Origin of the sequence: Sphingobacterium sp. JUb56 (assembly GCF_014191365.1) — a bacterium.
GTDB classification, from domain to species: Bacteria; Bacteroidota; Bacteroidia; order Sphingobacteriales; family Sphingobacteriaceae; genus Sphingobacterium; species Sphingobacterium anhuiense.
On sequence record NZ_JACHWL010000002.1, the window covers coordinates 634386 to 1095758 of the forward strand.

At 36.0% G+C, this 461373-nt stretch carries 342 protein-coding genes, 9 tRNA genes and 1 riboswitch; of the genes, 146 read left to right on the forward strand and 205 right to left on the reverse strand.

Going from position 1 to position 461373, the window contains the following annotated elements; translation table 11 throughout:
* The first annotated feature begins 180 nt into the window (after window positions 1-180).
* The gene (locus tag FHR29_RS22265) at window positions 181-1251 is read left to right on the forward strand and encodes a branched-chain amino acid aminotransferase (RefSeq protein ID WP_183917276.1); all 1071 of its coding nucleotides are present in this window, start codon (window positions 181-183) and stop codon (window positions 1249-1251) included.
* A gap of 112 nt (window positions 1252-1363) precedes the next feature.
* Here the strand turns inward: FHR29_RS22265 and miaA are convergent, their stop codons facing one another.
* From miaA to pdxA, 4 genes are all read right to left on the reverse strand, one after another.
* The gene (gene miaA, locus FHR29_RS22270) at window positions 1364-2278 is read right to left on the reverse strand and encodes a tRNA (adenosine(37)-N6)-dimethylallyltransferase MiaA (protein ID WP_183917278.1); all 915 of its coding nucleotides are present in this window, start codon (window positions 2276-2278) and stop codon (window positions 1364-1366) included.
* The gene (locus tag FHR29_RS22275; protein WP_021190443.1) at window positions 2278-2868 is read right to left on the reverse strand and encodes an IS1096 element passenger TnpR family protein; all 591 of its coding nucleotides are present in this window, start codon (window positions 2866-2868) and stop codon (window positions 2278-2280) included. The genes miaA and FHR29_RS22275 overlap by 1 nt, the downstream gene beginning before the upstream one ends.
* 70 nt (window positions 2869-2938) lie before the next feature.
* The gene (locus tag FHR29_RS22280) at window positions 2939-4372 is read right to left on the reverse strand and encodes a CCA tRNA nucleotidyltransferase (RefSeq protein ID WP_183917280.1); all 1434 of its coding nucleotides are present in this window, start codon (window positions 4370-4372) and stop codon (window positions 2939-2941) included.
* Window positions 4373-4489: 117 nt separating this feature from the next.
* Window positions 4490-5545: a 4-hydroxythreonine-4-phosphate dehydrogenase PdxA gene (gene pdxA / locus FHR29_RS22285; protein WP_132769118.1), complete on the reverse strand. Its 1056-nt coding sequence runs from the start codon at window positions 5543-5545 to the stop codon at window positions 4490-4492.
* A gap of 183 nt (window positions 5546-5728) precedes the next feature.
* On the opposite strand from pdxA, the gene rsmA reads away from it, so the two are divergent.
* The 3 genes from rsmA to FHR29_RS22300 all read left to right on the forward strand — a co-directional run bounded on the left by rsmA (window position 5729) and on the right by FHR29_RS22300 (window position 8693).
* The gene (gene rsmA / locus FHR29_RS22290; protein WP_132769120.1) at window positions 5729-6505 is read left to right on the forward strand and encodes a 16S rRNA (adenine(1518)-N(6)/adenine(1519)-N(6))-dimethyltransferase RsmA; all 777 of its coding nucleotides are present in this window, start codon (window positions 5729-5731) and stop codon (window positions 6503-6505) included.
* A gap of 11 nt (window positions 6506-6516) precedes the next feature.
* Window positions 6517-7665 carry an FAD-dependent monooxygenase gene (locus tag FHR29_RS22295; RefSeq protein WP_183917282.1) on the forward strand — a complete coding sequence of 383 codons (1149 nt, stop codon included), beginning with the start codon at window positions 6517-6519 and terminating at the stop codon, window positions 7663-7665.
* Window positions 7666-7760: 95 nt separating this feature from the next.
* On the forward strand, window positions 7761-8693 hold the full coding sequence (locus FHR29_RS22300) for an NAD(P)-dependent oxidoreductase (RefSeq protein ID WP_183917284.1): 933 nt from the start codon (window positions 7761-7763) through the stop codon (window positions 8691-8693).
* Between the two features lie 16 nt (window positions 8694-8709).
* Here FHR29_RS22300 and FHR29_RS22305 read toward each other — a convergent pair whose 3' ends face one another.
* Window positions 8710-9579, reverse strand: a complete 870-nt coding sequence (locus FHR29_RS22305) for a hypothetical protein (RefSeq protein ID WP_132841157.1) — start codon at window positions 9577-9579, stop codon at window positions 8710-8712.
* A gap of 179 nt (window positions 9580-9758) precedes the next feature.
* Between FHR29_RS22305 and acs the strand changes: the two genes are divergently transcribed.
* Window positions 9759-11675, forward strand: coding sequence for an acetate--CoA ligase (gene acs, locus FHR29_RS22310; protein ID WP_132769128.1), 1917 nt, complete (start codon window positions 9759-9761; stop codon window positions 11673-11675).
* Window positions 11676-11729: 54 nt separating this feature from the next.
* On the opposite strand, the gene FHR29_RS22315 is transcribed toward acs, so the two are convergent.
* Window positions 11730-12662: a hypothetical protein gene (locus tag FHR29_RS22315; protein WP_183917286.1), complete on the reverse strand. Its 933-nt coding sequence runs from the start codon at window positions 12660-12662 to the stop codon at window positions 11730-11732.
* A gap of 844 nt (window positions 12663-13506) precedes the next feature.
* Here FHR29_RS22315 and FHR29_RS22320 point away from each other — a divergent pair.
* Complete coding sequence (locus FHR29_RS22320; RefSeq protein WP_183917288.1) at window positions 13507-13917, forward strand: hypothetical protein; 411 nt, start codon at window positions 13507-13509, stop codon at window positions 13915-13917.
* A 48-nt stretch (window positions 13918-13965) separates the two neighbouring features.
* Here the strand turns inward: FHR29_RS22320 and FHR29_RS22325 are convergent, their stop codons facing one another.
* From FHR29_RS22325 to FHR29_RS22335, 3 genes are read right to left on the reverse strand one after another with little or no spacing between them, the layout of a single operon-like run.
* Window positions 13966-15384, reverse strand: a complete 1419-nt coding sequence (locus FHR29_RS22325) for a RagB/SusD family nutrient uptake outer membrane protein (RefSeq protein WP_183917290.1) — start codon at window positions 15382-15384, stop codon at window positions 13966-13968.
* Between the two features lie 12 nt (window positions 15385-15396).
* On the reverse strand, window positions 15397-18558 hold the full coding sequence (locus FHR29_RS22330) for a SusC/RagA family TonB-linked outer membrane protein (protein WP_183917292.1): 3162 nt from the start codon (window positions 18556-18558) through the stop codon (window positions 15397-15399).
* A 29-nt stretch (window positions 18559-18587) separates the two neighbouring features.
* Window positions 18588-20315: a TlpA disulfide reductase family protein gene (locus tag FHR29_RS22335; protein ID WP_183917294.1), complete on the reverse strand. Its 1728-nt coding sequence runs from the start codon at window positions 20313-20315 to the stop codon at window positions 18588-18590.
* Window positions 20316-21069: 754 nt separating this feature from the next.
* Here FHR29_RS22335 and FHR29_RS22340 point away from each other — a divergent pair.
* Window positions 21070-21327, forward strand: coding sequence for a helix-turn-helix domain-containing protein (locus FHR29_RS22340; protein ID WP_221197913.1), 258 nt, complete (start codon window positions 21070-21072; stop codon window positions 21325-21327).
* A 1-nt stretch (window position 21328) separates the two neighbouring features.
* Here FHR29_RS22340 and FHR29_RS22345 read toward each other — a convergent pair whose 3' ends face one another.
* The 9 genes from FHR29_RS22345 to FHR29_RS22385 all read right to left on the reverse strand — a co-directional run bounded on the left by FHR29_RS22345 (window position 21329) and on the right by FHR29_RS22385 (window position 36640).
* Window positions 21329-22198, reverse strand: a complete 870-nt coding sequence (locus FHR29_RS22345; protein ID WP_183917297.1) for a nucleotidyltransferase domain-containing protein — start codon at window positions 22196-22198, stop codon at window positions 21329-21331.
* Window positions 22199-22877: 679 nt separating this feature from the next.
* Complete coding sequence (locus FHR29_RS22350) at window positions 22878-23876, reverse strand: hypothetical protein (RefSeq protein ID WP_183917299.1); 999 nt, start codon at window positions 23874-23876, stop codon at window positions 22878-22880.
* 1041 nt (window positions 23877-24917) lie between these two features.
* On the reverse strand, window positions 24918-26180 hold the full coding sequence (locus FHR29_RS22355) for a DUF4302 domain-containing protein (protein WP_183917301.1): 1263 nt from the start codon (window positions 26178-26180) through the stop codon (window positions 24918-24920).
* 18 nt (window positions 26181-26198) lie between these two features.
* A complete protein-coding gene (locus FHR29_RS22360; RefSeq protein WP_183917303.1) occupies window positions 26199-27638 on the reverse strand; it encodes a substrate import-associated zinc metallohydrolase lipoprotein in 1440 nt (479 codons plus the stop codon).
* Window positions 27639-27654: 16 nt separating this feature from the next.
* Window positions 27655-29124, reverse strand: coding sequence for a RagB/SusD family nutrient uptake outer membrane protein (locus FHR29_RS22365; RefSeq protein ID WP_183917305.1), 1470 nt, complete (start codon window positions 29122-29124; stop codon window positions 27655-27657).
* A gap of 16 nt (window positions 29125-29140) precedes the next feature.
* The gene (locus FHR29_RS22370) at window positions 29141-32731 is read right to left on the reverse strand and encodes a SusC/RagA family TonB-linked outer membrane protein (RefSeq protein ID WP_183917307.1); all 3591 of its coding nucleotides are present in this window, start codon (window positions 32729-32731) and stop codon (window positions 29141-29143) included.
* Between the two features lie 205 nt (window positions 32732-32936).
* Complete coding sequence (locus tag FHR29_RS22375) at window positions 32937-34103, reverse strand: FecR family protein (protein WP_183917309.1); 1167 nt, start codon at window positions 34101-34103, stop codon at window positions 32937-32939.
* Window positions 34104-35049: 946 nt separating this feature from the next.
* The gene (locus FHR29_RS22380; protein ID WP_183917310.1) at window positions 35050-35730 is read right to left on the reverse strand and encodes a hypothetical protein; all 681 of its coding nucleotides are present in this window, start codon (window positions 35728-35730) and stop codon (window positions 35050-35052) included.
* A gap of 376 nt (window positions 35731-36106) precedes the next feature.
* The gene (locus FHR29_RS22385) at window positions 36107-36640 is read right to left on the reverse strand and encodes an RNA polymerase sigma factor (protein WP_132841131.1); all 534 of its coding nucleotides are present in this window, start codon (window positions 36638-36640) and stop codon (window positions 36107-36109) included.
* Between the two features lie 213 nt (window positions 36641-36853).
* Between FHR29_RS22385 and mbhE the strand changes: the two genes are divergently transcribed.
* From mbhE to mnhG, 7 genes are read left to right on the forward strand one after another with little or no spacing between them, the layout of a single operon-like run.
* Window positions 36854-39163 carry a hydrogen gas-evolving membrane-bound hydrogenase subunit E gene (gene mbhE, locus FHR29_RS22390; RefSeq protein WP_183917312.1) on the forward strand — a complete coding sequence of 770 codons (2310 nt, stop codon included), beginning with the start codon at window positions 36854-36856 and terminating at the stop codon, window positions 39161-39163.
* Window position 39164: 1 nt separating this feature from the next.
* Entirely contained in the window at window positions 39165-39578 is a 414-nt protein-coding gene (locus FHR29_RS22395; RefSeq protein ID WP_021190427.1) for a Na+/H+ antiporter subunit B, read from the forward strand.
* A 7-nt stretch (window positions 39579-39585) separates the two neighbouring features.
* Entirely contained in the window at window positions 39586-39942 is a 357-nt protein-coding gene (locus tag FHR29_RS22400) for a Na+/H+ antiporter subunit C (protein WP_021190426.1), read from the forward strand.
* A complete protein-coding gene (locus tag FHR29_RS22405; RefSeq protein ID WP_183917320.1) occupies window positions 39939-41441 on the forward strand; it encodes a proton-conducting transporter membrane subunit in 1503 nt (500 codons plus the stop codon). The genes FHR29_RS22400 and FHR29_RS22405 overlap by 4 nt, the downstream gene beginning before the upstream one ends.
* A gap of 8 nt (window positions 41442-41449) precedes the next feature.
* Window positions 41450-41926: a Na+/H+ antiporter subunit E gene (locus tag FHR29_RS22410; protein ID WP_021191306.1), complete on the forward strand. Its 477-nt coding sequence runs from the start codon at window positions 41450-41452 to the stop codon at window positions 41924-41926.
* Window positions 41923-42198, forward strand: a complete 276-nt coding sequence (locus tag FHR29_RS22415) for a cation:proton antiporter (protein WP_021191305.1) — start codon at window positions 41923-41925, stop codon at window positions 42196-42198. The genes FHR29_RS22410 and FHR29_RS22415 overlap by 4 nt, the downstream gene beginning before the upstream one ends.
* Window positions 42191-42583: a monovalent cation/H(+) antiporter subunit G gene (mnhG, locus tag FHR29_RS22420; protein ID WP_132841125.1), complete on the forward strand. Its 393-nt coding sequence runs from the start codon at window positions 42191-42193 to the stop codon at window positions 42581-42583. Before FHR29_RS22415 ends, mnhG begins: the two co-directional genes overlap by 8 nt.
* Here the strand turns inward: mnhG and FHR29_RS22425 are convergent.
* Window positions 42573-43667 carry a lactonase family protein gene (locus tag FHR29_RS22425; RefSeq protein WP_183917322.1) on the reverse strand — a complete coding sequence of 365 codons (1095 nt, stop codon included), beginning with the start codon at window positions 43665-43667 and terminating at the stop codon, window positions 42573-42575. The two genes, mnhG and FHR29_RS22425, sit on opposite strands and share 11 nt — an antisense overlap.
* A 360-nt stretch (window positions 43668-44027) precedes the next feature.
* Between FHR29_RS22425 and FHR29_RS22430 the strand changes: the two genes are divergently transcribed.
* A complete protein-coding gene (locus FHR29_RS22430; protein WP_132769150.1) occupies window positions 44028-45377 on the forward strand; it encodes a peptidylprolyl isomerase in 1350 nt (449 codons plus the stop codon).
* 81 nt (window positions 45378-45458) lie between these two features.
* On the opposite strand, the gene FHR29_RS22435 is transcribed toward FHR29_RS22430, so the two are convergent.
* From FHR29_RS22435 to FHR29_RS22490, 12 genes are all read right to left on the reverse strand, one after another.
* Entirely contained in the window at window positions 45459-46343 is an 885-nt protein-coding gene (locus FHR29_RS22435) for a DUF4440 domain-containing protein (RefSeq protein ID WP_183917324.1), read from the reverse strand.
* A 32-nt stretch (window positions 46344-46375) separates the two neighbouring features.
* Window positions 46376-47842: a cysteine--tRNA ligase gene (gene cysS / locus FHR29_RS22440; protein WP_183917326.1), complete on the reverse strand. Its 1467-nt coding sequence runs from the start codon at window positions 47840-47842 to the stop codon at window positions 46376-46378.
* A 19-nt stretch (window positions 47843-47861) separates the two neighbouring features.
* Window positions 47862-49163 (reverse strand): ribosome biogenesis GTPase Der, encoded by a 1302-nt coding sequence (gene der, locus FHR29_RS22445; protein ID WP_183917328.1) that lies wholly within the window; start codon window positions 49161-49163, stop codon window positions 47862-47864.
* Between the two features lie 434 nt (window positions 49164-49597).
* Window positions 49598-51331 (reverse strand): RagB/SusD family nutrient uptake outer membrane protein, encoded by a 1734-nt coding sequence (locus tag FHR29_RS22450; protein WP_183917330.1) that lies wholly within the window; start codon window positions 51329-51331, stop codon window positions 49598-49600.
* A 20-nt stretch (window positions 51332-51351) separates the two neighbouring features.
* A complete protein-coding gene (locus FHR29_RS22455; RefSeq protein ID WP_183917332.1) occupies window positions 51352-54426 on the reverse strand; it encodes a TonB-dependent receptor in 3075 nt (1024 codons plus the stop codon).
* Window positions 54427-54716: 290 nt separating this feature from the next.
* The gene (locus tag FHR29_RS22460; protein WP_183917334.1) at window positions 54717-56357 is read right to left on the reverse strand and encodes a RagB/SusD family nutrient uptake outer membrane protein; all 1641 of its coding nucleotides are present in this window, start codon (window positions 56355-56357) and stop codon (window positions 54717-54719) included.
* 18 nt (window positions 56358-56375) lie between these two features.
* Window positions 56376-59456 (reverse strand): TonB-dependent receptor, encoded by a 3081-nt coding sequence (locus FHR29_RS22465; protein WP_183917336.1) that lies wholly within the window; start codon window positions 59454-59456, stop codon window positions 56376-56378.
* Window positions 59457-59832: 376 nt separating this feature from the next.
* A tRNA-Met gene (locus tag FHR29_RS22470) sits at window positions 59833-59905 on the reverse strand.
* A gap of 48 nt (window positions 59906-59953) precedes the next feature.
* A tRNA-Met gene (locus tag FHR29_RS22475) sits at window positions 59954-60026 on the reverse strand.
* Window positions 60027-60075: 49 nt separating this feature from the next.
* Window positions 60076-60148 (reverse strand) — tRNA-Met (locus FHR29_RS22480).
* A gap of 49 nt (window positions 60149-60197) precedes the next feature.
* Window positions 60198-60270, reverse strand: a tRNA-Met gene (locus tag FHR29_RS22485).
* Window positions 60271-60318: 48 nt separating this feature from the next.
* Window positions 60319-60391 (reverse strand) — tRNA-Met (locus tag FHR29_RS22490).
* Between the two features lie 114 nt (window positions 60392-60505).
* Between FHR29_RS22490 and era the strand changes: the two genes are divergently transcribed.
* On the forward strand, window positions 60506-61384 hold the full coding sequence (gene era, locus FHR29_RS22495) for a GTPase Era (protein WP_132769161.1): 879 nt from the start codon (window positions 60506-60508) through the stop codon (window positions 61382-61384).
* 107 nt (window positions 61385-61491) lie between these two features.
* On the opposite strand, the gene uvrC is transcribed toward era, so the two are convergent.
* Both uvrC and FHR29_RS22505 read right to left on the reverse strand, forming a co-directional pair.
* Window positions 61492-63294 carry an excinuclease ABC subunit UvrC gene (gene uvrC / locus FHR29_RS22500; RefSeq protein WP_183917339.1) on the reverse strand — a complete coding sequence of 601 codons (1803 nt, stop codon included), beginning with the start codon at window positions 63292-63294 and terminating at the stop codon, window positions 61492-61494.
* A 73-nt stretch (window positions 63295-63367) separates the two neighbouring features.
* Window positions 63368-65623, reverse strand: a complete 2256-nt coding sequence (locus tag FHR29_RS22505) for a transglycosylase domain-containing protein (RefSeq protein WP_183917341.1) — start codon at window positions 65621-65623, stop codon at window positions 63368-63370.
* Between the two features lie 462 nt (window positions 65624-66085).
* Here FHR29_RS22505 and FHR29_RS22510 point away from each other — a divergent pair, with 462 nt between their 5' ends.
* Window positions 66086-67303: a TCR/Tet family MFS transporter gene (locus FHR29_RS22510; protein ID WP_132769166.1), complete on the forward strand. Its 1218-nt coding sequence runs from the start codon at window positions 66086-66088 to the stop codon at window positions 67301-67303.
* Here the strand turns inward: FHR29_RS22510 and ispF are convergent.
* Both ispF and FHR29_RS22520 read right to left on the reverse strand, forming a co-directional pair.
* The gene (gene ispF, locus FHR29_RS22515) at window positions 67300-67779 is read right to left on the reverse strand and encodes a 2-C-methyl-D-erythritol 2,4-cyclodiphosphate synthase (protein ID WP_183917343.1); all 480 of its coding nucleotides are present in this window, start codon (window positions 67777-67779) and stop codon (window positions 67300-67302) included. The genes FHR29_RS22510 and ispF overlap by 4 nt on opposite strands.
* 170 nt (window positions 67780-67949) lie before the next feature.
* A complete protein-coding gene (locus tag FHR29_RS22520; RefSeq protein ID WP_031288421.1) occupies window positions 67950-68774 on the reverse strand; it encodes a glycogen/starch synthase in 825 nt (274 codons plus the stop codon).
* 151 nt (window positions 68775-68925) lie between these two features.
* On the opposite strand from FHR29_RS22520, the gene panC reads away from it, so the two are divergent.
* The 9 genes from panC to FHR29_RS22565 all read left to right on the forward strand — a co-directional run bounded on the left by panC (window position 68926) and on the right by FHR29_RS22565 (window position 77777).
* Window positions 68926-69771: a pantoate--beta-alanine ligase gene (gene panC, locus FHR29_RS22525; RefSeq protein WP_183917345.1), complete on the forward strand. Its 846-nt coding sequence runs from the start codon at window positions 68926-68928 to the stop codon at window positions 69769-69771.
* A 57-nt stretch (window positions 69772-69828) separates the two neighbouring features.
* The gene (gene panD / locus FHR29_RS22530; protein ID WP_031288422.1) at window positions 69829-70179 is read left to right on the forward strand and encodes an aspartate 1-decarboxylase; all 351 of its coding nucleotides are present in this window, start codon (window positions 69829-69831) and stop codon (window positions 70177-70179) included.
* An 88-nt stretch (window positions 70180-70267) separates the two neighbouring features.
* Window positions 70268-70627, forward strand: coding sequence for a hypothetical protein (locus FHR29_RS22535; protein ID WP_260292636.1), 360 nt, complete (start codon window positions 70268-70270; stop codon window positions 70625-70627).
* Window positions 70628-70863: 236 nt separating this feature from the next.
* Complete coding sequence (locus FHR29_RS22540; RefSeq protein ID WP_183917347.1) at window positions 70864-73191, forward strand: TonB-dependent receptor domain-containing protein; 2328 nt, start codon at window positions 70864-70866, stop codon at window positions 73189-73191.
* A gap of 19 nt (window positions 73192-73210) precedes the next feature.
* Complete coding sequence (locus FHR29_RS22545; RefSeq protein ID WP_183917350.1) at window positions 73211-73678, forward strand: thioredoxin family protein; 468 nt, start codon at window positions 73211-73213, stop codon at window positions 73676-73678.
* Between the two features lie 73 nt (window positions 73679-73751).
* Window positions 73752-74429: a hypothetical protein gene (locus FHR29_RS22550; protein ID WP_183917352.1), complete on the forward strand. Its 678-nt coding sequence runs from the start codon at window positions 73752-73754 to the stop codon at window positions 74427-74429.
* A 234-nt stretch (window positions 74430-74663) separates the two neighbouring features.
* Entirely contained in the window at window positions 74664-75296 is a 633-nt protein-coding gene (locus tag FHR29_RS22555; protein ID WP_132769174.1) for an FKBP-type peptidyl-prolyl cis-trans isomerase, read from the forward strand.
* A 198-nt stretch (window positions 75297-75494) separates the two neighbouring features.
* A complete protein-coding gene (locus tag FHR29_RS22560) occupies window positions 75495-77135 on the forward strand; it encodes an NAD+ synthase (RefSeq protein WP_183917354.1) in 1641 nt (546 codons plus the stop codon).
* 78 nt (window positions 77136-77213) lie between these two features.
* A complete protein-coding gene (locus tag FHR29_RS22565; RefSeq protein ID WP_021190250.1) occupies window positions 77214-77777 on the forward strand; it encodes a DUF4136 domain-containing protein in 564 nt (187 codons plus the stop codon).
* A gap of 73 nt (window positions 77778-77850) precedes the next feature.
* On the opposite strand, the gene FHR29_RS22570 is transcribed toward FHR29_RS22565, so the two are convergent.
* The 11 genes from FHR29_RS22570 to FHR29_RS22620 form a co-directional block, all read right to left on the reverse strand.
* Window positions 77851-78888, reverse strand: coding sequence for a GntR family transcriptional regulator (locus FHR29_RS22570; protein WP_260292642.1), 1038 nt, complete (start codon window positions 78886-78888; stop codon window positions 77851-77853).
* 367 nt (window positions 78889-79255) lie between these two features.
* Complete coding sequence (locus tag FHR29_RS22575; RefSeq protein WP_183917356.1) at window positions 79256-80611, reverse strand: FGGY-family carbohydrate kinase; 1356 nt, start codon at window positions 80609-80611, stop codon at window positions 79256-79258.
* Window positions 80612-80621: 10 nt separating this feature from the next.
* Window positions 80622-81896 (reverse strand): TIM barrel protein, encoded by a 1275-nt coding sequence (locus FHR29_RS22580; RefSeq protein ID WP_183917358.1) that lies wholly within the window; start codon window positions 81894-81896, stop codon window positions 80622-80624.
* 81 nt (window positions 81897-81977) lie between these two features.
* The gene (locus FHR29_RS22585) at window positions 81978-84086 is read right to left on the reverse strand and encodes a bifunctional aldolase/short-chain dehydrogenase (RefSeq protein WP_183917360.1); all 2109 of its coding nucleotides are present in this window, start codon (window positions 84084-84086) and stop codon (window positions 81978-81980) included.
* A gap of 16 nt (window positions 84087-84102) precedes the next feature.
* Window positions 84103-85179, reverse strand: coding sequence for an L-rhamnose/proton symporter RhaT (gene rhaT / locus FHR29_RS22590; protein WP_183917362.1), 1077 nt, complete (start codon window positions 85177-85179; stop codon window positions 84103-84105).
* A 187-nt stretch (window positions 85180-85366) separates the two neighbouring features.
* Window positions 85367-87109, reverse strand: coding sequence for a RagB/SusD family nutrient uptake outer membrane protein (locus FHR29_RS22595; protein WP_221197914.1), 1743 nt, complete (start codon window positions 87107-87109; stop codon window positions 85367-85369).
* A gap of 93 nt (window positions 87110-87202) precedes the next feature.
* Entirely contained in the window at window positions 87203-90214 is a 3012-nt protein-coding gene (locus tag FHR29_RS22600) for a TonB-dependent receptor (RefSeq protein ID WP_221197915.1), read from the reverse strand.
* Between the two features lie 540 nt (window positions 90215-90754).
* Window positions 90755-92779 (reverse strand): DUF2264 domain-containing protein, encoded by a 2025-nt coding sequence (locus tag FHR29_RS22605; RefSeq protein ID WP_183917364.1) that lies wholly within the window; start codon window positions 92777-92779, stop codon window positions 90755-90757.
* Between the two features lie 2 nt (window positions 92780-92781).
* Complete coding sequence (locus FHR29_RS22610; protein ID WP_183917366.1) at window positions 92782-94137, reverse strand: BNR repeat-containing protein; 1356 nt, start codon at window positions 94135-94137, stop codon at window positions 92782-92784.
* 12 nt (window positions 94138-94149) lie between these two features.
* Entirely contained in the window at window positions 94150-95385 is a 1236-nt protein-coding gene (locus tag FHR29_RS22615) for a DUF2264 domain-containing protein (RefSeq protein ID WP_221197916.1), read from the reverse strand.
* Window positions 95385-96497, reverse strand: a complete 1113-nt coding sequence (locus FHR29_RS22620; protein ID WP_183917368.1) for a glycoside hydrolase family 88 protein — start codon at window positions 96495-96497, stop codon at window positions 95385-95387. Before FHR29_RS22620 ends, FHR29_RS22615 begins: the two co-directional genes overlap by 1 nt.
* A gap of 519 nt (window positions 96498-97016) precedes the next feature.
* On the opposite strand from FHR29_RS22620, the gene FHR29_RS22625 reads away from it, so the two are divergent.
* The 20 genes from FHR29_RS22625 (at window position 97017) to FHR29_RS22720 (ending at window position 123971) form a co-directional block, all read left to right on the forward strand.
* Window positions 97017-101069, forward strand: coding sequence for a two-component regulator propeller domain-containing protein (locus FHR29_RS22625; protein WP_183917370.1), 4053 nt, complete (start codon window positions 97017-97019; stop codon window positions 101067-101069).
* Window positions 101070-101149: 80 nt separating this feature from the next.
* A complete protein-coding gene (locus FHR29_RS22630) occupies window positions 101150-101776 on the forward strand; it encodes a 3'-5' exonuclease (RefSeq protein WP_183917372.1) in 627 nt (208 codons plus the stop codon).
* Window positions 101777-101786: 10 nt separating this feature from the next.
* Window positions 101787-103700 carry a DUF294 nucleotidyltransferase-like domain-containing protein gene (locus tag FHR29_RS22635; protein ID WP_183917374.1) on the forward strand — a complete coding sequence of 638 codons (1914 nt, stop codon included), beginning with the start codon at window positions 101787-101789 and terminating at the stop codon, window positions 103698-103700.
* 164 nt (window positions 103701-103864) lie between these two features.
* On the forward strand, window positions 103865-104497 hold the full coding sequence (locus tag FHR29_RS22640) for a hypothetical protein (RefSeq protein WP_021191834.1): 633 nt from the start codon (window positions 103865-103867) through the stop codon (window positions 104495-104497).
* Window positions 104498-104968: 471 nt separating this feature from the next.
* The gene (gene atpD, locus FHR29_RS22645; RefSeq protein WP_132841076.1) at window positions 104969-106471 is read left to right on the forward strand and encodes a F0F1 ATP synthase subunit beta; all 1503 of its coding nucleotides are present in this window, start codon (window positions 104969-104971) and stop codon (window positions 106469-106471) included.
* A 108-nt stretch (window positions 106472-106579) separates the two neighbouring features.
* Window positions 106580-106828 carry an ATP synthase F1 subunit epsilon gene (atpC, locus tag FHR29_RS22650; protein WP_132769200.1) on the forward strand — a complete coding sequence of 83 codons (249 nt, stop codon included), beginning with the start codon at window positions 106580-106582 and terminating at the stop codon, window positions 106826-106828.
* Between the two features lie 892 nt (window positions 106829-107720).
* Window positions 107721-108611 carry a branched-chain-amino-acid transaminase gene (gene ilvE, locus FHR29_RS22655; RefSeq protein ID WP_132841074.1) on the forward strand — a complete coding sequence of 297 codons (891 nt, stop codon included), beginning with the start codon at window positions 107721-107723 and terminating at the stop codon, window positions 108609-108611.
* Window positions 108595-110295 carry a dihydroxy-acid dehydratase gene (ilvD, locus tag FHR29_RS22660; RefSeq protein ID WP_183917376.1) on the forward strand — a complete coding sequence of 567 codons (1701 nt, stop codon included), beginning with the start codon at window positions 108595-108597 and terminating at the stop codon, window positions 110293-110295. Before ilvE ends, ilvD begins: the two co-directional genes overlap by 17 nt.
* 59 nt (window positions 110296-110354) lie before the next feature.
* The gene (ilvB, locus tag FHR29_RS22665; protein ID WP_132841071.1) at window positions 110355-112100 is read left to right on the forward strand and encodes a biosynthetic-type acetolactate synthase large subunit; all 1746 of its coding nucleotides are present in this window, start codon (window positions 110355-110357) and stop codon (window positions 112098-112100) included.
* A 1-nt stretch (window position 112101) separates the two neighbouring features.
* Window positions 112102-112692 (forward strand): acetolactate synthase small subunit, encoded by a 591-nt coding sequence (ilvN, locus tag FHR29_RS22670; RefSeq protein WP_021191838.1) that lies wholly within the window; start codon window positions 112102-112104, stop codon window positions 112690-112692.
* Between the two features lie 85 nt (window positions 112693-112777).
* Complete coding sequence (locus FHR29_RS22675) at window positions 112778-113254, forward strand: DinB family protein (protein WP_183917378.1); 477 nt, start codon at window positions 112778-112780, stop codon at window positions 113252-113254.
* A 40-nt stretch (window positions 113255-113294) separates the two neighbouring features.
* A complete protein-coding gene (gene ilvC / locus FHR29_RS22680; RefSeq protein WP_183917380.1) occupies window positions 113295-114776 on the forward strand; it encodes a ketol-acid reductoisomerase in 1482 nt (493 codons plus the stop codon).
* A 94-nt stretch (window positions 114777-114870) separates the two neighbouring features.
* Window positions 114871-116268, forward strand: a complete 1398-nt coding sequence (gene leuC, locus FHR29_RS22685) for a 3-isopropylmalate dehydratase large subunit (RefSeq protein ID WP_021191841.1) — start codon at window positions 114871-114873, stop codon at window positions 116266-116268.
* Between the two features lie 41 nt (window positions 116269-116309).
* Entirely contained in the window at window positions 116310-117131 is an 822-nt protein-coding gene (locus FHR29_RS22690) for a methyltransferase domain-containing protein (protein WP_183917383.1), read from the forward strand.
* Window positions 117132-117344: 213 nt separating this feature from the next.
* Window positions 117345-117929, forward strand: a complete 585-nt coding sequence (gene leuD / locus FHR29_RS22695; protein WP_183917385.1) for a 3-isopropylmalate dehydratase small subunit — start codon at window positions 117345-117347, stop codon at window positions 117927-117929.
* A complete protein-coding gene (locus FHR29_RS22700; protein ID WP_183917387.1) occupies window positions 117929-119392 on the forward strand; it encodes an ATP-binding cassette domain-containing protein in 1464 nt (487 codons plus the stop codon). The genes leuD and FHR29_RS22700 overlap by 1 nt, the downstream gene beginning before the upstream one ends.
* 134 nt (window positions 119393-119526) lie before the next feature.
* A complete protein-coding gene (leuB, locus tag FHR29_RS22705; protein ID WP_132769216.1) occupies window positions 119527-120600 on the forward strand; it encodes a 3-isopropylmalate dehydrogenase in 1074 nt (357 codons plus the stop codon).
* Window positions 120601-120635: 35 nt separating this feature from the next.
* The gene (locus tag FHR29_RS22710; RefSeq protein ID WP_021191844.1) at window positions 120636-121799 is read left to right on the forward strand and encodes a 2-isopropylmalate synthase; all 1164 of its coding nucleotides are present in this window, start codon (window positions 120636-120638) and stop codon (window positions 121797-121799) included.
* A gap of 148 nt (window positions 121800-121947) precedes the next feature.
* Entirely contained in the window at window positions 121948-123201 is a 1254-nt protein-coding gene (gene ilvA, locus FHR29_RS22715; protein WP_183917389.1) for a threonine ammonia-lyase IlvA, read from the forward strand.
* 251 nt (window positions 123202-123452) lie between these two features.
* Window positions 123453-123971, forward strand: a complete 519-nt coding sequence (locus tag FHR29_RS22720) for a DUF2911 domain-containing protein (RefSeq protein ID WP_183917392.1) — start codon at window positions 123453-123455, stop codon at window positions 123969-123971.
* Between the two features lie 107 nt (window positions 123972-124078).
* Here FHR29_RS22720 and FHR29_RS22725 read toward each other — a convergent pair whose 3' ends face one another.
* Window positions 124079-126484 (reverse strand): prolyl oligopeptidase family serine peptidase, encoded by a 2406-nt coding sequence (locus FHR29_RS22725; RefSeq protein WP_183917394.1) that lies wholly within the window; start codon window positions 126482-126484, stop codon window positions 124079-124081.
* Window positions 126485-126850: 366 nt separating this feature from the next.
* On the opposite strand from FHR29_RS22725, the gene FHR29_RS22730 reads away from it, so the two are divergent.
* The 6 genes from FHR29_RS22730 (at window position 126851) to FHR29_RS22755 (ending at window position 133416) form a co-directional block, all read left to right on the forward strand.
* On the forward strand, window positions 126851-127084 hold the full coding sequence (locus FHR29_RS22730; protein WP_021191847.1) for a co-chaperone YbbN: 234 nt from the start codon (window positions 126851-126853) through the stop codon (window positions 127082-127084).
* 30 nt (window positions 127085-127114) lie between these two features.
* Window positions 127115-127522, forward strand: a complete 408-nt coding sequence (gene nrdI / locus FHR29_RS22735) for a class Ib ribonucleoside-diphosphate reductase assembly flavoprotein NrdI (protein ID WP_132769222.1) — start codon at window positions 127115-127117, stop codon at window positions 127520-127522.
* Complete coding sequence (nrdE, locus tag FHR29_RS22740; RefSeq protein ID WP_132841062.1) at window positions 127482-129587, forward strand: class 1b ribonucleoside-diphosphate reductase subunit alpha; 2106 nt, start codon at window positions 127482-127484, stop codon at window positions 129585-129587. The genes nrdI and nrdE overlap by 41 nt, the downstream gene beginning before the upstream one ends.
* A gap of 98 nt (window positions 129588-129685) precedes the next feature.
* Window positions 129686-130672, forward strand: coding sequence for a class 1b ribonucleoside-diphosphate reductase subunit beta (gene nrdF / locus FHR29_RS22745; RefSeq protein WP_021191849.1), 987 nt, complete (start codon window positions 129686-129688; stop codon window positions 130670-130672).
* Between the two features lie 114 nt (window positions 130673-130786).
* Window positions 130787-131503 carry a carboxypeptidase-like regulatory domain-containing protein gene (locus FHR29_RS22750; protein WP_183917396.1) on the forward strand — a complete coding sequence of 239 codons (717 nt, stop codon included), beginning with the start codon at window positions 130787-130789 and terminating at the stop codon, window positions 131501-131503.
* 104 nt (window positions 131504-131607) lie between these two features.
* Window positions 131608-133416 (forward strand): M60 family metallopeptidase, encoded by a 1809-nt coding sequence (locus FHR29_RS22755; protein WP_183917398.1) that lies wholly within the window; start codon window positions 131608-131610, stop codon window positions 133414-133416.
* A gap of 42 nt (window positions 133417-133458) precedes the next feature.
* Here FHR29_RS22755 and FHR29_RS22760 read toward each other — a convergent pair whose 3' ends face one another.
* From FHR29_RS22760 to FHR29_RS22790, 7 genes are all read right to left on the reverse strand, one after another.
* Window positions 133459-134634, reverse strand: coding sequence for a glycoside hydrolase family 76 protein (locus FHR29_RS22760; protein WP_183917400.1), 1176 nt, complete (start codon window positions 134632-134634; stop codon window positions 133459-133461).
* A gap of 51 nt (window positions 134635-134685) precedes the next feature.
* Window positions 134686-136248 carry a RagB/SusD family nutrient uptake outer membrane protein gene (locus FHR29_RS22765; protein ID WP_183917403.1) on the reverse strand — a complete coding sequence of 521 codons (1563 nt, stop codon included), beginning with the start codon at window positions 136246-136248 and terminating at the stop codon, window positions 134686-134688.
* Between the two features lie 18 nt (window positions 136249-136266).
* Window positions 136267-139416, reverse strand: coding sequence for a TonB-dependent receptor (locus FHR29_RS22770; protein WP_221197917.1), 3150 nt, complete (start codon window positions 139414-139416; stop codon window positions 136267-136269).
* Between the two features lie 486 nt (window positions 139417-139902).
* Complete coding sequence (locus FHR29_RS22775) at window positions 139903-141618, reverse strand: GMC oxidoreductase (protein WP_183917405.1); 1716 nt, start codon at window positions 141616-141618, stop codon at window positions 139903-139905.
* Window positions 141619-142119: a gluconate 2-dehydrogenase subunit 3 family protein gene (locus FHR29_RS22780; protein WP_260292672.1), complete on the reverse strand. Its 501-nt coding sequence runs from the start codon at window positions 142117-142119 to the stop codon at window positions 141619-141621.
* Window positions 142120-142210: 91 nt separating this feature from the next.
* Entirely contained in the window at window positions 142211-142861 is a 651-nt protein-coding gene (locus tag FHR29_RS22785) for an HAD family phosphatase (RefSeq protein WP_183917407.1), read from the reverse strand.
* 32 nt (window positions 142862-142893) lie between these two features.
* Window positions 142894-143532 (reverse strand): DUF6266 family protein, encoded by a 639-nt coding sequence (locus FHR29_RS22790; RefSeq protein WP_183917409.1) that lies wholly within the window; start codon window positions 143530-143532, stop codon window positions 142894-142896.
* Between the two features lie 297 nt (window positions 143533-143829).
* Between FHR29_RS22790 and FHR29_RS22795 the strand changes: the two genes are divergently transcribed.
* The 4 genes from FHR29_RS22795 to FHR29_RS22810 all read left to right on the forward strand — a co-directional run bounded on the left by FHR29_RS22795 (window position 143830) and on the right by FHR29_RS22810 (window position 148266).
* Window positions 143830-144441 (forward strand): fumarylacetoacetate hydrolase family protein, encoded by a 612-nt coding sequence (locus FHR29_RS22795; RefSeq protein WP_183917411.1) that lies wholly within the window; start codon window positions 143830-143832, stop codon window positions 144439-144441.
* 5 nt (window positions 144442-144446) lie between these two features.
* Window positions 144447-146168, forward strand: a complete 1722-nt coding sequence (locus FHR29_RS22800) for a M23 family metallopeptidase (protein WP_183917413.1) — start codon at window positions 144447-144449, stop codon at window positions 146166-146168.
* Between the two features lie 36 nt (window positions 146169-146204).
* Window positions 146205-146666: a thioredoxin-dependent thiol peroxidase gene (gene bcp, locus FHR29_RS22805; RefSeq protein ID WP_183917415.1), complete on the forward strand. Its 462-nt coding sequence runs from the start codon at window positions 146205-146207 to the stop codon at window positions 146664-146666.
* 130 nt (window positions 146667-146796) lie between these two features.
* Complete coding sequence (locus FHR29_RS22810; protein ID WP_183917417.1) at window positions 146797-148266, forward strand: glycine--tRNA ligase; 1470 nt, start codon at window positions 146797-146799, stop codon at window positions 148264-148266.
* Between the two features lie 97 nt (window positions 148267-148363).
* On the opposite strand, the gene FHR29_RS22815 is transcribed toward FHR29_RS22810, so the two are convergent.
* The 6 genes from FHR29_RS22815 to FHR29_RS22840 form a co-directional block, all read right to left on the reverse strand.
* Window positions 148364-149812 carry a hypothetical protein gene (locus FHR29_RS22815; RefSeq protein ID WP_183917419.1) on the reverse strand — a complete coding sequence of 483 codons (1449 nt, stop codon included), beginning with the start codon at window positions 149810-149812 and terminating at the stop codon, window positions 148364-148366.
* 59 nt (window positions 149813-149871) lie between these two features.
* Window positions 149872-151605, reverse strand: coding sequence for a M64 family metallopeptidase (locus FHR29_RS22820; RefSeq protein ID WP_183917421.1), 1734 nt, complete (start codon window positions 151603-151605; stop codon window positions 149872-149874).
* A gap of 22 nt (window positions 151606-151627) precedes the next feature.
* Window positions 151628-152509, reverse strand: coding sequence for an AraC family transcriptional regulator (locus FHR29_RS22825; protein WP_183917423.1), 882 nt, complete (start codon window positions 152507-152509; stop codon window positions 151628-151630).
* Window positions 152510-152592: 83 nt separating this feature from the next.
* Window positions 152593-153831, reverse strand: coding sequence for a hypothetical protein (locus FHR29_RS22830; protein WP_183917425.1), 1239 nt, complete (start codon window positions 153829-153831; stop codon window positions 152593-152595).
* Between the two features lie 62 nt (window positions 153832-153893).
* Window positions 153894-156242, reverse strand: a complete 2349-nt coding sequence (locus tag FHR29_RS22835) for a glycosyl hydrolase family 95 catalytic domain-containing protein (protein ID WP_183917427.1) — start codon at window positions 156240-156242, stop codon at window positions 153894-153896.
* Between the two features lie 3 nt (window positions 156243-156245).
* Entirely contained in the window at window positions 156246-158141 is a 1896-nt protein-coding gene (locus FHR29_RS22840) for an alpha-L-fucosidase (protein ID WP_183917429.1), read from the reverse strand.
* A 225-nt stretch (window positions 158142-158366) separates the two neighbouring features.
* On the opposite strand from FHR29_RS22840, the gene FHR29_RS22845 reads away from it, so the two are divergent.
* Window positions 158367-159866 carry a catalase gene (locus FHR29_RS22845; protein ID WP_132841036.1) on the forward strand — a complete coding sequence of 500 codons (1500 nt, stop codon included), beginning with the start codon at window positions 158367-158369 and terminating at the stop codon, window positions 159864-159866.
* A 348-nt stretch (window positions 159867-160214) separates the two neighbouring features.
* Window positions 160215-161387, forward strand: coding sequence for a PLP-dependent aspartate aminotransferase family protein (locus tag FHR29_RS22850; RefSeq protein ID WP_021188037.1), 1173 nt, complete (start codon window positions 160215-160217; stop codon window positions 161385-161387).
* Between the two features lie 55 nt (window positions 161388-161442).
* On the opposite strand, the gene tpx is transcribed toward FHR29_RS22850, so the two are convergent.
* The gene (gene tpx / locus FHR29_RS22855) at window positions 161443-161943 is read right to left on the reverse strand and encodes a thiol peroxidase (protein WP_132769257.1); all 501 of its coding nucleotides are present in this window, start codon (window positions 161941-161943) and stop codon (window positions 161443-161445) included.
* A 184-nt stretch (window positions 161944-162127) separates the two neighbouring features.
* On the opposite strand from tpx, the gene FHR29_RS22860 reads away from it, so the two are divergent.
* The 3 genes from FHR29_RS22860 to FHR29_RS22870 all read left to right on the forward strand — a co-directional run bounded on the left by FHR29_RS22860 (window position 162128) and on the right by FHR29_RS22870 (window position 165306).
* Window positions 162128-163345, forward strand: a complete 1218-nt coding sequence (locus tag FHR29_RS22860) for an OmpP1/FadL family transporter (RefSeq protein ID WP_132841032.1) — start codon at window positions 162128-162130, stop codon at window positions 163343-163345.
* A gap of 26 nt (window positions 163346-163371) precedes the next feature.
* Entirely contained in the window at window positions 163372-164664 is a 1293-nt protein-coding gene (locus FHR29_RS22865; protein ID WP_183917431.1) for an SGNH/GDSL hydrolase family protein, read from the forward strand.
* Window positions 164665-164889: 225 nt separating this feature from the next.
* Complete coding sequence (locus FHR29_RS22870) at window positions 164890-165306, forward strand: OsmC family protein (RefSeq protein WP_031287012.1); 417 nt, start codon at window positions 164890-164892, stop codon at window positions 165304-165306.
* 144 nt (window positions 165307-165450) lie between these two features.
* On the opposite strand, the gene FHR29_RS22875 is transcribed toward FHR29_RS22870, so the two are convergent.
* On the reverse strand, window positions 165451-167826 hold the full coding sequence (locus tag FHR29_RS22875) for an outer membrane beta-barrel family protein (RefSeq protein WP_183917433.1): 2376 nt from the start codon (window positions 167824-167826) through the stop codon (window positions 165451-165453).
* 114 nt (window positions 167827-167940) lie between these two features.
* On the opposite strand from FHR29_RS22875, the gene FHR29_RS22880 reads away from it, so the two are divergent.
* On the forward strand, window positions 167941-169275 hold the full coding sequence (locus tag FHR29_RS22880; protein ID WP_183917435.1) for a sensor histidine kinase KdpD: 1335 nt from the start codon (window positions 167941-167943) through the stop codon (window positions 169273-169275).
* Window positions 169268-169939 (forward strand): response regulator transcription factor, encoded by a 672-nt coding sequence (locus FHR29_RS22885; RefSeq protein ID WP_021188034.1) that lies wholly within the window; start codon window positions 169268-169270, stop codon window positions 169937-169939. Before FHR29_RS22880 ends, FHR29_RS22885 begins: the two co-directional genes overlap by 8 nt.
* 29 nt (window positions 169940-169968) lie before the next feature.
* Here FHR29_RS22885 and FHR29_RS22890 read toward each other — a convergent pair whose 3' ends face one another.
* Window positions 169969-171024 carry a DUF2157 domain-containing protein gene (locus FHR29_RS22890; protein WP_132841024.1) on the reverse strand — a complete coding sequence of 352 codons (1056 nt, stop codon included), beginning with the start codon at window positions 171022-171024 and terminating at the stop codon, window positions 169969-169971.
* Window positions 171025-171189: 165 nt separating this feature from the next.
* Between FHR29_RS22890 and uvrA the strand changes: the two genes are divergently transcribed.
* From uvrA to FHR29_RS22915, 5 genes are all read left to right on the forward strand, one after another.
* Window positions 171190-174030, forward strand: a complete 2841-nt coding sequence (gene uvrA, locus FHR29_RS22895; protein ID WP_031287009.1) for an excinuclease ABC subunit UvrA — start codon at window positions 171190-171192, stop codon at window positions 174028-174030.
* 134 nt (window positions 174031-174164) lie between these two features.
* Window positions 174165-176042, forward strand: a complete 1878-nt coding sequence (gene mutL, locus FHR29_RS22900; protein ID WP_132769269.1) for a DNA mismatch repair endonuclease MutL — start codon at window positions 174165-174167, stop codon at window positions 176040-176042.
* Window positions 176043-176051: 9 nt separating this feature from the next.
* On the forward strand, window positions 176052-176774 hold the full coding sequence (locus FHR29_RS22905) for a rhomboid family intramembrane serine protease (RefSeq protein WP_183917437.1): 723 nt from the start codon (window positions 176052-176054) through the stop codon (window positions 176772-176774).
* Window positions 176775-176787: 13 nt separating this feature from the next.
* Window positions 176788-177669, forward strand: a complete 882-nt coding sequence (locus FHR29_RS22910) for a rhomboid family intramembrane serine protease (RefSeq protein ID WP_183917439.1) — start codon at window positions 176788-176790, stop codon at window positions 177667-177669.
* Window positions 177662-178780, forward strand: coding sequence for an endonuclease/exonuclease/phosphatase family protein (locus FHR29_RS22915; RefSeq protein WP_132841019.1), 1119 nt, complete (start codon window positions 177662-177664; stop codon window positions 178778-178780). Before FHR29_RS22910 ends, FHR29_RS22915 begins: the two co-directional genes overlap by 8 nt.
* Here FHR29_RS22915 and FHR29_RS22920 read toward each other — a convergent pair.
* Window positions 178777-180348 (reverse strand): S41 family peptidase, encoded by a 1572-nt coding sequence (locus tag FHR29_RS22920; protein ID WP_311732313.1) that lies wholly within the window; start codon window positions 180346-180348, stop codon window positions 178777-178779. The genes FHR29_RS22915 and FHR29_RS22920 overlap by 4 nt on opposite strands.
* A gap of 180 nt (window positions 180349-180528) precedes the next feature.
* On the opposite strand from FHR29_RS22920, the gene FHR29_RS22925 reads away from it, so the two are divergent.
* The 5 genes from FHR29_RS22925 (at window position 180529) to FHR29_RS22945 (ending at window position 185396) form a co-directional block, all read left to right on the forward strand.
* Window positions 180529-181098 carry a hypothetical protein gene (locus tag FHR29_RS22925; RefSeq protein ID WP_183917443.1) on the forward strand — a complete coding sequence of 190 codons (570 nt, stop codon included), beginning with the start codon at window positions 180529-180531 and terminating at the stop codon, window positions 181096-181098.
* A 108-nt stretch (window positions 181099-181206) separates the two neighbouring features.
* Complete coding sequence (gene fumC, locus FHR29_RS22930) at window positions 181207-182604, forward strand: class II fumarate hydratase (protein ID WP_021188024.1); 1398 nt, start codon at window positions 181207-181209, stop codon at window positions 182602-182604.
* A 4-nt stretch (window positions 182605-182608) separates the two neighbouring features.
* Window positions 182609-183139 carry a fumarate hydratase gene (locus FHR29_RS22935; protein ID WP_168127608.1) on the forward strand — a complete coding sequence of 177 codons (531 nt, stop codon included), beginning with the start codon at window positions 182609-182611 and terminating at the stop codon, window positions 183137-183139.
* A gap of 86 nt (window positions 183140-183225) precedes the next feature.
* A complete protein-coding gene (locus FHR29_RS22940) occupies window positions 183226-184395 on the forward strand; it encodes an MFS transporter (protein WP_132769279.1) in 1170 nt (389 codons plus the stop codon).
* 8 nt (window positions 184396-184403) lie between these two features.
* Window positions 184404-185396 carry an acyltransferase gene (locus FHR29_RS22945; protein WP_183917445.1) on the forward strand — a complete coding sequence of 331 codons (993 nt, stop codon included), beginning with the start codon at window positions 184404-184406 and terminating at the stop codon, window positions 185394-185396.
* A 63-nt stretch (window positions 185397-185459) separates the two neighbouring features.
* Here FHR29_RS22945 and FHR29_RS22950 read toward each other — a convergent pair whose 3' ends face one another.
* Window positions 185460-185834, reverse strand: a complete 375-nt coding sequence (locus FHR29_RS22950; RefSeq protein WP_021187916.1) for a DUF3127 domain-containing protein — start codon at window positions 185832-185834, stop codon at window positions 185460-185462.
* 70 nt (window positions 185835-185904) lie between these two features.
* Between FHR29_RS22950 and FHR29_RS22955 the strand changes: the two genes are divergently transcribed.
* The 8 genes from FHR29_RS22955 to FHR29_RS22990 all read left to right on the forward strand — a co-directional run bounded on the left by FHR29_RS22955 (window position 185905) and on the right by FHR29_RS22990 (window position 194428).
* Window positions 185905-187086 carry a class I SAM-dependent RNA methyltransferase gene (locus FHR29_RS22955; RefSeq protein WP_021187917.1) on the forward strand — a complete coding sequence of 394 codons (1182 nt, stop codon included), beginning with the start codon at window positions 185905-185907 and terminating at the stop codon, window positions 187084-187086.
* Window positions 187079-187726, forward strand: coding sequence for an HD domain-containing protein (locus FHR29_RS22960; RefSeq protein ID WP_132841010.1), 648 nt, complete (start codon window positions 187079-187081; stop codon window positions 187724-187726). Before FHR29_RS22955 ends, FHR29_RS22960 begins: the two co-directional genes overlap by 8 nt.
* Before the next feature lie 252 nt (window positions 187727-187978).
* A complete protein-coding gene (locus FHR29_RS22965) occupies window positions 187979-188746 on the forward strand; it encodes a glycerophosphodiester phosphodiesterase family protein (RefSeq protein ID WP_183917447.1) in 768 nt (255 codons plus the stop codon).
* Window positions 188747-188803: 57 nt separating this feature from the next.
* The gene (locus FHR29_RS22970) at window positions 188804-189640 is read left to right on the forward strand and encodes an endonuclease/exonuclease/phosphatase family protein (protein ID WP_183917448.1); all 837 of its coding nucleotides are present in this window, start codon (window positions 188804-188806) and stop codon (window positions 189638-189640) included.
* 184 nt (window positions 189641-189824) lie between these two features.
* Window positions 189825-190634 (forward strand): DUF4197 domain-containing protein, encoded by an 810-nt coding sequence (locus FHR29_RS22975; RefSeq protein WP_021187920.1) that lies wholly within the window; start codon window positions 189825-189827, stop codon window positions 190632-190634.
* A gap of 552 nt (window positions 190635-191186) precedes the next feature.
* Entirely contained in the window at window positions 191187-192446 is a 1260-nt protein-coding gene (gene pepT, locus FHR29_RS22980) for a peptidase T (protein WP_021187922.1), read from the forward strand.
* Between the two features lie 45 nt (window positions 192447-192491).
* Window positions 192492-193058, forward strand: a complete 567-nt coding sequence (locus FHR29_RS22985) for a nitroreductase (RefSeq protein WP_132769287.1) — start codon at window positions 192492-192494, stop codon at window positions 193056-193058.
* A 146-nt stretch (window positions 193059-193204) separates the two neighbouring features.
* Window positions 193205-194428 carry a carboxypeptidase-like regulatory domain-containing protein gene (locus tag FHR29_RS22990; protein WP_132841002.1) on the forward strand — a complete coding sequence of 408 codons (1224 nt, stop codon included), beginning with the start codon at window positions 193205-193207 and terminating at the stop codon, window positions 194426-194428.
* Window positions 194429-194434: 6 nt separating this feature from the next.
* Here the strand turns inward: FHR29_RS22990 and FHR29_RS22995 are convergent, their stop codons facing one another.
* Together FHR29_RS22995 and FHR29_RS23000 are read right to left on the reverse strand one after the other, a co-directional pair.
* Window positions 194435-195175: a hypothetical protein gene (locus FHR29_RS22995; RefSeq protein ID WP_183917451.1), complete on the reverse strand. Its 741-nt coding sequence runs from the start codon at window positions 195173-195175 to the stop codon at window positions 194435-194437.
* The gene (locus FHR29_RS23000; protein ID WP_132841283.1) at window positions 195135-195671 is read right to left on the reverse strand and encodes an RNA polymerase sigma factor; all 537 of its coding nucleotides are present in this window, start codon (window positions 195669-195671) and stop codon (window positions 195135-195137) included. Before FHR29_RS23000 ends, FHR29_RS22995 begins: the two co-directional genes overlap by 41 nt.
* A 203-nt stretch (window positions 195672-195874) precedes the next feature.
* Here FHR29_RS23000 and putP point away from each other — a divergent pair, with 203 nt between their 5' ends.
* Window positions 195875-197368 carry a sodium/proline symporter PutP gene (gene putP / locus FHR29_RS23005; protein ID WP_132841000.1) on the forward strand — a complete coding sequence of 498 codons (1494 nt, stop codon included), beginning with the start codon at window positions 195875-195877 and terminating at the stop codon, window positions 197366-197368.
* Between the two features lie 103 nt (window positions 197369-197471).
* Here the strand turns inward: putP and FHR29_RS23010 are convergent, their stop codons facing one another.
* The 6 genes from FHR29_RS23010 to FHR29_RS23035 all read right to left on the reverse strand — a co-directional run bounded on the left by FHR29_RS23010 (window position 197472) and on the right by FHR29_RS23035 (window position 205408).
* Window positions 197472-198728: a YeiH family protein gene (locus FHR29_RS23010; RefSeq protein ID WP_031286926.1), complete on the reverse strand. Its 1257-nt coding sequence runs from the start codon at window positions 198726-198728 to the stop codon at window positions 197472-197474.
* 137 nt (window positions 198729-198865) lie between these two features.
* Window positions 198866-200644: an acyl-CoA dehydrogenase family protein gene (locus FHR29_RS23015; protein WP_132840998.1), complete on the reverse strand. Its 1779-nt coding sequence runs from the start codon at window positions 200642-200644 to the stop codon at window positions 198866-198868.
* 256 nt (window positions 200645-200900) lie between these two features.
* Window positions 200901-202076, reverse strand: a complete 1176-nt coding sequence (locus FHR29_RS23020; RefSeq protein WP_183917452.1) for an acetyl-CoA C-acyltransferase — start codon at window positions 202074-202076, stop codon at window positions 200901-200903.
* 28 nt (window positions 202077-202104) lie between these two features.
* On the reverse strand, window positions 202105-202464 hold the full coding sequence (locus tag FHR29_RS23025; RefSeq protein ID WP_183917454.1) for a four helix bundle protein: 360 nt from the start codon (window positions 202462-202464) through the stop codon (window positions 202105-202107).
* A 30-nt stretch (window positions 202465-202494) separates the two neighbouring features.
* Window positions 202495-204921 (reverse strand): 3-hydroxyacyl-CoA dehydrogenase/enoyl-CoA hydratase family protein, encoded by a 2427-nt coding sequence (locus tag FHR29_RS23030; RefSeq protein ID WP_183917457.1) that lies wholly within the window; start codon window positions 204919-204921, stop codon window positions 202495-202497.
* A 37-nt stretch (window positions 204922-204958) separates the two neighbouring features.
* Window positions 204959-205408 (reverse strand): MarR family winged helix-turn-helix transcriptional regulator, encoded by a 450-nt coding sequence (locus FHR29_RS23035; protein ID WP_021187929.1) that lies wholly within the window; start codon window positions 205406-205408, stop codon window positions 204959-204961.
* Between the two features lie 288 nt (window positions 205409-205696).
* Here FHR29_RS23035 and FHR29_RS23040 point away from each other — a divergent pair, with 288 nt between their 5' ends.
* Window positions 205697-206659 (forward strand): isopenicillin N synthase family oxygenase, encoded by a 963-nt coding sequence (locus FHR29_RS23040; RefSeq protein WP_183917459.1) that lies wholly within the window; start codon window positions 205697-205699, stop codon window positions 206657-206659.
* A gap of 162 nt (window positions 206660-206821) precedes the next feature.
* Here the strand turns inward: FHR29_RS23040 and FHR29_RS23045 are convergent, their stop codons facing one another.
* The 3 genes from FHR29_RS23045 to FHR29_RS23055 all read right to left on the reverse strand — a co-directional run bounded on the left by FHR29_RS23045 (window position 206822) and on the right by FHR29_RS23055 (window position 209274).
* Complete coding sequence (locus FHR29_RS23045) at window positions 206822-207598, reverse strand: porin family protein (protein WP_132769301.1); 777 nt, start codon at window positions 207596-207598, stop codon at window positions 206822-206824.
* A gap of 29 nt (window positions 207599-207627) precedes the next feature.
* Window positions 207628-208770, reverse strand: a complete 1143-nt coding sequence (locus FHR29_RS23050; RefSeq protein ID WP_183917461.1) for a PCMD domain-containing protein — start codon at window positions 208768-208770, stop codon at window positions 207628-207630.
* Between the two features lie 150 nt (window positions 208771-208920).
* The gene (locus FHR29_RS23055) at window positions 208921-209274 is read right to left on the reverse strand and encodes an MmcQ/YjbR family DNA-binding protein (RefSeq protein WP_021190148.1); all 354 of its coding nucleotides are present in this window, start codon (window positions 209272-209274) and stop codon (window positions 208921-208923) included.
* Window positions 209275-209468: 194 nt separating this feature from the next.
* On the opposite strand from FHR29_RS23055, the gene FHR29_RS23060 reads away from it, so the two are divergent.
* On the forward strand, window positions 209469-212141 hold the full coding sequence (locus FHR29_RS23060; RefSeq protein ID WP_183917463.1) for a TonB-dependent receptor domain-containing protein: 2673 nt from the start codon (window positions 209469-209471) through the stop codon (window positions 212139-212141).
* Complete coding sequence (locus FHR29_RS23065; RefSeq protein WP_183917465.1) at window positions 212134-213021, forward strand: GLPGLI family protein; 888 nt, start codon at window positions 212134-212136, stop codon at window positions 213019-213021. The genes FHR29_RS23060 and FHR29_RS23065 overlap by 8 nt, the downstream gene beginning before the upstream one ends.
* An 18-nt stretch (window positions 213022-213039) precedes the next feature.
* Here the strand turns inward: FHR29_RS23065 and FHR29_RS23070 are convergent, their stop codons facing one another.
* Window positions 213040-213594: a thioredoxin family protein gene (locus FHR29_RS23070; protein ID WP_183917466.1), complete on the reverse strand. Its 555-nt coding sequence runs from the start codon at window positions 213592-213594 to the stop codon at window positions 213040-213042.
* Between the two features lie 213 nt (window positions 213595-213807).
* Here FHR29_RS23070 and dnaK point away from each other — a divergent pair, with 213 nt between their 5' ends.
* On the forward strand, window positions 213808-215712 hold the full coding sequence (dnaK, locus tag FHR29_RS23075; RefSeq protein WP_132769309.1) for a molecular chaperone DnaK: 1905 nt from the start codon (window positions 213808-213810) through the stop codon (window positions 215710-215712).
* Window positions 215713-215770: 58 nt separating this feature from the next.
* Here the strand turns inward: dnaK and FHR29_RS23080 are convergent, their stop codons facing one another.
* The 5 genes from FHR29_RS23080 to FHR29_RS23100 form a co-directional block, all read right to left on the reverse strand.
* On the reverse strand, window positions 215771-215977 hold the full coding sequence (locus tag FHR29_RS23080) for a helix-turn-helix transcriptional regulator (protein WP_132840984.1): 207 nt from the start codon (window positions 215975-215977) through the stop codon (window positions 215771-215773).
* Complete coding sequence (locus tag FHR29_RS23085; RefSeq protein ID WP_132840982.1) at window positions 215967-216476, reverse strand: hypothetical protein; 510 nt, start codon at window positions 216474-216476, stop codon at window positions 215967-215969. Before FHR29_RS23085 ends, FHR29_RS23080 begins: the two co-directional genes overlap by 11 nt.
* 132 nt (window positions 216477-216608) lie before the next feature.
* Window positions 216609-217289 (reverse strand): TIGR02117 family protein, encoded by a 681-nt coding sequence (locus FHR29_RS23090; protein WP_221197918.1) that lies wholly within the window; start codon window positions 217287-217289, stop codon window positions 216609-216611.
* A gap of 104 nt (window positions 217290-217393) precedes the next feature.
* On the reverse strand, window positions 217394-218305 hold the full coding sequence (locus tag FHR29_RS23095) for a sugar phosphate nucleotidyltransferase (RefSeq protein ID WP_183917468.1): 912 nt from the start codon (window positions 218303-218305) through the stop codon (window positions 217394-217396).
* Window positions 218306-218360: 55 nt separating this feature from the next.
* Window positions 218361-219902: a helicase HerA-like domain-containing protein gene (locus FHR29_RS23100; RefSeq protein ID WP_183917470.1), complete on the reverse strand. Its 1542-nt coding sequence runs from the start codon at window positions 219900-219902 to the stop codon at window positions 218361-218363.
* A gap of 283 nt (window positions 219903-220185) precedes the next feature.
* Here FHR29_RS23100 and FHR29_RS23105 point away from each other — a divergent pair, with 283 nt between their 5' ends.
* The 4 genes from FHR29_RS23105 (at window position 220186) to FHR29_RS23120 (ending at window position 224662) form a co-directional block, all read left to right on the forward strand.
* The gene (locus FHR29_RS23105) at window positions 220186-220455 is read left to right on the forward strand and encodes a hypothetical protein (RefSeq protein ID WP_031288376.1); all 270 of its coding nucleotides are present in this window, start codon (window positions 220186-220188) and stop codon (window positions 220453-220455) included.
* 99 nt (window positions 220456-220554) lie between these two features.
* Window positions 220555-222093 carry a SulP family inorganic anion transporter gene (locus FHR29_RS23110; RefSeq protein ID WP_183917472.1) on the forward strand — a complete coding sequence of 513 codons (1539 nt, stop codon included), beginning with the start codon at window positions 220555-220557 and terminating at the stop codon, window positions 222091-222093.
* A 96-nt stretch (window positions 222094-222189) separates the two neighbouring features.
* Window positions 222190-222834 carry a carbonic anhydrase gene (locus FHR29_RS23115; RefSeq protein WP_021190157.1) on the forward strand — a complete coding sequence of 215 codons (645 nt, stop codon included), beginning with the start codon at window positions 222190-222192 and terminating at the stop codon, window positions 222832-222834.
* Between the two features lie 160 nt (window positions 222835-222994).
* Window positions 222995-224662, forward strand: a complete 1668-nt coding sequence (locus tag FHR29_RS23120) for a glutamine--tRNA ligase/YqeY domain fusion protein (protein WP_132769315.1) — start codon at window positions 222995-222997, stop codon at window positions 224660-224662.
* Between the two features lie 50 nt (window positions 224663-224712).
* Here FHR29_RS23120 and FHR29_RS23125 read toward each other — a convergent pair whose 3' ends face one another.
* From FHR29_RS23125 to FHR29_RS23140, 4 genes are all read right to left on the reverse strand, one after another.
* Complete coding sequence (locus tag FHR29_RS23125; protein ID WP_132769317.1) at window positions 224713-227727, reverse strand: protein O-mannosyl-transferase family; 3015 nt, start codon at window positions 227725-227727, stop codon at window positions 224713-224715.
* 166 nt (window positions 227728-227893) lie between these two features.
* Window positions 227894-228850 carry a methylenetetrahydrofolate reductase [NAD(P)H] gene (gene metF, locus FHR29_RS23130; RefSeq protein ID WP_132769319.1) on the reverse strand — a complete coding sequence of 319 codons (957 nt, stop codon included), beginning with the start codon at window positions 228848-228850 and terminating at the stop codon, window positions 227894-227896.
* A 60-nt stretch (window positions 228851-228910) separates the two neighbouring features.
* Window positions 228911-229016: riboswitch (SAM riboswitch) on the reverse strand.
* 166 nt (window positions 229017-229182) lie between these two features.
* Window positions 229183-229710, reverse strand: coding sequence for a ribosome maturation factor RimM (gene rimM, locus FHR29_RS23135; RefSeq protein WP_132769321.1), 528 nt, complete (start codon window positions 229708-229710; stop codon window positions 229183-229185).
* 133 nt (window positions 229711-229843) lie between these two features.
* The gene (locus FHR29_RS23140; protein ID WP_021189406.1) at window positions 229844-230365 is read right to left on the reverse strand and encodes a 30S ribosomal protein S16; all 522 of its coding nucleotides are present in this window, start codon (window positions 230363-230365) and stop codon (window positions 229844-229846) included.
* Between the two features lie 348 nt (window positions 230366-230713).
* On the opposite strand from FHR29_RS23140, the gene FHR29_RS23145 reads away from it, so the two are divergent.
* Together FHR29_RS23145 and FHR29_RS23150 are read left to right on the forward strand one after the other, a co-directional pair.
* The gene (locus FHR29_RS23145; protein ID WP_183917474.1) at window positions 230714-234085 is read left to right on the forward strand and encodes an exodeoxyribonuclease V subunit beta; all 3372 of its coding nucleotides are present in this window, start codon (window positions 230714-230716) and stop codon (window positions 234083-234085) included.
* Between the two features lie 3 nt (window positions 234086-234088).
* On the forward strand, window positions 234089-236965 hold the full coding sequence (locus FHR29_RS23150; protein ID WP_183917476.1) for a PD-(D/E)XK nuclease family protein: 2877 nt from the start codon (window positions 234089-234091) through the stop codon (window positions 236963-236965).
* A gap of 68 nt (window positions 236966-237033) precedes the next feature.
* Here FHR29_RS23150 and FHR29_RS23155 read toward each other — a convergent pair whose 3' ends face one another.
* From FHR29_RS23155 to FHR29_RS23165, 3 genes are all read right to left on the reverse strand, one after another.
* On the reverse strand, window positions 237034-237900 hold the full coding sequence (locus FHR29_RS23155) for a cupin-like domain-containing protein (protein WP_132769327.1): 867 nt from the start codon (window positions 237898-237900) through the stop codon (window positions 237034-237036).
* Window positions 237901-238183: 283 nt separating this feature from the next.
* Window positions 238184-238954, reverse strand: a complete 771-nt coding sequence (locus tag FHR29_RS23160; RefSeq protein WP_021189409.1) for a uroporphyrinogen-III synthase — start codon at window positions 238952-238954, stop codon at window positions 238184-238186.
* 12 nt (window positions 238955-238966) lie between these two features.
* The gene (locus FHR29_RS23165) at window positions 238967-239920 is read right to left on the reverse strand and encodes a DUF4271 domain-containing protein (protein WP_221197919.1); all 954 of its coding nucleotides are present in this window, start codon (window positions 239918-239920) and stop codon (window positions 238967-238969) included.
* A 110-nt stretch (window positions 239921-240030) separates the two neighbouring features.
* Here FHR29_RS23165 and FHR29_RS23170 point away from each other — a divergent pair, with 110 nt between their 5' ends.
* Window positions 240031-240591 (forward strand): DNA-3-methyladenine glycosylase I, encoded by a 561-nt coding sequence (locus FHR29_RS23170; RefSeq protein ID WP_132769331.1) that lies wholly within the window; start codon window positions 240031-240033, stop codon window positions 240589-240591.
* On the opposite strand, the gene hpt is transcribed toward FHR29_RS23170, so the two are convergent.
* Entirely contained in the window at window positions 240588-241127 is a 540-nt protein-coding gene (hpt, locus tag FHR29_RS23175) for a hypoxanthine phosphoribosyltransferase (protein ID WP_183917480.1), read from the reverse strand. The genes FHR29_RS23170 and hpt overlap by 4 nt on opposite strands.
* Entirely contained in the window at window positions 241128-243161 is a 2034-nt protein-coding gene (locus FHR29_RS23180; RefSeq protein ID WP_260292715.1) for a transglycosylase domain-containing protein, read from the reverse strand.
* A 180-nt stretch (window positions 243162-243341) separates the two neighbouring features.
* Here FHR29_RS23180 and FHR29_RS23185 point away from each other — a divergent pair, with 180 nt between their 5' ends.
* Window positions 243342-244403 (forward strand): Mrp/NBP35 family ATP-binding protein, encoded by a 1062-nt coding sequence (locus FHR29_RS23185; RefSeq protein ID WP_021189414.1) that lies wholly within the window; start codon window positions 243342-243344, stop codon window positions 244401-244403.
* Between the two features lie 121 nt (window positions 244404-244524).
* Here FHR29_RS23185 and FHR29_RS23190 read toward each other — a convergent pair whose 3' ends face one another.
* From FHR29_RS23190 to FHR29_RS23210, 5 genes are all read right to left on the reverse strand, one after another.
* On the reverse strand, window positions 244525-245289 hold the full coding sequence (locus tag FHR29_RS23190; RefSeq protein WP_183917484.1) for an exodeoxyribonuclease III: 765 nt from the start codon (window positions 245287-245289) through the stop codon (window positions 244525-244527).
* Window positions 245290-245307: 18 nt separating this feature from the next.
* Window positions 245308-246060 carry a peptidylprolyl isomerase gene (locus FHR29_RS23195; RefSeq protein WP_183917486.1) on the reverse strand — a complete coding sequence of 251 codons (753 nt, stop codon included), beginning with the start codon at window positions 246058-246060 and terminating at the stop codon, window positions 245308-245310.
* 9 nt (window positions 246061-246069) lie between these two features.
* Window positions 246070-246417 carry a hypothetical protein gene (locus FHR29_RS23200; RefSeq protein WP_021188004.1) on the reverse strand — a complete coding sequence of 116 codons (348 nt, stop codon included), beginning with the start codon at window positions 246415-246417 and terminating at the stop codon, window positions 246070-246072.
* A 183-nt stretch (window positions 246418-246600) separates the two neighbouring features.
* Window positions 246601-247035 carry a low molecular weight protein-tyrosine-phosphatase gene (locus FHR29_RS23205; protein WP_183917488.1) on the reverse strand — a complete coding sequence of 145 codons (435 nt, stop codon included), beginning with the start codon at window positions 247033-247035 and terminating at the stop codon, window positions 246601-246603.
* Window positions 247036-247140: 105 nt separating this feature from the next.
* Window positions 247141-248688 carry a Do family serine endopeptidase gene (locus tag FHR29_RS23210; RefSeq protein WP_132769341.1) on the reverse strand — a complete coding sequence of 516 codons (1548 nt, stop codon included), beginning with the start codon at window positions 248686-248688 and terminating at the stop codon, window positions 247141-247143.
* A gap of 243 nt (window positions 248689-248931) precedes the next feature.
* Between FHR29_RS23210 and dapF the strand changes: the two genes are divergently transcribed.
* Window positions 248932-249714, forward strand: a complete 783-nt coding sequence (gene dapF / locus FHR29_RS23215) for a diaminopimelate epimerase (RefSeq protein ID WP_183917490.1) — start codon at window positions 248932-248934, stop codon at window positions 249712-249714.
* Between the two features lie 171 nt (window positions 249715-249885).
* Window positions 249886-252771: a DEAD/DEAH box helicase gene (locus FHR29_RS23220; protein WP_183917492.1), complete on the forward strand. Its 2886-nt coding sequence runs from the start codon at window positions 249886-249888 to the stop codon at window positions 252769-252771.
* 59 nt (window positions 252772-252830) lie between these two features.
* On the opposite strand, the gene gltX is transcribed toward FHR29_RS23220, so the two are convergent.
* Window positions 252831-254357, reverse strand: coding sequence for a glutamate--tRNA ligase (gene gltX / locus FHR29_RS23225; protein ID WP_183917495.1), 1527 nt, complete (start codon window positions 254355-254357; stop codon window positions 252831-252833).
* Window positions 254358-254518: 161 nt separating this feature from the next.
* Between gltX and FHR29_RS23230 the strand changes: the two genes are divergently transcribed.
* The 6 genes from FHR29_RS23230 (at window position 254519) to FHR29_RS23255 (ending at window position 261055) form a co-directional block, all read left to right on the forward strand.
* Complete coding sequence (locus FHR29_RS23230) at window positions 254519-255748, forward strand: HAMP domain-containing sensor histidine kinase (RefSeq protein ID WP_132769347.1); 1230 nt, start codon at window positions 254519-254521, stop codon at window positions 255746-255748.
* Window positions 255729-256277, forward strand: a complete 549-nt coding sequence (locus FHR29_RS23235) for a DinB family protein (RefSeq protein ID WP_132769349.1) — start codon at window positions 255729-255731, stop codon at window positions 256275-256277. Before FHR29_RS23230 ends, FHR29_RS23235 begins: the two co-directional genes overlap by 20 nt.
* On the forward strand, window positions 256249-256668 hold the full coding sequence (locus FHR29_RS23240; protein ID WP_132840961.1) for a hotdog fold thioesterase: 420 nt from the start codon (window positions 256249-256251) through the stop codon (window positions 256666-256668). The genes FHR29_RS23235 and FHR29_RS23240 overlap by 29 nt, the downstream gene beginning before the upstream one ends.
* 331 nt (window positions 256669-256999) lie before the next feature.
* Window positions 257000-258295 carry a sugar MFS transporter gene (locus FHR29_RS23245; RefSeq protein WP_260292724.1) on the forward strand — a complete coding sequence of 432 codons (1296 nt, stop codon included), beginning with the start codon at window positions 257000-257002 and terminating at the stop codon, window positions 258293-258295.
* 69 nt (window positions 258296-258364) lie between these two features.
* Window positions 258365-260092 carry a DUF4091 domain-containing protein gene (locus FHR29_RS23250; RefSeq protein WP_183917497.1) on the forward strand — a complete coding sequence of 576 codons (1728 nt, stop codon included), beginning with the start codon at window positions 258365-258367 and terminating at the stop codon, window positions 260090-260092.
* A gap of 114 nt (window positions 260093-260206) precedes the next feature.
* A complete protein-coding gene (locus tag FHR29_RS23255) occupies window positions 260207-261055 on the forward strand; it encodes a DUF2911 domain-containing protein (protein WP_132840959.1) in 849 nt (282 codons plus the stop codon).
* Window positions 261056-261102: 47 nt separating this feature from the next.
* Here FHR29_RS23255 and cdaA read toward each other — a convergent pair whose 3' ends face one another.
* Window positions 261103-261897, reverse strand: coding sequence for a diadenylate cyclase CdaA (gene cdaA, locus FHR29_RS23260; protein ID WP_021188015.1), 795 nt, complete (start codon window positions 261895-261897; stop codon window positions 261103-261105).
* Between the two features lie 117 nt (window positions 261898-262014).
* Between cdaA and FHR29_RS23265 the strand changes: the two genes are divergently transcribed.
* On the forward strand, window positions 262015-262731 hold the full coding sequence (locus FHR29_RS23265) for a pyridoxine 5'-phosphate synthase (RefSeq protein WP_021188016.1): 717 nt from the start codon (window positions 262015-262017) through the stop codon (window positions 262729-262731).
* A 45-nt stretch (window positions 262732-262776) separates the two neighbouring features.
* Here the strand turns inward: FHR29_RS23265 and lepB are convergent, their stop codons facing one another.
* The 5 genes from lepB to FHR29_RS23290 all read right to left on the reverse strand — a co-directional run bounded on the left by lepB (window position 262777) and on the right by FHR29_RS23290 (window position 267592).
* Window positions 262777-264201, reverse strand: coding sequence for a signal peptidase I (gene lepB / locus FHR29_RS23270; RefSeq protein WP_183917499.1), 1425 nt, complete (start codon window positions 264199-264201; stop codon window positions 262777-262779).
* A gap of 107 nt (window positions 264202-264308) precedes the next feature.
* Window positions 264309-265055: a 4-hydroxy-tetrahydrodipicolinate reductase gene (gene dapB, locus FHR29_RS23275; RefSeq protein ID WP_132840958.1), complete on the reverse strand. Its 747-nt coding sequence runs from the start codon at window positions 265053-265055 to the stop codon at window positions 264309-264311.
* An 84-nt stretch (window positions 265056-265139) separates the two neighbouring features.
* Window positions 265140-265865, reverse strand: coding sequence for a DUF5683 domain-containing protein (locus tag FHR29_RS23280; protein ID WP_183917501.1), 726 nt, complete (start codon window positions 265863-265865; stop codon window positions 265140-265142).
* Between the two features lies 1 nt (window position 265866).
* Window positions 265867-266793: a ParB/RepB/Spo0J family partition protein gene (locus FHR29_RS23285; RefSeq protein WP_021188018.1), complete on the reverse strand. Its 927-nt coding sequence runs from the start codon at window positions 266791-266793 to the stop codon at window positions 265867-265869.
* 1 nt (window position 266794) lies between these two features.
* Window positions 266795-267592 (reverse strand): ParA family protein, encoded by a 798-nt coding sequence (locus FHR29_RS23290; protein ID WP_132769363.1) that lies wholly within the window; start codon window positions 267590-267592, stop codon window positions 266795-266797.
* Between the two features lie 228 nt (window positions 267593-267820).
* Between FHR29_RS23290 and FHR29_RS23295 the strand changes: the two genes are divergently transcribed.
* Both FHR29_RS23295 and FHR29_RS23300 read left to right on the forward strand, forming a co-directional pair.
* On the forward strand, window positions 267821-268342 hold the full coding sequence (locus tag FHR29_RS23295) for an NADPH-dependent FMN reductase (RefSeq protein ID WP_021188019.1): 522 nt from the start codon (window positions 267821-267823) through the stop codon (window positions 268340-268342).
* A 99-nt stretch (window positions 268343-268441) separates the two neighbouring features.
* The gene (locus tag FHR29_RS23300; protein WP_183917503.1) at window positions 268442-269164 is read left to right on the forward strand and encodes a DUF1080 domain-containing protein; all 723 of its coding nucleotides are present in this window, start codon (window positions 268442-268444) and stop codon (window positions 269162-269164) included.
* A gap of 42 nt (window positions 269165-269206) precedes the next feature.
* Here FHR29_RS23300 and FHR29_RS23305 read toward each other — a convergent pair whose 3' ends face one another.
* From FHR29_RS23305 to nagA, 20 genes are all read right to left on the reverse strand, one after another.
* Complete coding sequence (locus tag FHR29_RS23305) at window positions 269207-272140, reverse strand: pitrilysin family protein (protein WP_183917505.1); 2934 nt, start codon at window positions 272138-272140, stop codon at window positions 269207-269209.
* Window positions 272141-272351: 211 nt separating this feature from the next.
* Window positions 272352-272426, reverse strand: a tRNA-Val gene (locus tag FHR29_RS23310).
* 30 nt (window positions 272427-272456) lie between these two features.
* Window positions 272457-272531 (reverse strand) — tRNA-Val (locus FHR29_RS23315).
* A 30-nt stretch (window positions 272532-272561) separates the two neighbouring features.
* Window positions 272562-272636, reverse strand: a tRNA-Val gene (locus FHR29_RS23320).
* 186 nt (window positions 272637-272822) lie between these two features.
* A complete protein-coding gene (locus FHR29_RS23325; RefSeq protein WP_132840951.1) occupies window positions 272823-274811 on the reverse strand; it encodes a putative porin in 1989 nt (662 codons plus the stop codon).
* 28 nt (window positions 274812-274839) lie between these two features.
* The gene (locus tag FHR29_RS23330) at window positions 274840-275655 is read right to left on the reverse strand and encodes a purine-nucleoside phosphorylase (protein ID WP_183917507.1); all 816 of its coding nucleotides are present in this window, start codon (window positions 275653-275655) and stop codon (window positions 274840-274842) included.
* A 69-nt stretch (window positions 275656-275724) separates the two neighbouring features.
* Window positions 275725-277215 (reverse strand): sodium:solute symporter, encoded by a 1491-nt coding sequence (locus FHR29_RS23335; protein WP_183917509.1) that lies wholly within the window; start codon window positions 277213-277215, stop codon window positions 275725-275727.
* A gap of 30 nt (window positions 277216-277245) precedes the next feature.
* Complete coding sequence (murQ, locus tag FHR29_RS23340) at window positions 277246-278058, reverse strand: N-acetylmuramic acid 6-phosphate etherase (RefSeq protein WP_183917511.1); 813 nt, start codon at window positions 278056-278058, stop codon at window positions 277246-277248.
* 25 nt (window positions 278059-278083) lie between these two features.
* Window positions 278084-278740, reverse strand: a complete 657-nt coding sequence (locus tag FHR29_RS26700; RefSeq protein WP_260292736.1) for a polysaccharide deacetylase family protein — start codon at window positions 278738-278740, stop codon at window positions 278084-278086.
* Window positions 278741-278778: 38 nt separating this feature from the next.
* Window positions 278779-280605: a glycoside hydrolase family 9 protein gene (locus FHR29_RS23345; protein ID WP_260292738.1), complete on the reverse strand. Its 1827-nt coding sequence runs from the start codon at window positions 280603-280605 to the stop codon at window positions 278779-278781.
* A gap of 20 nt (window positions 280606-280625) precedes the next feature.
* The gene (locus FHR29_RS23350; RefSeq protein ID WP_183917514.1) at window positions 280626-282479 is read right to left on the reverse strand and encodes a PQQ-binding-like beta-propeller repeat protein; all 1854 of its coding nucleotides are present in this window, start codon (window positions 282477-282479) and stop codon (window positions 280626-280628) included.
* Window positions 282480-282649: 170 nt separating this feature from the next.
* Entirely contained in the window at window positions 282650-284512 is a 1863-nt protein-coding gene (locus FHR29_RS23355) for a RagB/SusD family nutrient uptake outer membrane protein (RefSeq protein WP_183917516.1), read from the reverse strand.
* Between the two features lie 10 nt (window positions 284513-284522).
* Window positions 284523-288014, reverse strand: coding sequence for a SusC/RagA family TonB-linked outer membrane protein (locus FHR29_RS23360; protein ID WP_183917518.1), 3492 nt, complete (start codon window positions 288012-288014; stop codon window positions 284523-284525).
* Window positions 288015-288071: 57 nt separating this feature from the next.
* Entirely contained in the window at window positions 288072-289295 is a 1224-nt protein-coding gene (locus FHR29_RS23365; RefSeq protein WP_183917520.1) for an exo-beta-N-acetylmuramidase NamZ domain-containing protein, read from the reverse strand.
* 484 nt (window positions 289296-289779) lie between these two features.
* Window positions 289780-290421, reverse strand: coding sequence for an N-acetylmuramoyl-L-alanine amidase (locus FHR29_RS23370; protein ID WP_183917522.1), 642 nt, complete (start codon window positions 290419-290421; stop codon window positions 289780-289782).
* Window positions 290422-290473: 52 nt separating this feature from the next.
* Window positions 290474-292105 (reverse strand): SusD/RagB family nutrient-binding outer membrane lipoprotein, encoded by a 1632-nt coding sequence (locus tag FHR29_RS23375; RefSeq protein ID WP_132840936.1) that lies wholly within the window; start codon window positions 292103-292105, stop codon window positions 290474-290476.
* Between the two features lie 4 nt (window positions 292106-292109).
* Window positions 292110-295193, reverse strand: coding sequence for a SusC/RagA family TonB-linked outer membrane protein (locus tag FHR29_RS23380; protein ID WP_132840935.1), 3084 nt, complete (start codon window positions 295191-295193; stop codon window positions 292110-292112).
* 243 nt (window positions 295194-295436) lie between these two features.
* Entirely contained in the window at window positions 295437-295985 is a 549-nt protein-coding gene (locus tag FHR29_RS23385; protein ID WP_132840933.1) for an acyl-CoA thioesterase, read from the reverse strand.
* A gap of 164 nt (window positions 295986-296149) precedes the next feature.
* On the reverse strand, window positions 296150-297757 hold the full coding sequence (locus FHR29_RS23390; protein ID WP_132840931.1) for a glycoside hydrolase family 10 protein: 1608 nt from the start codon (window positions 297755-297757) through the stop codon (window positions 296150-296152).
* A gap of 69 nt (window positions 297758-297826) precedes the next feature.
* Entirely contained in the window at window positions 297827-298939 is a 1113-nt protein-coding gene (gene nagA, locus FHR29_RS23395) for an N-acetylglucosamine-6-phosphate deacetylase (protein WP_183917524.1), read from the reverse strand.
* A gap of 68 nt (window positions 298940-299007) precedes the next feature.
* On the opposite strand from nagA, the gene FHR29_RS26780 reads away from it, so the two are divergent.
* From FHR29_RS26780 to lipB, 10 genes are all read left to right on the forward strand, one after another.
* The gene (locus FHR29_RS26780; RefSeq protein WP_310437834.1) at window positions 299008-299139 is read left to right on the forward strand and encodes a DUF6728 family protein; all 132 of its coding nucleotides are present in this window, start codon (window positions 299008-299010) and stop codon (window positions 299137-299139) included.
* Between the two features lie 10 nt (window positions 299140-299149).
* Window positions 299150-299536: a RidA family protein gene (locus FHR29_RS23400; RefSeq protein ID WP_132840927.1), complete on the forward strand. Its 387-nt coding sequence runs from the start codon at window positions 299150-299152 to the stop codon at window positions 299534-299536.
* The gene (locus FHR29_RS23405; RefSeq protein ID WP_132840925.1) at window positions 299536-300462 is read left to right on the forward strand and encodes an EamA family transporter; all 927 of its coding nucleotides are present in this window, start codon (window positions 299536-299538) and stop codon (window positions 300460-300462) included. Before FHR29_RS23400 ends, FHR29_RS23405 begins: the two co-directional genes overlap by 1 nt.
* Before the next feature lie 65 nt (window positions 300463-300527).
* On the forward strand, window positions 300528-301232 hold the full coding sequence (locus FHR29_RS23410; protein WP_183917526.1) for a hypothetical protein: 705 nt from the start codon (window positions 300528-300530) through the stop codon (window positions 301230-301232).
* Window positions 301233-301250: 18 nt separating this feature from the next.
* Window positions 301251-301970 carry a hypothetical protein gene (locus tag FHR29_RS23415; protein ID WP_183917528.1) on the forward strand — a complete coding sequence of 240 codons (720 nt, stop codon included), beginning with the start codon at window positions 301251-301253 and terminating at the stop codon, window positions 301968-301970.
* A gap of 445 nt (window positions 301971-302415) precedes the next feature.
* Window positions 302416-305475 (forward strand): SusC/RagA family TonB-linked outer membrane protein, encoded by a 3060-nt coding sequence (locus FHR29_RS23420; protein WP_132840920.1) that lies wholly within the window; start codon window positions 302416-302418, stop codon window positions 305473-305475.
* Window positions 305476-305485: 10 nt separating this feature from the next.
* Window positions 305486-307153: a RagB/SusD family nutrient uptake outer membrane protein gene (locus FHR29_RS23425; protein WP_132840918.1), complete on the forward strand. Its 1668-nt coding sequence runs from the start codon at window positions 305486-305488 to the stop codon at window positions 307151-307153.
* Window positions 307154-307350: 197 nt separating this feature from the next.
* Entirely contained in the window at window positions 307351-309456 is a 2106-nt protein-coding gene (gene recG, locus FHR29_RS23430) for an ATP-dependent DNA helicase RecG (protein ID WP_183917530.1), read from the forward strand.
* A 226-nt stretch (window positions 309457-309682) separates the two neighbouring features.
* Window positions 309683-310870 (forward strand): GTPase HflX, encoded by a 1188-nt coding sequence (hflX, locus tag FHR29_RS23435; protein WP_183917532.1) that lies wholly within the window; start codon window positions 309683-309685, stop codon window positions 310868-310870.
* 112 nt (window positions 310871-310982) lie between these two features.
* Window positions 310983-311681, forward strand: coding sequence for a lipoyl(octanoyl) transferase LipB (gene lipB, locus FHR29_RS23440; protein ID WP_183917534.1), 699 nt, complete (start codon window positions 310983-310985; stop codon window positions 311679-311681).
* 60 nt (window positions 311682-311741) lie between these two features.
* On the opposite strand, the gene FHR29_RS23445 is transcribed toward lipB, so the two are convergent.
* The 4 genes from FHR29_RS23445 to FHR29_RS23460 form a co-directional block, all read right to left on the reverse strand.
* Window positions 311742-312962, reverse strand: coding sequence for a hypothetical protein (locus FHR29_RS23445; RefSeq protein WP_183917536.1), 1221 nt, complete (start codon window positions 312960-312962; stop codon window positions 311742-311744).
* A 260-nt stretch (window positions 312963-313222) separates the two neighbouring features.
* Window positions 313223-313663 carry a hypothetical protein gene (locus FHR29_RS23450; protein ID WP_183917538.1) on the reverse strand — a complete coding sequence of 147 codons (441 nt, stop codon included), beginning with the start codon at window positions 313661-313663 and terminating at the stop codon, window positions 313223-313225.
* A gap of 76 nt (window positions 313664-313739) precedes the next feature.
* Window positions 313740-314132 carry a hypothetical protein gene (locus tag FHR29_RS23455; protein ID WP_132840911.1) on the reverse strand — a complete coding sequence of 131 codons (393 nt, stop codon included), beginning with the start codon at window positions 314130-314132 and terminating at the stop codon, window positions 313740-313742.
* A gap of 140 nt (window positions 314133-314272) precedes the next feature.
* Entirely contained in the window at window positions 314273-314689 is a 417-nt protein-coding gene (locus FHR29_RS23460) for a hypothetical protein (protein WP_183917539.1), read from the reverse strand.
* Window positions 314690-314790: 101 nt separating this feature from the next.
* On the opposite strand from FHR29_RS23460, the gene FHR29_RS23465 reads away from it, so the two are divergent.
* Window positions 314791-315642 (forward strand): hypothetical protein, encoded by an 852-nt coding sequence (locus FHR29_RS23465; protein ID WP_183917541.1) that lies wholly within the window; start codon window positions 314791-314793, stop codon window positions 315640-315642.
* Between the two features lie 493 nt (window positions 315643-316135).
* Here FHR29_RS23465 and FHR29_RS23470 read toward each other — a convergent pair whose 3' ends face one another.
* The 11 genes from FHR29_RS23470 to FHR29_RS23520 form a co-directional block, all read right to left on the reverse strand.
* Window positions 316136-317686: a sulfatase gene (locus tag FHR29_RS23470; RefSeq protein ID WP_183917543.1), complete on the reverse strand. Its 1551-nt coding sequence runs from the start codon at window positions 317684-317686 to the stop codon at window positions 316136-316138.
* A 279-nt stretch (window positions 317687-317965) separates the two neighbouring features.
* Complete coding sequence (locus FHR29_RS23475) at window positions 317966-318748, reverse strand: hypothetical protein (protein ID WP_183917545.1); 783 nt, start codon at window positions 318746-318748, stop codon at window positions 317966-317968.
* Window positions 318749-319174: 426 nt separating this feature from the next.
* A complete protein-coding gene (locus tag FHR29_RS23480; RefSeq protein WP_260292878.1) occupies window positions 319175-320350 on the reverse strand; it encodes a DUF1343 domain-containing protein in 1176 nt (391 codons plus the stop codon).
* Window positions 320351-320627: 277 nt separating this feature from the next.
* Entirely contained in the window at window positions 320628-321101 is a 474-nt protein-coding gene (locus tag FHR29_RS23485) for a hypothetical protein (RefSeq protein ID WP_183917546.1), read from the reverse strand.
* Between the two features lie 5 nt (window positions 321102-321106).
* Window positions 321107-321970 (reverse strand): RHS repeat-associated core domain-containing protein, encoded by an 864-nt coding sequence (locus tag FHR29_RS23490; protein WP_183917844.1) that lies wholly within the window; start codon window positions 321968-321970, stop codon window positions 321107-321109.
* 430 nt (window positions 321971-322400) lie between these two features.
* A complete protein-coding gene (locus FHR29_RS23495) occupies window positions 322401-323390 on the reverse strand; it encodes a DUF5007 domain-containing protein (protein WP_183917548.1) in 990 nt (329 codons plus the stop codon).
* Between the two features lie 5 nt (window positions 323391-323395).
* Complete coding sequence (locus FHR29_RS23500; protein WP_183917550.1) at window positions 323396-324082, reverse strand: hypothetical protein; 687 nt, start codon at window positions 324080-324082, stop codon at window positions 323396-323398.
* A gap of 11 nt (window positions 324083-324093) precedes the next feature.
* Window positions 324094-325560, reverse strand: coding sequence for a RagB/SusD family nutrient uptake outer membrane protein (locus FHR29_RS23505; protein WP_183917552.1), 1467 nt, complete (start codon window positions 325558-325560; stop codon window positions 324094-324096).
* Between the two features lie 11 nt (window positions 325561-325571).
* On the reverse strand, window positions 325572-328724 hold the full coding sequence (locus tag FHR29_RS23510) for a SusC/RagA family TonB-linked outer membrane protein (protein WP_183917554.1): 3153 nt from the start codon (window positions 328722-328724) through the stop codon (window positions 325572-325574).
* Window positions 328725-329219: 495 nt separating this feature from the next.
* On the reverse strand, window positions 329220-330023 hold the full coding sequence (locus FHR29_RS23515) for an MBL fold metallo-hydrolase (RefSeq protein WP_183917556.1): 804 nt from the start codon (window positions 330021-330023) through the stop codon (window positions 329220-329222).
* Window positions 330024-330117: 94 nt separating this feature from the next.
* Window positions 330118-331545 (reverse strand): L-serine ammonia-lyase, encoded by a 1428-nt coding sequence (locus tag FHR29_RS23520; RefSeq protein ID WP_132840886.1) that lies wholly within the window; start codon window positions 331543-331545, stop codon window positions 330118-330120.
* Window positions 331546-331698: 153 nt separating this feature from the next.
* Here FHR29_RS23520 and FHR29_RS23525 point away from each other — a divergent pair, with 153 nt between their 5' ends.
* On the forward strand, window positions 331699-333285 hold the full coding sequence (locus tag FHR29_RS23525) for a glycoside hydrolase family 10 protein (protein ID WP_183917558.1): 1587 nt from the start codon (window positions 331699-331701) through the stop codon (window positions 333283-333285).
* A 69-nt stretch (window positions 333286-333354) separates the two neighbouring features.
* Here FHR29_RS23525 and FHR29_RS23530 read toward each other — a convergent pair whose 3' ends face one another.
* The 5 genes from FHR29_RS23530 to FHR29_RS23550 all read right to left on the reverse strand — a co-directional run bounded on the left by FHR29_RS23530 (window position 333355) and on the right by FHR29_RS23550 (window position 336980).
* Window positions 333355-333798 (reverse strand): hypothetical protein, encoded by a 444-nt coding sequence (locus FHR29_RS23530; RefSeq protein ID WP_183917560.1) that lies wholly within the window; start codon window positions 333796-333798, stop codon window positions 333355-333357.
* Window positions 333799-333870: 72 nt separating this feature from the next.
* On the reverse strand, window positions 333871-335001 hold the full coding sequence (locus FHR29_RS23535) for a TlpA disulfide reductase family protein (protein WP_183917562.1): 1131 nt from the start codon (window positions 334999-335001) through the stop codon (window positions 333871-333873).
* Window positions 335002-335046: 45 nt separating this feature from the next.
* Window positions 335047-335811: a TPM domain-containing protein gene (locus FHR29_RS23540; RefSeq protein WP_409322012.1), complete on the reverse strand. Its 765-nt coding sequence runs from the start codon at window positions 335809-335811 to the stop codon at window positions 335047-335049.
* A gap of 69 nt (window positions 335812-335880) precedes the next feature.
* On the reverse strand, window positions 335881-336312 hold the full coding sequence (locus tag FHR29_RS23545) for a TPM domain-containing protein (RefSeq protein WP_183917566.1): 432 nt from the start codon (window positions 336310-336312) through the stop codon (window positions 335881-335883).
* 89 nt (window positions 336313-336401) lie between these two features.
* Window positions 336402-336980, reverse strand: a complete 579-nt coding sequence (locus tag FHR29_RS23550; RefSeq protein WP_021188860.1) for a LemA family protein — start codon at window positions 336978-336980, stop codon at window positions 336402-336404.
* A gap of 176 nt (window positions 336981-337156) precedes the next feature.
* On the opposite strand from FHR29_RS23550, the gene FHR29_RS23555 reads away from it, so the two are divergent.
* Both FHR29_RS23555 and FHR29_RS23560 read left to right on the forward strand, forming a co-directional pair.
* The gene (locus tag FHR29_RS23555) at window positions 337157-338695 is read left to right on the forward strand and encodes an NAD(P)/FAD-dependent oxidoreductase (protein ID WP_183917568.1); all 1539 of its coding nucleotides are present in this window, start codon (window positions 337157-337159) and stop codon (window positions 338693-338695) included.
* Between the two features lie 64 nt (window positions 338696-338759).
* Window positions 338760-338832: transfer RNA gene (locus FHR29_RS23560), tRNA-Gly, on the forward strand.
* A gap of 40 nt (window positions 338833-338872) precedes the next feature.
* On the opposite strand, the gene FHR29_RS23565 is transcribed toward FHR29_RS23560, so the two are convergent.
* Window positions 338873-340108, reverse strand: coding sequence for an MFS transporter (locus FHR29_RS23565; RefSeq protein WP_183917570.1), 1236 nt, complete (start codon window positions 340106-340108; stop codon window positions 338873-338875).
* 181 nt (window positions 340109-340289) lie between these two features.
* Between FHR29_RS23565 and FHR29_RS23570 the strand changes: the two genes are divergently transcribed.
* Window positions 340290-340724: a PH domain-containing protein gene (locus FHR29_RS23570; protein ID WP_183917572.1), complete on the forward strand. Its 435-nt coding sequence runs from the start codon at window positions 340290-340292 to the stop codon at window positions 340722-340724.
* Here the strand turns inward: FHR29_RS23570 and FHR29_RS23575 are convergent, their stop codons facing one another.
* The 5 genes from FHR29_RS23575 to FHR29_RS23595 form a co-directional block, all read right to left on the reverse strand.
* Complete coding sequence (locus tag FHR29_RS23575) at window positions 340725-341450, reverse strand: LytTR family DNA-binding domain-containing protein (protein WP_183917574.1); 726 nt, start codon at window positions 341448-341450, stop codon at window positions 340725-340727.
* 70 nt (window positions 341451-341520) lie between these two features.
* Entirely contained in the window at window positions 341521-342843 is a 1323-nt protein-coding gene (locus FHR29_RS23580) for a RagB/SusD family nutrient uptake outer membrane protein (protein ID WP_183917576.1), read from the reverse strand.
* A 10-nt stretch (window positions 342844-342853) separates the two neighbouring features.
* Complete coding sequence (locus FHR29_RS23585) at window positions 342854-346198, reverse strand: SusC/RagA family TonB-linked outer membrane protein (RefSeq protein WP_183917578.1); 3345 nt, start codon at window positions 346196-346198, stop codon at window positions 342854-342856.
* Window positions 346199-346222: 24 nt separating this feature from the next.
* Window positions 346223-348838 carry a zinc-dependent metalloprotease gene (locus FHR29_RS23590; protein WP_183917580.1) on the reverse strand — a complete coding sequence of 872 codons (2616 nt, stop codon included), beginning with the start codon at window positions 348836-348838 and terminating at the stop codon, window positions 346223-346225.
* A 159-nt stretch (window positions 348839-348997) separates the two neighbouring features.
* Window positions 348998-350335: a sensor histidine kinase gene (locus FHR29_RS23595; protein WP_183917582.1), complete on the reverse strand. Its 1338-nt coding sequence runs from the start codon at window positions 350333-350335 to the stop codon at window positions 348998-349000.
* Between the two features lie 278 nt (window positions 350336-350613).
* On the opposite strand from FHR29_RS23595, the gene FHR29_RS23600 reads away from it, so the two are divergent.
* Entirely contained in the window at window positions 350614-351030 is a 417-nt protein-coding gene (locus FHR29_RS23600) for a PH domain-containing protein (protein WP_183917584.1), read from the forward strand.
* Window positions 351031-351094: 64 nt separating this feature from the next.
* Here FHR29_RS23600 and sufD read toward each other — a convergent pair whose 3' ends face one another.
* The 3 genes from sufD to sufB all read right to left on the reverse strand — a co-directional run bounded on the left by sufD (window position 351095) and on the right by sufB (window position 354732).
* A complete protein-coding gene (gene sufD / locus FHR29_RS23605) occupies window positions 351095-352393 on the reverse strand; it encodes a Fe-S cluster assembly protein SufD (protein WP_132840862.1) in 1299 nt (432 codons plus the stop codon).
* 58 nt (window positions 352394-352451) lie between these two features.
* Complete coding sequence (gene sufC, locus FHR29_RS23610) at window positions 352452-353210, reverse strand: Fe-S cluster assembly ATPase SufC (RefSeq protein WP_021192429.1); 759 nt, start codon at window positions 353208-353210, stop codon at window positions 352452-352454.
* Between the two features lie 70 nt (window positions 353211-353280).
* Window positions 353281-354732: a Fe-S cluster assembly protein SufB gene (gene sufB / locus FHR29_RS23615; RefSeq protein WP_021192430.1), complete on the reverse strand. Its 1452-nt coding sequence runs from the start codon at window positions 354730-354732 to the stop codon at window positions 353281-353283.
* A 342-nt stretch (window positions 354733-355074) separates the two neighbouring features.
* Here sufB and FHR29_RS23620 point away from each other — a divergent pair, with 342 nt between their 5' ends.
* Both FHR29_RS23620 and FHR29_RS23625 read left to right on the forward strand, forming a co-directional pair.
* Window positions 355075-355545, forward strand: coding sequence for an Lrp/AsnC family transcriptional regulator (locus FHR29_RS23620; RefSeq protein WP_021192431.1), 471 nt, complete (start codon window positions 355075-355077; stop codon window positions 355543-355545).
* A gap of 384 nt (window positions 355546-355929) precedes the next feature.
* A complete protein-coding gene (locus FHR29_RS23625; protein ID WP_132769449.1) occupies window positions 355930-357009 on the forward strand; it encodes a DUF6695 family protein in 1080 nt (359 codons plus the stop codon).
* A 9-nt stretch (window positions 357010-357018) separates the two neighbouring features.
* Here the strand turns inward: FHR29_RS23625 and ung are convergent, their stop codons facing one another.
* Entirely contained in the window at window positions 357019-357693 is a 675-nt protein-coding gene (gene ung / locus FHR29_RS23630; RefSeq protein ID WP_132840859.1) for a uracil-DNA glycosylase, read from the reverse strand.
* 113 nt (window positions 357694-357806) lie between these two features.
* Here ung and FHR29_RS23635 point away from each other — a divergent pair, with 113 nt between their 5' ends.
* Window positions 357807-358346: a lipopolysaccharide assembly protein LapB gene (locus tag FHR29_RS23635; RefSeq protein WP_021192435.1), complete on the forward strand. Its 540-nt coding sequence runs from the start codon at window positions 357807-357809 to the stop codon at window positions 358344-358346.
* A gap of 32 nt (window positions 358347-358378) precedes the next feature.
* On the opposite strand, the gene FHR29_RS23640 is transcribed toward FHR29_RS23635, so the two are convergent.
* Entirely contained in the window at window positions 358379-358810 is a 432-nt protein-coding gene (locus tag FHR29_RS23640) for a hypothetical protein (RefSeq protein WP_183917586.1), read from the reverse strand.
* A 187-nt stretch (window positions 358811-358997) separates the two neighbouring features.
* Window positions 358998-359477 carry a DUF4293 domain-containing protein gene (locus FHR29_RS23645; RefSeq protein ID WP_021190063.1) on the reverse strand — a complete coding sequence of 160 codons (480 nt, stop codon included), beginning with the start codon at window positions 359475-359477 and terminating at the stop codon, window positions 358998-359000.
* A 267-nt stretch (window positions 359478-359744) separates the two neighbouring features.
* Between FHR29_RS23645 and FHR29_RS23650 the strand changes: the two genes are divergently transcribed.
* A complete protein-coding gene (locus tag FHR29_RS23650; protein WP_183917588.1) occupies window positions 359745-360275 on the forward strand; it encodes an acetyltransferase in 531 nt (176 codons plus the stop codon).
* Window positions 360276-360372: 97 nt separating this feature from the next.
* Here FHR29_RS23650 and FHR29_RS23655 read toward each other — a convergent pair whose 3' ends face one another.
* A complete protein-coding gene (locus FHR29_RS23655) occupies window positions 360373-362136 on the reverse strand; it encodes an ABC transporter ATP-binding protein (protein ID WP_311732314.1) in 1764 nt (587 codons plus the stop codon).
* A gap of 5 nt (window positions 362137-362141) precedes the next feature.
* Window positions 362142-362903, reverse strand: coding sequence for a tRNA pseudouridine(38-40) synthase TruA (truA, locus tag FHR29_RS23660; RefSeq protein WP_183917590.1), 762 nt, complete (start codon window positions 362901-362903; stop codon window positions 362142-362144).
* Between the two features lie 220 nt (window positions 362904-363123).
* Between truA and FHR29_RS23665 the strand changes: the two genes are divergently transcribed.
* The gene (locus FHR29_RS23665) at window positions 363124-363648 is read left to right on the forward strand and encodes a hypothetical protein (RefSeq protein WP_183917592.1); all 525 of its coding nucleotides are present in this window, start codon (window positions 363124-363126) and stop codon (window positions 363646-363648) included.
* A gap of 209 nt (window positions 363649-363857) precedes the next feature.
* On the opposite strand, the gene FHR29_RS23670 is transcribed toward FHR29_RS23665, so the two are convergent.
* From FHR29_RS23670 to FHR29_RS23740, 15 genes are all read right to left on the reverse strand, one after another.
* On the reverse strand, window positions 363858-364226 hold the full coding sequence (locus FHR29_RS23670; RefSeq protein ID WP_183917595.1) for a hypothetical protein: 369 nt from the start codon (window positions 364224-364226) through the stop codon (window positions 363858-363860).
* A gap of 435 nt (window positions 364227-364661) precedes the next feature.
* Entirely contained in the window at window positions 364662-365999 is a 1338-nt protein-coding gene (locus FHR29_RS23675) for a DUF5125 domain-containing protein (protein WP_183917597.1), read from the reverse strand.
* A 12-nt stretch (window positions 366000-366011) separates the two neighbouring features.
* Window positions 366012-367484 carry a glycoside hydrolase family 30 beta sandwich domain-containing protein gene (locus tag FHR29_RS23680; protein WP_132840845.1) on the reverse strand — a complete coding sequence of 491 codons (1473 nt, stop codon included), beginning with the start codon at window positions 367482-367484 and terminating at the stop codon, window positions 366012-366014.
* Window positions 367485-367523: 39 nt separating this feature from the next.
* A complete protein-coding gene (locus FHR29_RS23685) occupies window positions 367524-369047 on the reverse strand; it encodes a RagB/SusD family nutrient uptake outer membrane protein (RefSeq protein ID WP_132840843.1) in 1524 nt (507 codons plus the stop codon).
* Window positions 369048-369057: 10 nt separating this feature from the next.
* Window positions 369058-372003, reverse strand: coding sequence for a TonB-dependent receptor (locus FHR29_RS23690; protein ID WP_260292781.1), 2946 nt, complete (start codon window positions 372001-372003; stop codon window positions 369058-369060).
* A 242-nt stretch (window positions 372004-372245) separates the two neighbouring features.
* Window positions 372246-373766 (reverse strand): DUF6377 domain-containing protein, encoded by a 1521-nt coding sequence (locus tag FHR29_RS23695; RefSeq protein ID WP_243655985.1) that lies wholly within the window; start codon window positions 373764-373766, stop codon window positions 372246-372248.
* 281 nt (window positions 373767-374047) lie between these two features.
* A complete protein-coding gene (locus FHR29_RS23700; protein ID WP_183917602.1) occupies window positions 374048-376330 on the reverse strand; it encodes a GH92 family glycosyl hydrolase in 2283 nt (760 codons plus the stop codon).
* 190 nt (window positions 376331-376520) lie between these two features.
* On the reverse strand, window positions 376521-376631 hold the full coding sequence (locus tag FHR29_RS26900) for a RagB/SusD family nutrient uptake outer membrane protein (protein ID WP_132841274.1): 111 nt from the start codon (window positions 376629-376631) through the stop codon (window positions 376521-376523).
* Window positions 376618-378549 (reverse strand): RagB/SusD family nutrient uptake outer membrane protein, encoded by a 1932-nt coding sequence (locus FHR29_RS23710; protein ID WP_221197921.1) that lies wholly within the window; start codon window positions 378547-378549, stop codon window positions 376618-376620. The genes FHR29_RS26900 and FHR29_RS23710 overlap by 14 nt, the downstream gene beginning before the upstream one ends.
* Window positions 378550-378559: 10 nt before the next feature.
* Entirely contained in the window at window positions 378560-381814 is a 3255-nt protein-coding gene (locus FHR29_RS23715) for a TonB-dependent receptor (RefSeq protein ID WP_221197922.1), read from the reverse strand.
* A gap of 226 nt (window positions 381815-382040) precedes the next feature.
* The gene (locus tag FHR29_RS23720; protein ID WP_183917604.1) at window positions 382041-382724 is read right to left on the reverse strand and encodes a response regulator transcription factor; all 684 of its coding nucleotides are present in this window, start codon (window positions 382722-382724) and stop codon (window positions 382041-382043) included.
* A gap of 3 nt (window positions 382725-382727) precedes the next feature.
* A complete protein-coding gene (locus tag FHR29_RS23725) occupies window positions 382728-384128 on the reverse strand; it encodes a sensor histidine kinase KdpD (RefSeq protein ID WP_183917606.1) in 1401 nt (466 codons plus the stop codon).
* Window positions 384129-384230: 102 nt separating this feature from the next.
* On the reverse strand, window positions 384231-386522 hold the full coding sequence (locus FHR29_RS23730; protein WP_183917608.1) for a GH92 family glycosyl hydrolase: 2292 nt from the start codon (window positions 386520-386522) through the stop codon (window positions 384231-384233).
* 12 nt (window positions 386523-386534) lie between these two features.
* On the reverse strand, window positions 386535-387248 hold the full coding sequence (locus FHR29_RS23735) for a basic secretory protein-like protein (protein ID WP_183917610.1): 714 nt from the start codon (window positions 387246-387248) through the stop codon (window positions 386535-386537).
* Window positions 387249-387254: 6 nt separating this feature from the next.
* On the reverse strand, window positions 387255-389585 hold the full coding sequence (locus tag FHR29_RS23740) for a GH92 family glycosyl hydrolase (protein WP_168127658.1): 2331 nt from the start codon (window positions 389583-389585) through the stop codon (window positions 387255-387257).
* A gap of 256 nt (window positions 389586-389841) precedes the next feature.
* Here FHR29_RS23740 and FHR29_RS23745 point away from each other — a divergent pair, with 256 nt between their 5' ends.
* Window positions 389842-390033 carry a cold-shock protein gene (locus FHR29_RS23745; RefSeq protein WP_021190047.1) on the forward strand — a complete coding sequence of 64 codons (192 nt, stop codon included), beginning with the start codon at window positions 389842-389844 and terminating at the stop codon, window positions 390031-390033.
* A 228-nt stretch (window positions 390034-390261) separates the two neighbouring features.
* Here the strand turns inward: FHR29_RS23745 and FHR29_RS23750 are convergent, their stop codons facing one another.
* From FHR29_RS23750 to FHR29_RS23765, 4 genes are all read right to left on the reverse strand, one after another.
* Window positions 390262-391509 carry a glycoside hydrolase family 88 protein gene (locus tag FHR29_RS23750; protein WP_221197923.1) on the reverse strand — a complete coding sequence of 416 codons (1248 nt, stop codon included), beginning with the start codon at window positions 391507-391509 and terminating at the stop codon, window positions 390262-390264.
* 116 nt (window positions 391510-391625) lie between these two features.
* Window positions 391626-393533, reverse strand: coding sequence for a heparinase II/III family protein (locus FHR29_RS23755; protein WP_183917612.1), 1908 nt, complete (start codon window positions 393531-393533; stop codon window positions 391626-391628).
* A gap of 499 nt (window positions 393534-394032) precedes the next feature.
* Entirely contained in the window at window positions 394033-395238 is a 1206-nt protein-coding gene (gene hmpA / locus FHR29_RS23760) for an NO-inducible flavohemoprotein (RefSeq protein WP_183917614.1), read from the reverse strand.
* 222 nt (window positions 395239-395460) lie between these two features.
* Entirely contained in the window at window positions 395461-396726 is a 1266-nt protein-coding gene (locus FHR29_RS23765) for a chloride channel protein (protein ID WP_183917616.1), read from the reverse strand.
* 634 nt (window positions 396727-397360) lie between these two features.
* Between FHR29_RS23765 and FHR29_RS23770 the strand changes: the two genes are divergently transcribed.
* From FHR29_RS23770 to gmd, 3 genes are all read left to right on the forward strand, one after another.
* Window positions 397361-399307 carry a nucleoside-diphosphate sugar epimerase/dehydratase gene (locus FHR29_RS23770; protein WP_183917618.1) on the forward strand — a complete coding sequence of 649 codons (1947 nt, stop codon included), beginning with the start codon at window positions 397361-397363 and terminating at the stop codon, window positions 399305-399307.
* A 405-nt stretch (window positions 399308-399712) separates the two neighbouring features.
* The gene (locus FHR29_RS23775) at window positions 399713-400660 is read left to right on the forward strand and encodes a GDP-L-fucose synthase (RefSeq protein WP_183917620.1); all 948 of its coding nucleotides are present in this window, start codon (window positions 399713-399715) and stop codon (window positions 400658-400660) included.
* Window positions 400661-400696: 36 nt separating this feature from the next.
* Window positions 400697-401794: a GDP-mannose 4,6-dehydratase gene (gene gmd / locus FHR29_RS23780; protein WP_183917621.1), complete on the forward strand. Its 1098-nt coding sequence runs from the start codon at window positions 400697-400699 to the stop codon at window positions 401792-401794.
* Between the two features lie 188 nt (window positions 401795-401982).
* On the opposite strand, the gene FHR29_RS23785 is transcribed toward gmd, so the two are convergent.
* From FHR29_RS23785 to FHR29_RS23830, 10 genes are all read right to left on the reverse strand, one after another.
* Window positions 401983-403719, reverse strand: a complete 1737-nt coding sequence (locus tag FHR29_RS23785; protein WP_183917624.1) for a RagB/SusD family nutrient uptake outer membrane protein — start codon at window positions 403717-403719, stop codon at window positions 401983-401985.
* 12 nt (window positions 403720-403731) lie between these two features.
* Entirely contained in the window at window positions 403732-406968 is a 3237-nt protein-coding gene (locus tag FHR29_RS23790; RefSeq protein WP_183917626.1) for a TonB-dependent receptor, read from the reverse strand.
* Window positions 406969-407371: 403 nt separating this feature from the next.
* A complete protein-coding gene (gene idi / locus FHR29_RS23795; RefSeq protein WP_183917628.1) occupies window positions 407372-407884 on the reverse strand; it encodes an isopentenyl-diphosphate Delta-isomerase in 513 nt (170 codons plus the stop codon).
* A gap of 20 nt (window positions 407885-407904) precedes the next feature.
* The gene (locus FHR29_RS23800) at window positions 407905-409194 is read right to left on the reverse strand and encodes a deoxyribodipyrimidine photo-lyase (RefSeq protein WP_132840813.1); all 1290 of its coding nucleotides are present in this window, start codon (window positions 409192-409194) and stop codon (window positions 407905-407907) included.
* A gap of 39 nt (window positions 409195-409233) precedes the next feature.
* Window positions 409234-409920: a lycopene cyclase domain-containing protein gene (locus FHR29_RS23805; protein ID WP_132840811.1), complete on the reverse strand. Its 687-nt coding sequence runs from the start codon at window positions 409918-409920 to the stop codon at window positions 409234-409236.
* A 2-nt stretch (window positions 409921-409922) separates the two neighbouring features.
* Window positions 409923-410378 (reverse strand): sterol desaturase family protein, encoded by a 456-nt coding sequence (locus FHR29_RS23810; RefSeq protein WP_183917630.1) that lies wholly within the window; start codon window positions 410376-410378, stop codon window positions 409923-409925.
* Entirely contained in the window at window positions 410375-410845 is a 471-nt protein-coding gene (locus FHR29_RS23815) for an SRPBCC family protein (RefSeq protein WP_183917632.1), read from the reverse strand. Before FHR29_RS23815 ends, FHR29_RS23810 begins: the two co-directional genes overlap by 4 nt.
* A 67-nt stretch (window positions 410846-410912) precedes the next feature.
* The gene (locus FHR29_RS23820; protein WP_183917634.1) at window positions 410913-411518 is read right to left on the reverse strand and encodes a squalene/phytoene synthase family protein; all 606 of its coding nucleotides are present in this window, start codon (window positions 411516-411518) and stop codon (window positions 410913-410915) included.
* A 76-nt stretch (window positions 411519-411594) separates the two neighbouring features.
* Window positions 411595-412263, reverse strand: a complete 669-nt coding sequence (locus FHR29_RS23825) for a MarR family winged helix-turn-helix transcriptional regulator (RefSeq protein WP_183917636.1) — start codon at window positions 412261-412263, stop codon at window positions 411595-411597.
* 394 nt (window positions 412264-412657) lie between these two features.
* Window positions 412658-413197: a fasciclin domain-containing protein gene (locus tag FHR29_RS23830; protein ID WP_221197942.1), complete on the reverse strand. Its 540-nt coding sequence runs from the start codon at window positions 413195-413197 to the stop codon at window positions 412658-412660.
* 341 nt (window positions 413198-413538) lie between these two features.
* Here FHR29_RS23830 and FHR29_RS23835 point away from each other — a divergent pair, with 341 nt between their 5' ends.
* Both FHR29_RS23835 and FHR29_RS23840 read left to right on the forward strand, forming a co-directional pair.
* Window positions 413539-414099 carry an RNA polymerase sigma factor gene (locus FHR29_RS23835; protein ID WP_183917640.1) on the forward strand — a complete coding sequence of 187 codons (561 nt, stop codon included), beginning with the start codon at window positions 413539-413541 and terminating at the stop codon, window positions 414097-414099.
* Window positions 414099-414905 carry an anti-sigma factor domain-containing protein gene (locus tag FHR29_RS23840; protein WP_183917642.1) on the forward strand — a complete coding sequence of 269 codons (807 nt, stop codon included), beginning with the start codon at window positions 414099-414101 and terminating at the stop codon, window positions 414903-414905. Before FHR29_RS23835 ends, FHR29_RS23840 begins: the two co-directional genes overlap by 1 nt.
* Before the next feature lie 57 nt (window positions 414906-414962).
* Here the strand turns inward: FHR29_RS23840 and FHR29_RS23845 are convergent, their stop codons facing one another.
* Together FHR29_RS23845 and FHR29_RS23850 are read right to left on the reverse strand one after the other, a co-directional pair.
* Window positions 414963-417101: a hybrid sensor histidine kinase/response regulator gene (locus FHR29_RS23845; protein ID WP_183917644.1), complete on the reverse strand. Its 2139-nt coding sequence runs from the start codon at window positions 417099-417101 to the stop codon at window positions 414963-414965.
* 271 nt (window positions 417102-417372) lie between these two features.
* Window positions 417373-419364 carry a nucleoside-diphosphate sugar epimerase/dehydratase gene (locus FHR29_RS23850; protein ID WP_183917646.1) on the reverse strand — a complete coding sequence of 664 codons (1992 nt, stop codon included), beginning with the start codon at window positions 419362-419364 and terminating at the stop codon, window positions 417373-417375.
* A 444-nt stretch (window positions 419365-419808) separates the two neighbouring features.
* Between FHR29_RS23850 and FHR29_RS23855 the strand changes: the two genes are divergently transcribed.
* The gene (locus FHR29_RS23855) at window positions 419809-420684 is read left to right on the forward strand and encodes a tyrosine-protein phosphatase (protein ID WP_260292795.1); all 876 of its coding nucleotides are present in this window, start codon (window positions 419809-419811) and stop codon (window positions 420682-420684) included.
* 78 nt (window positions 420685-420762) lie between these two features.
* Here FHR29_RS23855 and FHR29_RS23860 read toward each other — a convergent pair whose 3' ends face one another.
* The 7 genes from FHR29_RS23860 to FHR29_RS23890 form a co-directional block, all read right to left on the reverse strand.
* Complete coding sequence (locus FHR29_RS23860) at window positions 420763-422625, reverse strand: acyltransferase family protein (RefSeq protein ID WP_183917648.1); 1863 nt, start codon at window positions 422623-422625, stop codon at window positions 420763-420765.
* Window positions 422626-422743: 118 nt separating this feature from the next.
* Window positions 422744-424330: a hypothetical protein gene (locus FHR29_RS23865; protein WP_183917650.1), complete on the reverse strand. Its 1587-nt coding sequence runs from the start codon at window positions 424328-424330 to the stop codon at window positions 422744-422746.
* Window positions 424331-424369: 39 nt separating this feature from the next.
* Window positions 424370-424555 carry a hypothetical protein gene (locus FHR29_RS23870; RefSeq protein ID WP_183917652.1) on the reverse strand — a complete coding sequence of 62 codons (186 nt, stop codon included), beginning with the start codon at window positions 424553-424555 and terminating at the stop codon, window positions 424370-424372.
* Between the two features lie 315 nt (window positions 424556-424870).
* Window positions 424871-425044, reverse strand: a complete 174-nt coding sequence (locus tag FHR29_RS23875; protein WP_183917654.1) for a hypothetical protein — start codon at window positions 425042-425044, stop codon at window positions 424871-424873.
* A gap of 26 nt (window positions 425045-425070) precedes the next feature.
* A complete protein-coding gene (locus FHR29_RS23880) occupies window positions 425071-426654 on the reverse strand; it encodes a fimbrillin family protein (RefSeq protein ID WP_183917656.1) in 1584 nt (527 codons plus the stop codon).
* Between the two features lie 359 nt (window positions 426655-427013).
* Window positions 427014-427187 carry a hypothetical protein gene (locus FHR29_RS23885; protein ID WP_168127676.1) on the reverse strand — a complete coding sequence of 58 codons (174 nt, stop codon included), beginning with the start codon at window positions 427185-427187 and terminating at the stop codon, window positions 427014-427016.
* 30 nt (window positions 427188-427217) lie between these two features.
* Window positions 427218-428813, reverse strand: coding sequence for a fimbrillin family protein (locus FHR29_RS23890; RefSeq protein ID WP_221197924.1), 1596 nt, complete (start codon window positions 428811-428813; stop codon window positions 427218-427220).
* Between the two features lie 1214 nt (window positions 428814-430027).
* On the opposite strand from FHR29_RS23890, the gene FHR29_RS23895 reads away from it, so the two are divergent.
* The 5 genes from FHR29_RS23895 to FHR29_RS23915 all read left to right on the forward strand — a co-directional run bounded on the left by FHR29_RS23895 (window position 430028) and on the right by FHR29_RS23915 (window position 436922).
* A complete protein-coding gene (locus FHR29_RS23895; protein WP_183917660.1) occupies window positions 430028-430195 on the forward strand; it encodes a hypothetical protein in 168 nt (55 codons plus the stop codon).
* A 30-nt stretch (window positions 430196-430225) separates the two neighbouring features.
* Window positions 430226-432058, forward strand: coding sequence for a fimbrillin family protein (locus tag FHR29_RS23900; RefSeq protein ID WP_168127679.1), 1833 nt, complete (start codon window positions 430226-430228; stop codon window positions 432056-432058).
* 159 nt (window positions 432059-432217) lie between these two features.
* Window positions 432218-434008 carry a hypothetical protein gene (locus tag FHR29_RS23905; RefSeq protein ID WP_183917662.1) on the forward strand — a complete coding sequence of 597 codons (1791 nt, stop codon included), beginning with the start codon at window positions 432218-432220 and terminating at the stop codon, window positions 434006-434008.
* Between the two features lie 927 nt (window positions 434009-434935).
* Window positions 434936-435109, forward strand: a complete 174-nt coding sequence (locus tag FHR29_RS23910; protein WP_183917664.1) for a hypothetical protein — start codon at window positions 434936-434938, stop codon at window positions 435107-435109.
* A 28-nt stretch (window positions 435110-435137) separates the two neighbouring features.
* Window positions 435138-436922, forward strand: a complete 1785-nt coding sequence (locus FHR29_RS23915; RefSeq protein WP_183917666.1) for a hypothetical protein — start codon at window positions 435138-435140, stop codon at window positions 436920-436922.
* 529 nt (window positions 436923-437451) lie between these two features.
* Here FHR29_RS23915 and FHR29_RS23920 read toward each other — a convergent pair.
* From FHR29_RS23920 to FHR29_RS23935, 4 genes are all read right to left on the reverse strand, one after another.
* Window positions 437452-438528, reverse strand: a complete 1077-nt coding sequence (locus tag FHR29_RS23920) for a phytase (RefSeq protein ID WP_183917668.1) — start codon at window positions 438526-438528, stop codon at window positions 437452-437454.
* A gap of 9 nt (window positions 438529-438537) precedes the next feature.
* Window positions 438538-439800: a right-handed parallel beta-helix repeat-containing protein gene (locus tag FHR29_RS23925; RefSeq protein WP_183917670.1), complete on the reverse strand. Its 1263-nt coding sequence runs from the start codon at window positions 439798-439800 to the stop codon at window positions 438538-438540.
* An 88-nt stretch (window positions 439801-439888) separates the two neighbouring features.
* Window positions 439889-442675 carry a TonB-dependent receptor gene (locus tag FHR29_RS23930; protein ID WP_183917672.1) on the reverse strand — a complete coding sequence of 929 codons (2787 nt, stop codon included), beginning with the start codon at window positions 442673-442675 and terminating at the stop codon, window positions 439889-439891.
* A gap of 206 nt (window positions 442676-442881) precedes the next feature.
* Complete coding sequence (locus FHR29_RS23935) at window positions 442882-444504, reverse strand: tetratricopeptide repeat protein (RefSeq protein ID WP_183917674.1); 1623 nt, start codon at window positions 444502-444504, stop codon at window positions 442882-442884.
* Between the two features lie 525 nt (window positions 444505-445029).
* Between FHR29_RS23935 and FHR29_RS23940 the strand changes: the two genes are divergently transcribed.
* Window positions 445030-445431 (forward strand): hypothetical protein, encoded by a 402-nt coding sequence (locus tag FHR29_RS23940; RefSeq protein ID WP_132840774.1) that lies wholly within the window; start codon window positions 445030-445032, stop codon window positions 445429-445431.
* Window positions 445432-445451: 20 nt separating this feature from the next.
* On the opposite strand, the gene FHR29_RS23945 is transcribed toward FHR29_RS23940, so the two are convergent.
* From FHR29_RS23945 to FHR29_RS23955, 3 genes are all read right to left on the reverse strand, one after another.
* Window positions 445452-447884, reverse strand: coding sequence for a TonB-dependent receptor (locus FHR29_RS23945; RefSeq protein WP_183917677.1), 2433 nt, complete (start codon window positions 447882-447884; stop codon window positions 445452-445454).
* 314 nt (window positions 447885-448198) lie between these two features.
* A complete protein-coding gene (locus FHR29_RS23950; protein ID WP_260292811.1) occupies window positions 448199-449296 on the reverse strand; it encodes a mechanosensitive ion channel family protein in 1098 nt (365 codons plus the stop codon).
* Between the two features lie 243 nt (window positions 449297-449539).
* The gene (locus tag FHR29_RS23955) at window positions 449540-449920 is read right to left on the reverse strand and encodes a DoxX family protein (RefSeq protein ID WP_132840763.1); all 381 of its coding nucleotides are present in this window, start codon (window positions 449918-449920) and stop codon (window positions 449540-449542) included.
* A 211-nt stretch (window positions 449921-450131) separates the two neighbouring features.
* On the opposite strand from FHR29_RS23955, the gene FHR29_RS23960 reads away from it, so the two are divergent.
* The 3 genes from FHR29_RS23960 to FHR29_RS23970 all read left to right on the forward strand — a co-directional run bounded on the left by FHR29_RS23960 (window position 450132) and on the right by FHR29_RS23970 (window position 452981).
* Window positions 450132-451184: a hypothetical protein gene (locus tag FHR29_RS23960; RefSeq protein ID WP_183917679.1), complete on the forward strand. Its 1053-nt coding sequence runs from the start codon at window positions 450132-450134 to the stop codon at window positions 451182-451184.
* Between the two features lie 338 nt (window positions 451185-451522).
* On the forward strand, window positions 451523-452074 hold the full coding sequence (locus FHR29_RS23965) for an outer membrane beta-barrel protein (RefSeq protein ID WP_183917681.1): 552 nt from the start codon (window positions 451523-451525) through the stop codon (window positions 452072-452074).
* Window positions 452075-452237: 163 nt separating this feature from the next.
* Window positions 452238-452981: a DUF2490 domain-containing protein gene (locus FHR29_RS23970; protein WP_183917683.1), complete on the forward strand. Its 744-nt coding sequence runs from the start codon at window positions 452238-452240 to the stop codon at window positions 452979-452981.
* A 70-nt stretch (window positions 452982-453051) separates the two neighbouring features.
* Here FHR29_RS23970 and FHR29_RS23975 read toward each other — a convergent pair whose 3' ends face one another.
* Window positions 453052-454035 (reverse strand): DUF6268 family outer membrane beta-barrel protein, encoded by a 984-nt coding sequence (locus FHR29_RS23975; RefSeq protein WP_183917685.1) that lies wholly within the window; start codon window positions 454033-454035, stop codon window positions 453052-453054.
* Window positions 454036-454396: 361 nt separating this feature from the next.
* Here FHR29_RS23975 and FHR29_RS23980 point away from each other — a divergent pair, with 361 nt between their 5' ends.
* Window positions 454397-455347, forward strand: a complete 951-nt coding sequence (locus tag FHR29_RS23980) for a sensor histidine kinase (RefSeq protein ID WP_221197925.1) — start codon at window positions 454397-454399, stop codon at window positions 455345-455347.
* Entirely contained in the window at window positions 455344-456057 is a 714-nt protein-coding gene (locus tag FHR29_RS23985; protein WP_183917689.1) for a LytTR family DNA-binding domain-containing protein, read from the forward strand. The genes FHR29_RS23980 and FHR29_RS23985 overlap by 4 nt, the downstream gene beginning before the upstream one ends.
* 12 nt (window positions 456058-456069) lie before the next feature.
* Here the strand turns inward: FHR29_RS23985 and FHR29_RS23990 are convergent, their stop codons facing one another.
* The gene (locus FHR29_RS23990; protein WP_165902355.1) at window positions 456070-456243 is read right to left on the reverse strand and encodes a hypothetical protein; all 174 of its coding nucleotides are present in this window, start codon (window positions 456241-456243) and stop codon (window positions 456070-456072) included.
* A 433-nt stretch (window positions 456244-456676) separates the two neighbouring features.
* Complete coding sequence (locus tag FHR29_RS23995; protein ID WP_183917691.1) at window positions 456677-458932, reverse strand: GH92 family glycosyl hydrolase; 2256 nt, start codon at window positions 458930-458932, stop codon at window positions 456677-456679.
* A gap of 427 nt (window positions 458933-459359) precedes the next feature.
* Here FHR29_RS23995 and FHR29_RS24000 point away from each other — a divergent pair, with 427 nt between their 5' ends.
* Both FHR29_RS24000 and FHR29_RS24005 read left to right on the forward strand, forming a co-directional pair.
* Window positions 459360-459935 carry a Crp/Fnr family transcriptional regulator gene (locus tag FHR29_RS24000; RefSeq protein ID WP_132769570.1) on the forward strand — a complete coding sequence of 192 codons (576 nt, stop codon included), beginning with the start codon at window positions 459360-459362 and terminating at the stop codon, window positions 459933-459935.
* A gap of 73 nt (window positions 459936-460008) precedes the next feature.
* Window positions 460009-460461 carry a carboxymuconolactone decarboxylase family protein gene (locus FHR29_RS24005; RefSeq protein WP_183917693.1) on the forward strand — a complete coding sequence of 151 codons (453 nt, stop codon included), beginning with the start codon at window positions 460009-460011 and terminating at the stop codon, window positions 460459-460461.
* The last annotated feature ends 912 nt before the right edge of the window (window positions 460462-461373 follow it).

Here is a 461373-nt window from a genome sequence, read left to right on the forward strand (position 1 = left end):
TAATTCATACTTGTCAAAATGATTATCTGTCCATAAAATAAAACGTAGGATCCTAAAAAATAGACAAATTTACTGTGTAATAATAAATTCTGTTCACACAGAATAATATTTGATAAACAAGAGGTTTATCATTCAAATTCGTGGTTTTTTTCATACTTTAGCATTTGTAATTAAAATACAATGAGCGCGACAGAAAATTATTCAATTCGCGTAGAGCCCACACAACAATCGAGACTCTCGCAAGTAGATTTTAACAATCTAAAATTTGGAAAAATATTATCCGACCATATGTTGGTCGCTACCTATGAAGATGGAGCATGGACTGATGTCAGTATTGTGCCTTATGGTGATATTAATGTAAGCCCTTCTATGTCGGCTTTACATTATGGCCAAGCAATCTTTGAAGGTATTAAAGCATACAAATTTCAAGATGGAACTATTAGTATTTTCCGTCCTGACAAGAACTGGGAAAGATTCAATACTTCTGCAGCCCGTCTGGAGATGCCAGAAGTTCCTGAAGAAATCTTTTTAGGTGGATTAAAAAAATTATTAGCCACCGATAACAAATGGATTCCAAATGCTCCAGGAACATCTTTATATATCCGTCCGTTTATGTTCGGTACTGAAGCGGCTTTAGGAGTACACCCTTCTAATTCCTACAAATTTATAATTATCACCAGCCCTGTAGGTGCTTACTATAGCAATCCTTTAAAATTAAAGGTAGAAACACATTATACCCGTGCAGCAGAAGGCGGAGTAGGTTTCTCAAAAAATGCAGGTAACTATGCATTGTCATTGTACCCTACTCGTTTGGCAAATGATGAAGGTTTTGATCAATTGATGTGGACGGATGCTTCAGAACATAAATATATTGAAGAAGCTGGAACAGCCAACCTAATATTCCGTATCGGTGACAGTATTATTACTCCTCACGGTGATACGATCCTACATGGTGTAACAAGACGTACAATTATGGAACTGGCGGCAAGCTGGGGATATAAAACTGAGCAGCGCAGAGTATCTGTCAAAGAACTTATTGATGGAATCAAAGCAGGAATTGTAACAGATGCATTTGCTGCTGGTACAGCTGCAACATTAACACCAATTGCCACTATTGGTTATGAAGGTGAATTGTTTCAATTACCTCCTGTAGAAGGTCGCGATTTCTCTAAAAAAGTATTAACCTATTTAGATGATCTTCGATATGGCAGAATTGCTGACGAATTTGGATGGAATTTGATTGTGAAATAATTATATTTCATTTCATATAAAAGGGCTTGATTACCATTGTAATCAAGCCCTTTTTATGTTATCAACAGAGTTATTAACATAATGTGGATAACTCTGTTGATATCGTATAAAATTATGATTGAATATAATCTATAATCTGTTTTTTATCCTTAGGATCAAACCAGACTGTATCTTTATCTTTCTTAAACCAAGTAAGTTGCCTTTTAGCATACCTTCGTGAGTTTTGCTTAATTTTATCTATTGCTACTTCCCAAGATACTTTCTCATCTAAGAAATCGAAAAGCTCAGAATAACCGACAGTCATCAAAGCAGGCTTATGTTTATAAGATAGTAAAGATCTTACCTCATCCAATAAGCCATCCTGCACCATCAAATCGACACGCATATTAATGCGTTCATATAAAGTTGTCCGGTCCATTGTAAGTCCAATCGTCATGATCTTAAAAGGTCTAACTGCTTTTGTATGCTGAAGAAAGTTAGAAAATGGTAATCCAGTAGTTTCAAATACTTCCAGGGCTCGAATTACCCGTTGAACATTTGAAATATCTACCTGATCATAATAAACAGGATCGACTTCTTTTAAATAAGCTTGAAGTGGCACAATTCCCTCGTTATCAAACCTGTTGTTTAACCGTTCTCTTGTTTCCGGAAGGGCCTTAGGTAAATTATCCAAACCTTCACATACTGCTCTCACAAATAAACCAGATCCGCCAACCATAATGACTATATCCTTTTTTTTGAACAGCGAGCTTATTGTTTCTAATGCCTCTCTTTCAAAATCACCGGCAGAATAATCCTCTTCTATAGAATGTGAATTAATAAAATGATGAGGCGCCTGACCTAATTCAGATGCAGTAGGTTTGGCCGTACCAATACTCATTTCACGGTAAAACTGTCTTGAATCGGCTGAAATAATCTCCGTATCAAAATATTGAGCAAGCTCAATTGCCATAGCAGTCTTACCTACTGCAGTAGGCCCTACTATAGCAATTAAAGTTTTATTATGTTGATCTGTGGTGCCTAACATTAATATTCGTCAAACGAACCACTACTTTCCTCTTCAGACTTTTCTCCACTTTCTTCTTCATCATCCCCGTCAAACAAATCGAATTCTTCGTCATCATCAACGCCATATTGCGTCTCATCTACCAAAACTTCATCTTCTTCATCGTCATCCAAAGGATCTGCAACAGGAAAATTCGCTGCTGCTAAAGATTTTGGTGCTTGACCCACCGTTTTAAAAACAGTAGGATAAGTTTTGCCTTCCTCTTCTTTTAAAATTTTGATCAATTCCACATGAAATTCATAAGGTCTATCAAAATTATAGATGTAATAAAACTTTTGGTGAGGATCGTCAATAAACTTACTTAAACGAATATTTTCCATTAGTAAAACACCATCTGAAATTTTACGAGCAGTTGGTAAAAGAGCAATTTCAGTTCCTTTTTTCCATTGATCGTTACTAACATAAAAGGAAGATGAACGGTCAGCTTCATAAGCAGTTGTCTTATGAATAGCCTCATGTAATTCTAAGAAAGTTTGTTTCGAAAGCATATCGATTTCTCTATACACATCCTCATAATCTTCAAAAGTGATTCTGAATCTATAAATAGCCATTTCTAATATTCGTTTTGTTTGTTAACAAGATGAGCTTCAATAAGAATTGAAGCGATTAAAGATACTTTTTTTATTTAACTGTTGTATTCAAATCCCATGCCTTTCTAATAGTCAAGCCCAAATCTTGAGCTTTGTTGACCATAAAATGATATGCGTCCATCTTAGCATTAGGAATCTCACCTTCTAAGATCGCTTCTCGGATTGCATTTTTTATTTTCCCAACTTCACGACCTGGCCCAATACCAAAAACTTCCATAATATCTTCCCCAGAAATTGGAGGTTGCCAATTTCGGATCTGATCACGTTCTTCAACATCTTTTAGTTTTTGCTTGACCAATTCGAAATTCTGACGATATTTCTTCTTTTTATATTCATTTTTTGTTGTTACATCGGCATGGCACAATTGCATCAATGCATCAATATCATCACCGGCCTCAAATAACAAACGACGTACAGCAGAATCAGTAACAATATCTTGAGCCAGTACAATTGGTCTTAGATGTAATAAAACTAGTTTCTGAACAAACTTCATCTTCTCATTCAATGGAAGTTTTAACTCAGCAAATAATTTAGGAACCATTCGTGCCCCTTTATCTTCATGACCATGAAAGGTCCATCCTAGTTTTTTATCAAATCTTTTTGTGGGAGGTTTTGCAATATCGTGCATAATAGCAGCCCATCTTAACCACAGATCATCTGTTGTTTCACAGACATTATCCAAAACTTCCAGCGTATGGTAAAAATTATCTTTATGTCCTTTCCCATCGATGATTTCTACACCGTATAAGTTTTGCATTGCAGGAAAAACCAAAGCCAATAACCCTGTATCAAATAAGTATTTAAATCCAATAGAGGGTTTCTCTGACAAGATAATCTTATTAATTTCGTCAGTGATGCGCTCTTTTGATATAATACGAATACGATCTTTGGTATCTGTGATCGCTTGAATCGCCTTTGTATCAATCTTAAAGTTCAATTGTGTAGCGAAACGAATAGCACGCATCATACGCAAAGGATCATCGGAAAATGTCACGATTGGATCTAATGGTGTACGTATAGTACGTAATTCAATATCCCCTACCCCATCAAATGGATCAAGCAACTCACCATAATTATCCTTATTCAGTGAATATGCCATAGCATTGATGGTAAAATCACGTCGATTTTGATCATCAACTAAAGTTCCATCTTCAACAATTGGTTTTCTGGAATTAGCACGGTAAGATTCTTTACGAGCTCCTACAAATTCCACATTTAATCCTTCAAAAACTAACATTGCTGTTCCAAAACTTTTGTAAACAGCAACTTTAGTTTTCAATTTATTTCCTAAAGCTGTAGCAAACTCAATTCCACTTCCAACAACAACAATATCCACATCATTTTTAAAAGGCCGGCCCATAATATGATCGCGTACATAACCGCCAATGACGTAGCACTCCGTATTTGTTGTTTCGGCTAACTCTTTAATGATTGGGAAAATAGGATGTTGTAAATTATCACTCATAGCATGAATCTAGGTCCTTAAAAAAACACTAGGATGCAAAAGTAAGGAATTTATTATAAAATAGATATTAGTCTTGCGATATAAGCGCACAAGACTAATAATATTACTTCTTTATATTTAATCGCGATCGCGAGAAAGCTTGCGGAAAGCTAGTGGATTTTGAGATAGCTCTGCTTGTTCACGACGACGTTTTACAATGTGAACTGCCTGAAATATAGCTTCCATGAAAGACTCATGAGCAGCAACATTTTGTCCAGCAATATCATAACCCGTTCCATGATCTGGAGAAGTACGAACAATCGGCAAACCTGCAGTAAAATTTACACCATTACGATTTGCAATATGTTTAAAAGGAATCAATCCTTGATCATGGTACATGGCTAATACCGCATCAAATTTTTCGTAAGCATGATTAGCAAAAAAACCATCTGCAGGATATGGCCCAAAACACAATATTCCTTTTTCTTTTGCTTTTTCTATCGTTGGTCGGATAATCATATCATCTTCAACACCAATAACACCATTATCCCCTGCATGTGGATTTAATCCGAGTACAGCAATTTTAGGTTTCTGAATCCAAAAGTCTTTTTTAAGACTCTCATTCATTAGCTCCAATTTATTTAAAATTGCTGCTTCTGTAATATGATCGGAAACATCTTTTACAGGTATATGGCCTGTAACAACACCCACCCGCAACTCATCACAGATCATAAACATCAACACATCATCCGCATTTGTTTTTTCCTGCAAATACTCCGTATGTCCTGGAAAATGAAATCCTTCCTGCTGGATATTATGTTTATTTATAGGGGCAGTGACTAAAGCATCTATCTTTCCTGCATTTAGATCTTCAACCGCTTTTTCTAATGAAATAAAAGCATATTTACCACCGATCTCATTTTCTTCGCCTAAAGTTATCTTGACATCCTCCTGCCAGCAATTAATCATGTTAGCCCGTTTAGGATTTGCCTGCTCAGGATCATTGATGACATTAAAACTAAAATCACTGACACCTAATGCTTTTCTATGAAATGACGCAACTTTTGTATTACCGTAAACAATCGGAGTGAAAAATTCTAAAACACGATTGTCCAATAATGATTTTATAATTACTTCCAATCCGATACCATTGATATCGCCTACTGTAATACCTATTTTTAATTTGTCAGCCATAGTAAAAAATGAAATTATTGACTCAAAAGTAATTAAAATTATATGAAATAGTCAAGCATCACTTTAATTTCCAATTCATATAAACCACCTTCAAGAGAAACAGATGATAAATTGCCACTCATTTACCTTACCTGTTTATTATCCTCCACAAGTTAACTATATTTGTACCAAATTCGAGCATATATGAGTACAGTAAGAGCCAAGAAACATTTAGGACAACATTTTTTGAATGATAAAAATGCGGCAAAAAAAATAGTTGATGCTTTGGATCCAAAATTAGGATTCACGCAGGTGCTTGAAGTCGGTCCTGGAATGGGTGTTCTTTCCGATTTTCTTCTACAAAATGATGCTTACGAAACATGGATGATCGATGTGGATGATGAATCTATTGAATTTTTAGCAGATAAATATCCGCAGCTGGAACACCGTCTGATTCATGGCGACTTTTTAAACTTGGATTTTTCACAACATTTTGGCGAAAAGATGGCCGTTATCGGCAATTTCCCTTATAATATTTCTTCTCAGATTTTATTTAAAATATTGGATGAACGCAACCGTGTTGTGCAGATGACCGGTATGTTTCAAAAGGAAGTTGCAGAACGGTGTACAGCAAAGGCTGGTAGTAAGGAATATGGTATTTTAAGCGTTTTCTTACAAGCTTATTACCATGTAGAATATTTGTTCACTGTAAAGGCTGGTGCATTTAATCCCCCACCAAAGGTACTTTCTGGTGTCATTCGGATGACCAGAAATGATCGCACAGCACTTGCGTGTGATGAGAAATTATTCTGGAGAGTTGTAAAATCTGGTTTCAACCAAAGACGCAAGACCTTAAGAAACTCGCTGTCGGCGGTAGTTACAAAAGATAAAATGTCGGACAATCCATTATATGAATTACGCGCTGAGCGATTAACGGTTAATGACTTTATCGTTCTAACAAACGAAATTGCGAATGCCTAAGATCTAGCTCCATGAAACGCTTTACCATTATCGGAGGTGGTGTTGCTGGTTTGACTGCAGCCATTGGCCTTAACAAAATTGGTATACAAGCCACTATCTTTGAAAGTGCGAAGGCATTAAAAGGTATTGGAGCTGGTTTTGGTTTAGCGGCCAATGCCATTCAGGCATTAGAATACTTGGAACTTAAAGCAGGTGTCATCCCCCTAGGTCATTATTTAGAAAACTATAATATTCTGGATAAGCAGGGAAGGATTCTTGCAGCTCCCGAAACCAAAACCATTAGTGACAAGTATGAACAGGATAATTTTGCTATACACCGTGCAGATTTACATCAGTTTCTACTCGCACAAATTGAATATGAAAACTTACATCTTGGAAAAAGAGCTCTTAAAATAGAATACCGAGAAGGAGAAATTGACATCTTTTTTGAAGATGGGACCATACATCAAACGGACTATCTGATTATTGCTGACGGTGTTAATTCTCGATTAAGACAACAATTGATTCCTAGTTCAGCACCGCGCTATGCAGGTTATACCTGTTGGCGTGCAACCATTGATAATGCTAATATAAACCTAAGCACTGGTTCAGAAACATGGGGGAACAAAGGACGCTTTGGCATGACTCCTCTTGTTGGAAACAAGATTTATTGGTATGCTTGTATAAATTCTCCCGCTCATAACAAAGTATTCAGTCGTTACACAATCAAGGATCTGCAACAAAACTTTGCGTCTTATCATGATCCGATTACAAGCGTCCTTGCTGAAACAAATGACCAGCAATTGATCTGGAATGATATCATTGATATTAAACCTCTAAAAAATCTAGCTTTCGGTAATATCTTATTTATTGGCGATGCAGGACATGCAACAACCCCCAATATGGGTCAGGGTGCGTGTCAGGCAATTGAAGATGTAGCCGTATTGATAGACGAATTAAAGAAAACGACAGATGTTGCTCTTGCTTTTCAAATATTTGAAAAAAGAAGGTTAAAAAGAACACGTTATATTACAGAAACATCATGGTCTATCGGAAAGGTCGCACAATGGGAGAATCCGATTAGTATTATCATCCGAGATACATTGATGCGCATATTACCTGAAGAAGTTAAGCAGTACAAGCTAAAAAAACTGCTAAGTGTTGATTTCATGAAATTGTAATTATATTGAATCGCATAAACCATTATGTGTCTTCTGTTTATGATCACTTCATTGCCACTAAACTATAATTTATTTAATGTAAATAAATAATCATTATGAAAACAAAAGTATTAATCGTTGATGACGCGCATGCAGTGCTTACTCAAAAATTGGATCAAGCTGGAATTACCTACGATTACAAACCTGAGTTCACCCGCGCAGATGCTGAAAAATACATTTCTGATTATACTGGATTAATCATAAGATCTAAATTTCAAGTCGATCAGCACTTTATAGATTTAGCAAATAATCTCCAATTTATAGCACGTTGCGGAGCTGGTATGGATAATATTGATGAGGCTTATGCACAATCAAAAGGAATTGAACTCATAAGTGCAAATGAAGGAAACTGTGATGCCGTTGGTGAACATATGATCGGTATGTTGCTTTCTCTTATGAATCATCTTAACAGAGCCAATCAGGAAATTAAGACCGGTTTATGGCGTCGTGAGGCCAACCGTGGCTTTGAGTTACAAGGTCGAACTGTTGCCATTATTGGTTATGGTCACAATGGACAGGCTATGGCCAAGAAACTCTCCGGCTTTGGTGTAAAAGTAATTGCATATGACAAGTACAAAACTGGCTTTTCAGATCAATTCGCAAAGGAAGTCTCCATGGAAGAAGTTGTCAAACATGCAGATGTACTTAGTTTTCACATTCCGCTAACCAAAGAGACAAAAGGACTTATCAACGAAGAATATTTATATCATTTTCGCAAACCCATATTTTTCCTTTTAGGAGCTCGTGGTGGTATTGTTCAAATTCCTGCTGTATTAAAGGCAATGGATGAAGGAAAAATCATAGGAGCTGCTTTTGATGTCCTTCCCGTAGAGAATTTTCCTGCCCTTAAAGAGCAATCTTGGTTTTCAGATCTAACAAGTAGAGACAATGTTATTTTAAGTCCTCATGTTGCAGGATGGACATTTGAAAGTTATTATAAATTATCTGATGTAGTTGCGGATAAGATCATCTCTTTTTTGAACAAGTAATCATCTTAAAATAAAATCACACAAAATTTTTAATAAACACAACGATTAAAAATTGGAGCACGAGACTTACATCAAGTAAATAAGCATAATGATAGTGTTCATTTGTTCTGAAAACAATAAATCTTAAAATGAGGTAAATAATTGTGTTCGTAAAAAGAAGACCAATTTTTATGATCAGTAAATAAGGAGCACATAAAATCAAGAGACTATGTATGCACAGTAATATGTAGCATAGGCTCTTTGCTCTCCCCTCTCCAAGCATATTGGGCAATGTTCGGAGATGATAATAAGAATCCTGCTTGATATCACGAATGTCAAATGGCAACGTACAGATAATCAAGAAAACGAACTTTAAACCAGCGAGGTAATACAATAAATGCAAGTTTACCGGAATAGCATTACTGTAAAGCTCTATATAGGGAAGAAAAACACTGCTTAATACCCATACCAATGCAATATGAAAAATTTTCATTGCCGGAATTTGTCTTAATCCCCCCCATCGATCTTTTAAAGGAATAATAGGAAGACTATACAATACGCTGACCAATCCAATAACACCTAAGAAAAAGATAGAGTAAACGTGGATATGAAAAAGACACCATAGGCAAATACCTGTTGCTATAAATGTGTTGATCCATAAAATACTTTCATATTTAAAAACCCACCTTGTACGGGCATAAATTGATTGTTCCGGATATTGTGGTTTAGATAAAATCAAGCTAAAATTGTAAAGCGCAAGTGTAGCCGCTCCCTCAATTAATGCGATATAACCATTAATCTCCTGATCAAGTATAATGTACGTCAACACACACTGCGAAGCTGCCGCCAATGCAATTAATATATTGCTAAAAATTAAAAAATAGTACATTTTTTTTAATACATCCATATAGATCAATCTATTATATCATGAGCAATATAACAATAGTGTTATAAAAAAGTTAAATTTCAAATTATAAATTTTATAAATTGGCAATTGTCTCAAAAAAAACTAAATTAGCTGATTCCAAATGAACTTGTTTAATCAACCAAATAAGTTTAAGGGATTGAATTTAATAAAACCAAAATATGAGTCTACAAATCAAATCATTTGAAGAATATCAAGACGTTTATAAAAAAAGTGTAGAAAGTCCGGAAACTTTCTGGGGAGAGATAGCGGAAAACTTTTTTTGGAAAAGAAAATGGACAAATGTTCTGAATTGGAATTTTACAGAGCCTAATGTAAAATGGTTCGAAGGTGGAAAATTAAATATTACAGAAAATTGCCTTGACCGCCATATCTATAATTTAGGGGATAAACCTGCGATTATTTGGGAACCAAATGATCCAAATGAATCGCATCGTATTTTATCTTACAAACAACTTTTACAGAAAGTTGAGCAATTTGCCAACGTTCTAAAAAATAACAATATCCGCAAAGGAGATCGTGTATGTATTTATTTACCAATGGTTCCCGAATTGGTTATTGCGACTTTAGCCTGTGCACGTATCGGTGCTATTCACAACGTAGTCTTCGGAGGTTTTTCCGCACAATCTATCGCTGACCGTATCAATGATGCGGCCTGTAAAGTAGTAGTGACTTCTGATGGTAGCTACCGTGGTCCAAAAGTATTAGAATTAAAGAGCATTGTTGATGATGCATTAATGCAATGTGATTCTGTTGAAAAAGTTATTGTATTAACAAGAACACGTACACCAGTCTCCATGATTAAAGGTCGTGATGTATGGTGGGAAGATGAAATTAAGAAAGTAGAAACACAAGGAAATCCAGCTTGTCCCGCAGAAGAAATGGATTCAGAAGACACATTATTTATCTTGTATACTTCTGGTTCTACAGGCAAACCAAAGGGTGTTGTCCATACCACTGGTGGCTATATGGTCTATACTGGTTATACTTTTGCAAACGTATTTCAATATCAGCAAGGTGAAGTATACTTCTGTACTGCAGATATTGGTTGGATTACAGGTCACTCCTACATTGTTTATGGACCTCTTTCGCAGGGAGCTACTTCATTAATGTTTGAAGGTACACCAACCTATCCTGACGCTGGCCGTTTATGGGATATCGTTGATAAATATAAAGTCAATATTTTATATACAGCACCAACAGCTATCCGTTCACTGATGGCTTTTGGAGACTCATTTATTGATGGAAAAGACTTGAGCAGTATCCGCAAACTGGGATCTGTTGGTGAGCCTATCAATGAGGAAGCTTGGCACTGGTATAATAACAAAGTCGGTAAAGGAAAAGCTCCAATTGTTGATACTTGGTGGCAAACTGAAAATGGCGGAATCTTAATCGCTCCTATGGCTGGTATTTCACCAACTATACCAGGATATGCGATGTTACCATTACCAGGGGTTCAGCCTGCACTTATGGACGAGAATGGAAAAGAAATTGAAGGAAATGATGTTTCCGGAAATTTATGTATCAAATTCCCATGGCCAGGTATGTTACGCACCACTTGGGGAGATCATGAGCGTTGCCGTCAGACCTATTTTGCAACTTATGAAAATATGTATTTCACAGGTGATGGCTGTTATAGAAACCCTGAGGGTTATTACAAAATCACAGGTCGTGTGGATGATGTATTAAACGTATCTGGACACCGCATCGGAACTGCTGAAGTAGAAAATGCAATCAATATGCACTCTGATGTTGTAGAATCAGCTATTGTTGGTTATCCGCACCCCGTAAAAGGACAAGGTATCTATGCTTACGTTATTGCCAATCATCATATTGATGAAGAAAGTACACGTAAAGATATCATGCAGACGATTACAAGATTAATTGGTGCTATCGCTAAACCAGATATCATCCAATTTGTATCTGATCTTCCTAAGACACGTTCTGGAAAAATCATGCGTCGCATTCTTAGAAAAATTGCAGAGGGTGAAAGATCCAATTTGGGAGACACTTCCACCCTTCAAGATCCAGCTGTCGTTGAAGCGATCATTGAAGGTGCAGAAAAGATGAATAAGTAATTATATTATATTTCTAACTGAAGAAGCCTGCGCCTGCGCAGGCTTCTTTGCTTTCTATTTGCTAAGAAACCATTTGGCAAAATCATCAATCTTGTCCTTATTGATAATTAATTGTTGCTCCAGCGGATAATCTAGGTCTAGTTTAAAGTTTTTATCTGCTCGCAATTCATACCCTTTTACTATGCTTCGAGCCACTAGCTCCCATCTCGATATTTGATAATATTCGTTAACATCAAGCCTTTCAATCAGATATTTTAAAGTATGACTATCAAGAATTGGAGTGGTATTAGGATTGCGCTCATAGATCGTATTCATACCATTATTATTACATATCATCACGATATCCAGATCCAATAGCCGAATATCTTTTCCCTCACGAATGGTAATAACTGGATTTTCATCATAAATATCATGCGTAAGGTTTTTAGATTCATTCTCTTGGAAAACAACCCTATCACTTAAATCCTTTTCAACTTGAAATTTTAAAGAACTTTTAATCGTTAGCATATATTCAGTATATAATGATATTAGGCTATAGAACAACGTATAAATTAACGATAGCCATAAAAAGAAGGGAAATTGCATTATATTCTGTGTAATCCGAAATAAACTTCTCTCCGTCATTTGTAAATAAAGATGATCCATCACTTGCAAGAAAAGGATTGAGGGTAAGAATGCAAATAAAATCTGGACGAGTAACCGTAACAGAAATTCATTTTTCCAAGATTGCTTTTTATCAAAATATGCTGTTACCTGTACTGTCCAATAAACCATCAACGACAGAAAAATAAAAGTCCAAAAAAAATCGATATAGAAATGAGGGCTGGCCAGAGAATATTTTAAAACATTCCATCCTTCACCTATTTGATGCCCTATATAAGCATTAAAAAAAGAAAAAATCAAAACCCATATTGTTCTCGATTTCCAGTGATCATCCGAGAGATCACAAAGTTCGTCCGTATTTTCATTATTCTTTATTACTTCCATAATAGGTCTGTTTGTTTAACTGGCTAGTTAATTAACACTGATATTAACCTCTATTTTATTAAAAATAAGTTAAAAAAGCAAATATTTTCAATATTCTTCAAGTTTTTCCATGTTTTTCTATCACCAAAATGAATAAATACCAAAAAATATGGAAAAAGATGAAGCTTGCTGTTCTTTTGTTTTCAAGCAATGTAAAATAATAGAAACTAGGATCAGTAATGGTCTGAATAAAAAAATGATGATATGCTATTAAAAAAATGGCGAACGTACCGATGCTAAATGCACTCCGTTTTCCCGACGGAGCGCTCTAGATATCTTCGGTATGTTCGAAGAGGATCGGTTGGGGTATCTAGAGCAAATTAAAAAAGGGACGCGGGTACAGTGATAAAGTGCAAAAAGAAACACAGGGCAGGCCGCACCAAGGATGTGCCGCTGCGCAACAGGTTATGGATAGGTAAAAATGAATCAAGATGAAAAGTCTAAGAACAGCAAACAAAACAATCAAATCACTTGGCCAATCAATATGGTCAGTATTCTTGTCCCTCTGGACGAAGCTATCTTGGCGGTTTATGCTTCAGTTCAGGTGCCGTCAAGTTCTTTTGTTCAAAGAACAATACAGTCCCCCTATCTGTCTATCCTTGGCCCTAAAGAGAGTCACTGACAGAATATTGTATCCCCGTAAATTCGCACTATTCCGGCCTGAACAGCCGAAGATTTCAGTCAATGGTCAACCGCATTACGGGGAGAAATGCATGACCGATACGGAACCCTCGATCGCATAGCTGTGAGGCAAAACCGACATGCAACCAATAACAAATATTATATAAACTTAAAAGAACTGCTCATGAGCACTTTAAAAATAAACCGGTTACGTACCGGTATCATATTATCTTTCTTATTATTAATCGGTACATTTTTCGTCGTAAAGGCGATGGACAAGAAAGAAGTGGTTAAAACTGTTACAGTAAAAAAATTAACCACCACGACGTGGTTGTCGGTTGATGCATCAAATGCTTCCAATCCAAGCAACCCAAGTAATAGTGACCAAAATGTCACAGCACAATTATCGTCGAGCCCATCAGCTCCTTGCACACAACCTTCTGGTGAACTATGTGCTAGGCAATTGACATACGACGAAAATGATACAGCAATCCAAAATCTTTTGGAGAGAGTGGAGGCAGGTGATGATATTCCAACCATTCAGGATTTTATCACAGCTGGTGCTACTGCGGGCGCAACATCACATAAACCTTAACATAGGGTTTAGAAAAGTGACCTTTCGCAATGCGAAAGGTCACTTTTTTTAACGTAAATTTTGTGGATAACCACCTACATTAATCGCTTCTTCTGGAAAAGGCCAGACATACCGTGGACTATTCGGTAATAGCTCGAACTCCTTACTAGCTATATTTCTTTTCAATATAGTAGCTGTCGCTGGATCTTTATTTAACCGGCGCAGATCTTCCCAACGTACACCTCTAAACAACAGCTCTTTCCGTCGTTCCTCTAATACACGATCTAAAAGTTCATCTTTATTTTGAATTGCTAAATCAATATAAGTCTCCTTTTTGTATCTATTTTTCAAAAGTAAATTTAAATCTTTCAATGCCTCATTAAGTTTGCCCAATCTTACCATACTTTCAGCACGTATCAGATATATTTCATCTAATGCAAGACCTGTAAATAGGAACCGATTACCAAAATAACTACCCCGATACCGCACTAAATTATTTCGATCCCGTTCAAAAAATAGTGTTTTTCTTAAATCAGTCGCTTCGTAACTGTCAAATAAATCTAAGCGTACAGCAAGATATTCACCACTGTAGGCAAGTGCGTCATAAGCCGTCATCGCAAATATCACCTCTTCATTTTCTATTCCATAAATGGGAAATGGATAAGCCTGAATCTTTAGATTATTATAATCCATCAATGCCCCACCCGCATCAATACAATCCGAAGCATAGTCAGATGCTGCCCTGTAATCTTCAATCTGAAAATTTATACGTGCCATTAGCGCTAATGCCGCCTGCCTATTTGGGCGAAATTTGACGATGGACTTTTCCGGTAAAAAATCTAACGCATTTTTAAGATCTGTAATAACCAAATCATAACAATCGTGGACAGATGATCGCGCCAACTTCATTGTTGGATCAGATTCCTTTCTTAAAGGTATTCCCAGATCAGATTTTGCACTAACGGTACTGTAAACGGGTGCATATAGCTGTAAGAGACAATAATAATTCCACGCACGGTGGAATAGGGCCATACCCTTTGCGTGATTCCACATCTCTACCTCTAGAGAAAGAGGAACTATCTTAGTTAAACCTTCTAACACTAAATTAGCCAACAAAATGCGCTGATATCCCATATCAAAATCAGTCGGTATTACAATTCCCCCCTCTCCTCCCTGATAGATTTTGGCATTCCATTCATAAGCATTCTTCTGATAATCAAAAGTTAGTCCCACTGGAAAAGTGCCATATACTGCAGTAGGTATTTCATACTCATCTGCACCAATAATTCCAAGTGTATGTGAACTTCGACTATTCACCGGGTTAATAAAGCTTGACGCATTATCCAATATAGCCATGTAATCCGCTACTGTATTCGGTACTTTTTGCCTCTGATTAGGTTTTATTTCCAAAAAGCTCTTACCGCAACCTTGCAGCAGTAATAATAATCCCACAAGGAACAATAAATTGTTTATATCTCGTTGTTTCATTTCTATTTCAAATTAAAAGTTCAAATTTACGCCCACATTCATAAACCTAGGCAACGGATAAGAAGCCTTTGGGAAATCTGGATCAATCGCCTGCTTATTAGCACGCCAAAGAATGCCCACATTCCTGATACCGAGAAAGATTTTTAAATCTGCTTTAAGCATTTTAGCTTGCCCCCATTTTAAAGGAAGGAGATAACTCGCCTGAATATCCTGCATCCTTATTGATGCTCCATTGGTGATCAGTGCTTCAGAATCGCGATAGAGAGTCCATCCAGTACTCGAAGACGTAGTCTTAGACCATGCCGGCACATTTGTAAAATGCTCATCTCCAGATTGTGTCCACCGCTTAAAATAATCCATATGGTAATATGGTGTTGAGCCATACTCCTGCCCTGATCCTATGGAAGACCTTCTGAAAACAAACCCTGATTTAAAGGATAATAATGTACTCAGTTGCCATCCTTTCCAAGACCAGGTATTACGTAAGGAGCTAAAAAGCTTAGGAACTGTAGATCCTACCTCTATCAGGTCATCAAAAGCTAATTGATTTATATAAGCAATATAGTCTGTTGTCTCCTTGTCGTCGATGTAGACGATAGGATATCCGGTCATGCTATTTAGGCCATTCCAACGGTAAGCATAGATATTATCTAAAGACTTCCCGTTCATCGGCGGTGGGTTATTGATATATTCCGCAATATTAGTAATCGGGATATTCTTAAAATTGGTAATCTTATTGGTTGTATAGTTTAATAATAAATCAGTATCCCAGTTAAAAACACCCTTGATATTTTTGCTTGACAGTTGAATATCAAACCCCTGCGTCTCCATACCTGCATAGTTCAGCTTAAAGGCACTTGTCACACCTGTGGATGGATCCAGTACTCGATTCCCCAATAAATCCTTTGCTTTTTTACGGTACAGATCAAGCGCCAATGTAATCCTATTTCCCCATAGACCTACATCAATTCCAAAGTTGAGCGTATTCACCTGCTCCCACTTAAGTGCAGGGTTACCCGGATGATTTAAATTAGCTACAGGTAATCCCGTTATCTCATCAAGAGCATAAGCAATTGTCGGGTAATGACTTTGTGATTTATCTATGTTTCCCGCCGAACCATAAGTAATACGAAAACGAAGTTGCTCCATAACTTCATTCTTAAAAAAGAGTTCATTTCCAATATTCCAACTCACACCAGATGACCATAAAACAGTACCTCTCTGATTAGATTTTACTCCAAGCAAATTACTACCATCCCAGCGTATACTGCCACTCCACACATACCGATTGTCATAACTATAACTTCCATTTCCATAATATGACAGATTCCGTCCATTATTTTTAGTTGGTGACAATGTTTTGGAGGGAATACGGCTATTACCCGTTGGTCGGGTTGGATTTAAGGTTTTGTAGTCCACATTAAAATCGGCACTCCAAGTCTCCGGATTAAAGTTATAAAGAGTCATACCTGGAATTGTCTGAAAAACCGTCTGCCTAATTTCGGTACCCGCAAGAGCCGTCATCTCATGCATACTTGCTATGGTTCTTTTATAATTGATTTGTAATCTACCTGAATGCGTCTTATGCTCAGCAGGTTGCTCATATTCCATGATCCCGCCATAAGGTATCACTCTGTTCCCATTGCTTTGGGTAAACCTATTAACTAGATTTCGAACAAAGTAAGAGTCCTTATCATAATAAGTCTGCTCCTTTCCTGTCCCCTGGGTATATTGATAGAATGCCTGTATCTGAATATCCAATGGCAGTCTATAGTTGATTCCAGTATTGATCCGCCACTCCATTTTTCTGTTCTCGTTATCCGTTAATCTCACTTCTTCAATAGGCCTGTACAACCAATCCAGCAGTCCAATTGTCGGAGCATTCTTCTGATATCGCAAACGATAAGTTTTAGTTAGATAACTTGGATTGCCCAGTTCGTCTTGTAAGGGCATATAGATATCGGTATTTAACGCACTACTATAGCCAATACCGTTAGTTGCGGCATATTGCGAAGTATACCAGACACCACTGTTCAGTTCAAGATTGTTGCCAATTTTAAAAGCATTTTGAAAACTAAGGTTGATCCGGCTATCCTCATTACCGACTATGCTAGCGCAGTTTTTGTCATAACCTGTGTTAAACGAATAGCGATGTTTACTTGTACCTCCACTGATACCTAGACTGTACTGCCCAGTAAAGTTGGGTCTATAAAGATGTTTCGACCATTGCTCGCGCAAATCTGTCCTGGCCAACAAATCCTCTTGAATCGTAAACTCCTGTTGCGTTAATTTATCATCCCTTTTGGCTATTAATAATTCCACATAGGCAGGAATTCGGGTCTGATTCTGTTCCAAATAAGTGCCTCTTTCAAACAGTTCTTTTTGGATAGTCATCACCGTAGACGAAGGAAGGTATTTCTGATTATAAAACAGATTAGGCTTTTTTCCAAACGTATAATTTGTTATAAAACTGATCGCTGTAGGTTTATTATAAGTACCACGTTTAGTATTGATAACGATAACGCCATTCCCAGCTTTTGCGCCCCAGATAGATGCCGCCGCCGCATCCTTCAATACAGTGATACTTTCTACATCATTTGGATTAATGGTGCTGATATCTCCGTCATAAGGAAAATTATCAAGCACAATCAACGGCGAGCTATCTGAATCGATCGTATTCAATCCACGCACCCGTATTTCAGGACGACCATTAACATTTTCACCCTCGAGATTACGTCGATCAAATAACACACTATTGGTTATTCCTTCAAGCCTATCAAGTATGCTTGTACCATTGGTTCTATTGAGCAGTTCATTGTCAATATGAGAAAAAGCACCTGTCGCACGTTCCTTGGGAATTGTGTAATACCCTGTATTAATCAGTACCTCATCCATCACATTGTCTATCTGTCGCATACGTATGGTAGTACTTATTTTTGAAGCAACAGAGTTGACAGCCAACGTTACTTGTTTATATCCCACATGACTGAAGGATAATGAATCTGTTACTATAGCATTGACTTGAAAAAGACCATTTATTTCCGATGTACCTAGCGTCTTACGGTCAGACATGCGTGATACAATTACAGCAGGTAACGGCCGATCATGTTCGTCAAGTACCACTCCTTTGACTACAGTAACATTTTGTCCGAGCGCGCTACTTATAAGCTTCATAAGACTAAAAAAAATAAAAAAGAAACGTATCATGGTTGCAATCCCCTTTCTTTCAATCTTTCACTGTGCGTCAAAAATAGATTCATTTTTGGTGGTATATCAAGTAGCGCTTCTAGAATATCTTTTTTCTTTACCTCCCAGGAGACAGGTATTGCAAATAACTTTCCATCACGAAGCCAGACCTGTCCATAGCTCCGGTCATAATAGAACAACTGATTGATGGCAGTATCTACAGCATTACCATACACCATAGGTAGGCTCCAATTTCTCTTCTTTGCAAAAGGCAATGCTTTGGAACTAAAATCATAGAGATGTATAGGAATAACGACGACATCATCTTCAAATTCGGTCTGCCATTCATTCCACTTGTCCAGCGATTTGATGCAAGGGGTGCAGTAAGTAGCCCAAAAGTCGATAACGACCAGCTTATCCTTTAATGATGCTAACGTTACACGTTTACTTGAGCCATCGCTGTAATGAAAATCCAATTTCTGATTCCAAAATTCAACAGGTAAGTGATCTCCTATTATTAATTGAGGAAGCTTATTATTTTGCATTAGTTTAACAAGCCCATCAGCCCCGCTGTCCTTGCGGGGCGTCTGAGCTGATAAACTAAACATATGAAACATAAGGACGAGTAAAGAATAAGTCCTTATGTTCTTCAATACCGTTAAAGAAAAATTAAAATTTTGAAAAACTGTAAGTGTCAATAAAAGTATTGCCTTTGCAGTTTTCAATTCCTTATACATAGCACTCATATTAACAACATCCATAATGCCTCGCCGAGTTTGATTAAAGAAGCTTTTTAAGCGATTTATCGAACTACCGTAATGAAAATCCATCTTAGCCAAGCTTAAGATTTTAGACAGCTTAAATGCTCTCTTTTGAGATACGACCTTCTTCCTGTAGCAATTAAATTCCGAATCTTTACTATTTGCTGTTTGAATATCCGCTGTCAAACTACTGCTCTTAGTAGCTCTTTGGTAGCTCTCCAGTACATTCCCGGTACCTTTTTGGTACACTCTCGGTAGCTTAACAGTACCTCTTCGGTATATTAACAGTGTAGCAATAGTGAATAAATGAAACATCAAATTAATACCCTTTCCTAACCAACTTCTGCCTTTACTCGACTTTTCTTCGACCTGGCTTCGACTTTTCATGCATTGTGGTCGATGAAATCCCGAAGCCAGGTCGAAGCGGACTCGAAGAAAATTAGAAGTTGGTGTTAACTTGGTTAAGAAAAAACCAGAATTTATTCTTGATCTGTTTGCTATGGTCTTTGTCAGCCTATTGATTGCTGTTTCTCTGCTATCTCTTTGGTTATTTGTTACCGATTCGTTACTGTTTAATTGGTGTTTCATTACCGATTCATTGTCATTTCTAGGCCTTTTGGTTTGTATTCCTAGGCTTCTCCATAAGGTCTGCGTTGCACTTTGCTTGCTTATTCTCTGCTGTTTTATTGCTATCTCTTTGCTTATTATTTGGTTATTTAGCAATAAATAGCCAAGGAAATGGCAATCCAGTCCCGAGTCAGGTACAGTGCTTCCCCAAAGGATAACGGAACTTTCACCGTAGTACAATCGAAGCTTTAAATCAACATTAGTTGCTTGTGCAATATTGTTTTTTAAAGCATTTTTAGTAATAGAATATGTAGGTAATATACGCTGCTTATTGTACTTGTTTTTTATCGTATAAACGGATTGGAAAATACCCTTCAAATAGGCATGTACTCTCCCATCCCTAATAAAATTCATCATTTTATCGTTAGTTAATTTATACTTAATGGCACGAAAGAGATCGCTTCGTTAAGTATTTAAGGTTATAATTTTGGTGTTTTCTGAGGGCAATAGACGTCCATCTTAGCTTCAAAATGAAACTAATCAGCTATCCGTTAGCTCGCGCTCAGACTATAAAAAAAAGGGATCGAAAAGCGTTAAATGGTCATCATAAAAAGGTAATATATTAGTCTTCGTGACGCTTTCATCGATTAAGTCATCGGAATGACTTATAAACCTTAAGATTAAGGCGGTATTTTATTTGACGGTATAAATAGTTTGTTTAACTCCATATTTTAATTAATTCAAAAAGAAGTGAATAGCCCAGTAGTAGAAAATTATAATAATTCTCCAGGACCAAATACTTAAATTACACTGTTTATGTAAATTGAATAAAAGATTGAGGTTTAAAAAAGAAATTATTCTGGAGGGGATTTAAGAAGACAAAAAATGCCAACCCAATCTATAAAGGACTGGATTGACAAAAAGTCGCCCTTCAAATATAGGGCATCCTTTAACTCAATTCTGAGCACTGAAAAACCGACATCAGATTTGAAGTTAAAATTACAGGAGCTTATGTTATTTAGAAATATCTTTTTCATTGTTTCCTCTATTCGTTATGTTTTTCAGGCTTCAGAACGAGGAATGAGTATGTGTTTTATAATTGTATATTCAAATATAAGAAACTTTTACAATGTATACAAACAGTCCTACAAAAAATATTTAAATAACTTGTTTGTTTGATTTAATGGATAGTAATGAACAAAAAATTCGAGAGGAATTTGGAAAGCATCTTAAACTTATACGCGAAGGAAAAAAAATAAGGTTCGGAAAAAGTATAAGCTTAAGAAGATTAGAGCAACTTTCTGGAGTTGATTTCAGTCAAATTCATAGAATTGAAAAAGGTAGTACATCTCCTACATTAATTACAATGTATGCACTTGCAAAAGGACTAGACATTAGTCTTGGTGATCTTGCTGAATTTGAAGATTAATTTATTTGAGACTTTCTATTCGTGCAATAGAAATACGTTCGGTTACCTTAATCATCTTTTGTAATCTAATAGATATCTCCTTCAAATCATCAATTGTTACCTCAAAGTCAATTTTATATTTGCCGGCAATATAGGCACGATTCAACAATTCAAAAAGTCTTCTTTCATTACTATCCTTGACTTCAGGGAATATGACATTAAGTTCGTCAGAAATAGCATTGATTGATTTTCGATATTTATATAAATTATGAAGCTTGGGTTTAATACCCATAAATACCAAAAGCAACGTACTATAAATAGACTCAATTGTTTGGAATAAAAACCAAAGAGTTAATCCCGATCTAGTTTTTCCGTTAATCGTTTTTTCCAACTTATCTAGTGCAGTTTCATAAAATTCATAACTATTACTTATCCAAAATTCATAATGACTTTCAATATTGATTCTGATTTGTTCAATACTTAAGGGGGTTGGTTCGACTAATTTACTTTTCCCGTTATCATGTAGTAGAATTCCTTCATAATACACCGGTACAAAAAAGAAATTACCAGTTGATAATTCACGGTTGAAATAATCAATATCATACATAAAGAAATTAATATCAGGCCGTGATTTAATCCTCCGCTCCAACTCTTCTGCCAGTTGATATTCCTTTATATTGGTTTTATTGGTAACAACTATTAGATCATAATCGCTAATGTAAAAATAACGAATGCCATCCTTTACATAAACCTGATCTTTATAATTCCCTCTTGCATAACTACCGTACAGGATAATCATATCCGGCGACACAAAGTCACTTATCACTTGCTTAATGGCTTCAATCTCCTTAAGCTTATACTCGGGTAATGTTATGGGCAATTGAGTATTCATACTTTAAAGATACAAATAAGTAGGTCGAAAGACAATAAATTAAAGAAATTTTCCTCTATCAGTAAACTTGATAAATAGGTCTTCCCGAAAAGTTTTACTTACAAAAGTTTTATAGTTCCAAATATCAATTAATTAGTGTAAACTCAAATTATTTGAAGCATTAAACATAGTATATTAATTTAATTATCTTCCAGTTGGGTTCAATTTTAACACGAACAGATTTAACAATTTATTCAATAATCCTCTACGAAATTCAGATATTGTTTTATTCCTAGCGCTAAACTGTATAAATTATTTCATTCATGAAAATTTTAAGAGACAATACAGTAATCTATCCAATGATGAAATCATATCATTTGTCCTACTTATGGAAAGTCTCAAGATTGCAAAATAAGAACAAAAGCAGCAGTTATATAACGATAATTAAAACTATTGAATAAATATTTAAACTCAAAAAGAGGAAAAGAAAAATTTATTTTTTCTTCTCCTCTTTTACGTTAATAGAGGTCGGTTAAAACTTTTAATAAATTTTCACTTATAAACTTAAGTAAAAATTTATTAAAACAACCTCTATACGCATCCATAAGTACTATCGAAATTATCTTACCAGAAACAATAAGCTTCTAAAAGATTACTATAGCTATAAAACTAATAGTAGAAGTATTCTGTTTCATTTTGATTAAAAAATATTTGGAATAGGTGCATCTGGATATTCTTGTGGTTGAATAAAGCTATCCCAAAATTTAGGCACAAATAGGCCTGGATAAATTTCCCTTTCAGAAGTTGGCATTGGAATAGGAGGTGCTGGAGTACCAACTGGGGGTGGACTATCATCAAAAAAAACTAAAATAGAGTTTGTAATACCTGTTCCAACTGCGCCAGTCATTGATCCTATTAAAGCTCCTGGACCAGCACCAACGCCAGCAGCAAAACTGCCTCCAATTGCGCCTGCAACTGCCCCACCTATCCCACCAGCAACTGCACCTTTAGCGTCCGCACCGGCATATTTACCAACTGTTTTCTTTATATCGGACCAACTCCATGCTTTTTTTCCACTACTACTAATCCCTGAAGGCCCAATTGGAATCTGAGTTAAAAGTCGATTAGACCAATAATTATATGAATCTAAATATGTTTCTGCTCCAGCAACAATAATTGTTTGCTCTAATTCATTTAGATTATAAAATTTTTGAGATGATAGAATAATATTAATTAAACTTTCCGCTTGATTATTATTATCAGGGTCGATATTTGTTACAGAAATACAAACTTCGTAAAATTCTCTACTAAATTTATATCCATATTCCGAAGGTACTTTATAAACTAGATCAGGAGAATGTAACTCCGGAACGAGGCGAATTTCATTTGTATTTGGAATTCCTTGTTCAATCAGAAAGTCAGAAATAACTTTTGGAATTTCTCCAGGATCACCTCCACCAATTACTGGCGGTTCAGGTTGCCAAGGTTCAGTTGGAGAAGATGCTCGCTTAATAATATCGTGCTGCATACCTTTTTTATTAAAAAAATAATCCAGCCCCTTACTATGTAAGGCAATTTGAGCTCTAATCTCACTACGATCAACCTTAAGACTCTTATTATCAACCACTTCATCCTTCTGGCAAGAAATCAAAAATAAAAGACCTAAAATTAAAAATTTACATAATGTTCTTTTTTTCATAATTATATTTGATTAGTAAAATATTCACTCTATTAAGAGCCTGTTTAAACTTTGTTCAATAAATGCTTACAGTAAATAATTTAACCATTTCTTCTGAGTTTCCATGAGTAGTTCATAATTTCGACATAGTCTACAATCGTTATCAAACAAGGAAGTTTTTTTTATCAAAAATCAATATTTTATTAACCTATAAAAAAACAACTTTCAAGACTTATCAGACCTTAAGATAACTCGAATAGCAAGCATTCAATTACTAAAACTATTTTTAGTTAACACTGTTTTTAGTTTTCCAATATTCTGTATAGAAAAAGTGACTTTTTTTTTACTTTTAAAGTAAAAGGTAACAATATCATCTGAATTAAAAATATAAGACCAACCGTACTTCTTGTTATACCTTATTCCCCAGCCACCAAAATCTCCTAAACCCGATATGCTACTAAACTTGCAACTGTCAGTATTTTTTAAATCATACTTTCTGTTAAAAAAATAAAAAAATGAATTTGTTAAAATACCATCATCGTTCAAGATTAACTTGGACCTGCAACCAAATAATAAAAAACCTATGATTATCGCTGGAATATGATAGTACAGCGTCATAACATCAATTTTTAAATAATATATTGTCATTAAGACATATTGAATAATATATATAATCAGAATAAACTTAGGAAGTCTATGTTTTTCCTCAAAAATGATCATAATAAATAATTAAAGTAATAATGGAAGCTGAAAGTTGAAGTTAATTTCAATATAACATCCAATTTAAATTGTACATATTACTTAATCTATTCTTAGAATAGGTTAAGATTTTACAGTAAATTAGTAATCTTTTCTAAAAAGGTTTAAGTATCCCCGAATTAAAAATAAAACTGAGTTTCAATTTTAATAATTGTATTTATAGTTAGTAAAGACTTAATCACCTTTTGTTATTTAAAAGATTAGAATTCCCAATTTTTTATTACTAAGTTTTCAAATTTATACTATTATCTAAATCAATTTAAAAGGTAGTCCAAAAAGAACTACCTTTTAAAAAAACTAGTTTTACAACGGTTTAAAGCTAAGCCATTTTCTAGCATCACTGGCTGAGACTAAATCATATTGATTTATTCCAGTCTCAATTACATAAAGACCTTTAGGATCTGTAAAATCAAGTCCTGTTTGAAGAATAATATTGCGGTATGCAGGGGGTAAAGTTCCCAAAGCACCATAATATTCATATTTGATCAGCCCAGTTGTTTTATTAATATTAGAAGAAATGGCAACTCCAAATCTCAATTGAAAACTCGCGGCATAACCAATTAAATCGAAGCCATCACCATAACCGAACCATGCTACTCGTTGATTGAGTCCAGTTCCCGCTGTAATACTAGCATCATTGAGGTAATCGCTTATCCCATCTTTAACCCAAGGGGTAAAACTTAATTGTCTACCATCTCTCCAAAATCTCTCAACAGCAGATTTGTCATAACTCATAGGCTCTATTGCTTCTTTGATCTGAACAGGGTCATCGTTAATCACCGCATTTATTATACCGGTATTTGTTACAAAATTTATATCTTTCAATTCGGAAACAGTTGTACTACCAATAACTAATGGCTCATACAATGCTATATTTTTACCAGAAACATAATAGTTTGATTTCACAGTTTTCAATACCTCTCCCTCTAAATAAGAAAATGCTAAAATTTGAGCTAGACCATCCAACTTTATTTCACATTCAATACCTCCTATAGTAGATCTCTTAAAATAAGTTTTAAGCTTTGACAAAGTGTTGCTAACCTCTTGCAAGGAAGTAAATACAGAGTTACTTTCTTCAGCAGATTTTGATTTTATCAATATCAGTTTACTTTTATTGAAAGTACCTTCTAATTTTATGGTATCAGCATTCGCTGATAAAAAGGCAAATTCAAAATCAGAAAAATAACCATTTGCAGTCTCACCTCCAAAAACACTCGATGTTGGATCCGCAATTAAATGTAGTGTCGAATAGGAATCAAACATTAGCGTTGGTCTTTGCAAAGCTTTTAGACGATATGAACTTTCTACCTCAGCAGGTTTATAGTCCGCTGACATTACTGTTCTGTTTTTGTCATTAAATTTGAACAAAAAAGTTGCTGGAGTTTCATTGTCAGTTAACAAGTAGCCCTTCCATCCAAATTCAGAATCAATTAACTGATCTTGATACGAAGCTAAAACCTCTGATAACCTTTCATCGACATCTCCTATAATAGGTTCTGTACTTTCTTTTTTACATGAGCTTAATGCCATTGCAAAAAAGAAAAAATATAATAAATGTTTTTTCATCTTGTTATTTTTAAATTATTACAATGTTCCAAATAAATAAGAATTAGGATTAGTTGTTTTCACAAGACCTCCAAATATACTTTTAGATTGCGGAATAATATCTTCTATCCAACGTACATGAAAAGTTTGATTATTGAAATAGGCTAATAAAGAAGGAATTGACGCTTCAATTGCTCTTGCATTACCATTTGTTGGTTGTGGATTTGTATAAGTTAATGAAAGTACTCCATTATTATTTGTAGTGGTAAAAGTAAAATCAGCATTATAACCGGCACCTAATGCAATTGTAGGATCCATAAAGTTAACACGGAGTGTCATTCTGTTTGCCGTAGTAAAAAGCAATGAAATATTATCGATATATAATCCCATTCCATTTTGCAAACCAGTATTTGCATTATCATATGCAGTTAAGAAGCTGGATGATAATCCTGTTAATTTCTGAGGATTAATGTCAATTCTACTATACGTTTTTCCTGGACCTAATAAACTATTGAAGTCGGCAACAGGAGAACTTAAATCAATTGCTTCTTGGGTCTTTATCTGTAAATCTGTTAAATTAATGCCCCAGCTATCTTTCATATAGGCCACTACTATAGCTTTCTTCTTTAATAATTTAGATCTGGCATCACTATTTTGTTCATAAATACCTTTTCCGTTACGTTTGATATATAAGCCGTCATAGATAAAAAGATTATTGATAATATTATTAAAATTAGCTTCCCCACCTTCTAGAAGAGTTGCTAACATTTCTACAAAATCATCATCTTTATTAGATCTAGAATACGGTGTTATGTAACCTTTTCCCCAAAAATCTGCTTCGTATAAAATTTTATCTTCTACCGGATTTGCTGAATAAGCTCCTCTAAAAATATTGAACCAAGTAGCAGTATAATCAGCTGGAGTTATTCTCTGATAATCGGCCGTTACAGCAATATTTTGATTCAAAATATGACCAAACTCATGATGCATAGTATGTAAAATCTGCTTAACAGCGGCCTTATTTTTCGTATCAAATGTATTTAAATCTAACAAAACAATCTTACGCCCTGCTTCTGCGGTACCCAAAGTAATCGTACCATTGCTATTATAAGATGGGCTACCTGCTAGATAAAACTGTTTCTGACTATATGTTTTTATAAAATCTTCTCCTTTTATAGCAATATATGGATCTATCCAAGTTTTCTTTATAATATCCATTACGGGTATCACAAGTTCTTCTTTTACTGGCACAACGTTCTTATAGATTTCTCCTAATTCAGAACGATCCCATTTATATTTAACCTCGATATTATACGGATTTGTGTAATTGGTACTTATCCACTCATCAATAGGTCCTTTTTCCCATGTATCACCTCCAAGCCCAACGATATCAGATGTTAATTTTTCATCTTTACTGCATCCCGTTAGAAAAATAACAATGCAAGCAAATAATGATATTTTAAATAATGTCTTTTTCATAATTTTATTATTAGAATTAACGAGGATTTGCTTCTAGTCCTGCAGCAATTGCATCTTGAGGAATCTGGATTTGTCTACGCGGATCATCGGCTCCTAAAACAATCTTATCTTTTCCATTTATATTTACATGCTCAACAACGATTTTATTTCTAAGAATATCCAGCCATCTTAATCCTTCGTGCATATATTCCATACGTTTAAAATTTAAAACTGTACCAACTAAAGCTTCTTTAATAGATAATGTAGGAAAAAATGCCAGTGCTTTAGCTTCTGTAAATTTATCTACAGCCACAGAATAGCCTACAATTCTTTTCGACAAATACAAGTCTAGATCTGCTATTGACTGTGTGCTATTTCCTAGCAGTGCATTAGCCTCAGCTCTATTAAATAATACCTCTTCACTTGTTAATAAAGGGACCATATTATAACCATCACCTGAGGTAGCATTGATCGTTTGTTTTACAAAATGCTCTTTAAATTTCGGAATATTATAAACCGTTTCCGTACCTCCAAAAACTTTAGTACTCATGGCCAAAGCTTTGCGTGACGGATTATTCGAAGCATTAAACACAGTTGCCCTAACATCAGAACTTAACCCATAATTATAGCCAGCGAAGCTCCTGCCCCAATAAGATGCTGCTTCCTGCAATAATAAATTCGCTGGTTCAGTCGAATTCGTATATAATGCTTGTAACTCATAATACCCAAGTCCGGTATATGTTGTATTCCAATCTCTCAAATTATTAACAACAGTAGATCCCGGAAAAACCAAATTTGCATGATCGATTACTTTTTGATAATCTTGCTTGAATAAATAAAAACGTGTAGCAAAAGCATGAGCCGCTTGTGTAGTAAAATGATATTTCGGAATTCGATATTTGTTATTTTGAATCAATGGTATTCCCTCAACTAAATCCTTCTCAATCTGCTCATAAACAGAAGCCACAGTACCTCTATTATAGTTACCTTCTACGGTTCTTTGCGGTAATATTACATAAGGAATTCCTGGAGATGATGAAGCTGTCGCCGGATCATAGGGTTTCGCAAAGAAGGTAACCAACATAAAGTGTGCATACGCACGCGCAACTAAAGCCTCGCCTTTGCTCGAAGAATATTCCGCAGTATTACCAGCTTTTTCTATAGCTTCCAAAGCATAATTTGCAGCAGCTATAGCTTTATAACAGGCATTCCAATAAAATGAAGGAGTGTCTTCAGATTCCGCATCGATCTGATCAATATAATTCCATGGTGATGAATTCGGCAAAAGACGCTCTTTTATTCCCTTATCTCCTGCATTATCACTCATAGCTTCTGCAAAAGCAATATAATTTCCATGAGGATACGCATTTGCTAACAGCTCCGCTACTTTGACTGGGCTTGTTAGCTCTGTCCGATCATCTGGTTGGTGTTCTAAAAATTTATTACAACCTACAGACAGAAATAAACTTGGCGCTATTATATATATAAATATTTTATATTTTTTCATTTTCTTTCAATTTAAACTAGAATCCAACTTTTAAAGAAACCGTATATTGTTTAGGAATAGGTAAAGCCACCCCTCCCGAAGCAAAAAATTCTGGATCTTGGCCTTTTAATTTCTTATCGGAATAGATCAACCAAAAATTATTCGCAACTAAACTTAAAGAAACATTATTCGCTCCAAAAGATTTCAATGTTGAAGCCGGCAATGCGTAAGAAAGTGCTAACTGCTTCAATCTGATAAAACCACCATCGGCAACACGAACATTTGAATAATTGTAGGTATTGTAAGGGTATGTTCCTGCAATGTTGTTTGCTGCTTCGACATCCAAAATTGATGGAACATTGGTGATAAGCTCATCACCCGGTAAAGTCCATCGATCTTTAAATTCATTTGGCATAGCATCCAAATCTGAATATTGAGTTGCGAAAGCAGGATTTAATCGAATTTTATTACCCGCAGAGAATGTCAACAGAGCATTAAAAGTAAAACCTTTATAACTAAACGTATTATAAAAACCACCTGTCAATTTTGGATCTGTCGGACCTTCATACTTCAAATAACTTGCATTCAAACTTTGCATATAAACATCCATACTCTTCTCTCCCTTTTCATTTATAAATTCAGGTATTCCTGTCGTCGGGTTTAAACCGGTAAAGTCCACTGAGTATAATCCTCGGTATGGAAAACCTTCTTGAGGTCCACCATCAGCTGTTACTAAATTGAAGATAGTTTGTGGACTGGAAAGCTTTGTTACTTTATTTTTATTATATCCAAAGTTGAAATTACTTCTCCAACTGAATTCATCATTTCTAATTATTGGACCACTCAAAGTAACCTCAATACCTTTAGAGTTCATGTCCGCATAATTGGCGGTGGTCAAAAATTGTCCACCGATACCTGAAGTTCTTAAAGGACTTATTAAATCAAAACCATTTCGATTATATAAATCAACCGTCAAATTTAACTTACTTTTAAAGAAACTAAGATCGAAGCCAATATTCGTTTCATACTGTTTTTCCCATGTTAGGTCTTTATTTTCAATATACTCGATATTCATTACAGATTCTGTCTCGTATATGTAAGGGCGTAAGGCACTTCCGTTTCTTAGCACTAACGCAGAATTTGTTGCATTACCCAAACTTGCAGTCAAACCATATGTCGCCCGGACAGTTAATCTGTTCACGACATCTTGATGTTTCATAAAATCTTCTTCATCCACATTCCAAGCTCCTGATATATTCCAAGTTGGTAACCATCTGGCTGTTGCCGAACTGCCCAATTGATTGGAACCATCATAACGACCTGTGGCATTGAAAGAATATTTACCATCGAATGAATATGCAACTCTGGTCATAAAGGCAGAAAACCGGTCATACTTATTATTCATTGAAAAATAAGGAAGGTTGCTTAATACAGATTGCTTAACAATATTCGGATCTATAAAAGGAACACCACCCTTGTCAAATTGGTAGCCATATCCGATCATACTTCGTGCCTGCCGATTTGCTATTCTTGTCTCCTGAAATGCATAAACATTAAATAAATGCTTTTCATTGAAAGTATTATCATATTCAACTGAATTTCGAACCATATAAGATTTTAAGAAATCATCTGTTGTATTGTAGAATCCTCCATATGGAAGTACAACTACAGGCTGTAATTCTGGATGTTCTGGGTCACGGAATAAGAAACGATTATTATCTTGAATATATGAATCACCATTTGCTCTATAAGCATTGGCCATATTCGAATTTTCTCTTACTTTATGTTCATTACCACTTTTAACATATCGCATCGAAGCCAATAAATCATATTTAAAGTGCTTAGAGAATTTATAACCTCCTCCTCCTTGCAATTTAAAATCCAACATGCTAAGATCGAGTGTATTATTATCTAACTCATTAAGAATATTAAAGTCAGCAAAATTTCTTGTAAAATTTTCTCGATTACCATTTTCGTCAAAGGCGGTTAAAGTACGGCTTGTATTAAGCGCATAACTAAACGGATTAATATCGAAATCTCTAGAATAAGTTCCTTCTACAGGATTACTAACACGTCCAATTGTGCCCGGAGTTTGTTGATTACGAATAGATCCCGTGGTAATAAAGTTCAGAGAAAGCTTATCTGTCAAATTAAATATAGCATTGACATTAGATGTATAACGTTCTACTTTATTTCCCTTTGCCCATCCGTTATCGTTTAAATAACTTGTTGAAAAATACAATTGTGATTTTTCTGATCCTGAAGACACACTAATACCATGTTCTTGAATAAGTGAATTTTTAAAAAGAACATCAAACCAATCTGTATTTGTTGTAGCGTAACGCGATAAAAACTTATTTCGAGCTTCAGGAGTGTTAGCTAGTCCAAATTGTCCACTGCTTGCATCATAGGTATTAATAAGTTGATACATTTTAGTAAAAACCCCGCCGTCTGTGGCTCTAGATGCACTAGAATGATTCAGCCATCCTTTACGCGCCAACTCTGAATACACCGACATTTGATCCGAGGAATTCATAATATTGAAATTGTCGTAGCTCGGCTTTAAATAAGTTGAAAAATTTCCTGTATATGAAACTAACGGTTTACCGATCCTTCCTTTTTTTGTCGTAATTACAACTACACCATTCATGGCACGTGCTCCATACTGAGCAGTTGCTGCGGCATCTTTTAGAATATTAAAACTCTCAATATCATCGGCATTAATTCCAGCAACAGATGATCCAATTAAAGTACTTACATCACCAGATGATAATTGCTCATTAGATATGTTAACAACATCCTCCAAGATTACACCGTCAACAACCCATAAAGGTTTATTATCTCCAGTTATAGAGGTCGCCCCCCTCACGCGTATCTTTGGTGCTGCTCCAAACGTTCCTGAAACATTTTGCACTGAAACACCTGCAACTCGCCCCTCAAGCATACGACTTACATCTGTTATACCATCTTGCTTAACATCTGCTCCTTTTAATGCTGTAGCTGCACCAGTGAAGAGCTTACGATTAATATTTTGATAACCTGTGGATACAACATCGACAATATCCAATTGATTATCTAAGGATTCTAAAGTAATACTGATCGTAGATCTTGATGATATAGATACTTCCTCAACTTTATATCCTACATAGCGAATAATTAAAACAGCATTTTCTGGAGCATTAATTCTAAAATTACCTCGTTCATCTGTTTGAGTGGCGACAGAAGTTCCCTTCACAGTTATACTAGCTCCACTTAATAATTTACCATCTTTATCTCTTACTGTACCTGTAACAGCATTCTGAGATAATACTTCAGTTGATTTATCACTATTTTTGACAATATTATTGATCGTAATCGTATTAGCAATTACTTTATAAGAGTAGTTATTTTCATTTAAAACTTGCTCAAGTGCATCTTCTAGACTCACATTTTTCAAGTTCAAATTAATAAGTTTTGCCCCTTTTGTGACATCATTGCTGTAAAGGAAGCGATGCTTTGTTTGTTTGCCAATAGCAGACAAAGCATCCTCAATCTTAACATTTTTAAGGTTAAGATTGACCTTTTGTGCGATACCATTAGCCTGAACACCGGTAACAAAAGCAAACATTAAAAAGGTACTAATTTTCATAATACGTATAGGTTTGCAAAATAACGAGTCTTGAGAATCCCAAGGTCGTTTTTTGCCAAATGGTAAGTTATTCATACATTTACATTTGGTTAAAGAGTTAATTTTATCTGGTTAGCTTCTTAATTAAGAATAGGTACAGGGATGCTGCAACATCTCTGTACTCTTTTATTGACTTTTTGATTCTAGTATCAATTCTCCATATTCATTATTTATTGTTTACGATTAATTTATTCCCGTCTATTTTAAACTTAATATCACTTACATATTCTATCATCTCCAATACCTGAGAGAGTTTTACATCACGGCTTATAGAGCCTGTGATCATTTTATTCTTGTTAACGGCCTTATTAAATTGTACTTCTACATTATACCAATTGGATAATTGGTTGAGGATAGACTGAAGATTATCCTTCTTGAAATAAAATTCGTTATTATACCAGGCTAAGTCCCGATCGAGATCAGCAAGACCTTTTTTCAGATACCCTTCAGAGGACTCACAAAATTCACCAGGCTTTAATATCATCGTTCTATTTGCACTTGCAACCTCTACTTTTCCTTCTTTCAAAGTTGTTCTCACGACACTTCCATATGCATCGACATTAAAATGAGTTCCTAAAACTTTCACATCAGTTCCTTCAGTATGCACTATAAAAGGACGATTGGCATCTTTTGAAATTTCAAAATAAGCTTCTCCTTCTAAGTCAACACGTCGTTCTCCACTCGAAAACAACTCTGGAAATTTCAATTTTGACATTGCATTCAGCCAAACTTTACTACCATCTGAAAGCTCAATCTTATAAAACCCGCCCTTTGGTACAATGAGGGTATTATACTTCAAGGCTACTTCCGAAGTCATTCCTTTTACATACTCCAATTGATCATTTTTAAGTTTGATATTCGTTCCAATCGAATCACTGTGAACAGTTGTTAAATCTAGCGTATTTCCATCGTTTAGAATTAGAACAGCTTCATTGGATGCCGGATTTACATCATTCTTATGAATGTTTGATTGAATCGCTATAATCTTGGTATCAGGCTGTATTGGACTCTCTTTAAAATAAAAAATATAAAAACATAAAATAAAACATGAGGCAATAAGTGGAATCCAAATTTTAAGATTAAAATTATTTTTCACTTTTCCGTCGCTCTCCCGTCTCTTTTCTAAATTATTCCAAGCTTGCTCAACATCTATTGATCTTAAAAAATTTAAATTTTCTTCAATTTTATGGGATTGTTTAAAACTAGCGTATAATTTTTTGTTTTCATCCGTTAAGTTTATCCAATTTTCAAGCACAGTTTTTTCTTCATTAGACAGTTCCCCGACTAAAGACTTTTTGATGATTTCAGCAATGATAAAAGGTTTACTCTTCATAATATATAATAAAGAAACTTTGCCCGCCCTAATGGGTGACAACAATTTGAAAAAAAAATAAATTTCTTGAAATAATAAAATGAAACAGATTTATAGAGATTGTAAAACCTGTTATGCATTATGATTTACGGATAAAAAAGAAGAAATAATTTAATTATCACTTTGATAATCAAAAAAAAATTGACTCAACAACAAAACGATCTCTAATGAACAGCTTAAGAGAATATTACGAAAGAATATTGGAAGTTTTAAGAAAAAATCGATAAATAAGCTATTGCCAATGCAAGGTAGATGGATAGAGTGCCTTTGGAAGGCTATAAATTACGACTTACTTGTATATTTTGACTCACATTTAATTAATTGGGAGTAGACAAAGATTTTATTCAATTTGAAAAGAACAAATTTTGCACCTGTTACGCCTCTAAGGTTTGCTCTAAATAATTTTACTATGAAGTTGAATAATTCTGAATAAGAATTTCTGATGTTAATGTCAATTAAAGATGCTGTTCAATTTATTTTTCACCTTATTTGCTAGCTTATAAAATTATTTTAATCAAATTGTTTGTCCCTCTTTTATAACATTCGAAACTGGAAATAAACCTAGAGCGATATGGTATTGAAATAAGCGGTTGCAGGACTGATGTTTTAAGAAATAAATTATAAACATTTAAAGAGTCAATACCGGGTCTCCTTTTTAATATCAAATAGCTACCAGAAAGATATACGAAGTTTGATAAATTTACAATAGAATTTAAAATTAAGAAATAGCTATTTGAATTTTAAGAATATTTTTTTTTAGTAATGAGATCTGTTTTTTAACAAAAAAAAACATCCCTATTGAAGCTATCAAGATATATTCGATAAGGATGTTTTTTTTTAGTATCTAAGATGTAACAAAGTCTTGGATACTAATATTTAAATTAGTCTTTTTGTTATATGATTGGAGTTAAAGAGTGAATGGAGGAAGAACGTCACCAGTCAATTTTTCAATGAATTCACCTTCCGTTAAAGTTCTAATATCTCTATCCAACTGAATAACAGCTTCATGTTTAGCACAAGCTTGTAACGAAACAACACTCAGAATATGCCCGATTCCCCATATAGCAGCTGCGGCAACTGTCGCTGGCCCTCCAATGATACCACCAGCTATTGATAAACCTGCTCCAGCAATTGCCCCAATACATCCCCAGCTAATTCCTCTTGCTGACAACATTAAAACCATATTATCATATATCGCAATAGCTCTATCATCTGACAATATTGGATCATGTGGATTAGTTATTGATTTAGATTTAAGAGAAATATTGATCTCATTGTTTTTATCTAAGCTATTTCTATTATTTATTCTTTCGATTGCTTCTTTTTTAAATTCTTCTTCTGAGCTGTTAATATTTTTAAGTATTTGAGATTTTGCATTATTGGATATTATTTTATTATCGACAAGATCGTTTAAGATAAAATCGACAGATTTCCCTGGATAAACATTTGCTCTTTCTTGTAAAAACACATGCTCATTTGTTAATAAGTCTCTATTTTCAATTTCTGAAATTGAGTCTTTATTACTACAGCTTGAGAAAGTGAAAATTAAAAAGATAGCTGACAATAGACAAGTTTTAATTTTAAACATAATTTTTGTTTTTTTTTAAAGATTATAAATTTATATGAAAATAATGTATTTAAATGCAGTTGATTTGTTTCTAATTTGACTATTAATACTACTTTACAATCCATGAAAGCTATTTTTTATCAATAACAAAAGATTTACACCTCATAATATATAATAAAGAAACTTTGCCCGCCCAAATGGGTGACAACAATTTGAAAAAAAATAAATTTCTTGAAATAATAAAATAAAATAGGATTATAGCACCATTAATATAAATGTATATTGGTGATTCATAAAAGATATGATATCAGCAAAATAACTTGCTTTTTACTAATAAAATACTGGGATGAAAAAATCAACTTGAGGAGGATCTTTATAAAAAGCGGAGAACCATTTATCAGAGCATGCTATAGAAAATCAATGCTAACGGTAACAATTCAGGATTCATTTTCTTCATAATTGTTTTTAACCCACGTTGTTTCTGCGTTTTTACCGTGTTGATACTTATATTTAATTCTTTGGATATTTCCTGATTACTTAATCCTTCGAAATAACCCATCTTAAATACGACCTGACAACCGACGGGCATACTTTCCACTATTTTATACACTTCAGCAATAACCTCTGAATGGATAATACTTAATTCTAAAGAATCGTGACTGCACTCGTTAAATGGAGAATTTAACCAATACTTCTCAACAACTCTTTCTTTCCGCTTGCTATTTAAAAATGCATACCGTACAGAAGTATAAAGGTAATTCTTTATAGCACCCTGATGTGTAGAAATATGATCTTCATGGTTATAATAAGAAATGAATGCATCCTGTGCCAGATCTTCAGCTTCTGTAGCGTCCCCACATAGCTTCCATGCAAAATGGCATAGACTTCTATAATGTTCTTCAAATAATTGTTTATGGACGTTACTGTTCATTTAAAAACACAAAATCTAGTGAAGTAAGAAAGTAATATTTAAGTTGTCGGCAAACGGATTAGCATGTTACTGTAAAACGAAGTTAATGTTAAATTTTGTTAAATACTAGAGTCTTTTTAAATTATTTTTTGTCAAAGTTTAGATTTCAAGACTAAAAAATCGTCAATTTTTCTTATATTGTAGCCTTTCACAAATATTAAAAACAAAGACTAAATGCTATTTACCGTTCTAATAGGACTAATAACATCGAGCCTTATTGTTCCATTTGGCAAATTCGTAAAAACTAAATGGGGAATTATTCTCGCATTCATACCGCTACTTTTATTTCTTTATTATCTCCAATATCTACCATTAATAAATTGGGATAGATCATATGTACAGCATATTGACTGGATACCCTCACTAGGTATAAATTTTGATTTTAGGCTAGATGGATTATCTCTCTTATTTTCTTTATTAATCACCGGAATCGGAACCTGCATATTTTTTTACGCTAAATCATATTTAAAAGATGATCCATATATCGATCGCTTTTTTGGATACTTATGTATGTTCATGTCAGCTATGCTCGGCCTTGTACTGTCTGACAATATTTTTCTATTATTTACCTTCTGGGAACTGACCAGCATCAGCTCGTTTTTCTTGATTGGTTTTAATAATGAAAAAATAGAATCTAGAAAAAGTGCCCTGACAGCATTAAGCGTAACTGGACTAGGAGGCTTCTTTTTATTGGGAGGTCTTGTTCTAATCGGTAATATTGCCAATACCTATTCCATCTCCGAGCTCGTAAGTAAGGCTCAACTTATTCAGCAGCATCAGCTATTTCCTTATATCTTAGGTCTGATCATCTTAGGTGCTATGACCAAATCTGCACAATTTCCATTTCATTTTTGGTTACCTGGCGCTATGAAAGCGCCTACGCCAGTATCTGCCTACCTGCACTCAGCAACTATGGTAAAAGCGGGTATCTACCTACTTGCACGTTTTTATCCCATTTTAGGCAATAATACCGCGTGGACGTATAGTCTCATGATTATTGGTGGAATCACAATGCTATATGGAGCTTTTCATTCTCTTTTTAGAACTGATATGAAGGGCGTACTCGCTTATTCAACTATATCGGCATTGGGTATTTTAGTTTTTTTATTAGGTCTTGGCACCCAAGATGCCATAATCGCCGCTTCTGTTTTTATTGTTGTGCATGCACTATATAAAGCAACATTATTTTTAATTACAGGCATTATTGATCACGCCACACATACAAGGGACCTATCTGTACTGCAAGGCTTGAGAAAGGTTTTATTACCTGTGGCAATTGCTGGGTTTTTAGCCGCAATATCCAGTGCCGGAATACCTTTAACATTTGGATTTATTGGGAAAGATTTAATATATGAAGCAACATTACACAGTGAAAAACATTTAGCTATTTACCTGACTGCTGCGGCAGTAATAACAAATATTCTATTGGTATCTGCGGGTTTCATGGCTGGTATCAAACCGTTTTTCGGGAAACTTCCTGAAAATTTTGAGAAAATAAAACTTCCTGCAAAATCGCTTTGGATACCTCCGTTTATACTTGCACTCTTAGGAGTCGTATTTGGTTGTTTCCCAACTTTTATTGGCGATCTGATCGCACAACCCACCGTAAATAGTATCATGTCCGTTAAAAGTGATTTTCAACTCAAGATATGGCATGGATTTAATACTATTTTGCTATTAAGTGCCATAACTATAGTACTGGGCACAGTTATCTATTTTATCAATAAGCCAAGTGAACGTAAATTAAAATGGATAGAACAATTAAATTTCATAGCACCGATTACCATTTTTCAAAAATGCTATCAGACCATCTACAATTTCTCGACGAGTTATTCGCATTATTTCCATAACGGATATCTTCGCTCTTACCTATTGAAGATAATCATATTTGCAGAGGTTCTTTTAGCTTATCAACTTTACCTTGGTGGCCCACTACATATCAACTGGGAACTACTATCAGCAGTAAGCGTATACGAAGTGGTTACTATTCTGATCGTATTTGGAGCTGTCGCTCTCACCTTGAGCACTTCTTCAAGGCTAACCGCTGTAGTTTCAACTAGTGTCATTGGATACGGTATCTGTTTACTTTTCGTATTCTACAGTGCTCCGGATTTGGCTATGACACAATTTACAATAGACACGCTAACAGTAGTTCTATTTGTTCTTGTTCTCTTTAAATTACCGCCATTTCTAAATCTTGCCAATAAAAGAGTACTGATAAGGGATGCGGTGGTTGCCATCATATTTGGGATAATCTTAGCTATGGTCGCCATTCGCGTGCTACATGTTCCTACGAATATTGCCATCAGTGACTTCTATGGTAAAAACGCATATTTATTAGCGAAAGGTAGAAATGTCGTAAATGTACTACTTGTTGACTTCAGGGGGTTTGATACCATGTTTGAAGTTGTTGTATTATCGATCGCTGCATTAGGTGTGTACAGCTTATTAAAATTACGTTTAAAATCATCGGAGAAAGAATAATATGAAAAGTACTATTTTACAAACAGCTTCAAAATATTTGTTGCCTATACTTCTTTTATTTTCCTTTTTTCTATTATTAAGAGGACATTACTACCCAGGCGGTGGATTTGTCGGAGGTTTGGTTGCATCCATTGCTTTTGTCTTACACAGTTTCGCTCATGGTACTGAAGAAACAATGAAGATATTGCGTTATAAACCCCTATCCTTACTTCCTATCGGATTAGGAATATCTGCATTCAGTATGTTTATGCCAGCACTTTTCGGACTGCCTGTAATGACTGGATTATGGCTGGAACATCCGATCCCAGTTATTGGTATGATTGGTACAGCACTACTCTTCGATCTTGGTATTTACCTCGTGGTCATCGGAGTTGTTTTAACCATTTTATTCACCATTTCACTCAGTTCAGATTAACATTGCAATGGAAATACTACTTATTTTACTCATAGGCGTATTATATGCGACAGGCATATATCTTATTTTAAGAAGAAGTATGGTTAAACTACTTCTAGGAATTATGCTACTTGGAAACGGCACCAATATTTTGATATTTCTCTTGGGTAATATCACCAAAGGAAAACCGCCGATCATTAGAGATGGATTGAAAGTCTTTCAAGATATATATGCAGATCCAATACCTCAAGCATTAATTTTAACCGCCATTGTCATTAGCTTCGGCTTAACTTCCTTTGCTATTGTACTATTAAAACGTGTATATGCACTAATTAACACGGACGATCTAGACAACTTAAACACACCCGAAGACGAAGATATATGATTGATAATCAAATTATAGCAACAGTACTTGTACATTTATTTACTGCAATCATACAGTTAGGTTTTTGGAGAAAAACAGGTCCACAACGTATCCTCAGCATTGGCGGCAGTTTCATAAGTTTAATTTTTGCCATCAAATTATTTGCTAAAGTATTTAATGGAGACATACTCATTATGCATGCGGCCAATTGGGAGGCTCCTTTCGGAATTGTATTTGTAGCAGATTTACTAAGCTCCACCTTAGTTCTGCTCACAGCGATAGCGACTTTAGCAGTATCTATTTTCTCTGCAACAGGTATCGGCCGGCAACGTATACTCTACGGTTACTTCCCTATCTTCCACTTTTTAGTGATGGGATTAAATGGTGCATTTTTAACCGGTGATATTTTCAATCTTTACGTATTTTTTGAAGTTATTATTATTTCATCCTTTGTATTAATGACCCTGGGAGGTCGGAAAGCACAATTAGAGGGCGCTGTAAAGTATATGGCGATGAATATACTCGCTTCTACTTTCTTCTTAACTGGAATCGGTATTCTTTATGGTATATCGGGGTCTTTAAATATGGCCGATCTAGCACTTATAGTTCCCAAGATAGAAAACCGTGCAATAGTTGATATTACTGCTACTTTCTTTTTAATTGGATTTGGTATTAAGTCTGCGATTTTCCCGCTTTACTTCTGGTTGCCATCATCCTACCACACACCTCCTTCTGCTGTAGCAGCTATCTTTGGTGGGCTACTCACTAAGGTAGGTATATATGCCTTATTCCGTGTCTTTACCTTAATTTTTATTCCGAATGAATTTATTCGGAATATGTTGGTCGTATTGGCAATTTTGACCATTTTAACAGGAGCATTCGGTGTATTGATCAAGACCAATATAAGACGGCTATTTTCTTACCTCATCGTATGCCATATCGGATTTATGATAGGGGGATTAGGTATTTATAGCAAGTTGGCAATTCTCGGTGCTGTATTTTATTTAATTCATGATATCATGGTTAAAACGAACATCTTCTTAATCGCCGGATTGATCCGTCAAATGAGAGGATCTATGGATATGAAAAAATTGGGTGGATTGTATGCCGAATATCCGAAAATTTCATTGCTAATTGCCATAGTACTGTTTTCACTGGCTGGTATACCACCATTATCCGGGTTTTGGCCAAAAATATATTTATTGCAGGGTGCTTTTCAAACAGAACATTATTTTTATGCAGGAGCACTTATACTAGGTAGCTTCATGACTTTATTTGTACTCGCAAAATTTTGGTCGGAAGTATTTTGGAAAAAACCACAAGACCCCGATGCAATTGAGGACAAATTTAAAGACCTGATAGGTATTCGAAAGGTCGCATTGATTTTACCTATCTGTATACTTGCGGCTAGCTCCTTATATATCGGACTCAATGCAGAAAGTATCATTCAGGTAGCTGACCGCATATCATCAGAAATGTTAAACACCAAACCTTATATTCAAGCAGTATTAGGCAAATAAAGTAAAATATGATCAAACAGTTTTTAATGAACCTGCTGCTTTCTTTTATTTGGGTAGCATTAACAGGTTCAATGTATTATACGAATTTTCTTTTTGGCTTCTTACTTGGTTTCTTCATTCTATGGGTCATGAACCGAAATGAAGTTGATCAGCGTTATTTTTACCGTGTCCCGAAAACGATTAGCTTTCTCTTTTTCTTTTTGTATCAAATGATTATAGCTAATCTACAGGTTGCGTACGACGTGATCACACCTAAGTATTTTTTTAAACCTGGAATTGTGAAATACAAGATGGATGCTAAGTCTGATTTTGAGATCAACTTACTTTCTACCTTCATTTCACTAACACCGGGAACATTAATCCTGGATATCAGCGAAGACAAAAAGATTTTATATATCCATGTCATGTACCTACATGATAAACAAAAATTCATGACAGAGTTGAAAAACAATGTTGAACGCAAACTTTTAGAAATTTTGAGATGAGCTTAACTGAATATTTAGATTATGTGATTCTGCCCATATTAATTTTGTCTACAGTAATTACATTTATACGTCTTTTCAAAGGGCCCGATGTGGCCGATAGGGTTATTGCTCTAGATCTAATCATTACCACAGGTATTGGGATTATTACGGTCTATAGTATCACCACATCTCAAGAAATTTTTCTTGACGTGGCCATGATACTTGCCCTGATTGCCTTTTTAGGAACAATTGCTTTTGCCTATTATTTAGAAAAACAAGACTATAATGACTGATATTATTATTGCAGTGCTGAGTACTATCGGCGCCTTAGCGATTCTTTTTGCTTCCATTGGCATCCTAAGAATGCCTGACTTTTATTTACGCCTTTCTGTTACGGTTAAAGCTGCAACTCTAGGTGTTGGTTTGCTTTTGCTTTGTGCCGCAATTGTCTTTCCAGACGTTTCTGTAACAACTAAAACAATAGCGATCGCGTTCTTTTTAGTACTAACAGCTCCAGTTGCGGCACATATGATTGGAAGGGTTGCCTATATAACGGGCATTAAATTGTGGAAAGGGACAATTACAGATGAGTTGGAAGGTATGTATGATGAAGAGACACATGAATTAAAAAGTAATCCTGACGACTCTTCATCAACAGATGATACCACTAAAAAATAATACAAACTGGAGCAGGAACACGAAGTGGTTTTCCAGTCTCTTTTAGAAGTCCTGTTTTTTCATCCCTGCTAAAAGTTATAATTTGGTTACTTGTTTGATTGGCTACCAATAGGAATTTACCGTCAGGGCTAAAATTAAAATTGCGCGGTCCTTTTCCGGATGTACCCTGATTTGCTATTTTAGTCAATTTTCCGTCTTTAGCAATTGCGAAAATTCCAATGGTATTAGCATCACCTCTGTTTGATGCATACAGAAATTTTCCGTCCGGAGAGACTTTGATATCAGCGGCACCATTTTTCCCTGTAAATCCATCAGGATTAATATTAACAGATTGATCAAATAACCAATCTTGTCCATCCCGTTTGTATACAGCAATGTCTGCTGTCATTTCGAGTACGACATACATATGCTTTTCTTTCTTATCAAAGGCAATATGTCGAGGACCACCACCTGCTGAAGAGAATACTTCTGCAGGATCGGTACCCAATTTAACATCCTTTGATTTTGGATCAATTAATTTATAGATCGAAATTTGATCTAGACCTAAATCTTGTACAAAAAGTTCATTGCCTTTTTTTGAGAAGAACGCAGAATGTACATGAGGACCTTCTTGTCTAGCTTTGTCAACGCCTTTACCTTCATGTTGAACAAAATCTTTTAGAGTACCGATAACACCATTGGGTTCTAATCCGTAAAGTACAAAAGAGCCACCACTATAATTAGAAGCTGTGATCAGGTTTTTATAAGGACTCACAGAAACATGACAGGGCGCATCTCCTTTTGTAGGAACTGTATTTAAGATCGTAAATTTACCTTTGTTATAAGAATATGCAGTTAAACTTCCTTTATTATTTCCCTGCTCACTAACAGCATATAAAATATTATCCTTTCGAGCTAGAAATGAGGGATCCACTAATGGAGTGGTCGATACTAGCGCTATTTCACCCGTTTTTACATTAAAATCAAATGCATAGATTCCTTTACTTTCGGTGTTAGAGGTATAAGTACCTACAAACATGGAAATGTTTTGCGACCAACCAAAAAAAGGAAAACAGGTCAAAATAAAAAGTATAATTTTTTTCATGATTTCAAAATTAAAATTTTGTGGGAAAATGTAGTGTTAAATTTGGTTAAAACTACTTTTACTACCTTGTAAATACTTATTTTAGCTGTTCCAGAGCCGTTCAATATGTTAATATTCATAATAAGCATATAAACGGGATAAGACCTCGGAAATAATATTCAAATAAAATTAAGAATAATTAATATATTCTAATAATTTTGTGCAAGCTTTCAGAACTTTAAGTTTGAACAGTTATATTTTTAAAAAGCATTTAAATTACATTCCACGAATGAAACCATCATGGGCTTACAATAGCTTACAAACCGCGAGTAGTAACCAGCTCATGATAGCTTCATCACCATTAAAAGACATATTATTCTAATGAAAAAAAACTTATATACGTTGCTATTATTGGTATTTGTGACAGCACAAACAGTATTTGCTCAAAAACAAGTAATCGATCGAGTAGTTGCGACAGTAGGATCTGGTATTATTTTACAATCAGATGTTGATATGCAGTATGCACAATATCTTTCAGGAGGTAATAAACCAAATGCAGATTTCAAATGTGAAATGCTGCAACAGTTGTTAACACAGAAATTACTTTCTCAACAAGCGGTAATTGACTCCATCGAAGTGGGCGAAACTGAAGTTGATGATAACCTAAACAGCCGACTACGCTATATGTCTCAACAAGCAGGTGGTCAAGAAAGATTAGAAAAATTCTTAAACAGATCTCTGTTGCAATACAAAGAAGATATGCGTCCTAGTATATATGAGCAATTGAAAGCAAATAAAATGCGTCAGAATATTGTTCAAAAAGTGGACGTTACACCTATTGAGGTAAAACGCTATTTTGAAGGACTAAATACCGATAGTCTACCTTATTTTAATACAGAAGTAGAAATTGGTGAAATTGTTATGTTCCCCAAACTAACTGTTGAAGAGAAAGCTGAGTTTAAAGCAAAAGCAGAGGGACTTCGCAAACAGGTTACAGATGGTTCTGATTTTGGTACAGTTGCACGTTTATATTCTGAAGATGGATCTGCTCCTTACGGTGGTGATTTAGGTTTTAATACACGTGATAACTGGGTTAAGGAATTTGCTGCAATGGCTTTTAAATTAAAAGCGGGTGATGTTTCTCCTGTTTTTGAAACAAAGTATGGCTTCCACTTTTTACAAGTATTAGAAAGACGTGGAGAAGAGGTGCATGTTAGGCATATTTTGATTAAATTTAAACCAACAGCTGCTAGTATTGAGCGTACCCAAGCAAAGATGGATAGCATCTACAACTTAGTGACAACAGGGAAATTGGATTTTTATCATGCAGCAACAACTAACTCTGACAGTGAAGAATCTAAATTCAATGGGGGAATGGTCCTTAACCAAGAAGGGGAAAGCCGTTCAACATTAATACCTGTAGATAAATTAGAAGCTTCTGTATTTCAAGCTATAGATCCATTAAAACCTGGAGAATATTCTAAACCGGCACAATTTACAGATCGTACAGGTGAAATTGGTCTACGATTCAATTATCTAAAATCACGTATTGCTCCTCATAAAGCAAACTTAGATGAGGATTTTGTAAAAATCAAAGAAGCTGCACGTCAAGATAAAGTAAACCGCAAATTGAATACCTGGTTTGAATCTAAGAGAGAGAACACATATATCAATATTGCCGATGACTTTAAAGACTGTAATGAACTTAAAGTTTGGATCTCTAAAAAATAGTTGATCGGATAAGATAAAATAGAAAGGGCTTCAAAATTAATTTTGAAGCCCTTTCTATTTTATAAATAATGTGAAAAAATATTATCTTTCAAACATCATTTCTACAAGTATATTCCAATTTGCTTTCGATACATCATCCTTAGCGAGTTCACTCAACTTCCAAATACGGATATAATTGTATTTAACGACCTTATCCTTAATATTGACAGTTGCAGTACCGAATGAATATGCATATTCACCGCTATATGCTCTACCTACTTTTTCAGGAGTAGTTAGAATATTAATACGGGATTTCTTTAAATATGCTAATATTTCTTTTTTACCCTCTATCGGTTGTATCCAAGGAAAAAGAAATCTTGCATCTTCATTCAAAAACTCTTTATAACCCGCCTGATTATCAGCCTTAAGAACCGTTGACAAAAGCTTATCGGTTTCAAAAACAATCTCTTTACGTTGATCTAAACGTACCTGAGAACGGTGCTTCAAATACCAAGCTTCACTAGGTTCATAAAACTCCAGTTCAGAATTTTCCTTATTGCCAAAATTTTCGACTTCAGCACGAATATCCACCAGCCACTTACCTTTTTTATTTCTTTTCCAAACCGTTAAGTACTGTCCAAAACGCTTTCTCGCTCCTACTTTCTGAAATTCCATAGGACCAGTAGTAACGCCAAATTCTTGACTTTTCGAAACCATAGCTAGCGCTGGTTCCCAAGTTAGTACATCGGGTATATTCGGCCTGTTATTAAGATAATCTAAAGCATTGACCTCGGAAGGAACAAAAAATTTAGACTCTTTATCGACAATCGACAGAAAAGCCTGATGCGGAGTAGTTGTCTTAGAAATCAATGCAGCCTCTTTGTCGGCATTGATTAAACTACCTACTTTATCGGGAATCTGAGCAAACACTTGTGCTGAAAAGGCACTCATGAAAACTATTGCCGACATTTTATTCCATATATTCATGTAATGTCTTTATTTTAATTGGACACTAACTATCAAATCTTATTCCAAAGCGTTCCATCTTTGCTATCTTTTAATTGAATACCGATAGCATTAAGTTCCTCACGAATACGATCGGATGTAGCAAAATCTTTATTTTGCTTAGCTCCGTCACGTAATTTGATCACAATAGCCATAATTTCATCCACATTATCATTGCTCGATAATTGATCATCTTGTAAGCCTAGAATATCAAAAACAAAATGTTGTACAAATGCTCTTAACTCTTCTAGATCAGCAAGGCTGATAGTGGCTTTCCCATCGTAAATAGAATTAATCGAACGAACGACTTCAAACAATTCTGCAATTAAGATAGGGCTATTGAAATCATCATCCATAGCAGCATAACATTTCGCCCGTAAATCAGCTACATCAACAGCAGACTTACCTTTTGAAGGTTTCAGCTTATCCAATAGATTAACGGCTGTCATAAGACGTTTGAACCCTTTATCTGCAGCATCAAGTGCCTCATTCGAGAAATCCAATGTGCTTCTATAATGTGCTTGTAACATAAAGAAACGAACAGCCATAGGTGAATATCCACGTTCTAACAGAGGGTGATCACCGGTAAACAGCTGATGAGGTAAAAAGCCATTTCCTGAAGATTTAGACATACGTGCTCCATTTACCGTCAACATATTGGTATGCATCCAGTATTTGGCAGGTGCAGTATGATTACATGCTTCAGACTGGGCTATTTCGTTGGTATGATGTGTTGCGGCTAAATCCATACCTCCACCATGAATATCAAACTGATCGCCTAAATATTTACGGCTCATCGCCGAACATTCAATATGCCAACCTGGAAATCCCACACTCCAAGGTGAAGGCCAGCGCATAATATGTTCCGGCTTAGCTTTGATCCATAATGCAAAATCCAGACGGCCATGTTTTTCATCTTGGCCACCAAGCTCACGTGTATTATTCAACATATCTTCCAGCTTACGATTAGTCAGAATAGTATAATCGTAATCTTTCACATATTTCTCTACATCAAAATATACAGTCCCATCTACCTCATAAGCATAGCCATTAGCAATGATCTTTTGGACCATTTCAATCTGCTCAGAAATATGTCCTGTAGCGGTCGGTTCTATACTTGGAGGTAAAGTATTAAAAAGACGAAGCACATCGTGGAAACCAAGAGTATATTTTTGAACAATCTCCATCGGTTCCAATTGCTCCAATTTTGCCTTTTTAGCAAACTTATCATCACCTTCATCATTATCCCCTTCCAAATGGCCTGCATCGGTAATATTACGGACATAACGAACTTTAAATCCGAGATGTTTTAAATAACGAAATATCAAATCAAATGACACAAAAGTCCGACAATTTCCTAAGTGAACATCACTGTATACGGTAGGCCCACAAACATACATCCCTACTAAAGAGGGATGTAATGGTTGGAATTTTTCTTTCTTACGTGTTAACGTATTGTATAAATGAAGATTGTTTTCCATGTCTAGAAAATAGCTGTTTCTATTTTTGTCTAAAATATATTTGAATTGGAACACCTTCAAAATCGAAGTGCTCACGTAATTTATTTTCGATATAACGTTTGTACGGATCTTTTACATACTGTGGTAAGTTACAGAAGAATGCAAACATAGGTGTACGTCCTGGTAATTGCGTTACGTATTTTACCTTGATATATTTACCCTTTAAAGCTGGTGGCGGATAATTTTCAATCACCTGCAACATCACTTCGTTTAATTTTGAAGTAGGTATTTTTTTCGTTTTATTCTCATAAACTTTTGCTGCTACTTCTAGCGCCTTGAAAATACGTTGTTTTTCAGTAACCGAAGTAAAGACAATAGGTATATCTGTAAAAGGAGCAATTTTCTCTTTGATTCGAGCTTCAAACTCTTTCATCGTTTTATTGTCTTTATCAATGGTATCCCATTTATTGACAATGATCACAATACCTTTTCTATTTTTTTCTGCCAAATGAAAAATATTGATATCCTGTGCTTCAATTCCATCATTTGCATCTAACATTAAAAGAACAACATCAGAATCCTCTAATGCTTTAATTGTACGCATCACAGAGTAAAACTCAATATCTTCGTTTACCTTAGATTTACGTCTCAAACCTGCTGTATCAATCAATAAGAACTCATGTCCAAATTGCTTATAATGAATACGAATCGAATCGCGTGTCGTACCTGCAACAGGTGTTACAATATTACGATCAACACCTAACAAAGCATTTGTTAAAGAAGATTTACCTACGTTCGGACGACCTACGATTGTATATTTCGGTAATGTGGTATCATCTTCCTCTTCGTCTTCAAAAGTTGAAACTACAGCATCCAATAATTCCCCTGTTCCAGACCCTGTAGCAGAAGAAACATTATAAATTTCACCTAAACCAAAAGCATAAAACTCTGCAGAGTCATGGTGTAATTTAGCGTGGTCAACTTTATTTGCAGCAACATATACCGGTTTAGAGCTTCTTCTCAAAAGATCTGCGATCTCATCATCTAAATCCGTAATACCTGTTGTTACATCAACCATAAAAATGATCGCGGATGCTTCTTCTATTGCGATATGAACCTGGTCACGAATTGCTTCTTCAAAAACATCATCCGATCCATGTACAAACCCACCAGTATCAATTACTGTAAACTTTTTTCCAATCCATTCTGCCGTTTCATAGTGACGGTCGCGCGTCACTCCACTAAAGTCATCAACAATAGCTTTTCTACTCTCCGTCAGACGATTAAAAAGCGTGGATTTCCCAACATTTGGACGACCTACAATTGCAACAATATTTGCCATATTTTTACTATATATTATTCTCGTTACCTCACGGCAACTTATTTAAATACAATTTAACTCAGTGGGCAAAGTTACATAATATACCTGGTATTTTTGAAAATCAATCTAATCTTATCGTAAACAATAAGATTTTTGTTATCATATTTTACAACTGAGCTAAAGACTATCAAACAAACTTGCTATCAGTCCGTAAAGTATTCTTTCCATCTGAAATCCAATTAAATTTATACATGACTACCCCAAGGACCTCAAACAGAGATTCAATAAAAAAGTCCCAAATAGCTGGGGCTTTCTAAAAACTAAAATATCGTTTATTCTAAGACATATAATCGTTTGCGCAAAAACGCTAGCAATCATAATTATGAAACATAAAAAAATGGCTTTACAAAACTGTAAAGCCATTACTAATTTATTTTTGAAATTCTAATTTAACCCTATTGAGTTGGATTTTGCGTTAATACACCAGGGTAAGAATTAATAGCACTTTGTGGAATATAATATACTACGCGAAAGTCTGTCGGAGCAATAACCTCTGACTGATTGTGCGGTCCCGGATATTGACGCGTCAAAGCTTCACCGTTACGAAATACATCATAGCTACGTTCTGCTTGAAAGGCTAATTCCAATTCACGCTCTTTATCAATTAATTTACTTGCATTTGATGCATTCAAAGAAGAATAAGCTCCATTCGCAATTGAACGTGTTCTTATTTTATTTAAATCCGCTAAAGCTGCGCTGTAATTACCAAGTTTTGCTTGAGCTTCTGCTCTATTTAAATAGATCTCACCCAAACGGCTGATTACAGGAGAATGCAATTGAGAGTTTTCGCCCTCTTTAGAACATTTCGTGATATAAAATTGTGGATATACACGGTTTAATGAAATATAGTAGTCCAGCACGCCTTTGTAGGTTTTACCATCTTTATATTTTATACTATAAGTTCCCTCATTTGAGTTTATTACTGTTAATGCATAAGGTATTCTCTGTTCTGCAGTAGTTTCCGTTTTAGGTATAACCTCTACAGCAGTAATTGTGCTACCAGCTCGTTCAATAACAAATTGAGCATAGTTTAAAGTACTCACTCCGTCTTCTTTTACAAAACGAAACACTTCAGAATACTTACCTGTTTTTTCATCTTTTGCATAAGTAGGTTCTATAAAAGATGCTCGAGCATCAACAATACGGTAATTATCTGGACGCCAATCGTTACGACCGGTTTCATTCAATAAATCAATGTATTTAGCACTTGCATACATCTCACCCCAGCCCATACCTCCAATATTGGAATACATACCACCAATACCATAATAATGATCATCACCCGAAAATTCAGATGCTACTCTTTTAACTGCGAAAATAGTCTCGTTATTATTTTCTGGTGTAAACGTATTATATTTCATAAATCGCTCTCTTTCTAATAACGTGTAATCTCCTGAGTTGATCACTTTATCCGCATACTCAACAGACAGTCTTGCATATTCTGCATTAGGTGATTGATATGTACCGCTCATATAAAGATAAACACGAGATAACATCGCTTGAGCCGCTCCTTTAGAAGCATAGATATTGCCTTTTTTAATTGTCAACAAAGACTCTGCTTTCTTTAGATCGCTTATCGCTTGCTCGTAAGTTTCTTTAACTGTTGAACGGTCTGGTAAATGTAAATTATCAAATACGTCATCAGGTGTTCCATTTACAATGGGCAAACCTAAATTTGTTTCCGGATTTTGATAATAAGGACGTCCATATGCACGAACCAAATAGAAATACATCATCCCGCGGATGTAATAACATTCTCCCAATTGATTGTCTTTTTCAGCACTTTCTCCCTCTTTTATAATTTTCATCACATTAGAAGTCTGCGCAATCGCTTTATAACCTGCATTCCAAAATTCAGACAAACGTCCGTTATTTGGCGTACGAGCATAAGAAATGAACTCATAAAATGCATCCGTCGAAGCACCCCTAATCATCATATTATCTCCAGCATATTCTCCTGCACGATGCATAGGGTCTGACCATGCTTTTAATTGTGCATAAGCACCATTGATCATCGCGTCCGGATTATTCGCAATAACATCCGAATCCATTAAGTTATGGGGTAACCTATCTATATTACATGACGTAATGCTAGCAGCTGCTAATAATACAAATAATATCTTTTTCATAAAATTTTTTCCTCTTTTAACTAAAATGTCACATTAAGACCAAACATAAATTTACGTGTAGCAGGATAAATAGCAGGTCCTGCAGAACCCAAAACAGCACCTGAATCATTCACAGACATTTCAGGATCTACACCTGAGTAATTTGTAATGGTAAACAAGTTCTCACCTGTAAAGAAAACACGAACATTTTTCAAGTGATATTGTTCCAATTTCAAATTATATCCTAAGGTTAAAGAACGTAACCTTAAAAAATCACTATCTTCTAAATAACGAGTAGAAGTAGAATTTCCTTTATCGTTATTATTGTATTTCGCAATAGGATGTGTTGCTATATCTCCCGGTTTTTCCCAACGGTTCCAGCCATCTTGCAATTTCATTTGATTTCTATCTGTATATGTTCCATCAGAATCATATTCTTGACGAGAATAATTATAGATTTTACCACCAATTGAATAGCCAAACGAAGCATTTAAATCAAATTGTTTATAAGTTATTCCAGTATTGAATCCTCCAAATAGATCTGGAGATGCTTTTCCTGCTTTCTGTAATGTTGCTGCAGAATAATTAGAGGTCTTTACTTGAGTTTGATTACCATCTTGATCGGTTTCAACTTTATACCATTCGGGAGCACCTGTCTCTACATTCACTCCAGCCCATATCGGCATATAATAAGTATCGACTGGTAAACCCGGTTCCAATACGCGACTTGCTGAACCAGCAATTCCTAAACCATCACCAATGATAAGTGGTCTAACAACATTGTTGCCATTAGCATCTTTACTCTTGATCAATTGCGTCAGTTTATTTTTATTGTGACCAATATTGATGTCCAGACTCCACGTAAAGTCATTTTTTCGAATGATATCTCCACCTAAAGTAAGCTCAATACCTCTATTTTGCATCTTACCGATATTCTTATACACAGAAGTAACTCCAGTTAATCCACTAATGGGCACATTGTATAAGATATTATCGGTTTTTTTATCATAGTAGTCAAAACTTACACGAGCACGATTACTGAACATCGATGCATCAAATCCTGCCCCTGTAGTAAACGTACGCTCCCACGTCAGATTCTTGTTTCCAATCCGATAAATCAAAGCGCCCGAAGTCTCATTATATCCGGATGATGATGATACAGAATATAAGCTATATTGTGGATACAACTCACTAGGGCGGTTACCGACAGAACCATAAGAAGCACGAACTTTTAAATTATCAACCCATGAAGCATTGAACCAATTCTCGCGATTGATATTCCATCCTCCACTCACAGAGAAGAAATTTCCGTATTTCGCATTGTCACCAAAGTTAGAAGCGCCATCACGACGGAAAGACAATTGTCCTAAATATTTACCATCGTAAGCATAGTTTGCATTAGACAAGAAAGATTGAACAGCCCATTCATTGATCGCTCCTTTAGTTCTTTCTGGTCGAGAAACAACATCAAGCACTTCAAATCCTGGAATAAATCCAGTTCCATATACATCTAATGTCTTAGACCAATAATCATTGAATTCATATGCTGCTAATGCGTTCACAGCATGCTTGCCCCAAGATTTATTGAATTTTAATATTTGACTGGTGTAACGACGTGCATATTCCGAACGATAATCGGTTAAACGTCCTTTTACACTTTCTCCACCATTAGAGCGTGGATCAGTATAACCAGCAGCACTATACGTGTTATAGCGGTAGTTATTAACAGACGAAAATGTTAGCCAATTCGTGAACTTGATATCAAAGTCCATATTACCACTGAATTCATAATTTGTGTTGGCACTATGATCCCATTGTAAATCGTAAAGGTAGTTTGTACTCGCACTATTTACCCAACTACTTGAACGGTGACCAACCAAGTTACCATTAGCATCATATGGACTGTCCCAAGGGAAATTTGAATACATAGCAGTTGTAGAATACTGTCTATCTTCCACCCCACGACGTGCCCCCACCAATGTTGGTTTAACTGTCAACCATGTGGTAGGCTTATAAACCGTATTCATACGGAAATTATAACGATCGTATTCATAACCTTTTACAGCACCTACTTCATTATAATAACCTAATGACAAGTAAGACTGCAACTTTTCCGTACCACTTTGAATCGAAACATTATGATTTTGCGTAAATCCTTGCTGAGTAGCTACTTTCCACCAGTCAAAATTGCTATCTCTTAAATCTGCATTCCAACGTGGAAATTTGATTGCACTTTGGTTAGCAAAAGAAGCATAGTAATCATACAATTCTGCACCGTTCATCATTTTCATATTACCATTGGTAAGCTGATTGAATCCCATTTTTGTAGAAAAACTGATTGAAGTGCCGCTTGCAGATGGATTCTTAGTCGTTACGACAACAACACCATTTGCACCTTGAGAACCATAAATAGCAGTAGAAGCTGCATCTTTCAAAATTGTTAATGTTGCGATATCATCTGGATTTAAATCTCCAGCACTAGAACCAAGGATTACACCATCTACGACCCAGAGCGGACTAGTTGTACCACTTAAAGTAGCTTGACCACGAATCACGACACCTCCTTTTGCACCTGGTTGACCCGATCCTGGAGCAACATATACACCAGCAGCTTTTCCATTTAACATATTCTCCACATTCGGAGAAGTTGTACCTCTCAATTGATCACCCTTTACAACTTGTAGCGCTCCTGTTAGACTCTCTTTCTTTTGAGTGCCATAACCTACAACTACAACTTCTTCAAGTGCTTGATTAGATTCTTCCAGTTGTACATTTAAAAATGCACCTTCCACCAGTTTTTCAGTTTTGTTAAATCCAATTGCTGAAAAAATCAAAGTTTGACCAACTTCAACTTGAAGAGAATAGCGTCCATTGGCATCAGTTGAAGTCGCAAGAGTAGGTTTTTCTTTCACAGAAATAGTCACTCCACTTAATGGGCCCGTACTTGATGTAACAGTACCAGAAACTTTCTGCTGCATACTATTACTTGTTACGCTAATCAAATTACCATAATCATTGGCCATCACCATATTTGGAGCTACAAGAGCAAACATTAAGGCAGATGTAATCGGGTAAAATTTAGTCGTAAAAAAAGGTTTTGTAAATCTTTTATTCATAAACTTAATTTCAAGATAATCAGTATATTAGTTAATTATCATAATTTATACAGTGCAAAATAGTGTAAAGATTACTTAATATAAATTTAATATGTAACGAAATCGATTGCATAAATTCACGCAAACGATTGTTATGAAAACTAAAATATAGTTACCTCAGAAACTACCGAAATAGACTACTTATCCAAACATCATCATAATGAAATAAATGCCTGATTATTGCATCACAATAAACAATAAAAGCAGATACCTGTGGGGATACCTGCTTTTATTAATCGGATTAAAATAAATTAATAACCTGAATTCTGTTTTAAAACTCCATAAGATAAATCAATTTGGCTTTGCGGAACTGGCATTAGATATAATCTATCATTCCAAACACGTTCTTGCGCCAAACCATTCGTTATATTATAAATATTTTTCATCACATCTGGAGCAGTTTTCCAACGACGGATATCATAAAAACGCAAACCTTCCAATACCAATTCAACAGCTCTTTCATTGCGGATCAATTGACGTAGCTTATCTTGACTCGCATATTCCGACCGATCTATTTTAGGCATGCCAACACGAACACGAAGCTGGTCTAAAGCATCAAAGATTGTTGCATCTGGTCCGGATTTTTCATTCTGTGCTTCAGCATAGTTAAGCAAAACTTCCGCATAACGGATCAAAATAAGATTAGCATAAGAATCTATTTGCTCCCGATTTGATTTTGGATCTACGAGTTTTCTAAAATTGTAGCCCGTCAAAGATTTATTCGGATCATTTCCTACAAACCATTTATACACATAACCTCCACTTTTAGTTAAAGAATTCCAAGGTGCAGTTTCAAACAATATAGAAGCATAAAAACGTGGATCACGGTTTTTAAACTCCTTCACAAAATCAGCTTTATCTGCTTTTGAGTAATTTGTGGCACGCACCTCAGCACTTACAGGAATAACAGGTTTTCCAGTTTTATAATCAACATATAGATTCACTAAATTTTGTGTTGGTGTTAACGAACTCCAACCTCCAACAGAAGGATCAAGCAATAAGGTATTAGTTATGTGAGATTGCGTTACTGCAATATACTGTCTGTCCAAGATTACTTCACTGTTACCTTCATTCTCAACGTGAAAAACTCCTTCATAACTTCGAAGCCCTAGTCTAAAATTATTTTCATCATCAGCATTCGCAAAATCTATGAACTGCGCATAATTATCTTTTTTATCTAAATCTGATTCAGCGTTTACTTTAAACAAAGAATAACCTAGTGCCATCACTTCCTGTGCAGTAAGGGCTGCTTTCTCCCAATTATTTTCCATCAGGTATAATCTCGATTGCAGAGCTAAAGCAGCACCTTTTGTTATCCTACCGCTTTCAGCGGCAGAATACGATATAGGAAGTACAGTGGCCACATCTTGCAATTCTTTAAACAAAAAATCAAGCACTTCCTTTTTCGATGTACGAGGGACATTTGACTCTTCTTTGGTCAACACTTTAGTCACCAAAGGGATATCCCCAAACTTTTGAACCATCGGAATGTAAAGAAAAGCACGCACAAAACGCGCTTCAGCTTTATAACGCTCTTTAAGCTTAACATCCATAACTGCCTTATCCACATTATCTAAAAAGAAATTACAGATACGAATAGGCTTATAATCCCACCCTGACTCAAGGGTTGAACTAACTGCACCAGACGAAACGTCTGTCACCCAACTTTCCCAAGGGTTTTTAGCATGCACCAGTTCACTTCCACCATCCTCATATGTTGCCTCCGACAGTTTGTTATAAACTGCATTAAGTGCCAGATTAACTTCGCTTTCATTATGCCAAAATTGGTCGTTAGGCACGTTATTAGCAGGTGTACGGTCTAAAAAATCTTTTGAACACGCTCCAAAAAGAAGGGTAGTAGCTAATAATGGATATAATATATGTTTTTTCATTGCTTTTCTGTTAAAAAATTAAAACTTCGCTGTCAAACCAAAAGAAATAGTCTTCAAACCTGGGTAACTTGCCCTACCCGACCCTGTTTCTGGATCAAAATCACCGAGACGTTTATCTGCCATAAAAGTAAAAGGATTGTTAGATGAGGCAAATAAGCGCAATTGCGACATCTTGATATTGCTCAGCATTTCTTTAGGAAAAGTATAACCTACCGTAATGGCACGAATTCGGAAATAATTCCCACTAAATAGCCAAAAGTCTGAAGTTTTATAATTATGCGGAGCATCGCCCGTTAATGTGATTCTTGGAAATGGCGCATCGGCATCATTGTTATCTTTCGTCCAACCATTGATCCAATTTTTCTTGATATTTGCGCCATTAAAGAAAGGCTGAACTGCCTCATTGTCCATATAAGTTTTTACTCCGCCTACACCGTAAGTCAACACATCGATATCGAAATTTTTATAAGCTGCTCTAAAATTAAAACCATAATTGAACCAAGGAACGTCATTACCTAAAATAGTACGGTCTAATGCATCGATTTTCTTATCACCATTCATATCGACATATTTGATATCACCTAATTTTGGAGTACCGCCCATTCCTTCGTAATTAAGGGCTTTAAGCTCGGCTTCATTAGTGAATAGACCATCCGTCTTGTAACCGTAAAAATCACCTACAGAACCACCTACACGATTAATATAATAGCCTTCCACGATCTCGTTAACATCACCTAGAGAAATAATCTTATTGTTGATCTTCGAAATATTACCCGATACCGAATATGTAAACTCTTCACCGATTTTACCGTTATAAGTCAATGCAATCTCGATCCCTTTATTTTGCGTAATCCCTTGATTATAATATGGCGTAAATTTTTTCTCATAGCCATAAGTAGACAAAGTTGCCGGTTGTAATAAAACATCCTCAGACTTCTTAACAAAATAATCGGCAACTAAATTAAGCTTTCCTCCTAAAAATGTCGCATCTATTCCTACATTTGACATCGTTACCTTTTCCCAAAGCGCAAGCCTGTTAGCCCCATATTGTTGTTCCAAGCCATCAACCGCGACGCCATTAAAACTGTAGGCTGAATAGCGATTCAAAAGCGTATAATAATTACCTATTGCAACAGCATCTTGATTGCCGAGTGTTCCGTAAGATCCTCTCAATTTTAATAAATCAATCCACTCCACATCCTGCATAAAAGATTCCTTGTTGATGTTCCAACCGGCAGAGAAAGACGGAAAAATTGCTCTTCGGACTTCCGGAGCAAAGCGAGATGAATAGTCCATTCTCATGTTTGCTTCGAACAGATACTTATCTTGGTACGAATAATTAAATCGACCAAAAAAAGAACGCAATGCCCACTCATCTTGTGTTGTACGATTGGCAAGACCTTTATCATCTTGACTAATTTCACCCGAACTACCATTTATAATTGTAGAGGCATCATTGTTAACAAAATTTTTTCTTCCTAAAAATGCCTCACGGTAAACATTTGACTCCTCAGAAGCCCCAACTGTTGCTTTACCATAATGATCACCAAATCGTCGCTCGTAATTAATTGTTCCTTGCAACAACAATTCCTGGCGCTTGCCCCAGAACTCTTTAAGCTCATTAATTGGCGTTGCTGTTGCATCCAAAGATTTTTTAGAAATAAAACCGATAATAGGATCAGTACGGTTTATAAAATCAAAAGAGTTCGTATTGATATACTTCAATGAAATGGCTCCGTCAATTGATAATCCCTTTAGTGGAGTCAGCGACGCATTTGCCGCCATTTGCAGATAGTTATCTCTATTATTACCTCTTCCACCTTCAGTGATCGCTCTCAATTGGTTATTTTTCGCAACATTTGCATTCTCAATACCATTCGACACAGAACCCCAGGCTCCATTAGATTGACGAATGGATGTAAAAGGAAGCGCCCTACCCATCTCAACCCAACTAATAGCACTGCCATTTCGATCGTAATCTTGTTTTAAAAATGAAACATTGGTATTAAAAGTCAGCAAATCCTTAATAACAGTCGTATTGGTATTCAATTTCATATTAATACGATCCTGTTTCCGGCCAGGTACTAGAGATTCTTGATCAAAATAGTTTAATCCCAAATAGTAATTCGTAATTTTTCCTGGAGCATTCACATTCAAACCAAAATCACGTTGGGGAGCTGAACCTCTTAAAACCTCTTTGTACCAATCGTTATTTGGATAAAGATCTGGATCCGTCTGATTTTTATATTTTTCTACAAGATCGGGAGTAAACGTTGCATCTTTACCTGCATTTAGCATCGCCCTATTATGTAGTTCTGCATATCCCACCGCATCTGCGAATTCAGGCAGATATGTAGCACTCTGAAAACCATAATTAGCATTAAACCCAACCACTGCGCGATCACCACCACCACGTTTAGTTGTCACCAAAATAACACCATTAGCAGCTCGAGAACCATACAATGATGCAGAAGCAGCATCTTTTAGAACGGACATACTATTGATATCACTCGGGCTTAAGGCAGAAAACTCAGCACTGGTTGCAGGAATTCCATCAATAATAAACATAGGTGAAGGTGAACCTAAATTAGTTCTACCACGAACAGTAATACCTCCTTTATTATCTTTCGAAGCCTCGCCTGGTCTGCTCAAGACAGTTACGCCAGGTGATATACCCTGTAAAGCATTCTGCAATGAAGTTACAGGTCTATCTGCCAATTGCTTAGGAGTAATTGTTGCTACAGATCCTGTTAAATTTGCTTTCTTTTGGGTACCAAAAGCTACAATAACAACTTCATCTAATGCCGTATTTGATGATGTTAATGAAATATTGAGATTACCGCCAGTGTAAACCACCTCCTTGGGTTCGTATCCTACAATATTAAAAACAAGTATCTTTCCTGTTTCTGCACTTAATTCAAATCCTCCAGTAACATTTGTTGCCGTTGCATTGCCGGTACCTTTCTCTGTAATAGTTACACCCGACAACTGATTTCCCTTGTCATCTGTAACATTACCCTTCACTTTAGTCTTTTGCGCAAAAGTTGCACTCATAACTAAAGATAAAGCACAAGAAAGTATGGTAGCTCTTCTTTTCATAGGTTAATATAATAATTGTAAATAATGATTCTAAAGTGTATTTAAGTCAATTGTTTACTATTTGTAAACACAATATTAAATCTATATTATCGAATAAAAAAGAGCAAAAATCGAACAATCGATTGCATATATTGCTTAGACAACTTTACAAAAAAAGCAATAAGTACTACATATAAATTGATTGATAATCAGTAAATAACTAGCTATCAAATGCTTTAGGATGAAATTAATATTCCAATAAGGAAAAACGAGCCCTATTTATTTAAAAAAGAATCTTTGTAACAATTAGAGGATTAAATGAATGGTATTGGGAAGGAGGTGGAAAAAATAAAAGACAAAAATAAACCCTTTAGCTTTTGACTAAAGGGTTACCAAGTAGCGGGAATCAGACTCGAACTGATGACCTTCGGGTTATGAGCCCGACGAGCTACCAACTGCTCCATCCCGCAATGTATTTTCAATGTCTTGGAGTCTGTGTCTTTCAACAGACTCTTTAGTAGCGGGAATCAGACTCGAACTGATGACCTTCGGGTTATGAGCCCGACGAGCTACCAACTGCTCCATCCCGCAATGTATTTTTAATGTCTTGGAGTCTGTGTCTTTCAACAGACTCTTTTAGTAGCGGGAATCAGACTCGAACTGATGACCTTCGGGTTATGAGCCCGACGAGCTACCAACTGCTCCATCCCGCAATGTATTTTCAATGTCTTGGAGTCTGTGTCTTTCAACAGACTCTTTTAGTAGCGGGAATCAGACTCGAACTGATGACCTTCGGGTTATGAGCCCGACGAGCTACCAACTGCTCCATCCCGCAATGTATTTTTAATGTCTTGGAGTCTGTGTCTTTCAACAGACTCTTTAGTAGCGGGAATCAGACTCGAACTGATGACCTTCGGGTTATGAGCCCGACGAGCTACCAACTGCTCCATCCCGCAATATATTTTTAGTTCAATCGTCCTTTTTGTGTTAAAAAGCAAGATATCTTTACCTCCGAATTGGAGCACAAAGATATATTTTGTTTCTTTGTAATCCTAATTAAATTAAAAAAAATGTCGCATAAAGCAGGATTCGTAAGCATCATCGGTAAACCTAATGCAGGTAAGTCTACGCTAATGAACGCTTTAGTGGGTGAAAAGATGTCTATCATCACTCCTAAAGCTCAAACAACAAGACACCGCATTATTGGAATAGTCAATGATGAGGAGCACCAAATTGTCTTTTCAGACACACCTGGTATCATCAAACCAAACTATTCGTTACAAGAATCAATGATGAATTTTGTCCAAGGATCGCTGATCGATGCGGACATTATTTTACTTGTTACAGATATCAATGAAAAATATGATGAAAATGATGTTATTGAGAAATTAAAAAAAACAAGTTCTCCAGTAGCTGTTCTTATCAATAAAATTGATAAGTCTAACGAAGCTGAAGTGATGGCTAAAGTAGAGTTCTGGAAAGAAACGATCAACCCAGAAGTTATTTTTGCGGTATCAGCACTTCTTAATCATAATATCACTGGAGTAATGGATTATATCAAGGAAAAACTTCCTGTACATGCTCCTTACTATGAAAAAGATGAATTAACAGACAAATCAATGCGTTTCTTTGTTTCGGAAATGATTCGCGAAAAAATATTCAAACTGTATGACAAGGAAATTCCTTACAGTACTGAAGTAGTTGTTACATCTTATAAAGAAGAACCGAAGATCACTCGTATCGCTGCAGAAATCATTGTGGAGCGTGATTCACAAAAGAATATCATCATCGGTACCGGTGGATCAATGATTAAAAAAGTCGGCACGTACGCTCGCCAGGATATTGAGGCATTTATTGACAAAAAAGTCTTTCTTGAGGTTTTCGTAAAAGTAATTCCAGATTGGAGAAGTAAGAAAAATTACTTAAAAAGATTTGGTTATGACGACTAATGCTAGAAAATAGTTTTAAGTATAAATGTTAACAAGCATACAAAAGCCCCAATAGTGATCAACTTATTGGGGCTTTTCTCTTAATAAAAAATGCAAGACAAACGCGCTTAATTTCGCTTAAAATGTGCTAAAAGTGCATGTAGCTGTTTTAAGTTCAACACTTTTCTCAACTCTTCTTCTGGAGCCTCTTTAATCTTCTTAACAGATTTAAAGGTAGTCAGTAATTTCTCTACCGTAGTCTTACCTATGCCAGGAATATCTTCGAGTTCAGATACAAAAGTTTTTCGGCTACGTTGATTTCTGTGAAAAGTAATTCCGAACCGATGGGCTTCATCCCGCAAGTGTTGAATGATTTTAAGAGTTTCCGATTTTTTATCCAAATAAAGAGGATATTGATCACCCGGATAATACAGTTCCTCCAGCCGCTTGGCAATACCAATTACTGTAACCTGCTTCTCTATCCCTAATAACCGCAAGCTTTTCAAAGCGGCCCCTAACTGTCCCTTACCCCCATCAATAATAATCAACTGAGGCAAGTCACCATCTTCTTCCAAAACCCGCTTATATCGCCTATATACAGCCTCCTCCATCGTGGCAAAATCATTTGGACCTACTACTGTTTTAACATTGAAGTGTCGGTAATCCTTTTTTGATGGCTTACCATCTTTAAAGACTACAATAGCAGAAACAGGATAGCTACCTTGAATATTAGAGTTATCAAAACATTCAATATGCTGAGGCAAGACATTTAACCGCAAATCTTTCTTCATCTGCGTTAAAATACGATCTACTCGTACATCTGGATTCAATTTCTCATAATGTAGCAATCGTTCTTTTTTAAAGAACGCTACATTCTTCAACGATAGATCCAATAATTTTCTCTTTTCACCTAGTTTTGGAACCGTAAATTTGATCTGATCATTTTCCTGAATATCCAGTTCAAATGGAACGATAATTTCTCGTGATAAGCTTTTAAACCGATCCCGGATCTCAGGAATCGCTAAAGCAAGAAGTTCTTGTTCAGTCTCATCCAGTCGCCGCTTCATTTCAACAGTCTGCGTTTGAATGATTACTCCGTTCATCACTTTTAAATAATTAACAAAAGCATAACTTTCATCCGATGCAATACTGAAAACATCAACATTCGTGATAGATGAATTAACAACCGTAGACTTACTCTGATACAAATCCAGTTTATCTAATTTCATCTTAAAGGAATGCGCCTTTTCGAAATTCATTTCCGATACTGCTGCAGACATCTGCTCTTTAATCCGATTCGTGACAACAGAAATTTTACCATTTAAAATATCTTTAATATCACTCAGATTCTGATCATAATCTTCTTCAGATTGATAACCTTCACATGGACCTTTACAATTGCCAATCTGATATTCAAGGCAAATTTTGAATTTACCCCTAGCAATATTCTCCTGAGTCAGTGCCAAATTACAGGTCCTTAGCGGAAACAGATCCCGGATTACGTCTAATACAATGTGCATCATCCCTACAGAGGCATAAGGACCATAATACCGAGAGCCATCTTTAATATATTTACGTGTCCAAAAAACTCGGGGAAAGCGTTCATTTTTAATGACAATCCAAGGATAAGTTTTATCATCTTTTAATAATACATTATACTTGGGCTTATGTTTCTTAATCAATGAATTTTCCAGCAACCATGCATCAATCTCCGTATCTACAATTGTAAAAGAAATACGGTTAATCTGACGAACTAATACACGCGTCTTACCGTTATGTTGCGTTTCATTCACAAAATAAGAACCAACCCGATTCCTTAGATCTTTAGCTTTACCGATATAAATCAGGACATCCTGTTTATCAAAATACTGATAAACCCCAGGCTTATGTGGAATTCTTTTAAGCTCCTCTTTATAATCAAACACGCTCATATATAACAAATAAGCCAGATAACAAATTTCGAAAAACTCAATTATCTGGCTTTATATCTTTATTTAATAAAATTTAAAAACCTAATCGATCATCATTTAAGTTTGATTCCGAACCCGTACTGTCTGCTCCGGAGCTTCCGCCTCCTCCCCAGTACTTAGAACAGTCGACTACTCGCGTTAGCCCACCTTCAGGAAGTTCAAAATCGCCCTTCGTATAATTGAGGTTTTTATCTGCATACACCTTCTGCATATAAAGTGCAAATACAGGCATTGCTGCTGCAGCTCCCTGTCCGTCTTGCATATTCGCAAAACTAATACTACGATCTTCAGCTCCGGTCCAGACACCCGACACCAGTTCAGGAGTGATCCCGATAAACCAAGCATCAGCATTATCATTGGTTGTACCCGTCTTTCCTCCGATTGGATTCGTCAAATGATATTTCCATTGAATTCGTCTTCCTGTACCTTTCGAGACAACAGATTTTAACATGTCTACAATAATATAAGCAGACTCACTGTTCAAAGCCTTAACAACTTTAGGAGCCTTCTCATAAATAGGAGTTCCATTCTTATCTTCGATCCTCAAGATCGCATTAGGTTCAATCCAAGTACCATGATTTACAAATGCCGAATAAGCACCAACCATATCAAATACAGAAGCTTCATATGCTCCAAGTGAAATGGATGGATAGTTCGGGACATCACTTGTAATACCCATACGTTTCGTCAATGCAGCAACCGCCTCCGGTGTAACTTGATTCACCAAATATGCAGTAGCATAATTCTGAGACAAGGCCAATGCATTAGCTAAAGTAATCGGATTCCCACCTTCAGCTGTACCCCTTGGTGTCCAATTTCCATAAGTCTGTTGATAATTTGGAATACTGTAACACGGAGAGTAGCCATTATCAACTGCGACAGCATAAGTAAATGGCTTAGCAGTTGAACCGACCTGTCTCGTCCCCATTTTTACTTGATCATACTTGAAATGCTCAAAATTAATTCCACCAACCCAAGCCTTGATATGTCCAGTTTTTGGTTCCATCGACATCATTGCATTACGTAACATCAACTTATTGTATTTGATAGAATCAATCGGAGCCATAACAGTATCCACAGAACCCTTCCAAGTGAAAATAGACATCGGAACTTTTACCTGAAATGCTTTCTTGATTTCATCTTCAGAAAGTCCATTCTCCTTCAAAACACGGTAGCGTTCAGAACGTCGCATACCTGTCGTCAGTAACTTGGCTTTATCTCCTTTAAAAGGATCCTTATTCTTCCATTGTACAGCAAACTTACCTTGTAAAGATTTCATCCATTCTTTCTGGGCATCTTCAGCATATTGCTGCATGGACATATTAATTGTTGTATAAATTTTCAACCCATCACGATCCAGATCATAAGGTGTACCATCCGATTTGGTAATCGATAATTTTGAAAATTCTTTCTTGATTTCTTCTTTTAATACAGCGCGAAAATAAGGAGCTAAACCTTCCCCATAATTAGCGATTTTCAATTGTAATCCCAATGGTTTAGCTTGTGCACTAGCCTCTTCCTCTGTAGAAATGAAATTTGCCTTATTCATATTGTCCAAGACTGTATTTCTGCGCGCTAATGCGTTTTTCGGATACCTGACAGGAGAATAAACGCCCGGACCTTTCAGCATACCCACTAATAAAGCGGCTTGATCTGCAGTAAGTTTATCAGGAGTTGTATTAAAATAAGTACGTGCGGCTGATTTAATACCATAGGTATTATATGCTCCAAAGTCCACTGTATTGAAATACATGGTGATAATCTCTTCTTTGGTATAATTACGCTCTAAACGAACAGCAGTTATCCATTCCTGAAACTTTTGAATGATACGCTTAGGAGCACTTTTAGCACGACCGTCTGAAAATAAATTAAGAGCTAATTGCTGCGTAATCGTACTCCCTCCTTGTTTATTTCCAGTTAAAGTGTGGAAAATAACCGTAAAAGTACGTTTGTAATCAATACCGGAGTGATCGTAAAAACGCTTATCCTCTGTTGAGATCAAGGCATGTATCAAGTAAGGTGACAACTCACTATACTTCACATTTGACCTATTTTGAATATAATAAGTACCTAAAACCTTATTATCTTCCGTTATAACTTCCGAAGCTAAATTACTCTTAGGATTTTCTAAATCACTAAAAGACGGTAACTTTCCAAATAACCCCAGGCGAACACTAAATATAAATAGAAACCCAAAAGCTATTATTCCAATAATAAATTTCCAGAAATTACGTGTGTACCGCTTAATATCTTCTGGTTGCAGTTGGTTTTTTTTTGATTCTCTCTTCATTGAACCTTATTCTTTCTCGATTTGATCATTATAAAATATGATGACATATGCCTCCGCTACAATATCAGATAATGTGCCAAAGATTATGTGCATGACAACAAAGATATTACAAATATTTTGAGGAATCTTCATTCGACACAACATCCGTTAAAAAAACACTGAAAAAGAATCAATTACTACAAAAAAGAAACGTTAAACCAATCGCACATTTCACTCTTTATAACCATTTTCTAAATAAAGCAGATCGCCTTTGATTGGTTCAAAAACAATACTTAAGGTATGATCCTAATTTTTCAATATCGGTAAAGCTTGGTATTTCAGAAATTTAGTTTAGATTTAAAAACAAATCAATTGTCTGTCATTCGTGATAGGCAAAAACATATAGATTATTAAAATAAATGATAAAGCTATAGGCCAGTAAATCGTTTAAAAGCCTATCTAAAAAATAAAAAACAGTAAAATATGCAAGTCAACACTTCAAAAAGTCTATTTTTCATTTTTTTAACCGTACTAATTGACGTCATTGGTTTAGGTATTATTATACCTGTAATGCCTAAATTAATTGAAGAATTGATTGGCGGCACATTAAGTGATGCATCGCGATATGGTGGTTTGCTCATGTTTTGTTATGCATTAACCCAATTCTTCTTTGCATCCGTGTTAGGTAATCTCAGTGACCGATTTGGTAGAAGACCCATCCTATTAATATCACTCTTAGGCTTTTCTATCAATTATTTACTCATGGGGTTAGCTCCAACCATCCTGTGGTTATTCATCGGTAGGTTTATAGCAGGTATTACAGGAGCCAGCTACACAGTAGCGGCTGCATTTATAGCAGATATCAGTTCGCACGAGAAAAAGGCTCAGAATTTCGGATTATTGGGAGCTGCATTTGGCTTAGGTTTTATTGTAGGTCCATTGTTAGGTGGGTTATTGGGACATTATGGTGCTAGAATACCTTTTTTCGCAGCAGCATTATTAAGTTTTTTAAATTTCTTATATGGTTATTTTTTCATTCCAGAATCATTAAAAAAAGAAAACAGAAGACCTTTCAGATGGAAAAATGCAAATCCGGTAGGTGCTTTCAAGCAACTTGCGAAATACCCGCATCTAAAACAATTATTTTTTTGCATCTTTCTGATAAACATCTCTTCTCATGCCGTACAAAGTACTTGGTCATATTACACCATGGAAAGATATCAATGGGATGAAAGAATGGTTGGTATCTCTTTGGGTTTTATAGGTATGTTGTTAGCTATAGTTCAAGCCGGATTGATTCGAATTATTATTCCAAAATTGGGATTAGAAAAAAGTATTTTAATTGGATCTGGACTCTACGTGATATCGATGCCCTTAATGGGGATGGCATACGCTCCATGGTTAATTTTCCTAGCCGTAATACCCTATGTATTTGCGGGAATCGCAGGCCCAGCTATCCAGAGCCTTGTATCCAACGAAACGCCATCGAATGAGCAGGGACAGATACAAGGTGGATTAACAAGTATTATTAGCTTAACAGCCATTATAGGCCCTCCCGTCATGAGCTGGTTGTTTGCTCACTTTACAGATAAAAAAGAAGCTCTCTATTTACCAGGAGCTCCTTTCTATCTAGGATTCGTACTTACAGCAATCAGTTTTATTGTTGCCTGCTTCTTTTTTAAAAAGAAACAGAAAGTTTAAGCTTTTTCGATCAAACAAACAGCATATGCTACTACCCCCTCTTGTCTTCCGACAAATCCCATGGATTCATTGGTCGTTGCTTTGATCGAAATATCATCAACATCCAAACCTGAGGCCTCCGATATTTTAGCCTTCATCTGTCCGATATACGGTTTAATTTTAGGAGCCTCCAGGCATAACATAGCATCAATGTTCCCTATGGTATACCCCTTATCTCCAATTAGCTTAACACAATGTTTCAGTAAAACAAGACTGCTAATACCTTTCCATTGCTCATCTGTATTTGGGAAATGATAACCAATATCCTCTAAATTTGCGGCTCCCAGGAGCGCATCACAAATGGCATGAGCCAAAACATCCGCATCCGAATGGCCAAATGCACCAGCATGATGATCCAATTCCACTCCACCTACTATAAATGGATGCCCCTCTTCTAATTGATGGACATCAAAGCCAAAACCAACTTTAATTTTCATAATAAAGCTAAGGTAACATTTTAAATTATCATCCTGCCATTAAATCAACGCAAGACCTATTTGTTAACTATCAGATTTTAATCTATTATAGAAGAAGCCCTCACTGATGATATATCACAAAAAAAGCGTCTAATTTCTTAGACGCTTTTTAAATAAGTTTAATTTCTACTTTAAACCGTTGTTTCTTCTTCTACAGGAGCAAATTGATCAAAAAGATCATTGAAAGCTTCATAATCTTCATCACCATTAGGTTCAAAGACCTGAATTCCTTTTTCTTTTGCATATGCTAAAATTTCTGGATTAACACCCTCCTCAGCTACAACCGCTACATCGGTGAAGTCCAAAGCACCTTTATAGATGTTGACATAACTACCGTCACCATAACTAGCAACATCATCTTTTGTCAATGCACCTTCAGGGGCAATTTCTCTGTATTTATCGCCTAAAGTTCCGGAGAACTCTTCGTTATACAACGAATACATCACTTTGGCACCTTTAAAAGTAGGATCATCTTTATATGTCGTCTTTAAATAAGCCGGCACTAATGCTGAAAACCAACCGTGGCAATGTACCACATCTGGTGACCAACCTAACTTCTTAACCGTTTCCAGTGCTCCTTTACAGAAGAACACAGAGCGCTCATTGTTATCATTAAAAAATTCTCCATTCTCGTCACGAAAAACTTTTTTCCGCTGAAAATAGTCTTCATTATCCAAGAAGTAAACCTGCATGCGTGCCGCAGGCAATGAAGCTACCTTAATGATTAGCGGATTGTCATTGTTATCCACCACAATGTTTAAGCCTGACAGACGAATTACCTCATGCAATCTATTTCTACGCTCATTAATATTACCAAAACGAGGCATAAGAATACGGATTTCAAATCCTTTCTCTTGCATAGCCTGCGGCAATTGACGCGTGATTTCAGAAATTTTAGTTAATTCGAGGAAAGGCGACATCTCGTGGGTTATAAACAATATCTTCGTTTTTGCCATCTCCAGTTTTTATTTATTTTATTTTTATTAGAACAGTAAAATCGGTCTACAAAGATACAAAAAATATCCCGACAATACAATTCCTTACAAATCATCGTTTTATATTCACAAATATATTCCCCACTTTTGCCCTGTATTAAAATTTCTAAAAGTGAGAATTTTCGAGACTAAAAAAGAGCTCCAAGATTACCTGGAAACAGCACGAATCAACAAACAAAAAATAGCTCTTATCCCAACAATGGGTGCACTGCATGAAGGACATATCTCTTTACTGAATTATGCAAAACCTTTATCAGATGTCACCGTTTGCAGTATTTTTGTCAACCCGACACAATTTAACGATCCAAAAGATTTAGAAAAGTATCCAAGACCCATCGAGCATGATATCGCATTGTTAAAAGCTGCTCATTGTGATGTCTTATTCTTACCTACCGTAGAAGAGATGTACCCTGATCCAAATGAAAAATGGCACATCGATCTAAACGGATTAGATGCAATATGGGAAGGGAAAATGAGACCGGGGCACTTTCAAGGTGTAACGCAAGTCATTTACAAATTATTCGCCTTGGTACAACCAGATATTGCATGCTTTGGTCAAAAAGACTTTCAACAGGTCATGGTTATTGAACATATGATTAAGGTAAAGCAATTACCGATCACCATTGCATTATGCCCAATCATCCGAGATGAAAATGGTCTTGCTTTAAGTTCAAGAAACATGCGCCTCTCATCAAATGGTAAAATACAAGCGTTAGCTTTGTCCAAAACACTTCTGTATATCAAAAATAACTTTGGAAAGATACCTTTACTTCAATTAAATAAACAGGCAACAGAACTATTGAACTCCAGCGAAGGTATTACTTTAGAATATCTCGCTATTTGCGAAACAACGACATTGAAAGAAATCAAAACAATTGAACAAGATAAACAATATGTAGCACTTGTCACTGCGCGGGTCGAAGATGTACGGCTTATTGATAACATGATTTTGAATTAAATGTCACATTATACTTATTAACTTTACATTTTTACAAGAAAAATCTAACTTTGCCACATGTTTATAGAGGTAATGAAATCTAAAATCCACCGTGTTCGGGTTACACAGGCCGAGCTTAATTACGTTGGTAGTATCACAATTGATGAGGATTTAATGGATGCAGCAAATATTATTGCAAACGAAAAAGTTCAAATCGTTAACAATAACAATGGCGCTCGTTTAGAAACATATGTTATTCCTGGAAAAAGAGCTTCCGGTACCATCTGCTTAAATGGCGCTGCAGCAAGATTAGTTCAAGTGGGTGATATTGTGATCATCATATCGTATGCACAAATGGAAATGGAGCAAGCTAAAAAGCATATTCCTAGCTTGGTTTTCCCAGATGACAACAATCAACTTATAAAATAATATTTAAATAATACACTTTCAATAGAAAGCTACGTTTATTTTCAATAATTTAGCACTCGTATTAAGCGGGTGCTTTTTTATTACCTACATGTCAAAGAATATACATATCAGAAAGATCTTAGCATCAATGCAATTGGCATTGATAAGCTTGATCATTATTTCTGGTGTTATTTTCATGCACAAAGAGGTAAAATCAAACGGAGAGATTGTCATGCACAATCACCCCTACGATTTTACAAACGATCAGCCCAGACCGCAAGAATCCGACGATCAGATTGATTTCCTCAATGTCGTCTACAATCAAAACTTTGTTCAAAGTGAATTTATCGTTTTTGAACAGCCCATTCGAACTGTCGTTCATATCTACAGTTATCAAGTCTACACACCAGTTGTCGCCAATCGTGTCGTCGATCACGCTTTCTTAAGGGGTCCCCCAGATTTTGCTTAAAATAAAATTAGTTATTGCATTCATCCTTATTATCAAGACGAATGCTATTCGCCGTGCGATAGCAAATCGCATGGCGTCGTGCTGTAATTTATTAATTATTTCAAGTAAATAATGTAACCCTAGTGGGCATAGTTGGTATGAAATTATACATGGAGCAGGCATTCGCCTTGCTTCGTACTGATATTTTACACCTCCCATGATAGGTTCATTACAATTAAAAGGACAAATACACTCCAATGAGAAATATCAATTTACTGATCATCATGATGATGATCAGTATGCATACATATGCGCAACATACATTAAAGGGTAAAATCAGTAACAATGACGGCAAAGGTATAGTTGGAGCAACTATCAACATCGAAAATGGTCTTCACTCGACCATTTCTGATACCGCAGGCTATTTTGAATTTCAAAAACTAACTAAACAAAAACAAAATATACAGATAACCGCTGTTGGCTATCAAACCCTCAAACAGCTGATATTGCTAACAGATTCCACCGTACACTTCAAATTAAACACAGACAACCTGCATTTGAATGAAGTCGTTGTAAGCGCAACCCGCTATGGTGTCAGTAAAAAGGAAGCACCAGTTATTGTGCAGGTATTAGGCCCTAAACTTTTTCAGGCTACACAATCTGTAGCTATGTCCGAAACACTAAACTATCAACCAGGAGTTAGGGTAGAGAACAACTGTCAAAATTGCGGTTTTTCACAGGTTCGTCTTAATGGTTTAGAAGGCGCCTATTCACAGATCTTGATCAACAGTAGATCCGTGTTCAGCGCACTAAACAGTGTATATGGTTTAGACCAACTTCCAACCAGTATGATCGACCGCATCGAAGTCGTTCGAAGTGGAGGTTCTGCTTTATTTGGAGCAAATGCAATTGCAGGCACAATTAATATTATTACTAAAGATCCTGTCGAAAATGATTGGCAGATTAAATCTACCAACTCATTAATCGGCGGTAGCAGTTGGGATAATACGGTAGACTTCAACACCTCCTACGTAGATGAAGACCTTAAAACAGGTGTTACCTTTTATGGTATGCACCGGAATCGTCAACCATTTGATAAAAATAAGGACGGATTTTCGGAGATAACAGAACTTAACAATACCACATTCGGAACAAAAGCATTTTTCAAACCTTCCGAGGTCAATAAAATAACAGTAGATTTCAGTACCATACAGGAATTTAGAAGAGGAGGAGACCAATTTAACAAATCACCCCATTTTACAGCCATCACAGAACAACTGGAAACCAATTCATTGATTGGTGGTATCACTTACGATCATTATTTAGCAGACTATAAACAAAAAATCTCCGTGTATGCTTCCGGCCAAAAAACAAAACGTAAAAGTTTTTACGGGGGACTGGGCGAAGCGCCCACTGCAACAGATAGTTTAAGAGCCGCAAATTCTTATGGAGACACAGATGATTTGTCTTTTGTTACTGGAACACAATACACAAACAATTTTGAGGATGATGTCTTTACCAGTGGTATAGAGTTCAACTACAACAAAACCAATGATCAGATTCCCGGATATCAACGTATCATCGATCAAAAAACAAAAGGAATAGGAACTTATGCCCAATACGAATGGAAACCAATTTCCTCTTTCAAAGCATTAATAGGAATGCGATACGACTACATCTTCGTTGACGGAAATTATCAGCTTCAACAAGTGGAACGCAGCAGTCAGAAGAATTTTGGATCTTGGAATCCACGATTAACCATCTTATACGATATCAATAGCAATATTCAATTTCGTGGTGGTTATGCGCGCGGGTTCCGTGCCCCACAAGCCTTCAATGAAGATATGCATGTGACTTCAATCGGAGGAAAACAAGTTTTTGTATTAATTGGAGAAGACCTTAAAACCGAATATTCAAATGCTTACACAGGATCGCTCAATTTCAGCAGAAATTTTGGCAATACGCAAACAAGCCTTTTAGTGGAAGGCTTCTATACACAGTTAAATAATCCATTTACGACAGTCTTGAAATCAGAATCCAATGACATCATGATTGAAGAAATGCGAAACGGTACAGATGCATATGTATACGGAACAAACCTAGAACTTAATGTTGCCCCTTCAAGTATATTTAGTCTACAAGCTGGTGGTACGATACAACGCTCGCGATACCAATCGGCTCAACTGATAGCTGAAGCTAAAACAGGTCAAGAAGCCATTTTGTCCCAAGATTTCTTACGTACGCCAAATGTCTATGGGTACTTAAATGCCAATTGGAAAGCAACTAAGAAATTCGCAGTTGACCTAACAGGAGTTTACACCGGAAAAATGAAGATCTCGCATATACAACAAGAAATCATGAGCCTCAAAAACACAAGGGATTTTATGGAACTGAATGCACGGTTAGGATACACTTTTGCTGTTCACAAAGATTTTAACCTTGAATTATTTGCAGGTGTACAAAATATGTTCAACGCATTCCAAAAAGATTTCGATAAAGGCGCTAATCGAGATTCAAACTACATTTACGGTCCGACAAAACCACGTACAATAACCTTTGGAGTAAAAATTGGCCATTTTCACTAATCCCATTTATTAAAGAAAGATGAAGCATTTGCATAAATTTGTTTTATTAATAACGATTATCCTTTATCCGCTCAGCCATTATGGTCAAGAGCGGATAATTTACACCTCTTTTCAACAATTAGACTCTCTACTAAGCATAGCACCAAAAGAAACAATCATCTTCATTCATACGGATTGGTGCAGCTACTGCAGAAAAATGAAAAGAGAAGTCTTTTCAAAAAAAGAAATCTATGACCGCTTAAACAAAGATTATTATCTAGTTGAATTTGATGCGGAGACGGTTGAGGACATCACTTTCGATCAGCAAGTATGGAAATCAAAAACTCCCCAAAAAAATACCGGACAATATCATCCCTTAGCCTTACTCTTGTTAACCAACCAAAAGATGGTTTTCCCGAGTCTCCTGCGTTATGATCAAACATTTAAATTAAAAAGTATTAAGCAAAAATATCTAAGCCCAAAAGAGTTAGCGAATTTTTTAAGATAATTTAACATCTCGCTGTAGCGAAACCGAAAAACATAACGTTTTAGTGGTAATATAAGATACAATTTAAAAAATTATGAAAAAATTTACGAAATTTTTAATGGCATTTTTATGCATGGGGATAGTTTTTGCTTCCTGTAACAAAAATGATTTTGATTATGAGAAAGCTGAAAGAGAGCAAATTGAAAAAGCAAGATTAGAAAAAGTACGCAGAGATTCATTAAAAAGAATACAAGCTCCTTTATTAGAGCAATATGCAAAAACCAAATGGGGAGATAATGCTAAATACTCTGATTCAACTGGAATCTGGTATAAAGTAGATTTAGCGGCTGGAAATGAAACTCCTTACGTATATAAAGGAACTGTTAACGGTTACGGACAAGCTGGACTAGCTTCTTGGGCTGCAACCTTAAATTTTAAAGGTGAATTAATGGATGGTACAGTTTTTGATCAAAATAGTGAAGGAATTCCTGCAGTCTATACAGATATTACTAAAGCAATTAATATCTATAAACAAGCATGGGTTCAAGCATTTATACCTACCATTGTGAATATCCAAGGGAAAGATATCAGATTCGAAGGATTACTACCAAAAGGGCTGCAGAAAAATGATAAAATCAGTTTTATTTCACCATCTTACTTTACTTTTGATCAAGAAGAGTATAAAACCGGAAGTACAAAGGTCACTGTTCCTAAAAACACTCCAGTAGTTTACACAATCGAATTAAAAACTATTGGCAATACTGGTTCGTAATTAATACAAATCAATAATAGCATAGAAAAAGGTCCTTTACATCGTGATGTAAAGGACCTTTTTACAATATAACTTCTTTGAGTAAAATTATTGTCACCAATAAAAAGACAAAACTCTGCAAAATAAAAAGTTCTACTACACTTTACTTCCTTTAAAATTCTTTTGTACCTTGTAGCACATCTAAACAATTGAACGTTTTAACCGGTATAATAACAGTAATAAGTAAAGAAATTTATGAAAAATTTTACAAAAATCTTTTTTGGAATGTTGGCAATGATTATTGCTTTGGCATCTTGTAGTAAATCAGACGACTTTTCAAAATTAGCGGAAGAACAAAGAATTAAAGATTCTATCGAAAATGCGAGAATCCAAAATTTACTAAAAGAACAGGCTCCTCAGTTGAAATCATTTGCTATCAAAAACTTCACGAATCCCAAATTAGATACAGCAACAGGTATCTGGTATGATCTGATTGCTGAAGGTGATGATGCTTCATACGCTTATCAAATCAGTTCCGGTGGATACCTGATGTATCCTACAGCAGTAGTAAATTACAAAGTTAATTTACTGAACGGCGCAGATAAAGGAACTCTTGTTGATGAATCTAAAGAGGGTAGCCCAGCAACATTTACGATAAATAGAGACCGTATTATCTTATTCTGGCAGTTCGCTTTTTTTCCAAAAAAATTATCTTTTCAAGGGAAGGAAGTAAATATCGGTGGATTAACTGTAAAAGGACTTAAAAAAGGAAGTAAAATAAAAGCTGTAGCACCATCTCCATTCGGTTATGATCAAGTTGCAAAAGATAAAGTTCCAGCAAACTCTCCACTATATTCTGAAATTGAAGTTGTTTCAATTAGCAATTAAATGGCGTTTGGGAGATTTATTTCTTCTAAAATTTTAAACGAATACACGATGCAGGATCTTTACTTACGTAAAGATCCTGTTTGTTTTTAATTCACTATCAAAAACTAAAATAAAAAAACAATAGTATCAAAAAGTAGTCTAAAAAACTTCTTATCTTGCTCTTCATATCAGTATACCATTCAAAACAAAGACGCAAAAATGAAAATAGCTTTAGCCCAGTTAAATTATCATATCGGCAACTTCAGTTCCAACACAGCAAAAATTATTACTGCTATTGAAAATGCAAGAGCACAGCAAGCTGAAATTATTGTTTTTTCTGAATTAGCAATTGGCGGCTACCCAGCAAAGGATCTTTTGCAAAATACAACATTCTTAAAACAGTGTAACGAATCTATTACTACCATTGCATCACATTGCCAAGATATTTTATGCATTATCGGAGCGCCTATCCCCAATACAGATCCAGAAGGTAAAGCGCTATACAATGCTGCAGTTTGTTTAGAAAATGGAAAGATTACACACATTAGTAAAAAAGGACTACTTCCTAACTATGACGTTTTTGACGAATATCGTTACTTTGAACCTAGCAGAAAATTCGCATGTCTCACCTATAAAAAAACAAAAATAGCATTGACCATTTGTGAAGATTTGTGGGATGACGATCAAGGAAATAATTCCTATGTTGGTGACCCCATGAGCGAATTACTTCAAGAAAACCCAGATTTGCTGATCAATATTGCAGCTTCGCCTTTTTCTTATGTCCATTATCAAGATCGTGTTGCTGTTTTGAAAGCACAAGTGGCAAAAGCAAAACGTCCGCTCATCTATGTCAACCAAGTTGGCGCACATATGGATATAATTTTTGACGGAAGATCATTGGCTATTGATGAAAATGGAGCAATTTGCTGTGAATTAAAAAAATTCGAAGAAGATTTACAGATTATAGAATATAGAGATCAAACCATAAAAGCGACAACAGCATTTACGGTACCCCAAGATCAGCAAATAGCACTGATTCACGATGCCCTGCTATTAGGTTTACGTGATTATTTTCACAAATCTGGTTTCAAAAAAGCAGTCTTAGGCCTTTCCGGTGGATTAGATTCAGCACTAGTTGCCGCATTAGCCTGTGAAGCATTAGGTTCAGAAAATGTACTTGCAATATTGCTTCCTTCTATTTATTCATCCGACCATTCCATTCAAGACGCATTAGATCTCGTAAAAAACACCAATTGCGTACATCATATCATTCCAATAAAAGATATTACACAGGCCTACGAAACAACATTAGCTCCCTTTTTTGAAGGGCAACAAGCGGGTGTTGCCGAAGAAAATATCCAGGCACGTACCAGAGGTACGTTATTAATGGCAATTTCCAACAAATTTGGTCATATCGTTTTAAATACTTCAAATAAAAGTGAAGCAGCGGTAGGTTATGGCACCTTATATGGAGATATGGCAGGATCGATTTCAGTAATAGGAGACGTATATAAATCAAAGGCCTATGATCTCGCCCAATACATTAACCGAAATAAGGAAATTATCCCATCTAATACAATTGAAAAAGCACCTTCTGCAGAATTAAGACCCGATCAAAAGGATTCAGATTCCTTACCACCATATGATTTATTGGATGAAATATTATTCCTATATATCGAAAAACAAAAATCAAAAGAGGAAATTTTAGCTCAAGGTTATGATCTTAATATTGTTGAAAAAATTATAAAACTAGTTAATAATGCCGAATTTAAAAGATTTCAGGCTCCTCCAATACTGCGCATTAGTCCAAAAGCTTTTGGTCCAGGCCGTTCGATGCCATTAGTTGCCTTTTATCAATAATTTTTTTTACTGATATAATTAAACTTTTAACATTTACATTTGTCTAACACTAAGAAAATAATATAAATCCTATTGGTCATGAAAAAAATAATTTATTTCCTATTTGCAAGTCTAATTCTTGCATCTTGTGCCTCATATCAATATAATACGATGCGCGACGAAAAAGTAGATTTTTCGCAATATCGTACTTATGGCTGGTTGCCACCTGTCGATTCATTATCAAAATCATATTTTGATAATGATATTGCAAGAACAAATATATTAGACGCGAGCAACAGTGAATTACAAGCAAGGGGCTTATCTTACAGTAAGGATAATCCAGATTTGTTATTTCGTTATATAACAATTGTCAATAACAAAAGTCGTTTAGTATATGGATCCTCATATGCTTATGGAGGTCCATGGGGTTGGTACAGACCGTGGTTTTCTCCTTATTATGGTTATTATTCAACATATCCTGTAGCCAAAGAACGTTACCGCTACGCGCACTTAATCATAGAAGCTGTAGATCGTAAAACAAATAAAGTTGTTTGGCAAGCACGTGGATCTGGCGAAGTTAATAGTCCAGAAAAAGCGGCAACTAATGTTGCGAAGGTTGTTAAAGGAGTATTTAAACAATATCCTCTAACCCTAAAAAAATAACACTGTAATCGTGATCAAAAGTATTAAAGCCATGAGTTTTCTCATGGCTTTTTTCATAATATAATATATGCTTTTATATAGAAGCTCGAATCTTGATATTAAATGGGACTTCAAGCCGATCTTTGGAGTTATTTTTAATGAGATTTGCCGCCATCCTACCCATTGTTTCAAAATCAGTTGATATGGTTGTAATCCCATTCAAAATAAATTTCTTTAGCGGCGTTTCATTATATGAAATAACACCAATATCTTTACCTATCACCAGATTTTTTTGTTGGATCTTATTCAGTAGTTTTACTAGATCATCTTCGATAATATTGATATAACAAGTCCCTATTACGACTTTTTCTTTATTCAATTCCGATACCAGCTCATGATCAAAAGCATACTGCTGACAAAATTTATAAAAACCCTTTATAATTGCTTTTGGAAAATCACTATGATCGGGAAAAACCAATTTTATCATTTTATATTTACTTAAAACTTCGCTCGCTTTTTCCAATGCTAAGTAAATATCCTGTTCATAATTCTCATAAACCGCTGGAAAATCACCGGGTACATCATCTATAAATCGTCCTAATAACATTAATTTATCACTTGGTATTCTACGAATAATATCCGGCGCTTTATCTCGTCCCTCCCTAAAATGCGGAAATAGTACATAATAGTCATATGTTTTGGTCAGATTCGCTAATAGGTTCTTGAGATGAGAAAGGTCTGAATTATAGACAAATAAATCCAGATCAGCAAAATCTCCTAATTCCTTAGCAAATGAATCATACACTATTTTTTTGTGAACACTCAATTTATTCAGAAACAGTGCAATTTTACATTTGGATTGAATATCTGTTTTATTGACATAGTATCCCTTACCTGGATTTGATGCAATAATTTCATGCTTTTTTAAATAGCGATAAGCCTTTTCAACCGTGTCTCTAGATATTTCAAGATAAGCACTGGATTCATTAATTGATGGAAGCATTTCACTCTTCTTAAGCCTCTCATTTTTTACTGCATCAATGATAGTATTCGCCAATTGGAGATATTTGGGAGTTGCTGAAAAATCACTAATCTCCAGTGTCATTAGAAACTGAGCAGTTGAATTGGTCATTTTAAAATTTAGATTAATCACTAAAATAACAATTAATTAGCATAAAATTTTAAAAAAGTTAAACTCAAAGACCATTCATATTTTTAATATTTCACTTTTTTAAATATTTGTTACTCTGTACCATAACAGCATAGGATCAAAATTATGGTCAATAGTCTTAAACGTAGTCTAGTAAAAAATCTGTTACCCAATTGATGAAGAGTTAAAAACCTGTAAGCTCGTTTACCTAATCACTTTTAAAAAAGAATTGTTTTTTTTAAAGGCTTTTCACGCTCTCCTTTTAAAAACCCTTTATGATTAAGAAAATGGGCAAGTGATTACAGTCGCCCATTTTTATTCACAGCTCAGATCTTAAACAATTAAAATTTCATTTATTTCTAAAATACCGCAATGCAATAAGGTCATTCGGTATCGCCAGTTCATTCCAATGGTCATGGATAGCTAGCGCTGCGCCCAATGCTGTTGCCTGAGCCATTGAGGCACCAAAAACTTCGACTTCAGGAAATTCTTGTGCCAGAAGACTCATATAAATATGGTTCTTACTAAAGCCACCATCTACAAATATTCTAGAGATCTTATTAGCATCTAAAACTAGTTTTGTTGATTCCACCTGGACTTTGATGAGGTGTAAAATTAAACTATGGTAAGCTTCTTCATAATTATGGAAACGATCAAGCTCAATCTTCGAAAATGCTTCTAAATCCACAACTACAGGCTCTTTCATTAATTTTTCTATGATCCGTCTATTAAGCTGAAGATTACGAAACTTTGCTGTAGTAACATAAAAGAAATCAGCAATTCGCTTAGATTGCAGTTCATGCTCATAGCCTGCAAATAACCTCGAAGCCTTCACTGGCTTTCCCAAATAAGATTGATAAAACAAACAATCCTTTTTTAATTCACAAGAAGTTAGAGCACTATTGTTAAATGGATTAAACGAAATACACCAAGTTCCCGTAGATATCAATACAAATGGTTCATCAAAATTGAATAAATAAGGAATTAACGCCGAAGAACTATCATGAAGCCCCGCCCCTACTCTAAAAGAACTACCCGGAAAAGCACCATCAAAAACTTCATCTCCTTCAACAATTGGAGCTAAAACCTTTGTAATACCCTCATCTTGAACCCATTTATGATACTCGTTTTTTTCAAAATCCCATAAAGCAGTATGACAACCGATGCTGGTCATATCTGAGTAGAATTTTCCAGAAACTAGAAAACTTAAATATTGGGGCAAATGCAAAGCAAAATTGACATGTTTATAAATTTCTGGATGTTCCTTTTTTAATCTAAGAATTTGAAAACCCGAATTTAAACTCCCTAAAGTTGGCGATGAAGTCATTAAAGAAAAATGCTCCTCTCCTCCGTACTTATTATGCAGTTCTTGTTGAATAGTAACTGGAAACTTTTTTAGATAATTGTATAAAGGAGTCAAGGGTCTACCCCTTTCATCAAGATATACAAAGCTAGCCCCATATGATGTAAAATTAATCGCTTTAATTTCAAATTCATTTTTTCTAAATACCTCATGAAGTGAATCAAAAACCGATAATCTAAGACTTTCAAGATTTTCACACGGATCTCCGTCCTCATCCTTTGTTTCTAAAAATCTGGCAGAGCGTTCAAATACGATCTGGTAATTAGAATCAAATAGAAAAAGCTTTTTATTGGTTTTACCAACATCGAAAATAGCAATTACAGGAATTTTATCGTTATTCATTCTTAAAACTTTATAATCCAGTTGCAATAGTTTGTAAACCTCGCTCTGCAATCAACTTATCACGTAATTTTTCCTCCTCAAATAATAATACTGGATTTAAAGCGGCACCACTCCTCAACCTAGATTCAGCAACCAATGGCCTTACATCCGTACGAAATGCATCTTGAAGAATTTCTTGTGATTTTACAACATCATTCGCTTGTTGAGCCGCCTTGAGTGCAATACGATCGATAAGTAATGCTTGTGCATAAGCAATTTTAATGGCTTCAACAGATTGCAATAAGTCCACTAAAGGATCTTTAAGATTATGTGAGGCATCAATCATCCAGCCTAAACCTGTAGCGTGTTCCATTCCATTCAGATCCATTCCATAAATTAATTCATTAAAAATCAGAAAAAGCTGATAGGGCTTAATACTCCCCGCTGTTAAATCATCATCGGCGTATTTACTATCATTAAAATGAAAACCGCCCAGCTTTCCCTCCATTAACAACAATGATACAATCTGTTCAATATTAGCATTTGGTAAATGGTGTCCCAAATCCACTAATGTATATGCTTTAGGCCCCAGCTTATTTGCCAATAGTAGAGACTGCCCCCAATCTCCAATGGTCATCGAATAAAAATAAGGTTCGAAAGCTTTATACTCGATAAACAATTTCCAATCCTCGGGTAAGTGTTTATAGATTTCCTGCAAGCTGGATAACGTATTCTGAAAAGCCTCACGGAAATTCAATTGACCGGGAAAAGATGAACCATCAGCTAACCAAACAGTCAAAGCCTTTGAACCGAGAGCTTTTCCATAATTGATAACCTCTATATTATGATCAATAGCCTGCTTGCGAACCTTAGGATCGACATGATGCAAAGATCCATACTTATAACTATGTTCCTGCTGTGGTTGATCTTGAAAAGTATTGGAATTAACAGCATCGAACGTGATATTTAAAGAACGTGCCAATTCTTTCATTCTTGCGGTGTCTTCTGGAATATCCCAAGGTATATGTAAGGAAATAGCTCCGCTAGATTTATTAAGAGCATGTAGCAGACCAACATCTTCAAACTTTTGCTCCAAACTCCCTGGCTCGCCAGGGCCAGAAAAACGTCCGAAGCGTGTACCACCTGTCCCTAATGCCCAACTTGGTATTCCGATCTGAAATTTCTGAAGTTTAGCAATAAGCTCCTCAACATCATCAATATCTTGGGAAATAAATTCAAATGCTCGATTATGTTTTTTTTCTAATTTATTATTGTGCTTTTCTATCAATTGTTGATCTAAAATCATATCAAAAATGGTTATTGGTTAAAATTTACTTAGATACAGCATGTACTTTCTTTTCATCACCTAAAAACTAAGATATAAAACCTACCTTAAAAAAGCCATTGCCACTCCCCCATCAACGTTTAAAATATTACCTGTAGATTTGTTTAGTAAGCCACCAACATGTGCAAAACAAGCATTTGCAATGTCTTCTGGTAGAATAATCTCATTTAACAAAGTACGCTTTGCATAGTACGCCGGTAACTCCTCGATCTTTATACCGTATGCCTTAGCACGACCTGCGGCCCATCCACCTGCCCAAATATTACTATCAGAAATTACAGCATCCGGATTCACTACATTTACTCGAATTTTTGCTGCCCCTAATTCAGCGGCACTTAAACGGCTCATGTGCAATTGAGCCCCCTTTGCACTACCGTAACCAATATTATTTGGACCACTTACTAAAGCATTTTTACTTACAATATTGACTATATCACCACCGATATTTTGTGCTTTTAAAATAGCTGTTGATGCCTGAGTTACCAGAAACTGACCTTTAACTAAAACATCATATAAAAGATCCCAATCTTCTTGCGTATGGTCCTCGATCGTTTTAGAAATGGATAACCCCGCATTATTAACGACAATGTCAATCCCACCAAAAGCTAGTACAGCATCATTGAGCGCATGTTTTATCTGTTCCTCATTAGTGACATCGAGCAATGTCGTCATAACCGCATCTCTACCAAACGCTTCTACAAATTCTTCCTCGCATGATGCAAGCCGATCAGCATTGATATCATTTAACACAACAACAGCACCTTCTTGCGCCATCTTCCTTGCAATCGCCTTTCCAATCCCACCACCACTACCCGTTACGAGTACAATCTTACCTGATAATGCTTTTGATTTTGGCATACGTTGTAATTTTGCCTCTTCCAATAGCCAGTATTCAATATCAAAAGCTTCCTGACGTGGCAAAGCAGTATATTCACTTACCGCTTCAGCACCCTTCATTACATTAATTGCATTAATATAAAATTCAGCAGCCACACGAGCAGTTTGTTTATCCTTTGCAAACGAGAACAATCCAACACCGGGATATAAAACAATAACGGGGTTTTTATCCCGAATAGCAGGGCTATTTTCATGTTTACAACTGTCATAATACTGTTCATACATCGCTCGATATCCTGCAAACAAAGGCTCCAATTTTCTTTTAACCTCCACTACATTGTCTAAACATTCAGATTTATCTAAATTTAGTACTAAGGGCTGGATTTTAGTTCTTAAAAAATGATCCGGACAGCTTGTCCCTAATGGTACTAATCGATCCAGATCGTTTGAATTGATAAATTCTAAAACACGTTCATCGTCTGTAAAATGTCCGATCATATGGCGTTCACTTGAGCAAAATCCTCGCAAAATAGGAGCTAATTTTACGACTTGCGCATTTCTTTCTGCTTTACTAAGACTTACCATTTTCTGGCTGCCAAACACGTTATTCTTCTTACCATAACTTTGTTCAAGGTAGGTGGCACAAGTCTCAATAACATCCAAAGAATTAATATAACAATCGTAAGCAGTGTCTCCCCAAGTAAACAAGCCATGAGATCCCAACATAATACCCTTGATATCAGGATTTGCTTCTAAACAGGCTTTTAATTGTAAGCCTAAATCAAAACCAGGACGTTGCCAATCAACCCAACCGATCGATCCTTTGAACAATTCAGCAGTTATCCTTTTCCCATCTTTAGAAGCTGCGATTGCAATTGCGGCATCTGGATGTAAATGGTCAATATGCTTAAATGGTAAAAATCCGTGCAAGGGTGTATCAATAGAAGGCGCCTTAGAGCTTAAATCAAAAATACAATGATTAAATAGTGCGACCATTTCATCCTCATATTCGATTCCTCTATACACATTTTCAAGATTACGTAAGCGCTGAAGATATAATGCTGCAAGCCCTGACTTCTTCAGCGTGCCGATATCTCCGCCAGACCCCTTTATCCACATGACTTCAACACTTTCATCAGTAAGCGGATCTTTCTCCAAAACTTTACAAGAAGTATTCCCACCTCCATAATTAGTAATTCTTAGATCGGCGCCTAGAATATTTGAACGATATAATAATAAAGCAACTTCATCACCTTGCAATGATTGCGCTATTTTATCGTCCCACAAATAATTTACATGTTTGTATGTTTTCACTGCTATATATATTAAATTAATTTTCTAAAGTTCTTGCAAACCCTACGACACAAATAGAAATTATGATTGTCGCTATGCCTGCAATTATAGATCGATATGCCATTCTATTCACGCCCTTCCACTCATTTAATATAATTCCCCAAGCATTTGAAATTAAAATAATGAACGCCATGTGAAGAATCCAAGAACTGGCACCATTACCCAATCGACTCTCACCCATACCATAAAAAAAGAACTGTAAATACCACATTGTACCTGCCAAAGCACAAAAAAGTAAATTCTTGACTTTTGGTACATTGGATTTAGTATAGTCTGAAAAAGTTCTATTTTTAATTAGGAGATAGACGCACCATATAAAATTTGTAGTAAAACCTCCCCAAAGGATAATGATATAAGTCACATTATTTTGATAAAGAAATTCTCCACTGTTCGAATTACTATTTTTCCATATGGAATTTGCAACATTAGCAAGCGGTTTACCTGCTTCGATACCAAAATTGAAACAAGCACTAAGTACACCAGAAATGATCGCAACGATAATACCCAGAGTAAAATTGTAATCAGTCCTTGCGTCCTTAGAAAGAGTCGCAAGACTTTTCTCTTTTGAAACACCTGCCCGACCGCACAGCACAACACCCATTAGACATATTAATAAACCTATCAATATGCAAGTTCCAGATTGAGTCGTAAAAAAATAGTTGACTCCATGTTTACCCACTGTGGGGTAAAAAAAATAATAAAGACTTGGCATCAGCGAACCAAAGACCATACTTAAGCCCAAAATAATACTGCTACCTAAGGAAACACCAAGATAACGTATCCCTAGACCATAGGTAAGTCCACCTATACCCCATAACAATCCAAATAAAAAAGTATAATATAAAGTAGCTGCCTGGGCATTGCTGATAATCTCCCAAAAATTAGGAATAGTTAACCATGCTGCAAATGGTGGTACAATAATCCAAGAAAATAGACCACCTAGGATCCACATGGATTCCCATGACCATCCTTCAACTTTCTTATAAGGCACATAAAAACTTCCTGACGCAAAACCGCCAATGAAATGAAATAAAACTCCGAAAACAGCATTCATATTTATCTTTTTAGGTATTGTACATAAACTAAATTACAAGATTAAAATAGGTAAACTGTTATGGACTGTTATGCATAAATACAGAGATTATAGCCAACAGGTATTTCATGATTTAGAAGCAAAAGGTCAATTTTCATTGTGTGGAAAATTGACCTTTTGCATATTATTATAAAGTAATAAAACTAGATTATTTATATCCTAAATTTTGTTTAAGCCCTTCCCCTTCTTTGTTATTTAATTGAATTTCACTCAAAGGGATTGGAAGTAAAATATTGTAATCTTGAAAACCACTGATGATTTTATTTGCAGGTCCCTGATCACTATTTAAAGCAATACGTTCTTTGAGTTTATTTGTTCTCACCAAAGTCATTCTACGATTTTCTTCTGAAATCAACTCACGGGCACGTTCATCAAGAATAAAATCGATCGTCATGTTTGATGCGAGAACCCTTCCTAGAGCGTTGTTTCCAGATTGACCACGAGCCTCTTTAAAAGAACGGTCTCTCAACTTATTGATATCATCAGCCGCACCACCTAGGTTATTTTGTCTCAGACGTGCCTCTGCCCTTAATAGATACGTTTCTCCAAACCGCATGACCGGCCAATCTTTGACCAATGCATAGCCAAAATCATCCAGCGGATCATAACCACCCCACTTAGTTGGGAAAGGATACCATACCTCCAAACTGTCTGTACGAAAAGGAATAACTTTATCACCAGTTTTTATAGTCACATTTCTAACCCCTGCACCTTTAACAACACGATAACCATCGGCATCCAGACCGATTTCTGTACTCCATGGTGTTACCACAGCATTGTTGACGGTCATATTAGGTCGATTATAATTTGTAGTACGACGGATATTATAATTGCTATTCCGGATATCACCCTGAAGTCCTTTCCAAACCGTATACTTCATAAAATTGCTCAATCTCAAACGCCCATTACCTCTTCCACCAAGAGAATCCGCGTTTACCATGCCATCCCATTTATGATAGGAAGGTTGCCATACACGACGGTGCTGCGGGTTATCGATAGTTCCACCGTTCACTTCGCGATTAAATTCAACTTCAAAAGTCCATATGGCTTCGGTATTTCCTTGAGCGCGGCGCATATTGCCCTGTCTAAACATATCTCGAAAAGCATCGCCACCCTCATTTAAGTATTTACCATATCGGGTATCAATTAATTTATAACTGCCGCTTTCAATGATGGCTGTTGCCATGGCTTCTGCTTTAGCAAAATAAGCAGGATCTCTCATGCCCATTCGAAGATAAACTTCAGCAGCCAATTGTCTTGCCATATCTTTATTGATCCGGCTTGGAGCAACGGCTTGTCCAACATTAGCCAATTCCTTAGCCGCATATTCCAGATCTTCAACAATCACTTTGTCCACTTCTACAGTAGAATTTCGTACATAATTGAACGTTGGAACTTTAATAGAAGTGGTCAACAAAGGCACATCGCCCCATAGCGTGACCAACATATGATAAGCATAAGCCCTAAAAAATCTTGCTTCTGCTGCTGCCTTTGGATTATTTCCCCCTACAGCTTCAATAATGCTATTTGCATTATTAATAAACTCGTAACACTTTTGCCATAAGTAGCTTACTCCCCCATTTTCTGGATTGAGATCGGCATATTGAAAAAAAGCATTTTCCACACCTTCCGTAGAACCAGCATTTGCGATATCAGTACCGATCTGCCAACACGACAAAAATCCTTGACGGCCACTATATCCCCATAATTGTCCGAAAGTTGCATGCAAACCTAAAACTCTATTTTCTATTGTTGATGGATCACTATTTCCAGCTTCGTAACTAGAATAGGGTTTCTCTTCCAGAAAATTCTTACTACAAGATGCAGAACCTAACAAAAAGACAGCAACTACAGGTAATAACTTATTTTGAATATTCATTGTTTTTTTCATCAGTATATATTATTTATTAGCGATGATGAAGCTATCATGAGCAGTATTCATCTTTCTTTGTGCACATTTACTCATGATGGTTTCATGATTTCATTAAAAGGTTAAATTAAATCCAAGTACATAAGTGCGAACCATCGGATAATTCAGGTTATCATTTGCAGATCCACGGGTGATATCTCGAGCTTCAGGATCCCAACCGATCCAATTGGTCCACGTATATAGGTTTCGACCGCTTACATAAATCGTAGCACCATTAATGCCTAATTTATTGAATGTATGCTGCGGCATGTTATAACTTATTGTCACATCTTTCAACCGCGTAAAACTTGCATTTGATGGAAATCCATAACCATATACATTGGAACGGTTACTCAAGGAACGCCACTCGTTACTTTTATTTTCAGGAGTCCAATAGCCCAATTCTGCTGGTGTACTTTTTCGTCCCATTTCATCTGCTGCCGAACCGATCTGTGGATTATTGAGTAGTGCACCTTGAACCGTGTTTATAAAAACATTTAAAGTAAACGCTTTATATCCGAACGTATTGGTAAGTCCAGCGGTCCATTTCGGAGCAGTTTGTCCCAATACTGATCGATCACCTTCGTTGATCAGACCATCACCATTTAGATCGGCCAATTTTAAACTTCCTGCTTCTGCACGTTCATCCCATCCTTTATTAGCTCCTGCTTTTATTTCCTCTTCCTGCCAGATCCCCACTTTGGTAAAATCATAGATGATACCGAGTGGATGCCCGATCAGCCATCGATTTCCCAGATCCTCCTTACCATCACCATAAACTTCTACAATCTTATTTTTATTTCGGGAGAATACTACTGTACTAGACCAATTAAAATCATCTTTAATGATATTTTTAGTATTCAATGTCAGGTCTATACCTGTATTAGCAATCTTTCCAATATTAAAAAACACATCTTCAAAACCCGTAAGCCTTGGAAGGCGCTGTTTTAAAAGCATATCATAAGAGTTGGTCTTATAGACATCGATACTTCCACTTATTCTGTTTTTAAATAACCCGAAGTCAACCCCTGTATTGAATCCCTTTGTTTTTTCCCACTGTAGATTATCATTCCCCATTAGTGGCCTTATGTTTAATGCCGTATTGGATAAGCCATTCATTGAGATCGTACTTGCGTTCATCAACGAAAGAGTTGCATACAGTGGAATAGCTTCATTTCCAGAAATACCATAGGATATCCTCCATTTTAGATTGTCCACCACATCTTTAGCACCATTCATGAACGATTCATTATGTATATTCCAAGCTGCTGCTGCAGATGGGAATACACCATACTTATTGTTTTTACCGAAAATAGAAGCTCCATCCCGACGAACGGTTGCTGTAAATAAATAACGGCTATCATAAGAATAGTTTAATCTTCCCATTTGAGAAATAGAGCGGTACAAGTCGGCTTGGGAAAATACTTTCTGTGTAGCAGCAGCACCTAGATTACCCCATTCCAGGGCATCATTAGGAAATACTTCTCCCGTAGCAATAGCTTGTTGCCAATATTTACTTTTTGAGGCATACAATCCTGTGAAATCAAGATGATGCTTACCAAAATCCTTGCTATAGGTTATTATATTTTCTACTGTATAAGACTGAGATTCACTGTTGGTGATACGGCCCATTCCGGCAAAATTATAAACACTCTCACCTTCATATTCATTATTACGAACAGGAACGTAAGAATATCCGGCGTTGAGTTTGTATTTTAGACCAGCCAGCGGTTTGTAAAGCTCCCCAAAATTAAGATCTGCATAACCATTTAAGGAGATATTAAATTGACGACGTTCTGGATTTAATGTCGTTGGCAAAAGTGGATTGGTCCAAAGTTGTTCCGAATACATCGGAAACTGTGTTAGCGAACCATCATCATTATACATTTTAGCATAAGGGCTCATTGCTGCTGCTTGTAATAAACTGGCACGACCACCGTCTTTATTATGTGCAACGATAAAAGAAGATGTACCTACCGATAAATATTTCGTTGGTTTAAAATCAGTATTGGTCCGAAATGAATACCGCTTATAATTATAACCTAAAAGTACACCCTTTTGATCCAGATAATCTCCAGAAACAAAGTACTTGGCATTCTCACTTCCTCCCGATAAACTGACATTATGATTCTGGATCACACCTGTCTGCATCACCGCATCCAACCAATCTGTGGTCACACCATTGGTATAATTATCAAATTCAAACTGATTGCGCACTGGGCCACCATTATATAGCGTACCATTATTAATGCGGGCATATTCAGCATAACGTTTTAAAAGCTCTTCGCCAGACACCGGTTTAAGGATATGCGCGACATTCTCGACTCCGCCATATCCACTATAACGAATGCGGGGAGTTCCAGATGTACCGCGTTTTGTAGTGATCAAAATAACACCATTAGAACCGTTCACACCATAAATCGCAACAGCTGATGGATCTTTTAATATTTCGACCGACTCAATATCATTGGGATTGATATCATTAATAGAGCCATCAGTCCTTGATAAAGGAATGCCATCAACAACAAGATAAGGCTCTGATGTTGCAGTGATCGAATTTTTACCACGAACTTGAACAGATGGTGCATCTCCAGGAATAGAAGATGCCTGTGAAACAGTCACATTTGATACTGCTCCTTGTATGGCCTGCATAACATTTGTTACCGGAATTTTTGATAATCGATCTTTTGGCACTGATGCCACAGAACCCGTAACATCCGATCTCTTTTGTGTTCCGTATCCGACAACAACTAATTCGTCAAGTACATTTTCAAATGGAACAAGCGTAACATCAACAACTCCCCCCTGAGGTACAATAACCTCCTTTTCCTGATATCCGACCGAGGAAATGATCAAAGTATTTCCGGGATTAGCTTGAATGGTAAAGCTACCGACGGTATTTGTTTGTGTACTGACCGAACTTCCTTTTACTTTAACGGTAATGTTGCTTATGGTTTTTCCTGTAGAAGAGTCTCGAATAGTTCCCTTTATGGAAGTTGCTTGACCATAAGTAGTCATCGCTATTAAAAATAAACTGTTTAATAGCAAGGTGCTTTTTGCGTATTTATTGCAATAGTGGGTTAACATAATTTACAATTGGTTTTTAGATTAGAATTACTATTTTATTCCATTTATTATAGGACCATACCTTTATCCTATAATCCCCCTAAAGGTTGATTTCAACTTGATCCCATCATCGTATAGTTTATATTTTTGTTTATAATTGGTACTTAGCAAACTCAAGAAGATCGTTCGCTAAAATTCCATTGGTTAGGAAGAGAAGCACTCTTGTTGCGCTATTTTCCAATTCCCTCTAGGTCAAAATTATAGCGGATTCGCTTATAAACGGTTTGAAATCGATTCAATAAGGTTGAAAATCTATTCAGGAGTCATAATAATTCACTAAAACTCAATAAAAAGCAAAAACCATTTTATTTACGAGATGCCTTGGGGACATTTTAAATAAAATGGTTTTAAAAATTTTGTTGCGATATATACTAGCTCTTGCGCAGTAGCATTATCTCTTTTCTCTAAATACTTAAAATAGATTCTTAACCATAACGACCTTCAATATAGACCATTATATTCACCATTACACTTTTCACTTGCAAAATATTGATAAGGTTATTATTGTTGATCTGTGGATATCAAATTCAAGGCTTGATAACGACCATTTTTCCTACTAATTCCTACTTGATTCAGCTTTGGGTTCAATTTTTTTATTGGGAATAATTCATCATTAGTCCATTTTTCGCCCGATTTTTTCCATAACATAAGTGTCGCAAACAATTGCTTTTGATTTGCAATTGTGTTTGCTTTTAAATTCAGGACTTTACTCGTTTCAGAAACTGGGTTTAAACCTGCTGCACTTACTATCTCCACCTCTTCCCAGCCCTCAACAGGAACAACAGCTAACTGATACTGCCCATTGTCAATAATACTTGCTGTCCATTTTTTATATTTAATTTGATGCTCAACAATTACTCTATCTTCATATTGTGGCAATGCGTAGTGTCCCAACCGTAGCGCAATAGATTTTTGACTATATACCTGATCCACACGCAAGATTCCGTTAGGAAGTATAATATCTGCAAGTTGCAAGCTGATGGTAGAATTCGAAGCTAATACAGCGTCCCTGTAATAAATATCATCCTGATAGCCTATGAATTTATAACGGCGAAGTGACTCCCATTTATTCCCACCAATTTGAAACATATAGTTCATTGATACTTCACCGTTCTTTCCATCCGCTTGCCAAGGAAATGCACTATTATAAGCCAGTTTATTATAATTCTCCGTTCCCTGATAATAGCCGATAGTTTTACTATCACACCAAGCCCTGATCTCTGATGCCCCAATTCCAGCATAATCAGTAATCAAAATTTCAGCACCAGGAGCAAGCTTATTCAACACCTTCGCTTTTGGTATCTCGCTCTCCCAAGCACCTAAATTTTCATTTGATGTCCAAAATATATTATCGTCTGGAATGAGCAATCCTAAAAATATTTTACCCAACCAAAAAGCACTTCCCCTACAGCTGTATTCCTGCACGGCAGGTTCAAATGCACCATAAAAACCAAGTGTGGGAATACCTTCAGATAAAAAATCAGGCTGTTTCAGAAATTGTAGCAGTGTTCCTGATGCAATTCTTCTCATCCATCCATAATTGATACTTTGATCCTCAAGAAATCCCATCAGTGGAAAAGGAACAGCAGCTCCCATGCGATAGGCAATACTTCTCCCCCACATAATCATTTCGCCATCCTTACTGAACATATAAGGATAATGACCGACCATTTCTCTTAAATGAGTTCTGAACTTCTTCGCATAATCTGGATACAGCTCATCGCCATAATAGGTAGCCCATAAAGTTCCGTACATCTGATATCCCCACATACTATAATAATCATAATAAGGCTGATCATTATACCAACCATTCCCCTTATAATCAGATAAACATTTCTCCAACAATTCCTTTAAATAATCTTCACGTATCGAGTAACCTTTACTCTTAAAAAAGCTTAAAATCATGACATTAAAAAAACGCCAATTCATATCAATAGTAGGTCCGTTACCATAACTTAAGAGTGTATGCGCTAAAGTATCTTTTTTCTCCTGTGATAGCGGATCCCATAAAATTTCGGGAGCGGCCATAAGAGATACGGCCAAACCACCAAATTCAACAAGCTTTTGACTTGGTCCTCCTTTTTGGGGTAAAGGTGGAATGAAACTCGTCGAATTTGGATTCACTAATTGCGTGATCTGATGCCGGTAATAATCTGCAATCTTTAGACCACCAATTTCATAGTCGGGATTTTCCTTCATCAAAGGCAAAGCAATAAACAGAGTCCTACAAAGTCCTTCCAACCGTTCTGTTTCCGTATGAACGCCGTCTCTAGGATAACTACGTCCTAGTTGTTTAGGAAACTCCATCGGGCTATCCAGATTACTGACGTAACTAAAGGCCCCCTTTAAAAGATATTCGGCTGCATCTAACCAATGTTGACGGTTCATACCGGTATAGGGACTGAGATTCAGATCTGGATTTTTGACTTTAAAAACAGCATCTCTTGTCCCTTGTCCGAACATATCCATGGGATAGGATACAATGAATATGAAGCAGGACATAAACCCAAACATGTATTTTTTCATAATTAATGTTTGATTATATTTTTTATAGCCTCGAGACTAGGCGTCCATTCAATAACCCTGACCTTACTTGGACCAGATTCTAAAAGTCCTTCTCCATCCTTTTGATCAGTAGCTTGAACAAATAGTGATAATCGCCCCTTGTTTCGCCACATCTCAGTATCATAACTAGGTTCCCATGCTCCTAATGATTCGTTATTCAAATCAAATAGTTGATAATCGTTATCCGTCACCTTATTTAAGTTCAAGACAGAAGCTCGACCTAATCTTTCCTTATCCCGGAACAAGAGCATGACAGCAACCCTGTCTCCTTTCCCTTTAACCATTAATTGTGGTCTCGCTATAGGTATTTCTTTTGTTCCATGTCCACTCAAACTGAAAGACATTTTTCTAAAATCAAAAGAACGGACTTCCCAAGCACCTTTCCTATAATAAATAAGTTTATATTGAGGAATTGTAGAACCTGCAGCCCGCCAATAAGTCGCAATAAATGGATTCCCATCATCATCTGCAGCCATCGATGTTTGATTGATCAGTTCACTGTTTTGAGGAATATGCACCGCATATTCCGCTGTTGATTCCTGTATAGGTAATGTATATTGAGCTCCAGTAGTAGACTCCCAAGTGAGCCCTCCATCCTTAGAACAAGCATATGCCATATCATGATTACTGGCTACATCAGGACTTTCTCGCCATACCCAAGACAAATGTATCGTTCCTTGGTTGTCGACATATGCCTGCCAATAAGCATTTCGTTTCCCTTCTCCATCGATTAAATTACGATGCAGTCTAGTCCATTTTTTATTCTTGGGATCATAATTATTCATAACAAGATTTCCTGATCCAGAACCGCCATCACGATAAAGAAATAATAATGAACCATCAGGCATTTTAAAAAATTCAGGATAAGTCACATACTGTTCATCTTTCCCGATCATAGACTGCTCAGGTCCTAAGTCCAGTGTATGTGGCTGTTTTGTCCGAGCATATCGCAACTGACCATTATGATGATCCCAACAAACATGTAAATATCCATCTCCATCAATCATGATACTGATAATATTATGTGCATCCTGAGCTCTGCCCGAATATTCGGTAACCTGTAGCTGCCAGCTCTTCTCATTTAGTTTCCTCTTTCCCAATACCACTTGTCCTTTGTCGTTATAGTAGGCTATGTATTGAAACTGGGCGTCACTAACGAGAGAATTTTTTCGAAAAACAGCTGTGTTGACCGTATTCTTAGCCCAACCGTCTCCAACTTCCATGACCTGAAGCTGCTTGCTTTGCGAAAAACAGAAATTTAAGGAAAGGATAAGATAAAAATGAATTACTCCAACTGTACAAAATGTTATTAATCTCATGACTCTTATCTATTATTGAATAACCTTACTTTGATCTTTTTTCCAATCCTGTCCAGACCAAATACGCTTCGAACTCCATTCTTCTTCTTTGGAAGTCCAAAAACTATCCGTTTCAGAAAGTCCAAGAGGTAAAAAAATAGTACTGCATAAATATGGACTCCCCTGATTGTTATAAAAATCCCCTAATCCGGGCTGATCTCCATATAAACCAATCGTTAACCAGTTTTGATGGTAAGTTGATGGGCTTTCAAATGTTTTCTTCATAACGGCAGATAAAGCGGCGCGAACTTGTCCTTCCGTTAACTCTTTGGGTAATCTTTTTTTCAATGCCATGTCTGCCAGATGATGAAATGCTGCTCCACGATAAATTACTGACCGGCCCGATGGTGGAAAAGTCCCATCTGTATTAATCAACCTTTCCAATATAATGGCATATCGTTGGTTTCGTAATTTAATTTTTGCAAACATGCTATCATAATTTTTAGTCTTTTGCTCGATGACATCCATAATTCCGGATAAAAAAGGATGAATGACATAACTATTATAATAATCATATGCGTAATGAGGACCATCCATATACATCCCATCTCCAACATACCATTGTTCCAGTTGTTGTAAAGCATAATCCACTCGCATAACATCCCAACTTGTACTGTACTGGGCTAAAAAAGCTTCATTCATAGCAGAAAAAAGTAACCAATTGGAAAACACGGGTCTGAATTGACGTGTCGTTTTGATAGCCTCAATCAAATGACCTTGGGTTACAGGATCCAGATGATCCCATAACCAAGGACAACGCAAAAAAGCAACTGAAATAAATGAGGCATCCACTAATTGCTGCCCACCTAGATCAAAACGCATAAAATCATTTGCATTACTATCCAAGGCATTTTTTAAGGCTTGAATAGTCCAATTGCGATATTGTTTTCTCAATGCTTGCTCTTCTTCCGAACCATCATTCAAAGCCAACCAAGGCGATATTCCGCTTAAAACTCGACCTAATACCTCTACATATTGTACTTGAATGCGATGTTCTTTATTGTCAACTGCAACAGAAGTAATTTGAGGCATATTGATCTTTAAACTGTCATGAGCCAGACTACGCATAACCGGTCTTGCCATACGATCCATCTCCTTTAGCCAAAAGGCTCTTGAAGTTTCTTTCCATGCAATAGGATTTCTCTTCTGCCCATATGTAACAGCGGCGAAGCATATGAATATCCATAATGTCCATACATTTTTCATCATTACTCGCTTAAATATCTATACATTTCAACACCTGCCAATAAAAATGCTCCGACACCGAATGGCGATGTTGAATGGGCATCAACCACTTGACCCGGTATGGCCTTTTCTCCTATAGGCTGAATATAACCTACTTTTCCATCACGCTGTAAAGCAACAGTACTTAAATAATACCATCCTTTTTTTGCAGCACCCTCAAATTCGTTTTTGTTCAGAATACCATTATTAATGCCCCAAAGAAGTCCATAAGTAAAAAATGCCGTTCCACTGGATTCTTTACCGGGTGCATGTTCTGGATCCAGCATACTTCTCGTCCAGAAACCCTCCTTCTGTTGACACGCTACAATAGCATCGGCCATATCTTGAAAACGTTTTACATAATGTTTATAATGAGCATTGTCTTTGGGTAGATCTTGTAGCACTTTTGCTAATCCTGCAAATACCCAACCATCACCTCTTGCCCAAAAGTCTTTTTTTCCATGGGCAGTCTTATGTTTTGGATAAACGTATTTCGCATCCCTGTAATACAATTTTTCATCCTTATCATACATGATACCATCTGCATACTCCAAATATTCATGAAGTTTTTCTAAATAGAGCGGTTTTTTAGTTAAATTGTACATCTTAGTCATCACGGGCATAACCATGTACAGTCCATCTGCCCACCACCAGTAATCATGATGTTTGGAATGAATTTGGTAATTCATCACTTCTTGCGCTCGAGCTATCTTGTAAGCTTTAGGAGCGATATGATAAAGATCAATATACGTTTGAAAACAGATCTGCCAATCGCCAAATAACACATAGTCATCGGTCTCCCCATAGCTATATTTCCAATTCGCTTTATCAGTTGATTTTGCACCCTTCCATTCATTAAAATCTGCCCAATCTTCGGTATATTTTAAGAAGTTTTTATTTTTAAACTCTTTATAAAACTCGATATTACCACTGTGATAAGCGGCTTGATCCCAAAATGCCCAAACTTGAGGCTTATGATTGGTCTGCCAATATTGATTCGCAACATTCAATTGGGCCAAAACATCACTCTTTTTAAAGTCTTGTCCAAAGACGGAATAAGTAATCAGAAGAAAATAAACAAGAACGTATTTGTGCATATCTTAAAATTTTAAGGTTTAAAAAATCCAATCAACAGGGTTTACCAGATGTAAATATGATTGAAGATTGGTTATCCAAATCTAGATAAAATCAATACGGTCGATGTTTAATTTTAGTTTATTCAACATACAAAATGGGATCATTTTATGATTATAGCCATTGATTACATGTTTCTTTTGACTAAAAACGCATTTTTAAGGAGCTTTTGATAAAAAAGAGACACAAACAAGAAAGTAATCAATTTCTAAAATAAATGTTTATATTACATTTATTTTAAATAACATTCTATATCTTTAAAGAAGATACCAATTTGAATCTGACTTTTTGAACCATTTAGATGCTCAAGTAAGACGGAAAAAATGAGCTATTTAAAGCTAACCATTATTGATTAAGGAATTAAATTAAGTTTCCCTTTTTTCTTGTGTTATTTAATTCATTGGCTCTTTAGACAAAGTTGATGCAAAAGAGATATAAGTGAAGAACAAATTGTCGATCTGATTAGATTAAACCAATTGATTATGAAAAATACATATCAAACCTTCTTCTTCATTATATATTTACTTTTCCATATCCAAGTTAGTGGTCAACAAATGGGATTGAATCCCATTACCAAAAATAATGAATTACCCTCATTGACAATCAATCAAACTTGTCAGGATAAGGATGGGTATATCTGGTTTGCTTCTACACAGGGATTAAGCAGATATGACGCCTATAATATTTTAAATTTCAAATTGAAGACCAATGATGGTAAAACGGCTACCAACCAGAACATTAAAACACTAGTAGAATATCATAATTACCTCATTCTAGGTACAGAAAAAGGATTATATACATTAGAAAAAGAAAGCTATGTAATCAAACCCTTCAAAAATAACCTCCAATCTGCAACACGTATTACAACATTACTGATTGATAAAAAAAACAGATTATGGGTAGGATCAGACAATGGTATTGTGGTATATAACAAAGACTTATCCATTATCCAAAACTATCAAGATGGTCAAAATTCCATTTACAAAATACCACCGGGGACTGTTAATACCATATTTGAAGATAAAAAAGGCAATATTTGGGTAGCAATTTGGGAACAAGGGTTATTTAAATTAGATATACAAACAAATCAATTCGTTGCGTACCCAAAACTTGGAACACGTAACAATCCTTTTAAATTATTTGAAGATCATAATAAACAACTCTGGGTATGTACCTGGGGGGATGGGATTTATTTATTTAATCCAGACAACAGAAAGAATTTATATCAAGAAATAGAAATCAAAAACAAGCGTCGAAATATTGGAAAGGAAGATTTATTCTATAACATCGTTCAAGATCGGCATCGCAATTATATTTGGATACTTTCATTTTCTGGTATCTCTACTTTTCAATATATAGATGGTGCACTTCAAGAAGTAAATATGGCTCCCCATTTTGATCATACAACCAATATCTTCAATGATATTTATCAAGATAGATCAGGAACATTATGGTTGTCTATTGGTGGGAAAGGAATATCTACGATTAGTTTTGATAAACCTCTCATTCAAAATTACACCTTTAAAGAAATTAAAAGTCGATATAGCATTGCACCCAATGTAAATATGTTATATCGAGATAAAAAGGGTATCTTTTGGTTTAATCTAGAGCGTTTTGGCTTTGGAAGTTTAAATCCTAAAGATGGTTTATTAAATACCTATAGTAACGCCAATTTACGCGAATTAATATCCATTAGAGCTGCCAGCTGCGCCATTGATGTACAGCATGAACTGTGGGTCGGTTCTGCTTATGAAGCAACTATAAACGTTTTCAAAAAACAGCATAACAATATCAAGTTAGACTATAAGATTGATCTAAAACGTGAAGCCAATCACTCCGGGGTTCCCATCTTCTTTTTTCAAGATAGTCAATCGAGAACTTGGATAGCGACTAACCAAGGTGTATTATATAGTGATCCAAAAAGCAAAAAAATAAAACTCATCACAAAAATAAAAGATCAAGCGGTTAGCATTGCTGAAGATAAAAAATCAAATATCTGGATCGCTACCAAAGGAAGCGGCATTTATTACATCAATAAAAATAATCCTGAACAGATCATCCAACATATTGGTCAATCAACAGCAGTTCTCAAAACAAATCAAATTGAATCTTTAGATGTTGATAAAAATGATAATCTATGGATTGGAACCAAAGATAATCGCTTACTCTATTATCAAAGAGATTTAAAGAAAATGGAGGAATTGGCAAATTCGGCTTTATTTGGAAAGAACCAACTATTGGATATCGTCTGCCTAAATAATACGGTATGGCTTTCCAGCACCCGAAATATATTTAAAATAAATGCACTCAATAAAGATATTTTGGAATTTACATCGACTGACAGCCTACAAGTCAATATGTTTTCCAAAAGAGCATTTACGATTGATAAAAAATCAAACTCGGTCTACTTTGGAGGATATAACGGAATGGTTAGATTGGACGATAATAGCAATATCCCAAATTATAAAGCTAAAGTGCAGGTAACAGACATCAAGATTAATAATAAATCCATTGTCCTTGAATCCAATCAGAAAAAATTTAATTTTAATCAACAGATACTAACATTAGAACCCGAAGACCAAAATATAGAATTTTCCTTTTCATCCCTTGGCTATACCCAGGATAATAAACTTCGATATGCCTACAAGTTAGAAGGTATTGATCAGGATTGGATCAATGCATCCCGAGATCGGATTTTTGCAGCATATAATAATTTAGGAAAAGGATCTTATCGTTTTTTAATAAAATCTACTGATTTAAATAATAAATGGAATACGACGATTACTGAAATTAATATTTACAAAAAGGCTGCATTTTATGAGAGTAACTTAGCCTATTTCTTATATGCGTGTCTACTGATTGGTATATTTTACTATTTCATAAATTTTACTTTACACCGTTTAAAATTAAGAAATGATCTAAAAATAGCTCAAATAGAAAAAGAAAATGCACATGCACTGGCACAGTCCAAACTCAGCTATTTTACAAGTATTTCTCACGACTTGTTAACACCACTAACCATTATTTCTTGTTTAGTAGACGATGTTCAAATGACCACAAAGCACCATTTAAGTCAGTTTGAAAAAATGAGATTGAATCTAGATCGCCTAAAACGCTTATTGCAACAAATTTTGGATTTCCGAAGAATAGAAAATAATTTGATGGAATTGAAAGTTAGTCAAGAATATCTGCCCACATTTATAAATCAATTGAGCCATGTGTTTTTTAACCCGTTAGCCATTCGAAAAAATATTGAATTTGAAATCAATCATGGAGAGTGTACAACAGATATCTACTATGACGCAGATAAAATGGATAAGATTCTTTTCAATTTACTCTCGAATGCCTTTAAATACACACCTAGAGGCGGCAAAATCACCTTGTCATACTATATTAAAGAAGATAAAAAACAAAAACTGCTCTATCTTTTTGTACGTGATAATGGCATTGGAATCGATAAAAATGAGTTAGATAAAATATTTAAACCATTTTATAACAATAAGTCATTTGTAAATCAAGAAAGCAATGGGATTGGTCTCTCAGTAACAAAGGAGTTAGTTGATATTCATTTTGGTAAAATTACTGTTGAAAGTGTTCCTGATCAAGGAACCTGCTTCCAAATCATATTACCAGTTGATCAGGAATTTTATGTCAAAAATGGTATTCAGATATGGCACGAATCTTTTGCTAAAAAAGACGAAATTACTTACGAAGCAGACAAATTCACAACAGCTATCATTGAAGATACGAATGAAAATTCAAAACAACTACATATTCTATTAGTAGAAGACAATGAAGATCTTCAACAAACCATGTTTAGCATTTTATCAAAAAAATATCATGTTCACGTTGCCTCTGACGGTAAGCAAGGACTAGATCTTTTAAATAAAAATGAAATTGATATCATTGTTAGTGATATCATGATGCCTGAAATGGATGGGCTTTCTCTGTGCAGAGCTGTCAAACAAAATATGGAAATCAATCATATTCCAATATTGTTGCTAACTGCCAAAAATAGTATGGAAGATCGTATAGAATGCTATCAAGCTGGAGCTGAAGGTTACATCAGTAAACCTTTTGACATTCAAGTTTTAGAAGCCAAAATACAGAGTTTTATCATCAATAAACGGACGAAGCAAATCAACTTCAACAACAACACACAAATTAATATCGCTACTTTGGATTATACGCCTGTTGATGAACAGTTTTTACAACGGATGATCAAAGTTGTTGAAGAAAATTTAAGTGATGATCAATTTGATATTATCAAGCTCGGTGAGATTCTGGCACTATCCAAATCAACTTTGTATCGTAAAACCAAAGTTTTGCTAGATTTATCTCCAAGTGAATTTATAAAGAATATTCGCCTTAAGCATGCATGTCAAATGATGGAAAAAGATAAATCAATTACAGTTAGTGAAGTGGCATTCGCGACAGGTTTCTCTGACCCAAGATACTTTGCAACTTGCTTCAAGGCATCATTTGGGATAACTCCTACTGAGTTTCAAAAAAATACAACTGCACAACATATTTGATCAAACTGTCTTTTTCATCTTTTAACTATCCATATCATCGATAATTTACTTATTTTTAATAATAAATAGCAAAATACTTTTTGAAAAAATACATATTATTTCTTGATACAGAAACCTCAGGTTTACCCGAAAAATGGGATAAAAAATATAACAATACACAAAATTGGCCCCGTGTACTTCAAGTTGCATGGATAATATATGATTCAGATTTTAATGAAATTACACGCACAAACAAATATATTTATGAACCCTTTATTTTTATCAGCCGAGAATCTGAGAAAATTCATGGTATAACACCACAGTTTTTAAGAGAAAATGGTGTCAACAAAAAAGATGTATTACGTAAATTAGCTTATGATTTAAAAAAATACAATCCCTTAATTGTTGGACACTTTTTATCATTCGATTTACAAGTCCTCGCTGCTGAATTTGTCAGAACTAAACTCAACATGCCATTTAACCATTTAATTTATTTTTGCACACTATGGCATAGTAAAAAGTATGTCAGAAATCCCCATAGAGTTCACCTGAATCTTTCACTGCTCCATGAGATGTTATTCTCGACCATACCTCAGTCTTTACATAATGCAGTAACGGACGCAGAAATAACTGCAAAATGTTATTTTGAGATGGCTAACAGAAATGAACTGACGTCCGAAGATATTGAAAATCAACAGGCCCGTTTCTCTAATTTATTTCAAATCTAATTTTGAACCTATGCATAATTCTGAAATTATTTTATCCCTATTAAAAACTACAGCCCCTTTCCATGTACTGCAAGAATCTGTACAAAAAAGTTTAGTGGATCTGATGACAAAATGCACATTTTCAAAGGAAGAACTTATTTACCGACAAGGAATAACAGATATAGATGGAGTAGATCTCATTTACAAGGGACAGTACGAAACATTCTTTCTCGATAACATGGAGAATAAACGATCAATCGAAATCCACGAAAATCCTTATTGTTTTGGCGGAATTTCAGTGCTTTTAAATCGGAAAAAAGCATTAAAATCAGTAATGGTAAAAAAGGGGACAATCATATATCGATTGCCTCGTAAAGATTTTTTTGAACTTTGCAACGCCAATGAGGAGTTCTTTCATTTCTTCACAAACGCTTTTGGCCGTAAAATGCTGGAAGAAGAATTTTCACATTTTGTAAAATCCCCTGCATCATTTGAAGAAAGTTATTACGCAGCAGATCAACTCTACTCCCGTAAGATTGATAATATCATTTATAAAGATATCGTCTCAACAGATTACAATACGCCCATTTATGAAGCTGCAAAAATAATGTCATCCAATAAAGTGAGTTGCATCTTTATTATGGAGAAAGATAAAATTGTTGGGTATGCAACAGATATAACACTCCGAGATAACGTTATTGCAAAACAAATCCAGGCTGATAAAGCTATTGGAACCGTTATGGATAATCCTATCGTTAGTATTTCTAACCAGGCAATTCTATACGAAGCGGTATTGATGATGTTTAGAACAAAAACGAAGTATTTATTAGTTGAAAAAGATGGAGAGTACGTTGGCTTCTTGAGCCGTAACCGTTTATTAAGCGAACAGGGACAATCACCTTTAGTTTTTATACAATCCGTAAAGCTCGCGGAGTCTTTAACCGAGCTTAAGGATAAGTGGGATAATGTACCGAAAATCATCAACCAATTACTCGGCCGAGGTGTCAATGCCGCTGTTGCAAACCAGGTTATTACAATGATTGCTGATACCATTGCCATAAAAGTGATTGAGAAAACGATTCACAATATGGGACCTCCCCCAGCTAAGTTCGTATTTATGGTAACAGGAAGTGAGGGCAGAAAAGAGCAGACCTTAAAAACCGATCAGGACAACGCCATTATTTATGAAGATAAAGCCAATGAGCAACGTGAGTATGTGAGAGACTACTTCCTCAAATTCGCCAACCAAGTTTCAGATGACTTAAATAAAATTGGATTTGTCTACTGTACAGGAGGATATATGGCCAGTAATCCCGCATGGACACATTCATTATCACACTGGAAAAATAATTACAAAAGTTGGATCGAAGATACCATACCAGAAAATGCTATTAAATTTTCCACCTTCTTTGATTGTAGAAGACTGTATGGTGACCAGGGAATCATTGATGAACTTAAATCTTTTCTCAACCACGAATTACAAAAACCCAACGAACGTTTTTTTTCTTTTATAGCGAAAAATGCTTTGCAATATGAACCACCGCTAACCTTCTTCAATGCCATCAAAACACAGACTATTGGCACTTCAGAATTTCTAAATATCAAAAAAGCAATGAATCCGATTGTAGATCTCGTACGGGTATATGCATTAAAAAACCGAATCTATGAAGAAAATACCGGAGTTAGACTTAAGAAGTTAGTAGAAATAGGAGTTTTCACACAATCCCAATATGAAGAACTTAGTCAATCCTATTATTATTTAATGGCTCTTAGATTAAAAAATCAAGCAAATCAAATTATAACAATAAAATCAAATCCCGATAATTACATCCGAATTGACAGTCTAACGAAAATAGAAAAAGCAACATTAAAAGAAATTTTTAAAACTATTAGTAATTTTCAATTAGGTATAAAATTTAAATTCACAAACAACCTTTTAGGATAATTCCGATCGCATTAGACTAAAAGATCTCTTTAATTTATTATAAACAGACCACATGAATATGCAATTTATAATAAATTTAAAATTTAAAGCCTCAAATCTTAACTTTTTAGTATATATTAGAAGCAATCATTACTTTTGTAAAAATCTGTAACATCAATTTATATATGCATATTTTAAAATCATTAATTATCACTGTATCTCTTCTATGTGCGCAACAGCAATTCGCATCGGCTCAAGCTCCAGTAGCTCAACCAACAACAGCGAGTGCTAATAAGTTTGGCCCAGAAGGTTTGAGTAAAGGTAGTCTTGCAAATCAGTTTGACCATTTGAACTACATATCAAAAAATAATTATGATTTCAAGATGGTGCGCAAAACAAATCTTGAAATTATCAAAAAAAATGTAGTAGATACTGTAAGTAAACTTCAGAAAGAAATTAACACCTTAAAGTCTGCTAGTTCTAATTATGGATCAACAACAAAAGGTTTACAAGATAGTGTTCAAATTTTAAAAGATCAATTAGCACAAGAGCAAGAAAAAGTAGATAGTTTTTCATTTTTAGGTATCAATACGACAAAGTCAGCTTATAGCAGTATCGTGTGGATAATTATTGCTGTACTTTTAATCAGTACCGTTACATTTTTATTCTCTTACCGCAAGGCTAAGGTGAATACTGATGAATATCAAAAAACAGCAGATCAAGCACAAGAAGAGCTTGCGTTATTCCGTAAAAAAGCACTTGAAAAAGAACAAGCTCTAAAACGTCAACTTCAAGACGAGTTAAATAAGAAATCATAAGATTCTAAGATAGATAAATAGGGGCAATTCACATGATGTGAATTGCCCCTATTTTATTGGATGATAGATCAAAACGATTATAGAAATAAAAAATACAAGGAGGTTTTTTCTCCCAATCATCTACTTTCGAAAATTAAAATCACCTGATTAACAATAATTATGATCATATCAGCTATCATAAATTGTCAAAAATAAAGATTTCTTGATCTCCTCAGGCTGTATAGCTAAAAATAAAAGATCCAGAAAAAATGCCATTAAGAAGCATAGACACGTATTATGGAGCCAAATATGAATTTTTCATCGAACCCAGTCAATTAGAATGAATAACAAATTGACATATTTAAATAAAAAAGAATTTAATTGAAATTTCTATTTGTTTTTCAGCGACAATAAGCTTATTTTTGCTGACCAAAAAGAGGCGGTTTTTATTGCCTTTATAAAATTGATTAATAAATATTTAGTCCCTATAATATGCCCAATATTGGTAAAATAGCGCAGATTATCGGCCCAGTGGTTGACGTCAACTTCGCCGACAATGAAAATCTACCTAGAATTTACGATGCCTTGATTATCGAAAGAGAAAATGGTCAGCGTGTCGTTTTAGAGGTTCAACAACACTTAGGTGAGGAACGTGTTCGTACAATTTCTATGGATGCAACCGAAGGTTTGGTTCGTGGAATGAAAGTTGTCGACACAGGTGCTCCAATCAAAATGCCTATTGGTGAAGAAATTAAAGGTCGTGTATTCAACGTTGTGGGTGATGCCATTGACGGGATCAAAAATTTAGATAAAACAAATGGTCGTTCGATCCATAATGTTCCACCTAAATTTGAAGATTTATCGACTGAAACTGAAGTACTTTTTACAGGTATTAAAGTAATCGATTTATTAGAGCCTTATTCTAAAGGTGGTAAAATTGGATTATTTGGTGGTGCCGGTGTAGGTAAAACTGTATTAATCCAAGAATTAATCAATAATATCGCAAAAGGACACGGTGGTTTATCTGTATTTGCTGGTGTTGGAGAACGTACACGTGAAGGTAATGACTTACTACGTGAGATGTTGGAATCAGGCATTATCAAATACGGTGAGCATTTCATGGAAGAGATGGAAAAAGGTCAATGGCCTTTAGATGCTATCGATACTGAATTAATGAAAGAATCAAAATGTACTTTCGTATTCGGTCAAATGAATGAGCCTCCAGGTGCGCGTGCACGTGTTGCTTTATCAGGTTTAACAATCGCTGAATATTTCCGTGATGGTGAAGAAGATGGTAAAGGTAAAGACGTATTATTCTTTATTGATAATATCTTCCGTTTTACACAAGCTGGTTCTGAAGTATCTGCTTTATTAGGCCGTATGCCTTCTGCAGTAGGTTACCAACCAACTTTAGCAACAGAGATGGGTTTAATGCAAGAGCGTATTACATCTACTAAAAATGGATCAATTACATCAGTTCAAGCGGTATATGTACCTGCCGATGATTTAACTGACCCTGCACCAGCGACAACATTCGCTCACTTAGATGCAACAACAGTATTGTCTCGTAAAATTGCTGAGTTAGGTATTTACCCTGCGGTAGATCCATTAGATTCGACATCTCGTATCTTAAGCCCTGCAGTTTTAGGTAACGAGCATTACGATACAGCACAGCGTGTTAAAGAAATCTTACAACGTTATAAAGAATTACAAGATATCATCGCTATCTTAGGTATGGATGAGTTATCTGAAGAAGATAAATTAACAGTACAGCGCGCACGTCGTGTTCAACGTTTCTTATCTCAACCTTTCCACGTTGCGGAGCAATTTACAGGTTTAAAAGGTGTATTAGTAGACATCAAAGATACAATCAAAGGATTCAACATGATTCTTGATGGTGCAGTTGATGAATATCCTGAAGCAGCTTTCAACTTAGTAGGTAGCATCGAAGAAGCAATCGAAAAAGGTAAAAAATTATTAGCTGAAGCAGTTTAATTAGATATTAGACATTAGATATGAGGTAATGCAGACGCTATTATCTCATATCTATTTGAAGACCTCAAGTTCTCAAATTTCAAATCTCAAATCTTATATCTAAAAATAATGAAATTATCTATAATCACTCCAGACAAAATAGTATTTGAAGGTGATGCAACTGCGGTAACTGTTCCAGGAACTTCAGGATCTTTTCAAATATTGAAAGATCACGCGGCTATCATTTCGACTTTGGAAGACGGAAAAGTAATTGTTCAGCAAGGTAAAGACGAGCAGATCTTAAACATCAAAGGTGGTGTTGTAGAAGCTAAGAATAATGTCGTTACCATTTTGGCCGAAGGAATTATTGAAGCATAATCATCATACGATGATCTCAAAAGCCTCTTATTAAAAAATAAGAGGCTTTTATTTTTTCAACACATTCTAAACAAATTGTTGAAAAAATAATATAAAACCTGAAAATGATTTCCCTCTTAACATGTCAATAGAATAGTCGCATATCCTTCAACCTAAAATAAACATCATTTGTCCACAATGTGGATAAATTGACAAAATAGTGAGATATGCATCAAGATTAGTTTTTCTCTTTATACTAAGACAAGAAAATCATCTTATACAAACACTTTATAAGACTCTTAAATTCCACCATAATAAGAACGTTCTGACCCATTCTTGACATTTCCATACACAGACCCACAAGACACATCAATCTAGCACCAAGCAATCTGAAAGCTAGCAACAATTTGTTTAAAAACTAGGTAACTTGTCGGTTTCCACGTCCCCAGTTTTCACAACCTCCCCCCCATCATCCCATTTAAAATTTTTCCCACATATTGTTCATTAACAATAGTCTCATGAATCAAAAAAAACGGAGGATCACTTCAAAGAAATCATACTCAAAAAAATAAAAAGAATAAGGAATTATCAATTTTTAAGAAGAATTTGAGGTAAAAATGAAAAAAAATGTTTTTGAGCCAAGTAGACCGATTTTAAATACGGTCTACTTACTGCATTCTAAAATATCACTAATATTGAAAATATAAAAATTTAATTTTGCAAAAAACAAATAATCAAAATTATATACTTAATCAAAAAAGTTAGATAAGGCTATTGCCAATTATTTTTATTCGGAGTAACTTAAAGAAATAATTTCAGCAGTAAAGTTTACGCTTAAATTACATTTACCCAAGGGAAACAAAAACAGGTCATTTTCTAATTATTACTAATAGGGAGGGTAGATAACAAGGTTATGAAATATTACGACGAGAACACATTAATTTACTTAGACGGATCGTACGTCAAAGCTTTTGCTACAGGTCTTGACCTGTATACTCAAGCTTTGCATTATGGATATGGTGCGTTTGAGGGTCTTAGGGCATATAACACCCACAATGGACCTCGTATTTTTAAAGCTCTGGAACACTTTGAGCGTCTAGAGAAGTCATGTGATGCAATCAATATACCATATACATGGGATAATAGGGAGTTGATTGACCGTGCTTATGAATTATTATCCATCAACAATCTACGTTCAGCCTACATTCGTCCATTGGTATTCTCTGGATCCAACATGCACCTCACTTCATCAACTGAAGCTCGGATCATGATGGCTGCATGGGAATGGGGACCTTATTTAGGACAAAATCTATTAAAGGTTGAAATATCGGATATTCAGCGACCAAGTTCAAAAGCATTTCCGATTTCCTCAAAAATATCAGGCCAATACATCAACTCCATTTTAGCAAGCAGTAAAGCAATAAAAAATGGATATGACGAAGCACTGTTGTTAGATCAGGATGGTTATGTAGCACAAGCATCAAGTGAAAACTTATTTATTGAAAAAGATTTCAAACTGTATACACCGCCTATTCAGAATATTTTTCCTGGTATAACCCGAAAAAACGTCATTCTGATCTGTAAAAAATTAGGAATTGAATTAATTGAGAAAAGGTTGACAGTCCAAGATATCCACGAAGCAGATTCAGCTTTTCTATCTGGAACGGCAGCAGAAATAATAGGAATAAAACAAGTCGATCACATTATTTATAAAGAAGATTGGGAGCATACAATAGGTGCTTCTATACAAAGACGATATAAAAATTTAGTATTAGAGAACGAGAACTATGAAGTCATCATCTGATAAAGAACAAATCTTGAATAAATACAGCCGTACATTCACACAAGACGAAACACAACCCGCAGCAAAAGCAATGCTATATGGTATTGGTCTTACAGATGCGGACATGGAAAAAGCTCAAGTAGGTATTGCGAGTATGGGTTATGATGGAAATACCTGTAACATGCATTTAAATGATCTTGCGCAAGTTGTTAAAAAGGGCGTATGGGCAAGTGATTTAGTTGGTTTAACCTTCGGAACAATTGGGGTCAGTGATGGTATGAGTAATGGTACTGAAGGTATGCGTTATTCATTAGTCAGTAGAGATGTCATAGCAGATAGCATTGAGACAATCTGTGGTGGGCAATATTATGATGGATTGATTGCAATACCTGGATGTGATAAAAATATGCCTGGTGCTGTAATCGCAATGGGCCGTTTAGATCGCCCAGCAATAATGGTTTACGGTGGAACAATTGCACCCGGTCATTATAAAGGAGAAGATCTAAATATTGTTTCCGCATTTGAGGCTTTAGGGCAAAAAATATGTGGTAATATTTCCGACGAAGATTACGATGGTGTAATCCGTAATACATGTCCCGGAGCAGGTGCCTGCGGAGGAATGTACACAGCCAATACAATGGCCGCTGCCATCGAAGCTTTAGGAATGAGCTTACCTTATTCATCATCCAATCCTGCCGTATCACAAGATAAAAAAGATGAATGTTTAGAAGCTGGTAAATATATCCGCATCTTATTAGAAAAAGATATTAAACCTTCAGATATCATGACACGCAAAGCATTTGAAAATGCCATCCGTGCGATCATCATACTAGGAGGAAGTACAAATGCCGTATTGCACTTTATTGCAATTGGTAAATCAGTAGGTGTAGATATCACACAGGATGATTTCCAACGTATGTCGGATGAAACACCGGTTTTAGCTGATTTTAAACCATCAGGTAAATACTTAATGCAAGATTTACATCAATACGGTGGAATCCCTGCAGTTTTAAAATATTTATTAAATGAGGGATTACTACATGGTGACTGTTTGACTGTAACAGGAAAAACATTAGCTGAGAATTTAGCAGATGTGAAATCTGTAATAGATTATGATCAAAAGATCATTCATAAACTAGCCGACCCTATTAAAGCAAATGGCCATTTACAGATTCTATATGGAAACTTAGCCGAGAAAGGTTCTGTCGCAAAAATTTCAGGAAAAGAAGGAGAGAAATTTGTCGGGCCCGCACGTGTATTTGATGGAGAGCAAGATTTAATCGCAGGGATTTCTTCAGGTCGTGTCAAAAAAGGAGATGTAGTGGTGATCAAAAACGAGGGACCAGTTGGAGCACCTGGAATGCCAGAGATGCTAAAACCTACTTCAGCTATTATTGGTGCAGGATTAGGAAAATCTGTCGCATTAATCACAGACGGAAGATTCTCTGGAGGTACGCATGGTTTTGTCGTGGGACACATTACCCCTGAAGCGTATAAAGGAGGTTTGATCGGATTAGTAGAAGATGAAGATATCATTGAAATCGACTCGGTCAACAATACACTAAACTTAAAAGTCGACGAAGCAACAATTGCTGCTAGACGTGCAAGATGGAAACAACCAGCATTGAAAGTAACAAAAGGAGTCCTTTACAAATATGCCAAAACTGTTTCTGACGCTTCAGAAGGCTGTGTAACAGACTTATAAAAGCAAGACCGAATAATCAACACAAACAAAAGAATTACAAATCGAATAAATTGAAAATAATGAGTACGCTGGAAAAAACTGAAAGCAAGGAATGTACAAAGCAACCTCAACCCGTTAGTCAATTAACAGGTTCGCAGGCGGTATTAGAAGCCTTACTATGTGAAGGTGTTGATACCGTATTTGGATATCCTGGAGGAGCGATCATGCCGATCTATGATGCATTATATGATTATAATGAAAAATTAACTCATATTTTGGTCCGTCACGAGCAAGGTGGTATCCATGCTGCACAAGGGTATGCAAGAACCTCTGGCCGCCCTGGTGTTGTATTTGCAACTTCTGGTCCTGGAGCAACAAATTTAGTTACTGGTTTAGCCGATGCTATGATCGATAGCAACCCTATCGTCTGCGTCACTGGACAGGTATTCGCAAGTTTATTGGGTACAGACGCCTTTCAAGAAACAGACGTTATTAATATTACCGCTCCTGTCACAAAATGGAGTTACCAAGTAACAGAAGCATCCGAAATTCCGATGGCATTAGCAAAAGCATTTCATATCGCTAGTACAGGTCGACCTGGCCCCGTATTGATCGATATTACGAAAAATGCACAAATGGAATTATTCGATTATCAAGGTTATGAAAAATGTACGCACATCCGCTCGTACCGTCCATCTCCTATTGTAAGAAAAGAGTATGTACAGGAAGCTGCTGCTCTAATCAATAGTGCACAAAAACCATTTATCTTATTTGGTCAAGGTATTATTTTAGGTAAAGCTGAGCAGGAGTTTAAAGATTTCTTAGAAAAATCAGGCATACCTGCTGCAGCCACAGTAATGGGTCTTAGTGCACTCGAAACAGATCATCCACAACATGTTGGTATGCTTGGAATGCATGGTAACTATGCACCTAATGTGATGACTAACGAATGTGATGTTTTAATCGCTATAGGTATGCGTTTTGATGACCGTGTAACAGGACGTCTTGACAAATATGCAAAACAGGCAAAAGTAGTACATTTAGATATTGACCCTGCCGAAATTGACAAAAATGTTCAAACAACAGTTCCTGTTTGGGGAGATTGTAAAGAAACCTTACCGCAACTCACTGAATTGATCGACAAAAAAGAACATACCGATTGGTTAGAACAGTTCAGAACCTTAGAAAAAGAAGAAATTAAAGAGGTTATCCAAAATGAGCTTCATCCAACAGGTGATGTACTAACAATGGGCGAAGTGATCAATCTTTTAAATGAACTGACTGAGGGAAATGCGATTATCACGACCGATGTTGGACAACATCAAATGGTAGCCTGTCGTTATGCAAAATTCAATCAATCAAAATCTAATGTTACTTCAGGAGGATTAGGAACCATGGGATTTGGTCTACCTGCAGCAATAGGTGCCTGGTATGGCGCACCACATCGCGATGTTATTGCTATTATTGGTGATGGGGGATTCCAGATGACACTCCAAGAATTGGGTACTATCATGCAATTTGGTGCTAAAGTAAAAATCCTGATTCTAAACAATCAATTCTTAGGAATGGTTCGCCAATGGCAACAGCTTTTCAATGAAAAACGCTATTCTTTCGTGAATATTACTAGTCCAGATTTTGTTGCTTTAGCAAAATCATACTATATAGAGGGACAAAAAGTTTCAGAAAGAGATCAGTTGAAAACAGCTTTGAAAACCATGTTGGAGCACGATAGCGCCTACCTTTTAGAAGTAATGGTTGGAAAAGAAAACAATGTATTCCCAATGGTTGCACAGGGAACTAGTGTTTCAGAAATTAGATTGAAGTAAAATGGAAAAACAAGAATATACAATCACGATTTATACAGAAAATTCTATCGGCATGATCGGTAGAATATCAACCATATTCTCAAGAAGAAAAATTAATATCGAAAGTTTAAACACTTCTCCTTCCGAAGTAGAAGGGATTCATCGCTTTACGATTTTAATTACTGAAATAGAAGAAGTAGTACGCAAATTATGCCGTCAAATCGAAAAACAGGTAGAGGTACTCAAAGCATACTACAATACTAACGATGAAGTAATCTGGCAAGAACAGGCTTTATACAAAGTTCCAACAGAAGTCATTACAGAAAAGGTGTACGTAGAAAGACTGTTACGTCAATATGGCGCATCTGCAGTTGTTATCCGCAAAGACTACACCGTCTTCGAAACCGCTGGTCATCGTGAGGAAATTGATAAGTTAACAGAAGAGTTGACCAAGTATAATTTAATCGAATTTGTACGTGGTGCACGTATCGCTATCATTAAAGAAAGTGCTGGATTTCATGCTAAATTAAAAGAATTTGAGCGCAGAGAACCTTCTGAAGATGTCGTTGAAAACGAATATCTCGAAAAAGGAGATGATGTTTTCACCATGTAATGGCAACATTTCTTAACTTTCAAAAATGAGGCAATGTCTTATAAAATCATTGCCTCATTAAAAATTTCGATTAAAAAAGTAAAAAATGACACAACACATATTTGAATTTATTATCAGTAGCCGTAAAGGATTTATAAGATTACTAGATGATTTGACATTAGACGAATTAAATCTTATACCGGAAGGATTCAATAACAATATCTTCTGGAATTTTGCGCATATCGTCGTTTCAACACAAACGTTGAGTTATGTTCGCACCGGTATCTTAGCAGATACGTCATCAGTAAAGTACAATGAAGACTATAAAAAAGATACTAAACCGACACGTAACGTGACACAGGAAGAAGTAGATGAATTGAAAGCATTAGCGCTAACAACCATCGATCAGATTCAAAGCGACTATGAGAAAGGTATTTTTACGACTATCACTCCTTACGCTACAGCAACCTATGGTGCTGAGATGAAAACAATCGAAGAAGTACTGATCGCAACCCTGTCTCACGACAATTTGCATTGGGGATATGCCTTAGCACAACGCAAAGCAATTAGAAACAGTAAATAAAATAATCAACAAACCATCAATAAAGAAATTAACAACAACAATGGCAAATTATTTCAACACACTACCACTTAGAGATCAATTACATCAATTAGGTCAAGCAGATTTTATGGACAACAGTCAATTCGCTGACGGTGTAGATGCTTTAAAGGGTAAAAAAATCGTAATCGTAGGCTGTGGTGCACAAGGTTTAAACCAAGGTCTAAATTTGAGAGATAGTGGTTTAGACGTATCATATACTTTACGTAAAGAAGCTATTGAGCAAAAAAGAGATTCTTGGAAAAATGCTACAGATAACAATTTTACAGTAGGAACTTATGAAGAATTAATTCCTACTGCAGATCTAGTAATTAACTTAACACCAGATAAACAACATACTGCTGTGATCAATGCTGTAATGCCTTTAATGAAAGAAGGTGCTACATTGTCCTATTCACACGGTTTCAACATCGTAGAAGAAGGCATGCAAATCCGTAAAGACATTACTGTTATCATGGTAGCACCTAAATGTCCAGGATCTGAAGTACGTGCTGAATATGTACGTGGTTTTGGTGTTCCTACTTTAATTGCTGTTCACCCAGAAAACGATCCACAAGGAAAAGGATGGGCTGAAGCAAAAGCATATTGTGTAGGTACAGGTGGTCACAGAGCTGGTGTATTGAAATCATCATTTGTTGCTGAAGTAAAATCTGATTTAATGGGCGAGCAAACCATCCTATGTGGTTTATTGCAAACAGGTTCTATTTTATCGTTCGATAAAATGGTTGAACAAGGAATTGACGCTGGATATGCATCTAAACTAGTTCAATATGGTGTGGAAGTTATTACTGAAGCATTAAAGCACGGTGGTGTAAGTGGTATGATGGATCGTTTAAGCAATCCTGCTAAAATCAAAGCTTTTGAATTATCAGAAGAATTGAAAGATATCATGCGTCCGCTATTCCAAAAACACCAAGATGACATTATCTCTGGCGAATTCAGTAAAACGATGATGCAAGACTGGGCTAACGGTGATGCAAATCTATTAAAATGGAGAGCTGAAACTGGTGAGACAGCATTTGAAAAAACTCCTGCAGGTGATGTGAAAATTGCAGAGCAAGAGTACTTTGACAACTATACTTTAATGGTTGCTTTCATCAGAGCTGGTGTTGAATTAGCTTTCGAAACTATGGTTGAAGCAGGAATTAAACCAGAATCAGCTTACTACGAATCATTGCACGAAACTCCTTTAATCGCGAATACAATCGCTCGTAAAAAATTATTTGAAATGAACCGTGTTATTTCAGATACAGCAGAATATGGCTGTTATTTATTTGATCAAGCTTGTAAACCATTATTAGCTGATTTCATGAAAACAGTACAAACTGATTTAGTAGGTAAAAACTATAATGCTGGTAAAGACGCTTCAGTAGATAACGCTCAGTTAGTGGAAATTAATGATATTTTACGTAATCATGAAGTCGAAATTGTAGGTCGTAAATTACGTCAAGCAATGACTGCAATGAAAGCTATAAAAACTGTTTAAATTTTCGTAATTTAGACTGCAAAAATTCGGTTGTTTTTAGGAAGTTCCAAAAAAACAACCGAATTAAATTGAAAAATTAACATTAGAGAAGAAAATGTCAAAAACATTAGTAGAAAAAATTTGGGATGCGCATGTCGTCAAACGTGAAGAAGGATTTCCAGATATTATTTATATAGACACCCACCTTATCCATGAGGTAACTTCCCCACAAGCATTCGATGGTCTGCGCAAAAGAGGTTTACCGGTATTTCGTCCCAACCAAACTGTTGCCACGGCAGATCATAATGTCCCCACTTTAAATCAGCACCTTCCCATCAAAGAAGAATTATCACGCTACCAAGTTGATATGTTGACTAAAAACTGTGCTGAATTCGGTATTAACCTATATGGTTTAGGTCACCCCTACCAAGGTATTGTACACGTGATTGGGCCAGAATTAGGGATTACATTACCAGGTAAAACTATGGTATGTGGAGATAGTCATACCTCAACACACGGTGCATTTGGTGCTATTGCTTTTGGAATAGGCACTTCTCAAGTGGAACAAGTTTTTGCAACACAATGCTTACTGCAACAAAAACCAAAAACGATGAAAATCGAAGTAAATGGTGATTTGCAAAAAGGAGTAGGCGCAAAAGATATTATCTTATACATCATTGCAAAAATCTCTGCAGCAGGTGGTACAGGCTATTTTATTGAATACGCTGGTTCGGCAATCCGTTCATTAAGTATGGAAGCTAGAATGACCATTTGTAATATGAGTATTGAAATGGGAGCTCGTGGAGGCTTAATTGCTCCCGATCAAACTACTTTCGATTATGTAAAAGGACGTGAATTCGCTCCTAAAGGAGAAGAATGGGATAAAGCATTAGCATATTGGAAAACATTATATTCTGATGATGACGCACAATTTGATGCTGTATTAGAATTTGATGCAGCAGATATCGCACCGATGATCACCTATGGTACTAATCCAGGAATGGGCATGGGCATTACAGAAAGCATTCCAGCTACACAGTCACAACCTGAATCAGAACAACCATCTTATCAAAAAGCACTCAACTATATGGGCTTTGCTGATGATGCTCCAATTTTAGGAAAACCAGTAGATTATGTCTTTATTGGAAGCTGTACAAACTCCCGTATCGAAGATTTACGTGAAGTTGCTGCATTTGTTCAAGGAAAACAAAAAGCAGAACAAGTAGAAGTTTGGATCGTTCCCGGCTCAAAACAAGTTGAAAAACAGGCAATCGAAGAAGGATTAGATAAAATTTTCGAAGCGGCAGGATTTCAATTACGTGAACCAGGCTGTTCAGCATGTCTAGGCATGAATGAAGATAAAATTCCTGCAGGAAAATACTGTGTTTCGACATCAAATAGAAATTTTGAAGGACGTCAAGGACCTGATGCCCGCACGATGCTGGTATCACCTTTAACTGCTGCAGCGGCAGCTGTAACAGGTAAAATTACCGATGTTAGGGAGTTGATATAATCTAATTGCTAATAGTAGCTGTTCTTAAATAACTTTTACAAATGTGCCAAATTTGTCAGACAGTCGCAGTCACCGAAAATAAAGTGATTCAACGTGAAGAGCAAAGTGCAAACGCAATCTTTAATCAAAGAACGTTGGAAAAAGATTATCATACATTGAAATCTGCTCTAAAACCAGGATTAAGAGTTTTGGATATCGGTTGTGGAACAGGTGCGATCACAAAAGATATCGCAACCATAGTCGGCCCATCAGGTGCTGTTGTTGGAATTGATAATACAGAGTCTTTTATTACGGAAGGAAAAAATCTATTTGGTAGTATCCAGAATCTAGAATTGATTCATTGTGATTTACTAGATTTTGACAGCATCGAAAAATTTGACCTGATCGTTTCAGCACGTACTTTTCAATGGATTTCAACACTAGATAAAGCGATTGATAAATTGAAAACGTTATTAAAACCCAATGGGCAAGTATCGATATTAGATTATAATCATGAAGCCATCGATTGGACTCCAAAAATACCAAGAAGTATGGAACATTATTATCACATGTTTTTGATGTGGCGAAATGACGCTGGTATGAACAATAGGATCGGATACGATCTGGATGACATTTTTGAAGAACATGGTTTTGGTCAAATCGAAGTCTTTAACGCCGATGAACATTATGAGCGCAACAACCCATTACACCTAGACAAATTAAAAATATGGTCGCAGGTAGCCAACTCAAAACAAATGGTAGAAGAAGGATATGTGAGCGATCAAGAACGTTTAGATGCTATTAAAGATTACAACAATTGGGCTGATAATTTAGCCGTCAGCATGACTATGAAGCTTAGAGAAGTTAGAGCAGTTTTAAAATAAAACATTGCACTGACAGCAACATAACACGAAAAATATCAAGAGCTTGAAACAGCTCACATATAAAGTGAAACGAGTTGTTCATTGATACAGTTAAAGACAGATACTCGTAAATAATGAAGTGGAGGAAACCATCATGAGGCAAAAGTGGCTCAAAAAAGAGATAGATACTCTTCTCATGATAGCTTCATCACCATTAAATAACAAATTATTTAGATGAAAAAATTTGAAACAATAACAACAACGGTAGTTCCTTTACCGATTGAAAATATAGATACCGACCAGATTATCCCAGCACGCTTTTTAAAAGCGACTACACGGGATGGATTTGGTGACAATTTATTCCGCGACTGGCGTTATGATAGCGACAATCAACCCAAGTCTGATTTTGTAATGAACAACCCTACTTATGCAGGAAAAGTTCTTGTAGCAGGTAAAAACTTTGGCTGTGGTTCCAGTCGTGAGCATGCCGCTTGGGCTATACAGGATTATGGTTTTGATGTTGTGATCAGTAGTTTCTTCGCAGATATCTTCAAAGGCAATGCCTTGAATAATGGCGTATTGCCGATTCAGGTAACAGACGAGTTTTTAGAAACTATTTTTGATACCGTATTTAAAAACCCGAACACAGATATTATCGTGGATCTAGAAAATCAAACCGTTACATTATCTGAAACAGGTGCACAACAATCTTTTGAAATTAATCCTTACAAAAAATCATGTCTTATTAACGGATATGATGATATTGATTTCATCCTAAACAACAAAAGTGCAATCGAAACTTTCGAACAAACAAGATAATGATAGAACCTGTCGTCCATATTGCCAATTTAACTGTCCAGCACCAATATCATGTGGTACTGCAGGACTTGAATTGGCAAATTGAACCAGGTCAGCACTGGTTAATCGGTGGTAGAAGCGGTACGGGAAAGACTACTTTGGCACAAGCAATTGCAGGCCATATTCCATACAGTGGACTTTTAAAAATTAACTTTAACAGCAGCTCTCCTCTTCCTGCAGAAGTTTTATATGTTTCCAATTGGTATCAATTCACCAATTTAGAAGGCGATAAAAACTTCTATTACCAGCAACGTTACAACAAACATCAAACCAACGATACGTTAACAGTACAGGCCGAATTTCTACATTTTGCAAAAGAAAAACATTTGCAATTTGAAGAGGTAAAACCATACTTTCAAACTTTTGGGTTTGAAGATGTTCAAAACACACAGCTTATAGAATTATCCAGTGGTGAACATAAAAAACTGCAGTTAATTAAAGCGTTATGGCTAAAGCCACAAGTATTGATTATTGACCAACCCTATACAGGTCTGGATCGTCAATCTCGCCAAGAACTTAATCAAGCGTTCGATGATTTAGCACACGCTGGAGTGACTTTGATATTAATCAGTAATGATCAAACAGTGCCAACCTGTATCAATCATTTTGCAGAAATACAGGAAGGTCAGTTACTTGAGGTTTCTTCACAAGCAGCATTCTCACGAGAAAAAGAGCGCGCAAGAAAACCACTTCCACATTTTTTACAGAAATCTCCACGTATTACTTCCCAAACCATGGTAAAAATGTCCAATGTGGATGTAAGGTATGGTGAAAAAGAGGTACTAAAAAAAATTAGTTGGGAAGTAAAAGCAGGTGAAAAATGGTTATTGCAGGGGCATAATGGATCTGGAAAGTCTACGTTATTAAGTTTAATCAATGGAGATCACCCTCAGGCCTATGCCAATGATATTGTTCTTTTCGGTAAACAAAGAGGATCTGGAGAAAGTATATGGGACATCAAAGCTCATTTAGGAATTATTTCACCTGAAATGCATTGGTACTTTGATCAGTCAGCGAAAGTTTGGCAAAGTGTTGCTTCAGGTTTTTTTGATTCCGTTGGACTATTCCGTAATCTCAGCTTTGAAAACCAACAATTCCTCGATCAAGTATTGGATTTCTTTGATTTGAAAGAAGATAAAAATAAATTATTAAATACACTACCCTTAGGCAAACAACGTTTAGCTTTGCTAGCAAGAACAGTGATTAAGAATCCTGAATTATTAATTTTGGACGAACCCTGCCAGGGTCTTGATTACGAACAAACACAACATTTCAATGCAGTTGTAGATGAACTATGCACCTATGGAAAAACATTAATTTATGTTGGACATTTTGAGACACAGCTACCGACATGCCTTGAAAAGAAAATCATATTAGAAAAAGGAATGGTTAAAACCATTGAAGATATTTTACAGTACGCATAACAGGAAACTATCATGCCCACGCTACTCCCAACATACAGTAGATATGCGCATGATAGTTTCATCATAAAACATAAAAACGAGTGAAATGGAGTCGATTATCCAATTGAAAACATACACTCAAAATAATTAATCTGATGAAAAAAAATATACTCGTTATTCCTGGTGACGGAATAGGACAAGAAGTAACTATTTGGGGTAAAAAAGTTCTGGAAAAAATCGGACAAAAATATGGTCATGAATTCAGTTTTGATGAAGCGATCATGGGGCACGTTGCTATTGAAGCTACCGGAAACCCATTGCCAGATGAAACCTTAGAAAAAGCAAAATCAAGTGATGCAATCCTATTCGGTGCCATTGGACATGCTAAATACGATAATGATCCATCTGCTAAAGTACGTCCGGAACAAGGATTATTAAAAATCCGTAAAGAATTAGGTCTTTATGCAAACTTACGTCCCATCTTGTTATTTGATGAACTATTAGACGCATCTAGCCTGAAACCAGAAGTATTAAAAGGAACAGATATCCTTTTCTTCCGCGAGTTAACAGGAGACGTATACTTCGGTGAGAAAAATCGTTCAGAAGATAATAATTTCGCTTCAGATCTAATGAATTATAACCGCTATGAAGTAGAACGTATAGCACGTAAAGCTTATGAAGCTGCCCGTACACGTTCTAAGAAATTATGTTCGGTAGATAAAGCAAACGTATTAGAAACATCCCGTCTTTGGAGAGAAGTCGTGCAAGAGATTGCAACAGAATATCCAGATGTCGAAACTGAGCATATGTTTATTGACAATGCTGCGATGCAATTAGTAAAAAATCCAAAGAAATTTGATGTGGTACTAACCGCCAACTTATTTGGTGACATTTTAACAGACGAAGCTTCACAGATTGCTGGTTCTATGGGCATGCTAGCTTCTGCATCTATTGGTGACGGTACAGGGTTTTTTGAACCTATCCATGGTTCAGCGCACGATATTGCAGGACAGAATAAAGCCAATCCATTGGCATCGATTTTATCTGTTGCATTAATGTTAGATATTAGTTTTGGTTTACAAGCAGAAGCTAAAGAAGTAACAGAAGCAGTTGCAGCAACATTAAAAGCTGGTTGGAGAACAGGTGATATTGCAAATGTAAATACACCTGCAGACAAAATATTAGGCACACAAGAAATGGGTGCTAAAGTATTAGAATTTATTAAATAGACTGAACAGAGTTTCTAAATTATAAACATAAAGCTATGTTACACGATCCAAATCATCTATACATCTTCGATACCACTCTTCGCGATGGCGAACAGGTACCAGGATGTCAATTAACTACTCCTGAAAAAATCGACATTGCAAAAGATTTGGAGAAACTGGGTGTCGATGTTATTGAGGCTGGTTTCCCAGTTTCTAGTCCCGGAGATTTTCAATCGGTTGTTGAATTATCCAAGGCCGTAAATGATGTTATTATCTGTGCTTTGACACGTGCCAATGAAAATGATATTAAAGTTGCTGCAGAAGCCTTAAAATATGCAAAAAGACCACGTATACATACGGGTATCGGAGCTTCTGATATGCATATCAAGTATAAATTCAACTCCACACGCGAAGAAATATTAGATCGCGCTGTTGCGGCAGTAAAATATGCAAAATCACATGTTGAAGATGTAGAGTTTTACGCAGAAGATGCCGGCCGCGCTGATTTAGTTTACTTAGCGCAAATGGTCGAAGCAGTTATTGCCGCAGGTGCTACTGTTGTCAACATTCCAGATACGAACGGTTACTGTTTACCTGATCAATATGGCGCTAAAATAAAGTTTTTGAAAGAAAATGTTAAAAACATTGATCAAGCGATTATTTCTGCACATTGCCATAATGATTTAGGATTAGCAACAGCCAATTCCATTGCTGCAATCCAAAATGGCGCACGTCAGGTAGAATGTACCATCAATGGTATCGGCGAACGTGCTGGAAATACCTCTTTGGAAGAAGTGGCTATGATTCTAAAAGTTCATAATCAGTCTTTCGGTAACCTAACTTCAAATATTGACAGCAAGATGTTCACTTACCTTTCACGTAAAGTAAGTGAAATGATGAATATGCCAGTACAACCTAATAAAGCAATTGTTGGGCGTAATGCCTTCGCGCACAGCTCCGGTATTCATCAAGATGGTTTCTTAAAACACCGTGAGACTTATGAAATTATTCGTCCCGAAGATGTGGGATTAGAAGAAGCAGGTATTATCTTAACCGCTCGTTCCGGTCGTCATGCTTTAAAGCATCACTTAGAACGTCTCGGTTACACCTTAGAAAAAGAAGCCCTTGCAGAAACATATGAGCGCTTCCTAATTCTAGCAGATGCCAAAAAAGATATTTGCGACGATGATCTCAGAAGTTTATTCGCAGAAAGCGTTTAATAACACAAAAACTTATTAAAACGTCATTTTGACAAAGAGTAAATTTGCAAGTAAAAAGTCAAAAAACTTATTTACTTTTATTCTAAGTCGAAATGACGTTTTTTTATTTGAATAAAAAAAAACAATCACCTAATCATAATAGAACAAAATGAGTTTAGATTTTTCTAATTTACAAATCGACTCAGAAAGCACTTACCATCGTATCAAGGACGTCGTCAATCGCACAGCTTTGCAATACAACACTTATCTTTCTGAGAAATATGGCGCAGATGTCTATCTGAAACGAGAAGACCTGCAAATCGTTAGATCATACAAATTAAGAGGAGCATATAATAAAATAATTTCACTGAGCCAAGAAGAGCAGCAGCGTGGTGTCGTTTGTGCAAGTGCTGGCAATCATGCACAGGGAGTTGCCTTCTCTTGTAAAAAGCTCGATATTAAAGGTGTTATTTTTATGCCCGGCCCGACACCAAAACAAAAAATAACACAAACAGAAATGTGGGGCAATGGCAATATCGAAATTATATTGACCGGAGATACTTTTGATGACTGTCAGAAAGCGGCTCGCATTTATACTGAAGAAAATAACATGACCTTCATTCCTCCTTTTGATGATCCAAAGGTTATTGAAGGACAGGGAACAGTAGCCGTAGAAATCTTACAAGACTTACCAGATGTTAATGCTGTTTTTATTCCAATCGGTGGTGGTGGACTTTCTGCAGGAACGAGCTACTATTTAAAAAACAAAAATCCCAATATCAAATGCTATGGTGTAGAGCCACAAGGAGCAGCTTCTATGCAGGCGGCATTTACAGCGGGAAAACCTGTCGAACTCGAGAAGATCAATAAATTTGTCGATGGTGCTGCTGTTCAAAAAGTTGGAGACCTTACATTCGAGATCAGCCGCGAATATTTAGATGATATCCGATCGATCCCAGAAGGAAAAATCTGTACCTGCATATTAGAGCTATATAATAAAGATGCAATCGTCGTTGAACCTGCCGGAGCGCTTTCGGTAGCGGCATTAGAGTTTCATAAAGATGAAATAAAAGGAAAAAAAGTTGTCTGTATTATTTCAGGAGGCAATAATGATATCAACCGTATGAGTGAAATCCAAGAATTATCACTCTTATATGAAGGATATAAACATTACTTTATTGTACGTTTTCCAAATCGCCCAGGAGCATTAAAACTATTCGTATCCGAGGTATTAAGCCCCAAAGATGATATTACCCGTTTCGAATTTATCAAAAAAACCGAACGTGAGCGTGGTCCAGCCTTGATTGGTATCGAACTAAACAACCCGGCAGATTACCAATCGTTGTTACAAAGAATGACAGAAAACAAATTTGAATATATCGAATTAAATAAAGATCAAACCTTATTTGAATACCTCGTTTAAGTGCTTAATGAGAAAAAATAAAAGGGGAATATGCAAAACACATATTCCCCTTTTTGTATTAAAATTTATTTATAGCCTTCTCCAAGTACAACTATTCCTCATTTATACCAAAACTTTACCATACGATCTACCTATGGATCAACAAAACTAAAATTGTGGCATCGATATCTCTAAATACAAGAAATTACTTTAAAAAGCTTACTATCAATTTTTTACTTTAAATTTTTATGTATATTTAATTAAAAAATATTATGAAAACAACAGCTATCTTATTTATGTTAACGATCATTTGTACCACTGTATTTGGACAAACTGATAAAACCAAGAGACCTAGCCCACCTGATAGTGTTAAAGTCACTACTAGTGATGGTGTAACCATTGATGTAAACTACAGCCGTCCATCTTTAAAAGGTAGACAAATTGGTGTTGATATTGTCAAAGTTGGAGAAATATGGCGTACGGGTGCAAATGAAGCAACAACAGTAGCATTTGATAAAGACGTCCTTATTGAAGGTAAGAAATTAACAAAAGGAAAATATAGCTTATATACTATTCCCGGTGAACAAGAAACAATTGTTATTTTCAATAAAACATGGAATCAATGGGGAACAAAATATGATCAAGCACAAGATGCATTACGCGTAAATGTTAGAAATTCAACAAGCACTACACCACAGGAACAATTTAAAATTGATGTGGATAAGTCTGGTAAAATTGCATTAATATGGGGCGATCATTTACTACCAGTACAAGTAAAAGCTGTACGCTAATTAAGAATTTCAAAAGAGATCAAACAGTAAAATAACATTTGACATGCGTTAAAAACGCATAAGTATTAAAAAAGCCAGATAATTTCTATCTGGCTTTTTACTAAGGGTTATTTGTTTTTTAAATATTTTTCTAAAAACTTATCCTGTTCCCACAATAGGTGGAAAATATTCTCCTTTGCAACATAACCATGTGCCTCACGCGGTAAAATAACCATACGAACAGGAGCTCCAAGATTTTTCAATGCTTGGAAATAACGCTCCGTCTGTAATGTAAAGGTACCCGGATTATTATCTGCCCCCCCATGTACAAGTAATAAAGGAGTTTTCATCTTATCAGCACTTACAAATGGAGACATGGTCATATACAGTTGTGGGTCATCCCAAAAGTTACGTTGTTCGCTTTGAAATCCAAAAGGAGTTAACGTACGATTATAAGCACCAGATCTTGCTATTCCGGCAGCAAATAAATTTGAATTAGATAAAAGATGTGCGGTCATAAAAGCACCGTAAGAATGTCCTCCAACAGCCACTTTCTTTCTATCAATATAGCCTAAACTATCGACCGCATCGATTGCCGCTGCACCATTCGCAACAAGCTGTTCAATAAAAGTATCATTTGGTTCCTGAGTACCCTCGCCAACAATTGGGAATGCGGCATTATCCAATACGGCATACCCTTTAGACACCCAATAAATAAATGATCCATAACTCGGATAGGTAAATTCTTTCGGGTTTGCAGTACTTTGGCCAGCTGTATTCTTATCTTTATATTCTCTTGGATAAGCCCAGATCAACAAAGGAAGTTTTTCCTTATTCTTAAAATCGTAACCTGCAGGCAGGTATAACGTACCTGAAAGATCAACACCATCTTTACGTTTATAATTCAAGATCTCTTTGTGTACTTTTTCTAAATTAGTAAATGGATTTTCCAACTGTGTCAATGCCTTTTGTTTTCCTGTTTTAATATTCTTTTTGAAATAATTTGGGAACATCGAAGCAGATTGCAGAGAAACCATCATGTCTCCCGTTTTCGGATCAATAAGCTGAATAATACGTTCTTGAAGATCTGATTTTTTAGCGGTGTAAAGTCTTTTTTTCTTTAAACTCTTTAGATCCAGCTCATCCACAAAAGGAAATTCCCCTTCCTTTGTAAATCCCTTCCCTATTAAAAACACTTTATCATTTTGAATTGACATCGGATACGTTCCAAAGTTATTACGTGCCTTAAACACATCCCCAGGATCATTGTAGATATCTTGGCTATTGCGGTCATTAATCAATTTTGACGCTCCAGAACTTGGATTAATCAAAAATGTTTTCACATTACGGGTATCATACCATTGCGAACTGACCATTGCATATTCATCATTTCCCCAGATGACACCAGCAAAGCGATCTTTGGTTTTGGTGATCAATTTAGGGGATGAGGTAAAAGGAAAGTCCAATGTATACAAAGCATCACGGAATTCAACATTCTTCCCAGGATCACCACCGTCCAAAGCCTCAACATAGGCTAAAGTTGCCGGTTTATCATCTCTCCAATGCAAATTCCGACGGCCTGTACGTGTAGCAGAAAAACCCTTAGGCATAACTTCTATCAAAGGAACATCATTCACCTTCGTAATTAATTTCCCTGTCAGGTCGTAAATAGCTGTTTCCTGGGGAAATCTAGAATAAGGTACAATATAAGAATAAGGCTTTTTAATCGTATTCACTAAAATATATTCGCCATTTGGAGAAAAAGAGGTCCCGGCAAAAATTGCTTTATCACTAAACTTTTGAACTGCACCTTCTAGATCTACAATTTGTAATTCAGACTGAACCAACGTTTCAAAATTAGTCTCATCCTGTGGATTTTTCAACAAATCCTGATATGTTCTCAATTGCGACACCTGTCCATCACTTGTCGAAACAACTGGTCCCGTCGGCAAATCTTTTGTTTGGTCAATTAATTTTATTCTATTTACTGGTAGTGTTGAAATCAACAAACGTTCAGAATTACGGAACCATTTATAAGGTGCATCTAATAACGTATTCAACACATATGATGTCAATTGTTTGACCTGCAATGATTTTAAATCTAATATAAATAAAGCCGTACCGGTAGTATTTGTATTGGTAAAAGCTAATTTCGTATTATCTGGTGAAAACGTTAAATTTGCCAATGAAGGATTAGCAGGCATGCCTCTAAAATCTGTAATCTCCTTATCATCAGCAATTTTCTTTAAAGAAAATTTATTAAAGAAGGTTTCTGCACTTTCAACATTTGTTGAGGGATTGATACGAAGACCGGCCAGCTTCATCTCTTCCTGCCCCAATTCTGCCAAAGACTTATAAGTAGGTCGATATAAAAATAAGATCCAATTATGATCATTTGATATTCGTATCTGTGGAGGGCGTATAAAATCAGCTAAGGCTAAAATTTCGGAAGAAGGTTTTTGGAAAGTGACATTCTCTTGAGCGGAGGCTTCCAGAGATAATAAAAATAGTAAACCGCAAAGTAATTTTTTCATATATATATTTTAATATAATAAGCTGTCAAAATATAGTAAATTATTAGATTAAACCAAGAAAGTGTAGTCACTTTATGACATAAATATTAGACTAAAAAAACATTCTTAAAATACAGATATTTTCTATCTTCTAAAGTTATCAACATTAAATTAATATTGATAACCAAGCGAATACAAATATTCCGCATGCGCAAAGCCCTATATCGATCATTTTTTTCCACCAATGTGGAAAAGTCAAATTACAGCTTCAAATTAAATTTATGATATTTGTTAGAGTTGGGAAATTAGGCTTCTCAAACTTGTTAAAATCATTCAACTCAACTCGCCTTCTTTTAGGAAGCGCGATTTTTAAATTTAAGTATAATCATGGCAAGAATCATCAAATTCGAGAAAAACGATTGTGCACCTTGTGCGCAAGTATCTGCATATCTAGATCAAAAAGGTATCAAATATGAGTCTATCAACCCATTTGACCAACCAGATTTAGCTGCAAAATTTAAAGTTCGCACAGTTCCGACCGTAATCGTTTTGGAAAATGACGAAATTCAACACCGTATCATTGGATTTAAGCCTGAAGAATTAGGAGCGATCGCATTATAATAATAATCTGGTATCAAATTTTTATAATCCATGATACATATTTATTACGATAGCAAAACTGGAAATGTGCAACGTTTTATGGACAAGCTTACCCAAATCACAGGCTGGCATGCTCATAAAATAACCGCAGATCTTATTGCTGAAGAATCGGGGCATCTCGTAACGTTCACAACTAATTTCGGACAAATGCCCGAAACGACCCGCATATTTATGACAGCAAACGCGTCTAAAATATATTCGGTCACTTCGAGCGGGAACCGCAACTGGGGACAGAACTTTGGACTTGCCGCTGATAAAATTTCAGCTGACTTTGACATCCCATTGGCTTTCAAATTTGAATTGTCTGGTACAATGGAGGATATTAACCAATTTATTGACATCATAAAGAACAACTGCGATGGTAGCAAACGAGGTAGCAAAAAACTGGATATTGCTTAACAACGAAATCATGATTAAACATGATGACGAGTTTAGCTTACATAAAGATAAAGAGGCCGTACGTGCCTATTTTTTAGAGTATGTAAATAAGAACACGGTGTTCTTTTATACTTTAAAAGAAAAAATCGATTACTTAATTGAGCAAAATTACTATATCAATTTCTACGAATGGTTTACATACGAAGAAATGGAAACGGTCTATAATTTTGTTTTCGCAAAAAAATTCCGCTTTGCCTCTTTCATGGCTGCGTTTAAATTTTTCCAAAGCTATGCGTTAAGAGACGATTCTGGAGAAAAGTTCTTAGAACGTTATGAAGACCGTGTCGTAGCAGTAGCTTTATTTTTAGCGCGTCACGAAGGTGTAGAAAAAGCAATTGCTTATGCCGAATTATTCATCAATCAAGAATATCAACCAGCAACACCAACATTCTTAAATGCAGGTAAAAAACGTTCTGGAGAATTGGTTTCTTGTTTCTTAGATGAAATTGGTGACAATTTAAATGGTATCGGCTATGCGGTTGATTCAGCAATGAAATTATCTTCCATCGGAGGCGGAGTTTCATTCAATATCTCGAAAATTCGTGCTCGTGGCGAAGCCATCAAAGGAGTTGAAGGTCGCGCAGGAGGTGTTCTTCCAATCATGAAAATCATGGAAGATACTTTCTCATATGCCAACCAACTGGGTCAGCGTCCTGGTGCTGGAGCTGTATACTTAAACATTTTTCATGCTGACATTGAAGAGTTCTTAGACTGTAAAAAAATCAATGTGGATGAGAAAGTACGTATCAAATCCCTTTCTATAGGTATCATTATTCCTGATAAATTCATGGAATTAGCTGAAAAAGATGAAGCCTGTTACTTAATATATCCACATACTGTGATGCTGGAATACGGCATTCCATTGGATGAAATGGATATGGACAAGATGTACGAAGAGTTGATTACCAATCCGAATATCAAGAAAAAGAAAATCAACGCCCGTCACATGTTAGTAAAGGTTGCACAGACACAAAAAGAGTCCGGCTATCCTTATATCTTCTACAAAGAAAACACCAACCGTGCTCATGCATTGAATGGCATTGGTAAAGTAAAATTCTCAAACTTATGTACTGAGATCATGCAGGTGTCTGAAGTTTCAGAAATAAATATCTACGGAGAAGAAGATCAAATCAAATATGGTATCTCGTGTAACTTAGGTTCCTTGAATATTGCTACCGTAATGGATAATAAGCGTGTTAAAGAATCTGTTAAATTAGCAATGCGTGCTTTAACAATGGTATCTGATGTAACAGATATCAAAATGGTTCCTTCTATCGCCAAAGCAAATAAAGAATTACATTCAGTAGGACTTGGAGCTATGAATCTACATGGTTATTTAGCGAAAAGCTTTATTATGTACGAATCGGAGGAAGCATTAGACTTTGCCAATGCATTCTTTATGATGATGAACTTCTACTCTTTGGAAGCATCGATGGAAATCGCACGTGACCGTCAAAGAACATTTGTAGGATTTGAAAAGTCAGCTTATGCAGATGGATCATATTTCAACACATATACAGAACGCGATTATTTGCCAAAAACAGATAAGGTTAAAGAATTATTTGAAGGAGTACATATTCCAACAATTGAAGATTGGGAAAAATTGAAAGCAGAAGTTCAAGAGCACGGTATTTATCATGCTTATCGTTTGGCTATTGCACCGAACCAATCTACATCTTATATCATGAACGCAACCGCTTCTGTTATGCCGATTGTGGATATCATCGAAGTTCGCGAATATGGAGATAGTACAACCTATTACCCAATGCCTTATTTGACAAATGATAATTACTTCTACTTCAAATCGGCATACGACATGGATCAATTCAAGGTACTTAAATTAGTATCTGTAATCCAACGTCACATTGATCAAGGAGTAAGTACTATTTTACATACAAATTCTAAAGATAATACACGTGATCTATCTAGATACTACATTTATGCACATAAATTAGGATTAAAATCATTGTATTATACGCGTACACGTAAGTCATCTATTGAAGATTGTGTTTCTTGTTCAGCATAAACTTCATTTAAAATAAAACCCATAAGCTATTCAAAAGTTATTAAAACTTTTGAATAGCGCTATTAACATATACATTCAATAATTCTCGCTGTAAAATAATGAGTAAACAATATACTGCTGTAAACTGGAATACGCCAGATAATGATTATGCCTTGATGTTTTGGGAGCAAAATATTAGACAATTCTGGATTGATACCGAATATATCCCTTCAAAAGATATTGATAGTTGGAAAGGATTAAGCTGGGAAATGAAAGAATGCTACAAAAAAGCATTGGGCGGATTGACTTTGTTAGATACTTTACAGAGCCATACAGGAATGCCAAAAATCATCGAACATACAGAATCGTTACAAAATAAGGCTGTATTATCGTATATGTGTATGATGGAGGCGATCCACGCAAAATCATATTCGACTATTTTTACAACGGTATCTACTACAAACGAAATCAATGATATTTTTGGTTGGGTTGAACAAAATAAATTTTTGCAATTCAAAGCATCCACCATTGACTCTTATTACCATGTATTAGACAAAAAGAATCCAACAAATGAAGAATTATTTATGACACTGGCAGCTTCAGTGCTTCTTGAGTCATTTCTATTTTATTCAGGTTTCTTCTTACCATTGTGGTTATGTGGTCAAGGACAAATGGTTGCTTCAGCAGATATCATCAAAAAAATTATTGCCGATGAGTCTATCCACGGTGTTTTCGTTGGATTAATGGCACAAGAAGTCTTCAAAAAACTAAAAAATCAAGAAGAAGTGAAACAGAAATTCATCAATTTATTGAACGAATTGTTCGATAACGAGATGAAATATACAGAGGAAATCTATACCGAAGTTGGTTTAACAGCAGAGGTAAAAGAATATGTTCGTTACAACGGTAATAAGGCATTAATGAATCTTGGATTTGATCCGATCTTTGAAGTGAAGCAGGTGAACCCAATTGTTTTAAATGGCCTAAATACAGAAACAACGCAACATGACTTCTTCTCGAAGAAATCAACAAACTACGAAAAATCAATGGAAATCGTACACTTGAAAGATGACGATTTTAAAATGGATGCTACGGTCAACGTATAACTATCTAAATTCCATTATAGCGATTCCCTTTACAGATTATGTAAAGGGAATTTTTATTTTAAACTAATTGAATCCGTCGTAGTCATACAGGTAGATAACCTAAACCTGACGATTATGACCACATTGCAAAAACAGCCTTCAGGCACACTTGTATTTCTAAGCTTTTTAATTATATACTTATGTTGCACCCATCTGTGCCAAGCCCAATTAAAAAAAATTATTCTGCTTGATGCCACAACATCACACCCCATACCCAAAGCAAGTATATTTTTAGAAGAGGAAAATAATGGAACCGTTTCGGATGAAAATGGAATTGCACGTCTAGGAAATACACAAAGTAAAAATATACGAATATCGCATCTCAATTATAACATGCTCACTATAAAAACCAGCGATCTTACTCACGAGATAACAACTTTAAAATTAATACCAAGGCCCGCCAATCAACTGGAAGAAGTCATTGTTTCAGCAGGATTTGATAAACTTTTAGTCGGTAAATGGAAACTTCTTGAAATCACTAACATTCGGATTCTATCCGATGGGACAGAGCACAGTACCAAGAGAAAAACTTCTTTTGGAAATATAAAAGAGTATAACGCAGATCGATCCTTCATAATTACCAGTTCAAATGGATCCAAACAATTATCAGGTAGATTTACAGCATTAAATAATCAGATATATGAAGACATCGATTATTCATATGATAAATCACTGCAAGGGATAACCAATATCTTATTTTATTCCAAAACAGAAAAAGACCACCAGATAAGAGTGAAATATCAACTTCCAAACTCCGTGTGGGTAACCGAAGAAATATGGAAAAAATTATAAATAGTAAAACCTATATTACACAATCGTTTGTCTTAAATGAAGGTCATAAATAAAGCTATCTTTTGGATTATATTTGAAATTACCTTCAAACCAATTCAATAACGATGAATAAACTATTTACTTTTTTATTGATAACTGTAATAACTGTACAGTCTTACGCTCAGCAACAGTATAGCCAAGTATTTGCAAAAGACGATTACAGTCAATTAAAAAAGAATGCCAGAGATCAGGACATTGAAAATATCAATAATTTGATATTAAAGCAGGCTGCTAGACAATTAAAAGAGGGATCTTACCCCATTCAAAAACGTTTACGCGCTTATACAAATTATCAATCTCCCAATAGCCTAAGCAAGCGACTTAAAACAAGCCCTTACTCCCAATATGAAAATCCTACTGGTATTTACTTCACAGCAGGAGATGAAGCTATTGTATGGGTTGGAAAAACCAATGGAAGCACTATTGCGCTACGCGTAACAAACTGGGATGATAAAAACTTCAAACAAAAAGACTACAATCTAAAAGAAGGCTATAATGCTTTGAAAATTGAAAATAAAGGAAATGCTTACATTCAATATTTCACAGAAGACAAAGTATCTTCAAAAAAGATCAACATTCACATACTTGGTGGAAAAGTGAATGATGTATTTGAACGAGGTAAGCATACCAATAAAGATTGGGATCGTATGCTAGGAAATGCTTCTGGACCCATCTTAGATATTGTAGGAAAACAAGTACAACTTGCATATTCGGTAAAATCATTACAAGAAAATGCACCCCATCAAGGCGTAGAACTGATCCAACTTTATGATTCTATAATTGGTATCCAGCACCAAATCATGGGGTTGACACAAACAAAAAGAGTTCCGAAGAACAGAATGTTTGGCCGTGTTATCTGGCAAGGATTTATGCATGCTGATGGTATCGGCGCTGCATTTCACGATAATACCATGAAAGATGTCGCAAATGTGGCTAATCTTAGGAAAAATTCTTGGGGAGTAGCGCATGAGTTTGGTCATGTCAACCAAGTAAGGCCTAATATGAAATGGGTAGGTACAACAGAGGTAACCAATAACATCTATTCCGTATGGACACAATATACGTATAACAGCCATAGTCCCAAATTAGAACGAGAACGCTTAAAAGACTATGATGAACCTAAAATTGGAGGCCGTATCACTGCTTATATGGAATCTGCATTTGTACACCGTCAACCCTGGTTAACACAAGCCGGCCCAGACAGGTGGGATCGCCAACGTCCACGTGATTGGGGCGGAGATCACTTCGTAAAACTAGTTCCACTTTGGCAATTACAGCTGTACTTCAATGTCGCAGGAAAAGGAAATTCATGGGAGAACAAAAACTTTTATGGTGATATCTTTACGAAAGCAATTAATGCTCCAGCAACAGCAACTAAACAAGACGCATACTACCAGCTCGAGTTTATCAAAAACGCATGTGATGCGTCAAAATTAGATCTCACAGATTTCTTTGAACAGTCTGGAATGCTTATCCCTATTGACCTTTGGGTAGATGATTATACCTGCGCACAGATGACCATCACAGCAGCTGATATTGCAGCCGTAAAACAGTATGCATCTAAGTATAAGAAACCTTCCACACCGGTATTACATTATATTACTGCAAACAGCACTTCAATTTATAAAAATAGACTGCCCTTAAACGGGATCGAAGGTTCTGGTTTCGAGAAAAAAGAAGATAAAATCATTGTTCAAAACAGCGCTTGGAAAAATGCTGTAGCATTTGAAACCTATGCAGGTGATAAACTTGTAAAAATTGCATTTGTAGGAGCTGGGTCTAATGACGTCTCCAGCACAACCGTTCATACTCCAAAAGGTACAACACAGGTCAAGGCTGTGGGATGGGATGGAAAAAGAATCAATGTATTATAATTTAATAAAAAAATAGGCTGATATAATCAGCCTATTTTTTTATTAGTATCCAAGTTTTGCCAGTCGCGCATACATCTCTACAAATGCACACTGATCTAGCAACCCTTTCGTTTCCTTCCTATCTTTAAGTGTCCAGTCCGTATAGAATAAACCTTTTTCATCCCGCATATAGTTCCAGGCATATTGCAGATTATTAGCAAAAACTGCCAAATACTTAGGATTATGATCTTGTTCAAATAGACTAATAAATCCCCGCATCATCACAGCATGAAACCATAAATTGCTGTTTTTTAACAATTTAAATTCTTGTCCTGTGACATCTTGAAAAAAATAAGAATAACAGGCTTCTCCGAGCTTTTGAGCATCCATCAAATATTGCTTCTCCTGAGTCAACCGGTACAATAAAGCCGCTGCTTGCAACATCTGACCCGAATTATAAGAGTATTTTGCTTTATCTATATGTCCATTTAAGCTCATATTATCCCAAAAAAGGCCATCATTAGGATCTTCTAATTTTTCTTTGGTCCAATGGTAAAGTCTCCTGCCCTCTTCCAAATAGTGGTTATCCTTCGTTGCTTCATACATCCTAAGCGCAAATACACTCGCAGGAGCATTAGAACATGCATTTTTAGATTCTTTTTTTTGTTCACACCAGTAGATACCACCACCAAGTAGGTCATCTTCACCGCTCATCACAAACGCCCACACTTCCTTCGCTTTAGTAAGATAATCTTGTTTTTTCGTCGACAAATAACTATCCGTAAAATCAATACCGAGCCAGATATTATCATCATAAAAGCGATCGGAAACAGGAGCGTTATTTAAGTATGATGCATATCCCACAGGAAGGCGTTTTTGATCACGATACCCCGCAAGGCCGACCAATACTTTTTGATCGAGTATATTCTGAAATTCTCTTTTTTTCTTCGGCAACTCCATCAAAGCATTAACAGCTGAAAAACTACCCGAAAAAGGCCATAGATAAGCATATTTCTTTTGCTGCGATGCTTGTTCGGTGTTATTCAAATAATCGGCTTTAAAACCCTCATCAAAAGGAAACCTTTCCAATAGAAGCTGGTTTTCAACATTTCCAAATAAATGATAAATCTGTTTCATAGTCTGCGTAGCTGCAACATCGAAGTGTACTTTTTCCTGTGCCTGTAAACCATTCGCCAAAAGTGTAATACTAAAAAGTAGGTAAAAACTAAATATTCTCATAATTAGATCCTTAAAAAAGGCTGTCCAATTTGATTGGACAGCCTCATTATGCTATTTATAACCTTCGTTTTGCGTTAGTTTATTATTTCTTTGAATTTCATCCGGTGATATAGGCCACAAAAGATCAGACTCTTTAAATACTGCACCTGATGCATTTTTAGCACCAATAAGGGGTACAAAATCTATTTTACCAGCATCAGTAGTTGAGATAACAGGAAACATCTTCGTCCTTACAATATCATCCCACATCTTGAACTCTAATGGAAATTCTCTCAAGCGTTCAATCCAACATTCTTTCACAAAAAGATCAACAGATAAACCTTGTAAATCAGAAGTAAATTGAGCAACAGTTTTACCTTCTGTATTTGCACGAGCTTTAACCTGCGCTAAGTAGCCCGCTGCTTCAGCAGTCACACTACCACTTTTAGCAATTGCTTCAGCGGCAATCAACAAAGCTTCAGGGTAACGATAAAAGTTCCAATCTTTTGTTGCTTTACCAGTAGTTAATAACGCTTGTTCATCAAAATAATACCAAATACCTGCATCAGTAGATTCCCAAACTTTACCATTAATTGGGTTTGTATATTTCCAGTGAAAAAATTGATTGGGTTGAATACGAAGATCTTTTGTATCATACACATTCAAAAATTGTTTTGTTGGACCAAAAACACGTTCAAAGATCGAATATTTATCAAATACCGATACAGCAGAAGAATTAAAAGCATAAGTTGGCCACCAGCTACCACTACTGATATTAGCATCATATTCTTGTGCGTAAATCACTTCATCCAAATCATCTGTAGTACGTAAGCGATTATAAGCACTACTCATGCCTAGATCAGTATTTACAGTCATGCTATGGCCTGAATTAACAACAATTTTAGCTGCTGTAGCAGCATCTGCAAATTTTCCTTGCTGTAAATATACATTCGCCAAAGTCATTGCTGCAACATACTTAGTGATCCTATGACCATTTTGAGCAAATTTAGCCGCAGGTAATACCTCAACAGCTTCTTTAAGATCCGCTTCAATTAATTCATACACTTTCGCCGCTGGTGTGCGTTCCAAATAAAGATCATCCTTTAAAGTTTCATTAGGAGTTGTAGGTAAAGGTATTGCTCCAAATGTTTTTACTAAATAAAAATAATTAAAGGCTCTAAAAAATTTAGCTTCTCCAATCAGACGATTTTTTGCTGCGTCTGCCATGTTAATATTAGGAATATACTTTAGACCCGCATTAGCAATATTAATAGCCTTATAACTATCATCCCATATCGTATTCATGGTACCAGAAATTAAGTTTGTATTATTTTGACGAGTCAATTCCCTCGAAAATAAACAAATTCGTTCTTGGCCTTCATAACTATTGGTAAAATATCCTGTTAACATTGTGCTGACAGATGCTGTAGGCCCAATATAAGCACTACTAGCAAAAGAAATACGCTGTTGAGCTCCACGACGATAAAGAGAATTTATTGTTCCCTCGGCCTGTCCAGCATTTTGATAATAATATTCTAACGATAGATTTGATTTTGGATCTTCTTCCAAAAATTTATTACATGAAGTTGTTAATGTCACACCCGCCAATAACAACATTACTAATTTATTTTTCATTTTGATAAGTTCTACGATTTAAAAAGTTACATTCACACCTAAAGAAAAAGTTTTCGCTCTCGGATAAGCAAAGAATGTCATATTCTGACCAAAATTCCCTGTTCCTTGAGAAGTACTTTCTGGATCATATCCTTTGAAATCACTCGATGTAAATAAAAATGGATTATTTGCATTTGCATAAATCCTTAAATTAGACATACCCACTCGCTTCAATACATCCGGATTAAAAGTATACCCCAATTGAATTAAATTAACTCTGATATAGGAACCATCTGCTACCCATGAATCATCCACATTTGTATCTTGACCGGCATGTCCTCCATTCGTTAAGTAGATTGCTTGTTGCATCGTATTTGGATTTGTACCATTATACGCATCTGTCAAGATCTCTTTTAAACCATTGGTAATTCCAAAACGATCATAAGTAGAGTGATAAAATTGTTGCATTACTTCCACACCTTTCACAAACTGAAGATCTAACGTAAAATCAAAGTTTTTATACCTTAAATTATTGATGAAACTACCTGTCCAATCTGGGATTCCTTTTCCAATAATTTCTTTCTCAGTTGTACGTTTCGCTCTTCCAACCTGGCTTAAAGTCGCATTACCCGCATCCACATCTTCTTGTGTATAAACACCCAATCTACGGTAACCGTAAAAACTATTTAAATTTTCTCCAACACGAATTACACTATTAGCGCCACCAACCCAGTTATTCATTAAAATATCAGCATTATTTTCACCTAATTTTAACACTTTATTTTTATTGTAATTCATGTTTAAAGATGATTTCCAGCTGAAGTTTTCACTATTTACAACTGTCCCTGTAATCATCATATCTAAACCTTGATTTTGTACAGAACCAATGTTTTTCATGACTGTGCTAAATCCTGAAGCAGTTGGTACAGGTGCATCTAACAATAAATCCGTTGTTTTCTTATGGTAAAAAGATACATCAAAATTCAAACGATTTTGAAATAACCCCAACTCAACCCCAACATCATATTGCGCTGTCCTTTCCCATTTTAAATCAGGGTTGGCAATTGCATTTACAAAAGAATATGGAGCTCTGTTACCATTCAATAAAATTGTTCCAGCCTCTACAATAGCTAAAGATTTATAAGGATCTATCTCAGAGTTACCTGTTAAGCCATAACTTGTATGAAATTTCAAGTTGCTAATCGATTCATTCCCCTTCAAGAAATCTTCATTAGAGACATTCCAGGCTAAACCAGCTGATGGGAAAAAAGCATATTTATTATTTTTTCCAAATTTAGATGATCCATCATAACGACTTGTAATAGTCGCAGAATAACGATTATCGTAAGAATAAGAAGCTCTAAGAAAATAAGAATTCATTGCCCATTTGTTCCAATTCGATCCTGGAGCTGCTGGTAAAATTCCGATTCCCATGTTATTTGATTCGTAAAAGTCATCAAAGAAACCTTCTGTTCTCGAGTTATCATAATCATAGGTACGCGCCTGCCATGATAATCCGGCCATCGCATTAATGCGGTGCTTATCAAACTGCTTATTATACGTTAAGTACGTTTCCTCTTGCCAATATAAAGTATTGGTATGATCTCTCTCAGCCCAACCATTCGGTCTGGAAATATTATTTAATGTTATAGATGAGTAACCTTTATATCTTTTTTGGTGATTATCAATACCAAATTGTGTTTTCAAATCTAGTCCATCGGCTAGGTGAAATGTTAAAGCAGCATTACCGAAAATCTGTGTATTATAGCGCTCCCGCTTTTGCAATTCTAAAATAGAAACAGGGTTGGCCATACCTTCAAAACCCAAAACATCAGAAATTTTAGAAGAAGCCGAATTCGTATACACACCCAATTTATCTCGTACAGGGTACCATGGTAACATTTCAATCATAGTACGGCGAGCATCTTGACCACCACCATCTTCAGGCGTATATTGTCCCCAAGTATGATTCACACTTAAATTAACGGCAGTGGATAACCAAGAAGTCGGTTTAGAATCATACGCTAACTTTCCGTTCAAACGCTTACTATAGGTACTATTGACGATACCTTGTTGGTCCGTGTAGTTTAAAAATGCTCCTACTGAAGATTTTTCATCTCCTTGCTGCAAATTCAGCTGATGATTTTGCGATATAGCAGTACGCGTTGCTTCTTTTTGCCAATCGGTATCATATAGTGGTTTACCTGCAGCGTCAAAGTAATCCGGATCATTAAACCATTTTGAACGATCCAAATCCCAAGTTTTTCCCTGATATTTATTTTCATTTTCTAAACCGATCATAAATGCATCTGTCCATTCCTGAGCATTTAAAAGGTCCATGTAACGCTGTGGAGTACTTATCCCTACCGAACCTTGGTAACTGATGGTACGTCTTCCATCTTTATTGCCACGTTTGGTAGTTACTAAAATAACCCCATTTGCACCACGTGCACCATAAATTGCGGCAGAAGACGCATCCTTTAATACTTCAATACTTTCAATATCATTGGGATTCAATAATTGAAAATCTTCCATCACCACGCCGTCCACTACGTATAATGGATTTGATGAAGAGTTAATCGTAGCCATACCACGGATGATCACTTTATTGCCATACGCACCAGGTTGACTGGAATTGGAGAAAATATTCACCCCAGATGCTTTCCCTCTTAAATTGTCCAATGGACTAAAGTTTTGATCTTTAATCATATCAGCACCTTTCACCATTGCAATAGATCCTGTCACATCCGATTTACGCATAGTACCATAACCGACTACCACGACTTCATCCAGCACATCTGCGGCAGATTCCAATCGAATGGTTAAACCTGAAGTACTACTTACTCTTGTCTCCGCGGTCTTAAATCCAACTGAAGATATGACCAGCATATCCCCTACTTTCGCATTAATACTAAAGCTACCGGTCTCAGAAGTCTGGGTACCTACGGAAGTTCCTTTAACAGAAACCGTTACACCCGAAACTGGGTTTCCGCTACTGTCCACAATTTTACCACTAACCTGTCCTTGTTTAGCAACAAGTTCTTTTGCTTTTGATACATGCGCATACCCCGACAAAGTAGCGGACGAGGCATTTACCTGTTGCATAGATCCAGCAATAACAGCTAAAGAAAAAAACAATTTAGAATTTTTCTTCAACTGCAAAAATGTTCTTGCGTCAAATTTGTTCATAATTTTTAAAGTGATTTTAGATTTATTTATTTGTTTCAGCCGTTTAAAAGAAGAAACATGTTTGTTTATTGGTTTTTAATTATACAACTTATATAGCCAGTACATCTAAAATTTCAAGCATAGGTATCCTTAGCTTGATAATAGTTTAATCGTTTTAGCTATTTAGAGTAAAAAATTATTGTACTAGAATTCCCTTTCAAAGACACTCAGACAAAATTATTACTTCAGTTATGTTAATTATAATGGATAAAAGGGTATTCAGTTTTTCATTTTAGTATCGAACATAAATTGGTCATCATATCATAATTTGTTTAATCGTTTTAGCAAATAAATTGTAAATATCATTCCTTAAGCCGTATCATAAACCGGATGTAAAGATATTTGGTTTGGTTTATCTTAATTTGTGATAATTAAGATTGGTTTAAATTAGTGCTTTAATTTTAAAGATTAAGTTTTTTTTTCAAAAAACTTAATCTTTAAAATTTTTTATATATTTCCTTTTTTCATCTCATTTACAGCATAATCCACCGCACGGGCCGAAAAAGCCATATATGTTAGAGAAGGATTTTGTGTAGAAGTTGAAGTCATTGCTGCACCGTCTGTAACAAATACATTGGGTACAGAATGAACTTGATTCCATTTATTCAGCATCGATGTTTTAGGATCCAATCCCATTCGTGCTCCACCCATCTCATGAATATCAAGACCTGGAGCCTGGCTACCGTCATCACGTCGGATATTTGTAAACCCAGCAGTCTGGAACATATCCTCCATTGTATCGAGATAATCCTTCTTCATCTTTGCATCGTTATCATCGTAATCGACAGCAATATGGAGTAGAGGAATTCCCCAATCATCCATTTTCTTTGTATCCAAGGTTACCTGTCCAGACTCTTTTGGTATAGTTTCGCCCATCATGTGAGAGCCAACCTGCCAATTTCCAAGCTTTGGATTCAGTAAGTTATTTTTTAACGATTCACCTGCTCCGCTTCGGTCACTGTCTTTACCCCGATATGCTCCAAAACCTGCGGCATATCCGCGGAGATAATCTGTTTCCTGCTTATGCAAGTTTCTAAACCGTGGAATATAACCACCGCCCGCAGGATTTCGTCCTTCCGTTGTATAGTCCTGCAATCCTTCATACTCCGCATAAATCCGGGCACTATAATTATGGAAAGCAACATATTTGCCCAATACACCAGAGTCATTACCCAATCCATTCGGGAAACGATTTGATTTAGAATTCAATAAAATCAAATTTGTATTAATTGCTGCCGCATTAACAAAAATAACGCGTGCATAAAAATCGATTTCTTCCTTCGTATTGGTGTCTATAACACGAACGCCAACAGCTTTCCCTTTTTGCTCATCATATAAAATAGAATGCACAACTGAAAAAGGACGCAAGGTCATATTACCCGTTTTTGCTGCCCATGGCAATGTCACCGCATTGGAGCTAAAGTAGCCTCCAAAAGGACAGCCACGCTGACATAATGTACGGTTTTGGCACTGCACACGTCCCTGATCAAAATGAATCTGATTAGGCTTCGAAAGATGTGCACAACGTGCCGAAATTACCTTCCGCTCAGGATATTTGGATGCAACGGATTGTTTGAAATATTTTTCAACCATATTAAGCGGATAGCCGGGTAAAAATTCGCCATCAGGCAATTCCGGCAAACCATCCTTATCCCCTGCAATCCCAGCAAATTTCTCAACATAATCGTACCATGGCTTTAAATCGGCATATCGAATCGGCCAATCAACAGCAAAACCATCGCGGGCTGGGCCTTCAAAATCAAAGTCTGACCAACGCTGTGTCTGTCTTGCCCATAACAACGATTTGCCACCTACCTGGTAACCACGAATCCAATCAAAAGGTTTGTCCTGCACATAAGGATGCTCTTTATCTTTTACAAAAAAATGAGCAGCATCTTCATGAAAAGCATAACATTTACTAACGATCGGATTCTCCTGTTTGATCGCATAAGGCATCTCATTACGATGTTCAAATTCCCAGGGATTCATATTGGTTGTTGGATAATCTTTGATATGCTTGACATCACGGCCACGCTCCAATACCAAAGTTTTTAATCCCTTTTCACACAATTCTTTCGCAGACCAACCACCGCTAATCCCCGATCCAATCACAATTGCATCGTAGGTTCTATCTTTTTGACTGTCTATATTAATATTTGCCATTTACGCTTTCAATTTTACCGCAGCTTGATAAGGCCCAGGAATCAATTTGTATATCAACTTGTTTTTCATCACGTATTCAGAATTTAAATATCCTTGAATAGCCCGATTTTTGAATATCTTAAAAAAAGCAACTTCATCTCCCTCCTTTTGACCCTCCAAAGTTGTTATCGAGGTTAAAAGCTCCTCTGGAGTCTGCGATTCGGAATTGTCCTTTAATGCCTGCATGCCCTTTACAAATACCTGTTGGTTTTCTGGACTTTCACAATCATCAACCATTTTCATTACAAACAGATGTAAGTTCAGCTCTAATCCACCAGGAGAGTCTGTCTTAGGGATCAGTATTTCAGCTAATTTTGCTAGGAAATCTTCATCTGTTGCAGATAACTTAATATTTTTGAGCACAATAGATGCCCCTCCTTGTTCACGAAGGCAAGATGGCAATAGAGCAATTCCTCCCGCAATAATAAACAATTGCTTAACAAGGGTTCTTCGATTCATCATAATAAGGTGTTCTTACTGCTGTAATATTAAAGATAATATTAAAAATAACAAAGCTAAAACGATTAATTTTTTGTAACAAAAATGCAAAAAGCTACCTCAGGATAGCATTAACCTCTTTTAAGTCTGAAAAAAGATAGGTTGCAAAATCCAGACGATCACGCTCAGCTTTTTGTTTGGTGACAGCAATGCACTTCAATCCGGCATCGATTGCCGCTCTCGCGCCTGTTGCAGTATCTTCTATAGCAACGACCTCTTCCTTACTAAAGCCCGATAACTGTAATGCTTTTTCATAACAAGATGGATTAGGTTTTGGAATAACAACATCCTCCCGAGTTACAAACCAGGAAAAATGCTCATGTAAATCATAATGTGTCAACATGCGATCTACAGTTGGCCTAAAATTAGAAGTCACTAATCCAATCTGAATATCCTGTTCAACCAAAAAATGAATCAGTTCTCTTGCATGGGGCATTAAGGGTATACTTAGCATATCTTGTTGCGCATAATTTTCCCTGGTGGTTTTCCACATAAATTCTTCCTTTACCTCTACGTCCCAGAGCTCTTTCATCGTCAATAGATTACGCGCTAAAGTATGTCCTGCAAAATGTTGAATCCAAGTTTCAAAATCTAAATCAATTGAAAAATGATACTTAAGAATTGGCTTCCATGCTTCAAAATAAAAACGTTCAGAATCCACCAAGGTCCCATCAAAATCAAAAAATACGGCTTTTAAATCTTTCATGCTTTAAAAATAGTCAAACCAAAGAGCAATTCCTACTCAACTATACCGCAATACACCGAATCGGAAAGTAAATCATTAAAAGAATCCCAAATTCCAAAATATATATGAATCGGCGCCCCATTTTCAGCGTGGCTGTTCAATGTTACTGTGCAGGCTCCCCGATGGACTTCCGTTGCTCCAATTTCAAGTTGCAATAAACCATCCAAGTTAAAAAGGCCAAAATTCATTTTATAAAAATTAGTGTTATACTCAGGCATAACTGTCCACTTCAAATATAGTGTATTTCCTTTCCTAGAAACGGAGCAACCTGCTGGAGAAGACAGAGGTCCTCTAAAAATAAATACTTTTTCTACATTGACATAATATTTACAATCGGCATCTAATTCCATGGCGTCTTTTAAGATATGGCGCTGTGCCATTTGAAAGGCACCTATTCGACTTCCTTTGGGAGAAAGATTGCGGTATCCATATTTCAGCAATTCAACCATTTCTTTAGCAAATGTGCTAGCCACTTTCATCTTCTGCCAGTTCATTAACATTGCTTCGCTAGGAGGTTTATTACTTTTTCTTCGTGAACCTCTAATAATATTTTTTCCATTGAGTTCATAAGCATAGATAGAACCCACTTTGCCTTTAAAAAGTCCATTAGGACCGTTCTCTTGAATTGCCATTGGTTTTATTTATAGATAACTTGGTTTTCCAATCACACCTATCCAACTCAATACCAAATATATACAATATTCAGTATTAATTTAGGTATTGTTTAACTTTTAGTGAGTATTTATAGGGGGTTAATAGAGGTATACCTCTATTAACCCTCTCTTAACCCTCTGTTATACCTACATTAAGTTTGAATAAAGTATGTATCTGGTCCGAATCAATTTGAATTACTTTCTACATTTGCTAAGTTTGTATATTCCGCACCATCAACGCATATATTCAGGTGCTTTACTTTAAGAAAGATCAAGATGAAAGTCATTGCTATAGGCCGTAACTATATAGACCACGCTAAAGAACTGAACAACCCTATCCCACAAGAGCCCGTTGTATTCATGAAACCCGACACCGCTTTATTGAAGGATAACAAAGACTTTTATTATCCAGAGTTTTCGAACGATATTCACTATGAAGCGGAAATCGTATTACGCATCTGTAAAGAAGGAAAACATGTAAGCCAAAAATTCGCAAACACATATTTTGATGCCATCGGACTCGGTATTGACTTCACAGCGCGAGACATACAACAAAAACACAAAGAGAAGGGTCTTCCCTGGGAGTTAGCAAAATCTTTTGATGGATCAGCTGTCATCAGCCCGTTGATTCCAAAGGAAGAGATTGATGATCTTAAAAATCTTGATTTCTCCTTGCTAAAGAACAAAGAGACCGTACAGCAGGGAAATACAAAAGATATGATTTTTTCTTATGACGATTTGATCGTTTATATCTCCAAGTTCATTACTTTACGAAAGGGAGATCTTATTTACACAGGTACTCCTGCAGGAGTTGGTCCCGTTGTAATCGGTGATACTTTAGTTGGTTTTATTGGTGAGAAACAAATGTTTAGTTGCACCATAAAGTAAGGTCTATGAAAAAATTAACAGCAATAATCGGGATGTTTGCGCTTGTTTCCAACACACTCCATGCACAGGATATCATCAAACATCGTCAATACCCTCAAAATTATTTTAGACCGCCTATGGATATTGCTCCGCAAGCCTCGGGTTCATTCGGAGAATTGAGAGCAACACATTTCCATGGCGGTGATGACTATCGGACGCAACAAAAAATAAACATACCTGTATATGCCGTTGCAGACGGTTTTGTTTCGCGTATTCGTGTACAGATCGGTGGTGGAGGAAATTCCGTATACCTCGATCATCCAAATGGCTATACTTCTGTATACCTACATTTAGAAAGCTTCAATAATGAGCTCAATGCTTTTATAAAAGCAGAGCAGTATAAACAAAAACGTTTTGACGTCGACCTATTTCTAAAACCTGGTCAGTTCAATTTGAAGAAAGGACAACTTCTGGCAAACTCAGGAAATACAGGAGGATCTGCAGGTCCACATCTTCATTTTGAAATTCGCGATACAAAACAGCAGCTTCCTTTCAACACACAACTTTTTGGACTTACATTTCCAGATGGTATTAAACCTATAATACGAGGTGTAACACTATATGATCTGGACAATCCTATTTTCGATGAAAATACACCCCGTAGACATCAGACTGTAAAAGCATTGGCCAATGGAAATTATAGTCTTGCCGGTAGCTCACCGATTCCTGTTAATGGTAAATTTGGTTTAGGGATCAATACCGTAGATAGGCGTAAAGGAATCTCCTTTACTTACGGTGTATATTCAATAGAATTATTTTTAGATAATAAAAATATCAGTACAGTACTCTTCGAAGCCATTCCTTTTGATAAGACCCGTGCTATCCATTCCTATATCGATTATCCTTATTGGAAAAAATCAAATGTACGTGTACAAAAGAGTTTTAAGCAACCCGGAAATCCAATCGATATCTATGCACAATTGGACAACAGCGGTGTTATGGAACTTAAAGATGATAAAGTACATCAGGTTCGGTATGTTGTCAAAGATGTTCAAGGCAATGTCACAGAAATAAATTTCGAAGTGCAACGAAATGCAAACTATGTAGTCAAAAACAATCCGTCAAACGCTGGTAAATACTTCAACTTCCTACTGGACAACATTTACCAAGCAGACAATGTTAAAGTAAGCATACCCAAAAATACGCTATATGACAATTTAAACTTTACTTATAGTGAGGGTCAAAAACCAGCCAACGGTTATTCTCAATTACATCGCGTCCATAATAAATTTACGCCTGTATTTGGCTCTTACACATTAAGTATTAGGCCAACTGCCGACCTGACGAAAGAACTGTACAGTAAGGCTCTTCTCGTTTCAACAGATGGTGGTGCACAGGGTGGAAAATATGAAAATGGTTTAGTAACAGCATCGGTACGCAGTTTTGGAGACTTCTATGTAGCCGTTGATACGATAGCTCCAAACATCACAGCCCGTAATCTCGTTAACAATAAAAATGTCAGTGCACAAAAGCAAATTGACTTTACCATTTCTGATAATCTATCGGGTATACAGTCATTCAATGCTTACATTGATGGCGAATGGGTGCTGATGAAATATGACCCAAAAAATCGTCATATCTGGCATAACTTCGAATCCACTTTAGGATCCGGAAAACATAGCTTTAAGCTCGAGGTAAAAGACTGGAAAGATAATGTCAGAGTTTATGAAGCAAGTTTCACCAGATAATCAGTATCTTGTTCATTAGATTAATTAATAACACATATGGCTACATTAGAAATAGGACAGAAAGCGCCTGCAATAACGGCTAAGAACCAAAATGGAGAAAATATTTCTTTGTCAGATTTTATTGGAACGAAGGTGATTTTATATTTCTACCCAAAAGATAATACACCAGGTTGCACAACAGAGGCTTGCAATTTTAGAGATAATTATCAGTCTTTAAAGAAAGATGGATTTGAAATTATCGGGGTAAGTATCGATGGAGAAGCTTCTCATCAAAAGTTCATCAACAAACATGAACTTCCCTTTCAATTACTGGTTGATGAAGATCAGAAAATTGTCAATGATTATGGTGTTTGGGTAGAAAAAAACATGTACGGTAAAAAGTATATGGGAACTGCACGCACAACATTTGTTATTGATGAACAAGGAAATATTGCTCACATCATTAAAAAGGTGGACAATAAGAATGCGTCTCAACAAATTCGCGATCTTATAAAATAATACTTAACAGTACTAGAATCATGATAAAAGAGTTAGCGGACTTGCATTTATATACATGGCCTGCACACGATTATCATTATCTAAGTACGACTATCTAAAATCTAAATACTAATATTTATATTTGCTACTTATGAGCAAACAAACAGACGACTTCTTTAAAAGTATAGTATCCCACTCAAAGGAATATGGTTTTGTATTCCAATCAAGTGAAATATATGATGGCTTAAGTGCTGTCTATGATTACGGTCAATTAGGTTCTGAATTAAAAAATAATTTAAAGACCTATTGGTGGAAATCCATGGTGCAATTGCATGAAAACATTGTCGGTATCGATGCTGCGATCTTTATGCACCCAACGACTTGGAAAGCTTCAGGCCACGTGGACGGGTTTAATGATCCCATGATCGACAACAAAGATTCTAAGAAACGTTACCGTGCCGATCAATTGATCGAAGATAAAATAGCGCGTTACGAAGCAGATGGTAAAACTGATAAAGCGGCTGCGCTATTAGAAGCATTGAACGTTGCCTTAAATGCTGATGATCTTGCTGGTTTAAAAACTATTATTGAAGATCACAATATCGTTTGTCCTGTTTCTGGAACTAAAAACTGGACTGATGTACGTCAGTTCAACTTGATGTTTGCTACCCAAATGGGTGCTATGGCAGATGGTGCTGAACAAGTATACTTACGTCCCGAAACTGCTCAAGGTATTTTTGTTAACTTCTTAAATGTTCAAAAAACTGGCCGCATGAAAATTCCTTTCGGAATTGCTCAAATTGGTAAAGCATTCCGTAACGAAGTTATTGCTCGTCAATTCATTATGCGTATGCGTGAATTTGAACAAATGGAATTACAATTTTTTGTTCGCCCAGGTACAGAAATGGAATGGTACAATAAATGGAAAGAAACTCGTCTTAAATGGCATTTAGCTTTAGGTTTCAACCCTGATAACTACCGTTACCACAATCACGATAAATTAGCTCATTATGCGAATGCGGCAGTAGATATTGAATTCAATTTCCCATTTGGATTTAAAGAGGTTGAAGGTATCCACTCCAGAACTGATTTTGATTTAAAACAACACCAAGAATTCTCTGGTAAAAAAATGCAATATTTTGATACAGAGATCAATCAGAACTATATCCCTTACGTAGTGGAAACTTCTATCGGTTTAGATCGTCTGTTCTTAACAGTTCTATGTAATTCATTGGTTCAAGAAGATCTTTCAACACCTGAAAAGCAAGATTCACGTGTCGTATTGAAATTCCCTCCTGCAATTGCACCTGTTAAAGCGGCCATCTTACCTTTAACAAAAAAAGATGGTCTTCCAGAAAAAGCACGTGAGATTATGTCTGTATTAAAATTGGATTACAATGTACAGTATGATGAAAAAGATTCAATTGGTAAACGATACCGTCGTCAAGATGCAATCGGTACGCCAATCTGTATCACAGTAGACCATCAGTCATTAGAAGACAATATGGTTACGATCCGTCACCGTGACTCCATGCAACAGGAACGTGTAGCAATTGCAGACTTAGAGAAATTTGTTGCTGATCTAGTTGGTTGGAACACACTTTTGAAAAAAGTATTGTAATCTCTTAAATAAACAAAAAAAGAGCTTGCTGTTGAACAGCAAGCTCTTTTTTTGTTTCGAAATTTAATTAAATAACGTACGTTGTCGATGTTTAACTTTAAAAATCAACATCGACGTTTCCATCCCATTTTTCATTCTTCCGTATTATAAATCCTTGTCCAGGATTGATTTCTTCTAATAATAAGCCCTTAAAAAGAACCTGCATATTATTCTTAACTTCACTTTTTAATTCAAATGATCGAATAACAGATCCCTTTTCGTAAACGGTGAGTTCATACTTGATCGTTTTATTTGTATCATGAAACCCCATAAATTGATTAAAAAAGAAACTTTTATTATTCTCTGTAAAATTGGGTTCGATCTTCAAGAAAGTCGCATCCAACTGACTGTTGCTGCTGTTACTAAAGGGATAATAATAAAAGCCGGGATGCTTTTGCTGTATTCGGATACTATCAATATGACTTAAATCAACTATATCGGTAAACTCTACTTTCACCTCACTGTATAAACGTTTTAATAGCAATGTCCTTTCTATAGACTGTTTAACCTCAAAGGTATCTCGTACGGCATAAATCTCGGCTTCCTTCTCCATAAATGAATTACTGATATAAAATCCATTGCGATTGGTACTATTAGCAAACACGATAGGACTATTGGAATTTTTTGTCAGTACACTCAAATAATATGTCCCCAATGGCAGATCAACCGCAAAAGTTTCCGCTGCTGAGATACCGCCCTGTTTGACCAGTTCATTACCTGAAGCATTATAAATATGATAATATAATTTGTTTTGTAATGCCGTATCGTTCACAACTCCAGTAATCAAAACATTATCAAGTTTAAATGTACTGCTGGTCGGATTATAAATGCTTCCAGGCGGGCGTTTACCGGAATACAAACGTATACGTATCCAAACGGCCTCTTTACCCATAACCGGTATCGCATTCAGAGATTGAGAGATTGGGAGCTTTGATATACCGGTGCTTGTTAAATCCAGAGGATAGTGAATCGTATCCGACAATTTCGAAAAGTTTGAACCCTTATCGGTCGAATAATCGATCAATAAGGCACGTGGACCTGTCCCAGAACTATTCACATCTAGACTCAGATTACTGAGCAATTCGATCTGCTGTACGGGAAGTTTAAAAAGGATTGACTCCACCCCTCTAAAACTAATTGATTTGCCTGTAGTAGGCCATCCTGCGGTAAAACCGTAATCAACTTTCCCATTATTATAATCAATAACAGGTAACGGATTAAATGCAATAATAGGATCTGCATTTCCAAGATCGAAGTCCCATTTAAATAAAGTTTCTTCCTTAGAATTAACAGAAGCTTTTGAAGAAACTAATTTCCTAGTGCCATTTGCCTTTTGAAGCGGCGATACAATACTTTCAAAATCTTTAATTTTGAACTTTACTGAGAACACATTTTCGTCTAATTCATCTGAAATTTTCTTGTTCTTTTGACATGATGAAGCAACGGCTAATAAAAAGATGAATACGAGAGAAAATATGTTAAAATTAAATTTAACATTCTTTTTCATAAAATATCTATGGTTTATAATATATAAATAACCTTAAAGATACCTACTTAAGTAAAGTATTAAAACTTTGAAATTAAAATCTCTAACTTTTCACTACGGCACGTTGTTGTTTTATTAACTTTTAGCACATATATTTTTGAATTTGAATTCGATTTATTTAACAGTAATTCATTGTTATTTCCTTTTGGAGAAACATATTCGCCATTAAACTCATCCCATTCATATAATAATGTACCATTTTCGTTACACCACAAGTAATTGTAACGATCATCAATCTTTTCGTTCAAAGTAACACGAATTTTATTCAACTTCTTATCGAATCGTACTTTCGCACCTTTTGGCTTTTCAACTTTATCAAAAACTTTAACTAATATTCTCTTTTTTTCAGATTTTTTGCCCTGCCACATACTTTCCACGAAATAAACAGTAGATTCATGGATATTATTGACACTCACATTCGATCCAGTAGCGAAAGGAACTGTTAATTGATGTTCGCTATACCAATTGTAAGTCAATCCACGACTTGCATGTTTTATGGATAGTACCTGTCCGCCATTATAACAGGTCTCGAGCGTATCGCCCCAGTTTGAAAGTGGCATTGCAAGTGTGCGGTCCATTTTATTGTTAATAGACCATACCGTTTCATAAACATGCTGTTGATGAGAATGGATACGAACTAATGAAGTTGTATCTTTCACAATCGCTTTTAATACATTTACCCCCACTTCAAGCATACCCATATTCAAATAAATAGAGTCAATATTTTGATCAATTAACCGATTATTAAGATACCATTTCACTTCAAGTGTATTGGGGGATGGTTTTAACAATTTTAAAGAGAAAACAGACATGCTATCTGCATCTAGGGGTTTACTCGCGACTGGCAGGGTAGCTAGAATTGGATTTGTCTTATAATGTATGGTCTCTACAAAAACTTCTTGACAAACAGCACAAAAAGGAGCCACCAAGTATTGCATTTTACAAAATTCATGTGGTCTAAACCAAGTCGACTTTGATCCTGATCCTCCGTAAGAATATACACCAACACCTTGTGTCCCGACCCAATGCTTCCATGGAACCTTTGTCGGATCAGACTCCTGACTACGATTAGGACCTTCAATTGCATATTGATTACCTGCCCAATATTCGTCGGCTAAAATAGAGAAAGAATGACCGATCTCATGAACAGCAATATCATTACTCATAAAGTTAACGGTTGCTGTCGCATACTTACCACCTGAACCACCGTAAAAGGGAGAATTTACCAAAATCACAACTTGTGTATAATTGGGAATATGCTCCTTTAACACTTGCTCGATAACCTGATACTTTTGCGGGACCACCAGCCGGTGCAGTCCTCCGTTATCGAAACTGCTTCCGAAGATGGTATTAGGTGATGCAATAGGAACTGGATATTTTTTTGTAAACTTATTAAAGCGGGCTGGATATTGACTCAAATCCGTATTACCGTGTACACAGTCACTGGCAGTACAATCATGTACAGCTCCAGATTCTAAAGACGGTGTTTTAATCGCAAATACATTAAAGTAATTACTGTACTGACGAAAGGGCTCTGTTTGAAAAAAGTAATCCGTGAAACGTTTTGCATCTTCTTCAAAATCCAGCAACTGCGCCTGTGTATAACCATCGCCCAGGATCACAAGATTAACAACTTTTTGATCTGTTCCTTGGTACTGTAACGTGTCTATCGCATATCGCTGTGCAAAACAATTGGGAAACAGGAGAAATAAAAATATAAAACTAAAAAGGAAATGCTGTAATCTGATATTCATTACGATAGGTATTGATTAGGTATTAGTTCATGTCTTTAATTTTGTGCTGCATCAGGTATTCACTGGGAGATACCTTCGTGATTTTTTTAAATACACGATTAAAATTCACCACATTATTAAAGCCGGTTTTAAAAGCGATATCCGATACATTCTCAGAAAGACCATGTATCAGCATTTTACAAGCTTGCTCAATGCGAATTTCATTGAGGAAAGTAATATAAGTTTTTCGGGTGTGTTTTTTAAAGTATTTACAGAAAGCATGCGGTGTCATGTGGGCAATTGCCGCGATATCTTCCAAGGCTATCTTTTTCTCAAAATGCTTAAATGTATACTGAAAAATATCATTAATGCGAATCCCTTCTGCGTCAGAATACTTTTTTTGAGGAATCCCTGTATAAAGTGAAATCCATAGATCTACTTTTTCAGCTAAATAATCGACAAGCCCCATAAATGCCGTTAAACGATCTAACCCATCCGTCTCATTAATCTGTAAAAACTTACGTTTGATCCCTGGATTTGAAGCAGCATCCAGTTTTTTACTTACATTGATATTTTCTAGAAATGAACGGACTTCTGTCAATTCCGGCAATTGTAAGAAATCTTTAAACCGGGCGTAATCAAAGAATATATGAATCGCATGGATCTGCTCTTTTAAATCAGGATCAGGAACTAGCTCAGATCGTTGAAACATATGCGGTTCATCGGCATCTACAATATAAATTTCATCTTGTTTGAATTGATGTGTAAAATTGCCAATCAAAAAAGTACCTTCCCCCTTTAGAATGTATGTCAGTTGGATTTCTTTATGTCGATGATAGTTGCTGTAAAATTCAACCAACAGATCTTCTTGTACACAAACGGAACCTTGATTGGGAACAGGAACGGTAAACTGAACAATTTTCATTCTTACAAATAGCTACAAAAAAAACAGATATTGTTTAATTATTCAAATTTAAACATTATAGCGGACAATAAACGTAAATTGTATTATAATTTATTCTTGACATTTTTAATAAAATCTGGTAACGTTGGATCTGCACCTGCCAGTTCAATAACAGTTCTTGATTTTGGATCCAGCCATAAGTACCTTGGGGTTCCAATAACATTATAGCTATTTTCGATAAAATCACGATCGGTTACGTTTAACAAATAACTGTTCATTCCTAATCCGATTTGTCGATTGCTTGCCCTCCAACGTTCATAATCTTCATCATCGGTCAAATACACAACTTCAACACCCATTTTTTTCAATTCGGCTTCTTTGCGTACTAAAACCGGTAAATCCATTTTTGAATTTTTGCCTTTACTTGACCAAACCGCAACAATTATCATTTTCTTATCTACTAGCTGGTCAAACTTCAAAGAATCACCTTTTAGATTACGAGGAGTAATAGCCGGAAAAACAGGCATATTATCATAATAATTCTTGACTTCATCTACTTTTGCAACAGCTGCTTTAACAAGTGGGTGTTTCTGAATAGCAGGATCTAAATGTGCTAAAATTTGATCATAATCGTTATAATTCTCCTTATTCAGGCTGATGTACTTAAAGGAATAGGGAATCAGAAATGATGCTTTTTGTTTGCTATTCAAAACATATTCTTCGTAAAATCTTTTATCATCTTTGCTGGCCCGAATTTCATTCGACTGTTTTGTTATTTCTTCAAGTCTATCTATGGTTTGATTATAGATAGACTCTTGTCCTCTGCTAAAGGTCATGAGTTTAGCATTCAAAGCAGCAGTTTCGTCGCTGTATTTGGCAAGCTGTTCATCTAATTCGTGCTGTACTTTTTCTTTGTTTTTATTGAATGCTATCAGTTCATTTGTCGTCAATGAATTTGTTTTTACCTCAAGACTAAAATGATCGCCTTTTTCCTTGATAGCAACATCATAATCAGCATCAGCTTCCACATAAAGGGGCGTGCTATAATTAAAGGATTTCACAGCTCCCGAATCGGACCTGATGATCAGATCATAAAATGCATCAATGACCAACTCGCCTTCTAAAACGAACTTGCCTTGTTCTACTTTAGCTCGACGAAACTGCTGCATGGAATTATCGTGATCTTGCAAATAAACGGTACCATTTACTTCGGGATTTAAAGACCCCGTAATTTTATAGACAATTGGTGTTCCTTTTTTCTCCTGCTTTTTTTCTGGATTGGACTGACATGAACTTATAAAAAAGACGAAACATATCAGACAATAGTAAAGTGGTTGGTTCATAAAAAAATTGGTTGTAAACTCATCATGAATCTACAACCAATTTACAGAATTTTATTTATAAATTATTTTATTTTATAATTTTCGTATGTCGATCCATTTAATACTTTAACAACAGTTTTATTTGGTCCCGTTATTTTATAATCGGTGATCTGCCCATTCTTCCAAGTCATATCAACCGTATAATTTCCTCTAGCTTTCAATCCTTTTACGGCGCCATCTTTCCATGCTTTTGGCAATGCCGGCAGTAGGTGAATAAATCCGGAATGGCTTTGAAGAAGCATTTCCGCAATTCCGGCAGAACCGCCAAAATTACCATCTATCTGAAATGGCGGATGTGCACAGAATAGATTAGGGTAAGTACCTGCTCCGACTCCTTGGTAGGTCGTTTCATTCACAAAAGCTGGTTTGAGCAATTGTCTTAAAATTTCTAAAGAATGGTCACCATCTTGCAACCTTGCCCAGAAAAGAATCTTCCATGCCCGAGACCAGCCTGTACCCTCATCTCCTCTTACTTCTAATGTTTTACGCGCGGCCTCTGCCCACTCTTTATTTTGTTGTGGTGAAATGAAATGAGCCGGATATAATCCATATAAATGTGAAACGTGTCTATGTTTTGGTTCTATTTCAGTATAATCTTCCAACCATTCTTGCACACGGCCGCTTTTACTTACCACTACTGCTGGAGGAATCTGTGTCAACTTATCTTTTAACTTTTGAATAAAAGGATCGTTTAATTGCAGAAGACTATCCGCCTGAATCAAGTTCCCATAAAGTTCTCTAACAATTTGGTTATCAATTGTAGGTCCCATCACTACTGAAGCGACTTCACCATTTGGAAGACGAAATCCATTTTCTGGAGAAACTGAAGGTGAAGTAACCAACCAGCCTGTCTTAGGATCCTTAACTAAAATATAATCGTAAAACTCTGCTGCTCCTTTTAATACAGGATAAACTTCTTTTAAATAGGCTTTATCCTGAGTAAATTGATAATGCTCCCACAGGTGATTACATAACCATCCTGAAGCTGTACTCGACCCCCAAGATGCATTTTCTCCGGGTGCTGAGAAACCCCAAACATTTGTCATCATATAAACGACCCATCCTGGCGCATTGTAATAAGCTTTAGCCGTTTTTTCACCTGTCTTTGCAATACGCTTGATCAGGGCAATAAAAGGGGTATGGTATTCAGATAGATTACTTACTTCCACTCCCCAGTGATTCATTTGTGCATTGATGTTTAAGTGATAATCCCCATTCCAAGGTGTTTGAATCTGATGTGCCCATAATCCCTGCAAATTTGGAGGTAATGCATTCTTGTGTTCGGGAGCTGTGCTTGAAATACTCAAGTAGCGGCCAAATTGAAAATATAATGCGGCCAATCCATTATCTAAGGCTGGATTTTCAAAAAATTGCTGTAAACGTTTTCCAGTCGGAATATTCACCTTAGTCTGATCATCTGCGATGGTTAAAGCAACACGATCAAATTTCTTTGCAAATGCTTTTTTATGATTGCTATAGAGCTTTTCTTGTGCTATTTTTTCAGCAGTAGCGATATCCTGGCTGATCACCTGTTGTGGATCAGTTCCATAGTAATTCGTACTCGCTGCAAAAAGAACAGTAGCTTCGTCGGCACCTGTCAAGATCAATTGCTTACCATCATCCGTTAGTTTTCCGCCCTTAAATCTAATCTTCACTTTACTCGCAAACTGTAAGTTTTTGCCACCTTTACCATCTGGCAAAGAACCCTGCAAAATAATCTCCCCATTTTTAACTTGATAAGAATCAATATTTTCAGCTCTTTCTAAGGCAATAGCAAAACTGATATTTTTTTTCTTTGAAGCAGTTAAGTGTACAACACCTACATTTTGATCAAAAGAAGTATAATAAGTCCTCTTATAATCCACTCCTCCTACAGTAAAGGAAGTCTGCGCGGTTGCATTGCCAATATTTAAGGATCTTTCATAATTTGAAACACCTTCAGCACTTAGTTTAAAATTGAATTTTAGAAATCCAAAATTCTGATAACAACCAAAAGGTGCATTGGCTCCGGTTCCGAAAGCAGATCCTTGGCCATTACAGACAAAATTCTTATTGACCAGTTCTTCTGCTTCTTTGTTCTTTCCAGCGATCAATAACTTCTGAATTTCACTGACACTCTTATATGCGTTATAATTATTAGGGTCTTCGGCAGAACCCGACCACATGGAAATTTCATTTAATACCAATGATTCAGACTGAATACCCCCATCAGGCATCATTCCGATTAACCCATTGCCTAAAGGAAGCGTTTCTTCCCAGCGGTTGGCAGGTTTGTCATACCACATGGTTAAAGCGTCTCTTTTTTGCGCTTGCGCCTGCAAGCAAGTGATGGCTGCAAGCGCAAATAATGTTGATTTTGTTATACCTTTCATTTCTTACTTAGAATATAATTCAAAGGATGCTACTGTGAATACATTTTTGGTTAACGTTTCCGTTGGAACAAATTTGATGTATTTTACTTTTACAACATCGTCAAAAATGATTTGCTGTAAAATCGGATTTGCTTTGATATTTGAAAATTCACCTTCCTTCAAAAGTTCCCATTGCTGTTTATTTTGACTGCTATAAATTTTGTACTTCGTAGCTGTACCGATTGTTTTACCATCTTGACGAGGTAAGTATCCAAACCCGTTAATCGCTTCTTTCAATTCAAAAACAAATCCTTTTTCATAAGCAGTGACTGTTGCAAAAGTTTCCGCATTATTATCTATTGCTTTTGCCGATTCCGTAAAAGCTGCTGCCGTAAACTGCCTTGCACTTAATTTTTTGAATCCAGTATCCTCAAATTCAAAAGGTTCATCAAATTCTTTAAATAAACCAAAATCGCTTACTGTAATCGCTACAGGTGCAAATAATTGAATTCGTAGTTCATCCGTAGTAATGGGCTTCGCCAGTTTCATTAATCGATTTGCTCCGATACTGGTAGCTTTAGTGAGCAAGGTCCATTGCCCATTCACTTTCTGCTCAACTAAAACACTATCCAGACGTTGTCCTAATTTAATATTTTCTCTGATCTGGATAATATCAAATGTTTGCGCTGATTTCAATTTAATTTCCAGAGCAGCTTGATGCTCATCATCATTGGTTGCCCAATAGCTATAGCGGTCATTATCGATAATATATTTCGTCCCGTATTCTCCAGTTTCATGATCGCGAGTATTTGTTGCCGTAATCTGCGCATCTTTTGCTAAATTATTTTCAAACGTTTTTTTCACCTTTCTTCCAAAAGCTTCAAGTGATTTCACATCATTTTCATGCAGTTGTCCTGATGGCATCGGTGCCAATCCAAGATTCATATTTGCACCACGACCTACAGATTTCAGATAGATCTCAAACAGTTCAGTTGGTGTTTTTACTTTCGCATTCTGCTCGGCATGATAAAACCACCCTGGTCGTTGTGGTACATCACATTCTGCAGGAATCCAGTATTTCCCATTTCTGACTCCTGAAGTCAGTGTTTTTTCATTTACCAATCCAGGAACTGCTTTTTTCCCATCAAGGCCTTCCGGCGTAAAAGTAGCCCATGAGGTTTCTCCCGCAAATCCACTTTCATTTCCTACCCAACGCATATCTGGACCGACATCACTAAAAATCATGGCCATCGGTTGAAGTTTACGAACGATTGGCCAAGTTTTCTCCTCCCACGCATAATAGGTATTGCGGTCGATCGTCCTTTTCTCTTTTAAACCACCATAATAACCATCTCCACCATTGGCGCCATCATGCCAAGAAGTAAACAATTCACCATAATTGGACATTAACTCGGTCAATTGTGCCCGGTATGCATCTGCATAGGCAGCTGTCCCGTATCTGGTATCGTTTCGATCCCAGGCAGAAAGATAAACACCAAATTTCATGTTGTTTGCATGCGTTGCAGTCATGAAATCTTTAACCATATCCCCTTTTCCTTGTTTCCAAGGAGATGTCGCTACACTATATGTTGTCGTTGCCGTAGGCCATAAACAAAAGCCATCATGATGTTTTGCAACAGAGATGAGCCCTTTAAAGCCCCCAGAAGCCGCTGCCTTAGCAATTTGATTGGCATCAAAATTCGAAGGATTAAAGATGGCAGGATCTGCATCACCATATCCCCACTCCTTATTTTGGAAGGTAGTTGGTGTATAATGTATTAAACAATACATATCCATTTCATGCCATTTCAACTGCCGTTCGGAAGGAAGTGCTCCATAAGGTTTTGGTGGATTTACCGGTTCAGATAGCAAAAAACTACCATTTACCCAGAGAAGACTAGAGAATAGAAAAGTAAACATATAATTAGATAAAGGTTTTAAGTTTTAAATATAGTTTAATTTTAGGGTATTAAAAATCTAACAAAATCATTTTCCTCAAGCAATCGATTGATTATATTTATATTACATATACAAAATAGTCATCACTAATCTTGATAAGGCATCAAGATTATCAATAAGATAAGCTCATTCATTTCATTTAAATTTGTTGTAGAACAATAGGGGAAAACTCATAAATTTTTAAAAATGGAAGACAATAGAAACAAAAAAATTACAACAGCATCGGGTGCTCCTGTTGTAAACTACGAAGATACGATGACAATTGGCCCAAGAGGTCCGGTGCTATTACAAGATTATTTCCTCCATGAAAAACTGGCTCATTTCAACCGAGAACGTATTCCGGAACGTATTGTACATGCTAAGGGTTCTGGCGCCTATGGTACTTTCACCGTAACCAATGATATTTCGAAATACACAAGAGCAAAACTCTTTAACGGCATTGGAAAGCAAACAAAATTATTCATTCGCTTTTCAACCGTCGGAGGAGAAAGAGGTTCGGCAGATTCCGAACGTGATCCACGTGGGTTTGCTGTTAAATTTTATACCGAAGATGGAAACTACGACTTGGTCGGTAATAACACGCCAGTCTTTTTTATCAAGGATGCTAAAAAATTTCCTGATTTTATTCACACTCAAAAGAGAGATCCTCATACAAACTGTAAATCGCCAACCATGGTCTGGGACTTCTGGTCACTCAATCCCGAATCGTTGCACCAAGTAACGACTTTGATGTCCGATCGTGGAACGCCATTTGGATTCAGACATATGCACGGTTATGGAAGTCATACGTACTCTATGATCAACGCGCAAAATGAACGTGTCTATATCAAATACCACTTCAGAACACAACAAGGAATAAAAAATTTGACAGGTGCAGAAGCTGATGAAATGCGCGCTAAAGATATGGATTATGCACAACGTGATTTACATACAGCGATTGCGAATGGTGATTTTCCGAAATGGAAGCTTTATATCCAAGTCATGACAGAATCGGAGACTAAAACATTCCGTTGGAATCCATTTGACTTAACAAAAGTATGGTCACAGAAAGAATATCCTCTCATCGAGGTTGGTGAAATGGAATTAAATCAAAATCCAGATAATTACTTCGCTCATGTAGAACAAGTGGCCTTTGCTCCGGCACATATTGTAGATGGAATTGGATTCTCACCAGATAAAATGCTACAGGGACGTATATTATCTTACCCCGATGCCCAACGTTATCGTCTAGGGGGAAATTATGAACAGATTCCTGTGAACAGATGTCCTTTTATGACTAATAATTATCAACGTGATGGTCAGATGACTGTCAATGGGAATCAAGGGGCAGCACCAAATTATTATCCAAATAGTTTTGATGGTCATTACGAAGATCAATCCTACAAGGAACCTGCATTGCAAGTAGATAGTCTAGTGGCTGATAATTATGACCGCAACGCTCCTGGTGAGGATGATCATTATACACAACCTGGTGATTTATACCGTTTATTGGATGCTGAACAGAAAGAACATCTCATTCAAAATATAGTAGGTGCTATGTCTGGAATTGAAGGACCAAAACGAGATGAAATTGTTATGCGTCAATTGTGCCATTGGTTTAGAGCCGACATGAATTTAGGACTAGGAGTTGCTAAAGGATTAGGATTCTCTATGGATGAAATGGCGAAACATATGCCTCAAAAATAAAAAATCATTCGGCAATAATAAAAAGAGCGGAAATGTACCCATACACTTCCGCTCTTTTAGACCTTCATAATACATCATAAACTATGATAATTATCAAAATTTAATGCTTCACATCTACCTATACCACACTTATCCTAGCTTTTTAATAGTACTTATTTAAGATTCAATAAATATTGACAAAAGTGAATGAATAGCGTTGCAACCGATTTAACTGTATGATAGGCTGTTATTTGAGATTGAAATCCTATAAATTTACAAAACCTAAGTTGTTCTACTGATTATTTTTTACGCAAAATTATTTGATAAAATATAAAAAATAAAATTTACAACTTGTACCTTTACCTCATCATGAACAAAGATCAATCTAAAATCATCCGCGAACAAGCCGATCGTTCTGCAACACGTGAGCATTCGGTGCCCCTATATCTTACTTCTAGTTTTATCTTTGATAGCGCAGAACAGGGAAGAGCTATTTTTGCTGATGAAGAGCAAGGAATGATATACTCCCGCTATGCCAATCCAAATACTTCAGAGCTTATTAACAAAGTTTGTATCCTAGAGGAAGCAGAAGCTGGGCTGTCCTTCTCTTCGGGTATGGCAGCAGTCTTTGCCTCTTTTGCAGGTATTGTTGAAAGTGGTGACCATATCGTTTCGTCACGCGCTATTTTTGGTTCAACTCACCAACTATTTACGCAACTATTTCCTCGTTGGGGAGTAACAACAACGTATGTTGATGCGGTCGATCCCGAAGAATGGGAAAAAGCCATTCAGCCGAATACAAAAATTATTTTCCTGGAATCACCTTCTAACCCTGGTCTAGAATTAGTAGATCTGGAATGGTTAGGTTCTTTAAAGAAAAAATATCCAAATATTATTTTAGCCATTGACAACTGCTTTGCAACACCTTATCTTCAAAAACCATTAAAGTATGGTTTTGATTTGTCAATTCATTCTGCTACAAAATATATGGACGGTCAGGGTCGTGTCCTTGGTGGATTAGTTGTAGGGAAACAGGAATTGATTGACAAATTAATGTTTTTCATTCGCCATACTGGTCCTTCCTTATCTCCTTTTAATGCTTGGGTCATCTCTAAAAGCTTAGATACACTGGGCTTACGTATGGATAGACATTGCAGCAACGCATTAGCATTAGCAACAGTTTTGGAAACAAACGAAGAAATTGAAGATGTTAAATATCCATTTCTTCCTTCCCATCCGCAATATGAGCTAGCAAAAAAACAGATGAAGGCCGGTGGTGGTATTGTCACTTTTGTTGTTAAAGGTGGAAAAGAGCGAGCTTTCCGTTTCTTAGACGAATTAAATATGATTTTATATACTTCTAATTTAGGGGATGCAAGATCAATCGCTACCCATCCTGCTTCTACAACACATTCGAAATTAACAGAAGATGAACGTCTAAACCTTGGTATTCAACCGGGTAGTGTGCGTCTATCGGTTGGTTTAGAAGATCAGGAAGATATTATCCAGGATATCTTACAGGCATTGGAAAAAACTAAATAAATAAAGAATAGAGCCATCTCCAAGAAGATGGCTCTATTCTTTATTTATGATCTGTTTATTTCAAAGATGCCAATGCAGCTTCGTAATTTGGCTCTTCTGTCACTTCCGCAACTTGCTCTTCATATAAAACTTTACCGTTTTCATCCAATGTAATGACTACACGGCTCAATAAACCCGCTAAAGGGCCATCGGAAAAACGCAATTGATATGCATCTGAAAAATTACTGTCTTTATATTCCGACAGTGTAACCACATTATTCAAACCTTCCGCTGCACAAAAACGTCCTTGAGCAAATGGTAAATCTTTGGAAATACATAACACCACTGTATTTTCTAATCCTGACGCTGCTTTATTGAAAGCACGAACAGATGCTGCACAAGTACCTGTATCTACACTTGGGAAAATATTTAAAACTACTTTCTTTCCTTTATAATCTGCTAATGATTTATCAGATAAATCACCTGCTGTCAATTTAAAATCTGGAGCTTGATTTCCTACTGCTGGTAAATTTCCAACCGTATTAACTGCTCCACCTTTGAATGCTACTGTTGCCATAATTATTTTTTTTAGCAATTTAATGATTTCCTGTTAATCTTACTACAAAAATCACATTTATTAATACACATTCTTTCAAAATAAATATTTATCAATTTTCGCCAAAATAATATCGAAAAGCCACAAAAATTTACTATGTTAGCATTGTAATTCAAACACAAACGATAAACCAAATTTGATGTATATGAAGAAGTTACTAATTACCTTGCTTTGTGTATCGCCGTCTTTACTTTTAGCACAGGGATCTCAAGTCAATCTTCAGAGTCCGAAATCTGTCGGTATGGGTGGTGCAGGTTCTGCCTACTTTATAGATGAATCTTCCATCTTTTATAGCCCAGGAGCACTTTCAAAAATGAGCCACAATGCGGTTTCTGTAAACGGAAATGGTGTTATGTTTAAATCTGCTTTTCAAGCAACAGGAAGTTCTGTGGTGGATCATACTAAAAATCAGATAACGCCACCTTTTTCTGTTTTTGCCACAGTAGGACCTAAAAATACGTGGTGGAAAGCGGGTATAGGAATATATACACCTTATGGAGGTGCAGTAGACTGGGGCACTGAATGGACAGGTAAATACAGTTTAGTTAGTTTGTCGTTACGCGCTATATACATCCAACCTACCGTCAGTGTCAAATTAACGGACAACTTCAGTATCGGTGGGGGGTTTGTGTATAACATTGGTTCTGTGGATTTACAAAGTGCTGTTCCCGTTTATTTCCAAGATGGGTCATCAGGGTTGGCTGAATTAAAAGGAACCGGTACTGGAACAGGATATAATGTCGGTGTTCACTACAACTTAAATGAAGAATTTGCCATTTCCATGAGTTACCGATCTAAAGTTGTTACGAAATTAAAAGATGGAGATGCTAAATTCACAGTACCTGAAGCGGCGCAAGGAACATTTCCACCAGATAGTAAATTTAGCGCCGAACTTCCTCTCCCATCTACTTTTGCTGTTGGTGTAACATTCCCGATCAGTGACAAAGTAAAAATGGCTGTGGATGGAACGGTGATCAATTACGATATTTATAAAGAACTAAACTTTGATTATAGTGGTGCAAATACTCCTGACACGCATTCCCCTAAGAATTATACAAAAGCAGGTTCTATTAAAGCGGGTATCGAATACTTGCCATCAGAGAAATTGCAACTCCGTATCGGTGGTGGTTATATCGCAACACCTGTGAGTAAAGATTATGTCTATCCAGAAACTCCTGATAACAACCGTGTACTGATTGCTGGCGGTTTCACATACAAAATGAATCAGAAGTTTGATCTAACAGGCTCTTTTGCATACCAGAGAATATTACCTCGCGAAGCAAATAATGTAGACAGCCATTTATCAGGAACGTATACGACGAATATTTACGCACCAGGTATTGGATTGACGTACAAATTTTAAGCATTTATATTAAAAATGTTATTATCATGAACAGAAGAAATTTATATATAGGAGTTGCATTGGCGATACTGAGTATCACAGCATGTAAACCATCTCTCGACGAATTCACACCTTCAGCAGGAACAAAAGCTGACTTTAGTAAATATATTGCCATAGGAAATTCTCTTTCTGCAGGATTCGCTGATGGGGGACTATATCTTGATGGTCAAAAAGTAGCTTTTCCATTGCTCATCTCAGAACAACTTCAAAAAGTAGGCGGAGGCGAGTTCAAATCTCCATTTTTTAGCGAGGAGCAGTCCAATGGATCGGGCTATATTCGTCTTAAAGCATTGGTCAATGGCCAACCAGTAACAGAACAGGTTACAGACAAATTAGCTTACCGCTCAGCTAGTCCAAAATTATTAACGAAATTTACTGATCCGATCAATAATTTAGGGGTACCGGGTATGCGTATGGATATGGCTTTTGCACCTGGCATAGGAACAGCAGCTGGAAATATGTACTTCGAACGTCTATTACCAGACGGCACTCCACCAACAATGAATTATTTCACTTATTCTACGTCACAAAATCATACGTTTTTTACATTTTCATTGGGAAATAATGATGTATTGGGGTATGCAACCAATGGAGCTGTTAATGAAGGTCCAACGACAACATTAACCTCTACCACACTGTTCAATACACTATTGAATAATTATGTAACAACATTAACAGCAAAAGGGCAAAAAGGTGTGTTAGCAACGATCCCTGATGTAACATCCGTGCCTTATTTTACAACAGTAACACGTCAAGCGCTTCTAGCGGCAGTAAATGCCGCAAGTACAACCAAAGTGACTGATATTTACATCGCAACTAAGACGGGCCCGCGAGCTGCTACGGATCAGGATTTCTTTGTCCTCCCTTTTTCATCGGCAGGTTTATTGGGTGTTCCAAATGCAAACAAAATACCTTACGGATTACATCCGCTCAATCCTGTTGAGGACAAATATGTTTTAGATACAAAAGAAGCGGCAGAAGTGGTAGCGCGTGTCAATGATTTCAATAAATCAATTAAATCGATCGCCGCGTCTAAAGGTTTAGCTGTCGCAGACGTCAATGCATTTTTAACAGCTGTTAAAAATGGCATCCGCATCGATGGTCTATCGGTAAGTGCGAAATATATCACTGGAAATGGGTTTTCATTGGACGGAATACATTTGACGCCTATTGGAAATGCATTAATGGCAAATGTATTTATTGAAGCCATCAATAAAACGTACGGTGCTCAAGTTGCGAGGTTAAATATATCTGATTATAGAGGTGTGAAACTTCCATAAAAATATTAATAAATGGTTTGGTAAAAGGGTGTATCATAATTATGATCACCTTTTTTATATTTATCCTCAATTAGATGTGTTTAGGGTAATAAGTATATCTTATTATGTATATAACCGCTTTGTAAGAAAAAAGTAATAACAAGTCATGTTATTTACGTATCAGCGCAATTATATTGTTAATGAAAGCAAATTTCATTAAATTTGTATATACAAGGAGATTCAATCATGAAAGTAACACTAAATCGTCAAAATAAAGCAGTTCACTTTGAAGCAGCAAGTGAACTATCCAATGTAAAAGTAAATATTGATGGTTCAGAAGCTATTGGTGGTGAAGGCAAAGGAGTTCGCCCGATGGAATTAGTCTTAATGGCACTAGGCTCATGTAGTGTATTTGATCTTTCTTCTATTTTGACGAAACAGCGTCAGGAAATTGAAGATATACAAGTTGAGGTTGAGGGAAAACGCCGCGAGGAAATTCCAAATATCTTTACAGATATCCACATTAGCTTTTATCTAAAAGGTGCTATTGATGAAATTAAAGCTCAAAAGGCAGCAGAATTGGCGGTCAAAAAATACTGTTCGGTACATGATATGCTTGCCGCAGGTGGTATCAATATCACCTATTCACTCAAAATCAATTAATAATAGTGGAATGCTTAGCTCATAATCTGAACTTACGCATTGTAAAATAAAAACATACAAAAACCAGATAACTATTGATATCTGGTTTTTTTGTACTTGGGGAGATTCCCCTTTTTTTAATAAAGGGCGCTTTATACTTAAATCTTATAATCTTCCCTGCTCTTCCGTCTTTTTAGGCATACTGGAATTATTCTTTATCTTCTGATTGCCAAAATGATAGCGTAATGTTATATTGACTTTGCGTGTATCTCGATAATCGTTATAGTAATTATTTTGGTCCGCATATTTTGAAGATACCCTTTGTCTTTCCGATTTAAAAATATCCATAAAAGAAAGATTGACTTCAAACCGTTTACGAAAAAACTTACGGCTCGTGATCAGATAGGTACTAGAATAACCTGTGATCTTAAAAGGTCCCTGTATGGTAGGCGACTCGAAGGTGTTTCCAAGCTCAAGGTTCCAATCGCTTTCTTTATTCAGCACGAAAATTGAACTAAAATTTCCATTGGCCATCCACACTCGATTACGATACAATTGCATATCGCTACCTTGATAATTATTGACATTGTACATCCCTTCCAGTTGTGCGTTTAAACTCCAATTTTTCAATAATTGAAAACTTTTACCCAAATCTACACCTGCTCCCTGCCCGTTTCGAATATTCGTGTAATGATAGATCAATTGATGATTTATATTATCTTGAATAGCAATCTCCATGGACGGCCATTGCTCATATCGATAAAATAAATCTACATTCCAATCTTTTTTCGTTAACGTAATATTGAGATTATGAATAATTGTAGCCTTCAACCGCGGATCTCCCTGAAAATAAGAAAAAAGATTATAATAGGACTTCGCCGGGTTTAACCACGAATAAGCAGGTCTGCTGATACGCTTACCGTAAGAAAACCCCCATTGGTATTCCTGATCTGTTTGGTACTGAGCATAGAAGGTTGGAAAGAGTACCCAATAATTTTGATTATTCCGGTCTTCCGGTTCTGAGACGACTCCTTCCAATGCCGTATTTTCAAGACGCAAACCTCCTTTCCAGCTCCATTTTCGCCATTTATATGCTATTGATCCATATACAGCTGCCTGTTGTTCATCGTAATCAAAAATATTACTCTTATCTGATCGAGGCTCAAAACTTCCTGAAGCATCATCTGAAAACATTAAGGTACTTTTCGTTTTCACAGCACTAAACTTACCTCCAAACTCAATGGCAATATTATTCATATTTACAGAAAGATCGAGCTGTGTTGTGAATAATTGGTTCTGTGTAGCATTGTCACTCAGAAAGCGCGTACTTTTAGGATCTTGATTCTTAAATTGTAGATCTGTCCATACATCCTGTAGATTAGATTTACGATTTGTTGTAAAATAGGAAGACCAATTTGCATTCCAGTTGGAATTTATTTTTTTATTGACCTGCAGATAAAAATTATTGGTTTTACGCGATTCTATATGATCGTTCTTCGTCAAATAATAGGACTCCATTAGCCCTTCCTTATTGTAAATGGAGGTCGGCACTTCATATAATCCAGTTGATTTTGGCCCATAATACCCATTCAAGCCTATGGCGATATTCCAGGTTGTATCGGGCGTATAGTCAAAGGAAAACACGTAACTGTTTTGGCTATTATTTTTATCGATACGGGTCATAACACTTTCCCAGGAAGTTTGATCATTCGGATAGTAGACAAAATCGGTTCCATAGCGCGCATATGTCCCTCTTCCAAAATTATAAGTGGCGCGAACATTAACTTTTTCATTTTTATAGTATTGGGTCAGTCCAAATAGTTGCTTACCATAATTACTTTGCTCTGCCAATGCCAGTAGCGTACCTCTGTACCCAAATAGTTGCGATTTATTGAGTTTTATATTAATAATAGTACTTCCCTCCGCTTCATATTTTGCAGGTGGACTTGTAATGACCTCAATAGATTGAACATCCGATCCTGCTGTATTTTCGAGTAACGTTTTTAGTTCTTCCCCGCTCATCATCAGTTTTCTTTCATTAATCATGACAACTACTTTTTTGTCTCCACGTACAGCTATACTACTTCCACTTACCATAACCATAGGTGTCCGTTTCAAAATATCCCAACTGTTCAATCCGGATAGGTTACTTCCTTGCACATTAAACTCTAAACGATCAATTTTTCGAGTAACCCTTGGTCTTTTACCGGTTACTTGTGCTTCTTCCAGTTTCGACTCATTAGGACTTAACTTTATTAATAATGGAACTTGTAAGGTATCTGATCGAAAATTCAATTCTCGGCTCTGATAATTTAAATGGGATATTGCCATACGGTATAGCCGGTTGTCTTCTATTACAAAATCAAACCTACCGGCAGTGTCGAGTCTTAATGTGTGGATGGGTTTATTTATACTGTCCAATAAAATGACAGTTGCTCCTTTCAAAGGAATTTCGTTTTGATCGCAGACACCACCGGATAAACGCTTCCCTTGAGCCTGTCCAAGAAAAGGTAATAATAATAGAATAATTAGATACTTCATACTTGATTAAATTGCTGCTACAAAGTTGCCTCAAGTAGTGGAGAGCGATGGTTAATAAAGAGTTAATGGTAGGTTAAGGTTCTATTTATTCAAAATCGCAACCTATATTTGTATATGGAACTTAAGTCTAAAAACTATATTTATTTTTTCACGATCCTCTTTGTTATCCTTATTGGCATTCAATCCTATTTGCTCTTGAATTCTTTTCAATTGAAGAAAAGGGAGATATATTCGCTAACAAAAGAGAAACTAGGAAAAATAGATGAGACTGACGCTCTATTCGACAATGATCTCCTTAATAATCAAGACGCAACTTCTTACTACATACAACTAGCTCAGAAAAAAATTACGCTTGCAACGCTGGAAAACAGTTATGCTGATAAAGTAAATAAAACTGAGAAAGCGTTGACACATTATGTAGATAGTCTTTTTTCCCCATTAGGTTTTCAGGTAAGATTACAAAAAGAGATTCTGCAAATCACCTTTCAAAACGCTCAAGAAAAACTGATCAAAAAGCCAATAATTGTCTATAAAACAAGTGGTGAAATGACGCATCCATTGGAGTTATCTTCTGGAACCTGGTCTACTGAAAAAACTGTTAAACAGTTAACGAAAGAACAGTCAACAATCACTGCTGAGCAGGAAGATAAACAGTACAGTTTTCTTGTTCTTCGAAGATCAACGTTTGAGGTGGTCAATATCAACTGGATTGTTTTTAAGAAGTTAGCATTCCTACTCTTCAATTCAACATTGATTCTAGTGGCTTTATTATTCTTATTTTATCGAACATATCAGAATTTAAAACAGCAACAGAAAAAGATTAGTCAGTTGCATGATGCCGTTGACAATATTTCGCATGAACTAAAAACGCCCATTGCAACGCTTAAAGTAGCTTTAAAAACAATTCAAAAACAACCTGATCCTACCATTCTAGCCGTTATGGAACGTCAAGTGGAACGTCTGGAAAACACTTTACAACCTTTGCATGAAAGTGACAAAACAGATGCAGACATCCCCATTACCTTTGATCAAGTGAAGATGATACTTGCTGATTTTAAACTTGCTCATCCTCATATAAAATTTGATATAAATGAGTTTTCAACAATCGAAATACCAATTAACGAATCCGATTTTACGACCATTATTGTCAATCTTATGAATAACAGCATCAAGTATGGTGCTACTCATCTGAGTGTATCAATTTCCACGAACAAGAATTTATTTGAAATCCAAGTACGTGATAATGGGATAGGAATGGCTTTAAAGGAAATTCCTCATATCTTTGAGAAATTCTACCGCATACAAAAAAATAATATCTATGATAGCAACGGTTTAGGACTAGGATTATATCTGGTCAATACGATTGTAGGGCGTCATCAAGGCAAAATAGACGTTACTAGCAAAATCAATATAGGAACTACTTTTAATATTATAATTCCCCATGAATAAACTTTTGTTAATTGAAGACGATGCTGATTTCGGATTTATGTTGCAACATTATTTACAGCTTTCTGGATATGATGTGCACTGGATGCAAAGCCCAGAAGAATTACTTCTTGCTGAAAATATACTTCCTTACGATCTGTTAATTTTGGATGTAATGTTACCCGTTAAAAGCGGTTTCACATTAGCGCAGGAGATCAAAGAATACTATCCTGAAGTCCCTTTTATTTTCCTAACCGCCAAAGAACAAAAAATAGATAAAATAACAGGTTTAAAAATTGGAGCTGACGATTACCTTACAAAACCCTGTGATCCAGAGGAATTAGTATTACGAATCCAAAATATCCTAAAGCGTAATAAAAAAACTGATCAGATCACATCAATTACCCTTGGTAGTTATCAATTTTTCCCTCAGCGATTACTCCTCACTCACCCACTGGAACAATTTAAACTAACAGAAAGAGAAGCGAAGCTCTTACAGTTTCTATGTCAACGCAATGGTTCTCTTGTGACAAGGGAAGAAATCTTACAGCAAGTCTGGGGTAATAGTGACTTTTTTAATGGCCGCAGCATGGATGTTTTCATTACGAGATTACGCAAGTACCTCAAACATGATTTAAATCTACACATTACTTCTTCAAGAGGTGTAGGCTTTAACATTTCCTTTTAATATGCGCGCTTGGTACTTATATCGTGATATTAGGTATCTAAACTATCTTCTCTTTTTTGCCATAATTTTTCTGCCCAACGACCAACAAACCAGAATGATACTGCCAAAATAAGAAAAAAGATTGCACGATTGATATTATCCCAAAGGTATTCTACATATCTTGTGTAGACATTCAATACAAAAAATACAAAACCAATTTCTCTTGTTGTATTGTCTTTCATCTTTAGTCCATAGATAACGAGACCTGCGGCTACTGCTGTCGACAACAGACCCCAATAAAAGATGTGGTACTGTCTTACTAAAGTCCATTCATAGAAATCTGAATAATTACCAAAAATAGAAAGAGACCACAATGAAATCATTAAGTATAGTAAGCCAATGAGGTAGCTTAGCGGTTGAAATTCTACTAGTTTTTTGAACCGTGGCTGCACATAAATAGCAATTAATGTCAACATTAGTCCAAAAATAGTAAAACGTAGTGGGTAATTCATTCCCCAGAACTTAAATCCCCAATCACTATGATAGGCTGTTTCGGTCGCAAACCAGATTCCTAATGCAACAAGCATAAATACCCATATGAGCTTAGATTTTAAGCGGTTCGCGAGATATCCGTATATGAGGACTGATAATAGAAACAGTAAAGAATAGTGCATACTATTCTTATCCAATACCTTTCCTAAAAATCCGATGCATGCTGCTGTCGAAAAAACACCTATCAACATCATGGTTTCAATAGAAAGATTTTTATTAGGAAATTTTGTTTTGTAACGAAAGCCGAGGGTATAAAACAATACAGCTAAAGCACCAAAAAAGAGACAGAATAAAATATTGGGCGCTTCGTACAGTGTATCTACAAATTTGAGAAATGCAGTATCAGTCATTAAAGAAAAAACTGCAAATACCAAAGATGCTAAGGCAACCCAAAATGCATACCGTGCTAGGCGCTTCCAATCAAAGCTTTTGACGTCAATGCTATCGACCATAGCTTTTGCTGTCGATGCATCAATTACATTTTCCTTTTCCCAAAATTGTATTGCTTCTTCTAAGGATTCTTTTTCTTGTTTAGTAACGTCTAATTTCTTCATATAACTTTTGTGGTGGCAAAATACAAATTATACCTTTTACTTAGGGTATAGATTTGCAATAGCGTGACAATAATAAAGAGATGAGCACTCTTAAAGTTCATTAAAAATAAGTAATTTTGCATGTTTGCAGAAATTCATCTGCGTTTGGAAGAAAACAGCGGTTACATGACAAAGAAAATCACACCTGATTTAGGTGAACAAAGTGAAGTTCAAGTATTTGGAGCACGTGTACATAACCTCAAAAATATTGACATTTCATTTCCTCGAAACGAATTGGTTGTTATTACAGGATTAAGTGGCAGTGGTAAATCGTCATTAGCTTTTGACACCATATACGCGGAAGGCCAAAGACGTTACATGGAAACATTTAGCGCTTATAGCCGTCAGTTTTTAGGTGGTATGGAACGACCGGATGTAGATAAAATTTCTGGTTTGAGTCCTGTGATTTCTATTGAACAAAAAACAACAAGCAAAAATCCGCGTTCTACTGTCGGCACTATCACTGAGGTGTATGATTTTATGCGTTTGCTATTTGCTCGCGCAAGTGAAGCATTTTCTTATGTTACAGGCAATCGCATGCAACGCATGTCTGACGACCAGATTGTTGATCGTATTTTAACCGATTTTGATGGACAGGCTTTGAATATTTTAGCTCCCGTGATCAAAGGGCGTAAAGGTCATTACCGTGAGTTGTTTGAGCAAATCCGTAAACAGGGTTATGTTAAAGTCCGTGTAGATGGAGAAATCGTAGATTTAACGCCTAAAATGCAGGTAGACCGCTATAAAATACACGATATTGAAATTGTGATCGACCGCCTAAAGGTTACTGCCGACGATAAAAAAAGGTTGCAAACATCTGTTATGCAAGCGATGAAGACAGCAAAAGGAATTATTAAGGTAGCCAATCAAGAAAATGTGGAGCAATTTTTCAGCCGCTATCTCATGGATGCCGAATCAGGTATTTCTTACGATGAACCGCAGCCTAATACGTTTTCATTTAACTCCCCATACGGTGCCTGTCCAAAATGTGATGGCCTAGGATATATTTTTGAAATTGACAAAAACACAGTTATCCCTGATGGAAAATTAAGCATTCAAAAAGGAGGCTTAGCTCCCTTAGGACCTGCAAAGGAGACCTGGAACTTCCAAGTGTTGAAAGCTGTGGCTAAAAAACTTGATTTTTCTTTGACAACACCGCTAGAGAAGTTGACAGAAGAGCAAATCGACACGTTACTATTTGGTGCTGAGGAGCCTATTTCAGTTGCTGTTTCCTACGGCAGTTACGATGTACGTGATTACCGCATTGAGTTTTCTGGCATTTTCAAAATGCTAGAGGAGCAGTCTGGTAAATCTAGTGATGATATGTCTTCTTTAGATGATTTCAGATCAAAGATTGTATGTCCAACTTGTGAAGGCGCCAGGCTTAAAAAGGAATCACTACATTTTAAATTTGCCGGTAAAAACATTTATGAACTGGCACATATGGATATTAAATCGCTATATGAATGGTTCTCAAATGTAAACGCTTCTTTAGATGAACGTCAACAGATCATTGCTACCGAAATATTAAAAGAAATACAATCGCGTTTAGGTTTCCTACTGGATGTAGGCTTAAATTACCTGACTATAGATCGTTCTTCTAAATCGCTATCTGGTGGTGAAGCGCAACGTATACGACTTGCGACACAAATAGGTTCCCAACTTGTCAATGTTCTATACATCTTGGATGAGCCGAGCATCGGTCTCCATCAGAGAGATAATGAGCGTCTGATCAATTCTTTAAAAAATTTACGTGATATCGGCAATTCAGTGCTGGTTGTTGAACATGATAAAGACATGATCTTAAATGCAGACTATGTTATTGATATGGGACCTGCCGCGGGTGTCAATGGTGGTCAAGTGGTTGCTGAAGGAAAACCGAAAGATATCCTGAAATCAAAATCACTAACTGCAGCTTATTTAAATGGGAAAAAAGAGGTTGCTATTCCTTCAGAACGAAGAGCTGGAAACGGAAAAACATTATCTTTAAAAGGTGCAACAGGAAATAACTTAAAAAATGTTTCTGTTGATTTTCCACTTGGAAAATTAATTCTTGTCTCGGGTGTTTCGGGTTCTGGTAAATCAAGTTTGATTACCGGTACGTTATATCCGATTCTAAATAAACATTTTTTCCGTGCAAAAGGTATTCCACTTCCTTACAAAAGTATCGAAGGTCTGGAGCATGTCGATAAGGTCATTGAAATAGACCAAAGTCCGATCGGTCGTACGCCAAGATCAAACCCTTCTACTTATACGGGTGTATTTTCAGATATCAGAACTTTATTTGTCCAACTTCCTGAAGCGAAAATAAGGGGTTATAAACCGGGACGTTTTTCATTTAATGTGAAAGGCGGTCGTTGTGAAACTTGTCAAGGTGGTGGAATGAAGGTTGTGGAAATGAATTTCCTTCCTGATGTCCAGGTTCCTTGTGAAACATGTCATGGAAAACGTTATAACAGAGAAACTTTGGAGGTTCGCTTCAGAAGTAAATCCATCTCAGATATCCTGGATATGAGTGTTGATGAGGCAGTCGTTTTCTTTGAAAATATTCCTTCCATCTATCGTAAGATTAAAACATTACAGGATGTTGGCTTGGGTTATATTACATTGGGACAGTCTTCAACAACATTATCGGGCGGGGAAGCACAACGGATTAAATTGGCGACAGAGCTTTCCAAGAAAGACACCGGAAATACATTTTATATCTTAGATGAGCCGACAACGGGTTTGCATTTTGAGGATGTTAATGTATTGATGGGCGTAATCAACCGATTAGTTGACCGTGGTAACACGATCTTAATCATCGAACATAATCTCGATGTTATTAAATGTGCTGATTGGGTGATTGACATTGGCCCTGAAGGTGGTAAAGAAGGCGGTAATGTCTTATTTGCAGGTGTACCTGAAGAGTTAATCAAAAATAAAAAGAGCGAAACGGCTCGATTCCTTAAACTGGAAATGCAATAACGAACAGTTAGATTTGATACGTAAGTATTACGTATCAAATCTAACTCATGAAAGTTAATAAGTAATGTAATTTATACGACAACTTTCTAACGGAATTAAAAGCATTCCTCATTAATTTCGTAACTTCGCGTCATATGTCGGATATTATTCAATTATTACCAGATAATGTTGCCAATCAAATTGCAGCGGGTGAAGTCGTACAAAGACCTGCCGCGGCGATCAAAGAATTGATTGAAAATGCTATTGATGCTGGGGCTGACAAGATACAATTGATCATCAAAGATGCTGGAAAATCATTAATTCAAGTGATTGATAATGGTTGTGGAATGAGCGTGACGGATGCACGTCTTTGTTTTGAACGACATGCTACTTCCAAAATTCGTAAAGCAGAAGATTTGTTTGCCATTCGTACAATGGGATTTCGAGGTGAAGCAATGGCTTCCATCGCTGCCATTGCACATGTGACATTAAAAACACGTCGTTTTGAGGATGAATTGGGTACTGTCGTAGAGATAGAGGGCTCTAAAATCATCAATCAAGCACCAGAAGCTGTCGCTGCTGGCACCAATATTTCCATTAAAAATCTATTTTACAATATACCTGCACGCCGAAACTTTTTAAAAAGCAATTCGGTCGAGATGCGTCATATTATTGAAGAGTTCCAACGGATAGCATTAGCTAATCCTGAAATCTTTTTGACGTTACATAGTGATGGTAATGAAATGTTTCATTTACCTGCGGAAACATTGAAACAACGTATTGTTCATCTATTTGGCAACACGTATAATCAGCGATTAGTACCTGTAGAAGAAGATACCACGATCATAAAAGTAAATGGTTTTGTAGGAAAGCCTCAGTTTGCTAAAAAAACAAGAGGGGAACAATTCTTCTTTGTTAATAAGCGATTTATCAGAGACCATTACTTGAATCATGCTGTAATGAATGCTTTTGAAGAAATTCTGCCAGCAGAAACATTTCCTTTATATGTGCTTTTCATTGACATCGATCCTTCAAAGATTGATATCAATGTACACCCAACGAAAACGGAAATTAAATACGAAGATGAAAAGGCAATTTACGCGATCATCCGATCTGCTGTCAAAAGGTCTTTGGGACGATATAATATCGCGCCTTCTTTGGATTTTGAACAAGAAACAGGTTTCTCAAACATGATCACGCCAAAACCTTTGGACGAGATCATTGTACCTACGGTGAATTTTAATCCTGATTTTAATCCGTTTGAACCTGATCAGATTACAAAGACGACATTTTCGCGATCAGATAATTATCTCGCAGGTTTTGAAAAGAAAACGGCCATTCCTCAAAATTGGGATACTTTATATCAAATTACTGAACAGGATGAATCGATGCAACTGCCTTTAGAGCACGAACAACAAGACCGTCCAATTCATCAGATACAGGGTATAAAAAGTCAAGCGACAACGAAACAATTTTTTCAGATCCATAATCGATTCATTGTTTCACAAATTCATTCTGGTGTGATGCTGATCGATCAACAAGCTGCTCATGAACGCATCTTATTTGAACAGTTCAAATCACAGCTTGATCAACATAAAGGTTTGAGTCAACAGAGTCTGTTTCCTCAAAGTATTGATTTAAATCCTTCAGATAATGAATTGATGCAAGATTTATTGGAAGATATTCAAAGTTTAGGGTTTCAAATTCGTTCATTTGGAAAAAACAGCTATATCATTGACGGAATACCTGCAGATTTAGGTACCGGAATTGACGAACGTAAAATTATTGAACAAATCTTAGAAGATTATAAGAACAATCTTAATGATTTCAAAATTGAGAAACGTGAGAATTTAGCAAAAAGCTTAGCGCGAAATGCGGCAATAAAACCAGGTACTTTTCTGGATAATAATGCGATATCAGAACTTATTGATCAGCTTTTCGCTTGTGAGTCTCCAAATATCTCTATTTTTGGGAAACCAATCGTTATTACCATTACCTTACAGGAACTATTAGAAAAGTTTAGTAAAAACTAATTTAAATTTATGAATAACGCTAATCCGCTATCAAATTTACCAACAGTAACCAAAAACTTACTGATTATCAATGTAGTTTGTTTTATCGGTTCAATGATATTTACAAACTCCACCCGAATGTTTGGCGTGTTCTACCCGGACTCTCCTTTTTTTAGGATTTGGCAAATCATCACCTATATGTTTATGCATGGAGGGTTTACACACATATTTTTCAATATGTTCTCTTTATTTATGTTTGGTCCTATCGTGGAGCAGGTATTAGGAGCTAAACGTTTTCTGAATTTTTATTTGTTTACAGGAATTGGCGCCCTGATCCTTCAGTTTGGTGTTCAAGCATTCGAAGTTTATCAAATTGCAGGTACGATCAGCCCTAGTAGCAGTTTAACATTTGATATGCTTGCCGGCACAGTTTATACCAATAATCCTTTGGTATCTCAGGCTGGTTTAGGTACTTTGGTTTCTATCTATAATACACCTTTAGTTGGTGCTTCTGGTGCTATTTATGGTTTACTACTAGCATTTGGTTATTTATTCCCTAACTTAAAGCTAGCCCTTATCTTTATACCTGTACCTATAAAAGCTAAATTCTTTATTCCAATCCTGATCTTGATTGAAATTTATTTAGGTTTTTCTAATTCAGGTGGATCAATTGCACACTTAGCTCATGTCGGTGGAGCTTTATTTGGTTATATACTATTAAAGGTCTGGGGTATTAAAAAAGGAATATATTAATTATCTTTATAAGATGAGGGAAAACTCGTTCAAAAACTTTATCAGGACAACCTTCGGTTCAGGCTCTCCCATTCCATTTATTATTGGTGGACAGGTTTTCCTATTTATTCTGATTTATTTTTTTGATCTCCTTTTTGAGCTGAAGATTATTTCTTTCCCTCTTTTTCAATGGAGCGTAGATAAACTAAGTTTACCAACAAATTTTCAGACATTCATCCAGCAACCGTGGTCTCTAATTACGTATAACTTTCTATATACAGGCCTTTTCAACGTTGCTTTTGATTGTTTATGGCTATATTGGTTAGGTACTATTTTCTTTAATTTTTTAAATAGGAAACAGTTTCTTTTCATTTACATTGTCTCCGCTATCATGTCGGGACTGATCTTTTTAGTCTTCTCACACCTTGCTCTTTTCTCCAATACGATTAATCCTCCATTGAGCACTGGAGCATTTGGATTAGCTGCAATTTTAGCTGCTACAGCTACCTTAGTTCCAAAATATGAACTTAGACTATTGCTGTTTGGGAATGTTAAATTAAAGACTATCGCTATCATTTATTTTGCAATCCAGTTTTTGTTCTTTATTCTTACGAATAGACCTGCGGCCATCAGTTATTTTTGTTCCATTCTCTTTGGAATGGGATTTATTTATGCACTGCAATCGGGCATGGACTGGTCTAAAGTATTTAAAAGAAAACAGAAAAGATCCACAAAAATGAAAGTTGTCGTAGGTAATGGTGCACAACAATCAAAGCATCATCGTTATGATTTACCGAATCAGGATCAGATCGATCAAATTTTGGATAAGATATCCTTAACAGGCTATGATAGTCTAAGTTCACACGAAAAAGAAATTCTTTTCAAAGCAAGCAATAATAATAAGATCGATGGTTAAGCGTGTATTGTTAAAAAAAAAATTGGGCTATTTAAGCAGGACCGTTTTCATTTTTAACATTCTTGCTATTGTTGCTTTATTGATTAGCTATTCTGCTTCTTTCATCAATCCTAAGACAGTTTGGCCTATTGCATTTTTTGGTTTAGGTTATTTACCGATATTACTTGTCAATATTGGTTTTATCGCTTATTGGTTGTTAAGAAAACCTAAAATGATTGTATTTTCTTTAGCAACGATCTTACTTGGCTGGCCACTGCTAACAAAACATTGGAATTTACGTTCGAGCTCTCCAATAACTCAAAAAGCATCTGATCAGATCCGCGTACTTAGCTTCAATGCCCATCTTTTTAAAGATATCAACGACTCAAAGAAAAACTTCAAAAATGATGCGATAAAGATATTGGACAGTATTAAACCTGACATTGTCTGTTTCCAAGAATATTACAGTAAAATAAAAGGGAAATATGTCATCTCTAATGAGTTTAAGAGCAAACTAGGCTATGACTATCATTATTTTGCAGAAAGTGCCAAAAATGATTATGAGGCTTATGGAATGACCATATTCTCCAAATATCCGATTATAAATTCTGGTAATATCTTAGATAATGACTATGGTATCAACCGCATTTCGTACGCAGATATTGAAAAAAATGATAGTACTATCCGCGTCTACAATGTTCATCTCAGATCTTTTGCTCTTCAAAATGATGAAAAGGAATTTTTTCAAAATCCATCATCCAAAAAGGAGACTGATAATGCCGCTACACGTCGCATTGGACGAAAACTTAAAAATGCTTTTGAATTTAGAAGTGAACAGGCGAGTTCTTTAAAAAAACATATGGACGCTTGTCCTTTCCCTTTTATCGTAATGGGTGACTTTAATGATACTCCTATGAGCTATTCAGTAAATCGGGTGAGTAAGGGGCTCCACAATGCATTTAAAGAAAAAGGATCGGGTTGGGGAGTGACGCATTATGAATTATTGCCGATCTTTCAAATTGATTATATTTTTGCCAGTTCCAATTTTGATATCTTAAATTATCATGTGGTTAAAAGAAAATTATCAGACCACTACCCTATCTGGAGTGATTTGAAATTGAAGCACCTTTAGTGCATCTGAATTCCCAATGCACGAAATGCTCCTGCAACAAAATGATCTTTTCTATTTTTTATCTTAAAGTAAGCTTCTCTACCAAAATAATAACGTCCTACTAGTGCCTCAATATCTGACTGAATAATTTGATGCAGACGATCTGCTTCAAGTTTGTTCACAGCTATTCCTTTTTTTAATAAAAAGGAAATGAAATCATTAAACTCGGAGTCAGGCAAATTGTAACCACTCAAGAAATTTTCTATGGAATAAGCTGGCAATTTTTTTGTAAACCTATCATAAACAAATTCTTGTATACTATTGGAATGATATATATCTCTATATTTAGCACTGATTTCATTGGAATCTATTGGAATGAGAACGTCGGGCTGAATTCCACCTCCCCCAAATAGCATTTTCCCCTTACTGGTGGTATATAAATCATGCGGATTAAATTCGGTATCCAACGTCCATAGGTCAAATGTGGTCATATACTTAGACTGATCGTAATTTGCACGCGTATATTTGCGCTGAATACATCTGCCCAAAGGGGTGTAATAACGTGCTACTGTCAGGTTAACGGCAGAGCCATCGGCAAAGTCAAATTGTTCTTGAACTAATCCTTTGCCATAGGAACGACGACCGACTACTGTACCTCTATCTAAATCCTGCAGCGCACCTGTCACGATCTCGCTTGCGGAAGCTGAATCTTCATTAATAAGTATTACGATGCGACCTTCACTAAAATCACCTGCTTCTTTTGAGAAATAATCCCTTCGCAATTCATTGGCTCCTTCAGTATACATCAGTAAACGCTTATCTTTAAAAAACATACTGGCTATTTCAATAGCTGTATGTACATAACCGCCGCCATTGCCTCTCAAATCTAAAATTAAATCTTGCGCTCCACTTTTTCGAAGATCGCGCAATTTGATTTTAAAATCTTCAGAAGTCTGATGCCCAAAGCGTCTTATTTTTACGTAAGCTACTTTAGGAGCTATCATATAGGATGCATCCAATGTACTCACAGATACTTGATCGCGAACAACTTTGAGCGGAGTTGTCAAAATTTCGTTATTTCGTTTCACAATGATGTCTACTGTAGATCCTTTTTTACCTCGAATCAACTTGTCTACTTCATTTTCAGTCACACGTACGCCAGCTATATTTCGATTCGCAATTTTGACCAATCGATCTCCAATCTTCATTCCAGACTTTTCTGCAGGACCGGCTGAGATCATTCCGACAACAAGCAAGGTATCGTTAAGATTAAAGTACTCAACACCAATACCATCAAAAGTTCCTTCCAGAGCCTCTGCTTGTGCTAAACGTTCATTGGGTTTTAAATAGGTTGAAAAAGGATCTAATCGGGTAATGATATGCTGAATGGCTTCATCCTGAATCGTATCTAAACTTACTTTATCAACGTAATTGTCCGATATTAAATTAACCAGATATTGAACTTTTTCAGAATTACCGGTCAGCCCCCCTGCTAGAATAGAAGTTGATTGTTTATTACCTTGTTCATCGGCATATTTTTGCCCAAGCAATAGCCCCACGAGTAAAACTCCTGCGTATGTTGCTGCCACAAAAATATTCCGTTTTATACTTCCTTGCATATGAAAAGATGCTTCAAAAATACTAAGTTTTATCCATTAAAACCACAATATATGAGTTGATTTTTGGATTAAAACAAAAGTCGTTAAAAGTGGTTAATATGTGAAAGTTTTCTCAACTTTGTGTTTGTAACAATCAAATAATCTGCCAAAATGCACGAAATTGAACCTTTTTACAATTGGAGACATGATTATATCGCATCGGAAGATGAACAGTCTCCTTTTTACGGAATGATATATAATGAATTTGAATACGATAAACAGATTTATAATTTCCTTTTACACCCCCAGTGGGACGACTTTGGTTCACATACTTTATATTTGAAAGTCCTTTTTGTAGACTATGACAAGCAATTTTGCATCATCGAACTGATCGGCGAATGGAATGATGCCATTGATAATGACATTATGATCCTGAAGCGTGAAGTGATTGATCTGATGATCGCTTCGGGTATTAATCATTTTATATTAATTGGTGAAAATATTCTTAATTTTCATGCTTCAGATGATACTTATTATGAAGAATGGTTTCAGGATATTGATGATGGTTGGATAGCTGCTGTTAATTTTAGGACACATGTCATCACAGAATTTATGCAAAATAATATTGATTATTATATCAATTTTGGAGGAAACCTCAATGATCTTTCTTGGCGTACCTTAAAACCAATTCAAGTTTTCCATCATATCAATGAACAATTAACCAAACGATTGAATGGTTAACAACATTTGAAGATACTATGACATTCAAATTTTACTAAGATGAAGTGTTTGAATGCCTGTTCTCTATATTTTTACTTAACTTTGTCATATTAAAAAAAATCAAACGCTATGTCATTTAGAATAGAAAAAGATACCATGGGTGAAGTTCAAGTACCTGCAGATAAATACTGGGGTGCTCAAACAGAACGTTCACGCAATAATTTCAAAATTGGTCCTGCTGCATCTATGCCACATGAAATTATCGAAGGTTTTGCTTACTTGAAAAAAGCTGCTGCTTATGCAAATGCTGAATTAGGTGTATTACCTATTGAGAAACGTGATGCTATTGCTGCAGTTTGTGATGAGATCTTAGCTGGTAAATTGGACGATCAATTTCCATTGGTAATCTGGCAAACAGGTTCGGGAACTCAATCTAACATGAATTTAAATGAAGTAATTGCAAACCGTGCTCAGGTATTAGCTGGTTTCAAAATTGGAGAAGGTGAGCCTGTGTTAAAAGCGAATGATGATGTGAACAAATCACAATCTTCTAATGACACCTACCCTACTGGAATGCACATAGCGGCCTATAAAGCAGTTGTTGAAGTAACAATTCCTGGTGTTGAAAAACTACGTGATACATTAGCAAAAAAATCTGCTGAATTCATGAATGTTGTTAAAATTGGCCGTACTCACTTAATGGATGCAACTCCTTTAACATTGGGTCAAGAATTATCAGGCTATGTAGCACAGTTGAATTATGGTATCAAAGCTGTTAAAAATACTTTAGCGCATTTGGCAGAAGTAGCATTAGGTGGTACTGCAGTTGGTACGGGATTAAATACACCTGCTGGATATGATGTTCTGGTAGCAAAATATATCGCTGAATTTACTGGTCATCCTTTCATTACTGCTGAGAATAAATTCGAAGCTTTAGCTGCGCATGATGCCATTGTTGAATCACACGGATCATTAAAACAATTAGCAGTTTCGTTAAATAAAATTGCTAACGATATCCGCATGTTGGCTTCTGGTCCTCGCTCTGGTATTGGTGAAATTATTATTCCTGAAAATGAACCTGGTTCTTCGATCATGCCTGGAAAAGTTAACCCTACTCAATGTGAGGCTTTAACAATGGTTGCTGCTCAGGTAATGGGTAATGATGTAGCTATTACTATCGGTGGTACTCAAGGTCACTATGAATTGAATGTATTCAAACCTTTAATGGCGTCTAACTTTTTACAATCAGCTCGATTAATCGGAGATGCTTGTGTATCATTTGAAGAGCACTGTGCAAGTGGTATTGAACCAAATTATGCTCGTATTAAAGAATTAGTTGATAACTCTTTGATGTTGGTAACGGCTTTGAATACTAAAATAGGCTACTACAAATCGGCAGAAATTGCACAGACAGCACATAAAAATAACTCGACATTAAAAGAAACGGCTATTGCATTAGGATATGTAACTGCTGCAGAATTTGACGAGTGGGTAAAACCTGAAGAAATGGTAGGTAGCTTAAAATAAGGCTATGATTCCATTTTTAAATAAATTAAAAAATATCAAAGCATACCTATTTTTAGCAATGGGTATGCTTTTGCTATTTGGAAGTTGCAAATTCAATTCGGAAATGCAATCTGAGGGTGCTGGTTATTTGCAAGGGGAATGGAAACAAGACAGTATTGCCGACCAAGATCAAATGTTGCAATATACGCTCACAGATTTCCGTTTTACCTGTGACTCCATTTATGCACGCATGTATGTCCATGCTAAAACAAAGCAGATATCAGATAGCTGTTATAATAATGGGTCTTGGATCGAATATGCTAAAGGTATTTATGTTGTACGTGGTGACAGTGTCATTGTCGATGGTATATACGTCAAAGAAAATGGCAAACAAAAAGTATCTGGGTGCTATCGCCAAGGTCAATATTTACCAAGGTTTAAAGTTGCTTTCCACTCTAAAGATTCTCTAGTATTAGAAAATAAATATGATCAGCGTCCTATCATATTACGTAAAACAAAGGATGTAATTTGTGTCCCGCAGAAACGCTGGCAATAAAAAAGAATAAACGTGTAGCCATTTAATTTTTTAAATGGCTTTTTCTATCATTAACGACACGCTCGTCACTATCTGAGCAAAAAAATATGAATAAAGGAATTATTGCATTGGCATTTGGAGGTCTCGCTATAGGAATGACAGAATTTTCTATGATGGGAATCTTACCAGACATCGCAAAAGACTTAAATATCGATATTCCAACAGCTGCCCATTTAATAGCACTTTATGCTATCGGTGTTGTTGTTGGTGCCCCTACATTAGTACTATTATCCGGAAAATACCCTCCTAAAAACGTTTTACTTTTTTTAATGGTTCTATTTTTCATTTTTAATGGATTATTTGCTATATCTCCTACCCATTTTACCATGCAACTTTCCAGATTTATGTCCGGTTTGCCACATGGAGCTTTCTTTGGTGTAGGTTCTGTTGTTGCAGCTAGATTAGCTCCTAAAGGTAAAGAGGCGCAGGCAATATCGATTATGTTTACAGGTATGACGATTGCTAATTTAGCAGGTGTGCCTTTAGGAACATATATCGGACATCATTACTCTTGGCGCATTACCTATGGTGTCATCAGTGTACTAGGCCTCCTAACATTTTTAATGATTTATCTTTGGTTACCAAAAATTGAATCTTCTAAACAAAACAATATTATAGCACAGGTAAGTTTTTTCAAAAAGCAAGAAGCATGGCTACTGATGGCAATTATTGCAATCGGAACTGGAGGTCTTTTTGCCTGGATCAGCTATATTGCTCCATTGGTTACAAATGTATCTGGACTTGACCCTAATCGTGTGCCTATTATTATGATTTTAATCGGTATAGGTATGTTTTTTGGAAATTTATTGGGTGGAAAAATGGCTGATACCATCTCTCCGACAAAAGCGGCTATTGCTAGTTTTAGTGCTATGGCGATATGTTTAGTCTTTGTTTATTTTGTTTCACCATTTCAATGGTCAGCATACATTATGGCCTTTATTACGGGTTTGGTTTCTTTTACAATAGGTCCACCTACACAGATGATGTTGATCCGGACTGCTAAAGGTGCTGAAACTTTGGCAGCAGCGGGTGGTCAGGCAGCATTCAACTTGGGTAATACTTTAGGAGCTTATTTAGGAGGTATACCCATTACATATGGCTTAATGTATAATACTCCTTCTTTAGTAGGTGTTGGAATGGCCACTATAGGCGCTTTACTTGCTTGCGTATTTTTGGTTCAATTTGTACAAAAGAACAGAATCCCAAGTGCAGACTAACAGATAATATGACCGAAAAACTTAGCTATATCAGTGTCCTTCGAATTATTGCTACCATTGCAGTTATCGCGATACACGCATCTTCTGGTTACTTAAATAGTACTGATATAGCTGGGTTTGACTGGAAATATGCAAATCTGATAAATAGTTTCACTCGATTCTCTGTCCCTATATTTGTGATGCTTTCTGGGGCTCTCCTGTTGACGAAAGAAGAACATACAGGACAGTTTTATAAAAAAAGACTCCTTAAGATTTTTTATCCCTTTCTTTTTTGGACTATTATTTACTTTTTTTATAACACGAATGTGCTGGAATTAAATATAGACCAATTGATCTCTACATTGGTCTATAGACTCAAAAACGGTGCGAACGCACATCTTTGGTATCTCTATATGATCATGGGTCTATACCTTGCTATTCCATTTCTTCAAAAGATCGTAAAGCATTCATCCATGAGAGAACTGGAGATTTTTTTAGTTTTATGGTTTATAACGCTGTTTATATTCAACAAAAACTTTTCAACCTATCTACCAAAATTCGATCTTACATTTTTTTCGAGTTATACAGGGTACTTGATCTTAGGCTATTATTTGAAGGTGAAAGATTTTAGGGGGATAAAATGGTGGTGTTTGTTTTTATTTATCATGGCTGCATTGGGAACAGCTTATTTTACTTATGAAATGAGTTTAAGCGCACATGAATTTCGTCCACTTTTATACGGTTATTTGTCACCGAATACAGTCCTGATTGCTACCGGTATATTTATATTCATCAAAACAATATCGCGTGATCTAAAACTTCCCCAGTGGGCATTATGGATCGATCAATATAGTTTTGGAATATATCTCTGCCATATCCTGATTTTAAATTATGTACATCCGATATTACCCGTGGGCACATTTTTAAAGATTCCTTTAGCAACTTTTGTTACACTTGCCATCAGTATTATGCTTATATACGGTATTCGTAAAATTCCTTTTGGCAAATACATTTCTGGTTAATAAAAAAGCTTCAATAAGCGCAGGGCGAATTGAAGCTTTTTTATATTTGAGATTCGCGTAAGACTAGAAAGGTAAATCGTCGTCGTCATTTGATCCTGATAAATCAACTGGAGCTGGCATTTCAGCATAACCTGGAGCAGGAGCTGAAGCAGCAGTATTTGCTAATTTAGTAACTCTCCAAGCAACTAATGAATTGAAGTATGTTGTTACACCTTCTTTATTTGTCCAAGGACGACCACGTAAATTGAAAGAAACTTCAATTTCTTCACCTACAGTCAAACCATCAAAAATTGATGTTCTGTCTTGAGTAGCTTCAAAGCGAATATATTCAACAAACTGCGGATTTTCAGCGTAAGCCACGATTATATCACGTTTCTTAAATGACTCTGTTACTTGTTGCGTAGCACCTATTTCGTGTACTTTTCCTCTAATTTCCATAATCAAAAATATTAAACCGTAAAAATAAGCATTTTTTGAGTAAGAGATTAACTAACTTTGTACAAATATTATGGAAGTTTTCAACACCCCCAATAAAATCATCATCACTTGCAATAAGCGACTTTCTCCTTATTTGCAACAAGAAGTCGAAGAACTTGGCTTCGAGATCAAACGTTCTTTCTCTACTGGTGTAGAATTATTTAACACCTTGAATGAAACGATTAAGTTAAATTTGAATTTGCGCACTGCTTCTCAGATTCTTTATTCGATAAAAGAATTTAAAGCGTCCAACCCTCAGGAACTATACGATGAACTGAAAGACATCGCATGGGAAGAGCTTATTGCTTTTGACGGCTATTTTTCTGTGACTTCAAATGTCGATAACGAAACAATCACGACACCTTTATTTGCGAATTTGAAAGTTAAGGATGCCATAGTTGATCGTATCAAAGAAAAAAAGGACATTCGCCCAAATTCGGGTTCTGATGCAAACAAAGCTGTTATACATCTGTATTGGAAAGATGATCGCGCAGAAGTTTTTATCGATTCTTCCGGTGAGACGCTAGCAAAACACGGTTATCGTAAACACCCTGGAAAGGCACCAATGTTAGAAGCGCTTGCTGCTGGTACTATTCTTGCAACGAAATGGGATGGTCTATCATCTTTTGTCAACCCAATGTGCGGTTCTGGTACTTTAGCTATTGAAGCAGCATTGATCGCGACCAACCGTCGTCCCGGCCTTTACCGCATGAACTATTCGTTTATGCATTTCATTGGTTACGATGAAGAAGTCTTTTTTCAAGAAAGAAGAAATCTTAAAGAACAGGTCAATAAGAAAGCAAATCCGAAGATAATTGCTTCAGATCTTTCGCAACAGGCGGTAGATATTGCGATCATGAATGCCAAGACTGCTGGTGTAGATCAGCTTATTGATTTTCAAGTTTGTGATTTTGCTGACACAACTGTACCACAAGAAGAAAAAGGAATTGCTATATTTAACCCGGAATATGGTGAACGCCTTGGTAATCATAGTCAATTGGAATTAACATATAAACGTGTAGGTGACTTTCTAAAACAAAACTGCAAGGGTTATAAAGGTTACATTTTTACTGGAAATCCGGATCTTGCCAAAAAGATAGGCTTACGGGCTTCTAGAAAAGTTGAATTTTATAACGGTAAATTAGATTGTCGTTTATTAGAATACGAATTATACGAGGGAACTCGCGAAAAACCAAAAGTAATTTATGAATAAGATTATTGAAAGTACGGTTGCATTTGTACAGGACAGATTAAAATTTGCTGAATCTGGTCATGATTGGTCTCATATCCAACGTGTATGGAACAACACAAAATTAATTCTTCAAACGGAAGAGGCGGATTACCAAACTTGCGAACTAGCCGCTTTATTACATGATATTGCTGATAGCAAATTTCACGATGGAGATGAAACGATAGGCCCTCGTGTTGCTGGTGAATTTTTAACCTCTATAGGCGTTGATAAAGACGTAATTGAACATGTTGAAAAAATTATTTTAAACATGTCTTTTAAGGCAAGTCTTGGCGAAATCGTTTTTCATTCTAAGGAACTTGAGATTGTTCAGGATGCTGATCGTTTGGATGCAATAGGTGCAATTGGTGTTGCTCGAGCATTTAACTATGGCGGTCATAAAAACAGAGAAATGTATAATCCGAATGTCCCTGTTCAAGAATATCAGGACAAGGAAAGCTACAAACATTCTGAAGCACCGACAATTAATCATTTTCACGAAAAGCTTTTATTGCTTAAAGATAAAATGAATACCAAAGCCGCTCAAGCTATCGCTGAAAAAAGACATGAATTTATGCTTTCTTTTTTAGATGAATTTTATGCTGAGTGGGAAGGTAAACGATAACAATAATAAAACTTAATATTTCCTTAACTCGGAAATTACACAAAAATGGTACTTTCGATAATTATCGAGGTACCATTTTTTTTGTTTAAATTTAGTCTGTAAAACTAAGCCCGTAATAATTTGCAATCTATGGGAACAGGTTATGATCGCTTATTTTTTATATTTAAAACAAAAAGAGCTCGTAGACTCCTAAGTAAAACAAAGTATTCGTCTATACCAGAAAACATGAATACTACTTTATATTTATATCCGATGAAAAAAACAGTTTTTGTAATCCTTGCCACTATGGCCGTTATGGGAATCACTGAATTAAATGCTCAAACCAAAATCATTGCTCACCGTGGAGCTTTTAAAAACACGAAAGTTCCGGAAAATTCAATTGCTTCGTTAAAAGCCGCTAAGGATTTAAATCTTTGGGGTTCGGAATATGATGTACATCTTACAAAGGATAATGTACTTGTTGTCAATCATGATAATGATTTTTACGGAATAGATATTGCGACCGCTACTTACCAGGAGTTATTGGCCAAAAGCCATCCAAATGGTGAGAAAATTCCTACTTTAGAGGAATATATCAAAGCAGGGTTAAAGCTTAAAGGTTTAAAATTAATTCTTGAATTGAAGACTAATAAACTAGGACTTGAACGTACCTTGGAGGCTACTGAAAAAGCTGTCGCTTTAGTAAAAGAATTAAAAGCTGAAAAAGTAACTGAATATATTGCTTTCAGTTATGATGCTTGTAAAAAGATCCATGAACTTGATCCTAAAGCTAAGGTCGCCTATTTAAATGGCGATATTGCTCCTGATCAAATTAAAAAAGATGGTTTAACGGGTATTGATTATCATCTTAGTGTTTTCACGAAAAACCCAACCTGGTTACAAGAATCAAAAGCATTAAAGCTGACGACAAATGCTTGGACAGTTAATAAAGAAGATGATATGAAATCTCTGATCAGTCAAAAGATTGATTACATTACAACGAATGAACCTGAGCTTTTAAAGACTTTACTCAAAAAATAATTAACCTTGTATAGCAGTTCATAGATATGAACAACACATTTATAAAAAAATAAGTTAATGAAAAAAATTATTCTTGCTTTCTCTATTTTACTTGTGGGTTTAGGAAGTGCTCTTGCACAGCAAATGCGAGTGGCCACCTACAATATAAGACAGAAAAATGATCATGATATTGGTAATATGTGGAATGAACGCAGAGATGCTGTAGCCAATTTGATTAAATTCCATAATTTCGAAATTTTCGGTATACAGGAAGCATTTATTGACCAAGTGAAAGATCTTCAAGAACGTCTTCCTGATTTTAAATCGATAGGTGTTGGTCGAGACGATGGTGCAGAAAAAGGAGAACATTCTTCAATTTTTTATAACAAGAACCGTTTTGACGCTATTAAAAGCGGAACTTTCTGGTTGTCTGCGACAGATACAAAACAACCCAATAAAGGCTGGGATGCTGCACTGCCACGAATCTGCACATGGGCAGTTTTAAAGGATAAAAAAAGTGGAAAATCATTTATTTTTATGAATACGCACTTTGACCATGTTGGTGTTGAAGCGAGAAAAGAAAGTGCTAAATTGATCTTAACTAAGGCAAAGGAATTAGCCGGTAATCTTCCTTTAATCTTAACCGGTGATTTCAATGTTGATGAACATAATGAAGCATATTTTACTTTAGCAAACAGCAAAACTGTGGTCGATAGTTATACTGTTAGTCCTCAAATCTATGAACCAAGCTCTTCTTTTAATGGCTGGGGTAAAAGTATTAAACAGAAAGAAAGGATAGATCATATTTTTGTTGTTCCTAAAACAAAAGTAAGTAACTATGCAATATTGACTGATACGTATCAGGGAAAATTTCCGTCAGATCATTTTCCTGTTATTGTAGATTTATCGCTATAAAACAGAATTATATTGTGCCGGTCTAAAACCGGCGCAATTAAACTATCTTTTCCCTTGATTTATCAAGAGTTAGACGATCATTTGGGTATCCGCCCATCCTTCTAAATATGGTAAATATTCGTACTCTTCGTTAAACTTTAGATTCCTTTTGCGTTCTAATTTGTAGTTTTACAAAAAAAAAGACATGAAAAGTATCTTATCATACGCTCTTATTGCATCAGGATTATTCTTTGCAACTCAATCTCAAGCTCAGTCCAAAGGGCTTTCTAAGTTAAAGGATATCTTAAATTCTACATCTGCTCAAAATAAAACAAATAGCGATACTACTACGAGTAAAGTTGTTCCCTCTAATCAGGCTGTCGTAAAAAATATTACAAAGAAAGAAGCTACTTCAGGTATAAAAGAAGCTTTAGCTAAAGGATTGACTAACAGTGTTAATATTCTTTCTGTAAAAGATGGTTTTTTAGGAGATGCCGCAGTCAAAATTTTAATGCCTGCTGAAGCTCAAAAAGTAGAAAAAGCACTTCGCGCAGTAGGTATGGGTTCTTTGTGTGATCAGTTTATCAGCAGTATGAATAGAGCTGCGGAAACAGCTGTTAGTGAGGCCGGTACTGTTTTTGTTAACTCTTTATCGAAAATGACGATTACAGATGCTTACAATATTTTATTAAGTGGTAATCAAAATGCCGCAACGACTTTCTTTAAAACAAATACTTCGACCGAGCTGACTTCAAAATTCTCTCCTGTTATAGACAAGGCAATGGGTGCTAATAATGTATCGGGTTACTGGAATCAATTAACGACTGCTTATAACAATTTACCATTTTCAAAAAAGGTAGAAACCAATTTAACAGGTTACGTTACGCAAAAAGCTATCGATGGATTATTTGTAAAAGTAGCAGATCAAGAGTTAAAGATCAGAGAAAATATTGGTGGATCGCGAAACACGGATTTACTATCAAAAGTATTCGGCTGGGCTGATAATCAAAAATAAGGTATTGGACAGAATTTTTAATTCTGTCTACACCTTTACGTTTCTTTTGTTAATATGGCTAAAATATAGCCTGGACCAATTTTTATACTGGTATATAGTAGCAAGTCCGATCAATAATAAGATAGACTTCACAAATAAATTTACTCCAAAATATGGTGTGATCTGCACATGTTTCGCCATTAGAATTAAAGCGAAAAACATATAATATAACCCACAAATAATCAGATAAATTTGAAATGCTTTTCTTAAGATTCGTTGATTCTTTGTCTTGATTAAAATCCAAAACGGAATTAGAAGGTATATAAATTGACTAATATAGATCAATTGTCTAATAGAATTATCCATACTAAAAAGTAAAAATAACTGAGCGATAAAAAGAAGGAGAAACATTGCTTTTAATAAACGCAACATACTGGAAATCAAATTTTAAGTTTTTTAAATTTACAAAAAAAATATTGTTTTACAAATAATAAACTATAAAAGTCAAAATTCGCTAATGCTCACATTTTTTGTAATTTTGCAGGGCATAATCACATTAATGATATAAAAAGTATGAGTAAGTTCGAGATCAATAACATCAGTGATTTTTCAGTTTCTGAAAGATTCCAACGTTATGTACAGATAGATACACAGTCGGATGCAAGTTCGCCTACTTGTCCTTCGACAGAAAAGCAAAAAAATTTAGGTAATCTCCTTGTGGAGGAATTACTGGCATTGGGAATTTCTGATGCAGCCATGGATGAAAATGGCTATGTATATGCAACTATCCCTTCCAATAGTACTAAAAAAGTACCTACTATTTGTTTCTGTTCGCATATGGACACGTCACCTGACTCCTCAGGTAAAGATGTTAAACCTTTGGTTCATCATGATTATCAAGGTCAGGATCTGGTATTACCGGATGATAACAGTATTATCATCAAATATTCGGAACATCCTGATCTGGCAAATCAAATCGGTCATAATATTATTACAGCGAGCGGTACAACACTATTGGGCGCCGATGATAAGGCGGGAATTGCAGAAATAATGGATGCAGCTCGATTATTAATGAAACATCCTGAGATCAAGCATGGGGATATAAAAATCTTATTTACGCCAGATGAAGAAATTGGAAGAGGGGTTGACAAAGCTGATCTTAAACGCCTAGCTGCTGATTATGCATATACGATGGATGGTGAAAAAGCGGGCACGATAGAAGATGAAACTTTTTCTGCAGATGGTGCAACATTAACCATACATGGTGTTTCCGTTCATCCTGGATTTGCTAAAGGAAAAATGCAAAGTGCTATCAAAATTGCTAGTGCAATTATAGAGGCTTTACCCCAGGACCGCCTGTCGCCAGAAAGTACAAATAAAAAAGATGGTTTTGTTCATCCGACAAATATCTCGGGCACAGTGGAAAAAGCAGAAATCCATTTTATTATCCGTGATCACCTTACAGCTAATTTAGTAAAGCATGAATCTGAGCTTGAAGCTATTGCAAAATCTATAGTCGCTCAATACCCTAACTGCAGTTATACGTTCGAAGTAAAAGAACAGTACCGCAACATGAAGGAAATTCTGGATCAATATCCTCAAATCATGGAAATTGGAATTGAAGCAATTACAAGGGCTGGCATGAAGGCTGAACGCAGAAGTATTCGCGGTGGTACTGATGGTTCGCGTTTATCTTTTATGGGATTACCTTGTCCTAATATTTTTGCTGGTGGACACGCTTTCCATGGAAAACAGGAATGGGTATCTGAACAAGATATGCAAAAAGCTGTTTTAACAATTTTGCATGTAGCATCTCTTTGGGAAGAAAAATAATCATTAACTTCATACATATTCAACGCGTTTAAGGAAATAACATATATGCAATCTAACGAAGTTTTAAAAGCAATACAGAGCCGAAGATCAGTTTTTCAAGCTAATTTTACGGATCAAGATGTTAATAAAGAAGATATCTTAACGATTTTAGAAGCGGCGAATGCTGCTCCTACTCATAAAAGAACGCAACCTTGGCGTTTTACTATTTTCAAAGGCGAAGGTCTTTTACGTCTAGGCACTGAACTTTCGCGTATTTATAAAGCGGTCACTCCTCCAGAAAAATACTTTGAAAAAACAGAAATCACTATGGGTGAAAAGGCTACGCAATCCAAAGTTGCAATAGCTTTAATTGTCAATTATACTGGTGACGTTCCTGAGTGGGAAGAACTGGCGGCAACATCTTGTGCGATTGAAAATATGTGGTTAGCGGCACATTCTTTAGGATTGGGAGGTTATTGGGCTACTCCAGGATTAATCAATCACTTAAGCAATTTCTTAAATTTAGAAGAGAATCAAAAGTGCATTGGGTTGTTCTATTTAGGACACCATGAAACAGAAGCTAGAGAACCTGTTCGATCTCCTATTGCGGACAAAATCCGTTGGGAGGAATAAAAATATTCTTTAATTAATAAAAAAGGTCGACCCAATATAGTCGACCTTTTTTATTGCAGCTTATTATTAAACTTCTTAATCTCAAATTTTTAAAAATTTATTTTCACAGTCTACGATATATTCGTAAATTAAACCAAAATTGGCCTATGAAAATAATCATATCCTTCTTATTATACATAATCTATACATTCTCTCCAAGTTTCGCCCAAAGCGTGATTAAAGGTGTTGTATTGGATCGGGAAACTAAGCAACCTATTCACGGAGCTACTGTTTATATCAATAATTCATCATCTGCAACCAGTACTTCAAAGGATGGTAGTTTTCAACTGCACCAAAAAATTATTCAGAATCAAGAACTGGTCATTTCAAATATTGGATATGAGGCCGCATTTGAAACAATTACTACTACTAATTATGAAAAGGTAAAGGTTTATTTAACACGTAAGATTACTACTCTAGAAGAAGTTAGTGTTATCCCGTTTGAAAAAGATGGGTGGGCAAAGTGGGGTAAATATTTTACGGAAAGCTTTATCGGAACAAGTAAGTTTGCTCAAAAAACGAAAATATTAAATCCAGATATACTGCGATTCCGATATAATAAATCATCAAAAATATTAACTGTAATAGCGAACGAGCCAATACAAATAGACAATAAAGAACTGGGTTATATGATCTCATACGATCTCATTACTTTTCGATCGAACTTTTCTGAAAATACAATTCAATTTGAAGGTTTTAGCTATTTTAAAGATTATAAGCGGATTACAAAGAGTATATTGAAGCAAAGAAGAGTGGCCTACCAGCTTTCCATGATGCGCTTTATACGAAGTTTATATGAACATAAATGGCAGGAGGATGGTTATGTAGTCCGCGAGCTTACTAAAAAAGAAAATCTAGAAAGAAAAGATGCCCAGGAAAAACTAAAAACAATAACGTCACTGGTCAATACGAAATATGAAGGTAAATGGAACTCATTTTATATACTGCAATCAGAAATCATCAAAGATAGTGTGACTAAATATCAAAATATCATGCGGCAACCTGAGTTCTATGACGTCTTAGGAAAACAGTTAACTGAATCTGATCTTGAAAAAGGAAGCTTGGGAAATCAATTAAAGGAAATTCACCATCAAAATTACATTCATATCTTAAATAGGAACCAAAAAATAGACCTCGATTATTTCAATTCTAACAATGCTTATGATGAATCATCTCGTTTAAAAATAGATGACGATTCATCCATTGTCATAAATTATCAAGGAAACTATACGCCTGCTATACAATGGTCAATGGAAGGTTTTTTTGCCTGGTATTCTAAAGTTGGCAATATGCTCCCCTTGGATTATACAATACAGGAAAATAATAAATAGTCTTTCTTAATTACTTTTTTCTTCAATTCCAAAACAATGTGTCGGCTTGAAAGCTTGGGTAGGATTTTCTATAGGAAAGCTAATAATTAATTTACCTTTTTTTCCATGCCACTTGGGCCCCTTGTCTATTAATCTTAATATCTCCTTTTTTAGAACTTCATTGGGTGCGTCTTCAAAATTAACATTTATTAATTTTCCATTTTTATCAACTTCAAAATTCAGGATAATTTTACCTCCTAAATCCCGCACCTGTACATTTCTTTGCAGATATTGCTCAAATGCATTCCATCCTTCTATCGGTGAGGCATCTCCACCAGTTAAGAGGGGTTCAATCGCAATCTTATTTTCAGGGGAACTCAGCTCGACTTCTGTCGTTCTACTTTTATTTGTATTAAAATTCTTAAAATAAATAAAGGCGATAAGCACGACAAAAATGACTGCTGCTGCTGATCCAACTGCCAATCGTTGCCAAGTATAAAACTGGGCATTACGAGTAGATATCGTTTGCTCCACACGGCGGTTTAAACGCTGTTGCAACAAACTCAATTGTCGTACATCCACTCCTTTTTGCAAACGATAACCTTCAATTGCATCCTGCAAAAAAGGATCTTCCAATGCTTCTTTCTCTAGTTGAAACATTTCCTCTTTATTCATCAGACCACTGATGTAGTTATGAATCCGGGATAATTGATAATTATTTTCCATTTTACTTACTCTCCATACAAATTTTAAGATTTCGCTTGCCATTTTGAATATAGCTTTTCACTTTATTCATTTCTATTCCGGTAAGGGCTACGATATCTTTATAACACTTTTGCTCTAAATAAAATAACCTGATACAACGCTCCTGTTCAGGTTTTAGCGTCAACATGCACATTTCTAATTTTTCAAATTGACTTTCGCTCCATTCTTTGGGATCAGATTCATCTAAATAATCATGACCAACCGCAACTTGTTCATCAATATCAACATACTGCGTTCCCTTTTCTTTCCTCAGCTGCATGAGGCAAAAATTTTTAGAAAATGTGTAAAGCCAGCTTTTAAAATTATCGACCTCGTGGATGCGCAATTTCCGAATCAATTCTTCAAAAATTTGCATGACGGCATCCTGACTCTTTTCGGCATCGTGCAAATATTTAAAACATACACCATAAAGCAATGACATATAGGGAGCATACAATTTACCCAAAAGATCCAGATCTCCTGTACTTCGATATTGTATTAATAATTCCTTTTCTGTCATGCTCGGGATATTACTTTGCTTAATTGATGCTTTAAGATACATAATTCCATAAAACAATCAAGAAAAGATTAATATTATGTTTCACTTTTATATCGAGTTATTGAAATTCTATCGCTTCAAATTGATTGTAGTATCTTCGTACAATCAAAACTTGATAGTCTTTATCAATTATTTGATGACATTTTAAAGAATAATAGATGCTTATGAATGAATATGAATTAATAGCTATTGGCTTATATATGGCCTTAATGATTGGAATTGGAATTTACTCTTGGAGGAAGTCAAACAGTAATTCCGATGATTTTTTGATCGGTGGGCGCAAGATGGGCGCGGCTGTGACTGCTTTATCGGCAGGTGCAGCAGACATGAGCGGCTGGTTACTCATGGGACTTCCCGGTGCGATGTATCTTTCAGGATTATCCAGTGCATGGATTGCAATTGGTCTGACTATTGGCGCATACTTCAATTATGTTATTGTAGCCCCTCGACTTCGGGTATATACAGAAGTTGCCCAAAATGCAATTACACTCCCTGTATTTTTTGAGAATCGTTTTAAAGATAAAACCCAGCTCTTAAAAATTGTCTCTTCAATTTTCATTTTAGTGTTTTTCACTTTATATACTTCTGCAGGTATGGTTTCGGGTGGAAGATTGTTTGAATCGGCTTTTGGTATTGATTACTATACTGGATTGTATGCTACAACTTTTGTTGTTGTACTTTATACTTTCCTAGGTGGATTTTTAGCTGTTAGCTTAACAGATTTTGTGCAGGGAACAATTATGGTCACCGCGCTTGTCATCATTCCAATTGTACTGATTTTCCAACTTGATGGACTGGGTAATACATTGGATATCATACATAATAAAGGTGCTAATTATTTAGATTTACTAAAGGGTACCACCACGGTATCGATCGTATCCTTACTCGCTTGGGGATTAGGTTACTTTGGGCAACCTCATATTTTAGTGCGATTTATGGCTATTGGCGATGTTAAAGATATCCCTAAAGCTAAAAGAATCGGCATTAGCTGGATGATTCTTACTGTTGGTGGAGCATTACTTTTGGGATTATTTGGAATAGCTTATTTATATAAGTTTGATCAAGCTACTATGTTGCAATTTGATCAATCAAAGGAATTGTCAGAAACTATTTTTATCCATCTTTCGAGAGCATTATTTCATCCCTTAATTGGCGGTTTTCTTTTATCCGCAATTTTAGCAGCTGTCATGAGTACCATATCTTCTCAATTATTAGTGACCTCTAGCTCAATGACAGAAGATATTTATAAAGCTTTTTTTAATAAAACAGCTTCTCCTAAACGTATGTTACTTGTAAGTCGACTTTCTGTGCTTATTGTAGCGATAATTGCCTTACTGCTCTCCCTAAACCCTAAAGACAGCATATTAAATCTTGTGGGAAATGCCTGGGCCGGTTTTGGCGCTGCCTTTGGTCCCCTTATCATCTTGTCGTTGCTTTGGAAAAAAACAACCGCCACTGCAGGATTATTGGGAATGTTGGTGGGTGGTGCTACTGTACTTTTATGGGTGTATATTCCTCACGATTACAAATCTGTGTATGAAATCATACCTGGTTTCATTTTGAGTTTCTTAACGATTGTTATTGTTTCGTTTTTCAGCAAACCTGTTGCCCCTGTCATTGTGGAGGAATTTGATCAGGTTACGAAAATTCTGAAATAATAAAAAAGGATAACCTAAATCTGGTTATCCTTTTTTATTATTTGAAATGTTGATATTGACGATATATTATCGGTCTTTCTTATCCATCATTGTATTCCTAAGTCTACTGAAATAACAAGAGTGCAATAATTAAGGTCACAATAATATTAAATGTTTGTGCAATTAAAAAGGCATACAATGGCTTTTTATTATCCTGTTGAAACAGGTCTTTAAAATTAGTTTCCAATCCGATTGAGGTAAAGGCCAGGGTAAACCAAAGTCCCTGAATAAATTTCAAACTTCCTTTAACCGCAACATTTGTTTCTGGTGAAATAAAAAATGAGAAAAGTAAAGATGCAAATATAAAACCCAGGACAAACTTTGGAAATCTTTCCCAAATAATTTTCAAAGTTGGTTTCTCTTTCTTTGTTTCATCATCAACTGACTTTGAATAGCTCCAATAAATACTAATTGCAAATGCTGCAATTCCTAATAATACATTTTGTGAAAATTTTACAATTGTACTGATTTTTAAGGCTTCTTCTCCAACTAAACTACCTGAAGCGGCTACAGCACCCGATGTATCTATTGAACCTCCTAGCCATGCTCCTGTTACTTCTTGAGACAGTCCCATTTTATCCGCCAAATAAGGCATAAAAATCATCATCGGAATTGCCGTGATCAATACAAGTGAAATAATGTAAGATAACTTTTTACTATCTCCTTTAATTGCTCCAGATGTTGCAATTGCTGCTGATACCCCACAGATAGATACTGCGCTTGATAGCATCAAAGCCATTTCTTTATCAATCTTTAATTTTTTACAAACCCAAAAAGCAAAATACCATACTGAAATGACCACTACTAATGCTTGGATAAGTCCCAGTGAACCAGCTTTGAGTATATCTCCAAAAATAACTGTTGTTCCTAAAAGAATCAATCCAATTTTGACATACAACTCTGTACTTAATGCACTTTTAAACCAATCAGGAAGATTGAAAAAATTACTGATGACCAAGCCGATCGCCAAACTGAAAATAACAGCTTCTAGATTATAGTCTTTTACGAGTGAATTTCCAGCAAAGATGAGTGCGAGCATGGTTAACACATAGACAGACGGAAAAACTATTAATAAGCTTTTAACCGACTTACCTAATAAGGAAGCTCCGATAATGGCGACAATAAAGACTAGACCAAATTGGGTCGCTATTGCCTGCAGGTTATGAATGGAAAATACTTGGTTTCCTAATTCTGAAAAATTGCTCCAGCTGAAACTTGGTTGAGGAACAATGACCCCAAAAATTGCTAAAAAGACAATTCCTAATCCTAAGATAACAACTACCCAATCCTCAGCTAAGGAGAATGATTTCGAAGATGACATGTAAACAGGTTTTAATTTAGAAACCCCAAATTTAGAAATATTATCCATGCCGGCAACTAGTAAACGAAAAAGTTACCAAATAATAAAGCCGAGATGTTTTCATCTCGGCTTCTAAACCTATAATCACTTTTTAAAACCTAAAAACAATATTTATTGGCATCAATCAACTTCTTAGCAATTCGTTGACGCGCATCTTTCACATTAAATGGTTCTGATTTTGTAAAGCGACGTAAACCCACTAACATCATTTTCAACTCATCACCTTCAGCAAAAGAATTTAGGGCTTCTTTTCCTGCAATATTCACTTTATCAATGGTTGAGTACAGATAAATTTTAGCCATATCTGTTGCGTCAGCACTTGCTTCTACTCCTTTTGTATGATATAATTTCTCCGCACGAAGTAACGCTGACTCAGCGATGTATACATAACCAATGATATCGGCAATATTCATCAAAATCTCCTGCTCCTTAGATAAAGACATCATCAATTTTTGAACTGCGGCGCCAGCAATTAATAAGCCTGCCTTTTTCAAATTAGCGATAATTTTCTTTTCTGCTGCAAATGGTGTTTCATCTTCTTCTCCAAAATCAGGAATAGCTAATAATTCTGATGCAACTGCAGTAGCAGGTCCCATCAAATCAATCTCTCCCTTCATGGCACGTTTCAAAAGCATATCTACGACCAACAGTCTATTTACTTCATTAGTACCTTCAAAAATACGATTGATACGTGAGTCTCGATAAGCGCGTTCCATTGGTGCTTCTGCTGAATATCCCATGCCTCCATAAATCTGTACGCCTTCATCCACAACATAATCTAACATTTCCGAACACCACACTTTAATGATCGCACACTCGATAGCATATTGTTCTACAGATTTCAGTTTTGCTTTGGCTTCATCCATCCCCCCTGCAACTAATGATTCGTACGTGTCATCAATATTCTGACCGGCACGATATGCTGCTGATTCGGTCGCAAATAATCGCGTTGCCATTTCAGCTAATTTGTAACGGATGGCTCCAAATTTGGAAATAGGTAAATTGAACTGCACTCGCTCATTGGCATATTTAATCGCTTGTGTAATCACCATGCGTGATGAACCGATAGTAGCAGCGCCTAATTTTATACGACCAATGTTTAGGATATTAACCGCTATTTTAAATCCATTTTCACGTTCAGAAAGCATATTTTCAACAGGAACTTCACAATCGTTGAAAAATACCTGACGGGTTGAAGATCCTTTGATTCCCAGTTTATGCTCTTCTGGGTTCATGCTGATTCCTCCAAAATCTTTCTCAACAATAAAAGCGGTAAGATTCTTATCATCATCAATTTTTGCAAAAACAATAAAGATATCAGCAAAACCACCATTTGTAATCCACATCTTCTGTCCATTAATGACATAGTGTGTACCTGCGGCATTTAATTTTGCTGCAGTACGACCAGAGTTGGCATCTGATCCTGAATTAGGTTCTGTTAAACAATAAGAAGCTTTCCATTCCCCAGTAGCTAATTTTGGAATGTATTTTGTTTTTTGAGCTGCGTTTCCATAGTATAAAATAGGCAAAGTACCTATGCCTGTATGTGCCGATAATGCCACAGCAAAGGAGAATCCTCCCCCAACCGCATCTGCAACTAACATGGATGTATTGAAGTTTTTACCAAATCCCCCGTATTCTTCTGGTATGGACACACTCAACATTCCTAGTTCTCCAGCTTTATCCATAAGACTTGGCATCAAACCTTCTTCCTGGGAGTCAATACGATCCAATTTGTTTAGAACTTCCGTATCTAGAAAGTCAATACAGGTCTGACGAATCATCTTTGCTTCTTCATCAAATTCTTCAGGAATAAAAATATCTGTATAAGATGTCTCTTTAATTACAAATTCTCCGCCTTTAATTGTGTTGCTCATAATTTTTCTGATTAAAGTGCAAAGGATAAAGACTAAAACCTTATTTCTTTGCTTCTATTGTTAAATATTATTCTATTTTTTAAAACAAATACATCTCGATAAGTCACCTAACTGATCTTTAAGATTAAAAACCAATTTAGATGGTCCGATTTGAAAAACATGTGGATGAAAAGCTGAAGTCATCCTCAAAATGTGCAATTTGATTTCGATAAAGAACATCTCATATGCCCTGTCGAAGTCTTAAAATTTGCGCTATCTATAGTAATTCAAAAATACCTGCTGCTCCCTGTCCTGTTCCGACACACATGGTTACCATGCCGTATTTTTTATTTCTACGCTTCAGTTCATTTAATATTTGAACAGTCAATTTGGCTCCAGTACAACCCAATGGATGGCCTAAAGCAATGGCACCGCCATTGACATTAACTTTTTCTTCATCAAGACCCAATTCGCGAATAACGGCTAAAGATTGTGATGCAAAAGCTTCATTCAATTCGAATAAATCGATATCTTCTTTTTTTAATCCTGCCATTTTTAGAGCTTTTGGTATAGCTACAATAGGTCCAATACCCATGATACGTGGCGGTACTCCTGCCACGGCATAACTGACAAGACGTGCTATCGGTTTTAGGTTCAATTCTTTCATTTTTTCTTCTGAAACAATCAAAACAAAAGCTGCTCCATCTGAAGTTTGTGATGAGTTACCTGCTGTGACAACACCATCAGCTGCAAAAACTGGACGCAACTTCGCTAGTGCTTCAAGTGATGAATCTGCTCTTGGTCCTTCGTCTATGTCAACGACATATTCTCTTGTTTCTAATTTTTTGCCATCCTTTAAGTAGTTTTCCTTTACTGTAATCGGAACAATGCCATCTTTTAAATGGCCATTTTTAATAGCCTCAACAGCTTTTTGATGTGATTTTAAGGAGAATGTATCTTGGTCTTCTCGAGATACGCCGTATTCTTTTGCAACAGCTTCGGCTGTAAGTCCCATTCCCCAATACCAATCTGGATTTTCTTTTGCTACTTCAGGGTTTGGAACAATTTTCCATCCTCCAAAAGGCATTCCTGACATAACCTCTACTCCGCCAGCAATAATACAATCTGCCATTCCGGCTTTTATTTTTGCTACAGCTGTAGCTATTGTCTCCAACCCAGAAGCACAGTAACGATTTACAGTGACTCCTGGTACTTTATCCGTTTGCAAACCCATCAGCGAGATTAAACGTCCTACATTCAATCCTTGCTCTGCTTCTGGCATTGCATTACCGACGATTACATCGTCAATTTCTTCTTTATTTAAGTTGGGTACTGATGCCACCAAATGCTTGATCACATCAGCGGCCAAATCATCCGCACGCATAAAACGAAATCCTCCACGAGGTGCTTTCCCTACTGCTGTACGATATCCTGCTACAATGTATGCTTCCATAATAATATGAGTAGTTAGTAGTTAGATGTTAGTAATTAGATGTAAGTTTTTGCTGAAGAGAATAATTCATCTTTTGCAACTCACTCAATTTCTCTAAAATAATTACCAAATCTTCTTCCAATATATAACCTAAGTTTTTTGAGATAATTAACTGTGTTTCGACTTCATAGGTAGATCCATGTGCTATGGCAAGAAACTGAATAAATTCTTTTTTTGAATTTCGACCAGCTCCTTCGGCAATGTTCGAAGGAATTGAAACTGCGGCACGATTAATCTGACTGATTAAATTAAACTTTTCTTTATCTGGAAAAATTGATGTAACCTTATAAATATCAGAAACAAAAGCTATTGCTTTTTGCCATATTTTCAATTCCTTGTATTGATGCATATCTAAATACTAAGTACTAAATACTATAATTTAATTTCTTAACGGTTTTCCTTTTGTTAACATAAATTGGATACGTTCCAAAGTTTTTCGTTCTGCACATAACTCAAGAAAAGCTTTACGTTCTAGATCCAATAAATACTGTTCTGAGACTTCTGTTGGTGCCGATAATTCACCGCCACATAAAACATTTCCCAATTTTTCAGAAATCTTTTTATCATGGTCAGAGATATAATTTCCAGCACGCATTGAACTTGCTCCTACATAGACAATTCCTAATCCTTGTTTTCCCAATACCTTAATATCAGTCCTTTGAACGGGCTGTATATAACCTGCATTAGCTAATTCTATAGCTTTTTCCTTTGCATCAGCAATAAGTCGAGCTTTATTCATGGTAATAGCATACTTACCTTGCTGCAGGTATCCAAGTTCATAGGCCTCTATAGCTGAGGTTGACACTTTTGCAGTTCCTATGGTCAAAAAACGATCTTTTAAAGTATTTTGAACAATTTGATCGTCTTTATATTCATCTGAAGCACGTAAAGCAAATTCTTTAGTACCTCCGCCACCAGGTATTACACCAACTCCAAATTCAACTAAGCCCATATATGTCTCAGCATGTGCCTGCACAAAATCGGCATGCATTGAAAATTCACAGCCTCCTCCTAATGTCATTTGAAATGGTGCTACTACTACTGGAATGGACGAATAGCGAATCCGCATAGAAGTATTCTGGAAAGCACGAACCGCCATATTTAATTCATCGTAGTCTTGCTCAGCGGCCATCATGAATATCATACCTATATTAGCTCCTGCGGAGAAATTTTTCCCTTCGTTAGAAATTACTAATCCACGATATTCTTTTTCAGCTAAATCAATTGCTTTATTCACGCCTTGAATTACATCTCCACCGATCGTATTCATTTTGGTATGGAATTCACAATTGATAATTCCATCTCCAAGATCAATAATGGAAACTCCGGAATTTTTCCAAATTGTTTTGCTTTCACGGATATGATCTAAAACAATCAGATCTTCTGTTCCTGGAATAGGTTTGTATGATTTTGATGCAATATCATAATATTGACGAACGCCATTTTCGATTTTATAGAAAGACTCACAACCTGCGTCTAACATATCATGAACCCATTGTGAAACTTCACCACGTTGACCTGGGAGACGTTTCTCTTCGTTCTTAATTTTTTCTATTGTCTCTCGAACACCTAAAGCATCCCAAACCTCGAAAGGACCTATCTCCCAACCAAAGCCAGCACGCATCGCATCATCGATACGGAAAAAATCGTCAGTAATTTCAGGTACACGATTAGATACGTATTCAAACAAAGGATAATGCATGGCACGGAACAATTCTCCTGCTTTATCTTTCCCTTGTTCATATACTTTCATTCGTTTGCGAATATCTTCCACCAATTTTGTAGCTTCCAGGGTAGCAGATTTCACCTTTCCTTGAGGTCCAAATGTTAAAGTTTTCAGATTTAAAGATTGAATTTCTGAATTTCCAGAAGCATCTTTTACTTTTTCGTAAAACCCCTTTTTGGTTTTTTCACCTAGCCACTTATTTTCAACCATTTTAGTTATAAAGGAAGGCAATTGAAATACCCCCTTAGCTTCATCATTGGGTGCATTCTGGGCGAGGCCATTAGCAACGTTTACCAAAGTATCTAAACCAACAACATCAGCTGTCCGGAAAGTTGCCGATTTCGGATGCCCCATCGCTGGACCGGTATACTTATCAACTTCTTCCACAGTCAAACCTAGCGGTTCAACGAGATGAGTTAAAGCAAGCATTGAATAAACACCGATTCTATTGCCAATAAATGCTGGTGTATCCTTGCATAAAACAACTGTTTTACCTAAAAACTTGTCACCAAATTCTAACAGAAAATCAACAACTTCTTTTTTTGTATGGGGGGTAGGAATAATTTCCAACAATTGTAAATAACGTGGCGGATTAAAGAAGTGTGTACCACAAAAATGATCTTTAAAATCTTCGGTTCTACCTTCCGTCATAAGATGTATCGGAATACCCGAAGTATTTGAAGTAATCAAAGTGCCTGGTTTTCGGTATTGTTCAACGCGTTCAAACACAGATTTTTTGATATCCAATCGTTCAACGACAACTTCAATGATCCAATCACATGATGCGATATCAGACATATTATCATCAAAATTTCCTGTTGAAATCCTTTTCACAAAAGATTTACTATAAATAGGAGATGGATTAGATTTTACAGCCGTTTCTAAAGACTGGTTGACAATGCGATTGCGAACGAACTTACTATCCAAAGTAAGTCCTTTTGCTGTTTCAGCTGGCAATAGCTCTTTTGGAACGATGTCCAAAAGTAATACTTCCATACCGATGTTAGCAAAATGGCAAGCGATCCTAGAGCCCATTACTCCAGAACCTAATACTGCTACTTTTCTAATGTTTCTACTCATTTATCTAATTGTTTATTATCAATAATTGCTAAGCTTATTATTGATCGATGGTACTATTTTCTTCTTGATATGAAGTCGCCAATTCATTTAATTTGGCTAAAGATTTCATCAATTGATTCCGCTCTTTCTCTGATAAATTTTCCTCGAGATAATGATTAAAATTACGAACGACGTTTTTTGCCATTTCTCTTTTTTCTTTACCCAGCTCTGTTAAATACACTTTAACGGATCGCTTATCAGATGCACTCGCTTCTCTATAAATAAATCCCAACTTCTCTAAATTATTTAACACCCGAGACAAACTAGTTGTTTTCACACCTGTTAAATTGGCGATCTGTGATACGGGGGTTCCCTCTTTATGGATATTAATTAAAATATAACCAGCAGCCTGAGTAAAACCATACTGCGTCGCAATCTGGTTATACTTATTAGCAATAGTCTGCCAACCTGTTTTTAAAAAATAATCGATTGTTTTATTTTGACTCATAATTTGCTTTATTATTTACTATGCAAGCATAACAAATCTAATTTATTTTTTTTGGATTTCAAATAGTTAATATTAAATTTTTAATAAATATGTGACGGAAATGAATAGTCCCTTACCAAGGTATTAAAATACCGATTATAATCAACAATATGCCATATTATCAAAATGTGGAAAACTTTTAACAACTACAAACCAACAACTTAAGTAAAACACCCCTACAGTTATTCACATTTGTGTTTTTATATTCAAAATTAAATCGGTTACCTTTGTATAAACAAACATAAACGTATGGCTTTAGTTAATATACCGAGACTTGACTTGTTAAACTTTACTGAGGGGAATTCAGAACAGCGCGGTCAATTTATCCAAGACATTGGAAAAGCTTTTAACGAAACTGGTTTCGTTACTATTGCTAATCATGGTCTATCAAAAGAACTAATAAACGAATTGTATCAAATCGTACCCGCATTCTTCTCATTACCGACAGAAACAAAATTGAAATATGAGTTTCCTGAACTTGCCGGACAAAGAGGGTATACAACAAAAGGTCGCGAAAAAGCAAAAGATTCCACAACTCCAGATTTGAAAGAATTTTGGCAAAGAGGACAAACAATCGTTGGTGAAGAATATAGTAAAACTGATTTTCCTGATAATCCGGAAGTTGCCGAATTACCCCGATTCAGTGAAATCACCGCCGAAGTATATAAAAAACTAGAAGATACTGGTCGTGAATTATTAAAAGCAATTGCAACTTATTTGGAGCTAGAAGAAGATTATTTCGAAAAATTCGTTATCAACGGTAACTCTATTTTACGTGCAATCCATTACTTTCCGATCCAAAATCCAGATGAATTAGCACCTGATGCTGTTCGTGCCGGAGCACACGAAGATATCAATTTGATTACTTTATTAATTGGAGCGAGTGCTGACGGTCTTGAGGTTATGACAAAAGACGGTGAATGGTTTCCCATTAAAGCTAAAGGCGAAGATATCGTAATCAATGTTGGTGACATGTTGCAGCGCTTAACAAATAATAAATTAAAATCAACTACACACCGTGTCGTTAATCCACCGCGTGAATTAATGGGTAATTCTCGTTTTTCTATTCCTTTCTTCTTACACCCTAAAGCATCAATGAGCTTAGCTTGTTTAGATTCTTGCATTAGCGAAACCTATCCAAAAGCTTATCCTGATTATACTGCAGGTGAATATTTAGATGAACGTTTGAGAGAGATCGGTTTGAAGATGTAAGTATTTTTTATAAAAAAAGAAGACCAACCTTTCAAACAAACTGTTTATTAGAAAACAAAAATGGCCTGTTAAAATTTAACAGGCCATTTTTAATTTTTAACGTCATTAAAATCTTGATTTCCCTTTTGACAATGATCAATCAGGAAATCCATATTAATCTGTTTAAAAAGAATAACCAAAACCTACGTTGAGGTAAATATTATGCATACTGAAATCGATAGAATTGAAATCTTTTTCTAAAATATTATTGAAGCCATATGTAAGGTCTGTCAATAATTTAAAATGTTTATTCATTTTCCATTCTGCTCCAAGTTGAGTACCCCATTGAAATTTCCGCACATTGTCCGAGAAATCATATGCAGCTTGACTTCCGTCTTCAAACGATATTTTTGTTCCTGTTGGTGTATTTTGTCTTAAATAGCCATCCGATACATATCCATCAAATGTATTGTCAATCAATCTTGAAAAATAGAGACCTCCATATAAATTCCATTTATCCGAAAGTTTATAAACAGCCAAAACAGGTATAGTAAAATATGTATTACTCACATTTGTCTGTACTTTTCCTGTATAGTAACCTCTAACTTTTGAATTATCCTTAACCACTTCTGTTAGGTAGTTCTTGACGCGGGCATTGGTCTTCATTCCTTTTTCTTCAAAACGAAGGCCTAATCGCACTCCCCATTTTCCATTTTCATGTATCCATTTAGTAGCGTTTGCTTCTAAACCAAAACTAAACCCGGGATTAAAACTTTCAATCTTTCTTATTTCACGAGGCATACCTAATGGACTACTGCCCCCTATACTAAATTGCGCTTGCACTGCGTAATCAATATTTGTATTAAAAAAATTTGTGTTACTGTTAACTGTACTGTCTTGCGCCTGGGCATATTGGGTAACTATTAAACAAATAGCTACAACATATAGTATTCTGTTCATTACAATAGTTTTATTATTTATATTCATCATTATTTTTTTTGACCTGTAACAAGCTCTACCTCATCAATAAATAAAGTACTTCCTACAGCACCATTAAAAATATCTCCTTCTTTACTTGAACTGAATACTATGGTATACATATATTCTTTAGCTGGGTCAAAAGATTTACCATTCACAAAAGAAAAAGGAACATTAAATGCTGTCCATTTATCAGTTTCAATTTGTTCTTTTGTTCCAATTCTAGCAACACTCACGATCCGGGAATCTTTAAAGGCATGTGTACCTGTTAAGAAATTTTTATTTAAATCAGCTGATTTTTCAAATAAAATTGCATATCCATCCCACGTATCTTTAGTGAGCTGTGATGGTTTTGTATTATCTACAAATTTTTCACCGGCTTTATATTTAAAGAAACCTTTTAATGCTACCGGAGCAGTATCATTGTTGTAGGAGATACCAAATCGAGTAGAATTAACAGTAGGAAAAGTAAGCCTGAACTCCCCAACAAACAGATTACCCGCAGCCAATGGCGAACCGAACATCCCGCCTAATGGACCGGTATCTTTCGTCATTAATTTAGCAGCATTACCAAGATAACCGTCTGTTACTTGCGAAGTTGGATAGAAAGATGGTATTAAATCTTTATCCTCTCCCACTAATGTACCAGCAAGAATATTATATCCCTCATTTGCTGTTTCCCAAATAATATTTTTCTGACCGTCTGCTGTTAATTCAAAAAACTGATGGTAATGACCTACAGGATTATCTGTATCAACAACTTGTGCATTTTCAAATGCACCATAAAAATTAGCGCCTTCGTCAACTACAAATGAGACTGTATAAGTCTTTGACCATGCACCATCTTGAGAAGTTACCGTATATTTTTGAGGTTGTGAAAAATCAAGTTCGGTACCACTTTTTGGCAAGATAGTCGCTCCTGGTGTCAACACAAACTCAGGCGTATGTACGTAACTACCAGAAAAGCGTTTCAGTTTAAAAATAATCGTATTATTACCTATAGAAGGTGCTGTACTAAGTGCTAAATCTCCATTCAGAATACTTGCCTGTTCAATATCAGCTTCTGTATTCAATGCCTCTTCTTTAATACAGCCATTTAATCCAAAAAACAGCATAATACAAATCATAAACGATAGAATTCGTTTTTGTTCCATAATAAATTAATATTTAATGTAAAATATCGTTAATTGTGAGAATTATTAACGTGGCGCAAAGTTAAGATTGTTGGGGTAACAACTTAAATTTCGTGGAGAAAAAAGACCTTTGTCTCTAAAACTTGACAATTAAAGGAAATTCAACTGTTATTAAAGATTTTCTTTTATCTTTTTAGGCAATGATGCAAACACAAGATCATAACTATGATCAATTAATTCCAATAACTTTTGGTCTGTTAATTCACGATTTGCATGAACTGTGTTCCAATGTTTCTTATTCATATGATAACCTGGAAAAACTGTCTGCAGAAATTCCTGTCTCAAACTAATAGCGTACTCTGGATCACACTTGACATTAAAAGATAGTCCCTCCAATTGATCTAAGCCAACTAATAGAAAAACTTTAGAAGCAACTTTAAAAACCAGTGTATCAGGACCAAATGGAAGTTCTTCTGTTACTGCATTTTTTGCTATGCAATAATCGCGTAATTCTTCGATATTCATGTTTGGTTTTTTTCTGAAAGTTAAGAAATAATTATTATTTTACCCAATGTACAGCTTGCTGATTAAGATTATAAAAAAACAAAAAATGTTAATTATTGTAAATAATGCTCTGTTTTTATAACATTCTGATTACACAAATATTAAGAACCGGTTAATATTCTATATTTGACACATAACTTCACCTAAATAGCATTATGAACAGGATATTTTTCCTCCTATTATTTTTTTGCACATCATTAAGTTACGCACAAAATTCTATTAAGGGTAAGGTTATAGATCGAGGCGAAAACAAGCCCCTTTTCAATGCTTCAGTAATCCTACTTACGGCACAAGATTCTATTTTGAAAGTATTTACACGCACAAACGAGGAAGGTAATTTCAATATCCAACCCCCAGAAAAAGGTGCTTATCGTGTACTTGTGACTTATCCAAAATTTGAACTATACAGTGACATCATAAATGTAGAAGATAGCAAGATTGATTTACATGATATTAAGATAAGTTCACGAGCCAATGTTCTTGAAGAGGTTGTTATTACGCAAAAACTACCAATAAAAATTAAAGGTGACACAATAGAATATAATGCCGGTAGTTTTGAAACTGAAAAAAATGCAAAATTGGAAGACCTTCTCCGAAGGTTACCCGGTATGACTGTATCTTCGGACGGAACTATTACTGCTCAGGGGAAAACAGTTTCAAAGGTATTGATAGATGGTGAAGAATTTTTTGGTTATGATCCTAAAATTGCGATTCGCAATGTTAGAGCAGATGCTATTGACAAAGTACAGGTATACGAGAAAAAATCTGATGAAGCTGAATTAACGGGAGTGGATGATGGCGTACGTATCAAAACGGTTAATGTAGTGCTTAAAGAAGAAGCTAGGAAAGGTATTTTCGGAAATGCGAATGCTACAATTGGTACTAAACATTTATTTGATGCGGGTTTATTTGCCGCTAAATTCAATCGTTCTGAACGCATAGGACTAACCGGAAACTGGAACAATATGGGAGGGGGAAATGATTCAAGGATCCGGTCCAATGCCAGCATTCAAGGTAAACCTGAATATAAAAATATTGGCGTAAATTATGACAATATATTTCTAAAGAAAAGGTTATCGTTAAATTCCAGTTATAATTTCAACAACAACAGCGCTACTAATGAACGAACTTCTAACGTTAAGGAATTATTTGAAGACAAAACACAAGAAACAATAGGAAGTAACAGCTCCGATAACGATACAAAAAATAACAATGTCAGAACACAGGTACGATTCAAAATCGATTCTATCCAAAATCTAGACGTTCAATTGAATGCAGGCAAATCAGACACCTATACTAAAAGTACGTCGAACCGTAGCATCACCATTAATGACACTACACTAACGAACACTTTTGATGAAAATAACAGCTCAAAGGGAAATAATGATAATGCCGATTTCCGTATTAATTATAGAAGAAGACTAAACAATAATGGACGGTCTATTAATGTTCAGTTTAATTCGCAATTATCACAAAGTGAATCTATTGGTCAAACAAAATCGATTACAAACTATTATAAAAACAACGCGCTTAACAGAGCTGATACTATAGATCAAAAACGTGTAAACGAAGCGACAAACAATCGAATCGGTGCTTCTCTAAATTTAAATGAGAAATTACTTCAAGACTTGTACCTAACTGTAGGATATACGATGAACAGTAGCGTTTCAAAAAGTCTAAATAGATCATTAAATGCCGATGGACTGGGTGAATATACGTTGTTAGATTCATTATATTCTAAAAATGAAGAAAACAAAAATTTCAATCAGGGTGCAAATATTCAGTTAAACTACAACATTAAAGACAAACTCAATATTAACCTATCAAATACGATGAGCTATAGGAATCAAAAATTAATTGACAGCTATCGTGATATTAATCTCAATCGCAACTTTTGGGATAATAACCTGAATATGAATGTTAATTACAAATTGTCTTTAAACAAAAATTTGATGCTTAGCTACGGTACATCGAACAGAATTCCGACGTTCGGACAATTGATAGCCTTACAACCACAGACAAATCCATTATTTGTACAATTAGGAAACCCCGATTTAAAGAAATCAACTGAAAACTCTTATAATTTCAATTTTAATACCTTTAGCATTTTAAGAAGTTCGAGCTTCAATATCAATGCGGGTATTACAACAACACATAATCCGATTGCAAATAAGAGAATCCTTGATTCTGAAGGGGTGACAACCAGTAATTATGAAAACATACGAGATAAAATAAACTGGTCCGCTAGAGTATACTCTGGTTATAGTAAACCTTTATTTAATAATTTACTTCAGTTCAATCCAAATGCGAATGTAAGCTATGGAAATAGTTACGACTTTCTGAATGGTGTATTGAACAATTCCAAGAACTACAATGCAAGTGCAGGTTTTGGATTAAATAAACAAAATTCTAAGGTTATTGACTTCAACTTCTTTACGAATATAGGTGTTGATCGTGTGGAGACTCTTTTACAACCTGATTTAAACAGTAATAGTCTGAGAGCAAATATCAATACGGATATCAAATACTTCCTACCCTTTAAATTTGATCTGGTGCAGGTTATTAATTATGGATATACGGGTAAGAACAAAGTATACACTAAAGCTATCAATCAATTTTATATGAATATGGAATTAAATAAGAAATTGATGAGCAATAACTTACAATTAAGCTTAAAAGCATTTGATATTTTTAAAACATTCAATACTACCAATCGCTCATTTGACAGCAGTAAATTTTCGGAATCACAACAACAGATGCTTACTCAATATTTCATGCTTGGATTGAAATGGGATTTTAACAAAAACTTAGGAAAGAAAAATGACTAAATTATTAATAGGTTTCATTCTTTTGCTATTTGGCACAGATGCATTTGCGCAACATGCTTACTTTGCAACAAAAGGAACCATCAATTTTGAGAAAGTAGTGTATACGAAAGCGAGAATGCGGGAATTGATGGCAAAACATAGCGGCAATCGAGGCGGTATGATGTATATGGGAAATATTGATGAAATGCCAGAAAGTTCTACATCCAATTTTGTTCTGAAGTTTGATGAGAACCAGACATTGATGGAGTCCAATGCAGAAGATACGCCAACAAAGCCCAATACCTCACCTGCAAATACAAGAGTTGGAAGAGGTTCAGGAGGAGGGCGAGGGAATGCAGGAGCAAATCAACGAACAGGCACAAATGGAGGTGGCGGTATGCGTGGCATGGGCAGAGGAAACAACAGAATGGGCGATAAAACTTATTTTCAGAACCTTAAAGCTAAGCTTTCTGAAGTACAGCTTCAAATTGACGAAAAAATTATTATAAAAGATAGTCTTCAGGATGTCACATGGCGATTCACAGATGAGTTTAGAACAATTGCAGGGTATGAATGTAGACGTGTAAATGGGGCGACGAAAGATTCACTTTATCTAATCGCTTTTTATTCAGAAGAGATTCCTGTCTCAGGAGGGCCGGTATTAACAGGAGGATTGCCCGGAATGATCTTGGGACTTGTTATTCCTGAAATGCATATCAATTATTGGGCGACTGAGGTAAAATTCACCACTGATCAGGTATCAAGTTCGTGGAAAGATAAAAAAGCAAAAGAGATGTCATCCAACGAATTTTTTAAATTGCTTTCAGGCAGTATGTTTAGGGGAAGAGGTAACAGTGATGCACAACAAAGAAGACAAATATTAGAGCAGATTCTTTATTAAAGAATCTGCTCTAATCGGTTATCGACTAAGTATGTCAACTAATTCCTCCTGTATGGCAACTCCTTTATCTTGATTATACCATTTTTGAATCTCTTCTTTAATGTCATTAAATTCAGCTCCTTTACCTTTCATCATAACAAATAGATCTGTACAGCCCTGAGGGCGCGGTCCCCATACAGCCAAGTCATCACCTTGCTCATTAAGAATCACTAATTTAGGAATAGACTTTCCGCCATTGGTCAAATATTGGTTAATTGTATAAGGTTCCGAATCACGTAACTGTATATCCAGAACAAGCAATGGATTACTCTTCACCATCTGGTAAATCATGGGGACAGAATGAGCGGCATCACCGCACCATGGTTCTGTTATTAAGATCCAATGTTGCTTGGTTGCAATCCCGTTCATAAATGAAGCTGTTTCAGCATTGGGTTCAAATTTTTTCAACCAGCGATTCATCCTCGACCAATTTAATTTGGTGTAATTAAAAATTTCTTCGTCTTGATAACCTTCATAATTCTCGGGATTTTCTACGATAGCTTTAAAATAGGATACGTATTCTTCGAACTGCATATATTAGCTTTTATATTTTGGGATACAATATGACAAAATTTTGCCATTTGCACAATTCAGACGAAATAAAGAAACATAGAAATGACAGTTTGTCACCAATTCTGACGTTTACTTGTCAATTTTATTCATTTTCATCAAAACAAAATGATTGGCACAAGGGTTGATTAGGTAGGTATACAACAAACAGATTAGTAAAAAATAAATATATATAATATGTCTAAAATAATAGGAATCGACTTAGGTACGACCAATTCATGTGTTGCTGTAATGGAAGGTAACGAACCGGTAGTTATTGCTAACAATGAGGGTAAACGTACAACCCCTTCTATCGTTGCTTTTGTTGAAGGTGGAGAGCGTAAGGTAGGTGATCCAGCAAAACGTCAAGCGATCACAAACCCGACTAAAACTATTTACTCTATTAAACGCTTTATGGGTTTATCTTATGATGAGTCTGTAAATGAAGCGCAACATGTACCTTATAATGTAGTAAAAGGCGACAACAATACACCACGTGTAGAAATTGACGACCGTAAATATACACCTCAAGAAATTTCAGCTATGATTCTTCAAAAAATGAAGAAAACTGCAGAAGATTTCTTAGGTCAGGAAGTAACTGAAGCTGTAATTACAGTTCCTGCATACTTCAATGATGCACAACGTCAAGCAACTAAAGAAGCTGGTGAAATCGCTGGTTTAACAGTTAAACGTATTATCAACGAGCCAACAGCTGCTGCTTTAGCTTATGGTTTAGATAAAGCACACAAAGACATGAAAATTGTTGTTTTTGACTGTGGTGGTGGTACACATGACGTTTCAGTATTGGAATTAGGTGATGGTGTATTTGAAGTTAAATCTACTGACGGTGATACACACTTAGGTGGTGATGACTTTGATAATGTAATCATCAACTGGTTAAATGACGAGTTTAAAAACGAAAACAATGGCTTTGACTTGAAAAAAGATCCAATGGCATTGCAACGTTTGAAAGAAGCTGCCGAGAAAGCTAAAATTGAATTATCAAGCACAACTTCTACTGAAATCAACTTGCCATACATCACTGCTGATGCAACAGGCCCGAAACACTTAGTTCGTCCTTTATCACGTGCTAAATTTGAAAGCTTAGCTGCTGATTTAATCAAACGTACAATTGATCCTTGTCGTTCTGCATTGAAAAATGCTGGATTCAGTACAGGTGATATCGATGAGATCATCTTAGTTGGTGGTTCTACACGTATCCCTGCAATCGTTGATGCAGTAAAAGCATTCTTCGGAAAAGAGCCTTCTAAAGGTGTTAACCCTGATGAAGTTGTAGCATTAGGTGCTGCTATCCAAGGTGGTGTATTAACTGGTGAAGTGAAAGACGTATTATTATTAGACGTTACTCCTTTATCATTAGGTATCGAAACAATGGGTGGTGTGATGACTAAATTAATTGAAGCGAATACAACTATTCCTACTAAAAAGTCTGAAACGTTCTCAACTGCTTCTGATAATCAACCATCTGTTGAAATCCACATCTTACAAGGAGAGCGTCCAATGGCTGCTCAAAACCGTACAATTGGCCGTTTCCACTTAAATGATATTCCTTCTGCTCCTCGTGGTGTTCCTCAAATTGAAGTGACATTCGACATCGATGCAAATGGTATCATTAAAGTTTCTGCTAAAGATAAAGCAACTGGAAAAGAGCAAAATATCCGTATTGAAGCTTCATCTGGTTTATCTGACGAAGAAATCAAAAAAATGAAAGAAGAAGCTGAAGCAAATGCTGAAGCGGATCAAAAAATGAAAGAAGAAGCTGATAAAATCAATGGTGCAGATGCTTTGATTTTCTCAACTGAAAAACAATTAAAAGAATACGGAGATAAAATTTCAGCAGATAAAAAAGCGGCTATTGAAGCTGGTTTAGTAAAATTGAAAGCTGCTTTTGAAGCAAGAAGTTTTGCTGATATCGATTCAGCTTCTGCAGAAGTAAACAATGCTTGGAATGCTGCTTCTGAAGAGATGTATGCTGCTTCACAAGGTGGTTCACAACCTCAAGGTGATGCTGGTCAAGCAAACAATGGTGGTAACCAAGGTGGTGATGACGTAACTGACGTAGAATACGAAGAAGTTAAATAATTACACTCCTTTTAAATAATAAAAAAGCTCGAAGATTCATCTTCGAGCTTTTTTATTATTAGGCCAAGTCTGAATCTTCCAATTGGAATAATTCTTCTATACTTTTATCCAATACTCTTGATAACTTAAGTGCCAATACAGTTGAAGGAACATATTTCGCAGCTTCCAAGGCATTGATTGTCTGTCTACTTACTCCGACTTTATTTGCTAACTGTTCTTGTGAATAATCTTTCATCAGTCGATTGATTTTAATATTATTCTTCATGCGCTAACCTCCTATTCATTTTAAAAACCTGGAACCGAAAAATAATAATATAAAGCAATAATATAATATTTGGACTTAAAAATGCCAGGCTTATATACCAACTACCATAAACAAATGCAATTAATAATACATTGAAAATAGCAAAAGAAATAATAGACCAGGACCAAGAATAAAGACGAATAGAATTAATCATTTCATCCTCATACTTATACTTCGTAAATGCAATAAAACTCAACCCTAAAAAGATCGATAAAAGCTGTAATGTTAGTGACATTTCTGTATTAATAATTTCAAAAGGACCATCATTTCCTCCTAAAACTGCAAAAGTAGAAAAAGATAATTCGAAAGGCATGATCTCTACCCCTTTTATTCTTGGATAATTAGTAATTAAAATACTATTTTCTTTTAGCATATATAATGCCGTTGGGATTAAAAACATGAGGACTAATCCTAATCCAATCCACCGGAAGTACCGGGGTAATAAAGGAATTTTTTTCATAATGATTTTAAGTTTTATATTGTTAGTACGACAAATGTAAAACTAATCATACATATTGACAAGTATTTTTTACAAAATGTAAAAAATACTTGTCAATCTATTGTGTCTTTTATTGTGATGAATACTGGAGTGCTATTTTTTGTAATGGCTTAATATTCCTTTATCTAATGTTGCCCATATACCCGCTGGCATATTTGCCTTTTTAAGAGCTTCGTTCGTCCAAGTATTGCATGAGTAAAACATGCTGTAAGATCCTTTGGCTTCATAAAAAGCATCCGAATCACCATACTGTGCACTGGTATTAATTACAATTGGTTTATTTTCAGTATCATATTCCAACGATGATTTCACAAAATCAATAAGGGTCTGATATTGTACTGTATCAATCATATACTTGTAACAGAGCTCATTCTCCTCTACTGATTTATGATAGGTAATATGTAGTGCCGTTTCACCGATGCCAGTTGCTGCTACAAATGCTGTCGAAGCTTTTAGATCTTTCCATTCTGGGGTATTTAAATAAAAGCCCTTATCTCCCCATCCTATTCCCATGTAACTGTATGTGGTATCTTTTCCCTTATTATTACTTAATGGAAATAGATGCGTCCAATCCATCAGATTATTTTTAACAGGGAATACTAAATCTGTATGCACACCATTTGACATAATATATACCGTTATATCTTTTGGTAGTACAGAATTTTCTCTATGTGCACTTATTCGCGATAAGACACGTTCTGACAACCAATAAATAAATACAATTAGAATGAGTGTGATAAGAATATATAAGAGCACTTTTAATATTTTTTTCATGTTTATAATGGACTTGATCTTAGAATGATAATACCTTCTAATATTCAAACATAAAAAAAACCCGCAACAAATATTGCGGGTTTAGAAAATACTACGATAATATTTTAAAATAATTTCTCTGGATATGCACCATCTGCAATCAATTTTAGGATTGATGCCTGCACAATTTCCTTATCTTCTTTATAGGTAACACCGAACCATTTTGATGAGGTTGGGATAACTTTAAAATCTGCTTGCTTTGTTTGCACGAAATAATCTGCAACAGAAGGAATGAAGAATTCAGATTTAGGATCTTCCGAATTTTTCTCAACAAAATCTCTAAACATGCCTTCAGCCACTTCAAATACTTTTGGAGTAAAGCCCCAGAAATTCATAGATACACGACTTTCCGGATCCAACTCTGTTATTACATCACCTTCTTCGAAAACTATTTTTTTCTCGCCTTCAATTTCTTTATAGTAGATTTTAGTACGTTCCGTAACACTTTCCATATGTCCTGAAGGACTTACTACACATACCCCTCTAGATACATAACCATAATCAGATAACGTATTACCAACTTGAAATCCCATCAAAGCCATTTGGTTATCTGATACTTCAGTTGTTAAGAACTTAGCCATTTTTTCGTAAGAATCCGTACCGTAAAAATCATCTGCATTAATCACACAGAAAGGTCCATCAACGTGATTTTTTGCACTCATTACAGCGTGTGCAGTACCCCAAGGTTTAGCACGCTCTATTTCACGGTCAATACCATACTTCTTTAAATCAAAATCTTGGAAAGCGTAATCTACTTCGATTTTTCCTTTTAACTTTTCGTCAAAGACTTCTTTCATTTTATCTAAAAATTCTTCACGAATTATAAATACTACTTTGCCAAATCCAGCATTAATAGCATCATAGATAGAATAATCAATAATAGTTTCGCCGTGAGGCCCAAAAGCATCAATCTGTTTCAATGATCCGTAACGGCTAGCCATACCTGCTGCCAAAATTAATAAAGTTGGTTTACTCATATCCAATTTCTAGGTCGTTTCTAGTTTAAATTTGTGCAAATATATAAATATTAGATTACTTTTTCTTAAAGAATGCTGTTAACAAACCACTTGCCAGTTTCCCCAACAACTTTACCCCTTCTCTTGCAAGTGTGGTCGTCGCTGTTTTCTGAGCGGCTTCTAGTGGTGTTTGTCTTCTCGAACTGCTCTTAGCAAGCTTAGCCTCTTCTTTTTCTCGATCTTGCTGTATCTGCTGATCATTTGCCACTTTCATTCTTTCATCAACAATCTCAGCTGCAGAGCGATTTTCCTCACGTTGTTGATATTTCAAATACAAATCAGATTGCTTGACAAGCTGATCGTAAGTTGTTGCATCTGCAGGTCCCATGACAGCTCTTGCTGGTACCAGATGTGTGGCAACAACTTCTGTAGGAATTCCTTTATCATTCAGCACTGTAATGAGTGCCTGCCCTGTTCCTAAGGATGTTAATATTTGATCGATTGCATAAAAATCTGATTTAGGATATGTTTTGACAGTTTTTCTTAAATTCTCAGCATCATTCGGAGTAAAAGCACGTAAAGCATGCTGTACGCGATTCCCCAACTGTGCCAACACAGACTCGGGAATATCTGTTGGTGACTGAGTACAAAAGAATACGCCTATACCTTTTGATCGAATCAATCTAACGATCTGCTCTACCTGCGTCAGAAATGCTTTAGAAGCATCTTTAAATAGTAGATGAGCTTCATCAAAGAAAAATACCAACTTTGGTTTATCCAAATCGCCTACTTCTGGTAAATTTTTAAACAACTGGGCTAATATACTTAATAGAAATGTTGAAAATAACACCGGTTGATCCTGAACATCCGAAATATTCAATAAACTAATGACACCTCTGCCATCTACTTTTTGAAATAAATCTTGGATATCAAATTCCTTCTCTCCAAATATATGAGCAACACCCTGTTGTTCTATAGCAACTATCTTACGTAAAATAGTTCCAGAACTGGATGTACTTATTTTACCATAATCATCTTTAATCTCCTCACTTCCTGGACCATCGGCGAGATAACTTAGTAACTTTTTAACATCATTAAAATCAACCAAAGGCATATTATGATCTTGTGCATATTTAAAGATTGCAGCTAACACTCCAGTTTGTGTATCATTCAGTTCTAAAATACGGGACAAAAGAATAGGACCAACATCAGATACTTTTATCCGCATTGTTGTTCCTTTATTACCTGTCAAAGAAAATAATTCGATGGGAAAACTCGCTGGTACAAACGGAACGCCCACAGCATCTCCACGATCTATAAGCGCTTGATTGGTTTGTCCTTCAACAGCTAAGCCCGATAAATCTCCCTTAACATCTAGCATAAACACGGGAACTCCTGCATCAGACAACTGTTCTGCAATTAATTGCAAAGTACGTGTTTTCCCAGTTCCGGTTGCTCCTGCAATTAAGCCATGTCGATTCATCATTTTTAAAGCCAGGTTAACTTTAGCCTCTGATAAAATATTACCGTCCAAAATACCTGCACCTAAATATATATAGGCTCCCTTTGGATTGTATGATGCTTTTACTTTTTCAATAAATAGTGTTTGATCTTCCATTACTTAATTTGCTAATTTTTAAAACCCAAACAGTTAACGCTTGAGAAATCTCTTCACTTTTTACATGTTATATTTCCTCTATTAAAGATAGAACGAAATATTGAGTCTTTGTAATTTTTTTGTCAGCATGGATTTTTTTTAAAAAAGTTCACAATTTTTTAACATGAAAAATGTATTTTTACATACTCTAAATAGGGGACAGATACAGTTTTGAAGAAAAATGTTTAATAAAAAAATTAGAAATATAGCCGCTTTATTATGTGCTTTAATCTTTTTCACAAAGATGAGCATATCAATAACACCTATATTTTCATCTTTATTAGATCAAAATACTATTCTTCAAATTGTGCTTCAATTAGAAATTGAGAACAACAATGGAGCACATAGTGATCATAATGAGTCCGGATCAAAGTTTTTTAATGCCAAAACTGAAGAATCTTACTTTTTAGCGATCATAACTGATAACCACGGAAAACAAAAGCACTACTTGAAAAATGAAAAAAGTATTCGTGCATTCCACCCATCTGTTCCTACGCCGCCTCCTAACTGCTAGGCTTCCTGTACATGCTTTGGCATGACCTCAACTTTGGTCAGATCTGACTAAAGGAAAATCTTATATAAAAAAAACAGGTAAAATTTTAGACAAAAACTAATGTTTGGAACTCGTATGTCTGCTTTTCTGAAACTATCGAAAAGAGACTTAAAATATGATGTACCCGCTAGTGTTGTGGTGTTTTTAGTAGCACTTCCACTATGTTTGGGTATTGCAATGGCTTCTGGTGCGCCATTGTTTGCAGGATTGTTAACTGGAGTAATTGGCGGTGTAGTCGTTTCTTCTATCAGTAAATCACCTTTAAGCGTCAGTGGTCCTGCAGCTGGTCTTACAGTTATCGTTTTGGGAGCCATTCAGAGTCTTGGAGCTTATGAAACGTTTTTATTAGCCGTAGTTATTGCTGGAATACTTCAGTTGATTCTAGGTATTGTAAAGGCGGGAATGATTGGTAATTATTTCCCATCCTCGGTTATTGTTGGAATGCTTGCTGCCATTGGGATTACCATTATATTAAAGCAAATTCCTTTGGCACTTGGTATGTTGGAAACACATGCTTTTGAGCTTGATAACGGCCATGGAATTGGCGCATTTACAGACACTTTGGTATCTTCAATTGGCCCTGGGGCTTTGATTATCTGCATCTTATCACTGATTGTTTTAATTTATTGGCCAAGCATACCGAAATTGAAAAGCATTCCTGCTCCACTAATCGTAGTGGCTTTAGGTATCGGATTATCATTTGCCTTTAATGGAACAGCATTTCAATTAGCAGAGTCACAGTTTGTACTTGTACCGATTGTTAATTCCTTTGCGGAATTTACAGGGCTGTTTACGCTTCCCGATTTCACACAGATCATCAATAAAGAAGTTTGGATTGTCGCTTTCACCATTGCGATCATAGCCAGTTTAGAAACACTATTGAGTATTGAAGCGGTCGATAAAATTGATCCATTTAAAAGAAATACGCCAACCAATCGGGAGCTGATTGCACAAGGAGTTGGTAACATAACAAGTGGTCTATTGGGTGGTTTACCAATGACGTCAGTTATTGTACGTTCATCAGCGAATGTAAATGCTGGAGGAAGAACAAGACAATCTGCCTTACTTCATGGTATGTGGTTATTACTAGCGATTCTGATCATACCTAACGTATTAAATTTTATCCCACTATCTTGTTTAGCTGCTATTTTATTGCAAACTGGCTATAAGCTAGCGAAACCAGCTTTATTTACATCTATGTATAAAAAAGGACTTGATCAGTTTATTCCTTTCTTTGCAACAATTGTGGCAATTGTATTGACAGACTTATTAATGGGTGTAGGTATTGGTCTTGTGGTAGCCACTTTTTATATTTTAAAAGCTAATATGCAGAATGCTTTCAAATTTGATATCGTCAAACAAAATGATTACGACAAAGCTGTAATCACTTTAGCGGAAGAAGTATCTTTTTTAAACAAAGCTCCTATTCAACAAAAGCTTTATAGTCTTCCAAAATCTGTTGGCCTTATTGTTATTAACGGTACAGGTAGTAAATTCATTGATAAAGATGTTATCGAGGTCATTAAAGATTTTGAACAGAATGCCCTGACCAAAGGAAAGCGCATTGAATTGACAGATATTGAATACAAGAAAAAATAATAAAATAAAAACAATTAATTAACGAGATTTGTATCCTATAAGGGATAAAACATACAGCACATGACTGAATGAACTGTATTAATATATATATATAAAATGGAAAAAGATTTAGAAATAGGATTTAAAAAAATTTTACAAGGAAATCGTGAGTGGATGGACTTTGTTAAGAATGATACGACTGGTCGTTTTCAACAATTAGCAAAAGGTCAAAATCCAGAAATTTTATGGATTGGTTGCGCTGATAGTCGTGTTCCTGCAAATGAAATTACAGGTACTAAACCTGGAGAAGTATTTGTACACCGTAATATCGCAAACATGTGTGTGCATTCGGACATGAGCATGTTATCAGTACTCGATTATGCTGTAAATGTATTAAAAGTAAAGCAGATTATTATTGCTGGTCACTATGGCTGTGGTGGTGTAGCGGCATCATTAAGCCGTAATCAATTTGGAATTATTGATAACTGGTTATGTCACATCAAAGATGTTTATCGTTTACATGCAGCAGAAATAGATGCAATTGATGAACATGATAAAAAAGTTGATCGTTTAATTGAGTTAAATGTGCAAGAACAGGTATTTAACTTATGTACAACTTCTATTATCCAAAATGCTTGGAAAGATAGAAACGATCTAGCTGTTCATGGAATGGTCATCAACATTGGAACAGGTGAATTAACAGATCTTGATTGTACGTTCACGAGTAACGAAGATCTTGGAGATGTATTCTCTTATAGATAGCATATAAAAGGATCGGGCAACCGATCCTTTTACTATTAAAAACAGTTCTTTACCCCCTCTCTTCTCTCCGTTACGACTCACTCATTTTTCTTTCGAAACAACTTACTTTAAAATGTAAGAACTACTACGGATAATTCGAAGTAATACTTAACTTTGTATTATGATAAACGAGGAGAAATCATTAAATTTTATTGAAGAAATTATCGAAGCAGATCTTCGTAATGGGACCCATGATGGGCGTGTATTGACACGTTTCCCTCCCGAGCCTAACGGCTATCTTCACATCGGTCATGCAAAATCTATTTGCCTAAACTTCGGTTTAGGGCAAAAATACAATGGCCAGACCAACTTACGTTTTGACGATACTAACCCCGTGACAGAAGATACGGAGTACGTTGAAAGTATTAAAAACGACATTCAATGGCTTGGCTTCAACTGGGCACAGGAATTATATACTTCTGATTATTTTGACACCCTTTATCAATATGCTGTAGACCTCATCAAAAAAGATTTGGCTTATGTAGATGATAGTACTGCCGAAGAAATTGCAGCAGCCAAAGGTACGCCAACTGAACCTGGAGTTCCAACTCCTAATCGCAGTCGTAGCATTGAAGAGAATTTGGTTCTTTTTCAAGAAATGAAAGATGGTAAATATCAAGATGGTGAAAAAGTGTTACGTGCTAAGATAGATCTTGCAAATCCAAATATGCACTTACGTGATCCGTTGTTATACCGCATCAAACACGCTCATCACCACCGAACTGGAAATAAATGGTGTATTTATCCCATGTACGATTTTGCACATGGACAATCCGATTCTATCGAAAAAATCACACATTCTATCTGTACGTTAGAATTTATTCCACATCGTGCATTGTACGACTGGTGTATTGAAAAACTAGAAATCTATCCTTCAAAGCAATATGAATTTGCGCGTTTAAACATGACCTACACCGTTATGAGTAAGCGTAAGCTTTTACAATTGGTAAATGATAAATTTGTAGAAAGTTGGGATGATCCACGTATGCCTACTATTTCAGGTTTACGCAGAAGAGGTTATACTCCAGCAAGTATCCGTACTTTCTGTGATAAGATCGGCGTCGCTAAACGCGAAAATATGATTGATGTGAGTCTGTTGGAATTCTGTATTCGTGAGGATCTGAATAAAACAGCATGGAGAAGAATGGCTGTGCTAGACCCTATTAAATTAGTGATCACAAACCTTCCTTCTGACCACATTGAAGAACTACATGGTGAAAACAACCCAGAAGTTGAGGGTGGTGAAGGTTCTCGTATGATTCCTTTTTCAAATGAATTATGGATTGAACGTGATGACTTTATGGAAGATGCTCCAAAGAAATTTTTCCGTTTAGGTCCTGGCCTTTCTGTGCGTCTAAAAAATGCATATATAGTAACCTGTCATGATTTCGTTAAAGATGCAAATGGTCAAGTAACAGAAGTACACTGTACTTATGTGCCCAATTCAAAATCTGGCGAAGATACTTCAGGAATGAAAGTTAAAGGAACTATTCACTGGGTTTCTGTGCCACATGCTAAAGAAACAGAAATCAGATTGTACGATCGTTTATTTAACGACGAGAATCCTGCTGCTTCAGAAAACTTCAAAGAATCGATTAATCCAGATAGTTTAAAAATCAGCAAAGCATTTATTGAACCTGATTTGTTAAATGCAATCCCTGGAAAAGGTTATCAGTTTATCCGTTTAGGGTATTTCACTTTAGATACATCTTCTAAACCAGATCACTTGGTTTTCAACCGTACGGTCGGACTAAAAGACTCTTGGGCCAAGGAAGTTAAAAAAGGATAATATTAATATTAACAAAAAAGGGAAGCAGCTGCTTCCCTTTTTTTAATATATCATTCTGATAGATACATCTTTTTATATTTATTGCTCAGCTCAGCAATATATGCATATCGGTCCTTTTCTTTTGTATTAGAAAGTATACGTTCATATAGATCGACCGAGTCAAGAGCCATCCTTATATTTTGAACTTCCAACCCGTTTTCAGGTTTGTCAATAGCTAGTTGTTGATAATAATCCATATGCTCTGTTAAAAATTTCATATTACGATCAACCAGCTGGTTTGCAAATTTTATTTCTCCAGTTTTATAAAGCGTATCAATAACATCCCCATAACTCGTCACATCAGACATGCTATATAGTCTTTGGGGTAATTCATTAAATGCTTTTACTGCCACTTGTCTTGCTTTTTCGGTCTCCCCTTTTGCCAACAGGGTTCGCGCTGCTTTCCCGAAAATCTCCTCTGCATACATACCTGCAAAACGGAAGGAATCCGTATCAAGGTAAGTTGCTTGATGTATGTTTCCCCAAGCGTATTTATCAACAATATTTTTATATAATTTATCGACATTAATTAGAGACTCCCCTTTTTCAAGCTTTGCTTCTATAGGCATCAACCGTTTGGCAAACCCTTCATTAACCATGTATTTATCCAATCCCATCAAACTTTCAGCGGGTACCATTCCTGAAAAATAAATTGGTCTTTTCCAATTATTATTCACAAGAACAGACATCAAGCCTAGATCTGCGCGGGTGACGTAATCATTACCAAAAGTCCACTCCATTTGTTTTGGGATCTCACTTTCCCATTCTTGAGGTACGACTTTATTTCTAATGACATCTTCCTTATTCACGGCAAGCTTCAAGCTTTTTGTTGGCAGAAAGTTTTCATATTGTCCGTCTCTCATTTGAAGTTTGTTATCATTACTATCTGATAATAAAAAATCCAACAACAAGTTTATATCTGTAGATCCTGCTAAATTCAGATCATGGTAAGGCAAAGATTCTCGAAGGCCTTTTGCCACCTTTTCATTCGGTATCGTGATCGGCAATCCTGCGGCCTGATAGGTACCATTTTTCACCTGGCGGAAATACCAGTCAGAAGTCAAATAACTGATCACCACTATTCTAACATCCCGCCGAACACCTTCTACTTCTTGTAAATACCATAGCGGAAAAGTATCATGATCACCGTAAGTAAACAGGATCGCATTGGGAGCACAGGTTTCTAAATAATTTTTCGCCATATCCCGAGCTAACGATTTCTCCGATCGATTATGATCATCCCAATTTTGACTAATAAGAATCAATGGGCCAGCTATGAGACATAATGATGTAGCAAGCAGATTTGCATTTCTTTCATTAATATATTTTTTAAAAAATTCAGAAATAGCAAATACACCTAATCCAATCCAGATTGCGAAAGCATAAAATGATCCTGCATAAGCATAATCACGTTCACGTGGTTGCAAAGGAGATTGATTTAAATAGATAACGATGGCCAATCCTGTAAACATAAATAAGAGACTAACAACAGTTGCATCTTTCTTGTTACGTTTAAAATGCCATAGTGCACCTGCGAATCCAATTATTAGCGGAAGGAAAAAATAGGTATTCCGAGATGGATTATGGATCATTTCATCCGATAATTTAGATTGTCCACCTACATGTAAATTGTCGATAGCCTTAATCCCTGATAACCAATTTCCTTCTGTTAAAGAACCGTGTCCCTGCTGATCATTTTGCCTTCCAACAAAGTTCCACAGGAAATAACGTGCATACATATGCCCCACTTGATAGTTAAAGAAGAATTTCAAGTTGTCAGCAAAATTTGCTTTTCTTCCTTCTTCAATACCTAAATAACCTTTATAAAAATATTGATGATAGGGTTTTTGACTGTAAATCCTTGGGAAAATGGTTTCTCTATCAAATTGATAACTTGCGGCTCTTTTTATTGAAGTATACTGGTGGTTGTCTTTTCTATAATCAATACGTTCATTGATACCTATGGGATTTGCATCAAAATATTGCCCTTTTATGAGTGGCTCTGATTCATACTGTTCTCTACTTAAATAACCCAAGAAAGAAAATACGTTTTCAGGATCATTATTATTTAAGGAAGGGTTAGCATTAGCCCTTAGCAATACCATAGTGAAAGAGCTATATCCTAATAAAATAAAACAAGTTGCCAAAATCGCTGTATTCAAAATAACTTTTCCTTTTCTTATGGAGTAATATATGCCATAAACTAATGCCGATAAGATCATTATGATAAAAACGAATATGCCCGAGCCAAATCCTAATCCAAGTGTATTGACAAAAAACAAATCAAACTTGGCAGCAAATTTAATAAGGTACTGGATTATTCCCCACAGAATAATGGCCAATATTCCTAGTCCAATAAACAATGCTTTACTAATTCCCCAAAACGTTGTACGATCAGTTTTCTTAAAATAAATAATAAGTGCTATCGCTGGAATAACTAATAGATTCAATAAATGAACTCCTATTGAAAGTCCAATAATATAAGCGATGACAATAAGCCAACGATCTGCATGCGGTTTATTTGCACGGGCTTCCCATTTTAGAATTGCCCAGAATACGACTGCTGTACATAAGGATGACATCGCATAAACTTCAGATTCTACTGCTGAATACCAGAATGTATCGGAGAAACTGTAAGCTAAAGCTCCCACCATGCCTGCTCCCATTATTTTAATCAGATGATTTTTATCATTGGATTGATGATCAGATTGGATAATTTTTCTTGCTAATGCTGTTATGGTCCAAAACAAAAACATAACTGTCAAACCACTGCATATAGCAGAACCCACATTCATCCAAAATGCAATCTGAGCTAAATTTCCTAAAGCAAAATTTGAAAATATATTCTGCAACATTAGAAACAAAGGTGCTCCAGGCTGATGAACAATCTGAAGTTTATATGCTGATGCAATAAATTCACCAGTATCCCACCAACTTGTTGTTCGCTCTGCTGTGATAATGAAAACGGATGTTGCTATGATGGCACATAGCCAACCTAACACGTTGTTTACTTTCTTATAATCCATGAATGATTCAGGTTTAATTGATTATTTGATAAATCAAATTAATTTTCAATTAAATATAATAAAAAGAGATTTCATTTGAGGGTGATTAACTTTTTTTAACAAAAATCGAAACGCATAAAAAAGCCTGCTATAATGTGATAGCAGGCTTTTTTATACGATATAAGTCTTAGAATAACTTTTCTACAATACTTTTAGTCGGTCCAGGATTACTCATGGTATAAAAATGTAAAACTGGCGCACCAAAGTCAATTAATTCTTTACATTGTTGTACCAACCACTCTTCTCCGACTTGTCTCACGTCTGCATTATTTTTACATCCGGATACTGCTTCACTCAATTCCTCTGGAATATCCAAATGAAAAATTTTCGGAAGCGTAATCAGTTGTTTTTTTGTTGTCAATGGTTTTAAACCTGGTATAATTGGAATATGAATATCATTTTCCCTGCACTTATTGACAAACTCTTTATATTTTTCAACATTAAAGAACATTTGTGTAACAATAAACTCAGCCCCCATCTCAACCTTCTTTTTTAACCATTTAAAATCGGTATTAAAATTTGGCGCTTCGAAGTGTTTTTCAGGATATCCTGCAACGCCAATACAAAAGTTGGTCTTTTCTGAAATCGCAATATCCTCATGTAAGTACTGTCCTTGGTTCATATCGGCAACCTGCTGTAAAAGATCTGTTGCAAATGCATGACCACCTTCTGTTGGTATGAAATCAGGATCGCCTTTTCTTGCATCACCTCTCAATACGAGCACATTGTCAATACCCAAGAAGTTCAAATCTATCAAAGCATTTTCAGTTTCCTCTTTTGTGAAACCACCACAGATAAGATGTGGTACAGCATCCACTTTATACTTATTCATAATAGCGGCACAAATTGCAACAGTCCCTGGACGTTTACGATAAGCCACACGTTCTAATAAACCGCTCTCGTGCTTCTTATACATGTAGTCTTCTCTATGATAAGTCACATCGATAAAGGGAGGCTTGAATTCCATAAGTGCATCCATTGTTTTAAAAATACTTTGGATACCTTGCCCCTTAGCTGGTGGCAACAGTTCAAAAGAAAACAAAGTTTTTCCTTTGGCATTACTGATATGATCAACGATTTTCATTAATATTTTTTAAAGTGATTTTGGTTGGCTTACATCGAAATGCACAAGTGGACTTGTTTCAACTTATCTTTCCCAGCTCTGAGTTGGGGTAGAATGTAGCACCTTATAAAATAACAGGTTGCTAAGGCTTCATTGGGTCTATTCCCTCGGCCTTTCTCTATAAGCATCGGCTAATATCGGCAATAGAAATTTATAATCAAAATAATATTAAGGTCATGCCTAAAAAAATGCCCCAATAAAACGTTTATTAAAATGGATTTCTTTAAATAAAAAAGAGTTACTGCATATAACTACAGTAACTCCTTTTTATTAATCTGTATATCGTGAAGACTTTAAATCTCCTTATATAGCTCAACCAATCCATCTGGTAAATCAACCTCTAAAACTTTATCCTCTGAATCAATTCCTAGCATAAGATCGTCATTTAATGGGAACATCAATTCTTTTCCATTAAAGTCTACTGTTGCTATAAATTGCTGAGGCATTTCCTGTACATGTTTAATCTCTCCTAATTCTCCATGAACTTCATCAATCACCAAGTATCCAATTAAATCCGTATATCTAAAATCATCAGGATCACGCTCTGGCATTTTATCATTTGGAAGGTATATTTTCTTACGCACTAAAGGTTGTGCTTTATCAATATGATCGACGTCTTCTAAATTTAAATAGGCTGTACTATTTGATTGGTATTTGATATTGTCGACAAAGTAAGGCACTAATTTTTTATTCACTTCAGCAAATAAAACATCAAAGTCTAAATCTTGATAATCTTCAAATTCAAAAAAAAGCTGAAGCTCACCTTTTAATCCACGTGTTTTGCTAATATAACCGATGTAAAAACTTTCTTCTATGGTCATGTTCTAATTTGAAAGTGCAAATTTAAAAATATAAATATATAAATACAGTACTTCGTAGGTATAGCAACTACATTCTTAAAAAAAAGCCGGATCAAAATTGAACCGGCTTTCTTGATACTGTATGAAAGAAAAATTAACCTTCAGTTTCTTCTGCAGCAGGAGCTTCAGTTTCTTCAGCAGGAGTTTCTTCTACAACTGGCGCATTTTTAGCGGCAATAGCAGCAGCTTTTTCTTCTTTTTTCTTAGCTTCAGCAGCTAATGCAATTTTCTTAGCTTCAGCTTTAGTAGTTGCTAAACCGTCTTTTTTACCAGCAGTTCTTGCATCATTAGCTTCAGTCCAAGCTACAAATTTAGCTTCAGCAGCTGCTTCATCAAATGCACCTTTTTTAACACCGCCTAATAAGTGTTTTTTGTATAAAACACCTTTATCCGAAAGGATAGTACGAGCTGTGTCAGTAGGTTGTGCACCATTATTCATCCAATCCAAAGCTTTGTCAAAATCCAAAACGATAGTCGCTGGATTTGTGTTTGGGTTGTAAGAACCAATACGTTCGATGAATTTACCATCACGTGGAGCACGTGCATCTGCTACTACTAGGTGGTAAAAAGGACGTCCTTTTTTACCATGTCTTTGCAATCTGATTTTAGTTGCCATGTTTTTGTGTTATTTATGTATTCAACATATCCCCCGTGCTACATGCAAGAGGGGACGCAAAGATACAAAGGATTATTGGAAGTTAAAAACTAAAAATAGAAGTCAACTTCCACAGAATAAGAAAGATGACAAATAAGCGTCATTATATACCATTATGGCCAAATTATTTCATGCACACCGTCTTAGTCTTACAACGAAACAAATCATAGATGCCATCTGGATGATACAAATTTATATAGGGAATTAATTTGTAATTTTGCCTTATTTCTAAAGGTTCCGTACGCATTAGCAATTTTGTCTATTCAAATTAATAAGCGTATTTTCATCCTTCCAAATCAAATTGAATTCATGTCATCGATAGCGCCATTAAAAATATTAAAAGCCTCAGCTGGTTCAGGCAAAACATTCAGCTTAACTGTCCATTACCTGACTTTATTACTTTCAAAAGAAAACAGTTATCGTGAAATATTGGCCGTCACTTTTACTAATAAGGCGACCGCTGAGATGAAGGAAAGGATCTTATCTGTTCTAAAAGGATTAGCACAAGGTGACAAAAGCCGAAAAATCGATGATTATAGACGTTTATTGTTGACCCAATTTCCATATTGGAGTACGACTTCAATTCAAGAAAAAGCACATCGTGTTTATCGTAAAATCTTACATGATTATAGCCATTTTACCATCAGTACCATTGATGGTTTTTCGCAAAAAGTGATTCGAAGCTTTACTTACGAACTCAATTTAGATGCTGCTTACAAGATTGAAATGAATACAAGTAAGGTGCGGCAGGACCTTACTGTCATGTTAAATCAACTTCTGGATCAACGCCCTGATTTATTGGAATGGATTATTGAATATGCGGAAAAGAAAATTTTAAATAATGAAAACTGGAACTATCGTCGTGAATTAACCAATCTGGCGAATGAGATATTTTCTGAAAACTTTAAAGAGTTTGACAAACACCTCCTATCGCAAGATTCGGATAAAGTGTTCAATACCTTAAATAAAGAAATTGAAAACTTTACAAAAATATTCCTAGAAGCAGTTCATGAGGAAATAAAAAGTTTTGCAAATACTTTTAAGGCATTAAATATGGATTCTGCTGACTTAAAAGGAAAAAGTAGAAATCCGATTTACTCGCTTTCTAATTCAAAGAACAACGTATTCAAACAAAGTACTTCTAAACTACAGGAGATCATTGGTAAATATGTAGAGCTCCTAGATAAGGAAGATGCATTTTTAGATGGCAAAAAAGAAGTTAATTACGGACTACAGCAGGCACTTTTACCTATCTTAAAAAATTTCAAAATATTACAGGATAAATTAAGTACTTATATCACATATGAGGCATTCCAAAAGAATTTCTACTACCTCCGTCTTTTAAAAGAAATGAGTGATTTGTTAGCGCAATGGCGAAAGGAAAATAATGCACAATTAATTTCCGATGCGCAGATCCAATTGAATAAGCTTGGGCTAGATCAACATGGAGATCCTACTTTTATTTGGGAAAAGATTGGAAATCGCTATCAGTATTTCTTGTTCGATGAGTTTCAGGACACTTCCCGCATTCAGTGGAAAAATTACAGTCCTTTATTGATTAATGCCCTTGGGAATGCATCGGGAGAATTATCCGAGCATTTAATCGTTGGTGATGTTAAACAAAGCATCTACCGTTGGAGAAATGGAGATTGGCGAATACTATTGGAACAGGCTGAAAAACAAGTAGCAGATGCCTTTCATATTTCAAACGAGCAGGAATTACAGGAACTTGTTGAGAATGGCTCGCTGGATGTAAACTATAGAAGTCTTCCAAATATTATTCATTTCAATAATTACCTATTTGAGACAGTACCTGATCATATCCAACAGTTACTTAATGAACATATTGCTACTAATCTTACTACGGAAGGACAAACATGGTGGCAGGAAATGGGATATGACCACATGATTAATAAAGCCTACGATGGTGCGTCACAAAAGGTTCCAGAAGCAAAGGTCTTAGATGAATCACAAAAGGGTTCTATTACCATCAAATATTTTGATGTAGAAAATAACGTGAGAAGAAACTCACAAGTTGAAAGTCTTACTGTATCTTCCTTATCTGAACAGATTGAAGAATGGATTACTTCGGGCAGATACCAAGCTAATCAAATCGGAATCCTTGTACGATCGAATAAACAGGCGCGATTGATTATCCACGAATTAATGAATTATAGAAATGAAAAACAGTTACATTTTGAAGTTATCTCTGGAGACGCACTGGCATTAGAGGCTAACGAAGGTATTCAGCTGTTGATCGAAACATTAAAAGCATTTGTTTTTAATACGGATAAGCACATTTTATATAAAGCTAAAATCACACATCTTTATCATATTATTCAAAAAGAGCAAAATTTCAATGCCGAAGTCTGGTTGAAATTTAAGGAAAATGATGTTCTTAATTTAAATGAGGACCTCCCTAAGGATCTGATTGAAAATTGGGAAAATTGGCAAAAATTACCCTTAGTTCACCTCGTTGAAAAACTTATAGAAGTTTATGGTTTAACCTCATTACACAACCCACATTTGCCTTATATTCTTGCATTCAAAGATATGATCGCTAATTTTTCTGCAAATGGGGAACGCGGAATTAACCAGTTCTTAACCTTTTGGGATGAAGATGGGGTGAAGGCGGTACTTCCTTCTTCGGGCAAAGTGGATGCCATTGAGGTAACCACTGTACATAAATCTAAAGGTTTAGCTTACGATGTCGTTATGATTCCTTTCTGCAGTTGGACACTAGATGGTATGACCAACGGAAACTTCTGGATAGATACGGAAGGTACAGCTCTTGAAATTATTGGAAAGGCGCCCATAAAATATACCTCTTCTTTAGGGCAATCAACACTCTATCAAAAATATTATGAAGAGATGGTTTTCAATTATATGGATGCCCTGAATACATTTTATGTGGCGACAACCCGAGCAATAGAACATCTTTATATATCGGCTCCTGCTTTTAAGCAAATCGTTGACAAAAAAACGGGAGAGATAATGGGAATGGATGTAAAAAATGATTTAATCAGTGATATTGTTTATCAAGTGCTTGACAGCAATAATGGAGCCTTTACACTTACCGACAACGAATTGCATATCGACCATGTTATTCGTAGAGAAAAAAGCACTAAGATTGAAGTTGGCAAAATTGCCTTACAGCAATACCCGATTTCAAAAGAATTGGATAAAGCCTTTGATAAATCATCACAACGCACTATCACCAGTATCCTGCTATTGGATAAAGCGTCCCAATATGGTGTAATGGCTCACGAAATTATGTCGATCATAACTTCTGAAGACGAAATTGATGGTATTATAAATCAATATATTTCTGAAGGAATATTCACACCTTCAGAAAAGTCAGCGATTTTACATGAAGTCAACCAAATTTGGCAACACCAACAGATTAATAAATGGTTAACTGGGAATTTCAAAATTTGGAATGAATCGGCTATTATTACTGCTAAAGGAGAAACATTACGTCCTGATAAAGTTTTCACAAGTGAAGAAGAGACAATCGTATTAGACTTTAAATTTACACAGAGCGAAGCGCTGTCACATCAGAAGCAAGTCAAACAATATGTCAAAACTTTGGAAGAATTGGGGTATAAAAATGTGAAAGGATTTTTATTTTACGCCAAGTCAAATGATTTAGTAGAGGTTATCATACAAGCAAAAAACTAAGAAATGAATCCATTTTTAAAAGACGTCGCTATCGATTTGAAAAATCGTTTTGGAGAAGATCTACACGAAACTGCTATAATATTCAATAATAAGAGACCGATTACGTACCTCAAACAACATCTAGCTGAGGTATATGGTCAAGCAATTTGGTCACCACAATTTTTTACCATTCAAGAATTTTTTCGTCTGTCCACTAACTTGTCTGAGGCTACACCTATTGCACAATTTTTTATTCTCTATCATTTACACAATGAACTCCTCGCCAAGGAAGGTCATGAAGCGGAGACCTTAGAAGAGTTTTACCCAATAGCAGAAACCATATTGAGTGATTTTTCACAGCTGGATTATGATCTTGTTGACATAGACGAAATCTTTATGGAATTGTTTGACAATACCCAAATTGATTTACAGTTTCAACATTTCACTGCAGAACAGCAGGATTTTATCCGTCAATTTTGGCAATCATTTTCCATAGCAGGTCATACTGCTGTACAAGAACGATTTTTAAAGTTATGGCGACGTCTTCCGGTGCTATATCGGTCGTTTAAAGAAGAATTAAAAGTTAAAAAAATGACAAATATGCCGACCATCTACCGTGATATTGTGGATGGAAAAGCAAAAAACCAAACATTCCACCAACAGTATAAACAAATTATTTTTGTCGGCTTCAATGCTTTGAGCAAAGCAGAAGCTACTTTATTCAAAAAGTGGCAAGATGCAGGTTTGGCATTATTCTATTTTGATGCAGATGCTTACTATTTAGATGACAAACAACAAGAGGCAGGATTATTTATTCGTCGTAACATATTTGAAAGCGGATTGAAAAATGCATTAGGTGAAAGTTCAAATGTTATTGGCAATCGGTATTCAGATGTAAACCTTTATTCCGCAACCGGAAATGTATCGCAAACCAAATTATTGCATGATATTTTAGTAAATAATGAAAAGGAAGGCAAATCTTCTGCTATCTTATTGGCAGATGAATCTTTACTAGTATCGCTGTTACAAAGTCTTCCAGATGTGAAACCTAATATTACGACCGGTTTTCCTTTGACTCAATCTCCCATCTATGGCATTATAGAATTGTGGATGGAGGTACAACACCTCATCACACATCAGAAAAAAAATAAAATTCCATACACACTGATTGAGACATTTATCAATCACCCATTGACCAATGTGTCTAAAGAGGAAAAGTTGGACATTCAAAAGCTTATATCAGATAAACAGCTTTTCGAAGTAGAAATCAAAGAGCTTTCCTTCAAAAGTTCAAGTTTAGCACACTTCTTCCACCCCATCGTAAGGATAGAGGAAGCAATTGCTATATTGATTCATATTATTGATAATCTACTGCAAAATCTAGCGCAGGAAGATCGAATAAAACAGATTGACAGCAACTTATTGATTGAAGTAAGAAAGACGTTAAACCAACTTAATTTAGGCTTAGAATCGCTTCAACCGCTAAGCCTACCATTTCAATTTGGACTAATCAGTAAAGCAATTGCAAATATCAATTCGGCAATCGAGGGTAATCCACTTGAAGGACTTCAGATCATGGGGCTTTTAGAAAGTCGTTGTCTCAATTTTGACCACGTTTATGTTTTAGGTGCAAATGAGGGTATATTGCCTAAAACATCTAGCTCTCCAACATTCATCCCCAATTCACTAAGACAGGCTTATGGATTACCGATTCTAGAGAACCAGGACGCGCTTTCCGCATATTTGTTCTATCGTCATTTTCAATACAGTACCGAGATCCACCTGCTCTATAATGGTATTGTTAGCGACAGTTCATCTGGAGAGGAAAGCCGCTTTATCAAACAGCTGGAGTTTGAAAGCAAGTTCAATTTTTTAAAACATAATCAACAGCAAAATATTACCTTTTTACCTGATCAAGATGAAGTTATCATTGACAAAAAAGGAAAAGTTTGGGATAAATTGCGCTCGGATTTCATTACTAATAAGAAAAAAATTTCTGCAACCGCGCTCACGACTTATTTACAATCTCCCCTGCAATTTTTCTTGAAATATGTAGCTGAGATTAAAGAACCTCCCAGTATCTCGCAAGAATTTGAAATGAACAATTTGGGTACTGTTATTCACAATGTGATGGAAAAAGTCTATCTACCATTCAAAGGTGCAGCACAATTTGTACCTATAGGAAAATTAGAGCAATCATTACAGACAGTAGATGCTTTAATTATTGCCGAAATAATTGAATTATATCAATTGGAAGGCACGGGGCTAAATTCGCTAAATAGTCTTCAGCGGATCATGCATAAGATTTCTTCTGAATATGTCAGGTTACTGGTTCAACATGACATCGATCACTTTATTGGCATCAAAATCATTGAATTGGAAAATGATGAAGACTATATCATGGATTTTCCTATCGAGGTTGAAGGGAAAGAGGAAAATGTACGTATATACGGTATTATTGACCGCGTGGACGAAGTGCTATTAAAAGATAAAACAGTCAAAATACGTATTGTTGATTATAAAACAGGCGCGGACGAAGTCAATTTTAAGTCATTGGATAAAGTGTTTATCAAAAACACGGAGAATAAAGCATTGGTGCAAACTTTATTTTATACGTATGTCTATGAGCAGGTAACAGGACGTATCGGAATAGAACCTAATCTGTATGTTGCTCGAAAAATGAGGGAAGAAGGAACTTTATTTTACGCCAAATCAGAAGTGTTAGAAACAGTATATCTTGCAGAAGTGAAAAAAGAATTTATTTCCTTTCTAAAAGCTACTTTGGAAGAGATCTTCAATCCAGAAATTCCTTTTAGACATGATCCAAAAGCAAAAATATACGATTCGGATCCTTATACTTTATTTTACAAAAACGCTATCGACGAAGAAGACGAAGAATAAATGCAATATCATAAAAAGAGCTCCACCCTTTTGTGTCGGATGGAGCTCTTTTTATCAATTAAAATATACTATTTTAATTTTTTAATCGCTTTTTGCGCTCGTTTTATTGCCATTTCTATCTTATAATCCAACCATTTCTTTTTAAAGATCCTACGCATAGCATCATCAAAATAACGGGTGATGAACAAATTGCGGGCACCAATTAACTTTTCAGAGAATGTATTTGCTAAAGCCCGAACTGAGATGGAATAACCTTCCGTATCATATTGGATATAATGCCACCACCCTGCCGGCATATATAACGTATCTCCAGGATTTATAACCGCTTCATAGCCTTTTATAAATTGTAATCCAGGATATTCAGCTTCAGTACTGTATTTAGGATTGGCTATACTATGAAAATTATAGGGTAATTTGTACAATAAATCAGATTGATCATTTGGAAATAACCAGATCCGCTTAGATCCTTGAAACTGGGAAATAAACACATGTGACATATCAATATCAAAGTGATTTCTTGTTGACGACCCTTCTCCACCAAAAAATAAGTAAGGTAACCATTGAATCACTTTACCACCGGTCACATCGTTATAAATAACATCCTTTTTTAGTTCTGGTCTAATCTTCAGCAGATTAAAAAGGAACAACCTTAGCTCGGTAGGTTCTGCACTTATTTTATCTAAGTATTCTGCCAAAGTCATTTTCCCAACAGGAGGACTTGCGGCATGATTTTGAGAATTTTCTTCACGCCCATACACATCTACTTGCTCTTGACCTGCAATTTCTTTGAAATAATCGTAACTCCATTTATCCCAACATGCACTATCCTTACTTATAAAGTCTTTAATAATTACAGGCTGACCTTTTTTTAAGTAATCTTTTACAAATTCTTTTGGAGTTATTCCTGAGATACTATCAACTGGTTTTAATTTCACAAGCTATCTGTTTTTACAACTACTACAAACTTAAAAAAAATATTTCTACTTAAACTTATGCCATGATTAAAAACAATCACTCCTGCTAAAGTACTAATTTAGCTCACAAGTTAGTAGAAATATTCTAAATAACTAAATGACACTTGTCATTTAATTTTATATTATCATCTTAATATTACTGAATAAAAACATATAGAGAAGTACAAATAACTTTTCAGTATTCAATCAAACTTCGTCTTAAGCCTTATATCGATCATCATCTCAAATTGAGATAATGATATTTTTATTTATTTACCATTTTTATATATTCCTCAACCGCCATTGTCATACTAGGTGCCTTAGGTGTTGGTGCAGGAATATCTAAAACTAAGCCATGCTCAAGTAATGCTTGTTGTGTGCTTCCACCAAATGCAGCAATTCTGGTTTGATTTTGTTTAAAATCTGGAAAATTCTCATACAGAGATTGCACACTAGAAGGACTAAAGAATACGATTACATCATAAAAAACATCCTTCAGATCAGATAAATCACTTACCACTGTTTTAAAAAGAACAGCAGGTGTAAATTTATAGCCATTTTCTTTCAACCACTTACTTGTCTCTTCATTTGCGACATCTGAACAAGGAAATAAGAAATTTTCGTCTTTATGCTTCTTAAGAACGTCTTCTAAATCTTTAGCTGTTTGCTTTCCAAAGAAAATTTTACGCTTACGATACTGAATATACTTTTGAAGGTACAAAGCTATCGTTTCAGAAATACAGAAATATTTCAACTCAGAAGACACTTCAAAACGCATTTCTTCACAGACTCTAAAGAAATGATCTACAGCATTTCTGCTTGTAAAAATAACAGCCGTAAAATCAGCAAGATTAACTTTATCTTTTCTTACATCACGTGCTGGAACACCCTCTACGTGGATGAAACCTCTAAAATCAAGTTTTAAATTATACTTCAGTGCTAATGCAGCATATGGTGACTTATCATTTTCAGGCTTTGGCAAGGTTACCAATATACTTTTTACCTTTTTCGCTCTTTCTACGTCGGAAGTTTGCATATTATCATTTAATTAGCTTAGTAGTCGCACCAATATTAAAATAGGTGCTATTTCTAGGCAACAAAGATACAAAATTAAATAAAAAACTGAAAACTGCTGTTGAGAGACAACATTTAGCGCTGTCCGTAAAAAACGATAAGAAAACAGCAGTATACCGATGATTACCGTGAAACTGAAGATATAAGACAGATATTCTAAAGGTACAAGACTTACTACAAGCACTACTGGCAGTAAAAATAACAATGAATTAAAGTAAATTAAATATAAGATTGTAACATATTCTTTCACTAATCGCTGTATTTCAAAAACAAACGCTATAAACCTTATAAATCCTATTTTTAAAGCAAATATTATTGCTATGATCGCTGATATTTTTAAATAATTGGTAAAAGATAAGAAGTCAAATCGTTGTAGGATGTATGCATAAAATATACAGACAAATAAGCTTAGTGCTAAAGAAAACAGTAGGTATAAAAAGATAAACGGCCAAGAGGTTAATATGGTATCTTCTTTACTTACTTGTACAATAATTCGTTCATTAAAATATGCAGATACAATTAATTTTACATCTGAAGAGAAGAAAAACCGAACTATTGCAAATGCTAAAAAAAGAAATAGACTTGTAAATAATACCCACCTTTTCCGTTCATATTTTAATATGCCAACATGTACTTTATCTTTACCTTTTAGATCACTTGTTTTAAAATATTGTGTAACAGCATATGAGTTCAAATTATGAAGAATAATTTCATCGCCAACAATTTCTACGATATGATAGGGCCGTATTAAAGATGGATGGAGCAATTCCTGTCCTTTTGGAACTTGTTTCACAGCCAAAGTATCTGAGATCGTTACAGAATCAATGGAAATCTTGCTTATCGAATCAACAGTCTCCTGTCCTTTTGCATTATGGGCAAAAGATAAAAAAATGAAAAAAATAAACTGAATAATGTAGCTTAACTTCACCTGCATCGCTTTGAAACTCTTTAGAGTTGTAAAGTTATGATAAAAATTGGCTTAGAAAAAAAACATTACAAACGCTTTTCTTAACTTCAACCAAAATTAAAAACGAACAGATGTCAACAACAAGATGTTTATGGTGCGGGAACGACCCGCTGTATATGGAGTATCATGATTTGGAATGGGGTAAACAGGTTAAGGATGACAAAACCCTTTTTGAATTTATGATTTTGGAATCTGCGCAAGCTGGATTAAGCTGGATTACCATATTGAAAAGAAGGCCCCAATACAAGGAGGCATTCGCAGATTTTGATGTACAAGCTGTGGCAAAGTTCACTCCTGAAGATGTAGAGCACATTTTAACAAATACGGGAGTTGTCCGCCATCGTCGGAAAATTGAAACATCAATAACAAACGCCCAAATTTTTATCAAAATTCAAGAGGAGTTTGGTAGCTTCTATGAATATCTCTATCAATTTATGCCCAATCGGGAGCGGATTGAAAACAACATCCTAACACAAAAGGACACCGCAGTTACGTCCTTAGAATCTGATTTAATTTCTAAAGATCTAAAAAAAAGAGGTGTTAAGTTTTTTGGATCTACCATTTGCTATGCCTATATGCAAGCTGTAGGGATGGTCAACGATCACCTTAATTCTTGTACTTTCAGAAACTAAATAACAATATTTTTATAAATATGTGGGATATTTCGTCCCAAACCATTGTAATCCATACCGTAGCCAACAACAAACTCTTTTTCAATCTCAAAGCCTACATACTGAATGTTTTCAAAATCATTTTGTAAACATTCAGGCTTTAACAATAGCGTACATACCACTACACTGGATGGTGACTGCTTTTCGATGGAGGCTATGGTATGCTTTAATGAATTACCTGACTCTACTATATCCTCTACAATAATAACATCCCTTCCTTTAAGATCTATACCCAAACCTATAAGCTCACTCATTTCCCCCTGGTTGGTACCCTGATAAGAAGATAGTTTTACAAAAGACATTTCACAAGGAATTACAACCTGCTTCAAAAGGTCGCTCATAAACATGAAACAGCCATTTAAGACACCAATAAATACAGGATTTTTATATTCATAACGATGATTAATATCAACGCCAATCAAACGTATCCGTTTTTGAATCTGATTTTCATCAATCATCAATTCAAAGTGCAATTCATCTATCTGTATCTGTTTCATTTATTTTTCTTCTTTATTTCGCCCTAATAATTTATCAAAAAGAGATCGCTTGTGGGCTTCCGTTGTCTCATCTAAGTTTAGAAAATTATCTTCTCCCTCTTCTAGATCCAATGTATCTGTTTGTACTGAATCAACAAATGCAGGTCTTGCCGATCGAAGATGTGGCACCAACTCGACTTGATAAAAACCATAATTAGACACCGTAGAGTCTACTCCAATCTGCTTTGTCTTAACCATGATGTTGCCATAGGTATTAAAATAGCGGATCATATTTGACTTCAGATGGCCTGTCCAGTCAAAAGAATATAAACCCGTCTTAGGTCGAGGTACAATACTAGACAAAAAGATACTTTCACCTAAATTTAAATCTGCAGGTTTTTTACCAAAGTAATAACGAGATGCTTCTGTAATACCATAAACATTATTCCCCCACTCTATGACATTCAAATACACTTCATAAAGTCGTTTCTTACTGACTTGTTTAGAAGACTCCATCAACCAGACTAAAATAATCTCTTCTACCTTTCTTACTACCGTTTTATTACGGTTCAAAAACACGTTTTTCACAAGTTGCATCGAAATTGTGCTTGCTCCACGTTTAAATTTTTTCTCCTTTAAATTTGTAGCAATTGATAAACGAAAAGCCTCTTCTTGAAAACCGTTATGAGAAAAAAAGAATGGATCTTCCGTGTTGATTAAGGATATCTGCATATACCTTGAAATCTGATCTAAAGGTGTAAAATCTTTATTCTGAGGGCCAAGTACTATTGTTCTCATAGGCTCTCCTTTCTCATAGGCAATGTAGGTAAATGCTGTATTTAATTCTTGAATATTAGCATTACCCCATTTTTCTATTTTTAAATCTTTATCATCCATTTTAGATGTAAAGATCACTTCATTCGGTTTCTTAAAGTTCAATGCAAAATTTAAATCATATTGCATATGTCCGGAAACACGTATACCTTCTAAAGAATGAAATAACCCTTGAGGTATGGCATCAAAAAACTTTTGAGCCTCAATTCGATCAGTATGAATGGCCAGTTCTAATTGTTTATCAGGCTTATGTACATATTTTACATAAGGATTAAATTCAAACTCTTTAACCTTAACCTTACTTTCCTTATCAATTTCAACAGATGTTTTTCCAATATTAAGAATACCACTCATTAAACCTTCAGGAAAAAGAACATCTTTATCTGAAATACGCCAATGATTCAATTTCAAATTCTCAAAACCCCATTCACCAGATAGCGACAATAACTCTTTATTTTTACGATCGACCTTATTTAAACGAAATGTCAACGCATCAAAACTTGCTCTTAAACCAAATTTTCGTCGTAACAATGGTAGCTCTACATCTTTTGCATCAGAAAACAACCGGAGATACATTTCCTTCCCATCAGGATTGACAGTGCCCTCTAGATTCCAGACGGCTTCATGATCATTCAACAGAAATTTTGTTTTAAGATCTCCTCCTGAGATTTCTGCCTCAGGAATTGAGATACGCTGTGAAGTGCTATCATCCTGATAGGATATTTCGAAATTCTGTAAATCCATATCCTTTGGAATTTTAAAGAATACGCTCTTTAGCATACGATCGGCCAGTTCTGCAAAATTAGTTTCAGCTTTATCATTAGCTGTGCTATCTCTATTTTTTTTCTTGAATAGGAAATCGTAATTACTTGTCGAATCTTTCTTAATCAAAGTGACCGCACTATTGTTCATTAAGATCTGACCTAATTTGACATCACCGAATAGTAATGGAAATATTCGAATAGATACAGTCAGATCCTGAATATGGGCCAATTGCTCTTTACCTTTAGGTTGCAAAATAATATTCTGAAACTGAACAGCTGATAGGCCTTTAAAAGAATAATATTGGATTTTAAGGTCCAAGTCATACTTGGTCGCAAGTTTTTCTTTTGCCTTGTTAATTGCAGACAACAAGATACCGTCTCTTTTTTGATATGCGAATACACCTCCTGCTACTATAAATATAGAAATAATTCCTAATACAATGTACAAGATTCGCATTTTCTTGGAGCGAAGAAGGGTCTTAAGATTATTGGACATATTATAACAACGTATCACACTCGATTTTGAATACTCAAATGTAAAAATTAAATCTTAATATCATTAAAAACATCTTTATGACAAGTTTTAATTTATCATTCAGTAAATTTGTAGTTTAATATACATGCATCCATATATCAGATGATAACCAAAGAACAAGTACTAGAAGCATTATCATATGTCGAAGAGCCAGATTTGAAAAAAGATTTGGTTACGCTCAATATGATTCAGAATATTGTGATTGAAGATCAAAAAGTATCTTTCGAAGTTGTTTTAACAACTCCAGCATGCCCACTTAAGGATCATATAGAACATGCTTGTCGCAATGCTATTGCGCATTTTATTGACAAGAATATTGCAGTAGATGTTCACATGACCTCACGTGTATTAGGTAAAGAAGGAAATCAACTTTTAGGAATTAAAAACATCATCCTTGTTTCTTCGGGAAAAGGTGGTGTGGGTAAATCGACTGTTGCTGCAAACCTAGCCTTATCATTACATGCTAAAGGTGCAAAAACAGGACTTTTAGATGCCGATATCTATGGCCCTTCCCTTCCAATTATGTTTGGCTTAGAAGGTGAAAAACCTCAATCTGTACAACATGAAGATGGTACTGTTAAAATACAGCCTATAGAAAAGTTTGGTATCAAATTGTTATCGATCGGATTTTTCACCGATCCAAATCAGCCTATTCCATGGAGAGGTCCAATGGCAACATCGGCTATCAAACAATTATTGAATGACACTGATTGGGGTGATTTAGATTATTTAGTGATCGATATGCCACCAGGAACCGGAGATATCCATATCACTGTTGCCCAAAACTATCCTATTGCAGGTGCAGTCATTGTAACGACACCACAGCATGTAGCACTAGCTGATGCTATTAAAGGTATGGGAATGTTTCTAATGGACTCTATCAATATCCCATTGCTGGGTATCGTGGAGAACATGGCGTACTTCACACCAGCAGAATTACCTGAAAACAAATATTACATATTTGGTAAAGGTGGAGGAACAAGGCTAGCAGAAGAATACAAAATACCTTTCTTAGGGGAGATTCCTTTATTAAAGGGGATTTCTGATGCCGGAGATAACGGTTTTCCAATCGCTATTGATGAAGAAGATCCAACAACCAAAGCATTTATAGCAATCGCTGAAAAAGTAGCACAACAGTTGTCTATTATACAAGCTGTTAGATAGCAACGTATATTGTATAAAAAGAAGAGGCCCTAATAAAAAATTAGGGCCTTTTCTTTTGTGTTGTAAATGACGATAAATTTATTCCATCATTAAATATGGAAGCTACTGCTTCGACATAGTATTATTTTAAGTTAAGGACAACCGGACAGTGATCAGAATGTACCGCCTGATTTAATATTGCAGCCGATTCGATTCGATCTGCTAAAGCAGTTGATACCATATTATAGTCAATACGCCAACCTAAATTTCTAGCACGTGCTCCTGCGCGATAACTCCACCAGCTGTAGTGATGCGGATCTGGATTTAAGTGACGGAAAGAGTCAATATACCCTGAGTTTATAAAATTTTCCATCCATTCCCTTTCCTCTGGTAAAAAACCTGAAGAGTTAGCATTTGATTTCGGATTGTGAATATCAATCGGACGGTGACAGATATTATAATCACCACATACAATTAAATTAGGCTTTTCCTGTAGTAACTGATTCGAATAATCCTGAAAATCTGCAAGAAACCGATACTTAAAATCTTGTCGGATATCTCCCGTGGTGCCTGAAGGAAAATAAGTACTCATGATGGACAAATCATCAAAATCTGCACGAATAATTCGTCCCTCAAAGTCATAATCCTCATGTCCACATCCATACTCAACATGTTTTGGTGTTATTCTAGTAAATATAGCGGTACCGCTATATCCTTTTTTCTGAGCAGGGTACCAATAATGTTCATAACCGAGCTGTTCCAGCAATGCTATTTCAGGAATTTGATCTGGAGTCGCTTTTATCTCCTGCAAACATATAACATCTGCATTTACTTCCTTTACCCAACCTAACCAATCTTTTTTTATGGCCGCTCGTAAACCATTGACGTTATAAGTAACTATTTTCACAGTAATCTTTTTTGAAGCTTAATAATTTTGAGAAGAAAATAAATCTGCAATCTTTGTAAAGAAACCGTTCTGAGGTTTTAAACCCTTTAATTCACGTTCCAAATTAATTGCTTCTCTTTTCGTTAATAATTTAACATACATACGCTCATCAGTTAAAGGACGATCATTTTTATCCGTTTTTACAGCGGCAATCGCGTCGATAACATCCGTTCCAGTGACCAGCTCTCCGAATACCGTATAATTTCCATCCAAATGCGGAGTACCACCCACGGTTGTATAAGTTGTGCGTTGTGCTTCAGTAAATTTTACGCCTTTCATTCGTAAAGTTTCTAAACTATCCAGACCTGCATTCGTAAATTTCTTGCCCTGTACGATGTAAAACTGTGACGCAGAGGACGCTTTTGCCGGATTATCGTCACGTGCGGCACCAAGAGCACCTTTTTTATGAAATAATCCCGATTGTATTTCTGAAGGAATTGTATAACTTGGGCCACCATCACCTAACAGTTGTCCTAATTTGGCATTTTTTGAATCAGGATCTCCACCTTGAATCATAAAATTCTGTATAACACGATGAAACAATAAACTGTCGAAATAGTTTTCTTTCACCAATTTTATAAAATTATCCCGATGCTTAGGTGTTTCATTATACAATTTTAAAACAACTACTCCTTTATCTGTTTGAATACGTACATATTTAAACGCAGGCTTTGCGGCAAATACTACGATCGATAAAGCACAAAAAAATAAACTTAAAACAATTCTTTTCATTACGTTTTATTAAATTACATTTAGCTCTTGAAAATAATCAATGATCAATGATTTTATGATCAACTCTTGTTCAAGCAATGTATAATTAGGAATAGGCTTAATCAATTCCCAATGTGGCCATCCTTGTTCGTCCAACCCCTTAAGCTCATAAAAGCCCATTGCACTAAAAAGTCGGCAATTAGCTATATGCATCAACTCTTCTTTTTCTCTTTTTGAAAAAGTCTGCGGTCCTTTCCCTAATTCCTGGACACCTATCAGAAATAAAAACACTTTTAAATCTGGTAGATCCATATCAAATGACTGTGCAATCTCATGTTGCAAAATCACCCATTTCTTATTTACTTCTGATGCATTCATATAAAGACAATCTTAGATATAAAGACAAACTTAGATAAATTGTAATTTATATACTAATATATAAATGTGAATATGAAACATAGTACATTCAGATTATCAATTTTACCTCAAGTAGATCTCAGCGCGAGATTAGCAAGATGTACCTATCTCCTGAAAATATGGGGTTCTAGACATTTCATGTTATTACTTCCACGCTTTGATTAATTCTTTACAACGAGCTTCGATCATCTTATAAACAGGTTCAAATAAGCTTTCATCAAAATAGGGATCTGGAACAATATCATTAACTAAAAATAAAGCAACTTTATCTTTTTCTTCTTTTGTTGATGCCTGTGCAACGACATCCTTATAATTTTGGTGATCCATTACCAAAATATGATCATAGATTTCAAATAAACGAGGATTAAAATGCATTGCCTTTTGTTGTGAAATATCTACTGCATATTTTTTAGCCACAGCGATAGATCTACGGTCTGGGCTTTGACCAATATGCCAGTCTCCTGTTCCAGCAGATTCAATTGTCCAATCTAAACCTTCTTCCTTTGCCATATGGCTCAGAATACCATGTGCCAATGGTGAGCGACAAATATTTCCTAAACAAACCATTAAAATTTTCATGCCTTAAAAATAATGATAATATTGCTATTATAAGTGGTATATATAAACTAAAAAAAGGTGATTCCGATTCCGAAACCACCTTTCCATAACCAACCTAAAATCTAATTAATATTCAATAGGAACATTAATAATAACAGTACTTCCACGCTCAGGAACTCCTTTTAAACTTACAATATTACGTTTTGTTTTACCTAATGCCGCTTCAATTTCGTCAACATTATTAACTGGAACCCCATTCACCTCTGTTATCACTAATCCTCTTTCTACTCCAAAGTATTCAAATACACCACCTTTATTTATTTGCGTCACTACAACACCTGAGTTAATTCCTAATTCTTTTTTCTTCTCACTAGAAGCAGGCATGAAGCTAGCACCTAACTTATTATAAATTTCGGTAGCACTTTTACTTGATTTATCACCAGCTGCAGCTTTATTAATTTCTTCGCCTTTTAAAGTTACCGTCACCTCTTTCTCTTTTCCATCGCGCTTAAACGTTAATTTAACTTTATCTCCAGGACGTAATCTACCGATTGTTTCTTGTAGAACTGGCGAAGAAGTAATCACTTTACCATTAATTTTCGTAATCAAATCTGCTTTCTGAATTCCTGCAGCTTCAGCAGCTCCACCTTTAACGATATCTTGAACATACAGACCATTCACATCTGTAAATCCTTTTTCTTTCGCTAACTCTGGTGTAATTTCAGTAAAGGTAATACCAATGTATCCACGCTTAACATTTCCAAACTCAATAAAATCGTCAACAATTTTTTTAACTAAATTAACTGGTATTGCAAAACCATATCCAGCATAAACCCCTGTTGGTGATGCTATTGCTGAATTAATACCGATTAACTCACCCTGTGCATTAACCAATGCTCCCCCGCTATTACCTCTATTAATAACGGCATCTGTCTGGATAAAAGACTCAATTGAAGAATTCACAGGAGGTTGGTCCTGATTGCCATATCCTCTTGGTTGTTGTTGACTTTCACCTAAGATCCCAATCTGACGACCTTTAGCACTCACTATACCTGCAGTTACTGTAGACTGTAATCCCAGTGGATATCCTACCGCTAAAACCCATTCTCCGATATTGACATTATCCGAGTTCCCTAGCTTCACGACAGGCAAACCTTTACCTGTCACTTTAAGAAGGGCCAAATCCGTATTTGGATCTCGACCTATTACTTTTGCTTCAAAGGAACGTTTATCTGTCAAGACAACCTCAATCTTATCGGCGTCCTCCACAACGTGATTATTTGTTACAATATAACCATCCTCTGTTATTATTACTCCCGAACCTGACGCTTGGACAGGTTGTGCCTGTCTCTGTTGACGACCACGGCCCTGCGGTGTTCCAAAAAACTCTTCAAACATGTCGAAAGGAGAACCCGATCCACCACCTTGAGGCGCTTGTCTCGTATATGTTGTTTTAATATGAACTACCCCCGGAGACACAATAGCAGCAGCTTGTGTAAAATCAGGATTTCCTGTTGAGGACATCACTCCAGTTGGATTGTTCGCAAAATATACTTTCTGTTTGTCTTCGATAGACATTCCTTCAAACTTTTTATTTTCAAAAAGCTTATAACCCCCAAGGGCTACGGCTCCACCGAAGACTGCTGTTAATAAAGTTAAACTTACTTTGTTCATAAACTATAGCTTCTAAATTTTTTATTAAATATGATATACTTCAAATTGATATTTATCCCGAAAATTTATTCTACATAAATATAACAGATACTTTTCAAATCTAGTACCATTTCAATATTCTCTGCAAATTAGACACGTTAAAAAATGTTAATTAAAGCCTATGAAAGACTATTTTAACAAAACTTAACTTTCCCTATGTTATCTGTAACAGAAAAGTTAATTTTGCTAGATACAATCACTCAAATGGAATCAAAAATTAAATTTTCAAAATACCAAGGCGCCGGCAATGACTTTATTCTAATTGATAATAGAAAGCTTCATTTCGACAGTAAGAATGAGGGTTTGATACAAAAGCTTTGTGACCGAAGATTTGGTATCGGTGCAGATGGCCTGATGTTATTGCAAGAAAAAGAAAACTTTGATTTTGAGATGATTTATTACAATTCGGATGGACGAGAAGGAACTATGTGTGGCAATGGGGGCCGGTGTATTGTTGCATTTGCTAGAGATCTCAAATTAATATCTGACAAAACTGACTTTTTGGCAGTAGATGGAAGTCATCATGCCAATTTAGAAAATAATTTGATTGACCTGCAGATGATTGATGTTCAAGAAATAAGCCGTGATGAAGAGGCATACGTGATCAATACAGGCTCCCCTCACTATATTAAGTTTATGCATAATCTGGTTGATTTAGATGTTTTCAAGGCAGGTTATGAGATTCGAAACAATGAGATCTACAAAACAGTGGGTATCAACGTCAATTTTATCGAAAAAGAAGTCGACTCCGGATATTTCTTACGTACATTTGAACGAGGTGTTGAAGATGAAACATTTGCTTGTGGCACCGGAGCAACTGCAGCAGCGATGACTATAGCTCTCCACGAAAATCTAAATGGACAAATAACAATACCTATCCGTGTATTAGGAGGTCAATTGTATATTTCCTTTCTTAAAGACGGAACTTCCTTTACAGAAGTTTACCTGAAGGGCCCTGCCACATTTGTTTTCGAAGGAATGATTTAATTCCCCATCTTTGACTGACCAAAAAATTTATTAAAAAGTCAAATATTACTTGATGAACATAAACAAAATCCACGTTTATGTTCATTGAGCATAAATTTATTAACAAATTTTAGCAACATCATATAGATTAATCTGTATATTAGAAACCTTTTTAGAGGTACGAATATATTAATGCAACAAACAAAGTTATCTTCATCACACCGAATTGTTTATTCAATCTGCGAACATCCTTACTTGGGCTATTTAATAGAACCACATGTGGTTAAGTTAAATCCAAATGGGACATATTCACTTCGATATCAACGCGTATTTAGCAATACAGTCAATGAATATGCGCAAGCGGTCGATGAATTGGATTATAAATTAATCCGATTATTAGATGAAATTGAGCAAACAAGCCTTATTAAAAAGTTCCATAAAAAAGCAATAAGACCCGTAGACTTTTTTTCAAAAGTATTTGATAAAAATCTGTATGAATTATTAAGAACAAAAATTGATCAGGTATTGTTACAATTCTTTGCCCTTGTTGGAGAGAAGCCTATATTCCTCATGAGCAAAGATGGTTATCCTGCAGATCAAAAACTATTGATTGCTCCTCAACCCGCTTCCGTACTTTTCCATTTTAGAAGAAATGAAGAGGAAACCCGCTATTTTCCAACGATTAAATATGAAGACCATCGTATGGAATTCATGTTTAAGAACGCACAAGTCATTGTCAATGAACAAGCTTGGCTACTTTTAAACAATACCCTATTCCACTTCGACCAACAATTAGAGGGGAAAAAACTCAGCCCTTTTTTAAATAAAAGATTCATATCTGTATCCAGAAGTACCGAGAAAAAATATTTTGAAACTTTTGTTTGTAGCTTAATAGAGAAATATAATGTATATGCTGAAGGCTTTGAGATCAAAACCCATCAACATAATGCCAACCCAATATTAAAATTAATCTATCATGAGGAAGGTGATTCGCATGTTGAATTGCAGTTTCAATATGGGCCTTATATCTTTTCGTCTGGAAAAGACAATAAGGTCAATGTTCGTATGGAATATGATGAGGAAAATGATCTGTATACTTTCCATCGTATAAAAAGATCGATTATTTGGGAAGAAAATCAGGCAAAGATCATTACTGAGCTTGGTTTAGAAAAACTATATCCCCACTCTAATGATTTACTGCCAAAAGAAATACTTGGAAAACGGCCTTCTATTTTTGATTGGATAAGTCAAAATGATTTGGTATTGCGGGAAAAAGGGTTTGAAATCATTCAGGATGTAGCCGAAAAGAAATTCTTCATCGGCCAAACTTCCATTGATATATCCATCAATGAGGATAACGACTGGTTTGATATCAAAGCGATCGCAAAATTTGGTCCTTTTGAAATTCCTTTTATTCAATTGCGTCATCATATCCTTCATAACATTAAAGAATTTACTTTACCCAATGGAGAGATCGCGATGATACCTGAAGAGTGGTTTGCACAATACAATCACTTATTTCAATTCTCTAGGGATAAGAATGAATTAAAATTAAATAAAATTCATCTAGGCTTGCTGTATGAAATCAGTGAACATACAGAACTTACCTTTAGTCGAAAATTAAAAAAATTAGCTGATTTCGAAGAAATCGCTGATGCACCATTACCTAAAAATTTTCATGGTCAACTCCGACCTTATCAAAGGGCTGGCTACAATTGGTTCAATTTCTTACAGCAATATAAATTTGGAGGATGCTTGGCAGATGATATGGGTCTTGGTAAAACTATTCAAACATTAGCCCTACTGCAACATCAAAAAGAAATATTAATAGCAGACCATGCTGTCAAAACATCTTTACTAATATTGCCAACCTCATTAATTTACAATTGGCAAAATGAGGCTACTAAATTTGCTCCTGATCTTAAGATTTATCTGCATACGGGAAATAATAGATTAAAAGACCCACAGTTGCTTTCTCCGTATGATCTGGTCATTACTACATATGGTATCACTCGTATTGATGAGGAATTTTTAAATCAGTTTTACTTCAACTATATCATTCTTGATGAAAGTCAAAACATTAAAAATCCAACATCAAAATCATTTAAAGCGATCAAAAGTCTAAAAAGTCAACATAAATTAGCATTAAGCGGAACACCCGTAGAAAATTCAGTTTCTGATTTATGGACACAGATGCATTTTACAAATCCAGGCCTCTTGGGTAGTTATACTTATTTTCAAAAAGAATTTGTTCAACCAATCGAAAAGAAAAAGGATGAAGAAAAAGCAAAAAGACTTCAAACTATAGTTAAACCGTTCATTTTACGCAGAACTAAAGATCAAGTAGCAACGGAATTACCTCCAAAAACGGAACAGGTCCTTTACTGCGAAATGTCAGAGAAACAGCATGAACTGTATGAAAAGGTTAAATCGGAATATCGTAATGCCATTTTAGACAATCAGCTCGCAGGAAAAGCAAAATCAAATCAGATCGCATTATTACAAGGATTGATTAAATTGAGACAACTTGCCAACCACCCGAAAATGGTTGATCAGGAATACACAGGCAATTCGGGTAAATTCGATACTGTCATTGAAACACTTGAAAAAGTACTTCAAAATGGTAATAAAGTATTGATTTTCTCTCAATTCGTCAAGCAGTTGAATATTTTCAGAAGCTATTTTGACAAAAAAAGTATTAATTATGCCTACTTGGATGGAAGCACAAAAAATAGGGACGAAGCTGTTAGTCAATTTAGAGAAGATAAAGACACCAAGCTGTTTTTAATATCCATCAAAGCCGGCGGTGTAGGCCTAAACCTTATTGAAGCGGACTATGTATTTATTTTAGATCCATGGTGGAATCCTGCTGTGGAGCAACAAGCTGTTGATAGATCTCACCGTATTGGACAAACAAAAAATGTCTTTATATACAAATTCATCTCAAAAGATACTGTCGAAGAGAAAATACTTGCAATGCAAAACAGGAAGCGTTCCATTGCTCAAAGTTTAATTACCACTGAAGAAAGTTTTATCAAATCACTCTCTTCAGAAGATATTCATGAGCTACTGGGTTAGTTGCTCAAAAAAAGCCCCCCATACAACGCATGGGGGGCTTATCATATATATCAGTGCTCTTATTCAGCTGTAAAAGCTACTAAAGCTTTATTAACACGAGCTATTACTTCTTCTTGTCCTAATAATGAAACGATTTGGAACACATCTGGACCAAATTTACCTCCCACTAACATAATACGGAAAGGCATCATCAATTCACCCATTTTCATGCCTGACTCCTGAATAGCACCTTTAAAGTACGCTTCCAATGCTGAAGCATCCCAAGACTCAAATTCACCAAATTCGCTATTAACTTTCTGAAAGAAATCCGTTTTCTCAGCAGACCATTTAGGTTTAACAGCAGCTAGGTCATAATTTTCTGGTTGTACAAAGAAGAATGATGCTTGTTCCCAAAAATCCGAAACAAAAGTCAAACGCTCTTTCACTGCACTTAAAACTTCAGTAACAAAATGATCGTCTACCTTTTGCACGTTATGCAATGTTAACAGGGCTTTAATCTGTGGCAATAAATCCTCGTTAGACGATTTTTTGATCCACTCATGGTTGAACCATTTCGCCTTTTCAAAATCAAATTTTGCTCCAGCTTTACTAATACGCTCTACCGAGAATTTTGCGATCAATTCATCTAAAGAAAACAATTCTTGTTCTGTGCCATCATTCCATCCCAGTACACCTAACATATTGACAAATGCTTCCGGCAAAAATCCCATTTCACGGAATCCCTGCGTTACAGTCTCTGATTGCGCATCTTTCCAATTCATAGCATACACAGGAAAACCTAATCGGTCACCATCACGCTTACTCAATTTACCATTACCATCGGGCTTCAATATTAATGGTAAATGTGCCCATTTTGGCATTTCATCATTCCATCCTAAATATTCCCATAATAAAACATGTACAGGAGCAGAAGGTAACCATTCTTCCCCTCGGAAAACGTGAGAAATCTCCATTGCTTTGTCATCGACGACAACAGCTAAGTGATAAGTAGGCATTCCATCAGCTTTTAACAAAACCTTATCATCAATAAGATTAGTATCAAAACTTACTTGTCCACGAATCATATCATTAAAAGAAACGGTTTCATCTGTTGGTACTTTGATACGAACCGTATGGGGTGTACCTGCGGCTAATAGTTCTGCTGTTTCTTCTTGTGATAAACTTAATGAATTTCTAAGTTTCAATCTATTTTCATGGCTGTAACGGAAATTCGGTTGTTCTTTTCGTTGTTCATCCAATTCAGCCGAAGTATCAAATGCATAATAAGCATATCCCTTTTCTATCAATTGTTCCGCAAATTTGCGATAAGAAGGTTTTCTTTCACTTTGACGATAGGGGCCAAAATCGCCACCTTTAAGAGGGCTTTCATCTGGTGTTAAGCCACACCAAGCTAAACATTCATTAATATATTCTTCTGCACCAGCAACAAATCGTGTCTGATCCGTATCTTCAACACGCAAAATAAAATCTCCTTGATGTTTACGCGCGTACAAATAATTAAATAAAGCTGTACGAACTCCTCCAAGGTGCAATCCACCTGTAGGACTTGGTGCAAAACGCACTCTTACTTTTCTTTCAGAACTCATGACACAAAATTACCACAAAATTTTCATTTCAATGAAACTATAGCACTGATAACCACAATAAAATAATAAAACAGGGAGTTTATGAATAGATAAATGTTGCCGATAAAGGTAAATTTCATTTAATTACTTAATTTGCGGCAACAAGATTCCTGATCACTTATATGAATCCGTATCAATACAACCAACAACGTTGGAAATTTTTCTTGCTTATTTTCGCGGCCATCATCGCGGCAGCTTCGCTTTTGTACACAAATTACCTTGTTCGAAATTTATCAAAGGTAGAGCGAACAAAAGCAGAAGTATGGGCAATGAGTACAAAAAGTATTATGACCATGCCAGATGTTGACGATGAATTTATAACGTTCGTCTACTCGGTAAGAGATAGTCTAGCAGTTCCTGCAATCATTACTGATGAAAAGGATAATATTGTATTCTGGAGGGATTTAGATTCGACCAAAACAAACATTAAAACAACAGCAAAAGATAGCTCGAACCATCATTTGGATTACGATCCACATTACTTTGAGAAGCAACTCAATTTCATGAAGAAAAGCCATGCTCCTATTATTTTAAATTTAGACAATGGAGCAAAATGGATGGTATATTACAAAGACTCCTGGTTTCTACAACAACTTCGTGTGTTTCCTTATATTCAGTTATCATTAATCGCTATCTTTCTAATTATTGGATATACCGTCTTTAATTCTATTCGAAAATCAGAACAGAATTTAGTCTGGGTAGGTTTGACTAAGGAAGCTGCTCATCAGCTCGGCACACCGATTTCTTCATTAATGGGCTGGGTTGAGCTTATTAAATTAAAGTTCGATGCAGAAGATGACGAAACTTTAAATGAGATGGAAAATGACATTAAACGTTTAGAAATCGTCGCCGATCGCTTTTCCAAAATTGGTTCAACACCTGTTCTTCACAATGCGAATGTTTATGAGGTGATAGCCGCTTACATTCGTTACTTCAAAGTAAGAACAAGTGACAAGATTCTCTTCGAGCTCACGGGTGACAAACATGTTGAAGCGAAACTAAACATTCCCTTATTTGATTGGATTATTGAGAATCTTCTGAAAAATGCCGTTAACGCAATTGCATCAGAAGGAAAGATAACTGTTAAAATATCTGAAAATATTGCGAAAGAGGAAATTTTTATAGACATTAGTGATACAGGTAAAGGAATTCCCAGATCAAATTTTGAAACGGTATTTCAACCAGGTTTCACCACGCGCAAACGAGGGTGGGGATTGGGACTGAGTTTAACCAAAAGAATGGTACATTATCATCAAGGCCACATTTTTGTCAAAGACTCGGAAATAGGAAAAGGAACAACATTTAGAATAATATTAAAAAGTAATCTAACATATGAACCCACTGAAATCTGATGAATACCCAGCGGTGTATTCCACGTACATTGAGACCGTTGTCGGCGATGTCATGGAAGTACTGGAAGAACAAATTTTATCCTTTCCAGCGTTCCTAGATACCATACCTGAAGAAAAAGGCGATTACCGTTATGCAGAAGATAAATGGTCTATTAAAGAGGTAATAGGGCATATTTTGGATAATGAACGTATTATGGCTTACCGTGCCCTACGCTTCTCTCGAAATGATATGAAAGAACTTTTGGGGTATGATCAAGAATACTTTATCCAAAACTCAAGATATAGCGAACGTACATTAGCCTCTCTAAGTAAAGAGTTTGTACATCTTAGAAAAGCAAATATGTTTCTTTTCGAAAACTTCAATGAGGCAGAATTAGAGAGAAAAGGAATGGCGTCAGAAAGACTCACAAGTGTAAAAGCTTTATTATATGTGATTGCCGGACACCTAAATCATCACCGCATAATTATTCAAGAGCGTTATTTCAACTCAAACAATGTCCATGATTTGGTTTCAGAATTACAGCATTGAGCAGATAAACGGTATCCTCTCTCAATATATGACCGGTCTGCTCGAAATTAAAGCGACGGCAATCGATAGTCATTCCATTACTGCAACGATGCCCGTGAATGACAAAACAAGACAGCCATTTGGAATCCTGCATGGCGGAGCATCTGTTGTACTAGCCGAATCAATAGGAAGCATCGCATCCAATCTGATTATTGATCCAGATATTTATAAAGGCGTGGGATTGGAGATTAATGCTAATCATTTGAGACCGGTTGCTACAGGATTAGTAACCGCAGTTTGTACAGCTGTACACATTGGCAAACAAACTCATATTTGGGATGTACGAATTGCAGATGAATCGGGTAACTTAAACTGTATTTCCAGATTGACAGTCGCTATTATACCAAAATAAAATTATTTTAAAACATTTGTTCTTATTACTTGTCTTAAATATAAATGAAGCCAACTGGATTGGTTTACAAATACGGTTTTTACAAGAAAGGAGTATTATACTAGGTATAATGCTCCTTTTTTCTAATGAAAATATTACTAAATAATCTCAAAAACCACTTCTTTTTATTTCCTATATTGAATTTATTTAATTAGTCTTGTAATGGAAAGCATGATTTTTTATTATAAACCAATATCAATCGATTGTGTAAGCACATCTTGAATAGAGACACTATAAAAATCATTATTTTCTAATTTTATAATCTAAAAAACAATTAATTGATACTAAAAAAATGAATTCTCAACCAAATTCAGGAAAAACAGCATTTCGCCCCATGGCTATGTGTTGTGCCTTATTCTTCATTTTAGGATTTGTCACTTGGGCAAATGGAACACTTATCCCATTCTTAAAGATTGCCTGTAATTTAGAAACAGATTTACAAGCCTTTTTTGTAACATTTGCTTCTTACATCGCTTACTTCTTTTTAGCAATCCCAAGTTCTTGGATTTTGAAAAAAATTGGTTTTAAAAATGGATTAGTTCTCAGCTTAATTTTACTTGGAGTTGGTTCTTTAATTTTCATTCCTGCTGCAGATGGTAGAAGCTATATTCTTTTCTTAACAGGAATTTTTGTTCAAGGTTCTGCAATGGCATTACTACAAACTGCTGTTAACCCATATTTAAGTATCATAGGCCCTATTGACAGTGCTGCACAAAGAATATCTATTGCTGGCTTTTTCAATAAATCTGCAGGTATTATTGTTCCATTAATATTTGGTACATTATTCTTAAAAGATTCTTCTGCTATAACAGCCAAATTGGATGCCGCAGTAGATATGGAAGCTAAAAATGCCATTCTAGATTCTTTATTACAACGTGTACATACACCATACATTACATTAGCTGTTATCTTTGTTTTATTTGCGATCGTTATTAAAATAACACATTTACCTGAGGTGGATGTAAATGCAGAAGAAGAACATACTGATAAGAATGGGGCAGTTATTCTTAAAGAGAAAAAAACAAGTGTATTCCAATTCCCACACCTATTCTTAGGCTCTTTAGCTATCTTTTTCTGTGTTGCTGTAGAAGTAATGGCTGGAGATATTATTGGTGTTTATGCAAGAGAATTAAATATCCATGGTGCATTAGTTACCTATGCGACAACATTCACATTAGGATGTATGCTTTTAGGTTACATTGTTGGTATTATTGCAATACCAAAATTTGTTTCTCAACAATTAGCATTACGAGTTTGTACTATTGTTGGTATTTTATTCACTGTTATTTCTGTATTTACAACTGGAATCACTTCATTCATTTTCGTTGCCCTTTTAGGTATTGCCAATTCTTTAATGTGGCCTGCTATTTTCCCACTAGGTATTAAAGGTCTAGGCCGTTTTACTAAAACAGGATCAGCCATCATGATTATGGGTATTGCCGGAGGAGCTATTTGGCCTCTAATTTATGGTTACTTAAAAGATAATTTACATGTTGACTTTCAACATGCATTTCTTTATGCTATGGTTCCTGCTTATCTGTATATCTTATACTTCGCAACAAAGGGCCACAGAGTCGGACAGAAATAAAAAATACTAATTACAATCAAATAGCGATTATTTTTAAGAAATAATCGCTATTTTCTTATCCACCTAAATATGAAAAAATCGTTTTATTGTTTACTATTTGGTCTATTCGTTTATGCACAACAGGGCTATTCCCAGAGAATAAATGAACTGAAAGATCCAAAAGCCCCTCAAACAACTGAAAAATGGAACAGTCTAAAAGAGAATAATAACTTGTCTTTTAGCACAGCTGATTATAGTTATTCCAAAACAAACCCACCCACCCTAGAAACACTAAGTAAATCATGGATTACAAAAGCTTGGAGAGGTGAGAAAGTACATACACAATTAGTCTTTTGGAGTAACCAAAATCACGATAAAATTGAAGTGAGTTCTTCACCGTTAAAAAATAGCAAAGGGCAGGAAATCGGAACAAAAGATATTACTACTGGGTATATTTCTTATGTAATGACAGACCTTCCTGGAGATTTAAAAAATGGTTGCGGTATCAGTAAAATACTAGATTCCGCTTTAGTTGCAGACCGTATCACCAATCAATCAAGTTTTGAATATGATAAAAATACCACGAGACCCCTCTGGTTAAGTATTCAAGTTCCTCGTGATGCAGCTCCTGGAATCTATAAAGGATCACTTACACTAAAAGGTACAAATTATAACACCACTATTCCTTATACAGTAGAGGTATTATCACATATACTTCCTAAAGCAAAAGATTGGGCTTATCATTTAGATCTATGGCAAAACCCTTACTCTATTGCTCGGCATCATAACGTCGAGCTATGGTCTCCTGCACACTTCAGTGTCATGAAACCATATTATGAAAGGTTACGCGATGCTGGTCAGAAAAATATCACTGCAAGTATCATCAACGATCCTTGGAATGGTCAAACGTATGATAAATACCAAGCTATGATCAAATGGACTAAAAAGAAGGACGGTTCTTGGTCATATGATTACAGTATTTTTGATAAATGGGTAAGTTTCATGCGTGAAATTGGAATTTCAGAATATATCAATTGTTATAGCATGATTCCATGGAATATGAATTTCCAATATTTTGATGAAAACACCGGAAAATATGAAATTTTAAAAATAAAAACTGATGATCCAAAATATAGAGCACATTGGTTACCTCTTTTAAAAGATTTCGCAAAACACCTTAAACAAAAAGGATACTTCGAATGGACAACCATTGCCATGGATGAAAGACCCCAGGAAGATATGAAACGTGCTATTGCTATTATCAAAGAAGCTGATCCCCAATTCAAATCATCTCTTGCCGGTGGATATCATCCACAAATTTCGAATGAATTTGCAGATTATAGTATTACTCTAGGAGAAGATATGGCTCCAGATGTATTAAAAGCCCGTCAGGAAAAAGGTTACAAAACCACTGTTTACACTTGCTGTTCAGAAATATTCCCGAACACTTTTACTAATTCTGGATATCAAGAAGCAACCTGGTTAGCGTGGCACAGTGTTCAAAGAGGTTTTGATGGTTATTTAAGATGGGCATTTGACTGCTGGAATTCAAATCCTAATCAAGATACACGTTATGGAACGTGGTTAGGTGGCGATACCTATTTTGTTTATCCTGATAATATGACTTCTATTCGTTTCGAAAAATTAATTGAAGGGATTCAGGATGCTGAAAAAATAAGAATCTTGAAAAAAGAGTTAAAAGCATCTCAATTACAGAAATTAAATAATGCCATTGCTGGATTCACAAATAAAAACATCAATCAAAAAGCAATACCAAACCAAGTGAAAGAAGCACAAAAATTATTAAACAGTTTATAAAAATATAGAATATAAGAGCCGATAAATATGATTTACCGGCTCTTATTATTAATAATCAAAATTCTTTATTCTGATTTTTTACGAGTAAATTAGGAAAAATTAAACGTTTCCAAAATGAAAAAATCTATTTTAACACTGTGCGCCGCGACGGTACTCACATTTAGTATCTCTACAACTTCTTTTGCTCAAGTAAAATTGCCGCAAGCAAGTAGTACGACTTCGATTACTCAAGGTTTAGGGATTAAAAACATAGCGCTTACATACCAAAGACCGAACATAAACGGTCGTGTTATCTTTGGTAATTTAGTTCCTTACAATGAAGTTTGGAGAACAGGTGCTAATAACCTTCCTATTATTAAATTTGAAGAAGAAGTTACAATAGAAGGAAATAGGGTTCCTGCAGGAACATATGGTATTTTAACTATCCCAACTAAAGGTGACTGGACAATCATATTAACAAAAAACAGTAATCAGTGGGGAGCCTATACCTACGATAAGAAAGATGATTTAGTTCGTTTTAATGTAAAATCCACAAAACTTTCTAATAAGGTAGAAACTTTTACCATGCAATTTGAAAATGTAACAACTAATTCGGCTACACTATCATTAGCTTGGGAAAACACATACACGAAATTTACAATTAAAACCGATCAAACGAAGGAGATTTTAGCTAATATTGATCAAGCAATGAAAGGTGATAAAAAACCTTATCTACAGGCTGCACAATTTTATCTAAGTAATAATTTAGATCTTAATAAAGCATTAACATGGGCAAATGAGGCTGAAAAAGAAAATCCTGATGCACCATATGTTCGTTATTGGAAAGCTAAAATTCAATTAAAATCTGGCGATAAAAAAGGTGCAATTGCAACAGCTCAAAAAGGAGTAGAAATTGCACAAAAAGGGAATAATGCTGAGTACGTTAAATTAAATAACCAGGTGATCCAAGAAGCTGGTAAATAATAATATTATGCTATAAAAAACGCCACTTCGAAAAAAGTGGCGTTTTTTTATAATTCTTCTTTCAGCAATTCTGCGAGTTCCTCATGTGTAATATTCATATTGACATTGCCATCTTTTGCAAAAGATATTTCACCCGTTTCCTCTGATACAATAACAGCGACAGCATCAGATACCTCTGTCACCCCAATCGCGGCACGATGTCGTAAGCCAAATTGCAAAGGCAGATCTTCGCTATCTGATAAAGGTAAAATACAAGAAGCTGACATAATTTTAAAATCAACAACAACTACAGCTCCATCATGTAGGGGGCTATTTTTATTAAAAATACTTTCAATGAGGCGCTTTGAAATATGTGCATCAATGTACTCGCCGCTGCTTTGATAATATTCTTCATCAAAATATTTAGAAAAAACCAATAGCGCACCCGTACGGGATTTTGACATGCTGCGACATGCTTCTATAATGGGTCTCATGTGTTCAGAATTATCTTTTGCAACGGTTCGTTTACTAACTAGGAAAGACCATAAGATCTTCTTTCGCTTCATCGAAATGTTTTTCCCTATATGTAACAGGAAACGCCGGATCTCCTGTTGAAATACAACAATCAAGGCAATAGAACCAACAGAGATAAAGCCCCCAAATATTTCCGTCAGCAAGCGCATATGCATCTGCTTAACAATTATATATATTCCGTAAAATAATGCGACACCAATTAATATATTAACAGCAATGGTCCCGCGTATCAAACTATACACATAGTAAATAATAATCGCTACTAAAATAATATCGATAACATCGAGCAACCGGAAACCTCTAAAAAGGCTGTAATCAAATCCTTCCATATAGATGCAAGTTAAAAAAAATCAATTTAAGAATCTGTTCTTTATCAAGCAAATTGTTGCTAATATGAGTAAGCATGCAAATTGTTTTGTATTTTTACTTAAAAGATTGAAATCAACATGACTGCATTATCTGTAAACATCAATAAAATTGCTACCCTACGTAATTCTCGTGGCGGAAATAATCCAAATGTACTAGCAGCTGCTCTAGCCTGTGAACGTTTTGGTGCAAATGGAATTACTGTACATCCAAGACCTGACGAACGCCACATCCGTTATGCAGATGTTTTTGACTTAAAAGCCAATATTCAAACAGAATTAAATATTGAAGGTAATTGTCAAGAACAAAAATTTATAGATCTTGTTTTGGCGAACAAACCTGCTCAGGTAACATTAGTTCCTGATGCAGAGGGACAGATTACTTCGAATCATGGTTGGGATACTATTAAAAATAAGGCATATCTGACTGATATGTGCAAACTATTTAAAGATCAAGGTATTCGAGTTTCTATTTTTGTGGATCCAGATGAAGATATGGTTGAGGCAGCAGCAGAAACGGGTACTGACCGAATTGAGCTTTATACAGAGTCATATGCACAAGCATTCTTAGATGAAAGAGATGAAGCGATCAAACCTTATTTTCATGCCGCATTAAAAGCGAGAGAGGTAGGATTAGGCATTAATGCTGGTCATGATTTAGATTTAAATAACCTAACTTACTTTAACGAACATATTCCGGGATTGTTAGAAGTAAGCATAGGACATGCTCTAATTGCTGATGCCCTGTACTTAGGCTTAGAAGAAACGATAAAAAGATACTTAAACGCACTTAAATAAAACAAAAGAGGCTTTACAAATGTAAAGCCTCTTTTGCTGTTATGTTTATTCTATTCCTTTGAATATTCTATTCCATCTTATTTTCGATAGTCCCGATCCCAATTCATCAAGACTTAACCAGGTAAATAATGCTTTACCCACTATATGATCTTCCGGCACGAAACCCCATCCTCTAGAATCTAATGAATTGTGTCTATTATCACCCATCATCCAGTAATAATTCATTTTGAAAGTATAAGAATTAGCTTTTACACCATTAATATAAATACCATCAGACTTATTTTCTAATTTATTACCTTCATAAACAGTGATTGCACGTTCATATAGTGGCATTGTTGCACTATCTAATTGAACTGTCCATCCTTTACTCGGAACTTTAATAGGACCAAAATTGTCAAAATTCCAGTTCAGAGATGCAACATGAGGAAAAGTTCCATCTTCATTTTCTCCTGCTTTACGAATATTGGGAACAACTTCCTTTACATTTATCCAACCTTTGACCATTGCAGCCTCATCTGCTGTCATAAAAACTTGATAAATGTTAGGTTGTCCGGTATCAGACATTTCTAATCGTTTTTCTTTCATCACACGCAGATCCAAACCAGATTGATCCGTTACTACAATATAATCTAATTGTCCTTCTGGCGGATTAAAACCAGGCTTACCATTTACAAAAAATACTGCATTTGCCATTGAAACTTCATCTCCAGGCATCCCTACACAACGCTTGATGTAGTTCTCACGTTTATCAACCGGTCTGTTGTAAGGAGCATCGGCTTCCATAGGATAATTGAATACTACGACATCATTTCTTTTGATATCCTGAAAACCAGGTAAACGTTTATAAGGAAGTTCGATCAGTTCGGAATAAGCTTTTCCGCCTGTTAGCGGCATCGTATGATGCGCAAAAGGAAATGCCAAAGGTGTCATTGGAATACGAGGCCCATAATTCAACTTACTCACGAACAAGAAATCACCGACTAACAATGTTCGCTCCATGGATCCAGTTGGAATCATATACGCTTCAATCAAAAAACCACGAATTAAAGATGCTGCAACTGTTGCAAAAACAATCGCATCTGCCCATTCGCGGGCCATTGATTTTTTATAAAAATATTTCTTTTTAAATTCCTCTGAATTAGGGCTTCCTAAATACTTTACTAGAGGATCGTTTCCCCAAAGAGGCAATACAATAAAAGGAGCTAAAACTGCTGCCGTATTTTCCCAGAACCTTCTTTTCCCAAATGCCTTTATAAGGTCCAAATACAATCCATAGAAAATAAAAATATTTACGATTGGGACTAGCAAAAGAACAACAATCCATTTTGCACGACCTGTCAATTGAGCCATCACATATTCCCGATAAAAAGGAACTAATGCTTCCCATCCCGGTCTTCCTGCCTTAACAAATAATTTCCAAAGCCCATAATGAGCAACTACTGTTAAGACCGCAAAAATAATATACCACATAAGCTTCTTAAAATTTTATTGTTTAATAATCTAATATTTCAATTAGTATAATAGACTATGGATTCGTTACAGAATCCTTATTTTTTAACGCAAAATCGGCAACTCAGTTACCGATTAAAATCAAACATTTCTGTCACCTGATAGAATCCTTGCTTTCCAAATAACCATTCAGCAGCAATTACTGAACCTAAAGCAAAACCATCACGACTGTGTGCTGTATGCTTAAATTCAATTTGATCCACTTCAGAACTATATACAACAGTATGAGTTCCTGGAACTTCTTCAATACGATGACTCTCTATTAGCAATTGATCTGCTTTCGGAATAACCTCCTCTTCTCCATCGCCAACGACAGAATTAACCCAGGAAGTTTTAGTGTCGCTATTGTTCAGGATACCCTCCGCTATTGTAATAGCAGTTCCACTTGGTGCGTCCAATTTGTGGATATGATGAATTTCCTCAACCTGTACATCGTAAGCTTTATAAGGCTGAATTGCTTTCGCCAACATCTTATTGATATGAAAAAAGATATTTACACCGATCGAAAAATTAGAACCATATAAGATAGATCCATCCACAGAGAGACATTTCTCCTTGATTGTATCAAGATGCTCGTACCAGCCTGTTGTACCCATTACAATCGGAAGATTTGCTTCTAAGCAAAGTTCCATATTAGCTATCGCTGCCTGTGGAACACCAAAGTCAATTGCAACATCTGCATCAACCAATTCATCCACTGTAATAAGATTACGATTTTCGCTGTTGACGATCAAATGAATTTCATGCCCCCTCTTTTGAGCAAATTTTTCTATGATTTGGCCCATTTTTCCGTAGCCGAATAATACTATTTTCATATCTATTTTAGATCATATTTAAATAAAGAAGACCAAATAAATCTATGCGACAACGCACAAATACAGCTTTAAGTTATATAATTTTTATTTTATTTTCATGGATAATTTCAGTCCCATAGTTGGAACGGCATTAAATGCAAGATTGTTTGATGGGCCCTGAAGTACAGTTGGTCTAATGGTAAATGCGACCTTTTCAGAACTTACACTCCATCGATTCTTGAGCATTGAGTCCACATAAGCTTCGACCACATTCAACCCGTATAACCCCACAGTTAAAAGCACCATAAGATCACGATTACGACGTGCATAGTCCTTTGCACTGATAAGCCCTTGCTCTGAAGCATTAGCATACGCTGGATTATCTATTTTACCATTGTTATCATAGCGAAAATCTAGCTCTTTAAGAAGTTCTTTGTAGTAACGGTTATTAAAGTCAAACACAAGTACCGTGGTTGCAAATCCCCCATAAATTACAGGAACCTTGATCCACCATAATCCCTTATTGGTATATTGACCCCATCCTGGCAAAACTAAAGATCGCTTCCATGCGGTAACGGTTTTGGCTTCAATAGCAAGACGTGTTGAATCTTTAAAGATTTTGGGTGTTTTTGCTTCTTCTTCAGCCTTCTCTCTTTTTTTTCGTTCCCTACGGCTCTCTTTTTTTGTTGTATCCTGCACTGCCGATACTTTTTTCGTTGAATCTGTTGCAGTAACTGTTTTTAAAGCAACTTTATCTTTTGTATCAACTTTCTGTGCCTGCGCAGCAAAAAAGATAAATATAGAACAGAATAAACTGATTATTTTATACATCTTACCAGTCTAATAATTCCAGAATACGGCTCAGATCATCTTCAGACTCAAAAGGAATTTCGATCGCACCTTTTCCTTTTGCACTTTTTAAATTTAACTTAACCTGAGATGAAAATTTAGATGCCAGATCATCTTCAATCTTTTGAAACTGAAATGATTTAGGTACATTCTTATCTTTTTGTGCTTTCTTTTTATTGCCATTTTGAATCTCCCGCACCAATTCTTCTGCCTTGCGAACAGACAATCCCAAGTCAACGATCAATTTAAAGATATATAATTGTTTATCTACCTCTCCTACATTAATTAGCGCACGTGCATGTCCCATCGTTAACTCTCCATCACGGATCGCTGCTTGAATAACAGGAGGCAATTTCAATAAGCGTAAATAATTGGTTACGGTAGAACGGTTTTTACTTACACGTTCTCCCAATTCTTCTTGCTTCAAATTACACTCTTCAATCATCCGTTGAAAACTTAATGCTACTTCAATCGCATTTAGATTTTCACGTTGAATGTTTTCAATCAGTGCCATTTCCAACATCTGTTGGTCATTCGCTGTCCGAATATATGCCGGAATTTCGGTAATACCAGCTAATTTTGATGCACGGTATCTGCGTTCTCCAGAAATCAACTGGTAGGCATTCTCACCAATTTTTCTAACAGTAATAGGTTGAATTAAACCTTGCAATAAGATCGATTCAGACAGTTCCTGTAGCGCTTGTGGATCAAAATCAGTACGGGGTTGAAATGGATTCATTTCTATCGTATCCACATTAACTGTACTAATATTGCCAGATTCTTTTGATTTTGTAGCAGATTCTACCCGGGATGTTTCTACCTCCGAATTTCTTTCAGGGATATCGGCACTATCGTTTAATAAGGCACCTAATCCTCTTCCTAGACCTGTTTTTCGCTGTTGTGCTGCCATATTATATTGTAACTGTTGAATCTAATTCTTTTAGATGTCCGTTCTTATGTAAAATTTCTCTGGCCAAATTTAAATAGTTAATTGCACCTTTACAGGATGCATCGTGCATAATCACAGAAATACCAAAACTTGGCGCCTCACTTAATCGTGTATTTCGCTGGATAATCGTTTCAAATACCAAATCAGTAAAATGTGTCTTAACTTCCTCTACAACTTGATTAGACAAACGTAATCGCACATCGTACATGGTCAATAAAATACCTTCTATTTCCAAACTAGTATTTAAACGTGTCTGAACAATTTTAATTGTATTCAGCAACTTGCCTAACCCTTCTAATGCAAAATATTCACATTGAACGGGAATTACGACTGAGTTTGAAGCTGATAAAGCATTGATCGTAATCAAACCTAATGATGGAGAGCAGTCAATAATGATAAAGTCGTAATCATCCTTTACTTGATCTAAGATTTTTTTCATCTTATATTCGCGCTCGTGCATATTAATCATTTCGATCTCAGCACCTACCAGATCAATATGAGCTGGTAGTAAGTCCAAGTTAGGAGTTTCAGTAGCTTGAATAGCATCACGTGGATCTAGATCATTTACCAGACACTCATATATACTTTCTTTAATGGTTCTTGGATCAAATCCAATTCCAGAAGTAGAGTTTGCTTGTGGATCAGCGTCAACCAATAAGGTTTTATATTCTAAAACAGCTAAACTAGCTGCCAGATTGATTGATGTTGTTGTCTTACCAACACCACCCTTTTGATTTGCAATTGATATAATTTTACCCATTTCGAATGAAATTCTTTCTTTATAAAATGTCATTTTGTTCCCCTAAAGTCACAAAAAAGGATTATTCTGTTCATTCATAAATTCTTCCCTGCAAAAAAACACTTAAATCATGCATATTTCTTACTTTTGAAAGTATCTAAAGGAATAGATCCTCAAGATGCTAAGATACAAAAAATCAGGATATACATCCACTTTGTTCCTTGGGTTTTTATAAGTTACAACTAGACAATGATTTTAATAATTTCGGGAACGAATCGCCCCAAAAGTAAGACGCTAAAAGTTGCACAATACTATCAAGATTACATACAAAAAAGCGGTGAAAGCTGTCAAATACTACCTTTAACAGAACTTCCTGCAGATATTATCGTCTCAGATTTATATGGTCAACGAAGTGACCAGTTTAAAAAAATACAACAGCTGGTATCTGAAGCCGATAAATTTATTTTTATCACACCAGAGTATAATGGCAGTATACCTGGCGTACTCAAGGTCTTCATTGACGCCTGTACTTTCCCAATTAGCTTCTGCCATAAAAAAGCGGCTCTTGTTGGTATTTCATCGGGACGCTATGGTAATTTAAGAGGGATAGATCATCTAACCGGAATATGTAATTACTTACGTATGCATGTTTTACCATTAAAAATTTTTTTACCTCATATTCAAAATGAAATAAGCGAAGAAAATACATTTGTGCATATTGAAACAAGGAATGCCATTCATGAACAAATAGATGAACTTATTCATTTTTAAAATTTACAAAACACAAGAGCCAATGCTTACAAGCATTGGCTCTTGTGCTTTAATTCAATAAAAGCGCAAATATTTGTATTTTGCCCAAAACTAAATCATATGAAATTAAAAATTACATACCTCCTATTATCCATTGGCTTTCTATGGTCTTGCAAACAAACTACAGAACATAATACGCTAAGTGCAATCGAAAAAGAAGAGGGTTGGCAACTTCTCTTTAACGGAAAAGATATTAACAATTGGCATATTTACAACCAAGGGAATCAACCCTCTAAATGGGTGGTAAAAGATGATGCTATACTTTGCGACCCCACTGTTAAAACTGGTGTATTTGGAGATTTAGTTTCGAATGAAACTTTTCAAGACTTTGACTTAAAATTTGATTGGAAAGTTGCCAAAGGTGGCAATAGCGGCGTATTTATAGATGTTCAAGAGGATCCAAAATATGACGCTACATTTGTTACAGGACTTGAAATGCAACTTTTAGATAATGCCAATGCGGAACCGCGGCATCAAACAGATTCAACACATTGGGCTGGATCGTTATACGCAATAAAGGGCATAGGATCCAATTCAAAACCTAATCCCTACAACGAATGGAATCAATCTAGAATTGTACAGAACAAGGGAAAAGTAAGCTTTTGGTTAAATGGGAAGTTAACATTCGAAAACGAAACCAACACCCAGGAATGGAAAGATCTTGTCGCTGGTACCAATATGAAGAACTATCCAGATTTCGGTAAATTCCAAAAAGGAAAAATTGCCTTACAAAACCATACTGATGAAGTTTCTTTTCGTAACATCAAAATTAAACTATTGTAAAAAAGAAGAGCAGGAAATCCTGCTCTTCTTTTTTACAATAGTTTAATACCCGAATAACTCTTGCAATGTTAATTTCTTAACTTCTCCAAGTTTTTGCAGATCCTCCATTTTTATATTTTCATCTTTTGCAACAATACAATAAACATAAGGTTTACGACTCATTTCTTTATTATGAAAAGTTTTCAGATCTGTAAAACTTAATTTTGGCGCTTGCTCATAGATATCTTTACGAATATCTGCCGTAAGTCCCAAACGCTGTGCACTTAGATAATTTGATAAAATATTTGCGTTCGTAATGCGGTCACTAGCCAATGATTTTACTAAACTAACTTTAGCGATATCCAAAGCTTTTGGAGCATCAGGTAAATCATTTAATAGTTCATTCATACCGACAACAGCTTCATTAAATTTATCGGCCTGTGTACCGACATATGCGCCTACCGAATAATGATTTTCCTTTTTAACAGGAGAAGCAAAATTAGCATAAGTAGAATAAGCTAAAGCTTTAGATTCTCGAATCGTTTGAAATACGATACTTCCCATACCTCCACCAAAATACATATTAAATAATGCGACAGTAGGACTATATTTTGAATTATACACTTCAGAATTTCTAAACCAGAATACTTCCGCCTGCTTCATATCAAAATTAGTAAACAACACTTGATTTTTAGGGGTAGGCAATTCTTCAAAAGTATTTGCTTTCTGAACTGTAGCAAAATTGGTATTCGAATTTAAAGGTTTAAGAGTAGCAACCAATTGACTAGTAGTCTTAGGCCCGTAATATAAAATTTGATGTTTTGTATTTGCCAGCTCGTGTAAAATAGTAACTAAGTCCGATGCTTTGATCGCATCCAGCTCTTGATCTGTCAAAACATTATTAAAAGGATTTTTAGCTCCATATTTTGCATATGATCTCAATCCTTCCATGATCAAGTTCTTATTTTCTTTAGCATTTGTTCTTGATTTTTTCAAACGACCGATATAAGCTTCCAATGCTTCTTGATCACCAACACTATTTTTTAATAAATCTTGAATCAGCGCAACTGTTTGTTCAAAATTTTCATTTAATCCTGAAATATTAATACGTGTTTCTTCATTACCTGATGACACTGAAAAGTCTGAGGCCAACTTATAAAATGCTTTGCTGAAATCTTCACTGGTTTTTTCTTTAGTACCTAAGAATTCTAAATAATCTGCGGCAATACTTAATAACTTATTATTCCATTTTCCCATCTCGTAACGATAAGTTAAACTAAATAATGCGTTATCTTTATTTTGCACCGCGATCACATCAAGACCTTTTAAGGTAGCCTTTTGTACATCTTTAGTGTAATCTAACCAGACAGGTGCAATTTTGCTTTCAGGCATTGCAGCAATAGTCTTTAGAAATAATGATTGATCTTCACGATTTACAACTACAGGCGTAATAGGAGGTTTCTCTACTTTTACAATGCTATCATCAATGCCCTTACGTTTATAGACCACTACATAATTATTATCATTCAGATATTTTGTAGCAAAATCCATTATATCTTTCTTCGTGATTTTAGTTAAGTTATCTGAATAACTCAATTCTGTCGACCAATCAACCCCAGAAGTAAAGGCATCCATTAACTCCTCAGCACGATTACTATAGCTTTCATTTCGTGAAATTTCTGATTTCTTTTCATTATTAACAATGGAAGTAATTAGGTCATCAGAAAAATCACCTTTACGCAACTTATCCAATTCTCCTAAAATCAAAGATTTCACATCATCTAAAGATTGACCTTGACTTGGATTAGCCTGCATGATCAACATCGAATAATCTTTCAATACATATGGAAAAGCCCCTGCTCCCAATAACTTTTGAGATTTCACTAAATCTAAATCAATTAATCCTGCTGAACCATTTGTAAGCATGTTTCCAAGCAAATTCAACATTTGAGCATCTTTTGTAGATGCACCGGGGAAACGGAAACCTAAAAATAGAAATTCCGATTCTGGCCCTTTAACCTCTCTTACAATTGGTTGTTTGATGTCTTTTTCAGCATCAAAAGTATATGCTGGAATTTCTTTCGGTTTCATATAACTGAATGCCTGATCGATTTTCTTTACTACTTCATTTGGGTCAAAGTCACCAGACATAATTACCCCCATATTATTAGGGACATAATACGTATTAAAATATTCACGAATCGCTTTCAAAGAAGGGTTCTTCAAATGTTCAACGGTACCGATAGTTGTCTGTTTTCCATAATTATTATTTGGAAACATAGCTTCAAACATGGCCTCTACTGATTTACGTCCATCATTATCCAAACCTCTATTCTTCTCTTCATAAACAGCCTCTAATTCTGTATGAAACAATCTTAATATAGGATTACGAAAACGTTCTGCTTGTACAGCCAGGAACTTATCGATTACATTATTGGGAATATCCTCAGTATAGACAGTCTGTTCAAAAGAAGTGAAGGCATTTGTTCCCTCAGCCCCCATCTCACTCATCAATTTATCGTATTCATTGGCAATAGCATATTTTGCTGCCTCGCCAGAAACCTGATCGATCTGCTTATAAATTTCTTTACGCTTGGCTTCATCCTTAGTGGAGTTATACTGTTCATATAAACCATCGATCTGATCCAGTAATGGTTTTTCCTTTGCCCAATCTTTTGATCCAAACTTATCAGTCCCTTTAAAAAGCATGTGCTCTAAATAATGCGCTAAGCCTGTGTGATCTGAAGGATCAGTTTTACTCCCTGCTTTCGTTGCAATATAGGCCTGAATACGAGGTACCTTTTTAGAAGGGCTCAAAATAACTGTAAGACCGTTTTTTAATGTATAAAAACGCGAATTTGTAGGATCATTGGTTACGTAACGATACGTATACCCACCCTCGTTTGCTTCTTTCCAATCATACTTTTTCACCTGTGCAAAAATTGTTACGTGTGATAAGAACACAAAAGCTATTACCGAAATAGATTTTAAATTCATTTCTAATAAGTTTATATAATACAATCAAATATATAAATGTTTATATGAAAACTCATCGTGTTTGAACATCTTTAAAATGACAACACTACTATGAGGTAAATTTCAATTGCGAAAGCAATCAGCTAGATCAATTTAGCTTCGATAAAATATATAGGAAATACATAAAAATAGGAGTAAATAAAAAAAGCATCGATAAATCGATGCTTTGATGTGGAGAATACTGGGTTCGAACCAGTGACCCTCTGCTTGTAAGGCAGATGCTCTGAACCAGCTGAGCTAATTCTCCGTTAAGTATTTTGAAACACTTCTGTTTGCGTGGAGAATACTGGGTTCGAACCAGTGACCCTCTGCTTGTAAGGCAGATGCTCTGAACCAGCTGAGCTAATTCTCCGTTAAGTTTTTTGAAACACTTCTGTTTGCGTGGAGAATACTGGGTTCGAACCAGTGACCCTCTGCTTGTAAGGCAGATGCTCTGAACCAGCTGAGCTAATTCTCCATTTTTTTTCAGACTTTCAATAAATTAGCTGAGCTAATTTTTCGCTTTAGTTCTCGCTATATAATACCTTTCCCTAATTGCGTATGCAAATGTACTGCAAAATTTCGACTCTCAAAATTATTTCAAAAGTTTTTTACGCTTAAAAACGCAATCCACTAGAAGCCACGCATATAATTTTCAATATTTTTAGTCATAGAATTTCCAAGAAACACCAAATCTTATATTCGCATCATTCATCGGATAACGACGAACAGTATAATAGCCTTTTGGCATGCCCAAATATTGGTTTACAAAATTACAACTGATAAAAAGTGTCACGCGTTGTATGTTTGCTGTAGCCCACGCATCAAATATAGGATAAGTCGAAAATTTAATCCCTGCATTATCATTATAAAACTGACTTGCATTAATTGAATAAGATGGTGTTGTAAACGGAGTGTTGAAACGTGCATCAACTCCAATGTTGAAATCAACCACTTTATAAAGCACATTGCTGTAATACAAACTATGCCAGGTATATATTTCAGGAGTTGCAAGTGTTTCCTGCTGATCTGTTTTTTGATATACAATTAAGTTATCCAAGGTAAATTTACTAAACTTGAACTTTTGTCCTACTGAAACCTTTAATAGATTAACAGATCCCAATTGCGCCGGTTCAATTAATTTAGCCAGGCGTGGATCATTTTTCGGATTATCAATCTCTTTAAAGTAAAGATAGTTATCCATTAAAAAGTATTCAACCTTTCCATTGAACCCAATTTTTGGATTGCTATACTGAAAAGCTAGATTTTGTGTTTTTGTTTTATTAAGATCTCGCTCCCATTGATGGTAGGTATAATTCATTCGATTAAAGACCATTTCAGGTGATTTATTCTGCGAATAAGCCGAAAGCGTAATTTTACCGACATTCGAACTTAATAAAAAGTCGGCTTTTGCTTCATAAAGATAATCACCAAAATTATGACCCATCACTATCTGATTGACTTTACCTGTCAGATTTACTCGATCTGAGAACTTATACCCCAGCTCCCCTTTTAGCATACCATTTTGATAAAATCTGTTATTGATACCACTATCTGAATACCAATACATATCATGTTGAAAAGCAACATTTAATTTCGCTTCATTTTTAAAAATAGATTTCCCCCTCAAGTAAAAGCTATATTCAAATTCATTTGAAATAGAAGTAATTTCCGTTGTATCCTGCGTTAATCTGGAAGAACCATATGGGAAAGCACCATTAGCATCGGTTTCATTTTTAAAAAAATTATATTTCTGAATCCGTACAGAACTGTTATGTGCAACGCTATTTGTAGGGTAAATCTGCATTGTAGGCTTACCTGCATCAACGGTATCAAGATGACCAAGAAACATCGATTGACGAATGAAAAATGAATTATCACGCCATTCATTTCGAGGTCTATTGTCTCCTTGCCCCTGTAATCTTACGGGGTAACGATCGGATGATTGTTTTTCCTTATCTTTGAATATATTATCTGACAAAATCGAACCATTCTCTGAAGCATCAAGTTTATTAAACACTAAATTTGTCAACAAATTATAGCGGTGATTTTCGGACTCGTACCAAGCAAATAAAGCCGATTTGATATCGGAATACTTCTGATTGGTATAATATCCATCTGCTCTTGTTGCATGAAATTCTCCACCTATATTAAGTCTTGGATTTATATTTTGTGCAAGTCTTGCACGAAATACTTGATCATCAAAGAAAAATCCTACAGCATAAAGTTCCGAAAATCTGGCACGTGCCCTAAAATATTGAATAGAATCCGGTCTGTACAAGGTACGCTCCAAACTGTGAAATCCACTTTGAAAACCTATCGTTTTACTAGGTTGAAATAATAGGTCACGCGTTGCTAAACCATAGGAACCTAAATTGATACTGGGATTCCATGGTAAATTCTGTTTATTGTAATACTGAAAATTACGATGTGATGTATCTATTTGAACGGTGTAGGTTCCTTTTTTCATCATATCCAATGTTGTATATCGAATATATTTAGCAGACAAAATAACAGAATCCTGTTTCGCATCTTCTTTTGCCCGAGCAGAATCTAAAGCACTACTCCATTCATCATTACTTTGTGCTTGAACTTGATTTACAAAACCAAGAATACAACAAAAAATCGCTAATAAGCGCAGGGTCACCTTCATTAATATTTGAACTAGTATTGTTTAAAAACTATTGCAAAGCTATTAATTCTTTCAAAATTAACGTCATCTTTGGTTCAGCTTTTGCAGCTATATCTATGATGTCCTGCAAAGAAACAGGTTGCAGATTATCATGAAAACCCTCATCAGTAATCACAGAGATCGCAAAAACAGGTATATCCATATGATTAGCGACAATAACTTCAGGCACAGTACTCATCCCCACAATATCACCGCCAATCAATCTCATGTAACGATACTCGGCTTTAGTTTCCAAATTTGGTCCTGGGGCAGCTACATATACAACCTCATGTGCCCTAATTTCTTTGTGGACAGCAATGTCTAAACCTTGCTTTACCATTTCACGGTTATAAGGTTGACTCATATCAGGAAAACGTGGACCGAATGCGGCTAAGTTTGAACCACGTAGCGGATTATCTGGCAACAAATTAATGTGATCGGAAATAATACCCAAATCACCTTTAAGAATATTAGGGTTTAAAGATCCTGAGGCATTTGAAACAAAGAGCTTCTGAATGCCCAAGACTTTCATGATACGGATTGGAAATGTAATTTCTTTCATATTGTAGCCTTCATAATAATGAAGTCTACCCTGCATTGCTACAACCCTACGACCATTCAGCATACCGAATATCAATTTACCGGAATGAAATTCAACTGTAGAAATGGGAAAGTTGGGGATATTGGAATACATCAATGAATACTGGACGTCGATCTCATCGACCAACTTACCTAATCCAGTACCTAGTATTATTCCAAATTCAGGCTGAAAATCGCCTATTTTCTTGCGGATAAATCCAGCGGTTTCTTCTATCAATTGATACATACGTGCAAAAAAACTAATTTAATCAAACTTAACTTAATTTTTTTGCACGTACAAATCACTTAACTTTTTTTAATTATGTGAAAGCGCTCTATCGGAGGCTTTACCCGGAGAAGTTAAAATCAACAGTACGAATGTTATAAAACCATTGATAATGATCAAGTCTAAACCGATTACATACGGCGTATAAACTTCTATTACATAAGTTTTCAAAATATACAAAATAGCTGGTGATAGCACACAAATGAAAGGCACTAGTTTGTCTTTAACTGCGTATTTTGTAGCAATACCTACAACAAACAGTCCCAACAATGGGCCATATGTGTAACTTGCAGCTGTAAAGATTGCGTTTACGACCGAATCATCATTAATTAATTTGAATACTAAAATCACCAATAACATAACAATAGAAAAGCCAAAATGTACATAATTACGTTGCTTAACCAATACTGGATCATTTGGATTCTCTTTTTTATTAAAATTTAGGAAATCAATACAATACGAAGTGGTCAAAGCAGTTAATGCTGAGTCAGTAGTTGCAAATGTAGCTGCCGTCAATCCCATCATAAAAATTATTGCCGGAAGAATAGCCAAATGATTTAAAGCAATTTCAGGATATAAATAATCACGAGTAGCGAGCTGACTGATATCAATTCCATTTTTCTCTGCATAAATATAGAGCAGTGCTCCAACTGCTAAAAAGAAAATATTGATCACCACAAATACACTGGTAAAAGTAATCATATTCTTTTGAGCCTCTTTGATTGTTCCCATGGAGAGGTTCTTCTGCATCAGATCCTGGTCTAATCCTGTCATGGCAATGGTTACAAAAATCCCCCCTAGAAATTGTTTCCAAAAATTAGCTTTGCTACCAACAAAATCATCCCAAAAGAATATTTTAGAATAGCTACTTTCTTTAACTGCTTCGAAAGTATCAACAATTCCAAAATTTAGTCCTTTAGCCATAAAGTAGATGGAAAGAATAACCGCTGTTATCAAAAATGTTGTTTGCAGCGTATCCGTTACAATTATTGTCTTCAACCCGCCTTTATTTGTATAAAGCCAAATTAACAACAGACAGATTACAACTGTAACTACAAAAGGAATATTCCAAGCGTCAAAAATAAAATGTTGCAATACAATAGCAACCAAATAAAGACGAAAGGCAGAACCGATCGTTCTTGAAATTAAAAAGATAGCTGCTCCTGTTTTATAAGTTGTATGACCAAAGCGTTCTTCTAAATAGGTGTAAATAGACGTTAGGTTCATCCTATAATAGAGCGGTAACAAGACATACGCGATGATAATAAAACCAACGGCATTTCCGAGCACAAACTGAAAGTAGCTAAATTCTGAAGCACCAACTGCTCCCGGTACTGAAATAAAAGTCACTCCTGACAATGCAGTACCAATCATTCCAAAGGCAACCATATACCATTTCGAATTGCGATTAGCCACAAAAAAAGTGGAGTTGTCTGATGATCCCTTTGAAGTAAAATGCGCTACGGCAAGTAAAACAGCAAAGTAGACCACCAAAAATGATAATAAAATTATTGGTGACATAAGTTTGTTTTATAATAGGTGATTTAGTGTTTAGTGTGTTTCTTGATATGCCTCTATTGCCTGGCGCACATGACCAAATTTTTCCAATAATTCTGTTGCTTCAGCTTCCGTTGCATTCGTTTCATCCATAATAATACGAACCCCGCGAGCCATTAATTTATGATTAGATAATTGCATATCAACCATTTTATTTCCCTGCACACGTCCCAATTGGATCATAATGGAGGTACTTAGCATATTCAGTACTAATTTTTGAGCAGTCCCTGCTTTCATACGTGTAGAACCTGTCACGAACTCAGGCCCAACCACTACTTCCACAGGCAATTGCGCCTCTTTTGCTATAGGTGAACCACTATTGCAAACGATACAGCCTGTTGCTAATCCCGCGGCATTGGCGGCCTGTAAACCTCCAACTACATAAGGAGTCGTTCCTGATGCGGCAATACCGATAACAACATCCGTTTTATTAATACTATATTCAGTCAAGTCCTTCCAGGCCTGTTCTGTATCATCTTCAGCAAATTCAACTGCTTTTCGGATAGCCGTATCTCCTCCTGCAATCATTCCGATAATCCAATCAAATGGAACACCATAAGTTGGAGGACATTCTGATGCATCCAAAACACCTAATCGTCCACTTGTACCAGCACCGATATAAAAAACACGTCCTCCATTTTTCATCTTAGCTACACACTCATTAACCAACGCCTCTATCTGCGGAATAGCTTTTTCAACAGCCATCGGAACGGTCTTATCTTCGTTATTAATATTCGTCAACAACTCCAAAACAGTCATTTTTTCTAAATCCTGGTAATGCGATTCTTTTTCGGTTGTATTTATCATCCTATCTTCTATATTATCCTTTATTCTATTGTAATAACACACGAATATCGACAAATTGATATTCCTCTTTCTTTAACTTATCTATCATTTTACCTAAGCGGTGATAAAATTTATCTTTTCGACGTGAGTCTGTGCCCATATGTATGAGTATGATAAATCCATTTAATCCGTTTAGCTTTTTATTTTGTTCCCATAGCCCCTTTTCAATATCATCAGAAGATAAATATCGTTTACCCATTTCAGGATAACTATAATCGGCGGCAGTTCGTAATCCAGGAGTATAATTAATGGGCACATATCCCATTTCCTCACTCCACGCGACAATCTCCTGATTGTACCATTCATACGAAGGAATAAAATATTTGTTATCGGTTCGAAAACCTAATTTTTCTAATTCCCTGAAATTCATCTCCAAATCTTGGATAAATGAATCCTTTGTTACTAATAAACCTTGTCTATTGTCCCAATCACTAAACAATAAATGTTTATCAGAGTGAGCAGAAAGATAATGTTTATTCCTTTTAATCTCCTTTACAACAGAACGAAATTTCGATGTTCTCAAAAAGTCTCCTGTTAGAAAGAAAGAACCCTTTACATCCTTTTCTTTCAATATTTTTAGCACCGTCAATCCACCATCAGCTAAATCATGTCCTGTAAAAACCAGCGCTAGTTGCTTTTGCAAGCTATCTCCTCTCACGATAGCTCCAAAAGAATCTTTAACTACTTTTTTATTGGAGGCTCCTCTAATGCCTTTTGTTCTTGAGAAGCTAACAAATAGATCAATGAAGCAGTACCATCCATTGTAGGTTCATTTGTACTGTAGTCACCATAATCGTCATGATAAACAACAAGATCACTTTGAAATGCAGCATACGGATCCTCATTCAGCAATTTAATTCCGATCAGATTACGATATGTCGAAGTCATTATGGGACCATCAACCAACCCACCATCAATTGGAAAATTCTTTAAATGAGTAAAAGCAGAATGCGGATTAACAGGTGTATCTCCCCAAGAAGGCAAACCATAAACCATGCTTGTGCCCCAAGGATTTGTACCAAAGATCCAATCTATATTTGCTTGTGCCAATTCATCGTATTGTGTATCCTGTGTCAATTCTTTATACCATAAACATTGAATAGCGAACGATACAGTTAAATTATTACTGCACCAAATAAAAGGAACACCCCTATAAAAGGCATTTGTTTTTGCTCGTTCAAAGACCGACGCTATTCCAGACTTATAATATGAGACAATCTCCTCGCGATCATTGCCTTTTAACTGTTTTCCCAGTTCATAATGCCCTAAATTAATAAATGGATACCATTGGTAATGTGCTGCGGTATCTGTTTCCATCCATGGCGTAATTTTTTCCTGTCGCGCATAAGCTATCGATTCATTTAAAAACCGCTTCTTATTTGTTGCCCCATAAAACATTGCTCCGGCCAGCTCCATATCATCAACCCAATTATCCTCGGCATAAATATAAGGAGACTTCACTGATACTGTTTGTGTTACCCCAGGTTTTATTAATGCAAAGTTATATGCTGTTTTGGCTTTTTTAGCCAAAGTTTTAGCATATTTAATATCATCATTTCGAAACAAAGAACTACCCAGATGGAAAGCGCTCGAAAACTTGGCTGCCGTTGAACTTGTACCTGTTGTATTATTCATAAACTTACCACGTTGCTGCGGTTCGCCATTTATAAAATACACCGGTCTTTCAAAACCTCTTCCATAAAAAGGATCTTCACCAGGCATTCTCATATTTGTATGATCACGGTCATCTGCAATCTGGTTAAACATTAAGTTTGGAGCAGGATGCATCTTTAGCAACCAATCCAATCCCCATTTTGCTTCGTCCAGCACATCAGCGCGACCATTCTGACCATCCAATCCATTTGCCTGCTTTTGATCACCAAATACTTTTGGAAAATCTCTATAAGCAGCTAACAAATGATAAGTAGCATTTGCCGAAGTCGTTGAATATTGCAAATAATCGGAAGCATCATGCCAGCCTCCTCCTGCATCAATACGTGAGCTATCTGCAATACCTACCTTATTAGCATGCAATACAAAACCGTCGTGTGTATGACAGCTATCTTTTAGATACGGGTTAAAAAGTGTTCTTTGTTGCCGCATATAACGAAGTGCAAAATCGGCAGCTCCTTTATAGACATCCTTTCCAATTTTAAAAACTGGTGATTTCACTTTTCCAACTCTTAAATAATAAGAACCCGTATCGCGATATGCTGAAAAATCAAACCTAAAGCTTTGCACAAATGGTCCATAAGTTCCAAAATCTTTACCGATTATCTTCGAAAATACACTTTTCTGTGTTTTCGCATCAATCAGTTCAAACCGAGTATAATCAGCCTTTTCCTTTGCTCCAAATACCGCAACTTTAATTCCTGCAGGTGTATACCCTAATTGGTTCACTCTTATCCATGCCTGTTCTTGCGCTTTCGCAAAGTTAAAAACAAAACATGCAAAAACAAGCATAAAAACTCGCTGTAAATGTAATAAGTTTTGCGTAGTTAATTTCATAATTTAGAACTTTTATAAAGTTAAAATTTTAGTTTAACAATTTTACCGTCCATTGTACTGCAAACTAACCCTTTATTACCCATAATCAACGGCGGATTGACCATACCATTTGATATTTTATATTGCCACAATACAGCTCCTGATGAGGCATTAACAGCTGACAGCAAACCTGAATGACTTGGTACAAAAACAATTTTATTGTTAGCGCTGATCGCTGACGGGGTTAGTTCATAAGGAAGTTTCAAATCTGATTTCCATGAGACTTCCATTTTATCAGCTTTGGTGGAAATACCAAGTAAATCACCATCCATTGTTTTCACATATACATATTTATGATCAGTTGATAAACCCATTGACTCTCTAACTCGTATCGTATCCTTCTTCTCTCTCCAGATAACCTTTCCATTTTTCGCATTTAAAGCTGTCATAAATCGATCTGGAGCTACCACATAAATGGCATTATTCACCGCAACGGGATAACAAGCAGCAGCTGAAAACATCCGATTAGCATGACCATTATTCCACTCCCACTCTAATTTACCTGACTGCGCATTTAAGGCATAAAAACCATTACCCCAAGAACCAAAAATAATTAGATTTTGATAATAAGTTGGGAGCGTAGAAACATACCCCTTTACATCCTTAAAATTCCACTTTTCCTTTCCAGTCAGTACATCCAATGCTCTAAAAACTCCATCCGAACCGCCGATGTATGCCGTGCCACTCTGAATCAAAGGTGATCCCAAAACAGCTTTTCCTGTTTTAATTTTCCATTTTAACAGTCCACTTTCTGCATCCAACCCATAGATATAATGATCTGAAGAACCGACAACGACAACACCCTTCCATGCAGCTGGTGTTGAATAAACTTTGCCACCAGTTTTAAATGACCATTTTTTCTGCCCCGTATTATTATCCAAAGCAAAAACATCTCCTGAAGTATTTGCTGTAATGATCAAATCCTTATAAAGTGCCATTCCAGAACCGATATCACTCTCATCTTGAAAAACCCAATTCACAGCAACTTTAGAGGCGAATTTTTCATTAACAGCGTAATTTGGTCTCGGATATTTCTTTTTATCTAGTTCAAAATGATGATTTTCTAGCGCGATCACTGCCCAAGGATCCAAGGAAGTTCCATCAACTGTACGTTCTTGATAAGTAGCCTTACCCTGGTCAATCGTCACAATATTATAACCGCCATATTCATTCTTCGCGCGCAAATTTGACCTCCCCATGATACCAGGTATACCCTCCCAGTCGTACACTTTATTTATATGACCATGTCCGCAAAAAGCCAATTGTACATTTCTAGATTTCACACGATCCAACGCTTCAAACCAATTATTTAAAGAAGAATCCTGCGGATAGTGATTGATATATATGAGAGGAGTATTACGATCAGGATGAGCACTAAACACAGAATCCATCCACACTAGGTTTTCCCTCGGAATCTGACCAGGACTCATCCGCATGTTAGGACCAGAGTTTGTACCCAAAAACATAAATCCTTTATGTTTAAAGAAGAAGGTTTCACCTCCAAACACACTACGAAAAGTATTGGCCCCATTTTCAGACCAGTTACCATCATGATTTCCAGGTATTACATACCATGGCAATGACAAACTATCCAGTATCTGCTTGGCCAATTTCAATTCATGATCTGCACCAAATTCTGTAATATCACCCGATAAAATAACAAAATCAATATCTTTTAATGTATTGAGATCTTTTACGGTTCGACGTAAATCTTCTTCTCCAGTTGCACCGCCAACATGCGTATCTGTTACATGGGCAAATTTGAAAGTTTGCCCATGCAAGAAATTGAAGGCAAAAATCATTATGCAAATAATCGTATAGGTTCTTTTTATCATGATAGGAATCAGTTATTAACGTAAATATACTTAAAAAAATGCACAAACATGCATGTTTGTGCAATAATATAAAATAATAACGCAAACAAACACTTTTATAAAATGGTCAATGGGACCAAATAAAAAGAGCCACCTAAATTAAGTGGCTCTAATAACCCAGTAGTCAAAGACTACCAGCCTGCTGTTTGTGTTAATGTATATCCTCTGTCTACGTATTGTTGCACTTGATTAAGTCCAACAGGTGACATATATGATCTCTCTTTGAAAGCTACGCGATTTTCAAAGTTTGCAACTACATAATAACCGACCATATCAGCAGCATTTGCACCTGTAAACATTATAATAGTACCATCTGCCTTCATAACTTTCAGCTTATTTTTATATGAATCGGCCAAATTAGTGCCCGAGGTATTTTTAGGTAAATCTTTCAAAGCATTGATCCAAGGACCAGCTGCATAATCTGGTTTGTTAAAATTCATATAATCCAATTTTTTCCAACGTCTAATATCATTTAGACGTGCTCCCTCGTACACAAACTCCATACGGCGTTCACGGCGAATCTCCCACATCAAAGGAGACACAGCACCATCTTTAGAAGGATCATTTGGAATCGCAGACAATAATAATGGCGCTGTTTTCTTAACACCTTTTCTCACCGCATCTGAATCTAATGGTCGATTTCTTATTGCATTGATTGATTTATCCAAGTCATTCTGACTCACAGCAGCACCACCATAATTCTCAGCCAACACTTGCTTAGCTTCAATCCAATTCAGCACCACTTCTGCCAAGCGCGCTACAGGAGCATCATTCGTATTGGTATTACTAGTCCATTTCGCAGGATAAGTTTTACCGATATAAGTCAACGCATCCCTACTCGAAAATTTATGAACATAAGCAAGAGTTACAGCAGCAGTATTGACCGTATCCATGAAAGTCGCTTCAAATCTTGGATCTCTAGATGCTGCCAATGCCTTTAATGAAAAATCACTAGCTTTAGCCACTGTTGAGTTTTGCCACACCTTACCATCATTACAGATAAAAGATTTCAGTAAGCTCAGATTTGATGCTTTATCCTGCCCCTCATATCCATTACTGTACGAACCTATTGCATGTGTAACTTTTACAGCATCATTATAAGCTCTAAAGAAAATAACCTCAGGATTTCCGGTTAGATCTTCGGATGCAAATAAACTTTTAAAATCACTTCCAAAGGTATATTTACCTGAATTCATTACATATTGAGAAGCTTCAACCGCTAATTCCAAAAACTTTTTTGCTCTTGTTTTATCGACATTATGATAATGCTCCCAGGTACCTTCAAATAGCATCCAATTTGAAATCAGAGCAGCGGCTGTGTAGCGCCCCACATAGCCTTTACCATCGTCAATGCGCATATTTTCAAGAACAAACTTACAGTCATCGTATACTTTATCCATCACCTCTGTTCTTGGTGTTCGTGCTTTGTACATCGTATCAAAATCTTTTGGATCAACCTCGGTATCAAAATAAGGAACATCTCCAAACACACCTACTAAACGTGAGTATTCAAAAGCTCTGAAAAATTTCGCAACAGCTGTCCAATGATTATACTCCTCTTGTGATAAATTAGGCTTTGCTTTATTTTCCAACCTGTTTAACATTACATTAGCTTTCCGCACCCAATAAAAATTCCAGGAAGGTCCTGAATATTGTGTTAGCATATCGGTAATAGGCAAAGCTATGGCTGTTGCAGAAGGACCACGTGTAGTAGGAACTGTCGATTCAAAGCTCGCCTGTGCTCCCTCAGATGTAAAATCATCCGCCCAGTTATACCCTCTCAGCGGAGCAAATGCAACACCGAATCCAGAATTATATCCTACAAAAAAGTTTGTGTAAAAATCATTTGCATACAACCTAACATCAGTCTGATTTCTCCAAAACTCAGCATCGTTCACTTTAGTTGTTTCTGAGCGATCGAGCAAGTCCTTATTACAAGAAACTAAACTTGCCGTAGACAGCAAAATTGCTATAATATGTTTATTTAATTTCATTTTCCTAATATTAAAAATTTAACTGAACACCAAATGAAGCGCTTTTGAATGTTGGAGTACCTACACCTGTGCGACCGCCATTATAGTTGGTAGCATTAAAAATAGACTCTCCTTCCACCTCTTCGGGGTCAACTGGCAATCCATTTAACTTGTCCCACGTAAAGAAATTTTCCAATGAAACGTATACCCGTAAATTATTAATTTTCACACGATCCAAAACATGTTTAGATATTGTATATCCCATTGTTAGATTTTTAACTCTCAGATAAGACATATCCAATAAGTATCGCGATTGAATCTGCATATTGTTCACATTAGTACCTCCAGCATTATTAAACGCTGCAGGATAAAATGCATCCTGATTATCTGGTGTCCAATAATCATTAACAAAACTTGCTGGCATCGCCCCATCAGAAACATTAAAGCCCGGAATAGCTAAAAATCCTGTTCCCCAGACTTTACGCTGACCGACACCCTGAAAGAAAGCTGAGACATCAAAACCTTTAAAATCTGCACCGATTCTGAATCCATACTGATATCTTGGTGTTGAATTACCAATAATCTTCGTATCTCCAGGATTATCAATTGTACCTTCTCCATTATCTATTTCTCCATCACCATTCAAATCCTTATATTTGACATCCCCAGGTCCGTAGTAAAACTTAGATGAATTTTGATACCTAGGCTGATAGACAGCTTTCTCCCCATTAGGCCCTTCTTTCAATAAATAAGCTTGACCACCACCATTCTCATAATATTTAGACATTTCTGGTGTTAGTTTAATTAATTGTGCATTTCCATTTCCATCCAATACAAAATCATCATATTGGTACAGTCGATCTGTTTCGAAGCCCCATATATCACCATAAACACGTCCATTATAATTTACACCTGTAGTTCTTGATTCTGTATAACCATTGAAAACCGATTTAGAATCGTCAATATTAGCCCTTAAATTAATACCAAGACCATTTTCAAACCGATGATTAAAATCTAAAGCAATTTCCACTCCTTTAGTTGTCAATGTACCATAATTACCTATAGGAGCAGGTGCGCCCAAAGTCAACGTAGTACCCTCTAACGGAGCAAACATATTATTCGTTTTCTTTTGATACCAATCAACAGTCAGTCCTAATTTATTTTTAAAAAAACGTGCATCTAAACCAATATCCAACGTTTCCAAATCTTCCCAAGTAACATCAGGTACAATTAATTTTGGCGTACCCACCGAATTAGTTAGAGTACCATCAATCACCCAATTCGTTTGACCAGCAGGCATATTGGAAATATATAAATCAGAAGGTACAGTCTGGTTACCAATAATACCCCAAGAACCTCTAAACTTCAATTGATTCAACGTGGGTTTTGCCCATTCCATAAATCTTTCTTCCGAAGCCACCCATCCTGCAGAGAACGATGGGAACCATCTCCATTTCAAATCTTTTGGAAATTTAGAAGAGCCATCATAACGAAGATTTGCTTCTAATAAATATTTGTTCTTATAAGCATAGTTAACACGTCCAAAATACCCTAATTGCGACTCCCAGTACTCTCCTCCGCTACCCGTAATTGTGCCCACAGCAAGATCAAACTGCGGATTTGTAATATCAATTAAATCGGCTCTTTGTGTCCAATGATATTGACCGGCTGAAGCAACACGATTCATACCTAACATAAATTTAAATACATGATCGTCATTTAGATTTAAATCATATGTACTATAGGCATTAAAGGTATGTTTTTGCTCATTTTCAGACCGCATATAAATATGATCTTGCGCAGAACCATTCGCGGTATACATATCATTTGATAAATCATATGCCTGTATAGCTCCTTCATCAGTAGCAGACACAACAGCACCATCACTATTAACATACACCGGATTACCACTAGCATCAACTCTTTTCTTCGCGGCTACCCATGAATTTGCTGCTGTATATCGTGTACCATTTCTTCTCCACGAAAAATCTTCATTCGTAAAACTATAATCAATATCTACCCGCCAATTTTTCTTAATATTAACTGTCGCACCTGCATTTAAGTTAATGTAGTTGCGCAACATCGATGCATCATTAGCTGCATTATTTTCACTCCAAGGACTTCTAATTGGGTTTCCATTTTCATCATTGCCCATCGGATACAAGGAACTCCATCGATACATGTATAACCACGGATCTGCTGTAGTGGAGTTTGTGGCATATGGATATGTCTTATTTCGTTGAGCAAACATAGCACCACCCCGAACAGTTATATATTTATTAAGTTCAGTACTAAGACGTAAAGCAGCATTATACCTTGTGAATTTATCTGAATTTCCAGGTTTTAACATTCCGCTTTGGTTTAACGAACCGAATGAAGCAGTATATTTTGTTTTATTAACACTACCATTTAAGGATAGATTGTGAGTTTGTGTAGGTGCCCACTCTTTAATCATATAATCATATGGATCATAAGTACGTATACCAAACTTCTTAGTTGGAGCTGTAGGATTCACATACCAATCCCTTCCGTATACTGTCGGATCATCTGCTCCGATAGTAGAGCCATATTTTTTATCCCAATCGACAGCTTTCTCGTAGCTTTCTCTATTGATTTTATAAAAAGCTCCAGTCTCCGTTTCCCCTACTCGATCCATAGCGTCTACCGTATATTTCAATGCGTTCAAACGTCCCATCTCATATCTTTTAAAGGGATTTTGAAAAGAGAAATTATTAGAATAATTCACATTGATTTTTTCGGTTGTGTTTCCCGTCTTACTTGTAATCAATATAACACCAAAAGCGGCTTTAGCTCCATAAATAGAAGAAGCTGCGGCATCTTTTAAAACGGTAATCGACTCTACATCTTCAGGATTGACATATTGAATACTTGGTATTTCAACATTATCTAATAAAATAAGTGGATTAGATGTCCCTTGGATTGAAGAAATTGCACCACGAATTCTAATTTTCGGATCAGCTCCCACCTCTCCACTAGGTACTGTAACACTTAATCCTGGTGTTGTTCCCTGAATTGCACGACCAACATCTGCAATTGGTCTACTCTGCAAATTTTCTTTGACATTAATAGTCGATACAGCACCTGTTACATTTCCTTTTTTCTGCGTACCATAACCAACCACAACGACTTCTTCCAAAGCTTCATTGCTTGATTCTATGGTTACATTGACTGTATTAGAAGTTACTGTCACCTCTTTTGTTGCATAACCCACAGAAGTAAATCTTAATTTACTTCCAATTGGAGCAGCAATTTTGAAATGACCTTGGCTATCAGTTTTTGTAGATGCCGTTCCTCCAACAACTACTACGCTTACCTCAGACATGGGCCCATCTGGTCCAGTCACTACCCCCTGAACTGCATTTTGAAGTACAGATTTGGATGAAGCTAAAAGTGACTGTGTTACTTTAGGATTATTTAGAATACTCTCTTTGCTCACATTACTGAAAGACTTCGAAGGCACACTTAATCCCACCGCAACAGAAAATAGTATAAATTTTCTCATTGTATTGTAGCGTTTTAAAATAAATGATTGCTTATATTGATATCTAGTTTGTTTGTTTTATTCAAAATCTGGGTAGATCAAATATTTTTTACGCATCAATTTATATGCGTCTAAATCCTTAGCCCATGATGCTCTAATTTCATCTTCCGATTTACCTGCAAGAATCTGCAGTCTTAATTGATCTGTTCCCGCTAGCTTGTCAAAAAAGGCAGGTCGGGCAAAGAAAGTTGATTTATCAGGAGTTTTATTGTAAAAATCCAAGAGATATTTCAGGGTAAACTTGTGCTCCGAAGGAATTATATTTCGAAGATCAAGACCATAATTAACAGCACCTTTACCTTCCACATGTTTTGTCATACCATGGCGATCACCTGGAGTAAAAGTAAATGAACCATAAACTGGATTGGTATAACCAATAATTTGAAAAGGCCAGTCCGTTCCACGTCCTACGGAAATATCAGTCCCCTCAAAAAGACATAATGATAAATACAGCCGAACCGATAACGCATTTGGAAGACTTGGTGAGGGAATAACCGGCAGTTCGTACATCATCTTATGATCATATCCTTTTACAGGGACAACCGTAACATCACATTGCTTTCCATTTTCTAACCATTTTTCACCATTAACCATCTTAGCCAATTCACCAATTGTCAAACCGTGAATCATCGCTATTTTGTGCCAAGAAACATCAGATTTAAACTTATCATCGTGCCTTACGGGACCATCTACTTGATCTCCATTTGGATTAGGTCGATCCAAGACAATTAATTTCTTATTATGTTTTGCACATAATTCCATAACACGATGTAAAGAAGTGATATAAGTATAAAATCGAGCTCCAACATCCTGAAGATCGAAAATCATCACATCGATTGTATTTATGATTGAATCCTGTTTCTGATTACCGCCATATAAAGTATATAAAGGCAATCCTGTTTTAGAATCAACATCATTTCCAAATTTCTCTCCCCTTTCTACATCACCTCTAAATCCATGCTCAGGCGCAAAAGCAAATTTTAAATCCACTTTCTCCCGAAATAATAGATCAACCAGATGTTCCTTTGATCGTCCAACAACAGAAGTTTGATTCCCCATTATCCCAACCTTCTTACCTTTTACCATGGGTAAGTAAATTGCAAGTTGATCTGCTCCAGGTAAAATATCTGTATTATTAGCGACAGTAGAAGAAGGAGTCTTGCTTACAATTGCTGATTTACTAGTACAGGAATTGAAAGCAAGAAAACTTGTCAATGCAAGGAATGTAAATAGTCTTTTCATAGTTAAATTAAAATTGATGATAGCGTACCTACCATACTGCCAAATAGTTGATAATTCGTCAATAAATGTAAGTAGATGTTTTCGTTTTCTAAATTAAATAACTCATAAACATGCAAAACAAAGTAAGTGATCACTTTTATTTTATTCAAATTCAATTGCTATTTATTTAACATTTTTTAACAGAAAAAATCACCAAAACAACATAACTGACTAAATAACAGCTTACTAAATAAAATTTAAAGGTGTCAAGCTGGTTCAAATAGTGTAACAGATACACTAAAATGTAACATTACTGATACATGTGCAAAATGTAGCATAAAACAGCAAATAAGACTTTCTTAAGGAAAAGATAAGAGAAATATCTTTCGGGCATCAAAAGCGACGAAAAAACTCCTCAAATGCAATGAAATCCTCAAAAAAATATAAATAACAAAAAAAAGGAGTCCTTACGAACTCCTTTTATTTCATTGATCGATTCGGTCTATTATAAAGATAAAAGCTTCAAATCACTCAGATTTTCCCTCAGCTTTAACATAAAGGCATCCCCTGGATCTGATTTAGACGTAAAATAATCAGAATCAGTCTCTTTCCAATATTTAGTCTTTCGAAAAGCTCTATATTCATGATGGCCAATTACAAAATCAATCGGGTACTTACTTTTCAAGTATCTGATCAGCTTCTCATTTGCTTTTAACTGCTTTTCGGTAAGTGGATACTTATCTCCTCCAATATTTTCAATACCGATAGCACAATAGTTTAAACCAATAGTGTGTCTCGCAAACACTGTATCGGGTAAAAACTGATAAATGGATCCATCTCTATCAATAACATACTGGGAAGAGACGTTTAAAGCACTTGCTTTTCTAAGTTCAGGCCTACCTGGCAATAGCACTGGATTGAATGTATTAAATGTTGCCTGAATACTATTATTAGCAGTCCAGTGCACCACTACCATTATTGGCTTAATAATAGCCGTCTGCTGTACAATACCATGCCTGTTTTTCAAATAATCCAAAGACAATTGCTCACGTTCTGCATTCCAAATAATTGGTTTTTGAATTATTTCAGATGTTTGCGCAAATGAACGAATGGCAAAAAATAAAAATAGAAAATAAAAGTATCTCATTTCACTAATATATAAAAGGGTTTACAAAATAAATGTAAACCCTAATTATTTTTTATTTATCCCACCAAATACGTTGATTTTGATAAGTGGGTAAATCCGCATCCGCATTAGCCGCTTTTACCTGAGTTAGGTTATAATTAATTTCATAAGATGGAATTGCAAACCGCCTAGGCCATTCAGTTTGCGACGGATAAGCAGTGGCAAATACATGGGACGGCCTTTTAAATCCTTTATAAATACCTGTTGATTCATTGTAATTCCCTGATGCATCCGTACAATAATTCATTCTTCTCAAATCAGACCATTGCTCAGGGGAATACGAAAGAGCAATATATTTTTGAATCATGATATGACTTAAAGTTAATTTACCAGCCTCCTGCACGATGGAAGAACTTGCCATATATGATGCTACATCCGAAGCCTTAACACCCATTATTTCCATATGCGCCTTGATCCCGGCTTGATAAGCGGTTAATGCTGCTCCCAATTCTCCTTTTTTAAAGCGTACTTCTGCTTCAATAAACTTCATTTCAGAATTAGTTAATAATAATCCTTTACCTCCTTTTTCAGTATACCAAGTTCCTGTTGAAAGTACTCGACCATTTGCGGCAACCTCCTTACGCATTGAAATATAAACGGAATCTTTATTTGAAAATTTATTTGTCGCACTGGCATAAACATAAGAAGCAGGGCCTGTTTTTGGCAAATCAGAACTCATATCTACAAATAAGGTTTGACGATAACTGCCATCTGGATTCTGAGAACTTGGAATTAATAAGTTTAATCGCGGATCAATAACATTAGCATTACCAGAGGGGGCGCCATGATAATTATTGGTAATATAATTATAATATAATTGCGTAATACGGGCTGAAGTTCCAGTATTCCCCCACTGCAAAGATGCTTTACTCTGATCACTTGTCGTAGCTGTCTCATCAATATATTGTATAATTGTACTCTCATCATTTAAAATTGGAGCTTTCTCCAAAGCGTCTAATACAGCCTGTGCGTTATATGTAGGTAATTTACTATAATGATTTAAAAATCTAGCTTTTAATCCATAAGCCAATTTCAACCAATTCTGTACGTTTCCCTTATTGAAAATGTCTCCGGCAGATAATGGAGCTGCTCCAGAAGCTTGTTCTTTAGACAAATCTAAGATAGCCTCATCAATTAAAGCTAAAATTTTGGTATACACATATTCTCCATCATCAAACTTCGGTGTAAGATTATTAACTTTATCAAACTCATCATATGGCAACATTCCATATAGATCAGCCATATAACCAAAGCCCCAAGCTTTAATCAGTTTTGCTACTCCAATATAGTGGTAAGCTCCAACTTTGGTTGCACTCTCAATTAACGGATCAATATTTACAGCAGTATTCACATACCATGATTGCCAAGGCCAGCCTGTTGAAGAAGCTGTTGAATTCCATCTGGTTAAATTCCAATTATTATTGTTAGCATTTACAACTGCCAACTGCTGACCTAAAAATGAAGTACGCGTACCTGCAGACTCATATCCATCTATAAACTGAGCCAACATGGATGGCAGCCGTTGTTGAGGTGTCGGTACTGTTGAATTCGCAGCATTAGGATTATCATTAACATCTAACCATTTACTGCAAGAATTGAGTAGCAATAGTATAGAAGTTGTGGCTATATAAAATATTTTTTTCATTACGTTAGAATTTTAAATTAACACCAAATGTAAATCCAGCAGTAGCAGGAACACCTGCATAATCAATACCTACCGAACCTGATCCTATAACACCCGCTCCTGCTGCACTTGTCTCCGGATCCATCCCTGAATAATTTGTAAGCAGCCATAAGTTTGTTCCGGTTACATTAAAAGAGGCACCTTTGAAAACTTTGGATCTTTTTAAGATAGATGATGGTAAACTATAAGTCAATGAAACCGAGCGTAAACGCAACCAATTAACTTTTTCAACAAAAAAAGGAGTGTTATTTGCATAAATATCTCGATAATATTTTTCTGTAGCAATAACTTCACGCGTTACTGTCTCGTATTCTTTTGTTGCTGGATTTAAAGATTTCCCTGTAAAGGTGAGTGTCTGACCTCTATTTTCTGTTTCTTTACTAAGCCCATAAGTTGTCATCAGATATTCTGTCCCATTCAAGATATCTCCACCTTTACGAAAATCAAATAAGAATGAAAAATCCCAATTTTTATAAGTGAAATTATTAGTTAATCCCCCAATAAAATCTGGTTCACGATTACCAATTGGTGTAGTAGTCAATGTGGATGTTAAAGGATTTCCTGTTTCCCAATCTAATAAAAGATTTCCGTCAGCATCCTTCTGCCATGTTGATCCCGAAAGGCCCATAAAATTTCCATTACCAAAGGAAGCCGCTTTACCATTCCCCACCTGCACATCCGTAACATATAATATTGGGAGTGCTGCCGGAAGCGATTTAACAACACCTTTATTATGAGAAAAATTCAACATCATATCCCAAGTGAAATGATCTCGTTTTATTGGAGTTGCATTTAACGAAATCTCAAAACCTTTATTTTCAATTTCACCCGTATTTACATAACTTAAGATATAACCTGTAGCGTTTGAAACACGAGGTTGTAAGATTTGATCTTTCGAATTATTTTGATAGTATGTAAAATCCAACCCCAATCTATTTTTTAAGAATTTCAATTCCGTACCAAATTCCATAGAGGCTGTTGTCTCAGGTTTTAATTGATCATTTCCTCGTGTCCACGCATTTCTATAACCTCCACCTATCGTTAATTCAGGACCAAACAAATAAGTATTGGTTTGATATGCCGGAGCATCTTTTCCCACTTGGGCATACGATGCTCGTAATTTTCCAAATGATAACATATCATTCTTATCCATTAGCTCAGTAAAAATTAAACTTCCTGAAACAGATGGGTAGAAAAATGAACGGTTTTGAATTGGCAAAGTTGAAGACCAATCATTTCTTCCAGTAATACTAAAGAACGCAAAATTTTTATATCCCGCTCTAAATTCACCATAAACACCTAATAAGCGCTTATCCGTGATTACTTGATTTAAATATTTATCTCCATTTTCGGCATTATTGATACTTTGAAAGTTTGGAATAGAAAAATTTTCTGCACGTAAAGAATTTGCCTGTATGTGAGTATCTTCAGCAGAAGTACCTAATAACAAATTTAAATCCCAGTTATCAGCAATTACTTTATGGAAATTCAACATGAAATTTGAATTCAAATAGGAGTATTGTCTTTTTCCTTCAGAAAGCATACCATTCTGCCAGGCCAATTTGACTGCAGATCCAGGAGAAATTAATGTACTAAAATCCGTAGTATAATTATCGATACCTAGACGATATGTAGCATCTAACCAACTCGTAATTTTAGCAGAGGCATAAGCAGTACCTAAAAAACGATCTGTTTTATCATTTTGTGGATTCTTATTGATCGTCCAATATGGATTATCAGCATTATCTAACAATGGAATATTTGGCAATAATAAATGCTGTGAACCATCAGGATTTATCCAATCTCGCATATTTGAATTTCTCGGCCAAGCGATTATAGATTCCATATAGCCCGAACCAGAACCACCCCATAAACCAGATCCAGTTAAAGTTTTACGAGTTGAGGAACGTGCAAATGAAGCATTAGCACCAAAGGTAAAGATGTCTGTTTTCTGCTCTGCATTAAATCGAAATGTAGTCCGGTCGAAATCTGTTGTTGGCACAACACCGCTCTGTTTAATATTTGAACCCGATAGATAGAAGTTCCCTTTTGCAGATCCGCCAGAAACATTAAATGAATTATCATATGTAGTTGCGGTTTGATAGAAATCTTCCATATTATTATAGATTTTCTCCCCATCTTTAAAAGCATCACCCCAGGATAAGCTAGTTTCAGGAATAAATAAACCATTGTAATATGATCCTTGTTTAAACTTATCCTGTTGCTTTGGCAGACGATTAACCCAATTAGTACCGATACGCGAATTAATACCAATAGAAGTTGCACCTTCTTTACCCTTCTTTGTGGTAATAACCACAGCTCCGGCCGCTGCTCTCAAACCATAAAGCGCTGCAGCGGCAGGGCCTTTTAATACTGAAATAGACTCAATATCTTCAGGATTAATATCTAATGCTCGATTACCATTTGTCGTTGAAATATTTGTATTTCCGTCAAATGCTGAATTATCACCTTGACCTGTAGAATTATCCATGGGCATACCATCAATAACAAATAAAGGTTGATTATCTCTTTCTAAAGATGTGCCACCACGAATAACAATAGATGCCGACCCTCCAGGGGAACCTCCAGAGTTAGTTACATTCACACCTGCAATCTTACCATTTAGAGAATTGATCACATTCGGATTTTTATTCTTCATCAGCTCGTCGGCTTTAATATCCTGAACAGCATAACCTAAAGCTTTTTTCTCCTTCTTTATCCCCATAGCAGTTACAACTACCTCGGTCAATGCTTCTTCACTGTTGGAAAGGGCAATATTGACGTTAGAGCTTGAGCCAACAGTCTGTTGCAATGGTTTGGAACCAATAGTGCTAAAAATAAGCACATCTCCAGGATCTGCTTTAATGGTAAAACTTCCATCTGGATTGGTCTGCGTACTTACTGCTTTGCCTTTGATGCTTACAGTCACATTCGACATGGATGTCCCATCAGATGCATTGGTCACTTTCCCCGAAATAGTTTTCGTTTGTGCCCACAAACTGGTAGATAACATCACTCCCGAACAGAATAAGAGTAATTTTTTATTCATGATAATAATTTAGTTAGTAGCAATTGTTTATATCGGATGTTTCGATCCCGACAGGTTTATACTAATTACTTTACAATAGTATAAAAAGGTTCTAAGCTTTGCAAGATTATGCGTAATTATTTTCAAAAAATGCCATAAAACACACTTGAAAATCATTAAGTTACCATACAATCGATTGATAAACCTTAAAAACAAAAAAAACAATATGCAAAAGACCGCACCACTAAATTATTATCACCATCATCACAAATTTATTTTCACATCGTAATGTTGTTTGATATATTCCTGTTGTTCTTGAGAGTCAAATTCCAGATCGAGGGTAGCCCGCTCTCTCTCCTTTTCAATTTCTATTTTAATCACACTTTTATAAAACCGAAAGATCTCCTTTTCACTTTCCAATATAAGTCGCGGAACACGAACAGATTTGCCTTCAGCATTTTTTGCAATCATTGTAAAATATGATGAGTTGCAGTGTTTTGTCTCACCAGATTGAATATTCATCGATTCAACACGAATTCCAACTTCCATCGAACTATTTCCTACATAATTGACCGAAGCGATAAGTGTTACCAACTCCCCTACTTCAATAGGCTTTAGAAAGTCCACTTTTCCAACGGACGCTGTCACACAATAATTTCCGGAAAACTTGGAGGCAACTGCAAAAGCAATTTGATCCATCAATGACAAAATATAGCCACCATGAATCTTTCCGCCAAAGTTGGCGTTAGAGGGTAACATCAACTGAGATATCCGTATAACAGATTCACCAGCTTTTTTATAAGTATCTTCCATATCTAAATATACTTCAGATAAATACGAACTCCAAATCGCTTGTTATCAAGCAATGTAATTAATACACCAAGACTATAATGTACGCTACCACATCAAAACACAAATTCCCAGAACAAAAAAAGGGATACCTTTTTAGATATCCCTTTTTATAGATTTATTTTAAATTACTTAATCTTTTCCGCCATATATGGACTCTCATTACTCAGACGGTCCACTGCTTTTACTGCCACATATAGTAACTTTTTACCATTCTTACTTTTTGCAAGTTGCTTGGCAGTAACCGAAGGATCAAAAATCTCATATGACCACTCACCACCATAGTTGCAGTAAAGTATCCAGTGATAAACTTGATCTACTTGTTTATGTTGCCACTTTGCAAAAACAAAATCTTTTTCTGCTGTCAACAACAAAGTTGGCTTCAGCATTGGATTTGCATTCAACCAAGGCGTTCTAGGTATCAATACTTTATTTTGGTAAGGACCTTCAAAAATTGCTCTTGTCATCGTAGGGTTTTTAATTAAACCGGCTAAGCTCCAATGAACAATACCTTTGCTATCTGGCACGATATTACGCATCGCAGCAATTTGATTTACAATTTCAGTTGAATATTCTGCTGTACGTTTCCCTACAGTATTGATACCTGGCCAAAGATGTCTGTGCATTGTATTTTCGCTCTCCCACCATTTCAATAAAGTTGTGAAACTTTGTTTAGCAGGCTGTATAGGCCAATACAATTGTGGCGTATAATAATCGACCCAGCCTTTATTAAGCCATAGCTTTGCATCTGCATACAATTGATCATATTGACTAGACCCTTGAATACCTGCCGGATAACCTGGTTTCCAGATCCCAAAAGGACTAATACCAAATTTCACAAAATTCTTTTCAGCTTTAATTTCTTTATAGATCCGTTCAATGAATGTGTTTACACTATTTCTACGCCAATCTGCACGAGCCAATGTACCACCATTCTTTTTGTAATCATTCCAACTGTCATTATCCGGAAAATCCTGCCCTCCATTATATTCCGCATAAGGATAAAAATAATCATCAAAATGTACCCCGTCAATGTTATAACGTTTTACAATATCCATTACTACACGGGCAGCATGGTCTTGAGTAGATTGTTTTGATGGATCAAACCAATACCATCCCTGCTTCAAACGGACAACGGAATTGGGCATCTTTTTAGCCATAGATGCCTCTGTCAACTTACCGCCAGAAGTATGGTGAGCACGATAAGGATTTAACCAAACATGTAATTCAATCCCTCGCTTATGTGCCTCTTCAACCCAAAATTCCAAAGGATCATAATATGGAAAAGGAGCTTTCCCTTGTTCTCCTGTTAAAAAATATGACCAAGGCTCGAGATCACTCTTATACATCGCATCCGACGAGGGGCGAACCTGAAAAATAGCTGCATTGAAATTATTTGCTTTCAAAAATTCTAAAATCTGGATCGCTTCCTGTTTTTGTTCATCCGTAGATAAAAAGTTTTTACTTGGCCAATTTATATTTGCGACAGATGCGATCCATGCAGCACGAAATTCACGTTGCACTTCAGGAAGCTCCACAGCGATTTCTTTTGGTGCTTCAACCTTTTTCTCTTGTATATTAATGTTAACCTTTTCACGTTGCGGTTTATCCTTTTTATCCGGATGCTGTACAATTACAGCAGGTGTGGCTTTTATCTCTTCTGTTTTTCTATTCTTTTTGGAAGAGCATGAAAATAAGAATAAAGCAACTGAAAGTATTAATAAGTGATGTTTCATTAAAAAATGTTAAGGAATTATTTCAAAATAAGTTACAAATGTACGGATTATGAATTTGTATCAAGAGCACTAGCGCGATATTAACTTTCCTTTAACCAGAACATCCTGAAGTTCAAAATTAGAAGTAAATATGATCACATTAGCTATACTTCCTATATTCAGGTTTCCAATATCTGTACGCTTTAGCAGTCTTGCTGGATAAGTAGTTCCCATCCGTATCGCCTCGTCCAATGGAACACCAACCTGTTGCACTATATTTCTAACCGATTCAAATAAAGAAATCGCTCCTCCCGAAATCGTCCCGTCGGGCAGTGAATAATAACCGTCATTCAACACATGTTGATAGATTCCTTGTGCACAAGCAGCAACTGCATCTGATATCAAAAACAATCGTTCGCCCATTTGTTTTTTAGCCACTTTAACTGCCTCGAAACTGACGTGATGTCCATCTGTAATTATACTCGAACATGCTGTTGGATGATTGAAAATAGCTCCTACCATACCAACCTCCCGATGATGTAAAGAAGACATCGCATTAAATAGGTGGGTACTTGTGGGAATCCCCAGATCAAAACCTTTAGTGCCTTCCTTAAATGTTGCATCACTATGCCCTGCACTTAATAAAAGTTCATACGATTTTAGGTACTCAAGAACATTATCGTCCATACATTCCGGAGCAATGGTCATCATTTTCACAACAGTATTGTGCTCGCCAAGCAATTCCTTAATATTTTCTTTTGTTGCTTTTACAATGAGATCAGCCGGGTGAGCCCCTCTCTTCTTTGCATTCAAAAATGGCCCTTCAAGGTGCAAGCCCAATAATGCATCATGTTTAAAATTGTCAGCAACCTGAATCGCTTCTTGAAAAACTTCAAACGTATTTGTCGCTAAAGTCATCATATATGAAGTCGTTCCTTTTCGAACCAAACGATCAGAAATGCGCTGTAAAGATGCTGAAGTCAAATGCGCTGAAAATAAATCATCACCGTCGCCATATAACTGCAAATCAATGAGACCCGCACAAATATTAGCTCCATTAACAACAATCTGTTCAAAATCAGCTGGAACTTGATTAGGCTCTACTATTCCAGTAATCTCTCCATTTTCAATAAGCAATGTTTTATCTTCAATAAGATTATAATCTGAAAAAATTCTTCCACCAACTAATGCGAGTTTATTCATTATCTTTTATTTTTGATTGTTTAAAGATAATCATTGCGATTATCAATTTACTAGCGTAACTTAGTTCCATGTACTTTTTTAGAAAAAAAGACCCCAATCGCCCAACGAACGGCAATCTAAAAGCTATGCATATTATTAATGCTATAGCCATCATCGTTTTCATTCTGGCGCTGATTTACAAGTTTTTCTTTGCATCCTAAATACCAGCATATGTCTCAAAAAATTATTTTAAATACCGAAAAAGCACCAGCGGCAATTGGTCCTTACAACCAAGCTATAAAAGCTGACAAAACATTATACGTTTCCGGACAAATTCCTTTAATTCCTGAAACTATGGAATTAATCACAACAGGAGTTGCAGATGAAGCACATCAAGTATTAAAGAATGTTGATGCCATCTTAAAAAACGCAGGCTATGGATTTGAAGATGTTGTTAAAGCATCTATTTTCTTAAGTAGTATGGATGACTTTGCTACAGTAAATGAAGTCTACGCACAATACTTCACTACAGTACAGCCTGCACGTGAATGTGTTGCTGTAAAGACTCTTCCAAAAAATGTAAATGTAGAAATCTCCGTGATTGCTTGGAAAGATTAATGGCAAACATAGAACAAGATACTGAAGGCCGCGGAAAGTATTTCTTAGCGGCTTTTTTAGGTCCTTTAATCTGGGGGTTTATGGCTGTCCCTATACGCTTATTAAAAAATTGGTCAGCTGAAGATATCCTCCATTACCGCATCATATTAGCCGTTTCACTTCTTTGGCTCTTCAATATCGTTTTCAGAAAGGCCGACATTAGAGCTGATTATAATTATTTTAAGCAACTGCCCAAGAATAACAGAACTAAGATTACCTATCTTACCCTTATTTCGGCTATACTTTTATTTGCAAACTGGTATACGTATATCTACTGCATTAATAGCATCAGTGTACAGGCCGGTGCCTTTGCTTACATCTTATGTCCATTAATCACGACTGCAGCAGGCTATTTAATTTTAAAAGAAAACTTAAATATAGCCCAAAAGGTATCTTTACTTATTGCTATTACTGGTGTATGCATGTTAGCAACCGGATCACTTACAGAAGTATTATGGTCTTTAACCATTGGCTCACTATATGCCTTTTATTTGGTATTACAGCGTATTATACAAGGGTTTGACAAACTCAATATGCTGGCACTCCAACTTGCCATCTGTACATTATTCATTATACCCCAAATGCTCGTTGATCAAAGTCCAATACCTCAAGACAGCACATTTTGGACCGTTACTTTAACCATAGCACTATTGTTCACAATCATACCGCTCTTCTCGAGCATGTATGCATTAAAGAAAATATCTTCTTCCACATTGGGGATCATGTTGTACATTAATCCCATCATTGCATTCGCACTCGCTATTACTTACTTTCAGGAGCAGGTAGATCCTTACAAATTTTGGGCATATGGCCTTATTTTCATTGCTATTCTGATCTTCAATTCTGATAAAATAAAATTTCTCTTTAAAAGGAAAAAACTCATGTAGCACAACCTGTTTTAGTTACGTTTACATGGTTAATAAACTAATATTAACCATGTAACCTTAATACGATGAAAATCTATCGATTTTTTACACTTTCTTTTTTAGTGCTCACGATACTATCGTGCAAAAAAGATCACCTTTCTTATGATGAGCTTTATAAAAAAGCATCAGAGAAATATCAAGAAATGCACTTGCTTACACAAAGTATTTCATGCGGAGACATCAGCAAGTGGTACGTCGATACCTTATTGTTAGATCCAACTACTCGAGGTTACTTACCCGTTTCTCCCACAATAAAAAACAAATATGATCTGCTAAAAAAAGAACATACTAATTTATTAACAAAAGCCATGGACGCTGATGATCGGCCATATCCAAACTTTGTATCTCTACATATGCCTGTACATTTCGGAATCATATGTCAGAATGGATTTGCAAAGGTAAAAACTGCCGAAGATTTCAATACCGAACAGACACGAACAGCTCTAACCGAAAGAAGTGAAACACTGCAGCATTACTTTAAAGATAAACCATGTACCGCGGCGAGTGATTGGATAGTTACTGGCATAAAAAAAGATTGTTCCCAAATATGGATTCCAACCATTGCTAATCAAACATATCGTAATGGATTTTATGCAATTCTTACAGAATATAATACATTATATTTCCATCTAACACAATTAGATAAAGAACTACAAAATTGTACTCCGAATAGTGCCCCCGCCCCCAAATCCGTGCGATGTGAAAATAATAAACCGATTGTAGTCTTTTAGACTTTATACTTACTCGATATGAAATTTATAAAACTAGTCAGCTATTTGTTTCTATTTATGTTACTTTTTAGTGCTTGCGAAAAAGACGATTTTACTTCTGAACAATGGTCTGCTAAAGCTGAAGAAAAGAAAGCCGAAATTGATAAACTCATTGCTTCAGAAAAATGTGAAAATTTGAACGAATGGAACATTGAAAAAGTCAGCAACTTTTGGTGTGGGCATGTTTATTTCCCTGTGCATAAACGTTTCAAATCACAATTCAATAAACTATGGGAGGAATATTTAGCACTTAGATCCAACGAAGTCAATGCCGGTATCAAAGAAGGAATTATTTACGAACCCTGTGAGAAGTATATTTTGTTTAATAGTGAACCCACTCAACTTTCCTGCGTAAATGGAAAAGCCAAATTGCTGTACATAAAAGATTTAAGCTTATCAGAAAGTAAAATACGTATTGCCCCTTTAAAAATAAAGATCGACAAATACCTGAATAATCTTACTTGTAGCGGAACCGAAAACTGGGGTACGACAATACTCTTAAAAGACTGTGGAGTTGAACATATAGCTTATATTAGAACAGCAGAACGTCCGGAAATCATGAAAGATATTGCACTTTACAATTCCTTAAAAAAGAATATCATAGAACGTGAAAAGCCGAATTGTTCGACAGGAAAATATACATATCCCAAAGGAGTAAAATGCGTCAATAACAAACCCGTTGTTGAGCTCTCAGAATAATAAAACAAACAGCAGTATTTTTAAAATCGGCTAAGCTCTTAAAGTATTGGCCGATTTTTTTTGATCTCCCCCTCTACGTCTGAACATATATTTTTTGAGATTAAAACAAATTATGATACAAAACTTAATTTCCCTGTAAAAAACATTGAAATAAAACAACCTGATAAATAGCTATTTACAGGAAACAAACGTTAAAATGTATCACATATGTTATAAAACTCTTTTAAATTTTATAGAACAGTAGTACATTAGATTCCTAGAATAAGAATCCTTCTTATTTTTACCTTGTATTGATATTTATTCACATTTGCGAAATTGCGTATCCTACCTATCTTCAATATGAGACATCTACTGACCAATGTGCTAAATTGAATTAGCCATTTACAATAAATCTATTCTTATGAAATGTGTAAAGACATAATTAGATCATAACACATATTACTGAATGAATAGTAAATTACAAACTACATTAAAGATACTGGGTATTGTTCCGACAATGCTTTTTTCAGCTTCTTTACTCCATGCCCAAAACAATCAAGTAAAGGGTACTATTGTGGACAGCCAGTCTAAAGCCGCAATAGCTGGAGCAACCATTAAAGTTCTAGGGACATCTAAAGCTAGTTCTACAGATGCTAATGGTGTTTTTCAAATTAACGTTGACGATAAGAATCGTATTTTGAGCATTAGTGTGATTGGTTACGAAACCAAAACTGTTACATTAGGACCAAATGAGACTACTATCAACGTGAGTCTTGTACCGCAGACACAGCAATTAGAAAGTGTAGTCGTTACAGCACTAGGAATTAGCCGTTCTCAAAAATCCTTAACTTATTCGACCCAACAACTCAAAGGTGATGAACTGAATCGCGTAAAAAGCACCAACTTAGCCAATAATCTAAATGGTAAAGTTGCAGGTGTCAATATTGCTTCCAGTTCATCGGGCCCCGGCGGTTCTGCTAAAGTTGTGCTTAGAGGTAATAAATCTGCATCAGGCAACAATCAGGTATTGTATGTTGTTGATGGTGTACCTATCAATAATCAGACATTAGGAACACAACCTGATAACGTATTTGGTGGGCAACGCGATCCCGGAGATCCAATTGCTATGATCAATCCAGAAGATGTGGAAAATATCTCTGTACTAAAAGGAGCATCTGCTGCGGCTTTATATGGTAGTCAAGCGGCCAACGGCGTTATCTTGATCACAACAAAGTCTGGAAAAGGAGGACGTACAACCGTCAATTTCTCTTCCAGTGCACAAATCGAACAAGCAACATCTTTACCCGAATTTCAAAATCAATATGGACAGGGATCGGGTGGAAAAAATAGTGCAACAAGTGTATCCAGTTGGGGAGAGAAAAGCGATCAAGCTAATTTTAATAATGTTGACAAGTTCTTAAGAACAGGTAGTAATTTTACAAATTCATTGACATTATCGGGCGGAAACGAGAAAAATCAGACTTATTTTTCTTACGCGAATACCTTAGCAAAAGGAATTACGCCAAATAATGACATGACCCGTCACAATTTCAATCTGAAAGAAAGCGCTAAATTCTTTGATGACAAATTAACGGTTGAAGGAAGTGCCAATTATATTACCCAAAAATTGGATAATGCACCAACATCTGGTTTTTATTATAATCCTCTAGTAGGACTTTATTTATTGCCTCGTAGTATTGATATTTCACCTTACAAAGATTTTGAGAAATTTAATCCAAGCCGTAATCTTTATGATCAGAACTGGTTTACTTTATCCGATGATCCTACAACCCAACAAAACCCATGGTGGATCGTAAACAGAAACCAGAACAGTTCTAAAAGAAACCGTTTATTATTAAATGGAAGTGCCAAATATCAAATTGCACCATGGATTAATGTTCAAGCACGTGGAAGTGTAGATCGTACAAGTGAAGTTTGGGATCGAAAAATATATGCAGGTACTCAAAATATTTTAGCTAGACCAAATGGCGGCTATAATTACACGAATACAACCATCACACAACAATATGGTGATCTAATCGCCAATATGAACTTCAATGTGAACGATAAGCTTCAGATTACCGGTGTCGTGGGAACAAGTATTACAGACTGGAAGACTGAAGGAGTAGATTACACCAGTGGAACAGCAGGTCTGCAATATCCAAATCAGTTTATCATTCAGAATTCGACTACACCTACTCCGACAGGTTTATCAAATAACAGAAGACAACTGCAATCTGTTTTTGCCAGTGCTAATCTATCATACGATCAATGGTTATATCTTGATTTAACTGCTCGTAATGATTGGTCAAGTACACTTGCTTTCACAGAATCAAATTCATTCTTTTATCCATCAGTAGGTTTAGGTGTTGTCTTAAACGACAAATTGAACATGCCTGATTTTGTCAACATGGCCAAAATTAGGGGTTCATATGCTATCGTTGGTAATGATTTACCTCCTTACACCACCTTATTAACCAATAATCTGAATGCTTATGGTGTTATCAACCTCAATGATATTGCTTTTCTTAAAGGTCTTAAACCAGAGAAAACACATTCATTAGAGATTGGTACTGAATGGCGTATGTGGAACAACCGTTTAAACGTAGATGTAACCTACTATAAGACAAATACGAAGAATCAGTTCTTCAAAATTGCTGCCAGTCAAGCATCATTGTATGATCAATATGCCATCAATGCTGGAGATATCCAAAATCAAGGGGTTGAAGCATTAGTGTCATTAGATGCCATTAAGAATGACAATTTTACCTGGACAACAAGTTTAAACTTCACTTATAACAAAAATAAGATTATCAAATTAGATGATCGCATTAAAGAATTTGCATTAACCGGAGATGGACGTAACAATTACGCTTCCAAATTTGAAGTAGGCGGTTCTTTTGGTGACATTTATGGTCAAGATTTTGCTCGTGATGATCAAGGCCGTATTCTAGTCTCGGCAGACGGTACTCCTCAAAAGAATTCCAATTATACCAAATTAGGAAATTCAAATCCAGTTTGGCAAATGGGATTGAACAATAGCTTTAGTTATAAAAACTTCAACTTAAGTTTCTTGATCGACGGTAAGTTTGATTACGAAGTGATGTCCATAACACAGGCGCTTCTTGACGGTTATGGTGTTTCAAAAGCAAGTGGAGATGCCCGTGCTAATGGGGGTGTAACAATCAATGGCGTTACAGCTGCTGGTGCTGAAGTTACAAATGTTGCAGCAGAGAAATGGTATACAACTGTTGGTGGTATGGGACCTGTAAGCAGTCAATATATCTATGACGGAACAGTTGTTCGACTACGCGAATTAGTGTTAGGCTATGACTTTAATCTCAATGATAGTTTCTTTAAAAAGCTCCGCGTTTCGGCAGTCGGCAGAAATCTATTCTACTTTACTAAGAAAGCACCTTTTGATCCGGAAGTGACCATGTCTACCGGCAATACATTAAGTGGAGTCGATATCTTCATGATGCCTCCAACACGTAATTATGGTCTTACTTTGAATGCAACTTTTTAATAAAACAACGATGAAATACAATTTCAAAAATATAAGTAAGTTGATGTTAGCTTTTGTGGTACTTGGAAGTGCCATGAGCAGCTGTACAAAAAACTTCGAAGAATATAACAAAAATAACAACGGCCTGACAGATGAAGACCTGGCTGCCGATGGAAAAGATTTAGTACTATTCTTCAAAACAGCACAGATGGCCATCTACAATTTTTCTGGAGGTGGTGATCCAAATTCATATCAACTTCAACAAAATCTGAATGCAGACGTATTCTCTGGTTATTTCATGTCCCCTACACCTTTCAATAGCGGTCAAAATAACCTGAATTACGCTATGGTAAATGGCTGGAATGGTGAACCCTTTAAAGTACTTTACCTTGATGTGATCAAATCTATTGATAAACTACAAAAAAATGGATTGGATAAAAACTATCCAGCACTTGGCGGAGCTGCAAAAGTAATTAAGGTAGCTGCTGCTAATCGTGTAACTGATATTTACGGACCTATTCCATATAGCAAAGTTGGCACATCTGGAGATATTCCTTATGATAAGCAAGCTGATCTTTACACTGCTTTTTTCAAAGAATTGGATGAAGCGACGGAGGCTTTAAAGTCGTTTAATGCTCAAAGTCCAATGACCGACAAAATTGAAGAGATCGATTTAGTTTATCCGAATTTGGATAATCAGACACGTTTTAAGAACTGGTTAAAATTAGCGAACTCACTTCGCTTGCGTCTTGCTGTGCGTATTGTAAAAGTTGACCCTCAACTAGCAAAAGCACAAGCAGAGAAAGCGTTAGATCCAGCAAATGGTGGCGTTATTGAAGCGAATAGTGAAAACTTCAAAGTAAAAGTTCCTACAGACGGTACATTCAGCAATCCCCTTTGGTTTATTTCAAAGAATTGGGCAGATACCCGTATGAATGCTTCTTTACAGTCATACATGACAGGTTACGGCGATCCGCGTATTTCTAAATATATGGAGCCAGTACCAGTTGACAAACAGACAACCGGCTTCGCGGGCAAATACATTGGTATCCGTACAGGTGCAGCAGGTATTGAAAAAGACAAATACCAGATGTTATCAGCGCTTAATACGGGAGGAAGTACGCCGTCATTCACAGCAACCACTGCCCCAATTTTAATGACTGCTGCTGAAGTCTATTTTTTACGTGCTGAAGGCGCATTGAGAGGTTGGGCAAATGTTGGTGGAACAGCAAAATCACTTTACGAAAAAGGTGTTGAAACCTCTTTTGCACAATGGGGCGTAAGCGGTTTATCGGCCTATTTACAAGACAATACGAGTAAAGCTGCTGCTTACGTTGATCCATTCAATGCAAGCAATAATGCAGCTGCACCAACTAACTTAACTATTCAATGGAATGATGCAGCCTCTAATGAAGAAAAGTTGGAACGTATTATTACACAAAAATGGTTAGCGATCTTCCCAGAAGGACAAGAAGCCTGGAGTGAGTTCCGTAGAACCGGATATCCAAAATTATTCCCTGTTGCGGTGAATAATAGCGCTGGTCTTATTGACACTAAGATTCAGATCCGCCGTTTACCATTTCCACAAAATGAGTACAACACGAATGCAGCTGAGGTACAAAATGCCATTTCATTACTTGGCGGTGCTGATAACGGTGGTACACGTCTATGGTGGGATGTGAATAAAGGAAATTTTTAATCAACATCTTATCCTATTTAAAGGCTGCCTCTTCAATAAAGGGGCAGCCTTTTTTATTAATATGCGGAAAAAATATTTGATACCACATCACCGGACTAAATACTCCTTTTTAATTAACCGATACAACAACTTTAGCAATCCTCTATAGTATTTTACTAAATTTTTAAGTAAAATCCTTAAATTAGCAAAGTAGAAGAATGGCTGATTTATCTTTAATAACCCCAATAGAATATCTGAAAGGCGTAGGCCCTCAGAAAGCTGATGTAATTAAAAAAGAATTGCAGATTTTCACCATTGGTGACCTGCTCAGTTATTACCCTTTTCGCTATATTGATCGTACCGTATTTCATAAAATAAGACAACTGGATGCCGATATGTATTCGGCCCAAGTATTAGGGAGACTTATTGGGCTTAAAGAAGTTGGTGAAAAAAGAGCAAAACGTTTGGTTGGACAATTCAAAGATGAGACAGGGAGCATCGAACTGGTATGGTTCCAATCGATCACCTGGTTACAGAAATCATTAAAAGTAGGTTCCGCCTACGTGCTCTATGGCAAACCATCTGTATTTAATGGACAGATATCGATCACACATCCCGAAATGGAACCTTATCAAGCTCAGGTAAAAAACTTGGGTAACATGACCTTGCAACCTGTATATTCTTCCACTGAGAAACTGAAGAAGTTCAACTTAGACAGTAAAGGGATTCAAAAATTACAGCAGACTGCTTTAGAAACCGTATTTCGCCAACTCACTGAACAGCTACCTGCTTATTTATTGGCCAAGCATCAGTTGATGGACCAAGCCAGAGCCACTGTTGCTATTCATTTTCCACAGAGTCAAGAGGAACTGACGCAGGCCATAAAACGTATCAAATTTGAAGAATTATTCTATATTCAGCTCAAATTACTAAAAAATAAACAGCTCAATACTAAAAAATTCAGGGGACAGATTTTCTCTAAAGTCGGGGACAAATTCAATACCTTTTTCAAAGAACGGATTCCTTTTCCGTTGACCAACGCACAGAAACGTGTCGTCAAAGAGATCAGACAGGATACTGTTACCGGCGCACAAATGAATCGTTTGGTGCAGGGCGATGTGGGATCTGGGAAAACAGTGGTTGCACTTTTAACGATGCTTTTGGCCATAGACAACGGTTTTCAAGCTTGCATGATGGCTCCAACAGAAATATTAGCAACCCAACACTATACGGGGCTAAAAGAGTTACTGGGAGAGGGTATCTGCAATATTAAATTGTTAACAGGCTCTACGAGTACTAAGCAACGCCGTATCATTCATGAAGAATTGGAAAATGGCTCTTTGGATATCCTGATAGGAACCCATGCCTTAATTGAAGACAAAGTCAAATTTAAAAATTTAGGTTTTGTTGTTATTGACGAACAACACCGATTTGGAGTTGAACAGCGCGCTAAGCTTTGGCGTAAAAATAGCATTCCTCCACATATGCTCGTGATGACCGCTACCCCTATTCCGCGTACTTTGGCAATGACTATGTATGGCGATTTGGACATTTCGGTTATCGACGAACTCCCTGCGGGAAGAAAACCGATTAAGACAGTTCATTTTTTCGAGAGCTCCAGATTGCGCATGTTTGGTCTTATCCGTGAAGAAATAGCAAAGGGGAGACAGGTGTATGTTGTATTTCCACTGATCAAGGAAAGTGAGAAACTAGACTTATTATACTTAGAAGCAGGTCTAGAAAATATCCAAAGTGAATTTCCGCTTCCTGAATTTAAGATCAGTATTGTCCATGGCAAGATGCCTGTCAAAGATAAGGATTTTGAGATGCAACGTTTTGTGAAACATGAAACCCAGATTATGGTTGCAACAACCGTAATTGAAGTCGGTGTTAATGTTCCCAATGCTTCTGTCATGATTATTGAAAACTCGGAACGATTTGGTTTATCACAGCTCCATCAATTGAGAGGACGGGTTGGTCGTGGTGCAGAGCAATCATTCTGTATCTTAATGTCAAGTAATAAGTTAAGCAAGGAAGGAAAGTTGCGATTGAATACTATGGTACGAACAAATGATGGATTCGAAATCGCAGAAGTTGATTTAGAACTTCGTGGTCCGGGCGATATTTCAGGTACGCAGCAATCTGGTGTACTGGAATTAAAACTGGCCAACCTTACAACAGACCAACAGCTTCTGTCAGAAGCCCGTAATTCTGTTATTGATATCTTCAAGGAAGATCCAGAAATGACAGAAGAACGTCATGCATCACTCAGACAATACCTCGCTAGAAAAACGGACGGTATTGCATGGGATAAGATCTCATAAAATACTTATCTCACTCCTATTCCATTATGCATTAGTCTGTAAGCTTCTTTAATAAAATTATAGGATCCGCTTTTGGCATAAAACAATTAAACTAAAAACGATTATCTTTGTATTATTATTGAGTCATCGTACTATGACGTCACATCATTTTCACGTCTTTTTGCAGTGCCCCTTGGCCTACTCATGCAAAATCTTAATAAGCAATACAAAATTAGAATAGAAAACAATGGCAAAAATCAAAATATACGACACCGCAGTAAGACCCGAAACAGCTTTACTCGTGAGTGTAATTCCTCAGGGATTAAGCGAGGAAAAAGCACACGAGTATCTTGAAGAATTAGAATTTTTAGTTCAAACTGCAGGCGGGATAACAAAAGGTATTATTACACAAAAATTAACTTATCCAGATCGCTCTACCTATGTAGGGGCAGGAAAATTGGAAGATATTAAAGCTTTTGTAATCGCAGAAGAAATTGATATGGTCGTTTTTGATGATGAATTATCTCCTTCTCAATTACGTAATATCGAACGTGAGCTTCAAGTTAAGATATTAGACAGATCAAATTTAATTTTAGATATTTTTGCAAGCCACGCTAAAAGTGCGCAAGCAAAAACACAAGTTGAATTAGCACAATTACAGTATTTATTACCCAGGTTGACGAGATTATGGACCCACTTGGAACGCCAACGTGGTGGTATCGGTATGCGTGGTCCTGGTGAAAGTCAGATTGAAACTGATAGACGTATTATTTTAAATAAAATAACTGTTTTAAAAGAACGTCTTGACCTGATTGACAAACAGAATGAAACACAACGTAAAAATCGGGGTGAAATGATACGTGTTGCTTTAGTCGGCTATACCAATGTCGGGAAATCAACCATCATGAACATGATTTCAAAATCGGATGTTTTGATTGAAAACAAATTATTTGCAACTTTAGATACAACCGTTCGTAAAGTGGTGATTGATAATTTACCCTTCTTATTATCCGATACTGTAGGTTTTATCCGTAAACTTCCCCATCATTTAGTTGAATGTTTTAAATCAACATTAGACGAGGTCCGAGAAGCGGATGTATTGATTCATGCGGTCGATATTTCACACCCAAATTTTGAAGATCATATTATCGCTGTTAATGAGACATTGAAAGATATCGGAGCTTTAGATAAACCGATCATTACGGTATTCAATAAAATTGATGCTTATGTACCGACAGTTGAAGAGGGTGAAGAAGGTAAAAAAACGGTAACATTGGAAGATTTTGAAAACAGCTGGATGGCCAAGAATGCTGATCCAGCAATCTTCATTTCAGCTACAAATAAAACAAACTTAGAGGAATTTAAACAAAAATTATACGATATCATTGTGGAAATTCACCGTGAAAGATATCCTTATAATAATTTGCTTTACTAATCCGAATTTATAAGTACTTAAAGTACGCTTGAAAGACAGGATATACCCGATGTAAAATCAAGCGTGCTTTAATCATTTCAAACTGGGCTAAAACGCATATAGCCACATCACTATGCAAAATAAAAAAGTAACCTTTATCGATTGGGGCTTGGTTGACTATCAAGAAGCCTGGGATAGACAAGAAGAGATTTTTAATAAAACCTTAGCTGTAAAACATGAAAACCGTGTTAACAGTACAGAACTTCCAACGGAAAACTTTTTAATTTTCAACGAGCACCCTCATGTGTATACCTTAGGGAAATCTGGGAAACCTGAACATCTTTTATTGGATGAAAAGGCGCTCAAAGAGAAAGAAGCAACCTACTATAAGATCAACCGTGGCGGTGATATTACCTACCATGGTCCTGGTCAGATCGTTGGATACCCAATTCTGGATTTAGATAATTTCTTTACCGATATTCATCTTTATCTACGCACGTTAGAAGAGGCGATTATCCTAACCCTAAATGATTATGGAATTCAGGCAGGAAGATACCCAAGTTTTACGGGTGTCTGGATCGATGGGGACAACGAAAAGGCACGGAAAATCTGCGCGATGGGTGTCCGAGCAAGCCGATGGGTAACCATGCATGGATTTGCATTCAATGTAAATGCCGATCTAAGCTATTTTGGAAATATTGTACCCTGTGGTATTGACGACAAAGATGTTACCTCTATGGAGCGAGAACTGGGCTATAAACCCAATATTAACGAGGTAAAAGATAAGCTAAAAGGGCATATCGCCAATCTCTTCGCTATGGAACTAGATTAAAATAAAAAAGGACTTACAAAAGCTGCAGGTCCTTTTTTATTTTATACTTAATTGACTTTTCTAACAATAAAACATACACTCATAACGGACAGCTTTTCCATTTTCAAAAGTGATCATAAATAGGCCTGCGTCACCATCGGGGATTCGATAAACATGCGGGGCACCGATCCAGTCGGTCGAAACCAGATGTCCAAAATGTTTCACAAATTCCTTTTCATCATAATTCATATCGATTCGCTCCTCTCCCATCCACAAGGCTAGCTCATTGCTGAGGGTAACCTGATATACGGACCCAAAAACTTTTCCCTTGACATTTTCTTCAAATGCCACGATATTATTATCAGATCGATAATAATATACAGGTTCCCAACCGCATTCGGGCATATCCGGAATAACCGATACTTTTTGCATCTGAAGTTGCTTCATCTGACTTTCTGTTATCTTCCCATCATAAAGAAGCAACCCCTTCCAATCGAAATGCATCCGTAAAGATGTCACCTGCTTCTCCACCACATCGAATGCCGGACGAACTTGAAACCGATCTGCCAGATACAATTCAAAATCAATATCAACTTTCGGGTCCTGTAATCCAGCATTTTCAAATGATTCTTTCCAAAATGTCAATGCCTGTTTTAATTTTTTATCATCGTTCCAGGCAATTTCCCGGAGTCTTCCTACCCATAAAATTTCCTGTTTTTGATCCTTACCTTTTACTTTGAGATATTCTTTTAATACTTTATCATAGGTCAATTCCGCACCTAAAAATTTTGCCTGAATAAATTCTGGTCTCTCATGAAAGTGATCACCCACATATACCCAACCGTCCGTATAGAGCGGAAAGTAATCGATACAGACCAGCTCATTGAGTCTTGCTCTTCTTACTGCAGTGCTTGAAACATCTGGAGCTTTACGCACCCGTAATTCCGATACCTGAACAAAAAAATGAGGGCACTGGCTTCCTTGTGTACCCCGATAGAAATATTGCGCAGGTTCACCCGCTGATCGCTTACCAAACATTGCCCGTTGGAGAGGTTGCTTCATTATAAACCCAATATCCCCATTACTCACCTGCACCTTATATTGTGTTTTTGTAGAGTCCAAAACATATACAGGAGCTTCCGTCGGAAATATCCCCAGCAGATCCATTTTGTTATTTTCGGTTCGATAGAGATGCCCCCATTCTGAAGTGTAAACAGGACGATCACCGGCCGATTGAGCAACAGTATCAAGTGTTGTAAAACAAAGTAACACAGCAAACAAACGATATAGTCTTCCCAACATAAATATGGTATTATTAATTATTAAAAGATCTTAGCAATGATAATTCTTCTATTCGACAGTTTACCTCCATGAGACAAAAATAAACGAAAACCACGGCAATAAAATCACTTGAATCCGTTATTTTTTTTAAAATTATAATAACGAAATATTGTACTATACAAATTTTCTTGAGTCAATATTGGCCTAATTTATAGAACTAGGAATAGGCTGTTCTTTAAATAATTGAAATTTTTATCATTAACATAAGAAAAGAGCTTATATTAATATTTAATTATCATCCTTACCCCACCTTTATTTAAAGATCCAAAACCTCGAACCTTATTATCGATTAACATGATATTTATAAGCTTATCTCGGTTATAAAATACCTGATAACAATTCTTATCAGTTTCTTGCTTTGTCAAATGATCTTGTTGCTCTTCAGGTAATGAAGCGTAAGGCACCACCGTAATATTCTCAAAATTTTCATCAGCCAAAGTTTTACGTAAATATTGAAACTGTAGTGAGAGGATCTCTAAAGCACGTTTCACGTTCTTTTTTTCAATTACAAAATACTTACCTACCAATTCTTTATCTGAGAGGTCTCCTTTTACTATTTCTGAGATAAACTTCTTGATCTGAATTTGATCATCAGAGACCGTCTGTGCTTTTGTACTAATGGTCAAAAACAGTAGTACTAAAATTAAAGAATAGATTTTCACAACATTTATATATTTAAGAATTAGAATAAAGCTGATTATAAAAACATTAAAGCTAAGGACAAAATAATATCCTAAATTATTCCTTTTCCAAGAAACCAATTTGCTTTTCAAGGGCAAGAATTGTCTTCTCTTGTGTTCTTATCGTCTGTTCCAAAGCATTGATGACTTTATTCATTGCCTCGTCCATCTTAATTGCATTATCATCTGGGCGCTGCTTGGAATGCTCAAGGGGCCCCCTTTCATCACCGTTACTGTTCCTATACATTTCGCCTGTACCCATCAGTAACCAGGTTGGACATATATCATTATATTTAGTTAAGATAGCTATCATTGCGTCCGAACTAAGTGCTGAAAATTTTTGAACGCCTTTAAAGTTAGCATAAGAAAATCCCAAGCCTTCAAAAAAAATAGCTTTGCTGATCCCCTTACTTTCCGCAATTAATAGTACACGTTCCTTAACTCCCGACATGATTTCTTTTTTTTAACCTATATTTTATGATGAAATACAGCGCTCTCATCATTATAACCTTTTAACTCGCTATTTGTGCGTGTTATTTTTACGCCATTTCAATATTACTTTATTCCTACTTAAATATCACACCGTATGGGTTACTCCTTTTTTGACGATGTATTTTCCTGTTCGTAAACTGATAATTGTCGCTCCATGAAGGAAATTATCTTTTCCTGAGATTTAATTGTTGCATTTTGAGATGCTATTACTTGATGTAAGGCATTAATCACAGCATTATTAATGCCTTCTTGTTCGGCAGTTAAGTAGGTTTCATTAAATTCTTTAACGATTGATTTAGCACATAACATCGATCCTTCACCTCTTAGTAACCATTCTGCTGAATAATCGGGATAATTTTCTAACAAGCTGATTAGCCATTTGGATTGAATATCTGTACCATTGTTCAGGGCTCTTGTGAAAACGCCTTTACTGGCCCCAATAGCAGCTTCTAAAGCAGAAACACTCATACCTTCCCGATCAGCAACAAGCTTAATTCTCTTCAAATAATCACTCATATATGCAAATTTAATCTTAAAATAATTTGTTTTGATTTAAAATAGTTCCTATATTAGTTTTATGAAGATAATTAAAACCATTTTAAACCAAAATTTCTATTATGAAAAATACGCAAAAGAAACTAAAAGCGAAACATTTTCGCTATTTAAGTAAAAAGAATATCAAAAATCCCATGATTTACATCCGTGATTTTTTCCAACAGCAAACTGATATTATTAACTGGCAAAACGATATCAATCTCTTTGTAACAACTGGAGCTTATCCAGCGATGTCGACCGGTGGTTATCCCGAAAATGGCTACAATTGCCATCAAATGATTAAGCAGATGGAAATAGCTTATGTTATTTTTAAACAATGTGGACTACCCAAACATAAGAATCCCTTAACATTATTTGACACAAGAAAAGATTACTTCAATTATTCGTATGGACCTGAATTCACTTGTAATAATAAAAAAAGTCCCTACGATTTGATTCGTAAGTTTTTCTCTTATCAGTCCTTACAAAAATGGTATAAAACCATGGATGACCTGATGGAACAGCTAACTTTAAAGAGATCTATCGGCGATGAACATTTCGGTGATAAAATTGTCGTTATTCGCGAGTTTCTCATTCGTCTGGCGTACGCACTTTATTACATCTATGAGAATGGAGGCATCACTATTCCTCTTCCTCCCTATGTTCATATTCAATCTAGAAAACAACATGAAGAAGCGGAATCCAATAATGAAACAAATGAATCATTAGGCGGTCCTCATGATATACGAGATGAAGAAAAAATGTCGGAAATGAATTCAGCAGAACTGGAAACAAAAAATAAAGGCGCAAATTTAAAAGAAGACGCTACACATAAAATAACACTACTCAATGTGGAAGCAGCAGATCATCTTGACACGGTAACCACTTTAGAAGAGAACATGACCTGTATTCAGCAAACCTTACAGTCGCCATAAACTTAAAAAACAGAGCAGTTAACGAAAAAATTATGTTATAAAATCGATAAATAATAAGGCGTCTGAATACAATGTTACATTTCATCTCCATATCTCACCAAAAAGATATGACAAGAAATAACACAAACTAAAATGTAGCAAATGAACACAAACACACACCCCTTGATATAGCCTTTCAGACAGCCTATTTAATGCTACCCAATAGCATAATAATCCAATATTATAATCATGAAAAGGAAAAAACTAACATAGAAAGAGTTTAGCTATTTACCGAAGTATGCAGTGAAGGATCGTTCGAAATTTCTCCATTACTTACTAATCTTCCCCATTGCTCTGCAGACGATACATGCTGTGGGAGGAATAGAAAAATGTATGGAGCATAAATTAAACTCAGGAATAAATTAGGTAGCTAAAAAAAAGTAAAAGCCCTCTAAAATATGCTAGAGGGCTTTTTTATTTTCAGATATCATTTACCAAAATTTATTACAAACCACTACCGATCTGAAACTGCGTCTGGATAAGGAACAGTAGCTTTAGTATTTTTAATAATTGGCATCTGTGCATCTACATTTCGAAGATAAGCACCCAATTTATCTGATAACCTTTTTACGATTTTAGGATTATTCATCGCAAGATCTTGCTCTTCTCCGATATCGTTCTTGATATTAAACAGTTCTTTTTTCTGCGTTTTATGCCAATAGATCAATTTCCAGCCACCGTCTCTCACTGTACTTGTTGCACCTATTCCAGGTCCAGTCTCGCCCCAACTATTTGGATAATGCCAATACATTGCCGATTTACGGTTTGCCTGCTTATTTGTCTTCAATACCGAAACAAAATTTTCTCCGTCTATGTGTTGCACAGCTTTTGTTTTTTTAACACCTGCCATGCTCAATACAGTCGGAAATATATCCTCTATTATAACAGGATATTCCGTTTTCGAATTTTCTTTAACAACAGCTGGCCACTTAACCAGCATGGGTACTCTTATCCCACCTTCATAGGCCGATCCTTTACCACTTTTTAACGGTTCATTCCATCTGTGTTTTTTACCTGTTTTACCACGATCCTGTATTGCATAACCACCATTGTCAGAAATAAAGAGGATGATCGTATTCTCAGTCAAATGTTTACGCTCCAAAAAATCCATCATATCGCCGAGGCTCTTATCCATACCTTCTACCATTGAAGCATATTGTGCTTCTACGTGCGTGGCTCCTTTATCAATATATTTCTGATAAAACCGCTTATCTGCATTAAAAGGTACATGCACTGCATAATGTGACATATACAAAAAGAAGGGTTTTTGATTTGACAATGAGTCATTCAAAACTTTTAGTGTCTTCTGCGTCAATGCTTCTGTCAAGAATATATCCTGACCGTAATATTCTTCCAAACCCGGTACTCCCCAAGGACTTTTAGGCGTTCCATCTTTATTATTTCCAAAATTTTCTGTTCCCAGAAAGCTACCAGGACCACCCGCTGCATGACCGGCAATATTCACATCAAACCCCAAATTTATAGGATCAGCTCCAGGTGTTCCCACAGCTCCAAAGTGAGCCTTTCCTGCATGAACGGTTAAATATCCGTTTTCCTTTAATAGTTGAGGCAAGGAATTGACAAATACAGATCGCTCTATGGTATCAACGGGTTGCATACCATTTACGTTCCACAAAGGAAAATCCAACTCATCATCTTTAGCATCTACGGAAGCATTTCTGTTTAATGTCCAATTGGTCACCCGATGTCGTGCGGCATTCATGCCACTCATTAAACTTACCCGGCTTGGAGAACAAACACTACTGGCATAAGCCTGTGTAAATTTCATACCTTGGCTCGCCAGACGTTCCATATTCGGTGTCTGATAAAAATTGTTTAACGAAGTTTTTTCTTTCCAAAAAGGAACCGAAGTATCTTCCCATCCCATATCATCTACGATGAATACGATAATATTCGGTCGTTCTTTTGTTTGGGCATGAACTTGGCCACTTCCGATTGCACAAGAAAATAATAACAGGAAGAAGGTTGATTTTTTAAATAGCATGTTTAGATTTATATGTCCTAATTTACAAAGTATTATTCTTTAATCAAATTTGGTTCTTAAATGCAAAAGCCCCTGAGCAGATCAGAGGGCTTCCTGTTACTATTAATTTCCCCTAGTAATGGATATATCTTTTAAAAAATCATTATTTAGCAAAAGCTTCATTTACGGCCTTTCCTCTCCAAGTCGGAGGCTGCTCAAACTCTAAGAACGATAAATTAAAATGATTCTACGGAAGCACAAGCTCACAAAATATTACTTTTATTAAAATTTCAAAACTTATTACACCCAATCTAGTTCTTCATCTGAATCTGGAAATTCCGAAGGACGGCTTTCTTTATTTGTTTCCTCTTCAAACTTGCAGATCTGACCGTTACGAATCAATATGGCATCAAATATTTCTGCAGTCATATATTTTGTGTTTAGGGTCAGAAATTCCTCTTTACGATCTGTAGATAATAGCCACATCCGTACGGTGGCCACACATAATAATAGCACATTGGGTTTATCTTTAATGGAAAAAATGACCGATCGTGATTCGACATCATCACCCTTAACTATAACCAACTCTTTACTTGAACTTATATCAACTGTATTTTCATCATCTATGGACACTTTAATGATATGCATCTTCAGAATAACTTTTCTTACTCTTTCAGGAAGTGTATCTAGTTCACGGGCTAAAATCGGTGGAGTACTTATACATAATTCTTCTTTCTCCTCGTCAAAATTTGTTGTGGGATAATTCATAAAGAAAGTTTGCCAACTGGTCTTTGGTGAAAAACGGAAATTCTTTAGCGGATTTATGTTCCCGTATCCTAATTTCAATTGTCCTAGATCATGTTGACGATCATTTCGAATGACCATGTAAAGCTTCTTTTTGAGACGTAAGAAGGATTCGTACTTAGCGGAATCATCTTGTATGATTTTCATCTGCTTATAAATCCTGCTGGCTAATGTATTGGAGTATGCGAAATCTGCTCCTGCTAATTTGCTGTTCTCTGACAAATTATAATCTTTTCCTTTTTTTCGATATGGATTCTTAGGTTTTTCGAAATCGAACATGATTTATGATATACTGGTTTTACTAAAAATAGTTTATTTATTGGATAAATACAATTATTAGCTTTATGAATCAACTAGCTCATATCTCTACATTCAGTAAATTTAAGTGCGTAAAAGTCCATGTAAGTCCGTAGAAGTCCGTGAAAGTCCATACTTTACTCGGGATTGAGTCGGTAGTGCCTTGACATTCATAGGGAACACCTTCGGGAATGGTTCGACTCTCTTTCGCCTATTGTTCGGGAGGGGTTCGGCAAGGAGGCAAACAAACGCCGAACAGAAGGCATACCATCGCCGAACTTGTCTCCTACTTGTCTCGAATGATTCTCAAAGGAACTTCAAACCACTGCCGATTAATGGCGTGTTTTAATTGGTTTTAATGAAAATGATGTGCCACCTGTAGAATAAGTGATTTTTTCCTGTATTACATCAATCTTTATAAAGGACATATTTCTGACGCATCTTTTTATAGCTTTCTAAACCTGCTTTCCAACTTGCTCTGATTTCCTGATCGCTCACATTGTTCTCTATCTGCTTTCGAAATTGGTCTACTCCGGCCAGCTTTTCGATACTACCGATTTGCTTGGAATAGCTCTGGTCAAAGAATTTATCTTTTTCCGGGGATTTATTGTACATTTCTTTTATCCATGAAACATTGATCTCTTTGCTGTCAACGAGACTTTGCAAATCATAATCTCGTAAATCTAATCCGTAACAGACTTCATTCATGAACAGTGGTGTTTCACTCATTCCTTTTTTACTAACGGGTGTGAAGGAAAATGTGAAGATTCCTTTATATATCGGACTGCCAACAATGGTGAATGGAAAATCTGTTCCACGACCGTGATTCAATTTGGTTCCTTCAAAGAGGCAGGTGCTGGGGTATAGAATTATACTCTGTTCAGTATTGAGATTCGGTGATGGGCTGACAGGTAATTTATATAGCATACTGTGGTTATACCCTTCTATTGGAATGATCTTCAATTTGCATTTACGGTCTGTTGCCATCCACTTCTCTCCGTTGATCATCTGAGCAAATTCGGCCGTAGTCATACCGTGGGCAATGGGTACCGGGAACTGACCGATTCCTGATTTATGTTTCATATCGAGTATGGGTCCATCAATGAGGTATGCATTGGGATTTGGTCTATCAAGGATAAGCAACTCTTTACCATTTTCGGCACACGCTTCCATTATATCTCGTAAGGTATTGATATTGGTATAAAAACGGACGCCCATGTCCTGCACATCAAAAATAAAGATATCGACATCTGCTAAATCCTTTGCTGTTGGTTTTTTCTTATTTCCGTACAGGGAAATTATAGGGATCTGTGTCGCTGGATCTCGTTCATCCGATACTTCGGTTCCATTACTTGCATTTCCTCTAAAGCCATGCTCTGGTCCAAAGATCTTGACAATATTGATTCCTCTAAGCAAAAGGCTATCGACAAGATGGCGCTCTTTTATTACTGTTGATGGATTGCCTAAGATGGCAACTCGTTTATCTTTTAAATAGGGTAGGTATTTTTCTGTCTGCTCTGCGCCTGTTCGTATCTGATCGTTGCAATAGTTTAATTTTGTCTGTGCTTTACCAATGGTTAGCATTATACAAATGGCGATTGTAAAACTGATTAATTGTTTAGCATTCATCATAATAGGGTTACAAGTGTAATCTATATAAAGATAGTGATTTCATTTGTTTAGAGAGGAGGAAAAAATTGGATAGAAAGAAGGCTTATTATTATAATATTTTGGTAGTACTTTTAAGTATATGTATTAAAATAAAGCGAGCGATCAAATATATTTAATCGCTCGCTTTTGTTAGAAAATTATCTGTTAGTGTAATATAAGTTATTATTTGTACAGATATATCTTGATTATATTATAAATCCATTATTATAGTACTCAATAACGAATCAGCTTTAGCCTTAGAGATTTCTCTACTATAATCATCTACCTGCAAACTATATATAACAGTTTTCAACTTTTCATTTTCATCATATTCCGCTTCAATCTTAATGATTTTATTATATTGCTTAATGTGTTTATCATATTCTAAAACAAAAAGATCAAGTTCATTTAAAATACGACAACCTTTAAAGGATATATTTTTCCATCGATGTCCAAGGCGAAAGACTGGATCTTTCCATTCGACACTTGAATCATACCACTTAATTGACCAATTGGAGGGTATGGTGGACAATCCTAATCTGATTCTTTGATCGTTATAATTAACGCCGTATTTATCTTCTATGCATCTTTTATTATAAAATTCTGTTACCGTTTGGTAAATAATTAAAGATACTCCAAAAAAGAAAGATAAGATAAAAAAAACAGTAACAATAGTCTTATTCATTATGTTTATTTTTTTAAAAATCTAAATCGTTCAACATTATTCTGTTTAATCAACATAATTTTCTCATTTCCTACACCAAAAGCACTGATATACTTACTAACACCATGGTTACTTGTTGATACCCCTACACTTGGCAATATTGCCAAAATTCCTGTTGCCAACTGTGATCCCTTTCCAAAAATTTTATTCACCAATTGCGTAGCTAAAGACGCGGTCCCAAACGGTGCAGCACCACCACCAGCAACAGCTGTAGCATTAGAACCATACCTGTTTATAGCAGTTACAAATTGTTCTCCGTTCGTATTTCTATATCTTTCAAGACTCTTAGTAACCTCTTTTAGTGGCCCTATATCTACCTTGGTTTTACTTCTAGACTCTTGAATACTGCTTCTATCAAGTACTTTCTCTTTACCCGAATTAGCACGAAAACTTTTTACAGTATTGGTCATGATATCACTACTTTTAGTATCTTTTTCAGGATCGATAGAAACACGATCTGAAGCGGTTGAAACTATTTTTGTAGTAGTCATACCTTCATCATCTTTATCAACTATTGTCGTAGTAGTAGTTTGAGTAACTGATAATACTTGATTTTCTCCCATTTTAGCACTAACACTAATATTAACAGTTGTATCTGCTGCCATTCCTGTAGGATCTACCATTAAAATAGGATTATTGGTGCCATAATTATAAGGTGATAGATTCTCAAATGCTTCCGCAAGCGGATCTATCGAATTCCATCTACCAATCTCAGCGTCGTAGAACCTAGCCCCGTAATCATACTGCCCCCCAAGTTCGCTCTGGGTCTCTTTGCCATTATAAAGATACTTATTATTTGTATTAATAATTTGTCTTTTAATGGCACAAATGAGCTCATCGCTACGCTCCTTTGGCTATTTAATACTGCGATAATACGATGATTTTCAGATGGATAACAATCATCTTTCTACACAAAAGACTGTAGACAAGATGGCGCTTTTATTACTGTTGATGGATTGTCTAATATAGCAACTCCTTTACCTTTTAAATAGGGTAGATATTTCTCTGTCTGCTCTGCGCCTGTTCGTATCTGTTCATTGCAGTACTTTCATTTGGTCTGTGCCTTACCAATGGTTAGCACCATACAAATTGTTATTGTAAAACTGATTAATTGTTTAGCATTCATCATAATAGGGTTATAAGTGTAATCTATATAAAGATAGTGATTTCATTTGTTTGGAGGTAAGAAATAATTGGGGTATAAAAAAGACGCTTAACCAAAATTAGTTAAGCGTCTTGTATTTATTCAAGAGTAAGCAATTATTTTACCCTCGTTACTTGAGGTACGATTACATCGATTTGATATGTTCCGCCAACAAATGCTTGAAAAGAGAAACGAGCATTACAGGAATACGTATTGTAAGGTAATTCTAAACTATCATCAAATTTCACATATTTTGACGGAATTCTGTAATAGTAATTAAATCCATTTCCTAAGGAAACCAAAGGAAAAGGCACTACCCCATAAGTAAATTCCATACGGTCGTCAAATAAGGTGGTTGTTAAAGCATAATCCTGCATCGTCTGCAAAAACCCTACTGATGTACCACCCAGTGGTCGACGATCAACTTCACCCGCTTTTGGATTAAAAGGTTCACCGTTTTTATCTACAATTCGTACAATGATCTTATTCTCTTTTGCCGCCAATTTTTCCACTTTGATGTGGCTTGCATTGCTTGAAATTGATTTTGTTGTTGTTTCAGCACCAACTTTCATTGCAACAGTAGATCGAACAGCAGGAACTTCGTACAACGGTGCATCTACTAATGTGAATTCTCCTATTTTAGGATAATTACGGGTTCCTGTACTATTTTTAATCTCCAGATCAAACAAATAGTTTCCAGAAGGTAATAGTAATGTATTTTCATTTGATTCTATTGCTCCTGAAAATTTATTGATTGATAAGGCCGTCATTACAGTATCTTTCCTTTTTGCATCAATTTTTTCGATTGTGTTGTCTACTTTTGAATCGTACAATCTCGTCCAGATTTTAATCGGATACGTTTTCAGAAAAATATCGGTTACATCCTTACCAGATTCTTTCTCATAAATTTTTGATAGCTTATACTCTGTCGGTTTTGAAGAACCTGCTGGATTAATCGCTGTAGAAACCTCTGATCTACCTTTTTTAATCTGCATCGGTAACACTTCATAACGAATAATATCACTAAGGTTTCCATCCGGCAATTTTTTACATGCCGTCACTGCTAATAATGCGATAGCTAGTGAATATATTAAATTCTTTTTCATATTGATTATCTATAAAAGAATAAAGTATGGGAGTTATTTAAAACATGCACAACTCCTGTTGTTGTTTGCGCATTTGAAGTCTGTACCAGTACTCGACTACCTACCGGAGGAACGATACTCGTAACATTAACGTCGTCAGCAACTGGCTTAAACAAATGCGTAAACATAACCACTCTCGGAATTACAGTTGAATTGGGGTTATAACCTAATGCAGGATCTCTTGTTTCTTCATAAGAGATAATGAACTCACCACCTTTAGCATTTTTATATTTTTTACCTTTTTCTGTTAGCGATCCATTCAACAGGCTTTCTTTAGCTATATAAATATCTATTGAATCTTTAAATCTATTCAGTTCATATTTGATAATGGAATCTACCGTCCACATCTTCTTTGGGTCTACTTTTTGTATTGCAATACTTCTAGCCTGTACGTAATTGTAAACATCATAATCAGTGGGTGCGAAAAAAGTAATACCGGGTGCATTGATTTTATCTTTAACACCTGCTTTATCGATTAACATTAACACAGTGTCAAAGACACCATATTTATTACTTTTCATCCAATCGTAAGTGGTCATATTGATTTTGGGATTATGCAAATCGCCACCCACAAAATAATCATCTTTTTTACAAGAACTTATTCCTATTATAATCCCAAGAAGGATACCTATATTTAAAATTATTTTTTTCATGACTTGTCAAATTAATGGTTCATCCAATACGGATTTTGTGTTAATTTTTCGTTTTGAGGTAAAAGAGCACGCATATTTAATGGCCAGTAATAACCTTGTTTAGCGATTCTTTCTTCAGTATAGTAAGCCGAATAATCATCAAATGCTGTAAATAGATTCATTCGAATTAAATCGAACTGAATAGTACCCTCACCAATTAATTCCCTTCTTCTTTCTAGAAAAATTTCTTTAAAAAGATCATTGCCTGATAATGTTATATTTTGTAAACCGGCTCTTCTTCTAATTGTATTCAAATCCTCTAATGCCAGATTTTGTTTACCATTTTTATAATAAGCTTCTGCACGTAATAAAATCATATCAGCCAATCTGATCAATACCAAATTGTTACTTACAGCATACAACTTCGGATCATTGGCACTATAATGTTCAAGGTTGCTATACTTCGTTATCACTCTTTTAGCCGCATTGTCCGGGAATGGAGCTGTTATCGTATCATAACGTACCGATCCATCCTTGAATCCCTCTTCCTGATCTGCTAGGAATTCTGGATCAATTTCCCATACAGATGCACTTCCTTTACCCGGTACATTTGCACTTGTTAAATACACATTGAAGAAATCATTCAGCCATTCTCCACCACTTTGACTGTACGCCATATTGATTTCAAAAATTGATTCTTTGGAATCTCCTTTCCAGATTTTTTTATAATCTTTTATATCTTCTAATGCATAACCTCCCTTTAAGGACTCCGCAATATATTTCTCTGTATTTACGTAATCATGTTCCCAAGCGTAGACTTGTGCTAAAAGTGCATTGGCTGCACCTTTAGATGCAAAGCTCTTAATAGCTCCTTGCTCTAAGTTTGTCGATGCATAAATTAAATCTTCTTTACATAATGCTAAGGTTTCACTTTGTGGACTCCTTGGCATATCCGGAATATTTTGCGGATCTTTAAAAGTCTCTTTGACCAAAAGTACATCACCCCAAACACGTTGCATGTAGAAGTAGGTATAGGCGCGCAAAAATCTCGCTGCGCTTATATATTGTTTTTTTTCATCTTCACCATTTTCAAATAAACTGACGTCCATCTCGGACGTATGTTCAATAATCAAATTACATTGATTGATGATTTTGTAAAAACGTGTCCAATTCCATAAGCTTCCTTCTAAATATGGGGCATAACTAAACTTATACCCTCCCCCTTTTGAAAGATCAGTATAATTCCAATAATCTCCTCCAGTTTTCAATACTCCTGAAGCAATATCTCCAAAAATAAAATATGATCTTTCATTACGAATCCCATCACGTAACAATGCATACGCACCTAAAGTTGCCTTTTGCACATTTGCGCCATCTATCCAAAACACCTCATCGTAAGTACTCCCTTGTGGAGACAGGTTGAGGTATTTTCCACAGGAAGATCCTAGCATTAATGCGCTAGAAATTCCAATAACTGATAATATATGTTTAAATTTCATGTTTCAAGATTTTAAAAGTTAACTTCTAGACCGATAGTGTACTTCTTAGGAAGTGGATATGCACCACCACTGTATTCACCTTGTGGTGATACCAATTCAGCATCAGGCACAGAAGCTTTCTGGAAAGTATGCACATTATCCAACATCGCATAAAAGCGAATCACACGTGCTCCAATTTTCATCCGATCAACAATTTTCTTTGGAACTATATATCCCATTGAAAGTGTCTTAATCTTAAAGTATGATCCATTTTCATTGAACATGGTACTAAATGGTAAGAACTGGTAGAAATATCCTCCAAATGGTGCTATAGAAGGAAAGTCTGCTACATAATTTGGATCTTTCGCTTTCTCCGGTGTCCAATAGTTCACTCCTTCCAGATCAGGTAAACGATTGTTTGTAAAGTTCGTTAGACTACCGCCGATTGTGTTAAACTGATTACTTTTTAGATTGTTGATGATATCTCTACCGATAGTAAAGGTATTCAACATGCTGAATGAGAAGTTTTTGTAAATAAACTCATTGTACAATCCTCCTGTAAATTTCGGATTTGGATTACCAGTAAGTACTAAATCACCATCTGCTGCTCCTTTGTCTTCATCGCTCCAAACATCCCAATCTTGGTTGACATCATTCCATACTGGATAACCTGGTTTTACTACATAGTTTCCTTTAAAGTAAGTAAGAGGTTTTCCTGTAACGGGGTTAACAGGGATCTGATCCTGGTTTTCATACACTCCCTGATACTTCATCTGTGCCCATTGATAAATTGGACTACCTACAGTGTACATCAACTGCTGATTGTAGCCTCTTGAATCTGCATAGAAACTACGGTCATTAAAAGGTAAGGTACCAATACGATTTCTGTTGTAGGTTAAATTGAAGTTTGTATTCCATTGTAACTTACTTTCTTTCGAAAGGTTATGTGTGGCAATTGTCAAATCAATTCCTTCATTATACACGGTTAGCGGAACATTAAATGATAACGATGTATAACCGGTGTAGTAAGGAAATGGGAATGCCATAATTGGATCCTTTGTAATCTTACGATATGCATCGAATGTAATATTCAAGCGGTTATCGAAAGTAAATAAATCAAAACCGATATTCGTTTGCTCCGATTTATTCCATGTTAATGTATTTAAAGTCAAAGGCTTTGTAAATGATGGATAAGAAAATGTTTCCCCATTATACGTATTGGAAGATGTTGCCCACATATTAAATGGTGCATAGAAATCTGTCGGTAAAGTACCTGATAAGCCCCAACTGCCTCTTAATTTTAATAAATTAATCCAAGAGGTATTTTTCAAGAAGTTCTCATCTGACACTATCCAAGCGCCTGAAATTGCAGGAAAGTATCCCCACTTGGTATCTTTACCAAAACGAGATGAAGCATCTGCTCTCCATGAGGCATTGACAATATATTTAGATTTATAATCGTAAGAAACTTGCCCCATGTAAGACAAAAGACCGGACTCAAGAATGTTAGAATTAGCATACAGATCCTTTTGTGCCACCCCTTGGATGACTTTGATATCATCTGTTGGCAAATTGTACGCTGTGATATTATCTGTCATCTGCTTGTCGTATTGAAAAGACTGCATCGCTGTTAAGATAATACTATGCGTTTCATTAAACGTTTTATTGTAGTTTAAGATATTCGCTAAATTGTAAGTGTATGCATTACGACCATTAGACGCTGCATAGTTCACACCATTATTTAACTCTCTAGGCTGAAATTGTGTACGCTTATCTAAGTTGACCTGAGCAGAGGCTTCAAGTGAATATTGCAAACCTTTAATAATATCGACATAGGTCTTTGAAAAAATATTCAGGTTATCCGTCTGGTTATCATCTTTCAATTTATCGAATTGACCATAATAGAAATCATAATCTGACTGACCTAATCCAACAAATGAAGAAGGCATAGCGCCTTGATTTACAGGAACGACCTCATCAATTCCTCTTCCTAAACCGCGTTTTCTATTGATACGGGCTGCCGAAACCATAAAATCAGATTTTATGATTGGTGATATTGTAAAACCAAAGTTACCACGTAATGAATAGCGTTTAAAACCCGTATTGCGAACAACACCGTCTTCGTTATAGTAACCTGCTGATAAACGGTAATTTACGACCTCGTTTCCACCTGAAATACTTGCATCTGCATTATCGATATTTCCTGTTGTGTAAAATAAATCTTGCCAATCGGTCGCATTATTATAGCTCGGATTTAAACTATCTGTCAAAGGTTGATTGAATCCTCTCATTTGAGACCAGTTGGCGTATTGCGACAAAATATCCATTTTCGCACGACGTTCTGTTGCTCCACCTAAAGTACGTTGCAATTGCGGGCGTTCCGTAATTCCTTTGTAATACGAAACACGAGCCTGTGGCTTACCTGAAAGACCTCTTTTTGTCCTGATCACAATAACACCGTTGGCTCCACGCGATCCCCAAACCGCAGTTCCTGCTGCATCCTTTTGAATGACGATGCTTTCAATATCATTGACATTGATGCCAGCCACATAATTCGTTCCCGTGGCACCAGAGTTTGCTAAATCGGTAACTGAAAGTGGCATACCATCAATGATATACAAAGGTGAACTCATGGTATTAGCGAGATCAATTTCTGCATTTAAATCTGGTGAAATTGTTGAGTTACCTCTGACCGTAAATGTATTACGTGCACCAGGCTCACCTGTAAAGTTCTGAATGTTTACCCCTGCCACACGGCCTTGTAATAAACTCTCAAAACTTGGTGCAGGTAGATCCTCGATTGTTTTTCCGGAAATAACCTGAACTGCACCGGTTGATTTTTTTGCCGACTGTCTTTGGTATCCTACTACTACAACCTCATCCAATGCTGAATTATCAGTAGCTAATACAATACTGATCCCTTTTTCAGATTGAACTTGCTGTTCTTTGGACTTAAAACCAATACCTCGAACAACGATGGTTGTTGGTAATTTTTGGACTTTTAGTGTAAATACGCCATCACTCCCGGTGGCGGCCTGGTTGGTGGTTCCTTTCTCGGATACTGTTATCCCAGGTAGTACCCCTCCTTTGTCGTCTTTTATTGTTCCAGTAATATTAGTTACTTGTGCAAACAATAAATTACACGACATCAAAAAGAAGAGAAAAATTGGTAAAATTTTCTTCATAACAATTGATTTGGTTAGTAAATTTTAGGTTAATTTACAGCAATTGAAATGGTAACTCAAATTTTACATTGGCTTAACTTACTTATTAGGAATAATAATTAATTGAAAAACACAGCAAACGTTTGTTCTATTTTTAAACAATCGATTGCGCAATCTATACGATTTTTTTTCCTAATTACAGGAAATTTTTACAATTTTTAACAAATTTATTTGATGAAAATTTTCCCCTTTTTAGGACTATTTTACAGTTTATTGTTTCGGACTAATTAATTCGGTTTTTATAAAAAAACAGATTAATGTGCTACGCAATTAAACTTAAGTGTTTAAAAAAGCTCTACTTTTAACAAATGCTAAACATTAAAGCTTTATGAAATTATTTAATCAAATACAACATCTCTGATTTTAAGATTATTAATAATTTTAGCACTAAAACAAAAATGCCAAAGTTGTAAACTTTAGCGTTTCTATTGGGTACTTTAAGAAAGAATACTTTTTTTATCCACACTGACTAATAACGTTTCTATCTTGTTGTATCTGGAGGTCTAAAACATCAAAAATTTCTGTTTCTTCATAGCGTGTGGCAACCGAAAGAAGAATATCTTCACAATGGGCTCTAAATGTTTCATGCACCAGTTCTACGGTGTTATTCTCGCCTGAAAGGTGTGTTAGCATTAAGTGTTTGAGACGGGATGTTCGGTATTTGTTGAATAATTCCAATGCAACTGTATTGGAAAGATGCCCCCAGCCACTACTGATTCTATTTTTTAAAAAATAGGAATATCGCCCATTTCTAAGCATCTCTTCATCGAAATTGGATTCTAGCAATAGTACATCTGCATGTTTGATGACATGCTGCACATTTGAACACGGACGGCCTATATCGGTCAACACACCAATATTATGCGTTCCATCGGAAATCAAAAAACTGCATGGTTCTTTTGCATCGTGATATTTAGGTATACCATAAATCTTCATCTCTCCGATCTCGGTGACGGCATCTGGGGTAATGATATGCACCAAATGACCAGGAAGATGCAATCTTGTTCCATCGTAACTCCCCTGAGTGATATACACCGGTATATTATATTTTTTGACAAAAACAGATAAACCCCGAATATGATCCGTATGTTCATGGGTAATAAAAACGGCCTTGATCAGAGTTGGAATTATACCTAGATTATACATACGGAGATGAATGTGCTTATTATTAATACCTGCATCTACTAGAATAGCTGTATCGCCTTTCGCGATATAATAACAATTTCCATTACTGCCTGAGGCAATAGCACAATACTTCATATGTATTTCATTTATTCGTTATTGACATTTATATTGCATGATCAGACCTAATTCATGCAACATAAATATTTTTATGACAACGGGTTCCTTAACATTAACATTCCGGTAAACTTAACGGAATCTGTACAGCCAAACCGCCATCTGCCGTTTCTTTATATTTAACGTTCATATCTAACGCGGTCTGCCACATGGTCTTCACGACTGTATCGAGACTGACTTTGGCTTTATCCGGATTGGATTGCAGGGCCAACTGCGCAGCTGTGATAGCCTTTATAGCTCCCATCGTATTTCGCTCAATACATGGTATCTGTACTAAACCTCCAATAGGATCACATGTTAGGCCCAAATGATGTTCCATCGCAATTTCTGCGGCCATGAGAACCTGTCTTTGCGATCCGCCGAGACATTCGGTCAATGCTCCAGCTGCCATTGCTGATGATACTCCAATCTCAGCCTGACATCCGCCCATAGCGGCAGAAATAGTTGCTCCTTTTTTAAATATGGAACCGATTTCGGAAGCGGTTAGAATAAACTGAATAATTTTATCTTCTGAATCTCCATTATGGAAGGTAATAAAATATTGCAATACGGCAGGAATAACACCAGACGCTCCATTTGTTGGCGCGGTAACGACTCTTCCAAATGAAGCATTTTCTTCATTAACGGCCAAAGCAAAACAACTTACCCAATCCAGGATATATTGAAAATTCTCCCCTCCTGCTTTTATTGCTGCGATCCAGCTTTCATAATCGTGATAGCTTCGGTTTTTAAGCAATCGCTGATTCAGTTTTGCAGCTCTTCTTTCTACATTAAGTCCTCCTGGAAGTGTTCCCGCTGTATGGCACCCGCGGTATATACATTCGTATATGGTTTTATAGATATTTAATACGCCGGCGCGCGTCTCTTCTTCTTCACGCCAAGCATGTTCATTTTCTAATACGAGTTCTGAGATTTTCAAACCAGTCTTACGGCACCAATGCAATAAATCCTGCGCGGTATCTACCGGAAAAGGTAGATCGACCTCTGCTGAAGAACTGCTCTCATCATTTTCCTGAACAACAAATCCACCACCAATTGAATAATAGGTTTCACTAAGAGCCTTTCCATTATTCAAAAATGCCTGAAAAGTAACCGCATTGGGGTGAAAAGGTAAGCTTTCACTATATAAAAAAAGTAAATCTTCTTTGTATGTAAATGGAATGGTATGTGTACCAGCCAGGCGCAACTGATTTACAGATTTGATATGTTCTACTTTTGGTGTTACTTGATTTACATCAAAAGTTACAGGATCATCTCCGCTTAAGCCCAACATAACAGCAATATCAGTTCCGTGTCCTGTACCTGTTTTGGCTAAAGATCCGTATAATAATATCTTAACAGATTCGACGTTATTAAGTACATCCTTATCCTGCAGTACTTTTGTGAACTGCTGTGCCGCACGCCAGGGACCTAAGGTATGTGAACTGGAGGGTCCAATACCTATTTTAAACATATCAAAAACGGAAATTTGCTCTTTGCTCATGCTATACTAATAAAAGCGCTATAAAAATAATGTTTTTAGGACAGTCCAAAAACATTGCAATTTACAGAATATAAAACAACCACAAAGTTCTTACAAAGATTTAATACTTTATCAATAAAGCTTAATTATCTTTGTTAACTTATCATTAAACAAATGAGAATTAAACACGTTCTGCACTTACTTGGAGTATTTTTTTTAATAGCATCAACAGCACAACTTTTATTCGCTCAACCTAGCCCCAAAAGAGAAGTTCGCGGTGTTTGGATTGCCACTATAGGTAATATTGACTGGCCAACAGTCGCCACTGGCACTAATGTTGAAAAACAGAAACAAGAGCTGATACAAATACTTGACCAGCACAAAAAGTCGGGTATGAATACTATTCTTTTCCAGATTCGACCTGCGGCAGATGCTTTCTATGGTCGTGGTAGAGAAGGCTGGAGCCGTTATTTAACGGGGAAACAAGGAAAGGCTCCTGAACCTTTTTATGACCCTTTGGATTTCATTATCGCTGAATGCCATAAAAGAGGAATGGAACTGCATGCCTGGATCAACCCTTACCGTGCTTCAACAACTCTAAACCCGAACCATTTTTCAGAAGATCATATCACGAAAAAGAAACCCGAATGGTTTTTTACATACGCTGGAAAAAAGTTATTTAATCCGGGAATACCGGAGGTGCGTCAATATATCATCGATGTCATCATGGATGTCGTCAGTAATTATGATATTGATGGTGTTCATTTTGATGATTATTTTTATCCTTACCCCGACAGCCGCAACACTGCTATTCCGGACCGCCTAACGTTTGGCCAATACAGCAACAACTTTTCAAATATAGAGGATTGGCGCAGAAATAATGTCGATGTGCTTATTCACGATCTGGGCGTTGCGATCAAAGCTAAAAAACCTTATGTAAAATACGGTGTCAGTCCTTTTGGTATCTGGGATAATAAGGATGCAAACCGTGACGGTTCTAATACACATGGTTTAAGTGGTTACCGGACTTTATTTGCGGATGGCGTGAAATGGATCAAAGAGGGTTGGATAGACTACATCAATCCCCAGATTTATTTTCCTTTCCAAAACCGTGCTGCCGCTTATGAAATTCTGGTTGAATGGTGGCAACATCATACTTATGGCCGACACTTTTATATCGGTCATGGTGCTTATCGCGTGAATGAGCAAAAACCTGGATGGACTGACCGAAGCCAAATTCCGCGTCAGATCCGTTTTTTACGAGAACAACAGAATGTACAGGGAAGTATCTTCTTTAGTTCAAAATCTTTAACGGACAATCTTGCCGGTCTTCAGGATTCTTTGCAACGTAATCTGTATAAAACATCGGCTTTGCCTCCGACGATGCCGTGGATCGACAGTATCCCGCCCAATGCACCTTTTGGATTACAGTTGAGGTCTTCAGAAAACACAAAATTAAATCACCTAGTCTGGCAAAAACCCGATCGTGCGTCTGATGGTCAATCTGCTTATGGCTATATTGTTTACCGATTTAAAGAAGGGGATCAACCTGATTTGAATAATAGTAAGAATATCATCCATATTTCTTATAATGAGGATGACCTTCAATTTGATGATAGTGACCTGGATATACATCAACAGTACTATTATATGGTGACGGCACTGGACCGAATGAAAAATGAGAGTGAACCATCTAACATAAGAAGTACCCAAAAAACTCATCTATATAGTACAAATCAAGAAGTAACGAGGCAACAATAAAAAGTTATACAGTACAGGTTTCAAAATATGACAAAAAGAAAGCCGATTAGTATATAATCGGCTTTTTTATTATTTTAATAAAGCATTACGGTATTCATCTGTTATAGCCGGCAATTGGATTTCTTGTCCTTCTTTTTTTAAGGAGTCTGCAAATGCATTGGTATTGGCTATTGCTTTCAAATAAGCTGCAACCACAGCATCCGAAACCGCAATTTCTTTTCCTTCTTTGATATTTGCGATATATTGATTGTCGACTAATTTAACTTGTCCAAAAAAACGATAAGCAGCGGCTTTTAATAGTCCTAAATCTTCTTTCGACAATTCTTCAATTCGAGCTCCAGGAGGCAATTTAACATCTATAAAGGCTTTGCCTTTCGCTAAAGTATCAATGGGCTTGTCTAATGGGATTGCCGCTAATGAGGCAAGGTTCAGAACGGGTACTCCCGCTTCTTGTTTGTTTTGGCAACTGACCATTAACACGGTCGCTACAATAAGGGTTAAAAAAGTACGCATGTACAATAGTAAACATAAAAAGGGCTTTTCAACGAATTGAAAAGCCCTTTTTAAGATATCCTTACACTGCTATTACTTTAGCAATTCTGCTAATTTAGCTTCTAAAGCTTCACCTCGTAAATTAGAGGCAACAATCTTTCCTGTCGGATCGATTAAAAAGTTTTGTGGAATACCACGCACTTCATATAATCCTACTGGAGCAGATTTCCAGCCTTGCAGATCTGATACTTGCGGCCACTGTCCTAATTGATCGTCTGCAATTGCTTTCAACCAGGCGTCTTTTTTACCTGGATTATCTAAAGAGACTCCAAATACAGTAAAGTTCTTGTCTTTAAATTTATTAAATGCTGCTACAACATTAGGGTTCTCTTGGCGACATGGTGCGCACCAGCTTGCCCAGAAGTCTAATAATACATATTTACCTCTTAAAGAAGAAAGAGAAACCTGATTGCCTGCAGTATCAGGCAATGTAAAGTCCGGCGCTACTGCTCCGATAGCTACAGCTTTTAACTTTTCAATTCTTGTTGCTAATTCTTTACCTTTTTTACTGTTTTTTAGCTCTGCTGATAACGCTTGATAACTTGGAATAATCAATGAATTGACATTTTCAGCATCTAATTTATCTCCTAATAAATCCAATGTAATGAAACTTGATTTATTATTTTTAATAAACTGCTCGTCCACCAATTCTTGTTTCTCATTGATTTCTCCGGCTTCTTTTTGCAGACCTGCAATAAAAGTCTGGTCATTACGCTGTTCTTCAGTAGCTTCTGAATAACGCTTATTTAATGCCTGAAACCCCTCTGAGAAAGGCTTAACAGCAGTTTGGTATTTTGCAAAATCATTATTGATCGCATTACCCGAAATAACTGCATTTTTCATCTCACCAGTAGATTCTACTTTGATCACTCCAGTTGACAGGTATACTTGTGTCAAATCAGGATTTTGTATTTCTTTGATGCTAGTTCCGTCTGCTGAAAGAATTAAGTACGCTTTAACAGGTCCAGCAACTGTACCGTTAAATTTAAACTGTCCACCTGTTACTGTTGTTGAATCTATTTTGCGCGCATTGTTTTCAGCATATTGCATAAAGACTTTTGCTTTATCTGTCGCTCCTTGTATTTTACCTGTTACGGTAAAATTCTCTTGTGCAAAAATTAAAGTCGGGATAAGTCCTAATCCCAATAATATTCCTTTTTTCATCTGTATATAAATTTGATATTTATTACTTCATTTATACGGTTTGGATTACCATCTGCCGCTGGCACCGCCACCACCGAAGCCACCGCCACCAAAACCGCCGAAACCACCACTATCTCCACCGCCACCAAAGCCGCCACCTCCGGAACCACCTCGTCCAAGTGTATTTAAGAGTGTCCACCAAAACAGATCGGAAGTTCCTGTACCATTCATGACTTTACCACCACCATTTCCACCGTTTCCTCCTTTTCTAGAAATCACTGCGATGACAATGATAACAATAACAATGACGATCAACATCTTTGAAGTGCCTCCCTTTCCTTGGGGTTGCTTAGGATCTGCTTTATACTCTCCTTTGGTATAGGAAATCAGAGCATCTGTTGCCTTATTAACTCCTGAAAAATAATCCTGCGCACGGAAAGCTGGCTTTATTTCGTTTTCAATGATGCGATGTGCGATCGCATCAGGAACAGCACCTTCTATACCATACCCTGTCTGAATAGTGACAGCACGATCTCCAATTGCTGCAAGCAACAGTATTCCTGTGTTGTACTTTTTATTTCCTACGCCCCACTTTTGAGCTAGTCTTACGGCATAATCACTGATATCATAAGATCCTGTTGAATTCATCAAGACTACCGCAATCTGTATGGAAGTAGAGTCTTCAAAAGCCAGTAGTTTTTGCTCTAACTGCTGTACCTGAGTGGGCGATAATGTGTTTGTATAATCGTTGACCAATCTGTTGGATGTCGCCGGAAAATCATCCTGTGCAAATACACCTGCAATACTAAATAGTATTGCGACTGCCGTCATGACAAAAATACGTATGGCTGACAATCTAATTTTGGTCAATGACCTATATTCTTTTCGTTTATCCATTTTTTATTTATCGCCAAAAACAATATCATTCGGTAATTCATTAATATCATCGTCTTCTCGTGGATAAAATTTCGCCAGTTGTTCGCCTGCATGCTCAATGCCTTGGATCAAACCATTCACATATTGTGCATTCCGAAATTCCTGAACCATAATTTCTTTCGTTTTCTCCCAGAAATCGTCCCCTACTTTCTTGTGAATTCCTGCATCTCCTATAACGGAAAATTTATGGTCTTCGTGTGCTAAGTAGATTAAAACTCCATTTCTTAAAGCGGTCTTATGCATATCCAACTTTTCAAAATAGTGGGTTGCACGTTCGAAAACTTCTCCAGGACAGTGTTTCTCAACAACCACACGGATCTCACCGGAAGTTTTATTTTCCGCGATACTGATCGCATGTACTACTTTTTCCTGCTCTTCTGATGAAAATGTTCCCATTACTAAAGTCTTTTTTAAATAAAAAAAGATGAATGCGTGCACAAATTTCGGCCATCATTCATCTTTTCTAGTAAACTAATACGCTGTATTTAGAAAGATACTGCTGGCGCTTTATCCGCACCTTCTTGTGCTGTGAAAGTTCCTTTTGCTTTAAAGCCAAACATGCCAGCCATCAAATTGTTAGGAAAACTTCTCACAGTTGTATTGAACTGCTGTACCGCTTCATTGTAAGCTCTACGTTCGGTTGAAATTCTATTTTCAGTACCTTCTAATTGCGCTTGCAATTCTAAAAAGTTTTGATTTGCTTTCAAATCTGGGTAAGCTTCTACTGTAGCCATCAACTTACTTAAAGAACCTGAAAACTGGTCCTGTACTTTTTGATATTGTGCAATTGTTTCTTCATTCAAATTGGTAGGATCTACCGTGATAGAAGTCGCCTTGGCACGTGCTTCAACAACAGCTGTTAATGTACTTTCTTCGTGCTTTGCTGCTCCTTTTACGGTATTTACCAAATTCGGAACTAAATCTGCACGTCTCTGATATGCATTTTCAACTTGAGCCCATTTTCCTTTTACATTTTCATCTTGCGATACCATTGTATTGTATCCGCATGAACTGAAAGATAATGCGACCATTAAACCAAAGAATGCGACTAATAATCTTTTCATTTTTTGTTGAATTAATATATTTCAAATTAAATTTTGATGGAAAGCTTACTACAAAGCTCATACCACTCCTACGAATATAAGAATAATTTTAGGCGTTAAGTATTTATAACTAAAAAAATACAGCAGTTATCCTTAACTTTGGGCTGTTTTTGGGATAAAAACCCAGCAAGAAATTTATGCAGAAAGAAATTGAACTGGCTATCGCTCCTGAAAGAATCGAGGACGATAATTATATTCTAATTCAAGGTTCTAAAGCCTTGAAAATAAATGGTGAGCGCATTAAAGGATTTAAAATTCGTAAGCGTTCTATTGATGCCCGTAGCCGACATGTCGTTTTTAGAGCGCGTATTATATTTTTTATCGACGAAGAGCCTATAAATGAAGTTTTTGAAACCCACTTTAAATCGGTCCATAACGCACAACCTGTGTTAATTATTGGTGCTGGTCCTGCAGGTTTATTTGCCGCGCTACAATGTTTGGAAAAAGGGCTTAAACCTATTATTGTTGAACGTGGTAAAGCTGTGCAGGATCGCCGTCGTGACCTTGCGAAGTTAAACCGCGAAGGTATTGTTGATGAAGACTCCAATTATTGTTTTGGTGAAGGTGGTGCCGGTACATATTCTGATGGAAAGCTATATACCCGCTCGGATAAACGTGGTGACGTTGAGAAAGTACTTCAACTTTTTGTTGCCCATGGTGCTAATGAAGATATTTTGGTCAATGCGCGCCCTCATATTGGAACGAACAAGTTACCTCATATTATTCAGGACATCCGAGAAACGATTATCGCCCATGGTGGCGAGGTTATTTTTGAACAACGTGTGGTTGATATCAATACTGAAAATAATCAGGTTACAGGTGTTACGCTTGCAGGCGGAAGACAATTGAAATCAAATCATGTCATTGTTGCTACAGGACACTCGGCACGTGATATTTTCGAACTCTTCCGTACTAAAAACTGGTTACTTGAGGCTAAAGCTTTTGCTCTGGGTGTTCGAATTGAGCATCCGCAGGAGATTATTGATCAAGCACAGTATCATTGTGAAGTCCGGAGCGAGCATCTTCCACCGGCTTATTATAGTCTTGTGGAACAGGTAAATGGCCGTGGGGTCTTTTCGTTCTGTATGTGCCCAGGTGGGGTCATTGCTCCTTGTTCTACTGCAGACAATGAAATCGTTGTGAATGGCTGGTCGCCATCGAAACGGAATAATCCGCACGCCAATTCGGGTACTGTTATCCAAATCAACCTGGAGGATGTTCCGGGATCGGAAAGCGATCCATTTGCTTTGTTGGATTTCCAACGTGAAATAGAAAAACGTGCTTTTGAAGCTGGTGGTGGAAAAATGGTGGCTCCTGCGCAACGGATGATTGATTTTGTTGAGGGGCGGATATCCAAAGATCTTCCGGAAAATTCTTATAAACCAGGTACGGTTTCTGCTGATTTAAGTCAGGTGTTACCAAAATTTGTGTACGAAGCATTACGCGGTGCATTGCCTATCTTCGGTAAAAAGATGAAAGGTTACTATACCAATGAGGCTATCCTTGTTGCTGTAGAATCCCGAACTTCTTCACCCGTCCGTATTCCCCGTGATAAGTTATCTTTACAACATCCTGAAATTAAAGGTCTTTACCCTTGTGCTGAAGGGGCAGGTTATGCTGGGGGTATTATTTCCGCTGCTATTGATGGTATGAACTGTGCCAATGCGATCAATTAAATTGATAAAATATTAAATTGGTCTTGCAAAAATTCAAATAAAGCCGTATTTTTGTAAGACCAACGCGAAAGTAGCTCAGTTGGTAGAGCACAACCTTGCCAAGGTTGGGGTCGCGAGTTCGAATCTCGTCTTTCGCTCAAAATAAAAAAGCTTCCAAAATTTGGAAGCTTTTTTATTTTATACTGTTTCGTTATGGGGCACTTTTTTTTCCAGTCGCATGACAGCTGGTGTAAAAAAGGACAATACGCCTACAATCATCATCAATAATCCTGCGATCACAAAAGCGTTGGCTACTCCAATTACATCTGCTATCATACCCGTAAAAAGCAATCCGATGACACTTGGCAGAATAGCAAGGCTAAAATAGAGCGAAAATACGCGACCTAACATTTGGGGTGCGACTTCTTCTTGTATGGTCGTCATAAAAGATGCTGAGAACAGCGACATGGATACACCGCCTATTCCAGTCACAATTACAAATGGAATGAACCAGGTGGATGGGAACCAACCTGAAAAAGCAAATGTCAATCCCAGTACAATATGCATGGTATTGATCATTATTATTTTCGAGAAGTTCACTTTAAATGCTCCCAATAATCCTCCTCCCATTAACATGCCTACTCCCCATATAATTTCAATCACACTCATCTCCCATTTTCCGCCATTAAAATGATCGATTGTCAAAAGTGGAAACATAATAGCGATCGGCATAACACAAAAAGTAGCGATCATGGCGTATAAAAACAATAGGCTCAAACCACGATTATGGTAGATGGCCTGCATACCTTGTTTCAGATCACTCCATGCCTGTCCAAAGGTTAATTTAGATTCAACCTTTAAATGAGGAATGGTAACAAAGAATAACGATACTATTGCAACTGCAGCACCTATAACATCGAGATAAAGCACTTGAGCTATTGAAAAATAAGTAATCGCCAATGTTCCTAATGCAGGCCCAGCAATACTACTGACGGACTGAAGCATCTGATTTATTCCAGATACACGTAGCAATTTATCTTCCGGAACCATCAGTGGTGCTATTGCCTGCATAGCTGGTGCATGAAAAGCGGCTCCAATGGAACGACAAGTTAGCAACAGATAGATCAACGATAGTCCTACTGCAGCCTCCTGCAGTACAAAAGTCATCATTAAGGTACATAAAGCAATAAATGCATCTGCGAAAATCATTACCTTTTTCCGGTCCCAGCGATCTATTAAAACACCTACAAAGGGTCCAATAAGTGCCTGTGGCAATAGGCCTGCAATACCTGCTAAAGCCAATACCTCGGCCGACTTATGCGTTAAACTCAACCAGACAATCACAGCAAAATTGACAGCAGAGCTCGTCAACAGTGACACAAATTGTCCAATCCAAATATACATATAGGTTTGAAACCAATTTTTCTTTTCCATAAAATAATAAAGTAAAATACAACCTTAAATGATGCGAAATATCATTTACTAAAAAACTATTTACTTGACTGAGCTAAAATCATCAAGGAATAAAATAAAACGTTGTATATAAAGCGACTTTCATAACGATGCAAATTTACAAAAATTTGCTAACTTTAAGATTAGCAACATCCTATAAATTATGAAAGTTTTCAGAAGAAGGCAAGACACTTTGATGGATGCCATGATCATTGGCCTTATTTTATCCATGATAATCATGATGATCGTTACACTTCGTACTGAACAAGCTACTTTTATAGAATTTGTGACTATAATAGGTCTCCCGACATTCTTCATGGCCATATTATTACTACCACGACCGAGGTATCCAATAGACAGTCAATATCTTACTTATCGATCGGGTATCTTTAGAGGAAAGATCGCCATAATGAAAATTTACAAAATAGAGGTTGGAAAGACTTTATGGGTGGGCTTCAAGCCCGCGGCAGCCCGTAAACGGCTGATCGTACATTATAATAAATATGAAGAAATATACATCAGTCCAGATGGTAATGATGATTTTTTGTATGAATTAATGCAATACAATCCTGCTATTAAAATCGTGCGACCTGCTTAATCAGCGGTCCAACCAAATCTGAAAATCGGATGATTTATCTTCACTCACGATAACCTCGATACCAGCTGGCAATGCTGGTTGTAACTGGATCCTTATGCGATTACGTGCTACTTTGAGCATATCGACAATGGCATCTATTTGGATAATGAATTTGCGATTGACCTGAAAAAAGAATGTTGGATCCAGGCGCGACACTAGCCCTGTTATGGTATCGTCGACAATAAACTGATCTCCATCTTTTGTGTAGCCGTACAATATTTTATCTTCAGCCATAAAATAGGCAATTTCTGTTGTCGGTATCGATTTTAACCGCATACCATACCGTACTAGAAAACGAGTTTTGTATTGAATCTCCTTGGTCTCCTGGACGATAAACGGAGCGACTTTATCAAGTGCTTGTTGAAACTCGTCGTCGTCATACGGCTTCAACAAATAGGCATAACCTTGATTTTGAAAAGCTTTTAAGGCGTAATCTTCAAACGCTGTTGTAAAAATAACAGGTGCCTGTACTTTGACTTGGTCAAATATTTCGAAACTCAATCCATCACCAAGCTGCACATCCATAAAAATGAGATCGACTTCATTTTTAAGCAACCAATCGGCAGCTTCACGCACTGTTGTTATAATCGTAGATTGAAATTTCGTAGCAATCAATTGGTCTAATTTCTCCAATAGACTTTCTGAGGCCCAATTTTCATCTTCTACGATTAATATCTTTTTAAACATGTGCTGAATTTAAAAAAAAATCCCCATTCTTTTGAGAATGGGGATCGGAATTTATGAAATTGCTCTAATTTTATAAATCTGGATTATTAGATATTGCTTCTTTCGGATAACGAATGACATAACGTGGGTCATTTTCATTTAACGTATAGTTCCTAGACTGATAGATATGTACAATCTCGGGTCTTGTCGTACGTTTTAAATCGTACCAACGCAATCCTTCCAAAGCAAGTTCGCGCGCACGCTCATCTAAGATAAAAGTAATCAGCTCTGCATTTGAAAGCGTAGCCAATTTAGCTTGAGCAGTTGCAAAAGCCGTTACGGTCAATCTATTTTTTAATAAGGTTGTTAAAGAAGCCATTGCTTGTTCTTTTTGACCTAATCGAGCAGCTGTTTCAGCTTTGATCAAATACAACTCTGCATTTCTAAAGGTCACATTAAAACGATTATTTCCACCTTTTTTAGATACAATATTATCATCCCATCTTTTTTCAAAATAACGTGCAAGGCGTAAGTCGCCCTTGTCGTATTTCGTCAACAATACTGGACTGATCAAAGTGGAACTTGATACACTGGATTTTCCCACTTCTTCCCAGGCCTGAATCATTTCTTTGGATTCAAAATCATTTGGCAATTTAGAATTTGCATCATTTAGGTTTTCTAGGTTTGCATTGATAGCTAAACCCCGATCTGCCGCTTGCGCTGCTAATTCCCATTCGCCACGATATAATCTTAAACGAGCTTCAAACGCATCATAAGCGCGACGACTGAATCTATACTTTACATTAGTTACTTGATCAGTCACTTGAAGTAAAACAGATGCTTCTTCCATATCGGCTAAAATTTGCTGGTACACTTTTTCTACAGTGGCAGGAGCAAACAATTGCTCTAAGTCTACTTTAATAGAAATGGGCACACCACGATCTTTTAATGCAGTTGCGACATTATAATTATCGGCATAGGTATTTAGCAATTCGAAGTGAGCATAAGCTCGTAATAAATACGCTTCCGCACGTATTTGCTTTACAGCATCTGTATCACCTGCTTTTTCTTTAGCCTCGGCAATGATGTGATTGGCATAGAAGATACTTTTATAGAATGTTTCCCAAGCCATTGGTTGTGTATTTCGATCAGGATTTTGATCATTCCATAAATAAAGATCTTTCAGAGTCGCTAAGTCAGTAGAAAATTCATCCAATAACAACTCTTCGGTACGTAAGGCTAAGAATGATTTATGCTCTGGATAAACTTTATAACCACTAAACATCAAAGCTCTAAAATCAGCTTCCGTAGTAGGAACTACTGTTCCTACTGGTTGTATATCTAAGTATTTATTGCAAGAAGCAGTTGTTAAACTTACAGCTAGCAATGCGATATATATTAAATTTTTTTTCATGGATTTTTAATTAAAATGATGCCGTTAAACCAAAAGCAAATGATTTGGAAATGGGTTGTGCATAATTATTACCATATGTCTCTGGATCGAAGTAACCTTTATAGTCTGAACCAAAAACGAACAAATTACGTCCTTCAATGTTAAAACGAATCTTTGATGCTTGAACTTTGCTGGAAAGCGATTTAGGCAACGTATATCCTAACCTTATGCTGTTGACACGTAAATAACTCATCTTTTTAGACCAGATATCTAAATACTTGAAAGAGTTTGAGGGATCATTTCCATCCATCCAACTATACGCCATCCAGCGATCATTCGCTTCAGCACTTGTCGAGCCTATTGCGATAAAGTCTTGCGAACCTGGAGTCAATGCTTGCAATACATCTCTCGTATAATTGGATCCGCGATCTATTATAGCTGGATTATAGCTTGGACTGCGACGCATCCATTGATCGATATTAAATACAACTGAAACTGCTAAATCAAAATTAGCATATCGGAACCGGTTGGTCATACCCCCTACAAATTTAGGGTCCATACTACCTCTGTATTTGAATTTTTCCTGATAATCATTATTTTTCATCGTAGAATTCACAAAAATACCTGGCGCTATGTCTGCGTAGGGATCGAAAAGTTGAAAGTAATCTTCATAAGATACAACAGCGCCTTGATCATTGTAAAATTGAGGTAATCCATCGGCATCCAAACCGGCTGTTTCAATTTCATACATGGCATTGATTGGGTAACCTGCGCGCGCATCTACATTGTATGCTGTCGGATTAGCCATCACGCGTTTTAATTTATTTCGGTTTTGAGCAATATTAAAATCCGTCGACCAAGTAAAACGATCTGTTACAATATTTTGACTACTGATCGATAATTCTATACCATCATTGTTAACAGAAGCCCAGTTACGTGATACATTCGGGAATCCATTTTCTAATGGTAATTGACTTGTTCCAACCAAATCTGTTGAAGTACGATTATAGTAATCTACCGTAAATTGTACTCTATTTCTTAGAATACCTAAATCAAATCCTGCGTTCCAAGACTGCGTACGTTCCCAACGTAATTTATCATTAGCGGGCATACCAACTACAATGCTTTCTTCGCTATTTCCAGGCAACATAGACCCAGTACTATAATCCCCAATAATAAATGGATAAGAATTACGATCAATATTTCCTTGTATACCATAAGATCCTCGGAATTTCAGATTTGAGATCCATTCCTGATCTTTCAAGAAATCTTCTTCTTTTGCATTCCATGATCCCGATAGTGACCAGATCGGCAAGAATCTGTACTTCGGATCGACCCCAAACATATTGGAACCGTCGTAACGGATACTACCATATACATTGTATTTACGATCATAACTATATGAAGCATTGGCGTAAAAAGATGCATAAGAAGATTCACCTATCGTTTTAGCATATTGCTGATACATTTTATTATTAGCAAAATTACTATTTGGGAACAAAATTGTTTGAGACGTTAAAGTTTTTGGATTGAAGCCAAAGCCACGTGCCATTGTACCTGTACTTTTTGATCTCCTTAGTTCTGTACCAGCCATAATTTCGATATCGTGGTGATCATTAAATTTGCGAGTGAACTGTGCAAAAGATTTCCAGTTGTATTGAAAAATACTGTTTTTATCATTTTGAATCGTACCACCGTCTGGAAGAAAATATTTTGTTGTTTTTGAGGCACTATCATAATAACGTGTTTGTGCTCTAAACTTTCTTGTGTTATAACTTTCTTTATCGGCAAACCTTTCCGTACCAGACTCTTCAAACTGCAAGCCCAATTCCGTACGTAAAGATAAAGACGGTAATAACTGATATGTCAAATTCGCAATTGCTTTTAAACTCTTATTGTTCAAATTATAGTTTGTATTTGTTCGTTCCTCAAGCGCATTGAAAGGAATATACGTATCTCTTTCGTACCCTACGATATCTGGATCATACACATAATTACCATGTGCGTCTCTTGGTGTCAAATATGGGTTAACTGTACGCGCGTATGTATTGGGATTCGTAAATGCGTCACGATCTTGAATGAAATTATTACGATCTGTAGATGATCCCAGTAGATTAATACCCGCCTTCAATTTATTACTGATTCTGAAGTTATTATTTAAAGTCAATGAATAACGACGCATACCAACACCTTTTGTAGTTGCTTGTTCATCATAAAATCCTCCTGACAAATAAAAATCATGTCCATCAGATCCACCGGATATTGCAGCTGTATATTGTTGATTCAAAGCTGTACGGTACAGTTCATCACCCCAATTATGATTCTGACTGCGTAATTGACTAATAGCAGCTTGGGTTGTTGTCGACAAACCACTCAAACCAAACTGACGATAGGTATCCAATTCATTATTCGCACTCAATAAACGCGCAATCGCACCTTGATTAGTACGATATGTCAAATCCGAACGATTGGCCATTCCTAATTCAAAATCAACCTTTTCTGATGCGTTCATCAGGTTGAGTTTTGTAAAATCAGGTTTCTGCGTAACGAAACTATTTGCGGATACGGAAACCTGCGTAGGTCCTTTCTTACCTTTTTTGGTTGTAATGACGATAACACCATTCGCTGCTCTAGCCCCATAAATTGAGGTTGCTGCGGCATCTTTTAATACGGTGATATCCGCAATATCATCTGGATTGATCCCTGCAATCGGTAAATTCGACAGATTATTCAAATTATCTTTATCAAAAGTATTTGGCAATGCTGTTCCTTCAATCGGTAAACCATCTATTACCCATAAAGGATCCTGTGTTCCGTTTAAAGATACAGTACCACGGATACGAATCTTTGGAGCACTGTTTGGCCCCCCGTTCAGGTTACTTAATTGTAAACCCGCTACCTGTCCTTCCAATAATTGATCAATACTAGACACACCTGTTTGCTTGATATCGTCTAATTTCACCTTGTTATAAGCTGTCGTGTTCTTGACCTTACTGATATTGGTATACCCTGTTACGATCACTTCTTCCAAAGCCTTATCTGTAGCTTCCAAAAAGATCGTATTGTATACCTTTGCTACCTGGACTTGCTTATTCTGGTATCCCACAAAGGACACTGTAAAATATTTAACGTCCGTCGGTACAGTTAGCGTAAAATTACCCGCGTTGTCAGTCACTGCTCCCAATGCAGATTGTTGTATTTGACCAACTACGCCCGTAGATTCCCCCACTGCTGTGCTTTCAATAAAAACGGTAGCACCTAATATCGGTGTTTGCGTTTTGCTATCCAACACTTTTCCCTTTAGGGTTATCGTTTCCTGTGCAAACGAAGTCAGTTGCACGCAAGAAAAGACGACAAAGAGTAAGAATTTGTTCATTTGTTTTTTATATATAGATTTTTGTTAATTATTCACATTTAACGAACTATTGATCCGCATTAACAGGTCCTGATAATGTGCCTGAGTGGTGAAATCTCCTGAAGACTGCGCTGTTTTTAACAACTTCTGAATCTGGATTAATTCCGCTCGCTTCACGGTCAGCATTTCAGATGTTCTGCTCATACCTGAAACATGGACATTGCGTAAATCATGTTCATCAGAATTAGTATGTGCTGTTGCATGTACCGGACAGAACGTTGGTTTAGCCGCTTTCATAAATTGATCTACAAAAGACAATTTTTTCGTATTCAACTTATCCATACTTTTATTATTGGTTACCAATAATATATCGATATAGTTCTGTTGCAACATACGGGCATCAATATCTAAATTTTGCTTTTTTAAAGTTTTTGCAAAGATCTCTTGACGTAATGTTTTCAGAAATTCTTCTACGCTCCACGCTTGAGCACGTCCGAAAAGTAGTTCCATCTCGGTCATGCGCAATAAGCGCTGATCTTGAAGTAAATTATATAATAAGCTGTATTGAAATTCTCTTTTTAATGTATAAGGAGCATATTCGAAAGAACCTACTGGACTATCTTTTAATGGAAATGTTTTTGTCATCAATTCTTTTCGGAACAACCATTCTGGCAAAGTAAAAACATTTTCTTTTAAGTAAGCTAATGCTTCTACTTGTTTCTGGCGCGGCACTGGTGCATATGCGTCTTTACCGTCACCTAAAACAGGGTTATTGAGATAGATACCACCAATATTATTGGAAACATGATCTGCATAAGCATACCATTGACCAATAACTGCCATATATAATTTACCTGCTTTATAGTAATCCTGACCTGAAGTAGTTGTCCAGTTAATGATCTGAGGCATGATACGTTTCAAATTTTTCAAACCATATGTACCAGCAAGCATGGCGTTGTCTCCTAAATCTTCTGACTGCGATCTTGGATCAACTGTATTTTTAGGGTCCTGTTGCTCTCCGTACCAATAATAAGGATTGTCCTGCTTCGACTCAATCTCTTTTTTTAGCAATGGAAGTTCTTCCCATGCTGTCTTGCTCGGGTACCAACGGTAAGCCCATGCAATTGCATATTTATCATATAGACCAATCACTGGTGTAATAGCCTGTACCTGATCTTCTGGTTGTGCCACATAATTAAAACGGGCATAATCCATGATGGATGTTGCTGTCCCCCCCATCTTTTGTGTAAAGGAAGCTGAACGCAATGAATCTACAGGGAAACTAAAAGATGATCCCATATTATGCTTCAATCCTAATGTATGACCGATCTCGTGTGATGATACAAAGCGGATGGCATGTGCCATTTTCTCATCAGAGAATATGTTACCGCGAACAGATGGATCGATCGTACCTGTCTGTACACGCATCCATGTATTTAGGGCAGTCATTACATTATGCCACCAGATTACATCTGCTTCTAAAATTTCACCGGTACGTGGATCTACAACTGATGGTCCCATCGCATTGGCTTGTGGAGAAGCTGCATAAGTGATGGCTGATGTATTTGCATCATCGATATCAAAGTCCATTCCTTTTGGAACTTCTTTTGCAATGATGGCATCTTTAAAGCCGGCCTCTTCAAAGGCTTTTTGCCAATCGTGTACTCCTTCAATAATTTGTTTACGCCATTGCTGTGGAGTAGCTGGATCAATGTAGAAAACTATTGGTTTCTTTGGAACAACCAGTTCGCCCGCTAAATAACGTTCCACATCTTCTTCGCGTGGCTCTAAACGCCAACGTGTTACCAGTTCTCTTTTCTCCATTTCTTGCTGCTTATCTGAAAAATACCAGCGAGGAGTAGTAAAATAACCTACCCTAGGATCTGAGAAACGGGGCTTCATTGCCTCTTTAGGCAATTCTAATATATTACTAGTGATGGTTAAACTGATTGGAATGGATTCATTTCCTTCGGTGACACGTGTAGATAATATGGAGCGAATCACAATGTTGTTATCAAATGATTTCATCTGATCGATCAATGATAATGCTGTTTTAGGAGCAGTACCTAATCCAATATTGGTAAATACATCGTTGAAACTTTTTTCAGTTCCATCAAATACTTTATTTATCTTGATAATTACTGACGATGAATCTTTATTATAGCCTTCAATTTTGAATGATTCAATAAACGATGCTGTAAAATTATCGGCGACTGAGCGTGCTATCGCATCTTCTTTAGGTACTTCTACCTGAGGTTTAATTTCACTTGCCCAAATCTCTTTACGTGCTTTTTTTAGGGAGAAACGTATTACTTTATTTTCATAATTCATGCCTTTATTTAAGCCAGCTTCATTCAAAGCTAAAGGCACAGAAGAGATTTTATTGATCAACAAAAAGTCTTTGTCCAGTTTCTCAACCGGTATTTCGAAAAAGAAATCTTTCTCTTTATTAATCACATTAAAAATTCCGCTATCAATTTTGGCATTTTTTAGAAACTTGTCGTAAACTAAAGCAGAATCCTTTTTTGTGGAATCAGCGACAACATCTTTCTTTTTACCTAAGCCTAGAGGACTGAGCAGCTGACAAGAATTGAGAATGAAAATAGAAAAGAAACCAAAGCTTGCTAATGCTGAATTTCTTTTGAAAGGCAGATTATTCATTTGTTTAAATTAAAATAGGACTCATAGATATAGGGTGGTGAAGATGCCAATATATTATGGTTCCAAAAAGCGAATCCGAGTGAAGGCGTGAATTTCAGGAGTGAATCCGCAGTTTTACTGGAAGAAATAGTCCAGTGCTCTAAAATTATTATTTTATCTTTATCGACTGTCAATATGGATGAATGGTAGATATACAGTAAAATCAGCATCATGATACTGGATTTCAAACCCTTGTACCTGGTAAAAATCGTAAACATGTGCTATCATTTTGGTTCCATAACCTGCGGCGTCCATATCCGGATTTTTGAACAATACAGTATTACGAACGACCAATCTTCCTTCCTGCTCTTCAATCGTAATTGATAATGGTTGCTCCTTACAAAGTTCATTGTGTTTGATGGCATTTTCAATTAAAATCTGCAAACTGAATTTCGGAATAAATAAAGATATGACCTCTGGAGTGACGTTGATTTTCAATGGACTTAAGGTATCTACAAAACGTATTTTTTGCATGAAAAAATATTCCTCTGCAAGTGCTAATTCTTCTCTTATCGTTGCTAGACCGGACTCATCACCACTTAAAAACTTCCGGTATACTTTTGCCATCTTCCCAACAAAAACTTTTGCTTGAGCCGGGTCTTTGCCAATTAATTGCTGTAGGGATCCCAAAGCATTAAACAGAAAATGTGGATCTACTTTCCGTTTCAAATTTTCAAAGCGAAGCAACGCATCTTCTTTTTGATATTCCAGATTTTTTAGCCGCAATCGCTTCGCCTTTCTATTTTGAATGTCAAGCAAAAACATAAAAAATAACATGGTAGCAATACCTATAGCACCTAGAAGGAATGTCTTGTTACTAATATCACGTACATCATCTTCTGTCAGCATCAATAGCACATTCACAAATAATCGATTATTTTCAAATGTTCCTTTGAATTTATATTCATCCAACAGAACTTCCATCAGAATATAGTCTGACATGACCAGATTATTTTTTACTGGATATTGCTTCCAGCTCTTTATTCTTTTTTTTCCTATTTGTTTTTCATCAGGATAAATCAAACATATTCCATTGGCATCATATACTTCAAAATATGCCCGGGTCCCTGGATTTCCAGCCCAAAAATAAGCGTTCAGTTTATGCAGATCTAGTGTCAGCTGAAGAACTCCCTCATCGGTTGGGACATAAACATGTAAATAAATCCCTTTTTCACTTTTAATAAATTTTGTTTTTCTGAAATCTTCTGGTAATGCTGTACTCTTAATCACGGGATCTATGGCCTTCGGATCGACATACCATTCTAGACTTTTTGAAAAATTAAGACCATCAGATCTCCAATACGTGTAGGCAATGAGAAACTGTCGCACACTGTCTTGATCAATCAGTTTATTCATAAATTTTTGCTGTCCTTCATCAGCGGCAAGCCCAATCAAATGGAAAACACGATCAAAATCATCGAATTCTTTTTGGACTAATTGTGATTTCTCAAATGACATCTCTTTTAAAATCCTCTTGTTTAAAGTGTGTAACCTGTGGTCAATGACTCGAAACATCAAGACGTAGATCGAAACTATTACAAATAGCGATAACCCTAAGATTATAAAACGGTTACGTTTAAAATAAAATGAAGTTATAAATTTATTCATCAACAAAAAGAAATTATTGCTTAAGAAGCTTAAAAATTATATATGTAGCATTTAGAAAAAAGCACCTACTTGTATTAAAATGAAAAATTCACTATATTACAAGTAACTGAACCAGAAAATACTTAATTATGAAGAGTTACAGCGCGAAAATTGGTAAAGGAGCCTACGTTTGGTTACTTAGCATCATCACCTTACTTACTTTCAATTACTATGAAAATATCAATAAAGGATTTTTTCTAGGTGCACTAATTTCAACTCTATTTCTCGGATTAATCTGGTACATTATTTTTATATTTCCGAAGTACCAGATTGCAGATCATTCTCTACTACTCAGTAATTTTCTAGAAAAAAAAACAATCTCTATTGATGACATTAGAAAAATTGAGCGAAACCAAATCAGAGGAATTTACCCCATTTTAAATCCTTACCAAAAGGGTTTAGTTATACATTTCAATAAATATGATGATGTTTTTATAAATCCACGTTCAACGGATTCATTTATTCGAGACTTATTAGAAATAAATCCAGATCTTGAAATTATTTAGAAATAAAAGCGTTTGAATTAGGGCTCAAACGCTTTTATTGTATTACAATAGATCGTATTATCTATTAACTGGATAAACTCTCTTCAACTAATTCTTCGACATATTGACGAACAACCTCATTCGAGAAACGAGTTGTTACATCAAATGCAAATGCATGTACTAATAAGATACGAGCGGCTTCTTCACCAATACCTCTAGCTCTTAGATAGAATAAGGCATCGTTATCAAATTGTCCAATCGTACATCCATGTGAACATTTCACATCATCAGCAAAAATTTCAAGTTGCGGCTTGGTATATACTGCAGATTTATCTGAAATCAACAAATTATTATTTTGTTGAAATGCATTTGTTTTTTGAGCATCCTCACGTACGAAAATCTTACCATTAAAAACAGCTGCAGATTCTCCCTGCGTAATATTTTTATACCATTCGTAAGATTCACAATGTGGTTTCATATGATCCACTTCTGTGTGGTTATCAACCAACTGTTTATCATCTGTCAAGTTGATACCGTATAAGTGGCTTTCTACATTTTCAGCGTCAAGACGTACGTTGATATTATTTCTTATAAAAGCTGCTCCAGGAAAATTACAGTTATAGTTATTGTATAAGCTATATTTCTCTTGATATACTTCAGTATGATTGAAATAATTACTCGCAGATTCCGCTACTTGCAAATAATAATGTTGCATTTTAGCGTTTTCTTTGACAATGATCTCTGACACTTTATTTTGAATGTTTTTAGCGGCACCAGCAACAGTCATATAAGACTCGATAATCTCTGCTTCAGCATTTGCTTCCAGCACGATTAAATTACGTGTCTGTGAAAAGAAATCTTCTGTACCTGTCGCAACATGGATAATATGGATCGGCTTAGCTAATATGGTATTTTTTGCAAGTGCAATAAAAACACCATTGGTATAACCAGCTGTATTTAATGCTACGAAAGGATTACTAGTTTTGTCTGCATGTTGTGCAAAATGTGCTTGAAAAGCAGGTTCTTCTACAGCATCCTCCATCGTTTTCACGATGAGGCCTTTTTCTTCTTCTAAAGAGGAGAATGACAGCATATATTGACCATTAACCAACACGATGCGGTGTGCATCCAGATTTGGAATTTCACCGGCACTAAAATCTAATCCTTCAATATCCACATCCGAGTTCAATACATATGATTGATCGATAAGCTTATGAATATTGGTATATTTCCATTCTTCGTCTTTCACCGTTGGAAAGCCAACTGCTGAGAAGCGATCAAAAGCTTGCTGACGTATTGCCGACAAAAAAGCAGGCTCTGCTACTTGCTCTTGAAAATTGCTCAACACTTGTTGAAGTAATGATTCTGAAACTAATGTATTCATTTTATATTTTAATCAAATCGCTAATTAACACCTCTATTCTTTCACAAGATTTGTGTAATTATGCGTTTTGTGCGTCTAATTCTTTTAACCAATCGTAACCTTTTTCTTCTAATTCTAAAGCTAATTCTTTAGGACCAGATTTTACAATACGTCCGTTGTATAATACGTGAACAACATCTGGCACGATATAATCTAAAAGACGTTGGTAATGCGTGATAACTACAAAAGCATTATCTTTAGAACGCAATTGATTAACACCATTTGCTACGATACGTAAAGCATCGATATCCAAACCTGAATCTGTTTCATCCAAAATAGATAATTTAGGATTTAACATGGCCAGCTGGAAGATCTCATTTCTTTTTTTCTCACCACCTGAGAATCCTTCATTCAATGAACGGTTAGCCAAGTTCGCAGAGAATTCTACCAACTGTTGCTTTTCTTTCACTGTTTTTAAGAATTCTTTTGCTTCCATTGGAGGCAGACCTTTATATGCACGAATATCGTTAACTGCTGTTTTCAAGAAGTTAATGTTCGATACTCCTGGTATTTCAATTGGATATTGGAAAGCTAAGAACAGCCCTTCACGAGCACGATCTTCTGGAGATAAATCCAATAGATCAACGTTGTCCAATAAAGCTTCACCTTCTGTCACTTCGTACGCATCACGACCAGCTAAAACATTTCCTAAAGTACTTTTACCAGCACCATTGGGACCCATGATTGCATGAATCTCACCTGCTTTTACTTCAAGATTTAAACCTTTTAAAATTTGTTTGCCGTCTACAGACGCGTGTAAATTTTTTATACTTAACATTTCTTTATTAGTATTGTGTATTGCGCATGGTACTTTCAACAAGTACTCTGGTTGCAACTATTTTTTTTATCTATCCTACTGAACCTTCTAACGAAATCGCCAACAACTTCTGTGCTTCAACAGCAAATTCCATCGGTAACTGGTTTAATACTTCCTTTGCGTAACCATTGACAATTAAGCCCACTGCCTTCTCCGAATCGATACCACGTTGATTTAGGTAAAAGACTTGATCTTCTCCTATTTTCGAAGTGGTAGCCTCATGTTCTAAAGTTGCTGTATTATTACGATTTTCGATATAAGGAAACGTATGTGCACCACAACGGTCTCCGATTAGTAAGGAGTCACATTGCGTAAAGTTTCTTGCGTTATCTGCATTTGGTCCGATTTTCACCAAACCTCTGTAACTGTTGTGGCTTTTTCCTGCAGAAATACCTTTAGAAATAATCTTTGATTTGGTGTTTTTTCCGATATGAATCATCTTGGTACCTGTATCTGCGACTTGCATATTACGTGTCATTGCTACCGAATAAAATTCACCAACTGAATTATCGCCTTTTAAGATGACACCGGGATATTTCCATGTAATTGCTGACCCAGTTTCTACTTGTGTCCAGGAAATTTTGCTATTATCACCTTTACAAATACCACGTTTTGTAACGAAGTTGAAGATACCACCTTTACCGTCTTTATCACCAGGATACCAGTTTTGAACGGTAGAATATTTTATTTCAGCGTCTTTTTCTGCAATTAATTCGACTACTGCTGCGTGCAATTGATTTTCATCGCGCATAGGAGCTGTACAACCTTCTAAATAGGAGACATACGCGCCTTCTTCAGCAACAATTAATGTACGTTCAAATTGACCTGTATTTTGTGCATTGATACGGAAATAAGTAGACAATTCCATTGGGCAACGAACGCCTTTCGGAATATACACGAAAGATCCATCAGAGAATACTGCTGAATTTAATGCGGCGTAAATATTATCTGTTTGAGGAACAACTGATCCTAAATATTTTTTAACCAATTCAGGGTGCTCTTGAACAGCTTCTCCAAAAGAACAAAAGATAACACCTTGTTCTTTTAATTTTTCACGGAAAGTTGTTTTCACAGATACTGAATCAAATACAGCATCTACGGCAACTACACCTGCCAAAATTTTCTGCTCGTCCAAAGGAATTCCAAGCTTAGCGAATGTAGACAATAACTCAGGGTCTACTTCATCTAAACTGTTTAATTGCGGTTTTGCCTTTGGCGCCGCATAATAGGAAATGCCTTGAAAATCAACCTCTGGTGTTTCGAAATTTTGCCATTTCGGCATTTTTAAGGTCTGAAAATGACGGAATGCTTTTAATCTCCATTCCAATAACCATTCAGGCTCGTTTTTCTTAGCTGAAATAAAACGCACGGTGTCTTCTGTAAGACCAATCGGCGCAAATTCCATTTCGATGTCTGTTGTGAACCCGTATTTATATTCTTCGAGCTCCAGCTCTTTTAGTAAATCGTCGTCTTTAGTACTCATAGTTCGCTCTCACGGTTTAAAAAATTGCATTCAGGTAAAACCCACAATCTTCTGAACGACAAAGTTACGATTTACATGCCAATAAAACGTTACTTTTAGTAGTTTAAGCGCCCATTTTGATAAAAAAAGTGACGAATGTCACTTTTTACGCACTCTAAGCTTAACAGGTACCTCTTTTTTTACAAACAAATGATTTACCATAACAAAAATCTATATCATGTTGTTGAAAATATTGTTTCTGATTATACAAAAAATTAAAAATCAAAAACACACTACAACACCAAATTAAATTTGGAACAATTGTGTATATTTACAGAATATCACCAATAAAAATAGTTGAATATGCCATTTTTGCCAGATAAAACAGATTTAAAAATCCTAAAATTATTACAGGAGAACGGTCGTATCACCAACCTGCAACTAGCTTCAAGCATCGGACTTTCGCCCGCTCCAACATTGGAACGAGTACGAAAACTTGAAAATTCAGGATTTATAAAGAGCTACCACGCATTTGTTGATGAAGAAAAATTAGGATTAGGAATTAAATCTTTCATACAAATATCGTTGGATTTTCATACCCACAATGCTATCCCAGAATTTGTAGCAGCAGTTAAAATGATTCCCGAAGTAACTGAATGTCATCACGTAACAGGAAGCTGTGATTTCATGCTTAAAGTATATGTTAAGGATATTAAAGCATATGAAGCTGTAATTATGGAAAAAATAGCTAAGATTCCGTTTGTAAAAACTTTCCAGACCATGATGATAATGTCCACAAGTAAAAAAGAACCTATTATTCCTTTGGAATATTAATGAATAAACACATTGTCCATTTTGCTTCCTGCTGATGGGCAATGTTCTTCATCGTATATATACATCCCTATTTTGGATTACTTCCTTTATGATCTGCCTTAGGGATTTTCACTTTAGCGAAAAATCTGCTGTCCCACTTAAAAATCGGCTCGATTTTAGCACCAGTTATTTTGCTTTCCATTCATTACTTGACAACTACTATAATTGACATACCATATTCTTTCTAATATACTTGACTGATAAAAGTAGATTAAGGTTACGTGTTGATAATGAATTTATCATAAATAAAAGTGTGAAAAAATAGTTATTCATAATTACTATTTTTCGCATGTGGTAGCATTAGAGAAGGCAATAAATTATATTTATTATCTTTACAATACAGTTATGACAGATAGTATTACACCATATCCTGATTTTGCACTTATTCTTTCTTGGCCAGATGCCACAATAAGAGGTGATGAAAAATGGATGATGTTTTTCAAAAAAATAGGGATCGTTAAGAATTTAAATTTTAAGGTTGGACATACTGGTGTTGTTATCATTTCCTCAAAAACAGGCGATTTGTTTTATTATGATTTTGGCAGATATATCTCTCCACGAGGTTATGGACGAACAAGATCAAAAGAGTCAGACCCTCTTTTATCAATCAGTATCAAAGCGACGTTCAAAAATGGGGAGATTTCAAACTTAGAGGCTATCGTTGCTCATTTTGAAAATATGAAACCTGCTATGCAGGGAAGTGGTGAACTTTTCTTCTCTATCGTCAAAGGACTTAACTTTGACCATGCAAAAGCATTTGCAGATAAATGGGTACAGAAAGGTTCCTATCCATACGGAGCAGTGGCAAAAGGAAACAATAACTGCTCTCGTTTCATTACACGGCTACTGTTTGCTTCTTCACGCCAATTTTGCTGGTCCCATCCGATTAATTTTCCGGAAACTATTAAAGCTAGTCCGATCAGCAATATTGTGAATTCTGCTGAGAACAAAATGATTTATCGTTATTCTCCAGAATATGGATTGCAGAATTTCAGAATGTCTCGCGTTCAATCACTCTTATTCTTAATTAAAAAGCTAAGTGAAAACGTATACAGCAAACAGGCTGCTTTACTCCCTGAAGACATCAGTATCGGAAGCATGTTATCTAAACATAAACCGCTTCATATCCCTGAGAGTTCTCAATATCTCGGTGGCGTTGGTGAAGGAGCCTGGTTTGATCTATCGTTGCTTAGAAACAATCAGTTGCTGATACAGCGGTTTACCATAATCGGCACTTTTGAATATGCGATTATCGGTGAGATTGAAGAAAGAATAACGTGTTTACAAGATCTAAAAATAACTTATGACAGCCATCTTCAAATGACACATGTGCTTTATAAGCAACGAAAAATCAAAATAAATCATCTCCATCATATTTCTACTCAAGAACTGCAATCGTTACTCGCGGAAGTTATGACTGCTTGAGATGGATAACTAGATCAATTTCCAGTCAATCGGTTTTTCTCCATGTTGCTGTAAGAAGACATTTGTCTGAGAAAAATGCCTGCATCCGAAAAACCCACGATAAACAGATAAAGGTGATGGATGTACTGCTGTCAAAACCAAATGTTTCTGAGCGTTTATTAGGCTCGCCTTTTTCTGTGCATATGCACCCCACAATAAAAAGACTACAGCTTCTTTATTTTCTGAAATTGCCTGAATAACCTGATCTGTGAACTTTTCCCAACCTTTTTTCTGATGTGACCCTGCTTGATGTGCATTGACTGTAAGTGTAGCATTCAATAATAAAACTCCCTGCTTGGCCCAATACGATAAATCTCCTGATTTCGGAATTTTAAAGTCTAAAATATCTGTTTCCAATTCTTTAAAAATATTCTTTAAGGATGGCGGTAATGCAATGCCCTCTGGAACCGAAAATGCCAGACCGTGAGCTTGACCATCGTTGTGATAGGGATCCTGTCCCAAAATCACTACTTTAAGCGAATCAAAAGTGGTTAATCGAAATGCATTGAATACTAGATCTTGCGGAGGAAATACTTGTCCATTATCTCTTGCTTGTTGCACAAAAAAAGATAGATCAACCATATAAGACTGACCTAAAAGTGGGCCTAAAATCGGTTCCCAAGATTTATCAAAACGTTTTCCCATATTCTAAATATACAATTTTACAAAATAACAACTAAAACAAGTTGCTTTAGCGCACAATTTAACGGATATTTGCAAAATTAAACTCGATATACATTTACATTAAATATAGACTTATGTCAAATCTTGTAAGAATTATTATTAGCAGTGTGCTATTAATCGGAACAGTTGCTTTATTTTGGATTGGCCAATGGGGATGGGGTATTTTAGGAATATTCTTAACAATAATCGGATTTGTAACAGTTTTCTTCCATGAATATATGTTATTGGCGCAATGGTTTCTTCGCAAGCAAGATATGCCAAAAGCTGAAAAATGGTTAAATAAAATCACAAACTATGAAAAGCAGTTAATTCCGGCTCAATATGGCTATTACAATATGTTAATCGGCCTGATCGAATCGCAACGTGCTCCTATGCAAGCTGAGAAATATTTCAAAAAGGCATTGACATTAGGTCTTCATATGGATCACAATATTGCACTAGCAAAACTTAGTTTAGCAGGTATCGCAATGGCAAAACGTAATAAGCGTGAGGCAGAGAAATATTTACAGGAAGCTAAAAAAGCAGATAAGAGTAAATTATTGGCCGATCAAATCAAAATGATGAAAGATCAAATGGGTATGATGGATCGCCAACAAATTCGATACAGCAGATAAATTATTAAATTTATATAGAAACGGCTGTTCAATTATAATTGAACAGCCGTTTCTATATAGTGACCTTCTTCTTCACTGTCTTCAAAGACAAGGATCAATTCTTTTGGTTTTTCTTTTCCCCAGTTTGCAACTTTTAGGGTCAACAATACAGGTTCATCCATTTTCATTAAATAGTTAATGTAGTTTTGCTTGTCCTCTAATTTTACCAGAATTTTCCCTAGACTTAACGTTCCAAATAGATATTTTCTCCCTTTTACATCAACCAATTGCGTACCATAAGTGTTTAATTTAAGTTCGCGTTCATTTCTGTTATAAGAGGTAAGAAAAAGTTCAACGGTTGCAGTCTTTAATTTAGCGTCAATTTGGGCACTTTTAACGTCAATTTGAATCTCATCTACTACTAATGGCTCCTTTTCTATCTTATCGGACTGTGCATACACAAATTGCCCGAATAACAGAAGCATGCATATGATAACGAAGTCTTTTATTATTATTTTCATTGAATACAATCTGTTTTTAACTGTAATCAAACTAACATGAGCATATTCACTACTATTTGTGAAGGATATGCAGATGCTGGTTTCATTTTAAATATTAAAAAAAGCTATGTACTGAATACATAGCTTTCTATATTAAATCTTGTTTTTCTTATTAACGTAATCGATCTGCAGACTTGATCAATTTTTCATCTTTACGAATTGCTCCTAATGCTAAGGATAGAAAAATAATGGATATCGGCAATAAAAAGAAGCCAACACCAATTGTCCCTGCTCCTAAAAACTGGTTTACCGTTACTAAATGACCACTTGCACTTGCATATAACCATATGCCTAATAAAATGATCAATACAATATTCAGAAGAATCAATTTTATCTGAGTTTTGCGATTCTTAAATTTGAAGATGGTATATAGGGGTAACAGGCCCACTATTACCGTTGCAATGATCTGTAAGATATAATAAAAACCAGTTTCATGTGTTGGCAAACCAGCCGACGTTCCATAAATACCTGTTACTTTTACATCTTTTCCAAGGCCTACAAGATCATTATAATGAACATATGGAAACAGAAATAAGCCAAACAAAACCAGTCCGGCTACCAGCAAATAAATGGTTTGAATACGTTGAATCATTTTTTATATAAATTGATTGATGACAAACTTAGATAAATTTGATTGCAAACACAATATATTTCCGATACAAACACCCTTTCGTAGCTGGAGATAAGATTGAAAATTGTCTTTGTTTGGGTTACAATCAAATGTGTTGCAATGTGATTATACTAGACTTAACGGTCACTTGTCTTATTATATTCGCGAACTGCTAATTTTAAAATAACACATTACATAACAATAACAATTAATTCCAGCTTTTGATTTGGTATTTTTTACTTTTGCGAGATGTTATATATTTATGGCGCTACAGCACACGCTAAAGTTGCTGTCGAGACTGCGGAAGAGCTTAAATTGGATATTGCAGGTCTTATTGATAAATCATTACTTATTACTGATGTCTTTGATTATCCGGTTGAACTTCACCAAGAGATAAATCAGGAAGAAGACATGGTATTTGTAGCTGTTCTCGATTCGGGATTACGACAAAGAATAGTTTCCGAAAACTGTTTTTGGAAATACTGTTCACTGATACATCCTAAAGCGCATGTCTCTAAAAGAGCGGATATCGGTAAAGGTACTCTTATTTTACCTGGAGCATCCATTGCTCCTGATGTTCAAATTGGTAACCATTGTGTTATTGGTAGCAATGCAGTGATTGCCAGCAATACTATTGTTGAAGATTTTGTTACAATTGGCCCTAATAGCAGTATTGGAAGTAATGTTTTAATTGGAAGTGGTTCTGAAATAAGTGCTAATATACATATCAGTGCGGAAGAGACAATCGAAAAAAACAGTTATACAATGTCTGTACAATAAGTGTCTTCTTTTGGTGATTTTTACACGAGGACGCAAAGCATCTATTACACAATAAGACCAAAGTAAGGAAAGCTTCCCTGACTTTGGTCTTACTTTTTTAAATTCCTGCAGAATGGAATTGCAGATCATACAATTTTTTATAATAGCCATCGATATTTAGTAATTCATGGTGTGTACCCACTTCCATGATCTCACCTTTTTCTAAGACGATGATCTTATTTGCTTTTTGAATTGTCGATAATCGATGCGCAATCACAATTGCTGTTCTTCCCACCATCAAATTATCAATCGCATGTTGAATAAGTTCTTCTGTTTCCGTATCGACTGATGAAGTTGCTTCATCCAATACCAAAATTCGTGGATCATGTACTAAAGCTCTTATAAAAGAAATCAGTTGTGCTTGTCCTGACGATAGTGTAGCCCCTCTTTCCTGCACTTGATAGTCGTACCCACCTGGTAATCTCATAATAAAATCATGTGCCCCGACTTGTTTCGCTGCAGAAATGATGGATTCGCGTGTAATATGTTCGTCGTGCAAATCTATATTATGTAAGATAGAATCTGAAAATAAGAAAACATCCTGAAGTACTGTTGCAATTGTTTTCCGTAGAAAATTCAATTCATACTCCCTAATATCAATACCATCAAGTAAAATCTGACCTTTATTAATTTCATAGAACCGGCTCAGAATATTGATAGTAGATGATTTTCCTGCTCCTGTAGCTCCAACTAATGCCAAAGTTTCTCCAGGTGCTACTTTAAAACTAACATCACGTAAAACCCAATTTTCATCGTTATAAGCGAACCATACATTTTTAAATTCGATTTCTCCACGGATATGGTTTGGTGTTAATTTGCCGTCATTAGGAGTATGTTCGTCGGTATCTAAGACTTCAAAAATACGCTCTGCACTCACCATACCCATCTGTAGGGTATTGAATTTATCGATTAGCTCGCGAATAGGGCGAAAGATCATATTGATATACATGATAAAAGCGACCACTACCCCTGCTGAGATGACATCACCTAAAATCTGCTTGGCTCCAAACCACACCAATAAACCCAAAGAAATAGCCATGATAATCTCCAAAACTGGAAAAAATATTGAAAAGTACCAGTTGGCACGAATATGAGCATTCCGATGGTGACCATTGATATCTTTAAATTTATTCATCTCCTGTTCTTCACGGGCAAAATACTTGATAATGCCCATTCCAGAGATATGCTCCTGTAGAAAGGTATTTAAATTGGAAACCCACTTCCTAACATCCTGAAAAGCGGATTTCATAGCCTCTTTAAATATATAGGTCGCAGCTATCATCAGTGGCATCGGCACGAGAACAATCAAGGTCAATTTCCAGTCGGTATAAAACATGACCCCGAGTATAACTACGAGCTGCAATAGATCACCAATAATTTGGATCAACCCTTCAGAAAAAATATTGGAGATGGTTTCCAGATCTGAGATGGTTCGTGTTATCAACTTTCCTAATGGCGTCTGATCGAAATATTTTAATCTAAGCTTGGTGATATGATTAAAAACTTCAATACGAATGTCACGAATTACCGATTGTCCAAGCGTATTGGTCATAAGGGTATGATAGTAGCGGACCAATGTTTGTACAATAAGCAATACAATCATAAGAATAAACATCAAACTGAGTCCCGATGTATTAAACTGTAATATATATTTATCCAGAGTATATTGGATTAATATAGGCAGTGCTGGCGCAACTGCTGCTAATAAGATGGTCAATACCACGGAGATCCAGAATATGTTTCCGTAAGGTTTCATATACTTAACCATCCGACGTAACAGATTGACGTCATATGTTTTTCCTACTATTTTCTCTTGACTCACTTTTTCTATTTTACAGGGTAAGGGTAGGCCACTTCAGTCAAATACAAACCTTGAGCCGGTACAGATGTACCAGCCATTGAACGATTTTGACTAGCAATGACTTCTTCCATAAATGAAATTGGTTTACCTTTTATTCCGATCTCTAACAGGGTCCCAACAACAGCTCGTACCATATTACGTAAGAATCGATCTGCTGTAATGTGAAAAACAAGTTTCGCTTCACTTTCCCATATCCATTCGGCTCTCGATACCGTGCAGATATTGGTAAAAACTTGTGTATTAGATTTGCTAAAGCAACTAAAATCTTGTTTTCCTAACAAAAATTCAGCCGCTTTATTCATCTTTTCTACATCGGGAATATCTCTTAAAAATGAAGAGTATGCATATATAAAAGGATCTTTTTCGAAATGAAGATGATATTCATAAGAGCGACGCACCGCATCAAAACGGGCATGGGCATCTTGATGAACAGGTAAAACAGATTTAACTGCAATATCATGAGGTAATAAACCATTCAAAGCATGTAGAAAACGATCTGGATTTGCTAATATTCCAGTGGAATCTGCATCAAAATGAACAAATAATTGTTTGGCATGAACACCGGTATCAGTTCTACCTGCTCCAATCGTTTCTGTTGGCACACGCAATAGAATTGCTAAAGCGTCATTCAATCGCTCTTGAACAGAAATTGCATTATTTTGAACCTGCCAGCCATGGTAATTTTTCCCAAAATAAGCTACTTCTATAAAAAATCTACTTTTCTCCATTTTCAAGGACAAAGGTATGAATTAGCAAGAAGATACAAGAATAATGATACGATAGAACTGTCTGAATAAATTCATAATAGCAATGGCAGTTTACAATTTAAGACGAAAATGGGCCTCCTATATATCAAGGTTTTAAAAGAAATAAAAAAAAGTGTAACGTTTAGAATTTTCTCTTACTTACTGTATAATAATTAAACAATAACAATTTAAAACCAAAAATATGGAAACGTTAAGCATCATTCAATCTATCAAATCAAAAATGAAAATGGAATTTTCGGCACAAGTTCTGGCTATGTTGTTACTTGCTTTTTTGCCGACTTATTTTGGATTTACTAAAGAACTAGCATTGATATACTATTTCTTTTATAGTATTTTGTTCATTTTTACCAGCTATTACTTCAGCCGGTTTTATTTTTTTTATAAAATATGTAATACCATCAATGTTCAAAATATTCAAGATGTAAGATCGTTCTATCATGAGCTACGATTAGAACTAGCAAATTATAAAAGCTTTCATTACATCACTACATTTATCGCATCGGGGTTTGGCATTTTATATTGTTATTTTAATAAGGTAAGCATTATTCCAGCCCTAAATAAAATGGAATTATTATTCCCTGGTCAAGTAAACTTATTTATCGTTTGTCTTGTTTTTGTATTAATTTTATTTATTCTGACAGAATCTGCTGTTAGTTGGTCATACCGCAAACAATTGAGAGACCTAAAGACCTATATCACGGTTTAAAAATGTTCTTCTTCTCACAAAATATGAACTCGAATAAATAGAAATCGGAATTTACATCTGTAAATATGAGAACAACTTAGGAAATAAGATTGGGAATGCATTCTATCACATTCCCAATTTTTAGTATATCTTTAAATCAATCCAAATTATTTAGTCAATGCAACCCGTAAAGCATCTGATTATTCCTCTCTATTATTAAAGAGTAGATTTTATCTGTATGCCATTGCTTTTTGTGCCGCATAAACTTTTTTTAGATCCAGAGGAAATTTCCTATATAAATCCTCCCATTGTGGCGGTGTACAGCTTTTTTTCATACTGTCAAAAGAACGCACAAATAAGTTTTCAATAATAAACCGCACATAATCATTTCCACGTTTATGAAGCCAGCCCATCACTTTTATACGTTCACCTATTTTTTGTATTTGTCCATTTGTTAGTTGTGACTTTAAAAAATTTACGACTGCCTGAAGAATCCCTGCGAAATTTTTATGATTGGACAACTGACGTATTTCATTATTTATTTCTTTATAATGAGCAGTTATATAATCTGTAGCTATATTTTCATTAATTGTATCCATTCCTTTTTTATTTATATCTTCTTGTTAAATTTCTTAAAAAATCATCTTGTCAACATATAAAAAACGATCAAAACCCTTAGAATATTGATCAGTTTCTACATATTTTTGTCACTGTTTTGTTATATGATTCCAACAATCACTTTCAAAGCAATCATTATCTAACCAAAAACTTCTTATTCACTAAAAGCACTTTCTCTTTTTGCTATTGATACACGAAATTTGTGCCAAATAATCGTAACAGACCGAACATACAATAAAACAACAGTTTAAGTGAATTATAAAAAAATCAAAAGACTGTATATCAATATCAAAATGATAGGCTACTATCAAAATGATAGGTTTTTTTTACCCTATCGTGATTTTTAACTTACCTATTCAATAAAAAAGCCTTTACTCAATTATGAGTAAAGGCTTACATCTACTTCTTTAATATGTTTATTTTTTCACGACTGTCAGAATAGCTTTGCTATTACCCTGACTCAAATCTACCGTCAAAATATAGCTAGTTCCTAAAGCAAGAGATTTACCAGAAACTATGCCTAAATTACCCGAATCCCTGCCATTATTGCCGTCACCAATAAAAATCATATCATTATCTGTACTGATACTTGTTGCTCCAAACTCGCCCCCCCAATCCTTTTGATGGAAAAATTTGAAGTTGATATTACTTGCATGAATGGATTCTCCGGCCTTCAAGGTAATCTGATATTTTTTGTTTCCGATCGGCATCATGCACAAAGCCTTCTCTGGGCTCCAACCGACTTGGTTAGTTGCAATGCCGGGCTTACCAATACCTTCTCCAATGATCCAGATAGCTCCTGTACCATCGGCTTTCAGTGATGCCAGATTTGCTCCATCCATGCTTTCTACAAGAAAATACTTCAATTTAAAATCTACCGTTATACGATACTTTCCATTAATACCGTTAAAATTGATGGATCCATCTGACTTTTGTGTGAAATAATCCGGATCAATCCACCAGTTTTTCACATCGTCGATACCATCAAATGTAACCTGTTCACCATTTTTCAGCTCCAACTCTCCTTTAAAATGATCATCATCCATGCGACTTAATAAATTACCATTCAAATAAATATTTATGAATGGCGATGCTTCATAAGTCAGGGTATTAAACTTTATGCTATATACACCGGAAGTTAAATTGGTAAAAGGAATTTCGGTCATAGATCCAATTTCAACAGTATTGTTGACCCAACCAAAATTCATTGGATTTCCTTGCTCACCTACTTTTGGAGCCTGGATATAACCCTTTACTGAAGATGGAAAACTTTCTGTAACCGCATATTCATTAGTCCCTATTTTCTCCATCTTATAGGATTTAGACTCTGTTACTAAATTCAAATAAGGAAAATCTGGTCTAGTCAAATCAATTTCATAAGACTGTTCAGTCATTTTCTGACTAATATTCTGTAGAATAAATTTTAACGTTGCCTTACCATTTGGCACATTCTTATAGAAGGGTATAAAGATCTTTCCAGAATAGTCTCCATTTTCCTTTGTTCGTATAGTGGTTTCCGACACTTGGTCATCTGTAAAAAACAACTGTACTTTTACAGTCGATAAAGCAATCTCTTGATCCGAAGCATGTACTTGAAATACTAAACTGTCTCCAAAGTGAGCTGCTGAAATATCTGATTTCACTTCCAATTTGGGCTCACCTATTTGATACACATATTTTTCATCCTTTTTACAGGAATACAGCGCCGCAACTGCGACAGTTCCAAATAGGAAATTTAAAATAGGTCTTTTCATATTTTTTAGATTTTAATTGGCCCAACGATAAGAAACTACTGATTTAGCCGGCACCTCATAGCTGAAATGATTTTTTGAATCACTTATTGTAATCTTTCTATTTTCTTCGGCATCATTCAGCAATACAATTGCATAAGACCCATCTTTATTTTGAAATGCAGTGTACACTAGCCCCTCTGCTGTATATCCTTTCGCTCCAATACGCACTGCACCAGATTTTACGACTGAAGAAAGGTGTCCTACAATGTAGTAGTGCGAATTGCGTGTGATATTCTTAAAATTAGATTTACTGATATCAACAGCACCATAACAGGTCTGGCATCCCCCTTCACGATTTGGTCCTTTATCGGTGTCTAACATCAGATTCCAAACTATAACTGCCCGGCTCCAATTATTGACCGTTCCTAACGCTACTTCACGCATATCTTCCATTAATCTCTTTTCAAGATTTCGACCTTCATTCCACTCTCCAATAGATGTTTCTGTAAAGACCAGTTCTTTATCTGGACGTTGGTTATGAATATCCAATAATTCAGCTTTGTCACCGCCATAATTGTGAAATGCGGCTCCAGCTATATAAGAAGCAGCGCCTGCATCGTTATAAATTTTCACAGGATAGTCATTTTGATCAGCAATATTATCATAGTTGTAATTATGATCGAAGGCATAGATTTTAGTTTCTAACGCAGCTGCTTTCAATTGCGGACCTAATGCTTGTTTAATAAAAGCCTGTTGTTCTTGCCAGGTCATGTACAACGAAGCCGAATTACCACGGTTTAAAGGTTCGTTTTGAACTGTAATCGAAGATACCGTGATGCCTTCTTTTTTCATTGCCTGCAACCACTGCACAAAATACCATCCATAGTCTTGGTAATGCTTAGGGTTCAACTGACCACTCGTCCAAGAATCGAAAGGTTTCAAATCTGTCAAATTATTTACTTTCATCCATTTGGGCGGTGTCCATGGAGAACCCATGATTTTGATTGATGGATTGATTGCCAGTATTTCTTTTAGCACAGGTAGGATATATTGCTTCTCTTCGAACTGCAAGGCAAAATTTTCTTTCCCTTCTTTATCCCAACAGGTGTACTCACTTAAAGAGAAATCAGAACATCCAATAGCAATTCTTATATAATTCATTCCCATACCTTTTTCATCTGAAAAAGTTTCTGTTAAAAACTTGGTACGATCTTCTTTACTCATCTTCATTAAGTTATAACAAGTAGATCCTGTAATAGCGGCACCAAAACCGTCCATCGTTTGAAACTTTTGGTTCGGATCTAATGTGATCGTGTTTGGTGACATATTAAATTTCGTGCTGAAATCTATAAATCCTTTTGTAAAATCTTGGGAACGTGTATTGGTTGTTGTATAAATCGTTACATCGCCTTTGTCTTTTATGTTATCTGAAGCTGAAGGTTTATAGCTATCTCGGTTACATGATGTTGCCGTAATTAAACAGGACAACAGGAGTGTATATATCATAGTGTTATTATTTTTGCGTTTCATAAAATTTTTAATTAATTAGTACCCTAGATTTTGCACTAAATTTGGATTCTGATCGATCTTTGCTTGTGGAATCGGCAGGCGATATGAATACTGATTAAACGGATAGACCTGAGATTTGCGTCCTGAATCCTTCGCATATACCGCATTCATTACAGACTCGACTCGATCTAACCTTACTAAATCAAACCAACGCTGTCCTTCAAAAGCTAATTCTAAACGTCGCTCTTTCAATAATGCATCCAACATACGATCTTTAGCAACACGTATGGAATTATCTAATTTCGGAAGTTTTACTCTTTCTCTAACACGATCTATTATATCTGCAGCAGCAGTTAAGTTGGGACTTGCTTGCATAATCAACGCTTCGGCTTTTAGTAATAATAAATCGGCGTATCTTAGTTTCACCATACTACTCATCGACGATCTCAATTTGAACATAAAGGGATAATGGGATGCCGGATAGTAATTACTCCATTTGGCTACATAATACACGATTGACTGATCCATCCTTATTTTATCACCTTCATTTTGATAGGTCTGAATTAAATCTCGAGATGGTGTGATCCATTTGGCCCATGTAAAGCTATTTTCATAATTAGAAAGATCACGACCAAACATCCAAGTTGCCCAATTACCCGCTCCAGGTATAAATTGTGCTTCTAAAATTGACTCACGCGTATTACGCTGTATTAAATCTGTATTACCAGCATTCATGGCATAGATATCGGCATAATTAGTATTCAATTCGAAGCCATCTGCTGTAAGTGCATCTACATATTGGATTACTTTTGCATAGTCTCGAATCGGTTTTTCAGCATAAATTTTAGCTAACATAGCTTTTGCGACAGATTTTGTAAACCTTGTTTTATCCGTTGCTGATCCATTAGGTGCATCAGCTAATGCTTCCACTAAATCTTTTTCAATTTGACGATATGCTTCTTCTTCTGTGCTTTGAAATGGGAAATATTGCGGATATACTTCTTCAATATTTTCAGCTGTAATATCTGCAGCTTGCGTCGTGATAACCGGAATAGATCCGAAAATTCTTACCATATCAAACATTGCTAATGCACGAAAGATTTTAGCTTGTGCTTTATATGATTTAATATCTGTATCATTTACAGATTTATCTGCTACACTATCGATATTAATAATTAAACGGTTAGCACGCGCTATATCTTCTAAATAACGACCCCAATCCCGGTCAACAACAGAGTTGGATCCTTCAATGGAATTGTTCTCAAAGGGCAATACTTCTGCTCCGGTTGTACCTGCATATGCATTGTCGGCATGCGATTCGGAGATGAGTAATAAATCAACATACCAATGTTCTTGTCTGTCGCGCATCTGTTGATAAATACCCGTTAAAAAATTGTCCACTTCACTCTTGTTCTTAAAAACAATCTGAGTTCCCGATTCGGTTTTTCCTTGACTATCATCTGAATAACCGTCCAATGGATCCCTGTTCAAAGAACAAGAAGAGGCTAAAATAGATATTATAAACAAGTTGAAAAATAATTTTATAGCTATTGTTTTCATGATTATTCCATTAAAATTCGACATTTACCCCAACTACAAATGATCTACTTTGCGGATAAGTTCCCCAATCTATCCCCTGTACACGTCCAGAGTTTCCATATTGGTTTACTTCAGGATCCATACCAGAATATTTGGTCCAAGTCAACAAATTACTAGCAGATAAATATGGTTGTATTTTTTGAATACCGATTCTTTTCAATCGTTCTGGAGCAATTGAATAACCAAATGAAATATTTTTCAATCTCAAATAACTTCCATCTTCTACAAAATAAGTCGAGTTTTTCATATCAAATCCTGCTTTAGGTACATGGGTTATCTGTCCTGGCACACGCCAACGGTCTAACACCACTGTGGATTGATTGCGACCATCATACATTCCCTCTGTTTCCATACGGCTTGCATTAAAGATATCATTGCCATATGTTCCTTGAATAAATATGCTTAGATCAAAGTTTTTCCAAGAGAAACTATTAGTCATACCATATGTAAATTTGGGGTTCGGATCACCAATATAGGTTCTATCTGAAGATGATATTTTTTGATCACCATTCAAATCACGATACATCAATTGACCAGTCTCTGGATTAACTCCATCGCTGATATAACCGAAGAAACCTCCCAAAGCACGTCCGGGTTGGTTTCGAACTGCATAATCATGCACATTGTCGTTGGTCATTGCATCGTTATAAAGCTTATTTAACACGAGTTTATCCAGACGATTTTTATTAAATGAGATATTAAAATCAGTTCCCCATGTAAAAGTTCCAATTAAATTTTTCGAACCTACAGTTAGTTCAAACCCTTTATTGGTCATTTCGCCTTCATTACGCTTGATCACGTTTGCGGCTGCCGAACCTGTCGGAAGGGAAACTTCCATCAACATATTTGTTGTTTTCTTATGATAATAATCTAAAGTCAAGCTTATCCTATTCTGAAAGGCCGCAACATCCACGCCTACGTTGGATTGTGTAGTCGTTTCCCAAGTTAAATCCGTTGCTCTTAATGTATTCGATTGGGTAATATTAGGTACAGCATGTTCTTGTCCGACCTTAAACCATTCGATCCGCTCTATTCCGTTGAATGCGAGATAAGAATAATCGCCAAGGCCTGACTGGTTTCCCGTTTGTCCCCAGCCTCCTCTAACCTTTAAGTCATTGATCCATTCGACATCTTTCAAGAAATCTTCTGATGAAAGTCTCCATGCTGCTGATAAAGAAGGAAAATAACCCCAACGATCGTCTGGATTTAATTTGGAAGATCCGTCAGCACGCATATTAGCCGTTAACAGGTATTTACCATCATAGTTATACATAGCTCTTGCGAAATAAGACATGATGCCCCAGTTAGAGGCTCCAGATCCTGTACCATTCCAAGAAATCATATTTGCTGCATTCAAAGTTTGTATAAGGCCATTTGCATAATGTGATCCATTGATATAGCTATTTGTATACTTTGAATCGGTCCATGATGAACCGGCCATTGCTTCGAGATTGTGCTTTCCAAATCGTTTATTATAGGTCAAAACATTATCCCATGTCAATACCGTATTCATATTACGGATATCTGATGCTTCACCATATTGATTTCTACCCCATGTGGTTGTTAAAGGATCTAGAAAGGTTGTCAATACGCCATTCCTTCTATCTAAAGTAAATGAAGATTTAAAATTTAGATCAGGATTAAATGTGATCAAGGCACTACCTGATGCTAAGATCCGATTTTCGCGGTTGTTGTTATATTTTGTTCTTGCGAGGTTTTCAATAGGACTGGTAATGTTGTTAATCCCATAGAAATTATTGTAATAACGATCTGGAGCTGTTGGATCCCATACTGGAGCATATGTTGGGGTTGTAATCACAGCTGTAACTACTCCGCCTCTATTGGAACCTAAACCTGAAGTAATACCATTATCATTATAATCGGAATAGGTGACATTTGCATTAACTTTTAACCATTTACGGACTTGATTATCGATATTTGCTTTAAAATTATAGCGTTTGAAAAACGAACCTTTTAATGTTCCTTTATCATCTGTAAATCCTCCAGAAAGATAATATCTTAATTTTTCTGTACCGTCTGAAATTGTTAGTTGATAGTTCTGTTGAACCCCTGTTTTATAGGTTTCCTTAAACCAATCTGTTTGATCTGTCAATCCAGCAGGTAAATTAACCATTCCAATTTCATTCTGAAGATCTCGATATTGAGCGGTGTTTAGCACATTGACGGTGTTATTCACAATATTGGATGTAAGTTGCGCACCAAATGTAATTTTTCCTTCGCCAACTTTCCCGGTTTTAGTCGTTATTAAAACTACACCATTAGCGGCTCTTGAACCATAAATAGCTGCAGAAGATGCATCTTTCAGAATCTGAATATCGGTCACATCATTGGGCGACAGAAATTTGATATTATCTACCGGTACACCATCGACAACATAAAGCGGATCATTACTCCCATTGAAAGAAGTTGTTCCTCGTACACGAATGTTCATCTGACCTCCTGGTGCACCATTCGGCTGTATTACCGCAACTCCTGCAGCTTTTCCTTGAATTGCTTGACCGACATTGACAATTGGTCTTTTTTCAAGATCTTTTGTTGATACCGATGAGATTGCTGTGGTTACATCTTTTCGTTTTACGCTACCGTACCCAATCACAACCACATCTTCCAGTACATTGGCAGAAGAGCTTAACTGTACTGTCAGATTACTGGAATTGACCACCACTTCCTTTCTATCATAACCAACGTAGGTAAATAACAAAGTTGTTCCGGATGGAACCGAGATTTGAAAGCGTCCATCTTCTTGAGAAGATACGCCATTGACTGTTCCTTTTTGAACAATTGTAACTCCTCCTAGCGGCTTTTGATCTTGGACATCAAGTACACGTCCACTGATCTGTATTTTATCCTGAGCGACGGATGTACCGACTATCGCAAAGAAATAAATTACCCACATAAAAAGAGTTGCTTTCTTAGTAAAGAAAATCATAAGCATTTATAAAATGGTTTCAATAATTTAGTTTGAGAACTACTCAAATAGCCATAGAATTCCCCAGCTCTATGACAAAAACAAAGCTACTAGAACGCTGAGCGGGATAAAAGGGTCTAAATCTAAAAAGTACTGATCATATTTTTTAAACACCTTAAAACAAGACGGTTAAATAAAATTCAGGGAGTTAAAAAGTACTAAATTGACCTTTAAGAGCGATCAATTACTGCAATTTGTCGGACTTGATCTTCAAAATCATCTCGATTTCCAACGGCTTTATTGCGGACTTTTGTCCGATAGTTATATACTGTGCGAAGGGAGTAACGTAAGAAACTCGCAATCTTAACACTGTCTGAAATGCCCAGACGAATCAAGGCAAAAATACGGAGCTCAGTATTTAGAAACTCACCTTTCTTGGGTAGGATTTGCTCATCTGGAGCAAGCAGTTTATTGAAATCTGTAACAAATGAAGGATATAGATTTAAGAAAATGCGGTCAAAATTAATATATAACTGCTGCACTTCCCGTTCGACCATCTGTGTGGATTTCAGTTGATCTTTGATCGCATCCCATTGTTGGGCACTGGCTTTCTTAAGAAGTGCTTTCCGGATGTCTTCCATCTTATCAATATAATTGGAACAGAGATCAAAAAATTGGGCGATATATTCTTCTTTGATGTGATTTGATTCAAAGAGCTGCATGTTTTTATCATTGACCTCTTCATTCAGTTTACGTAAATTGCTGTTGGTCATCGAAAGCTCTTCACGTGTTAACCTTAATCGTTGTACCTGCCTAAAGATAAATACCAAACCGATAATCAAGATCAATGATAAAAAGCTAATGACAATTAACATCACTTGTAACTGTCTATTCTGGGTATTGATTTTCTTCTGATAAGCTGCGTTAATAATCGGATAAAAAGATGTGCCTTCTACTATTCGATAACGTACATTACAACCCATTGCGTCATCGATCGCTTTTTCAATAAATTTAAATGCATGATCAAAGTCGCGGAGCTCATAATAAGTCAATGCCAGATCTTGCAAAGAGGCATTGTCACGATTAGCAATTTCAATATCAGCAATTGCTGACTGCGCAAAATAATAACGCTGTGCGATTATATTTTTTTCCTGCTTATAGATTAGTCCTATGAAATAGGCAATAAGTGCTCTTTGTTCTAAATCTTCTTTGTTTTCCTTCCACATGGCTTTAAATAAGGTCTTAGCCTCTTCTCGCTGTCCTTGAAATAGGATTTTAATCGCTGTTGCACTTTTAAACTGAGAAGACTGTGGATCAAGAACCATTAACAAGGAGTCTCGGTAACGCTCACTTGCCTGGTAGTATTTTTCATGATTATTGCTTTGGCCATAATGACTGTAAAAAGCGCTATAAGTTTCATAATATTGCGGTAATAATGTACTTGATAGTGTAGTGGGATTTAACTGTTGCAATACATGTTCTGCCTCAATGTACCTACCTATTGAAGAATAGATCCAAGCCAGATCTAGACTTACGGCTATTGATGACGAATCTGAATTTTTTAAAGCTAATTGTCGACATAGCATAATATAATGCAATGCTGAGTCGGATTGAAACTTTTTATAGTTTTTAAATATTTCGTAATTTTTCTTTAGATAGTCATGTTCATCTTTTTTTACCAAAGAGGCTTCCTGTTTAAGTTTAGCAATATGATCTTCTCTTTTTTTCACATAGAGTTCTTGATTTTCCATAACATAATCAAGCTTGCGATATAGACTTATACTATCGCTCAAATCTTGCGCAAAGACTGTTAAAATGAAAAAATAGAATAAAAAAAGAGTAATAAAACGTTTCGTCATTATTTAAATTCCCCAATGGTTGAAGATAAATATATCATATTTTAGCTATAAAAAACAAACAGGGGGCAGACAAAAAATTGTCGCCCCCTGTTTAACAGCCTAATAACAACCATTGTTGGCATTAAAGATCTCTTTTAAAAATTTTCGTTAGTACATTCAAAATTGATTTATTGCTACAATTTCATTTTACTGAATGAGTAGGGTGCATCAGTATCTTTAATTCCTCTTTTTTTGTTCGGTTTATCAGCCATATCAAATTGCAACTCCCCCCCTTTCATTAGCTCCTTATATTGAAAGAAATTCTTGGTATACATTTTCCCATTAACCTTTACTTCATTGACGTATACGTTATCTTTATTTTGATTAGTCGCGTCGATCTTCAGTGTTTTCCCATTTTGTAGATTTAATTTAACGGATTGAAATTGTGGTGATCCCAATACATATTCGCCCGAAGCTGGAGCTACGGGATAGAAACCTAAAGCTGAGAAAACATACCAAGCAGATGTTTGTCCATTATCTTCATCACCACAATAACCATCGGGAGTTGGCAGATAAAGCTTATCCATAATTTGGCGCACCCAATATTGTGCTTTCCAAGGCTCAGCAGCATAATTATAGAGATATGGCATGTGCTGAATTGGCTGATTACCATGTGCATATTGGCCCATATTCATGATTTGCATTTCTCTCATTTCGTGGATCATACTTCTGCTCTTCATGCCCTCGTAGCTTGGTATCACAAATACGGTATCAAGCATTGCATTGAAAGCCTTTTTACTACCCATTAAATCAATCAAACCTTGCGGATCATGGAAGACACAAAAACTCCAGTGCCACGCATTTCCTTCAGTATACTCTTTAGACCAGGCACTTGGATCAAAAGGTGTAAAAGTACCATCAGATTTTTTTCCCCGCATCAATTTTGTCTCAGCATCATAAATATTTTTATAATTCATGGCACGCTTTGCATAAATTGAAATTTCTGAATTTGGTTTTCCTAAGGCTTTTCCAAATTGATAGATACTCCAATCATTATAGGCATATTCCAAAGTTCTGGCGACATTTTGATTGATATTCTTATCAATTGGTATAAACCCTAATGTATTATACAACTCATGACCGAACCTTCCTGTTGCTGAAATTTTAGGATGAGCGTTATTTGCCCCATGCACGACAGCGTCCCATAATAGATCAGCATCATATCCTTTTCTTCCTGTTGCAAAAGCATCTGCCACCACTGAGGCCGAATTATTACCGATCATTGACTCACGATGCCCCGGGGAAGCCCATTCTGGTAAAAATCCACTTTCCTTATATGCATTTACCAGTCCAGCCTGCATACGATCATTCATTTCAGGGTAGATGAGATTCAATAAGGGAAATAAGCTTCTAAATGTATCCCAAAATCCGGTATCTGTAAACATTTCCCCGGGTAGAACCTGTCCGTTATAAGGACTATAATGCACCCTTTTTCCTTGTGCATCTATTTCTGAGAAATCTCGCGGAAATAAAGTCGAACGATACAAACAGGAATAAAAAGTTTTTAAACGATCAATATCTGGATCTTTCACCTCAACACGTCCCAATACTTCATTCCATTTCACTTTTCCTACCGTAACTATCTCATCAAACGTGTTGCCTTTAACTTCTTTAAGGTTTAGCTCCGCTTGTTCAAAACTGATAAATGATGATGCAACACGAGCGATAACCTGCTCACCTCGTTTCAAATTTTTAAATCCTACGATAGCACCTGCATGGTTATCCTTCATTTCTAGTACATTATTTTTGATATCGCCACTCTTTACAGCTGCTTTAAAATCAAATGAACGATCAAAAACGATGACAAAATAGTTTTTAAAGTTATCAGGCACGCCACCACTATTCCGGGTGTTATACCCGATTATCTTATTTTCTTCTGGAATTACTTTAATGTATGATCCTTTATCGAAAGCATCAATAACCACCTGAGCTGCTTCAGTTTTTGGAAAGGTAAAACGAAATATTGCCCCTCGCTCCGATGGTGTTAATTCTGTAGTCACATCATGATCTGCAAGATATACACTATAGTAATACGGTTTTACGACTTCTGCTTTATGGGAAAACCAGCTCGCACGCTTTTCTTGGTCAAAGACTGGTTCTCCAATTGTTGGCATAATAGAAAACTGTCCATAATCATTATTCCAAGGACTTGGCTGATGGGTTTGTTTAAAACCTTTGATTTTATCGGCCGTATAGGTATAGACCCAGCCATCACCCATATTGCCTGTTTGTGGTGTCCAGAAATTCATGCCCCATGGCATTGCAATAGCTGGATAGGTATTCCCATTTGACAATTCGTACTTAGACTGTGTCCCGATCAATGGGTTGACATAATCGACAGGACTAGATGACTGTGCTTTGCTCAACTGAACAGAGAGCAATAAAACTAATGCTCCTAAAATTTTTTTAAAATTCATTATTGTATTTTTCATTTTGATTGAAACCGCAGGAAGCAAGGTTTCAATCTTAATATTTAAATTTTGTTAAATTTACGTATCCCTGCATTAACTTAATATATGATACTGTTATAATTACAAAAATTTTAGGTTAAAGAGCATAAAACAAATCAAGGTCTTAAAAAGACCTCGATTTGATTACAAACAAACACTACCAACCTACATTTTGAATTAGTTTCTCATTTTTCAGTACTTCATTATTCGGAATTGGAAATAGATAATCCCGCTTTTTAAAAATTCTTGTTTTATTACCATCCAGGATTTTGTCCTAATGTTGGAGATTTCTGTAATTCTGGATCTAATATTGGAAACAAGTAATGCTTAGGTGCATCAAAAACACGATTTTCAACAAAAAACCTTTCCATTCTATAATGCTTTGTTCCAATTTCAATCTTTCCATTTGGATCTTCTATAGGGCGCATGCCATTGATCATATTTTGTAACTTAGGATATGCGGCTCTGTTATTTTTCCAGTAATTAATACTGCGTTCCGTATCAGTAGCTCCTGCACTCTCAAACAAAGCCTTTTTAGCTTTTTCAACAGAACTGCTAGGTTCTAAATATAAACGAAAATCAAAAGCGCGTTTATTTTCATAAAAAAACTCTACTCTTCGCTCTCTTTTAATGTATTCATCCATTAAATTTTTGTCACTAAGGGTTGCTAAAGGCATTGGCACCATAAACGATCGTGAGCGAACCTGATTAATCAAATCATAAATTTCTTGTGTGGGACCATCAATTTGGTTTACAGCTTCAGCATAGATATAGATAAAATCTGGTAATCTCCAAACTGGGGGTGCACTGATCGAGACACTACCATTTCTATTCCAAGCTTCCTGCAAATATTTTCTCAAGTAATAACCAGTTTTTGTCGCATTATTAGATCCGATTCTATTCGCTCCTTCTGCAGTATTCATTTGCGAGGGATTATTATCTCCCCCCCTAAAAGCAGCACCATGGAAGATAATATCACGATAAAATCTTGGATCTCTCGCTACTGAAACGTATGGATTAGCGTCATCATATCCGTCAGATTTTGCTTTTTCACTATAGATCGGATATCCATAACCATCTGGCGAAATATATTCATACTCATCAACCTGTTCTTGAACCGGCATTTGACGAGACCCGCCGCCCCGACTCGGTGGATAAACATCTCCAAACCAGCCTTCACCTTTATACTTTGTAAAAAACAATACATACTCATTTTTAAATGCTTCCATATCGTAATACATCTGCCAAAGCCGAGTTGGCACCGTCGATTTATTTGTATTTTGGCCACCGCTATCTCCAAAATCAGTTTTGCTATACTTCTGAAACAAGCTATATCTTTTTCCTCCACCTATTGTAAAATCTAGAACAGCTTTTGCGGCCTCCTTTGCTTTTACCCATCGATCAGGGCTTACAGCTGCATATTCACTTTCAAATTTTCTAGTTCCGGTATATCCTTTAGCAGCGGCCCCATTCCACAATGGAGTAGCTGCCATCCATCTAGCCTGCGCGATTAAACCCAAACATGCTCCTTTGTCAATGCGTCCAAAATTTTGACCTTCCCATTTTTCTGGCACTCTTTTATAAGCTTCCTCGGCATCTTTAACAATTTTTTCAACCACAGTATGAAAAGATTGTTTTTCAAAATTCATATTCTCAGTTGCTGTAATTACGTGGTCCACATAAGGAATTTCTCCATATATTCGAATCAACAACAAATGAAAATAAGCACGCATAAAATATATTTCGCCTATTCGCATTGGTAAAGAGCCAGGCTCAAGGATATCATCGGGTGTATTGTATTTGGTTACGCCTTGCAATACAACGTTTGTACGACGGATACCATCGTATAAACTATTCCAAAATTGTCCATTATCACCGGGCAATTCATTCACACTCCAGTCGCCTGTATTATATCGATTTGTAATATTGCCTTCTACAGAAGAGCCCTCAGCCTCATCAGTAATGGCAGCACTTGAAAAGTGATAAAACCAAGATATAGGTTGATTAGCACCTTTAGCTTTTGCATATATATCAGTTACCAGTTGATTGACTTTATCATATCTTGTGAAAATCTCATCTTCACGAAGTTGATCATCAGGCAATTTATCGAGGTATTTATTACAACCAAGACAAAAGAAAATAACTGTAATTACTGATATACTTAAAATAAATTTATTCATTTTCATAATCTCACTATTAAAAATTAAGATTCAATCCAAAATTATAGATCTTTGAAATCGGGTACCAATATCCACTGGCATTACCCATTTCAGGATCGATACTTAGATCCTTTAGACCAGACCATGTTAATAGGTTCATCCCTTGAGCATAAATTCTTAATTGGTTCAAACCAATTCTTTTCAACATTTGCTTCGGAAAATTGTATCCTATTTCAATATTCTTGAGCCTTAAATATTTCGCATCATATAAAAAGAGACTACTTTCACTATTTTTATTATTAGCTGAATTTCCCATATGTAAAGCCGGATAGGTTGCCGTTTCTGCAGTTTCTGGTGTCCAGCGCCCTAGGTGTATTGGTCTTACAGATCCAAACTTATCTTGATCAAAATTAGGGAAATCCCATGCTGCTGCATCTTTTAATACAATAGAAGAATTTAATGCGCCCTGAAATAATAGACTGAAATCAATGCCTTTATACTGTAATGTAATTGGGACACCAAATTGAATCTCTGGACTTCTTGGGTTACCCATAACTGTTCTATCACCTAGATCTGTAATTTTCCCATCGCCATTTAAATCCTTATAGACAACATCACCTGGCCCTACTTTACCCCAAGGTTGATACTGGCTTGAATTCAATTGATCAGCTTCTGCTTGATCCTTTACAAAATGATCAAATTGGTATAAAAAGTTTTCATAAAGACGTTTTCCTGTGGCCTGTCTATATGAATATTCACGTGGAATTTCCTGTCTGTAAATCAACTTATTGCGAGCAAATGTAAAATTAGGTTTAACAAAAAATCTAAAATCATCGCCAATCATATCTGAATAACTCAATTCGATATCAATACCTCTGTTTCTTACTTTTCCAATGTTGATCAATGGAGATGATTTGCCAACAACACCAGGAAAACTAATATCAGTAGACTGCAATTCAGTTATAATATCATAACGATAATCTTCAAATACATCAATATTTAGGTTGACTTTATTGCTCATAAATGCCATATCTAAACCTATATTTGTTTTTCTTGATTTTTCCCAACTAATATTTTCGTTTGCCAAACGTCCTTCACGTGCTCCTCCCAACGAATTATTGAAGTTCTGATCGCCAAAACTATAACCATCACCACCACCATAAAAAGCTAAATAGCCAAATCTACTATCTCCAGGCATCTTATCATTCCCAACTAACCCCATAGAAGCTCTCACTTTCAAGAAACTCAACCAGTCCTTCATACCATCCATAAACTTTTCTTTGCTGACAACCCAGCCAACAGCCCCCGCAGGAAAAAAACCAAACCGCTTACCTTTTATAAAATTTTCGGAGCCATTGTAACCAAAGTTAAATTCGCCTAAATATTTTTCAGAATAATTATAGGTAAACTGTCCAGTAAGGCCTTGATAACGAATATCAACACCCGCTTTTGAATTAGCTGCATCATAGATAGATTGACTTGACCTATTAAACAATAGCATACTGGCTACAGTATGTTTATCATTAAAAGATCTATTATAATTTATCTTTGCCTGTAAAAAAGTACGGTTAAAGGGACTACTTTGTGTAAAAGTATTACCTAAGGTCTGATCGATCGTAAATTTATTACCATTTGTATATAATCCTTCATAATGACCACCATTCATGAATACATCAATACCACCTACAGGTTGAAAGGTCGCATAACTCGGATATTCACGATACCCCTCACTATATGTCCCTAACTGTCGATAAAGCCATTGTTGTTCTTTAGCATCGTAAGAAAATACACCATCAACAGATAATCCTTTTGTTAAAAAGTCTAAATTCCAACCAGCTGCAAAACTTCCTTCCAATACTGTATTCTTTTCGGTGTGATAACCTGACCTAGTCAACTCACCTAAAACATTATAACGGTATATTTGATTTCCAAATAACAGACCTGACGGGTTGTTCAATAAATAGTTTTCTGTAGAGGGTTGTGCATTAGGTTCATTAACAATAGGCAAGTAAGGAGGTTGCGTCATAGCCAAAGTTGTTAATCTTGACGCTGATGTCCCCGGAGAAGTACGATCGGTTATGCGGGCGCCTAAATTCAATTTCACCCATAAATTTTTCGTAATATTAACATCTATATTCGACCTGAAGTTATAACGTTGAAATTTAGGTGAAACATTGTATTTGGAAAGATCCACGTGATCATAATTATTATCTTGTCCCATAAATCCGCCCATAACAAAATATTTGGCAACATCATTTCCTCCGCGAATAGAAAGATTATATTCATGTTGCGGAGCTGCTCGGAATATATAATCAAAATAATCCCAATTATAACCTAATCCATCACTATTATCACCCTTCGCTTTTCTAAAATTATTTATTGCTTCTGCACTAAATAATTTTAATGTCGAAGGATCACTTCCATTCAGTTTAGCATCATTGGTCATAGCTTCATTATAAAGTGTCGCATAATCCGCTGATCCCAATAATTCTGGTAATTGTGCAGCTGAATTTATTCCATAAGAAGCTCTGAAATTAACAGATGCTTTATCTGATGACTGCCCTCTTTTGGTTGTCACCACGATTACTCCATTGGCTCCACGAATACCATAAGGTGCTGTTGCTGAAGCATCTTTTAAAATAGAAACGGTTTCAATTTCATCAGGAGCCAAGTAGCTCATATCGCGTTCTATACCATCTACAATAATGATTGGCGATTGATTTCCATAAGTTGATTTACCTCTAATAAGAAGTTCAGATCGATCAACGCCCGGTTCACCACCAGCATATTGATTCACAATCAAACCAGGCAAGCGCCCTGCAAGCATGTTGTTAATATTTGCTGCAGGGCTCTGAATCAAATCTTTTGTTGTGATCGTTGAAACTGCGCCAACGACATTACGCTTCTTTTGCGTTGTATACCCAACTACAACAACATCCTCTAAAGCTTTAACGTCCTCCACAAGGCTAACCTGTACTAAAGTTCTGCCATTCAGAGCAATTTGTTGAGGTTGAAAACCTATAGATGAAAAAGTGATGACCGCCTCCCCATAGGGCACTTGTATCCGATATTTACCCGAAACATCTGTTTTTGTTGACTTTCCCGTAGCTTTAACAACGACTGTTACTCCCTCTATTGGTCGTCCAGTAGAATTATTAAGAACAGTCCCTGAAACATAGCCCTCTTCCTGCAAAACGGGAGATATAGAAATACCACGAAGCAATGAAGCTTTAACTTGATACAAACTACAGCAGGATAGCATTAGAAATAATGGAATTACTTTTCTTTTCATAAATTAAATTTTATAATCAGTTGACTAAACGAAAAGGTTTGTTACGACATATTGATTTCTAAAAATTGGTTAGAAAAAGAAAATCAACATTTTTTTACTGTGTCTTATTTAAGAAAATTTGCATAAAACAAATTGGCAAAAAAAACAAAACTAATTCGATTTACTAAAGATAAAACTTAAGAAATTAGAAACTTGTTAACCAATTGTTAACATCATTCTTTTTCTATTAATTCCTAATCAAACGGGTGATAAAGCCAACTTTATAGATTGTTTCAATTTTTAATTGATTAGAATTTAAGAGCACTTTCCGTATTTTAGAAATAAAGACATCTAGACTGCGTCCCATAAAATAGTCACTTTCCCCCCATAGTTTATTGAGTATTTCTTCTCTGGTCAGTACGCGATCTAAATTTTGCAATAGATATTTCCACACTTCAAATTCACGTGCAGTCAAACGTAATGTTTTCCCTCCATTAACACGTACTTCCATAGCACTGCAATACAAAACAACATCTGCAATTTGTAGTTCTTCTATCTTTTTCTCTTTGCCACGCGCTAAAATATTGTTCATGCGCCATAAGAGCTCTTCCGTATCAAATGGTTTGGTGACGTAATCTTCTGCTCCTAGCTTGAGTCCTGCAATACAGCTTTCCTTTGCATTGCGTGCTGTTAAAAACAAGAAACGAAATTCAGGTTTCAAAACCTTTATCCGCTTCACCAATTCAAAACCATCAAATGATGGCAGTTGAACATCGACTAGCAATAAATCGAAATTTTGTTTTTTACTCAACATTAAAGCTTTATCCCCATCATCGACTAGCTGTACATGAAACCCACTTCTTTCCAGATACCATTGTACCTCTACTCCAAGATCTGCATCATCTTCTATAAGTAATATTTTTCCTTCCATATCCTATTTACTAATTGGAATTATTATTCTAAAAATAGTCCCCTGATCTTGAAAAGTCTCCAGGTCTAGTTTCCATTTATGTACAGCAACAATATTATAAACAAAATATAAACCCAACCCTAATCCTGTTGAGGATCTGATCTGCCGACCTCTTTGGAACTTATTAAATATGCGACTTCGATCCTGTTTATCAATTCCAAACCCATTGTCGCCAATTTCAATCATTAACGATTTTGGGGAAATATATAAAACATTTACTTGCACTCTCTTGTGTTCACTTACGTTGTATTTCAATCCATTTTCAACTAAATTGGTGATTAAAGTGGTTAACATAAAATGATCGTAATAAACATATAAATCAACTGTATGAGGTTCAAAATTCAATACTACAGTTGCTTCTTTTTTCCATTTAATTTGACTATCAAGAATAATATCATTGAGATCTTTTACTAAAAGATGTTTTTGAAATTGTGCAGCCTGTGGATCAAAAGCTGACACCTCCAATGCTTGATTGATCAGTTTATCTAATCTTTGGGTCTGCCTAGTGATGACATCCACACTTCTGTAACCACCTTCCCATTTTTTATCTTCCAGGTCAGCTTTTAAATTTTTGACAGAGACCTGTATGGTTGTTAAGGGTGTCTTAAATTCATGCGTCACATGATTAAAAAAATCGGCTGAAATCTCATTCAATTTTTTTTGTCTTATCCAATTTCTCATGGTAATGAAAAATAAGAAAACGATGACTAAAATACTACTGCTCGATAAAAGCAACAATGGGGCAATAGCCATAACTATATTTTTTACCTGATTGTGCTTACTAGCATATAACTTAAAGGCAATTAAGTTAGAATTTTTGGAAGGAACTGTAACCGTAATGGCAGAGACAATATTTTGCGGACGAACGACCTCAAACTTTCCATCGATTAATCCATCTTGATCTGTCGAATTAACTTCAAACAATGAGTAATAGATTTTACCGTCAAACGTTAGCGCAAGCTTATCCAAATACAAAGCATAATCATACTCGGTCAAGTCCAGTTTTAGGTTTCGAATGATATTGTGAAACTGAATCTCAAAATCTGCTTTCTTTTTTAATTCTACCAAAATTTCATTTCCCAGATCTTTTAATTTACGGCGAAAAAGCTTTGGGTCTTCATGATACAGCTTTTGTAATGTTTCATACTGTGGTACCAAGATCGAATCAATAATTGCCTGCCCCCCTGGATACAACTTGTCATTGATGATAGATTCCTCATATGCTAATTTGATCTCTGCCTTTTCATTTTTCAGGAACTCAAGCTGTTCAATTTTATAAACGCTCGATATCAGTCTCAATTGAAGTAAAATTAAGACCACAAAGCTGGTAATGGCTACTGCTTGAATGATCTTAATTTTACTCATCTTCTTATTCATAAACTTTATCATTGACAGGTCCACAATAAACGATCTGATCTATGCTTTTATGAAACTTGATTTATTTATATGATAGGTCAATATAAAAATCTATTTCCCTGGCTTATCAGTCATCTCAAATTGCAGTGCCCCTCCATTCATAATGGCAGCATAAGAAAGTTTCAAATCAGCTAAAGGTTGGCCATTTAAGCTTACTTTTTTTACATAGACATTTTTTTCGGATTGATTTTTCACATCTATTGTAATCGTTTTGCCATTTTCTAGGTTAATCTTTGCCGATTTGACCAATGGACTCCCTATCCAGTAAGCATCATCTCCAGGTGCAACTGGATAAAAGCCCAAAGCAGTAAATAAATACCATGCAGACATCTGGCCACAGTCATCATTTCCACCTAAGCCTGCATGTCCATTATGATATTGATTCCGGATGATCTGACGTACACGAGCTTGTGTTTTCCAAGGGCTAGCGGTTTGATTGTATAAATATGCGACATGGTGCGATGGTTCATTACCATGTACATAGTTACCAATAATTCCATCGCGAGTGATATCTTCTGTATGTTCGAAATATTTATCTGGTAATTCCATTGTAAACAAGGAATCCAGATAGTTTTCTAATTTCTTGGATCCCCGCATCATTTCCATCATAGCCACTGGCTGATGTGGTACATATAAACTGTAATTCCAAGTATTACCCTCTATGAATCCTTGACCATGGGTCTCCAAAGCATCGAATTTAGATCTAAATATTCCTTTTGCATCTTTAGGTCTCATAAAGCCGATAGAATGATCATAAACATTTTTCCAATTTGATGCTCTTTTAATAAAATCTTTGTAAATGTCGTCTTTACCTAATTTTTTAGCAAGTTGCGCGATACACCAATCATCATAAGCATACTCCAGTGTATTGGAAACTGAAGTCCCAGAAATTTCATCTGGTACATATCCTAAATCGATATAGGATCCTATTCCTTCATATTTACGTGCATTTGCTGTTTGAACGCATGCTGCCAACGCGGCTTCGGCATCTCCTTTGTAAACTCCTTTCAAAATTGCATCTACCACCACCGAGACTGAATGATACCCGCTCATGCACCAATTATCATTGGCATAATGCGACCAAATAGGCAACATTTTCAAGACACTTTGATCATAGTGTGCCATCATGGATGATACCATATCGGCATTGCGCGTAGGATTGATTAAATTCATTAATGGATGGAATGCCCTAAAAGTATCCCATAACGAAAAAGAGGTGTAATTGGTAAATCCTTTTGCCTGATGCACTTCTTGATCCAAACCTTTGTATTCTCCATTCACATCCATATACACTGTCGGCATCAGACTGGCATGGTACATGGCGGTGTAGAAATTAATCAGATCTTCTTTGTTCAGCATATCCACCTGTACTTTGTTCAGTTCCTGCTCCCACGATTTTTGACCCGCTTTCACATAATTTTCAAAGTTCCAATCTGGTGCTTCGTGTTCCATATTCGCAAGCGCATTCTTCATACTTACGGGACTTAGTGCTACCTTCATCAAAACCTCCTCACCATCCTTCGTGTCAAAATCCAGATTCATTTTGATCTGATGTGCGGCTAAATCTGGAAAATTATTTTTTTGATCAAATTTTCGCCAAAAACCCGCATAAACCTGTTTTGCATCTTCATACTTAGCTCCATAATTTTTAAATGCTTTCGAAGTTTTAATCGCAAAATAAACTGTCCTTGTTCGAGCCCACCCATTAGTTTGACGGTAACCTACGATCGTCGAGTCATTCAAAACACGGACTACAGTCCAAACATTTTTAGCTTCGTAATTATAAATACCGGCGGTTAAATCTAAGATCAAGTGTGAAGCATCAGATTTTGGAAATGTATACCGATGTATGCCCACACGACTTGTGGTCGTCATCTCTGCTTTAATCTGATGTTTGTCTAAGAGTACCTTATAATAATTTGCTTCTGCAACCTCATTACTGTGTGAATATGGTGAACGATATCCATCCTGTGGTCTATCGGCAGTACCTGGATTCAACTGAACTTTACCCTGTGTGGGCATAACTAAGATGTCACCCAGATCTGAATGTCCTGTGCCACTAAAGTGAGTATGGCTGAACCCAACGATGGTCGGGTCATCATATTGGTATCCTGCACAATACTTGTAGACATCACCATTATATTTACCATTCATAGCATATGGAATGGTGTCTGTATCAGGACTTAGCTGTACGGCCCCAAATGGTACTGTTGCTCCTGGAAATGTATGCCCCATGCGGGCTGTACCAATTAAAGGTTTTACGTATTGTATTAAATTGGACTGCGCCTGTAGCAGGTTAGGAAACAGGAACAATCCTAAATATAGGAGTTGTTTACTTTTCATAAGTTTAGATTTTTAAAGACTTGGAGCCTGGCTATAGTTTTTCCATAACTCATCTAGTGTCTTTCCGGTTTGCTTTTCCCAAAATCCATCTGTAAAGGCTTTATTCCGCATTGCCACATCTAGATTTTTAACAAATCCTTTTTTTACCTTTTTCTCTATCCAAAAGAAAAAACGGGCGGTTACACGATAAGAGTCTGTATACTTTTGGCTTGCATTCCATTCTGGTAATTTCCAATTTGCTCCAGCATTGTCTATACCATCGGCAAAACGGACATAATCAGCGATTCCTTCTGTAATCCACCAAGGTCCAGAGCCATTGGGGTAGCCTTGCACGATATGCATCACTTCATGGGTTACGACATCTATATCCCCTGGATTCTTCGCAAACCATTCAGGACTATACCTTACTATTCCACCGGCTGTTGCGGCTACTCCTTTATAATCGGGATCGATCACAAAAGATACTTTTTTCATTGTTTTTTTGTTATACGTTTTTGCCAACTTCGGGTAATTGACAAAAAAAGTATGGATCAATTTTTCTTTCAAAACAGGGCTGAAATCTTTATCCTTATTTATCCAAATCAATGTGTAACCATTCTTTGTAATACTATCCGTATCAACTGCTACCTTACGATCATGTTCTGTATGGTTCCAGTTATCTTGAGCAAGGACTGATTGACCAGCAATCAACCCTATTACACAACCAACTATCTGACTAAATTTCATTTGTCATTATTTTTTAAAAACTGTCTTTAATTCTGTACTCATCGAATAAGGGGCTGCGTCTAATGTAGCTCCGCGGTTGTAGTTTGGTTTAGACGTCATATCAAAGGATAGTGTTCCCCCTTTCACTAATTCTTGGTGGCTCAACCAATTCTTAGTGTAGGATTTTCCATTAACTTTTAAGTCATTGACATAGAAATTCTGTGCACTAGCTTGATTTCCGAGGATCTCTACTGTTTTACCATTTTCCAGTTTTAATGTTGTTTTTGCGAAAAGTGGTGCTCCCAATACGTATTCATCGGTAGCAGGACAAACCGGATAAAATCCAAGTGAAGAGAAAACATACCAAGCGGAAGTTTGACCATTATCTTCGTCTCCACAATAACCATCGGGAGTAGCTTGATACATACGATCTAAGACCTGACGAACCCAATATTGTGTTTTCCAAGGTTGAGCACTATAATTATACAAGTAGATCATGTGCTGGATGGGTTGATTACCATGCGCATACTGTCCCATATTCGCGATCTGCATTTCACGAATTTCATGGATGGTACCCCCATAATAACTATCATCGAAAGCTGGTGGCTGTGTAAATACACTATCTAACATCGTATTAAATTGTTTATTACCCCCCATCAAACCGATTAATCCTTCTATATCGTGAAAAACACTCCACGAGTAATGCCAGCTATTGCCTTCGGTAAATGCATCACCCCATTTCAATGGATTGAATGGGCTCTGAAATTTGCCATCTTTATTTTTTCCGCGCATTAAGTTTGTTGAAGAATCAAATAGATGACGATAATTTTGTGCTCTTTTTGCGTACAGTTCAATATCTGCTTTCGGTTTTTTTAATGCTTTGGCTAATTGATAAATTGTAAAATCATCATACGCATACTCCAGTGTACGTGCTGCGTTTTCATTGATTCCTACATCATAGGGCACATAACCTAATTTGTTATAGTACTCAACTCCTTTACGGCCTACTGCAGTCATTGGTCCCTCATTGTTAGCCCCATGCTTCAAAGCCTCATAAAGTGTATTGATATCGTATCCTCTCAGTCCTTTAATATAGGCATCAGCCACTACTGAAGCAGAGTTATTACCCACCATGATATCTGCAAAACCCGGACTACTCCACTCTGGAAGAAATCCACCTTCTAAATACGCATTTTTCAATCCTTCTTGCATTTCAACATTGATGGATGGATACATGAGATTCAAGAATGGATATAGCGCTCTAAACGTGTCCCAAAAACCTGTACCACCGTATAAATATCCTGGTAATATTTTTCCATTATAAGGACTGTAATGTACCTTTTCTCCAGAGGCATTGATTTCATATAATTTATTTGGAAAGAATAACGTACGGTATAAGGTCGAATAGAAAGTACGCATCTGATCGATATTATCACCTTCTACAGCTAATCGACCTAGCTTTTCATTCCAGATTGCTCTTCCATCAGCCTTTACTTGATCAAAAGTACGGTTACCTAATTCATTGAGATTGAGCAGTGCTTGCTCTGCACTGATAAATGAAGAAGCTACACGAACTTGAACAGGTTTAGATTTATCTTTTACTTTAAAACCTAAAATTGCTCCGGTCTGATCTGCCGTGGATTTTAATTTACCTTTAAAACGTTCCTTACCTTCCCATGTTGAGTAATTATCAAAAGGTTGATCAAATATTAAGACAAAATAATTCTTAAAATTTGTCAATTTTCCACGAGAGTATCGTGTAGAATAACCGATAACCATATTCTTTTCAGGAATAATCTGTACTTCAGATCCCTTATCGAAGGCATCAAGGACAACAAATGCTGAATCTGTCTTATTAAAAGAAAATTTAAAATAAGCGGCACGCTCTGTCGGTGTTAATTCTGCTGTTACATCATGATCCGCTAAATACACGGAATAATAGTAAGGAGTTGCTTTTTCAGCTTTATGTGAAAACCAACTGGCTCTTTCTTCTTGATCAAAAGCGGCTTTACCGGTTACTGGCATTAAAGAAAACTGTCCGTAGTCATTCATCCATGGAGACGGCTGATGCGTCTGCTTCAATCCTCTTATTTTATCTGCGGCATAGGTATATTGCCAGCCATCGCCATTTTTCCCGGTCTGAGGAGTCCACATGTTCATACCCCAAGGTAATCCGATTGCAGGATATGTATTTCCGTTTGACAGCGAAGGTTTTGAATCTGTTCCCATAAGCGGGTTGACCAAATCAACAGGATCAACAGCTTTGCCATTTAATTTCTGGGCAGAAACAGTATTCGTACAAAATAAGGATAGGCTTAAACTCCATGCTATCCCCCATTTTAGGGTTTTAAAAATCATATGTGGTAAGTTAAATTGACATAAATTGGGTATTTCAACATCATAGCGAAGAAATAATTGATTTAACGAGATTAAAGATAAAACCTTTTAGCAATAAATAAAAATAAAATTTACAGCAATTCGCAAATCCTATCTTCTTTATTACAAAGGAGGTATAACAAAAAACAGAAATGTCATCTGAAAGTCTTTTTTACTCACCTTTGGGAAATTATCACATATTTAGCCTATCCTTGTATCAATATAATTTTTAAATAAAATGAATAAAGGAACTGTAAAGTTTTTCAATGAAACTAAAGGATTTGGTTTTATTACCCCTGAAAATGGTGGAGACGATGTATTTGTACACATTTCAGGCTTAAAAGACCAAGTTAGAGAAGGCGATAGCGTTAGCTACGAAATTGAAAACGGAAAAAAAGGCTTAAATGCTGTTAATGTAAGAATAAACTAATTACTATTATATTTTCTTGCAAAAGCAGCTTCCTCACAGGAAGCTGCTTTTTTTTGTTACAAACAGCAAAAACTCAAATCCAGATATACGATCTTTTAACTCCAGCATAAAAGATTCTTTAACGGTTCTTTTCTACCGTAAAAAATGCTAACATAAATATGCTCAAGAACACTTAAATCCTTGAGCATAACTATACGATATAAAATATATTTTCCTTTACAGATTTTCTTATTTCAATTCGGACAATCTTGTCAAACCTTCCAAATAATAATAATCTGCATAAGCCAGTGGCACATCAATCTCCGAGTTGTGAGGTATACTTCCAACACTATGTTTTAATAAAAAGCCTCCATTTGTCCCATAGTCAGCAAAATAAGCTGGTCCAGATAATGTTTTTAGAGTTGACTTAGCAAATTCTAAATAAGATCTACTCTCTTTCCCTGTAGTAAAAGTAGATAGGTCGACCAATGCTGATGCAACAACCGCCGCCGCCGAAGCATCTCTCGGTATATAATCAAGCTTCAAGTAGGCAAAGTCAAGATCTGACTTATACCCTTCCAGCTGTGCATTAAAATCCCAGTAAGGAATCTTATCCTTGGGTAAGTTCTTATGATTCATATAAAAACTTGCTGCAGCTTTGGCTGTCTCCAGAAACTCTTTCTTTTTGGTTTCTTTATACATCATCGTAAAACCATAGATTGCCCAGGCCTGACCTCTCGCCCAAGTCGAATTATCAGCATAACCTTGATTTGTTTGCCTATGGATGGCCTTACCATTTTCATCATAATCCACAACATGGTAGGTACTGTGATCCGGACGGAAATGATTCTGCATTGTTTTGGTTGCATGGCTGATCGCAACATTTCTAAATTTAGGATCTCCTGTAATATCCGAAACATAACACAACATCTCCAAATTCAGCATATTATCAATAATAACAGGATACTGCCAAGTTGTTTTGCCGTCCCATGACTTCTTTTGATTCCATGATTTAATCAATCCTACTTTTGGGTTATATCGTTTTAAAGCAGTATTAGCTGAGTGAATAATAATATCTTTATAAGCTTCTACCTTTTTTGGATCTTTGAGATATTTGATCGCATTACCATAAGAACAGTACATCACAAAACCAATATCATGGTGCTGGTCAAGGTTTTTCGCTTTCTCTAAAGCCTCGGTCCACTTTATCGCCTCGTTCTTTATTCCTTCGTCACCTGTTTTGTTGTATATGTACCAAAGCGATCCAGGAAAGAAACCTCCTGTCCAATCCCACTCACTCGTCACGACCAACTCACCTTTCTTATTTATTGTTCTTGGAAAATTTTTCAATTTATCAGCTTGCTTTGCTAAATATGTATATTGCTTTTCCGAAGCTTCAAAACTTTTCTTGATAAATGGCAATTTAATAGGTATAAAACTTAGTGTTAAACCTGCCACTGTAAGCCCCAATAAAGGAATCAACATTTTTCTTTTCATAAGAATCTTCATAATATAAATAGTAAACACATAAAATCTCTTAATTAAATAGCATCTCAATATAATCTGTGCTATCTATTTTTGAGAATAACACAAAGGATACTAGTCATTCAAAATTATTTGACGGTAAATATATAAGTACCTTTCTCTTTTATTTTTTTCGCTTTCAATGATAATCTAAAGATAGCATCACCCCAGACCTGACTTAGTCTGATATCAGACTGAGGAATAGCTTCAACTTCAGCATCAAATTCAGCAACATTATATTCTAGATGATATTTCCCTCCGTTCAACGCAATCTTTCCGCCAGAAATAACAGGTTTTCCTGCCAATAAAAAATGAATTACATTAGATACTGTAGGTGTTTTAAGATCAAATTTATCTATTATTTCCAGCACACCTTTTTTTAATTGATAACTACGATTCCATGAATTGATCGCGGCCTGACTTGAATAAGCTCCTGCAATATTCAGTTTAAACAACTTTTTCTTCGGATCAAATGATACATCTTGCGCCTTATATGAAGCTCCGAATACTTGATCATGACCATTAATCTGTGGCAGGTTGTGATAACCACTTTGCATGGACCAGATGTCGTAACGTTCAATGCTAAAGGTCTTTTTATTATATGTACCAACACCGGCATCGATAAAAATAGGTTTTTCAGCACGATATAGAATAAATGTTCCGATGTCATTATGATTATGACTTTCATTATTATAACCGCCTTTTGCAGCAAAAAATAAATCCTCATCTTTCATGTATAAGAATTCTGTTTGCGGATACCACTTGTAGCTATTTGTTGGAAGTTTTCCCGACCCATTTTTAATTTCGTTCAAACTCGATAGATCTTCCAGACTTCGGAAGATATCACGATCTGCCTTAAAAGAAGGTTTTATTTTACCATCCAGGTATCGTGCAAAATCAATCATTTCCGGACTGTTCACAGCCTTTCCATAACGGAATATCAAATTGGGATCACCACCACCTTTTGCTGAAGCATCGGCAAAATTTACAACCCAATTATCTCCGCCGATATAAGACTGCGCAATATACTCACCCATATTGCGTACTACAGGTTGATCGAAAATACTAATTTTATTGCCTGTGGCATCCGCCAAGATTTTTAGGTAATCGTAGAGCTTACCAGCTGCGTGCCCCCAATATGAGGGTCCTTCCTCACAAGCACCATCTGCTTTGACATAGTTCATAAATTTATCGACAGATTGCATCGTTTTATATATACCGGCGCGCTGTTTCTCGACATCATCTTCGATGAGTAATAAACAGGTCAGTACATTAAAATTACACCAAGGATTCCAATTATTGACCATCTGATTCGGTTTGCCCGCAAGTGCCTGCCACCACATATCATTACGTTCTAGGTAGGGTGTAATAACCCGATCTTGAATTGATTTTTTCAGACGCTTACTAATCTCTAGATTAATCTTATCCATTTCAGGATGCAGGTAATAGTAGATCCAAGAAAGCATCGATCCCATATCGCCTGCTACTAGATCTACGACATGCGTACCTTCTTGTGGTAGCGTACGTTTTGAAGATTGAAAAGCGGGCAGATGTGCAGATAATGACCAAGTACTCATCTCGGTAAAATACCAGATGCCATTGATAATCTGATCTAAGTAACGTCCTTTTCCTTCAGCCAATTCGGCTAAAAACAAGTTGCTCAATGCGATCGCATTTTCATTCATCGGCTTCTCCATGATCACACGTGAGCCTGTCCGCTCATAGGCCAGATAATCTGAGGCTTTCACAACCTGCCATTGATAATCTAGATCACTATTTCCTTTATTTAATAAAGTACCAGCTACTGTTTTCGTCAACTCAGACCAAGCTGCTCGATCCTGATACTCTGGGAATGGAACCCATTGCTTAGGCGGAAGCAGATCACGCTGGAGATCTGCTGGATTAAATTTTCCGCTTAATAAATTTAGTTCATCTGCCTTTACCATTGCAAAAAAACAAATTTGTAAAAGCAATAAGCACATCAATAATTTTTTCATAAGATCTATGTTGATATAAATTTGGAAATAACCGTATTCATGTATTTACTCTATTTAACTCCTCTAGTGGTTGGTCACCAACATTAAAATACTGTATTCACTTTTCTTGATAAAAAAGAGTCATCATAGCTGTTGATGCCAAATTTGAAATTAAAAAGTGTACCATCATAACAAGAAGATTTAAACGGAATATTCTACATTAACCATAATTTGAAACAATATTAAAGATATCCTTGAGTGGGATTTACCTACTTTTATAATTTCTAAGATAAGGTATTTCAACATTAAAAAAGTTGAAATTATCGCAATCGATTTCGATAAAACATAAAAGGAAAGATAATAAGCAATAAGCTGGTGGGAAATATCGCCTTTAATATAAATAGGTTAAATTATGTTGAATAGAAAAGACCAAGCTTCATAATGAAACTTGGTCTTTTTTAATATCGATTATTATCTTTTTGATTTGAAAAGAATCACTGATGTAATAAATATTTTTTGATTAATTCAACTGTAATGATGCTGGTCCAAATTCTTCAAAATAAATGGCTGACTTCTCGACTCCATGTTCCAATAAAAAATGATAATGTTTTGAAATGAAGGGAGCCGGACCACAAATAAAATATTCTGCTTCCGGTTGCAATACCACATTTTTTATTTGTGCAAGCTCTACCCAGCCTTTATACTCAAATGCTGCTGTTTCCTCAATATGATCATAAAAGATATGGCGATCGATCTTATTATCCCTAGCGATTTCTGCAAGCCTATCCTTGAATGCATGCACAGACTCATTTCTACAACCGTGTATCCAGGTAATTGGAATAAGTGATTCTACTTTATCTTTTACCAATTCTTCAAGCATCGCCATCAAAGGAGTTTGTCCGACTCCGCCACTTATAAATACTTTTGGGTTTTGATTTTCTGGTTGGAGCACAAATGTTCCCGCCGGTGCAGATAAATCGACCAAGTCACCTATTTCCACATGATTGTGCAGATGGTTACTGATCATCCCGTCAGGATGTTTAGTTCCGATTTCTCGTTTCACAGAAATACGGTAATATTTTCCATTTGGGGCACATGAAATACTATATTGTCGCGGTTGTAAAAGATCCAATTCTGGCAAGAATAAACGTAGGCTGATATACTGGCCTGGCAGAAAATCAGCCACTGGTCCGCGATCACTGGGATAAAGATAAAATGAGGTAATCTCTTCCGATTCTTTAATTTTTTGCTTTACAACAAAAGGTCTCCAGCCAGACCAGCCTCCGATTTTGGCTGTTTGCTTGCTATAGAGTGACTGCTCGTGACCAGACATCAGAGAAGCAAGTTGCCCATAAGCCAGAGTCCAAGCCTCTAACAGTTCCACTGAAGCAGCATCGCCTAGAATCTCAGCAATGGATGCAATTAAGTGATTGCCCACAATCACGTAATGTTCCGGACGGATAGATAAACTGGTATGCTTATGACCGATACCATTGACAACAGGCATCAATACACCTGGGTTTTCGATATGTTCTGCGTACGCCAGTACGGCCATTGCTAGCGCTGTCTGTTGTTTATTATTCTGCTGGTTGCCCATGTTGAACACATGTTTCAATTCAGGGTTATGCTCGAACATACGTTTATAAAAATGTGTTGTCAATAACACACCATGCTCTTTTAAAATTGGCACAGTAGCCTTTACTAATTGTTTTTGATCTGCTGTCATGTTATATCAATGAAAATAAAAGATAATTACATCTTTTATTGTTGTAAAAAAATGCTTTATGAAACAAAGTCCTAGAAACGCGGCTAATTGCTATATTTGATCATTTTTATATGATTAACTTAAAATAAATAAACTCATCTCTAAGTCTCACAAAGATAAAAACAATAAAAGACTTTATCATCTTTTATTAAAAAAATATGACACAAGCACGAAATATAGCCACTACTTTGCTATTTCAGGATATGTATAGACATTGTAAGGGTTTATCTTTTTTGCTACGGCATAAGCGATCAATACTGCAATTGCCACTGGAAATAGTAGTATATATGCACCCGGAGCCATACTGCAGATCAAGAACAAGGCAGTGAAACGACCATGAATAGCAGCTGCTAATGTCGAAGCGGCACCTACCAAGGCAAAATTTAAAATCAATAAATCTAAACCAAAAATCATATTGCAAAACAATGCCACTGCCATACCCAAAAAAGCCCCAGCAACAATACTTGGCGCAAATACTCCACCATCACCACCGGCGCCCAAAGTAAGGGATGCGACCAAGGGTTTCAATATGACCAGAATCAGTAGTGATATCGGAATCATCACAGCTCCCTGTGATACTGTAGACAATTTGATCATTTGCTGAAGACCGTGATAACTATCTCCGTACAAGGCTGGAAAGAAAAAAATAAAGCTTCCAACAGTAATTGCACCAATATTAACTCTCAAAAAATTACTATCTATTCGAGCAAAAAGTTTTTTAGAAGTCAAGACCAGCTTCATAAAATAATTAGCCAATACAGCTCCTAATACAGCAACCAACATCATAAATGGCAGTCCATACCAATGCCACTGCTCAACAGGAAAGGATAATAATGGTTCTTTCTCAAAATAATAAATTCCTATAGAAGAAACAATTCCAGCTATAGTACAACTGAACAAAACAGTTTTCTTCAATCCTCGAGCGATCACTTCAATGGCAAAAAACCAACCTCCTAAAACAGTTCCAAACAACACGGCGACACCCGCTGTCACGCCTGCACAGATGAGCTCGCGCTTATATTTCATCGGTGCCCAGCCTCCTTTACTCATCTGGTTGCCCAATGTAGCAGTAGCCACTACCGTAGAAACCTCTATACCTGTAGATCCTCCAAAAATAACCGTAAGAAAACCGTTTATATAATGTGATGGAATTTTATATAATGGAAGATGATCCTGACGTGTATCCAGTGAACGGTAAATTTCACGAATGCCCTTATTTTTTTTATTTTGAAATACGTATTTCCGTAAAAAATAGATGATGGTAATACCTATGGATGGAAAAATAATATAGAGATAATGATTTATTTGCGACACATGCTCAAACAGATAATCTTGCCAATGGGTAGTGAGGTGTTTAAGTGTATACGCCAAAAGTCCAGATAGCACAGCGACAATAATACTGCCTATCATGAGCTTAAAATAACTGTACAGTTTTATTTTATCTTTCATGATCGATTTCCTATTCTGGCGCAAAGCTACCATAAAAAAATGCAGTAATTCAAGTATTTGCAAGAAAAACTGTGCAATATCTAAGCTGCTACCATTGTTAATCCATGAATATAAAACTGTACATACAAACAGAAAATCAAACAGCACCTCAGTAACATATAAAATGTTAACTCAAATACTGAACTATTTAAATCAGTATAATGAATTATTTTTCAGTTATTCCTCGAATATTTAACAAAAATTATCCCTTGAAAGAGAAAAAAAAATCACTGTAACAATTAAATTTATGTAGATTTGTAGCTACAAGCCATTGGACAATGAATATATCATTTTTACAATAAATGATAACAGAAAAGAACTCGAATAAATAGGAACAAATCAGTTTTTAACATTTTTTATTCCTTTTACTTATTTATTAGACCAACGGCGGAATTAGCTGTAAGCAGTATTCCTTTATAAATCATATTTTATTATCATGAATATCTTGGCACGATTTTTACTTCATGATGGGAAATTTGAATAGGGTATTACTGACAACTAAAACCAACAATTTTTAAAATTAGGTAGTTGTTTCAACATCTATCTTATATCAAAGTTATTGTAATAAAATCACCTACTATTTGAAACATGTTTCATGATTAACCTTACGTTGCTAAAGAGAAAATTTCGAAAAGACAATCCAAGATGGGTTATTCTTTTAATTGATTTGTTTATCGTATTTGTCTGTTATGCTATTTCTAATTTCATTTTTAATAGTATGCATGAACAATATTCGACGGCTATGATGCTGAAGAAAAGTCTTCTTATTTTACTGGTGTACAGCTTTGCTTTCTCGATAATGGGAACCTATAAAGGTATTATTCGTCAAACTGGTATTCAAGATGCGATAAAGATTTTTAAAACTGTCTGGTTAGCATTTATGTTGTTAGCAATACCAACAATTGCTATTCGTTACTATATTCCAAAAGGAACAATTGCTGGCGATTTCTTACGCCTCTCTTACATCATACTTTTTATGCACAGCTTTTTCACCATGGTGATGCTGGTTGCGGCTCGTGTGACTTACCGAAGTATTTATGACATGCTTTTTCTTCCTAATCGGAAAAATCGAAATGTATTAATTTTTGGAGCTTCCAGACCAGGATTAGTAGCTTACTCACTTTTACGTGAAGACCGCCGTATCAAAAATCATGTTGTTGCGTTTGTCGAAGATAAAGTTTCACGTGTAGGTAAACGTATTACGGGATTACGTATACTCTATCTAGAAAAAATAGATCAAGCTTTCATTGACCAATTCAATATCTCAGAGGTTATTATTGCAGTGGAAAATAATGATCCCGAAAGATTAGTACAAGTAACAGACCATTTTCAACAACTGAACCTTGAACTAAAGATCATGCCCAATTCACGGGTTATGTTAAATTCTGGTGCTAAACGTGAGATTCGTCCACTAAAGATTGAGGATTTATTAGGAAGAAAAGCGATTAAGATTGAAAATCCGGGAATTGATGCAGAATTGGACAATAAAGTAATTTTGATAACTGGTGCTGCTGGTTCGATCGGAGGAGAATTATCCCGTCAGATTTCACAACGCAATTACCGTCACCTTATTTTACTAGATCAAGCCGAATCACCACTTTACGATCTTCAACAATCGCTAAAAGCTTCTCATCCCGATCGCGTTAAATGTATTGTTGGTGACGTTCGTGATAAGTTATTTTTGGAACGTATCTTTAAACGTTACCGCCCACAGATGATTTTTCACGCGGCGGCGTATAAACATGTTCCTTTAATGGAACAAAACCCATATGAAGCTATCTGGACTAATTTAATTGGCAGTAAAAATATGGCAGATTTGGCTGTTGCATATGGTATCCATAAGTTTGTTATGGTATCTACAGATAAAGCTGTCAATCCAACTAATGTCATGGGAGCAACAAAGCGGGCGGCTGAGATATATGTCAACAGCTGTAGCGCATTAGGAAAAACCAATTTCATTGTTACACGATTTGGGAATGTATTAGGATCAAATGGCTCCGTTATCCCATTGTTTGAAAAACAAATGGAACAGGGAGGCCCATTAACACTGACACATGAAGACATCACACGATATTTTATGACGATACCAGAAGCTTGCCTACTAGTTCAAGAAGCTGGTGTTATGGGCAATGGTGGAGAAATCTTTGTTTTTGATATGGGTAAATCTGTCAAAATTATAGATTTGGCCAAGCGCATGATCAAGCTGAAAGGTTACCGTTATCCTGAAGATATTGATATCAAGATCGTAGGGCTAAGACCAGGCGAGAAAATATTTGAGGAATTATTAGCGAATGATGAGAATACACAAAAAACGCATCATCCTAAAATTATGATCGCTCAAGTAAATCGAGAAGACATAGCTGAAAAATGTCATCTAATTGAGCAGTTGAGCCGTGACATTACTTCGTTTGACAAAAGTGATATCAATGACATGCAACTGGTGCTACAGCTCAAGAAAATTGTTCCAGAATTTAAGTCACAGAATTCGATATTTAAAGATTTGGACGAACATCTTGAAGAAAAAGTTATTTTAAACACTTAATATGCGGTAAATTAAATATCGTTACAAAACAATAAATAACCCGCTTTACTAAATATAAGCGGGTTATTTTTTTTGAGTTTTATATCTGTGAATAAAAGATGAACAGTCGTTGTCTTAACCTCCTGTTTGTTTCACAATGAAATTACCCATCTCTAAAGGCTCTCTTCAAATATTTTAATACAATTATTTCTCATACAATTCCAATTATTCTTTCGTAATTTGCCATCGAATTCTTCATCGAGTTGCTATTTATAAAAAATAAATTCATTCGATTCAAGTATTTCGGATGAGAATCCGGTAGTCAAATTTATATGTATTCGAAGAGTTAAATATAATGAGGCATAATTTAGCAATACTGATTTCCTTTTTCATATAATCCAGTCTGCAAATAGAATAAGAATAAAGATGAAAGACAAAAAAATATATATAGCAGGTCATCGTGGTATGGTTGGTTCAGCAGTCCAAAGAAATTTAGAGAACTTAGGTTATCATAATTTCATTTTACGAAGTTCTGCTGAATTGGATTTAAGAAACCAGTCCGAAGTACAGGAATTTTTCAGAAATGAAAAGCCAGCCATTGTAATTGATGCTGCGGCAAAGGTAGGTGGTATATTAGCCAATAACAATTATCCTTATCAGTTTTTGATGGATAATATGCAAATTCAAAACAACCTTATAAACGAGTCATTACAAAACGATGTTGAAAAGTTTATTTTCCTAGGTTCTTCTTGTATTTATCCCAAATTTGCACCTCAGCCTTTACAAGAATCCAGTTTATTGACGGATAGTCTAGAGCCAACAAACGAATGGTATGCCTTGGCAAAGATTGCGGGGGTAAAAGCATGTCAAGCGATACGTAATCAATTTGGAAAAGACTATGTTAGCCTTATGCCTACAAATTTATATGGCACACATGACAATTTTGATCTCACAAGTTCACATGTCCTGCCTGCGATGATTCGAAAATTTCACGAAGCGAAATTAGAAGGACATACCACAGTCAACTTATGGGGATCTGGAAGTCCGATGCGCGAATTTTTATTTGTGGATGATTTGGCGCGAGCTGTTGCATTTGCGTTAGAAAATAAGCTTCCCGAATACCTATATAATGTCGGTACAGGAGTAGATCTTAGTATCAAAGATTTAGCGACTCTCATTCAATCTGTTGTCGGTCACCAAGGAGAAATTAACTGGGACAGCAGTAAACCCGATGGAACTCCACGCAAACTTATGGATGTAAGTAAGATGCATGAATTGGGATGGAAACATCAAATTGAATTAAAGGATGGTATCCAGACTACCTATCAATGGTTTCTAGAAAATCAGGATAACTACAAAGAAGTAAAATTATAAGTATTCAATACTACTTAAATTAAGCATATAATTAAGATGAAAATTGCATTAATCACTGGTGTAACCGGACAGGATGGCTCATATTTAGCAGAACTATTATTAGAAAAAGGCTATATGGTACATGGTATCAAACGTAGAGCATCCTCTTTCAACACACAGCGTATTGACCATATTTATATGGACCAACATGAAAACCATGTCAATTTTAAGTTGCATTATGGAGATTTGACCGATTCAACTAATATCATCCGTATCATTCAAGAAGTACAACCTGATGAAATCTACAATCTGGGAGCCATGTCACATGTTAAGGTATCTTTTGATTCACCAGAATATGTAGCGAATGTCGACGGTATTGGAACATTACGTATTCTTGAGGCTGTACGCATCTTAGGTCTAGAGAAAAAAACACGGATTTATCAAGCATCTACTTCCGAATTATACGGTTTGGTTCAAGAAGTTCCTCAGAAAGAAACTACTCCATTTTATCCGAGATCACCTTATGGAGTAGCAAAGATCTATGGTTTTTGGATTACGAAAAACTATCGTGAAGCATATAAGATGTATGCTTGCAATGGTATTCTTTTCAACCATGAATCGCCACGAAGAGGTGAAACTTTTGTCACTCGTAAGATTACGATGGCTACAGCTGCCATTGCACACGGCAAACAAGAATGCTTATATTTAGGTAATCTCAATGCACAGCGCGATTGGGGGCATGCAAAAGACTATGTGGAAGCCATGTGGCTTATCTTGCAACAAGATGTAGCCGAAGATTTTGTCATCGCAACAGGGGTAACCACTTCTGTTCGTGAGTTTGTACGTATGGCATTTGCTGAAATAGGTATAGAACTCGAATTTGAAGGTAGTGAAGCTTCAGAAGTTGCAAAAGTAAAAGCCTGTAATCACCCCGATTATCAATTAGAAATCGGTAAAGTTGTTGTAAAAGTAGATCCTCAATATTACAGACCTACTGAAGTCGATTTATTGGTAGGTGATCCGACTAAATCAAACACACAATTAGGATGGAAACCGAAATACGATCTTGCAGGTTTAGTAAAAGAAATGATGGAATGTGATGTTGCTTTAGTCAAAAGAGATTTCTTACTGGCCAATCCTTCACAGGTTAAATAGATACGACCTCTTATAACGTTTAAAATAAAATAGCACTAATAAAAAAACACTACATGAGAAACTGTATGACATATGATATCGTCATCCTATTATTTCCATGAAAGGTGAAAGGTTTTACTCTTTTAAGAATTTAAATAGGTATCACTAAAACAAAAAAGCACGGAATTAAATCCCGTGCTTTTTCAATATTACCAGTTAGGGTTCTGTTCTAACTTTTCATTTCTAGCGATTTCAGAAGTTGGCAATGGCCATAAATAATCCTTTTTTTCATCAAACCTTCTCAACGATGCATCTTGAAGTATGATATAATTTTTATCGTTAACCTTCGTTGTCGATGCATCCCATTTCTGACCAGAGTCGGTTAAGTACTCACTAAATAGATAACTTCCATAAAGTGTTTTTGGCAATTCGAACTCAGCAGTCTTCCAACGTATCAAATCCCAATAAGCTAAACCTTCAAAAGACAGTTCCACTTTACGCTCACGCCGTATTTCCGTTAGCATATTTAAGCCGTTGGCATTGACAAAAGCATTCGTCAACTTAGCCATACTTACAAAATTAGGATTAGTATCCGTCCCTATATTAATCTGTGGCAATCTATCTCTTAGCGCATTGATCGTCTGGTCTAAAACAATGTCAGATATAGCTCCATTCAATTCATACACCGCTTCAGCATAATTTAACAAAACCTCAGCATAGCGTATAAAAGGTCTATCTATATAAGATGCCTGCAAATTCCAGAAATTCTTATTCGCGTATTTACGTATACCATAACCACTTCTTTGTTGTGTGGGATGTGGAATTGTGTAATCACTGCTCGATATAAACTCATCTCCACGTTTGAATAAGGTAAAGCTCATGCGCGGATCTTTCTTATTAAAGTACTGAGCATGTGTCATCGTTTTATTCGGTGCTTGGTATAACGGTGATTTATCAATAGGCAGTCCATCTGCCATTAAATAGTTATCTACAAAGTTTTGTGTGGGTACGATTGTCCCTCCTTCGTAGTAACGCTGCACAGCAGTTGATACAATGGCATTTTCACGGCTTACCCCATATACTTTTGCAACGATATTTTCTTTATTAGCACGGCCATCACCGGCTTCCTGAAAAAGATTAAAGTAAGCATTATTCAGCACTTCGCCTTTTTTACCAGTACTTTTTTGCGTAAACAAACTATGAACATTTGAGCTGATCACTGCTTCTGCTGCATCTTTAGCCATCGTAAGGTGTTTGGTTGCATCTCCGTAATGATGATATTTCTCACGAGTACCTTCAAATAGTGCAATACGAGATTTCAACGCCAAGGCTCCTGTTTTAGATATTCGTCCATATTCTTTCGCCGCATTTATTTCATCTGCAGTCCGTAAAACAGAAGTTGCATAATCCAGATCATCAAAAATTAATTTGAGTACTTCATCACGACTTGCTCTTGGTAAATATACATCAGGGTCATCAACCCCCATTGTCTTAGTGATTAACGGTACACCACCAAAACGTTTAAACATTTCGAAATAATAAAGTGCTCTAAAGAAACGAGCCTCTCCAACATACCAGCCTACCTGTGTTGCATTCCCTCCTTTGTCCAGTACCTGCTGGGATTTTTCGATAAGTTGATTAGCCTGAAATATTTTGTAATAATCATAATCATCACTTTCCGCTGGTTTTACGCGGGAACCATCACTGATTTTATCCCCATTATTGTTGGGATAAGCATCTGTAGACCAGTTATCCATCGATACGTCCTTTAATGTTAAACCAGGGAGCGTACTATAAAAATAGTTCGCTGCCATACGCAGATCGCTCACTGTATTCCAGAAGTTAACATCACTTACAGTTGTTTCGGGAACTTCATGTATATCACAGGAAACAACAGAACCGAATGATAGAGAAGTTAATAGTAAATATATAAATCTTTTATTCATGATGATAATCAATTAAAAATCAATGTTTAAACCAAATGAGAACGAAGTCGTAAAGGGATAAGGATTAGAGATCGTACGTGTTGGTTCATTCTTATCTGTCGTTTTCATTTCAGGATCAATACTTCCCTTAAAAACACCCATCTTAGAGAATGTCAATAAATCTTCACCTGATGCATATATGCGAACTCTAGAAAAGGGTAATCTAGGTAACTTTTCTTTGGTTAAGGTATAGCCTAGCTGAATATTTTTTAGTCGAGCATAAGCACCATTCAAAAACCATTTATCAGAACTCTGAAAATTATGATCCCCACTTAAATATGGTCTTGGAAAAGCAGCATCCCTATTATCAGGAGTCCAATAATCGGTTTGGAAACTCACCGGTAAATAATACGAATACAATAAAGGTTGGATCAATTCATTGCTTGGCTTAAACTTACGTTTTGCAATTCCTTGAATAAAGAAGCTAAAATCAAAATTCTTGTAGCCCATATTAACATTAAAACCAAACTGGTAACGTGGGTTGATATCTCCTAGATATACCAGATCACCGGTATTGCTAAGTTTACCATCACCTATACCAATCTTCTTATCATCATCAATATCTTTGTATCGTACATCGCCAATTCCAGGAACTCCTGTTTTATTGATAAAATCTTTATAACTTGGAGCCAGTGCAACTTCTGCCTCATTTTGAAAATAACCGTCCGTTAGGTATCCCCATATTGAATTCAACGCATACCCTTCTACTCTTTCATTTACCCCACCGTTTATGATATCATTTGCACCACCATATTTAACTAATTTATTCTGATTGTCTGCTAAATTAAAAGCCACACCGTATGTAAAGTCTTGACCTACTTTATCATTATAACTTATTGCGGCTTCCCATCCCCAGGTTTTCAACTTTCCGTCATTGGATTTTGGCACTCTAATACCTAAGGTTTCAGGTAAACTGACCTCCACCAACATGTTATTGTTAAATTTATTATAATAATCAAACGATCCTTTCAATTTTCTGTTCATTAAACTGAAATCCAAACCAAAGTTTTGAGTTTCTACAGTTTCCCAGGATAAACCAACAGCAGGTAATAAATCCTGATACAAATAGGTCTGTCTAACATCTCCTAGCACAACATCTGATTTACTTAACAACTGAGAGATAAAGTCATAATAGCCTATTCCCTGTTTTGAACCTACTTTACCCCAAGAGGCGCGTGGTTTCAATTCATCAAAAACTCCTGAAATACCATCAAACCAAGATTCCTTAGACATATTCCAACCAGCAGAAAACGAAGGAAAAACTTTCACACGATCACCGACAGATAGGCGGGAACTCTCGTCACTCCGTACAGTAGCTTCAAAAAGATATTTTTCTTTGTAATTGTAATTGAAGCGTCCAAAGTAGGATTGCATCTTTTCCCGCTCACCCAGTTGTAAATTTGATTTATTTAACGCATCTGTCGTAAAATTTAGACTTGGATTATCATTCACGTACAGATTTTTAGTTGTTGCATTTACCGTTTGATAATCATAAGTATACAACTGGTAGCCGCCCATCACATGAAAATTATGATCCGAAGATAGCTTAAAGTCATAGTCTATGATAGCTTGATAATTCTGTCTAATGGTTTTATAATCCGTTATTGAATAATTATTTGGATTATTTAATTGAGTCGCTGAAGTTGGTAAAGGACCAGAAAAATATGTAACCGTTCTTCTAAAATTTCTATTTTGTCTATTAATATCTTCACGGCTATACATCGCTTTCACTTCGAGTCCCTTCACAAAATTATTAACCGTTGCTGTCACATTATTGAAATATGTACTGCTGCGATCCCTGTTAAAACCACCATCTTTCAATAAAGCATAGCCAAATGCCGATGATGTACCACTGCGATAATAAGTACCATCTTCGTTGTAAAGTGGAAAACGCATTCGTGAAGAATACAACTGTCTTAATAAACCATTTCCACCTCCATCAATGCCATAGCCCCCGTCCTGCGGGTTATCTGTTGCTTGATCGATAAAGGAACTTCCCAGATCCAGCTTAAGATACGAATTGACACGCGCAGAAAGGTTAAGACGTGCATTCCACCGTTCAAAATGATCTTCTCCAACTTTGAACATTCCCTGTTGCGTCATATTACCTAAAGAAGCCATGTAGGTAATATTATCGCTACCACCGGAAAACTGCAGGTTATGATTATACAGGTTATAAGATTTACGCACGGTCTGGTCAATTATGCTTTCCCGATTATATGTTCTCCAAAGGTTGTTGGCCCCTAAAACAAAAGTAGGGCCATTAACAGCATAATCCAGATCTTCGGCATTATATTCAGGTGCATCACCCGCATTAATTTTACCAAGGTTAACATAGTTCATTTCATCGATCAACGATAATCTTTTAGGCATATTGGCCGGTTGTTGCCAAGCCATATTACTCATTAAAGAAATACGGTTTCTACCTTTCTGTCCTTTCTTTGTTGTAACTAATAATACTCCTCCTGCAGATTGAGCACCATAAATAGCAGTCGCGCCCCCATCTTTAAGCACACTAATATTCTCGATATCATTCGGATTCAATGCCGTAAAAGTTGCTTCCGAACTGATTACTCCATCAATTACAATTAAGGGGGAAACACTGCCATTTGCAGAAGTAGCTCCGCGCACCTGAATATCTAATCCTTGTGCTCCGGGTCGACCTGATTGTCTAGAGATTACAAGTCCCGGAGCGGCGCCTTGGAGCATATTGACTACTGTAGGTGCAGGTCGATCCTTTAATACTTTTGAATCGATCTGTGAAACTGCACTCGTTAGATTGGTTTTCTTTTGATTACCATACCCAACTACCACGACCTCTTCAAGAATATCTTCATTTGGTTTCAAAGTTACCATTGCGGCACTTGTTGCAGCAATTTCCTGACTGATATAACCGATCGAACTAAATACCAAAATGGGGTTGAGGGAACTTACTGCAAGAGTGTAGCTTCCATTGTTATCTGTTGAAGTGGAGCTTTTGCCTCCTTTTTCTCTCACTGTAACACCGCTGACACCCCTACCAGTTGCATCAACCACTTTACCAGAAATGTTATGTTGCACTATAGATTGAGTGTACACCAATACCTTCGGCGAAAGCATATTTGCACTTGCCAGATTAGGTAGCATGGTCAGCGAAAGTGGTGTTAAAAGTGCAAGATGAAAATATAATCTTGACCACTCCTTCTTATTTGAGTAATTGTTTTTAACCATATTCTATGTATTAGGTTTTTATTCGTGTAACATTTGGTTATAGTGAAACAAGTCTAAACAAAAAAAAACCACGTATACTATCGCTCAGACTAAGCAATCGATTGCACGGCATACGAAAACGATGTAGAAAAAAGATGTGTTAAAATATTTTGCAAGAACATGCAAAAATAAACACAGTATAATTTTGCATCATACTGCGATATAGGAAAATTAAAATGGTAAAAGCACTATACACATATGGTATATCATATCTCAGATAATCCCAGTAGAAAGTTATTTAGTAATCACAACATCTAAAAAGGACCATATATTCAGGTGCTGCTAAGATTTTAGAGTTAATCACCCCCGAAGAAACGAGATTTAGTAATAACTTAAATTTTAAAATTCAAGTAACTAAACCGCACTATATATGTTTTATGATTTGGGGCAAGGCTATTCTAAACCAATAGGTAAAGGCATCGGGCTCAGCAGCAATCTGTTGAAGCAGATCTAACCGATCGATCCACTTATAATTCATGACTTCATTGACATTAGGTACAGGTTCCCTATCCGTATATCCCACAAGTACGTGATCATATTCGTGTTCGATGAGATTATTTTCCACAGGGGTATGATAAATAAATGAAAACACTCTTTTCAGTTCACATTGTAATCCCATTTCAAACTGTAAGCGCTCTTTTGCGCTCTCCTCAATATCTTCATCTAATTGTGGATGCGAGCAACATGCATTCGTCCACAATCCGCCACCATGATATTTTTCATTCGCTCGTTGATGAATGAGCATCTGTCCTTTGGTGTTAAAAATGAAAATAGAAAATGCGCGATGCAAAATTCCTTTTTCATGCGCCTCCATTTTGTCCATTTCACCTACTACGTGATCCTGTTCATCTACCAATATTACTTTATTTCTTTTCATATTTTTTACAGACAATAAATTTACAATGCTTGCTTATATACTCTCAGTGCTCTTTTACGTGCTTCCTCGTGCGACACTATCGGTATCTGAATATATTTTTCATAATCAGGATTCCAAGTTTTAATATAAGACAGATCAGCATCAAATTTTAAAGTTTGCGCTGTGGGATTAAAAATACGGAAATATGGCGCTGCATCACAACCACATCCAGCCACCCATTGCCAGTTACCATTATTGGCCGCCAGATCATAATCTAATAATTTTTGAGCGAAATATGCTTCACCCCAACGCCAGTCAATAAGAAGATGTTTACAAAGAAAACTAGCCGTAATCATTCGTACCCTATTATGCATAAATCCCGTTTCATTGAGTTGCCTCATGCCTGCATCGACAATCGGATAACCCGTTTTCCCGGAACACCAAAGCTGAAATTCAGCTTCATTATTTCGCCATATGATCGAATCATATTTTGGTTTAAAACTATGTGTGACTACGCGCGGATAGTGATACAGTATTTGCATAAAAAATTCCCTCCAGATCAATTCAGAAAGCCATGTCTCATTATATTTCAAAGCAAACGCTACACACGATCTGATTGAGATTGTGCCAAATCTCAGGGCAATACCTAAGCGTGTTGTATGATCTAATGCAGGAAAATCACGCTTTTTATCATAATCGCTTATAATCTCCAGTTCTAAATTAGGCTTTTCAAATATTATATCCGTTTTCTGAAAGCCCAATACCTCTAGCTCTGTAATTTTCAATGGATTAGTTTTATAAAAATGTTCTGCAGAAACTACTACAGAGGCATAATTCTGAGGAACCAATAGGCTTTTCCATTTTCTCGAATAGGGAGTGTATACACTGTAGGGGTTGCCGTCATCTTTAACAATATCCGACTTTTCAAATATAACCTGGTCTTTGTAAGTATTAAATTGAATGTCTCGCTCTTTCAGGTACGATTTTATCAGCTTATCTCTTTTTATTGCCTGTGGTTCATAATCTCTATTACAGTATACACCTTGTACATCATAAATTTTAGTAATAATCTCAAAAATCTCAAGTGGTTTACCGTGATAAGTCTGCAACGTTGATCCATAATTATGCAAAGTACTATTTAGTGAATTCAAAGCTTGGTGAATATAATCCACTCGTCGATCTTTGTCAGTTTCCAACTTTTGAAGTATAGTCGTATCAAAAATAAATATAGGGAGCACAGGGTAACCCGATGCAACAGCCTGCTGTAACCCCACATTATCTTCTAAGCGCAGGTCACGTCTAAACCAAAATACAACAATCTGATCATTCATCTTTACTATTTTTAATCCTTAACACGTTAATTATTGCGTTTAATCATTTTTTTGAAACCGTTTAAAAAAATAGATGTTAAGCATAAACTGCGCATACCCATATACTGCGTCTTCTATCGGAATGGTCAGCATACGAATATTGAGTATTTGATCCGAATTATAATTGACTATAGGAGAATCCAATCCAGTTCCGGTGAGCACACCATTCACCATAAAAAAACCAGGCATTAAGCACAGATAAACAAATGAACCTTTTCCAATCCAGTTCACTTTAGCTATATAGTGCAAATAAATTATAGTTCCAGCAGTTATCGATGCCGTAACAAGTGGATATATTTTCTTGTAAAATAGAATACCGGTCAATATGCATACCACTACAGTAATCCATACCAGTAAATTGTTGAATCGATTTGCCCAATTAAGATTAAAAAATTTGTCGAGACAGAAGTAGGTAAAAACACAGGAAAATGGTATACAAATAAAAAACAACCATTCTTCAATTGGCAAACCCAATAATCGTAAAGGCATGGTATAAGCTGTATTAAACCACCATACACCCATTTTAGTAAACTGTATATCCCATACAATGAAAGGAATTGAAACAATAATACTTGCTTTTAAAAATGCTCGAAAATATTTATTAAACTGTATTCGACGATCAAAAGAATAAATAAAACAAATGACAATGGTCAGAAAATTGATCAGTATATAGGTATATGTTTGCATTCTTAATTCTTTTTGAAATACATTTTAAAATATTTAACTGGAACCCAAAGAAATCCAAAACATTCGCCCCTCTCTCTTCCTAAATGTTTATGATGCTGCTTATGTGCTCGCCTGATGGCTAATAGATATGGGTTTTTGGTATTACTTAAAAAACTGATACGCTGATGAATAAAAATATCATGCACAAAAAAATAAGCCATTCCGTAGAGTGTAACCCCCAGACCGATATAAAAAAGGTAATTAAAACCTTCCTGACGCCCTAAATACATCAATATGATAGCAGGTATCGCAAATATGATGAAGAAATAATCATTCTTTTCAAGATGTCCCTCTGTACTGTGATCATGGTGGTCTTTATGTAAAATCCATAAAAAGCCATGCATCACATATTTGTGAATCAACCAGGTTGCTCCTTCCATCAGAAAAAAAGTAGAAAACACAATTATTAGATTCCTCATGACTGCTTTTCAGAGTTAAATATTTTTTCTAAGACTTGATAGCGATAGTTAAAAATAGCGTACAGCTTCTTTCGTATGACTAATGTATGCGCAAGTCGACCAATAAATCCATAAGGTAATTCATAATGAACAATATCTTTCATCAATACTCCCTTTTCATTTACGATAAATTCGTGAAAATGATTCCATCGTCTATAAGGTCCTTTTACTTGCTGATCAGTAAAACTTATATGGTGTTTAACTCTTGTTATTTTAGTTCTCCACTTTGTGGTTATCCCTAATAACGGAGTTATTTTATAGTCAATGATCATACCATCATAAATAGGTTTATCAGGAACCTTATTGACAATTACAAAATTCATGTCTTGCGGTGTAATTTTAGTCAAATTATGAGGGGAAGAAAAAAAGTTCCAGGCTGTTTCTATATCGCAATTCAATTGCTGTTCACTTTGCAATAGATATATCATATTCGTAAATCTTTATTTGCCTTATATTTTATTTATAAAGCCAAGTTTATAGTATCTTAAATTCAAATTACATCCCAAATATCCGAAACGGTCGACTTAGATCTATCTTATATTGTACATAACTACTCATCATCAAAGATAATTTTTGAGTATTCGGGATACGTATACGTTCATTCAATATCCGTTGAGCAGGGATTTGTTTAATTCTTCTCAATAATGACCAGTAATACTTATATGCTAAAAAAACACCAAATTTGGATGAACTAGGTAATTTTTTTATACCTAACAATGCTTCCTTAAATTCATTTTCGATATCCAATTCAATTGCCGCTCTAATCGTATTGTTAAATACGCTCATATCAACATCTGGAAAATATGTTCGGACCAAAAGGTGGTAATCATCTTTTATATCACGTAGAAAATTTATTTTTTTAAATGCCGATCCTAATTTCATCGCATATGGTCTCAATTTTTCATATGCTCCCTTGTTACCATCTACAAAAAGATGGAGACACATCAATCCTACAACTTCAGCAAAGCCTAAGATATACTCTTTATACACATCTTCGTCATATTCAACTTGATTTAGATCCATTTCCATACTCCTCAGGAACTGATTTACCAAACAGCGATCGATCCCATATAGGCGTAAAGTTTCTTGAAATGACTGCATGATCGGGTTTAGTTAAATACCTTCTTCCAAAGCGATCTTAAAATTTTGCCCCCTAAGTAAAATTATAGGTACCTACTTAATTATTCAACAAAGGATAGTTTTCAGCAACAGAAGTAAGTAAATCTGCAACGTCAATATTTTGATCATAGATTGGTTGATGAAATTTTTCCAATTTTTGCAATAAACGTATCAATTCCATTTTTTCCGGACGTGTCAAATCCCCCGTAACAATTTGACTTGCTTGCCGAATTTTATCCATTTGATTCTCGAGAACACGTAGTCCCTCATCTGTTATAGAAATGACTTTACTCCTTTTATCATCCTCCGAATCGACCTGACCTACCCATTTATTGTGAATCAACCTATTGATGATCTGCATACCAAAAGGTTTATCATGGATATTACGTTTTATAAGTTCCATTTTTATCATTGGCCCAAAAACTTTCAGGTTGATTAAATAAATAAAATCTTCCTGCGTAGAAAAATCTGATTCATGTATAGCCGCTTTAGAGTAATTCTTTGCAAACCTGTTCATCTGTACAATTAACGTATTGATGACACTCTCAGGATTTCGTCCGTTTTCCTTTCCCTCCCAGTCTGGCTCTGCATGAACTACACCTTTGTAATGATCAACTATAAATTGTTGAAAGCCTGCACTGTCTTCACTATACTTTCCACTTTCTTGCTTATTTTTTTCAAACTTTTCGATTAGGTCAATTGTATCTCTTAATAAATTGTAATTCATGATTTGTCAATTCAATAAATAAATAGGCCAAAACTACTCTATTTACATTTTATAAATGTACATTTTTAAAATATAAATCTAAAATATAGTTTACAATTATTCTAAATATTTTTATAAAAATGTTGAAAATATCAGACAATAGATTCTAGATATATCCCTAGCATGTGGCTTTTAAGGAATAATTCAACAATTAATTTCGATTGTAATACCCATAATAAAAGAAAAGCTGTAAACATACCTTTGCAATAGATTTACAGCTTTTATTTCATTTATAAACGTCCAATTATTTATCGGCCATGATGATCCAAATTTAAAGGACCACAGATAAAATATAAGCTTTACCTGTAGAGAACCAGATTAAAATTATACAACCAGTTAGCGATCTGATTCATGATCAAGGCATCAACACATGGTCAATAACATGAATGACACCATTTGACTGTACAACATCCGAAATCGTCACCTTAGCATCTTTTCCTTTAGCATCACGCACATAAAGATCCTTACCTTTAGTCCAAAAAGTAATCTTCCCTCCTTCCACTGTAGTCATTTCAGTCTTACCTCCCATTTCCTTAACAGATTTCCAAATTGATGCAACATCAAATTTCCCAGCTAACACATGATAGGTCAGAACCTTAGTTAACATACCTTTATTTTCAGGCTTTAATAATTTCTCAACCGTACCCTTCGGCAATAAATTAAACGCTTCATTTGTTGGAGCTAATACAGTAAAAGGTCCTTTAGAAGACAATGTCTCAATTAAACCTCCGGCTTTCAAAGCTGCCACCAAAGTTGTATGATCTTTGGAATTAACCGCATTCTCAACAATATTTTTAGTTGCATACATTGCAGCACCACCTACCATTACTGTTTTTGTTTTATTTGATTGCTGTGCAACAACATTTCCGCAAAAGAAAACACCCATTAACAACATATTGAGTGCCATAAAAGTGAATTTAGTTTTCATTTTTTTATTTTTTAATAGTGATCATTCAATTTTTTTTGTTTCTATCATTTACGAAATAATGCTTCACTTGGATTGCATTTTGAAATTAAAAAAGGTGAACTATTATTTTAAATAAAATCATAGAGCGCCAGTTTGATCCATCACAATATTTCCAAAATTCGGGTATGCTCAACTTAATTCCACGTGCGTTTATTTTGAGACATGAATAATGATTTCTGGCGCAAGTATCTCAATCAATACATTAAAATTCAAATAAATACAAAACTTATTAATCTTATTATATATCTTTGAATTCAAAGACTAATTAATTGAGCCCGATACACCACTTAGAAGAAGATACTTTAATTTCCTTATTACAGAAAAAGGATCAGCGCGCCTTTAATTATCTTTATGATCATTATGCGGGAGCACTGTATGGTCTAGTGCTACGTATCGTTACACTCAAGGAATATGCTGACGAAGTACTTCAAAATGTTTTCGTCAAAATATGGAAACATATTGATTCTTTCGATGCTTCTCGAGGCAAACTTTACACTTGGATCATTAATATAGCTCGTAATGCTGCTTTTGACTATATCAAATCCAAAGGCGTTCAAAATGAACAAAAAAACCAATCTCTTCCAGATATCGTAGATGCTAAAGAAAAGCATAACTTTAGTGTTTCTACACAGGTGGATCATATTGGTTTTAAAAACGTATTGAATGAACTTCGTGCAGAATGGAAGGAACTTATTGAAATGGCCTATTATGAAGGGTACACACAACAAGAGATTGCAGAAAAACTAAACATCCCACTTGGAACAGTAAAAACGCGTACACGGGGAGCACTTTTAGAATTAAAAAAAATACTTAAAGAATACCAATACTAGTGGATATTAAAGAATACATATCGTCAGGAATTATCGAAGCTTATGTGCTAAATCTCGCCAGCGAAGAAGAGGTGAGTGTTTTGATGTGCATAAGTAAGCATAACTCTGAAGTACAGCAAGCGATTCTAGAGGCACAAGAAACTTTAGAAGATTTTGCTACTGTCCAAGCTATGTCTCCTCCCGCCGAGCTTAAATCGATAATCTGGGATGAAATATCCGATCAGACTAATCATCCTGTAGCACCTATTAAAAAGGCAGAAGAGTTGATCCCACAATCTCCTCTACCGTCCTCCGTGCGCAAATTTAGTGCGCTAAACTGGAGTATTGCAGCGTCTATCTTATTAGCGTTAAGTATAGGTGCTAATATCTATTTCCAAAATAAAATTACTATTAATCAAAATCTGCTGGAACAATCAGTTTCAAAACAAGAATCTACTCAAAAAGCATTGATGAGTTTAGAGGAAAAATGGGCTATGTTGCAAGATCCTGCAATCAAAACGATCACTTTAGCCGGAGTAGAGCAACATCCAAAACTCAAAGCACATGTTTTCTGGAACACGAGTACAAGAGATGTTTATCTGAGTTTAGAAAATTTACCTCCTGCGCCAGAAGGTATGCAGTACCAACTTTGGGCAATCGTTGATGGGAAACCAGTAAATGCTGGTGTATTTCCTTTGGATCATACTGACCAGATCACCAGTATGAATCAGATACCTAAAGCACAAGCTTTTGCTATAACCTTAGAGACAAAGGGAGGAAATCCCACACCAAATTTATCACAACTTTATGTGATGGGAAATACATAAACTTTCGTTATATTTTAATACAGAAGTTACCTGTCACACTATTTGCAGTCTCATTAATTATCCCATAGACCTCTTAATAGAGGAAATTAGGTCGTGAGCATCCAACGGTTTTTTCAATTTTGCATCAAAAAGATTTACCTGCTTTTGCTCTGCGGCTTCCAGATACATACTGTCTGCCGTAAAGACAAATACCTTAACTAGTTCCCATGCTTTTTTTGCACGTATTTTATTTAAAATTCCCCAACCGTCAAGATCAGCCATCCTTAAATCTGTGATTACGACATCAACGTCATTTTCATCCATATATGCAAGCGCAACATGACCTTGCTCAAAGATATGTACATTGGGAAAATCTTTAAAATAGTGATTCAAGTAAAGAACATTAATCCTATTATCATCAATGATCACAATCTTCATTTCTTGAGGAAGATCTTCCAATGTATACTGTATAGCGGTGGTTTCTAATATTTTCGTTTTTTCGACAGGAAGTACCAAAGTAAATGTGGATCCCTTTCCTAATGTGCTGATCAAATCAATGTTGCCCTCCATTTGTTGTGCAAATAATTTCGATATATATAACCCCAGCCCAAAACTACTTGTTTGCTTCTTCGCTCCGGCCATATAGTACTGACGAAATACCAGCGCCTGCTCTTCTTCTACAATACCAATACCACTATCCTGAACAGCCACAAACAGCGTTGTTTTTCCATTTTTCAGCTTCAGAGAAGCGGTGATACTAACTTCCCCCTGAGAAGTATATTTAATGGCATTACTGATCAGATTAGAAACGATCTGCTTCATTCTAAACTCACTGCTATAAATTAATAATGTAGGGTCTATTTCTATTTTTTTAACAATAGAAATATTTTTATTTTGGGCTTGATGGTTGTGTAAATTGAGAATATTTAGTAATAATTGGTGCGGTGCAAAATAATCATATTGTACATCCATTGCCCCAGCTTCCAACTTACTCAGGTTTAATATATCATTGACAGTACTGTTGATAACATCAATTTCGTGCGAGGCCGAGTTAAGATACTCTGGATGAATCAGCTTACTATCATTATTTTTTCGCAATATGCTAATAATACCCTGCAATGCATTGATAGGAGATCTTACCTCATGACTTACACTCGCTAAAATAGTCGTTTTCTCTGCCGCTACCTGTGATGCATAATCCTTCTCCTCCTGCAATTTACGTTCATAAGAAACGGCATTCGACTGATAGAAGAAAATCAGAATAATTGACAGTCCAATTATGATAAAAGATCCAATAAGCTGATTTCTAAAATTATGTGTACTTTCTTTGTATAATGCCAAGTCTTTTTTTTCTGCCTTTCGCAGTAGCGCTAACTCGTGACTTTTAATCACATCAATTCCCTTCCTCAGATTATCCAGTAAGCTTCTATTTGCCAGCACCAGTTGTTTTTCCTTATCTTGAAGAGCAACAAACTTTTCTTGGAGGTTCTTTAAATTTTGACGGTAAACTTTTTTATTTTGCTGTATCAGATAGGCTATATTACGGGAAATTACATCTTTTTGCAACGTATTAAAATCTTGTATAATCGTCTTAGCGACAAGCGTATCATTTTTAGCTTTAAAAATACGTTTAAAGAGATTTTCTTTTTTTCGGATTGTCGTATCTTTCGTTAATGTATTAAAGGAGGTGTCACTCATTATCCTCTTCACAATCGAATCGACCTGCTCAAACTTAGGATCCCTTAATAATGTTTTATTGGAGGAAGATAAAACAGACAAGGAGTCCTTTGTAAAGAATATGAGTTGATCTACTGTCTGCTTTAATGTCGCAAATTCTTGTGAAAGCACCTTTTTTTGCTCCATATCTTCTGCACTCACCTGCATTAAATTTTCCTTCAAAGGCAATTTTGACAATGAGTCTACAGAATACCTAATCGTATCCAATTTATTTTTGTAAGCTGAAAAAGTAGGCTTGTCAAAATTCACGGTATACAACCTGAAAAGGTTTTCGGCTTCACTATATACGGAGAATAATCGATCAAGTCCAGAAGATTGTTTATATGAAGATGCATATGCAGCATCAAGACGTTCTTTTACCTTTTGCTGTTCATAATACTGGTAAATAAATATAACACCTAAGTATATAAAAGAAGCAATAAGTGCTCCGATCAATAAAGCTCGAAGGAGAAATGTTTTTTTCTTTTTTAGTGTTGACAAGAGTTCAGTATATTTTCTTCAGATGTATGGCAAGTGCAGGCATCGATAGTCCATGCAGCATATTTTGCTGACATCAAATTATGTGAGCATTAAAATAGTAACAATAATAACTATTATAACTGTACACCTATGAAGATCGTTGGATAAAAAATAGATTGTTTATAAATTTGTAGCTACCCCGCTACATCAATCTATATTTCGTATGATAATTTTCTAATTAAAGAATATAACACTCCTAAACAAGGAAATTATTTATTAAGGAAATATCCTGTTAAGCATTTCTAGCGATAGGATAGATCGGTACTTCAGAAACTATTTTATCCATAATTTCCATGTCTAAAACTTCATTATCCAGTATTTCGAATTCTGAATTCTGCGACTTAAATTCAGGAACTATTTTTTTCATATGTCTCACGAGATTCATAAAATCGGGTAAAATAGCATGCGGACGTACTATATGTTGACACAAATAATTAATTCGTTCTACTTTTTGCGACAAATCGTCGTGATTTACCTTCGCTATCATAATTTTGGGATGGTGAGTCTTTATCGTATTCTCATTATTGGCAAGAAGCTCTTCATAGATCTTCTCTCCAGGACGTAACCCAACGATTTTGATATCAATATCTTCTGGATAACGATAACCTTTCAAATTAATCATACGTTTTGCCAGATCGATGATACGAATTGACTTACCCATATCAAACACAAAAATCTCTCCGCCTTTTCCCATCACACCAGCTTCTTGAACCAATTGACAAGCTTCTGGAATTGTCATAAAAAATCGGGTGATATCTGGATGAGTCAATGTCAATGGACCACCTTGCTCCATCTGTTTCTCAAAAAGTGGGATCACCGATCCATTAGAACCTAGCACATTACCAAATCTGGTAATGATAAATTGAGTATCGGATTTTCCACTGCAACTGCTCACATATATTTCAGCCATGCGCTTTGTTGCTCCCATAATATTAGTCGGGTTAACCGCTTTATCCGTGGATACCATGACCATTTTTTTAACCCCATATTTCATCGAGAGGTCTACAACATTTTTACTTCCTAGCACATTTGTCTGTATTGATTCGTATGGATTAGCCTCCATTAAGGGCACATGTTTATAGGCCGCCGCATGAAATACCAAATCCGGATGATACTCTGCAAATATCTTTTGCATGAAAAAATAATTACGCACATCTCCAACAACACAATGTAAATGTTCAGGATAGCTGCATTTTATTGATTGTTGTATATCATACAAAGGAGATTCTGCTTGATCTAATAAAATCAATTTTTTATAAGAACGTCGGGCAATTTGCCGAGCAAGCTCTGAGCCAATTGATCCTGCTGCACCTGTCACCAAAATTACTTTACCTTCCATCTCGGCTTCTATCTCCTGATGATCCAGTTTGATAGGCTTACGTCCCAATAAATCATCAATTTCTAAAGGTCTGATCTCACGATTCAATCTTGAATTAGGTAGAATACGCGCAGGAGACATTATTTTAAGTTCAAGACCAAGCTGATGGAACCAGTCCGAAACATATTGTAAACGTTCGGGATCATTATTTTCTACTGCAATGATCACATCCGTAATACGGTTTCTTTTAATAAAATCTAATGTAATTTCAGTTATATCCAGGATTTTCAAGCCTGCAAGCCGTTTACTGACACGATTTAACTGATCTTCTACGAATGCAATTACATGATACTTCACTTGAGGGTCTTCTTTCAAAAGAGAGTAAGTTGAGAGTCCGGGACGAGAAGCACCAAAAATCAAGACGTTTTCCAACTTTCTGGCAGATAATGAGAGATATTCAAATACCGTACGGTAAACCACACGAGAGCCGATCATGAATACCAGTAACATACAGAACTGCATAGTCAACAGTCCATAAGGCAATCTTAGGTAATCTGACACCACACTTCCACGCTCTACAACTGACCTGACGATAATCATGAATAGCATCAGCACAATATAAGCAGTTGCTGTAGTTTTAAATATTTTAATTGCATCTTGAATACCCGTCTGGCGTACAATCCCTTTAAAAGTACTGTTGCTAACAAAAAAAGTAAAATATACGAAAAGAATAATGATTAGCTTTTTCAACATCATCGAAACATCAGCAAACCCTTTCAAGTCATAGAGTACATAAATAGACAGTACATAACTGACAAATACAATAAACATATCGATTATCAAAATAATCCAACGCGGATGGTCTCGATATAAATGTCTTTTTAAATCTCCAAAAAAACTTATCATAATCTTATTGCTAACAGTTCACTTTTATTAATAGGATATGGTTAGTAAAGGGTATTTAGATGACCCTTAAATGGCTCCTATTCAATATTATAATTCACACCACCAATTTACTTAAAAATTGACAATCCTCGTATATACATTTTCACATATTTATTAATTATTAATAAAAACCGGTTCACTTTTAATATGCTTTCTAGCGAAGTGGCAGGGTTAATAACAAAAATCTTACAAAAAGGTTTTTGATTTAAAAACTTTACTAAATAAAATTCTAAAAAATTTCTTTATCAAGGCTTTAACTGTTTAAACAGTTATATTATCATCCTTTCAAACACATTTCCTCACAAGTAATGTTGGCACACTAATTGAGAACATTTATTTACAATAAATTGGGGAAAATAACGTTGTGAAAACAGGCTTTGAGCTCATATTTCAATTTTGCTTAATATGCGAATATTTGTCAGATCGCAACGTACTTTAATCTATACTATCGAAAAACAATTATTACTAAAATCACAGATGTCTTTTTTTAGCAATCTATTCACAAAAAATAAAAATGCCGCTTCGGTCCGATCCATATCACAATTGGATTTTCTTGAAGTTGACATGCATAATCATTTACTACCGGGCATTGATGATGGCAGCACATCAGTACAGCAATCATTAGGCTATATTAAGGAATTAAGCAGCCTTGGTTTCAAAAAATTTATTTGTACTCCCCATATCATGGAGGGTGTACATCCTAATACTAAATTTAGTATTGGACAAGCTCACCATGCGCTAAGCGAAGGGTTAAAAAATTCAGGAAGCGATGTGGAAATTTTTGCAGCCGCAGAACACATGATCGACGACGGTCTTCATGCACTGGTTGAGAACAATGATTTGTGCTTAATGCCTGGTGGATATGTTTTGATTGAAATGTCATACCTTTCCGAATCGAAGGCTTTATTTCAGACCATATTGAATATTCAAAAATTAGGTTACAAACCTATATTGGCACATCCCGAACGCTATAATTATTATCACAGCAATTTCAACATTTACAAACAGATAAAAGATGCTGGATGTTTTTTGCAATTAAACCTCTTATCTCTGAGCAGATATTATGGTGTCGATGTAAAAGCCATTGCCATGACACTTGTTAAATCAGGTATGTACGATTTTGTCGGAACAGACCTTCACCATGATAAGCATCTCCGTTCATTAAAAGATATTGTTGAAAAATATCCTGTACGAGAAATGTTGAAAACCTGTACAATTTTAAATCCGACCTTACTTGATCATATCAATGCAGGCAAAGGGCAACATATCATCGCCGGATAAATAATCTGAATAACATATAAAAAAGGAGCTTTATACTAACGTGCATAAAGCTCCTTTTACTTAACAGGGTTTATGCGATCAAAGATATTCCTTCCGCCGCAGATAATCCACAACCTGACTAGCCCCAAATGCACTAAGATGATGTTTATCAAACATGTAAGACATCCCCATCTCCTGAGAATTGTGCTTTATTTCTCGATGTTTATAAATATCAATATAATGTTGCTCCGGAATAATTCGTTTCAGAAATTCATTAACTTGTTGCCCTTCGCTTAGACTAAATTGCTGTTCATCTAGAGTAGGGTTAAACATTTTTTTTAATGCAACCTGCCGGTAAGGAACCCGATAAAGTTCGGTTTGTCCGATGAAATAATACTGTAGCCCATAACTATCAAAGAGCGTAGTCATCTGACTTAAACCCTGCTTTATTTCTTTAGGTGTATAGTTCATTTCCTCATATGTATTCATTAACCAATGAACAGAAATAAACACTTTATTGATTTTATTCTCATTTTTAGGCAGGAACTCGGTATAAAAATATTTCCATAACTGAACTGACTTATCGTAACCTTTTGAATCTGGAAAAGGAAAAGTTAGGCTTAAACTCATCTCAAGCAGATGCTGATCTTCTTTCAAAGCATTTCTAAAAGCCGTAGAAAGCTGCGCCGCATGGCTGTCCCCGATCAATAAGATATTTTCTTTTCCAAGATCGATTTTCAAACATTCTTCTTTATTATAGGTGTTATAATTCGGGCTCCTTGTGATATAGCAATTACATGGATTCAAATGCCGATGTTCATCCTGTTGAAAATAATTGACATATTGATTATCAACGAGGCGAATTTTATCCCATAATGTATGCTTAGGAAATACAAAGAGCATTGTTGCAAGTAAAGCAACTACACATCCAGAAATTGTTAAAATCTTAGCGCCAAATATATTTTTCTTTCGCTCAAACAGATAAAAAGATAGGATAGCAAAAATAAAAGAAAGGAAAAAAGGAATAAGAATGCTATAACGCCACTGCATCAAAAAATCAAATTTTCGATAGAGCACATAAAATGGCCAATGCCACAAGTACAATGAGTAAGAAATTTTTCCTAAAAATTGAATTCCGCTATTTTGAAACCATACCAATTGATGATCTATAGCTAATAAAATAGCGGTTGCCAAAACAGGAATTACAACTAATGTCGATGACCAGGTATGATTTGCGCGAATAAATAGAGCGGAAACAAGCATCAGTACTAAGCTCATAATGGTTAGTGCTGTTAAGAATGGTTTCAACCTCTCTTTTAATTCTTGACTGTACAAAAAAGCCAAACCCCCAATTAAAAATTCCCAAATCCGCGTCGGCATCAAATAAAAAGCCCAACTGTTACGACTTCCCATACCAAGCCAAAGAGAAAGGGAAAGTACCGTTAAAACAATTAAAATGAAGCGAAATTGTTTTAAATGATGTAAGTACCGATCCTTAAGTGTCCATAAAGCCAGTGGATAGATCATATAAAATTGCCATTCAACAGCTAAGGACCAGCTATGTAAAAACAAATTATCCTGGACATCGGGTGAAAAATAATCGCCAGATAAACTTCCATAATAAATATTAGACATAAATGCGAGACTCAATGCGATATACTTCGCATTAAGTTTCAGATCGACATCAAAATACAAAAGAGGCAATAATAGCAACATTATCACCGAAACACCTAACAGTGCAGGCACAATCCGCCTCATTCTTCTTTCAATAAATGAAAAATAAGAAAAACGATCTCCTTTAATCTCTGTTAAGATAATTTTAGTCATCAAAAATCCTGATATCACGAAAAATATGTCAACCCCTATATATCCTCCCTCAAAAAATGGAAAATTATAATGATAGAGTAAAACAAAACAAACTGCAATTGCCCGCAAAAGGCCAATATCATAACGAAACGTCATTTAGGTTAACATCCAATTTGATGGATGCACTAAATTTATAAAAATAAGCTGATTAAAAAAAAGAGCGCTTTCTATAGAAAGCGCTCTTAAAAAGAGGTAGATTAAAAATTTTTATTTATTATAATCCTTTCTTAATACAACGGATCTGCATTGCAAAGTTTGGATCCGCCGCAGCCGTATTAATTGACCAGCCCTGCGTATTTTTAGAACCTGTCATTTGCAAACGTTGGTTATTTGCTAATAAATATAAACCTTGCGATCCAAATGAATCTCCCGTATTATTATCATTATATGAACCTCCGTATGGTAAATAAAATTCTTTATAGCGGTCTGCACCAGGATTCACTTGTGAACCAAAGAACATACCTAAGTTTGTACCGGCAGTACCATCATAAGTATCCACCCAACGTGCCGGATCCCAGTTATTGATGTTTTGAGGGTTATCAACACCACCTGCATTTGTATTGGTAATCAATGTATTGAACTCCTGCGCGGTAGGTAATCTCCATGTATTTAATGGTAATACCAAAGAACAAGGATCTGTAGCGCCACCATTAATAGCTGTTGAAGGTTTTTGATTGTTAACACTGCCATCTAATACTTTAGGAAGTTGGAATCCAGCAAACCAATAATTACCGTATGAATCATTCGTTTGTGCAAAACCGTATACACCATTACTATACGTCAAGTTCCCTAAAGCCCAAACTTTACCACCAAGTTCCACAGTTGTTGGAGCTTTCACCTTAAGTTCCAAGTTATATTTAATCCCTGGATTCAAGGTTAGGTTTTTAAATGATAATGCTTTTGCAACACTATTATTTATGGAAAGCCCCGCTAACTCTACGATACCGGTTGTAGTTGGCGCGGTCGTAATGAATGTAGAGTCAGACATGATTACTGTGCCCGTTGTATTTTTCAAATGAAATGCCACTGGAGCAGTTGCACTACCTGTATATGTTACAGCACCTGTAGACAATATCACATCTGCATTTGTATTCGAAGGGGAGATATTTGCACCCGCTATTGAAGTAACAGCACCAATCTTAGAAGAATCAAATTTTAATGTAACTTGTGTAAATAAATGATCTAGATCTGCATTAAGAATGTTTTGACCCGCTTTTACCTCAAACTCAACTTGATCTAACATAAAATCTTTGTCAGCTGTAAGACCTGTAAAATTTACAGTACTCAAAGTTGCGTTTGGGGCAATTGTAGGTAAAGACTTATTCGTACCAGAAGCATAAACCACAAAGGTATATTTACCCTTATCAATTGCGAAGTCCTGCGCACCAGCCCCTTGAGTGAAAGATTTTGTTTCCTTATATTTGCCTGTAGCATCAAAAATAGCGACATAGTAAACCGTTCCTTGCTTCAAAACTTGTTCAGAATTACCCGTACTAGTAACTGCCGCACGATTAGAAGCTTTCAAAACATCATTGCTTGAACCTGATGCTACAGGTGTTAATGTTGCGACTAACGTATACTCATTATTATAGGCAACTTCAACAGTTTGTGCCGAGGCAGTGAAAGCTCGCCCTACAGAACCTACTTTCGCCGTAGCTGCTTTAGCATAAGTTTGACCAATATTTAAACGGATTGTTGAACCGTCAGTTACCGCTTCATTTGCTTCTTTACTACAAGAAGATATAAATAGCGCAAGAGCCAATGTAGTAGCCAAGCCCAATTTAATTTTAAAATTTTTCATTTATAAATGTTAAATATGTTAAAAAAATAGGGTTTGTTATTACCACTCCACTTCGTGTTCTTGCGTTTCAGTACCCCAAGATTCTTTGATGGAATTATTGGTTTCACCATTTACCGAAGCGGCTGCAATACTATGCTCAAGTTCAACTTTCAGCATGTCAACACGAGGAGATTCATAATTCAATTGGCCTTTAGAGTTAGCCAAAAATACATTGTTAGTTTTCATTTTTATTATCTTTATTTTTAAGTACAAATCCATAATCTGAAATGACAATACGAACAATACAACACTGTTTATAAGGTAATTACAAACGCATATTCAGATTTTAATTTGAGCAAAACTAGATAATAATCAATTAGACAACTCAGATTTTGACCTAAATAGTTAATCTTGTAGATGATCAATTACAAGCACAATGACTTTTGTAGTTGACCACCTACAAAAGATATTCAACATATAATTTTCACCTAAACAGGAAGATTTTAAGCAAAAAAAAACTCCCGATTTGAAGTCGGGAGTTGTTAAACTAGTAAGATAATATTACCAGTCTATGGTACGTGAATCATCTGGACCGTTCGTCCATTCTTGTTGTACCGAATTGCTATTATCTCCAGGAAGAGCGCTAGCAGATCCCGCCGCGATACCTTGTTCCAATTCCACTTGAGTTGCTTCAACTCTTGGGCTTATATATGTTTTTCTTATATCAGTTATCATCTTATTAATAGATTATTTTGAATTAATTATTTCACTAGGTTACAAGACACCTTTTTTACACCAGCTCCTGATCCTTTTAAAGCAGTTTCTCCGATTACCATCTGTGTCAATTTAACTGCATTGTCTTGTGCTCCACCATTCCATGTAAATTTATTAAATGCATTACCGTTACTTAATACCAATGGAAATAAAGGACCGCCAGAAACTTTACTCGCGTACATCGTCACTTCACCCAAACGGCTTATCACCACTTTAACTAATGGTGCAGCAGCCGTACCAGTCATACTGTAGATATGCGTTACTGTTCCCCCTTGCGTATTATTACCGCTGAATTGACTGCCATCTTCAAATTTGATATTTTGAGGCAATGTTGCGTTACCAGATTGAAATTGGATTTCCTTCTGAGCAAGCTTAACGCCGTTAACTTCCATATTGAAAGAGTTATCTAATTTTAGAATATCAAAAACGAAACCGTAATCTGCTCCAGGAGCCGTAAAACTCGTCTCAAGAATACTTCCATTCGGTTTGAATACACCATTTACGTTAATACCGCCCGGAGAAACATTTGGATAGCTCCAGTTCATATCTGCACCACCGACTACATCTTGCGTACAAGTATTAAAGTCAAGATCCAGCACATAACGTTGACCCGGTATAATATTCAATTGCGGAATTTTAAGATTACTTTTAGTAACACCATCAATGGTTATACTTCCTATAGTAAGTTCACCAGATGTCGCTTTCTCATGAATCAGCATTGTTGGCGTACTTGTTACTTCACGAAGTCCAGCTCCCAATGCAGGGAATAAAACATTTACACCAGCTTGATTCAAACCATTGTATGTCAGTGTACCATCTGAAAGTTTCAGATTCGCACTTACATGTGACGGTTTAATAACAGGTGTAGTAATGCTGGTAATAGAACCCGTAGTTGTCGGATTCATTTTAATACGCGTTATGATCTGGCTATATTGATGTTTTAAGATTACATTTAGATTATTATCACCTGCTGCAAGTTTCAATGTACCAAAAAAGTACATCAAGTCGCTATCAATACTCGCTAAAGTAGCTGTCGACAATTTACTAGCTCCCGATACCGCAGGCACTGCTGTTGTACTGTTTACCGAGTAAGCAATAAATGAATAGGTTTTTCCCGCATCCAGCTCAATACCCATACTGTTATCTGCGCCATTAGCATAAACTTTTTCAGTTACATAATCGCCATTGGCATCATAAACCAATACTTTATACTGCACATTCGCATCCAGTGGAGTATGTACTGCACCTGTTGCCGCACGATTAGATCCCGAAGCACGTAATCCATTTGACGGATTGCCTGCAGCTGTCAAAGTTACTTTGAAAGAACCACTGCTTGAAAAAGGTACTGTACTCACCTGAACGGATTGATCAGAGCCAGCAGAAGCTTTACCTTTTTTCGCTGGCGCATCTGCAATAGGGTTAGCAACACCCAAAAGGTTTACTTTTACAACAGTCTTATTACTTTCAACACTGTCTTTAGTCTCCTTACAAGAATAAGACACTAAACAGAAAAGCGCAACAATCGCCACTAGAACTTTAGTTCTAGAATTTTGATAAAATTGTGAAATCATTTTATTTAATTATTAAAAATATAGTATTAAAGCTTTGTTAATAGAGTTCCCTTGCGTTATTTATTATTATAAAAGTTGATAAAAGAAGTATTCATATTTTGTGAACTCTTCCCTTGTCATAATAAATTTTCCCTATTATGATAAAATTCAATTGCGAAAGTAGGGACTTTAAAACGGCTAATAGACTAAAAATATCACAATCAATAATTTTGTAGATGAACATCTACATAAATATATATTTGGTTTTTTTTAATAATTATAGATTTATAATTTAATTTTTAATAAAACAAAAGAATAATTGAAAAATAAAAAAAACTCCCGATTTATGGTCGGGAGCTTGCTTTACTTCTAAAATAACATTACCAATCTAGGGTGCGGGAATCATTAGGACCATCGGTCCATTCCTGTTGTACCGTATTAGTATTATCTCCAGGATTAGCACAAGCAGATCCCGCTGCGATACCTTGTTCTAATTCCACTTGAGTTGCTTCAACTCGTGGACTTAAATATGTTTTTTTCAATTCCGTTCTCATTTTATCAACTTTATATATATTAAAGACTATCTATTTCACTAGGTTACAAGAAACTTTTTTCACACCGCTTCCCGCACCTTTTATGATGGTTTCACCATCTACTAACTGCGTAACTTTAACCACATTTGTTTTTGCACCATCCCAAAGGAAAGTATTAAATGAATTGCCATTGCTTAATACCAATGGATATAAAGCACCGCCAGATTTTTTACTTGCAAACATCGTCACCTCACCTGTACGACTAATAACCACCTTAATGAGCGGAGCTAACGCTGTACCTTTCAAACCATAAATACTAGACAAAGTCGCTCCATTTTCCGTATTTTTTCCGCTAAAACTACTACCATCAGCAAACTTGATATTTTGACGAGATGAAATTGCATCCACTTGAAATTGAATTTCCTGTTTAGCAAGTTTCACACCATTCACTTCCATATTAAAGGAATTGTCTAACTGTAAAATATCGAAGACAAAACCGTAATCAGCACCTGGAGCTGTAAAAGTTTTCTCAAGCGCTTTTCCGTTGGGGATAAAAACACCATCAGCAACAATACCCACTACTCCGCCTTGCTTTCTTTCCGCAAACGACCAATTCATACCGGAGCCACCTTCCACATTCTGTGTACAAGTTTTAAATTCAAGATCTAAATAGTAACGCTGTCCCGGGATAACTTTCAGATCCGGTACTACAATATTTGATTTTGTTTCACCATCAATCGTGATACTTCCAAATTTTAATGTCCCAGCAGATTCATTAGGATGAATCAGCGTTGTTGGAAGACTTGTCACTTCACGCAAACCTTTCCCTAGAGCAGGAAACACAACATTGACACCCGATTTGTTTAAGCCATTATAGGTCAAACTACCATCTGCAAGTTTCAGGTTTGCACTTACATGAGTTGGATTTATTATTGGAGTAACAATACTTGTAATCGATCCAGTTGTATTCGGACTCATTTTAATACGGGTGACAATCTGGCTATATTGATGTTTTAAAATCACATCCAAGTTATTCTCACCGGCTGTAAGAGTCATTTTCCCTGAAAAATACATCAGATCACTATCAATCCCTTTTAAACTAGCCTCAGTCAGTTTACTTCCATCAACTACAGCAGGTACTGACGTTGTACTATTAACCGAATAGGCAATAAACGAATAGGTCTTTCCCGCATCTAACACGATACCATCTTGATTACCGACTCCATTGGTATACAACTTTTCTGTTATATAATTACCATCCGCATCATATACCAGTACTTTATATTTAATATTTTCATCCAGCGGAGAACGATCAGTAGTTGTTGTTGCTCGGTTTGAAGCTGACAACTGCAACTCATCAGACACCGGTACCTGAGGAGCAGTAGTTAATGTCACCTCAAAGGAACCACTACTAGAAAAAGGCACAGTACCCACTTGTTTACTTTGCGCCGCCTCTTGCCCAACCTTTCCTTTTTTGGAAACTGCATTATCATTACTTACAGTAGGATTAGCTACGCCAAGAAGATTTACTTTTACAACAGTTTCGCCATTCGCGACACTATCTTGAGTTTCTTTACAGGAATAAGCGGTCATACATACGAAAGCGATAATCGCTAGAAGAACCTTACTTCTTGATTTTTGATACATTTTTGAAATCATTACATTAAAATTGTTAAAAAAACGATATGCTATAAATTTTTCTTTTAGCGCAGTATTTCATGTCTTTTCCCAAAACATGACAATAGTTTGCTACACAACATAATGGCAACGAAGATATAGCTAACCAAAGCAATAATGAATTAATTGAGTCGCAATATTTTTTTTTGTAGACAGATCATTACATCAGCTAACAGCGTCCTTCTTGATTTGTAATAATGTTGACCCATTCGACCAAAATCAGTATGAATTTAAATGTCGATTTTAATTTAAAAAGTTTTTTTAGCAGCGTTTTCGGAAAAGAATTTTGGGACATAACTTTTCTTTCTATAGCAGTATCTCCAAAAAAAATAAAACATTTTATACTGATAAAGAAGATAATAACCTCAAGAGAGCATCTATTTTTACAGCAGTTTATTTTGTATTAATACTAAACTCAGCTGCTACATAAATAAATATATTCTATACATGTAGAAGTGCTAGAAATACATTAGACTACAATTGATGATTATATGGTTTATACAGAATAAACTTTCAAGTACCTTTACAACTATTACATTTAAGTTATCAAGAAAATTTAAATCAAATTCGTTTAAACCTATAAAAACAATTTTCCTAATATTTTTGTTAATAGGAATAAGCTAACTAAATAACCATCAAAAAACAATAAAACTAAAACATAAAAACTAATTGTTAAATATACATTAATTTGAAATTTTTATATAGGAATTAGATTACAAACACATTGGTTTTTCCTGAAACAAAAATGAAAACAATAGCATTATTGATTAACAATAAAATATAGTTATTAAAAAGCTTAAAAAGAAAATTAGATAAACAACTATTTTATAATAAAAAGCAAAAACTAATGTTATAACAAACAATAAGGTAATTGATTTTCTGGATTTAGAACATCTGTAAAAGTAATTTTTTGAAGATTTATTTTGCCAAAGTTGATATTAATTCCTATTATTACGTCTTGAAAAGAAAATTTGTTACCAACAATGCAGATTTAAATATATTAATTAACTAAAATTTATCATAATCATTTAAAATGCTAACTAACAAGGAGATGTGTCAATACTAATCATCCCCTTGGATTCAAATCCATGTTACAACATGTTAAATAAAAAAAATTACTTAATCGTACAAATAATTTAACAACTACACTGGCGACAGTATGGTATTATAAAATAAATAACATTATGAACAAGAACAACAAAAAAATGTACATTGCTCCAACTATTGAGGAGCTCGTAATTGAACTAGAGCAAGGGATTGCTGCCGGATCAGGAAATGCATCACCAGGTGCACCTGCCATTAACGAAGAAGAAGGTGCTGGTGGTAGCGGCTGGAACGTTGATGGCTTTTAATCACTTATCCTAACTAACAATTAAAACATTATGAAAACAATCAATAACAATTTAGCAAGTAAGTTTGCTCTTGCTGCATTCTTAGCACTGGGCACTTTAGCCGTCACGAGCTGCAACAAAGACAAAAGCCAGAGCGGCCAAGAAACCCCCGCTGACCAAAGCCAGCTCGTAGTTCGTGTCGCAGGCATCAGCGACGGAGAAGGCAATGCTATAAAATCGAGCAAAAGCAGCACATCCTCCAGTAAATCCAGCAATAATTCAATAGAACTAGTCCAATCTAACGGTTTCGATGCTGTTGTTGCAGTAGACAATAACGCACCTTCAGCAGACGCTTCGCCACTTTCTCAGGCAGGCCTAAGAGCATCCAGCGGATTAAAGGCAGCATCTACACCGCTAACATCAACGACGACCTATCGTTTATATTTATATAAAAATGAGGGCGGTGCATATACTTTCACAAAATCAATGCAATTCACACCTGGAACAGAAGCGCCAATCCAAATACCAAACGGATCGTATAAATGGGTAGCACTGTCTTACAATAACACGGACGCCATTCCAGAGGCTGATGCATCAAACAACCTTGTATTACCTGAGAATAAAGATGTGCTTTACGCAACTTCAGGCGCTACTGACATTGTTATTAATAGCAATACAGCTCCACTGAGCATCACTTTTAACCGTCTTTACGCTCGAATTGCCATTGAAATTAACACCCTAGGTATGTTTGCCCCAATAAACTCAGCGACTATAGCAGTTACAGGACAAAATGCAAAAGCAGCTACTTTCAATCTTACATCCGGCGCAATTACGCTAGCAGGATCTGGAGGCACACCAGCCCTAACAGAGGTGAATTTCACCGATCTTGATGGCAATGCCAGCAGAAAGGTAGCATATTACTATACTGCAGACCAAACAGCTCAGAGCTTAACTGTTTCTGTATCAAATTTAAAAATCCAACTAGACAACGGTACTGAACGTAATTTTGGCGCAACAGCACTTACGCAAAGCAAAGTAATCACGCCTGAGCGTGGTAAAAATCACCGTTTCTTAGTAGGTATTACAGAGTCCGCATTATCTTTTGGTTCCGGTACCGGCGCCGCACAATGGTCTAGATCAAATTTATATTACAAACCAAACGATGCGACACCATACCGTTTTTACCACACCAACCCCCAAACAAATGATCCTAACAGCTTCTTCTCGTTTGGAGCACATCGCCCACGCGTGTTAGCAAGCGCAAATGCAGCCGTAGATGCTTGTGCATTGGTTTACCCTGCAGGCTTATGGAAAATACCTACAGCCGCACAACTAGGTAACGTAACCTCTGTAGGCCTATTAGGCGGTTTATTAGGCGATCTTGGCTTAACAAACGTTGCCGGAATAGATGCATTAGTAGTTGTACAAGATTTATTAGCCGCCCGAGTAGCAAACTCAACAGCAACTGCTACGTATTCTGAATTTACTCCTACTACAGGCAATAACAGCGCATATGGCGCGGCGACTTCATCTGTAAACAGACTACGCTTCAACTATAATGGCTACATGAACACATTAGGGGCATTAAACAATTTAATTACCCTTGATTTAGGAAACACCTACGGTAGCTACAACGCATTCTGGACAAGCGAAAACTTAATCGGATCACCACTAATCAATCTTGGAGTAAAATATCACTTAGGACATACCACTGGAGGCAATTACAAAGCCTACAGAACAACAAGTGTTTTAAGCGCAGGTCTTCTTGGTGCAGTGAGTGTCATCAACTCTCCACTAATGAACATACGTTGTGTACGTGATGCAACTTGGGCGGCAAAAAGCGCTCAAGCAAGTTACAACCCGATGCCAGTTTACCCTAACTAATAAAGAAGCTAGCACATCAGCTTAACAACAATTAGTTTAGTTAAAACACAATTAAAACAATAAGAGCCGCCTCAACTGGAGCGGCTCTTGTTTTACCCGAACTACATTCTTATGAAGATATTCAAGAATAACTGCATCAGCAATTGCATACTCCTATCGTTGCTAGCCTGTTGCACACTAACCACAACCAGTAGTTGCAACAAAGACAATAGTCAAGCAGAACAGGAAACTCCTAATGACCAAAGTCAGATTACCGTTCGTGTCGCAAGCATCAACGAAGGGAACCTAAGGATTATTAACGGAACTAAATCCACCTCCCCAAAACCTACAATACTCCAGAAACACACCATTAATATAGTAGAGGGAGACGGTTTTGATGCTGTCATCGCCATAGACAACAACAGCCCAACAACAACACAAACAGGAATAAAAGCTGCAAATAACACCCGAGCAGCAGCATCACCCATGGAAACTGGCACACTATACCGTCTATTTTTATACAAAAAAAATAACGGCACCTACAATTATTCAAAATCAGTAGAACTTACCACAGGTACTGAAAGTCCAATCCAACTCAGCAATGGCACCTACAAATGGGTAGCAGTATCCTATAACTCAAAAACAGATCAAGTACAAGAACGTGGCCCTGACAATAACTTTAGCTTACCAGAAAATAAAGATGTGCTTTACGCCACTTCTAGCACAGATTTAGCTATTACAGGAGCCACCACCCCCATTGTAATCAATTTCAACCGTGTATTCGCCCGTATTGCTGTTGAGATCAACACACTTGGACTTTTCAGCCCAATGACAAGCACTCCAACCATCACTGTAACTGGAGATCAACTACTTAAATCAGGAACAATCGACCTAACAACAGGTGAATTAATAGGAAACCTAACCACCGGAACCGACCTGGCACTCACCAAAAACGATTTTACCGATATCAATCCAGTATCAGGTCAAGCCTATCAGAAAGTCGCTTATTTCTACACAGCTGGTCAGCCCGCGAAAAGCCTAACCATAACTTTATCAGACCTGATCACCAAACTCGATGACGGCACTACGAGAAATTTCTTTCTCAGCACACTAACACAGACCAAAACCATCACTCCAGAGCGCGGGAAAAACCACCGATTTTTAGTCGGCATTGCAGAATCCGCATTAACACTGGGCACAACTAAATGGGCACGGTCCAACCTCTTCTATAGAACTTCTGATGCATTGGGAGCAACAACACCATACCGCTTTTATGCCAACAATCCCTATCTACCCAATCAACAAGAAAGTTTCTTTTCATTCAAAGGCCACCTTCCTGGCAGATTAGCATCAGCAAACCCTGCCAACCAAAAAGATCCCTGCGCACTGGTGTATCCAGCTGGCCTCTGGAAAACACCGAGTGAAGCTCAAATAACCCCACTAACATCCAACCGCGGATTACTTGACGGCGCGCTTGGCAGCGTACTTGACCTGCTAGGCACCCTACCAGCAACACCAGGATCAAACTATGGTACGATTTATATTGAATACCCCATTACAGCAGGTTTTAACCCAGCCTACGGAGGCACAACTTCCCGAACAAATAGAGTACGATTCTATTACAACGGCGTGCAAAATAATGTCATCTTAGCAAATGGCCTAATCAATATGAACATTATAGAAGCAGGAGCCACCGCAGGAATATGGACCAGCGACCGCGTACTAGATGGCGGATTGTTAGATCAATTGAGTACTGGTGTCGGAGCATGGGGATATTTAGGCTCGACAAAATCAATGTCTCTTTTCCAACCTCAAAGAGGAATTGCAACTAAGAGTGCGGGCCTTTTAAATATTGACCTTTTAGGGTTAGGCCTAGTTGCTTCAGGGTTTATGAATGTCCGTTGCGTACGCGACGACTCCTGGACCACAGTCAGCACATTGCCAAACTACAACCCCTACCCCATATTATAAAATAAAAGCCGGTATTACCACCCCTTAAGTAAACAATCAGATCAAGCAAAAAAGTAAGAACACCCCCTTTCGGAGGCGTTCTTACTTTTTAACACACATTACAATACTTAAAACAATTAAATACTATAGAACAATTAAATACTATAGAACATAATACCCAGAAATACATTTATGCAATAAAAATCAATAAACAGTGTAAAATAGCCAGAAACAAACTGATTCATGTAAATGATAAAAAATAGTACCCCCTCTTCCTTAAAGAAGCAAATTCTTACAAAATTATTTTGGCACAAAATAATTAGACAGCACTGTTTTTCACCAACCAAAAAGCAAACACCATCATTGATAACATAATCAAATTAGACTTATTTTATAATAAATAAAATTGCTATCAATTGAGTAGTAATTATTTTGAAGTAAAATTATCATTTCACAATAAATAATACATACACATCTAAAAATAAGCGAAATACACAAACAAGAAGTTGTTGTGATTGAAAATATTGTTTGTTAATTTTTGCGTTATTGTAAATAAAAATAAAAAATATATTTAAAATGTTGTAAAACAATATTTAAAGATATACATTTGCATAACTAAACTAAAAGTTACAAATTTACAATAAGGGGATTTTAAAAATTTCCTATTGAAATACAAATCATTGAAATTGCATAAATAAATGAAAGTATTTAACTTATAAATGACAAAAAACTAATTTTACACAGCTAAATCATAGTTTATTTCTCTTATTCATTGAATACAGAAAAAGCTCTCTTACAGCTGTTGCAACTAGAAAACTGGAATAACACTTTAATAAAGAACAATCTGCTACCGTAAGGCATTAATTATGGTTAGCATGCTTTTATATACAAAATCATTTTTCTGAAATATATTATTGTCAGTACTAATGATAATTTAAATTAAAATTAATGAATAACGAACAAAAAAAAATGTATGTGGCTCCCAGCATTATGGAACATGTAATTGAATTAGAACAAGGTATCGCAGCTGCCTCAGTAGGAAATGCACAGCCCGGCGCTCCAGGCGTCAGTGATTATGAGGAAGGTCAAGGTGGCTCAGGCTGGGATACAAATAATTTTTAAGCTCAACATCAGCCACATTAAAAAGATCATGAAAAAAACGAACAACTTAGCAAGTAAGTTTGCCTTAGCAGCATTTTTTGCATTAGGTAGCTTAGCCATTACCAGCTGTAACAAAGACAACAATGAATCTGGACAAGAACTTCCAGCCGGCAGCAGTCAAATTATCGTTCGCATTGCAGGCATTAGCGATGGCGAAAACAATAATTCAAAAGGATCAAAATCAAGCACTTCAAATCACAAAACTTCTTCAGAAAAATCAATTGAATTGGTTTCAGGAAATGGTTTTGACGCCGTAGTTGCCGTTGATAACCAAGTTCCTTCAGCAAGCAAAACTCCATCTTTAAGAGCTGCCAACGGAACACCAGTCTCATCAAACATGGCCGCAGGTACCAAATACCGATTATTCTTATATAAGAAAGAAGGGGCAACATATACTTACGATAATTCTTACGAATTTACAGTAGGGCAAGAAACGCCAATTCAGGTAAAAAAAGGTGTTTCCTATAAATGGGTAGCTTTATCTTATAACAACAAAGAAGCAGTAGCAGACCGTGGAGCAGACGATCAACTTTTATTACCAGAGAATAAAGATGTTCTTTTTGCTTCTTCAGCAGCAGATTTAACAATCGGTGATAACACAAGTCCAATTAACATTACTTTCAATCGTTTATTTTCACGTATTGGCATCGAGTTGAACACAAAAGGTATGTTCGGACCAATGAACTCTGCGACAGTGACAGTGACTGGTCACAGCACAAAAACGGCGACAGTTGATTTAACAACAGGAGCTTTAGTTTTGGCACAAGCCGCTCATACTCCAGAAATATCATTTGCTTCATTTATCAATACAAGTGAAGGGGACGCGAGTCAAAAGATAGCTTATTATTATACTGCAGACGAGACTCCTCAGGCTATTAAAGTTGTTGTTAAAGATTTGAACATCAAGCTTGACAATGGTACAAATCGTGTATTTTCAACATCAACGTTAAGTCAAACGCAAGCTATTTCCCCTGAGCGCGGTAAAAACCATCGTCTATTATTAGGACTTACAGAGTCTGCATTGACACGCGATGGTGTACAATGGTCAAGATCGAACCTATATTATAAAGCGGGCGATGCGACACCATACCGTTTCAATCCAACAAACGATTTCAATGCAATAGCAGATCCAAGAGCATATTTTAGTTTTAAAGGACATCTTCCAATGACATTAGCGTCTAACGATCCTAAAAAGCAAAAAGATCCTTGCGCACTTGTTTATCCTGCTGGACTTTGGAAAACTCCAACCGCGACACAAGTTGGAGCCGTTACATCAAGAGCGGGACTTTTAGGAGACTTACTAGGCGGTGTATTGGATCTCGTATTGCCTTCGAAAACAAAAGGAACATCAGAAAACAACAAAGCTCTTGAATATGCAGGTGCAACTGGAGCTAATCCTGCGTATAATGATTCGCAAAACGTACTTCGGTTCAACTATAACGGTTCTCAAACAAAAATTTCTGTACTATCAGATTTAGTTTCCTTAAATTTAGGCAACACTCAAGGTAAACATGCCGCTTTCTGGTCAAGTAGTGAATTGATCGATTTATCTCTTCTAGGAACAGGCGTTGGCGCTCAAAGTTTCATTGGTTACAAAGCATCTGGTTTACTAGGTTCTGCAACTATAGCTTCTACTGGAGCAGGTTTATTAAACATCAATCTTTTAGGATTAGATGTCATCAGTTCCGAACTGATGAATGTACGTTGCGTACGTGATGAAAGCTGGAATATTGCAAGTGTACTTCCAGGCTATAATCCTGAGCCGGCATTATAAGAATATATAAAAGCAGACTAAGCTTTAAGAATTCCATAGACAATAAGAGCCGCTTCAATTTGAAACGGCTCTTATTGTTTAAATGAACTTTAATTTGTTACTAAAAACCATAACTATTATTCACGCTTCTCATTTTTCCATTATTTAATCTAAAAACCTAGATTATATTTCATAGCACTAAGAGTAATAAATTTAACAAAGAAAATTTTAGCGATTTTAATATTTAACCACATTATAGGCAGAAGTAATTCTACCTTTAATTTGAATTCCTCTTTTAAACTCGTTTTTATCGGTATCATAGCAAGTTATATACCACTGCGAATCAACAGTTTTTACAAAGTGAAATACCCCTGATTTCTAAATTAATAATAATGGTTTCCATGTAAAAACCAGATGAAAAAGGATGTTTTAAGGTCATATCAACTCACCCTTTCATTCCAATCGTTGTACATAAGCTTTTCTATGATGTATCGTAAGAGCATTTCCCACCGGTTCAAAAAACCTGCCTCATTACCCCAAGACCAACCAGCTACTTCATTTTCAAATCTGTACCTGCAATATCTTCCCAGCGATAATAATGGAAAGTTTTATCATCACTCATCGCAACAAAAAGACCATGTTTAAATGTATCATTTAATTTAACCGATACAACTTCCGAGCCATCACTTTGTGTAGCCATGACCGGCACCGTTTTCAAGTGCTTATGTTCAAATGGATTTGTCTTAGTTCCTTCACGGCTAAAAATCTGAAAACGATTTGCCCCCTGATCCGAGACCAATATATATCCCGTACTATCGGTCAATTTATAAATAGAAATACCTTCATGATCTTCTTTAAAACCTTCAGTTGCAAATAAAGCCAGTTGCTCATTTCCTTTTGCAGGATCTGCATAATATTGCTTTACTCCCACCTGTTCATCCGAATAGTAGATATATCCAAGTTCATTGTCTACCGCTATTGCTTCGATCTCCTTTTTTCCGCTAAAAGAACCAAATTTGCGCACAAAAGTTGCCTTTATAGCACCCAAGCCATTATCCTCTAATAAATATTGCCACAGATAGCCATCTTTAGGACCATTTTTCCGCCCCACAATAGCATAAATCTGTCCTTTGGGTGAAGTATAAAGCGCAATGCCCATGAGATCCCTAAAATCAGGTGCTGTTTCACCTGCAAACATATCCAATCCACCCTGATCAATAGGCTTCATATCAGGGAGCGAAAATATCCGCAATTTATGCGTCATACGTTCTGTTGTTACAGCAATATCAACAGGCTTCCCATTCAAGATCAACCCATAAGCTACATCCACATTATTCGGGCGCTTCAAATTGGACACGACCTTATCCTTTACAATTTTACCTGCTAGGTCGTAGACAAAAAGCGCTCCGTCAGCATCTTTATCCGTTGCGATCACTAAACTCTTACTTGGATCAGATTTATTGATCCAGATCGCAGGATCATCGGAATCATAACGCACCGCATCGGTCACGAAAATGGGCTTAATGGTATCTGTAGCAACAGCATTAGTTTGTGGATTATTGCAAGCCACCTGAAATATCGCTGATACGATCAAAGAAATAGATAGTGTTGTTTTTAAAGTTATCATGTTGAGTAATTAAAATTTTGTTCCAAAAGCACCTGCATAAACTGCGGGTGCAGGTGAGTTATAGGTTAATCCATTTGACATGACCAGTCCGGTAATGAAATGTGGTTTAAAAGATAAAGTTCCCGATTTTAGGGCTGGAGAATTCCCTTGAAGGTGAAAGTCCCAAGCCGAATCAAACACATAGTTATTAACCGAAGTCTCCAAAGGATAAGTTACAAATTTCGGATTGTTCTCTCCTGCTAGTTTACCTCTAACATCATTTGATCCTGCTACAATATCATTCTTTCCAACCTGAAACTGATCTACAGTTAATTGATCTTGACCAAAGTACCAGTTATTGCTAAATATTGAACGATTATCTTCCGGTTTTTTAGGATCCCGCTTGACGCCAAATCGGGTATTGGCAAAAAGGTTATTGTAGATCTCCACTCTTACAGATGCCTCTATCCATATTGAACCACCTTTGGCAGTAGGTCTGCGCCATCCCGTATTAAGCATTGTATTATTATACACCATAATGTATGCTTGGGGAGTCTTGTCGCCCGAATTGGACAGCTTTAAAGCATTCGTATTCACACTGTAAACCAGATTGTAGGCGACATCGGCAATAGAACCAGATTTAAAGTTCATCGCTTCACCACCTGTCACACCATTTGAGAAAAAACGATTATTAGCAAAGATAATTTTCCCACCTTCAATATATGTACAGTCTTCATGAAAATGACTGATCGTACTATTCTGGACCACTAATTTCCCGTCAGCATTGGAAAACCAAAGCGCAGGTAGTGCCTCTCCCGATACTTTCTTATACAAACCCATCTTCACAGAAGTTGAAGCATCTGATGTAATCGCACCGCCATATTCCAGAACGGTATGATCTAAAACCAGCTCTTGACAACTCGGAGACGCTAAAATTCCACCCCAAAGTTTTCCAAATTCATTTGTTTTAGTTTTATACTGTTCTTCTACGGTAAACTTGATTGGATTATCATCTGTTCCGAGTGCATACAAATTGCCCAAGACCACAATTTCGGGTTTATTCTCTGTATCCATCAAAACTGTAACCCCCTCTTCGATGGTCAATGTTTTGCCTTCGGGGATAATAATATCTCCTTTTATATGTTGGACACTGCCTTTACTCCATACTCCGGATACTTCGCCGATCGCACTGCCATCAGCCTCGCTCGTATCGACGTCAATATTCGCTTTTTCACATGCCGTTAGCATTAGAAAAAAACACGCTAGACACGATAAAATCATGTTATTTTTCATTGTAACAAATTGTTTAATTGTCATAATTGATTTGTTTTCTAACCACGATTAGGTCAAGATTGTTAAATAAAATATTGATGCTGTCCGATTACTTATTAAATGAGTAACGCAAACCAAGAATATAATTTTGACCGTAAAGATCTTTTCTGATAAGCGTATTACCACCTTCCGTTAGCTTCTCCGCAATCTTTTCATTTTCAGGATTCACTCCCTTTACATACAGTTCCATCGGAGTATTCAAAATATTGTTGGCTTTGGCAAAAATAGCCCAACCCGCCTTAAATTTCTTTTCAATAGAAGCATCCAGCTGCACAAATCCTTTTTGCCATAGATCATCATTCAAAAACTGCGATACAGTATTGATGCGATCACCAGTGTAAGAACCCGCCAATTGTCCCTCCCAGCCTTTATTCGCATCCTTATACAGTAAAGATAGATTGGCTATGTGTGCCGCCTGCCCGTATAATGGACGCGTTTGGTCAACAATAATAGGTTCTGGATCTTGTGTCGTTTCGTTTATTCTACGTGACATTTTCGCAGTAGTAATACGCGAGTGTGTATAGGTATAATTCGCTTTTATCCCGAACTTTTGGATGTACTTGATGTAATCCACTTCGATTCCAAAATTATTTGCATTACCAAAGTTACCCGGTGTGTAATACACATCCTGCTTGCGGACTTCATCTGGCTGAAACGTATACTCGATCGGGTTTTTAATCTTTTTGTAGAACATGCCAACAAAAAATTGTGACGAAGCCTCCGGAAACAATTCATAACGTAAATCAAAATTATCCGCAAGCGCATGTTTTAGATCTGGATTTCCTGTTTCTAAGAACTCTTCATTCACGACAGAGGAAGGAACGATTTCATAAAAACCGGGACGATTCAATGCGCGATAATAAGCGGCATGAAGTTGCTGTTTCTCATTCAAATGATACTTGACGGTCAAACTTGGCAACCATTCCGTATAGACTTGAGATCCTTCTGGTCTCTTTTCCCCTGCAGGAAACAGTAATTTATAATCTTGATTGGTATGTTCCATACGGATCCCTCCAATCATTTGGAGTTTGTCACTTTCATAATTGAACATCCCGTACACTGCTGTAGTTTTCTCATTGGCATCATAAGTCAACGGATTAGCAACGGCACCTGTCGGATTGGTCACGGTCAAATTCAGGTCCGTATAATTTTGAAAATCTACACCATATCTATACTTTGCCTCTTCCGCAGATGCAGGAGAAAGGTTATAATTGTTATAGAAACTACTTCGTTGTTTATCACGATATAGCCCACCTGTAGATAACTCCAATTTGCGATCTGCCATAGGCACTTTATAAGCCACATCCCAGTAACCCGCATAATCATTGTCGGTATTCCTTTCCCAACGGTAGGTAACAGGCGATTTATTAACAAGAGAAGTGCGCTTACGCTCAAAATTCTCTTGAATACCGTCTAAACTTATCGTGGTATTTTGAGGCAATTGATTACTAGCAGAGGACAGCGCACCCGACCACCTTACATTCAGTCTATTGTCCATAAAACGATGATCACCCTGCAAAGTTCCGTTATAGATCTGTTGCTGTGTCTTTCGACTTCGCGTTACATAGGTCAATTCTGCCTTTCCAATATTAGGATCATATTGACCATTATAGATGGTATTGACCGCATCACGAAGTTGCGTATTATTCAGATTCACATACATTTGATAGAAGCTCAAACGATGGTTTGGATTAAAACGATAGTCGATTTTATTATGTAGACCTAAGCGTTGCTGCTGTTCATCATACTGACGATCTTGTTGCTCAGTAATAACTGCATTCGGATTTACGCCGACCACAGCAGATTTATAAAAAATAGAGCGGCTTCCGCGGTGCAGATTTTGATAACTTGCCCCCAAGATTATACCCAGCTTATCATCCAGATAGCGGTTCCCGAAAGTTAAATTACCAACGACATCTGGCGAAGGTTTTTTATAGGTATAGTCTAATACCCCTTTATTAAAATCTGCTGCTGTCGCATTGTAATTTTTACCATGAAGTTCATAAGGTGATTTGGATGAAGTTCCACCGGCCGCGAAACTTCCGAAGTCCTGATTAAAATAACGTTGACTATATCCCGTCGCCAAATTAGCCTGTAGTAATAATTTGCTTGGCGCAGCTTTCATAACCATATTCACAACACCGCCAACAGCATCTGCCTCCATATTTGGTGTAAGTGATTTGTATACTTCCAGACGTTCTAACATATCTGAAGGAAACAAATCCAATGGTACGTAGCGATACTTATTATCTGGACTTGGTACTTTTACACCATTGACCAAGGTTGTGTTATAACGCTTATCCATACCTCTTAAAATGGCATACTGCCCTTCTCCATTAGAATTCCGTTCTATAGAAACCCCCGATACGCGTTGCACAACGTTTGCGACCGTGATATCTGGAGAAATCTCAATAGCTCTAGCCGAAACAACATTCATGATCTGCGATGCGTTCTTTTCCAGCCGTCTCGCACTGGGATCATCATCACCGCCGTTTCGTTGTCCTTTGATCGTTACCTCCATCAATTTTTGATCTGTAGAAGTAAGTTGAAAAATAAAATGGGGAGTATCTTCTTTTTTAATTTCGATTTCCTGGGTAAATTCGGCATAGGCCATATGTCTAATATGTACTTTGACCTTTCCTGCGGACAATCCCTTTAATTCAAATGAACCATCCAATTGTGTTTTGGTAGATAGTCCGCTTTGTTCCAAAAAAACAGTGGCTCCAGTTATGGCTTCACCGGTTTGACCATCCAATACTTTACCTTTGATCTTGGTTGCATATGCTGCACTGACCGAAATGCTGGAGGCAAGTAATACCATTAAAAAATTTTTCATTTTGCTTAGATTATATATGAATCTTTGATCGTTGAGCAAATATGACATCCAATTTCAGTTTCACAAAATAGCAAGCGTTACAACAAGGAAACAAGTAGATTTACGGACTATACAACAAGGAAACAAAACCAATCAACAAGCTATTAATCAAACGTTTAATAGGAAAATAAACGCCATTACCATTCCGTTATCGTTATGTTAAGAAATTATGAAATACTGAGTAGGTAACCTGTAAGATCTTCACCTTGTTCCAATTTTAACTTTTTTCTCAGGCGATGTCTAGTCACACGAAGGCTATCTTGTGATATCCCCAAAAGCACAGCAATATCCGTGTTGTTCAAATTTATTTTAAGCAATGCGATCAAGCGCATATCGGCAGCAGTTAAATCTGAAAACCGTTGTATTAGTTTTTCAAAAAAACTATGATGTACTCTTTCAAAAGTCACCATAAATTCTTTCCAATGAATACCCTGTGTAATATTTTCATTGATCTGCAAAACCAGATCGTGCATTTGCTTTTTTTGATCCCGTCGTTCATCCTTAACCATTACTTTTAACTCATCTCGGAGCTGTTCCAAAAATTGGTTATTACGGATTAAATTCAAAGTATGCGACGTCAACTCCTTCTCTTTGAGCGTCAGCTCCTGCTTAAGCTGTTTATCTTCGAGCAACTGATTTTTAAGTGCAATTTCTGCTAATTCCCTTTCCGCTTCTTGCTTTCGCGACTCGGTCATCTGATTATTGATTTTTATTTTTTGACGACTATACAGCACATACGATAAAATAATTAACAAGATCAAAAAAACAATAGTTCCCAGCAACAAAATGGAGTTGATCTTTTTAGTGACCTGCAATTGTTCAATTTCTTCTGTTTTTTGATTCATATCATAAAGTGCCTGAAAAAAAGCAGTATGCCTAGCCCCATCTACACTATATAACTCCAGCACAAGCTTCCGACTTCGCTCTGCATAAACATAAGCACTATCCATTTGTCCGCTTAATGCATATGTTTTGCTTAGATCTTTAGTCGTTGCCGACATCTGATACACATCTCCCAATTTCTCTGCCATATCAAAAGCCCACTTTGTAAATTGTATACTTTCCGAAAACTTGCCGGTCTTCCTGAAAATATCACCCATATTATTCACCACTACAATCTTTCCGTAGTTGTCTTGCGTTTCATCATATAAGTCACGTGCTTTTTCAAAATGATCAAATGCCCGATCATACTGTTCCAAATCTTCATAAATACTACCCAGATTCTCATGAATCTTAGCTTCGCCATTTTTATTTCCTTCTTCGTTATAAATCGCTAAGGCCCGCATTTGGTATACGAATGCCGAATCATAATCAGCGACCTTTTCAAATAGATGACCAATATTACCCAATACACTAGCTTCACCATTTTTATCTTTCTCGGCTCTGAAAGAATGGAGCGCTTTATTAAAGTAATTTTTAGCTAGATCATGCTGTTTATTAAAAATATTGAGTTCACCTATATCACTCCAATTAGATGCGAGTAATTGTTTCGCATTTAATTGGGTGTAGATACGGTCCGCTTGGAAATAATAATCTTGCGCCTGTCCATAATGCCCTTGATTAACACATAACCACCCTATTGCCTGTAAACAATTGGCTTGTAATAACAAGTCTTTATCACCAACCGCCTCAGCATACCGCTTTTTGACTAGCGTAATCGCAGAATCAGGATAGTTTTGACTTAACACCCGAATATCTTTAAACGATTCTACCTGTGCATGTACGGTGTCAACGATAAATGCCTGTGCTATAAATAGTATTAAAAATATAATTTTATCAGAAATCCTCATATTCAAGTAACTAATTGATGTTGATGTGCAAATGTACACGAAGCATGTTAACAGAATATTAAATCACATTACATGCACGGCCACTTAACATCATAGAACAAAAAAGATCGATTATCACATCGTGTAAAATGTGTTAAAGCATATTACAAGACACCAGGGAACTATCTCTAAACAGAACATATATGCCTTTAAATAATACAACACCACATCCCTATAGAAGAACTGGTTTATAGGCAGTATACTCTTATAAATTACCAGGATAACAAATAATATACATTAGAAGAGAATAATTTCAAGTAAACTATCTATATATTTCTCTATAAAAATATTTTCAAATAGAAATGAGGAAAATTTCCATTAAATTTAGCTACATGATAATATTGCATTTAATTTATGGGATTGTGATCGTGATAAACCTGATCCAGTTTTACCGAGTGATTAGAAAGAAGATTTCTAATAAGAACACCAGCAATAAAAGAATATTAATCAGCAAACTAGATACATTAAAAGAATTTTAAAATTAACATGAAAAACTTTATCTTCTATTTAGTAATCCTATTAGTAGGATTTTGTACCATATCATGTAAAAAAAATAGGATAGATGGTGATTGGGACGATAATATTAAACTCTCTCAAAAAATAGTAAATTTTGATTCTGAAGCAAGCTCCATCATCATTACCACTAAATCCACAAATTGGTGGCTAAATGACATCTCCATCAACGGTAAGAGTATGGACATCACGAATATCGAAGTAGGAGCAAAAAATTTTGTTGTAAATAATCTAGATTTCCAAATAGAAAGAAAAGAGGGTAATAAAATCACTATTAGTCTCACAAGAAATAATTCAAATAGTGAAAGGATTTTACAGATTGGATTGCAAAATGGAAATTACTTTGATGGCATAAAGATTGTTCAATCTAAATAGCGATCTCTTCAAAGTAAATTCTATTGTATTCTTCCACTTTCGTTCTCAAGTGCTGATTTTCGCGTACGTTGCGCTTTCGTTGTTCCACTACTAAAACGGTAGCTAAAACTTAACCGTACCTGCCTCGACTCGTAATACCCATAACTGTTAGACACAAAGCCAGGAAAATTTTGCGTGTACTTACTCTGGTTGCCTTTATAGATATCATTAATAGCAAATCGAATTGTTGCTTTATCGTTTAAAAGGATTTTTTGAAAAGCAACGTCCACCTGACTGATCTCCCTGCTTATCGTATTTGCTCCACTCAGGCGATTTGAATTATAAACCGCCGTTACTTCTGCTCTCATTTTAAGAGGTAAACGAAAGGACTGCACCAAACTGACACGTCCTGCCGCTTGTTGTAAGTTCAGATTTCTATACTGATCAAAAGAAACATCATTTTGAATAAAATATAGAAGACCATTAAAAGTAAGATCCCACCAGAATTTAGGTGTAAAATTCTGTGTCAGGGATAAAGACCAGTGCTTTTGTATTCCTACATTTCTACTGATCATAACTATTTTATCATTGTCCAGCGTATCGGTCACCTTCGCGTTAAGCTGGTCAGTATAAGCAAAATTAAACGAAACTACAGTTGCGCTTCTTAATGAATACAGAACAGTTAAGCGGTGGGTTAAAGAGGGACTTAAAAAGGGGTTTCCTTGCCAAAAAGATAATTCGTCAAGCATATAAATAAAGGGATTCAGATCCTGATAGGCTGGTCTCTCAATACGCTTGGCATAAGATAAAGAAACAGTTTGGTTTTCCCCTAACGGTCTCGTAGCAGAAAAAAAAGGGAATAAATTGGTGAAATTTCTTTTTATATCATCATCCAGTTCTGCCCCATTCTCGTTATAAAAAAGCGTTCCTTTAGAGTTCGAATTCTCTATACGTACTCCCCCCTGTAGTGACCATTTTCCTAACGTTCTTTTATAATCGAGATAGGCACTTGTCGTGTGCTCATCAAAATGAAAATCATTGGTACGTCGGTTATCGAGGCTATCTGGTCCTTTATCAACATGGAAAAACCTAGCATTATTCTTGGAACCCACATTTGAATACTTAAATCCCGTTTCCAATTTCCCCTGCCATAAGTTCATCCCATAATCTATCTTTATTCCTTTTAAATCAATATCTATCCCATTGAGCGTACGGTACAGATTTTCCTGAAGGATATTTTGCTGATGATCACGGTAAATATTGGATTGTAGGTTTTTATTCCATTTATCAAAAAAACCATAGTCAGCATCAAGATTTAAACTTCGTCCTAACGTATCTTCATATTTGTAGTTGAAATTAAAATTGTATCTGGCAGTGCGCTGTCCATAATAATCGTTAATCGCATCCAGCGACTCTTCCATTAATAAGGATGGCAACGTGCTAATCTCCGTTCTGGTATCAGTGATACCTCCACCAAAAATAAAATTACCATTAGCCAGAAAACCGATTGTATTTTTATCATTCAGATAATAATCGATTCCAACCTGACTGGACATCTTCTGACGTTTGTCAACATCCTTGGTATGGCTATTGTAAGCTTTACCATTTTGTTGCCTGTTTGTACCATACAGGTAATGATAATTACCCAATGTATGACTATAGTTCGCGAATATATTTAATTTATCCACCCGATAATTAAGCGTCGCGTTCTGAAGTTGTTTTGCACTGATACCATAGGCAACAGCAGTGCTGACATTACCATTTAAACCTCTTACCTGATTTTTCTTTGTATTGATATTGATGATTCCCGCAGCCCCAGTTGCCTCATATTTTGCCGTTGGACTATTGATAATTTCAATAGATTTGAGGTTGTTGGAAGATAGAGATTTTAAAAGATCTGTCAGCTCTTTTCCTGAAAGAAACGTCTGTCGACCATCCAATAAAATCTGTACACCACTTTTTCCATTGAGTGTAATATCGCTTTCATTTTCCACAAATACCCCGGGAGCTCTTTTCAGTGCTTCCAAAACAGAAACATCCTGTCCACCCAGTGTATTTTCGACATTATAAATAAATGTTCCACCATCAACCTGAACCGTTTTTTTCCTACCTTCAACAGTGGCTTCTTCCAAGATATTCTCCAGTGGCAGAAGTTTTAAAGTTCCCAGATTAACATCAATTAATTCAAAAATTGCAGATTGATAATCTTTGTCGCCAACATGGCTCACTTTAACAAAATATTTACCCTTTACTCCAAATCTTAAATTAAATTGTCCGAGACTATCAGTCGAGGTACTTAAAATGAGCTTATCGTTCCGATCATGTAAGCTTACCGTCGCTAAAGTTATAGGTGACATATTACGATCGACCACTTTTCCAGTAATGTATTTATCATTAACCTGTGAGTAGAGCGTTATACCAGTTAAAATAAGTATTCCTATTAATACAATTCTTAAAACTTGAGGTGATACCATTGGTTTATTCAGTGATTATAACATACAGCAAGAGTAACAATTTAAATCAAAATACGCAATAAAATGCATATAATTTCAAAAAAAGTTGTATTTCAATAATAAACACATCTACTTATACCATAATAATGCAAGAAAATGCAAAACACATTTCTTTCATTTAAGAATGAAAAATCCTAGTTGGATTTTTATGAGTCCATTAAATTTAAAATAAATAAGAGCAATAAACGATCGTTTATTGCCCCTTGATAACTTCATTTTTCAGAATTATCCATAGTCAACTCACACGAAAGAGAATAGATTAGAAAATGAAACTGCTACATTCCTCTTATTTCACTTCTATTAACTTCAGCGCCATAATCAATTCTCGATTTAGAAAGACAATCTGGGAAATTTGTCCTTATATAACTCATCATCTCTTCTCTTACATAGCAGCGAAGATCAAAAGCCTGTCCCGAGTTTCGGCAACTCATTAAGCAACGAATCTCCATCGTTCGCTCTTTCAGATCAGTGACCTGCAGGACATTGACCTTACCATCCCACAAAGGATGATGCATAAGCAATGAGCCTAATTTTTCTCGTAATTGTTGGACAGGAATCGCGAAATCAACATAAATAAAAACAGTTCCTAAAATCTCTGCCGTAGTTCTCGTCCAATTCTGAAAAGGTTTTTCGATGAAATAGGTAATCGGCAGCACCAGACGGCGTTTATCCCAGATATTAACCACGACATAAGTCAGATTGATTTCTTCGACCTTACCCCACTCGCCCTCAACGACCAGCACATCATCCATCCGAATGGGCTGTGTAAAAGCAATCTGAAAACCTGCTAATAAATTTCCAAGAGATTTCTGAGCGGCAAAACCAATGATTATACCACCAACTCCGACACCCGTCAGCAGTCCAGCACCTATCTTCTGCATACTTTCAAAGCTTAGCAAAATAATGGCAAAAGACACAACGATGATAATAGTAATGAAGACCTTTCGAATAAAAACAATCTGTGTCCTAATTTTTCTTTCACGCAGGTTATTCTCTTTATTGATATCAAAACGATGATATAAATAATCTTCAAAAACTTTTATGGCCTGAATCAGAACAACAGCAAAAAAGCTGATCAGTAAGATTTCATTTATTTTAGCAACAATATGCAATGTGGCGGTATTGAAACGCGTAAAAGGTAACAAACTGTTAAAAACAACCAAGGGAATAAAAAGACTCAAAATCTTATTAAATCGCCGTATAAAAGACCGAAAGAGGGAATAAGATGACTGTGCAATCGCCTGATAACGCAAAATCGGGATAAATAAAATTTTAATGAGGATCCCGAGTGCAAAGGAAAACAGTATAAATGCAGTATTCCATATCCAAGCCGGAAATTTTTGTGAAAGTTGAATTAATTCTTCGTTCATCATTATTTTTCTTTTTTTATGCTACCATTATTATGTACTATAAGTATAACGGTATGCTTGGCCTAACGTTTGTTTTATTTTAAAAAAGGAACAAAACCAACTGATTTAGAGACCGCAACGAATATATTCAATTCACCGAAAAGCATTAACCGACAATAATAAATAAGCCGATTACTTGAATCGGCTTATCTACTATTGAAGAAAATACAGTTCTCACTTATTATTGACATCGTGTAATAAGATTTATCACCTTACTACAAGACCATACGTCTTGTTGCCATATACATAAGAAATAATAAGTATAGCAAGTATAACAAGTGGCAACAGCATAAATCCAATATTTTTATCGACCATTGCATGGCTAATAAAAGCAAAAATTAGGTTAAATGTTAATCCGGCATAGGCCCACTCTTTCAATTTACTTGGAGTTTTAGGATAAGAAATGGCTATTACTCCGAGCACTTTGCAGATAATAAGTGCATAAGCGAAGTAGTCTGGATATCCTAACGGTTTAGTTCCAGCATTAACATACTGTGGCGCAAATAAAAGCGTACCAAGAGGCATGATACCCTCCCAGATAATAAGGATCGCTGTAGCTATCCAAAAGATTAATTTATTCTTTTTCATGTTTTTGAAGATTTATGAATTATTTATATTGCAAAATTGTTTATATTGATATGACAAAGATGCAAGGGTTTGCTTAAATTAACAGATTACAAAAACGACATTATAAGGGGTGAATTGCGACAGCGGAAACAACGAATTTACAAAACCAAAAAATTCTTTTCTACCATTGGCTTCATTTTAAATGACAGGTATAATGATTAAATTAAATCACATGAATAAAACAACCCTTTTCACTTCAATTTTAAGCACGACGATCCTTTTCATATCCAGTTTAACTTCCTGCGATGGAATTATAGAGCGGAACAACGAACCCTTAGATGCGGCATATGCTAATTTTGAAGAAATTAACGAAAAGTATCATTCCGATATTTTCGAAGTGAAACTGTTCTGTGAAACTGAAGTCACTCGTTCCAGTTCACCTAATCCCATTCGCATCTTTCCATCTGTGAATGACCAACTGATCGTATCCTGCGATGCAGAAAAAAATGATGAGACCCAAGGTGATATGCTTTATTATAAAATAAATAGTAAAGGAATTACAGAAGATACATTACACTTGTCCCAAAATAAATATTGGCCAGAATTTATTGATGATTTCATCATTTTCACCAATGACGAAAAAGCCTATTACACCACTTGGCCACAAGATGGCGATACCACCACACATGCTTTTAAAGTTTTAAATGAAGATTTGAGTTGGACTGGAGAAAAAATAAATCAAAAAATTGCAAGCGCGAAAAAAGATGGCAAATATTGGTTTTTAAAAAATGTAACTAGAAATGATCATTACTACATGCAGTTTTTCTTTTACCAGGATGAACAATGGCAGATGCTATGGCAAGAAATACCAGCATATAGAAGCATTGATAGCAGTGAAGATGCCGGTCGTTACCGTGACGATGTTTTTTGGACTGGCGAACAAGATCCTTATTTACCCGAAAACGTTACTTTTTTACATTTTCACCCTGAGGAAAAATTAAAATACAGCCACAATATTGGTGGTGGAAGTCCGGGATATAGTGTTAAAAACTGGCGCGGGAAAGCTTTCTTTAAAACAAAGATCGGAGATCGTGATTTTAATTTTTTTGAGCCCCATATCGCTGTAGAGAAAGAAAGATTTGACGATTACAAAAATCGATTCTATACGGTGTTAGAAGCAAATTATTCAGCACTCCATTTTAGACCAACATTTTATATTTCACCCCATGGGTTCGCATTCTATTCTTCCAATAGTCAGAGCATGTATTTAATACGAAAGAAATAAACAATACAAATTGTTGAAATTAAATGAAGATGAGCACATAATTGGAAAGTTTAAACATGATCTGGTCTCCTATCGACAAAAGTGATACCTATCAGTAAGACTATATTGATTATAAGGGAAGTAAATTAATACCTAAAGCGCCAACAGTTATCCAAAGTCATCCAGTTGTTTTTCCATGTGACTAAACTGGTCTTACTGTAGTTTTATTAACTGTAAAAAATGAAAATAACCTATTAAAAACCCAACTTATTGACCAAATCTTTACAAAAGTCAGTAAGCTGAGCTATCTAGAAAAGGTACTTTTGTATATGTGTAAAAATATACGATTAACTTTACTAGTGCTCCTATTAATACTTTTAGTACCTACTGCGAAGGTTTTTTCCCAAATTGGAGCAGGAATAAAATTAGGTGGAAATTTATCTCATGCAGATGGACTATCATTTCGTTCAGCAAATCGGATAGGTTTTCAAGTCGGAGGTATACTAAGTTATCATTTTAGACCTAACATGGCTATCCAAGTAGAGCCCACCTATAATGTAACACGTGTCAGAACAAATGCTGAAACTGTGGATCAGGTTAATGGTATTTCAAAAGGAAACAAGGCCCTCCAGTTCTTTGATTTCCCTGTATTATTTAAGTTAGACCTAACATCAAATTTTGCATTATTAGGTGGCCTCGAATTCAATAAACTGTTGAATGAAGATAAATATCTACTGAATAATGGAGAAGAGGCATTTAATAGAGGCTCCCGAATGGGTTACACTTTTGGATTAGAATTGGGAAAATTGTATTTCCGATATCGAAATGTAGAAAGAAAAACCGGTGTATACCACAACTGGAATACGAGTATTTCGCAATATCAAATAGGCGTTAAATGGAACCTTTTCTAGAAGCCTTATAAAAAGAGGTGTCTAAATTCTCGGTTAAAGTTCATCTAAATGTGATTGTTTTCAATCGGATGTAAAATAAATTTGTTTATTTTTCCATTCAGGATAAGGATACTTAACAGATTTAAATATTAAACTTAATAAACCAATTCAAACTTTTATAATAATGCTATCTAAATTATTTCTTCTTCAGAGTTGCATGATCTTCCTGTTCATATTTAGTGGTCCTTTAAAAGCACAGACACAGCAGACATTTACAGGTTGGAGTGCCGCATTTTTCACTTACAAAATAGATCCCCGGTTCAGCATACATTTTGATGGACAAGCTCGAAGTACAGATCAACTCAAAGACATACAATCCTTTATTATCCGACCGGGATTGAATTATCATATCAAGAACAATATGATTGCCACTTTAGGGTATGCCTACATCGGAAACCAAAGAAATATTAGCGCTACCCATGGCTGGGTACCAGAACACCGCATATGGGAGCAATTTATTATAAACCAAAAATTTACCGTTCTAAATCGTCCTTCCACACTGCAGCACCGTTTTAGATTAGAACAGCGCTTTATGGGCCAACCTACTGTTGAGCAAAACGAGCTGGTTACGGACCGTTACGATTTTGCCCAAAGACTGCGCTATTTCACCCGTGCCATTGTCCCTGTTTCCGAAACCACTAGTTTTACTGATGGTGCTTTCATTGCACTGCAAAATGAAATTTTTGCACATATTCAAAATTCCACCAATGGTAAGTTATTTGACCAAAACAGAGCTTACCTAGCATTAGGATGGCGAGTAAATCCAAAATTTGATATAGAAGCAGGTTACATGAATCAATATAGCCTAGGAAGAAATAATAAGACTGTAAATAATATCATACAGGTCGCAGCTTACCTCAGATTATAAACGATAGCGCTCTTTGATTTAAAAAGGCAGCATATGATGCTCCATTTATATCATTCACGGATTATCCGCGTTAATTAACGCGTTTTTTTGCAAAAGGATTAAACGATAAACCAGCATTAAAATAAAAAGATGGATCCGTAGATGCTTCATAAATAAAATCGTTCTGAGATTTGTTTTTCTCTGATATTCGAGATCTTAACGAATTTCTCATCCCGGTTTTGACCATAGCTATAAAAGAACGTCCCAGATTGTGTTCATAAAGCAGCCCTGAATTCAAATTCATCTGATTGAAGATCTGGACGCTCGATAATCCAGCAAAATCATAGATATAGAAGGGGTTATTATCAAGCTCCGATCCAAAAGATGCACGTCCATTACCCAAAATAGTTTTACGAAGATAAACGGCTTTCGGCAACACGACATCGACCACCCAGCCCTGTTGATACTGTCTATTATATGTAAAAGTAGGCATCACAGGTACAAGGGCACTTGGATCCAATAAACCGACCACACCTAAAGTCATCTGCACCTCACGGGTAGCTTTTAGAACCAAGTTTCCCATCAGCATACCACGAACACGTTCAAAGCCTTTCTCACTTCCATCAGTCATCAAACTCGCACTATAAATAGCCATTTTTCCAAATAATCTTGAGTAGTAAGTAAAATTTAATGATTCATGGTGATAGTGATAATCTTGCTTCTCCTGATGTATTTGCTGTGTACTCAAATCAGGTTGCAGCAGCTCTACAGAAAGATGCCGATAACCCACAAGCGTTCCTAAAGTCCAATTTTTTCTCTTCATCAAGTTGACATTCATACTGGCATTCGCTTGATGCATATTTTGAACCTCTCCCTTAGGAAGTGGATTCTTTAAATACTTTGAAGCATATTTAAACCCACCAACAATTTCGTACTCCAGATTCAATACGCGGATCGCCGGAAATTTATCCGCAATAATAGCACGGACTTTGTCTGGGATACTGTCTTTTGTCTGAGCTTTGGTAACAAAAGTGTAAATGCCTATTCCAAATATGAGCAAAATCTTTTTTAACATATAACAATGGATAAATGGTTGATAAAACGGTACAAGAATATCCTAAATGTGGATATGAAAAATACATTTTAGACGAAACACCCTTTATTTTATACAAAAGATCCTTTCTTAGAATAATATAGAACGCACACCATACTACTTCAATTACTTTGGTATAAAAAAAAGCACTCTTGGTATAAAAGAAATTAGAGTAGGCTCAAAAAAAATTACTTTTGTTCATATACAGTAACATTATTACTAAGAACAGATGCAAGATTTTAAAAATGGAATAATCATACGTTACTTGACCGAAAAAAAATATAGGGTCCTCCGCCACAGCGTATTTGTAGTGGGGCTCCTTTTGCTTTTTTTCAATTCAGACATGAAGACAGAGCTATCTGATCCATATAAAACCTATCTACATTTATCAGTATGGATCGTTTTTGTATGTATGTTCTACATCAATATGTATCTGCTGATACCACGTTTTTTTTTCAAGGGAAGGTATGAGATCTATATAATATTATTAATCTTATTGGTTATTGGAAGTTTACTGATCGTCATGTATGTTTCCAATTATATGCATGTTATAACGGCTGCAAATTTAAAAGTTGATAAGCGGCAAAACATGAATTTTTTCAACGGGATCTTAGTCAGTATTCCCATTATTTTGACAACCACAACACTGAAACTTTTTAATCGTTGGATCAAAGACAATAAGAGAATATCTGAACTCAAAAATCTGGCCCTAACAACTGAGTTAACTTCCCTAAGAAACCAGATACAGCCACACTTTTTGTTTAATATGTTGAATAATGTCAAAGCACTGATACGTAAAGATCCTGAAATGGCAACGGAAGTCATTATCAAACTATCGGATTTTTTAAGATACCAGCTTTACGAAAATGATAACGATAAAACACTTTTAACTGGAGAAATAAACTTTATAACCAATTTTCTAAAATTGGAAGAAATAAGAAGAGATCACTTAAAAACGACCATACAATGCGAACCTGAACTCGTTAAAAAAAATATTTTCTTACCTCCGCATATTTTTACGGCCTTTATCGAAAATGCTATAAAATACAGTTTAAGTGCGACAGAAGGAACGTCCTTTATTCATATTTCCTTTATGGCAAGTGATGGGCAGCTTCACTTTGAATGCCGCAATTCCAAAGATCCAAAACTAGCCCTCAATCCTAACAAAAAATATAGCGGGCTGGGCCTCACCAATACTAAACGTAGGTTAGAATTGTTATATCAAGACGATTATCAGTTAAATATTACTGTTCAAGAAACGGAATATAGCGTAAAATTAACGATCCCAATATGAAGTGTATTATAGTTGATGATGAACCTCTCGCTCGTGAAGAAATGAGCAATCTGGTACAAGAAATTTCAGCCCTTGAGATTGTAGGGGAATTTTCCAGCGCTATTGGGGCAATGGAATTTTTAAAAAATAATGCTGTTGATCTGCTATTTCTGGATATTGAAATGCCGACCATCAATGGTCTTGATTTTGCACAATCATTGCCTACAGATAAATTAGTGATTTTAACGACAGCATATAGTCATTATGCATTGCAGGGGTATGAACTTGACGCAATTGACTATCTCTTAAAACCGATCAAAAAGGAGCGACTAGCAAAAGCGATAACGAAAGCAATCGCTTACCAAAAACTGTTGACATTTCATGAACAGAAAAACACATTTGAAGCCAGCAATGACAATTCTATACTGATAAAATCAGATCGAAAATATTATAAAATCACCTTTGATGAAATCAAATTCATTGAAGCCCTAAAAGATTATGTCGTGATCTATACTCGCAACAACAAACTGATCACAGCCATGAACTTAAAAACAATCCATCAAAAACTGAACTCCGAACTCTTTATCCGGGTAAGTAAATCTTACCTGATCAATATGTCATTTATCGATTCTTTTGATAGTCATACCATTTACATAGACGACGCAGAGATACCGATAGGAGAAATCTATCGCAACGATTTTTTCCAAAAATATACAAGCGGTCTTTTATAAGAGTTCATCCGATTATGCAACATCAAAGCGTTCCAATAAATCAACTCGAATATTATGGCTGTCCAACAAATTGGTTAACCGGTCAATAGAACAGCCAGCTGTTTCTACTCGAAAAATCGAATCTTCATCGTCAAGATCTACTGTAGGAGAAAACACTTCAGGCATATTCAATTGCAATAATTGCATCAAAAAAATTTTGCTCTCTACTGTTTTTATTGAACTCTTAAAAATTAATACCTGCTTAACCATGTTCTTTGAATTAGTTTTAACCAAATTATTCTGACTCTATCAAACCGGAATAGAGCATTGTTAAACAAATCTACTCGATATGGACTTACCAGATTTGAATTTTATACCAAAAGGTTAGATTATTATACGAAAATAGTCATATCAGCAGAATAACCGCAATATACTCCAGTACCTGCTCCAGCTAGCTTTAAGAGTATTAGATTTAATACTGAGTATAAATATAATTTGACAAGCACCCCAATATCAGATATCAGCCTGAAATAAGATGGAAGCAGTTTTTGTTAGATACAATTAGTACCAGAAAAGCACTGCATAAATGACCACGCTTTCTTGTACTAATTGTATGCAGAAAATATTTAAATGTGATGATTTAGTTACCCCAGTTTTTATTGGCTTTATCACCCATAACAAATTCAAGTATCCCCCCTTTAAGAATATCCGCATGATCTAATTGTGGTGTATTCAAAGGTTGGCCATTCAATTTGGCCGACTGAATATATTTATTTTTTTCCGAAGCATTTTTTCCGATAATAACAAAAGACTTGCCATTGGGAAGTTGTATACTCACTTTTGAGAAGAATGGAGAACCTATGCTATAAGAAGTAAGTCCAGGAGTTACCGGATAGAATCCCATCTGTGAAAAAACAACAAACGCTGACATACCCCCTCCGTCCTCATCTCCAGGTATTCCCATCAAGTCGTTTCTAAACCATTCTCCTACCAATTTGTGAATCCGTTTTTGTGTCATCCAAGGCTGTCCCGCATAGTTGTATAGATATGGAATATGGAGCGAAGGTTCATTGGCCATAGAAAATTGTCCTACATTTCCGGTATGGTCAGGAAGTTGCGCATAAAAATCAAATTTAGATCTGCCCAAAGGTTGCTGGAACATATCGTCTAAATATTGAATAAACAATTCATTACCACCCATCAATTTAATAAGATCCGGAATATTATGCTGTACATCCCAGCGGTATATCCAGGCATTATTTTCGCCATAGTATTCACGCGCCCCCTGTCCTCCTGAAAACACATAATCAAAAGGCATAATAAATTTACCTTTATCGTCCTTTGGATGGAAAAATTTAGTTTGCTCATTGAATAGATTCCTATAGTTAAATGACTGTTTCATAAACAGTTCATAATCCGCTTTCATACCAAGCTCGTTGGCTAATTGAGCCAAACACCAAAGATCATAGGAAGTACCCAAAGTAACTGCCACAGGTTGTCTTTTTTCAAAACTGTTCACCTCAGGTATTGTCTCTTTCTCATTAGGATACAGTGCCGGTATATAGCCATTTTCCTTAAAAAAAGCATCCAATTTTCCGGCAGGTTTACCTGACCATGGTGCTAAAGTCTTTTCAGTTATAGCACCTTTCGCCGCCAGATAAGCTTTCTTAATATCGAAATTACGTATTCCTTTTCGGTAAGCATCTAGCAATGTGGCCACGCCATGGTTGGAATTCATGCGTCTGCTATCACCGGTTATTTCAGGGAAAGTCGGTAACCATGGTTCCTTCATCTGTTCAGACATCCGAACAAAGGAATTCAAAATCAAGGCTTCATTATCCGAATCGAGCAATACCCGAAGCGGATGATGCGCCCTGTACGAGTCCCATATCCAATCATCTGTAAAAAATGCTTTCCCTTGATCATCATGTATTTTTCCGTCAAATGCACTGTAGTAGCGATTATCCTCAGAAATATTAACAGGACGCTCATAAGTTCTATATAAAGAGGTATAAAACACCTTTTTATCCGATTCATTTTCACCTTCTACAGCAATTTTCCCTAAAGCCTCATTCCAGATCTTTCGTCCATTGGCTGCTAATTTTTCTTGGTTAAAATCCGTAATCTCACGTTTCAGATTAGCCTTTGCCTGTGCAACGTCGATAAAAGAAATACCGTACTTCATCCGTAAGGCTGATCCAGATTGGTCAAATTGCAATACGATACAGGCATTTTTACCTGCCACTTCAGTACTTTTTTCCAATTTCGAGCCTTTCAAACCACTAACCGCTACTGGTTTTGATTCAGGCACAGCATAGATATAGACACGGGTACCGTTACCGATATCCTGGGAACCGGAAAGCCCCTGACCATCCCACTGCAATTTTCCTTCATGTGAATTGAACTGCAGATACTTGTTTGATTTGGTAGGAAAAGTAAAGGTGTACATACCCGACTGATGTGATACCGCATAATCTACTTTGATATCCTCCTGATCCAGCTGTACCGAATAAGAATAGGGATTTATTTCTTCTTGATCATAACTGTACAGTTGCACAGGTTTCAGATCGGATGGTAATTTTATCATCGGACTCAAGTTAAAAGCCGATTTTCCACGGTGACTCGTAACAATAAGCGGAAGACCAAATAAGCGATCTGAAGTGAAGTCCGCTAGCTCAGGATAAACCCGCAACATACTATTTGGTAGATGAACGGTCGGGTAAGTCGGCACCAATAAATGACTGATGTTTCCCATATAAGGATTGACATAATCCACATACTCTTTGGGGCCCTGGGTCTGAGAAAAACCTTTTAGCATAAAAATCGAAAGAAAAGAACAGCAATATATTGTGCGTAATAATGTATTCGATTTATGTTTAATAATCTTTTTTAACATGGTAAACAATTAAGGAATCAACGGTTTAAGGAAAAATAACATTTAAGATCTTAAAGATAATTTATTTTAACAATATAGGGTCTATTTATAGCAGTATTATTTTGAAACTGTGATCAGTCCCGTTTGTTTTACTTTTTTAAACTGCCGTCCTTATATATTCCAGCTTATCCATAGCTATTCATCGTAACCAATTATTAAATTCGCTAACTTTCAGAGTATGGTACGGTCAATCAATCTTCATCTTGTCCAGAAACATACCTACCATAGAATCGCTGTAACTTCCTCAATAAAAACGCAAATGAGTTTAACATTTTCATGATTGTTAAAAGAACCACTAGCGTATAACATCATAATATATTCATTTCTATCGGGGAGCAAGAGTACATATTTAAATTCCTAACTTTAGTATAAAATCTATAAGCATACCATGTCGGAGTTATTCAGAAAACATTTAGAAAAATTCGTCACGATTGATGATGAGACATTTCATGAAATATTGAAGTATTTTAACACAAAACAGGTCGCCAAAAAAGAAAATTTACTGCAGGAAGGACAAGTTTGCAAGCATCATTATTTTGTTGTTCATGGTTTACTCCGTAAATTCTTTATCAATGAAAAAGGTACCGAACAAACAACAGAATTTGCTATCGAAACCTGGTGGCTCACCGATAATATTGCATATGAGCATAAACAACCGACGTCCTGTTACATTCAAGCAGTAGAAAAAACGCAAGTGCTATATATAGATCAGGAATGTCAAGAAAAACTTTTAGCTGCATTTCCGGTTATGGAACGCTATTTTCGATTTATCTATCAAAGAGCATATGCCGCCGCACAGTTGCGCGTACACTATCTTTTTTCATTATCTAAAGAGGAGTTTTATTTAAGTTTGGCGCATAAACACCCTGAATTTGTACAAAGAGTACCTCAATATCTTATTGCCTCTTTTCTTGGTTTTACGCCAGAATATTTAAGTGAAATCCGGAAGAAAAGTGTTTCTTAAACCAGTTTAACTTTTTAAAATTTTACAATACCCATTTTTGTACTGTTAACAATAATTATTAAAAAATAAAACTATGCAAAATCGTATTAATATCGGTTCCGTAGAACCCAATGCATTAAAAGCAATGATGGGCCTTGAAACGTATATCGCTCAGGCTCCGATTTCAAAATCGCTAAAAGAGCTTATTAAAATTCGTGCTTCTCAAATTAATGGATGTGCTTATTGCATCGATATGCACACCAAGGATGCGTTGAAAAACGGAGAAACAAACCAACGTATTTTTCTGCTAAGTGCATGGCATGAAACACATGATATTTTTACCAAAGAGGAAAAGGTAGTGCTAAAAATTACAGAAGAAGTAACACTAATCCATAAAAACGGATTAACTGACGAAACCTACGACAAAGCTTTAAAGTTCTTTTCCGATAATCAAATCGCTCAAATCATCATGGCAGTTGTAGTGATTAATGCCTGGAACAGAATTGCAATCAGTGGCCATCTAAAAATCGAAGAAGCCCACGGATAAAGCTCTTTAAAAGAAACCGTATATTTTCTTATCTACGGTTTCTTTCCAACTCACTTACCTTCTCAACTACTAACATCTTAACTTGCTAACCTCTTAGTAAGTGACACAATAATCCAGCGACGTAGTAAATTGTTAAAACCTTCTCACCACATAAGTTTCTAACATTTAAACAAGTATACAGTCTCCTTCGAAACACTTATTCACACATTTCAACACGTTTTCCACATTTTGTTAACAACACAGAAAGACAAAATGGAAATTTGCACTAAAAAAACCTCAAAAAACCGCTTTACACAGTTTTACTGACAATATGTGGAGAAAGTAATTAACATTGTTAGCTCAATAATGTTAATTAACAAAAATTCAATTTCTATCAACAAGATATGCACTTATGAAGATAAAACGCAGATAAAAGACGAGATTCAAACTATTTACACCGAACACCAAACTTCAATTTATTGAGTTATCAACATGTTATCCACACATTAGCGATATCTAATTACTGAAAAATTTGAATTCGTCAAAAATATGCGCAAATAACACTAAAATCAAACATTGTGCATATTATGTGGAAAAAGTAATCCACACCTATTCAACATCCAATTTCATTCACACAAAAACAACTATTACTCACAATATGTGGATATCTTGGCATTTATCATTTACAATTAAAGGTTCTCAAAATTATTTATCACCTGTATCGTACAATTTTTCCACTTATATTAACATGTTATCCACATTTTATAAACATCCTTTATAAAACAAAAATAACGGTATTCAAAAAAATGAAAATTAGGGGTCAATTAACCATTTTGTGAACAGCATGTGGAAAAAGTAATTAACATTACTAAATAGTTTATTCTCCCCAGCTTTAAGATGTATAAAATTTAAAAAAGAAATTTTCAACTAATA

What these genes read in the sequence shown, in the direction of transcription:
- FHR29_RS23295 (WP_021188019.1), top strand. Translation starts at nt 267,821, where the DNA reads ATGATTTTAATAATTTCGGGAACGAATCGCCCCAAAAGTAAGACGCTA.
- FHR29_RS23750 (WP_221197923.1), bottom strand. Translation starts at nt 391,509, where the DNA reads ATGAAAAGAAAAATGTTGATTCCTTTATTGGGGCTTACAGTGGCAGGT.
- dnaK (WP_132769309.1), top strand. Translation starts at nt 213,808, where the DNA reads ATGTCTAAAATAATAGGAATCGACTTAGGTACGACCAATTCATGTGTT.
- FHR29_RS23960 (WP_183917679.1), top strand. Translation starts at nt 450,132, where the DNA reads ATGAATAAAACAACCCTTTTCACTTCAATTTTAAGCACGACGATCCTT.
- FHR29_RS23745 (WP_021190047.1), top strand. Translation starts at nt 389,842, where the DNA reads ATGAATAAAGGAACTGTAAAGTTTTTCAATGAAACTAAAGGATTTGGT.
- era (WP_132769161.1), top strand. Translation starts at nt 60,506, where the DNA reads ATGTCGCATAAAGCAGGATTCGTAAGCATCATCGGTAAACCTAATGCA.
- FHR29_RS22755 (WP_183917398.1), top strand. Translation starts at nt 131,608, where the DNA reads ATGAATAAACTATTTACTTTTTTATTGATAACTGTAATAACTGTACAG.
- FHR29_RS23540 (WP_409322012.1), bottom strand. Translation starts at nt 335,811, where the DNA reads ATGACGGCAGTCGCAATACTATTTAGTATTGCAGGTGTATTTGCACAG.
- FHR29_RS23025 (WP_183917454.1), bottom strand. Translation starts at nt 202,464, where the DNA reads ATGCATCAATACAAGGAATTGAAAATATGGCAAAAAGCAATAGCTTTT.
- FHR29_RS23240 (WP_132840961.1), top strand. Translation starts at nt 256,249, where the DNA reads ATGATTTGGTTTCAGAATTACAGCATTGAGCAGATAAACGGTATCCTC.
- FHR29_RS23280 (WP_183917501.1), bottom strand. Translation starts at nt 265,865, where the DNA reads ATGTATAAAATAATCAGTTTATTCTGTTCTATATTTATCTTTTTTGCT.
- FHR29_RS22375 (WP_183917309.1), bottom strand. Translation starts at nt 34,103, where the DNA reads ATGAAGAGTAAACCTTTTATCATTGCTGAAATCATCAAAAAGTCTTTA.
- FHR29_RS22675 (WP_183917378.1), top strand. Translation starts at nt 112,778, where the DNA reads ATGACACAACACATATTTGAATTTATTATCAGTAGCCGTAAAGGATTT.
- FHR29_RS23030 (WP_183917457.1), bottom strand. Translation starts at nt 204,921, where the DNA reads ATGAGTAGAAACATTAGAAAAGTAGCAGTATTAGGTTCTGGAGTAATG.
- FHR29_RS23675 (WP_183917597.1), bottom strand. Translation starts at nt 365,999, where the DNA reads ATGAAAAGACCTATTTTAAATTTCCTATTTGGAACTGTCGCAGTTGCG.
- FHR29_RS23245 (WP_260292724.1), top strand. Translation starts at nt 257,000, where the DNA reads ATGAATTCTCAACCAAATTCAGGAAAAACAGCATTTCGCCCCATGGCT.
- FHR29_RS23120 (WP_132769315.1), top strand. Translation starts at nt 222,995, where the DNA reads ATGATAAACGAGGAGAAATCATTAAATTTTATTGAAGAAATTATCGAA.
- FHR29_RS23000 (WP_132841283.1), bottom strand. Translation starts at nt 195,671, where the DNA reads ATGACAGAAAAGGAATTATTAATACAATATCGAAGTACAGGAGATCTG.
- FHR29_RS23420 (WP_132840920.1), top strand. Translation starts at nt 302,416, where the DNA reads ATGAATAGTAAATTACAAACTACATTAAAGATACTGGGTATTGTTCCG.
- dapB (WP_132840958.1), bottom strand. Translation starts at nt 265,055, where the DNA reads ATGAAAATAGTATTATTCGGCTACGGAAAAATGGGCCAAATCATAGAA.
- rhaT (WP_183917362.1), bottom strand. Translation starts at nt 85,179, where the DNA reads ATGAATGCTGTTTTCGGAGTTTTATTTCATTTCATTGGCGGTTTTGCG.
- FHR29_RS23480 (WP_260292878.1), bottom strand. Translation starts at nt 320,350, where the DNA reads ATGCTAACCATTGGTAAAGCACAGACAAAATTAAACTATTGCAACGAT.
- FHR29_RS22935 (WP_168127608.1), top strand. Translation starts at nt 182,609, where the DNA reads ATGATTCCATTTTTAAATAAATTAAAAAATATCAAAGCATACCTATTT.
- FHR29_RS22335 (WP_183917294.1), bottom strand. Translation starts at nt 20,315, where the DNA reads ATGATGAATTTTATTAGGGATGGGAGAGTACATGCCTATTTGAAGGGT.
- FHR29_RS23695 (WP_243655985.1), bottom strand. Translation starts at nt 373,766, where the DNA reads ATGGAAAATCAAGAACTCTATGTGAAAAAAAGAGAAGATCATATTGCT.
- FHR29_RS23995 (WP_183917691.1), bottom strand. Translation starts at nt 458,932, where the DNA reads ATGTTAAAAAAGATTATTAAACATAAATCGAATACATTATTACGCACA.
- tpx (WP_132769257.1), bottom strand. Translation starts at nt 161,943, where the DNA reads ATGGCAACAGTAGCATTCAAAGGTGGAGCAGTTAATACGGTTGGAAAT.
- FHR29_RS23595 (WP_183917582.1), bottom strand. Translation starts at nt 350,335, where the DNA reads ATGTCATTTGAGAAATCACAATTAGTCCAAAAAGAATTCGATGATTTT.
- FHR29_RS23875 (WP_183917654.1), bottom strand. Translation starts at nt 425,044, where the DNA reads ATGATAACTGATATAAGAAAAACATATATAAGCCCAAGAGTTGAAGCA.
- FHR29_RS23985 (WP_183917689.1), top strand. Translation starts at nt 455,344, where the DNA reads ATGAAGTGTATTATAGTTGATGATGAACCTCTCGCTCGTGAAGAAATG.
- FHR29_RS22765 (WP_183917403.1), bottom strand. Translation starts at nt 136,248, where the DNA reads ATGAAAAATAAATTAGTAATGTTGTTATTGGCGGGTGTGACATTAACA.
- acs (WP_132769128.1), top strand. Translation starts at nt 9,759, where the DNA reads ATGAGTCTACAAATCAAATCATTTGAAGAATATCAAGACGTTTATAAA.
- FHR29_RS23575 (WP_183917574.1), bottom strand. Translation starts at nt 341,450, where the DNA reads ATGTTTAAAAAGATATTAATCGTAGAAGATGAAAATTGGGCCTCAGAA.
- FHR29_RS22620 (WP_183917368.1), bottom strand. Translation starts at nt 96,497, where the DNA reads ATGCACAAATACGTTCTTGTTTATTTTCTTCTGATTACTTATTCCGTC.
- FHR29_RS23895 (WP_183917660.1), top strand. Translation starts at nt 430,028, where the DNA reads ATGAACAAGAACAACAAAAAAATGTACATTGCTCCAACTATTGAGGAG.
- ilvN (WP_021191838.1), top strand. Translation starts at nt 112,102, where the DNA reads ATGGAAAAACAAGAATATACAATCACGATTTATACAGAAAATTCTATC.
- FHR29_RS23990 (WP_165902355.1), bottom strand. Translation starts at nt 456,243, where the DNA reads ATGCAATTATTGCAATTGAATATGCCTGAAGTGTTTTCTCCTACAGTA.
- FHR29_RS22820 (WP_183917421.1), bottom strand. Translation starts at nt 151,605, where the DNA reads ATGAATATCAGATTACAGCATTTCCTTTTTAGTTTTATATTTTTATTT.
- uvrC (WP_183917339.1), bottom strand. Translation starts at nt 63,294, where the DNA reads ATGAGCGTGTTTGATTATAAAGAGGAGCTTAAAAGAATTCCACATAAG.
- FHR29_RS23460 (WP_183917539.1), bottom strand. Translation starts at nt 314,689, where the DNA reads ATGAGTGATTATTTGAAGAGAATTAAGCTTGTTGCTGATCGGGAAGGT.
- ispF (WP_183917343.1), bottom strand. Translation starts at nt 67,779, where the DNA reads ATGAAAATTAAAGTTGGTTTTGGCTTTGATGTCCATCAATTAGAAGAG.
- FHR29_RS23920 (WP_183917668.1), bottom strand. Translation starts at nt 438,528, where the DNA reads ATGATAACTTTAAAAACAACACTATCTATTTCTTTGATCGTATCAGCG.
- FHR29_RS23140 (WP_021189406.1), bottom strand. Translation starts at nt 230,365, where the DNA reads ATGGCAACTAAAATCAGATTGCAAAGACATGGTAAAAAAGGACGTCCT.
- FHR29_RS22295 (WP_183917282.1), top strand. Translation starts at nt 6,517, where the DNA reads ATGAAACGCTTTACCATTATCGGAGGTGGTGTTGCTGGTTTGACTGCA.
- FHR29_RS23715 (WP_221197922.1), bottom strand. Translation starts at nt 381,814, where the DNA reads ATGAAAAGAAAAGTAATTCCATTATTTCTAATGCTATCCTGCTGTAGT.
- FHR29_RS23825 (WP_183917636.1), bottom strand. Translation starts at nt 412,263, where the DNA reads ATGAATTACAATTTATTAAGAGATACAATTGACCTAATCGAAAAGTTT.
- FHR29_RS23820 (WP_183917634.1), bottom strand. Translation starts at nt 411,518, where the DNA reads ATGCAGTCATTTCAAGAAACTTTACGCCTATATGGGATCGATCGCTGT.
- FHR29_RS22305 (WP_132841157.1), bottom strand. Translation starts at nt 9,579, where the DNA reads ATGGATGTATTAAAAAAAATGTACTATTTTTTAATTTTTAGCAATATA.
- FHR29_RS22615 (WP_221197916.1), bottom strand. Translation starts at nt 95,385, where the DNA reads ATGATGAAAAATGTATGGACATTATGGATATTCATATGCTTCGCCGCT.
- FHR29_RS23110 (WP_183917472.1), top strand. Translation starts at nt 220,555, where the DNA reads ATGTTTGGAACTCGTATGTCTGCTTTTCTGAAACTATCGAAAAGAGAC.
- gltX (WP_183917495.1), bottom strand. Translation starts at nt 254,357, where the DNA reads ATGAGTTCTGAAAGAAAAGTAAGAGTGCGTTTTGCACCAAGTCCTACA.
- FHR29_RS23330 (WP_183917507.1), bottom strand. Translation starts at nt 275,655, where the DNA reads ATGTATCAATTGATAGAAGAAACCGCTGGATTTATCCGCAAGAAAATA.
- FHR29_RS23455 (WP_132840911.1), bottom strand. Translation starts at nt 314,132, where the DNA reads ATGTCGGGAGTTAAGGAACGTGTACTATTAATTGCGGAAAGTAAGGGG.
- FHR29_RS22785 (WP_183917407.1), bottom strand. Translation starts at nt 142,861, where the DNA reads ATGAAAGATTTAAAAGCCGTATTTTTTGATTTTGATGGGACCTTGGTG.
- FHR29_RS22425 (WP_183917322.1), bottom strand. Translation starts at nt 43,667, where the DNA reads ATGAAAAAAATTATACTTTTTATTTTGACCTGTTTTCCTTTTTTTGGT.
- FHR29_RS22710 (WP_021191844.1), top strand. Translation starts at nt 120,636, where the DNA reads ATGTTACACGATCCAAATCATCTATACATCTTCGATACCACTCTTCGC.
- FHR29_RS23385 (WP_132840933.1), bottom strand. Translation starts at nt 295,985, where the DNA reads ATGGAAGATACTTATAAAAAAGCTGGTGAATCTGTTATACGGATATCT.
- FHR29_RS23085 (WP_132840982.1), bottom strand. Translation starts at nt 216,476, where the DNA reads ATGAAAAAAATTCCTTTATTACCCCGGTACTTCCGGTGGATTGGATTA.
- FHR29_RS22430 (WP_132769150.1), top strand. Translation starts at nt 44,028, where the DNA reads ATGAAAAAAAACTTATATACGTTGCTATTATTGGTATTTGTGACAGCA.
- fumC (WP_021188024.1), top strand. Translation starts at nt 181,207, where the DNA reads ATGTCATTTAGAATAGAAAAAGATACCATGGGTGAAGTTCAAGTACCT.
- FHR29_RS23925 (WP_183917670.1), bottom strand. Translation starts at nt 439,800, where the DNA reads ATGAAAAATAACATGATTTTATCGTGTCTAGCGTGTTTTTTTCTAATG.
- gmd (WP_183917621.1), top strand. Translation starts at nt 400,697, where the DNA reads ATGAAAATTGCATTAATCACTGGTGTAACCGGACAGGATGGCTCATAT.
- FHR29_RS22275 (WP_021190443.1), bottom strand. Translation starts at nt 2,868, where the DNA reads ATGGCTATTTATAGATTCAGAATCACTTTTGAAGATTATGAGGATGTG.
- FHR29_RS23055 (WP_021190148.1), bottom strand. Translation starts at nt 209,274, where the DNA reads ATGAATATCGAAGAATTACGCGATTATTGCATAGCAAAAAATGCAGTA.
- FHR29_RS23765 (WP_183917616.1), bottom strand. Translation starts at nt 396,726, where the DNA reads ATGAAAGATAAAATAAAACTGTACAGTTATTTTAAGCTCATGATAGGC.
- FHR29_RS23885 (WP_168127676.1), bottom strand. Translation starts at nt 427,187, where the DNA reads ATGAGAACGGAATTGAAAAAAACATATTTAAGTCCACGAGTTGAAGCA.
- lepB (WP_183917499.1), bottom strand. Translation starts at nt 264,201, where the DNA reads ATGTGGTATATTATTTTTGCGGTCTTAACAGTAGTTGCTCATTATGGG.
- FHR29_RS23770 (WP_183917618.1), top strand. Translation starts at nt 397,361, where the DNA reads ATGATTAACCTTACGTTGCTAAAGAGAAAATTTCGAAAAGACAATCCA.
- FHR29_RS22380 (WP_183917310.1), bottom strand. Translation starts at nt 35,730, where the DNA reads ATGTTTAAAATTAAAACTTGTCTATTGTCAGCTATCTTTTTAATTTTC.
- FHR29_RS22990 (WP_132841002.1), top strand. Translation starts at nt 193,205, where the DNA reads ATGAAAATAATCATATCCTTCTTATTATACATAATCTATACATTCTCT.
- FHR29_RS23475 (WP_183917545.1), bottom strand. Translation starts at nt 318,748, where the DNA reads ATGTTCGATTTCGAAAAACCTAAGAATCCATATCGAAAAAAAGGAAAA.
- FHR29_RS22910 (WP_183917439.1), top strand. Translation starts at nt 176,788, where the DNA reads ATGAGGGAAAACTCGTTCAAAAACTTTATCAGGACAACCTTCGGTTCA.
- metF (WP_132769319.1), bottom strand. Translation starts at nt 228,850, where the DNA reads ATGAAAATCGTTGATCATATCAGTAATGCCAAAGGAAAAACTTTGTTT.
- FHR29_RS22875 (WP_183917433.1), bottom strand. Translation starts at nt 167,826, where the DNA reads ATGAAGTATCTAATTATTCTATTATTATTACCTTTTCTTGGACAGGCT.
- FHR29_RS22610 (WP_183917366.1), bottom strand. Translation starts at nt 94,137, where the DNA reads ATGAGATTAATAACATTTTGTACAGTTGGAGTAATTCATTTTTATCTT.
- FHR29_RS23365 (WP_183917520.1), bottom strand. Translation starts at nt 289,295, where the DNA reads ATGAAAAGACTATTTACATTCCTTGCATTGACAAGTTTTCTTGCTTTC.
- FHR29_RS23355 (WP_183917516.1), bottom strand. Translation starts at nt 284,512, where the DNA reads ATGAAATTAAATAAACATATTATAGCAATTTTGCTGTCTACGGCAAGT.
- FHR29_RS23020 (WP_183917452.1), bottom strand. Translation starts at nt 202,076, where the DNA reads ATGGAAGCATACATTGTAGCAGGATATCGTACAGCAGTAGGGAAAGCA.
- FHR29_RS23830 (WP_221197942.1), bottom strand. Translation starts at nt 413,197, where the DNA reads ATGTTGTTAATGGGTGTTTTCTTTTGCGGAAATGTTGTTGCACAGCAA.
- FHR29_RS23790 (WP_183917626.1), bottom strand. Translation starts at nt 406,968, where the DNA reads ATGGTTAAAAACAATTACTCAAATAAGAAGGAGTGGTCAAGATTATAT.
- FHR29_RS23360 (WP_183917518.1), bottom strand. Translation starts at nt 288,014, where the DNA reads ATGAGAAAATTTATACTATTTTCTGTTGCGGTGGGATTAAGTGTGCCT.
- FHR29_RS22540 (WP_183917347.1), top strand. Translation starts at nt 70,864, where the DNA reads ATGAGAAATATCAATTTACTGATCATCATGATGATGATCAGTATGCAT.
- FHR29_RS23220 (WP_183917492.1), top strand. Translation starts at nt 249,886, where the DNA reads ATGCAACAAACAAAGTTATCTTCATCACACCGAATTGTTTATTCAATC.
- FHR29_RS22605 (WP_183917364.1), bottom strand. Translation starts at nt 92,779, where the DNA reads ATGAAAAAATACATGTTTGGGTTTATGTCCTGCTTCATATTCATTGTA.
- FHR29_RS23600 (WP_183917584.1), top strand. Translation starts at nt 350,614, where the DNA reads ATGAAGAGTTACAGCGCGAAAATTGGTAAAGGAGCCTACGTTTGGTTA.
- FHR29_RS22410 (WP_021191306.1), top strand. Translation starts at nt 41,450, where the DNA reads ATGATCAAACAGTTTTTAATGAACCTGCTGCTTTCTTTTATTTGGGTA.
- ilvE (WP_132841074.1), top strand. Translation starts at nt 107,721, where the DNA reads ATGAAATATTACGACGAGAACACATTAATTTACTTAGACGGATCGTAC.
- hpt (WP_183917480.1), bottom strand. Translation starts at nt 241,127, where the DNA reads ATGAAACAGATACAGATAGATGAATTGCACTTTGAATTGATGATTGAT.
- FHR29_RS22770 (WP_221197917.1), bottom strand. Translation starts at nt 139,416, where the DNA reads ATGAACAAATTTGACGCAAGAACATTTTTGCAGTTGAAGAAAAATTCT.
- FHR29_RS22870 (WP_031287012.1), top strand. Translation starts at nt 164,890, where the DNA reads ATGAAAGTAACACTAAATCGTCAAAATAAAGCAGTTCACTTTGAAGCA.
- FHR29_RS23730 (WP_183917608.1), bottom strand. Translation starts at nt 386,522, where the DNA reads ATGAAAAGTAAACAACTCCTATATTTAGGATTGTTCCTGTTTCCTAAC.
- FHR29_RS22435 (WP_183917324.1), bottom strand. Translation starts at nt 46,343, where the DNA reads ATGAATATATGGAATAAAATGTCGGCAATAGTTTTCATGAGTGCCTTT.
- FHR29_RS22325 (WP_183917290.1), bottom strand. Translation starts at nt 15,384, where the DNA reads ATGAAACAACGAGATATAAACAATTTATTGTTCCTTGTGGGATTATTA.
- nrdI (WP_132769222.1), top strand. Translation starts at nt 127,115, where the DNA reads ATGATACATATTTATTACGATAGCAAAACTGGAAATGTGCAACGTTTT.
- FHR29_RS22835 (WP_183917427.1), bottom strand. Translation starts at nt 156,242, where the DNA reads ATGAAAGGTATAACAAAATCAACATTATTTGCGCTTGCAGCCATCACT.
- ung (WP_132840859.1), bottom strand. Translation starts at nt 357,693, where the DNA reads ATGGGAAAACGTTTTGATAAATCTTGGGAACCGATTTTAGGCCCACTT.
- FHR29_RS22800 (WP_183917413.1), top strand. Translation starts at nt 144,447, where the DNA reads ATGAAAAAATTAACAGCAATAATCGGGATGTTTGCGCTTGTTTCCAAC.
- FHR29_RS22505 (WP_183917341.1), bottom strand. Translation starts at nt 65,623, where the DNA reads ATGAAGAGAGAATCAAAAAAAAACCAACTGCAACCAGAAGATATTAAG.
- FHR29_RS23390 (WP_132840931.1), bottom strand. Translation starts at nt 297,757, where the DNA reads ATGAAACATCACTTATTAATACTTTCAGTTGCTTTATTCTTATTTTCA.
- FHR29_RS22625 (WP_183917370.1), top strand. Translation starts at nt 97,017, where the DNA reads ATGAAAAATACATATCAAACCTTCTTCTTCATTATATATTTACTTTTC.
- FHR29_RS23900 (WP_168127679.1), top strand. Translation starts at nt 430,226, where the DNA reads ATGAAAACAATCAATAACAATTTAGCAAGTAAGTTTGCTCTTGCTGCA.
- FHR29_RS23950 (WP_260292811.1), bottom strand. Translation starts at nt 449,296, where the DNA reads ATGATGAACGAAGAATTAATTCAACTTTCACAAAAATTTCCGGCTTGG.
- FHR29_RS23855 (WP_260292795.1), top strand. Translation starts at nt 419,809, where the DNA reads ATGCGAATATTTGTCAGATCGCAACGTACTTTAATCTATACTATCGAA.
- FHR29_RS23625 (WP_132769449.1), top strand. Translation starts at nt 355,930, where the DNA reads ATGACAGATAGTATTACACCATATCCTGATTTTGCACTTATTCTTTCT.
- FHR29_RS22925 (WP_183917443.1), top strand. Translation starts at nt 180,529, where the DNA reads ATGCACGAAATTGAACCTTTTTACAATTGGAGACATGATTATATCGCA.
- FHR29_RS23185 (WP_021189414.1), top strand. Translation starts at nt 243,342, where the DNA reads ATGATAACCAAAGAACAAGTACTAGAAGCATTATCATATGTCGAAGAG.
- FHR29_RS23010 (WP_031286926.1), bottom strand. Translation starts at nt 198,728, where the DNA reads ATGTCATCTTCGAAATCATTCTCCTTAGCTGAGGATTGGGTAGTTGTT.
- cdaA (WP_021188015.1), bottom strand. Translation starts at nt 261,897, where the DNA reads ATGGAAGGATTTGATTACAGCCTTTTTAGAGGTTTCCGGTTGCTCGAT.
- FHR29_RS22830 (WP_183917425.1), bottom strand. Translation starts at nt 153,831, where the DNA reads ATGAACCAACCACTTTACTATTGTCTGATATGTTTCGTCTTTTTTATA.
- atpC (WP_132769200.1), top strand. Translation starts at nt 106,580, where the DNA reads ATGAAATTATCTATAATCACTCCAGACAAAATAGTATTTGAAGGTGAT.
- FHR29_RS23665 (WP_183917592.1), top strand. Translation starts at nt 363,124, where the DNA reads ATGGAAACGTTAAGCATCATTCAATCTATCAAATCAAAAATGAAAATG.
- FHR29_RS23095 (WP_183917468.1), bottom strand. Translation starts at nt 218,305, where the DNA reads ATGAGTAAACCAACTTTATTAATTTTGGCAGCAGGTATGGCTAGCCGT.
- FHR29_RS22635 (WP_183917374.1), top strand. Translation starts at nt 101,787, where the DNA reads ATGCATAATTCTGAAATTATTTTATCCCTATTAAAAACTACAGCCCCT.
- FHR29_RS23235 (WP_132769349.1), top strand. Translation starts at nt 255,729, where the DNA reads ATGAACCCACTGAAATCTGATGAATACCCAGCGGTGTATTCCACGTAC.
- FHR29_RS23910 (WP_183917664.1), top strand. Translation starts at nt 434,936, where the DNA reads ATGAATAACGAACAAAAAAAAATGTATGTGGCTCCCAGCATTATGGAA.
- FHR29_RS22965 (WP_183917447.1), top strand. Translation starts at nt 187,979, where the DNA reads ATGAAAAAAACAGTTTTTGTAATCCTTGCCACTATGGCCGTTATGGGA.
- FHR29_RS23500 (WP_183917550.1), bottom strand. Translation starts at nt 324,082, where the DNA reads ATGAAAAAAATAATTTTAAATATAGGTATCCTTCTTGGGATTATAATA.
- FHR29_RS22700 (WP_183917387.1), top strand. Translation starts at nt 117,929, where the DNA reads ATGATAGAACCTGTCGTCCATATTGCCAATTTAACTGTCCAGCACCAA.
- FHR29_RS23945 (WP_183917677.1), bottom strand. Translation starts at nt 447,884, where the DNA reads ATGGTATCACCTCAAGTTTTAAGAATTGTATTAATAGGAATACTTATT.
- FHR29_RS22995 (WP_183917451.1), bottom strand. Translation starts at nt 195,175, where the DNA reads ATGGCAAGCGAAATCTTAAAATTTGTATGGAGAGTAAGTAAAATGGAA.
- FHR29_RS23265 (WP_021188016.1), top strand. Translation starts at nt 262,015, where the DNA reads ATGACTGCATTATCTGTAAACATCAATAAAATTGCTACCCTACGTAAT.
- FHR29_RS23035 (WP_021187929.1), bottom strand. Translation starts at nt 205,408, where the DNA reads ATGAGTCAAAATAAAACAATCGATTATTTTTTAAAAACAGGTTGGCAG.
- FHR29_RS22795 (WP_183917411.1), top strand. Translation starts at nt 143,830, where the DNA reads ATGAAAGTCATTGCTATAGGCCGTAACTATATAGACCACGCTAAAGAA.
- FHR29_RS22880 (WP_183917435.1), top strand. Translation starts at nt 167,941, where the DNA reads ATGGAACTTAAGTCTAAAAACTATATTTATTTTTTCACGATCCTCTTT.
- FHR29_RS23505 (WP_183917552.1), bottom strand. Translation starts at nt 325,560, where the DNA reads ATGAAATTTAAACATATATTATCAGTTATTGGAATTTCTAGCGCATTA.
- FHR29_RS23090 (WP_221197918.1), bottom strand. Translation starts at nt 217,289, where the DNA reads ATGAAAAAAATATTAAAAGTGCTCTTATATATTCTTATCACACTCATT.
- FHR29_RS23105 (WP_031288376.1), top strand. Translation starts at nt 220,186, where the DNA reads ATGAGCATATCAATAACACCTATATTTTCATCTTTATTAGATCAAAAT.
- FHR29_RS23210 (WP_132769341.1), bottom strand. Translation starts at nt 248,688, where the DNA reads ATGAACAAAGTAAGTTTAACTTTATTAACAGCAGTCTTCGGTGGAGCC.
- FHR29_RS23800 (WP_132840813.1), bottom strand. Translation starts at nt 409,194, where the DNA reads ATGAATGATCAGATTGTTGTATTTTGGTTTAGACGTGACCTGCGCTTA.
- leuD (WP_183917385.1), top strand. Translation starts at nt 117,345, where the DNA reads ATGAAAAAATTTGAAACAATAACAACAACGGTAGTTCCTTTACCGATT.
- FHR29_RS23980 (WP_221197925.1), top strand. Translation starts at nt 454,397, where the DNA reads ATGAAGACAGAGCTATCTGATCCATATAAAACCTATCTACATTTATCA.
- FHR29_RS22775 (WP_183917405.1), bottom strand. Translation starts at nt 141,618, where the DNA reads ATGGCAAATATTAATATAGACAGTCAAAAAGATAGAACCTACGATGCA.
- FHR29_RS23125 (WP_132769317.1), bottom strand. Translation starts at nt 227,727, where the DNA reads ATGGATTATAAGAAAGTAAACAACGTGTTAGGTTGGCTATGTGCCATC.
- FHR29_RS23335 (WP_183917509.1), bottom strand. Translation starts at nt 277,215, where the DNA reads ATGTCACCAATAATTTTATTATCATTTTTGGTGGTCTACTTTGCTGTT.
- FHR29_RS23555 (WP_183917568.1), top strand. Translation starts at nt 337,157, where the DNA reads ATGCAGAAAGAAATTGAACTGGCTATCGCTCCTGAAAGAATCGAGGAC.
- FHR29_RS22845 (WP_132841036.1), top strand. Translation starts at nt 158,367, where the DNA reads ATGGAAGACAATAGAAACAAAAAAATTACAACAGCATCGGGTGCTCCT.
- FHR29_RS23890 (WP_221197924.1), bottom strand. Translation starts at nt 428,813, where the DNA reads ATGTATCAAAAATCAAGAAGTAAGGTTCTTCTAGCGATTATCGCTTTC.
- sufD (WP_132840862.1), bottom strand. Translation starts at nt 352,393, where the DNA reads ATGAATACATTAGTTTCAGAATCATTACTTCAACAAGTGTTGAGCAAT.
- FHR29_RS23300 (WP_183917503.1), top strand. Translation starts at nt 268,442, where the DNA reads ATGAAATTAAAAATTACATACCTCCTATTATCCATTGGCTTTCTATGG.
- FHR29_RS23465 (WP_183917541.1), top strand. Translation starts at nt 314,791, where the DNA reads ATGAAAAATACGCAAAAGAAACTAAAAGCGAAACATTTTCGCTATTTA.
- recG (WP_183917530.1), top strand. Translation starts at nt 307,351, where the DNA reads ATGGCTGATTTATCTTTAATAACCCCAATAGAATATCTGAAAGGCGTA.
- FHR29_RS22595 (WP_221197914.1), bottom strand. Translation starts at nt 87,109, where the DNA reads ATGAAAAAAACAATGAATATTCAAAATAAGTTATTACCTGTAGTTGCT.
- FHR29_RS23940 (WP_132840774.1), top strand. Translation starts at nt 445,030, where the DNA reads ATGAAAAACTTTATCTTCTATTTAGTAATCCTATTAGTAGGATTTTGT.
- hflX (WP_183917532.1), top strand. Translation starts at nt 309,683, where the DNA reads ATGGCAAAAATCAAAATATACGACACCGCAGTAAGACCCGAAACAGCT.
- FHR29_RS23810 (WP_183917630.1), bottom strand. Translation starts at nt 410,378, where the DNA reads ATGAGGAATCTAATAATTGTGTTTTCTACTTTTTTTCTGATGGAAGGA.
- FHR29_RS22355 (WP_183917301.1), bottom strand. Translation starts at nt 26,180, where the DNA reads ATGAAAAAACATTTATTATATTTTTTCTTTTTTGCAATGGCATTAAGC.
- FHR29_RS22810 (WP_183917417.1), top strand. Translation starts at nt 146,797, where the DNA reads ATGAGCAAACAAACAGACGACTTCTTTAAAAGTATAGTATCCCACTCA.
- FHR29_RS23285 (WP_021188018.1), bottom strand. Translation starts at nt 266,793, where the DNA reads ATGGCAGCACAACAGCGAAAAACAGGTCTAGGAAGAGGATTAGGTGCC.
- FHR29_RS22840 (WP_183917429.1), bottom strand. Translation starts at nt 158,141, where the DNA reads ATGTTTACTTTTCTATTCTCTAGTCTTCTCTGGGTAAATGGTAGTTTT.
- sufB (WP_021192430.1), bottom strand. Translation starts at nt 354,732, where the DNA reads ATGAGTACTAAAGACGACGATTTACTAAAAGAGCTGGAGCTCGAAGAA.
- FHR29_RS23545 (WP_183917566.1), bottom strand. Translation starts at nt 336,312, where the DNA reads ATGGGAACATTTTCATCAGAAGAGCAGGAAAAAGTAGTACATGCGATC.
- FHR29_RS22580 (WP_183917358.1), bottom strand. Translation starts at nt 81,896, where the DNA reads ATGATTTTAGATCAACAATTGATAGAAAAGCACAATAATAAATTAGAA.
- FHR29_RS23485 (WP_183917546.1), bottom strand. Translation starts at nt 321,101, where the DNA reads ATGAATAAGACTATTGTTACTGTTTTTTTTATCTTATCTTTCTTTTTT.
- cysS (WP_183917326.1), bottom strand. Translation starts at nt 47,842, where the DNA reads ATGGAAAACAATCTTCATTTATACAATACGTTAACACGTAAGAAAGAA.
- FHR29_RS23670 (WP_183917595.1), bottom strand. Translation starts at nt 364,226, where the DNA reads ATGGATACAATTAATGAAAATATAGCTACAGATTATATAACTGCTCAT.
- FHR29_RS23040 (WP_183917459.1), top strand. Translation starts at nt 205,697, where the DNA reads ATGGCTTTAGTTAATATACCGAGACTTGACTTGTTAAACTTTACTGAG.
- FHR29_RS23740 (WP_168127658.1), bottom strand. Translation starts at nt 389,585, where the DNA reads ATGATTTTTAAAACCCTAAAATGGGGGATAGCATGGAGTTTAAGCCTA.
- FHR29_RS23955 (WP_132840763.1), bottom strand. Translation starts at nt 449,920, where the DNA reads ATGAAAAAGAATAAATTAATCTTTTGGATAGCTACAGCGATCCTTATT.
- FHR29_RS23975 (WP_183917685.1), bottom strand. Translation starts at nt 454,035, where the DNA reads ATGTTAAAAAAGATTTTGCTCATATTTGGAATAGGCATTTACACTTTT.
- FHR29_RS23060 (WP_183917463.1), top strand. Translation starts at nt 209,469, where the DNA reads ATGAACAGGATATTTTTCCTCCTATTATTTTTTTGCACATCATTAAGT.
- truA (WP_183917590.1), bottom strand. Translation starts at nt 362,903, where the DNA reads ATGGAGAAAAGTAGATTTTTTATAGAAGTAGCTTATTTTGGGAAAAAT.
- FHR29_RS22345 (WP_183917297.1), bottom strand. Translation starts at nt 22,198, where the DNA reads ATGAATACTCAATTGCCCATAACATTACCCGAGTATAAGCTTAAGGAG.
- FHR29_RS22725 (WP_183917394.1), bottom strand. Translation starts at nt 126,484, where the DNA reads ATGAAAAAATTACTTTGCGGTTTACTATTTTTATTATCTCTGGAAGCC.
- FHR29_RS23645 (WP_021190063.1), bottom strand. Translation starts at nt 359,477, where the DNA reads ATGATTCAACGTATTCAAACCATTTATTTGCTGGTAGCCGGACTGGTT.
- idi (WP_183917628.1), bottom strand. Translation starts at nt 407,884, where the DNA reads ATGAAAAGAAATAAAGTAATATTGGTAGATGAACAGGATCACGTAGTA.
- FHR29_RS23520 (WP_132840886.1), bottom strand. Translation starts at nt 331,545, where the DNA reads ATGAGCAAAGAGCAAATTTCCGTTTTTGATATGTTTAAAATAGGTATT.
- FHR29_RS23515 (WP_183917556.1), bottom strand. Translation starts at nt 330,023, where the DNA reads ATGAAGTATTGTGCTATTGCCTCAGGCAGTAATGGAAATTGTTATTAT.
- FHR29_RS23580 (WP_183917576.1), bottom strand. Translation starts at nt 342,843, where the DNA reads ATGAAAAAAAATTTAATATATATCGCATTGCTAGCTGTAAGTTTAACA.
- FHR29_RS22365 (WP_183917305.1), bottom strand. Translation starts at nt 29,124, where the DNA reads ATGAAAAAATATAAAATATTTATATATATAATAGCGCCAAGTTTATTT.
- FHR29_RS23735 (WP_183917610.1), bottom strand. Translation starts at nt 387,248, where the DNA reads ATGAAATTTAGTCAGATAGTTGGTTGTGTAATAGGGTTGATTGCTGGT.
- atpD (WP_132841076.1), top strand. Translation starts at nt 104,969, where the DNA reads ATGCCCAATATTGGTAAAATAGCGCAGATTATCGGCCCAGTGGTTGAC.
- FHR29_RS22385 (WP_132841131.1), bottom strand. Translation starts at nt 36,640, where the DNA reads ATGAACAGTAACGTCCATAAACAATTATTTGAAGAACATTATAGAAGT.
- ilvB (WP_132841071.1), top strand. Translation starts at nt 110,355, where the DNA reads ATGAGTACGCTGGAAAAAACTGAAAGCAAGGAATGTACAAAGCAACCT.
- nrdF (WP_021191849.1), top strand. Translation starts at nt 129,686, where the DNA reads ATGAGTAAACAATATACTGCTGTAAACTGGAATACGCCAGATAATGAT.
- murQ (WP_183917511.1), bottom strand. Translation starts at nt 278,058, where the DNA reads ATGATAAATACAACCGAAAAAGAATCGCATTACCAGGATTTAGAAAAA.
- FHR29_RS23065 (WP_183917465.1), top strand. Translation starts at nt 212,134, where the DNA reads ATGACTAAATTATTAATAGGTTTCATTCTTTTGCTATTTGGCACAGAT.
- FHR29_RS23590 (WP_183917580.1), bottom strand. Translation starts at nt 348,838, where the DNA reads ATGAATAATCTGCCTTTCAAAAGAAATTCAGCATTAGCAAGCTTTGGT.
- FHR29_RS22815 (WP_183917419.1), bottom strand. Translation starts at nt 149,812, where the DNA reads ATGAAAAAGAATGTTAAATTTAATTTTAACATATTTTCTCTCGTATTC.
- FHR29_RS23345 (WP_260292738.1), bottom strand. Translation starts at nt 280,605, where the DNA reads ATGAAATTAACTACGCAAAACTTATTACATTTACAGCGAGTTTTTATG.
- der (WP_183917328.1), bottom strand. Translation starts at nt 49,163, where the DNA reads ATGGCAAATATTGTTGCAATTGTAGGTCGTCCAAATGTTGGGAAATCC.
- FHR29_RS22265 (WP_183917276.1), top strand. Translation starts at nt 181, where the DNA reads ATGAGCGCGACAGAAAATTATTCAATTCGCGTAGAGCCCACACAACAA.
- FHR29_RS22905 (WP_183917437.1), top strand. Translation starts at nt 176,052, where the DNA reads ATGAATAACGCTAATCCGCTATCAAATTTACCAACAGTAACCAAAAAC.
- FHR29_RS23915 (WP_183917666.1), top strand. Translation starts at nt 435,138, where the DNA reads ATGAAAAAAACGAACAACTTAGCAAGTAAGTTTGCCTTAGCAGCATTT.
- FHR29_RS22760 (WP_183917400.1), bottom strand. Translation starts at nt 134,634, where the DNA reads ATGAGAATATTTAGTTTTTACCTACTTTTTAGTATTACACTTTTGGCG.
- FHR29_RS23305 (WP_183917505.1), bottom strand. Translation starts at nt 272,140, where the DNA reads ATGAATTTAAAATCTATTTCGGTAATAGCTTTTGTGTTCTTATCACAC.
- FHR29_RS22560 (WP_183917354.1), top strand. Translation starts at nt 75,495, where the DNA reads ATGAAAATAGCTTTAGCCCAGTTAAATTATCATATCGGCAACTTCAGT.
- FHR29_RS23935 (WP_183917674.1), bottom strand. Translation starts at nt 444,504, where the DNA reads ATGAGGATTTCTGATAAAATTATATTTTTAATACTATTTATAGCACAG.
- FHR29_RS23860 (WP_183917648.1), bottom strand. Translation starts at nt 422,625, where the DNA reads ATGACGTTTCGTTATGATATTGGCCTTTTGCGGGCAATTGCAGTTTGT.
- FHR29_RS23710 (WP_221197921.1), bottom strand. Translation starts at nt 378,549, where the DNA reads ATGAAAATGAATAAATTTATTTTAAGTATATCAGTAATTACAGTTATT.
- FHR29_RS22960 (WP_132841010.1), top strand. Translation starts at nt 187,079, where the DNA reads ATGAATAAGATTATTGAAAGTACGGTTGCATTTGTACAGGACAGATTA.
- FHR29_RS22535 (WP_260292636.1), top strand. Translation starts at nt 70,268, where the DNA reads ATGTCAAAGAATATACATATCAGAAAGATCTTAGCATCAATGCAATTG.
- pdxA (WP_132769118.1), bottom strand. Translation starts at nt 5,545, where the DNA reads ATGGCTGACAAATTAAAAATAGGTATTACAGTAGGCGATATCAATGGT.
- FHR29_RS22415 (WP_021191305.1), top strand. Translation starts at nt 41,923, where the DNA reads ATGAGCTTAACTGAATATTTAGATTATGTGATTCTGCCCATATTAATT.
- FHR29_RS23170 (WP_132769331.1), top strand. Translation starts at nt 240,031, where the DNA reads ATGTCAACAACAAGATGTTTATGGTGCGGGAACGACCCGCTGTATATG.
- FHR29_RS23850 (WP_183917646.1), bottom strand. Translation starts at nt 419,364, where the DNA reads ATGATAAGTTTTTTTGGAGATTTAAAAAGACATTTATATCGAGACCAT.
- FHR29_RS23100 (WP_183917470.1), bottom strand. Translation starts at nt 219,902, where the DNA reads ATGGAAGATCAAACACTATTTATTGAAAAAGTAAAAGCATCATACAAT.
- nagA (WP_183917524.1), bottom strand. Translation starts at nt 298,939, where the DNA reads ATGAATAAACTCGCATTAGTTGGTGGAAGAATTTTTTCAGATTATAAT.
- FHR29_RS23250 (WP_183917497.1), top strand. Translation starts at nt 258,365, where the DNA reads ATGAAAAAATCGTTTTATTGTTTACTATTTGGTCTATTCGTTTATGCA.
- FHR29_RS22405 (WP_183917320.1), top strand. Translation starts at nt 39,939, where the DNA reads ATGATTGATAATCAAATTATAGCAACAGTACTTGTACATTTATTTACT.
- FHR29_RS23530 (WP_183917560.1), bottom strand. Translation starts at nt 333,798, where the DNA reads ATGCGTACTTTTTTAACCCTTATTGTAGCGACCGTGTTAATGGTCAGT.
- FHR29_RS23550 (WP_021188860.1), bottom strand. Translation starts at nt 336,980, where the DNA reads ATGAAAAGATTATTAGTCGCATTCTTTGGTTTAATGGTCGCATTATCT.
- FHR29_RS22565 (WP_021190250.1), top strand. Translation starts at nt 77,214, where the DNA reads ATGAAAAAAATAATTTATTTCCTATTTGCAAGTCTAATTCTTGCATCT.
- FHR29_RS22395 (WP_021190427.1), top strand. Translation starts at nt 39,165, where the DNA reads ATGAAAAGTACTATTTTACAAACAGCTTCAAAATATTTGTTGCCTATA.
- FHR29_RS23160 (WP_021189409.1), bottom strand. Translation starts at nt 238,954, where the DNA reads ATGCAAACTTCCGACGTAGAAAGAGCGAAAAAGGTAAAAAGTATATTG.
- FHR29_RS22280 (WP_183917280.1), bottom strand. Translation starts at nt 4,372, where the DNA reads ATGAGTGATAATTTACAACATCCTATTTTCCCAATCATTAAAGAGTTA.
- mnhG (WP_132841125.1), top strand. Translation starts at nt 42,191, where the DNA reads ATGACTGATATTATTATTGCAGTGCTGAGTACTATCGGCGCCTTAGCG.
- FHR29_RS23230 (WP_132769347.1), top strand. Translation starts at nt 254,519, where the DNA reads ATGAATCCGTATCAATACAACCAACAACGTTGGAAATTTTTCTTGCTT.
- miaA (WP_183917278.1), bottom strand. Translation starts at nt 2,278, where the DNA reads ATGTTAGGCACCACAGATCAACATAATAAAACTTTAATTGCTATAGTA.
- sufC (WP_021192429.1), bottom strand. Translation starts at nt 353,210, where the DNA reads ATGTTAAGTATAAAAAATTTACACGCGTCTGTAGACGGCAAACAAATT.
- FHR29_RS23535 (WP_183917562.1), bottom strand. Translation starts at nt 335,001, where the DNA reads ATGAAAAAAGGAATATTATTGGGATTAGGACTTATCCCGACTTTAATT.
- FHR29_RS22940 (WP_132769279.1), top strand. Translation starts at nt 183,226, where the DNA reads ATGAATAAAGGAATTATTGCATTGGCATTTGGAGGTCTCGCTATAGGA.
- ilvC (WP_183917380.1), top strand. Translation starts at nt 113,295, where the DNA reads ATGGCAAATTATTTCAACACACTACCACTTAGAGATCAATTACATCAA.
- FHR29_RS24005 (WP_183917693.1), top strand. Translation starts at nt 460,009, where the DNA reads ATGCAAAATCGTATTAATATCGGTTCCGTAGAACCCAATGCATTAAAA.
- FHR29_RS23425 (WP_132840918.1), top strand. Translation starts at nt 305,486, where the DNA reads ATGAAATACAATTTCAAAAATATAAGTAAGTTGATGTTAGCTTTTGTG.
- FHR29_RS23405 (WP_132840925.1), top strand. Translation starts at nt 299,536, where the DNA reads ATGGCAAACATAGAACAAGATACTGAAGGCCGCGGAAAGTATTTCTTA.
- FHR29_RS23045 (WP_132769301.1), bottom strand. Translation starts at nt 207,598, where the DNA reads ATGAACAGAATACTATATGTTGTAGCTATTTGTTTAATAGTTACCCAA.
- FHR29_RS23620 (WP_021192431.1), top strand. Translation starts at nt 355,075, where the DNA reads ATGCCATTTTTGCCAGATAAAACAGATTTAAAAATCCTAAAATTATTA.
- pepT (WP_021187922.1), top strand. Translation starts at nt 191,187, where the DNA reads ATGAGTAAGTTCGAGATCAATAACATCAGTGATTTTTCAGTTTCTGAA.
- FHR29_RS22510 (WP_132769166.1), top strand. Translation starts at nt 66,086, where the DNA reads ATGCAAGTCAACACTTCAAAAAGTCTATTTTTCATTTTTTTAACCGTA.
- ilvA (WP_183917389.1), top strand. Translation starts at nt 121,948, where the DNA reads ATGAGTTTAGATTTTTCTAATTTACAAATCGACTCAGAAAGCACTTAC.
- rsmA (WP_132769120.1), top strand. Translation starts at nt 5,729, where the DNA reads ATGAGTACAGTAAGAGCCAAGAAACATTTAGGACAACATTTTTTGAAT.
- FHR29_RS22460 (WP_183917334.1), bottom strand. Translation starts at nt 56,357, where the DNA reads ATGAAAAAACATATATTATATCCATTATTAGCTACTACCCTTCTTTTT.
- FHR29_RS22640 (WP_021191834.1), top strand. Translation starts at nt 103,865, where the DNA reads ATGCATATTTTAAAATCATTAATTATCACTGTATCTCTTCTATGTGCG.
- FHR29_RS22720 (WP_183917392.1), top strand. Translation starts at nt 123,453, where the DNA reads ATGAAAACAACAGCTATCTTATTTATGTTAACGATCATTTGTACCACT.
- FHR29_RS23370 (WP_183917522.1), bottom strand. Translation starts at nt 290,421, where the DNA reads ATGAGATACTTTTATTTTCTATTTTTATTTTTTGCCATTCGTTCATTT.
- FHR29_RS23755 (WP_183917612.1), bottom strand. Translation starts at nt 393,533, where the DNA reads ATGAAAAAATTATTGATGTGCTTATTGCTTTTACAAATTTGTTTTTTT.
- FHR29_RS23410 (WP_183917526.1), top strand. Translation starts at nt 300,528, where the DNA reads ATGAAAATCTATCGATTTTTTACACTTTCTTTTTTAGTGCTCACGATA.
- FHR29_RS23080 (WP_132840984.1), bottom strand. Translation starts at nt 215,977, where the DNA reads ATGAAGAATAATATTAAAATCAATCGACTGATGAAAGATTATTCACAA.
- FHR29_RS23015 (WP_132840998.1), bottom strand. Translation starts at nt 200,644, where the DNA reads ATGAGCAACACAATTAAAGGCGGAGAATTTGTAATTAAAGAGACATCT.
- FHR29_RS23785 (WP_183917624.1), bottom strand. Translation starts at nt 403,719, where the DNA reads ATGAATAAAAGATTTATATATTTACTATTAACTTCTCTATCATTCGGT.
- lipB (WP_183917534.1), top strand. Translation starts at nt 310,983, where the DNA reads ATGCAAAATAAAAAAGTAACCTTTATCGATTGGGGCTTGGTTGACTAT.
- FHR29_RS22300 (WP_183917284.1), top strand. Translation starts at nt 7,761, where the DNA reads ATGAAAACAAAAGTATTAATCGTTGATGACGCGCATGCAGTGCTTACT.
- FHR29_RS23375 (WP_132840936.1), bottom strand. Translation starts at nt 292,105, where the DNA reads ATGAAAAAAATATTTTATATAGCCACAACTTCTATACTATTGCTACTC.
- FHR29_RS22600 (WP_221197915.1), bottom strand. Translation starts at nt 90,214, where the DNA reads ATGTTAACCCACTATTGCAATAAATACGCAAAAAGCACCTTGCTATTA.
- FHR29_RS23585 (WP_183917578.1), bottom strand. Translation starts at nt 346,198, where the DNA reads ATGAACAAATTCTTACTCTTTGTCGTCTTTTCTTGCGTGCAACTGACT.
- FHR29_RS22850 (WP_021188037.1), top strand. Translation starts at nt 160,215, where the DNA reads ATGAACAAAGATCAATCTAAAATCATCCGCGAACAAGCCGATCGTTCT.
- FHR29_RS24000 (WP_132769570.1), top strand. Translation starts at nt 459,360, where the DNA reads ATGTCGGAGTTATTCAGAAAACATTTAGAAAAATTCGTCACGATTGAT.
- FHR29_RS22750 (WP_183917396.1), top strand. Translation starts at nt 130,787, where the DNA reads ATGACCACATTGCAAAAACAGCCTTCAGGCACACTTGTATTTCTAAGC.
- FHR29_RS22690 (WP_183917383.1), top strand. Translation starts at nt 116,310, where the DNA reads ATGTGCCAAATTTGTCAGACAGTCGCAGTCACCGAAAATAAAGTGATT.
- FHR29_RS22320 (WP_183917288.1), top strand. Translation starts at nt 13,507, where the DNA reads ATGAGCACTTTAAAAATAAACCGGTTACGTACCGGTATCATATTATCT.
- FHR29_RS22975 (WP_021187920.1), top strand. Translation starts at nt 189,825, where the DNA reads ATGAAAAGTATCTTATCATACGCTCTTATTGCATCAGGATTATTCTTT.
- FHR29_RS22955 (WP_021187917.1), top strand. Translation starts at nt 185,905, where the DNA reads ATGGAAGTTTTCAACACCCCCAATAAAATCATCATCACTTGCAATAAG.
- FHR29_RS23805 (WP_132840811.1), bottom strand. Translation starts at nt 409,920, where the DNA reads ATGCAAACATATACCTATATACTGATCAATTTTCTGACCATTGTCATT.
- FHR29_RS23635 (WP_021192435.1), top strand. Translation starts at nt 357,807, where the DNA reads ATGTCAAATCTTGTAAGAATTATTATTAGCAGTGTGCTATTAATCGGA.
- FHR29_RS22730 (WP_021191847.1), top strand. Translation starts at nt 126,851, where the DNA reads ATGGCAAGAATCATCAAATTCGAGAAAAACGATTGTGCACCTTGTGCG.
- FHR29_RS23815 (WP_183917632.1), bottom strand. Translation starts at nt 410,845, where the DNA reads ATGATATATCTATTGCAAAGTGAACAGCAATTGAATTGCGATATAGAA.
- FHR29_RS23775 (WP_183917620.1), top strand. Translation starts at nt 399,713, where the DNA reads ATGAAAGACAAAAAAATATATATAGCAGGTCATCGTGGTATGGTTGGT.
- FHR29_RS22945 (WP_183917445.1), top strand. Translation starts at nt 184,404, where the DNA reads ATGACCGAAAAACTTAGCTATATCAGTGTCCTTCGAATTATTGCTACC.
- FHR29_RS23640 (WP_183917586.1), bottom strand. Translation starts at nt 358,810, where the DNA reads ATGCTTCTGTTATTCGGGCAATTTGTGTATGCACAGTCCGATAAGATA.
- FHR29_RS23930 (WP_183917672.1), bottom strand. Translation starts at nt 442,675, where the DNA reads ATGAAAAATTTTTTAATGGTATTACTTGCCTCCAGCATTTCGGTCAGT.
- nrdE (WP_132841062.1), top strand. Translation starts at nt 127,482, where the DNA reads ATGGTAGCAAACGAGGTAGCAAAAAACTGGATATTGCTTAACAACGAA.
- FHR29_RS23050 (WP_183917461.1), bottom strand. Translation starts at nt 208,770, where the DNA reads ATGGAACAAAAACGAATTCTATCGTTTATGATTTGTATTATGCTGTTT.
- FHR29_RS22330 (WP_183917292.1), bottom strand. Translation starts at nt 18,558, where the DNA reads ATGAAGCTTATAAGTAGCGCGCTCGGACAAAATGTTACTGTAGTCAAA.
- FHR29_RS23070 (WP_183917466.1), bottom strand. Translation starts at nt 213,594, where the DNA reads ATGCAGTTCGAAGAATACGTATCCTATTTTAAAGCTATCGTAGAAAAT.
- FHR29_RS22970 (WP_183917448.1), top strand. Translation starts at nt 188,804, where the DNA reads ATGAAAAAAATTATTCTTGCTTTCTCTATTTTACTTGTGGGTTTAGGA.
- FHR29_RS23470 (WP_183917543.1), bottom strand. Translation starts at nt 317,686, where the DNA reads ATGCTATTTAAAAAATCAACCTTCTTCCTGTTATTATTTTCTTGTGCA.
- FHR29_RS22915 (WP_132841019.1), top strand. Translation starts at nt 177,662, where the DNA reads ATGGTTAAGCGTGTATTGTTAAAAAAAAAATTGGGCTATTTAAGCAGG.
- FHR29_RS22790 (WP_183917409.1), bottom strand. Translation starts at nt 143,532, where the DNA reads ATGGCAATTCAAGAGAACGGTCCTAATGGACTTTTTAAAGGCAAAGTG.
- FHR29_RS22885 (WP_021188034.1), top strand. Translation starts at nt 169,268, where the DNA reads ATGAATAAACTTTTGTTAATTGAAGACGATGCTGATTTCGGATTTATG.
- dapF (WP_183917490.1), top strand. Translation starts at nt 248,932, where the DNA reads ATGGAATCAAAAATTAAATTTTCAAAATACCAAGGCGCCGGCAATGAC.
- FHR29_RS23700 (WP_183917602.1), bottom strand. Translation starts at nt 376,330, where the DNA reads ATGAATTTTAAAAAAATTTTAGGAGCATTAGTTTTATTGCTCTCTGTT.
- FHR29_RS22575 (WP_183917356.1), bottom strand. Translation starts at nt 80,611, where the DNA reads ATGAATAACGATAAAATTCCTGTAATTGCTATTTTCGATGTTGGTAAA.
- FHR29_RS23350 (WP_183917514.1), bottom strand. Translation starts at nt 282,479, where the DNA reads ATGATAAAAAGAACCTATACGATTATTTGCATAATGATTTTTGCCTTC.
- FHR29_RS26780 (WP_310437834.1), top strand. Translation starts at nt 299,008, where the DNA reads ATGTACTTTTTTAGAAAAAAAGACCCCAATCGCCCAACGAACGGCAAT.
- panD (WP_031288422.1), top strand. Translation starts at nt 69,829, where the DNA reads ATGTTTATAGAGGTAATGAAATCTAAAATCCACCGTGTTCGGGTTACA.
- FHR29_RS22825 (WP_183917423.1), bottom strand. Translation starts at nt 152,509, where the DNA reads ATGAAAATTGTTCAGTTTACCGTTCCTGTTCCCAATCAAGGTTCCGTT.
- FHR29_RS23145 (WP_183917474.1), top strand. Translation starts at nt 230,714, where the DNA reads ATGTCATCGATAGCGCCATTAAAAATATTAAAAGCCTCAGCTGGTTCA.
- FHR29_RS22450 (WP_183917330.1), bottom strand. Translation starts at nt 51,331, where the DNA reads ATGAAAAAGATATTATTTGTATTATTAGCAGCTGCTAGCATTACGTCA.
- FHR29_RS23415 (WP_183917528.1), top strand. Translation starts at nt 301,251, where the DNA reads ATGAAATTTATAAAACTAGTCAGCTATTTGTTTCTATTTATGTTACTT.
- putP (WP_132841000.1), top strand. Translation starts at nt 195,875, where the DNA reads ATGAATGAATATGAATTAATAGCTATTGGCTTATATATGGCCTTAATG.
- FHR29_RS23565 (WP_183917570.1), bottom strand. Translation starts at nt 340,108, where the DNA reads ATGGAAAAGAAAAATTGGTTTCAAACCTATATGTATATTTGGATTGGA.
- FHR29_RS23510 (WP_183917554.1), bottom strand. Translation starts at nt 328,724, where the DNA reads ATGAAGAAAATTTTACCAATTTTTCTCTTCTTTTTGATGTCGTGTAAT.
- FHR29_RS23725 (WP_183917606.1), bottom strand. Translation starts at nt 384,128, where the DNA reads ATGAGTAAAATTAAGATCATTCAAGCAGTAGCCATTACCAGCTTTGTG.
- FHR29_RS23870 (WP_183917652.1), bottom strand. Translation starts at nt 424,555, where the DNA reads ATGAAAACTAACAATGTATTTTTGGCTAACTCTAAAGGCCAATTGAAT.
- mbhE (WP_183917312.1), top strand. Translation starts at nt 36,854, where the DNA reads ATGCTATTTACCGTTCTAATAGGACTAATAACATCGAGCCTTATTGTT.
- FHR29_RS23865 (WP_183917650.1), bottom strand. Translation starts at nt 424,330, where the DNA reads ATGAAAAATTTTAAAATTAAATTGGGCTTGGCTACTACATTGGCTCTT.
- FHR29_RS23880 (WP_183917656.1), bottom strand. Translation starts at nt 426,654, where the DNA reads ATGATTTCACAATTTTATCAAAATTCTAGAACTAAAGTTCTAGTGGCG.
- FHR29_RS23650 (WP_183917588.1), top strand. Translation starts at nt 359,745, where the DNA reads ATGTTATATATTTATGGCGCTACAGCACACGCTAAAGTTGCTGTCGAG.
- leuB (WP_132769216.1), top strand. Translation starts at nt 119,527, where the DNA reads ATGAAAAAAAATATACTCGTTATTCCTGGTGACGGAATAGGACAAGAA.
- FHR29_RS22570 (WP_260292642.1), bottom strand. Translation starts at nt 78,888, where the DNA reads ATGACCAATTCAACTGCTCAGTTTCTAATGACACTGGAGATTAGTGAT.
- FHR29_RS22370 (WP_183917307.1), bottom strand. Translation starts at nt 32,731, where the DNA reads ATGAAAATTAGTACCTTTTTAATGTTTGCTTTTGTTACCGGTGTTCAG.
- FHR29_RS23115 (WP_021190157.1), top strand. Translation starts at nt 222,190, where the DNA reads ATGGAAAAAGATTTAGAAATAGGATTTAAAAAAATTTTACAAGGAAAT.
- FHR29_RS23445 (WP_183917536.1), bottom strand. Translation starts at nt 312,962, where the DNA reads ATGTTGGGAAGACTATATCGTTTGTTTGCTGTGTTACTTTGTTTTACA.
- FHR29_RS22890 (WP_132841024.1), bottom strand. Translation starts at nt 171,024, where the DNA reads ATGAAGAAATTAGACGTTACTAAACAAGAAAAAGAATCCTTAGAAGAA.
- FHR29_RS23690 (WP_260292781.1), bottom strand. Translation starts at nt 372,003, where the DNA reads ATGTGGGTAATTTATTTCTTTGCGATAGTCGGTACATCCGTCGCTCAG.
- uvrA (WP_031287009.1), top strand. Translation starts at nt 171,190, where the DNA reads ATGACAAAGAAAATCACACCTGATTTAGGTGAACAAAGTGAAGTTCAA.
- FHR29_RS23380 (WP_132840935.1), bottom strand. Translation starts at nt 295,193, where the DNA reads ATGAATAAAAAATTACTCTTATTCTGTTCGGGAGTGATGTTATCTACC.
- FHR29_RS23180 (WP_260292715.1), bottom strand. Translation starts at nt 243,161, where the DNA reads ATGCGAATCTTGTACATTGTATTAGGAATTATTTCTATATTTATAGTA.
- FHR29_RS22315 (WP_183917286.1), bottom strand. Translation starts at nt 12,662, where the DNA reads ATGGAAGTAATAAAGAATAATGAAAATACGGACGAACTTTGTGATCTC.
- FHR29_RS22780 (WP_260292672.1), bottom strand. Translation starts at nt 142,119, where the DNA reads ATGATGAATCGAAGAACCCTTGTTAAGCAATTGTTTATTATTGCGGGA.
- FHR29_RS22360 (WP_183917303.1), bottom strand. Translation starts at nt 27,638, where the DNA reads ATGAAAAAGACATTATTTAAAATATCATTATTTGCTTGCATTGTTATT.
- FHR29_RS22545 (WP_183917350.1), top strand. Translation starts at nt 73,211, where the DNA reads ATGAAGCATTTGCATAAATTTGTTTTATTAATAACGATTATCCTTTAT.
- FHR29_RS22950 (WP_021187916.1), bottom strand. Translation starts at nt 185,834, where the DNA reads ATGGAAATTAGAGGAAAAGTACACGAAATAGGTGCTACGCAACAAGTA.
- FHR29_RS22555 (WP_132769174.1), top strand. Translation starts at nt 74,664, where the DNA reads ATGAAAAATTTTACAAAAATCTTTTTTGGAATGTTGGCAATGATTATT.
- FHR29_RS23400 (WP_132840927.1), top strand. Translation starts at nt 299,150, where the DNA reads ATGTCTCAAAAAATTATTTTAAATACCGAAAAAGCACCAGCGGCAATT.
- FHR29_RS23255 (WP_132840959.1), top strand. Translation starts at nt 260,207, where the DNA reads ATGAAAAAATCTATTTTAACACTGTGCGCCGCGACGGTACTCACATTT.
- FHR29_RS23325 (WP_132840951.1), bottom strand. Translation starts at nt 274,811, where the DNA reads ATGAAGGTGACCCTGCGCTTATTAGCGATTTTTTGTTGTATTCTTGGT.
- FHR29_RS22400 (WP_021190426.1), top strand. Translation starts at nt 39,586, where the DNA reads ATGGAAATACTACTTATTTTACTCATAGGCGTATTATATGCGACAGGC.
- hmpA (WP_183917614.1), bottom strand. Translation starts at nt 395,238, where the DNA reads ATGACAGCAGATCAAAAACAATTAGTAAAGGCTACTGTGCCAATTTTA.
- FHR29_RS23570 (WP_183917572.1), top strand. Translation starts at nt 340,290, where the DNA reads ATGAAAGTTTTCAGAAGAAGGCAAGACACTTTGATGGATGCCATGATC.
- ilvD (WP_183917376.1), top strand. Translation starts at nt 108,595, where the DNA reads ATGAAGTCATCATCTGATAAAGAACAAATCTTGAATAAATACAGCCGT.
- FHR29_RS23685 (WP_132840843.1), bottom strand. Translation starts at nt 369,047, where the DNA reads ATGAAAACAATAGCTATAAAATTATTTTTCAACTTGTTTATAATATCT.
- FHR29_RS23195 (WP_183917486.1), bottom strand. Translation starts at nt 246,060, where the DNA reads ATGAAAAGAATTGTTTTAAGTTTATTTTTTTGTGCTTTATCGATCGTA.
- FHR29_RS22985 (WP_132769287.1), top strand. Translation starts at nt 192,492, where the DNA reads ATGCAATCTAACGAAGTTTTAAAAGCAATACAGAGCCGAAGATCAGTT.
- FHR29_RS23205 (WP_183917488.1), bottom strand. Translation starts at nt 247,035, where the DNA reads ATGAAAATTTTAATGGTTTGTTTAGGAAATATTTGTCGCTCACCATTG.
- FHR29_RS22465 (WP_183917336.1), bottom strand. Translation starts at nt 59,456, where the DNA reads ATGAAAAGAAGAGCTACCATACTTTCTTGTGCTTTATCTTTAGTTATG.
- mutL (WP_132769269.1), top strand. Translation starts at nt 174,165, where the DNA reads ATGTCGGATATTATTCAATTATTACCAGATAATGTTGCCAATCAAATT.
- FHR29_RS22455 (WP_183917332.1), bottom strand. Translation starts at nt 54,426, where the DNA reads ATGAATAAAAGATTTACAAAACCTTTTTTTACGACTAAATTTTACCCG.
- FHR29_RS23200 (WP_021188004.1), bottom strand. Translation starts at nt 246,417, where the DNA reads ATGAATGCATCAGAAGTAAATAAGAAATGGGTGATTTTGCAACATGAG.
- FHR29_RS23525 (WP_183917558.1), top strand. Translation starts at nt 331,699, where the DNA reads ATGAGAATTAAACACGTTCTGCACTTACTTGGAGTATTTTTTTTAATA.
- FHR29_RS23720 (WP_183917604.1), bottom strand. Translation starts at nt 382,724, where the DNA reads ATGGAAGGAAAAATATTACTTATAGAAGATGATGCAGATCTTGGAGTA.
- rimM (WP_132769321.1), bottom strand. Translation starts at nt 229,710, where the DNA reads ATGACCATAGAAGAAAGTTTTTACATCGGTTATATTAGCAAAACACGT.
- FHR29_RS23970 (WP_183917683.1), top strand. Translation starts at nt 452,238, where the DNA reads ATGCTATCTAAATTATTTCTTCTTCAGAGTTGCATGATCTTCCTGTTC.
- FHR29_RS23290 (WP_132769363.1), bottom strand. Translation starts at nt 267,592, where the DNA reads ATGGGTAAAATTATATCAATTGCAAATCAAAAGGGTGGTGTTGGTAAG.
- FHR29_RS22520 (WP_031288421.1), bottom strand. Translation starts at nt 68,774, where the DNA reads ATGGCAAAAACGAAGATATTGTTTATAACCCACGAGATGTCGCCTTTC.
- FHR29_RS23150 (WP_183917476.1), top strand. Translation starts at nt 234,089, where the DNA reads ATGAATCCATTTTTAAAAGACGTCGCTATCGATTTGAAAAATCGTTTT.
- FHR29_RS22860 (WP_132841032.1), top strand. Translation starts at nt 162,128, where the DNA reads ATGAAGAAGTTACTAATTACCTTGCTTTGTGTATCGCCGTCTTTACTT.
- FHR29_RS22865 (WP_183917431.1), top strand. Translation starts at nt 163,372, where the DNA reads ATGAACAGAAGAAATTTATATATAGGAGTTGCATTGGCGATACTGAGT.
- FHR29_RS22350 (WP_183917299.1), bottom strand. Translation starts at nt 23,876, where the DNA reads ATGAAAAAAAGAACATTATGTAAATTTTTAATTTTAGGTCTTTTATTT.
- FHR29_RS22550 (WP_183917352.1), top strand. Translation starts at nt 73,752, where the DNA reads ATGAAAAAATTTACGAAATTTTTAATGGCATTTTTATGCATGGGGATA.
- bcp (WP_183917415.1), top strand. Translation starts at nt 146,205, where the DNA reads ATGGCTACATTAGAAATAGGACAGAAAGCGCCTGCAATAACGGCTAAG.
- FHR29_RS23495 (WP_183917548.1), bottom strand. Translation starts at nt 323,390, where the DNA reads ATGAAAAAGAATTTAATATATTCACTAGCTATCGCATTATTAGCAGTG.
- leuC (WP_021191841.1), top strand. Translation starts at nt 114,871, where the DNA reads ATGTCAAAAACATTAGTAGAAAAAATTTGGGATGCGCATGTCGTCAAA.
- FHR29_RS23680 (WP_132840845.1), bottom strand. Translation starts at nt 367,484, where the DNA reads ATGATATATACACTCCTGTTGTCCTGTTTAATTACGGCAACATCATGT.